Below are 461,373 nucleotides of genomic sequence, written 5' to 3'. Positions count from 1 at the left end.
TCACAGCCCTGGTCGGCCTGCAGCACATGGTCGATGTACAGCTGGCGATAGCCGCCGACGATGAGTTTCTGCGGCGGCGCCAGGTCGGCCATGCGTGCCGCCAGCTCTGCGTCGGGGATGTCCAGGTGCAAGCGGCCGTTGGCGCAGTCCAGTTCGATCCAGTCACCTTCCTTGACCGTGGCCAGCGGCCCGCCGGCCGCAGCCTCTGGCGCCACGTGCAACACCACCGTGCCATATGCGGTGCCGCTCATGCGCGCATCGGAAATCCGCACCATGTCCGTCACGCCCTGGGCCAGCAGCTTGGCGGGCAGGCCCATGTTGCCGACTTCGGCCATGCCTGGGTAACCCTTGGGGCCACAGTTTTTCATGACCAGAATCGAGTTGGCATCCACGTCCAGTTCCGGGTCATTGATGCGCGCCTTGTACATGTCGAAGTTCTCGAACACCACCGCACGACCTCGGTGCTGCATCAGTGCCGGGCTGGCGGCGGACGGCTTGAGCACCGCACCGAGCGGCGCCAGGTTGCCGCGCAACACGCAGATGCCGCCATCGGCGCGAATCGGGTTGTCGAGGGTGCGGATCACTTCGTCCTGGCCGTAGATCGGCGAGTCCTGGGTGTTCTCGCCCAGGGACTTGCCGTTCACGGTCAGGGCATTCGGGTGCGGGATCAGGTTGGCTTCACCGAGGCGGCGCAGCACGGCGGGCAGGCCGCCGGCGTAGTAGAACTCTTCCATCAGGAAGCGGCCCGAGGGTTGCAGGTCGACAATGGTCGGCATGCCACGGCCGATGCGGGTCCAGTCATCCAGGTCAAGTTCGACGCCGATGCGCCCGGCGATGGCTTTGAGGTGGATCACCGCGTTGGTCGAACCGCCGATGGCCGCATTCACGCGGATCGCGTTTTCGAACGCCTCTTTGGTGAGGATCTTCGACAGCTTCAAGTCTTCGCGCACCATTTCGACCGCACGCATGCCCGACATATGCGCCAGCACATAGCGCCGTGCATCCACCGCCGGAATCGCCGCGTTGTGGGGCAGGGAAGTGCCCAACGCCTCGGCCATGCAGGCCATGGTCGACGCGGTGCCCATGGTGTTGCAGGTGCCTGCCGAGCGTGACATGCCGCCCTCGGCCGCGAGGAAATCATCCAGCGTAATCGTGCCAGCCTTGACCTGTTCACTGAGCTGCCAGACCACTGTGCCCGAGCCAATGTCCTGGCCCTTGTGCTTGCCGTTGAGCATCGGCCCGCCGGTGACGACGATGGCTGGCACGTCGCAACTGGCCGCGCCCATCAGCAGGGCGGGGGTGGTTTTGTCGCAGCCGGTCAATAGCACCACGCCGTCAATCGGGTTGCCACGGATTGCTTCCTCTACGTCCATGCTTGCCAGGTTGCGGGTAAGCATCGCGGTAGGGCGCAGGTTCGACTCGCCATTGGAGAACACCGGGAACTCCACCGGGAAGCCGCCGGCCTCGATCACGCCGCGTTTGACGTGCTCGGCAATCTGGCGGAAATGCGCGTTGCAGGGGGTCAGCTCTGACCAGGTATTGCAGATGCCGATGATTGGCTTGCCATGAAACTGATGGTCGGCAATGCCCTGATTCTTCATCCAGCTGCGGTACATGAAGCCGTTCTTGTCGGCGGTACCAAACCACTGGGCAGAGCGTAGGCCGGGCTTTTTATCAGGCATGATCGATTCTCTTATTGTATGACTATATGTTCTATGCGTGCTTAAACATAAGCGCAAAAACGCTGCTTTGGAAGAGTTGTTTTGCAAATAGTCATACTATATAGTCGGCTTCAACAGAGGTATGACCCTGGCGGATTTCCGCGAGAGGCGTCCCCCGAGCTTCTATAAAAACAACAATCGGAGATCGACCCCATGAGCCAGGAACTGCGGCTTATTCGGCGCATCACGCTGAAACTGATTCCCTTCCTGATCCTGCTGTACCTGATCGCCTACGTGGACCGCTCCGCTGTGGGCTTTGCCAAGCTGCACATGGGCGCCGACGTCGGCATCGGCGACGCCGCCTATGGCCTGGGTGCGGGGTTGTTCTTCATTGGCTACTTCCTGTTCGAGATCCCCAGCAACCTGATGCTCGACCGCTTTGGCGCACGGCGCTGGTTTGTGCGCATCATGATCACCTGGGGCGCTATCACCATCGGCATGGCCTTCGTGCAGGGGCCGCACAGCTTTTACGTGATGCGCTTTCTGCTCGGCGCGGCAGAGGCGGGGTTCTTTCCGGGTGTTCTCTACTACATCACCCAATGGTTTCCGGTGCGCCATCGCGGCAAGATCCTTGGGCTATTCATCCTGTCCCAGCCTATTGCGATGATGATTACCGGCCCGGTGTCCGGTGGTTTGCTGGGCATGGACGGCATGCTTGGTCTGCATGGCTGGCAGTGGCTGTTCATCGTGATCGGCACGCCGGCGATCCTGCTGACCTGGCCGGTGCTGCGCTACTTGCCGGACGGCCCCAAGCAGGTCACCTGGATGAGCGAGGACGAAAAGGCCTGGCTCACCGGAGAGCTCGCCAAAGACCTGCAAGCCTACGGCCAGACCCGCCACGGCAACCCGCTGCATGCCCTGAAAGACAAGCGGGTGTTGCTGCTGGCGCTGTTCTACCTGCCGGTGACCCTGAGCATCTATGGCCTGGGCCTGTGGTTGCCGACGCTGATCAAGCAATTCGGCGGCAGCGACCTCACCACCGGCTTCATCTCCGCCGTGCCGTATATCTTCGGCATCATCGGCTTGCTGATCATCCCGCGCAGTTCCGATCGGTTGAATGATCGCTACGGTCATCTTGCGGTGCTTTATGTGCTCGGTGCCATCGGCCTGTTCTTCAGTGCCTGGTTGAGCGTGCCGCTGCTGCAAATGGCGGCGCTGTGCCTGGCGGCGTTCGCGATGTTTTCCTGCACGGCGGTGTTCTGGACCTTGCCGGGGCGCTTTTTTGCCGGCGCCAGTGCGGCGGCGGGCATTGCGCTGATCAACTCGGTGGGCAACCTCGGTGGCTATATCGGCCCGTTCGTGATCGGTGCGCTCAAGGAATACACCGGCAACCTGGCGTCGGGCTTGTACTTTTTGTCCGGGGTGATGGTGTTCGGGTTGGTCTTGACCTTCGTGGTCTACCGCTTGCTGGAGCGCAAGCACGTGCTGCCTGCCGACCAATTCGCCGCCAGTGCCCGTGGCGCTACACGTACTTAATCTGGGAGAAGTTTCATGCGTTTAGTTCAGTTCGAGTTAAGCAACGGCGAACGCCGGGTCGGCGTGGTAGAGGGCGATAGCCTGCGTGAAGTGCAGACGGCACGCAGCGTGCGCGAATTGGCCCTGGCCGCCATCGAAGCCGGCGTCGGCCTGGCACAACAGGTCAATAACCTCGGCCTGGGCGACAGTCACGACTACGCCACGTTGCTGGCCGACCTGAAGATCCTGCCGCCGCTGGACCACCCGGACCCGGCGCATATGCTGATCAGCGGCACCGGCCTGACCCACCTGGGCAGCGCCTCTGCGCGGGACAAGATGCACCAGGCCGGAGACGACACCGCACTGACCGACACCATGCGCATCTTCAAGTGGGGCGTGGAGGGCGGCAAGCCCGCGGGCGGCCAGGCGGGCGTGCAGCCCGAGTGGTTCTACAAGGGCGACGGCAGCATCGTCGTGCGCCCCGGCGCAGCTTTCCCGGTACCGCCGTTTGCCGAGGATGCCGGTGAAGAGCCGGAGATCGGTGGCCTCTACGTCATCGGCCCGGACAGCAAGCCCTATCGTGTCGGGTTCGCGGTGGGCAATGAATTCTCCGACCACGTCATGGAGCGCAAGAACTACCTGTATCTGGCCCATTCCAAGCTGCGCAGTTGCAGTTATGGCCCGGAGTTGCGCGTGGGTGAGTTGCCCCAGCACCTGGCGGGCACCAGCCGTATCGTGCGTAACGGTGAGGAAATCTGGCGGAACGAATTCCTCAGCGGCGAGGCCAATATGTGCCACAGCCTGGAGAACCTCGAATACCACCACTTCAAATACCGCCAGTTCCTCAAGCCTGGCGACGTACACATCCACTTTTTCGGCACCGCCACGCTGTCGTTCGCGGACGGTATCCGTACCCAGCCGGGCGATGTGTTCGAAATCAGCCAGGCCGAGTTCGGTGCGCCGCTGGTCAACCGTGTTGGCAGCAGTGATGCGGCTTTCGAACCCGGCAACGTCATTACCCTTTAAGGAGAAAAACATGACCTCGTTCCTCGGCCACAACTACATCGGCGGTCAGCGTAGCGCCAACGGCAGCGTCACCTTGCAAAGCGTCGACGCCACCAGCGGTGAAGCCTTGCCGCAGCATTTCTACCAGGCTACGCCCCAGGAAGTCGACGCCGCCGCCAAGGCTGCCGCGCAGGCTTATCCTGCCTACCGCGCGTTGAGTGCGGCACGCCGCGCGCAGTTCCTGGACGCAGTGGCCGATGAGCTGGACGCGCTGGGTGATGAATTTGTCGAGCTGGTCTGTCGCGAAACCGCGTTGCCGGCCGCGCGTATCAAGGGCGAGCGTGGGCGTACCAGCGGCCAGATGCGTCTGTTCGCCACCGTGTTGCGTCGGGGTGATTTCTACGGCGCGCGCATCGACAAAGCGCTGCCTGACCGCCAACCCATGCCGCGCCCGGATTTGCGTCAATATCGCATTGGCCTGGGACCGGTGGCCGTGTTTGGCGCCAGCAACTTTCCCCTGGCCTTCTCTACGGCGGGCGGCGACACCGCCGCCGCGCTGGCGGCAGGCTGTCCGGTGGTGTTCAAAGCCCACAGCGGGCATATGGCGACGGCAGAACGCGTCGCCGATGCGATCATCCGCGCGGCCGAAGCCACCGAGATGCCGGCGGGTGTGTTCAATATGATCTTCGGCGGCGGTGTCGGTGAAGCACTGGTCAAGCATCCGGCCATCCAGGCGGTCGGCTTTACCGGCTCGCTCAAGGGCGGCCGTGCATTGTGCGACATGGCGGCAGCGCGCCCGCAACCGATCCCGGTGTTTGCCGAGATGTCGAGTATCAACCCCGTGATTGTGCTGCCCCAGGCGTTAAAAGCACGGGCCGAAAGCGTCGCGCGTGACCTGACGGCATCGGTCGTCCAGGGCTGCGGCCAGTTCTGCACCAACCCTGGTCTGGTGATCGGTGTCGCATCGCCTGAATTCACCGCGTTCACCCAACAAGTCGCCCAATTGATCGGCGACCAACCGGCACAGACCATGCTCAACGCCGGCACCCTGAGCAGCTACGGCAAAGGACTGGAGAAACTCCTGGCTCATCCGGGTATCCAGCACCTGGCGGGCAGCCGACAGGCCGGTAACCAAGCGCAACCGCAGTTGTTCAAGGCCGATGTACGCCTATTGATCGACGGCGATGAAGTGCTGCAGGAAGAAGTCTTCGGCCCCACCACGGTGTTCGTCGAAGTCGCCGACCAGGTCCAACTCAGCGCCGCGTTGCACGGCCTGCACGGCCAGCTCACAGCAACGATCATTGGCGAGCCGGCCGACCTGCAACAGTTCGCCGAACTCACTCCCCTGCTGGAGCAGAAGGTCGGCCGCATCCTGCTCAACGGTTACCCGACCGGTGTGGAGGTCTGCGATTCGATGGTGCACGGTGGGCCGTACCCGGCGACGTCGGACGCCCGTGGCACTTCGGTCGGCACCTTGGCCATCGACCGTTTCCTGCGCCCCGTGTGCTTCCAGAATTACCCTGATAGCCTGCTGCCCGACGCGTTGAAAAACGCCAACCCGTTGCGTATCCAGCGGCTGGTGGATGGCACGCCATCTCGCGACCCGCTGTAACGCACACCTGAGAACAATAAAAATTCAGGAGGCATCATGTCGTGTATCGCCGTTACCCCGCACCGTGCGCAATTGGGCGAGGGGCCGTTCTGGGACGCGCCGACCCAGGCGCTGTACTGGGTCAATATCGCCGGCAAACAGGCGCTGCGCCTGATGGGCGGGCAATTGCAAGTGTGGCAGTTGCCCGAGCATGTCTCGGCGTTCATCCCGTGTGAAAGCGGCGATGCCTTGGTGACCCTGAGCAGTGGCGTCTATCGCCTCGACCTGGCCACTGAAGCCCTGACGCTGCTGTGCGTAGCGGACCCGCAACCGGGTAACCGCGGCAACGAAGCGCGCTGCGATGCCAGCGGCCGCCTGTGGCTGGGCACCATGCAGAACAACATTGGCGAGCAGGGTGAAGACCTGCCCATCACCCGACGTTCCGGTGGCCTGTTTCGCATAGATGCAGATGCGCAGGTCACGCCGTTACTCAGCGGCCTGGGCATTCCCAACACCTTGCTGTGGAGTGATGACGGCCGCCACGTGCATTTCGGCGACAGCCTGGACGGCACGCTGTACCGGCACGCTATCCAACCCGACGGCCAACTCGACCCAGCGCAGACCTGGTTCGGCCCACACGAGCGCGGCGGGCCGGACGGCTCGGCCATGGACGTTGACGGCTACATCTGGAACGCCCGCTGGGACGGCAGTTGCCTGCTGCGCCTCACGCCCGACGGCGAAGTGGACCGCATCGTCGAACTGCCCGTCAGCCGTCCCACCAGTTGCGTATTGGGTGGCCCGAACCTCACCACCCTGTACATCACCAGCGCCGCCAGTCCCTTGGATCACCCCTTGGACGGTGCGGTGTTGGCCATGGAAGTTGATGTCCCTGGAAAACCTTGTCATCGCTTTGCTGGATAAAACCCAAGACTTAAAACAACAACAAGGAGTCACCCGTATGAATCGTCGTCGTGGTTTGCGTTCCCTGTGCTGCGCCGCTGTGGCGGTCTCGGCCATGAGTTTGAGCGGGCTGCTGCTGGCCGCTGAGGAAGTGAAAATCGGTTTCCTGGTCAAACAGGCCGAGGAGCCGTGGTTCCAGACCGAATGGGCCTTTGCCGAGAAAGCCGGCAAGGAACATGGCTTCACCGTGATCAAGATCGCCGTGCCCGACGGCGAGAAAACCCTCTCGGCCATCGACAGCCTGGCTGCCAACGGCGCCAAGGGTTTTGTGATCTGCCCGCCGGACGTTTCCCTCGGCCCGGCCATCGTCGCCAAGGCCAAGGCCAACGGCTTGAAAGTCATCGCGGTGGACGACCGATTCGTGGATGCCAAGGGCAACTTCATGGAGGACGTGCCGTATCTGGGCATGGCGGCCTTCGAAGTCGGCCAGAAGCAGGGCGCCGCCATGGCCGCCGAAGCGAAAAAACGCGGCTGGGACTGGAAGGACACCTATGCGGTGATCAACACCTTCAACGAGCTCGACACGGGTAAAAAACGCACCGATGGTTCGGTCAAATCCCTGGAGGAAGCGGGTATTCCCAAGGATCACATCCTGTTTACTGCCGCCAAAACCCTGGATGTCCCAGGCAGCATGGACGCCACCAATTCGGCCCTGGTGAAACTGCCCAGTGGCGCGAAAAACCTGATCATCGGCGGCATGAACGACAACACCGTGCTGGGCGGCGTGCGCGCCACCGAAAGCGCCGGCTTCAAGGCGGCCAACGTGATCGGCATCGGCATCAATGGCACCGACGCCATCGGCGAACTGAAAAAGCCAAGCAGTGGTTTCTTCGGCTCGATGCTGCCTAGCCCCCATATCGAGGGCTATAACACCGCGCTGATGATGTACGAGTGGGTCACCAAAGGCACCGAGCCTGCCAAATACACCGCCATGGATGAGGTGACCTTGATCACCCGTGAGAACTTCCAGGCCGAACTGACCAAGATCGGGCTGTGGCAATGACCGCTGCTGCCTTGCGATTTGACGGCATTGGCAAAACCTTCCCCGGGGTCAAGGCGCTGGATGGCATCAGCTTCAGCGCCCACCCTGGGCAGGTGCACGCGCTGATGGGCGAGAACGGCGCGGGCAAGTCGACGCTGCTGAAGATCCTCGGCGGCGCCTACATTCCCAACAGCGGCACGCTGCACATCGGCGAGCAGGTCATGGCCTTCAAAAGCGCCGCCGACAGCATTGCCAGCGGTGTGGCGGTGATCCATCAGGAACTGCATCTGGTGCCGGAAATGAGCGTGGCCGAGAACCTGTTCCTCGGGCATTTACCGTCGCGTTTCGGCGTGGTCAACCGGGGGCTCCTGCGCAAGCAGGCCCTCGCTTGCCTCAAGGGCCTGGCGGATGAAATCGATCCGGCCGAGAAACTCGGGCGTCTGTCCCTGGGCCAGCGCCAACTGGTGGAAATCGCCAAGGCGCTGTCCCGTGGCGCCCATGTAATCGCCTTCGACGAGCCCACCAGCAGCCTCTCCGCGCGCGAAATCGACCGCTTGATGGCGATCATCGCGCGTCTGCGCGATGAGGGCAAAGTGGTGCTCTACGTGTCGCACCGCATGGAAGAAGTATTCCGCATCTGCAACGCGGTCACGGTGTTCAAGGACGGTCGCTACGTGCGCACGTTCGAGGACATGAGCGCGCTGACCCATGACCAGTTGGTGACGTGCATGGTCGGTCGCGATATCCAGGACATCTACGACTACCGTCCGCGTGAGCACGGCGAAGTGGCGCTCAAGGTCGACGGCCTGCTGGGCCCCGGTCTGCGTGAGCCGGTCAGTTTCAACGTGCGCAAGGGCGAGATTCTTGGCCTGTTCGGGCTGGTAGGCGCAGGGCGGACGGAGTTGTTCCGCCTGCTCAGCGGCCTGGAACGTGCCAGCGCCGGGCAACTGGAGCTCTGCGGCGAGCCCTTTCACTTGCAGTCACCACGGGACGCCATCGCCGCCGGCGTGCTGCTGTGCCCGGAAGACCGTAAGAAGGAGGGCATCATTCCGCTGTCCAGTGTCGCCGAGAACATCAATATCAGCGCACGCGGTGCCCATTCCACGTTCGGCTGGTTGCTGCGTGAAGGCTGGGAGAAGGGCAACGCCGATCAGCAGATCAACGCCATGAAGGTCAAGACACCCAACGCGGCGCAAAAAATCATGTACCTCTCCGGCGGCAACCAGCAGAAGGCCATTCTCGGCCGCTGGCTGTCGATGCCGATGAAGGTGCTGCTGCTGGACGAACCCACCCGCGGCATCGATATCGGCGCCAAGGCCGAGATCTACCAGATCATCCATAACCTGGCTGCCCAAGGCATTGCGGTGATCGTGGTGTCCAGCGACTTGATGGAGGTGATGGGCATCGCCGATCGCATCCTGGTGCTGTGCGAAGGCGCGCTGCGCGGCGAACAAACCCGTGAGCACGCGACTGAATCCAACCTGCTGCAACTGGCCTTGCCGCGCAGCGTGGCGAACTGAGAGACGACTATGACCACTCAACACAACGTGCTGCCCACCGCGCGCAAGCCGCTTGACCTGCGCGCCTTGCTGGACAACTGGGCGATGCTGCTGGCCGCCGTGAGCATCTTTTTGCTGTGCGCCTTGCTGATCGACAACTTCCTCTCACCCCTGAATATGCGCGGCCTGGGTCTGGCGATTTCCACCGTGGGCATCGCCGCCTGCACCATGCTGTTTTGCCTGGCGTCGGGGCACTTTGACCTGTCCGTAGGCTCGGTGATCGCCTGCGCCGGCGTGGTGGCGGCGATTGTGATGCGCGACACCGACAGCGTCATGCTCGGCATTGGCGCTGCGCTGCTGATGGGCCTGATGGTAGGGCTGATCAACGGCATCGTCATCGCCAAGCTGCGGGTCAATGCGCTGATCACCACCTTGGCGACCATGCAGATCGTGCGTGGCCTGGCCTACATTTTTGCCAACGGCAAGGCGGTGGGGGTGTCCCAGGATCAATTCTTTGTCTTCGGCAATGGCCAACTGATGGGCGTGCCGGTGCCGATCCTGATCACTATCCTGTGCTTTCTGTTCTTCGGCTGGCTGCTCAACTACACCACTTACGGGCGCAACACCATGGCCATCGGCGGCAATCCGGAAGCCGCGTTGCTGGCGGGCGTGAATGTGGACCGCACCAAGATCCTGATCTTTGCCGTGCATGGGGTGATCGGGGCGTTGGCCGGAGTGATATTGGCGTCGCGCATGACTTCCGGCCAGCCGATGATTGGCCAGGGTTTCGAGCTGACGGTGATTTCGGCGTGCGTATTGGGCGGGGTGTCGCTGAGCGGCGGGGTTGGGATGATCCGCCACGTGATCGCCGGTGTGTTGATTTTGGCGATCATTGAGAATGCGATGAACCTGAAGAACATCGACACCTTTTATCAGTACGTGATCCGCGGCTCGATCCTGCTCCTGGCCGTCGTCATCGACCGCATGAAGCAACGCTGAGTCATGCCCTGTGAAGACTAAATGTGGGAGCGGGCAAGCCCGCTCCCTAAGGTTTAATCGGCGGAGAATTTGAAGACGGTGTTTTGGGTGTAAGTCTGCCCTGGGTTCAGGCGGGTCGAGGCAAACTTGGGTTGGTTGGGCGCATCTGGAAAATGCTGGGTCTCCAGCGTGAACCCGCTCCAGTGCAGGTAGGTCTTCCCAGCCTTGCCCTTCACCGACCCATCCAGGAAGTTGCTGGTGTAGAACTGCACCCCAGGCTCCGTGGTAAACAGCTGCAAACGCCGTCCGGACTCAGGATCATGCACCTCGGCCGCAAGCTGTTTCACATCACCTTTGGTATCCAGCGCCCAGTTGAAGTCGAACCCACCCTGTTTCGGCTCGGCGAATTTGAGCTGCGGGTGATCGTCCTTGATGTGCTGGCCGATCGGCGTGGGCTTGAGGAAGTCCATCGGCGTGCCTTTGACAGGTGCCAGTTCGCCGGTAGGGATCAAGGTGGCATTCACCGGCGTGTAATGACTGGCATGCAAGGTAGCGACTTGCTTGAGGATGTCGCCATTGCCCGCACCGGCGAGGTTGAAGTAGCTGTGGTTGGTGAGGTTGAGCACCGTGGGTTTGTCGGTGGTGGCGGTGTAATCGATGTGCAGTTCGTTGTTGTCGTTGAGGCGGTAGGTGACCTCGGTCTTCAGGTTGCCGGGGAAGCCCATTTCACCGTCCTTGGACAGGTAGGTGAGGGTCACGCCCACGGAGTCCTTGGCCTTGACGGGCGTGGCTTTCCATACGTGCTTGTCGAAGCCCTGGGCGCCGCCATGCAGCGAGTTGGGGCCATCGTTGAGCGGAACCTGGTAACGCTTGCCGTCGAGCTCGAAGGCACCGCCCGCGAGGCGATTGCCGAAGCGCCCGATGGTCGCGCCGAAAAACGCCGTACCGCTTTGATAGCCCTGCACGTCGTCGAAGCCCAGCACCACGTCCTCGACCTTGCCGTGCTTGTCCGGCACCTTCAGCGACTGCAACACGCCGCCGTAGGTAATCACCGTGGCTTGCATGCCATGGCTGTTGCGCAACACGTACTGTTCGACGGCGGTGCCGTCGTTGGTTTTACCGAAAGGTTTGTGCTCGCTGGTAAGGCCTGCAGCCTGGGCGCCGCCACTGGCGACCAGCATGGACAGGGCGAGGCCGGAGAGCAGGTAACGAGGGTGCTTCATGGTCGAACTTCCTTTTGTTGTTTTGGGTGGAATAGTTCTACTAATGTGCGATATTTTGTCGGTTTGACAGCGAATTTATAGCCTTTAACGCCGTTTTTGCAAAATAAAATAAGACTAATTAAGCGAGGCACCTCTATATGAACACTCAGCATGCGGTTTACCCCGACCTTGAAGGCAAGACTGTCCTGATCTCCGGTGGCGCCTCGGGTATTGGCGAATTCATGGTGCGCGCCTTCGCCGCCCAAGGTTCCAAGGTCGGCTTTGTCGACCGCGCCCAAAGTCAGGGCGAGCGCCTGGCGGCGCTATTGAGTTCGCGCGGGCACACCGTTGAGTTCGTGAATTGCGACATCACCGATGAGATCGCCTACAAGGCTGCCATTGGGCGCTTCGAACACTCCCTGGGACCGATCTCCGTGCTGGTGAACAACGCCGCCAATGACGCGCGCCACACCTTGGAGGAAGTCGACTCGGAGATGTTCGACCGGCTCATCGCCGTCAACCTCAAGCACGCTTTCTTCGCCGCCAAGGCCGTGGTGCCAATGATGAAAAGCGCGGGCGGCGGGGCGATCATCAACCTCGGCTCCGTCGGCTGGATGATGGCCTCCGCTGGCTACCCGGTGTACGCCGCCAGCAAAGCCGCCGCCCACGGCATGACCCGTGCGCTGGCTCGTGAACTGGGACCGAGCCGCATCCGCGTGAATACGCTGGTGCCGGGTTGGGTGATGACGGAAAAACAACTGGCGATGTGGGTCGACGATGCCGCCAAGGAACTGATCAGCCGCAGTCAATGTTTGCCGGGCAGCGTGCTGCCGGAACACATCGCCAACATGGCGTTGTTCCTTGCCTCTGATGCATCGGCGATGTGTTCGGCGCAGAACTTTATCGTGGATGGTGGGTGGGTCTGAGTCGGCCCCGTTCGACTCACGGTGGCAGAGAGCTTATGGGGGAGCGGGCTTGCCCGCGAAGGCAGAGCGTCAGTCGGCACATGTACCAACTGGACACACCGTTTTCGCGGGCAAGCCCGCTCCCACACACCGCTCTGCATCGTTTATTCGATAGGGTAACGCTTGAACGCCGGGTGCTGCTCCAGCCGCTCGGCATGGCGCTTGAGGTTGGGAAACGCATCTGCCTTCACAACCGACGCCACGGTGAACTGGCTGAACGACCAGGCCACCGCCGCCGTAATCGAGGCCTGGGTCAGCGCCTCGCTCTCAGGCAGGTGCTTTTCCAGCAGCGAGTAGGCCGCGAGCAATTGCCCGCTGACGCGATCCAGCCAGGGCGCATGTTGCTTCTCGGCTGGACGCAGGTTGTGTTCGTAGACGATTTGCACGCTTTTCTCACAGGCCGCCAGGGCCAGCCCGAGTGTTTGCAGGTCCTGGGCGCGTGCGTTGGGTTGCTGCGCGAGCAGCTTTTTATCCAGCGGGGCCAGGGCTTCCAGGTAGTCCAGGATCAGGCTGGAGTCCATCAACACCGTGCCATCGTCCAGCACCAGGGTAGGCGCCTTCACCACCGGGTTGATCTGGGCGAACTCGTTGAAGGTGCGGAATACGGACAGCGGTTCATGCACAAAATCCATCCCGTACACGTCCAGGGAAATCGCCACGCGGCGTACGTAAGGCGAGTCCAGCATGCCGATCAGTTTCATGAAGCCTCCATTGCTAACAAGGTGATGGCTCAAGAGAGTAAGGGCTCAGGATCGGCGTGCGCAATGGCCCCCCATCATTGCTGATAGGCGACCGCCAGTTGTCTTCACAGGATGGGTCATGATGTCTGCGCGGCGGTCGTTCATGCCGGGCTCCGCAGGTTCTGGCGGCTGGCGCCAGGTGGCTGGCCGGTAATGCGCTTGAACGCGCGGCTGAATGCCGCCTGGGAGGTATAACCCAGGCGCAGCGCGACTTCTTCGATAGGCAACCGCTCCAGGGTTAGCCATTGGCTGGCCAGGCGCATGCGCAACTCCGTCACGTAGCGCAGTGGCGGGATCCCCAGGGTGGCCTGGAAGCGCTCGGCAAACACCGACCGGGAGGTATGACAATGCGCAGCCAATTCCGCCACGCTCCAATCGCGTCCAGGTTGCTGGTGCAAAGCGAGCAGGGCACCGGCCAATCGCGTGTCGCGCAACGCCGCCACCAGTCCCGATGCGTTACCGCAGGCACATTCCACCCAGCCTCGCACGATCATGGCGGCGACCACGTCGGCCAGGCGCGCGAGGATGCCGGAGTAGCCGATGCGCGCAGCGGATACTTCACGTTCCATCACCGCCAGGATCGGCATCAGGCCGGGATAACGCTGGCCCTGGGCATCGATCAGCATCAAGGCCGGCATCAGGCTGCCGAGTCCCTGGATACTGCCAAGTTCGAACGCCATGCAGGCGCTGAACAGCAAGGTACTGGGCGGCGTGTCGGGCGAGGCATCCACGGCGCACACGGTATCGCCCAGGGAGGTCGCGTCAAAGCCGTTGATGTCCTGCACCGGCCGATCCGCCGTGGATGACAGCGCATGGGCGCCGCCATGGGAGATGAACACGGCATTACCCGCCGACAACTCGAACAGGCTGCCGTCGTCGGTACGCAAGGTCGCCGTCCCGGCGGCAAGGAAGTGAAAGTAGGCATGTCCGGGTTTGGCCTCAAAGCCCATGCCGAAGCTCGGCCCGGCCTGGATACGCCGGTATTGCACCCCACTCAGGCGCATGCCGCGCAGCAGCTCGTCGATGAGGCCGGAGGACAGGTTGAACGGGGCCGCTGGGGTCATGGTCGGGGTTTCAGTCAAAAACTCAAGGGTTTGCATCATAGATCATCCGGATTGACCTACCTAGACTGGCCGTCGCGCTAATTTCCCGAGGATGTCGTGTGATGAATGATTGTGTAGCTCAAGCCTCTGTCCGTTCGCAGGCAGAGCCCGCCACCCCAGCCTGGATGGCGGTGTTTTCCCTGGCCATGGGGGTGTTCGGGTTGTTGACGGCGGAATACCTGCCAGCCAGCCTGTTGACGCCAATGGCGGTGGACCTTGGGGTGTCCGAGGCGCTGGCCGGCCAGGCCGTGACGGTGACGGCAGTGGTGGCGTTGTTCGCCGGGCTGCTGGTACCCGGCCTCACGCGTGGTATCGACCGGCGCGTGGTGCTGCTGGGGTTCTCCCTGCTGATGATTGCCTCGAACCTGTTGGTGGCGTTCTCTTCCAGCCTGGCGGTGCTTTTGTTGATGCGCATTTTGCTGGGTGTCGCCCTGGGCGGTTTCTGGAGCATGGCGGCGGCGGTGGCGATGCGCCTGGTGCCGGCCGCGCTGCTGCCCCGTGCGCTGTCGATCATCTTCAGTGGCATTGCGGTAGGCACGGTGGTTGCCGTGCCACTGGGCAGCTACCTCGGTGGTATGTACGGCTGGCGCAGTGCGTTTGTGGCCGCAGCGGCCGTCGGTGGGGTGACGCTGGCATTCCAGCTGTTCACGCTGCCACGCCTGGCCCCGACGGGCACCGCACGCCTGCGCACGGTGCTGGACGTGCTGTTGCGCCCGGGCATCGCCATCGGCATGTTTGGCTGTGTGCTGGTACACACCGGGCACTTCGCGCTGTTCACCTACATCCGGCCTTTTCTGGAAAGCACCACGGGGGTGGGCACCGAAGGGTTGGCCTTGATGCTGCTGGGGTTCGGTGCAGCCAACTTTGTTGGCACGCTGCTGGCCGGTTGGATGCTGGTACGTTATCCACTCGGCACGTTGGTGCTGATGCCGGTATTGGTGGGCCTCGCGGCACTTGCCCTGGTGTTGCTGCCAGCCTCGCTGCCAGGCCAGGCATTGCTGCTGGCGTTGTGGGGCATGGCCTTTGGCGGGGTGCCGGTGGCGTGGTCGAACTGGGTGGCCCGCGCCGTGCCGGATCAAGCGGAAAGTGCCGGTGGCATGGTGGTGGCGTCCGTGCAATCGGCCATTGCGGCGGGTGCGGCCGGTGGGGGCGTGATGTTCAGTCTCAGCGGCATCGGCGGGGTGTTTCTCGGTGCCGGTGTGTTGATGGTGCTGGCCGCCTTGTTGATTGCGCTGCGGGTAAGCGTGCCGCGCAGTGGAGCCCTGGGCGTGCCGTTGCATCTTTGAAGCGGTCTTGGGATCAGTGTGTGACGCGCCATCAACCTTTGGTTTAGTCTGGAGCGCTTCGCTGATCGCTAACGCCTCTGGAGCAGTAAGCATGACCGATTACGTACCCCCAAAAGTGTGGACCTGGGACACCGAGAATGGCGGCACCTTCGCCAGCATCAACCGACCGATTGCCGGCGCGACCCATGACAAGGAACTGCCGGTAGGCAAGCACCCACTGCAGCTGTATTCCCTGGCCACGCCTAACGGTCAGAAGGTCACGATCCTGCTGGAGGAGCTGCTGGCGCTGGGTCACAGCGGTGCGGAATACGATGCCTGGCTGATCAAGATCGGCGACGGCGACCAGTTCGGCAGCGGCTTTGTCGGAGTCAACCCCAACTCGAAGATCCCGGCGCTGCTGGACCGCAGCGGCGCCACGCCGATCCGTGTATTTGAGTCGGGCGCGATCCTGCAGTACCTGGCCGAGAAATTCGGTGCGTTCTTCCCCACCGAACCTGCGGCCCGTGCCGAATGCTTGTCGTGGCTGTTCTGGCAGATGGGCAGCGCGCCGTACCTGGGCGGTGGTTTCGGGCATTTTTATGCCTATGCGCCGAGCAAGATGGAGTACGCGATCAACCGCTTTGCCATGGAAACCAAGCGACAGCTCGACGTACTCGACCAGCGCCTGGCAGTGAGCGAATACATCGCGGGCGATGAATACACCATCGCCGATATCGCGATCTGGCCGTGGTATGGCGGGTTGGTCAAAGGTCGCTTGTATGGCGCGGCGGAGTTTTTGGCGGTGCATGAGTACAAGCATGTGCTGCGCTGGGCGGATGCGATTGAAGCGCGACCGGCGGTGCAGCGGGGGCGGCGGGTGAATCGGGTGTCCGGGGAGCCTGCCGAGCAGTTGGCCGAGCGCCATTCTGCAAGCGACCTGGATTAAAACTGTGGGAGCGGGCTTGCTCGCGAATGCGGTGTGTCAGTCAACCAATTCATTGGCTGATCCATCACATTCGGGAGCAAGCCCGCTCACGCATTGTGTACTCAGAGCTATTTGTAGCGCTGCTCGAACACTGCCACCTGTTCAGGCTTGATCAGTTCGAACGGCACCCACACCTCCGGCTCAATCGCCTCAGCCTTGATCATCCGCACCGCCGCCTGCACTGCCTGGGTCGCCTGGGCCTTCGGGTCCTGGAACACCGACGCCGTCAGCAAGCCCCGCTTGATCGCCGCCAGCCCGTCGGGCAAGCCATCGATACCCACAATCGCCACATCGCCCTTGGCTTTACCCGCTTGCTGCAACGCCATGGCGGCACCTATCGCCATTTCATCGTTATTGGCCACGATGGCATCGAACTGCGTACCCGCCAGCAGCCAGTTACTGGTCAGGTCCATGCCTTTGCTGCGTTGCCAGTCGGCGCTTTGCTGCTCGACCACCTTGATACCGGGAAAGTCCTTGAGCACCTGTTTGGCGCCCTCGGTGCGGTCATGGGTGGCGTTTTGTGCAAGGTCGCCCATGATGATCGCGACATTGCCCTTGCCAGCGAGTTTTTCCGCCAGGTAGCGCATTTGCAGTTGCCCGGCCTCGATGTCGTTGGAGGCCACGGTAACCACGCCTTTGGGCAGGGTGCGCTCGTCCGGGTGACGGTTGACGTACACCAGTGGCGTCTTGGCTGCCACGGCGGCGCGGGTCATGTTGGCGGTGGCGGCGGTGTCCACCGGCAGTACGATCACCGCGTCGACCTTCTGGTTGAGGAAACCTTCAACCTGATTGAGCTGACGCACCACATCGCCCTGGGCGTCTTCGAATTGGATCTGCACGTTCTGCTGCCTGGCAGCGGCTTCCAGGCCGGTGCGCACGTAGGTCATGAAGTTATCGTCGACCCGAGCAATGCTCACGCCGATACGATAGGCGGCGAAGCTCCATTGGCTGAATAACAGCAACAGCGTGGCAGCAAACAATGAATAGCGATTCATAAAGGTGATCCTTTTATTGTTATAGGGTGAATGCCTGGCGGAAACGCTCCAGGGCCAACTCGCTGTCGCCGCTGGCCCAGCCCTCCAGGGCGACCACGCCGCTGTAGCCCATGGCGTGCAGGGCCCTGGCAATGGCAGGGTAGTGAATTTCACCGGTGCCGGGCTCCTGGCGTCCCGGCACGTCGGCCACCTGGATTTCACCGATGGCGCTGCCGGCGCGCTGGATCAGCTCGATCAGGTTTCCTTCGCCGATCTGCGCGTGGTACAGGTCCAGGTTCATCTTCAAGTGGGGGCTGCCCACGGCCTCGATCAGCGCCAGGGTATCGTCGGCGCGGGCGAAGGGCGTACCGGGGTGGTCGACGTCGGTGTTGAGGTTTTCCAGCAGGAACACACGGCCGGCGTCTTCCCCCAGGCGGGCGATTTTTTCCAGGGTTTTGCAGGCGCTCAGCCACATGCGGCCGGTGGTCTGGCTCACGGGTTGAACGGGCAGGCCGCCGTCACCCAGGCCGGTGCCGTGCAGGTTGAGGCTGGGGCAGTTCAAGTGTTCGGCGACGCTCAAAGACTCACGGGCGCTGTCGAGCAATTGGCGGATGCCGTCGGGGTCGGTGAGGGTGCCGCTGATATAGCCCGTCATGGAGGTGAAATCGACGCCGGTGGCGGCCAGGGCGGCGATGTCCTTATTGGTCCAGTTCCAGATTTCCGCGCTGAACCCTAGCGCGTGAATACGCTTTACGCGCTCGATGAAGGGCAGGTCGAGAAACACCATCTCGGCACTGATCGCCAGTTTGAATGGGCTCATATGGCCACCGCCTTGCCGGTTTCGAACGACTCGATGCAGGCACGGGCAATCGCCAGGGCCGCCCGCGCATCCTCTCCGCTTGCCATCGGCTTGGCGCCGCTGCGCAGGCAGTCGACAAAGTGGTTGAGCTCGGCGATGTAAGCGTCGCGCAACAGGTCGGTGTCCAGGCGCTGGGTGTCGGCCTGAATGCCTTGGGCCAGGTAGCGCATCAGGTCGGAATCGTTGAGGCTGCCCATGCTCAGCATGCCGGCGCTGCCGAACACTTCGCCGCGTACGTCGTAGCCATACACGGCCTGGAAATTGGCCTCGGCGGTGGCGATGGCGCCGTTGTCGAAGCGGATCGCAACCACGGCGGTGTCGAGGAAGCCTTTGCTTTTGTATTCCGGGGCAATCAGTGCGTCCGCCATCACGTAGACCTGCACAGCCTCGGCGCCGGGGTTGAGGTAGCGCAGGGTATCGAAGTCGTGGATCAGGGTTTCGAGAAAGATCACCCATTGCGGCGAATTGGCCGGGTTGTTCAGCGCCGGGTCGCGGGTCAGCGAGCGCAGCAACTGCGGAGTCCCGATGCGGCCGGCGGCGACGTCGAGGTGCGCGGTGCGAAAGCTCTTGGCGAAACGCCGGTTGAAGCCGACCTGCATCGGCACCCGCGCATCGGCGGCGGCAGCGATGGCGCGATCGGCTTCATCGAGGGTGATGGCCATGGGCTTTTCGCAAAAGATGCCCTTGCCGGCGCGGGCGGCGCTGATCACCAGCTCGGCGTGGCTGCGGGCAGGGGCGGCGATGAGTACGCCGTCGATATCCGGGTCGTCGAGTAACTGCTGCGGGTCGGTATAGACCTTGCTCACGCCTAATTCAGCGGCAAGGCGAGCGGCCTGGCCAGGCGTCGGGTCGGCAATTGCCGCCAGGCTGGCACCGGGGATATGCCGAGCTGCGGTCAAGCCGTGGAAACTGCCCATGCGTCCGGCACCGATCAAACCCAGGCAAATGTTGTGTGTGCTCATGAAATAACCCCTTGTTGTTATTGGCCCCAGGACGGTCCTGATGGGCAAATGCACATGAGCAAGGGATATGCCAATTCATAACTCATTGATAAAAAAGGGTTAATGGTTATGTGAAAACAAAAAGTGTTCATTCTGATGACATGTCTATACTGACATGTCAAAAACGTGAACATGGAAACGGCCCTCATGAGCATGGCGTTCAGCGTGCAAGACCTTGACTACCTGACGGCCCTGGGGCCTGCCGCGTTGAATGATGGCCCGGTTCCCGCGCTTGAGCAGGCATGGCACGACTGCCTGGCCGGCCAGGTCGAGCGCCCGGCGCACGTGCGCCAAGTGATCTGGGCGTCGTGGCGGCGCAGTGTCGAGGCGGGTATTGACCCGGCAGACAACGCGTACCGCTTCGTCGCCGCGGACACCCTGGCCGCCACCCAGGCCGACCACCGCGTGCTGATCGCCGCCGCCGCGCAAGTCATGCACGGTTTGCTGGCCTACAACCCGCGCGGTCATATCAACCTCACCGACGCCGATGGCACCACCTTGTATTTCTGCGGGCTGGACATCACCCCCGTGGGCAGTCGCCTGCTGGAATCGGTGCAAGGCACCAACTGCACCGGCCTGGCGCTGGCCGAGGATCACTTGGTGTACGTGCTGGCCGAGGAGAATTTCGGCATCGGCCTGCGCCAGCGCCGCATGCACTGCGCCGCCGCACCGATCAAGAATACCCAAGGCCAGACCGTGGCCATGCTGACCCTCACCGCTGAACCCGGCTGGTTTCACTTCCATACCCTCGGCACGGTGCAGGCCGCAGCCGAAGCCGTATCGCGGCAGATGGCGCTGCATGGTTTGTTGGAAGAACAGCAAACCGTCCTCGAAGTGCTCAACGAAGGCCTGGTGGTGCTGGATGAGCGAGGGTGTATCAAGGCGCTCAACCGCTATGCGCGGCAACTGTTCGGGGTGGGGCTGGAGCTGATCGGTCGGCCGTTCCAGCAACTGGGCCGTAGCGAATTAAGCGACTCGATGGGTGAGGCCGTTCGCGACCGCGACTGCACCTTCCACCTGCACAACCGCAGTCAACTCGCCTGCCTGGTCTCGGTGTGCCCGCTGGAGCAGGGCGGGGTGATCGTGTCACTGCGAGAGAACCGCCGCATCCGCGAAATCACCCGGCGCATTATCGGCACCCAGGCCAGCTACACCTTCGACACCATTCAGGGCAGCTCGCGGGCGATCCAGGACGCGCTGCACCTGGGGCGCATCGCCAGCCGCAGTGATTCTACCACCCTGATCCTTGGCGAAAGCGGCACCGGCAAGGAGCTGTTCGCCCAGGCCATCCACAATGGCAGCGACCGCTGCAACGGCCCGTTCGTGGCGGTCAACTGCGGCGCGATTCCACGAGACCTGGTGCAAAGCGAGCTGTTTGGCCACGTCGAAGGTGCGTTCACCGGCTCGGCCCGTGGCGGCTCGGCGGGCAAGTTCGAACTGGCGGATGGCGGCACCATCTTTCTCGATGAGATTGGCGACATGTCCTTCGATGCCCAGGTCAGCCTGCTGCGGGTGTTGCAGGAAGGTGAAATCACTCGGGTGGGCGCGAAAAATTCGCGGCAAGTGGACGTGCGCATCATCGCCGCCACCCACCGCAACCTCAGCCAGGCGGTTGCGCAGGGCGCGTTTCGCGAAGACCTCTACTACCGCCTGAACGTGCTGAACCTGACCGTGCCGCCGCTGCGCATGCGCCGCGAAGACATTCCACTGCTGGCGCGGCACTTCCTGGCCCGCTGCGCACGCTCGCTGCGTAAATCGGTGCAGGGCTTTTCGCCGGAGGCGATGGCATTGCTGTCGGCCTATGGCTGGCCGGGCAATGTGCGCGAGTTGGAAAACAGCATCGAACGGGCGACCAACCTGGCGATGGGGGCGCTGATCGAACCGGTGGATCTGCCGCTGGAAAACCGCCAACGCGCCCCGCTGCGCGCCTACGAACCGCAAGCCGCCCAGGACCTCAGCAGCCACGAAAGGCACGCCATCGTCGCCGCACTCACAAACACTGGCGGCAACATCCGCCTGGCTGCGCGACAACTGAACGTGTCGCGGGGTGGGCTGTACAACAAGATGAGTCGGTTTGGGCTGAATGCCGCAGATTTCCGCAGCCCCTTGTAGGCGCTGTGTGTCAGTGACCCATGTTTTCCGACGTCACGATCTGCGGCGGGATATACACCCGCTGCTGTACCGGATCGAACGCCTCAGTGCTCTGCAACTGCACCATCAACTGCACCAGCGCTATTGCTGTCTGCCCCGGCTGCGAATCCATCACCACATCAATCAACCCCTGGCGCAGTGCGTGGCGTGACAGCTCGGTCGACTCCTGCAAGATGCAACACAACGCCGGCCGCTTGGGCAACTGTGCCAGGGCGCTGATGATGCCGTCACCGCCGCCGCCCACCACGCATAACCCGCGCAGGTCGCTGTGGCGGCTGAGCAGGTCGAGGGTGGCTTCTTCGGTGATATCGCAGTTGTCGAGGTTGATCAGCGGCTCCAACGGCTTGAGCCCCGGCGCGTGCTCGGCCAGGTAGCTGTGCAGGCCTTCGACCCGCGCCTGGTGGCCGAGAAAACGATGGCCGCCGAGCAGAATCCCCACGCTGCCTTTGCGCGCGCCACAGGTGCGCGCGAGCAGCCAGCCCATGGTGCGGCCGACCACATGGTTGTCCTGGCCTACATAGGGTTCTTCGGCCTGTTCGTGAATGTCCGATAGCAGGGCAACCACCGGCACGCCGGCTTCGCGAATCTGCTTGAGGCAGGCGTTGATCAGCGGGTGGGCAAAGCTGACCACCGCGAGGCCATCGCACTGCACGGCCAGCTGTTCGATTTGCGCAACGATGGCGGCGGGCGTGCGATCAACGATGTAGTCGAACTGGCACGTCAGGTTGGCGCCCGCATGCTGCTCGGCGGCGGCGCTGATCGCGTGCGCCAGGCTGGCATAGAACGCCTGGGCGGTAGCCAGTAACAGGATGCCGAAGCGATAGGTTGGCCGGCGTTCGCGGATACGCTGGCCGATCAACCGCGCCGCGAAATACCCCACGGCTTCGGCCGCCTGGAACACCTGCTCGGCGGTTTCAGGATTGACCGGCGCGCGTGCATTCAACACGCGGTCAACGGTGGCCACACTGAGCCCGGCATGGGCGGCAACGGTGGCGATGGTTGGGCGTTTTTTGTTGTTCATGACAGGCCCCTTGAGCGTCTTGATAGAAAACTATCAAGCCCCGCTGGGCCTGGATGATAGCTTGATAGGGAATGGATTCAAGGCCTTGAGGGTGAATTACCCGTTCTCTATGGTGGGTTTCACACAGCACCAGAAACCACCCGCTTGTGGAGAACAATAACAATGCCTGAACACACCGCTCCTATCTCGCGTCGCGACTACAGCCTCACCGGCCCCGAAGCCGCCCGCGCCTTTGATAAAGGCCTGGTCTCGGCCAGTTGGTACCAATCCCCCATCTCACGTAAGCGCATGAAAGAACTGATGCAGCGCCGCGACGGCCCGGCCCTGCTCGACACCGCTATTTGGGTGAGCGCGCTGTTTGCCACCGGTTTTGGTGGCTACTGGTTCTGGGGCACCTGGGCCTGTGTGCCGTTCTTCCTCGCCTACGGCGTGCTGTACGGTACCGCGTCCAACCCGCGCTGGCATGAAACCGGTCACGGCACCGCGTTCAAGACCCGCTGGATGAACGACGTGCTGTATCAGGTCGCCAGCTTCATGTGCATTTTCGAACCCCATGTGTGGCGCTGGAGCCATGCCCGCCATCACACCGACACCATCGTGGTTGGCCGCGACCCGGAGATCGTCGAACCGCGCCCGCCGAGCTTCTTGATGATGTTCTTGAGCCTGTTCAACCTGCCCCTGGCCTGGAAGACGTTCAGTGGCGTAGCGCGCCATGCCATTGGCAAGATGAGTGCCCAGGAGGCGGACTTCATTCCCGAATCCGAATGGCCCAAAGTGTTTCGTGCGGCGCGCATCTGGGTCGGTATTTATGCCGTGGTGATCGGCACCGCGTTGTACCTGCACAGCTGGCTGCCGCTGATGCTGGTTGGCCTGCCCAGCCTCTACGGCGCCTGGCTAGGTTACCTGTTCGGCCTCACCCAGCATGTCGGCTTGGCCGAAGACGTGCTGGACCACCGCAGCAACTGCCGCACCATCTACATGAACCGCGTGCTGCGTTTTATCTACATGGACATGAACTACCACCTCGAACACCACATGTACCCGATGGTGCCGTACCACGCGCTCGCGCAATTGCACGAAGAAATCCGCAGCGACTGCCCGCCGCCTTACGCCAACCTGTTCGAGGCGTACAAGGAAATCTTGCCGACGATCTGGAAGCAGCGCAGCGACCCGACCTACTTCATCCAGCGCCCACTGGCACACAACCCCCGTGGCGAGGGAGCTTGCTCGCGCTGGGCTGCGCAGCAGCCCCAATAAACCCAGCGCTTATTTTCAGACAAACCTGAACGCTCGATCGTGGGGCCGCTTCGCAGCCCAGCGCGAGCTCGCTCACTACAAGGTAAAAACACCATGAACGATCAATGGATCGACGTCTGCGCCGTGGGCGAAATAGACGCGGAAGACGTGCTGCGCTTCGACCACGGCCCGCATACCTACGCGGTGTACCGTTCGGCCGAGAATGAGTTTTTCGCCACCGCCGGCCTGTGCACCCACGAGAACATCCACCTGGCCGACGGCCTGGTGATGGACCACGTGATCGAGTGCCCCAAGCACAACGGGCGCTTTGACTACCGCTCGGGCAAGGCCCTCGGCGCGCCGGTGTGCGTCAACCTCAAGACCTATCCGGTGCGGGTCGAAGCGGGGCGGGTGTTGCTCGCCGTCACGGTGTGATGATGAACGCCCCTCTGATCATCGTCGGCGCCGGCCATGCCGGTGGCCGTGCGGCACTGACCTTGCGTGAAGAAGGCTACACCGGGCGCCTGATTCTGATAGGCGATGAACCGCACTTGCCCTACGAGCGGCCGCCGTTGTCCAAAGGCCTGTTGCAGGGCACAGCGGACCTGGCCGGATACAGCTTGTGCGACCGCGCACGCCTGGCCGAACTGGGCATCGAGCACATTGCGGGTAACCCAGTGACGCATCTGCAGCCGCAGCAGCATCGCCTGCAACTCGCCGACGGCCAGTGGCTGCCGTATGCCGGTCTGCTGCTGGCCACTGGTGGCCGGGCGCGACGCTTGCCCCAGGAGCAGGCCCATGTGCTTTACCTGCGCACCCATGACGAGGCGCTGGCCCTGCGCAGTGCGTTGAAGGCTGGTACGCGGCTGGTGGTGGTCGGTGGTGGCTTTATCGGCCTGGAAGTGGCAGCGACGGCACGTGGCCTGGGCTGCGAGGTGACGCTGCTCGAAGCCGGCCCGCGCCTGGCGGGGCGGGTGTTGCCGCCGGTCATCAGCGAGGCGCTGCTGACGCTGCATCGTCAGCACGGGGTCAACGTTCGCTTGAATGTGGCCTTGGAATCCATCCAGGCCGACGCTGTGTGGCTGGTGGACGGGCAGTGCTTGCCCTGCGACCTGGTGGTGGTTGGCATCGGCATGCAACCCAATGTCGAATTGGCCGCAGCGGCGGGGTTGGAAGTAGGGCAGGGCATTCGCGTCGATAGCCACCTGCGCACCAGCGCGCCGGGCATTTATGCCGCCGGTGACGTGTGCGAGTTTCGCTTGGGTGGCGAATACCAGCGCCAGGAAACCTGGCGCAACGCCGAGGCCCAGGGGCGGCATGCGGCGCTGAACCTGCTGGGTCGCGAGCTGCCGTTCGAGGCACTCCCCGGTTTCTGGTCCGACCAGTACGACTGGGGCGTGCAGACCGTGGGTGTGATTACACCCTTGATGGTCAGCCGCCCATTGGCGAGCGGTGGCATGCTGCTGTTCTACCTGGATGCCGATCAGCGCTTGCAAGGTGCCTGCGGCTGGGCACCGGGCAACAGCGTGGCCAAGGACATAAAGCTCTGCGAACGCCTGATCAGCGCACACCTGTCGCTGGCCCCCGCCAGCCTGGCCGACCCCGAGCTGTCCCTCAAACACCTGCTGCGAGGCTGATATGCGCCAATTCCTGGTGTTCCAATCGCTGTGGGCCATGCAAACTGAACCCGGTTCGCTCGATGCCCAACTCGACCGCATCAAGGCCGCCGGTTTCGACGGCATTACCGACCATTACTTCAAGCCCGCTGAGGTCGCGCGCCTGCACGCCGCCGCCACGGCCAGGGGCCTGCAGATCGAAGGCCAGTTGTTTCCGCAAACGGTGGACGACCTGGCGGCCGCGCTGGATGTGATCAGCGGCTACGGCTGCCACCACCTCACCCTGCAAGCCGACGTACGCCCGCGTACCCAATCCGAGGCGGCCCGATTGGTCGAAGGCTGGCAGCGCCTGGCCGAGCAGGTGGACTATCCGGTGCTGCTGGAAACCCACCGTTATCGGCTCACCAATGACCTGCTGTTCACCCTCGACTTGCTGGCACAGATGCCCGACTTGAAACTGCTGGCCGACCTGTCCCACTACGTGGTCGGGCGTGAACTGCCCGAGCCTGGCGCCGCTGAGGACGACGAGCAGATTCGCCAAATTCTGCGCCACAGCTGGGGTTTCCACGGCCGCGTCGCCAGCAGCGAACAGGTGCAGGTCTCCCTGGACTTTCCCCAGCATCAAGCCTGGGTACGGCGTTTTACCGAGTGGTGGCGCTACGGGATCGAAGACTGGCTGACCCGGCCCGACACACCGCAGAGCCTGGCCTTTACTTGCGAACTGGGCCCGCCGCCCTATGCGATTACCGGCGCGGACGGTCGCGAAATCAGTGAGCGCTGGGCAGAAGCGCTGAAGATGCAGGCGTTGATTCGTGAAGTGTGGGAAAGCTGTCGGAAATGATCTGCTAATCTGCGCGGGTTCAATCTCGCCCTTTAGCCTGGACTTTCACCATGACGCCATCCTCCGTTCAGCCGCCCCTTGAGCCGCAATCTGTCTGCCATCCCATCACCAGTAGCGCGATTTTCATGGTTGCCACCGTCGCCCCCGGCGGTGAAGACCAGGTGCGTGGCTGGTGCGCGGACCTCGCCGGGCTGGTGCGCTCGGTGGGCAAGCGGGTGCCAGCGGGCAACCTGACCTGCGTCTGCGGGTTTGGCTCGGACGCGTGGGACCGACTGTTCGGTGCACCGCGCCCGGCGGCGCTGCACCCATTTCGCGAGTTCGGTGTGGAAGGGCGCAAAGCCGTGTCGACACCGGGGGATATCCTGCTGCATATCCGCGCCGAACAGATGGACCTGTGCTTCGAACTGGCCACCCACGTGATGGCGGCCCTGGGCGACAGCGTGAAGGTGGTGGATGAGGTCCAGGGTTTCCGCTATTTCGATATGCGCAGCATCATCGGCTTTGTCGACGGCACCGAGAACCCGGTGGGGCGCAAGGCCGTGGGGTTCACCATCGTCGGTGATGAAGACAACGAATTCCGAGGCGGCAGCTACGTACTGGTGCAGAAGTACCTGCATAACATGACCGCCTGGAACAGCCTGACAGTGGAGGCCCAAGAGAAGGTGATCGGGCGTACCAAGCTGTCGGATATCGAATTGGACGAAGAGACCAAGCCCAGCAATTCCCACAGCGCGCTGACGGTCATCACCGACAAGAACGGCGAGGAAGTGAAGATCCTGCGGGACAACATGCCTTTCGGCCGGCCGGGCGCAGGCGAGTTCGGCACCTACTTCATCGGCTATGCGCGCTCGCCGGAGCCTCTGGAATTGATGCTGGAAAACATGTTCGTCGGCCGTCCGGTCGGTAACTATGACCGCCTGCTGGACTTCAGCACGGCGGTCACCGGCGGCCTGTTTTTCGTGCCTTCGGCCGACCTTCTGGAGGAACTGGCCGAGCGCAAGCTGTAGGCGCGAGCTTGCTCGCGAGGGTCATCAACGATAACGCGGCGCCGCCCTTGTGTGCTTCGCGGGCAAGCTCGCGCCTACAGCAAGCCGGTGCTGACTGCCACGATCAGGAAGATCCCCAGCAACGCGCGATAGATTACGAACGGCCAGGTGGAGAACCGCTCCAGGAACTTCATCAGGCCCCAGATCGCAAAGAACGCCGAGATGCTCGCGACCACCAGGCCGAACAGCAAATGGGGCCAGGCATGGGCGGGCATATCGGCATGCAACAGCACCCACAGCTCCTTCAGGCCGGCGAGGGCGATGGCCGGTAGGCCGAGCAGGAACGAGAACCGCGCGGCCTCTTCACGCTTGAAGTTGAGGAACAGCGCGGCGGTGAGGGTGGAGCCGGAACGTGAGACGCCCGGAATCAGCGCACCAATCTGTGCAATGCCCACGATCAACGCATCCCGCAGGCGCATCTCACTAACCTCTCGGGTATGGCGTGCGCGCACTTCGGCCACCGCCAGCAGCACGGCCATGACCACGCAGGAAATGCCGATCACCATCAGCCCGCGCAACGGCGAGTTGCACGCATTCAGGGTCGAAGACAGCACCAGGCCGGCAATGCCGATAGGGATGGTCGCCAGCACAATCGCCACCGCCAGCTTGAACCAGCGGTCGTTGTAGTCACCTCGGCGTACCGCGCCGATGCTGCCGGTGGTCACTTGGCGCACATCGCGCCAGAAATAACTGACCACCGCCGCCAGCGCCGCCAATTGCATGGCCGCGGAAAACGCCGAGCCGGGGTCCTGCCAGCCGAGCAGGGCGGGTACTACGCGCATATGGGCGGTGGACGACACCGGCAGCAGCTCGGTAATGCCCTGGATCACGCCCAGGATGAAGATCTGCAGGTAATCCAGGGAGGCAAAACCTACATCCAGGCCGGCGGAACAGACGTTGCTCACAATACGTGTCCTTGAAAGAGGGGAGGCAATTTCGCGGAGTTTATTCGAAATGTTTCAGGGGGTTGGGGCAGGCAACACCTATTTGCAATCGGTTCAGCAAGTAGAAAGGTTGGCCGCTCTATTGGCCTGCTCCCAGGTTTTGTGAACAATGGCGCCCTGTGTTTTTTCACCGAGAGTCTCATGCCCGAAGTCACCGTCGAATTGATCCAGACCGGCCCGGAGCACGCCGAGCTGATCCGCAATCTTTACCAGTACTACGCCTATGAATCTTCTGACTGGGAACAGGAGGATGTCGAGGCCGATGGCCGTTTCTATATCCATGACGAACACCTGAGCCGTTACTGGCAGGACCCGCAATGGAGCGCCAACCTGCTGCTGGTGGATGGCTATATCGCTGGTTTCCTGTTGATCGAAGGCAGCGAGCTGCCGGGCATCGACGCCCTGGAGCTGGCCGACGTGTTCGTCCTCAAGCGCTATCGCCGCAAAGGCATCGGCCGCGCCATCGCCAGCCAGGTGCTGTGCAGCGGCGAAGCCGATTGGCTGGTGCGCTTCTATGATCAGGACGAAGTGTCCCAGGCGTTCTGGCGCACGGTGCTGGATAACCTGCCGCGTCCGGTGCAGACGATTGAGCTGGAGGATGACCCGCAGTTGGTGAGTTACCTGATTACGCGGGCGGCGTTGCACTGATTGACGCGCGCCGGCTCATCCCTGAAAGAGGCTTCGGCCTCTTTTTTTTGCCTGTGATTTAGCTGCTAATGTTTTTATATGCTTAAAAAAACATTTACAAGGATGATGCTTGCTGTGAATATGTTCAGGCGAATTTAAAAAAACAAAAACATCCGCGGTACTGATCTCGATCAGGCCATAACAACAACGACCTAACACAGGCTTGAAGCCGGCTCCTGCCCCTGGCCGGTCTTTTCAGCGAAGGAGAACATCTCCCGTGAATCGCTTACTCAATGGAACGCTGTGCGTCACCCTTGCATTGGGCGCCGGCCTTGCGCAGGCCGAGACCGCCTTGCGTGTCGGCCTGAACGCCGATATCCGTAGCACCGAACCCGGCGTCAACCGTGACGAAAATACCGACACGGTGATGCTGCACATCGTCGAGGGCCTGGTGGCCCACCGTGAAGACGCTTCCGTCGGCCCGTTGCTGGCCCGCGAGGTCAAACGCTCTGACGACGGCATGACTTACACCTTCACCTTGCGCGACAGGGTGCACTTCCAGAACGGTGCGACGCTGACCGCCCAGGACGTCAAGTGGACGTGGGAACGCTACCTCAACCCTAAGACCCAATGGCGCTGCCTGGCAGAGTTCGATGGCCGCGGTGGGGCGAAAATCACCGGCATCGACACCCCGGACCCCCTCACGGTTGTCTTCCACCTCGACCAGCCCAGCGGCCTGTTCCTGGCCTCGATGGCGCGCCCCGATTGTGGTGGCAGCGGCATCCTGCACCCCGACTCGCTGGCGGCGGACGGCAGCTGGAAAGCGCCGATTGGCACCGGCCCGTTCAGCCTCGGCGAATGGAAGCCCGGACAGTACGTAGTGCTGTCGCGCTTCAAGGACTACAGCCCGCGCGATGACGCCGGGCCGGACGGCTTTACCGGCAAGAAGACCGCCCTGGTCGACGCCGTGCGCTTCATGGTGATTCCCGATCCTTCGTCGGCCAAGGCCGCCTTGATGTCCAACAACATCGACCTGTTGCCCAACGTCAGCGCCAGCGACGCCCAAGAGCTGAAATCCACGCCGGGTGTGCAGATCTCGTTCAGCCCGATCATGGCCATCTGCGGCCTGCTGTTCCAGACCAACGACCCGCTGCTCAAGGATGTGCGCATCCGTCAGGCCATCGCCCATTCCCTCGACTACGGGCAGATGGTCACTGCGCTCTCCAACGGCACCTCCGAGCCGAACAACTCGGCGATCCCGCAAACCAGTCCGTTCTACAGCGCCACCGCCAAGCAGGGTTATCGCTATGACCCGCAGGAAGCCCAGCGCCTGTTGAAAGAGGCCGGCTACCACGGCCAGCCGATCAAGATGATCGTCAACAAACGCTATTCGCAAATGTTCGACATGGGCCTGCTGAGCCAGGCGATGGCCGTGGCCAGCGGCTTGAACATCCAGATGGAAACCCTGGAATGGGGCACCCAACTGGAACGCTACCAGAGTGGCAACTACCAGATGATGGCGTTCTCTTACTCCTCGCGCCTGGACCCGGCCACCAGCTTCGACTCGCTGATGGGCGACAAGACCAAGGAACCGCGCAAGGTCTGGGACAACCCACAGGCCCAGGCGGTGCTGCGTGACGCGGTGCGCGAGAGTGACACGGCCAAGCGCCAGGCGCTGTTCGACCAGTTGCACACCATGATGATCCACGACACGCCGATGGTGATCATCTACAACGGCACGGTCGCCGCAGCGCTGCGTGACAGCGTCAAGGGCTTCCATTCGTGGCCGGTGTCGTCGCCACGGCTGTGGGGCGTCAGCCTCGCGGCGCAATAACGGGGCCTCCAGCATGTTGCGTTTTATCCTGCAAAAACTGGCCATGGCGGTCCCCACCCTGTTGCTGATCTCAGTGATGGTGTTCGCGCTGATCCGTCTGATTCCGGGTGACCCGGCGCTGCTGATGCTCGGCGACATGGCCGACCCGCAAAGCCTGGCTGACATGCGCCACACCCTCGGCCTGGATCACTCGCTGGTGACGCAGTTTCTGATCTGGTTCAAGGCCGTGTTGAGCTTTGACCTGGGGTTTTCCATCAGCACCAAGCAGGCTGTGTTGCCGCTGATTCTCGACCGCTTCAGCGTCAGCGCGACCATCGTGCTGGTGGCTGTGCTGTTCGCCACGCTGATCGCGGTGCCCATTGGCCTGATTGCCGCGTGGAAACAGAACAGCGCGCTCGACCTGGGGCTGGTGTCCATCGCGACCTTGCTGCTGTCGATCCCCAGCTTCTGGCTCGGGTTGCTGTTGCTGCACGCGTTCGGCATCCAGCTCGGCTGGTTGCCGGTGGTGGGCTACGTCAGTTTCTCCCAGGCGCCGTGGCAAGCCATGAGCTACATGGTGCTGCCGGTGGTGACCTTGACCCTGGTGGAAGTCGGCGCGATCACCCGCATGGCGCGGGCCAGCACCATCGAAGTGCTGCGCCTGGAATACATCGCCCATGCCCGGGCCAAGGGCTTGTCGGAGCGCGCGGTGTTGTGGAAACACGCGTTGCCCAACGCCTTCGCGCCGACCTGGACCCTGGTGGGGCTGATTCTCGGCAACCTGCTGGGTGGCATCGCGGTACTCGAAACCGTGTTCACCCTGCCAGGCATCGGCCGGCTGATGGTGGACGCGATTTTCGCCCGCGATTATCCGGTGCTGCAGGGCTGCTTGCTGCTGATCACCTTTATCTACGTGCTGGTCAACCTGTGTGTGGATCTGCTCTATCCGCTGTTCGATCCAAGGGTGAAGTTATGAGTTCGACTATTGCCGTGCCCGTAGCGGCCAAGCGTCGGCGCGTGTGGGCGCCGGCCAACGCCTTGATCGGTGGCGGGCTGCTGGTGGTGTTGATTGCGCTGGCGTTGATGGGGCTGGTGTGGTCACCGTTCGACCCGCTGAAGATCGACCTGATGTCGCGCTTCCAGGCCCCGTCGGCTGCCCACTGGCTGGGCACCGACGAATTTGGCCGCGATGTGTTCAGCCGTCTGTTGATCGGCGCGCGCACCAGCTTGTGGGTGAGCCTGTTGACGGTCAGCGTTGCCGTGCTGGCAGGCACCTTGATTGGCATGCTTGCCGGTTACCTGCGCGGCTGGACTGACCGCGTGTTGATGATGTTCAACGACGCGCTGCTGGCTTTTCCCGGCATCCTCATGGCGCTGGGCATCATGGCGATCATCGGCGCAAGCAAGTACGGCATCGTGCTGGCCCTGGGCATCGCCTACACGCCGTCGGTGGTGCGCGTGGTGCGCGGCACCGTACTGTCCCTGCGTGAGCTGGAGTACATCGAAGCCTCGCGGGTGATCGGCAACTCCGAGCTGTACACCATGCTGCGGCACATCGCGCCGAACTGCCTGGCGCCATTATGCGTGCTGGCCACCAGCATGTTCGGCTGGGCGCTGCTGTCGGAAAGCGCCCTGAGCTTCCTCGGCCTGGGCGTACCGCCGCCGGCGGCGACCTGGGGCAACATGCTTGCCAGCAGCCGGCCGTACATCGCTTCGGCACCCTGGCTGGGGGTGTTCCCCGGGCTGTTTATCTGCCTGACATTGCTGGCGATCAACCTGTTTGGCGACGCCCTGCGTGATCGTCTTGACCCCCCGGATGAGGAAGTGAACATGTCCGCCGATCCTGTTTTGTTGAACGTCGAACACCTGAAGATCCGTGTGGGCGAACACGGCCCATTGGCGGTGGATGACCTGAGTTTCAGCATCGCGCCGGGTGAGATCGTGGCGCTGGTGGGGGAGTCCGGCAGCGGCAAGACCATGGCTGCCCGCGCGGCCATCGGCCTGCTGCCGTTGCCGATGCAAGTGTGCGGCGGACGTCTGGATTTCCAGGGGCGTGACCTGGCGAGTGTCAGCACTGAAGCGCTGCGTGCGATTCGCGGCGCCAGCATCGGCATGGTGTTCCAGGAACCGATGGTGTCGCTCAACCCGGCATTGAAAATCGGCCAACAGATGAGCGAAGCGCTCAAGCTGCACACCGACCTCGACCCTCCACAAATCCGCGAACGTTGCCTGACCATGTTGCGCCGTATCGGCATCAAGGCCGCCGAGCGCTGCCTGGAGTCCTATCCGCACCAATTCTCCGGTGGCATGCGCCAGCGCATCATGTTGGCCTCGGTGATGCTGCTGCGCCCGGCCTTGCTGATCGCCGACGAACCGACCACGGCCCTCGACTGCCTGGCGCAACTGGACGTGATCGAGTTGATGCTCGAACTGACCCGCGAGCAGGGCACCGCGATCCTGTTTATCAGCCATGACCTGTCGCTGGTAGCGCGGTACGCCCACAAGGTGGTGGTGATGCGTCACGGCAAGGCGGTGGAGCAGGGCAGCATCGAAGACATCCTGCTCGCGCCCAAGGCCGAGTACACCCGCCAGCTGTTGGAAGCGTTGCCGCGTCGGGGCGTGCTGGCGCCTTTGCCGGTCAGCAACGAGCCTTTGGTTGAAGTGGATCAGGTGTGCATCGAACACCCTGGGCCGACCACGTTCTGGGGCAAGCGTCAGCACACCCGCGTGGTGCATTCCGCCAGCCTGGTGATCGCCCCCGGCGAAACCCTGGCGCTGGTGGGCGGCAGCGGCTCGGGCAAGACCACCCTCGGGCGTTCCCTGGTGGGCCTGATCAAACCCTGTGCCGGCTCGATCCGCTTCAAAGGCGTGGACATCCTCAAGACCGCCAACCGTACCCATCGCCTGCAATGCCAGATGATCTTCCAGGACCCCTATTCGTCCCTGAACCCGCGGATGAAAATCGGAGAAATCCTCGCCGAACCGTTGCGCCACGAACCTGGCCTGAATGCCGCCGAGCGCCGTGAACGGGTAACGCAAACCCTCAAGGACATCGGCCTGGGCGAGCAGTTTGTCGAGCGTTTCCCCCACCAGCTCTCCGGCGGCCAGCGCCAGCGCGTCGCCATTGGCCGGGCATTGGTGCGACACCCGCAACTGGTGATTGCCGACGAACCGATCTCGGCGCTGGACATGACTATCCAGAAACAGATCCTCGAACTGTTCGAACGTCTGCAGGCGCAGTACGGTTTTGCCTGCCTGTTCATTTCCCATGACCTGGCGGCGGTGGAGCGCATTGCCCATCGGGTTGCGGTGATGCATCAGGGCAATGTGGTGGAAGTGGGCGCGCGCGAGCAGATCTTCGATCACCCGCAGCACCCGTACACCCGGCAACTGCTGGCCGCCGCCAGCCCGCTGGAGCAACTGCCGGACGGTGGCTACCGAATACGACCGGCCATTTAAACCCCTGATTTCACCCGGCGCGCAGACCCTCACGTCTGCGCGATGGGGAATGTCGTGCCCAGAAAAACAATAAGACCTACTCACCCATAACGACTGCCAGGAGCCAAGAACATGCACAACAACACTCTCAACCTGATCTTGAAGGGCGTCGGCCTCATGAGCGGGGGGCTGCTGTGTGCCCCGGCCCAGGCTGACTTCATCAAGGACAGCAAGGCAGATCTGGACCTCAAGAACTACTACTTCAACCGCGATTACCGTGAAGACGCCGGGCAATCCAAGCGTGAGGAATGGGCCCAGGGATTTATCCTCAACCTCAAGTCTGGCTTTACCGAAGGCACCGTCGGCTTTGGTGTGGACGTGGTAGGCATGCTCGGCCTCAAGCTCGATTCCAGCCCGGACCGCTCCGGCTCCGGCCTGTTGTCCAGGGACAACGATGCCACGCCGGGCAAGCCGAGCTATTCCAAGCGCGCCCATGACGAGTATTCCAAGTACGGCGTGACCGGCAAGGTGCGCTTCGCCCAGAGCGAGCTGCGCAGCGGTTACCTGCTGCCGGACCTGCCGACTTTGCAGCCCAACACCAGCCGACTGTTCCCGCAGACCTTCCGGGGCACTCAGGTGACGTCCACGGACATCGCCGGGCTGGCGTTGATCGGCGGGCAGATCGACCACACCAAGCAGCGCGAATCCACCGAATACGAAGACATGGGGCTGACCAGCCAGAGCGGTGCCTACAAAAGCACCGCCAAGAGTGATCGTTTCCGCTTTGCCGGTGGCGATTACAAGCTCACGCCGGGGATGACGTTGAGCTACCACTTTGCGCAGTTGGAGGATATCTACCAGCAGCATTTCGTAGGGCTGAAAAACAGCTTCGCCCTGGGCGGTGGCACGCTCAAGACGGATATCCGTTATTTCGATGCGGACAAGTCCGGTGCTGGCTTGGCGGGCAAGGTGGATAACCGTGCGCTGAGTACGCGGGCGATGTTCAGCTACAAGGGACACACTCTGGGTGGGGGGTATCAGGAGCAATATGGGGACACCCCGTTTACTTATGTGGACGGGACCAATACCTATCTGTTTTCCGAGTATCAGTTGAGTAATTTCTCGCAGACCAATGAGCGGGTCTGGCATGCGCGCTATGACTTTGATTTTGCGGCGCTGGGTGTACCGGGGCTGACGTTTTCAACGCGTTGGGCCAAGGGTGATCAGGCGCAGGTGAAGGGGTTTGCGGGGGAGGGACGTGAGTGGGAGCGGGATATCGATTTGGGGTATGTGTTTCAGTCTGGAACGCTGAAAGGGGTGTCGTTGCGTTGGCGCAATGGGTTGAGCAAGGCTAACTATTTACGGGATATGAATGAGAACCGGGTGATTGTCGGTTATACCGTGGCGCTTTGGTAATGAAAGTGGGGGCGACGTGGTGTGAGTGTGGGAGCTGGCTTGCCTGCGATGGCGGTCTGTCGGTGTACATGTCCATTGCGACAGGGGTTGCGTGTGTGGTTAAGGTCTGGCCGGTTTCGAGCGTGCTTCGAGGCCGGGTCGGGCCCGTCAGGGGCATGGGGGCGCGCCCCTCATCCCTTGTTGCGTGCCACGCGCAACTTGCTCGCCACATCCAGGTGTCGATGCAGCAGCGTCGACGCCCATTCGTTATCGCCTTGCTCCAGGGCATCCAGAATCGCCAGGTGTTCACAGCACGAGACCTTGACCCTTTCCTGATTGTTCACGGTGTGGAACTCGGTCAGTCGACGCAACCGGTTCTGCTGCTGGATCGCCTGCAGGATGTAGCCGTTGCCCGATGCCGCCGCCAACAGTTCGTGGAATTCGGCGTTGTATTCGATAAAGCGTTGCCCATCGACTTTGCCTTCCAGCAGTTCCATCTGGCGTTCGCGGCAACGACGGAATTGTTCGGGGTTGATCTTGAAGGTCGGCTCCAGCAACCCGGCTGGCTCCAGCAGCATGCGGAAGCGGTAGCTCTCGAAGCGAGTCTGCGGGCTATTCAGCGTCGGCAGGAACTGCCAGCCGTGCCCGTGCTTGCGTTGCATCACGCCTTCGTCGGAAAGGCGCAACAGGCAGCGGCGCAGCACGCTTTTGCCGACCCCATAGCGGCGCAGCAGGTCGCTCTCGGAGATCTGGTCGGGCAGCACCTGGTTCAGACGGTCGTCGATCAGCCGCGTGTACAACTCGTCCTCTTCGTTGTGCAGCTCGGTGAAGTGCTGCGCCAAGCCTTCGGTGGTTTCCAGCGGTACGCGATAGCCCTGTTGCGGCAGCGGCTCAATGGCTTTCTGTTCGGCCAGGTACGCCAGTGCGCTGCGAATGGGCGAGCGCGAGACGCCCAGGCGTTGGGCCAGTTCCACTTCCTTGAGGTGCAGACCGGGTTGCAGGTCGCCGCTGGCGATGGCGGCAAGGATCTGGCCGGCGACTTTGGTCTGCAGCGAGGTGAGTTGGGACATGGTGCGAGGTCGTTCCTGTGACAGGGGAGGCAAGGATACCCGGAAAAACTGAATTATAGGGGCCTCAAATACATCAGGTCCGCAGCGAATAAAACTTTATCTGCACTATTTGAAATATAAAAACATCATTGAGGACCCATCATGACCTACATCCCGCTGCCCAGAGCCTTGCCCCATGAGCGCGGCGTCGACCCGGCCGGCGTTGTTGACTTCCTCCAGGCCGTGACCGAGCAAGGCCTAGAGCTGCACAGTTTCCTGCTGTATCGCCAGGGTGCGGTGGTGGCCGAGGCGTACTGGCAGCCCTATTCGGCGCATCGCCTGCACGTGCAGCATTCGGCCACCAAGAGCTGGACGGCCACGGCGATCGGCCTGTTGATCGACGACGGTCGCTTGAGCCTCGATGCCAAGGTGGTGAGCTTTTTTCCCGAGCTGTGCCCGCAACCCATCAGCGCCAACCTGGCGGCCATGACCGTGGAAGACCTGCTGACCATGCGCACCGGTCACACCCGTGGCATTTCTGGCGGCGATTGGCGCAACCTGCAAAGCAGCTGGGTCGAAGCCTTTCTCAATGAGCCGGTGGACGAGCCACCTGGGCAGTCGTTTATCTATAGCAGTGCGTCAAGTTTCATGTTGTCGGCCATCGTCACCCAGGTCACTGGGCAGACGATGCACGCGTTGTTGCAGGCGCGCGTCCTCGACTATCTGGGCCTCGATCACCTGGAGTGGGACCTGGCTCCCGGTGGGTTCAACTCTGGAGGCAATGGCTTGAGTTGCACCAGCGAAGATTCGTTGAAGTTTGGCGTGTTGCACCTCAACCACGGCCAATGGCAAGGGCGCCAGTTGCTGTCGCCAGAGTGGGTCAGTGAGGCCACGCGCAATCAGGTGCAGGACGTGTGGATGGGTGAGTTCGACGGCAAGCAGTACCTGCCGCGCGACAAGAACAAAGCCAATGAAGCCCAGCGTGAAGGCTATGGCTACCAATGGTGGATGACCGAACACGGCGGTTATTACGCCTCGGGCGTGTTCGGCCAGCAGTGCATGGTGCTGCCGGAACAGGACACGGTGATTGTCTTCACCTGCGGCCTGCGCCTGGGGGAAAAGCGCTTGCACGCGGCGCTGTGGCAGCACCTGTTCCCGGCGCTGGGGCGTACCGCCGTTGATGCCAATGCCAGCCAGGCGCAACTGGATGCGCTGATCGACGGCCTGCGCCTGCCGACGCTGCAGGGTTTGCAAAGCTCGCCCGCCAGCCGTGCACTGCAGGGCCGTTTCGCCATTGAACCGAATGAGGATGGCGTGCGCGAAGTGGCCTTCGATTTCCAGGCGGATTACTGCGATTTCACCCTGGTGGATCATCGCGGCACTCATCACGTGCGCGCCGGTTTCCGACAGCCGATCGAGACCCTCACCAGCCTCACCGGCAATTACTTGCACCACCAGTATCAGCCTGAACAGACCGCCGTGGTCGCGCAGGCCTGCTGGTCCACGGAAGGTGAGTTACGTATGGACTGGCGCTTCGTCGAAACCGCCTTTGGCGACCACGTTACCGGCCGCGTGCAAGACGGGCGCCTGCGTTTCGACCGGGGCGTCAACACCAACGCCGGTGCCCTGCAACGCCCGACCCTGATCGGCTCACGAATCCCGCTTTAAGGAGTACAACCGATGACCTCTTCCCTGTGGGCACCCTTTACCGCGATGCGCCCCTTCAACCGCCAACCGATGCTGTTCGACCGCGCCGCCGGCATGCACTACACCACCACCGAAGGGCGCGATGTGCTCGATGCGATGGCCGGGTTGTGGTGCGTCAATGCCGGGCATGGCCAGCCCCGTATCGTCGAGGCCATTCGCGAAGCGGCAGGGCGCCTGGACTTTGTGTCCTCGTTCAAAATGAGCCACCCGGCGGCGCTGACCCTGGCGGATCAGTTGGTTGCCAAAGCGCCGGCCAACCTGGACAAGGTGTTCTTTACCAACTCCGGTTCCGAGGCCGTGGACACCGCTTTGAAGATCGCGCGCGCCTATCATCAGGCCCGAGGCGATAGCCGGCGCACCAAGCTGATCGGCCGCGCCAAGGGTTACCACGGCATGGGGTTTGGCGGTCTGTCGGTGTCGGGCATCGGCCGGCAGAAGCGTGACTTCGGGCCGTTGCTCGGCGACGTGGCGCACTTGCCGCTGCCCTATGACGCTGGCTCGCGTTTCAGCCTCGGCCAGCCGGAGCAGGGCGCGCATTACGCGGATGCGTTGCTGCACTTACTGGAAGTACACGACCCGGCTACGGTGGCGGCAGTGATTGTCGAACCGGTCACCGGCTCGGGTGGGGTCTACGCGCCGCCCCTGGGCTACCTGCAAAAGCTGCGCGAGATCTGTGATCGGCACGGCCTGCTGTTGATCTTCGATGAAGTCATCACTGGCTTCGGCCGCGTGGGCCATGGGTTCGCCGCCGAGGCCTTTGGCGTCACCCCGGACTTGATGACCTTGGCCAAGGGCCTCACCAACGGCGCGGTGCCCATGGGCGGCGTGCTGGTCAGCGGCGCGGTGTACGAGGCGTTCATGCAAGGCCCGGAACAGGCCATCGAGCTGATGCACGGTTACACCTATTCGGCCCATCCACTGGCCTGCGCTGCCGGTTTGGCGACCCTGGAGGTGCACGAAGAGCTGGGCCTCAATGCGCATGTGCGGCAGATTGCGCCGTTGTGGCAGAACACCGCGCTGGCCTTGCGTGAGCAGGCGCTGGTGCTGGATGTGCGTGCCATCGGCCTGCTTTGCGCGGTCGAGCTCAAGCCCCGCGAGGGCGCCCCCGGAGCGCGGGCGGCAGAGGTGGCCCAGCGGTGTTTCGAGGCGGGCGTACTGGTGCGCGCCTCCGGCGAAAACATCGTGCTGTCGCCGCCACTCATCATCAACCAGGAACAGGTCGCGCAGGTGTTCAGCGCCTTGGGCAAGGCACTTGAGGCGACGCGATGAATCACCTGGATTTTTACATCGACGGGCAGTGGGTCAAGCCTCTCGGCGGCGACACCTTGCCGGTGGTCGACCCGACGACGGAGCGAACCGTCGCCACCATCAGCCTCGGCACCCTGGCCGACCTCGACCGCGCCGTCACCGCGGCCAGGCGGGCCTTCGACAGCTATGGGCAATGGACGCGCGAGCAACGCCTGGAAGTGCTGGCGGCGATCATCGATGGCTATCGCCAGCACAGCGAAGCCCTGGCGCAATGCGTGCACCAGGAAATGGGCGCGCCGCTCTCGCTGGCGCGCAGTGCCCATGTGCCCGCGGGGTTGGGCCACTTGCAGCGTGCGTATGACGTGCTCAAGACGTATGCCTTCGAATATGCCCACGACAGCACCCTGATCAGCCGCGAACCGATAGGGGTGTGCGGCCTGATCACACCGTGGAACTGGCCACTCAACCAACTCACCTGCAAGCTCGCGCCGGCCCTGGCCGCGGGCTGCACGATGGTGCTCAAGCCCAGTGAAAAGGCGCCGCTGTCGGCGATGCTGCTGGCCGATATCCTGGACCATGCCGGGGTGCCCAAGGGCGTGTTCAACCTGGTCAATGGCGACGGTCCTACGATGGGCGACGGCATCGCCCGGCATGCCGGGATCGATATGGTCTCGTTTACCGGTTCCACCGGCGCGGGCATCGCTGTGGCCAAGGCGGCAGCGGACACGGTCAAGCGTGTCTCTCAGGAGCTGGGCGGCAAGTCGGCCAACCTGATTCTTGCCGATGCGGACCTGGACGCTGCCGTGCGACACGGTGTGAGCAGCTGTTTTCGCAACAGCGGCCAGTCCTGCAATGCGCCGACGCGCCTGCTGGTGCCCCGGGCCTTGCAAGCGCGGGCGGTGGCGATCGCCCAGGAGATTGCCGCGCAGGTCTGCTTTGACGATAGCAATCCAGCGACTGCCATGGGCCCCCTGGCCAACCAGGCGCAGTTCGAACGGGTGCAGGCGCTGTTGGCGGCCGTGGACATCCCACCGGTATGCGGTGGTGCAGGGCGGCCGCAAGGCATCAACCGCGGCTTCTACGTGAGGCCCACGGTCTTTGCCGATGTCCACCCCGACCTGCCGATTGCCCGCGAAGAGGTGTTCGGGCCGGTGTTGGTGATCATTCCCTACGACAGCGAAGAACAGGCGATTGCCATCGCCAATGACAGCCCCTATGGCCTGTCGGGTTACGTCACGGCCGGCACGCTGGAAGGCGCGCGCAGGGTCGCCCGCCGTCTGCGCACGGGGATGGTCCATCTCAATGGCAGCAAGGCGGATAACGGCGCGCCCTTTGGCGGGTACAAGCAGTCCGGTAATGGCCGTGAGTGGGGGGTATTTGGCCTGGAGGACTATCTGGAAGTGAAATCGCTGTTTGGCTATCAGCCTAACCTGGGATAAACAGCGCCTGCTGCATCACCTGCGGCGGCTGCCCAAACGCCCTTAAAAACGCCTGACGCATGCGCTCGCGATCCCCAAACCCGGTTTCGCGGGCCACCACCTCAACCGGGTGGCGACTGGTCTCCATCATCGCCCGTGCGGCTTCTACCCGAAGGGACTCGATGGCCTTGGCCGGCGTTTGCCCGGTTTCTTCACGGAACACTCGGCTGAACTGGCGCGGACTCAGGCGGGCGACATCGGCCAGGGCTTCCACGGACAGATCGTGGGTCAGGTTCTCGCGGGCGTAGGCCAGGGCCAGTTGTACGCGGTCCGATTTCGGGTCCAGTTCCAATAGCGCCGACAACTGCGATTGCTCACTGCCGCGCCGCTGGGCGATCACCAGCTTGCGCGCGATGCGGCGTGCCAGGTCGCTGCCCAAGTCGTTCTCCACCATGGCCAAGGCCAGGTCGACGCCGGCACTCATGCCGGCGCCGGTCCACACGTGGCCGTCGACGATAAACAGCTTGTCTTCTTCCAGGCGAATGTCCGGGTAGCGCTTGCGAAAGGCCGGGGCGTGAATCCAGTGGGTGGTGGTGCGCTTGCCTTCCAGCAGGCCGGCTTCGGCCAGCACGAAAATGCCCATGCACAATGAGGCGACGCGCCGCGACTGGGCCGAGGCGGCCTTGACCAGTTCCAGCAGGTTGGCTTCCGGCAGGCGGAATTCCAGGTAGCCGCTGACGATCAGGGTGTCGTAACCCTCCGGCCGGATCGGCGTGGTGTTCACCGAGAACCCTTGGGACGTCATCACCGCGCCGCCGCTCTCCGAGACCAGATGAAATTCATAGGCCGGCTCGCCGCGCAGCAGGTTCGCGCACTCGAACACCGAACCCAGGCTGAGGCTCAGGGATTGGAAGTTCGGGTAAACCATCAGCGCAACGCTGTGCATCGTCATTCTCCAAAGGGCGCGGGAAGGGGGATTGTCGGCGCGTGCCGGGTAAACGGCAACTGCCTTCGCGTCATGTCCGGAATCCTTGCGGATCTGACATTGTGCGGGTCTGGACAGCCTCCTAAGATTCCCTCAACGAACTAGACGACTGGTCTAATCGGACGGGATGAAGCATGAACAGCGAAACCAAAAGTGCAAAACAGACCATTCTGGATACCGCGCAACGTCTTGTCGGTCGCAAAGGATTTTCTGCGGTAGGCCTGAACGAAATATTGCAAGCCGCCCAAGTACCCAAAGGTTCGTTTTATCACTACTTCACCTCCAAAGATGCGTTCGGCGTCGTATTGCTCGACCACTACTTCGACCACTACGTGCACGGCATGCAGCAATTGTTCGACCAGCCGGGTTTAACCCTTCACGCCAAGTTGATGCGTTATTGGCAGTCTTGGATCGACAACCAGACCGGCTGTACCGATGCAGGCAAATGCCTTGCCGTCAAACTCGGTGCCGAGGTGTCAGACCTTTCAGAGCCGATGCGCCTGGCCCTGCAGCGCGGCACCGCACGCACCATCGGCTTGCTCGCCGAGGCCTTGCAGCAGGGCGTCGACGACGGTTCGGTCATCATTACGCAACACCCCGAAAGCCTGGCCCAGCGCCTGTATGCGTTGTGGCTGGGGACCAGCGTCATGAGCAAGATCACCCGCACAGCGGCGCCTTTCGACGAGGCACTGGGGTTGACCCGGCAGTTGTTGGGGCAGCCTGAACAGACTGACAACCACACTTATCGAGGCACTGGAAAATGAAAGTATTAATGGTACTGACCTCTCACGACCAGCTCGGCGATACCGGGCGCAAGACCGGCTTCTGGCTCGAAGAGTTTGCCGCCCCCTATTACGCGTTCAAGGACGCCGGTGCCGAGATTGTGCTGGCTTCACCGGCCGGCGGCCAGCCGCCTCTGGATCCGGTAAGCGACCAGCCGGACTTCCAGACCGAACAGACCCACCGCTTCGCCGCCGATACGGCTGCGCAACAGGCCCTGGCGACCACGCTGAAGCTGGATTCGGTCAACGCCGATGACTTCGACACCGTGTTCTACCCAGGCGGCCACGGCCCGCTGTGGGACCTGGCGGAGTCGCCGGTGTCGATCGCCCTGATCGAGTCCTTCGAGCGCGCTGGCAAGCCGATCGGCTTTGTCTGCCATGCACCGGGCGCCTTGCGTCACGTCAAGGCGGTCAATGGTCAACCGTTGGTCAAGGGGCGTCGCGTTACCGGGTTCTCCAACTCGGAAGAGGCAGCGGTGGAACTGACCGATGTAGTGCCGTTCCTGGTTGAAGATGAATTCAAGCGGTTGGGCGGCCTTTATGAGAAAGGTGCTGACTGGCAATCCTTTGTCATTACCGATGGTTTATTGGTAACCGGGCAAAACCCTGGTAGTTCCAGTGACGTCGCCAAAGCCCTGCTGACACTCACCGCTTAACTTAACTAACCGCTTACTGCATTGGCGACTTTTATAAGTCGCCAATGCTTTAGCACGTCCAGAATTTGGAAATTATTGAATGACTGACAATGTGCTTAATACCCCAGTAAAGCTGGGTCACCATACGCTGAACAACCGTATTGTGTTGCCGCCGTTGACACGCCAGCGCAGTGCCCAGCCGGGTGATATCGCCACCGACTTGATGGCTGACTATTACCGCCAGCGTGCCAGTGCCGGTTTCATGGTCAGCGAAGGCACACAGATTGAACCGCGTGGCCAGGGTTATGCCTGGACGCCAGGCATCTACACCCCGGCGCAGATTGACGGCTGGCGCAAGGTCACCGACGCGGTGCACGCCGAAGGCGGGGTGATCTTCGCCCAGCTGTGGCACGTTGGCCGGGTGTCCCATAACGCCTTGCAGCCAGACGGCGCGGCACCTGTCGCACCGTCGGCAATCCAGGCGCTGCAGGCCAAGGCCTTCATCGAAACGGCACCGGGCGAGGGTGAGTTGAAGCAACCGCCTGTGCCGCGTGCCTTGACCACCCTGGAGATCGAGGAACTGGTTTGGCACTACGCCCAGGCGGCGCGCAATGCGCTGGATGCCGGGTTCGATGGGGTCGAGATCCATTCGGCGAATGGTTACCTGGTCAACCAGTTCATCTCGGCCCACGCCAATCAGCGTGACGATGAATACGGTGGCTCGCTGCACAACCGCCTGCGCTTTCTGCGCGAGATCGTCGAAGCCGTCAGCGCAGTGGTCGGGCCAGAGCGCCTGGGGGTGCGTTTCTCACCGCTGTTCAGCGGCACTGATCAGGACCGGGTGTATATCGGCCTGGTGGAAGACGACCCGCACCACACCTACCTCGAAGCGATCAAGGTGCTGGAGGCGTCGGGCATCGCCTATGTGTCCATTGCCGAAGCCGACTGGGATAACGCCCCGGTATTGCCCGAATCGTTCCGCCGCGCAGTGCGCGAAACCTTCAGTGGGCGCATCATCTATGCCGGCCGCTACACCGCTGAACGCGGCGCTGATTTGGTCGAAGCCGGGCTGGCGGACTTGATCGCGTTCGGGCGGCCGTTCATTGCCAACCCAGACCTGCCGCAGCGGATTTTCAACGGATGGCCGTTGAATCCGCTGAAGGCCGAGGGTTTATATGGCGGGACGGCAGCGGGGTACATCGATTACCCGGTATACGCCGAGTAGTCCCGCAAAGCTGACCCATGTGGGAGCTGGCTTGCCTGCTCCCACACTGGATCTTCACAAGGCCACGATCAGCGTTACTCCACCCGCAACACAATCTTCCCAATATGATCCCCACCCTCCATCCGTGCATGGGCCTGGGCGGCGTCGGTGTAGGCGTACACCTTGTCGATAATCGGCAAGCAACGCCCGGCGGCCAGCACCGGCCAGATGTATTCGCGCAGTTGCTCGGCGATGGCGGCTTTTTCGTCTTTGCTGCGTGCCCGCAGGAGTGAGCCAGTAATCACCGCACGTTTGGCGAGGATGCTCAGCAGGTCGACATCATTGGCCTTGCCGCCTCCCAGGAACCCCAGCATCACCAGGTGACCGTCCATGGCCAGGGCCTTGAGGTTGTTGTTGAAGTACGAGGCGCCCATGATGTCGAGGATCACATCGACGCCCTGATTGTCGGTCTGCTGCGCAATGACGTCGGCAAAATCCTGCTCGCGATAATTGATGGGCTCGGCGCCCAGCTTGGCAATCGCTGCACACTTATCGGCGCTGCCAGCGGTGGCGAAGGCCTGGATGCCGAACTCGCGGCACAGCATCAGTGCGGTGGTGCCGATACCGCTGGTGCCGCCATGGATCAGCACGCGCTGGCCGGTGTGCGCATCGCCGAGGCCGAACAGGTTGGCCCATACGGTGAAGAACGTTTCCGGTACCGCAGCAGCTTGAATCCAATCCATGCCTTCAGGAATGGGCAGGGCCTGACTGGCCGGCACGCTGCAAAACTGCGCGTAGCCACCGCCGTTGGTCAGAGCACAGACTTTGTCGCCCAACTGGTATTCGCTCACGCCTTCGCCCAGCGCCACGACTTCACCGGCTACTTCCAACCCTGGAATCGGACTGAAGCCCGGTTTCATCGGGTACTTGCCGGCGCGTTGCAGGGCGTCAGGCCGGTTGACCCCGGCGGCATGCACGCGGATCAGGATCTCGCCGGGGCCTGCGACAGGCACCTCGGCGTGGCGTGGTTGCAGCACCTCAGGCCCGCCGGGGGTGGTGATTTCGATCAGGGTCATTTCTTGAGGAAGCGTCATTTCAGATTACCTGCAGCGATGAGCGTATGGGTTGGGACCGTGTCGAGCGGCCGACGGTTCAGCACAATCATGCCGAGTTCCAGTGCCAATGCGACCACAATGGCCCCGGCAGCGATCATGAACAACAGCGCATGCTGGCCGCCGCTGCTGTTGAACAGCGCCGAGTAGGCAAACCCGGACAGCGCCTGGAACGTCGCGAAGGACACCGTGGCGCGGCTCCACGCCACGTGTTGCTGATGATGGTTGGGCAGCAGTTCATGCACCCGCGCCAGTGCCAGCGGCACGATACCTGGCGGGAAGGAACCGAGGACCACCGCGAGCACCGCCAGGGCGGTAAAGGAGCCGGTAAACGGCAACAGGCCGACCGCAATCGCCTGCACCACCAGCACCACGCGGATACTCAAGCGGGCACCGAGTTTGTCGGCGAGGAACCCATAGGTCACCGGCCCCACAATCGCGCCCAGGCCGTACATTACCCAGATCATTGCGCCGATATGCGCACCGTCACCCAGGCCTCGGGCCACGTAGTCGACCAGGAACACCATCGCCGGCACCAGGCCCGCGGCCATGAAGGCGTACTGGGCAAACAGCAGGTACACGCCGGAGGGTGTCCGCGCTGAAGTGCCCGTGGGGGCCGCTGCTTCATGCAGTGTGCCGGTGGGCCAGGCGAACCAGCTGGCGCCCGTCAACACCAGCGCCAATAGGCCCAGGCCAAACCAGGTCTGTTGCAAACCCAGGTTCAACAAGGGCGGTACGAGGGTGCCGGAGCCAGCAATGCCCAGGCCGATACCGAGGAAGATCGCGCCGCTGGCCAAGCCACGGCGTGCCGCCGGTACGTGGGGCAACACGGTCGCCGCCACCAACACCATGATCGCGCCACCGGCAATCCCCGACAGCAGCCGCCAGGCGAAGAACCACACCACCGAAAACGGGAAGCCACAGGCGAAGAACGCCAGGGTCACCGCCACCATCATCATGCGCAGCGCGGTCTTGTTCGAGGTGCGCTGGGCGATGGGGCGGCCGAGCAGCGCGCCGATCAGGTAACCCACCAGGTTGGCGGCGCCGAGGTAGACCACATCATTGGCGGAAAACCACTGCGCCTGGATCAAGGTCGGGATCAACGGCGTATAGGCGAACCGCGCCAGGCCGATACTGACCAGGCTGGCGCAGAGGCCGGCAAAGATGGGCAGCCAGACTGAGCTGCGGGGTGGGGCGTGTGTGTCGAGCATGATGGCGGTCCCGGGTATTTTTCTCTGGCGCCCAGCATATCCGGGTTTTCTGATGCAATAATGCTGCGATTAAACGGCACACCGATGCATATATGCATCACGAGGAGCAGGCATGAATTGGGATGATGCACGGGTCTTTCTGGCGGTCTGCCGCGAATCCACACTGCGCGGCGCCGCACGGGTGTTGGGCGTGGATCAGGCCACGGTGGGTCGGCGGGTCAACGCGCTGGAAAAGTCCTTGAGCGCCACCTTGTTTCTGCGCACGTCCGAAGGTTACGCACTCACGGCAGTAGGCGAAGCCGCGTTGCTCTCGGTGGAGAAAATGGAACGCTCAGCCCTCGACCTGGAGCGCCAGATCCAGGGCCTGGATGACCGCCTGACCGGCACCGTGCGGGTCAGCACCACCGACTCCCTGGCCATCGACTTCCTGATTCCGTCGATTGCACGCCTGCACGACAAACACCCCGACGTGCGCGTGCAACTGGATGCCTCCACCCAGATCCTCAGCCTGGCCAAGCGCGAAGCCGATATCGCCGTGCGCAACACCCGCCCGGACAACCCCGACCTGATCGCCCGGCGCATTGCACGCTGGCCGGTAGGGCTGTTTGCCTCTCAGGACTACATCGACCGCCACGGCGTGCCGGAGCAGGGAAGCCTGTTCGAAGGCCATGACCTGGTCGTCTACCAACCCTACCTGCAAAGCCAGAAGGACATGACCCTGGTCGCTGAACCCCCGGGGCGCGGGCGCATTGTCGCGGCCTTGAGTTCCAGCCTGCTGGTGCGCCGCTCCATTGCGGCCGGCATCGGCGTCGGCGAGATCCCGGTGTACACCGGCGAACGTGATGGGCTGGTGCGTCTGTGGCCCGAGCGCACGCGGCCCTTGCCGTATGACGTGTGGCTGGTGACCCACGCCGACCTGCGCCATACCGCACGGGTGCGGGTGGTGATCGATGAAATTGTCGCGGCATTTGCGGGCACGGGGGAGTAGTCAGCACAGGCTTGCAATTTCCTGTGGTGTGGCGGGCCCACAATCGCCTCCGATATCACCGTCGCGCAGGTGCCGGCGGTGTTCACCCAGGCAGGTCGCTTATGAACGAATCAAAAACTCAGGATATTGGGCTGTTGTTTCTGCGGGGCAGCGGGGCGCTGTTCCTGCTTTGGGTACACGGTTTGCCCAAGGTGTTGAACTACAGCGAACAGCTGAAGGTGATCGAAGACCCGTTTCACTTGGGGGCGCACGTCACGCTGTTGCTGGCGATTTTCGCCGAAGTGCTGTGCCCTTTGTTGATCGTTGCGGGGGTGTTGGTGCGCCTGGCGTGCCTGCCGATCCTGGCGGTGCTGTTGATCGCCATGCTGGTGGTGCACCCGGAGTGGACGTTGTTTGAGGGGCAATTCGGCTGGCTGTTGTTGATCATCTTCACCAGTGTACTGATTGCCGGGCCGGGGCGGCTGGTATTGAACCAACGTTTCTCTTGAGCAAAAAAAGGCCGGGCAAGCCCGGCCGAAATAAGGAGAGGGTGGTACAGGTATTTCAGCGGTTCAGGAACGCCAGCAGGTCTTCATTCAAGGCCTGGGCATGGGTCACGGCGAATCCGTGTGGCGCCTCTTTGTAGACTTTCAGTTCGGCGCCTTTGATCGAGGCCGCGGCGACTTTGCCGGTGGTCTCGAACGGTACGATCTGGTCGCCGTCCCCGTGGATGACCAGGGTCGGTACGTCGATCTTGGCCATGTCCGGGCGGAAGTCGGTCTCGGAGAAGGCGGTGACGCAATCCACGGTCGATTTGAGGGACGCCAGCATCGCGATTTGCAGCGTTTGGGTCAGTACGCCTTCAGAGACCGTCTGGCCCTTGTTGATGCCGAAGAACGGTGTGTTGAAATCGCTGATAAATTGCGCGCGGTCCTTCAGCAGGCCGGCCTTGATGCCGTCGAACACGTCTTTGGGCACGCCTTGCGGGTAGTCTGGTTTCTGGCCGAAGATCGGCGTGACCGCACCCAGCAGCACCAGGCCGGTAACGCGAGCACTGCCGTGGCGCGCGATATAACGCGCCACGTCGCCGCCGCCCATGGAGAAGCCCACCAGGGTCACGTCCTTGAGGTCCAGGTGTTCGATCAACTGCGCGATATCGTCGGCGAAGGTGTTGTAGTCGTTACCGGTCCACGGCTGGTCAGAGCGGCCGAAGCCACGGCGGTCGAACGCGATGGTGCGAAAGCCACGGCTGCTGAGGTATTCCATCTGGTATTCCCACATGTCGGCGTCCAGTGGCCAGCCGTGGCTGAACAGCACGGGCTTACCGCTGCCCCAGTCCTTGAAGTAGATCTGGGTACCGTCTTTGGCAACAAAAGTGCTCATGGAAAACTCCTTGGGTAGCGAAAAAAGCTCAGCGTCACTATTGGTGTAAACCGTACGCGGGGCTTGTACGGGTGTGCTTGGTTGGGCCTACCAGCTGAATTTCAGCTCGACCCCCAGGTAATTGCTGTCATCACCACCGGCATCACGCAGGGTCTGGCCGACGTCGTAGTGCACGGCCTCGACGGCGCCGGTGAGGTTGGGGCTGAACACATAGTCGGTGCGCAATTGCGCGTAGGCACCGGTCCAGCGATCACCCTGGCCTGCGGTGCCGGCCACCGGCAAGTTGGGCTGGGTGTACACCGCATCGCTGGTGGTTTGGCGCCAGAGCAGGCCGATGGCGGTTTGCACGCTGAGCTTGTCGATCGGCTTGACGGTGATCGACGGCTTGACGTGAATCAGGTTGCTGTAGCCCGTGTAGCCCGCCAGGGAAAAGTAGTAACCGTTGGGGAACAGCGGGTTGAACGTACCGACAGTGCCATCCCCAGTCTTACGGTCGCCCGAGGCGATGTCCAGTTGCAGGCCCAGGCGCGGTTTCCAGGCCAGGCTGTCGAAGGTATAGCCGGTGCGACTGCCACCGGCCCAGGCGCGGATATCCTTGTTGCCCACCGAACCACTTTGCAGCATCGCTTCGACGTCCCAGTCAAAGCCCATGGCCGCGCCGCCCAGGCGTGCGTCGAACAGGTGGCGGGTTTCGTCGCCGTCTGCGTCCAGGTAATGCGCCGCGCTGCGTTCATACACGCCGTAGTAGGCCGACAACTCGTTCTTGCCGCCCACCAGGCGCTCGACCCGCACCATGTGGAAGCGCGCGTCGCTGTTGGACTTGTCGTCGAAATGCCGCCCGTCCTGATACTGCACCGGCTGGCTGGCAATCCCGATAATGCGCCAGTTGGATGTCTCCCAGTCGGCCCACAGCGCATCGAAGGATTGCCGCACATTCGGACCGTCCCGCGATGAGATGAAGCGCTGCAGGTCGAAGGCGAAATCCTGACGCCCGACACGTGCCTTCAGCGTGCCGCTGCTGAAGGCATTGACGTACTCGGCAAAGGCCAGGCGCAGGTCGACGCGATTCTGGTCGGCGCCGCCGATCGTCGTCTTGTCATACGCACGCACATCTTCGAGCTGGGTGAACACTCGCCAGTTTTCGTTCAGATGCAGGTCGGCATGCACCTGGAAGCGTTGGATCAGGTAGCGATCACGCTTCACATCGCGCACGCCGAAACCACTGGCATCGTTCATCTCGAAGCGCTCGCGCAGGGTCGCGCCCAGAGACAGGTAGGTAAACGGGTTGGCACCTGACAACGGGATGTACTTCAAGCTGTCCAGCGGTTGCGTGCGCAGCGCCGGGTTTTGCAGTACCGACCAGTCTTCCTGCCAGCGATTGGCCTTGATGGCCGGGCGTGTCGCTTGCTCATCGGCGTGGACGCTGCCGGCGAGCAGCGGCCACAGCACGGCCAGGCCCCAGCCTGTGCGACGGGTCATTTTGCCGCGTTGAGTTGATGGATCTCGGCGACGTAACCGCCCGGGAACTCGACCAACGCACTGCGACGGTCTTTACTGTCGAAGGCGGGCACCACCACTTTGGCGCCGGAGCCGGTGGCCTTGCCCAAGGTGGCCGTCAGGTCAGCCACTTGATAGCCGGTGGTTTCATGGCCGAACGGGTAGGGCAGTTGCCCGTTGGTGACCAGCACTGCCATGCGCCCGAACGGCGACTCGATGTCGACACGACGATAGCTGCCGCTGGCTTGACCGATATCCACGCCACGCGCGTGTTTGTCATCGGCCAGGACTTTGCCGTGGGAGAAGCCCAGGAACGACTTGATAAAGCTGTCGGCACGGTCGGGGCTGAGGTACACGCGGTTTTCCGGCACGGTCTGGAACGCGGCGTAATCCGGGGTCTTGGTGTGCCAGTAGAGCTGCATGTTCACGCCGCCTGGCCACTGCACCACCGCGTCACGCCCGATCGGATCCGGGAAGTCGCTGACGATCACCGCCGCACCGTTTTCCCGGGCCGCCTTGAGTGCCAGGTCCATGTCCTTGACCAGGTAACCGTTGCGCTCCTGGCCGAACGGGTGCGGGATTGGCGTAGTGAAACCAAACAACGACACCGTGCCCGCCGGGGTTTGCAGCAATTGCGAGGTGGTGCTGCTCGGCACCGGCAGTACATTTACTACCACCTGGGGGGTGCTTTTGCCGCCGAAGGTGGCCAGGAAACTCTGGGCAAAACGGTCGACATCGGCCGGTGCTACGTAAACATGGCTGGTGTCGTATTGCGGTGCCACGGCCACTGCGGGCGTTGCCGCGAACGCACTGCCCATCATTTGGCCGGCCAGCAGCGTCAGTGCCAGGGAAACCTTCATCACTCGTTTACACATGCCCACTCTCCAGCACTGTCTATCGGATCGAAGCCATGAGCTTAGGGACGAGGCGGCGGTGCGAATTGTACAGGCGTGCTTGATTGAACGATTCAGCGTCTATGCTAGTCATCTGACTTCAAGCATCCGATTACACAGGTGAACGTAATGGCCAAGACTTACAGCTACGCCGCCCAGAATGCCAAGGATTCCCTCAAGCCCTTTACCTTCGAGCGCCGTGCGCCGGGGGCGGATGACGTACAAATCGATATTCTCTATTGCGGCGTGTGCCACTCCGATCTGCACACCGCCCGCAACGAATGGAACAACACCCTGTACCCCTCTGTGCCCGGCCATGAAATCGTCGGCCGTGTCACGGCGGTGGGCACCGATGTCAGCATGTTCAAAGTCGGTGATTTGGCCGGTGTCGGCTGCATGGTCGACAGCTGCCAGCACTGCGCGTCCTGCGCCGAGGGCGAGGAGCAATACTGCGAGAACGGCTTTACCGGCACCTACAACGGCCCGGTGTTCGGCGGTGAAAATACCTTTGGCGGCTATTCGGACAGCATCGTGGTCAAGGAGAAGTTCGTGCTGCGCATCTCCCACGATGATTCCAACCTGGCCGCCGTGGCGCCGTTGCTGTGCGCGGGTATCACCACCTATTCGCCGTTGCATCACTGGAAGGTCGGCCCCGGCAAAAAGGTCGGGGTGGTAGGCCTTGGTGGGCTTGGGCATATGGCCGTGAAGATCGCCCATGCGATGGGCGCGCACGTCACGCTGTTCACCACGTCGCCGAACAAACGTGAAGACGGCCTGCGCCTGGGCGCCGATCAAGTGGTGGTGTCAAAGAACCCGGACGAAATGGCCAAGGTCGCCAACAGCCTGGATTTCATCCTCAACACTGTCGCCGCTCCGCACAACCTCGATGCCTTCCTCAACCTGCTTAAGCGTGACGGCACCATGACCCTGGTCGGCGCCCCCGACAGCCCGCACCCGTCGCCGACGGTGTTCAACCTGATCTTCAAGCGCCGCAGCCTGGCCGGGTCGCTGATTGGCGGCATCCAGGAAACCCAGGACATGCTGGACTTTTGCGCCAGGCACGGGATTGTCTCGGACATCGAAATGATCGACATCCAGGGCATCAACGAGGCGTATGAGCGGATGCTCAAGGGCGATGTGAAGTATCGGTTTGTGATTGATATGGACAGCTTGAAGAAGGAAAGCCACGCGGCCTGATACACACTGCGTGTCCAAAGGTGGGAGCGGGCTTGCTCGCGAAGGGTGGGTGTCAGTTAACGTATGTGTAACTGACCCACCGCATTCGCGAGCAAGCTCCCTCCCATATTTTTTATATGTCTATTCACGGCTCAAGGCCGCTGCGGCTTCACCGACGTACCGAACGTGTTGCCCATACGCACGCTGGTCGCCGCCGGGGTGGCTAAACCGACCTTATTGGGCGGGCGCTTCTCGATGGAAATATTCTGCGCCTCGCGGTTTTTCTGCGTCGCCTTTGTGGCATTCGTGTCATTACCCATCTGTTGGCTAAGGCAGCCATAGTCGGGCGCCTTATAGCCATCCACCGTGACCTCTGCGCAATTGTCGGCATGGGCGAGCAAGGGCAGAGCGGCGCACAGCAACAGGCTGACAAGGGACGGTAACGCTTTCATCAGGGCCTCCTGGCGGGCCCGAAGGAGTGGGCCGATAAGGCTGCAAAGTGTAGTGCAGCAGGCTTCTCATCACCGTGATGTTTTTTTTGCTATCACCGTAACATCAGATTCATAAACTGGCCTCAGGATGACGGTTTTCTAGGGCGCGTCGGCCGTGCAGCGATGCAAAGCAGGGGGTGAACAGGGGGCCTGGAGGCGCGTCGCGTGCGCCCTGGTCTTGCTGTTGCTGCTGGCCGGCGGTCGTCCGGCGCAGGCAGAGTCACCGCTGCTGTCGTTGAATCTGCCGGCGCAAGACCTGGAACACGCACTGCAAGCCTACAGCCGCGCCACCGGGATGGCAGTGCTGGTGGACCGTGAGTTGACGCGGGGCCGGCGTTCCATCGGGGTGCGCGGGCGCTTTACCGCGCAAGAGGCATTGGCGATGTTGCTGACAGGGAGTGGCCTGATGGCACGTTATGCACGCAGCGATGCGTTTACCTTGCAGGCACCGCAAGTCAGCCCGCCGACCACTTCACGTGGTGCGGCGGCACGCAGCGCCGCGCGGATCAACAACAGCTACGCGTCGGCGTTACAGCAAGCCATTGAGACCAGCTTGTGCCGTTCGCCGCTGACCCGGCCCGGCAGTTTTCGTGCGCTGGTGCAGGTCTGGGTCAACCCGGACGGAGTGATCGAACACAGTCGGCTGGTCAGTTCCTCCGGCGATGAACAACGCGATGAAGCACTGGTGCGCAGCCTGAGTGCGGCCCGGGTCGAACGCCCGGCACCCAGCTCGCTGCGCCAACCGGTGACTTTACTTTTGATGCCTGACACAACAGGAACGCGCATGGAATGCACAGCAGCAAAAGGAGCCTGGGGCGGATGAAAGACACCGGGCACAGTACGATGGTCAGCTTGTTCCTGGCGTCCTACGAAGACTTCAAGGTGCGTTTGCGCAAGCGCCTGGGCTCGGAGGACCTGGCCAATGACGTATTGCACGAGACCTACCTGCGGGTCGATCGTATGGAAGTGCCGCCAAACCTGGCGCAACCCAACGCGTACCTGTACCGCATGGCCTTGAACATCGCCGCCGACCGCCGCCAGGCCGACGCGCGTTTGCTCACTGGCAGCGAGGTCGAAGAACTGCTGCAAAGCGCCGACGAAGCCCAGGACCCGTCTCGGGTGGTGGGCGGCCAGAAAGAAATCCAATCCCTGGTCAAGGCGCTGTATGAACTGCCGGCACGCCGCCGCAAAATCCTCATCGCCGCCCGCCTGGAAGAGGCGCCGCACCTGGAAATCTCCCAGCGTTTCGGCATTTCCACGCGTATGGTCGAGAAGGAAATCAAGGCCGCCCTGGGCCACTGTGCCAAGCGCCTGGAAAGAAAAGTGATTCAGCGGTTCGGTCCCGGTGCCGGAAAACCGTCTTAGTGTCGAGTCCCTGATAAATCCGTGAGTACGTGCGCGCTTGAATATTTTTAACCTCTCCACCGCCCGGCCATCCGCCGCCAGCCCCCTGCACGATGAAGCCCGCGAGTGGCTGGTCCTGTTGACCTCGGGGCGTGCCACCGTGGCTGATGCCAAGGCGCTCAAAGCCTGGTGCGCGCAGAGCCCGGAACATGCCCAGGCATTCGAGCAGGCCAAGGCGCTGTGGCAGCAATTGGCCCCGGCTCTGGAGCACGTCTCGCCACCGCGCAGCTTTGGTCGTCGCGCCTTCCTGGGCGGTGCGATCGCCGCATCGGCGGCCGTGGTGATGGTGCGCGTCGGCATACCCGGTGGCTTTGCCGGGCTTACGGCGGACTACCGCACCGAAGTCGGCGAGCAACGCCAAGTGGTGTTGAGCGAAGGGATCAGCCTGGAACTCAATACCCAGACCCGCATCAGCCGGGTGGGGCAGGGCATTGAATTGCTCGAAGGTGAAGTCGAGGTGGTTACCCACGTTGCACAACCGCTCAAGGTCCAGGCCGGCGAGGGCTGGGTGAGTGCGGCGCAGGCGCGGTTCAATGTGCGTCATACCGATCACACGGTCTGTGTCACCTGTATCGAGGGTTCGCTGTCGGTGGACGTTGCCGGCAACAGTGTGAGCCTGGGCAGTGGTCGACAACTGACCTATGGCAGCGCCGGGGTCAGTGAAGTGATCACGGTGGATACCCAGGCAGTGGTGGCCTGGCGTGAGCAGGTGCTGGTGTTCAACAACGCCACGCTGGCGACGGTGGTGGATGAGATCAATCGCTACCGGCCGGGGATGCTTGTGTTGCTGAACAACGAGCTGGGCCAGCGCCGCGTGCAGGCGCGGTTCAGCCTGCAACAGCTGGCCGGGGTGGCGTTGTTGATTCGCGATGCGTATGGCGCCAAGTGTACGGAATTGCCGGGTGGGGTGGTGTTGTTGAGTTAGTTCAACGGCCCCACCACCTGTCGATACCGTTCCACCCCCTGCGGCGTCTGTCGCACCAGGCTGATCTCCAATCCCAGTGGATCCTCGCGACGGTTACCGCTCAACTGCCGCCACCCCTTATCGGCCTCCCAAACCCGCACCTGCAAATCACTGACGCCGGTTAACACCACCACCCCATCCTTTGCCGCCGGCAGAGGAAAGCGGTCCCGCGCTGGGGCCGCTGCCCGATACAGCGAATCGCCCTTGAGCCACCACCGCACCCGTTGCAGCCCATCGCCTGCGACCGGGGCGCTGCGGATCACGTCCAGTCGAAAACCCTTACTGTCGGAACTGCGCACCGTGACTGCCGCCAGCCCCTCGGTTTTAGCCGCCCCGTCTTCCGGCGCGCTGGGGAGGGTGAGTTCGACACTGGCCCGTAAACTGATGTCCCGCTGCATCTGGTTCAATGCCCTCAGCAGCACCTCGGTCTGTTCCGTACTGGCCTGCAAGTGCTGATCGGCGCGGGTAACGCTGTCCAGGCCGCGCCAGGCGATCAAGCTGACCAATGCCATGAGCATGATCGCCACCATCACTTCTATCAGCGTGAAGCCTTGCTGGGACTGATTCATGGCAGGCGCTCCACGCGCATCAAACCGGCGGCGTCGCGTTGCAGGCTGAGACTGTGTTGCCCATCGGAGAGCACTAACCGCAGCGGCGGGCTGATCCATTCGGCATTCAGTACCAGGGTCTGGCGCGGTTCGATGTTGATCTGCATCGGTGTGCTTTCCCAGAGGCGCGGGCGCAGTTGACTGTCGCCCTGGAAGGATTCCACATGCACCCCATCATCACTGCGACGGTTGAAGCGAAAGCCCTTGGCGTCGGCGCGCCAGGTGATGGGGCGACCATCGGCGTGGGCTTCGGCCTGGGCCACTTGCAGCAGTTGGCTCAGGCGCTCGGCGTCCTTGCGCAGCAGGTGCAGTGGGTCAGGTTTGATCGTGAGGCTGATGGCGGCGCTGGCGATGCCGATAATCACCAGCACCACCATCAACTCGATCAGGGTAAAACCTTGCTGTTTCATCACGGGCTTCCTGGAGAACTGGCGAGTCTGTGAAATAAAAGCGTGCGAATTGACCTGTAGGCTGGTGCCACGGACAAACAGGAGGTCCCTCCGATGACATTCGCCCATCGTTTCACCCTGGCTCATGGCTTGCAGGCGCTGGGTGTGTTGGCCGCCTTGGCGGGTGTGGCGGTCTGGACGCCGCTGCTCCTCACCAGCGCCGAATCCCACACGCCCCAAGCGACCCCCCAGGCATTGGCGGCACGCAGCGATAACCCGGCGTTGCAATGGTTTTCCAATACGCCGACGGCGCTGCAGGTCAAAGTCACTGGCGTGCTGGCTGGTGCTCGGGGTGCGGTGGCGATCCTCAGCCTGAATGACGGCCCGCCGCGCAGCTTTCTGCTGGGTGAACGCCTCAGCCCAGGCGTACGGCTGACGGCCATCAGAGGCGACGGTGTGGAGATCGAGCGCGGTGGCGAGAAGCTGCACGTCAACCTCGACACGTTGCCGGAGGGGCCAGCGTTGCCGCGCCTCACTCGGCCATGACCTGGGTGTCCAGGCGGGCCAGGGGCGGCGCTTCGCGGCGGGCGTCGAGCACCTGCAGGTTGACTTGAAACAGGCGGCCATCGGCGTTGATGCTCTGCTCACAACGCAGTTTCAAGCGGCCCTGGTCGCACTCGAAGGTCTTCTTGCCGCTGCGCAGGTGCCCCTCCAGGCGCAGTTCCGCCAGGCGACTCTGCGCCGCCAGCAACGCGATGGATTTGTCGCGCAACAAGCCGTTGCTCTGGGTCATCAGCCCCGCCACGCGCACGGCGGCGGCCATGGCCACGGCGATGATCGCCAGCGCCACCAGCACTTCAATCAGGGTAAAACCTTGCTCCTTGCGACGGCCGTACATGGCGCTCTCAAAGCCGGGAAACAGGCCCGCAGACTAGCGCCGGCAGTTGACCGATTGGCGACCGAAACTCCCGAGGATTTTCAATACGACTGACATGTGTTCTTGCAACACTGCGCCACGAATTGCACTCAAGCCAAGGAATGTCGAGATGGATATCGCGCGCCTAACGTCCCCATTGCCAGGCCCTCGCGGGCAGCGTGGCTTTACCTTGATCGAGATCATGGTGGTGGTGGTCATCCTCGGAATCCTCGCGGCAATGGTGGTGCCCAAGGTGCTTGATCGGCCGGACCAGGCACGGGCCACCGCAGCGAAACAGGATATCGGCGGGTTGATGCAGGCGTTGAAGCTCTATCGCCTGGACCACGGCACTTATCCGAGCATGAACCAGGGGTTGAAAGTCTTGGTGGAGCGCCCGGCGGATGCGAAAAACAGCAACTGGCGCGCTTACTTGGAGCGCTTGCCCAACGACCCTTGGGGCAAGCCCTATCATTACCTTAACCCAGGCGCCAACGGCGAAGTGGATGTGTTCTCGCTGGGCGCCGACGGCCAGCCGGATGGCGATGGCGTAAATGCCGATATCGGCTCCTGGCAGTTGTAAGGCCGGCCATGAAACGGTATTCGCCCGCAGCGGCGAAGCAGCGCGGCATGGCGATAATCAGCGCCTTGCTGATCGCCGCGGTGGTGGCGGTGCTGGCCGGTGCCATGCTCACGCGCCAGACCGTGTTCACCCGCAGCCTGGAAGCCGAGCAGTTGCGCATCCAGGGCCAGTGGCTGTTGCAGGGTGGCCTTGAACGCAGCCGCCAGATGCTCTGGGACGCGCGCCAGAAGGACGTGCTGACCCGCCTCGATCAACCCTGGGCGCGTGCCCAGGGTGGCGCATTTGAGGGGCGGATTGTGGACGAGCAGGGCAAGTTCAACCTGCGCAATCTGGTCAATCGCCAGCAGGTGGACAGCGAGCAATTGCAGAGTTTTGAGCGACTGTGCCGACTGATAGGTGTCGATCCGACGGTGAGCCGGCGTATCAGCCAGCGGGTGATCGCCTCCTATGAACCGCCCGCCAAATACCCGATGCTGCGCAGCCTGGATGACTTGAGCGGGATCGAAGGCCTCGACCCCAACCTGTTGCAGCGCATGCAGGCCTATATCAGCGTATTGCCCGGTCCTACCTGGGTCAACGGCAACACCGCCAGCGCCGAAGTGCTCAGTGCGGTGGTGCCGCAGCTCAGCCTGTCCCAGGCCCATGGGCTGGTGGCCGAGCGTGACAGCGGGCATTGGTTTATCAACCGGGGGGATTTCGTCAATCGCCTGCGCTTGCCGCAGGTGGCGGTGGACGCGGTGCAGGTGGGCATTACCAGTGAGTGGTTTCGCCTGCAGGGTCAGGCTCGCCGTGAGCAGCGGCGGGTGACGGTTGATGCGTTGTTGCATCGCCCCGAAGACCGCGAGCCTCGGGTGATCTGGTCGCGGGTGGGCGTATGAAACGCTTGCGCATCGGATTGCCGCCGCTTGATCAATTGACCGCTGAGAGCCAGGTCAAATTTGCCTGGCTGGACCGTGGTGTGGTGATTGAAGAGGGTTATGAAAGCCTGGCGCAGGTGGGTAGGAACCGTCAGGCAGTAGAGTGTTTTCTACACCCTCGCGACAGCCTGCTCACCAGCCTGGAGTTGCCGCCGCTGCCCGCCGCGAAAACCGCAGCCGCCGTGGCCTGCGCTGCGCAGGCGTTGATCTTGGGACCAGTGGAACAGATGCAGGTGGCTCACGGCCCGCGCGAAAGCGATGGGCGTGTGCAGGTCGCCTGGGTGCCCAAGGTCGGGTTGGAGCGGCTCGCGCAGCTGCCACTCAAGCTGCGCGGCCTGTACCCGGCACCCTTCGCCTTGCCGGTGGGCGCCGCGGCGCTGGATGACGGCTATCTGTTGACGCGCGACAGCCTGCAACAAGGCGCGGTGCATCCGCTCGGCTTGCAGGCGCTGGATGTGCAACTGGTAGACGCGGCGCAGCGTTGGAGTGGGGGTGTTCCCCATTGGGGCTTGCACGGGCGTCTGCGGCAACCCTCGACCGTTGGATGGGGCAGGGCGCTCGCCTGTGTTGCGTTCGCCACCGCCCTTTGGACCCTCGGCCTCAACCTGTACGCCGCACGTCAGGTGGAGGAAGGCCAGCGACTCAAGGCCTTGATGAGCCAGCAGGTGCGTCAGGCATTTCCACAATTGCCGGTGGTGCTCAACCCTTTGCAACAAGCCCGACAACAGGTGGCCGCCCGCCAGACCGGCGCTGCCGCCGATCCAGGCCAACGCTTCACCAGCCTGTTGCAACTGGCTGGCAGCAACCTGCCGTTCATGGTGGGCAGTGTCGACAACCTGAGCTTTGAACAGGGCCGTTTGCAAGTGGAATTGCTCGCCGACAGTCGTAACCCGACGGCCGAGGGTGAATGGCAGGCCGCACTGGCCCAGGCCGGCTTCACTGCCAGCCGCGATGGCCATGCCTGGACCCTTGGCCCGGCGCAGGCTGCGGAGCAACCCGTAGGTGCCGGCGATGAGTAACGTGCAGCGACTGCGCGGCCAGGCCCAAGTGTTCTGGAGCGGCCTGGCCCTGCGCGAGAAACGCCTGCTCGGCGGCGCCGGCCTGGTCCTGGCGAGCCTGCTGACCTGGCTGGTGCTGGTGCAGCCGGCGTTGAAGAAGATCGATTACTGGCAGGCCGAAATCCCCAAGCTACGTGCTCAGGCCGAAGCCTTGCAGGTGTTGTTGCAGGACGTCGCCGCGCCGAGGCAGGGCGACGAAACCGCGCTGCGTCAAGCCCTGGACAACGCCGGCTTGCACGGCCATTACCAGTTGCAGGCGCTGGAACCCGGCGGTTGGCGCCTGACCTTCGACAACGCCCCGGCCGAGGCGGTGCTGGGTTGGCTGCTGGGCAATGCCCGTTCGTTTTCCCTGGAGGTGTCCGAGGCGCGTTTGCAGCGTGCCGTCGATACCGTCGATAACTCGGCCGGCACTGTGTCCGGGACCGTTCGCATGGATCAGGCGCTTGGCGCTAAGGAAGCTTCATGAAGTGGTCAGTCCCGCCTTTCCGTATGGTTGCACCCCTGCTGGTACTGGCGTTGAGTGCGTGCAGCAATCCGTCAACTGCACCCTTGCTGGTGGACAGTGAACTCGGCCAACCCCTGGCCGACACGCGTCGTAGTGGCGAGACCGTGCTGGATCGCCAGAGTGAACCTGCACCTAAACCTCCCGTACAACACCGAGTCACCAACAGCGCACGTGGCCACGCCCCAGCGGTGGTCAAGGCACGCAACCCGCTGGGTGACCAGCCCGTACAGCTCAACTTTGTCGACGCGGATATCCAGGCGGTGGTGCGCGCACTGTCCCGTGCCACCGGCCAGCAATTTTTGGTGGACCCTCGCGTGAAGGGTAATCTCACCCTGGTCAGCGAAGGCCAGGTACCGGCGCATCAGGCCTATGACATGCTGCTGGCGGCGCTGCGCATGCAGGGCTTCAGCGTGGTCGATGTGGGGGGCGTCGCCCAGGTGGTGCCTGAGGCCGATGCCAAGCTGCTCGGCGGGCCGATCTACACGGCCGGCAGCAGCGGCATGCAGACGCGTACCTTCCGCCTGCAATATGAAAACGCAGTCAACCTGATCCCGGTGCTGCGCCCCATCGTGTCGCCGAACAACCCGATCAATGCCTACCCCGGCAATAACAGTATTGTCATCACCGATTACGCGGAAAACCTCGCACGTGTCGCGCAGATCATCAACGGCATCGACACCCCCAGCGCCATCGACACCGATGTGGTGAGGGTGCAGAACGGCATCGCCGTGGACATCGCCGCCATGGTCTCCGAGCTGTTGGAGACCCAGGGCGCCGACCAGACCCAGAAGATCAACGTGATCGGCGACCCACGTTCCAATTCGATCATCATCCGCTCCGGCAGCCCGGAGCGCACCGAGCTCGCGCGCAACCTGATCTACAAACTCGACAACGCCCAGAGCAATCCGAGCAACATGCACGTGGTGTACCTGCGCAACGCCCAGGCGGGCAAGTTGGCCCAGTCGCTGCGTGGGTTGCTGACCGGTGAAAGCGATTCCGGCGTCAGCGACGATGCCCGTGGCAAGCTCAGTGCCATGGGCGGCAATGGCAAAAACACCGAAGGTACGAGCAATGCGCAAAACAGCAGCGGCACGCCCACCGGCAGCGGCGCGCAGTCAGGTTATGGCCCGTCCACCGGTTCGACGACGGGCACCAGTGGTACCTCCCAGGATCAGGACACTTCGTTCAGTGCCGGTGGCGTGACAATCCAGGCCGACGCCACCACCAACACCCTGCTGATCTCCGCGCCGGACCCGTTGTACCGCAACCTGCGCGAAGTGATCGACATGCTCGATCAGCGCCGCGCCCAGGTGGTGATCGAAAGCTTGATCGTGGAAGTCGGCGAAGACGATGCCACCGAGTTCGGCGTGCAATGGCAGGCCGGCAACCTCGGTGGCAAGGGAGGGTTTGGCGGCGTCAACCTGGGGGGCAGCGGTGTGAACAGCACACCTACCAGCAAGACCAGCATCGACGTACTGCCCAAGGGCCTGAACGTGGGCCTGGTCGATGGCACCGTGGATATTCCCGGCATCGGCAAGGTGCTCGACCTCAAGGTGTTGGCCCGCGCGTTGAAGAGCAAGGGCGGTACCAACGTGCTGTCCACGCCCAACCTGCTGACCCTGGATAACGAGGCCGCAAGCATTTTTGTAGGGCAGACGATTCCGTTCGTCACCGGCAGTTATGTGACCGGCGGCGGGGGCACGAGCAACAACCCGTTCCAGACCGTGCAACGTGAAGAGGTGGGGCTCAAGTTGAATGTGCGGCCGCAGATTTCCGAGGGCGGTACGGTGAAGCTGGATATTTACCAGGAGGTCAGCACCGTGGATGAGCGGGCTTCGGTAACGGCGGGGACGGTGACCAATAAGCGCGCTATCGATACCAGTATTTTGTTGGATGACGGGCAGATCATGGTGCTTGGCGGGTTGCTGCAGGATGGGTATAGCCAGAGTAACGACGCGGTGCCGTGGTTATCGGATATTCCGGGGTTGGGGGCGTTGTTTCGTAATGAGAAGCGCAGTGTGAGCAAGACCAACCTGATGGTGTTTTTGCGGCCTTACATTATTCGGGACAGTGGGGCGGGGCGCAGTATTACGTTGAACCGGTATGAGTTTATGCGCCGGGCGCAGGGTGGGTTGCAGCCGGAGCATAGTTGGGCGATGCCGGATGTGCAGGCGCCGCAGTTGCCTTCGGTGGAGAAGGCGATTCCTGGGCAGCAGGGGCCTCGGGCGGTGATAAGGGCGGTGCCGCAGTGAGCGCCGGGTACATATGCGTTGCCGCGAGGTGGGCGCTGGCTTGCCTGCGATGGCATCAACGCGGTGTTTCTGATGGACCGAGGTGCCTGCATCGCAGGCAAGCCAGCTCCCACAGAAAAGCAATCTGCGGTACACAAAAAACTGCTTTTGATTTTAGGCGCACCGTCAAACACGCTGGCCGGAATTCGGCAGGGGTTACGGGCACATCGAGTCTAGGCGAGGTGCCGAGTGTTGGGGCAGGAGCCGTTTGCTTACTGTGGGGCTTTTCCACAGTGACCCGCCGTGAGGGCGGAACCCTAAGCCGCCGTTACCGCAGCAACGGATATGTACACCCCTCCAAAGGGCAAACCCAATGAGCCTATTGCCGTACGCCTGGGCCAAATCCCAACGCATCCTCCTGCGCCCCGGCGACCAAGGCATGCTACTGACGGTTTGCCCCTCAACCCCCGGCTGGTCGATCAGCGAAGTCCACCGCCAATTCGGCCAAACCCACCTCGAACAAGTACGCGATGACGAACTCGACGGCCTGCTCACCAGTGCCTACGCCGACACTGGTAGCGCCGCCGCCGTCGTCGGCGCGGCTGAAAACGAGGTAGACCTCGACCGCCTGATGCAAGATATGCCTGAGATCACCGACCTGCTCGACACCCAGGACGGCGCGCCAGTCATCCGCATGATCAACGCCTTGCTCACCCAGGCCGCCCGGGACGAGGCCAGCGACATCCACATCGAACCCTACGAAACCCACTCCGTAGTGCGCTACCGCGTCGACGGCACCCTGCGTGACGTGGTGTCGCCACGCAAGGCGTTGCATGGCGCGCTCGTGTCACGGATCAAGATCATGGCCCAGCTCGATATTGCCGAAAAACGCCTGCCCCAAGACGGTCGTATTGCCCTGCGCGTGGCCGGGCGGCCCATCGACATTCGGGTGTCCACGGTGCCCACCGGCCATGGCGAAAGAGTCGTCATGCGCCTGCTGGACAAACAAGCTGGGCGCCTGCAATTGGAGACCCTGGGCATGGCGCCGCAATTGCTGGCACGCCTGGATACGCTGATCCGCCAACCCCACGGCATCGTGCTGGTCACCGGCCCCACCGGCAGCGGCAAGACCACCAGCCTGTATGCCGCCCTGGCGCGGCTGGACGCGAGCACCAGCAATATCCTTACCGTGGAAGACCCGGTGGAGTACGACCTGCCGGGCATCAGCCAGATCCAGGTCAACGCCAAGATCGACATGACCTTCGGCCTGGCCCTGCGGGCGATCCTGCGCCAGGACCCGGACATCATCATGATCGGCGAAATCCGTGACCTGGAGACCGCACAAATCGCTGTGCAGGCATCACTCACGGGTCACTTGGTGCTGGCGACCTTGCACACCAACGATGCGGTGTCGGCGGTCAACCGGCTGATTGATATGGGCGTCGAACCGTTCCTGTTGGCGTCATCGTTGCTCGGCGTGTTGGCCCAGCGCCTGGTGCGGCGCCTGTGCCCGCACTGCAAGCAGGAAGACCCGTCCGCTCCCGGTACTTGGCGCCCTGTGGGCTGCGCACAGTGCAACCAGATCGGCTATAGCGGCCGTACCGGGATCCATGAGTTGTTCTGCGTCGACGACGATGTACGCAGCCTGATCCACCAGGGCGCCAACGAGCAGGACCTGCGCCTGGCCGCCCGTCGCGCCGGGATGTTCAGCATGCGTGAAGACGGCGAGCGCTGGGTGCACAGCGGCGCCACCGCGCCGGAAGAAATCCTGCGTGTAACACGGGACGCCTGATGAATCGCTATCGCTATGAGGCCGCCGATGCCAACGGCAACGTCGAGGCCGGGCATGTGGAGGCCGACAGCCAGAGCGCGGCGTTTGCCAACTTGCGTAGCCGAGGCTTGACGGCGTTGCTGGTGCAGATCGAGGGTAATCAGCACGCCGCGGCCGGCAGCAGCCTGTTCACTGCCAAGCTGTCGGACAACGACCTGGCCTGGGCCACGCGGCAACTGGCAAGCCTGTTGGGCGCGAGCCTGCCGTTGGAAGCCGCGTTGAGTGCCACGGTGGAGCAGGCCGAGAAAAAACATATCGCCCAGACCTTGAGCGCGGTGCGCGCCGATGTGCGCGGTGGCATGCGCCTGGCGGATGCGTTGGCGGCGCGGCCACGGGATTTTCCGTCGATTTATCGCGCGCTGATTGCGGCGGGGGAGGAGTCCGGCGACCTGGCCCAGGTGATGGAACGCCTGGCCGACTACATCGAAGAACGCAACAACCTGCGCGGCAAGATCCTCACCGCGTTTATCTATCCTGGCGTGGTGGGGTTGGTGTCCATTGGCATTGTGATTTTCCTGTTGAGCTATGTGGTGCCGCAGGTGGTCAGTGCGTTCTCCCAGGCGCGCCAGGATTTGCCCGGGTTGACCCTGGCGATGCTCAATGCCAGCGATTTCGTCCGCGCCTGGGGTGGGTTGTGTTTTGCCGGGATGGTCGGTGGTTTCTGGAGCTGGCGCCTGTATTTGCGCAACCCGGTGGCACGTTTGAGTTGGCATAGCCGGGTGTTGCGCTTGCCGCTGATCGGGCGTTTCGTGCTGGGCCTGAACACTGCGCGGTTCGCCTCGACCCTGGCGATTCTCGGCGGTGCCGGGGTGCCGCTGTTGCGCGCCCTGGAAGCGGCGCGGCAGACCCTGTCCAATGATCGCCTGAGCCAATGTGTCAACGACGCCACCGCCAAGGTGCGCGAAGGCGTCAACCTGGCCCCGGCGCTGGCGGTGGAAAAGGTGTTCCCGCCGGTGTTGATCCACCTGATCGCCAGCGGTGAAAAGACCGGCGCGTTGCCGCCGATGCTGGAGCGTGCGGCGCAGACCCTGTCGCGGGATATCGAGCGCCGGGCCATGGGCATGACCGCGTTGCTGGAGCCGTTAATGATTGTGGTAATGGGCGCCGTGGTGTTGGTGATCGTCATGGCGGTGCTGTTGCCGATCATTGAAATAAACCAGCTGGTCACCTAGCTCACCCGACCGACCTCGGGTGCCTTGTAGCGTCACATTTTCACACCCTGCGCGGCCTCCAGCCACGCCTGCTGAAACCTCGCTGTCACCTGCGCCCAAACCGCTCGAAACCGTGACCAAAACACCCGAGAATCTTTTTAAAAATCAAGGCGTTTCTCCCGAGGTTTTTTCCCATAACCGTCATCGGAAACTGCGACTTTCTCTCCCATGGTTTTACCCCTGGCCACCCCCGTAGCTACCTCAGGTAGTTCAGGCTCGGGACCGAAGCCATGGCGTCATGCAAGAGCCCTCTACCCCAAACGTACAAACACGACGAAAGGAGATTCTTCATGTTTAAGCGCAACGTTCTCGCGGTATCCGTGACCCTCGCCGCACTGTGCTCGGCCCAGGCTGCAATGGCAGACATCAACGGCGGCGGCGCGACTCTGCCACAGCCGCTGTATCAAACCGCTGGCGTACTCACCACTGGCTTCGCTCCGTACATCGGTGTGGGCAGCGGCAACGGCAAATCGGCGTTCCTGAACAACGACTACACCAAGTTCGTGGCTGGCGTGACCAACAAGAACGTGCACTGGGCTGGCAGCGACTCGAAGCTGAGCGCCACTGAGCTGTCGACCTATGCGTCCACCAAGCAACCTGCCTGGGGCAAGCTGATCCAGGTGCCTTCGGTAGCCACTTCGGTTGCCATTCCGTTCAACAAGGCAGGCACCAACGCGGTTGACCTGAGCGTTGACCAACTGTGTGGTGTGTTCTCCGGTCGTTTGACCACTTGGAACCAGATCACCAACTCCGGCCGCACTGGCCCGATTGCCCTGGTGTATCGCAGCGAGTCCAGCGGCACCACTGAACTGTTCACACGCTTCCTGAATGCCAAATGCACCGAAGCCCAACCTTTCGCTGTGACCACCACCTTCTCTTCAAGCTACGGCGGTGGTCTGCCATCGACGGCGGTGGCCGCCACTGGCAGCCAGGGCGTGATGGATGCATTGAACGCCGTTGAAGGCCGTATCACCTACATGAGCCCGGATTACGCGGCGACCACCCTGGCCGGTCTGGATGACGCCACCAAAGTCGCCAAGGTTGGCGGTGTTTCCCCTGCACCTGCCAACGTCTCGGCTGCAATCGGCCTGGTTCCAGCGCCAACTGAAGCCCGCGCTGATGGCTCGTTCATCGACGCTACCAACCCGGACAACTGGGTGCCGGTGTTTGCTGCCACTGCAAGCGGCCCAGCCACCTTCGCTTACCCCTCCAGCGGCTACCCGATCCTGGGCTTCACTAACCTGATCTTCAGCCAGTGCTACGCCGACGCTACCCAGACCACCCAAGTGCGCAGCTTCTTCGCTCGTCACTACGGTGCTTTCGGTAACAACGACACCGCCATCAGCAACAACCGCTTCGTACCGCTGCCAGCCAACTGGAAAAAAGCCGTGCGTGACACCTTCGCCACAGCTTCCAACGCTCAAGGCATCGGCAACACCAGCGTCTGCAACGCCATCGGTCGTCCGCTGTAACCCAAGCGTCCACGACCCGCACTACCGATCAGCAACGGCCTGTGCCGTTGCTGATTTTTTTGCGTTAACAGCCCTGCATGAACTTTCCATGACAGAAGTTCAGTCCCGCGCCTTGCCAACCGCCTAACCCTCATACGTGAGGCTGTCTTGCTCCCAGGCGATAACAAAGAAGGAAGAGTCCCGATGGTCCGCTGCAAAACACCGGTTAACCTCAAAGCCCCAGTGACCGTCCTGCGCCTCAAGCCTTTGGCGCAGGCCATCGCCTTGTTGATGGTGGCCGGTAATGCCCAGGCGGCTACGGCGTTCAGTTCCGGCTGGTTTGCCGACAAGGGCGCTTCCCAGGCGAGCACGGCCGCGCGGACCGGTGCCGGCCAGGTGCCCGGAATTCCTTCGCTGAACCAGCAGGCACAGGCCAAGCAGCAGTTGGCGCGTTCCATCAGCACGTTGAACACCAGCGTCGCGGCGATTGCGGCTCAGCAGGCGGCGCAAGCGGCGGGGCGTCAGGCAGCGTTCGGTCAGGTCTCGAACATCCCAGACGGTTTGGGCAAGGGCGGCCTGCAGGTCGATAACAGCCTGACCCAGGGCTGGACCAACGCCAAGGGCCCGATCCAGAGCCAATCCGGCGGCAAGACCACGGTGACCATCGAGCAGACGGCCGACAAGGCGATCCTCAACTGGGAAACCTTCAACGTCGGGCGCAATACCACCGTCGATTTCCAGCAGCAGTCCACTTGGGCAGTGCTCAACCGCGTCAATGACCCGAATGCGCGGCCCAGCGAAATTCAAGGCCAGATCAACGGCGCCGGCACGGTGATGATCATGAACCGTAACGGTGTGGTCTTCAGCGGCACCAGCCAGGTCAACGTGCGTAACCTGGTGGCGGCGGCCGCGACCATGACTGACGACCAGTTCACCCAGCGCGGGCTGTACGTCGACACCAATGGTACTCAGCCCACGTTCACCGACGCGGCGGGCAAGGTTGAAGTACAGCGCGGCGCGCTGATCCAGACGCACACTGCCGCTACCTCCACGGACTCAGGCGGCTATGCCTTGTTGCTGGGCAGCGAAGTGGAAAACGCCGGGACTATCATCACTGCCAAGGGCCAGGCCACCCTGGCGGCCGGCGACAGCTTTTACATTCGCAAGGGCGTCGGTACGGCGGGCAACGACCGCTCCACCACCCGTGGCAACGAAGTGGCGACCAGCCTAAAGGCCGGCAGCACCGCGGGTAACGTCACCAACAGCGGCCTGATCATGGCCTCCACCGGCGACATCACCCTGACCGGCCACCAGGTGCAACAAAACGGCGTGGCCCTGGCCAGCACCTCGGTGGATACACGCGGCACGATTCACTTGCTCAACGCCGCCAGCGACACCCGCGGCAGCGTGACCCTGGGCGAAGGCAGCACCACCGCGGTCCTGCTCGACGCCAGCGGCAGCACGGCCCTCAACAGCCAGAAAGACAACGGTCTGATCAAGCTCGACGGCACGCCCGCCAACCTGATCACCGGGCAGTTCAATAACCTCAGTGCTGTGGTTGACCGTACCGATCAGTCGCGCATCGAGATTGTCAGCGGCGGCACCGTGGACTTCCAAAAGGGCTCGATCACGTTGGCCACCGGCGGCCAGGTAGCGGTCAGCGCCGGCCAGCGCAGCCTGGTGCGCGATGGCGCGATGATCGACGTGTCGGGTGCCATCGGTGTCAAGGTGGCGATGGAGTCCAACGCCATCAAGATCAACGTGCAGGGCAATGAGCAGCGCGATGCGCCGGTCAACCGCGACGGTGGGCAACTGATCAACAATGATGTGTGGGTCGATCTGCGCGAGCTGGTGTTCGTGCCGGCCGGCACCAACGGCTACGCCACCGACCGTTGGTACACGGCCGGCGGCTTGCTGGAAGTGGGCGGCTACCTCGGCACCCAGGGCCACTCGGTGGGCGAATGGATGGCCCAGGGCGGCACCGTGACCTTTACCGGCAAGGAGGCGGTGACCCAAAAGGGCGCGCAGATCAACCTGTCGGGCGGCACTGTGGATGTGCAGGCTGGTTACATTCAGCAGACCTGGCTCAAGGGCCCGGATGGCCGCTTGTATGAGGTGTCGAAAGCGCCGGGCGACATTCTCTACTCCGGTTTCTACAAGGGCTATGAAGACACCAGCGTCCGCTGGGGCCAGACCGAGTCTTACTACAACCCGCTGATCGCTCCCCAACGCCGCTATGAAGCCGGTTACACCGTGGGCCGCGATGCCGGCAAGCTGGTCATCGGTACCTCCAGCGCAGTACTGGAAGGCCAGGTGATCAGTGATGTGTTCCAGGGTGATCGCCAGACCCAGGCACCGACGATCAACCTCGACGGCTACCAGCAATCCCAGAAAGCCAGGGCCCAGCGTGCGCAACTGATCATTGGCCAATACATTCCGGTCTACAACAAAACCACCGGCACGCTGCGCTATGCCCTGAGCGGTACGTCCGACCAGGTGCTGATCGACAGCAACACGCAGAAAATCGCCGACGGCCTGGACCTGGGCACTGTGCTGCCGTCCGATCGCCAGGGCAAGATCCTGCTCGACAGCGATCAGCTCAATGGCGCCCGGTTGGGCGCGGTCAAAGTCGCTGCCAAGCAACAGGTGAACGTCAATGGGGCGCTCAGCGTGGCGGACGGTGGCGATATCACCTTGTTCGGGCCGGGTGTGCAGATCAATGCCAACCTCACCGCCCACGGCGGCAGTGTCAACGCCGGCAACATCCTCAGCCAGGTCGACCCGCTCAAGGCCGGCGAGGTGACGGACACGATCCTGGCCGGTGGTTCGAAGGTGAACGTCGCCGCCGGCGTCAAACTGGACACCAGCGGTCGCTGGAATAACCTGGCCCTGGACCCGGCCGCCAGCGCAGGTGTGGCCTATGTGAACGGCGGCAAGGTATCCCTGCGCAGTGCCAGCAATGTGAACCTGGCCGCCGGCAGTCTCGTGGATGCGTCTTCCGGGGGCACCCTCGGCGTGGATGGCAAACTCACGGGCGGCAAGGGCGGCAATGTGACCCTAGGCGCCCTGGGTGCCCTGGCCTTGGAGGGTGACGTGCGCGGCTATGGCGTCAACGGCGGCGGCACCCTGGCGTTGCAGGCGCATAAAGTACAGATCGGCGAAAGTACCAATGCGGTGGGCAGCGACACCCTGAAACTGGCCGGTGATTTCTTCAACAAGGGCTTCTCGGCCTACGACATTACCGGCAATGAAGGGCTGATCGTCACCGACGGTACTCAGGTCGACGTCAGCCTGCCGGTCTTTCGATTAGGCGCACAGGCCTCGGGTATGCCAACCGGTAGCGATCCTGCCACCGCACTGGAACGCTGGACGCCGCCGCTGTATCAGGAAGACGCTGCCAAAGGCGTGCTGACCCAACGCCGGGGCGCCGGTGTGAGCCTCACTGCCGGCCATGTCAATTCCACCGCCGCGCAATTGGCGACCACGGCGCTCACCGTCGGCCAGGGCGCGGTGATCCATGTGGACCCCGGCCAGGCGATCAACCTGCGCAGCGTCGGCCAATTGACGATGGACGGCACGCTCAATGCCTGGGGCGGCAACGTGAGCCTGGGCGGCTTGACGACGGGCGCCTCGGAAGCGGTGAATGCCATCGGCCATGGCCGCTCGATCTGGGTCGGCGAGCAGGCGGTGATCGACGTCTCGGCACGGGCGGCGACGGCGGTGGACAACCGTGGGCGCACTTATGGCCTGGTGCGCGACGGCGGCAGCCTCAACATTGGCGGCACGTTCGACCTGAACACCGGCCTGGCCAAGGCCAGTGATTTGTTCGTGGTGGTGCGTAACGGCGCGCGCCTGGAGGCCTCCGGCACCCAAGCCCTGATAAACGTGCCGGGGCAAGGCGCTGTGCAAGCGGCCAGCAATGGCGGCAGCATCACGCTGGCGTCCAATAACGGCTTGTACCTGGAGGGCAGTCTTGTCGCCAGGGCCGGGGGCGCCGGTGCGGCGGGCGGTAGTCTCAACGTGGCGTTGGACACCCCGTATTACCAGAAGGCATCTGTCACCGATCGCGTCCTCAAGGTGCGTGAACTGGTGTTGGGTCAGGCGCATCAACCGACGGCGCTGGCTGGCACTGCTGAAGACGCTGCCGCGAGCCTGGCGTATGGGCAGGGGCGGTTGGGTGTGGATCAAGTCAGCGCGGGCGGTTTCGATAACCTGGCTCTGTTGAGCAACGGCCTGTTGAGCTTTGACGGTGACGTTACCTTGAACATGGGCCAGAGCCTGCGCCTGTACAGCCGTGGATACGGCCTCAGCGACAATGCAGCAGGCAACTCGCGCATCAACCTGTCCGCGCCGCACCTGCTGTTGGCGGGTTTCCTCGCACCTGAAGAGACGGGCAAAGACCTCTATGTGCGACCGGTGCCGGTGCTGCCGGCCCCGTCCCAGCGGGCAACCAATGCGCAATTGACGGCCACCGGCAGCCTGATCGACGTGCGCGGCAATGTCATCTTCGGTAACCGCAGCCACGTGTTTCGGGCGGACAACAGCCAGGCCAGCCTTGAGCGTCGGGGCTTCGACCAGGTCAACCTGACCAGCCAGGGCGACCTGCGCTTTCTCGCCGGTGCGGCCGAGAATGACATCATTACCGGTGTCAGCACGCAGTTGCTGACCCAGGGCGATATGACCTTGCGCGCCGCGCAACTGTACCCGGCCACTGAAGTCAGTGCCCGCGTCATCGCCGGCTACCGGGGCCAGTCGACCACCACCTCCCTTGACCTGGATTTTGATCCCTCGCGTACGCTGACCATCGGTCGCGTGGGCAGTGCCGACGCGCCTATCCCTTATTCGGCGTTCGGCCGCCTGCAACTGGGCGCGGCCACGGTGCGCCAAGGTGGCGTGGTGCGCGCGCCCCTGGGGTTGATCGATATCGGCAGCATGGGCAGCAGCGTTGTGCAACTGTTGCCAGGCGGCCTGACGTCGGTGAGTGGCAAAGGCCTGGTGCTGCCCTATGGCGGAACGCTGGACGGCCAGGTCTACAAATACAACGGCAAGACGGTGAAATTTATCGGTCAGGGGGGCGTGGTCACTCGCGAAGGTGACCTGAATGTCGGGGTCATCCTCGGTGGCAAGACGATCAGTGTGTTGCCTGACGCCACGTTAGACTTGTCCGGCGGAGGCGATTTGCTGGGTGCCGGCTTTGTTTCAGGGCGCGGTGGTTCCACGGATGCCCGCTACAACCCGTTGGTGCAGTTTGGTGCCAATGGCGGGTTCGTGCTGCCGGGGCTGTCCACCAACCCGATCTATGCGATTGTGCCGGGGATCCAGCCAGGCGCCGCGCCGGTCGCGGCGGAGGGCGGGGCCGTGACGCCGTTGGTCGGCCAGCAGATCACCATCGGCGCCGGTGTGCCCGGTTTACCGGCGGGCACTTACACGCTGATGCCGTCGACCTACGCGTTGATGCCAGGTGCCTTCCGCGTCGAGATCAATGGCCTGGCCGGGCAGGGCAGCGGGACCGCGACCACCTTGATGCGCAACGGTTCGTGGGCCACTTCCGGGCACCTGTCGATCGCCCATACCGGGATCAGCAACAGCGTGGCCAGCCAATTGACCCTGACCTCGGCCGACACCCTGCGCCGCTATTCCGACTACAACGAAACCCGTTACGCCCAGTTCGCCAGGGCCGATGCGGCCAGGTTGGGCGTGCCACGGCCGATGCTGGAGGCCGATGCGAAGACCTTGAAACTGGCCCTGCGTCCGGGAGACGGCGCCGAGGCCTTCTCGTTCCAGGGCATCGGGCGCTTCGGGGCCGCATCGGGAGGGTATGGCGGCACGGTGGCAGTGATCGACCGCAGTACCCAAGGGATCGAAGTGGTCGGCGCGGGGCAGTCGGCGACAGCCGGGTTCGCCGGCATCACCTTCAACGCCGACAGCCTGAATGCGCTGGGGGCTTCGCGGTTGGTGGTGGGTGGAATGACGGTTGTGGAGTACGGCCAGTCCGGGAACTTCATTTACCTGGCGAACGGGGTCAATCGCGCCGATAGCAACGTGATCTTGCGAAATGGCGCAACCCTTGCGGCACCGGAAGTGTTCCTGGTGAGTAACACCGGCTCGATCATCGTGGAGCAGGGGGCTTCGATCAACACCCTGGGGCGCGGTAATGCCAGCTACGATGCCCGTGACGGCTATATCTACCAGGTGGCCAACACGCTGGCGGTGTCCAATGGCCTGCTCAACGTGATCAGTGCGCCCAAGGTGGGCAGTGTGATCAGCCAGGGGATCAATATCGGTGCCTGCAGCGGTGGGGTGTGCGGTGGCCAGACCGGGCTGTACTCCAACGGCAGCATCGTGGCCCTGACCGACAGCACCTTCCAGCTCGGCGAACAGGTGCGTTACGGCACCCATCACCTGAACCTGGGCGTGAGCACCCTCAATCTGGGCAGCGCCGAAGCCCTGACCGCAGCGGCGGCGGCGAATCGCTTGCCGGCCGGGCTGACGCTCAGCCAGGCACTGCTGGATCGATTGCTGCGCGGCGATACGCAGTTCGGCGCCCCGGCGCTGGAAACCCTGCAGCTCTCGGCCCGCGACGGATTCAACTTCTACGGCAATGCGGTACTCGACACCTATGACCCGCTCACCGGCAAATCGCTGCTGAGCAACCTGATGCTATCCACCCCGGCCCTGTACGGCGCCGGGGGGGCCAACGACGTGGCGTCGATCCACACCGCCAACCTGATCTGGCTGGGCGCGATCACGGCGCCGGGCGCGGTGGTAGCGGGTGGCGCGGGCACCGGCAGCGGGCGCCTGGACGTCAACGCCGAACGGATCGAGTTCGGTTATGGCGCCTTTGGCCAGCCGAGCAACGTGAAAAGCTTCGACCGTCTGGCCCTGGGCTTTGCCAATGTCACTATCAACGCCAGCGAGCGCATCACGGCCAACCATAAGGGCAGCCTGTCGGTGTATCAGCGCCAGGGCGCGTATGACCCGGTCAGCGGCTTTCAGTACAGCGGCGGCAACCTGACCATTCGTACGCCGTTGATGACCGGTGAAGCCGGCTCGGTGAACGTGATCAAGGCGGGCGGTGCGATTGATATCGGCGCCTCCGCCGGCCCGCGTGGCACGGCCAGCGGCCAGGGTGCCGAGCTGTCGCTGCAAGGCGAGAGCATTCGGGTGGCCAGTGCGGTGGTGCTGCCCAGCGGCAAAGTCAGCCTCAGCGCCCGTGGCGATGTGGTGTTGACCGACGACGCCTTGATCGACGTGGCCGGTCGCGCCATCCCCTTCAACGACGTGACCCAATACGGCTGGGGCGGCGACGTGCTGCTGGACAGCCGCAGCGGCAATATTCTGCAGGCGGCGGGATCGACCATCGACCTGTCCGCCAAGCACAACCAGGCCGGTAAGCTGCGCGCTGTGGCAACGGACGCGGCCGGGGGCATCGTCGACCTGCAAGGCAAGATCCTCGGCAGCAGCGGCCACTACCTGGCCGGCGGCACCTCAATACCGTACCTGGCCGGCACCGTGGAAATCCAGGCGCAACGCCTGGGCAGCAGCGGCGCCCTCGACCAACAGTTCGCCGACCTCAACCAGCGCCTCAACAACGGCGAAGTCTTCGGTGCGCGCAGTTTCCAGCTCAAGCAGGGTGACCTGACCATCGGTAACGGGCTCAAGGCCGGCACCATCAGTGTGTCGGTGGACAATGGCAGCCTGCGCGTCAAAGGTCTGGTGGACGCCAGCGGCGAGCGGGTCGGCAGCATCAACCTGGCGGGCAAAAATGGCCTGACCCTGGACAGCACGGCGGTACTCGACGCCCATGGCAGCAAGCTGCGGGTGGACAGCTACGGCAAGATCATCGACGCGCCGAACCGCGCCAGTGTGGTATTGGGGTCGGGCACCGGCCAACTGACCCTGGCCGATGGCGTGCGCATCGACCTGCGCCATGGCACCGACGGCGCGGCGGGCAACGATGGGCGCAATCGCGGCACCCTGGCGCTGAACGCGCCTCGGTTGTTCAACCCGGACGGCAGCAGCAATGACATCAATATCGATGCCAGCGGGCGCCTGACTGTCCAGGGCGCACGCTCGATAACCCTCAACGGCATGGCCACCTACGACGATGCGCCGGAAAAAACCGACCCGACCGCCAGCGGCAGACCGTATCAGGAGATCACCCAGGGTTACCTGGATGGCAAGCACGCCTTGAGCGAGGCGTTTATCAATGCGGCGAAGAGCAACCTGAACTTGCTGAACAACAAGCTCGCCGGGTTGAACAACGCCACTTATGCCGATGCCTTCCATCTGCGTCCTGGCGTGGAAATCGTCAGCAAGACCCCGGACGGCGATTTGGTGGTGCAGGGTGATCTGGACCTGTCCGGTTACCGCTATGCCAGCCTCAACCCCAATAGTCAGAAGGACAACTCTATTTATGGTTCCGGCGAGTCCGGCAGCCTGACCCTGCGCGCCGGCGGCGACCTGAATATCTACGGCAGCATCAACGACGGCTTCGCCAAGCCGCCGGTGTCCGAGGATGACAAAGGCTGGGTGCTGTTGCCGGGTGTCGATTTCAGTGGTGGGAATATCGTGGTGCCGGGCAACGGTGTGACCCTGGCGGACGGCACCGCCTTCCCGGCCGGAGCCACGCTTAACTACGACTTGCCGATCAAAGGCTTGACGGTGGCTGCCGGCACGCGCTTGCCGGTCGTCGCAACATTGGCCCAGGACCTGGTGCTGCCCGCCGGCAGCGTGTTGTCGGCCGATGTGCGCGATGGCAGCGGTAACCTGCTGTTCGCCGCCGGCACCTTGCTCAGCCAGGCGCAAACCCTGGTGGCGGGCACGCAACTGGGCGCCGGCATGCTGTTGACCGAGGGCACCCGCCTGCAAGCCATGACCTGGCCAAAAGGGGTGCCGTTGCCCACCGTGCACGGTGCAACGCTGGCCAATAACAGCGTATTGCTCAGCGGCAACAAGGCCTTGCCAAAAGGCGGGTTGATCCCCGCCGGCACCGATGTGAAGTTGCCCAACGGGGCGACGTCGGTGCAATTGCGCGTCGGCGTTTCCGGCGCCGCCGGCCAGGTATGGGCGATCTCGCCGATGCTGGCTGAAGGTACTCAATCGTGGTCGTTGCGTCTGGTGGCAGGCGCCGACACCGAGGCGGCTGACAGCCGTATCCTGCAAGCCCATCCGCGCAGTGGTGAGATCCACTTGGCGGATAACCACTACGGCATGTTCGCCAAGGAAATGCCGGCCAAAGGTGTGCAGACCTGGACCGCCCAGGCAGTGATTGATATGGGATTTGCCGGGGTGGTCGTTAAGGAGGGCGACCCGATTGACCAGGCGGTACTCGACGGCTTCGGGTTGGGTTCAATCGAGGACTTCTGTGCCGCAACGCCGGAGTACTGCAAGCCCAAGGTGACGTATGTGTTTACTCAATATGCCGCGGATGATTTGGCCAATAATGGGATCAACGTCGTCGTCGGCACCGAAATGACCGATGCTTTTTTCCAGAGTATCGGTTACCCCTCGGTTGAGGAGGTGTGTGCCACTGCTCCGGACTATTGCCTGCTGAAGGCAGACAAGGAATACGCCGCCGTACCCTCAAGCACGCGATTTAGCGTCATCCGCACCGGCACAGGTGACCTTGAGCTGTTGAGTGCGGGCAGCCTGAGCATGGATTCGTTGTACGGCGTCTACACGGCCGGCACCTCGTCGACCGGCACCTTTGCCGGCGACCCTTACAACCTGCCCAAGGCGAAGCCGGCAGGCGCTGACCCTGCGGCCAAAACCGTGCTGAATGACACCGGCAGTTTCTTTGAAAAGTTCGTCAATGGTTCGCCCACCAGCATCTACCGTGCCTGGTACCCGGAGGCCGGGGGCAACCTGACGCTGACTGTCGGCGGCGACCTGACCGGCAACATCACCAGCGTCACCGGTTTGAACCCTGCGCGACCCAACCCACGGGATGCCGGCGTGGACTCGGCGGCCGTCGGCAACTGGTTGTGGCGCCAGGGCAGCAGCGACGTGGCGACAGGCGGGCAAGCCCAGCCGACGGCGTGGTGGATCAATTTCGGCAGTTACACCGCGACGACGGCGGCGGACAAACTGCTCGGCTTTACCGGCTTCGGTGCCCTCGGCGGCGGGAACGTGGATGTCGATGTCAGCGGCAACGCCGGCGTATTGAACACGCTGGGCTACAGCACCCAACATGTCGAGGCGAACCCGCATAGCCAGGGCCTGGTGCTGGCCGTGGGCAGTACGGGCCGTGTCGCCAGCGATGGCAGCCTGCAGTTGACCGGTGGCGGCGATCTGCGTGTGCGCATCGGTGGGGCACTGAACCCGGCCAGCGTCGCCGATAGCGGTGACCATCGCGATGGTGTACTGGTCAACCTGCGGGGTGACGTGCAGTTGCGCAGTGCCACCGTGGGCAGCGTCGACGTGATGTATGGCAGTGTCGCCGGCGTCCAGAGCCCCGGCGAAACCCGTGCATACGATCCACTGGTCGCGACCCGTGGGGTGGCTCGCGGCGGGATGACCCTGGTGCCAGGTGACGCCACATTCAACCTGCAGACCCTGGGTGACCTGGTGGTGCAGAACGTCGAAGACCCGGGGCGAGTCGTGCTTTCCCATCTGTCCCCCTTCGCTCAAGGGGCTGAACAGGGCACCGGTACCAGTTGGTTCACACTGTGGACCAAGGGCACGTCGATCGACCTGTTTTCCTTGGGCGGCAACCTGACGCCCTTCAGCCGATCCGACGCGACGGCCGACTTGGCGGTGGTCTATCCGTCGATCGTCAGGGCTACGGCCGCCAGCGGCAGTCTGTATTACGGTAAAGCGGCCCAGGCGCAGGCCAACGGCGACAACAACTACACCTACCCACTGCTATTGGCGCCCGGCGAGAACGGCCAGCTGCAGTTCATGGCCCAGGACTCGATCTACGCCGGCGGCATGACCGTCAGCCAATCCGGGACGGCGCAGAGCACCACGGCGACCCCTTGGCATCCGGCGTATCAGGGCCGCATCGGTAACGCGGTGAAGGCCAGCAACCTGTCGGTCAACGGCAACTCGGGTAGCCAGCCGTTATTTGTGTTCGGGCCGGGTACGGCTGCGCTGTCACCCGGTGGCAGTGCTGAACCTGCGCGTTTCTACGCGATTGACGGCGATCTGGTTGGGGTCAGCAGTGGCCGAGTGATTGCGTTCGGTACAACGGTGGGCAGCTTGCACGAAGGCCAGACCTGGTATGAGGGCAATGGATCGGTATGGATGATGGCTGGACGGGATATTGTCAGCAGCGGTCGGCGCTTCGGTCAGGACTCGCTTGCTGTTGCAGGCATGCGCACCCAGGATAACCTGATCATTCACGACAACCCTAACGACATCTCCGTGGTGTCCGCCGGACGCGACATTCTCTACAGCAACTTCCAGGTCGCTGGCCCCGGCCTGCTGGAGCTGTCGGCGGGACGCAATATCCTCCTGAGCGGTTCCGGGGCGTTGGGTGAGTCCAGCGTGACCAGCCTTGGGCCCCTATTGGCCGGGGACAACCGTCCTGGGGCGAGTATCGTCATGCAAGCAGGTGTCGGCCCCCATGGACCGGATTACCTGCGCTTCGTCGAGGCGTACCTGAACCCCGTCAACCTGGCGCAACCTGGCGAGTCGATTCAAGGCAATAAGGTCGCCAAGACGTACGAAAACGAACTGGTCACCTGGCTCGCCGAGCGCTTCGGTTTTGTCGGCGATACCGCACAGGCACGCGCCTACTACGCGGCACTGCCCGCCGAGCAGCAACGGGTGTTCGCCCGCGACCTGTACTTCGCCGAACTCAAGGCCGCGGGGCGTGAGTACAACACTGACGGCAGCGTGCGCCAGGGCAGTTACCTGCGTGGTCGTGCCGCCATTGCCGCGCTGTTCCCGGACAAGGACGTGGCCGGCAACCCGATTGCCTACACAGGCGACATCACACTGTTCGGCGGCTCGGGTGTGCACACCAACTTCGGGGGTTCGATCCAGATGCTCACCCCAGGCGGCAGCCAGACCTTCGGCATCGAGGGCGAAGCGCCGCCGTCGACGGCGGGGGTGATTACCCAAGGCGCCGGCGATATCCAGCTCTATTCCATGGGGAGCATCCTGCTCGGCCAGAGCCGCATCATGACCACCTTCGGGGGTTCGATCATGGGTTGGACCAGCGAGGGCGACATCAACGCCGGTCGAGGCTCCAAGACCACCGTGGTGTACACACCGCCCAAGCGTGTCTATGACAACTGGGGCAATGTGGCCCTGTCGCCGTCCGTGCCGAGCACCGGTGCGGGGATCGCCACGCTCAACCCGATTCCGGAAGTGCCGGCGGGGGACATCGACCTGATCGCGCCGTTGGGCACCATCGACGCGGGCGAAGCGGGCATTCGTGTGTCGGGTAACGTCAACATCGCCGCCTTGCGTGTCGTGAACGCGGCGAATATCCAGAGCCAGGGCAAGTCGTCCGGGGTGCCGGTGTCTGCTGCGGTCAACACCAACGCCATGACGTCGGCCAGCGCGGCGGGGGCGGCGGCGTCCCAGGCGGCGGAAGACGCGGCGCGCAGCCAGCAGGCGGCGGCCAAGCAGGGCCGGCCGTCGATCATGACGGTTGAGGTGTTGAGCCTGGGCAACGAACCATTGCCGCAGGAGCCTGCACCGGCGCAGAAAACCTCCGGCTACAACCCTGACAGCCCGGTGCAGGTACTGGGCGCGGGGCCGCTGAGTGAACAAGCGCGGGCACGGCTGACGGAGGAGGAGCGCAAGCAGATCAGTTTGTAAGGCGTTTGAAGGCCGTGTGGGAGCGAGCCAGTCGCGCCGCCGCTCCCACATTTTCGCCCTGTGTTGGGCTTGCGATTACGGGCTGTCCTTGAGGGTCTTGAACGCCTCGATGCGTTTGATCAGGCGCGCGTTCTTCGCCGAATCGGCATTACCAAACAGGAAGGAGAAGTCCGACGTCAGTTGGGAGGCGCCGGCAATCGCCGCGTACTGGTGGCAGTCGTTGCAGTTCTTGTTTTGCACGTAGGTTTCGAGGGTGGTGTTGGCGACGACGACACTCTGGTCGCTGACAAACGGTCCATAGGACAGCGGCACCTTCACGTTGGGCCCAGGGCCCGGATCGTTGGGCGCGTTAGGCGTTTTGGACCACAGCACATTCACCAGTTTGTAGTACTGGAACACCGATTGGCCCTGGGTCTTCTGGGCGAAGGTCTGCTGCACAGCGGTGTTCAGCATCTGCAGGTCCTGGGGCGTGGCATTGACCCGCGTGGCCTGCACCGGCTGATCAAGGGGCGTGCAGTCGGGCGGCGTGTGGGTGGCATCGCATTGCACCCGTGCGACGTTGGGCGTGCAGGCATCACCGGTGCAGGTCGGGTTGTTGAAACTGTAGCCCTCGGGCGCAGCCGTGCCGTTGTCCGGCACGTTGTCGACCTGCTCGAAGGTGGTCCAGATGAAGTTCGGCTGAGTCTGGGTCTTGTTGATGATGTGCAAGCCCACCAGCCCCACCACTTCCTGGGTGCACTGCAGCGTGTCGGGGCGCTGCAGCCAGGCGACGGTGGTCAGGTAACGCCCATACAGCTGGGGTTTGTTGGTGAGTACGCGCCAGGCTGCCTTGAGTTCCAGGGCGCCGAGTTCTTCCTGGGGCAGTGCTTTGGCCGGCAGCTCGCGCACCAGTTTGCCGGCGGGCAATGACAGGCCGGCGGGGTGCCGGTTGTCGCTGTTCTGCGCCACGATCAGTTGGTTGGCGGCGTCGTACAGCCCGTTATCGACGATGTAATCGAACTCGGCCTTGCCGACCTTGCGCTCGAAAAACACCAGGTTGCCCGACTGGTCCGTAAGCCAGCCACCGGAAGCCTCCATGATTGAGTCCGGCAAGGTCACCTGGGTGCCGCTGGACAAATGGAAACGGTGCTTGCGGTTGATCGCGCTTTCAGACGTGGCCGCCATGAATTTACGCGCGCCCGTGGCAAACGCCTTGAGGTTGCCGGTGGCGGTGCAATTGGACGGCACCAGGGTTTCCACGCCCCAACCCGAGGGTTTGGGGGCGCCGGGCAGGAAGATCTCGCTGGCATCCTTATAGCTGGCCCACACCGGGGCATTGCCCATCGGCTGGCCGGACGTTGGCGGTACGCCGAACTGGGCCGCGGTGCTTTGCGTGTCCGGCTCACCGGCCAGGCTCGGGTCGGCTGGCCAGCCGGGATTGACCGGCCAGTTCATGGCGATGAACAACTGCCAGCCGAAACAATTGAGAAAGTCCTGCTCGGTGCCAAAGTTGTTCACCGGCAGGAAGCCGCCGCTGGTGGGATCGAACACCAGTTGACTGACGCAGCTCTGGGTGTCCGAGGCTGCAATGGCCGGTGCGGGGGCGAGGGGGAGAAGGGCGCAGGGTATCCAGCACAACACACTCAAGCGTGCCCGACGCAGCGGGCGAAGCCATCTGTTCATGGTCGCATTCCTTGCTCAAGACTCAAGAAGCGGCCGCCCACGCCAGGCAGGGGCGGCCGGCAGGCACTCAGACGCCAGGCACCAGCGCCAGGCCGCTTTCCCACGGGTGCTGGGTGGCGCTGGGGTTGGCGGCTTCGCTGGGGTTAAGCGCGCGCACGCTGACCAGCCCCGGCACCGCGTTGCTGCTGACGGTGACGGTCATGATGTAGCCCTGGGTGCCGCCGCTGTCGGTCTGCCCTGGAATCGCCGAGGCATCCGGCAGGAATTCCGTGACCTGGGCAGTGATCCCTGGATTGGAAAACTGCACCCGCGCATCCGCCGCAGTGGTATTCGGATCGGCCCCTTGCACCACCAGCACGAACTGGCCTGAGCTGCCGGGGGCAAAGCTGGCCGGCAAGTCGCTGGGGGACTGTCCGTAGAACAGGTCAATCGGCAGCAACTGCACCGGCCAGGGTTGCGCATCGGTGGTGTTCGCCGCTACGCAATCGCATTCCTCGGGCGTGGCGGTGAGCGGTGCCGGGGTGACGCTGAGGGCCACACTCAGCTCGTTGGCGATCACCCACACGTAATCAATCGGCGTGCCGTTGATGGTGATTTCGTTGATCGAGAATCCCGCGCTTTGGGGCACCTCGAAGACGGCTTGCAGGATCTGGTCGGACTTGTTCGGCCCGGTGCCGGCAGTGCCTCGGGTGACATGCCAGTAGCTGCTGACATCCTGGCCTTGAGGGCCTTTCCAGGTGCTGAAGGATTTCGGTTGTTGCAGGTACAGGCCGATGGGGTTGGTCAGTGAAATCAGGGCTTTGACGGCTTCCTGGTTAGCGGAGAAACCGATATGCGGATCGGAGTTGCGGTAGTTCTGCCCGTATTGGGCGCAGCAGATCAGGCTCTGTTGGTTGGCGCTGCTCTTGATCGGCCGCAGGATGGTGGCCGCGGCCGCGAGGTAGATCTCGGCACTCAAGGTATTGGGGCCGGAGGTCAGGTGCATCGCGCCGCCCGACACGCCCGGTATACGCACAGTGCCGCTGTTCCATTTGTTCACGGTGTCGTAGGCGGGCTGGCCGGTGGTCGGGTCAAGCACCGGCTCGCCGGCCTTGCCGGTCGGGCCGTTGGCGGTGTAGCGCAGGTACAGGTCTTCGATCTTCACTTGCGGGTCGACGTACGCTTTGTACAGCCCGAGCACGGCCTGCGGGTCGATGTTCCACATGGTCAGGAAATAGGCCGGGTTCTCGCTGGTGAACATGATGCTGCGCATGTTGCCGTCGGGGTCGCGGGTGATCGACCACTCGCAATATTCATCCAGCCAGCCCCGTGGGCCCGAGGGTGAAAAGTCAGCGTAGGGGCCGTTCCAGTTGATGGACTTGCACAGCACGCTGGGGATCTGCAGCTGGGTCGCTTTCGGGTCCGGGTACAGCGAATACAGGGTGTTGTTGAGCGTGATCTGACCGTGGTCGGTCAGCTGCATCACCTGGTCAAGGGTCATGGCCTTGCCGCCCAATTGTGGGACCACGGCGGCGCCGTCGTTGTAGAAAAACGTCCACAGCCGGTTGGGGAAGGGCTGCCAGGTGATGGTCACTGGCGTCTGCGTGCCGTAGCCGCTGTCCAGCGGGTTGTAATAGCCCGAACGCGGTGCGTCATTGAGGTTGGACCAGGGGTTGCCGATCACCGACATCTGGGTCCAGCCGGTGACGTTGTTGTTCCAGTCGGTTTCGAAGGTCGGCAGCTGGTTTTCCAGGCCCAGCTTGTTGTAGTCCTTGGGGGCTTGCTCGGCAGGCGAGGTGAATTGGGTGAAGGGCGTGCTCATGTTGGTTCTCCAGCATTGGTGTTGGTGGAGCAGCAACCGGCGTCCGGAGCGGGGCCGGCGGAGGTTTGGCGTGGGTTGTCCCACACCAGTTGGGCGATAAAGCCAGGCAGGGGCGCGTATGCATCGGGCGTCAACACCTGGCCAGTATCGGGATGGGGCACGATCAGCGATAACTGCGCCGCATCGGTCGGTTTGAGGTTCAGCGCCTGGGCGTTGCGCGCGGCATTCAGTGCGCGGGAGACGCCTTGGGTGATGCAGCGGCCCTTGTCATCCACCAGGCCCATGCCGATGCGGCTGAAGCGTCCGACGTAATGCGGGTTGTTGGCATTCGCGTGTTGCGCCGTGGCACCGGGCTGATTGAGGAAGACGTCGATCAGATAGGTGTCGTGGGTGCAGCGCACGTGGTCGAACACCACCCAGGGGCCGGTGGCTACGGACTGTTTCTGATGGCAGCACGCAGCCTTGGCCGCGCCGAACTGTGGAGCCACTGGGGTGCCGTAGTCGTAGCCGATGTGCCGGCTGTCCTGGGCCATGTCGCCGAGGCTGGTGTAGCGCCAGGCATCGGCGCTGGTGAAGGTCACCTCATCGGCCTGGTGCCCGGCGAAGGGTTGCAGCAGGCATTGGGTGGTGTACTGCGCCGCCGGATTGGCGCGGATCCAGACTTCCAACATGCGGTCGATATTGGCGTGATAGGAGCAGAACACCGGGTCGAACGCGGTGTAGGCGTTGTCGGCCATGTCACCGCCGATCCAGCCGTGATAGTTGTCGTGGGGCTGCTCGTAGAGCCCGTCGAAATTCAGTGTGCGGTTGGGGTACAGGTTGTTCGGTTGCGGCGGGTCGAAAAAGGTGATGTTGGCCCAGGGATAACCCGGTACTCCCTGGGGCTGGCTGAACGTGGTGAACGCGAGCGCATCGACCACCTGCTGCTGGAAGATCCGGCTCATGCCATACAACTGGGTCCGCTCGAAACGAAAGGCCTCGCCTTGGGTATAGAACAGCGGGTTGCGCTGCACATACCGGCAGTCGACGCCTTCGACCGGCGTGCTGGCGCAGACCTTGGAGCAGCCGTCCTTGGCCGCCGCATAACGCAACGGGTTGCGTCGTACTTCGCCGGTCTGCGGGTGCACATAGGTTTCATCGAGAAACGCTTGGGGCAGGCCGGCCTGAGGGCTGCCGTCAACGCTGGCATCTACGGCCATCCAGTCCCAGTAAGGAATCGCGCAGTCGATCAACGCTTCCAGGTACAGCAGATAGGCGCGATGCCACAGGGCGAAGGCTTCCTGGTAATGCAGGCACCAGTTGGTATGGATATAGGCGTAACGCTGCCAGGGCGAGCCGCTGTCAGGGTCGCCGATGTGCATCACGTCATCCAGTTTGGCACGGTAAAGGTTCAGCGCCTCGGCGCTCAGCGAACGGATGTCCTGGCGCACGCGTTTGACCGGGTACGGCAGCGCCGGTGGCGGGATGCGCTCGGCCAGGTCGAATGGCGAGATGCTGTCCAGCCGCCAACCCTGGTTGACCCACAGGCGGAAGGTTTCCAGCGCGTCGATCGGCCAGAATTGTTGCGGGTCGGTGGTCAGCGGCATATTGCGCGAAGCGAGGTGCTGGTAGATGGTTTCCGACCAGGTCTTGACCGACGCCGGGTCTTCCAGGAACACATCGTAGGCATTCATGCAGCCTATCCAAGTGGCCGCGACGGCGGCGCGCTGGTTGGCGGGTATCCAGTAGGGCGCGCTGAAAAGTCCTTGGATATCAGCGGTCCATGTCGGTTTCGCGACTATCATAAGATCCCTCTCATGCCGCCATGAGGCCAGGTGTTGGCCGGGCTGCTAAGCTGAATCGATGTTAACTAGCCACTGCGCAGGATTTGTGCAAATTGGCCCGTCATTGCGACGGATTCATTGCAATTTTCAAGGACGATTTGGAACCGATGACAGACGCCATGGATTTGAAGATTCTGGGCAAGTTGCAAAAGGATTGCGACCAGAGCCTGGAATTGTTGAGCGACAGTGTGGGGCTGTCATCCACCAGTTGTTACCGGCGGATCCGCCGCATGGAAAGCGTGGGGATTATCAAGGCGAAAGTGGCGGTACTGGATGAGCGCAAGCTGGGGATCCAGGTGACCGCTTTTTTTCTGATCAAGCTGGATCGGGACAGCAATGATATTGATCGCAGGATGCAGCACATACTCTTGAGTCATCCGGAGATTCAGGATTGTTATTTGATGACCGGGGAGTTTGATTTTGTGATGGTGGCGAAGTTTCGGGATGCTGCGGAGTACACCGAGTATATCTATCGGTTTTTGGAGACTTATCGGGATATTCCGATTCGGACTTATTCCTCGACGTTGGTGGTGCGGACGGTTAAGAAGTCTTATGAATTGCCGTTGCAGGGGGTTGGGTTTTGTTCTGGGGGGTGAGTACATATCCGTTGTTTAGGTAACGGCGGGTATGGGGTCCGCCCTTACGGCGGCTCACCCGGCGTCCTGCCGGGGCGCCCCAGATCAAAAGCAAAAGCGCGGCGGCTTTAGTGCCTCGGTTCAGGTCTGGCGTACTCGTAAAAATGTGGGCGCTGGCTTGCCTGTGATGGCATCACCTGGGTGTGCCCGATGTACCGATTCGCCTGCATCGTCGGCAAGCCAGCGCCTACACGTAACTGCCTTTGATCCAACCACCAAGAATTGCCCCCCACCCAATCCAAAATGAAGCTTTCATGACAAAAGTTCGGTAGCCCATGGCCACTCCCGTCTCCTCTGTGTAACGCGCTTGAGCCCACCAGAAAGGTGGGCTTTTCAGCCGCAAGCAGGATGCCAGGAGTGGGGCAATGGGAACTATGGAACGTTACTCGAAAGTCGGCATGCAGGAGCTCGATCAGCGCCTGTCAAAGATCGTCGAAGCCGCGCGCAAGAAGCCGGTGTCGGTCTATCGCTATGGCGCCCCCTGGGTCTGGATCGTCTCCCAGGACGATTGGCAGGGCACCCGCAAGGAAGTCTCCAGCTACATCCCGGCCAGCCATTCCCTGGTGTTGCTGCGCCCACAGATCGATGAAGTGCTCGACCAGCACCGTGACTGGCTCAACGCCGAACCCGCGATGTCGATCGCCCCACAGACCATCCTGCAGATCCTCCTGCTGCAACTGTTGTACTCGGTGCCCAGCGAGCAGCAATTGCATGAACAGCTGAACTACAACCTGCTGTTCCGCTGGTTCGTCGGCCTGGACCTCAACCAGAAGGTCTGGAGCATTCATGCCCTGACCCGCGACATCGCCACGCTGCTGAACAACCCGCGTGCGGTGCAACTTATCCAGAAAATCATCGGTGACGTGTTTTGTGGCGCCTTGCTGCACATGCCGGAGTTCTCGTTGAACTTCGCCCTGCTGCACACCTGGCTGGCACGCCACGGCAGCACCTCGATCACCAGCAATTGAGCAGGCCGCACGCCGGACATCCGGCGATGGCGCAAAAAATCAGACAGTCAGGGGGCGGTGTGGAGCATCTGTTCAAATTAACGTTGGCGCTGTGTTGCGTGACGCTGGGGAGCCTGGCGCAACCGGTGTCGGCCGAGGAAGACGAGGGCGTGCGCAAGGTCGACGTCAACGAGTACTTCGTGCGTGGCAATACGGTCCTGGATGCGGCGACGATCGAGGAAGCGGTGTATCCGTTCCTGGGGCCGCAGAAGACCTTGGGCGATATCGAAGGCGCCCGCGATGCGTTGCAGAAGATCTACCAGTCGCGTGGCTACCAGTCGGTGTTTGTCGAGTTGCCGGAGCAGAAGGTCGATGACGGTATTGTCTACCTGCAGGTGAGCGAGACTAAAGTCGGCCGGGTGCGCGTGGTGGGTGCCAAGCATTATTCGCCGGTGGAAATCCGCGAGCAAGTGCCGGCTCTGGAGGAGGGCGCGGTGCCGGACTTCGCCACGGTACAGACACAGTTGGCGGGCCTCAATCGTGGCGCTGGGCGCCAGGTCACGCCGCTGGTACGCGAGGGGCAACGCCCCGGCACCATGGACGTGGATTTGCAGGTGGAAGACCAGAACCCCTGGCACGCCAGCCTCGGCCTCAACAACGACTACAGCGCCGACACCGAGAAGCTGCGCTCGGTAGCGACCCTTGGGTATGACAACCTCTGGCAATTGGGCCACAGCATTGCCTTGACCTACTTCACCGCGCCCCAGGACACCGAAAATGCCAAGGTGTGGTCGGGCTCCTACAGCGCACCGCTCAACGAGCGCTGGACCTTGCAGTTCTCCGGTTACCAGTCCGATAGCAACATTGCCACCATCGGTGGCAGCAACGTGCTGGGCAAAGGGCATTCATACGGTGTGTCAGCCATCTACAACCTGCCTGCGGCGGGTAACTGGGCCAACTCATTCTCGTTAGGCGTGGACTTCAAAGACTTCGACGAACAGATGAAATTCGGCGCCAGCAGCGACCAGGTGCCGCTCAAATACGCGCCGTTCACCTTGGGCTACAACGGCTTTCGCTACACCGAGCAATCGCAATTGGGCTTGGGCCTGAACCTGGTGGTGGGCACCCGCGCGTTCTTTGGCTATGGCAGCGATGCCGAAGCGTTCGAGTACAAGCGCTACAAGGCCAGTGCCAGTTTTGCCGTGCTCAAAGGTGACCTGAATTACACCTACACCTTCGCCAACGATTGGCAGTCGGCGACCAAGGGCGGCTTCCAACTCGCCTCCGGCCCGCTGGTCTCCAACGAGCAGTACTCCGCCGGTGGCGCCACCTCGGTGCGCGGTTACCTGGCGGCCGAACGCACCGGGGACGAAGGGTATTTGCTCTCCCAGGAGTTACGCACGCCGTCCCTGGCCAAGTTCCTCGGCAGCTATGTGCAGGAGTGGCGCTTCTACGCGTTCGCTGAAGGTGCGCGCATGCGCCTGCACGACCCGCTGCCCGAGCAAGAAGACGAATACAGCCTGGCCAGTGTCGGCCTGGGCACCCGCGCCAGTTTGAGCAAATGGTTGTCCGGCAGCCTGGATTGGGGCTACCCGCTGCTCGATGGACCGAACACCCAGAAACAGGACTCGCGACTGCACTTCAGTGTGCAGGCGACTTTCTGACTTTTTCTTCCGGAGACTTCACCCATGCAACGCCTATTCCTGAGCCTGTTGATCTGCCTGGGCTTCACGCTCCCGGCCACCGCCCACGCCTGGTGGCAGGACGACTGGCACTACCGCAAGCAGATCTCGGTAGACACCACCGCCCAAGGCGCCGCGATCAACCAGGCCCTGGGCCGCACCGCGCTGTTGGTGCGCCTGCACACTGGCAACTTTACCTTTGATGGGGTCAAGGATGACGGTGCCGACCTGCGTTTCGTGAGTGCCGATGACAAGACGGTGTTCAATCATCAGATTGAGAGCTTCGATCCGTTGATGGGCATGGCGCTGATCTGGGTCGATGTGCCCAAGGTCGAAGGCGGCCAGCGCCAGGACTTGTGGATGTACTACGGCAACCAGAAGGCACCGGCCACCGCCAACGGCCAACTGACCTTCGACCCGAACTACACCGCGCTCTACCATTTCGACGGGGCCAACGGTACACCGGCCCGGGACACCACGGCCTACGCCAACACCGCGCTGAACGCCACCGGTGTGAGCATCGACGGAGTGATCGGCCGCGCCTTGCAGTTCAACGGCCAAGCGTTGATGTTGCCGGCCAGCCCTTCGCTGCAACACGCCGCAGGTGGCGCGTTCACCTTCAGCGCCTGGTTGCGCCTGGACCAGGCCAGCGGCGAGCAAGTCGTTCTGGCTCGACGTGATGGCCCTCACAGCCTGTTGCTGGGGCTGAACCAGGGCATGCCGTTCGTGGACATCGACGGCCAGCGCGCCGTGTCGACTCAACCGCTGAACCCCGGCCAATGGCAGCACCTGGCGTTCACCGCCGAGGGTGACAAGGTCTCGCTGTATGTGAATGGCCGCGAAACCGCCACCCTGGCCGTCGCTTTGCCGGCGTTCAACACCCCACTGGCCATCGGTGCCGATCTGCCCGAAGCCGGCAACACGCGGCCGCCATTCGCCGGGGCCATCGATGAGCTGCGCCTGTCCAAAGTGGCGCGTCCGGCGGCACTGTTGCTGGCCGATGCCAGCGCCCAGGGCGCCGAGTCAAAACTGGTGGCCTACGGTGTGGATGAAGAACAGTCCGGCTTCGGTTTCGGCAGCCTGGGCTTCCTGCTCAACGCCGTTCCGGTGGATGCCTGGGTGATCATCCTGGTGCTGGTGGCGATGATGTTCCAGTCATGGGTCATCATGTTGCGCAAGAACCGCCAAGTCAGCCGTGTGAGCAGCGCCAACGAGGTCTTCCGCGAGCACTTCGCGCAGATCGGCACGCGCCTGGAGATGTACGCCGACGATGCCCCGTTGGGCGAACGCCTGGCTCATTCTTCGCTGTGGCGCCTGTACCTGGTGGCGGTGAAGGAGATCCGCACCCGCCGCGCTCAGGGCGCCGACACCTCGTCGGTCTCCGCCGCCACCATCGAAGCCATCCGCTGCTCCATGGACGGCGTGCGCACCCGCGAAAACCAGGTGCTCAGTTCCAAGCTCTCGACCTTGTCTAACGCCATTGCCGGCGGCCCGTACATCGGCCTGCTGGGTACCGTGCTGGGGATCATGGTGGTGTTCCTCGGCACGGCCATGGCCGGTGACGTGAACATCAACGCCATCGCCCCCGGTATGGCGGCGGCGCTGCTGGCCACGGCCATGGGCCTGTTCGTCGCGATCCCGGCGTTGTTTGGCTACAACCGCCTGATCACGCGCAACAAGGAAGTCAGCGCGGACATGCGCGTGTTTGTCGACGAGTTCATCACCCGCCTGGCGGAGATGCACGGCGAGAGCCAGCACAGCGAAGCGGCGCACCGTCGTGACCACCATGCGCCGGTTCTGGCCTGAGGAGAATCGCCATGGCTTCCGTAAATGCCTCCCACGACGATGACGATGACGCCGCCGTCGACAGCATCAACATCACGCCCCTGGTGGACGTGCTGATGGTGGTGCTGGTGATGTTTATCCTCACCGCCACCGCCCAGGTGTCGGGCATCCAGATTCACCTGCCCAAGGCCAGCGCCTCGGTGTCGTTGTCGGAGGCCAAGACCAAGGCCATCTCCGTGAATGACGGTGGCCAGGTGTTTCTCGACGCTTACCCGGTGACGCTCGGCGAGCTGGAAGAACGCCTGCGCATCGAGAAAGCGCTGAACCCGGATTTTCCGGTCATCGTACGTGGCGATGCGATGGTGCAGTACCAGAAGGTGATCGAAGTGCTCGACCTGCTGCGCCGACTTGAGCTGTCTCAGGTCGGGTTGGTCACCGGCAAGCCGAGCCAGGGCTGAACCATGACTGCACAGATCCCGATCGCGCCCTTGTCCGTAAAAAAGAAGCCGCCGTTGCGCCCGTTAAAGTGGGGTGCCGGCCTATTGCTGGGCGCCGTGGCGGCCTGGTGCTTGTGGCAGTGGGCCAATGACATGAGTGGCGTGCGCCGCGAAGCGCCGAAGGTGCCGACGATCATCCCGTTGCCGCCACCACCGCCACCGCCGCCGGAGAAACCCAAGGAGCCTGAGCCCCAGGTCGAAGAAAAAATCCCGGAGCCGGTGCCAAGCCCCGAGCCCGAGGAGGTCAAGCCAGCCGAGGAAGCGCCGCCTTCGCCTAACGAGGATCTGGCCAACCCGATGCAGATCGACGGCGACGCCCAGTCGGGCAATGACGGTTTCAACATCGGCGCCGGCAAGGGCGGTGGCCTGGCCGGCAGTGGCGGCGGCGGCTTGGGGACGGGCACCTATAAGCAGTACCTGGCCGGCACGTATCAACGGCTGATGCGCGAAGACCCTGAGCTGCGCAAGAAGGCCTTCTCGATACAGATAGACCTGTGGTTGGGCGCCGACGGCCAAGTCACCAAGGCACTGGTGGCCAAGTCCAGCGGGGATGCCGAGACCGACGCGCAGATGCTCGCCTTGATCCAGGCACCGCGTGCCACCCAGAAGCCGCCGGCGTCGTTGACGCTGCCCATGCGCCTGTCCCTCAAGGGCCGGCGTCCGGATTGAACAAACCCTTTTACAACGGTTTTTTACAGGAGTTGCGTACACATGATTTCCCCCGTGAATCGACTGACCCTGGCGGTCGGCATGGTCATCGCGACCCTGGTCGGCCAGGCGGCTGCCGCCCCGGTCGCGCCCTCGGAAAACGTCACCATCAACCTGATCCGCCTGTTGGTGCAGCAAGGCGTGCTGACCCAGGACACGGCCAATGGGCTGATCGCCCAGGCCGAAAAAGAGGCACAGCAGGCACGCCAGGCCAATGCCGCACCGGTGGTTGCTGCAGGCCCGACTGCCGCACCCGGCGATGTGCGTGTGCAGTACGTGCCGCAGGCGGTGAAGGATCAGATTCGTGACCAGGTCAAGGCCGAGGTCATGGCCACCGCCAAGCAGGAAAACTGGGCACAGCCCAATACCTTCCCGGACTGGGTCTCGCGCATCAGCTTTGACGGTGATATCCGCCTGCGGGACGAGTCGCGTTACTTCTCGGGCAATAACAGCAACGAGATTGTCGACTACGCCAAACTCAATGAGAGCGGCCCGTACGACACCAACAAGGACACCAACACCAAGCTGCCACCGCTGCTCAACACCACCAAGGACCGCGAGAACCTGTTCCGCCTGCGTGCGCGCCTGGGCATGAAAGCGGTGCTGTCGCCGGACTGGACCGCCGGCATCCGTGTCGGCACCGGCTCCGACAACAACCCAGTGTCCACCACCCAGACCCTGGGCGGCGGCTTTGGCAAGAAAGACATCTGGCTCGATCAGGGATACCTGAGCTGGAAGGCCACCCCGGACGTGACCCTCACCGCCGGGCGTTTCGCCAACCCGTTCTATTCCACCGACATGATGTATTCGGGTGACTTGAACTTCGACGGTATCGCTGCCAACTTCAACCATGCGCTGAACAGCCAGTGGGGCCTGTTCGGCACCTTGGGTGCGTTCCCGGTGGAGTACACCTCCGACTCGGCCAGCAGTAACGGGTTCGACAAGGAAGACAGCGAGACCAAGTGGCTGTTTGGTGGTCAGATCGGCGCCAACTGGAAGATCAACCGCGAAAACAGCCTCAAGGGCGCGGTGGCCTACTACCACTTTGATGATATCGAAGGTGAACGCTCCGGCGCTTGCCGCCCCTGGTCCGGCCAGCCGGCCTGTGACAGCGACGGCTCGCGCCTGGCCTTCATGCAGAAGGGCAACAGCGTGTTCCTGCTGCGCGACATCGCCCCCAACCCGGCCACCCCTGGCCTGACCCCGCAACCGCAGTTCGTGGGCCTGGCGTCCAAGTTCGACGTGCTCGACCTGAACCTGGCCTGGGATGCCGAACTGCCCAGCGATTTCAAGCTACGCACCCAAGGCAACTTCATTCACAACCTGGCCTACGACAAGGGCGAAATGCTCAAGCGCAGCGAAGGCGAGATCGTCAACAACATCAACAGCAAGGGCCAGTTTGAAAGTGGCGGCAATGCGCTGATGGTCTCCTTCACCCTCGGCAGTGCGCTGGAAATGCGCAAGCGCGGTGATTGGAACGTGTTGGCCGGCTACAAGTACATTCAGCCTGACGCCCTGCCTGACGGCTTCAACGATTCGTCGTTCCACCTGGGCGGCACCAACGCCAAGGGGTACTTCATTGGCGCCAACTACGGCATCGAAAAGAACATCTACGCCAGTGCGCGTTGGTTGAGCGCCTCGCAAGTGTATGGCGCGCCGTTCGAAGTCGATGTGATGCAACTGGAACTCAACACGCGCTTTTGATGCGCAGGGAGATGCCACATGAACACGCGAATCTGCGGGCTGTTGCTGCTGCTGGTCACCACTGGCGCGTCGGCTGAAGGCATGGAGGAGCGCCTGCGTACGCAACTGCGCAGCACCACCCAGCAATTGCAGGCCCTGCAAAGCGAACAGGCCCAGGCCAGCGCCGCGCGGATTGCGGCTGAAAACCAGGCCAAGCAGGCCCAGGCACACATCAAGCAGTTGACGGCTGAGTTGGACAAGGCCCGTGGCGTGGCCGAGCAAATGGCCGGTCAGCAACACAGCCTGCACAGCCAGGCACAGGCCCAGGTGGCGGCCAGTCATGAGCAGATCGGCAAGTTCAAGAAGGCCTATGACGAACTGCTGGTGCTGGCCAAGGGCAAAGAGGCTGAGCGAGCGCGCTTGCAGGCACAACTGAGCGAGCGTGACACACAAGTGCAGCAATGTTCAGTCAAGAATCAACAGATGTACGGCGTGGCTCAGCAGTTGCTCGCGGCCTACGAAAAAATCGATGTGGCCGAGGTGATGAGTATTCGCCAGCCCTTCGCCAGCAGCGCGCGGGTCAAGTTCGAGGAACTCGCCCAGGGCTTTGGCGACGATTTGTACAAGAGCCGTTTCGATGCGCCCCAGGCAACCGCCAATCATTGATAGACAGGGAAGAGATCACCATGAGCGAATTGATCACCAGCGTCACCCCCCAGAGCCTCACCGAGTTGCTGCAGGAGGCCGGCTACCGGGTCAACCAGACCGAACAAAACGGCATCGTGCAATTGCTCAGCGCCAGCCAGGGCATCGGCTTTGCCGTGCGCTTCGGTAACCCGGCGGCAGAGCAGGGTGCGTATGTGGATTTCACCTACAGCTGCGCGCTGCGGATCCAGGGCGAATTGCCCGAAGGTTTGGCCCAAGTGTGGAACGCATCGCGACGCTTTGCGCGGTTGTCGGTGCAAGGCGAGTTTTTGTTGATGGAAATGGACGTGGTGGTGGCGGGTGTCGGCGCCACGCACCTGCGCAGTCATTTGGAATTGTGGGACCGCCTGTTGCAGGAGTTCATCGTCTACCTGCGTGAATACAGCCAGCAGGCGGCGCAGTTGCAGGCTGAAGCCGAGGCACCGGTATTGTGAAGAAGCCAACCCTGATGGTCGGCGCGGGTGCGTTGGCCTTGCTGGTGGTGGCGGTGGGCTTGAGCCTGCGGCCGGGCAGCGACCCGGTGGCGGCGCAGCAACCGGCACCGGTGCTCAACCCTGTATCGGCCGGACCGGCGGTGGCCCGCCTGGGCAATCAGCAGATCGACCTGACGGAACTGAAAACCGTGCTGGCCAGCCTGCCTGCCGAGTCCCGCGAGCAATTGCGCGGCAACCGCAGCGCGTTGGAGACCTGGATCCGTTCACGCCTGGCGCAAAAGGCCGTGCTCGAACAGGCGGACGCCCAGGGCTGGCGTCAGCGCCCGGACGTGGAACAGCAGACCCGCGCCGCCGCCGAGCAAATCGTGTTTCGCGACTACATGCTGTCGGTCAGCCAGGTGCCGGCCGATTACCCCAGCGCCGCGGAGTTGCAGTTGGCCTACGACAGTGGCAAGGCGCAATGGGTGACGCCGCCGTTGTACCAGGTGAGCCAGATTTTCCTGGCGACCCATGACCCGCAAACCGTCGACAGCGTGCGTCGCCAAGCGCAGGAACTGAGCCGTCGTGCCCAGGCTGCGCCGGCTGATTTCGCCGCCCTGGCCACGCAGTTTTCCCAGGACACCGACTCTGCCGCGCGCGGTGGCGACTCGGGCATGCAGCCCTTGCAACAGCTGGTGCCGGAGGTTCGCAGTGCGGTGTCGCGCCTTAAGGTCGGCGCGGTGTCGGACGTGGTGCAGAGCGCGGCGGGGTTTCATGTGCTCAAGCTCACCGGCCAGCAACCGGCGCGTACTGCGACCCTCGACGAACTGCGCGAACGTCTTACGCAGGCTCTGCGTGCCCAGCGTCAGGAACAGATCGCCAAGGCCTACCTCGAAGGCATGCTCAACACCGCAACCCTGAGTATCGACGGCGCCGAACTGAACAAGGTGCTGGAGTAGCCCGCGTCAACCCGCATTGGATGCACAGACCGACAAGACAGGGAGTCTCCCATGGCATTTCTAGAACCGTCCGCCCCGCAGGTGCCGTCCTCTTATCGCGCCCCGGCGGAGGGGCGCAGTCGCTGGCTAGCCCTGGCCCATGAGATCGACCCGGAGGTGGCGCGCTACTTTCTGGTGAGCGCGCGCTGCGGCTGTTTCATGCAGGCGGCGCGCAGTCTGAATATCAAGGCGACGCTGTTGCGCAAGCGCCTGGCGCAGCTTGAAGAGCACGTGCGCCATTCGCTGTTCAGCTACCAGGGCAATGGCTTGGTACTCAGTCGCGACGGCCAGCAATTGCACGCCCAATTGATTGCCCTGGCCCATGAACGGCGTTTGCCGGTCACGGAGCAGCCGCTGATTCGGCTGGCGGTGGCCGAACCGATCCTGCACGACATCCTTGGGCGCGACCTGATCGCCTTGCTGCGTCGCAATGCCAGCGTGCGCCTGGAGATCATCTCCATCGACAGCCAGTTGTCGCTGCAAGCGGTGGATGTTGACGTGGTGCTGTGGCTGTCGGACGCCGATGGCCCCGTGCCTGGCCCGAGCTTTGCCACCGAGCCGCCACAGGCCCTGGCGCGCTTGCACTACGTGCCGCATATCGCCAAGCGATATTCACGGTTGACGACGCGGCCAGACAGCCTGGAAGACCTCGACGACTACATGCTGGTGCAATGGCAGCCCGATGCGCAGGTGGGCGCCTTGCGGGCTTGGAACCATGTGGTGGAACAGCGCCTGGCAGCGGTGGTGCAGGTGCATGCGTATTCGCTGATGCTGGAGATGATCCGCTGTGGCGCGTGCATTGGGTTGCTGCCGCATTACATGAGCAGTTTTGACCGGGGCTTGGTGGCGTTGCCGGGGTTGTTGACCGAGAGCATGCAGCGGCAGGTGTGGCTGGCGGTGAATGCGCAGGTGGCGGATAGGGAGGCAGTGCGGATGATTGTGGCGTTGATTGTGGGGACGTTTGAGGGGCGGCGGGAGTGGTTTGACTGACGGTTTAGATTGCATGTCAAACCCGGTTGAAAAGGTGGAGCTGGCTTGCCAGCTCCCACGGAAAAGCCTACTGGCAGGCCTGAATTCAGCGCTGTAGGACGCCGCGAAAGGTCGTGCTCAGGGCTCGCAAGGTTTCCCTGGAGCGCACGTCACTGATACGGCTGTAAAGCACCACTTCACTGACTGGCAAGGGCGGCAAGCCGTATTGCTCGCTCACCTCCACCGCACCCGTCGGCGCCACGCGATGGGCGAGGGCCGCCACGCCGAGCCCGGCGCTGACGGCGGCGCCCACGGCCATGACGCCACCGCCAACGAACACTTCGGTCCAGTCGATGCGTGCCTCATCCAGTGCGCGTGTCGCCAGGTGGCGAACGCCGCAGGGCGCGGCCATGGTGGCCATGCGCAGGGGCGTGCCGGGACTGTGTTGCCAGGTCGGGGCGGCGAACCAGCCAAAGCGTTCCACCGCTAACACTTCGCCGTCTTGGCGGTCGCCCTCGTTGCGCACGATGACCGCGTCCAGCTCATTGCGATCAAAGGCGGCGACCAGATCGCGGGAGGAGGCGATGCGCACTTCGAGGATCACCAAGGGATCATAGGCGGCCAGGCGGCTGAGCCAAGTCGGCAGGTCGGGGCCGGCCACGTGGTCGCTGATGCCGATCACCAGGCGCCGCAGCAAGGGGTTGCCCATATCGGCCAAGGCGCGTTCATGGGCATTGAGCAGGGCGCGGGCGGCGACGATGAACTGTTCGCCGCGGGGCGACAGCCGCACATGCCGAGGCGTGCGTTCGAGCAGGCGATAGCCGAGGCGTTCTTCCAGGCGTTTGAGCTTGAGGCTGATCGCCGCCTGGGAGGTGTCGAGGGCTTCGGCAGCGCGAGTGAAACTGGCGAAATCGGCTACCAGCACAAAGGCCTGGACGGTGTCGATATCCAGCGGTTTTAGCGCGTCAGTCATATTGACTCCTTATCGCACTTATATTGGCTGATATCTTGTTGAAATGATCGTCGCTGCGCAAGCTGATCCCTCATCTTGCACAGGAGTTTTCGCATGTTTGCCAAACAATATTCACACCGCTTGCCTGCTGACTACGACATGGGCGTGATTCGCCGCCGCGCCGCGCAACTGGGGCCGTTGTGGGATCACGCCGAGGGGTTGCTGTTCAAGGCATTTATCGCCCAGGAGCACGGCGGCAATGTGTATTCGTCGGTGTACCTGTGGGCAGACCCGTTGCAGGCCGCTGACTTTTTACTCGGCGAGCGTTTTCAGAAGGTGCTCGATAGCTTTGGTCGGCCGCACATTGAGAGTTGGTTACCGCTGGATGTGCAACGTGGCCCGGCGCAGGGTGCGTTGAGCTTGTATCGCGAGGAGTGGCCGCTGGCGCCGGGAGCGGACAGGGCGGCGGTGCTGGCCGAGGAGAAGCAGCGCAATCGGCAGCTGGCTGACAACAGCGACACCTTTGCGGTGTTCCTGGCGCTGGATGTGCAAGCGTGGCGTTTGGTGCGTATTACGTTGTCGGCCAAGGCATTGGATACGGAGCACCCAGGTAGGGGTTACCAGGTGCTCTATCTGGCACAGGGCGTTGCGTCCCTGCGCTAACTGCTCCAATCTTGCTGGCCTCATCCCTATCCTTCAGGAAACCTGTGATGCAGGCCACTCGTTTGACACTTATTTGTCATGCCGTGACGCCACAGCAAAAAAAGGGCAGCTTCCCCGATAACGAGTCCGTTGCGATGGACTGGCAACATGCGGGCCTGTCCCTTGCCGGCCGCTATAAGAAAAGCCTGCGCCTGGTCTGCGGCCCAGAGGCGCGTACCCGCCAGACAGCAGGCTTGTTCGGTCGCAATCCCCAGGTGGATAACGCCTTGCGTGATGGCGACTTGGGTCGTTGGAAAGGTAAGGACATCGATGATATCGACCGTGAGGAGCTGATGGATTGGCAGGGCAACAGCGCCAGCACATCCCATGGTGGCGAATCGGTGGACCAGGTGTGCACACGGGTAGGGCAATGGATGAAGTCCCTGGAAACCCAACCCGGCCATATCGTCGCTGTCACCCACCCCTTTGTGATCCGTGCCGCAATGTTCTACGCCCTGGGGTTTCCCATTTCGATGTTCTACCTGATCGATGTCGAACCGCTGTCTGCCACTGAACTGCGCTTCAACGACGTGTGGCGCCTGCGCCTGGAAACTCACGCCTAGCCGCCTGAACATGGCAAAATCCACGCCCCGCAATGAGAGCAACCCATGAAACGCATCCTGATCATCGGCATTGGCGCCGGCAACCCTGACTACATCACGATGCAGGCCGTGAAGGCGCTCAATCGCACCGACGTGTTTTTCCTGATGGACAAGGGCCAGAGCAAAGACAAGTTGATCGACCTGCGTCGCGAAATCTGCGAGACCTATATCACCGAGCCTGGCTACCGTTTCGTCGAGGCCGATTGCCCCGAGCGTGTGCGCGGCGATATCGACTACACCACCGCCGTGCAGGACCTCAACCGCGACAAGCAGCAGACGTTCGAACGCATGATCAACGAAGAAATGGCTGACGGTGAAGTGGGCGCTTTCCTCGCGTGGGGCGACCCTGCGTTGTATGACAGCACCATCCGCATTCTGCAGGCGATTCTCGCCAGCGGCCGCAGTGAGTTCGAGTTCGAAGTGATCCCTGGCATCACCAGCGTGCAAGCCCTGGCAGCCCAGCACAAAGTGCCGTTGAACCGAATTGGCAAGTCCGTTGAGATCACCACCGGGCGCCGTTTGGCGGCGGGGCAGGCGAGTGATGCCGACACGCTGGTCGTGATGCTCGACGCCGAAGACTCCTACCGCACCCTGGCGGATCAGGACCTGGATATCTATTGGGGGGCCTACCTGGGCACGCCGGATGAGATCCTGATCAGCGGCAAAGTCAGTGAGGTAGCGCAAGAAATCGAACGGGTGCGCAAGGCGGCGCGCCTGCAAAATGGCTGGATCATGGACACCTATCTGTTACGCAAACCCTGAGGTAACGTCCCATGCTCAAACGCTTCGCCCTGGCGCTGACGCTGGTAGTCGGCACCGCCCATGCCGACGATGTATTGCACACCGACTTGCCTTTGTCGTACCTGGAACAGGCCCAGGGCGATGCGCGTAACCAGCCTCTGGTGATTTTCCTGCATGGATTTGGCAGTAACGAGGAGGACCTGTTCGGCATCAAGGACGCGCTGCCGTCCACCTGGACCTACTTGTCGGCCCGTGCGCCGATGCCAGTGGACCCGCACGGTTATCGCTGGTTTACCAAGACACCCGGCGACGGTGATTACGATGGCGAAACCGCTGACCTGCAGCGCAGCGCCAAGCTGATCGAAGACTTTGTCGGCAAAGCCACCGCCAAGTACCACACGCAACCGGATCGGGTGTTCCTGGTGGGCTTCAGCCAGGGTGCGATCATGTCCTACGAGGTGGGCCTGCGCCGGCCGGAACTGCTGCGCGGCATTGCGGCGTTGAGTGGCAGCGTGTTGCCGGTGCTCAAGGCTGAGCTGCAGCCGAACGCGTCACTGGGCAAACTGGCGATCTTTATCGGCCATGGCACGTTGGACCAGGCTTTGCCGTATGTGTCAGCGACACGGGCGAATGAGGTGCTGACCGGGTTGGGATTGAAGCCGGAGTTCCATGGGTACCCCGGCATGCCGCATACCATCAGCGAGGCGGAAGTGCAGGACCTGAAAGCCTGGTTGGAAAAAAGCCTGCACTGACCGTCGAAAGGTTATTTGCCGCCGGTAATCTGTTTGACCAACGCCGCATGCCCCTTGGCGTCATCCGCCCGTGAAATAGCCTGGATCACCAGCAGGTGGTTGCCCGAACCACCCAGGAACGTGGAGTTCAGCGTCTTGCCGCCGCCCTGGGTGGCGGTGCTGTCTACCTGGCGCAGGCCCAGGCCTTTGAACGTCAGTTTCTTCTCGCTCTGTTTCTTGAAGTCAGGCAGCGCAGCGCTCTGGTCCTTGACGAACCCGGCCACAGCGCCATCCAGGAATGGCGCGTCGTTGTCGCCGATGGTTACCCCATCGTTACGCACGGTTTCGGCGACGATCACCACACTTTTCGTGGTCTGGTTCGCATACATCGTGCCCTGGGTGTCGGCGGTGCCATCCTCGGCCTTGCCGGCCGGCAGGGTGTCGGCGACGTAGGCCTTGGGCAGTTTGAAGGTGAACTTGCCACCCAAGGTGGAAATGGTTTGCGGGGTCGGCTTGGAAGCGGCGAATACGCTGCCGGCGGTCAGCGCGAGGGCCAGCAGGACGGCGGTCTTGGTGAAAGTGGCCATGAAGCGCTCCGGGGATGAACGAAATTGCGCCGTATTCTGTCAGAAATTTCGCAAAATCGTTCATCCATAGCCTCACACCTTGTCGGACTCTTCCTCAAGTCGGTCCATCTCAAACAATCGCGCCAGTTCTGTCCGGGCTTCCTGGGCGGTTTGCATGACTTTGGCGGCGTCGTCGTACACCGCGTGTTGCGCGGCCAGCACTTGCAGGTCGTGGTTCTTGAAGCGGGTGATGCGCGCATCGGCCTGGGCCTGGCTCAATCCGAGGCCGACCAGGGTGCGACGGCTCATTTCCAGGCTGGAGTAGAAGGTCTCGCGAATCGGCGATGCGTCCAAGTCCACCAGGCGGTGCACGTGCTGGCGGTTACGCGCGCGGGCGATGATTTTCATGTGCGGGTAGAGATTGCGCACCAGCTCGGCGGTCTTGATGTTGATCTCCGGGTCGTCCATGGCGATCACGAAGAATTCCGCCTGGTCGACCTTGGCGGCGTGCAGGATCTCTGGGCGCTGCGGGTCGCCATAAAATACCGGCATGCCGCCGAAACTGCGGGTCAGTTCGATGGTTTCCACCGACGTGTCCAGGGCAATGAACGAGATGTTCTGAGCTCGCAGGATCCGCGCCACGATCTGGCCCATACGGCCCATGCCGGCGATGACCACACGGGGCGCGTCGCTTTCGATGGTGCGGTACGCCTCGGGGATTTCCACTGGTTTGACCTTGGGCTTGAACAGCTTCGGGCACACCAACAGCAGCAACGGCGTCACCGCCATGGACAGGGTGATGGTCAGCACCAGGATGTCGTAAAGGTGCGGTTCGAACAGGCCCTGGTCGCGGCCTATCTTGAACACCACGAAGGCGAACTCACCGCCCGCTGCGAGCACCACGCCCAGGCGCAGGGCGCTCTCGCGATTGAGATCACCCACCATGCGGCCCACGGCATACAGCAGCGGCAGTTTCAAACCGATCAGCAGCAGCGTCAGGCCGATCACCACCAGCGGTGAGCTGAGCAGCAGGCTGAGGTTGGCGCCCATGCCCACGCTGATGAAGAACAGACCCAGCAGCAGGCCCTTGAACGGTTCGATCTGGGATTCCAGTTCGTGGCGGTATTCCGAGTCCGCCAGCAGCAGGCCGGCGAGGAATGCGCCGAGGGCCATGGACACGCCCACCAGTTCCATCAACCAGGCGGTGCCGATTACCACCAACAGTGCGGTGGCGGTGGACACTTCGCGCAGGCCGGTCTTGGCGACGACGCGAAACACTGGCCGCAACAGGTAGCGTCCGCCGATGATCACCACCGCAATGCTGCCGAGAATCTGCAACACATGCTGCAGGCCCTGGGCTTCGGTGGTCGGGTGATCGCTGCCGGCCAGCAACGGCACCATGGCGATCAGCGGGATCGCGGCGATGTCCTGGAACAGCAGAATCGCAAAGGCCAGGCGGCCATGCGGCTGGTTCAGCTCCTTGCGCTCGGCCAGGCTTTGCAGGCCAAACGCGGTGGATGACAAGGCCAGGCCCAGACCGAGCACGATCGCACTGTTCCACGACTGGCCGAACAGCCACAACGCCACCGCGCCCATCACCAGACCCGTGAGCAGCACCTGCGCCAGACCTACGCCGAACACGGCCTTGCGCATCACCCATAAACGCTTGGGCGACAATTCCAGGCCGATGATGAACAGCAGCAAGACCACGCCCAGCTCGGAGAACTGCGCGACGCTTTGCGGGTTGCCGATCAGGCCCAGCACCGACGGGCCGATGATCACGCCGGCGAACAGATAGCCCAGCACCGCGCCCAATTGCAGGCGTTTGGCCAGGGGCACGGTCAACACGGCGGCGAGCAGGAACACCACGGCTGCTTGTAACAGGTTGCCTTCATGGGGCATTAGGAACTCCAGGATCTTCAAAGCCAATCAACAGACGGGTATTAGAGCGCCTTTTACATTTCGATAATTGTGTTTTTGCCGCGTATGCGTGTGATGGAGCAACGTTTTTACAAGGGACTGAGCGCACGGGGGTCGTTGCTGAAGGATGTACAAACAATTTTCCGACCCCTGCGAGTGGAAGCCAGGCCACTTCATCTTCTAGTTTTAGGCTCTTGAGTTTATATTCCCTGGGTGGAATATTTTCATGGGTTGAAACATTGAGTACACGGATGAATTCGGCACCGGTGGTATGAGGAGCACGTCCCTGTGGCTGAAAAGCTGTATGACGTGCATTTGGAAGCATTGCGTAAAGAGGGCCGTACCCATGGCGAAGCAATTCGCTGAACTTCAAGCTCGCATGACGCCGCAGGCGCGTGCTGAAGCGCAGCAGCTGGTCCAGCAACATCTGCAGGAAATGCCTCTGCATGAACTGCGCAAAGCTCAGCAGTTGAGCCAGCAAAGCCTGGCCAAGGCATTGAATATCAACCAGGCCGCCGTCTCCAAGATGGAGCGGCGCACCGACATGTACATCAGCACGTTGCGCGACTATATCCGTGCGATGGGCGGCGAGCTGGAAATCATTGCGACGTTTCCCGATGGTCAGGTCAAGATCGACAATTTTGCCTGCTGAACGCGGTCGCGAACGCCTGGCCTCAAGGCAATGCTGCTCGCCGGCCAGGGCGTCGGGGATCTGGAACTCATCGTCCCTGCCCCCTTGGCCTGAGGTTTGCACGCGATGAGCGACTTTTATCGCCGGCGAGTCATGCAGGTGCTCGCGCAGCCCATACGCGAACAAAATCCTGAATTCATGCCATGACTATCTATCCATGTGGGCAATCGGCTGCGGTTCCACGGGCGCGAGATTGACTGGCCTGCGGTACAGGCCCACCGCCAGGCCAACAATGATGATCCCGATCGAGATCAGGTTCGGTGTGGAAATGCGCTCGTCGAGGATCAGCATCGAACTGGTGATACCAAACACCGGAATCAGCAACGACAGCGGCGCCACGGTGGACACCGGGTACAGCTTGAGCAGCGAGTTCCAGCCCCAGTAGGCAAAGTGCGTGGCCAAGTAGACCTGGAACAGGATCGAGAGGATCGCCGTCAGGTCGAGGCTACTTTGCAAACCTTCGAATGCCGCGCTGCCGTGCATCAGCCAGGCGGTGAGGAACAGCGGGATCGGCGGGATGAGGCTGGCCCACACCATGAACGAGAAGATCTCCTTGACCCCGGATTTCTTGATGATCACGTTGCCTACGCTCCAGGCCACCGCACTGAGTACGATCAGCAGGACGCCCAGCACCGCATGGTTGCCTTCCTGAGTGGAGATGATCCCGGCCAGGCCAATCAAGGCCAGCACGGCGCCGATCATCTGCGCACCACGGATTTTCTCCTTGAACAGCACAAAGCCCCAGCCCATGGTGAAGAACACGCTGAGCTGAATGATCAACGACGCAATACCGGGACTCACGCCCACCTGGATGCCGTAGTTGATCACGCCCCACATGCCCAGCCCGAAGATAAAGCCGTAGGCGGCCACGTAGCTGAACTTGACGGCGGGGCGTTTGATAAAGAACACCAGGGGCAGGGCGGCGAGGGCAAAGCGGATGCCCGTGAGTACAAACGGATCGATGGCGCGCAGGCCCAGTTTGGTGATCGGGAAGTTGACCCCCCACACCAGGGTAACGAGCACGGCCAGAAACAAATGTTTTTTCAGCATGGACCCTCCTTGGGTCAGGCGGCACAGCGCGATCGCGATGTGCCGCCAGGAAGTCAGTTCAAGGCGAAGCGTTTTTGCATCAGGCACAGCCCGGCGATTTCCATCAGCAGGTTGTCTGCCGAGGCGCGTTGGGCGGTGGACAAGCTTGGCAGGGTTGCCAGCAACGCGCGCACTTTACGCGGATCGAAGAACGGCACGTTATTCAATGCCGGGCCGCTCAACACATCGTTGATCATTTCATACAGCTTCGATTGCGGGCTTTCGGACGCCGGTGGCGCGCGGAAGTACTGCTTCTTGCGATCCAACACAGCCTGGGGCACGTAAGGGCGCATGGCTTCGCGCAGGGCGTACTTTTCGGTGGCGCCGCGTACTTTCATGTTCACCGGCAGGCGGCACGCGGCCTCGATCACTTGGTGATCGAGCAGCGGTGGGCGGCCTTCCAGGCTGCCGGCCATTTCCATGCGGTCACCCAGGGAGGTGAGCACCACGTTGGGCAGGCTGGACTTGGCGACCATGTACAACGAGCGGTTCACCGGCTCCCAGCCGTTGAGTGCCCGTGGGCTCAGACGGTCGTAGAACTTGCGATAGGCATCGGTATGGCTGAAACGCTCATGGAAATCGTCGCTGTACAGCTGCGCCAGGGGGCCGAACAACGCCGATTGAGTTTGCAGCCAGGACACGCCGTGGCCCAGTTCGTCCTGTACCCATTTCACGTCATTCTTGCCGCCAGGCAGGTAGCGGTCTTCACTGGCGTGCAGGCGTCGGCTGAGTTCGGCAATCGCCGACGGGTCCTGGTTTTCATGGTTGTACAGCACCATGTCGCGACGATAATGCGGGTAGCCGCCGAAGACTTCGTCGGCGCCTTCACCGGTCAGTACGGCGCGCATGCCCTGGTTCTGCACGTATTTGCACAGCAGGTACTTGGCCACGCTGTGAGCGTTGGCGAAGGGCATTTCGGCGTGCCAAAGGGCATTTTCGAAGTTGTCCGCCATGTCGGAAGAGTTCACCGACAGCACGTTGAGGTGGGCACGGTTATGCCGGGCGGCCACTTCGGCGTACTGGCGTTCGTCGTAGGCTTGCTCGCCCTCGAAAGACAAGTGGAACGCCTGCAAAGATTGGCCGGTCAACTCGGTGGCGATGCCCAGCATGGCCGACGAATCGAGGCCGCCGCTAAGGCACACGCCCACCGGCACATCGGCGTGCAGGCGCAGGCGTACGGACTCCTCGATGTTGTTACGCAGGGACTCGATCATCTCGGCTTCGCTGCGCTGTTCGGTCGCCTCGGCATCCGGGAAGTCCCAGTCCCAGTACTGTTCGGTCTGCAGGCCGCTTTCGTCGGCGATAATCCAGCAACCCGGTTTCACGCTGCGGATGTTGTTGAACACGGTACGGTCGCGCAGGATAAAGCCGCGATTGGCGTAGGCTTCGTGGTCCCACTGTGCCGGCACGCCGGCTGCAAGCAAGGCTTTGATCTCGGACGCGAAGTACCAGGCACCTTCATGTTCGGTGTAGTACAGCGGCTTGACACCCACCCGGTCGCGCACGGCAAACAGCTTTTTGCGCAGGCGATCGAAAATCAGGATGGTGAACTCGCCGCGCAGTTGTTTGAGGCCACGCACGCCATGGCGGCGGTACAAGTGCATGGCGATTTCGCTGTCGGACGAGGTCTTGAAGCGGCAACCGTAGCCTTCCAGCTCGGTGCGGATGCGTTGATAGTCATAGAACTCGCCGTTGACCATCATCACCAGGTCGCCTTCGTCGGCAACGATAGGCTGGGTGCCGTTACCCAGGCCGACCAGGCCCAGGCGTACGTAACCAAAGGCCGCTTGGCCCTTGGGGTCGAACCATTGGCTGGAGCTGTCCGGGCCGCGATGATGGATGGCACGCAGGGCGGCATCGAACATGTTCGGGTTGAACGCACGAGGTTGTTTGGCAAAGACGCCAATGTATCCACACATGACAATTACTCTATTGAATTTGTAGTGATCAGCAGCACGCTGGTTTCAAGCGGTGGTGACCGGTTCGTTCATCACCTGTAACTCGGGCAGCACCGCTTCGGGGTGTATGCCGATGGAGCTGAGGATCTCGGGCATGGCCGAGTAGTCCGCTTCGCCGGTCTCGGTAAATTGAGTCGGTAGCAGCAGCGATGGATCGCCGAATACTTCGAGCAGTTGCGGCAGGATGATTCGCCACGCTGAAATCTCGCGCATCGGGAAGATCCGGATGGAGTTGGCGATGCCGCGGGTGAACAAGGCGGTTTGCTGCGCGGTGAAGCCACCGACGACCTGCTGCACGAACAGCGGAAAGATGTGCTTGTGCACCAGTTCGTCTTTTTTGTGCAGGGCTACCACATGGCGGAACACCGGCTGGATGTCCGGCGCGTTGCTGAGGTCGGCCAGGTAGTCGCTGATGAATGTCTCCGAGACCAGCGAGAAGGCCAGGCGATAGATCTTGAAATCCGCCTCGGACAAGGTGGCCTGGGCCTGGCTCAGGTGGCGGGTCAGTTCCAGCTCCGGCCATTTGATGCGCATGCCGCGCTGGGTGATCGCCAGCTCACACATGTTGATCGAAAACAGCGTGTGATAAGCCTCATCCGCCAGGGTTTCAGAAATCGTCGCGGCGCTGGCGGAGCTCAGGCGCGAGCCCAGCTGCAGCAGGTCGATGCAGGACGGGCAAATGATCTCGGTTTCGATGGCGATGGTTTTCTGGTTGTAGATCACCCAGCCGGCCGACAGGATCAGCAGCTTCAGGGCATGGGGGTAAGCCTGGTAATGCGGGTCATGGGCGAAAGGTAACAGGGCCTCGAGAAAGTCCGGCGCCTGCAGGTCCAGCTGGATATCCGGGCGTTGGGAATCGAGCTTGATCTGTGCGCGTTTATGCCAGCTGCGTTCGATTTTGATCAATCGTTCATCGGTCGCGTCATTGCTGCGATAAAGATCGTCTTGAGTGCTGTGCTGAAACATGGTTTCACCGGGTTAATAGTGAGTTGTGACGGCCATCCATGGTTTGCCGAGGTGTGCCCGGCAACGTTCACGACCGGGAGTTACACCGCTGGCGCGGTCTGGATCTTGTCCTTCTTGCGATCCAGGAAGTCGGCCAGGCGATCCTGTGTGCGGATGTCGGAAGACACCACGGCGGCGATCAAGGCTTCCGTCATCAGGCCGTCCTGCTGGCTCTGATCGACAATGCGTGGCAACACATGGGTCACCGCGTAGTTGGTCATGGGCAGGTTGCCGGCGATCTTGTGTGCCAACTCGGTGGCCTTGAGTAACGCCTGGCCGACCGGCACCAGGTACTGGGCCACGCCGCGTTCATAGCTTTCCTTGGCGTAGAGCGTGCGGCCAGTGAGCATCATGTCGGTCATCAGGGCGATGCCGGCGATACGTGGGAAGCGTACCGAGGCGCCGACGCCGACATACAGGCCACGCATGGCTTCGGGCAGCGAGAAGAAGGCGCTGTCATCCACCACGCGCAAGCTGCAGGCGGTGGCGATTTCCAGGCCGCCACCGATGGCGGCACCGGTAATGGCGGCTACCACGGGCACCTTGCCAAACTGGATCAGTTCGAAGGTCTTGTGCCATTCGCGGAAGGCCTGGACGTTATCGATGACCGATTGGTCGCGGATTTCCGACAGGTCCAACCCCGTGCAGAAATGCTGGCTGGTGCTGTAGAGCACGGCGGCACCAATGCCGTCGGGTATGTTGGTGAAGGTATCGCGCAGTTCGTGCATCACTTCCAGAGACATCGCGTTTCGCTTCTGCGGGCGGTTGAGACCCACCATCAAAACGGCGCCGTCTACGCTTACGTCCAAGTAGTTTTTGCCACTCATTTTCCGAATATCCCTTCGATATGAACCCAACTTGGGGAGCGACGATTCTAGGTGGCAGAGTGATGGCCCGCTTGCTATGTCAGGTCATACTTTGACAAAATTGGGCCATGCCACCGACCTTCAGTTTTTCTCCTTATGAACCCGATAGCCCCGAAGCGGTGGTGACGCTGCGCGAGTACCCGTCCGGTACGGTGTTTCCACGGCATACCCACCGGCGCGGGCAGTTCGCCTATGCGTCCACCGGCGCGTTGAAAATGTTCACTGACCTCGGCAATTGGGTCGTGCCGCCGCAGCGCGCCATTTGGGTGCCGGGCGGGATATCCCATGAGATGCACATGCGCGGCGACGTGGTGATGCTCAATACCTACCTGAATGACGACGCGGCCCAACGCGCTGGGTTGCAGGACTATTGCCAGGTGTTTGGCGTCTCGCCGCTGTTGCGCCATCTATTGGAGGCGGCGCTGGCGATTGGGCCATCGGCGTCGCCGAGCGTGCGCGATCGGTGTGTGCTGACCCTGCTGATCGATGAAATCGGCGCCATGCCCGAGTTGCCCCTCAGTGCGCCATTGCCCTCCGAAGCGCGGCTGGCCCGTTCTTGTCAGCGTTTCCTTGAGGCACCGACGCAGAAAATTTCCATCTGCGAGATGGCCGACTGGTCGAGCATGAGCCGGCGCACCTTTACCCGTAACTTCCGTGAATGCACCGGCATGACCTTTGTGTCATGGCGCCAGCAGGTGTGCCTGTTGGAAGCGACGGCGCGGCTCAGTCATGGCTCGTCCATTACCGATGTGGCGTTCGAGTTGGGGTTCAGCAGCTCCAGCGCGTTCACCTCGGTGTTTCGCCGTAACCTGGGCGATTCACCGGCGCGTTACCTGGCCAAGTCCAAGGCTGCTTCCATCTTCTGAAAGAAAGGGGGGGCCAACGTGGTGCCTTTTCCCCCAGCGGTACGACGTTGAGCCGTGGCCTTTGTTACTATCGCCGTCCCTTGTCACCCGGAGTCACCGGCCCATGCAACACCAGTGGGATGAAATGCACCGCACCCGCAAGCCCACGTTCCTGATGTGCGGTGAGCCTCAGGGCGATGTGCTTAATCTCTATGTCCACGGCTATTCGGCGTTCTTCAACCGGCAACAACTGGGCAGCTTCAAGGCACAGTTGGCGGGCATCGAAGGCTCCACCAACCTGATGTTGTTCTGGCCGGCGGGGCATTTCCTGGAGAACCTGTTTGCACCGTTCAAGGATGTGATCGGCGCGATGCTCGGCGGCGGCAGCCTGGGCGCGGCGACTGTCGGGTTGGGCAAGGCGATTGCGTATTTCCTCGACCACTACAAAAGCGTCGAGGCCCGTGTGGACGAGGTCGCCAGGAGCCTGCTGCCGGAACTGGCTCACTACCTGCACAGCGAGTCCCTGGCAGTCCGGCGTATCAACCTGATCGGCCATTCCCTTGGCGCACGCATTCTGGTCAAGAGCCTGCTCGCCAGCCCCGACACCGCCCGCGAACTGCCATTGGACAATCTGCTGTTGATGGGCGGGGCAATCTGTACGTCGAGCCCGTGGGATGATGTATCAGCGCCGCTCAACGGGCGCGTGATCAACTGCCACTCCAGCAAAGACTGGGCGCTGGCGCTGAAACCGGATACTGAGCGTTGCATCGGTCGCTATGCGATCCCGGTGACGCCGGCGCTCAAGGCCAAGGTCACCAACGTGCACCTGGCGACCTTCGATCACGCCGCCTATTGGCCGCAGTTGCAGACGGTGGTGCAGTACACCGACCTGCTGCACGAGCGACGCGGCATGATCCGCTCCGACCAGCGCAGCGCTGAAGTGCGTTTTGCCGAAGAGGACGCGGAGTTGTTCCCGGCGTTGGTACAGGCGCGACCTGAAGAGTTGAAATTCCTCGCCGAACTGATGGCGCAAAAACGCAGTGCATCCATAGACGCCACTGCGCGCGAGCCGCTCAAGCTGGCCATTGAGTTGCAGCGCATGGGCGGCGATACCTTTATGAACCTGGCCCGAGGCCATGGCGTGAGTTACCGCCAGATCGCTGAAGATGTGGTGCAGCGGCTGGGGATCAAGTTCGATGAGCCTCTTGATAGTGTCGCGCTGGCCGATCTTGAAACCGAGGTCGCCGAAAAACTCATCGAACAGTACAAAGACAAGCTCAGCAGCGCGGACCGGCAGGTGTTCGACGCCGAACTCAAGGCCGCCGCGCAAAAGGAGCAGGGGCTGTTCAGTCGTTTTGACGTAGGCCGGTCGGCCACCACCGCGTTGAGCGGTACGGCGCTGGCCGGGCTGACCGGGTTTATCCTGCGTCGCGGTGCGGCCACGGCGATTCCGGTGGTGGGGCAGGCGGTGGCGGCGGCGATGCTATTGGTCAGCGGCGTGCGCGCGTTTTCCGGCCCGGCGTATTCGATCACCACGCTGGCGGTGCTGGTGGTCGGCGTGATTCGCCAGCGCATGGAGCGTGAAGCGCTGAACCAGGAGATGGACCTGGTGGTGCAAGTGGTCGAAGCGTTCGACCTGCCGCGGGACACGGTGATGCGCACCGTCGCGTCCGACTGATAAGCTGCGCCTCTATCGAGAGTGTTTGCCTGGGATACCGCGTGAAATTCAGCCTGCCAAAAATCGCTACTGCCCCATTTTGCCCGCCGGAAGTGGCCGGTTCCGTTGCCGTTGATCCCAAGGCTTCGTTTTTCAAGCGCGCGCTGATGTTCGCCGGCCCAGGCCTGCTGATCTCCATTGGCTACATGGACCCCGGCAACTGGGCCACGGCCATCGAGGCGGGCTCACGCTACGGTTATAACCTGTTGTTCGTGGTGCTGCTGGCCAGCCTGGCGGGGATGGCGGTGCAGTGCCTGTGCTCGCGGCTGGGCATCGCCACCGGCAAGGACCTGGCGCAGCTATGCCGCGAGCGCTACAGCAGGCGGTCTGCACGCACCCAGTGGGTGTTGGCGGAAATCTCCATCGTCGCCACCGACCTTGCCGAAGTGCTGGGCTGTGCCCTGGCATTCCACTTGCTGCTGGGGGTGTCGCTGACCACCGGCATTGTCATTACTGCCTTCGACACGCTGCTGATCCTGGCCCTGCAGAACCGGGGTTTCCGTCGTCTGGAAGCGATCATGCTGGCACTGGTAGCGACGATCGGCGTGTGTTTCTTCATCGAACTGGTATTGATCAAACCGTACTGGCCTGACGTGTTCAGCGGTTTTACTCCGTCACTGTCGGCCATCAGCGATGCTGCACCGCTGTACCTGGCCATCGGCATCCTCGGTGCCACGGTGATGCCGCATAACCTCTACCTGCACAGCTCCATTGTGCAAACTCGCCTGATTGGCAAGGATCTGGCCAGCAAACAGGACGCGGTCAAGTTGGCGCGTATCGACACCATTGGCTCGTTGGCCCTGGCCTTGTTGGTCAACGCCGCGATTCTGGTGCTCGCCGCCGCAGCCTTCCACAAGACCGGCCACACCGACGTGGTCGAGATCCAGGATGCCTATCACCTGCTTGATCCATTGGTCGGCGGTGCCTTCGCCAGCATCCTGTTTGGCATTGCCTTGCTGGCCTCTGGGCAGAGTTCCACCTTTACCGGCACCATCGCCGGGCAGGTGATCATGGAGGGCTACCTCAACCTGCGTATTCCTTGCTGGCAACGGCGTTTGATCACCCGTGGGCTGGCGTTGATCCCCGCGTTCCTGGGGGTATGGCTGATGGGCGACGATGCCATTGGCAAATTGCTGATCCTCAGCCAGGTGGTGCTCAGCCTGCAGTTGCCGTTTGCGCTGTATCCGTTGATTCGCATGACCGGCGACAAACAGCTGATGGGGCCGTTCGTGAATCGGCTGCCGACACGCTTGCTGGCGTGGTTTCTGTTTGCGCTGATCAGTGGGGCGAATGCCTGGCTGATTGGGCAATGGGTGTTTGGATAGACGCAACAAAGCTCACCGATCCCAATAAGGCACCCCGCCAAAGCACTCTACAAAGTAATCAATCACCGTCCGCACCTTCAGCGACAACCGTCGGCTCCCCGGCCACAGGGCTGCAATCTGCTGCGGCTCCAATGTTGTCGCCACTTCGTACTCTGTCAGCACCGCCTGCAAAGTGCCCGCGCGCAAACTGTCGCCGATCAACCAGGAAGGAAACACCACCAGTCCCAACCCTTGTTCGGCGGCGTGGGTGAGGGTGTCGGCATGGTTGCCGGTGATCGGGCCCTTGACGCTATAAGGTGCCCAGTCGCCCTGGCCCTTGCGGAAGAACCAGCGTTGCTGGCCGGTGATGCCTTTGTAGGCCAGGCACTGGTGGTTGATCAGTTCGTCAGGATGCTTGGGGGTGCCATGTCGGATCAGGTAGGCAGGGCTGGCGGCGATGCGAAAGCGTTGGGGAGCGAAGATGCGTGCCTGCATGCTGGAGTCGTTGAGCACACCGATGCGAAAGAGCAGGTCGGTGCCGTCTTGCAGCGGGTCGACGTAGGTGTCGGTTTGCTGGATATCCAATTGCAGTTTTGGATAACGCCGGCACAACTCGCCCAGCCAAGGGGAGAGATGGCGCTGCCCGAACACCATCGGCGCATTGATGCGCACCAGGCCGCTGGGCTCGCTTTCCTGTTCCTGCAGCGCCTGGCCGGCGGCTTCCAGTTGTTCCAGCATCAAGCGGGCATGTCGCCCGAGCAGGCGTCCGGCTTCGGTAGGGCTGACTGCGCGGGTGTGACGGTAGAGTAACTGCTGGCCGAGGGCCTGTTCCATCAGCTGGATCTGCCGGGAAATGGAGGAGGGCGCCAGGCCCTCACGGCGCGCCACTTCGGAAAAGCTGCCTAAGTCCAGCACGGCGACGAACAGGCGCAGTGCCTTGAAGCTCAGTTCATTCAAGCCTTGCATGGTGTCTCCAGGCTGTGCGTTTTGCGCAAAGGTGTTGTAGGCATGCTCCCATTTATCGCATAGGACTGCCACCGGATAATGCGCGCCATCCAATCCTTTGTTGATGTGCAGGTGATGTATGCAAGCGAGTTCCATTGAGGGTGTGGCGCACGCCAAGCCGAAAAAAAATGTCCTGCGGCTACTGCTTTTGCCGCTGGTGATACTGGCTGGCATGGGATTGTCGGTTGAAGCCGGCCTGCTCGGGCCATTGGGTGTGCAGGTCGGGCATTTGTGGGCGACATTGAGCATCTTTGGCGTGGGCTCGGCCATCCTGTTTCTGCTGCTGTTGTTCAGCGGCCCGCAAAAAGGCCCGGCACTCTCCGAGCTGCCACGTTGGCAGTTGATCGGCGGTTTCCTGGGGCCGATCTATGTGGTGGTGCTGACCCTGGCCACGCCCCATATCGGCATCGCGATGACCATGATCGCGATTCTCTCGGGTCAAGTTGGCAAGAGCGTGCTGATCGACCATTTCGGCTGGTTCGGCACGGCGCGCAAGCGGGTCAATGGCGAACGCTGGATCGCCCTGACGTTGATTGTGGTGGCACTTGTTCTGATTGCACGAGGTTAAGGCGATGAATCTGATTCTGTTACTGGTTGTTGTGGTCGCCGCAGGTGCGGTGTTGAGTGTGCAAGCCGCCATCAATGGTCGCTTGGGCCAGACGGTGGGTGTGTTGCGCGGCAGCCTGGTGACCTTTGTGGTCGGGGCGATTGTCACCGCGTTGTTGATTCTGTTCTTTGAGCCCGCCCAGGCGGTGAGCTTGCTGGAGGTGCCGAAATGGCAACTCACGGGGGCCTTGTTCGGCGTGGTGTACATGATGGTCATGGTCGGCGCAGTGCCTGTCGTCGGCACGGCGGTTGCGACGGTGGCGGTGATCGTCGGGCAATTGGGCATGGGCATGCTGATCGACAACTTTGGCTGGCTGGGCAACCCGGCGATTGAGTTGTCGGGGGCGCGGATCGTGGCGATGGTGTGCCTCGCCCTGGCCTTGGTGTTCATGTACCGCAGCAATACCCGCACCGACTGACGGTTTGAACCATCGCCGGCGGGCCGCAGTCACTGATTAAGGTGCCGGCGCCCGCCGCACCGGGACGACCATGAAAAAGGAGTCTGACCATGCCAGATAAAACCTGTGCCTGCCCACACTGCAAGTGTGTGCTGGGAGCTGACGCGGTAATGAAGGACGGCAAGGGCTATTGCTGTCAGGGCTGTGCGGAGCACCATGCCCATGGTGAGCCGTGTGCGGCGGCAACCGGCTGCGAGTGCGCCAAGTCCGCCAAAAGCTGACATGCTTGCGGGAGCCGGCCTGCCGGCTCCTATTGCCGCTCGAGTTCGAGCCGCAAGCTATGGTCCGCCAGGTTTCGACGATGCTTTACAACCCCACTGGTGCGACGCCCCTCCAGCGCCAACACCACCGTTTGCGCATCACGTAGATCGTCCGGCAACGGTTGGAACACGTTGAGTACCGTCCAGCCAGGTTGATGTTGCACGCTCACTTGGCATTCGACATGCCGGGTAATCGGCCCGAACAGGGTGTCCTGGGTGTAGTCGATCTGTGCCTTGCCGTTGACCGATTGTGTTGAATCCATTGTCTCTCTCCTTGATCAAGCGGGTGGCGCGCTTCCGAGCTGCGCCGGTATAAGCCAATGATCCCCGTGGGTCGCAAAAATTCACTCGGATTGTCGGGCGGTGGTCATTACCATGGCGGCTCACCCTTGCTTGATGTGCACTCCATGGCCCTGGCTGCGCCTCCCGACCTCAGTGATCACGCCGTCCCCGTGCAGCCCCTGGCGCGCACTTATCCGCGTGGGCTGTACGTTGAACCCCATAGCCATGACTGGGGCCAATTGCTCTATGCCATGAGCGGCGTGATGTGGGTCGAGACACCGCGCGAAGCCCTGGTGGTGCCGCCACAACGCGCCGTTTGGCTGCCGCCCGGGGTGGCGCATGGGATTCGTGTGGTGTCGGATTTGCAGATGCGCAACATCTACCTGCGCCCGGCACTGGCGGCCACGTTGGACAGCCAGGTGCAGGTGATCGAAGTCGGTGGGTTGCTGCGTGAGTTGATCGTCACGCTGGTGGAGGAGGGCGATAGCGGCGAGGCGGCGTATTACGACGCCGTGGTCAGCCTGGCCTTGCTGGAGTTGCAGCGGGCGCGGCGTTCGCAGATCCGCATCGCCATGCCGGTGGGCGCTGACCGACGGCTGATCACTGCGTGCCAGGCCATCATGGCTGCGCCCTCCCTGGAGGTTGCTTTCGAACATCATGCCGAAACCGCCGGTGCCAGCGTGCGCACCTTGTCGCGACTGTTCCAGAACAATTTGGGCATGGGCTTCGCCGAATGGCGCCGCCAGGTGCAATTGGCCACCGCAGTGGCGGAGTTGATCCAGGGCCAGTCTGTCAGTGCCATCGCGCGCTCCCTCGGTTACTCCCCCAGCAGTTTCAGCGACATGTTCCGCCGCGAACTCGGTGTGGCGCCTTCGCACTACGTCGACTGAGGGTTTGGCCGAAATCCTGAAGCACTTGGCCGATGCTTCAGGAAGGTGCTCTCTACACTGAGCGCATTCACCTCTAAGGCACGGTCCTCATGAACTACCTGATTTCCCTCGCCATCGGTTTGTTTGTCGGCGTGATCTACGGCGCCTTGGATTTTCGCTCACCCGCACCGCCGGCCATCGCCCTGGTGGGCCTGATGGGCATGTTGCTGGGCGAAAAGCTCTGGCCCATGGGCCGGCAGCTGATTGGCGCCTGGTTCTCCTGATCTCTTTTTTCACTTCGATGGATATTGGCCATGAACGCACTGCAATTTTCCGCCACCGGTGACCTCGCCGCCCTCCACTTCGTTGACGTCGCCACCCCGGTGCCGGCTGCCGGTGAAGTGCTGGTGCAGATCAAGGCCGCCGGTCTTAACCCCAGCGACGTCAAAAACGTGCTCGGCCGCTTTCCCTACACCACATTGCCGCGCATTCCCGGCCGCGATTTTGCCGGGGTGGTGGTGGAGGGGCCGCAGGACCTGGTAGGCCAGGAAGTCTGGGGCACCGGCCGCGACCTGGGCTTTTTTGCCGACGGTTCCCACGCCCAATACCTCACCGTGTCGGCCAAGGGCGTGGCGCCTAAGCCCAGCCATCTGAGTTTTGCCCAGGCCGCCAGCCTCGGTGTGCCGTACACCACCGCCTGGGATGCGCTGGAACGCAGTGGCGTGACCAAGGGCACGCGCCTATTGGTGATGGGGGCCAATGGCGCCGTGGGCAGCGCAACCCTGGCCCTGGCGAAAATCCGTGGCGCACAGGTACTGGCCGCTGTGCGCCGGCCGGAGCAGGTCGACGTATTGCAGGCGCAAGGTTTCGACGCGATGACCTTGGGTAAACCGGAAGACCTCGCTGCGCAGGTCAATGGGGTGTTCAAGGGCGGTGCCGATGTGATCTTCGACACCACCGGTTTCTGGCTACCGGCGGCCGTTTCCGCGTTGGCGCCGTTCGGACGCATCGCCATCATCGCTGCGCCGGGGGATGGCTATGTACAGTTACCCGCCCTGGCCTTGTATCGCAAAGGTGGCTCGGTAGTGGGGATCAATTCGTTGCTCTACACCTGCGAGCAATGCGCGGTGATGCTGGAGCAGTTCGGACGTTTCTTTGATGACGGCTTGCTGCCGCTGCCCACCGGCCTGCGTGAAGTGGCGCTGGCCGATGGGGTGCAGTGCTATGAGGCGGTGAATCAAGGCAGCGCAGACAAAATCATCCTCCTGCCTTAATCCTGTCGGTCATGCCTACGGAACGCCCTTTTCCCAGGCTGACCAGTTCTTGAGGATTGCCTGTACCAACGGGTTGCCCGTGCGGTACAGGTTCTCCAGCGCTGGCACAAAACCGCCCTGATCCGCGTACTTCAGCAGGTTGTCCACTTCGCTGTAGCCAGGGTACGGACGGTCGAAGTCCGAGCCTGCACGTACCACCGCCAGGCGCTGGATATCCACCCGTCCTTCGCGGCTGGCGCGCAGCAGTGCTTCATAGGTGGAATTGTCTTCCTGCTGGGTGGTGCAGTATTCGCCTTTGTTGTCGGTCAGCAGCTTGGTCCAGACTTCGGCGCGTTCGCTCAGGCGCGTACCGGAAAACCAGGTGTTGCCCGCCAGGGTGTCGCAGCGGGTGACTTGCGGCGGCTGGTTGGCCGGCGCGGCGGGATAGTGTTTGCGCCAGGCGGCGGATTCCTTGCTTTCAGTGAGTTCGACGTTCTGCGACAAGGCGAATGCCTTGGCCTGCAACTTGGGGTTCAGCTCGAACACTTCGGTCTTGTAATCCAACGGGGGTTTCTCGTTGGGACCTTTGGTGTTGATGCCGATGTAGCCCGTCGGCCAATCCTTGGGCGCGTCCCGCGAATCCAGCTCCCACTGGGTGCCGAACTCCACCAGGTAGTGGGCCCAGGCGGCGGTGCCGATGGTGCCGTGCTTGGGGCTGATGCCGGCGATCCCAGCGATCAGGAAGTAGCTCTGGCGCAGGTCGAATTTGGGCGACAACGCCAAGGCCAGTGTGGACGCGGCAGCGTTGGTCTGGCCCATGCCGGTGACCAACAGGCACACGTCCTGGGTGTTGCAGCGGATCACCGGGTATTCGGCGGACAGTCCTGGCACGCGCACTTCCTGCTTGAGTTCCAGGCGATCGATCCAGGTTTGCGCCTCGGGGGCGAACATGGTGATCAGCATGACCTTGGGTTTGATCGGCGCAGGCGTATCAGCCAGTACCACGTGGGGCAGCATGGCCAGGCCGATGGCTATTGAGAGACGTGTAAACGCTTTCATCTAAAGCTCCTTTATCAGAATTGGTAGCCCACGCCGGCGTAGTAACCCCAGCCGTCGGAACGGGCGCGGAAGTTGCCTTCGCCGAAATTCAACTCACTGCCGTCTTCCCAGTTGCCGCCGTTATGGAAGTAACGGCCGACCAGGGTGAAGCGCAGGTGGGTAAACGAGTACAGCAGCACGTTGGTCGCCACCAGGGAGTTGGCGGTTCGCGCCGGGTTGTCCTTGTGCAGGTCGGAGCCGAAATCGTAGTTGGTGAAGCCGATGTAGGTCAGCGAGGCGCCGTTATCAAACTTGCCGATGGGCACGATGTACTTCATTTGCGCGCGGTAGCCGTCCCATGAATATTCATTGCTGGCGCCGTAGTTTTCCCACTGGTAGCGCCCGTAGAAATTGGCCGACAGGTTCACCCGCGAATGGGTGTCGATGTTGGTGCCGAGGCCGCTGTACAGGGTGTTGGCGCGGTTTTCCTTGCGGCTGCCGTGGTCGTAGATCCAGTCGAACGCCACGTACCATTCTTTGAATGGCCCGATCGCCAGGCTGCGGCCGGCCAGGTAGTCGATGGAGATACGGGGTTCGTGTTCCATGAACACCGGCGAACCATGGTCCCAAACGCCTTTGTCATTACTGTTACCGATGGTGAGGATCTTCGGCACGTCGATATAGCCGTACAACTCGAAGGGCCCCTTGCGGCCGAAGTACTCGTATTCCAGGTAGATGTCATCCTGCGGCTTGGGGCCGAAGCTGATGTCTTTGCTGCCGATCAATGTCAGGTCCTGGTTGAACCAGTCCGACAGGTAAACGCCTTTTTTCGCCGGGCTGGCTTCAGGGCTGAGGGTTTCGCCCTGTGCTGAGTCATCGATGGGTTTGGCCTGCGCCAAAATGGGGGCGCTGAGTACTCCCGTAACGGCGGCCAGTAGCAAGGAAACACCAAAGAGGGCAGGACGCCTTGAGGTGGAGTGCATTGAAAATCCCTATTCGTACGCGGTTTGAACCCGATGCTTCGGGTAAGGATGAACTTGGCAGGCAAGTTCGTACCGCAAACGTTTGCACAGGCTGTACCAAGTTTGCTCAATGGCTTGATCAAACTGAAAAAAACGCGATTTAGTCGACCTTTTGGTCAGAATTGACTGGGTGTCATTTTCTCAATGCACTGGAACAGATGCATCGCGGTTTCCCGTCGATAATCACTCGGCGTCTGGTGCATCTCGATGCGAAAGTGCCGGTTGAAATTGGACAGGTTGGCGTAGCCCACTTCAAAGCAGATGTCCGCCACCGACATGTCGCTTTGCAACAGCAGCCGGCAGGCGCGCTGGACACGGAACTTGCGCATCAGGTCGATGAACCCGTGGCCGGTGTTGCGCTTGAAGAAACGCGAGAAGCCCGGCTCGCTCATCTCCAGTTGCTGTGCGATTACCGACAGGCGCACATCGCCGGTCAACTCGCGCATCAGATAATCGAACGCCTGGTTGATGCGTTCGGCGCTGCGTGCATCCAGCGTCGGCGCATAGCAGGGGCTGGCCAGGGCCTTGACCTGTTGCGTCGGGGCGTTCTTCAGGGTATCGAGCAGTTGCAGGAACAGGATCAAGCGTTGCAGACCGTGGGCGGTGCCGATGGCTTCCATCAAGCGCGCAGCCTGCAACGCGGTGTCGCCAGTGAATTCCAGCCCGCGGCGGGCATGCTCGAACAGCGGTTGCAGGTCACCGAGTTCTGGCAGGGTTGTGCGCAGGGCGAGGAGGGCGGCGCCGTCGAATTGCAGTACCACATCGCGGCCGGTCAGGTAATCGCCGGGCGCCAGTTCGCCGATCCAGTCGTGGGGCAGGTCAGGGCCGATGAGGGCCACATGCCCGGCACTGAACGCACCGATGTAGTCGCCCGCTACCAGTTTGCCGCTGCCTTGACGGATCAGGTGGATTTCAAATTCGGGGTGGTGGTTCCAGCGCGCCAGGTCATAGGGGTAGTCGTGTTCGAACCAGCGGAAGCAATGCTCTGGCTCGGGCAGGATCACTTCGAGTTCGGCGGGGCGGTGCTCGAACAGCTTGGCGCGGCTGATGGGCATGGCGGGGATTCTTATGATGCTTGGAATCGCTCCAAAATACGCGCCTCGGACGGGAGCGCGCTACCCCTGGTTTTGCCTGGCACTGATACTTTTTTAACCTTCACGCCAAGGTTAAAAAAGTACCACTCGCTCATCCTCCACGCGTTTGTGGGGGCTTGGTCAAGCTGTTGTAATCGGCCCTCAACAACAAAAACAACAGGTAGAAACCGCTATGTCCAAGCTCCCGCAAGCGTTGTTCCTGCTTTCCGGCCTGGCGCTGGCCATACCCAGCCACGCCGCCGACACCGTGACCATCGCCACGGTCAACAACAGCGACATGATCCGCATGCAGCGCCTGTCCAAGGTGTTCGAAGAGCAGCACCCGGACATCAAGCTCAACTGGGTGGTACTGGAAGAAAACGTGCTGCGTCAGCGCCTTACCACCGATATCGCCACCCAGGGCGGGCAGTTCGATGTGCTGACCATCGGCACCTACGAAACCCCATTGTGGGGCGCCAAGCACTGGCTGGAACCCTTGACTCAACTGCCGCCCGACTACGACGCCGACGACATCTTCCCTTCAGTGCGCCAGGGCCTGTCGGTCAACAACACCCTGTACGCCTTGCCGTTCTACGGCGAAAGCACCGTCACCTACTACCGCACCGACCTGTTCAAGCAGGCCGGGTTGAGCATGCCCGCGCATCCTACCTGGAGCCAACTCGGCGAGTTCGCCGCCAAGGACAAAGGCCAATACGGCATGTGCCTGCGCGGCAAGGCCGGCTGGGGTGAAAATATCGCCTTGCTGAGCACCATGGCCAACGCCTTTGGCGCACGTTGGTTCGACGAGCAGTGGAAGCCCGAGCTGACCAGTCCCGAGTGGACGGCGGCCGCCAACTTCTACGTCAACACCCTCAAGCAATATGGCCCGCCGGGCGTTTCCAGCAATGGTTTCAACGAAACCCTGGCACTGTTCAACAGCGGCAAATGCGCGATCTGGGTCGATGCCAGCGTCGCCGGCTCCTTCACCACCGACAAGAGCCAGAGCAAGGTCGCCGACAGCGTTGGTTTCGCCGCCGCGCCTACCGAAGTCACCGACAAAGGCTCGTCCTGGTTGTACGCCTGGTCCCTGGCGATTCCGGCCACCTCCAAGCACAAGGACGCCGCCAAGGCGTTCATCAGTTGGGCGACATCCAAGGACTACATCCAGTTGGTCGCCGACAAAGAAGGCATCACCAACGTACCGCCAGGCACTCGCCAGTCTACCTACAGCGAGGCGTACTTGAAGGCCGCACCGTTCGCCCAGGTGACCCTGGAGATGATGAAGCACGCCGACCCCGCGCATCCTTCGGCCAAGCCAGTGCCGTACGTGGGCATCCAGTACGTGACCATTCCCGAGTTCCAGGCGATTGGCACCTCGGTCGGCAAGCTGTTTTCGGCGGCGTTGACTGGCGGTATGTCGGTTGACCAGGCCTTGCTGGACGCCCAGTCCACCACCGAGCGCGAAATGAAACGCGCCGGCTACCCGAAATAACTTCAACAGGACTTTTCCATGAAACGACTTGAAGGCAAGAGCGCACTGATCACCGGTTCGGCGCGTGGTATCGGCCGCGCCTTTGCCCAGGCCTACATCGCCGAAGGCGCCACCGTGGCCATCGCCGACATCGACCTGCAACGGGCCCAGGCCACCGCCGCTGAATTGGGCCCACAGGCCTATGCCGTCGCCATGGACGTCACCGATCAGGCGTCCATCGACGGCGCAATTACCGCGGTGGTCGCCCAGGCTGGCAAGCTCGATATCCTCATCAACAACGCCGCATTGTTCGACCTGGCGCCCATCGTCGACATCACCCGCGACAGTTACGATCGGCTGTTCTCGATCAACGTCGCCGGCACGCTGTTCACCCTGCAGGCTGCGGCGCGGCAGATGATCAGGCAGGGCCACGGCGGCAAGATCATCAACATGGCCAGCCAGGCCGGGCGCCGGGGTGAGCCGTTGGTGGCGATCTATTGCGCGACCAAGGCGGCGGTGATCAGCCTGACGCAATCGGCGGGGTTGAACCTGATCAAGCAGGGGATCAACGTCAACGCCATCGCACCCGGTGTAGTGGATGGGGAGCATTGGGATGGCGTGGATGCATTGTTTGCCAAGCACGAGGGCCTGGCACCGGGCGAGAAGAAGCAGCGCGTAGGGGCGGAGGTGCCGTTTGGGCGCATGGGCACGGCGGAAGACTTGACGGGTATGGCAATCTTCCTGGCTTCCAAAGAGGCCGACTATGTGGTGGCCCAGACCTACAACGTCGACGGCGGCAACTGGATGAATTGAACTCCGGCAGCGAGTGTTTTACTCGGCAAAACTGCGGTCGAAGAAATAAATATCCCCGGGCTTCAGGTTTTCCACCGTTGCCTGGGGCCTGCCGCCTTCACCTTGCTTTTTACGCCCCGTCTCGCGCAAATACCCCGCCTCAGTCAGCTTCAGCAAGCGCTGACGAATACTGGTCTTCAACACCGGCCGCGCCAGCACCAGGGAAAAAATCGTGGTCGCTTCCGGCGCGCTGAACTCATTGCCCAGGAACATCAGCGGCAAGCTGCTGTACAGCGACTTGGAGAACAAGCGTTCCTGCACGGCGGCCACGATGCTGTTGTGATCGAAGGGCAGCTTGATGCTGCCATCGGCCACTGCCTTCAGTGAAAACCAGCCTTGGTGCTCACCCAACTGCGTCTCATCGCTCACGATCGCCAGGTAGTAGGTGGACGACGACCAGCAGCGCGGGTCGCGAAATGCATCGCCCACCGTACCCACTTGCTCGCTCCAGGCCAGGCTCAGTCCGACCTTGTCACTTGCACGCAAACGCTCCACCGCAGCCTGGAGGCTCAGATCTTGCACATCGCCATTCACCACCACACCCGGTAGCGCCCAATGCCCGGCGAACGGCTCGGCCTCGCGCTTGTTCAGCAACAGTTTCAGTTCGCCAGCGGCGCGGCAGTAAAACAGTACGCACAGGTCGACCGTGTGCAGGTAGGGGCTAAGGGGCATGTTGACGTCCTTCTAGACAGCTGTGGGGCACAGTCTAACGAATCGAGCAGATATGTCATGTACTGGCTCAAGCGTAGATAACCAAATGTTTCTTGCAATGAAAGTACATGACGTGTACTTTTGTTTCCAGGCCACAGGAGAATCGCCATGACCCTCGCGAAAACTGCCATTGCTTCATTCGATGTCGACGCCCAGAAGAGCTTCACGCCACTGTGCCCCAACGAATTGCCGGTGGCCGGCGGCGACCAGATCGGTGCCGAGCTCAACTACATGGCCAGCCTGGCCGGCCATCGCGTCGGCAGCAAGGATGCCCACACCCCGCATGCGCCCTGGGTGGTGTCGCAGCACAGCGAGATGTTGCAACCCACCGGCCTGGCCCATGCCGATGTGACCTGGGTGAGCCATTGCGTACCGGGCACCGAGGGCTTCACCTTGCTGGACGCGTTGCCTACGCCCTATGACTATGACTACTTCATCTGGAAAGGTGTTGAACCCGACCTGCACCCCTACGGCGCCTGTTACCACGACCTGCACGACAAACTGTCCACCGGCGTGATCGAGTACCTGAACGCCCAAGGCGTGACCCGCGTGATCGTCGGCGGCCTGGCCCTGGACTACTGCGTCAAGACCACCGCATTGCAATTGCTCAAGGCCGGCCTGGAGGTGATCCTGCATTTGCCGGCATGCCGAGGTATCACGGAGGAGGGGGGTGTGCAGGCGGTCAATGAGTTGCTCAAGGCTGGTGCCGTCATCAGCAGCACCCGCGAAGAACTGGCCGCGATGGCCGCGCGTTAAGGAGAGACACCATGGAAAGTGCCTACGACTACGAAACGCCCGTTATCCAGGGTTTGCTCGACACCGATTACTACACCTTCACCATGATGCAAGCCGTGTTGCACCAACACCCGAATGTCGATGTGGAATACAACTTCATCGTCCGCTCCAAGGAGAAACTCGGCCACTTGATCCCCGAACTGCGCGCCGAGCTTGAGAAAATGGCCGGGCTGCACATGCGCGAAGGTGAACTGCGCTTTCTGTTCAACCCCCGCTTTCGCGAATACCTCACCCCGGATTACGAGCGTTTCCTCGGCCTGTTCCGCTTCAACCTGCGTTACATTCACGTCAGCGAAATCGACGGCCAACTTAACATCCGCGTGGTTGGCCCGATGCTGCACTGCATCATGTTCGAACAGCCGGTCTTGGCCCAGGTCAGTGAGCTGCGCAACCGCGACAAATACCCCGATGTGACCCTGGAAGACGTCACCCGCAAGCTCTACCAGAAGTTCGACTGGTTGGAGAAAAACCTCAGCCGCGAAGAGCTGGCTGACCTGCGTGTGTCCGACTTTTCTACCCGGCGGCGCTTGTCATTCAAGGCCCAGCGCGAGGTGGTCGATATCATGCGCCGCGACTTCCCCGGTCAGTTCGTCGGCACCAGTAACGCGCACCTGGCCTACGAATTCGACCTGCCGCTGATCGGCACCATGGCCCACCAATGGCTGATGGTGCACCAGCAACTGGGGCGGCTGCGCGAAAGCCAGAACGCTGCGCTGGAAAACTGGGTGCGCGAATACCGTGGCCGCCTGGGTATCGCCCTGACCGACTGCATCAGCACCGACTTTTTCCTCAAGGACTTCGACCTTTACTTCGCCAAGCTGTATGACGGCCTGCGCCAGGATTCCGGTGACCCCATCGTCTGGGCCGACAAGGTGCTGGCCCGCTACAAGCAACTGGGCATCGACCCGATGACCAAGGACTTGATGTTCTCCGACGGCCTGAACTTCGAAAAATGCCTGCCGATCCTGCGCCACGTGCGTGGCAAGGCCCGGTTCGGGTTCGGCATGGGCACCAGCCTGGCCTGCGATGTGGAGGGCGTGGAGCCGTTGAGCATCGTGATGAAGCTGGTGCGGGTGCATGGCGAACCGGTGGTTAAATTCTCGGACGACCCGGTCAAGAACGTCTGCGAAGACGCCTCGTTTTTGCAGTATGCAGCCAAGGTATTCAACGTCGGCCACGTGGAGGTGTGACATGCAAGACCGTATCGTGCAGGAACTGAATATCGACCGCACGCTGGTGAAGGGCGGTGAGGCCAACGAAATCCAGCGGCGCATCGACTTCATCAAGGCCACTTTGCGCGGCTCCGGCTGCAAGGCGTTGGTACTGGGCATCAGTGGGGGTGTTGACTCCCTCACGGCCGGTCGTCTGTGCCAGTTGGCAGTGACGCAATTGCGCGACGAAGACTACGCCGCGCGCTTCATCGCCATGCGCCTGCCTTATAAAACCCAGGCCGACGAAAGCGACGCCCAGGCCTCCCTGGCGTTCATCACCCCGGACCAGATCGACACGCTCAACATCGCCGCCAGCGTCGACGGCCTCATGGCCAGCCTGACCACCACTGAAGCCAGCGCCGCCCATGTCGATTTCATCAAGGGCAACGTCAAGGCACGCACGCGGATGATCGCCCAGTACGCCGTGGCCAACTTGCATGACGGCCTGGTGGTCGGTACCGACCACGGCGCTGAAGCGTTGATGGGGTTTTTCACCAAGTTCGGTGACGGCGCCTGCGATCTGGCCCCGCTGTCAGGCCTGACAAAAACCCAGGTGCGCCTGCTCGCCACGGCCCTTGGCGCCCCCGACAACCTGGTGCACAAACACCCCACCGCCGACCTGGAAGAACTCGTACCCGGCAAGCTGGATGAATATGCCTACGGTTGCACGTATGCAGAGATCGACGCCTACCTGATGGGCGAACCGGTGAGCGAGCGCGTGAGAACCATTGTCGAGCAGGCCTACCTGAAGACCGCCCACAAACGCGCGCTGCCCATTACCCCCTTGTAGGCGCTGGCGAGCCAGTTGCTACAGGGGATTTCGGTCAACGTTCGATTGAGCGGCTCCAGCGCGCATTCCACTCCGGCCGCGCCTGGTTGACCTGGTCCCAATCAATTGAAATCGCGGTCTGCAAGTAACCCTGCATGGCTTCGACCCGTGCCCGGGTCTTGTCGGTGGTCGGCGTGGTCGGGTTCGATGGGATCTGGTCACCTTCTTCCAGCGCCGGGGCCTGGGCTTCGGCGGTGAGCAGGAAGGCTGCCAGTTTCTGCGCCAGTTCCGGCTGGTCGTTACGGGCAATCACACATTCAGCCACGTTCAGCACCACCGCACCTTCCTTGGGTTGCGCATATTCCATGGGCACGCCGAGCAGTTTCTGGGTGGCGACCTGGGTGGGCGTCAGCGGGAAGATCGCGGCTTCGTCGGTCTGCACCATTTCGGAGATCTTCGCGGAGCTGGCGATGTATTCCAGCACATTGGGGCCGACAGTTTTCGGCCAGGCCTTGAAGCCGGGGTCCACGTTGGTTTCGTCGCCGCCCTGGATACGGTTGAACATCAGGAAACCGTGCAGGCCGAAGGTGGATGAAGCCAGGGACTGGAACACCACTTTGTCCTTGAAGCGCGGGTCGGCGAGGTCCATCCAGGAGGTGGGCGCGGCCCAGCCTTTTTCCTTGAACATCTTGGCGTTGTAGCCCAGGCCGGTGACGCCGAGGGTTACGGCCACGGCTTCTTCCTTGATCTTCGCCTTGGCGGGGATCTGTTCCAGGGTCGGGCTTGGCGCCAGCTTGTCGCACAGGCCCATGGCGATGGCGCGGTACATGATCCCATCATCGAGGAACATCACGTGCATCTGCGGGTTGTCTTTGTTGGCCTGGACCTTGGCGAGGATGTCCGACGAGGTGCCGGGCACGATCACCACGTTGACGTTATTGGCCTTTTCGAACGCGGGCAGCACCTTATCGGCGTACACCCGCTCCATGGTGCCGCCGTTCATGCCCAGGTACAGCGTGGGCGCGGCGTGCGCGGTGGAGGCGAGCAGGGCGAGGGACAAGCAGGACAGCGCAATACGTGGGTTCATGGATGTTTTTCCTCTCAGGCTTGGAAACGACGGATGGAAAACGCTTCGATGGGTTGGCGGCTGGCTCCGTCGCAGACGATCTCTGCCAGGGCTTCACCGACCGCAGGACCGAGCTGGAACCCGGCGCCGGCAAAGCCGAAACCGTGGAGCAGGCCGGGTTGAGTGCTGCTGGGGCCGATCACCGGTTCATGATCGGGGAGGTAACCTTCGGTGCCACTCCAAGTGCGGATGGCCTGGGCACCTTTGAGGAACGGGTACAGCTCGCCGGCATTGCGCAGGATCTCCAGCACCGCGGCCTGCCCAGGTCGTGCTTGCTGCGGGCCGAGGGCAAAGCCGCGACCGCCGCCGAGGATGCAATTGCCCCGGGCGACTTGTCGTGCATAGATCCCACCACCTTCGACGCCAGTGCTCACGTCCATCACTACCGGCAAGGGCTCAGTGACCAGCATCGCCGGGTGTGCCGAAGTCATAGGCACTGCTTCGCCAAACTGCTCGGCCACCGCACCTGCCCACGCCCCGGCGCAATTGAGCAGCCACGGCGCTTGCAGATGCAGGCCGTTGGCGCAGTGCACCTGGAAGTGCTGGCCGTCATGCTCGATACGCGTGACCTGCGACTGTTCATAAATGTGCGCACCGCGGTGTTTCGCCGCGCGAGCAAAGGCGGGCGACACCAGACGTGGGTTGGCGTGGCCATCTTCCGGGCAGAGCGAGGCGCCTACGGCGATATCACCCACCCACGGGAAGCGTGCACGCAATGCGGTGTAGTCGAGCAACTGCAAACCCAGGCCAAATCCCCGTGTCTGCTCGGCATACGCCTGCAACGCTGAGAAATCGGCGTGACTGCGCGCCAGCTTCAAATGCCCGGAGCGCACGTATTCGCCGTCAATGCCGATCAATCCCGGCAAGTCCGCCCACAGCTGGTGGGCGCGTTGCGACAGTGGTAACTGGTGCAATGGCCGGCCTTGGCGCCGCACGCCGCCATAGTTGACGCCGCTGGAATGGGAGCCGCAGAAATCCCGCTCCACCAGCGCCACCCGCTGGCTTTTCTGCGCCAGCATCAGCGCTGCCGAGGCGCCGACGATCCCGCCGCCCAGTACGATGACGTCGATCATGGCTGTACCTCCACGCCAAACGGGAGCGGTTTGATCGGCGCCTGGCCCCGCAAGCGGCCGACGTGTTCGATGGCCCGACCACTGCGTTCGGCGACAATCTCCGCTGCCGCCAACCCGCACATCCGGCCCTGGCAGCGGCCCATGCCTACCCGACAATGGGCCTTGACGCGATTGATCTCCCAGTGACCTTCATCCACCACCGCGCGTACGTCGCCGACGCTGACTTCTTCGCAACGACAGAGGATCAACTCATCGGGGGCTTCGGCTGCCCATTCCTCCGGGAACGGGAATGCGGTTTCCAAGCCATGGCGAAAGCGCTGGATGGCCGTCAGTTGTTGCTCCAGCACAGCAGGGCGGCGGTGATCGATGGCAATGCGCGAATCCTCGAGCACGGCCAGCGCCGCACGTTCACCCGCCATTTGCGCCGCATCCGCGCCCATGATTCCGGCGCCATCGCCCGCCAGGTACACGCCATTGACGCTGCTGCGTCCGGCGCTGTCCCGATGGGGCAACCATGCGCGGTTCAGGGCACTCCAAGCGAACTCACAGCCGAGCAAGTCCGCCAGCTGCGTCTCGCTGCGCAGGGCGTGGGCGAAGGCCACGGCGTCGCATTCCAAGGCCTGATCATCCCATTGAATGCCGCTGACCCGTTGCGCGCCGTCGATCTGTTGAAGCGTGGCGCCTTGATGCACGGGAATCCCATGGGCCGTCAGCCAGGCGCGGTAATACAAGCCTTTGGCTAACGTCGCCGGTTGCCCTAACAGCGCCGGTAATGCACGGCACTGGGCACTGAACGGCGCGCTGTCGAGCACCGCCACCACCCTGGCGCCGGCCTTGGCGTATTGATAGGCGACCAGGTAGAGCAACGGCCCGCTGCCACAAAACGCGACGCGCTCACCGATGGCGCAGCCCTGGTACTTCAGCGCGATTTGCGCCGCACCCAGGCTATACACGCCCGGCAAGGTCCAGCCCGGCACGGGCAGGATGCGGTCGGTGGCGCCCGTGGCGACGATGAGTTGCGCGTACTCGATGCTTTCGGCGCGGCCGTTGTTGAGCATGTCCAGGCGCCCGTCCTCGGCATTCCACACCAGGGTTTCAGGGCGGTAGTCGATAAGGGGGGCGAGCTCATCCATCGTGCGGTGCATGGCTTGGGCCTTGCGGGCTTCAAATCCGTAGATCTGCTTGGCGGTGCGTTGAAAGCCCAGCGGTTGACGTCGATAAATCTGCCCGCCGCCGCGCAAGCTTTCATCCACCAGGCAAGGTTTGATGCCGTGGTCGAGCAACGTGCGCGCCGCGCTGATTCCGGCCGGGCCTGCGCCCACAATCACCACGGGCTTCATGGTCGGCGCCCCGGATCGCGGCTGATGGCCTGGCCTTCTTCCAGTAGCGTCGAACAGGCGCGCACGCGGCGCCCGTCTTCAAGCCGCACCCAACAATCCTGGCACGCGCCCATCAGGCAGAAACCGGCCCGTCGTTCGGCGCTGAAGTCACTGCCACGCAGGTGTTCGGCGCAGGTCAGTACGGCGGTCAGCAGGGTGTCACCGAGCAAACCGCTGGCAGGTTGCCCATCAAGGGTGAAGGCCAGGGCCGGGCGCTGGGTTTCGGCCAGGCGTTTGAACAGGGCCATCAGTGTTTCCCCACCAATACACGGTCCAGGCCGTAGACCCGGTCCAACAGGATCATGGTGGCCGCTGTCAATGCAATCACCAGCGCCGACACCGCCGCCATCATCGGATCGATGGACTCGGTGGCATACACATACATGCGCACCGGCAAGGTCTGGGTCGCCGGCGAACTGACGAAGATCGACAACGTCACCTCATCGAAACTGTTGATGAACGCCAACAGCCAGCCGCCCGCCACGCCGGGCAGGATCATCGGCAGGGTGATCTGGCGAAACAGCGTAAAGCGGCTGGCACCCAGGGACTCGGCAGCCTGCTCGGCGCTGCGATCAATACCAATCGCGGCGGCCAACACCAGGCGCAGCACGTACGGGGTGATGATCACCACATGGGCCAGCATCAGCCAGGTGAAGCTGCCATTGACGCCCATCAGCGCGAACAAGCGCAGCATCGCCACGCCCAGCACCAGGTGCGGGATGATGATCGGCGACAGGAACAACGCGCTGAAAAAATTGCGCCCTGGGAACGTGTACCGGCTGATCGCCAAGGCCGCTGGCACGGCGATCAAGGTGGCCAGGGTCGCGGCGGTGAATGCCAGAATGAGGCTGTTATAGAACGCCTGGATGAAATCCGCGCGCTCGAACACCGCGCGAAACCATCGCAGGGAGAAGCCCGACGTGGGCAGGCTCAAGGTGTTTTCCGGCGTGAAGGCCACCAGGCACACCACCACCAGTGGCGCCATCATGAACAGCACCACCACACCGTGGAAACCGAGGGCCAAAGGACCGTTTCTGGACATGCGCTTAAACCCCCAGGGACTTTTTGTAGCGGCCTTCGACCATGCGGTTCCAGCTCAGCATGATCAGCAGATTGACCAACAGCAGCACCACCGCGATGGTCGCGCCCATGGGCCAGTTGAGTTCCGAGAGGTATTGGTCGTACACCACGGTGGCGACCATTTTCAGGCGACGACCGCCGAGCAGGCCAGGGATCGCAAAGGAACTGGCGGCCAGGCCAAACACGATCAAGGTGCCGGACAGCACGCCGGGCATGACCTGCGGCAATACGATCTTGCGCATCACCGTGGCCTGGCTGGCGCCCAGGGACAACGCGGCTTGTTCAGCCGACGGGTCGAGCTTCTGCAGGGAGGTCCACACCGGGATGATCATGAACGGCAGCATCACGTGCACCAGGGCAATGATCACCGCGAACGGCGTGTACAGCAGCTTCACCGGGCGCCCGCCGAGGAACTGGATGACCTGGTTCGCCAACCCGTCTGCGCCAAGCAACAGGCTCCAGCCAAAGGCGCGCACCACCACCGAAATCAGCAAGGGCGTAAGGATCAGGATCAGGAAGATCGAGCGCCATGGCGTGCCCATGCGGCTGAGGATGTAGGCCTCGGGCACACCGATCAGCACGCACAACAGCGTGACCAGTGCACTGATCCAGAAGGTGCGCCAGAAGATCTCGTAGAAGTACGAGTCGCTCAATAGCGACAGGTAATGCGCGAAGGTCCATTCATCGGCCTTCACGCCCACCTGGTAGTCGAACACGTTGAACGACAACACCAGGGTCAGCCCCAACGGCAGGATCAGCAACCCGGCAAACAGCACCAGGGCGGGCAATGACAACAGGTAGCCCCGGCTCATGCGTGCACCTCATCCTTCGCCAACACGCGTAGCAGACTGGCTTGCCAGTCCAGGCCCACCGCCGCACCGCAACCGAGCGGCGCGCTGCCGTCGTTGCTGCGCACCACGGTGATTTCGCCCAGGCTGGTGTGGATGCGATACAGCCATTGGCTGCCGAAAAAGTAGCTGTCGAGGACCTTGCCTTGCAGTCGGCCGCTGCCTGCGTCGACCAATTGGATCTTTTCCGGACGCAGGCTCAGGGTCAGTTCGCCGTCGCCGCTTTCGTGACGTACTTGTGGGCTTCCCAACAGGTCGTAGTCGCCCGGCAACAGGTTAGCCTTGCCGACAAAGTCCGAGATGAAGCGGGTACGCGGGTGTTCGTAGAGCTTGTACGGTGCGTCGATCTGGGTCACGCGCCCGGCTTGCATGACCACCACGCGGTCGCTGATGGACAGCGCTTCGGCCTGGTCGTGGGTGACCATCAAGGTGGTGATACCGACGGCGCACTGGATGCGGCGGATTTCGAACTGCATCTCTTCGCGCAAGTTGGCGTCGAGGTTGGACAGCGGTTCATCCAGCAGCAACACCGGCGGCTCAATCACCAGTGCGCGGGCGAGGGCCACGCGCTGGCGTTGGCCGCCGGACAGTTCACGCGGGTAACGGTCGGCGTGGGGGGCCAGGCGCACCAGTTCCAGCACAGTCTTGACCTTGCTGGCGATCTCGGCGGCCGGCACTTTGCGCATCTTCAGGCCGAAGGCGACGTTGTCGCGCACGCTCATGTGCGGGAACAGCGCGTAGCTCTGGAACACCACGCCCAGGCCTCGACTGGCGGGCTTGGCGTGGGTGATGTCACGGCCGTCGAGCAGGATCTGCCCGCCACTTACATCAACGAAGCCGGCGATCATTTGCAGCGTGGTGGTCTTGCCACAGCCCGAGGGGCCGAGCAGGGAAACGAACTCGCCTTTTTCCACCGCAAGGTCAGTGGCGACCACCGCATCGACGGCGCCATAGCGTTTGCTCAAGGCGTTGAGTTGGAGAAATGCCATGTCTGCGTTCCACCTTTTTTGAGTCGCGTCGAAACGCGCTTTTTTGTTTTGGGCAGATGCGAATGAGGTGTAGCCGGTGCGTTGGCGCTCGATCTTGAGTCGGCTGCCGTTAGTTGTTCAATTCGCCCCTGTGGACGCAGATTAGGACGAAGACTAGGATGGGCGGAAGATGGAATTTCACTGAATGGACTACTATTTTCAAATTTATTCACTCACCGGAATTAACTAAGATATTGGTTATTATGGATTCCACTGATCGAAATGATGGCGGTAAAGAAGTGGGTGCCGGTGCGGTGTCTCGGCTGTTCGCGCTGCTGCGCACCCTGGGTCAGGTGCCGGAGGGCGGCGAACGCGTTACCCAGCTCGCGCAACAGGTGGGCCTGTCCCAACCCACCACTCACCGGCTGCTGCGCAGCCTGATGGACGAAGGCATGGTCGAGCAGGACGCACGCAGCAAGCGCTATCGCCTGAGCCTGGAGTTCTTCGCCCTGGCGGCGCATGCGGGCAAGACCGGCAACCTGCGTGACCTGGTGCGGCCAAGCATGTTGCGCCTGAGCGCATCATTGGGTGATTCGCTGTTCCTGCTGGCGCGTTCAGGCTTCGATGCGATCTGCCTGGACCGCAGCGAAGGCCCGTACCCGATCCGCACCTTCACCGGCGATATCGGCGGGCGCGTGGCATTGGGTGTGGGGCAGGGCAGCCTGGCGATCCTGGCGTTCTTGCCGGAGGAGGAGCGCGAGACGGTGATCCGTTACAACTTGCCACGGCTCAAGGACTTCCACCTGTATGACGAAGTGCTGCTGCGCTCGGAAGTGGAGAACGTGCGCAACCTGGGCTATGCCGCACGCAATACCGGGGTGTTGGAAGGCATGGCGGGGTTGGCGGTGCCGATCCTCAATCGTGACGGACATGCGGTGGCGGCATTGAGTGTGGCGACCATCAGCGATCGGCTGGGGCCGAGCCGGTTGCCAATGGTGGTGGAGTTGTTGAAGCGCGAAGCGGCGGCGATCGGGCCCCGGATCAATCCGTTTGATCCGACGTTGCGCCGGCCCTCACAAACCTTCGGCGGGTAACGATTTCAGCCACGATGAAGAGCAAAAAATGGGGGAGCGGGCCTCACACACATTCAGATGGCGGCCAGGGCGACTGAGGTGGCCGCCGTGCGGGTCTCCACGCCCAACTTCACATACACATGCTCCAGATGCTTGTTTACCGTCCTCGGGCTCAACCCCAGAATATCCCCGATATCCCGATTGGTTTTCCCGCACGCCACCCAGCGCAGCACCTCTACCTCACGCTCGGTCAACTGAAACCGGGCTGACAGCAGCCTCTGCGCCGGCTCATCTTCAAGCGTCAACACACTCGGCTGCTGCGCCTCCCGCGCCGACAACAAAATACGTGACGTGCGCAAATGTGCCGCCACCCGCGCCAGTACCTCGTCGGTCTGGATCGGCTTGGTCACGTAGTCACTGCCACCCACTTCAAAACCCTGCACCACGTGCCTGGTGTCGGTCAGCCCGGTCATGAACACCACCGGGATGTCCGCACTGGCGGGTTGCGCCTTGAGCCGGCGGCAGGTTTCGAAGCCGTCCAGGCCGGGCATCATTGCGTCCAGCAGGATCAGGTCCGGGCGCCGGCGTTGTACGCGGTTCAACGCGCTGAGGCCATCGAGGGCCACCAGCACCATATAGCCCGCGTCGTCGAGGGCGTCAGAGAGCATCGCCAGGTTATCCGGCGTGTCGTCGACGATCAGCACAACGCCGGGTTCAGTGCTGCGGGTGAGTGCATTCATCTTCGGCCTCCTTGAGGGTGCGGTTGAGTTCATCCAGGCGAAAACCCTTGAGCAGCCCGCGTACCTTGCTGATGAAAGGCTCGGTGTCGGGCTGCTGCGCAAGGATCGTGTCGAGTTTTTCGTGCAGGCCGCGCACGTAACCGATGGCGCTGAGTTCGGCGAGTACCGCCAGGTCTTCGGCGCCGGGCAGCACACGGGGAGGCGGTGGCGGTATCGAGCGCTGGGTGCGCCGCAGCCAGTGCAGGTCCAGGTGCTGTTGCAGGCGCCCGAGCAGCTCCGGCGTGCGCACGGGCTTGGCCAGGTAGTCGTTGCAAGCGGCGGCAATGCTGCGTTCGCGGTCGTCGGTAAAGGCGTTGGCCGAGATCACGATGATCGGTGCGGTGCACAGCGCATTACGGCGGATCAGGCGGCTGGTTTCGTAGCCATCCAGGGTCGGCATCGACAGGTCCATCAGGATCAGGTCCGGCGCCAGCAGCGCCACCTGGCGGATCGCGTCCTGGCCATTACTGGCCTGGATCACCTCGAAGCCCAGCGGCGTGAGCATGCCGCTGAGCACCTTGCGATGGTCTACATGGTCATCCACCACCAGGATGCGCCGCCGCTCGCCTTGATAACCGATGATGTCGTGCTCCACATGCACCACCGCTTGCGGCGCGCGCACCTGAGACAGGAACAGCCGCACCTGGAAGCAGGTGCCCTTGTCCAGCTCGCTGGTTACTCGCAGTTCGCCGCCCATCAACGCAGTCAGCATGCGCGTGATAGTCAGCCCCAGGCCCACGCCGTTGTCCTGGCGCATCAGGTCGCCGCGCTCGAACGGCTGGAATATCCGCTCCAACTGCCCAGGATCGATGCCGATGCCGGTGTCGATAATCTCGAAGTTGGCGGTCTCGCGCATATAACTGACCCGCAGGCGCACTTCGCCGCTGTCGGTGAAGTTCACGGCGTTGCCCAGCAGGTTGATCAGGATCTGGCGCACGCGTTTTTCATCGCCGCGCACCACCGCCGGGATCTTGCCCACGCAGTCCAGGCGAAAACGCAGACCCTTGTCGTGAGCTTGCGGGGTGAACATCTGCTCCAGGTCGTGGAGCAGCTCGGGGAAGGGGATTTCGGTGAGTTCCAGGCGCAACTTGCCGGCCTCGATCTTGGCCACGTCGAGCAAACCGTCGATCAATGACACCAAGTGCGAACCACTGCGCAGGATGGTCGCCAGTGCATCCTGATGCTGTTCGGGCATGGCGCTGTCGCGCTGCAGAATCTGGGTGAAGCCAAGGATGCTGTTGAGCGGCGTGCGCAGTTCGTGGGACAGCCCAGTGACGTAGCGGCTCTTGGCGGCATTCGCGGCTTCCGAGGCTTCCTTGGCTTGCTGCAGGGCCTGGTCGGTGAGGCTGTGGGCGTCGATTTCCTGCATCAGCAGCAGGGTTTGGCGGTCGGATTCCTCCTGGGCTACGCCACGGCTTTCGCGGGTCAGCACCACCCACCAGGCGAGCACGGCGGCCAGGACCGAGAGGGTCAGGAACGCCTTGAAGAACGCCTGGTACAGGGTTTCCGAATGGGGCAAGCCCTGGGCTGCCTGTACGTAGATCAACGCCAATGCGCCGGCCAGCATCAGCACCAGGGCGAGCAACAATCCCAGGTAATGGGCCAGGCGTGTGTGCAGGCGCGGCATCATCGTGTTGGGCAGCAGCCAGCGCAGTACGCCTTCGAACTGGGTGACCAGGCGGGCGTGGGGCTTGCAACGATCACCGCAGCGCGCATCCAGCGAGCAACACAGTGAGCAGATCGGCGTGCTGTAGGCCGGACAGAACGCCATGTCCGCGGTCTCGAACGGGTTGCTGCACAGCCCGCACACCGCGTGGGTCGCGGGGGCAACCGGGTGAATCAACTGCACGTCGCTGGTGCGGGCGATGTAGTACTTGCCCTGGGTCAGCCAGGCCAGCAGCGGCGCCATCACCAGCGCCGTGCTCAGGGCCACGAAGGGCGGTGCCGCCTGGGCCAGGGCGCCGAACAGGCCGAAGTGGGCGAGGATCGACAGCAACGACGCAATCAGCATCGAGCCGACGCCCACCGGGTTGATATCGTAGAGGTGCGCGCGCTTGAACTCGATGTGCCGGGGCGACAGGCCCAATGGCTTATTGATCACCAGGTCCGCCACCAGCGTGCCGATCCACGCGATCGCGATATTGGCGTAGAGCCCCAGCACCTGGTCGATGACGTCGAACACGCCCAACTCCATCAGCATCAGCGCGATGGCCACATTGAACACCAGCCACACCACGCGGCCGGGGTGGCTGTGGGTCACGCGGGCGAAAAAGTTCGACCAGGCCAGGGAGCCCGCGTAGGCATTGGTCAGGTTGATCTTCATTTGCGAAATGATCACGAACAGCACCATGGCGCCGAGCGCCCATTCCGGCGAACTGAACACGTAGCGGAACGCAACCAGGTACATCTGGGTCGGCTCGGCAGCGCGTTCCATGGGGATTTCATGTTGCAGCGCGAGAAACGCCAGGAACGCCCCGGCGAACATCTTCAAAGCGCCGGGGATGATCCAGCCGGGGCCGGCGCAGAGCAGGGCGGCCCACCAGCGCTTGCGGTTGGCAGCAGTTTTTTCCGGCAGGAACCGCAGATAATCCACCTGTTCACCGATCTGCGTCACCAGCGACAACGCCACCGTGCAGGCGGCGCAGAACGCCAACAGGTTGAAGCCGCCGCCGTCACCGCTGCGTCCGACAAAGCTGGTCCAGTCGCTGAAGGCGTCGGGGTTCTTCCACCCCACAAAGCCATACGGCAGCACCAGCAACAACAGCCAGATCGGTTGCGTCCACAGTTGCAGGCGGCTGATCAGCGTCACGCCGTACGCCACAAGTGGGATCACCAGCAGCGAGCAGATCACATAGGCCAGGGCCAGCGGGATATGGAAATACAGCTCCAGTGCCAGCGCCATGATCGCCGCTTCCAGGGCGAAGAACAGGAAAGTGAAGCTGGCGTAGATCAGCGAGGTGATGGTGGAACCGATATAGCCGAAGCCGGCGCCACGGGTGAGCAGGTCCATGTCCACGCCGTAGCGCGCGGCGTAATAGCTGATGGGCAGGCCGGTGAGGAAGATCACCACGCTGATGGCGAGGATCGCCCAGAAGGTGTTGGTAAAACCGTAGTTCAAGGCCAGCACGCCGCCGATGGCCTCCAGCGCCAGGAACGACACCGCGCCGAGTGCGGTGTTGGCAATGCGCAGCTCGGACCACTTGCGGAAGGACTTGGGGGTGTAGCGCAGGGCGTAGTCTTCCATGGTCTCGTCGGCGACCCAGGTGTTGTAGTCGCGGCGGATCTTGACGATGCGCTGGGTGCCGGAAGGAGGGTGCACGGCGGGAGACTCCGGAAAGAGGGCGGGTGTTAATGAGCAAGTTCCATGCCCCGATTCAAAATGTGGGAGCTGGCTTGCCTGCGATGGCGGTGGGTCAGGCATGGGGAAGTCGGTTGATACACCGCCATCGCAGGCAAGCCAGCTCCCACATTGATCGGTGCTGTCAGGGCGGGCGGGATCCTGCTCGAAAATGGTGCGCAGTGGCATACGTCAAATGACGTACGCCGTTACGTCAGGCTGCGTATACCCGCCCCAGTCCTCTGCCGCCATGCTGGACTCCTCATTGCAGAGGAGTCGCCCCATGGCACCACGATTGATCCGCTCCACACCGCTGTTGGCCCTGTCATTGCTGGCGGCCGCTCTGTTCAGCCAGGGCGTGCTGGCCGATAACGAAGGCCTCGCCGTGACCCCGACCGAAGTCACCGTCGGCCAGTTGCACTCCGCCACCGGCACCATGGCGATTTCCGAAACCGGTTCGATCCAGGCCGAACGCTTGGCCATCGAACAGATCAATGCCTCTGGCGGGATCCTCGGACGGCAGATCAAGGTGATCCAGGAAGACGGCGCCTCCGATTGGCCGACCTTCGCCGAAAAAGCCAAGAAGCTGCTGGTCAACGACAAGGTCGCCGCCGTGTTCGGCTGCTGGACCTCGGCCTCGCGCAAAGCCGTACTACCGATCTTCGAAAAGGAAAACGGCCTGCTCTACTACCCGACCTTCTATGAAGGCCTGGAACAGTCGAAAAACGTGATCTACACCGGGCAGGAAGCCACCCAGCAAATTCTCGCCAGCCTCGACTGGATCGCCAAGACCAAGGGCGCCAAGACCTTCTACCTGGTCGGCTCCGACTACATCTGGCCGCGCACGTCGATGAAGATTGCGCGCAAGCACATCGAAAACGTCCTGCACGGCACCGTGGTCGGCGAAGACTACTACCCGCTGGGCAACACCCAGTTCGGTTCGCTGATCAACAAGGTCAAGCTGAAAAAGCCTGATGTGGTGTTTGCGGCGGTGGTGGGTGGGTCCAACGTGGCGTTCTACAAACAACTCAACGCGGCGGGCGTTAATTCGGCCAAGCAGACCCTGCTGACCCTGTCGGTCACCGAGGACGAACTGCTCGGCATCGGCGGTGAAAACATGGCCGGTTTCTATGCCTCCATGAAGTACTTCCAGAGTCTGGATAACCCCAACAACAAAGCCTTCGTCGAGGCCTTCAAGGCCAAATACGGCAAGGACGCAGTGATCGGCGACGTGACCCAGGCGGCCTATCTGGGGCCGTGGCTGTGGAAAGCGGCGGTGGAGAAGGCCGGCAGTTTCGACGTGGATAAAGTTGTGGCCGCGTCGCCTGGCATCGAGCTGAAAACCGCGCCGGAAGGCTACGTGAAGATTCACGAGAACCATCACCTATGGAGCAAGTCGCGCATCGGTGAAGTGCAGCCCAACGGTCAGTTCAAGGTGATCTACGAGTCGGATCTGATCGAGCCGAATCCGTTTCCCAAAGGCTACCAATAACCCCGGTCTTGACGCTGACCTAAGTGTGGGAGCGGGCTTGCTCGCGAATGCGGAGTGTCATTCGCCGGTGTATTGACTGATCCACCTCATTCGCGAGCAAGCCCGCTCCCACCTAAAGCGGAAGCAGATTGCAATTCAACCTGGCGCTCAGGAGACCATCATCATGGAATGGCTATCGGAATTTGGAGCCATCGCGGCGATGCAGGGGTTCAACGGCTTGTCCGTGTTCTGCGTGCTGTTGCTGATGGCATTGGGGCTGGCGATCATCTTTGGCCAGATGGGTGTGATCAACATGGCCCACGGTGAGTTCCTGACCATCGGCGCGTACACCACCTACGTGTGTTCCAGCCTCACGGCGCACTTTGCGCCGGGCTTTCAACCCTATTACTTCTTCTTCGCCATTGCCCTGTCATTCCTGGTGGCCGGTGCGATTGGCTGGCTGGTGGAGTGGGCGATGATCAGCCGCTTGTACAAGCGCCCGCTGGACACTTTGCTCGCCACCTGGGGGCTGTCGCTGGTGATGCAGCAGACCTTCCGCTCGGTGTTCGGCGCCCGTGAGGTCAGCGCTGAACCACCGGCCTGGTTGATGGGCTCGGTGAATTTCACCGATGCCATCGAGATCCCGCGCAATGGCCTGTTCATGATGGCCCTGACCCTGCTGCTCACCGCCGCGATCTTCCTGATGCTCTACCGCTCGCGTTGGGGCCTGCAAGTGCGCGCCACGGTGCAGAACCGCCTGATGAGCCGCGCGGTGGGCATCAATACGCGCAAGGTCGACCGCATGACCTTCGCCTTGGGCTGCGGCGTCGCCGGGGTGGCCGGCGCGGCGTTCACCACCATCGGCTCCACCGGGCCGACGGCGGGCTCGCAGTACATCGTCGACACCTTCCTGGTGGTGGTCTTCGGCGGCGCGCAGAGCCTGTTCGGCACCATCGCTTCGGCTTTCGTGATTGCCCAGACCCAATCGCTGTCGGAGTTTTTCCTCAGTGGCTCGATGGCCAAGGTACTCACCTTGTCCTCGGTGATTCTGATCCTGATGCTGCGCCCGCAAGGGTTGTTCTCCATCAAAGTGCGCAAGTAGAGGCGAGCGGATGAAGGCTTTAGACAAGCTGCTGGGCGGCCAGCAAAACCTGATCGGCATCGTGTTGCTGGCGCTGTTGATCCTGGTGGTATTCCCCCTGACCCTGGATGCGTTCCGCCTGAACATGGTCGGCAAATACCTGACCTATGCGTTTGTCGCGGTGGGCCTGGTGTTGTGCTGGGGCTATGGCGGCATCCTCAGCCTGGGGCAGGGCGTGTTCTTTGGCGTCGGCGGCTACTGCATGGCAATGTTCCTCAAACTGGAAGCCTCGGACCCCGAAAGCACCAAGATCCAGTCCACACCGGGCATTCCGGACTTCATGGATTGGAACCAGATCACCGAGCTGCCGTGGCTGTGGCAGCCGTTCCACAGTTTCAGCTTCACCTTGGCGGCGGTGATTGCGGTGCCGGTGCTGCTGGCGTTCATCATCGGTATGGCGCTGTTCAAGCGGCGCGTGGGCGATGTGTATTTCTCCATCGTCACCCAGGCGATTGCGCTGATCCTCACGGTGCTGATCGTCGGCCAACAAGGCCTGACCGGTGGCGTCAACGGCATCACCGACCTCAAGACCCTGCTTGGCTGGGACCTGCGCACCGACAGCGCGAAGATGATCCTGTACTTCATCAACGCCGGGTTGCTGTTCGGCTGCATCTTCATTGGCCGCTTCATCCTTGCTTCCAAGCTCGGCCGGTTGCTGATGGCGATGCGCGACAAGGAAGAACGCGTGCGTTTCTCCGGGTATGACGTGGCCAGCTTCAAGATCTTCGTGTTCTGCGTGGCCGCCGCGTTCTCGGCGATTGGCGGGGCGATGTTTGCCTTGCAGGTGGGCTTTATGTCGCCGTCGTTCGTGGGCATCGTGCCGTCGATCGAGATGGTGATCTTTGCCGCGGTGGGCGGGCGCATGTCACTGCTCGGTGCAGTGTATGGCGCGTTGCTGGTGAACTACGGCAAGACTTACTTTTCCGAGTCCTTCCCCGAGTTGTGGTTGTACCTGATGGGCGGGCTGTTTATCGCGGTGGTGATGTACTTCCCCAACGGCCTCGCCGGTTTGTGGGACAGCCATGGGCGTCAGGCACTGGCGAAAATGTTGCGGCGTAAACCTGTAGCGGCGACCCCGGTGAACGCACCGTTAACACCCAAGGCCACAAGCAAAATCCTGGAGACCCAGCCATGACCGCCGTCGGCTTTGAAATGAAAAAACCGGTGCTGGCCATTGAAGGCCTCACCGTGTCGTTCGACGGCTTCAAGGCGGTCGACAACCTTAACCTGTACATCGACCGCAATGAAGTGCGCGTGGTGATCGGCCCAAACGGCGCCGGCAAGACCACCGTGCTTGACCTGATCTGCGGCAAAACCCGCGCCACCAGCGGCAGCATCCAGTTCGATGGCCAGGAGCTGACCAACATGCGCGAGTACAACATTGTGCGTGCCGGCGTGGGCCGCAAGTTCCAGAACCCGTCGATCTACGAAAACCTCACGGTGTTCGAGAACCTGGAGATGTCTTACCCGGCCGGTCGCAAGGTATGGGGCGCGCTGTTCTTCAAGCGCAACGCCCAGGTGATCGCCCGGGTGGAGGAGGTGGCGCGGGAGATCTTTCTCGGCGACCTGCTGCAACAACAGGCCGACCTGCTGTCCCACGGCCAGAAGCAGTGGCTGGAGATCGGCATGCTACTGATGCAGGACCCCGAGTTGCTGATGCTCGATGAACCGGTGGCTGGCATGAGCGTCAATGAGCGCGCGCAAACCGCCGAGCTGCTCAACCGCATCAGCCAGGGCCGTTCGGTGCTGGTGATCGAGCACGACATGGAGTTCGTCAAAAGCATCGCCCACAAGGTCACGGTGCTGCACCAGGGCAAAGTGTTGGCCGAGGGCAGCATGGCATCGGTGCAAAGCAACCCGAAAGTTATCGAAGTGTATTTGGGCCACTGAGGAGCCGCGCATGTTCAAGATCGACCAGTTGTCCTGCGGCTACGGGCAGAGCCAGATTCTCCATGACTTGAACCTGAATGTCGCCAAGCGCGAGATTGTCGCGGTGATGGGCCGCAACGGCATGGGTAAGACCACGTTGTTCAAGAGCCTGATGGGCATCCTGCCGCAGTGGCAGGGCCAAGTCAGCGTGGATGGGCAGGATGTCTCGGCGCTGGAAACCCATGAACGGGTCGCGCGGGGGATCGCCTATGTGCCCCAGGGCCGCATGATTTTCCCGAGTATGACCGTGCTGGAAAATATTCAGACCGGCTTGCCGGCATCGGCACGCGGCAAAGTGCCGGAAGACTTGTATGCGCTGTTTCCGGTGCTCCACGACATGCAGTCGCGAAAGGGCGGTAACCTGTCTGGCGGGCAGCAACAACAACTGGCGATAGCCCGGGCGCTGGCGACCAACCCCAAAGTGTTGTTGTTGGATGAGCCGACAGAGGGTATCCAGCCGTCGATCATCAAGGACATTGCCCGCACGCTGAAGGAAATCCGTAACCTGCGCGATTTGACCATTGTGGTGTCGGAGCAGGTGCTGTCGTTTACCCTGGACATCGCGGACCGTTTTCTGGTGATCGAGAAGGGGCGGTTTGTGATTGAAGAGACCCGCGACCGAGTGGATGAGGCGATGATCAGCCGGTACTTATCGGTGTGAATGCAGGTTGGGTTGCCGCTTCGTAAGTGCTGGTTTTAACCTATGTTTTACTGGAACCGTTGCTCTTTGTGTGGCCACAGATGGATGTCGACAAACTGTCCAGCCGAACGTTGGTCGGCTGTGATGCATCTACTCCCTGAGGTGTTGCCATGGTAAATACTCAATACGGTCAAAATTACCCACTCAGTTTCAATAGGCCTGATCTTGACGGGCAACCCACCTCGCGGGAGGACAAATACAAGAACACTTCAAATTTGAATCTGGTAAAGACGTTTGGGAATAACTTTGATTACTTCGTCAATACCAAGACCGGCTTCGTGGACCAGGCCAGACTCCGTGAAGTGGCGGCTCGTCCGCTGACCGGTCATTCCGTCGACGACAATATGACGCTATTGGCAGGCGAAATCCTTAATCGCCCGGACGTGAACCGCAAGTTGGATAAGTTGAATGAGCGCGGTATACACGACGGTCTAGTTGACCGTGAAAACGTTGAACAGCTCGTTGATTACTACACGAGCGATGACGCGTCTGCCGGCCAGCAGTCCAGGGCCGGAGAGCCGAGCACTGCACCGTCATTTTCGCAGGCTTACCCTGCGCAATATGAGCGCCCCATTAATAACGTCGGAGCGTTCAACCAGCCCGCAATGAATCATTCACCGGGGGACTATCGCGCGCCTTCGAATACCACGGTTGCACGGGATTTTGCCGATAACTTCAGCTACTTCCAGGGCCCGTCCGGCTTTGTCACACGTGCAGTCCTTGAGGACGCTGCCAATCGTCCGTTGACCGGTAACCCGGTAGAAGACCGGATGACACTGCTGGCCAACGAGATTCTCAGCCGTCCTGAAATGAGTCATTTGCTCGATGCAATCAACCACAGTGGTCTTGAAGACGGGCTGATCAGCCAGGGGGACGCGAACAGGGTGGTTGATTACTACCAATCCCAAGAGACACCGTCCATGCAGAGTTGGGCCGGAAGGTACACCGGTTCCATGCAGCGCCAACGTGTTGAAAACACCTATGACGAGTACTATCGCCCGCAGGCATTCGGCAGCATGTCCGCATCGTCGCAAGGCGAAGGCATGAGCCCGCAGAGTGGTGAGGTTTTTCGTGAGTTGAGAGGTGCCACAAACGCTGATTTGGCGAAAGAGCTGGGTAATAACTTTGACTACTTCGCTCCCAACGCCAATGACAAAATCAGCCAGCAATCATTACGTGAAGTAGCAAGCCAGACGATGGACGGCAATCCCGTGAACGATAGGATGACCCTGCTGGCCCGGGAGATCCTTAGCCGGCCGGAGTTCAACCGTCAGTTGGACTCCGTTACCGACAGCGATCTACCGGACAGGCTGATTGGACGCGATACAGTCCAAACATTGGAGTTATGACTTTTCATGCTCAGGTAGAGCGCCTTGCGGGGGTGTCGGACTGAACGTCCTGTCGGGCAACGTTCAGTCGTCAGCTGGGTGTGATCATCCTTTCCGGCCGCACCTGTCGCTCATAATCTTCGGCGGTTATCAGCCCTAGTTGCACCGCCGCGTCCTTGGGTGACAGGCCCTCGTCCGCGGCCTTACGGGTGATCTGCGCCACGCGGTCATAGCCCAGCACCGGGTTCAGTGCGGTCGCCATCAATAATGAGTGCTCCACATTGTGCGCCAGTTGCCGGCGGTTCACTTCCAGGCCGCCCAGCAGCTTGTGGGTGAACAGGCTGGCGCAGTCGCTGAGTACCTCGATCGAGTGCAGCAGGTTGTGGATCAATACCGGCTTGGCCACGTTCAATTCGAAGGTGCTGGAAGCCCCCGCCAGGGTGATGGTGGTGTGGTTGCCGATCACCTGCATCGCCGCCTGCACCAGCACTTCGGCGATGGTCGGGTTGCGTTTGCCGGGCATGATCGAAGAGGTCAGGCCGTCGTCGGGCACGATCAATTCACCCAGGCCGCAGCGCGGCCCCGAGCCAAGCAGGCGGATGTCATTGGCGATCTTGGTCAGTGACACGGCGAGCACATTCAATGCCCCAGAGGCTTCTACCAAGGCATCGTGGGTGCCCATGCCTTCGAACTTGCACGGGTTGGTTTCGAAGCGTTCGCCAGTGAGTCGGCTGATTTCCTCGCAGAACGCCAGGTCAAAACCCGCCGGTGTATTCAGTCCAGTGCCCACCGCTGTCCCCCCTTGGGGCAGCAGGCGCAGGCGCGGCATGCACGCTTCGATGCGCGCGATGCCGTGCTGGATTTGCTGGGCAAACGCGCCAAATGCCTGGCCTTGGCTCATGGGCACCGCATCCATCAGGTGGGTACGGCCGATTTTAAGCACCTCCTGCCAGGCGTCGGCTTTGTTATCGAGCGCATCACGCAGATGGCCCAGCACAGGCAGCAGTCGACCGCGCAGTTCCAGCACAGTGGTCAGGTGCATCACCGTGGGGAAGCTGTCGTTGGACGACTGTGAGCGGTTCACATGGTCGTTGGGGTGCACCGGCGACTTGCTGCCCAGTTCGCCGCCGAGGGTGAGGTTGGCGCAGTTGGCGATCACCTCATTGGCGTTCATGTTGGTCTGGGTGCCGGAGCCGGTTTGCCAGATCGACAGCGGGAAGTGCTGGTCAAGGTCGCCTTTGGCCAGTGCTTCGGCGGCCTGTTCGATCGCTTGCGCCAGGGCCGGCGCCAATACGCCGAGGCGTGCATTGGCACGCGCACACGCACGTTTTTGTTGGCCAAAGGCGCGGATCAGGCTGGCGGGGAACGGCTGCTTACTGCCGAAGACCTCCAGCGCCCGTTGGGTTTGCGCGCCCCAGTAGCGGTCGGCCGGTATGGACACAGGGCCGAACGCGTCATGTTCGATTCGCAGAGTCGTCATCACGAGGCTCCGTTAAAGCGCAGCGCCGGCAGCACGCCCGAGCACGCGTTGGTATTCATCCTGGGCAGTCTGTTGGGAGAACTCCCCGGACCATTTCGACACCACCACCGTCGCGACGCTATTGCCGATGGTGTTGCAGGTGGCAATGGCCATCGACATGAAGCGGTACACGCCGAACAGCAGTGCCAGGCCTTCTGCCGGCAGCACGCCGATGGCCGTGACCGTCGCGGCGAACACCACGAAGCTGCCACCCGACACCGCCGCCGCGCCTTTGGAGGTCACCAGCATGATCGCGATGATGCCCAGCTGTTGTTCCCAGCTCAGCGGCACTCCGTAGGCATTGGCGATAAACAGCACGCACAGCGACATGTAGATCGAGGTGCCGTCGAGGTTGAACGCATAGCCGGTGGGCAGCACCAGGCCAACGCTCTGTTTGGAGCAGCCGAATTTCTCGAGTTTTTGCAGCAGGCGCGGCAGGGCGCTTTCCGACGAGGCGGTGCCGAGCACGATGAAGATTTCATCCTTGATATAGGTGAGGAAGCGCCACAGGCTGAAGCCGCTCAACCGGCATACGGCGCCGAGCACCACACAGATAAAGAATGCGATGCCGACGTAGAACATCAACACCAGGTTGGCCAGGGACATCAGCACCGCCGTGCCATTGCTGCCCACCGCGTAAGCCACCGACCCGAAGGCACCCAGGGGCGCGAACTTCATGATCAGGTTGATAAACTCGAAGAAGCACTCGGAGATGCGGTTCAGGCCGTCTTCGATCACTTCGCGGCGTTCGGGCTTCAACGCCAGCAGGGCGAAGCCGAACAACACCGAGATCACCAGTACTTGCAGCAACTGGCCGCCGGCGAAGGCACCGACGAAATTGTCCGGAAAGATGCCGTAGATAAAGTCCAGGGTCGACGCCGGCGCATGCCCCTTGGCCACGGCGGCACTCGCGGCGGTCGCGGCGGCGCTGCTCGGGTGGGCGTCGTGCATGCCGGAGCCGATCTGCAACAGGTTGCCCCACAACAGGCCGATGGCCAGGGCAATGGTGGAGACCACTTCGAAGTAAATCAACGCGCGCAAGCCGACCTTGCCGACGCGCTTGATATCGCCGGCCGAGGCGATGCCGTGGACCACGGTGAAAAACACCAGCGGCGCGACGGCGGTCTTGATCAGCTTGAGGAAGATATCGCCAAGGATCTTGAAACCGGCGGCCAGCTCGGGGGCGAGAAAGCCGAAGGCGATGCCGAGGAACATGGCGGCGATGACCTGGAAGGTCAGGTCCTTGTAGAGCGGTTTTTTTGCGGTGGTGGATGACATGTCTGTGCTCTCATTGTTGTTATGGTTCGGGTGTTACACAGGCTTGTGAAACGAAAGAGAACCCCTGTGGGAGCGGGCTTGCTCGCGAAAGCGCTCTGTCAGTTGATGCATTGGTTGACTGAGGCATTGCATTCGCGAGCAAGCCCGCTCCCACAGTTGGATCTTCATCCGCGTTGGCGTCAGCGTTTCACGGCACCCTGGCGCGCCAGCGCGATATCCACCATCTGCGGCGCCAGCCCCAGGTAGTTGGCGGGATCGGTCAGGCGTTGCAGCTCGGCCAGGTCCAGTTGCGCGGTGGCTTCACCCTGGGCGAGCAGGGCGTCGAGCAAGCTGGTGCCCTGGTCGTTAGCCATGCGGCACGCGGCATACACCACGTCATGGGCCACTTGGCGGCCAAGGGCCGGGGCGAGGCCCATCATCACGGCTTCGGCGACGATCAGGCCCTGGGTCATGTCGAGGTTCTTGCGCATGCGCTCGGGGCGCACCTCCAGGCCGGCGAGCATAAAGGTCGCCTGGCCGAGGGACGCGGCGCTGAGCGCAAAGGCTTCGGGAATGGCGATCCACTCCGCCTGCCACGGGCCGGTGGAGCGTTCGAAGTCCTGGATCATCGCGTCGAGCATCAGCCCGGCGTGTTGGCGCACGCCCTTGGCGGCGGCGTACATCAGCTCGCAGGAAATCGGATTGCGCTTTTGCGGCATGGTGCTGCTGGCGCCACGGCCCTTGACGAACGGCTCGTACACTTCGCCCAGCTCGCTGGTCATCATCATCATGATGTCGAGTGCGATCTTGCCCAGGGAACCGGTGACCAGCCCGAGGAAGTTCAGGGTCTCGGCCAGGCCATCGCGGGCCACGTGCCAGGTGGCCTGCGGTACGCCCAGGCCGAGTTCGCTCATCAACGCTTCCTGGACTTCCAGGCCTTTGTCGCCGAGGGAGGCGAGGGTACCTGCAGCCCCGGCGAACTGGCCGATTTCGACGCGTGGGCGCAGTTCCACCAAGCGCTCGGCGTGGCGATCGAACATGCTCAGCCACACCGCGCACTTGTAGCCGAAGGTGATCGGCAGCGCGTGCTGCAAGTGTGTGCGGCCGGCCATGGGCGTGTCGCGATAACGCTCGGCCAGGCCGGCGAGCAGCCCGCGCACGGTCTGGATATCGCGCTCGACGATGGCCAGTGCGGCGCGTACTTGCAGGACCACGGCGGTGTCCATGATGTCCTGCGTGGTGGCGCCCCAATGCACGTAGCGGCCCGCTTCACCACAGATCTTCGACAGTTGCTCAACCAGCGGCAGGATCGGGTAACCGACGATTTCTGTCTCGTGCTGCATCAGCGCCAGGTCCAGGGCTTCGTACTGCGACAGCGTGGCGATCTGCTCGGCCGCGTCGGTCGGGATAACGCCGCAACGCGCTTCGGCGCGGGCCAGGGCCACTTCCACTTCGATATAGCGTTCGATCAGGGCTTTATCGGAGAACACGCCGCGCATTTCGGCGGTGCCGAACATGTCGCGGAACAGGGCGGAATCAAAAACGGTACTCGACATGGGAAAATCCTAATTGTTATTTTTAAACCATACATATTTTATATGTCCGTACATTATGATTGCGCTTGTGCTGATACACTGTCAACTCGATAAAGAGGGTAAAAATGGAAAGCGTGAGCCAGAGGCGTTATGCGGCGGTTGCCAAGGATTTGATCGACCAGATTGGCAGCGGCCATTACCCGGTGGGTTCGTTGTTGCCGACTGAGTTCGAACTCTGCTCGCTGTATGCGGTGAGCCGCCACACCGTGCGCGCGGCCATTGACCAGTTGCAGGGGCAGGGCATGGTCTCGCGGCGCAAGCGCGTGGGCACGCGCGTCGAAGCGTCGTCGCCTCAGGGGGGGTACTCCCAGGCGATGGCGTCGGTGGCCGACCTCGTGCAAGTGGCCGAAACCCATATCCGCGATATCCAGGCGGTGCGCGAGTTCGTTGTCGACATCGCCCTGGCCCGGCGCCTGGGGTTGGAGCCGGGCGGGCATTACTTCTGTGTGTCGAGCATCAAGGTCGATGCCGGCGCTGGCAATGCGCCGTTGTGCTGGACCGATGTATATGCCGAACAGACCTTTGCCGAGGTGATTCCTGAAGCACGCAAGCACCCGGATGAACTGATCGCGGCACTGATCGGCAAGGCCTTCTCGCGGCACATCGATGTGGTGGACCAGCAAGTGCGCCCGGTACAGTTATCGTCTGAATTGGCCGCCAGTCTCAAGGCGCAGAGCGGTGCGCTGGGGCTGACCATCATTCGCCAGTACCGCGATGAGGCCGGCGTGCTGATCGCCGTATCGGAATCGGTCTACCCTGCCGACCGTTTCACCCTGACCATGCAGATGAAACGCGACAAACGCTAGGCCACGTTGAAAAACGCCACCTTGGTGCTCAAGCGATCCGCCAGCTCCGCCAGTTCGTGATTGGAATTTTCCACCTGCTCGGAGCCCGCCGCCGATTGCACGGTGGAGCTGTGGATGCGCGTGACGTTCTGTGCAACCTCTTCAGCCGCCGCGCTTTGCTGCACGGAAACACTGGCGATCTGCGCGTTCATCGCATTGATCGCGCCGACTTCCTGGCTGATCTTGCCGAGCGCCAACTGAGAGTCGCGGGTCTGCGTCACGGTGGTCTGGGCCAGGCTGCGGCTGCGTTGCATGATGTCGGCGGCGTCCTGGGTGCCGCTTTGCAGCTTGCCGATCATGTCGCGGATTTCCTGGGTGGACTCCTGGGTGCGCGTCGCCAGGGAGCGCACTTCATCGGCCACCACCGCAAATCCTCGGCCATGTTCACCGGCACGTGCGGCCTCAATCGCCGCGTTCAGCGCCAACAGGTTGGTCTGGGCGGCGATGGCGTTGATCACTTCGATCACGGTTTCGATGTTTTCACTGTCGCTGGACACCTGGTTGACCCGAAGGGTGGCCTGGTCGAGGATCGTCGCCAATTCTTCGATGGACACGGTCACTTCGCCCACCAGGCGGTGGCCGCTGTCCACTTCGGCGTCGGCCAGGATAGTCGCCTTGGATGCGGCGGAAGCGTAGCCCGAGACCTCGCTGACCGAGGCGGCCATTTGCGTGATTGCGGCGGCCACGTGCTGGGCTTCGCTGGTCTGCAGGTTGATCTGCTGGCGGTTATCGCTGGCCACTGACAGCAGGGTGACCGAGGAATGGCGCAGGGCCTGGGCTGCCGAGCGCACTTCGCTGATGGTGTCGCTCAGGCGTGCCAGGGCGTTTTTCAGGATGCCCATCACGCTGTCGGGGTAGCGGGTCTCGATGCGCTGGTCCAGCTCGCCATCGGCCAGGCGGCGGATCGCCTCGGCGACTTCCTCCGGCTCTGCGCCAAGGGTGGCCTTGACCTTGCGGATAATCAGCAGTGACACCAGCACGCTCAAGATGATCGCGACGGCGCTGGCCAGCACCATCAGCATGGCAAAGGTGCCGGCAGCCGATTGCACGGTATCCAGGCGTTGCTTGATGTGCGCTTCTTCGAAGTCGATCAGCGCATTCACGCGTTTGAGCCACTCGGTGTAGTGGATCGAAGCCTGGGCCAGCAGCAAGTCCTGGGCGCCGGCAATGTCATTGCTGCGACGCAGGTTGATCACCCGTTCGGTGGACGCCAGGGCCTGGGTCTCGATGGCCTTGATATCACCCAGCAGACGGGTTTCCTCGGCGCTGGCGGTGGTGTTGGCGAACAGGCGGTCCAGCATCACGGCAGAGTCCTGGTAATCGCGCTTGAGCTGGTCGATCTCGGCCAGATGGCGGTTGAGCGCCGCTTCATCCTTGACCAGTACCGCATCGCGAATGGCGATGGCGCGGTTGTGCACGCTGCCACGGAAGTTGATCGCGTAGCGCTGGACGACGGCGGCTTTTTCACCGACATCCTTGAGCGTACTGTCGATAAAACCCACGCGTTGAATACCGACGGCAGTGATCAGCACCAGCAACGACAAGGTGGACGCGAAGCCCAGCCCGATACGCATTGCCAACGACATAGGGTTTTTCATAAAAGGCTCGATATTCAAGGGGGCAGGAGTGATGGCTAAAAGCTATCTTCGCGGTGGAATCTAACGACCTGCCTGCCTGGCGTCCAATCAGTAAATACTTAAGCTGTCATCGAGCGAATTGATGGAATAAAACCGCGACACCGTCGTTAATACGTCATCCAACGTATTTCCCGTTTTTCCTGGCCGCCTGAGACTGGATCCCACGCACCCCGTCATCCGTCCAGGAGCCAGTCCATGACCGAAACGCTGATCAAAGTCGACCTCAACCAGCCTGTCACCGAGAACGAGCAGATCCATAACCGCTGGCACCCGGACATCCCCATGGCCTGTTGGGTCAAGCCGGGCGATGACTTCATCCTGGAAACCTACGATTGGACCGCCGGCGCGATCAAGAACAATGACGACGCCAGCGATGTGCGCGATGTCGACCTGTCGACCGTGCACTATCTGTCGGGCCCGGTGGGTGTACACGGCGCCGAACCGGGGGATTTGTTGGTGGTGGACTTGCTGGATATCGGTGCCAAGGCCGATTCCCAGTGGGGCTTCAATGGTTTTTTCTCGCGGCAGAACGGCGGTGGTTTCCTTACTGATCACTTCCCCAGCGCGCAGAAAGCCATCTGGGACTTCAAAGGCATGTTCACCCGTTCGCGGCATATCCCCGGGGTGAACTTTGCCGGGCTGATCCACCCAGGCTTGATCGGTTGCCTGCCCGACCCGGTGATGCTCGCCGACTGGAACCGTCGCGAGCAGGAGCTGATTGACACAAACCCGACGCGCGTTCCGCCACTGGCCAACGCACCGCTGGCCGCCACTGCCCACATGGGCAAACTCACCGGGCAGGCCCGTGACGATGCGGCAGCGACCGGCGCACGCACAGTGCCGCCGCGCGAGCATGGCGGTAACTGCGATATCAAGGATTTATCCCGGGGCTCGAAGATCTTCTTCCCGGTCTACGTCAACGGCGCCGGGCTGTCGGTGGGCGATCTGCACTTCAGCCAGGGCGACGGCGAAATCACCTTTTGCGGCGCGATCGAGATGGCTGGTTGGGTGCACATGAAGGTCGAGCTGATCAAGGGCGGCATGGCCAAGTACGGGATCAAGAACCCGGTGTTCAAGCCGAGCCCGATCACGCCGAACTACAAGAATTACTTGATCTTCGAAGGCATTTCGGTGGACGAACAGGGCCAGCAGCACTACCTGGACGTCAATGTCGCCTACCGCCAGGCGTGCCTGAATGCGATCAACTACCTGACCAAGTTCGGCTACTCGCCGGCCCAGGGTTACGCGCTGCTCGGCTCGGCACCGGTGCAAGGGCATATCAGCGGCGTGGTGGACATCCCGAATGCCTGCGCCACATTGTGGCTGCCGACGGAAATCTTCGAGTTCGACATCAACCCCAACGCCAGTGGCCCAACTCAATTTCTCGACGGCAGCATCGACCTGCCCATCGCTCCGGACCTCTAGCCATGCCGACCTACGAATACGCCTGCGACACCTGCGGCACCTTCACGATGTTGCGCCCGATTGCACAGCGCAACGAACCCAGCCAATGCCCGTATTGCGCAGGGCCCGGCGGGCAGTTGCGGGTGTCGGCTCCGGCGCTGCAAACCCTGTCGGCCAACCAGCGCAGGGCCATCGCCGGCAACGAGCGCAGCGCCAACGCGCCGCAAACGGTCGGCGAATACCAGGACAGCCGCAAACACCCGGCCGGTTGTAGTTGCTGCGGCACCCGCAAGAAGGTCGAGCCCAGCAAGGCCAACCCCTTGGGGCTCAAGACCCGCACCGGCCCACGGCCGTGGATGATCAGTCACTAGAACAGGAGCGTTGTAATGCGCCATGGCGACATTTCCAGCAGCCCGGACACCGTCGGTGTAGCGGTGGTGAACTACAAGATGCCGCGCCTGCACAGCAAGGCCGAGGTCATCGACAACGCAAGCAAGATTGCCGAGATCATTGTCGGCATGAAACAGGGCCTGCCCGGTATGGATTTGGTGGTGTTCCCGGAATACAGCACCATGGGGATCATGTACGACCATGACGAGATGATGGCGACCGCCGCGAGCATTCCCGGCGAGGAGACCGCGATCTTCTCGGTAGCCTGCCGCCAGGCGAATACCTGGGGCGTGTTCTCCCTGACCGGCGAGCGCCACGAAGAACATCCGCACAAGGCGCCCTATAACACCTTGGTATTGATCAATAACCTGGGCGAGATCGTGCAGCGCTATCGCAAGTGCATTCCCTGGTGCCCGATCGAGGGTTGGTATCCGGGGGATCGCACCTACGTGTGCGACGGGCCCAAGGGCATGAAGATCAGCCTGATCATCTGCGACGACGGCAACTACCCGGAGATCTGGCGAGACTGCGCCATGAAGGGCGCCGAGCTGATCGTGCGGTGCCAGGGCTATATGTACCCGGCCAAGGAGCAGCAGGTGCAGATGTCCAAGAGCATGGCCTGGGCCAATAACTGCTATGTGGCGGTGGCGAATGCGGCGGGGTTCGACGGGGTGTACTCGTACTTCGGACACTCGGCGATCATCGGCTTTGATGGGCGCACCCTGGGCGAGTGCGGCGAGGAGGAGATGGGCATTCAGTATGCGCAGTTGTCGGTGTCGCAGATCCGCGATGCGCGGGCCAATGACCAGTCGCAGAACCATCTGTTCAAGCTGCTGCATCGGGGCTACACCGGCATGCATGCCTCGGGCGATGGCGACAAGGGCGTGGCGGATTGCCCGTTCGAGTTCTATCGCACCTGGGTCTTGGATGCGCAGAAAGCCCAGGAAAACGTGGAGAAAATCACCCGCAGCACGGTAGGCGTCGCGGAGTGCCCGGTGGCGAATTTGCCCCATGGTGGTCAAGAAAAGACGGCGGGGTAGGGCATGCGCTTTACCTTTGAACCGGCCCAGGTGATGGCCCTGCTGCGCAGCCGGATCATCGGCCAGGAGGCGGCGCTGGCCCAGGTGGAAGGCTTGCTCAAGGTGGTCAAGGCCGATATCAGTGAGCGTGACCGCCCCCTCAGCGTCAACCTGTTCATGGGGCCGACCGGTGTCGGCAAGACCGAAATCGTGCGCCTGCTGGCCCAGGCGCTGCACGGTCGTGCCGACGGTTTCTGCCGCATCGACATGCACACCCTGGCCCAGGAACATTACGCGGCCGCGCTGACCGGCGCGCCGCCGGGGTATGTGGGCAGCAAGGAGGGCATCAGCCTGTTCAACAGCGAGTTGATCCAGGGCACCTACAGCCGGCCGGGGATCGTGCTGTTCGATGAACTGGAAAAGGCCAGCCAGGAGGTGGTACGCAGCCTGTTGGGCATACTGGAAAACGGTCAGCTGACCTTGGCCGGCGGCACGCGCACGTTAGACTTTCGCAACAGTCTGATCTTCATGACCAGCAACATCGGCGCGCAACAGGCGCGTCGGCATCGCCTGCGTTTTACCCAGGGCTGGCGACGTCTGCTGCGCGTGTGTGTAAGGGGTGAGGCACAGGTGTTGGAAGAGGCGCTGCATGGGCATTTCGAACCGGAGTTTCTCAATCGGATCGACCGTATCCTGATGTTCGAGCCCATCGACGCGCAGTGGCTGGAGGCGCTGCTGGCGGTGGAACTCGACAAACTCAACCAGCGCCTGGCGGTGCAGCAGCGCTCGTTGGTGCTGGATGCGCAGGCGCGGGCTTGGCTGTGCCGCCAGCACGACATGCGATTTGGCGCGAGGGCGCTGGCCAGGCGCTTGCGGGTCGAACTGGAGCCCGCGATTGCCGAATGCCTATTGCAAGGTAATGCCCGACACCTGAGTGCGACAGTGCGCAACGCCTGTTTGGTGGTCGAACCCGAAAGCACAGGAAGATAGGATCCACTTACGGTATAACCCTCGGACGCTTTAGTTCTTCGAGGCCCCGTTTTTTCATGCAAAGCCCTTTGCAACGCCCGCTGTGGCAGATCTACCTGATCTTTCTGGCACCGATGGTCCTGTCCAACTTCCTGCAAAGTTTTTCCGGCACCCTCAACGGTATATATGTCGGGCAAATGCTCGGTACCCAGGCGCTGGCGGCGGTGTCGGGGATGTTTCCCATCGTGTTTTTCTTCATTGCCCTGGTGATTGGCCTGGGGGCGGGCGCCTCGGTGTTGATCGGCCAGGCCTGGGGTGCCCAGGAAACGGCAATGGTCAAGGCAATCACCGGCGCGACCCTGACCCTGGGCGCGCTGGTGGGTGTGGTTGCCGCAGTGTTGGGCAGCCTATTTGCGCGCCCGGCGCTGCAGGCGCTGGGCACACCGGTTGATGTGCTCGACGATGCGGTCGGCTATGCGCAGAAGATGATGCTGATCATGCCGCTGCTGCTGGTGTTCATCCTCTACACCCAGCTGCTGCGCGGTGTCAGCGACACGATCTCGCCGTTGCTGGCGCTGATGGTCTCGACCCTGGTCGGCCTGCTGCTGACGCCGGCGCTGATTCGCGGCTGGGTCGGCCTGCCACCCATGGGTATCCAGAGCGCGGTGTATGCCGGGCTGGTGGGCAACGCGTTAGCCATGCTGTTTTTGATCTTGCGCCTTCGGCATAAAAACCATGTGATGGCACCGGACCGCGAACTGCTCGCCGCCTTGCGCCTGGACCGTGTGATTCTTGGCAAAGTCCTGCGTATCGGCTTGCCCACCGGCCTGCAGATGGTGGTGCTGTCGCTGTCGGAATTGGTCATCCTTGCCTTGGTCAACGGCCATGGCTCCCAAGCCACGGCGGCCTATGGCGCGGTGACGCAGATCGTCAACTACGTGCAGTTCCCCGCGCTGTCGATTGCCATCACCGCGTCGATCCTCGGCGCCCAGGCGATTGGTGCCGGGCGTTTGGAGCGCATCGGCCCGATCCTGCGCACCGGCCTGTTGATCAACACCTGCCTTACCGGTGGCCTGATTGTGCTGGGTTACGTCTTGTCGCACTGGTTGCTCGGCCTGTTCATCACCGACGACGCGGCGCGGGTCAATGCCGAACACCTGCTGCACATCATGCTGTGGAGCATCCTGGTGTTTGGTTTCCAGGCTGTGATCGGCGGGATCATGCGCGCCAGCGGTGTGGTGCTGATGCCGGTGGTGATCTCGATTTTCTGTGTGCTCTGCGTTGAACTGCCGATGGCTTACCTGTTGAACGCCCACTTCGGCCTGGAAGGGGTGTGGATGGCGTTTCCGGTGACCTACCTGGCCATGCTGGCATTGCAGACTGCGTATTACCGCCTGGTGTGGCGACACAAGCAGATCAAGCGGTTGGTGTAAGGCTGAGGCCACGCAACAACAGCTCCAGGCCCTGCAAACCTTGCTCCAGCCGCTCGCCCGGATGCTCATTCCGGGCGATCCACAGGGCGGTGTTGACCAGGCTGCCGTTGATCAATTGCGCCAGCGCGGCGCTCGGGGCGGGGCGGATGACACCGGTTTGCATCAGGGCTTCCAGCCGTTGGCGCAACGACTCGACACACTGTTGCTGGGAGCCGGTATCGCCCAATACGGCGGGCGCATCCTGCAACACAATGCGCTGGATCTCGTCGTCCTGAGCCATGCGCAAATAGGCGCGGCAACGTTCGCAAAAGCCGGCCCACGGATCCGTTGCTTCATCTGTAATGCGCTGCAAGTGTGTGTCCATCTCACTGTCGAGTTGGGCAACGACGGCGGCCAACAGTCCTTTTTTGTCACCAAAGTGATGGTACAACGCGCCGCGTGTCAGGCCGGCGCGGGCGGTAAAATCGTCCATCGATGTGTTCGCGTAGCCTTGGGTGGCAAAGGCCTGTCGCGCGCTGGCGATCAGCCGGGCGCGGGTCTCTTCGATCATTTCGGCACGGGCTCGGCTCATGGTAGGTCTCACAACGGGCAAGTGAACGATTGACATACGTCGCGTATGTTACGCATGATTTGCCACATACGCACCGTATGTATTTTGCCTTGGTCATTGCAGATAGCAAGTCGCAGGCATTCAGGAAGAGGTCCAGCAGGATGGCAAACCCTTACGCCGAGTTATTCCAGGTCCCCGGCGCCCGGGCCTTTGTACTGGCAGGCATGCTGGCGCGCATGCCCGTGTCGATGACAGGAATTGGCTTGATCACCATGCTTTCCCAGGTGCACGGCGGTTACGGCCTGGCGGGTTCGGTGGCGGCGGTATTTGCCCTGGCCACGGCGTTTTGCGCACCCCAGGTATCGCGGCTGGTGGATCGCTACAGCCAGGGTCGGGTGCTGCCGGTGGCCGCGCTGATCGGCGGTGGGGCTTTGTTGATGGTGCTGCTGTGCACCCGCTTGCAGGCACCGAACTGGACGTTGTTCCTGTTTGCCGCCTTGGCCGGTTGCATGCCGAACATGTCGGCCATGGTGCGTGCGCGCTGGACCGAGTTGTACCGTGGCCAGCCCAAGTTGCAGACCGCGTTCGCCCTGGAGTCGGTGCTGGATGAGGTGTGCTTCATCATCGGGCCACCCATTTCGGTGGGTTTGAGCGTGGTGCTGTTCCCCGAGGCGGGGCCCTTGGTGGCGGCGCTGTTACTGGCGGTCGGCGTCACCACCTTTGTATTGCAACGTGAGACCGAGCCTCCCGTCCATGAACATCAGGACCATCACGGCGGCTGGCTGATTGCATCGCCCTCGGTGCTGATCCTGATGATCCTGCTGCTGGCCATGGGCGTGATCGTCGGCGTGGTGGACGTGGTCAGCGTCGCCTTTGCCCAGCATCAGGGCCAGCCGGCGGCGGCGAGCATTGTGCTGTCGGTGTACGCCATCGGTTCGTGCCTGGCGGGGCTGGCGTTCGGTACCCTCAAGCTCAAGGCACCGTTGCCCAGGCAGTTCCTGTTCTGCGGCGTGGCCACCGCGTTGACCACCTTGCCGTTGCTGCTGGTGAGCAACATCCCGGGGCTGGCGGTGGCGATCTTTATTTCCGGGCTGTTCTTCGCCCCCACGTTGATCGTGTCCATGGCCCTGGTGGAGCAGATCGTGCCCGCCAGCCGCCTGACCGAAGGCATGACCTGGCTGATCACCGGCCTCAGCATCGGCGTGGCCATCGGCGCCGCCAGTTCCGGTTGGATGATCGACCACTTTGGCGCCACCAGCGGGTTCTGGGTCGCGTTGGTGGCCGGGGCGGTGGTGCTGGGGGCCGCGGTGCTGGGGTATCGGCGGTTGGGATAATCGGCTTATCGCTGGGCAAGCGTCTGCACTGTGGTGGTGCGGAAAATCGCTCAAGGCTTGGCGAGTCAGGTCATTGAGGGTCAGTTTCTTGCGGGTCGCCGCCAGGGCCGCCGCCAAGTGCAGGTCATGGCCGACCCGGACATTGAAGGAGCCGTGCAAGGCTTCTCCGGTGTGTGGCCCAGGGACTGGCACGTAGTGAGGTAGTAGCCCAGTCGACGCAGCAGCGTGACGAGTTCGGGCCAGGTAAATGCCATGTGCTCATCGAGCAGTTTGGCGAGCAGCTTGTTTTGGGCAAGGCGTTTCCTGCGTGTAACTAAATTCAGTTGCAAAAAGTGGTGTTCGTCAATGCTAGCCCGACGTTGTGCGGTCTTCCTGAGACTGATGTAACCCTTGATGACACCTCGCCTTGCGCCTCCCATCCCCCCGCTAATTTTTCCCTCTCCGGTTCGTTTTATAGGGACGACGTGCCTTTGTGCTTCCTGCCTATTGCTCCGGACTCCAAGAAATGAATGCTGAAGACTCCTTGAAACTTGCTCGCCGGTTTATCGGGTTACCCCTGGAAAAACGCCAACTGTTCCTGCAGGCCTTGCAGAAAGAAGGCGTGGACTTTTCCCGGTTTCCGATTCCGGCAGGGGTGCAAGTGGAGGATCGCCAGGCGCTGTCCTACGCGCAGCAGCGCATGTGGTTTCTCTGGCAATTGGACCCGGCCAGCGGGGCCTACAACCTGCCGGGTGCCGTGCGGCTCAAGGGCGCGCTGAGCCTGGATGCGCTGGAGCAGGCGTTTGCCAGCCTGGTTGCGCGCCACGAAACCTTGCGCACCGTGTTCCAGCGCCAGGCGGATGAACGCCTGTTGCAGGTGGCGGCCGACACGTCGTTGACCGTCGAGCAACTCGATCTGAGCCACCTGGCCCTCGCCGAGCGTGAAGAGGCCGTCAACGCCGCTGCGACCCGTCAATCGCTGCTGCCGTTCGACCTGGAAAACGGCCCGCTGCTGCGCGTGCAACTGCTCAAACTCGACGCCCAGGAGCACGTGTTGCTGCTGACCCTGCACCACATCGTCTCCGACGGCTGGTCGATGAACGTGCTGATCGACGAGTTCATCCGCTGCTACGACGCCCATGAGCGCAGCCAGGCCCCACAATTGCCGGCCTTGCCGATCCAGTACAGCGACTACGCCCTGTGGCAGCGCCGCTGGCTCGAAGCCGGCGAGCAGGCGCGTCAGCTGGAGTACTGGCAGGCGCGCCTGGGTGATGAGCACCCGGTGCTGGAGCTGCCCACCGACCGCCCACGCCCGGCCATGCCGAGCTATCAGGGCACGCGCCATGATTTTGCGATCAACCCGCAGCTGGCCGCGCAATTGCGCACCTGTGCGCAAAAGCACAACGTCACCCTGTTCATGCTGTTACTCGGTGCCTTCAACGTGCTGCTGCATCGTTACACCGGGCAGGGCGATATCCGCGTCGGCGTGCCGATCGCCAACCGCAACCGCACGGAAGTCGAAGGCCTGATCGGCTTTTTCGTCAACACTCAAGTCCTGCGCACCGAGCTGACCGGGCAAACCCTTGTCACTGAGCTGCTGCAAAGCATCAAGGAACACGCACTGGGCGCCCAGGCTCATCAGGAGTTGCCGTTCGAGCGGCTGGTGGAAGCGCTCAAGGTCGAGCGCAGCCTCAGCCATACGCCGCTGTTTCAGGTCATGTACAACCACCAGCCAGTGGTGGCCGACATTGCAAACGTCAGCACGGCCTCCGGCCTGGAGCTGGCGCTGGTGGAGTGGCAAGGCCGTACCACCCAGTTTGACCTGACCCTCGACACCTATGAAAAATCCGGCACCCTGCACGCCGCGCTGACCTATGCCAATGACCTGTTCGACGCGCTGACCATCGAGCGCATGGCCGGGCATTGGATCCGCCTGTTGCAGGCCATGGTGGCGGACGGCACGCAGCGCATCGGCGAGTTGCCGATGCTGGCCGCAGATGAACAGCAATTGCTGGTCCACGCGTGGAACCAGACCGCCGAGGCGTACCCGACCGAGCGCGGCATCCATCACCTGGTCGAAGACCAAGTGCAGGCCACGCCCGACGCGCCGGCGCTGGTGTTCGGCACCACGACGCTGACCTACGCCCAGCTGGATGCGCGCGCCAACCAGCTGGCCCATGCCCTGCGCGAGAAGGGCGTAGCCCCGGACGTGCTGGTCGGAATCTGCATCGAGCGCTCCATCGAAATGGTGGTCGGTCTGCTGGCCATTCTCAAGGCGGGTGGCGCCTACGTTCCGTTGGATCCTGAATATCCCCAGGAACGCCTGGCCTACATGATCGAGGACAGTGGCATTCAGTTGTTGCTCAGCCAGCACAGCCTGTTGCCAGTGCTGCCTGTCGAGGGTATCCAGGTGATTGCCCTGGACCAGCCTGCCAGTTGGCTCGATGGCTACAGCGCCGAGTCGGCAAACGTCTCCCTTCACGCGCTGAACCTGGCCTACGTGATCTATACCTCGGGCTCCACCGGCAAGCCCAAGGGTGCCGGTAACAGTCATCGCGCACTGGTCAACCGCCTGTGCTGGATGCAGCAGGCCTACGGTCTGGATGCCCGCGATGCGGTCCTGCAGAAAACCCCGTTCAGCTTCGACGTCTCGGTGTGGGAGTTTTTCTGGCCGTTGATGACCGGCGCACGCCTGGTGGTCGCGGCCCCTGGCGAGCATCGCGAACCGGCCCGCCTGATCGAGACGATTGGTCGGCACGGCATCACCACGCTGCACTTCGTGCCCTCGATGCTCCAGGCGTTTATCCATGAGCCCGGAGTGCAGGCCTGCACCAGCCTCCAGCGCATCGTGTGCAGCGGCGAAGCCTTGCCGCTGGATGCGCAATTGCAAGTGTTTGCCAAGTTGCCTCAAGCCGGGCTGTTCAACCTCTACGGCCCGACCGAAGCGGCCATCGACGTCACCCACTGGACCTGCGTCGACGAAGGCGCCGACAGCGTGCCCATCGGCCGTCCAATCGCCAACCTCGGCACCTACGTGCTCGATGCCCAGCTCAACCCGGTGCCCGCTGGCGTCAGCGGCGAACTCTACTTGGGCGGCATTGGCCTTGCCCGCAGTTACCACCGGCGCCCGGCGCTCACCGCAGAACGTTTTGTGCCCAGCCCCTTCGGTGACGGCGCGCGTCTGTATCGCACGGGCGACCGCGTGCGTCAGCGGGCCGACGGGGTGATTGAGTACCTTGGCCGTCTCGATCACCAGGTCAAGCTGCGCGGCCTGCGGATCGAGCTGGGTGAAATCGAGACACGCCTGATGCAACACCCCTCGGTGCGCGAAGCCGTGGTACTGGTGCAGGGTGGCAAGCAACTGGTGGCGTACCTGGTGCTGGAGGACACTGCGCCGGTCGACCTCAAAGCCTGGCTGCTCAGCAGCCTGCCCGAGTACATGGTGCCCAGCCATATGGTGCCCCTGGCCAAGCTGCCCGTGACCGCCAACGGCAAGCTCGACCGCAAGGCCCTGCCATTGCCGGATGTCGCGCCACAGCAGGCCTTTGTCGCCCCGGAAAACGACCTGCAGAAAGCCGTGGCGGCGATCTGGAGCGATGTGCTGGGTGTGGAACAGGTCGGCCTGGACGACAACTTTTTCGAACTGGGCGGCGATTCGATCATCTCCATCCAGGTGGTCAGCCGTGCGCGCCAGGCGGGTATTCGCCTCAGCCCACGGGACCTGTTCCAGTACCAGAGCGTGCGCAGCCTGGCGCTGGTGGCGACCTTCGAGCAGGCGACTGCTATCGATCAGGGGCCGGTGACCGGCGAGGTGATCCTCACGCCCGTCCAACACAGCTTTTTCGAGCAGGCGATCCCGGCGCGTCAACACTGGAACCAGTCGTTGCTGCTGACCCCGCGTGAAGCCCTTGAGCCCGCGCGCCTAGAGGCCGCCTTGACTCGGTTGATCAACCACCACGACGCCCTGCGCCTGCGTTTTGTGCAGCAGGCAGACGGTTGGCGACAAGCTCACGCCGAGCCGGTTGCCACCGCGTCGTTGTGGCAATCCCAGGTTGCTGACGAGGCCGAGTTGGCCGCGCTGTGCGACGAGGCGCAACGCAGTCTCGACCTCGAACAGGGCCCGCTGCTGCGCGCGGTCCTGGCCGTGATGGCCGACGGCACCCAGCGCCTGCTGCTGGTGGTGCACCACTTGGCGGTGGACGGTGTGTCGTGGCGCATCCTGCTCGAAGACTTGCAACAGGCCTATCGCAACGCCGCGTTGCCAGCCAAGACCAGCGCCTACCAGCTGTGGGCGCAGCAGTTGCAGCGCCATGCACAGACGCTGGACGAGCAACTGCCGTATTGGCAAGCGCAGACCGCGAGTGCCGATCTGCCGTGCGACAACCCCCAGGGCGGCCTGCAAAATCGCCTGGGCAGCCTGCTGGAGATCCGTCTCAGTGCCGAACACACTCGGCAACTGCTGCAAGATGCCCCGGCGGCCTACCGCACCCAGGTCAACGACCTGCTGCTGACCGCGTTGGCACGGGTCATCAGCCGCTGGAGCGAACAGCCCGCCGCGCTGATCCAGCTGGAAGGCCATGGCCGTGAAGACCTGTTCGACTCGGTTGACCTGAGCCGCACCGTCGGCTGGTTCACCAGCCTGTTCCCTGTGCGCCTGCACGCCGATGGCGAGCTGTCGGCGGCGATCAAATCGGTGAAGGAGCAACTGCGCGCCGTGCCGCACAAAGGCATTGGCTACGGCCTGTTGCGCTACCTCGGCACGCCTGACGCCCGCGAAGCGTTGTCAGCCTTGGCCGCGCCACGCATCACCTTCAACTACCTGGGCCAGTTCGACCGCCAGTTCAATGAGTCGGCGCTGTTCGTCCCGGCTACCCAGGGCAGTGGCCAGGCCCAGGACCCGCAGGCGCCGCTGGCCAACTGGCTGACCGTGGAAGGGCAGGTGTATGGCGGTGAACTCGCTTTGCAGTGGGGATTCAGTCGCGAGATGTTCGACGTGGCGACGGTCCAGCGCCTGGCCGATGACTACAGGGCGGAACTCCAGGCCCTGATCGAACACTGTTGCGCCACGCCGGCGGGGCAGGTCACGCCTTCGGACTTCCCTCTGGCACGCCTGACCCAGCAGCAACTGGACGGCTTGCCCATCGCCGGGCCGGCGATTGCCGATCTCTACCCATTGTCGCCGATGCAGCAGGGCATGTTGTTCCACACCCTGTATGAGCCTGAGGCCGAGGCTTACATCAACCAGTTGCGCCTGGACATCGAAGGCTTGGACCTGCTGGCGTTCGGCCGTGCCTGGCAAGCCGCGCTGGACCGCCATGACATTCTGCGCAGCAGCTTCCACTGGCTTGGCCTGGACAGCGCCCATCAGGTGATCCAGCGCCAGGTCGATGTGCAGTTGCATGTGATCGAAGACATCGACGCCGACTGCGATGCGCTCGCCGTGGCCGAGCGCGAGAAAGGTTTCACACTGAATGCAGCGCCGCTGTTTCGCCTGATGCTGGTACGCGGTGCCGGTACGGCCTGGCACCTGATCTTCACCAGCCACCACATCCTCATGGACGGCTGGAGTAACGCGCAGTTGCTGGGTGAGGTCATCGCTCATTACGCCGGGCACGCCGTGCCAGCGCCGCTGGGGCAGTTCCGCGATTACCTGGGTTGGCTGCATCAGCAAGCTTCGGGCGAGACGTTCTGGAAAGCCACTCTGGCACCGTTGCAAACGCCCACCTTGCTGGCGCAGGCGCTGCGTGTACCGACCGAAGGCAAAGGCATGGCTGAGCATCAGGTGCTGCTGGGCGACGACTTCACGCGTGCCCTCGGCGAGTTTGCCCGCCGCCACAAAGTCACCCTCAACACCGTGCTTCAAGGCGCCTGGAGCTTGTTGCTGCAGCGCTATACCGGGCAGGACTGCGTGGCCTTTGGCGCCACGGTCGCGGGGCGCTCGGCACCGTTGCCGGGAATCGAACAGCAACTGGGCCTGTTCATCAACACGCTGCCCATTGTCAGCGCGGCCTCGCCAGCGCTGTCGGTGGCCGGTTGGCTGAGCGAACTGCAAGCGCTCAACCTGAGCTTGCGCGACCACGAACATGTGCCGCTCTACGACATCCAGGACTGGGCGGGGCAGCAGGGCGCTGCGTTGTTCGACACCTTGTTGGTGTTCGAAAACTTCCCGGTGGCCGAAGCCTTGAAACAAGGCGCGCCCGCCGGCCTGACGTTCGGACGCCTGCACAACCATGAGCAGACCCACTATCCGCTGACGCTGGGGATCGAGTTGGGCGCCAGCCTGCGCCTGGAGTTCGGCTACGACCAGGCCCGATTCAGCGCGCAGCAGGTTGCTCGACTGAGCGGCAACCTGCATCACCTGCTGGTGCAGATGCTCGCAGACGCCCAGGCACCGCTTGGCAACCTGCGCCTGCTCGACGCCGCTACTCACCGCGACGTGCTCGCTCATAGCCGGGCGACCGGTGCCGCCCCGCGCCAGCTGCGCGTGCACGAGCGTATCGCCGCCCAAGCTGCCGCCACGCCTGACGCGCTGGCGGTACAAGCGGGCGACGCGCGCCTGAGCTACGCACAGCTGAATGACCACGCCAACCGTCTTGCCCATCGCCTGCTGGCGCTGGGTGTTGGCCCAGGCCAGCGCGTCGGCCTGGCGGCCCGACGTGGCCCGCAGTTGATCGTCAGCCTGCTGGCGGTGCTCAAAAGCGGCGCCGCCTATGTGCCGCTGGACCCGAACTATCCGACCGAACGCCTGGCCTACATGCTGGCGGACAGCCGCCTGGACCTGCTGCTCAGCGAAACCGGGCTGCTGGCCGACCTGCCACTGCCCCAAGGGCTGGCGCGTTTGGACTTCACCGCGTCGGGCGCAGAGTTGGCCGACTACCCGTCGACCCCTCCCGCCAACCATGCCGCCGCTGCCGACCTGGCCTATGTGATCTACACCTCCGGCTCGACCGGGTTACCCAAGGGTGTGGCTATCGACCATGCCGCCCTCAGCCAGTTCTGCGACAGCGCCGAGGCTTACAGCCGCTTGAGTGCTTCTGATCGCGTGCTGCAATTTGCGACGTTCAGCTTTGACGGCTTCGTCGAGCAATGCTACCCGCCGCTGTGTGTGGGCGCGGCGTTGATCATGCGCGGCGATGAGCTGTGGGATGCCGGGCAACTGGCCCGCGAAATCGTCGAGCAGGGCGTGACCCTGGCGGACTTGCCGGCTGCGTACTGGTATCTGCTCGCCAAGGAATGCGCCGTCGACCGACGCACCCTGGGCAACCTGCGCCAGGTCCACGTGGGTGGCGAGGCGATGTCGGTGGAAGGGCTGCGCGCCTGGCACACTGCCGGTCTGGGCGGCGTGCGCCTGGTCAACACCTACGGGCCCACCGAGGCCACCGTCGTGTCCAGCGTGCACGACTGCCAGTTGGCGGACGCCAGCGATGCGTTTGGCGTGCCGATTGGCCGGGCCATCGAAGGCCGTGCCTTGTATGTGCTGGACAGTGGTTTCGAACTGCTGGCCAGCGATGGCGTGGGCGAGCTGTGCATCGGCGCCGAGCACGGCCTGGCGCAATGCTATTTTGACCGCCCGGCGTTGACCGCCGAGCGCTTCCTGCCGGACCCGTTTTCCGCCGTGCCGGGTGCACGGCTCTACCGCAGTGGCGATCTGGCCCGTTACAACGAGGCGGGTGCGCTGGAGTACGTCGGGCGTATCGACCATCAAGTGAAAATTCGCGGTTTCCGCGTGGAAATGGGCGAGATCGAAGCCAGCCTGCAAGCCTTGCCGTCGTTGCGTGAAGCGGCTGTCATCGCGCAACCGAGCGCGACGGGCACGCAATTGGTGGCGTATGTGGTGCCCGTTACGGCGCAGACGCTCGACCCGCAAGCATTGGCGGCCACCTTGCGCCAGTCCCTGCCGGACTACATGGTGCCGGGGCAATGGGTCATCCTTGAGGCCTTGCCGTTGAACAGCAACGGCAAGCTTGACCGTCGCGCATTGCCGGCGCCGGACCTGAATCAAGCGCGCCAGGCCTACCTGGCACCGCAGAATCCCCTTCAATCGCGATTGGCCGTCATCTGGCAAGCGGTGTTGCAAGTGGAACAGGTGGGCCTCAACGACCACTTCTTCGAACGCGGCGGCCATTCGTTGCTGGCGACCCAAGTGGTCTCGCGGGTGCGTCATGACCTGAAGCTGGAAGTGCCGTTGCGCGCACTGTTCGAACAACCGACGCTGGAAGCGTTCGCAGCCGCTTGCGCCGGGTTGCAGACCGCCCCGGCGCTGCCGCTGGTGGCGGTGACGCGGGACCAGCCGCTGGCGCTGTCGTTCGCCCAGGAGCGCCAATGGTTCCTCTGGCAACTGGACCCGACCAGCGCGGCTTACCACGTGCCGAGTGCACTGCATCTGCGCGGACGCTTGGACGTCGCGGCGCTGGAGCAGGCGTTCCAGGTTCTGGTGCAGCGCCATGAGCCGCTGCGCACCACTTTTATGGAAGAGGGCGAGCACACCTGGCAAGTGATTCATCCGCGCTTGGCGATGCCGATCGAACGCCAGCGGGTCGCGGCGTCGGCGATCGAACACGCGGTGGCGCAGGAAATCCAGCGTCCGTTCGACCTGGTCAATGGCCCGCTGATGCGCGTCAACTTGCTGGAGGTCGAGGCCGAGCACCATGTGCTGGTGATCACCCAGCACCACATCATCTCCGACGGTTGGTCGATGCAAGTGATGGTCGACGAGCTGGTGGCGCTCTATCAGGGCCAGGCTGAGTTGCCTGCGCTGCCGATCCAGTACGTCGACTATGCCCAGTGGCAACGTGACTGGATGGCGGCCGGTGAAAAACAGCGCCAACTCGACTACTGGCGCACCCGTTTGGGCACCGAGCATCCGGTGCTTGAGCTGCCGCTGGATCACCCGCGGCCGGCGCTGCAAAGCCATCGTGGCGCACGCCGGCAAGTCCAGCTCGACAACGCGCTGGTCGCTGAGCTTAAGGCGCTGGCCCAGCGTCAGGAAGTGACCCTGTTCGTGCTGCTGCTGGCGTCGTTCCAGACCTTGCTGCATCGCTACAGCGGCCAGTCCCGGATCCGTGTCGGCGTACCGATCGCCAACCGTAATCGCCTGGAAACCGAGCGCCTGCTGGGCTTCTTCGTCAACACCCAGGTGCTGCAAGCCGACGTGCACGGGCAGATGGCCTTCGACCAATTGCTCGCCCAGGTCAAGCAGCAGGCCCTGGACGCCCAGGCGCATCAGGACCTGCCGTTCGAACAACTGGTCGAAGCCCTGCAGCCGGAGCGCAGCCTTAGCCATAACCCGCTGTTCCAGGTGATGTTCAACCACCAGGACAACCTGCGTGCAGCCCCGCTGCAATTGCCGGGCCTGGACCTGCAAGCGGTGGATTGGGCCGGGCACAGCACCCAGTTTGACCTGAACCTGGAGACCGAAGAGTCCGCCGAAGGCCTGTGGGCGTCCCTGACCTATGCCACCGACCTGTTCGATGCCACCACCGTCGAGCGCCTGGCCGAGCACTGGCAAAACCTGTTGCGCACCGTGGTGAACGATGCGTCCCAGGCCGTGGATGAGCTGGCGATGCTCAGCGCACCGCAATGGCAACAGATGGTCGAGGCCTGGAACGACACGTCGGTGGATTATCCCCGCGAGCGTTGCGTGCACACGCTGTTCGAGGCCCAGGCACTGGCACAACCGGACGCGCTGGCGCTGCAGTTCAATGGTCAGGCGCTCAGCTACGGCGAACTCAACCGCCGCGCCAATCGCCTGGCCCATCGCCTGATTGCGGCGGGCGTAGGCCCGGACGTGCTGGTGGCGGTGCATGTCGAGCGTTCGCTGGACATGGTGATCGGCCTGTTGGCGACCCTCAAGGCGGGTGGCGCGTATGTGCCGCTCGACCCGCAGTTCCCGGCGGACCGCTTGGCCTTCATGCTTGAAGACAGCCGTGCGCGAGTGTTGCTGACCCAGTCGCACCTGGACGGCAGCCTGGCGCACCCGCAGGGTGTGCAGGTGCTGATGGTCGAGGCGGATGACGACGCCGCCGAGCACGACCCGCAGGTCAACGTCACGCCGGAACACCTGGCCTACGTGATCTACACCTCCGGCTCCACCGGCACGCCCAAGGGTGTGATGGTGCGCCACCAGGCGCTGTGCAGCTTCACCTGCGGGATGGCCGGCACCCTGGACATCGGTGCTGACGCCCGCGTCTTGTCGCTGACCACCTTCTCGTTCGACATCTTCGCCCTGGAGCTGTACGTGCCGCTGACGGTCGGCGCCACCGTGCTGCTGAGTGGCCAGGAACTGGCCCTCGACCCCGAAGCCATCATCGACCTGGTGCACAGCCAGTCTGCCAACGTCCTGCAAGCCACGCCGTCGACCTGGCGCATGCTGCTGGAGAGCCCGCGTGCCCAGCTGCTGCGCGGTATCAAATGCCTGTGCGGCGGCGAAGCACTGCCGTCGGACCTGGCCCAGCGCCTGCTCGACCTGCAAGGCCCGCTGTGGAACCTCTATGGCCCGACGGAAACCACTATCTGGTCGGCAGCCCATCGTCTGCACGAGGCCCAGCCTTTGGTCGGGCGGCCTATCGCCAATACCGCGTTGTTCATCCTCAATGCCGGCCTGACCCCAAGCCCGGTGGGCGCGGCCGGTGAGTTGCTGATCGGCGGCGTCGGCCTGGCGCGCGGTTACCACGAGCGCCCCGCGCTGACCGCCGAGCGATTTGTGCCTAACCCGTATGGTGCGCCGGGCGAACGCCTGTACCGCACCGGCGACCTGGCCCGCTACCGCGCCGACGGTGTGGTGGAGTACATCGGCCGGGTCGACCATCAGGTCAAGGTGCGTGGGTTCCGTATCGAACTGGGTGAAGTCGAAGCCTGCCTGCGCGAGCAGGCCGGTATACGCGAAGCCGTGGTCCTGGCCGAAAACGATCGTTTGATCGCCTACCTGGTCAGCTCCGCGCCCGACGCGCCGGAGGTCTACAAGGCGGCCCTGCGCGAGCGCCTGCCGGACTACATGGTGCCGGCGCACCTGATGTTCCTCGACAGCCTGCCCCTGACCCCCAATGGCAAGCTCGATCGCAAGGCATTGCCGGCGGTGGACGCGGCGCTGTTGCGCACCGGTCATGTGGCGCCCGTGACGCCGCGTGAACAGCAGGTCGCGGCCATTTGGGCCGACGTGCTGGACCTGCCGCAGGTCGGTCTCGATGACCACTTCTTCGAACTGGGCGGGCATTCGCTGCTGGCCACACGGGTAGTCTCGCGGGTTCGCCAGGCACTGGCGCTGGAAGTGGCGCTCAAGACTCTGTTCGAACACCCGCTGCTGGTTGACTTCGTGCAGGCCCTGGGCGAGGAGGGCGTGGTTGCGCCGGCCTTGCTCAAGGCCGACCGCCGCCAACCGCTGCCGCTGTCCTACGCCCAGGAACGCCAATGGTTCCTCTGGCAACTGGACCCACACAGCACCGCGTACCACATCCCCAGCGCCTTGCGTTTGCAAGGGCAGCTTGACCTGGGGGCGCTGCAACGCAGTTTCGATACCTTGCTGGCGCGCCATGAAAGCCTGCGCACCCATGTGCGCCAGGACGCCGCGGCTACCGTGCAGGTGATTGAGGACTCGGGCCTGATCGAAATCGACCTGGCCGACACCGATGAAGCCAGCCTCAAGGCACGGGTCGCTGAGGTGGTCGCGCAGCCGTTCGAGCTGCTGCGCGGGCCGCTGCTGCGGGTCAAACTGCTGCGCCTGGCGGCTGATGATCATGTGCTGGTGCTGGTGCAGCACCACATCGTCTCCGATGGCTGGTCGATGCAACTGATGGTCGAGGAACTGGTGCAGCTGTATGCCGCCTTCAGCCACGGCCACATGCCAGACTTGCCGGCCTTGCCGATCCAGTACGCCGACTACGCCCTGTGGCAGCGCAACTGGATGGAGGCCGGCGAGAAGGCCCGCCAACTGGCGTACTGGCAGGCCCAGTTGGGTGGCGTGCAGCCGGTACTGGAGTTGCCTTTCGACTACCTGCGCCCGGCGGTACAAAGTCACCGTGGCGCACGCCTGGGAATCGAGTTGCAACCGCAACTCTTGGCCGGTTTGCGCCGCTTGGCCCAAGGCGCCGGTGTGACGTTGCCGATGGTGCTGTTGGCGTCCTACCAGGCGTTGCTGCACCGCTACAGCGGCCAGGAAGACGTGCGCGTGGGCGTGCCGATTGCCAACCGCAATCGCCTGGAAACCGAGGGGCTGATCGGCTTCTTCGTCAACACCCAGGTGCTCAAGGCCGATATCCACGGGCAGATGAGTGTCGTGCAACTGCTGCAACAGGTACGCCAGCGTTCTCTGGAGGCCCAGGCCCACCAGGACCTGCCGTTCGAGCAACTGGTAGAAGCCCTGCAACCCGAGCGCAGCATGAGCCTGAGCCCGCTGTTCCAGGTGCTGTTCAACCATCGCGTAACCTCGGCTGCCCATCACCTGCAGCGCCTCACCGAACTCGATGTCGAGGTGCTGAGTTGGGATGAAGGCGTGGCCCAGTTCGACCTGGCACTGGATGTGGAGGAAAGCCAGGCGACCCTGCGGGCTTCCCTGAACTACGCCACCGACCTGTTTGCGCCCGCCACGATTGAACGCATGGCCGGCCACTGGCAGAACCTGTTGCAGGCGATGGTCGCCGACCAACAGCAACCCATCAGCCAACTCAACCTGCTGGGCCAGGACGAGCAACACCACATTCTTCAACTGTGGGACCAGACCGACGCCGGCTTCTCGGCCAAGCGTCTGGTCCACGAATTAGTCGCCGACCGCGCCCGGGAAAACCCGGATGCAGTTGCGGTGAAATTCGACGCACAAACCCTGAGCTATGGCGAGCTGGACCGCCAGGCCAATCGCTTGGCCCATGCATTGATCGCCCGTGGCGTCGGCCCCGAAGTGCGCGTGGCGATTGCCATGCCGCGCAGCGCCGAGATCATGGTGGCGTTCCTGGCGGTGATGAAAGCCGGTGGCGTCTACGTGCCGCTGGACATCGAATACCCGCGTGATCGCCTGCTGTACATGATGCAGGACAGCCGCGCGCAGTTGCTGCTGACCCACACCCGTGCCTTGCAGCAACTGCCGATCCCCGACGGCCTTGATAGCCTGGCAATTGATCGTACCGAGGAATGGGCAGGCTTCAGCGACACGGCTCCGCAGGTAAAACTGGACGGCGACAACCTCGCCTACGTGATCTACACCTCCGGCTCCACCGGCATGCCCAAGGGCGTGGCGGTGTCCCACGGCCCGTTGGTGGCGCACATCATTGCCACCGGCGAGCGTTATGAAACATCGCCGGCCGATTGCGAACTGCATTTCATGTCGTTTGCCTTTGACGGCTCCCACGAAGGCTGGATGCACCCGCTGATCAACGGCGCCAGCGTGCTGATTCGCGATGACAGCCTGTGGCTGCCGGAGTACACCTACCAGCAGATGCATCGCCATCACGTGACCATGGCCGTGTTCCCGCCGGTGTACCTGCAACAGTTGGCCGAACATGCCGAGCGCGACGGTAACCCGCCCAAGGTTCGTGTGTACTGCTTCGGCGGTGATGCCGTGGCCCAGGCCAGCTATGACCTGGCTTGGCGCGCACTCAAGCCGACCTACCTGTTCAATGGCTACGGCCCGACGGAAACCGTGGTCACGCCGTTGCTGTGGAAAGCGCGCAAGGGCGACCCCTGCGGAGCCGTCTACGCGCCGATCGGCACACTGCTGGGCAATCGCAGCGGCTACGTGCTGGATGCGCAACTCAACCTGCAACCCATCGGCGTCGCCGGCGAGTTGTACCTGGGCGGTGAGGGCGTGGCCCGGGGTTATCTGGAGCGTCCGGCCCTGACCGCCGAGCGTTTTGTGCCGGACCCGTTCGGCAAGCCCGGCAGCCGTGTGTATCGCAGCGGCGACCTGACCCGTGGCCGCCCGGATGGTGTGGTGGATTACCTCGGTCGCGTCGACCATCAAGTGAAAATCCGGGGCTTCCGTATCGAGCTGGGCGAGATCGAAGCCCGTCTGCGCGAACAGGACAATGTCGGTGAAACCGTCGTGGTGGCCCATGAAGGCCCGACCGGCAAACAACTGGTCGCCTACGTGGTACCGGCAGACACCCTCCTGGCCGATGAAAGCGAGTTCCGCGACAGCCTGCGCCGCGCGCTGAAAACCCACCTGCCGGACTACATGGTGCCGACGCACTTCATGTTCCTGGCGCAAATGCCGCTGACCCCCAACGGCAAACTCGACCGCAAGGGCTTGCCCGAACCGGACGCGAGCCTGTTGCAACAGGCCTATGTGGCCCCCGAAACCGAGCTGGAACAGCAGATCGCCGCGATCTGGGCCGACGTGCTGCGCCTGCCGCAGGTGGGCCTGAACGACAACTTCTTCGAAGTGGGCGGCCATTCCCTGCTGGCGATCCAGATCACCTCGCGGGTCCAGGCCGAACTGGGCCTGGAAGTGCCGTTGCTGGAAGTGTTCCAGACCGAAACGCTGCGCGCCTATGTACAGGCCGCCGCCACCTTCCGCGCCGGCAGTGCGGAAGATTTTGATGACCTTCGTGACTTTTTGAGCGAACTAGAGGCGATTTGACCCATGCTTTCCAACCCTAATATCGATCTGGTTTCGCGCTTCCTTCGCCTGCCTCTGGAACAGCGCCAGCAGTTTTACCAGCGCCTGCAAAGCCGGGGCATGAGCTTCGCTCAACTGCCGATTGCCTCGATCCGTGAGGACGGCCAGATGCTGCCGTTGTCCTACGCCCAGGAGCGCCAGTGGTTTCTCTGGCAACTGGACCCGGACAGCGCCACTTACCATATTCCCGGCGCACTGCGTTTGCAGGGCCGTCTGGACTTGGCGGCGCTGCAACGTGCGTTCGACAGCCTGCTGGCCCGCCATGAAAGCCTGCGCACACGCCTGGTACAGGACGGCGAGCGCCTGCTGCAAAACGTAGCGCCTGAGGCGCGCATCGAGATACGCCAGGACGTTGCCGACGAACAGCAATTGCTGGCGCGCGTCGGGGCTGAGATAGCCCGGCCTTTCGATTTGCAGGCGGGGCCGCTGTTGCGCGTGAGCTTGCTGCAATTGGCCGAAGACGAGCATGTGCTGGTGATGGTGCAGCACCACATCATTTCCGATGGCTGGTCGATGCAGGTCATGGTCGAGGAACTGGTGCAGTTCTACGCCGCGCACAGCCAAGGCCGGGAGGTGCAACTGCCGGGTTTGGCGATCCACTACGCCGACTACGCGCTGTGGCAGCGCAGCTGGATGGAGGCCGGGGAGAAGGCCCGTCAATTGGCCTACTGGCAGGACCTGCTGGGCGGTGAGCAACCGGTGCTGGAATTACCCCTGGACCATCCGCGCCCGGCGCAGCAAAGCCATCGCGGCACCAGCTTGCAGGTGCATCTGCCGGCGGACCTGGTGGCCGGTATCAAGCGCCTGGCCCAGCATGAGGGCGTAACCCCGTTCATGCTGTTGCTGGCCTCGTTCCAGACCCTGCTGTTTCGCTACAGCGGCCAGTCGGACATCCGCATCGGCGTACCGAATGCCAACCGCAACCGCGTGGAAACCGAACGGCTGATCGGCTTTTTCGTCAACACCCAAGTGCTCAAGGCCGACCTTGACGGGCAGATGAGCTTTGCCGAACTGCTGCAGCAGGCCAAGCGCCGCTCCCTGGAAGCCCAGGCGCACCAAGACTTGCCGTTTGAACAACTGGTGGTGGCGCTGCAACCTGAGCGCAGCCTGAGCCACAACCCGCTGTTCCAAGTGATGTTCAACCACCAGACCGACGCCCAGGGCGGACGCGATGGCCAGCAATTACCCGGCCTGCGGGTGGCGCAGCTGGATTGGGAAAACCAGACCACGCATTTCGACCTGAGCCTGGACACCCATGAGTCCGCTGAAGGCCTCTGGGCGGCGTTGACCTATGCCACCGACTTGTTCGAAAGCGCAACCATCGAACGCTTGGCGCAGCATTGGCAGAACCTGCTCCAGGCGGCAGTGAGCGCACCTCGCAGCCGTCTTTGCGCGCTGTCGATGCTCGATGCGCCCGAACAACAGCGGATGCTCAAGGACTGGAATGCCCCCGCCACCGTCGCGGCACCGCATGCCGTGCACCAGTTGTTCGAGGCCCAGGCCCGCGAACATCCGGCGCGCCAGGCGCTGGCCCTGGATGACCAAACGCTCAGCTACGGTGAACTGAACCGCCAGGCCAATCGCCTGGCACACTACCTGATCGCCCATGGCGTAGGCCCGGAAGTGCTGGTGGGGATCGCGGTCGAGCGCTCCTTTACCATGGTGGTCAGCCTGTTGGCGGTGCTCAAGGCGGGTGGTGCCTACGTGCCGCTTGACCCTGAATATCCGCGTGAACGCCTGGTACATATGCTCGATGACAGTAACGTGCGTCTGGTGTTAACCCAATCCCACCTGCGCGATCGTTTGCCATTGCCGGCCGATCTGACGGCGCTGGACATCGACCTGGCCGACGCGCAGCTGGCGCAGTGTGCCGAGCACAACCCGCCTACCGCGTTCGAGCCCCGCAGCCTGGCGTATGTCATCTACACCTCCGGCTCCACCGGCAAGCCAAAAGGCGTTGCCATCAGCCATGCGGCATTGAGCGAATTCGCCGGTATCGCGGCCGAGTATTCGCGTCTGGTCGCGGACGACCGCGTACTGCAGTTCGCGACCCTTAACTTCGATGGCTTTGTCGAGCAGCTGTACCCGGCCCTGACCTTGGGCGCGACGGTCGTGTTGCGCGGGCCGCAGTTGTGGGACGGCGCGGACCTGTACCGACAGATTATCGACCAAGGCATCACCCTGGCCGACTTGCCCACGGCCTATTGGAAACTGTTCCTGCAGGATTGCCTGGCAGCGGGGCCACGGCCCTATGGCGCATTGCGCCAGGTGCATATCGGCGGCGAAGCGATGCCGTTGGATGGCCCGGTGCTGTGGCGACGCGCGGGGTTGGGGTATGTACGCCTGCTCAATACCTACGGGCCGACCGAGGCCACGGTGGTGTCCAGCGTGCTCGATTGCAGCGATGACAACGCCGTGATGGGTGCGACGGCCAGCCCGATTGGCCGCGCGTTGCCGGGGCGCGGCCTGTATGTGTTGGACCCTGACCTTAACCTGTTGCCGGTGGGCGCCGTGGGTGAGCTGTACATTGCCAGTGCCAGTGGCCTGGCCCGTGATTACCTGCAACGCCCGAGCCTGACTGCCGAACGTTTTGTCGCCGACCCGTTCAGCACCCTGGGGGAGCGTCTTTACCGCACCGGTGACCTGGCGCGTTATCGCGCTGACGGGGTGATCGAATATGTCGGTCGCGTCGACCATCAGGTCAAAATCCGAGGGTTCCGTATCGAGTTGGGTGAGATCGAAGCGCTGCTGTTGGCCCAGGAGGCGGTGCGCGAAGCCTTCCTGCTGGCCGCCGACAACCAGTTGGTGGCCTACCTCGTACCGGCCCAGCCGTTGTCCGCGGCGGAACAGGCTGCGGCGGGCGAAACGCTCAAGGCCACCTTGCGTGAGCAACTGCCCGATTACATGGTGCCTGCGCACCTGATCTTCCTCGACCGCATGCCGTTGAACCCCAACGGCAAGCTTGACCGCCAGGCGCTGCCCAAACCTGATGGCGGCGCGGTGCAACAGGCCTGGCAGGCACCGGTTACGCCACGGCAACAGCAGGTTGCGGCGATCTGGGCCGATATTCTTGGCGTCGAGCGTGTGGGCCTGACCCATCACTTCTTCGAGCTGGGCGGGCATTCACTGCTGGCCATGCAAGTGGTCTCGCGCATTCGTCAGGCTTTGAAGCTCGAAGTGCCGCTCAAGCTGCTGTTCGAACAGCCGCGCCTGGAGGGGTTTGTCGCCGCACTGGCAACCCAGGACCCAGACGCACCGACCGCGCCCGCGCTGTTGCCGGTAGGGCGGGACCAGCCGTTGCCGCTGTCCTACGCCCAGGAGCGCCAGTGGTTTTTGTGGCAACTGGAGCCGCAAAGCGCCGCGTACCACATCCCCAGCGCCTTGCGTTTGAAAGGGCAGCTTGACTTGGGCGCACTGCAACGCAGTTTCGATACCTTGCTGGCTCGGCATGAAAGCCTGCGCACCCATTTGCGCCAGGAGCGCGACCGCACGGTTCAGATAATTTCGCCGCAGGTGTCGTTGCAGATAGCGCACGCCGAGGTGCATGAAGCGCAACTCAAGGCACGGGTCGAGGCCGAAATCGCCCAACCCTTCAATCTGGAACAAGGGCCTTTGCTGCGGGTTTCGTTGCTGCGCATCGCCGCTGATGAACATGTACTGGTCTTGGTGCAGCATCACATCGTGTCCGATGGCTGGTCGATGCAACTGATGGTTGAAGAGCTGGTGCAACTGTATGCGGCCTACAGCCAGGGACAGGTGTTGCAATGGCCGGCGCTGCCGATTCAGTACGCCGACTACGCCGTATGGCAGCGCAACTGGATGGAGGCGGGCGAGAAGGCCCGTCAACTGGCGTATTGGCGCGACATGCTCGGCGGTGAGCAGAGCGTGTTGGCGTTGCCGTTCGACCACCCGCGTCCTGCTGTGCAAAGCCATCGTGGCGCGCGCCTGGCATTCGAACTGCCCGGCGCGTTGACCCAAGGCCTCAAGGCCCTGGCCAAGCAGCAGGACGTGACCTTGTTCATGCTGCTATTGGCCTCGTTCCAGACCTTGCTGCATCGCTACAGTGGCCAGGAAGAGATCCGTGTCGGGGTACCGATCGCCAACCGCAATCGCAGCGAGACCGAGCGTCTGATCGGCTTCTTCGTCAACACCCAGGTGCTCAAGGCCGATCTCCACGGGCAGATGAGCGTCGAGCAACTGCTGCAACAGGCCCGGCAACGGGCGCTGGACGCCCAGGCTCACCAGGACCTGCCCTTCGAACAACTGGTGGAAGCGCTGCAACCCGAGCGCAGCCTGAGCCACAACCCGTTGTTCCAAGTGATGTTCAACCACCAGACCGACGTGGGCCAGGCTCAGGTTCAGCAGCAACTGCCGAATCTTTCGGTAGAGGGGTTGGAATGGGAAAGCAAGACGGCGCATTTCGACCTGGACCTGGATATCCAGGAATCCACCGAAGGTATCTGGGCCACGCTCGGCTATGCCCAGGACCTGTTTGAGGCCAGTACCGTGCAACGCATGGCGCGACACTGGCAGAACCTGTTGCAAGGCATGGTTGCCGACCCACGGCAGACTCTCAGCCAATTGAACCTGCTGGACAACACCGAACGGCAGCAGATCCTTCAACGGTGGGACCAGAGCGACGCAGGTTTCTCGGCCAAGCGTCTGGTTCACGAGTTGGTGGCCGACCGCGCCGGGGAAACCCCCGAAGCGGTGGCGGTGAAATTTGGCGAGCAACAGCTGACTTATGGCGAGCTGGACCGCCAGGCCAATCGCCTGGCCCATGCATTGATTGCCCGTGGCGTCGGCCCCGAAGTGCGCGTGGCGATTGCCATGCCGCGCAGCGCCGAAATCATGGTGGCGTTCCTGGCAGTGATGAAAGCCGGCGGCGTCTACGTGCCGCTGGACATCGAATACCCGCGTGACCGCCTGCTGTACATGATGCAGGACAGCCGTGCCCGATTACTGTTGACCCATTCGACGGTGCAACAGCGCTTACCGATTCCAGACGGCCTGGAAGCCCTTGCCGTGGACCAGACGCAAGCCTGGTCCGCCAACGACGACAGCGCACCCGAGGTCGTGCTGGATCGCGACAACCTCGCCTACGTGATCTACACCTCCGGCTCCACCGGCATGCCCAAGGGCGTAGCGGTGTCCCACGGCCCGTTGGTGGCGCACATCATCGCCACCGGCGAGCGTTATGAAACATCCCCGGCCGATTGCGAACTGCATTTCATGTCGTTTGCCTTCGACGGCTCCCACGAAGGCTGGATGCACCCGCTGATCAACGGCGCCAGCGTGCTGATTCGCGATGACAGCCTGTGGCTGCCGGAATACACCTACCAGCAGATGCATCGCCATCACGTGACCATGGCCGTGTTCCCGCCGGTGTACCTGCAACAGTTGGCCGAACATGCCGAGCGCGACGGTAACCCGCCCAAGGTTCGTGTGTACTGCTTCGGCGGTGATGCCGTGGCCCAGGCCAGCTATGACCTGGCTTGGCGCGCACTCAAGCCGACCTACCTGTTCAACGGCTACGGCCCGACGGAAACCGTGGTCACGCCGTTGCTGTGGAAAGCGCGCGAGGGCGATCCCTGCGGTGCCGTCTACGCACCGATCGGCACGCTGTTGGGCAATCGCAGCGGCTACGTGCTGGATGCGCAACTCAACCTGCAACCCATCGGCGTCGCCGGCGAGTTGTACCTGGGCGGTGAGGGCGTGGCTCGGGGTTACCTGGAGCGTCCGGCCCTGACCGCCGAGCGCTTTGTGCCGGACCCGTTCGGCAAGCCCGGCAGCCGTGTGTATCGCAGCGGCGACCTGACCCGTGGCCGCCCGGATGGTGTGGTGGATTACCTCGGTCGCGTCGACCATCAAGTGAAAATCCGGGGCTTCCGTATCGAGCTGGGCGAGATCGAAGCCCGTCTGCGCGAGCAGGACAGTGTCGGCGAAACCGTGGTGGTGGCCCAGGAAGGGCCGAGCGGCAAGCAACTTGTTGCCTATGTAGTGCCGCTCGACCCGCTGCTGATCGACGACGCAGTGGCGCAGTCGACCTGCCGCGAAGCCCTGCGCCGCGCCCTGAAAGCCCGGTTGCCGGACTATATGGTGCCCACGCACCTGATGTTCCTTGAGCGCATGCCGCTGACGCCGAACGGCAAGCTTGACCGCAAGGGCCTGCCGCGCCCGGATGTCAGCCAGATGCAGCAGGTGTACGTGGCGCCGCAGAGTGAGCTGGAGCAGAAGATCGCCGCGATCTGGTCCGACGTGCTGCGTCTGCCACGTGTTGGTTTACACGATAACTTCTTCGAATTGGGCGGTGACTCGATCATCTCGATCCAGGTGGTCAGCCGTGCCCGTCAGGCCGGTGTGCGCTTCACGCCCAAGGATCTGTTCCAGCACCAGACGGTCCAAAGCCTGGCGGCCGTGGCCCGCGAAGGCGAGGGCGCGGTGGTGCTGGATCAGTCGGCATTGACCGGTGAGTTGTTGTTGCTGCCCGTCCAGCAGGCGTTTTTCGCCGATGACATCCCCCAGCGTCACCACTGGAACCAGTCGGTGGTGCTACAGCCTCACCAGGCGTTGCAGGCGCCGCTGCTGGTGGCGGCGCTGCAGGCCTTGATCGTGCATCACGACGCCTTGCGCATCGGTTTCGTCCAGGGCGCGGCAGGCTGGAGCGCGGCGTATCGCGGGCCGCAGCAGCATCAGGCCGAGCAGGTCCTGTGGCAGACCACCTTGAATGCGGTCGAAGAGTTGGAGGCCCTGGGTGAGGAAGCCCAGCGCAGCCTCGACCTGAGTGAAGGGCCGCTGCTGCGTGCGGTGCTCGTCGACCTGGCCGACGGCTCCCAGCGCTTGCTGCTGGTGATTCATCACTTGGTGGTGGACGGCGTGTCCTGGCGCATCCTGCTGGAAGACCTGCAAACGGCTTACCGCCAAGTTGCCCAAGGTGCCACGGTCGTGTTGCCCGCCAAGACCAGCGCGATCCGGGCCTGGGCCGAGCGTCTGCAAGCCTATGCACGCAGCGCCGCACTGGCGCAGGAACTGGCCTGGTGGCAGACGCAGTTGCAAGGCAGCCCAACCGGCCTGCCGGGGGCCGATCCACAGGCCAGTTTGAGCAACCGGCATGCGCTGAGCGTGACCACCCATCTGGATCAGGTCTTCACGCGGCGTCTGTTGCAGGACGCCCCCAGTGCTTACCGCACCCAGATCAATGACCTGTTGCTGACCGCACTGGCGCGCGTCGTTGTGCGCTGGACCGGTGACGCGTCGATGTTGATCCGCCTGGAAGGCCATGGCCGTGAAGACCTGTTCGACGAGATCGACCTGACCCGTACCGTCGGCTGGTTCACCAGCCTCTACCCGGTGAAGCTGGTGCCGACCGATTCGCTGGCCGGCTCCCTCAAGCAGATCAAGGAGCAGCTGCGCGCGATTCCCGACAAGGGCCTGGGCTTTGGTGCCCTGCGTTACCTGGGGAATGCCGAGGCTCAACAGGCCCTGAGCGAACTGCCGCGCCCACGCATCACCTTCAACTACCTGGGGCAATTCGACGGCAGTTTTGACGGCGGCGAACAAGAAGGCTTGTTCGTCCCCTCCGGTGATGGCAGTGGTGCCGAACAGAGTGGCGAGGCCCCGCTGGGCAACTGGTTGGAAATCAACGGCCAGGTCTACGCGGGCGAATTGAAGTTGAACTGGAGCTTCAGCCAGCAGATGTTCGACGAGGCGACGGTACAACGCCTGGCGGATGACTACGCCGCGGAACTCAAGGCGTTGATCGAGCACTGTGGTGTCAACCAGGGTGTCACGCCTTCGGACTTCCCGCTGGCGCGTCTGTCCCAGGCGCAACTGGACAGCTTGCCGGTGACGGTGGCTGACATCGAAGACGTTTACCCGCTGTCGCCGATGCAGCAAGGCATGCTCTTCCAATCGCTGTACGGCGAAGGCTCGGGTGACTACATCAACCAGATGCGCATCGATGTCGAGGGCCTGGATGCACCGCGCTTCCGCCAGGCCTGGCAGGCGGCGGTGGACAGCCATGAGATCCTGCGCAGCGGTTTTCTCTGGCAGACCGAGTTTGAGCAGCCGTTGCAGGTGGTCTACAAACAGATGCGCATGCCGTTCGCCGAGCTGGACTGGCAAGGTCGTCCTGACAGCAGTGCGGCACTCGATAGCCTCGCCGAGTCGGCGCGGGCCCAGGGGTTCGTGCTGGAACAGGCGCCGTTGCTGAGCCTGACGGTGGTCCGTACGGGGGCGTCCCGTTATCACTTGATCTACACCAACCACCACATCTTGATGGACGGCTGGAGTGGTTCGCAGTTGTTTGGCGAGGTGCTGCAACATTACGCCGGTGAACCGCTGCGTGCGCCCATCGGGCGTTACCGCGATTACATTGCCTGGCTGCAGGCGCAGGACAAGTCGGTCAGCGAGGCATTCTGGAAAGCGCAACTGCTCAACCTGCAGGAACCGACCCGCTTGGCCCGTGGCCTACAGGCTGCGCAAAGCGAGGCGCTGGCGGTCAACGGCGAGCACCGTCTGAACCTGGACGCCAGCCAGACCGCTCAGCTCAAGGCCTTCGCACAGCGCCATAAAGTCACCCTCAATACGCTGGTGCAAAGCGCCTGGCTGCTGCTGTTGCAGCATCACACCGGACAGGCCACCGTGGCGTTCGGCGCCACCGTGGCAGGCCGTCCGGCGCAATTGCGCGGTATCGAACAACAGGTGGGTCTGTTCATCAACACCTTGCCCGTCGTTGCCACGCCGGATGCACAGATGACGGTCAGCCAGTGGCTGCAGCAGATCCAGGCGCAGAACGTGCGCTTGCGTGAGCAGGAGCATACGCCGCTGTTCGAGATCCAGCGCTGGGCCGGGCTGGGGGGCGAAGCGCTGTTCGACAGCATTCTGGTGTTTGAGAACTACCCGGTCTCCGAAGCGCTGGAGCAGGGCGCACCCTCGGGGCTGACGTTTGGTGCCGTCCACAGCCTGGAGCAAACCCATTACCCGTTGACCGTGTTGCTGGGCATCGGTGACACCTTGGGCATGGAGTTCAATTACGACCGCCACGCCTTCAGCGCGGCGCATATCGAACAGTTGGCCGAGCACTTCCAGCAGCTGTTGCAGGCATTGGCAGTGGACGGCACCCAGCGTTTGGCAACGTTGCCTTCGCTGGCCAGTACCGAACGTGAAACGGTCCTGCATGCCTGGAACGCCACAGCCGCGGACTACCCGCTGCACCTTGCGGTGCATCAGCTGATCGAAGCCCAGGTGGTGCGCACACCGGACGCACCGGCGCTGGTATTCGCCGGGCAGGTGTTGAGTTACGCCGCGCTTAACCGTCGGGCAAACCGCCTGGCGCATCGCCTGATAGCAGCCGGCGTTGGACCGGACGTCCTCGTGGGACTGGCGGTTGAGCGTTCGATTGAAATGGTCGTTGGCCTGCTGGCGGTACTCAAGGCCGGTGGCGCTTATGTGCCGCTGGATCCGGAATACCCCCGCGATCGATTGGCCTACATGCTGCAAGACAGCGACGTGAAGCTATTGTTGACCCAGGCGCATTTGCTGGAGCAACTGCCGATTCCAACGGGCTTGCACAGCCTGGTGCTGGAGCAGGGCGATGAGTGGTTGCAGGCCTACGCCGAGCAGAATCCGCTAGTCACCGTCGATGGCGAAAACCTCGCCTATGTAATCTACACCTCGGGCTCCACCGGCCAGCCCAAAGGCGCGGGTAACCGCCATTCGGCGCTGACCAACCGGCTGTGCTGGATGCAGCACGCGTATGGCCTGGAGAGCAGTGATACGGTCTTGCAGAAGACGCCGTTCAGTTTCGACGTGTCGGTGTGGGAGTTCTTCTGGCCGTTGATGACCGGCGCGCGCCTGGTCGTGGCAGCGCCGGGCGACCATCGTGATCCGGCCAGGCTGGTGAGCCTGATCAACGCCGAGCACGTCACGACGTTGCACTTTGTGCCGTCCATGCTCCAGGCCTTCTTGCAGGATGCCGGCGTCGGCGCCTGTCATAGCCTGCAGCGCATTGTGTGCAGCGGTGAAGCGCTGCCGGTGGATGCCCAGCAACAGGTGTTCGCCAAGCTGCCCCATGCCGGTTTGTACAACCTGTATGGGCCGACCGAAGCGGCAATCGACGTGACCCATTGGACCTGCGTCGACGAAGGGCGTGACGCCGTGCCGATTGGTCGGCCGATCGCCAACCTGGGCTGCTACGTATTGGACGGCAACCTGGAACCGGCACCCGTTGGCGTGTTGGGTGAACTTTATCTGGGCGGCGTCGGCCTGGCGCGCGGTTATCACCGTCGGCCGGCGCTGACCGCCGAACGCTTTGTGACCGATCCGTTCGGCAGTGGCAGCCGTTTGTATCGCACCGGAGACCTGGCGCGTTATCGCGACGATGGGGTGATCGAGTACGCCGGGCGCATCGATCACCAGGTCAAGCTGCGTGGCTTGCGCATCGAGTTGGGTGAAATCGAGGCCCGCCTGCTGGAGCACGCGTATGTGCGTGAAGCGGCGGTGCTCGCCGTGGACGGCACGCACCTGGTGGGCTACCTGGTGCTGCAGGCGCCGAGCGAGGACTGGAAAGCACAGGTGGCGATGCACCTCGCGGCGCAGTTGCCGGACTACATGGTGCCGGCACAGTGGGTGGTGTTGACACAGATGCCGCTGAGCCCCAATGGCAAGCTGGACCGCAAGGCGTTGCCTAAACCGGAGGCGCAAGGTGCAGGCGCGTATCAGGCCCCGCAAAGCGTCATCGAGCAGCAGGTCGCGGCGATCTGGCGGGATGTCCTGGGTGTCGAGCGCGTAGGGCTGAACGACAACTTCTTCGAGTTGGGCGGTCACTCCTTGCTGGTGCTGATGCTCAAGGAGCGTATCCGTAAAGTCAGCGGTGTCGGCTTGTCCGTCAGCCAGTTGATGCTTAACCCGACCGTACGCGGCCAGGTCAACTGCCTGCAGGGCGACGCGCGCAGCTCGTTGATCGTCAAGCTCAACAGCCAGACCGAAGGCACGCCGTTGTTCATGTTCCACCCAAGCTTCGGTTCGGTGCATTGCTACACCGCGATTGCCCTCGCGCTACGGGAGCAGCGTCCGGTGTTCGGGGTGATCTGTCGTGCGCTGGCCGAGGCGGGGGCAGAGGTGCCCGAATGGCAAGCCATGGTCGAGGATTACGCCGAGCAACTTCTGTTGGCCCAGCCCCAAGGCGCCTTCCGCCTGGCAGGCTGGTCGTTGGGTGGCAACCTGGCGATGGAAGTGGCCTACGTGCTGGAGCAAGCGGGACGCGACGTCGAATTTGTCGGCTGGATCGACTCCGCGCCGCCGCAGTGGCTCACGCCCTATTGGCAGGCGGTCGTCACCGAGGATGACCGTGAAATCTCGGCGAACGAGCGGCGTGCGGCCTTGTTGGGCGTGATGTTCCCGGCGTTTGCCGAGCGGATTCAGGCGGCCTGGCAGCAATGTCAGCGCGATGCCCAAGACGAAGCGGGGCAATGGCAAGGGTTTATCGCCTGGGCCGAGCAGACCCTGGGCGAGGCCTTTACCGGTATCAAGGATGAGTTGCTGCGTGGCAACGAGGCGCAGATTTCCTGGGAGGTCGACCGCGCGCTCAGTGAGCGTCTGTCGGCGGCGGACTTCAAGCCGATCAAGGCCCCGGTCAGTTGCTGGTGGGCGTCCATGAGCCGCGCCGGCCAATTCAAGGACCTCATTGAGCAGCACATGGCAAGCACCCTTGTTCAGGGGCGGATCGAGCGTTCAGTGGTGATCGAGACTGATCACGACGGGATCATCGACAGTGCCGAGTTCATCCGTAGCCTGGTGGCGGCCATGGGATAACACCTCAAATGATGAACACTGAACCTGTGGCGAGGGGGCAAGCTCCCTCGCCACAGGGGAGGGCGGGCACAAAAAAGCCCGATGAAAGCAGCGCTTCCATCGGGCTTTCGATTGGTCGCCGCAAGGGCGATCAAGGCATCACATCAGAAGTCCCAGCGGGTGCTGAACATCACGTTGCGCGGCTCACCGTAGGCCGCCGAGTTATAGAAGCCCACGTTGGTGTAGTAGGACTTGTCGAAGATGTTGTTGAAGTTGACAGTCGCCGAAAGGTTCTTGGTGACCTGGTAGCGGGTCATCAAGTCCACCAGCCAATAGGACTCCTGGGTGATGTCCTGGTTGGTGTTGAGCTGCGAGTTGTAGATTTCATTCCAACCCTTGCTCTGCCAGCGCAGGCCGCCACCGATGGTGAACTTGTCGAGGTCGCCCTTGAGTTTGTAAGTGGTGTTCAGGTTGACCTGGTGCTCAGGTTCGAAGGTGGAGATCTTCTTGTCGTCTGCGTCCCGCACGATCTTGTGGGTGTAACCGCCTTGTACTTGCCAGCCGGGCGCCAGCTCACCTGAGATTTCTGCTTCGTAACCCTTGGTGACGGCCTTGGAGCTCTTGAACGCATAGTTTTGCGGGGAAGGAGTCTGGTTGTTATAGGCATCGTCCGGGATGGCACGGTTGTCTTCATGCACTTCGAAGTAGGCAATGCTGGTGTTCAAGCGACCGTCGAGAAACTCGCCCTTCAGGCCCAGCTCGTAGTTTTGGCCTTCGTCCGGTTCCAGCAACGTCTGGTTGCGGTCTTTGTACGTGCTTTCCTGGGGTTGGAAGATATCGGTGTAGCTGGTGTACACCGAGAGATTGTCGTTCAGGTCGTAGATCACGCCGGCATACGGCACGAACCGACCGGTTTCCTTGTAGGAAGGGTTGATACCGGTGACGTGGTAGTTGGCGACGCGCCCACCGAGGATCACGTGCAGGTCATCCATCACGTTCAAGCGTGTGGTCATGTAGTAGCCGGTCTGGCGGATGGTATCGTCGTTGTATTGCTGGACGGGGCCGTAGATCGGCTTGGCGATGTGGCCATTCCAGTTATAGAAATCGACTTTGTTGCCGCCTGGCCATTCTGGCGACCAGTACCCCTTGCCTTGCCAACGCGACGTGCCGATCGAGCCGCCCACCACCAGTTCATGTTCGCGGCCGAACAGGCTGAAAGGCCCGGTGGCGTAGAGGTCGGCCGAAGTGCTTTTGGTTTCACCGGTGTATTTCTGACCGTTGATCTCGGCGGTGCCATCGGCTGCCGGCTGGACAAACTGGATCGAACCGAGGTCGGCATGGTAGCTGTTGATCTTGTGGTCGAGCTGGAATTTAGTGACCCAGCCGTCACCCATATCATGCTCAAGCATGGCAAAGGCGGTGCGGGTGTTCTGTTCCCAGGAACTCCAGGTGGTGCCGTTGTTATAGGAGCGTGGCATCTTGTTGATGCTGCCGTTGGAGTTGACCAACGGGAACGAACCGGACCAGCTGGAGCCTTTTGGAATGTTGTCCTGATAGTCGAAGCCGACGGTCAACATGGTGTCGGGTGACAGGTCGAACTCGGTAATGCCGTAGTAGGTTTCGGTCTTGCGCGAGTAGTGGTCCATGAAGGACTTTTTGTCCTGGTACGCCGCCACTGCACGGCCCCGGACATTGCCGCTGTCGGTCAACGGGCCGCTCACATCCACTTCGCTGCGATAGTTGTCCCAGGAGCCGGCCCCCAGTTGCACGTGGCCCTTGAACTCCGACGTCGGCTTCTTGCGGATCAAGTTGATGGTCGCGCCCAGGGAGCCGGCGCCGTTGAGCAGGCCGGTGGCACCCTTGAGCACTTCGACGCGGTCATAGATCGCCATGTCGCTCAGGGTGTTCCCCGCCGAGTAGCCGACGTTGCGCACGGTGGACGGAATACCGTCGTACTGGAAACTGTTGACCGAGAATCCACGCGAGTAATAGTTGGTACGGTCGGTGTCATAGGCCGATACGGTGATGCCAGGCGTGTGGCGCATCACGTCATCGACGTTGTTGAGGCCGAAGTCCTCGATATGTTGGCGGGTAATCACCGTGATCGACTGTGGGGTTTCCCGCGGGGTCAGGGTCAGCCGCGTGGCCGTGGCAATGGTGCCCGGCGTGTAGGAGCCGGAGCCCTCGGTGATGTTGCCCAGCACGTTGCCGGTCACTTGGGTCGGACTCAATTCCAGCCCGGCGGACGCGCCGGCGGCGGTAACGGTCAGCGCGTTGCCACTGAGGCTGTGGGTGGTTGAAGTGCCTGCCAGCAAGGTGTTGATCGCCTGCTGCGGATCCAGTTTGCCTTTGACCGCAGTGCTGTTTTTTCCTGCTACGTCGGTCGGGCTGTACAGCACCTGCAGGTTGGCCTGGCGGCCGAATTCCTGCAGTGCACTCCCCAGTGCCTGTGCTGGAATGTCCAACTCGATCTCCTGTGCCTGCACATAGCCGGCAACCGGCAGCGATACCGCAAGGGCAAGCGCGCTCGGCAGGAGGTTGATGTTCAGGGCCCTGGTTAGCGCTTTGCTCAGTGGGCTGAGACCGAGTCGTGCTGACATGGATGGTTTCTCTTCTGTGTTTTAAGTGGGCAAATTTTAAAGTTTATTGAGGTTGGTTCTCATTACCACTAGTGAGACGTTTCTACTTCGGAAAACCGGAAAAGAAAATTTCATGCAGGCTCCATCTCGTGCACCACCTGGCCGGCGCGCAGCCGTACGAGCTGATCGGCGATGTCGAAATAACGGTCGTCATGGCTGATCACGATGATGGTTTTGCCCAGGCGCTTGAGGTCCGGCAGCAGTTCGGTATAGAAAATTCGACGGAAGGCCGGGTCCTGGTCGGCGGCCCATTCGTCGAACACCAGCACCGGGCGTTCCTCCAGCCATGCGTTGACCAGCGCCAGGCGCTTGCGCTGGCCGGTGGACAGGTCGGTGGTGCTGAATACGCCGTCCTTGACGCTGACCTTGTGCGCGATCTCCAGGCGTTCCAGGTATTTAGTCGCGCTGTCCAGTGACTGGGTGGCGCTGCCCTGGACGAGGTCGTCGAACAGGTAATAGTCGGCGAATACCGTGGTGAACAACTGGCGATAGTCGTCGCGCTCGGGGTCGGTCACGGCCTCGCCGTTGAGCAGGATTTCGCCGGACTGCGGCGGGTAGAGCCCCAGCAGCAATTTGATCAGCGTGGTCTTGCCACTGCCGTTTTCGCCGACGATAAACACGATGTCGCCCTGGGCAATGCTCAGGTTGATCGGCCCCAGGTGAAACGGCTCGCTGCCTTCCACGGCCGGTGGGCTGTAGCTCACGTTGCGCAGTTCCAGGCTGTTGACGATCGGTGTCGGCGCCTCGCTGTCATCCATCAGCAGGTGCGGTTCCGGAGAGGAGAAGCGCTCCGACAACTCGCTGATACGCCCAAAGGCAATCTTCGCCTTGCCCACCACGGGCAGGTAACCCAGCAGGTGTTCCAGCGGGCCTTTCATGTACAACAGCACCAGCACGAAGCCGGTGATCACGGTCGGGTCCGGGTTCGGGTTATAGGCCTGCATCGCCAGGGCCAGGCCGATGACGACGAAGAACAGCATCGAGCCGAAGGTCTTGGCGAGGATATAGATGTTGACCGAACGCACCTGAATATCGCTGATGCGGTCCGCCGTTTCCTGGATACGGTGGGTGTTCATGCGAAAGCGTCGTGGCCGATGCATGCGCAGTTCCTTGGCGCCGGACGCGATGGCGTTGTAATAACGCTGCAATTCGTCTTCATGGCTGCGTGCCAAGTCAAAGCCTTGGATACCTTTGCCGCCGGCGATGAACTGCACGGCGCTGCCAATCACGATGGCGACGACCATCATCAGGAACATCGGTACCGACAGGTAAGCCAGGTAGCCCAGGCAGCCCAGCGTCACCGTGGCGGCAATGGCCAAGGGCGTGAACGCGAAGGAGAAGTCGCTGATGGTGTCGACATCGTGGGTCAGCACCGGGATCAGTCGATGGGAGCGGTAGCGCTCGATTTGCCCGATGGGCGCCGACAGCACTTTTTCCCCCAGGTCTTTGCGCAGGGCGGCAATGATCCGTTGGCCGACGTAGTTGGTGCCGATGTCGGAAATGATCGAGCTGACCAGGGCCAGCACGCACAAGGCTGCAAAGGTCAGGATCACGCCCTGGGTCATGCCTTGTGGGGAGTGCAGGGCATTGTTGATGGTCGCCAGCAGCAACGTGATGGCCAGGCCGCCGGCCATGCCCAGGGCGACGGAGACGGTCACGATGGTGCGAAAGGGCCTGAGCAATGCGAGCAGACCGTTGAAGGCGCCGCGCTTGGGGTCGGTCATAAATACTTCCCGGAAAGTGAAAAAGAGGGGGCTGGGCACACAGACCCTTACCCATGACAAACGAAGTGTCGGCGCGACTATTTAGCTCGGTGTGCCGGGCGGTGGCCGGGGTGGATAAATTGCGCGTGGGCTGGTTCGTTCTTGTGGTGTAGGCGCACGCGTATTGGCGCGTGCCTGATCTATCCAGCGAGAGCGAGACAATGACGAAAAAGAATCTGGTGTACGTGTGGTCCCTGCGCAATGCCGCGGCCGACAAGGCCGGGCAGCCGGTGGCGTACAAGGACCATGAGCGCTACATGATGTCGGTGCTGGAATCCCTGGTGGGGGCGCTGAACGACACGCCGCTGGGCGAGGCCTACAACCTGGTGGGCGTGGTGTATGACGATGACGAGCAGAACCCACGGGACCAGCAATTGGTCAGCGACTACGGTTTTGCCTACCAGCCGGGTCGCCAGTGGCTGTATCCCGCCGACCTGCGCGTGCAGGGGCGCCTGGTCAATGATCTGTTGCTGAGTGTGCCGTCGACCTATCGGCGCCTGCCTCGGGGCAGCGCGGAACATATCGCCGGCAAGCAGGATTTCGAACGCCGCCTGCATGACACGCTGGTGGAGTTGAAGGCCGATATCGTAGTGCTGGACGGCCTGCTGGTGATTCTGGACGAGCTGGTGCGCCCCGGTGCGCCGTTTGCCCGTCGCATCATGAACATCCACCCAGGTATCACCCGCATCGAATCGCCGTACGAGCGCCGTGGTGCTTATGCGACCTGGAATGCCCTGTACGGCGCGCGTGGGCTGACGGTCACGGATTGGGCGACCAAGGCCACGACGCCCTCGGCGCCGCTGTACCTCACCGGCGCGTCGTTCCACTACGTGGACAACGGCATCGACTCGGGCGAAGTGTTCCACGACGTGCTCAAGACCGAGATCTCGCCGGAGGACACCATCCTTGAGTTGCGTTGGAACAACTTCAATAACAGCCTGTTCCCGGCGTTGCATGAAGGGTTGGCGTTGTTGGCGCAGCAGGGAATCTAAAGCGGGCACAGTTAAAAATGTGGGAGGGGGGGCTCCCGTGGCGGCCTGACAGCCGAGCGCCATCTAACGGTTAGGCTGCGATCCAAATGTGGGAGGGGGCTTGCCCCCGATAGCGGTGGGTCAGTCAATTCATCAGGTGACTGATTCGGCGCCATCCGGGCCTCGGTATCTACACAATTCTGGGTATGGCGCTGGACCTGTGGCGAGGGGGCTTGCTCCCGTGGCGGCCTGACAGCCGAGCGCCATCTAACGGTTAGGCTGCGATCCAAATGTGGGAGGGGGCTTGCCCCCGATAGCGGTGTATCAGTCAATTCATCAGGTGACTGATTCAGCGCCATCGAGGCCTCGGTATCTACACAATTCTAGGTATGGCGCTGGACCTGTGGCGAGGGAGCTTGCTCCCGTGGCGGCCTGACAGCCGAGCGCCATCTAACGGTTAGGCTGCGATCCAAATGTGGGAGGGGGCTTGCCCCCGATAGCGGTGGGTCAGTCAATTCATCAGGTGACTGATTCGGCGCCATCCGGGCCTCGGCATCTACACAATTCTGGGTATGGCGCTGGACCTGTGGCGAGGGAGCTTGCTCCCGTGGCGGCCTGACAGCCGAGCGCCATCTAACGGTTAGGCTGCGATCCAATGTGGGAGGGGGCTTGCCCCCGATAGCGGTGTGTCAGTCGATTCATCAGGTGACTGATTCTGCGCCATCGAGGCCTCGGCATCTACACAATTCTGGGTATGGCGCTGGACCTGTGGCGAGGGAGCTTGCTCCCGTGGCGGCCTGACCGCTGGCCTGGATGTTGGATCAGACTGGGTACATATCCGTTATTTGGGTAACGGCCGCTATGGGTTCCGCCCTTACGGCGGGTCACTTTTGGAAAGGCCCAAAAGTAACCAAAAGGCCTTCGCCCCAACACTCGGCACCTCGCCTAGGCTCGGTGTGCCCGTAATCCGACAGGTATTTGGGGGGCCGCCGCCACGCGCCATCCATGGCGCGGGGCGGCTAAACCGGCATCCCTGCCGGTTTACCCCCCAAATCCCTGTCGAATTCCGGCCAGCGTGTTTGACGGGGCGCCTGAGATCAAAAGCTAGATCAAGAGCGGCTCGCTTCGCATCGTGGTTACCTTGGTCGCCGTGGTTGCTACAGCGTTGTGTAGAGACTTATGCCGCCGAGGGCGGTAGGTCAGGTACTGATACTCTGACGGGTACACCACCATCGGGGGTAAGTCCCCTCCCTCATTTGATCTTCTGCGTTATTACAGGTCGCGCACGACCCTGAAGCCAATCCAATCCCCCCGCGTCTGCGGGTAGATGTTGTTGCGGTTGCCGGAGCGCGAGAACACCGGCGCTTCTCCCCAGTCATTGCCGCGAATCATGTAGCCCTCGCAGTTTGGCTCCATCCACGCGCTGCCGTCGGTAGGCGCGCCGATGTAGTTGGAGTGCTCGCAGTCGGCCACCCGCTCGTAGACGTTGCCATGCATGTCGTACATGCCAAACGCATTCGGCGGGTAGCTGCCGACGGGCGACGAGTAGCTGTACCCATCGGCCGGGCCATAGGTGTTGGCGTGCTTGGCGATGCTGTAGTCCTTGCCCTCGTCGAACGGGAAGGGGAATGGCCCGGTAGAACCGGCGCGCGCAGCGTATTCACGTTGGGCTTCGCTGACCATGTGGTACTGCTGGCCGGTTTTTTTCGACAGCCAGGCCACGTACTGCTTGATGTCGTCCATGTCCATGCACACCGCCGGCTGGCGTGGGCCCTGAGGGTAGCGCGGCTTGCTGGCAATGCATTCGCGGCCGGGGCGGGTGTCACCGTCGGCGATCTTCACCCCGGTCTGGCGGATGTAGCTGTCCCATTCGCCGGCGGTGATGTGAAAGCGGCTCATGGCGAACGGTTTGGCGAAGGTCACGTCGTGCATCGGGCCTTCATCCGGCTCGCGGCCGACTTCATCGTCCGGCGTACCCATGGTGAAGGTGCCGGCGGGCAGCACCACCATTTCCGGACAGTCCTTGCAGTCCTTGAACACTTTGCCGGGTTGTGGCGCGGCGGCCTGGGCCAGGTTGGGCAGCAAGGCGCTGCACAGGGCGGAAAGCGCCAGGGCTGTGAGCGGTTTGTTCATGTGGGCCTCTCATTCAAAGGGGAAAAGGTGGGTGTCACGCCCGCTGGCTCAGCAAGGTCATGAAGCGCTGGATCTCGGCGGAGGAATTGAGCAGGCCGGGGGCGGTTCGGATCACCGGGCCGACATCGCGGTCCACGGCGTCGATCACCACGCGGTTTTTCATCATGTAGGCCGCCACGGCATCACTGTCCTGGCCGTTGACGCGGAAGAAGGTGAAACCGGCCGACAGTTCAGGGCTGTGGGGGGTGACCAGTTCGATCTTTGGGTGTGCCAGCAACTGGTCTTTCAGTTCGGTGTTGAGTGCATGAATCCGCGCCTGCACCTGCGCCTTGCCCAGTTGCAGATGCAGCTTGAAGGCTTCGTCCGCCGCCCAGCGATGCTCGAAGGCGTGGTAGCCGCCCGGGGTCATGACGGTGGCGAAGTCCTTGTCTTCGGAGAAGGTTGGCACCATCGGGGTCACGTCGTTGTTTTGCGGGTCGCGGGCGCAGACCAGGCCCGTGCCGCGTGGGCCGAACATCCACTTGTGGGTACCCGCGATGAAAAAGTCGCAATGCATATCCGGGAAGTCGAGGTTTTCTACGCCGAAACCGTGCACGCCATCCACCACGTAAAGGATACGGTCCTTGTCGTCACGGTTGCGGTTGTGCTCTTCGACCAGCTTGCCGATCTCGCCAATGGGCAGCTTCACGCCGCTGCCGGACTGCACCCAGGTCATGCCGAGGACGCGGGTGTTGGGACGGATATTGCGCTGGATGTTGCCCAGCACCTCGTCGGCAGACACGCGGTTGGCGCTGTCGAACAGGCGAATCTTGCGGACCTGGGTCTGCTCCTTGCGCACGCGGAAGTCCAGGCTGTACTCGGTGGCATAGTGTTCGTGGACGGTGGTGAGGATTTCCTGGTCAGGTCGCACCTTGATCCCACCGTAAATCATCGCCAGCCCTTCGGACGTGCTGCCGGTGAGGGCGATCTGCGGCGGGGTGGCCTTCAGGTAGCGTCCCGCCCACTCGCGCACCTGGCCTTCGCGCTTCCAGGTTTCCTGCAGGTCCCAGTCCATGGCCAGCCCTGGGTTGCGGTCGATCTGTGCGCGGTAACGCTCGATAGCCTCGCGCACCGGCTTGGGGTGGGTAGCCACCAGGAAATTGGAAAAGTGCAGGTAATCCGGGTCCTGGTTGAACAGTTGCTTGAGCCCCGTCCATGGGTCATCGGTTGCAGGGGCGGCGAGGGCCTGCGGAAGCAGGGCGGCGCCCAATGGCAGGCTGGCGGCAAATACACCAGCCTGCTTGAGAAAGGTACGGCGGTCGGTCATGGACGGGCTTCTGGATGATTAGCGGTTGGCCAAGGGTTTGGCGGCTTTTTGTACCTGGTCCCACACCCGCAGGAAGTTGCCTCCCCACAGCTTGGCGATGTCGGCCTCGGAATAGCCGCGCTGGATCAATTCGGCAGTGACGTTGCGTATCTCGCCGACGTTGTTCCAGCCCTGGACGCCGCCCCCGTCGTTGAAGTCCGAAGACAGGCCGACATGATCGATGCCGATCTTGCGCACGGTGTAGTCGATGGCATCCCCCAGATCCTTGAGGGTGGCCTTGGGTTCCTCGTCGAGGATGCCGTACAGCGCGCTGGCGTACTCGCCGAACCTGTGCTCGGGCCAGGCGGCGATGATTGCGTCGCCCGGCATCAGCGCCACGGCCAGATTAGGCAGGGGCGGCAGGTCGAAGCGTGCGCGCAGGGCGTTGAGCTTGTCCTGGGTCGGCTGGCTCAGTGGACGCAGGTAGGCGGAGAAACCGACGATCTGCACCACGCCGCCGCTGTTCTTGATCAGTTGCAGCTCTTTGTCGCTCAGGTTGCGCGGGATATCCACGGAGGCGCGCGGCGCCGAATGGGACGCCACCATCGGTGTGCGGCTCAACTGCGCCACTTGCTCCAGGGCCTTGGTCGACATTTGCGACACATCGATGATCACCCCCAGGTCATTGAGTCGGTGCACCGCTTGCTTGCCGATGTCCGACAAGCCATCAAGGGCGTCGGTGGAATCATTGAAAAACGGCAGCGGCCGCGACGAGTCCGACCAGGCATTGTTGCCCACATAGCTGAAGCCGAACATGCGCATGCCGCGCGCCGCCCACAGGTCCAACTGGTTCAAGTCGTTGCCCAGCGGGTAGGCGTTGAGCATGCTGATGAAGATCGCGAACTTGCCCTCGCCATGCAGGCGCCGGAAGTCATCCGGGGTGTAGGCGATGGCGACCTGGTTGGGGAAGTCACGCACCATGCCGCTGATGATCTTGTAGCGCACTTCCTGTTCGTTGCGCGCGGCTTCGACAAACCCATCGGTGGGTTTGTGCGGGGCGTTGGGGCCGTTCCAGATTTCCGGCCAGCCGAAAATGGTCAACGCTGCGCCGGACAAGCGCCCGCGTGCCGCCTTGGCCAGGTCGAACTGACCTTCGCCGTCCTTGTCCGCCTCGTTGCCTGCGGTACCGAAATCCACGGGCACGGTGATATGGCTGTCAAACGACAACAACCTATCCTGCATTTCATCGGCCTGCTTGATCACCGCCAACGGGTAACCGGCATTGCCCTTGAACCAGTGATCCCAGACCAGGAAACCGGCCCCGGCACCGATGGCCAGTGCCAGGGGCAAGCCGATATACAGCGCCTTTTTCGAACGTGGTTTTGTCATTGCCATCTCAGTCAGTTGAGGCCTTCGCTATCAGGGAGGAACGAGTGATGGGTGGGGAAATTTAGGCGGGCAGGGCGCGCCGGTAAATTTCCCCGGCGGGCAAACGTTCTAGCTCTGATAAAGCCGTTTCCTAAGGTAGACAATGACCATCTCTCGACGTGGGTTCATCGCAGGCCTGGCGCTGACAGGCGCGGCTGTGCCGGCCGCCTTCTATGCCCATCGCGAGTTGACGCGCGAAGAAGAATTCCCCATCACTCCCGGCGAAGCCACGGTGGACCTGGCCGACACCGCCGGCCAGCACCTGGCGAACACGCTGCGTGGGGTTTGGGACCTGCGCCTGGAAGGCCGCGACGCCGGCCTCAAAGGGCTGCCACTGCAAGATTTGCAACTGCTGCTCGACATCGCGCCCCGTGGACGCGGTCTGCGGGGGTACCTGGACACCGCAGACCATCTGCGCGCCGAGGGCGAGCCGCGTTACCGTGTGCTGGGTGACCTGCTGACAGGGGAGAGCGCCGTGCTCTATTGGCGCCTGATCGACCGCGCTTCGGCCGACGGCGCGCCGGCCTATGAATTCAAGATGACCCTTGATGAGGTCTGGGCTGCCTTTGCCAACGCTGGCAGCAGCACCCTCAGTGGGCAGATCCTCGACCTCGACCGGCCGCTGGCTTTAGTTGAGCGCGACAATCGTTTCATTGCCCACAAGCAGTGGTTCCCCGAGGCTCGCCAGCGCATTGGCCTCAATCCGACCCTGCTGGCCTGGCTGATTGCCCCCGAGCACCGCCTGTTTCACCAGCTGTGGCACGCGACCCGCGACCAGTGGCACAAGCTCTCCGAAGAGAAACGCGATGCCCTGCGCGGCATCGGCTGGCAACCCGGCCCCCGCGGCCAGGAACGCGATGCGCGGGGAAAACACAAGGACCGCAACGGCTCGGGGATCGACTTTTTCTTTATGCATCGGCACATGCTCGGCACTGCGCGTTCAATGCAGGATCTGCCCTCGTGGCCGCAATTTCCCGAACCGCAACCGGCCCTGGAGCTGGATCGCCTGGGCTTCCTGCGTTACTTCGACAACCACGATGGCTTCGCGCTGCCGCCCACCTGGTCGGCCCCGGACGATACCGAGTACACCCAGTGGGTCAGCGACATCAAGGCTGCCGAGACCTATCACAGCAACTTCCAGGTCTGGGAGTCCCAATACCGTGACCCACGTTACCTGGCTAAATTCACCCTCGGTCAACTGGGTTCTGAGATGGAGCTGGGTCTGCACGACTGGTTGCACATGCGCTGGGCTTCGGTGCCGCGCGACCCCTCCAACGGCGCCCCCGTGCCCATGGCTCGCGACCCCGCCGACTTCGCTGCGCGCTGGTATGCGGCGGAAAACGATTTCCTCGGCGACCCGTTTTCCTCTCACGTCAACCCGGTGTTCTGGCATTTCCATGGCTGGATCGACGACCGCATCGAGGACTGGTTCCGCGCCCATGAGCGCTTCAATCCGGGCGAAGTCCAGCGCATGGAAGTCAACGGCGTGGCCTGGTTCGCACCGGGCCGTTGGGTGGAAGTCGGCGACCCCTGGCTGGGCCCGGATACCCATGGCTGCAGCACCACGCCGGGGTTGCAGATGGGCCGTTCGATGGAGATGGACCCCGAGACCATGAAGCTCGCGCTGCGCATTACCTTTGGCGAAGACGAACACCTGTTGCAGGGCCTGTTCAAGCGCGTGCCGAGACGACCGTGGTACGCCCGTCACCTGAAATTACCCCCCGCCTGAACCTGTAAGCCGGCAAGCCGAGCCAGGGGCTGGAAGACCGCGTCAATCATGCGAGGGGCCGTTACCGAGCGTCCCCCTGAGATCGACATTCGCATGGCGGCACGGTTGGATGGCGGCGGCGACGGGAAGGGGGGCCAATCCTAGAAAATCGGATTAAAAGCTCGCCAGCTTGGAAGGACGCGTGGCAGTACGGGTGCACTTGGCCAGTGCCTGTTGCACATCCGCCAACAGGTCGGCCACGTCCTCAAGCCCTACCGACAAACGCACCAATCCCTCGCTGATGCCGTGCGCCGCGCGCTCCTGCGGGGTGTAGGTGGAATGGGTCATGCTCGCCGGGTGCTGGGCCAGTGACTCGGCATCACCCAGGCTGACCGCACGGGTAAACAACTTGAGCGCATTCATGAACCGCCGACCGGTTTCGATGCCGCCCTTGAGTTCGAAGGCGATCATGCCTCCGGGCATTTTCATCTGCTGTGTCGCCAGTTCGTACTGCGGGAACGAGCGCAATCCCGGGTACGTCACCGACTGCACGGCCGGGTGTGCCTGCAAGGCTTCGGCCACGGCCTGGGCGTTGCTGCAATGGCGATCCATGCGCAGGGCCAGGGTCTTGAGGCCGCGCATAAGCAGCGAAGCGTCCTGGGGCGACATCACCGCACCGGTCAGGTCCTTGAGGCCTTGCAGGCGAATGCGCTGGGCCAGGGCTTGGTTGCTTACGGCGATGCCCGCCGTGATATCGCCGTGTCCGCTGAGGTACTTGGTGGCCGAGTGCACCACCACGTCGGCGCCCAGCTCGAGGGGGCGTTGCAGATAGGGTGTGCAGTAGGTGTTGTCGACGACCAGGGTGACGTTCGGCTGCTGGTGGGCGAGGGCGGCCACGGCAGCGATATCCACCAGTCGCAGGTTGGGGTTGGCCGGGGTCTCGCAGTAGATCATGCGGGTGGCCGGGGTGAGTGCAGCTTGCAGTGCCGTCAGGTCAGTGAGGTCGACGTGCCGCACCTTGATACCGAATTCGCCGATGCCATGGTGCAGCAGGGCGAAGGTGCAGCCGTACAGGGTCTGGCTGACGATCACTTCATCGCCAGGGCGCAGCAGGGTCCAGAACGTCGCGGCAATCGCGCCCATGCCGGAACTGAACGCCACTGCCGCGTCGCCGTTTTCCAGGGTCGCCATGCGCGACTCCAGCAGCGCCAGGGTCGGGTTGGAAATACGCGTATAGAAGTGCCCACTGGCTTCGCCGGCGAAACAGGCAGCGCCGTATTCGGCGGTGGGAAAAGCAAAGGTGGCAGACAGATAAATCGGCGGAACGAGCGCGCCGTGATGGTCCTTGGGGTCATAACCGTGGTGGATGGCGCGGGTGGAAAAGCCGAATGCATTGTGTTTATTGTTCATGTCGGGCGCTCCTTATTTCCTACAATGCTATGCTCATAATTGAAGATGAACTTTGCGATATTTGCCGCTAATTCCCGCACCACGGGATGAAAATCCGCTAAAAACAACAATCAGAGGCAAGTTATGCCCGTCAGCCTGGATCGTACCGACAAAGCCCTTTTAAACGCGTTGCAAGGGAACGCCCGTCTCACGGTGGCCGAGTTGGCCGACCGCGTATCCTTGACCACCTCGCCATGCTGGCGACGGGTGCGTAACCTGGAAGAGAGTGGGGTGATCAGTGGTTACCAGGCGATCCTCTCGCCCAAGGCCTTGGGGTTTGGGGTGACCGCCTTTGTGAGCATCATGATGGAGAGTCACACCCAGGAAATCGCACGGGCTTTCGAGCAGCGGCTGCTGGAGATACCGGAGATCGTGGCGTGCCATAACGTCTCGGGGCGCTATGACTTTTTGCTGGAAGTGGTGGCCAAAGACCTGGAGTCGTTTGGCGAGTTTGCGCGGGAGGTGTTGCAGACGCTGCCTTGCGTCAAGGAGATTTATTCGAGCTTTTCTTATAAGTCGGTCAGGGCGTTGAGGGTGATTCCGTTGCCGGGGTGATTGGGCAAATCCGTTATTTGGGTAACGGTTTTCGACACACTCCCCACGCCCAAAAATTGGTCACCCATTCTTACCCCAAATTGGATATTCCGCCCCCAAGGCCCGATGACTAACCTAGCCATCAATCCCCACTGCCCTGGAGCACCCCCATGCAAATCCGTACCGATTTCTACACCGCCTCCCCAGACGCCATGAAAGCCATGCTCGCCCTGGAAGCCGCCGTCGGCAAATTGTCCATCGAACTGCCGCTGCTGGAGCTGGTGCGCCTGCGCGTTTCACAAATCAACGGCTGTGCTTTCTGCCTGGACATGCACACCGCCGATGCCCGCAAAGGTGGCGAGACCGAACGCCGCCTGTACACCGTATCGGCCTGGCGTGAAACGCCGTTCTTCACCCCGCGTGAACGCGCCGCCCTGGCCTGGGCCGAGAGCTTGACCCTGATCAGCCAGACCCATGCTCCGGATGAGGACTTCAACGCACTGGCCGCCGAATTCAGCCCTCAGGAGCAGGTTGACCTCAGCGTGGCGATCGCCACCATCAACAGTTGGAACCGCTTGGCCGTGGGTTTCCGCAAGATGCCCAAGTAAGCCTTAAAAGTTGACCGACGCACTCAGGCGCGCGTTCAAGGGCGCGCCCTGGAACAGATAGTCATCGCCCATGTACTCGCCCGCGTCGCGCCAGTATCGCTTGTCGAACAGGTTGTCGACGCTCAGGCGAAATACCGTTTCATAGCCGCTCACCTTGGTGGTGTAGCGGCTGCCTACGTTCACCACGGCGTAATCGCCCACCTCCACATTGCCGCTGCGATTGGCGTACTTCTTGGCGCTGTATTGCACACCGCCCAGTACCGCCAGGCCGTTCACCCACGGCAACGCATAATCCGCATACACACTGGCGCGCAGCTTGGGCACGTTGATCGCTTGGTGGCCCTCATAGTCCGCGGTACCACTACCGGTCACCCGTGCGCGAATCGCCGTCACGCTGGTTGCGATCTGCAGGCGCTCGGTGGCCCAGCCGTTGGCCGACAGTTCCAGCCCGGTGTTTTTCTGCTCGCCCTGTTGCACATAGGTGAAGAAGCCGGCGCCATCCGGCTTGGCGTACTGGTAGGCCTGGCGGGTCTGGAACACCGCGGCGGCAAAGCTGATGCGGCGCCAGTCGTATTTCACCCCGGCTTCTATTTGCCGTGAAGTGGTGGGCGCCAGGGTCTCATCAGCGTTGCTGGCGAACCACGGCGCAGTGCCGCCCAGGGACAAGCCTTTGCTGTAGCGGGTGTAGAGCGAGATGTTTTCCACGGGTTTGTAGATCAACGACGCTTGCGGCAGGAAGACGTATTGCTGAGTGTGGCGTGTCTGGTTGCCAGTGGTCCCGTCGAAAGCTTTTTCATCCAGGCGTACTTCGCGGCCGCCGAGAACGGTTTGCCATTGTTCGTTGAGGCGGATGCGGTCGGTGACGAACAGGCCGTATTGGCGGCTGTCGAGGTTGCGGTGGCTGTCGTTCAGTGGTTTGTCAGTGGGCATGAAGCTCGGTACATCTTCATCGATATTGGCGGTGCCGATGAACTCGTTCACCGATTTGCGCTTGTCGATCACGCGGCGAAAAGCACTGCTGCCGAAGGTCAGTTCATGGCCGATACCGCCGGTGTCGAACAACCCGGTCATGGCCGCCTGCACTTCGTCGTCGCGGCGGGTGTCGTCCGGGCTGCGGTAGTCGTAGACGTCGTAATTGCCTTCAGGGCTGAAGTAGTTGGGCACGCTCGATGAGCTGCAGCTGGTCGACCCATAGCAGCCCCAGGCAAACGAACTGTAGTCATCGATCACCACCTTGCTGCGCGCGGCGCTCACGCTGCCTTTCCATTGATCACTGAAACGGTATTCGAACTTGCCGTTGAGGTTCAGCGAGTCGATGCCCACCTGCCTGGAACCGGTCTGGTGACCCAGCAGTGTTTTCGGCGAGGCATTGTGTGGCACTTCGGTGCCGCCCAACAGCTGGTAGCCCGGCACCGAGCGCTGCTGCTTGTTTTGGTACTCGGCGTCCAGTTGCAATACCGCGTCAGGGCTGATGTTCCAGTCGAAGGCCAGGGACACGAAATCGCGCTGGCCATTGGCGTGCTCAACATAGGCGTTGAGGTCTTCATGGGCCACGTTGGCACGCAGGCCGAACTGTTGCTCACTGCCGAACCAGCCGCCGACATCGGTGGCCACATAGCCGCTGCCACGGTCGTCGGTGGAGACGGTCACCGAACGCACGTCTTCCGGGCGCTTGGTGACGTAATTGATCACGCCGCTTGGTTCCGAGATACCGCTTTGCAGGCCCGCCAGGCCCTTGAGCACTTCCACCTGCTGCTTGTTTTCCAGGGCGACGTTCTGTTCGCCGGTGATGGTGCGCCCATTGATCTTGTAGCTGCTCGCCGCATTCAGCGAGAAGCCGCGCACCACGAAGTTTTCGTAGTAGCCGATGGGTGCATAACTGTCACCCACCGAAGCGTCGTTGCGCAGCACTTCACTGAGCAGGCGCGCCTGCTGGTCCTTGATCAGCGCGGCGTTGATCACCGTGATCGAAGCCGGGGTGTCGAGCAGTGGTGCGTCATCGAAGCCGCCCACCGAGGCGGTTTCACTGCGGTAACCGGATTCATCCTGGCCCTGGACGTTAACTGCCGGCAGTTCGATTTCCGCCGCCAGGCTGCTGCCAATGCCACCACTGAGTAGCAGGCCGAGGGCGAAACGTGAGGAGACGACGGGACGAAAACGCAAAACCATGGGGGCAGGGCCTTAAAGCGCGGGGCGGGGGGCGCATAAGCTAGGCATAAGTGCGCGCTTTTACAAGTTTTCGAGAATGGCTCGCGGCTTGAGACGCTCAGTCTCAAGCCGCACACCCATCAGCCCGCGCCTCGACACGCCTTGGTGGACCTGCGATAGACAAGGCTTCCCTCATCATCGCAGGAGAACATCATGGCAATTACTGGAAAAGTCGCGCTGGTCACCGGCGCCGGTCAAGGCATTGGCCGGGCTATCGCCTTGCGCCTGGCACAGGACGGTGCCGACATCGCCCTGGTGGACATCAATGGCGCCAGGCTCGAAGCCGTGGCCAGCGAAGTCGTGGCGCTGGGCCGCCAGGCTTCGGTGTTCGTCGCCGATGTGTCCAAGCGCGAGCAGGTGGTGGCAGCGGTAGAGCACGCGCACCAGACCCTGGGTGGCTTCGACATCATCGTCAACAACGCCGGGGTCGCGCAGATCGACTCACTGCTGGAGGTCAGCCCGGAACAGGTCGAGCGCACCCTGGGTATCAACGTACAGGGCGTGCTGTGGGGTATCCAGGCGGCCGGCAAGAAGTTCAAGGCGCTCAAGCAGAAGGGCAAGATCATCAACGCCTGTTCCATTGCCGGCCACGAAGGCTTTGCGTTACTGGGTGTGTACTCGGCCACCAAGTTCGCCGTGCGCGCCTTGACCCAGGCCGCGGCCAAGGAGCTGGCGAGCGCCGGGATCACGGTCAACGCTTATTGCCCGGGTGTAGTGGGCACCGATATGTGGGTCGAGATCGACAAGCGCATGGCCGAAATCACCGGCGCTGACGTGGGCGCGACCTACAAGAAGTATGTGGATGGCATTGCCCTGGGCCGTGCAGAAACGCCGGAGGACGTGGCAGGGTTGGTCTCGTACCTGGCAGGGCCGGACTCCGACTACATGACCGGCCAATCGCCGCTGATCGATGGCGGCCTGGTCTACCGCTGACCCTCCATCTCCCCCGTAGGGGCCGGCAAGCCGGCTCCTACGGTGTGGGTCAGTGCCGCGGTTTGCCGGGCATGTCGATGCCCAGTTGGTTGACGCGGCGGTACAGCGTCGCACGGGAAATTCCCAGCGCCTGGGCCGTTGGCAACGGCTTCCAGCGATGACGAATCAACGCATCCAGCACCACCTGGCGTTCCGGGCTCGCGCGATCTTCCGTCGGTGCCGCAACCTGTTCCCCACGCACTTCCACCGGCAAATCCGCCACCTGAACCGTACCGCCCTCACACACTGCACAGGCGTACGCCAGCACATGCCGCAGTTGCCGCACATTGCCGGGCCAGGCGTAACCCAGTAGCAGTTGCAACGCTGAAGGGGCGATGCCGACCGAGACCCTGCTGTTGCGTGCTTCCTGTTCCAGCAGCCGATTGATCAGGGCCAGCTTGTCGGTCCGTTCGCGCAACGGTGGCAGGCAGAAGCGTGCGCAACCCAGGCGAAAGAACAGGTCTTCGCGAAACCGGCCTTCACTGACCAGTACCGACAAATCACGGTGGCTGGCACAGATCACATGGATATCCACTGCACGGGTTTTCGCTGCGCCCAATGGCGCCACTTCACCCTCGGCCATCACCCGCAACAGGCGCGTCTGCAAGGCCAGCGGCATGTCGCCGATCTCATCGAGGAACAGCGTGCCGCCGTCGGCCTGCACCAACAGCCCCGGCATGCCTTTGCTGGACGCGCCGGTAAAGGCCCCGGCCACATAGCCGAACAGCTCGCTTTCAATCAGGTTTTCCGGGATCGCCGCGCAGTTCACCGCCACGAACGGCCCCGTGTGACGGGCGCTGCGCTCATGCAGCTGGCGGGCAAACACCTCCTTGCCCGCACCGGTTTCGCCTTGCACCAGCACTGGCAGGTTACGGTTCTTGACTCGCAGGGCCAGGCGCAGATGCTCCTCCACGCGCGCATCGACCAGCGGGATCACCGCCGCACGCGCCGGTTTGCGTCGCGGGGCATTGACGCGTACGTGCAGGACCCCCGGCTCCCCCAACCATGGCAACTGCTGGGTGGCATCGTGGGTCACGGCGCGCAAGGCGTCCAAGTCGAATACATCACCGATATGCTCCGGCACCTGGCCAAAGCGCCGGCGCAGAGCCTGGCGCGCCTTGCTGTTCAGGGCATGCAGGCGGCCGTCCTGGTCCCAGGCCAGCAGCAGGTCGGGCTGGCTGTCCACGTAGCCCGGTGTGCTGTGGGCCTGCAGCACCCAGTGCTGGCGGGCGCTGTGCATGAAAAAAGCGTTTTCGATGGCCTGGGCGCTCTGGGCTACCATCTGGCGCACCAAGTGCTGGCTGCGGCGGTCATCCGGGGATTTGAGTGCCGAGGCATCCATTACCCCCAACAGATTGCCTTGAGGGTCGAAGATCGGCGCGGCGGAGCAGGTAAGGCCGATGAAGGCTGCGCGGAAGTGGTCGCGCTTGTGCACCGTCACCGCTGATTGGCTGGTGAGCACCGTGGCCACGCCGCAAGTGCCTTCTTCGGCTTCCGACCAACAGGTGCCGAGGTACAGGCCGGCCTTGCGGCAGTCGTTGCGGATCGAGGTGTCCACGCGATGGTCGATGGTCTGGCCCTGGGCGTCGGTCAGCATCACGCAGTAATCGGCATGCCGCACGCGGTGGTGCAGTTGCCCGACTTCTTCGCTGGCAATGCGCATGAACAGGTCTGCGCGCTCGCGGCACTCCCTGAGCAATGGTTCGCTGAGGATGCGCGGCCCCTGCAGGGAACCGGGGTCCAGGTGATGTTGCTCCATGGAGCGTCGCCACGAATCGAAAATCAGCGACGGCACCGGAGCCTGGGGCAGGCGATCGGCGTTGCGAACCACACGACTGACGCAGTCGACGTGTTCTCTGGAGTGCGCGGCGAGCATAAAGCCTCCGGTTCTCGATCTTTGTTGTTATGCCCGTTATTAAGCGCGCATGCGTCGGGTCGGACAAGCGCGGGCTGACCAACTGCCCAGGATGAGACGCAGCGTCTCAAACCGCCCGAGACGCGGCCCGCACGTTGCAATGCCGCGTCTCATTCTGCGCTGGCTTGTCTTAGCGGCACAACCGTAAGGAACTGCTCTGGATCAAGGCTTTGCCAGGTTTTTGCTGGCCTTGGCACAGGCTGTGCTGAAGGACTTGTAGCTGGCCGCAGCCAGCCTTTTGTGCGTCGAGACAACCTGGAGAACAACAAGATGTCCACTCACCTGTCCACCGATCAATTGCTGCATGCCTACACCGTGATGCGCACCATCCGTGATTTCGAAGAACGCCTGCATGTGGAATTCGCCACCGGCGAGATCCCCGGTTTCGTGCACCTGTACGCCGGCCAGGAAGCCAGCGCCGCCGGGGTCATGGCTCACCTCAATGATGAGGATTGCATTGCTTCCAACCACCGCGGCCACGGCCATTGCATCGCCAAGGGCGTGGATGTGTTTGGCATGATGGCCGAGATCTACGGCAAGAAAACCGGCGTATGCGGCGGCAAGGGCGGCTCCATGCACATTGCCGACCAGGAGAAGGGCATGCTCGGTGCCAACGGCATTGTCGGCGCCGGCGCACCGTTGGCGGCCGGTGCGGCGCTGGCCTCCAAGCTCAAGGGCAGCCAGGGCGTGGCCGTGGCGTTTTTTGGCGACGGTGGTTCCAACGAAGGCGCGGTGTTCGAGGCGATGAACCTGGCCTCGATCATGAAACTGCCGTGCCTGTTCGTTGCGGAAAACAACGGCTATGCCGAGGCCACCGGTTCCGGTTGGTCGGTGGCGTGCAAGGACATCGCCGAACGGGCCGTGGGCTTTGGTATGCCGGGAGTGATCGTCGACGGCAATGATTTCTTCGCCGTGCACGCAGCGCTTGGCGTCGCCGTGGAGCGTGCGCGCAAGGGCGACGGGCCAACGTTGGTGGAAGTGAAGTTAAGCCGCTTCTACGGCCACTTCGAAGGCGATGCACAAACCTATCGCGGCCCCGACGAAGTGAAAAACCTGCGGGAAAACGCGGACTGCCTGGCGCTGTTTCGTCAGCGTTGCAGCGCCGAAGGCTGGCTCGATGCGGCGCAATTCGAGCGCATTGATGGCGAGGTCGCGCAGTTGATCGAGGACGCCGTGCGCCTGGCCAAGTCCGACCCCAAACCCCAGGCCGCCGACCTGCTCAGCGACGTCTACGTCGCGTATCCCTAATAACAACAATAGGTGGAGAGAATCTTATGGCTCGCAAAATCAGCTATCAGCAGGCAATCAACGAAGCCCTGGCCCAGGAAATGCGCCGCGACCAAAGCGTGTTCATTATTGGCCAGGACGTGTCCGGCGGCACCGGCTCACCTGGCGAGCAGGACGCCTGGGGCGGCGTGCTCGGCGTGACCAAGGGCCTGTACCCGGAGTTTCCCGAGCGCGTACTCGATGCGCCGTTGTCCGAAGGCGGCTACGTGGGCATGGCGGTCGGTGCTGCCACCCGTGGCATGCGCCCGGTGTGCGAATTGATGTTCGTCGATTTTATCGGCTGCTGCCTCGACCAGTTACTCAACCAGGCCGCCAAGTTCCGCTACATGTTCGGCGGCAAGACCACAACGCCGCTGGTGATTCGCGCCATGTACGGCGCCGGCCTGCGTGCGGCGGCCCAGCATTCGCAGATGCTCACTTCGATGTGGACCCACATTCCCGGCCTCAAGGTGGTGTGCCCGGCCACGCCGTATGATGCCAAGGGCATGCTGATCCAGGCGATCCGCGACAACGATCCGGTGATTTTCCTTGAGCACAAGATGCTTTACAGCCTGCAGGGCGAGGTGCCCGAAGAGCTGTACACCGTGCCTTTCGGTGAGGCCAACTTTGTTCGCGAGGGCAAGGATGTGACCCTGGTGACTTATGGGCGCATGGTGCATATCGCCCTGGAGGCCGCCGCCCAGCTGGCACGACAAGGCATCGACTGTGAGGTGCTGGACCTGCGCACCACCAGCCCGCTGGATCAAGACAGCATCCTTGAAAGTGTGGAAAAGACGGGCCGCTTGGTGGTGATCGACGAGTCCAACCCGCGTTGCTCCATGGCCACTGATATCAGTGCGTTGGTCGCCCAGCAGGGCTTTTCGTTCTTGCGCGCGCCGATCCAAATGGTCACCGCGCCGCACACGCCCGTGCCGTTCTCCGATGCACTGGAAGACCTGTACATCCCCAATGCGGCGAAGATCGAGGCCGCCGTGCTGAAGATCGCCGACAAGAGGACCGCCGCATGATCCATACCTTGACCATGCCCAAGTGGGGGCTATCGATGACCGAGGGCCGTATTGATGTCTGGCTCAAGCAACCCGGCGACCGGGTAGAGAAGGGTGAGGAAGTGCTGGACGTGGAGACCGACAAGATCTCCAGCAGCGTCGAGGCACCGTTCACTGGCGTGCTGCGCCGTGTGCTGGCGCTGAGTGACGAGACGCTGCCGGTGGGCGCATTGCTGGGGATTGTGGTAGAGGGCGAGGCCACCGAGGCAGAAATCGATGCGGTCATCGAACGCTTCAACGCCGGGTTTGTTTCCAGTACCGCCGAAGCAGAGGCCTCGGGGCCCAGTGCGCAGAAGGTTGAAATAGGCGGGCGTTTGTTGCGCTATCTCGACTTGGGCGAGGGTGGCATTCCGTTGGTGCTGGTTCATGGATTCGGTGGCGACCTGAACAACTGGCTGTTCAACCAACCGGCATTGGCCGCCGAACGCCGTGTGGTCGCCCTTGACCTGCCAGCGCATGGTGAGTCGGGCAAGCAGCTGCAACGCGGCGATGCTGATGAGCTGAGCCAAGCGGTGTTGGACCTGCTTGATCATCTAAAGCTAGACCGCGTGCACCTGGCCGGCCACTCCATGGGCGGGCTGGTCGTGCTGACCGTTGCCGACCGGGCGCCCCAGCGCGTCGCCTCACTGACCCTGATCGCCAGCGCCGGTCTGGGCATGGACATCAACGGTGATTACCTGCAAGGGTTTGCCGAGGCCAACAACCGCAATGCGCTCAAGCCGCAATTGATCCAACTGTTCAGCGATCCCGCGCTGGTGACGCGGCAGATGCTGGAGGACATGCTCAAGTTCAAGCGGTTGGAAGGAGTCGACCCGGCATTGCGGCAGCTCACTGCCGCGTTGTTCGAAGGCGGACGACAGAGGTTGGACAGGCGTCATGTGGTGGGCCGACAGCCGAGCCTGGTAATCTGGGGCAGCGACGATGCAATCATCCCGGCCAGTCACGCCGAGGGGTTGGACGCCCAAGTGGAGATCTTGCCGGGACAGGGCCATATGGTGCAGATGGAGGCGGCGGAGCGGGTCAACCACTTAATTGGCACTTTCCTGAAATAGCGCCCGCAGTCAGGCGTGACGCTTCAGGGTCTCGCTGGGCAACTCCTTGAACAGGGCGCGGTAGCTGTTGGAGAACCTTCCCAGGTGCCAGAACGACCAATTCATCGCCACTTCAGCGACGGTGGTCTCACGGGTCTGCAACAACTCCCGCCGCGCCCCATTCAACCGGCGCAGCCGCAACCACTGCGCCGGGCTCATCCCGGTGTAGGTCTTGAACCCCTGTTGCAACTGACGCAATGGCACGCCGGCAATCCGCGCCAGTTCCAACACGTTGACGATCTCATCCGGAGCATCCGCCGCCCATTCGCCGATGCGCGCCATCAGTCGCCGTTCTTCGCTGCGCCGCTGCAACGAGTGGCGGTCCAGGCATACGCAGGCGTTGTCGAGGATGAACAGGCAGTCTTCCAGCAATTGCTGGGTGAGGGCATCGCGGCTGGCGGGGTCGATTGCTGTGGACAGGCGGGTGAGGGTGCCACTCAACCAACGACTGAACAGTCCATTCTGCTGGCAGGTCAGCGGCGCCATGAACAGGCCTTCAAGTTTCGCCACATCCAGCCCATGGCGTTGCACGAATTGCGGCCCGAACACCACCGCCACTTCACGGTAGTTTTCCGGGGTGATCCAGGTGTTGTGGCTTTCACCGTTCAGCAGGTACAGCGCGTTGTCACTGCCGTCGAAACAGAAGGCCAGCGAGCCTGGCGGTGCGTTGAAATGCTGCTCCACGCGGGTGTTCATGCACTCTTCGTACACCTGCACACCTTGCAGGTCCAGGTAGCGGATTCGCCCGGCGAAATGCCCTGGGGACATCTGCTGGTACTGCTGCACCCAACCGGGTGTCGCACTGCATTGAGCGGCCACATCACCGGTGGTGAAGGCCTGTACGCGCAAAGCTGTTGCCTGTGTCATGGGTAACCTGGGCGCACTCTATTGGTGCGTTGTGGTTCGTGCAAAGTGGATAGATGCCGCAGGGGCGGCGGCATCAAGATAGACCTCAATGCGCCAGGAGTACAAGCCGGCGCATGCACCCAACCCATGACGAGGTCCTTATGAACGCCCCCTTCGATCAGCTGTCCGCCTGGCTGAAAGAACACAAGATTACCGAAGTCGAATGCGTGATCAGTGATTTGACTGGCATCGCACGCGGCAAGATTGCGCCCACCAACAAGTTCCTGCATGAGCGAGGCATGCGCCTGCCGGAAAGTGTGTTGCTGCAAACGGTAACCGGGGACTTTGTCGACGACGATGTCTACTACGACCTGCTCGACCCGGCAGACATCGACATGATCTGCCGTCCGGTGTCCCACGCCACCTATGTGGTGCCGTGGGCCATCGAGCCTACCGCGATCGTCATCCACGACACCTTCGACAAACAGGGCAACCCCATCGAACTGTCGCCGCGCAACGTGCTGAAGAAAGTCCTGCAGCTCTACACCGACCAGGGTTGGCAGCCGATCGTCGCGCCGGAAATGGAGTTCTACCTCACCCAGCGCTGCGAAGACCCGGACCTGCCGCTGAAAACCCCGATTGGCCGCTCCGGTCGCGCCGAGACCGGTCGCCAGTCGTTTTCCATCGACGCCGCCAACGAATTCGACCCACTGTTCGAAGACGTCTATGACTGGTGCGAAGCCCAAGGCCTGGACCTCGACACGCTGATCCACGAAGACGGCCCGGCGCAGATGGAAATCAACTTCCGCCACGGCGACGCCCTCGACCTGGCCGACCAAATCACCGTGTTCAAGCGCACCCTGCGCGAGGCCGCGCTCAAGCACAACGTGGCCGCCACCTTCATGGCCAAGCCGGTGGCCGACGAGCCTGGCAGCGCCATGCACCTGCACCAGAGCGTGGTCGACATCGCCACCGGCAAACCGGTGTTCGTCGATGCCGACGGCAAGATGAGCCAGCTGTTCCTGCACCATATCGGCGGCTTGCAGAAGTACATCCCCAAGCTGTTGCCGATGTTTGCGCCCAACGTGAACTCGTTCCGCCGCTTCCTGCCGGACACCTCGGCGCCGGTCAATGTCGAATGGGGCGAAGAAAACCGCACCGTCGGCCTGCGTGTGCCCACCTCCAGTCCCGACGCCATGCGCGTGGAAAACCGCTTGCCCGGCGCCGATGCCAATCCCTACCTGGCGATAGCGGCTAGTCTGCTGTGTGGTTACCTCGGGATGATCGAACAGATCGAGCCCAGCGCGCCAGTGGAGGGCCGCGCCTACGAGCGCCGTAACCTGCGCCTGCCGTTCACCCTCGAAGATGCGCTGGCACGCATGGAGGATTGCGCCACGGTCAAGCAGTACCTGGGCGACAAGTTCGTGCGCGGCTACGTCGCGGTCAAGCGCGCCGAGCACGAGAATTTCAAACGGGTGATCAGTTCCTGGGAGCGCGAGTTCCTGCTGTTGAGCGTCTAAAAAAACCAAAAAAGGGGTGTCGATATGCGTCTTGTGAAACAGCTTTTTCCGCTGGCCCTGGTGGCTGCGTTCAGCAGCGCCAGCCAGGCGGCGCCGACGGTCAGCGTCTACAACTGGACTGACTATATCGGTGAGACCACCCTGGCCGACTTCCAGGCCAAGACTGGGATCAAGCCGATCTACGACGTGTTCGACTCCAACGAAACCCTGGAGGGCAAGTTGCTGGCGGGGCGCACCGGCTATGACGTGGTGGTGCCGTCCAACCACTTCCTGGCGCGCCAGGTGAAGGCCGGTGCGTTCCTCAAGCTGGACCGCGCGCAACTGCCCAACTTCAAGAACCTCGACCCCAAGTTGCTAAAACTGTTGGAAAAGAATGACCCAGGCAACGCGCACTCGGTGCCGTACCTGTGGGGTACCAATGGCATCGGCTACAACGTCGACAAGGTCAAACAGGTGCTGGGCATCGACGCTATCGATTCATGGGCGGTGCTGTTCGAGCCCGAGAACATCAAGAAGCTCAACCAGTGCGGCGTGGCTTTCCTCGATTCGGCGGACGAGCTGTTCCCGGCGATCCTCAATTACATGGGCAAGGACCCGCGCAGCGAGAATCCCGAGGACTACAAGCAGGCCGAGGCCAAGCTGCTGACGCTGCGGCCGTACATCACCTATTTCCATTCTTCCAAGTACATTTCGGACCTGGCCAACGGTAATATCTGCGTGGCCTTCGGTTATTCCGGCGACGTGTTCCAGGCGGCCAACCGTGCCAAGGAAGCCAAGAATGGTGTGAAGATCGCCTATTCGATTCCCAAGGAAGGCTCCAACCTGTGGTTCGACCTGCTGGCGATTCCCGCCGACGCGAGTCACCCGAAAGAAGCCCACGCGTTCATCAACTACCTGCTCGACCCTCAAGTGATCGCCAAGGTCAGCGCCTCGGTGGGGTATGCCAACGCCAACCCGGCGGCCAAGGCGTTCATGGACCCGCAACTGGTGAATAATCCTGAGGTGTACCCGTCCCAGGACGTGCTCGACAAACTCTATATTTCCACCACGCCGACCCCGGCAACCATGCGCCTGATGACCCGCGCCTGGAGCAAAGTGAAGACCAACAAATGATTCAGTCGACTGACCACGCCCGGTCCTACTACCGGGCTACGGCCAACGCTTTGACGGAGCGACCCACATTGGGCACTGACCTGACCGCCGACGTGTGCGTGATCGGCGGCGGTTTCACCGGCGTTAACACCGCCATCGAACTGGCCCAGCGCGGGCTCTCGGTGGTCCTGCTGGAAGCCCGCCGTATTGGCTGGGGTGCCAGCGGGCGCAACGGCGGGCAGTTGATTCGCGGTATCGGCCATGACGTGTCGGGATTCGGCAAGTACGTGGGCGAGGAGGGCGTGCGTTACCTGGAGCGCGCCGGCATCGACTCGGTGGCCTTGGTGGGCGAGCGTATCCGAACGCACCGCATCGACTGCGACTTGCGCTGGGGCTTTTGCGAATTGGCCAACACCCCGGCGCAATTCGCGGCGTTCAAGGGCGAGCAGGCGCACCTGGCGGCGCTGGGTTACGCCCACGAAACGCGTCTGGTGGGGCCGCAGGATATACAGCAAGTAGTCGGCTCGCCGGTGTATGCCGGCGGCCTGGTGGACATGGGCTCCGGGCATCTTCACCCGTTGAATCTGGTTTTGGGTGAGGCTCGGTTGGCCGAATCCCTCGGGGTCCGGATTTTCGAGCACACCGAAGTACTCGAACTGATCCACGGCGACACGGTGCACGTGCGCTGCGCCGGCGGCACGGTGCGCGCCGCTAGCCTGGTGCTGGCGTGCAATGCGCATCTGGAGGAGCTGGAACCGCGCCTGAGTGGCAAGGTACTCCCGGCCGGCAGCTACATCATCGCCACCGAGCCGTTATCGGCGGATCTGGCCAACCAACTGATCCCGCAGAACCTGGCGCTGTGCGACCAGAAGGTCGGCCTGGATTATTACCGGTTGTCTGCAGACCGGCGCCTGTTGTTCGGCGGCGCCTGCCATTACTCCGGCCGCGACCCGGCGGACATTGCCGCTTACATGCAGCCGAAAATGCTCAAGGTGTTCCCGCAGCTCGCCAATACGGCCATCGAGTTCCAGTGGGGCGGCAAGATCGGCATTACCGCCAATCGCTTCCCGCAGGTCGGTCGCTTGAAGCAGTACCCCAACGTGTTTTACGCCCAGGGGTATTCCGGGCATGGGCTGAACGTGACGCATTGGTGCGCGAGGCTGTTGGCCGAGGGTATCCAGGCCGGTCACAGCACCGGGCTGGATATTTTCAGCCAGGTACCGCACATGACGTTTCCCGGTGGCAAGGCGCTGCGGTCGCCGCTGCTGGCGTTGGGGATGCTGTGGTATCGCCTGCGGGAATTGATTTAACTGACGCCCCCCACCTGTGGAGCTCCATCAATGCTCAGATTCGGTGAGCACCTTGCGGAAGGTTTCTACCAGCGGCCGCAGGTTGACGCGGTGCCACGCCGCCCACAGCGGGGTGGTGTAGTTCAACCACGGCAGTTCACGCAACACCACGCCGGGCGGGGCATTACGGCTCAGGCCTTTTTGCACCATGGCCACGCCCAGCCCTGACGCGACCAACCCCAGCGCAGTAAACGGCTCCCCGGCTTCCATGGGGATCTGCGGGGTGAAACCGGCGCGGATGCAGGCGGCGACGAAGTCGTCGGCGGGGTTGGCGCCGGGTTTGCGCTGCACGCCGATCCACTCCTGGTCCGCCAGGTGCTCGGGCAACAACTCGCTTTGACGGGCCAATGGATGATGCTCGGGCAAGGCCAGCAGCATCGGGTCATCCAGCACTTGCCGCGCGATAAGGTCCGGGTCGTCGGCGGCCGGTGGCTCGCCAACCAATGCGATATCCAGGCTGCGTTGGCGAAGACCTTCCAGCTGTTCGAGAGACGGCAGGTTATACAGCTTGATATGCACGGTCGGCCGATCGTCGCGCAACACGCGCAAGGCATTGGGCAACACCCCGGCATGCATGGCGTTCTCGATATAGCCGATGCACAGGCCACCTTCTTCACCTCGGCCCAGGCGCTTGCCCAAGGATTCCAGGCGGTTGGCGTGGGTCAGCAAGGCCTTGGTCTCGGCGAGGAAGGTCTGGCCGTCGCGGGTCAGGCGGATGCGTTGCTGACTGCGTTCGAACAGGGTCAGTCCCAGGCGCTCTTCCAGCTGGGCTATCTGTCGGCTCAGCGGTGACTGGGAGATGTGCAAGCGCTCGGCAGCACGGCCGACGTGCTCTTCCTCGGCGACGACTTCGAAGTAGCGCAATTGGCGCAGGTCGATCATGTTAGACCTCTGGGGACTCAAGTTGGTCGCAGTATGTCTTGGACGGTCCGATCTGCGCAATCTAGGATCTGCTCAACGGTCACAGCGACCCCTGAACCCATTGAGGATCTACCATGAGCTTGAAAGACAAACTCCCAGGCCAGCTCGGCTTCGGCACCGCGCCGCTGGGCAACATGTTCCGCGCTATTCCAGAAGACGAAGCCCAGGCCACTGTCGAGGCTGCCTGGAATGCCGGCGTGCGCTACTTCGACACCGCGCCGTTCTACGGCTCGGGCCTCTCGGAAATCCGCCTGGGCCACGCCCTGTCGCAGTACAACCGCGATGATTTCGTGCTCAGCACCAAGGTCGGCCGGGTGATCCTCGACGAAATAGAAGACAGCGCCCGCGACCTCGGCGAAAAAAGCGGCGTGTTCGAACACGGCCGCCCGAACAAGATGCTCAACGACTACAGCGCCGACGCCACCCTGCGCTCCATCGAAGACAGCCTGACCCGCCTGAACACTGATCGCCTGGACATCGTGTGGATTCACGACATCGCCCAGGACTTCTATGGCGACCAATGGCTGGAGTACTTCAACCAGGCCCGCACCGGTGCCTTCAAAGTGCTGACCCGCCTGCGTGAAGAGGGCGTGATCAAGGCCTGGGGCCTGGGCGTAAACCGCGTCGAGCCGTGCGAACTGACCCTGGACCTGACCGAAGCGCAGCCCGACGGCTTTTTGCTGGCCGGCCGCTACACACTGTTGGACCATGATCGTGCCCTGCAGCGCCTGATGGACGCGGCCCTGGCGCAGAACGTCGAGATCGTCGTCGGTGGCCCCTACAGCTCCGGCATCCTCGCGGGCGGCGCGCACTTCGAGTACCAGCAAGCCAGCCCGGCAATCATCCGCAAGGTCGAGCAGATCAGGGCGATTGCCCAGGCGTTTGGCGTCAGCGTGAAAGCGGCGGCGCTGCAATTCTCCCTGGCCCACCCGGCCGTGGCGGCAGTGATTCCAGGCGCCAGTCGTCCGGGGCGGATTGCCGAAGACGTTGCGGCGTTGTCAGAGACTATTCCGGCAGCCTTCTGGCAGGCCCTGCGCGAGGCCCGATTGATTTCGGACCGTGCACCACTGCCGCTTTAACTTCAGGAGTTCAACCGATGAAAATTGATGTGAGCGGTAAAGTAGCCATCGTCAGCGGCAGCACGGCCGGCATTGGCCTGGGCATCAGCCAGGCGCTTGCAGCATCCGGCGCCACCGTGGTGGTGATCGGGCGTGAAGCGGGCAAGGTGGGTGACGCCTTGGCGAGCATCCGCCAGGCCGTCCCCGGCGCGGACCTGCGCGGGCTGGTGGCAGACCTCGGCACGGCCGAAGGTGCAGAAAAACTGTTCGCCGCCGAACCGCGCGCCGACATCCTGGTCAACAACCTGGGTATCTTCAACGATGTGGATTTCTTCGAGGCCCCGGACAGCGAATGGGCACGCTTCTATGAAGTCAACGTGATCTCCGGTGTGCGCCTGGCGCGGCATTACGTGCCGGGCATGGTCGGGCAGGGCTGGGGGCGAGTGATCTTCCTGTCGTCGGAGTCCGGCGTGGCTACCCCGGCGGACATGATCAACTACGGCGTGACCAAGAGCGCCAACCTGGCGGTGTCGCATGGTTTGGCCAAGCGCCTGGCGGGTACCGGCGTGACGGTTAACGCGGTTTTGCCTGGCCCGACCTTTACCGACGGCCTGGAGCAGATGCTCAAGGACGCCACCGCAAAATCCGGGCGCAGTGCGCGGGACGAGGCGGATGTGTTTGTGCGAAACGCACGGCCAACCTCGATCATCCAGCGCGCAGCAAATGTGGATGAAGTCGCCAACCTGGTGGCGTACATTGCTTCACCCCTGTCTTCTGCCACCACCGGTGCCGCGTTGCGGGTCGACGGCGGTGTGGTCGACAGCATGGCCATCTGAATGGTTTTCTATTTTCTGGAGTAATTAACGTGGCAACAGCGTCTTCTGTGATTGAAATCCCTGTATCGGCCGATCAGGTCTGGCAATTGATCGGCGGCTTCAACAGCCTGCCGGACTGGTTGCCGTTTATCGTCAAAAGCGAGGCCCTTGATGGCGGCCGTGTGCGTCATCTGCAAACCGCCGATGGCGGGGTGGTGGTGGAGCGTTTGCAGAGCTTTGATAACGTCGGCCGTACTTACAGCTACACCATTGAACAGTCGCCATTTCCGGTGAGTGCATACCTGGCAACGGTGCAGGTCGAGGCGTTGGGTGAAGCGTCGGCGAAAGTGACCTGGTCCGGTGTGTTCACGCCGGCGGCAGGCACCACGGATGCGGCGGCGGAAGAGTTGTTTGCGGGTGTTTACAGCGGTGGGCTGGAGGCGTTGCGGGCCAATTTCCCAGGCTGATCCGCGCCCCCTGTAGGAGCCGGCAAGCCGGCTCCTACAGGGTGTTGTGATGCATGCGTTATTCGGGCATGAGTTGTTGGCGGCACTCCAGAACCAGGCGTGCACCGCCTCGCTCACTCGTACCCACTTCCAGCCTGAAGCCATGCAGGTTGATGATCGCCGCCACAATCGACAAGCCCAATCCAAAGCCGCCTTGCTGGTCGCTCTCATCCACGCGATAGAAGCGCTGGAACACCGCGTCACGTTCCGCTGCGGGTATGCCGGGGCCGGAGTCGTGCACTTCAAGGCGCGTGCTGCCGGCGTCGTTGACCCCACGCAGAATCACCTCGCCGCCCGGTGGGGAGAACTTGATCGAGTTGCTCAGCAGGTTGGCGAGGGCTTCGAACAGCAATGCGCGGTCGCCGGTGATCCATGGCAGGGACTCCGGCGTTTCGAGCCGCAATTGCAGTTCGCCTTCTTCGGCCAGGGGCAGGTAGAAGTCGTGCAACTCGCGCAACAGTGGCAGCGGATCCATGACCAAAAAGCCTGAGCGACGCTGGTGGTCTTCCAGTTCGGAGATACGTAACAGCCCCCGGAAGCGCGCCATCAGGGTGTCGGTTTCGGCAATCGCGTCATCCAGTTTCACCGCGTAGTCCGACTCCGCCTCGGCCTCCTGCTTGATGCGGTACAGCTGCGCACGCAGGCGCGTGAGCGGGGTGCGCAGGTCGTGGGCGATGTTGTCGCACACGCCCTTGACCTCGTTCATCAGCTTCTCGATACGATCAAGCATGGCGTTGACGATGGCCGCGAGCATGTCCAGTTCGTCGCGCCGATTCGACAGCGGCAGGCGGTGGGTCAGGTCGCCGGCGACGATGGCTTCGGCGCTGGCCTGGATCCCGCGAATCCGCCGCAACGGTCGACGACGCAACAAATGCCAGCCCGCAGCGCCAGGGATAATCGTCAAGGACAGCGCCCACAGCAGGGCATGCCAGATGATACGGGTCACGCCGAACAGCGAGCCGTTGGCGCGTACCAGTACCAGCCAGCGGCCGTCATCGGTATGGGTGGCGACGGCGTCGCAGCTGTCCTTGGGCAACTTGGGGTCGTCGGAGTCGACGCAGTTGGTCAGGGCGTGGATCTTGCCGTCCAGGGGCAAGTCGGGCGGCACCGCGCGGATCGGTCCATTGAGAGGGCGGAACTGCTCATCGAACAAGCCGTAGGCGTCCACGCCCTTCATGTCGAAGGTCATGCTGGTGGTCAGGGCTTCCACCAGTTCCTCGCCGTCAAAGCGCTGGAACAGGTGCTGGCGCTGCATCAGCGAATGGCGCGACAGGTCGCCCAGATAGCCCGACACCTCGTAGTACAGCACCCCCATGAGGATGCAGCTCCAGGCCACGAACAACGAACTGTACAGCGCCAGCAAGCGGCTGCTGGAAGAGCGCCAGCCCTTAGAGGGGTTCAGCAATGACATAACCGGAACCTCGTACCGTGCGGATCAGCGGCGTGAGGCCCGGTGGGTCGATCTTCTTGCGCAGACGGCCGATGTGCACGTCGATCAAGTTGGTGCCGGGGTCGAAGTGATAGCCCCAGACTTCCTCGAAAATCATCATCCGCGACAGGATCTGCCCAGTGTTGCGCATCAGGAACTCCAGCAACTTGTATTCGGTGGGCAACAGGCTCAGGGGCTGATCGGCACGACTGGCTTCACGGCTGATCAGGTTCAGCTCCAGGTCGGCCACGCGCAGGGCGGTTTCGAATTCCTGGACGGTGCTTTTGCGCCGCAGCAGCACTTCAACGCGAGCGGCCATTTCATCCGAGGCGAACGGTTTGGTGAGGTAGTCATCACCGCCGGCACGCAGGCCGCGCACACGTTCGTCCACATCGGAGAGGGCGCTGATCATCAGGATCGGCGTCGACACACCGATAGTGCGCAGCGTGGTGACGATGGCCAGGCCATCGAGTTCCGGCAGCATGCGGTCGAGGGTGATCAGGTCGTAGTCGCCACTCACGGCGCGGACCAGGCCTTCGCGGCCGTTGTCTACCCAATCTACATCCAGTCCATGGCTACTCAGCTCGGCGACGATCTCGCGGGCCGTTACGGCGTCATCCTCGATAGTCAAAATACGGGTCATGGTATTACCTGGTGATCGATTTACACGGGAAGACCGCAATCGCCAGCAAGCCGGCGCCTACGGAAGTGCGGGCATTTTGCCAAGAAATCGCTGAACGCTTCCTAAATAAAACTTCATATTGGCAAAACTGACACATCTTTCATGACCGGCTAACGGGAATGCATAACGCCCGCCCGCAACGGCCCTTTCTTGCAAGTTGCATGGTTTGAGTAAGTTCAATTTACTTAACTCCATGATTTGTAACGGTTTTAAATTTTTTGCTGTCTGGCATGGTGCCTGCACTGTCCCTTTTGAGACTTGTAACACTATTTTTCTGCCTTGGAGCACAACAACAATGATCACATCCTCATCCACGCTGCAAGAATCGAGCACGCTCTCCGGGGTTTCCTGGGGGGCGATTTTTGCCGGGGCGGCCGCTGCGGCCGCATTGTCCCTGATCCTCGTGCTGCTGGGCTTCGGCCTGGGCTTTTCGGCGGTGTCGCCGTGGGCTGACAGTGGCATCAGCGCCAAGGGGCTTGGCATTTCCACGATTGTCTGGCTGGCGTTTACCCAGATCGTCGCATCCGGGCTGGGCGGCTATATTGCCGGTCGGTTGCGGGTAAAATGGGCGAATATGCACGGCGATGAGGTGTACTTCCGCGACACGGCCCATGGGTTCCTGGCCTGGGCTGTGGCCACGTTGATTACTGCAGTACTGGTGGTCGGTTCGGTGAGCAGTGTCGTCAGCGGCGGCGTGAAAGCCGGTGCCAGTGTTGCAGCCGGCGCGGCCAGCGGCATTACGCAAGCCGCCGGCAGTGCCGCCAAAGGTGTCAATGGCGGCGACTTCGACTACTACGTCGACAGCCTGTTCCGCGACGACCGCCCGGTAGCCGTCAGCGATGACGCCGCCCACGGCGTGGTTGCCCGCATCTTCACCCGCACCCTGAGCAATGACGGCCAATTGGCCGCTGAAGACCGTGCCTACCTGGCCCAGTTGATCAGCCAGCGCACCAACCTCAGCCAGGCGGATGCCGAAGCGCGGATCGACAAAGTCTATGGCGAGGCCCGCAAAGCAGTCGAAGACGCCAAGCTTAAAGCCAAACAAGCCGCTGACACCGCCGCCAAGGTCGCTGCCTACACGTCGCTGTGGACCTTTGTTGCTCTGTTGATCGGCGCGTTCTTCGCCAGTTTCGCAGCCACCTTTGGCGGTCGCCGTCGCGATGCCGTGGTGTATGTGGAAACCGAACACTTCGTCCGTTAATTCATTCAAGGCCCGTTCTTTCAAGGAGAGCATCATGCGTTCACTACTGCTTTGGTTCCTCGGTGTGCCTATTCCTGTGATCATCCTGATCGCGATCTTCATGCACTGATTACCGTTTCATCCAAGCCGCGCCTGAGTAACAGGCGCGGCTTTTTGCTGCAAGGCCAGCCAACTGGTCACCAGTAACACACTCGCGACCGATGTCATGATCACCAATGGCGCAGAGGTGCCATCGGACAACAACCCGGTCGCCCAACTGCTCACCGCCGTCAGCAACATCTGGGTGAAAAAGAACAGCCCGGATGCCGTTCCCGCGATTGCGCCATAAGGCTGCAGCACCGACAGCTGACAGGCCGGAATCGTCATACCCACCGATACCATGATCAGTACCATTGGCAACACAATCGCCAGCCATTCCCCTGGCAGTGCCGTTGTGGCCAGTGCAAGAGTGACGCTGCCCAGCAGATTCAGGCCTATCCCCACGGCGATCAAGCGGTCCGGGTCAAAGCGCCTGACCAGGCGCCGGAACAGATTCGCGCCCAGCATGTAGCCGCTGATCGTGGCGGCGAACACCAGGGCATACGCCGTGGCGGACAGATGGAAGCCGCGTTGCAGCAGCGCCGATGACTCACTGATAAACGGAAAGTAGGTGCTGTACACGCAACCGATGGCCAAGGCGTAACGCAGAAAATAACGATCGCGCAGCAACTGGCCGTAGAGGCGCAGCAGTCCCTGCGGCGGGGCGGCGGCGACTTCCGGCGGGCGGGTTTCGGGCAGGCGGCGATACACCACCCCGCACAGCACAGCTCCGATCCCCCCCAGCAGCACGAACAGCCCGCGCCAGTTGATGAACGGCAGCATCAGGCTGCCCAGTACCGGCGCGGCCATGGGTGAGATGGCCATGGCCATGGAGATCAGGCCGAGCAGGCGTGCCTGTTCGTCGCGGTCGAAGTAGTCACGCACTATCACGCGGCCGATCACGGTGGTGCAGCAACCGCCCAAGGCCTGGAACAGGCGCGCGATGATCAACACGGCGAGGTTGTCCGCCAGGGCGCACGCTGCCGTGGCGAGGACATACAGGAACAACCCGACCAGCAATACCGGACGACGGCCGAAGCGGTCGGTGAGTGGCCCACTGACCAGCAGCGAAATCGCCGAGCCGAGGGCGTACAGCGTGAGGGTCAGTTGCAACTGGCTGTCGCTGGTGTGGAAATAGTCAGCCATGGCGGGTAGGGCCGGCAGGTGAATGTCCAGGGTGACGCGTGGCAAGGCGATGAGCGCGGTCAGCAGCATCAGCCAGAACCCGGTGGAGAGGGCGCGTTGAGTCATGGGGCGTCTCGAAGCAAGGAGTAGAGCCCGGACTCTAGCTGTATTGTGGTTTAATCCTGAGGACCACTTATGCCTTGTTTGATAGGACCACTATGCGCCGAGGAAAAACCGCATCCGTGCTCGACCTGCCGCGTCCCGACACGCTGGGCGCGGGCAAGCAGCAGGGCGCCTACGAAGCCTTGCGCGGGGCGATCCTCAACCGGCAATTGCCGGCGGGCAGCCGCTTGCCCTCCACGCGCAGCCTGGCCGAGCGCTGGTGGGTGTCACGTGGCACGCTGGAAGCCGTGTTCGACCGCCTGCACAGCGAAGGCTATGTAAAACGCGTCGCCGGGTCTGGCACGCGGGTGTGTGCGGTAATCCCGGAGCAGTTCATCGCCGCGCCGTTGGCCAAGGACATACCTCGTCGCCCTGCGGAGCCTGATCCGCCGGATGTCGGTGTGCAGAGCCATGTGCCCTTTGTCGCACGCCGCCCGGATGCCAGTCTGTTTGACCTGAAGACCTGGGCCCGCTGCATCTCCCGTGGGTTGCTGGCAGCAGGGCCGGGCGTGCTGGAAGCATCGCACCCGGCCGGCCTGCCTGAATTGCGCGCACAGATCGCCGACTACCTGCGCAGCTATCGCGGCCTGCACTGCGAGGCCGATGAAGTGATCGTCACCACCGGCATCCGTCATGCCCTCGACTTGATTGCGCGCAGTGTGCTCAAGACGGGCGAGACGGCCTGTGTCGAAGACCCCGGCTACCTGCCGGCGCGGCGTCTGTTCGCCCTGGCAGGCGCCAATGTGCAGGGTATTCCCGTCACTGCCGAGGGCCTCGACACTGGCCAACTCCCTGAGAGGGCGCGCTTGGCCTATGTCACACCGGCGCACCAGGCGCCGCTGGGCATGACCCTGTCGGTATCCCGTCGCCTGGCGTTGCTGGACTGGGCCGCTCGCGCCGACGCCTGGGTGGTCGAAGACGATTACGACAGCGAGTACAACTACAACACCGCGCCGCTGGCGGCGCTCAAATCCCTGGATTCGGCCGACCGCGTGATCTATTGCGGCAGCTTCAACAAGAACCTGTTCCCCGGCTTGCGCGTAGGCTTCATGGTGGTGCCCAAGGTGTTGCGCCGCGGACTGTTGCGCACCTTGCAACTCACCGGGCATTCGGTGGGGGCCACTGATCAATTGGGGCTGGTGGAGTTCTTGCGCAGCGGCGCCTTCGTACGTCATTTGCGTGCCTCGCGCCAGGCGTACCAGGCCCGACGCGATACGTTGCTGGAGTGCCTGGGCGGGCACTGCGCGGTCAGCGGCCAGCAGGCCGGATTGCATTTTGTGATGTGGCTGCCAGCGGGTGTCGAAGAGGTCGAATTCTGCAACCGCGCTGCTGAAGCAGGCTTGACGCTGCAGCCGCTGGGCAAGTTCTGTCACGGGGTGACCTTGCCGCCGGCGGTGATCATTGGCTACACGGCACTGACCCTGGCGCAGATCCGCTACCACGGCCGCGCGTTGGCGCAGTTGTGGTAGGCGTCGTCAGTCGTCGAACCCGACTTGCTCGTGAATCTCATCCACCTTCAACTCCAACCGGTACGCCACCGCAATAAACAACGCCTGGCACAGGCACAGGGTGGCGCTCAACGAGCGGAAGGCAAACGACGAACCTTCATTCACCAACAGCACCGCGTTCGCCCGCTTGGCCAGGGGCGACAGGTTGCTGTCGGTGATGATCAGGGTCTTGGCCTGATGATGCTGGGCGATGCGCAGGCAATGCTGCGTCTCTTTGCCGTAGGGCGTGAAGCTGATGGCGATCACCAGGTCATTGGCGCGCACGCTGCGCATCTGTTCGCGGTAGCTGCCGCCCAGGCCTGAGATCAGATGGATGCGTTTGTTGGTGTGCTGCAGGTTGTAGACCAGGTAGTCCGCCACCGCGAAGGAGCGGCGCACGCCGACCACGTAGATATTGTCGGCATTCACCACCAGGTCCACGGCTTTGTCGAAAGCGACATCATCCAACTCCAGCCCCAGGCGCTCGATGCCGGACAGGGTCGCGTTGACGCACTCGCGCGCCAGGTCGCCGCCGCTGGCTTTCTGCGACTTGTTGGCGATCATGCTGCGGATGCGCTGCTGATAGTTCTGCACCGGCGTGGTCTTGTGGGTGTAGGCCTCGCGGAACAGCGCCTGCATCTCACTGAACCCACTGAACCCGAAGCGCTGCGAGAAGCGCACGATGGCCGACGGGTGCACTTCGCACTCGCGGGCGATGTCGCTGATGCGGTCGACCATGATCCGGTCGCTCTGCTGGCTCATGTAGCTGGCGATACGCTTGAGTTGGCGCGGCAGGCTCTCGTATTCGTCGGTGATCAGTTGCAACAGGCGCTCTGCATTGATCGGAGGGCTGGCGATGGTGTCTTCCAGGGTGGTCTCGGGATCGGTGCGGGACATGGGTAATCCTTCTGGCGTTTTTGTCTGTTGCGCTGATGGGTAGCGCAAGTCTACAGGGTAGGCGCAAAAAAATACCTTGGCATCACGGCCGGCGTGGCCTGCTGAAACGATGCACTGTGGTGGGAGTGCCCCTGTACGAGCTTAATGGAAAAAATATTCCAATGAAAAAATATCTGGAATAAATATTGATTGGCGTCGCCGGACGTTCTAGTCTGCTCCCACCAAGAGCGTTTGCCGTCGCCACGTCGGTACAACGCAGGCTGATAAAAATAACAGGAGCCAGCATGGGCCAGACTCGTTTTGCCAGTGGGCGTCAATTGGATCTGATTTGCCTCGGGCGCCTGGGCGTCGACCTCTATGCGCAGCAAGTGGGTGCGCGGCTTGAGGACGTGTCCAGCTTTGCCAAGTACCTCGGCGGTTCCTCCGCCAACATCGCCTTCGGCACCGCCAGGCTGGGCCTCAGGTCGGCGATGTTGAGCCGGGTCGGCGATGACCATATGGGGCGCTTCCTGGTGGAGTCCCTGGCCCGCGAAGGCTGTGATGTCAGCGGCATCAAGGTCGATCCGGAACGCCTCACCGCGCTGGTCCTGCTTGGTCTCAAGGACCGCGAAACCTTTCCCCTGGTGTTCTACCGCGAAAACTGCGCCGACATGGCCCTGCGCGCCGAAGACATCAGCGAAGCCTTTATCGCCTCCAGCAAGGCGTTGTTGATCACCGGCACGCATTTCTCCACCGACGGCGTGTACAAGGCCAGCATCCAGGCGCTGGATTACGCGGCCAAGCACAACGTCCAGCGCGTGCTGGATATCGACTACCGCCCCGTACTGTGGGGCCTGGCGGGCAAGGCTGATGGTGAAACCCGTTTTGTCGCCGACCAGAATGTCAGCCAGCATGTACAGAAGATCCTGCCGCGCTTTGATCTGATCGTCGGCACTGAAGAAGAATTCCTCATCGCGGGGGGCAGTGAAGACTTGCTCACTGCGCTGCGCAAGGTGCGCGAACTGACCCCGGCGACCCTGGTGGTCAAGCTCGGCCCGCAGGGTTGCACAGTGATCCACGGCGCCATTCCCGCACGTCTTGAAGACGGCGCCATCTACCCCGGTGTGCGTGTAGAAGTGCTCAATGTGCTCGGTGCCGGCGATGCGTTCATGTCGGGCTTCCTCAGCGGCTGGATCAACGATGCGAGTGACGAGCGTTGCAGCCAGTTGGCCAATGCCTGTGGCGGCCTGGTCGTCTCACGCCACGCCTGCGCCCCGGCCATGCCCACGCCGGCGGAGCTGGAATACCTGTTCAACAGCCCGGTACCGATTACCCGACCGGACCAGGACCTGACCCTGCAACGTCTGCACCGTGTGACGGTGCCGCGCAAGGCCTGGAAACAACTGTTCGTGTTTGCCTTCGATCATCGCTGGCAGCTGGTGGACCTGGCGCAGAAAGGCGGCCAGGACCTGGCGCGCATCAGTGACGCCAAGCAACTGTTCATCCAGGCCATTGAGCGCGTGGAGAAAAAACTCGCAGAGCAAGGCGTCGAGGCCGACGTCGGCCTGCTCGCTGACCAGCGCTTCGGCCAGGATGCGCTCAACGCCGCCAGCGGTCGCGGCTGGTGGATTGCGCGTCCGGTGGAAGTGCAGAACTCGCGTCCCCTGGCGTTCGAACACGGTCGCTCGGTGGGCAGCAACCTGATTGCCTGGCCCCAGGAGCAGATCATCAAGTGCCTGGTGCAATTCCATCCCGACGACGAGCCGCTGCTGCGCCTGGAACAGGAAGCGCAACTCAAGGCAGTGTACGAAGCGTCGATTGTCAGCGGCCATGAACTGCTGCTGGAAGTCATCCCGCCCAAGGATCACCCGTCGACTTACCCCGACGTGCTCTACCGCAGTCTCAAGCGTCTGTACAACCTGGGTATCTACCCGGCGTGGTGGAAGATCGAGGCGCAGTCGGCCGAGGACTGGAAGAAGCTCGACGAACTGATCCAGGAGCGCGACCCGTACTGCCGTGGCGTGGTGCTGCTGGGCCTGAATGCGTCGGCCGAGTTTCTCGCCGACGGCTTCCAGCAGGCCAGCCAGAGCACGACCTGCCGAGGGTTTGCCGTTGGCCGCACGATCTTCCAGGAGCCGAGCCGGGCGTGGATGGCGGGGGAGATTGATGATGAGGTTTTGATTCAGCAAGTCCAGGCCACCTTTGAACAGCTCATAAACGCCTGGCGCAGTGCCCGAAATTAAACACGGTCAAATGTGGGAGCGGGCTTGCTCGCGAGCGCGGTGGGTCAGTTAAAGAATTGCGATCTGATAGACCGCATTCGCGAGCAAGCCCGCTCCCACATAACGCAAATCTCACCAGGCTCAAGTCAGATAAAAACAAAAGGTGCAGCCATGCCCGCAATCCGAATTGGCATCAACCCGATCTCCTGGAGCAACGATGACCTCCCCGCCCTGGGCGGCGAAACGCCTCTGAGCACCGCCCTGAGCGAAGGCAAGGACATCGGCTACGAAGGCTTCGAACTCAACGGCAAATTCCCCAAGGACGCCAAGGGCGTCGGCGATGTGTTGCGCCCTTATGACCTGGCGCTGGTCTCCGGCTGGTACTCCAGCCGCCTGGCCCGGCGCTCGGTGGCTGAAGAAATCGAGGCCATCGCCGGGCATGTCGAGTTGCTCAAACACAATGGCGCTACGGTGCTGGTGTACGGCGAGGTGGCCGATTCAATCCAGGGCTCGCGCATCCGCCTGATCGAACGCCCGCGCTTTCACAGCGAACAAGCCTGGCAGGACTACGCCGACAAACTCACCGAACTGGCGCGTTTCACCCTGTCCCAAGGCGTGCGCCTGGCGTACCACCACCATATGGGCGCTTATGTTGAATCTCCGGAAGACATCGACCAACTGATGCGCCGTACCGGCCCGGAAGTCGGCCTGCTGTTCGATTCGGGCCACTGCTACATGGGCGGCGGCGAGCCCATTGAGGTGCTGCGCAAACACATCGACCGCGTCTGCCACGTGCATTTCAAGGACGTGCGCAAGGCGGTGGTGCAACTGGCGCGCAACCAGATGTGGAGCTTCCCCGACTGCATCGTCAACGGCACTTTCACCGTGCCCGGTGATGGCGATATCGACTTCGCCGAATTGCTCGATGTGCTGCTGGCCGCCCAATACGAAGGTTGGCTGGTGGTGGAAGCCGAACAGGACCCGGCGGTCGCACCCAGCTATATCTATGCAAAAAAAGGCTATGACACCTTGCGTGCGCTTCTCAACGAGAGGACTTGAGTGATGAGTTTGTTGGTCAAAAGCAGCAAACGCGGCCAGACCATGGTCGCCCTGGAAGCCGGACGCCTGGAGTATGTGGGCTTTTGCGCGTACCGCCTGAGCCTGGGGGAAACCCTGCCGGTCAGTGCCGGTGATAAAGAACTGTGCCTGGTGCTGCTCAGCGGCCGGGTGAACATCGAAGGCGAAGGTTTCAACTGGCAGAACCTGGGCGATCGACAATCGGTGTTTGAAGACAAATCCCCGTTCGCCGCCTACCTGCCGCCGGGCACTGATGCCCTGGTCACCGCGTTGAGCGACGTACAGATTGCCGTATGCGCCGCACCGGGCACCGTGGGCTACGAGCCGCGTCTGATCCGCCCGGAAAATTGCAAGCGCAGCGTACGCGGCAAGGGCGCCAACACCCGCTACGTCTGCGACATCCTGCCCGACAGCGAGCCGGCCCATTCCCTGCTGGTGGTGGAAGTACGTACGCCGTCCGGGCATTCGTCGAGTTACCCGCCGCACAAGCACGACACCGATGACCTGCCGCACCAGAGCTTCCTGGAAGAAACCTACTACCACCAGATCAACCCGCCCCAGGGCTTCGTGTTCCAGCGCGTTTACACCGACGACCGCAGCATCGACCAGGCCATGGCCGTGGAAAACAGCGACCTGGTGGTGGTGCCCAAGGGGTATCACCCGGTTAGCGTGCCCTATGGCTACGAGTCTTATTACCTGAACGTGATGGCCGGCCCCAAGCGCGCCTGGCATTTCCATAACGACCCGCAGCACAGTTGGCTGCTGGACCTTTAATCAGCGGTTTGGACGGAGAACAACAAGAATGAAGTCGCCTCTACGTTTCGCCCTTAACCGTATGGTCGCGCCCAACCTGTCCCTGCCGGATTTCATCCAACTGGCCGTGGCCTTGAAATGCGATGCCATTGAGATTCGCAACGACCTCAAGGATCGTCAGATCGAATACGGCACCCCGGCCAGCCGCGTGCGTGAATTGTGTGCGGCCCAGGGTATCACGGTGCTGTCGATCAACGCGCTGTACCCCTTCGATGTGTGGAATGACGAGCGCCGCGCCCAGGCGATAGCGCTCGCCACGTATGCTCGCGAATGCGGTGCGCAGGGCTTGGTGATGTGTCCGTTCAATGAACCCGGCGACACCCGCAACGAAGCCCAGCGTGCCGCCGGTTTGCGCACTGCGTTGAGCGAGCTGGCGCCGATCCTGCGCGAGTACGGGATTCTCGGGTTTATCGAGCCCCTGGGCTTCGAAGAATGCGCCATGCGCCGTAAGCGCGTGGCGGTGAACGCGATCCAGTCCATCGGCGGCCTGGATGTGTTTCGCCTGGTGCACGACACCTTCCATCATCACCTGGCCGGCGAACATGAGTTTTTTCCGGAGTTGACCGGGCTGGTGCATATCTCCGGTGTGGAAGATGCCGAGGCGCCGCTCCAATCGATTCGCGACGGTCACCGGGTGCTGGTGGGCGAGGGCGATATCCTCGGCAACGCCGCGCAGATCGACACCTTGCTCAGCAGCGGTTACAGCGGCTACCTGTCGTTCGAACCGTTTGCGACAAGCGTGCACGAGCTGGCGGATATCCAGCAAGCGTTGGGCGCGAGCATTGCCCATCTGAACAAATCCCGGAACTGACAGCGGATAACTTGTGGGAGCGGGCGAGCTCGCGAAGGCGGTGTGTCAGTCACCGGATTGACTTACTGACCCATCGCTTTCGCGAGCAAGCCCGCTCCCACATGGGATCACTGTTGATCGACAGATTTGCATTCATACAAGGTGCGAACATGACCACAACAAGATTGACCATGGCCCAGGCCCTGGTGAAGTTCCTGGATAACCAATACATCGAAGTCGACGGCGTACAAAGCAAGTTCGTCGCCGGCGTGTTCACCATTTTCGGCCACGGCAATGTGCTGGGCCTGGGCCAGGCCCTTGAACAGGACGCCGGCGACCTGGTGGTGCACCAGGGCCGCAACGAGCAGGGCATGGCGCATGCCGCGATTGGTTTCGCCAAGCAGCACCTGCGCCGCAAGATCTACGCCTGCACCGCCTCCGTCGGCCCGGGTGCTGCGAATATGCTTACCGCGGCGGCGACCGCCACCGCCAACCGTATCCCGTTGCTGTTGCTGCCCGGCGATGTCTACGCCAGCCGCCAGCCCGACCCGGTGTTGCAGCAGATCGAGCAGTTCCACGACTTGAGCATCAGCACCAACGATGCGTTCCGTTCCGTCAGCAAGTACTGGGACCGCATCAACCGGCCTGAGCAGCTGATGACGGCGGCGATTCACGCCATGCGCGTGCTCACCGATCCTGCCGAAACCGGCGCGGTGACCCTGGCGCTGCCCCAGGATGTGCAGGGCGAGGCTTGGGATTACCCGGACTACTTCCTGCAAAAACGTGTGCACCGTATCGACCGCCGCCCGGCCACCGCCGCGATGATCGGCGATGCGTTGGCGGCGTTCCGGGGCAAGCGCAAGCCGCTGATCATCTGCGGTGGCGGCGTGAAGTACTCCGGCGCCAATGCCGCGCTGCAAGCCTTTGCTGAACGGTTTGATATTCCCTTCGCGGAAACCCAGGCGGGTAAGAGCGCCGTGGTTTCCAGTCATCCGCTGAACGTCGGCGGGATTGGTGAAACCGGCTGCCTGGCGGCGAATCTGCTGGCGCCCGAAGCGGACCTGATCATTGGTATCGGCACGCGCTACACCGACTTCACCACCTCGTCAAAATCGCTGTTCAAGCATGCCGAGGTGAAGTTTCTCAACCTCAATATCAGCCCCTGCGATGCCCTGAAACTCGACGGCGTACAGGTGTTGGCCGACGCGCACGTCGCCCTCGAAGCACTGGCCGATGCCCTGGGCGATTACCGTTCCGGCTGGGGCGGGCAGATCGCTGAGGCCAAGGCGCAGTTGGAGGCCGAAGTGGACCGCGTGCATCAGGTGGAGTATGCCGGCGACGGTTTCGTGCCTGAGGTCGACGACCACCTGGACCGCGCGGTGCTGCGTGAATTTATCGAGCTGACCGGCTCGTGCCTGACCCAAAGCCGCGTGCTGGGCGTATTGAATGAGGCCCTGGCCGACGACGCGATCATCGTCGCCGCCGCCGGCAGCCTGCCCGGCGATTTGCAGCGTGCCTGGCGCAGCAAGGGCGTCAACACCTACCACGTCGAGTACGGCTATTCGTGCATGGGGTACGAGATCAACGCGGCCCTGGGCGTGAAACTCGCGGAGCCGACCAAAGAGGTCTACGCCTTGGTCGGCGATGGGGCCTACATGATGCTGCACTCGGAACTGGCGACCTCGATCCAGGAGCGGCGCAAGATCAACGTGGTGCTGCTCGACAATATGGCGTTCGGCTGCATCAACAACCTGCAGATCGGCAACGGTATGGACAGCTTCGGCACCGAATTCCGCTACCGCAACCCCGAGAGCGGCAAGCTTGACGGTGGCCTTGTACCGGTGGATTTCGCCATGAGCGCAGCGGCCTATGGCTGCAAGACCTACAAGGTCAGCAGCGTGGAACAGCTCGAAGCGGCACTGACCGATGCACGTAAGCAGACGGTTTCCACGCTGATCGATATCAAGGTGCTGCCCAAGACCATGATCCACGGCTACCTGTCGTGGTGGCGGGTGGGCGTGGCGCAGGTCTCCACCAGCGAACGCACGAATGCCGCCGCGAAAAAACTCAATGAACACCTGGCGAAGGCCCGGCAGTACTAATAACAAGAGGAGTGTTTGTATGTCTTTGAAACTGGGTGTGATCGGTACAGGCGCTATCGGCCGGGACCATATCCGTCGCTGCAGTCAGACCTTGCTCAACAGCCAAGTGGTGGCGGTGACTGACATCAACCTGGAGCAAGCCGCCAAGGTGGTGGCTGACTTGAACATCAGCGCCGAGGTGTACGCCGACGGCCATGCGCTGATCCATTCACCCGAGGTCGAAGCGGTCCTCGTCACCTCCTGGGGCCCGAGCCACGAAGAATTCGTGCTGGCCGCCATCGCCGCCGGCAAACCGGTGTTCTGCGAAAAACCCTTGGCGGTCACCGCCGAAGGCTGCCGCAAGATCGTCGATGCCGAAGTAGCTTTCGGCAAACGCCTGGTGCAGGTCGGCTTCATGCGCCCTTACGATGAAGGCTATCGCGCCCTCAAAGCCGTGATCGACAGCGGCCAGATCGGCGAGCCGCTGATGCTGCACTGCGCGCATCGCAACCCGACGGTGGGCGAGAACTACAAGACCGACATGGCGATCACCGACACCCTGATCCACGAACTGGATGTGCTGCGGTGGTTGCTCAACGATGACTACGTCTCGGTGCAAGTGGTGTTTCCGCGCAAATCCAGCAAGGCGCTCGCCCATCTGCGCGACCCGCAGATCGTGCTGTTGGAGACTGCCAAGGGCACGCGCATCGATGTGGAAGTGTTCGTGAACTGCCAGTACGGCTATGACATCCAGTGCGAAGTGGTGGGGGAGACCGGCATCGCCAAGCTGCCGGAGCCGTCCCAGGTGCAACTGCGCAGCGGCGCGAAGCTGTCCAACGCGATCCTGATGGATTGGAAGGATCGGTTTATCGGCGCATACGACGTGGAGTTGCAGGCGTTCATCGACAGCGTGCGTGCGGGACAGGTCGGTGGACCGTCGGCGTGGGATGGCTTTGCGGCGGCGGTGGCGGCGGATGCGTGTATTGAGGCGCAGAACAGTGAGCAGATTGTGAAAGTGAGCTTGCCGGACCGCCCACACTTCTACGGCTGACCGCGATCCCACAGATGGAAAGCAGTCAGTGTGGGAGCGGGCTTGCTCGCGAATGCGATGTGTCAGTTAAAGAATGTGTATCTGACACACCGCATTCGCGAGCAAGCCCGCTCCCACATTTTGATTGGGTTTCCCCTTCATTAAGGAGTGTATGCATGCGCATCGGTCTAGTCGGCTACGGCCACGGAGGGCGCTTTTTTCATGCGCCGCTGATTGCAACCCTGCCAGGTGCGACGTTTGTCGGCGTGGTGACTCGCTCACCTGAACGCCGCCAGCAACTGGCAACCGACCACCCCAGTGTCAGAGCTTTTGACAACATCGGCCAGATCGTTGAAGTCGGCGTCGACGCTCTGGTCGTCTCCACCACCCTCAAAGGCCGCCCAGCCCTGGTGCTGGAAGCCATCGAACACGGCGTTGCCGTCGTCAGCGACAAACCCTTCGCCGCCAACGCTGAACAGGCCCAGGCGCTGATCACCGCCGCCGAGCGCCAGGGCACGCTGCTCAGCGTGTACCAGAACCGACGCTGGGACTCGGACTACCTGACGCTGCGCAAGCTCATTGATGCCGGCGCCCTGGGCAAGATCAACCGCTTTGAATCCCGTGTGGAGCGCTACAGCCCGCAAGCCGTGGGCAACGCCAGCGGTGGCGGCTGGCTGCGCGACCTGGGCAGCCATTTGGTCGACCAGGCGTTGCAACTGTTTGGCCCGGTTGATCGTGTATTCGCCCAACTGCACTACACCGTCGAACACCCCACGGTAGATCACGGCTTCTTTGTCTCGCTGACCCATGCCAACGGCGTGATCTCCCACCTGTGGGGCAGCGCGTTGCAAAACAGCCAGGCGCCGCGCTTTCGGGTCAGTGGCAGCGCAGGCTGTTACACCGTCGAAGGCCTCGACGGCCAGGAAGAAGCCTTGATGGCCGGCAAGTCGCCGAAAACCGAAGGCGAGCATTGGGGCGCCGAAGAGCATCGACGTTGGGGATGGTTCGAGCAAGGCCCGGAGCGCGAGCGGGTACCGTCGGAGAAGGGCTGCTGGACGCAGTTCTATCGACAGTTGCAACTGGCTGTACACGGGCAGGGACCGCTGCCGGTGGATGCCTATGACGCTCTGGAAACCACCCGTATATTGGACGCCGCACGCCTGAGCGCCGAGCGCCAGCAGGTGGTTTCAACAAAAATAGAATAAAATTCTAAAACAGGTTGATATGGAAATTATTTTCCAATAAAGTCTTTTCCAGGTTGCATAAAGTACGTTCGGCTTGATCCGCGCGACTCAACAAAAACAAGATCAAAACAACCAGGTACCGTCAGATGAAAATCTTCAACGCTGTACTGCGAGTTTTACGCCCCGCTCTTACGCCACGCGGTCTGCCCCGCGCCCGGCCGTTCTACTTCTCCTTCCTTAATGTGCTGTGCGTCGAAAACAAAGGTGCGCTGGTGTGCTGTATTCCGGGTGCCCCCGTCGTCCGGCTGCCTGCAGAGCTCTGATAAACGCAACGTCCAAAAAACCAACAAGAAAGTGGAGACAGACCGTTCATGAAGACCCCGATCCGTTTTACCGCGCTGGCCCTGTCCATGCTGCTCGCCAGCGGTGTTGCCTCTGCCGCCGATCTGAAGATAGGCGTGAGCATGTCCGCCTTTGATGACACCTTTCTCACCTACCTGCGCGAAGACATGGACAAGCAAGCCAAGTCCTATCCCAAGGGTGATGGCGTGCAATTGCAGTTCGAAGACGCCCGTGCCGACGTGGTCAAGCAACTGAGCCAGGTCGAGAACTTTATCAGCCAGAAAGTCGACGCGATCATCGTCAACCCGGTGGATACCGCGTCGACGGCCAATATCATCAAGGCCGCCACCGCTGCGAAAATTCCGCTGGTGTTCGTCAACCGTCGTCCTGACAGCCCAACATTGGCCCCCGGTGTTGCGGCGGTGACGTCCGATGACGTCGAGGCCGGGAAGCTGCAGATGCAGTACATCGCCGAAAAGCTCGGCGGCAAAGGCAATATCGTGATTCTGCTGGGTGACCTGGCGAACAACTCCACCACCAACCGTACCAAAGGTGTGAAGGAGGTCCTGACCAAGTACCCAGGCATCAAGATCGAGCAGGAACAGACCGGTATCTGGCTGCGTGACAGGGGCATGACCCTGGTCAACGACTGGCTGACCCAGGGCCGTGACTTCCAGGCGGTGCTGTCGAACAACGATGAGATGGCGATCGGTGCCGCCATGGCCCTGAAATCGGCGGGCAAGAAAGGCGTGTTGATCGCCGGTGTCGACGGCACGCCGGATGGCCTGAATGCGATCACCAAGGGTGACATGACGGTGTCGGCCTTCCAGGATGCAAAGGGCCAGGCCGACAAGTCGGTGGAGACGGCGCGCAAGATGGCCAAGAACGAGCCTATCGAGCAGAACGTGGTGATCCCGTTCCAACTGATCACCCCGGACAACGTCAAAGACTTCAAGTAGCCCCTGGATAACAACAATAAGCCGGCAGGGCGGTTTCGGCCGCCCTGCAGATGGAGTACCTCCTTATGCTCGCTCAAGCGACTGTCTCGCAGCCTCCCAGTCTTCAGCCTCAGACGCTGGAAGAACCCTACCTGCTGGAAATCGTCAACATCAGCAAAGGCTTTCCCGGCGTCGTGGCCCTGGCCGACGTGCAACTGCGGGTGCGCCCTGGCACCGTGCTGGCGCTGATGGGCGAGAACGGTGCGGGCAAGTCGACGTTGATGAAAATCATCGCCGGCATCTACCAGCCCGACGCCGGGGAAATCCGCCTGCGTGGCAAGCCGATCGTGTTTGAAACGCCCCTGGCGGCCCAGAAGGCCGGGATCGCGATGATCCACCAGGAACTCAACCTGATGCCGCACATGAGCATCGCCGAGAATATCTGGATCGGCCGCGAGCAGCTCAACAGCCTGCACATGGTCAACCACCGCGAAATGCACCGCTGCACCGCCGAACTGCTGGCGCGCCTGCGTATCAACCTGGACCCCGAGGAACAGGTGGGCAACCTGAGCATCGCCGAGCGGCAGATGGTCGAGATTGCCAAGGCCGTGTCCTACGACTCCGACATCCTGATCATGGATGAACCGACATCGGCCATTACCGAGAAGGAAGTGGCCCACCTGTTTTCGATCATTGCCGACCTCAAGTCCCAGGGCAAAGGCATCGTTTACATCACCCATAAAATGAACGAAGTGTTCGCCATCGCCGATGAAGTGGCGGTGTTCCGTGACGGGCACTACATCGGCCTGCAACGCGCCGACAGCATGAACAGCGACAGTCTGATTTCGATGATGGTCGGTCGTGAGCTGAGCCAGTTGTTCCCGCTACGCGAGACGCCCATCGGCGACCTGTTGCTGACGGTGCGCGACCTGACGCTGGACGGCGTATTCAAGGATGTGTCGTTCGACCTGCACGCCGGTGAAATCCTCGGTATTGCCGGCTTGATGGGCTCGGGCCGTACCAATGTGGCGGAAACCATTTTTGGTATCACCCCCAGCAGCAGCGGTCAGATCACCCTGGATGGCAAGGCGGTGCGCATTAGCGACCCGCACATGGCCATCGAGAAAGGCTTTGCGCTGTTGACCGAGGACCGCAAGCTCAGCGGCCTGTTCCCCTGCCTGTCGGTGCTGGAAAACATGGAAATGGCGGTATTGCCGCACTACACCGGCAACGGCTTTATCCAGCAGAAAGCCCTGCGTGCGCTGTGCGAAGACATGTGCAAGAAGCTGCGGGTGAAAACCCCGTCCCTTGAACAGTGCATCGACACCTTGTCCGGCGGCAACCAGCAGAAGGCTTTGCTGGCGCGCTGGCTGATGACCAACCCGCGTCTGCTGATCCTCGATGAACCCACCCGTGGAATCGACGTGGGCGCCAAGGCCGAGATCTACCGATTGATCGCTTTCCTCGCCAGTGAAGGCATGGCCGTGATCATGATTTCCTCCGAATTGCCCGAAGTGCTGGGCATGAGCGACCGGGTCATGGTGATGCACGAAGGCGAGTTGATGGGCACCTTGGACCGCAGCGAAGCGACCCAGGAAAAAGTCATGCAGTTGGCCTCCGGGATGACGGCAGTCCACTGACGTACAGAATAAGAAGGTGAAGGGCTATGAACGCAATAACAGATAACAAACCCGCGACGGTACCCACCAAAAGTCGTCGACGCCTGCCAACCGAGCTGAGCATCTTCCTGGTGCTGATCGGCATCGGCCTGGTCTTCGAGCTGTTCGGCTGGATCGTGCGTGACCAGAGCTTCCTGATGAACTCCCAGCGCCTGGTGCTGATGATCCTGCAAGTGTCGATCATCGGCCTGCTGGCGATCGGCGTGACCCAAGTCATCATCACCACGGGTATTGATCTGTCCTCCGGCTCGGTGTTGGCGCTGTCGGCGATGATCGCGGCGAGTTTGGCACAGACTTCCGACTTCTCCCGTGCGGTGTTCCCGAGCCTGACCGACTTGCCGGTGTGGATCCCCGTGGCGATGGGGCTGGGTGTGGGACTGCTGGCGGGTGCGATCAACGGCAGCATCATCGCCGTCACCGGTATTCCGCCGTTCATTGCCACCCTCGGCATGATGGTCTCGGCCCGTGGCCTGGCGCGTTACTACACTGAAGGCCAGCCGGTGAGCATGCTTTCGGACTCGTACACGGCCATCGGCCATGGCGCGATGCCGGTGATCATCTTCCTGGTGGTGGCGGTGATCTTCCATATTGCGCTGCGTTACACCAAGTACGGCAAGTACACCTATGCGATTGGCGGCAACATGCAGGCCGCGCGTACCTCGGGGATCAACGTCAAGCGCCACCTGATCATCGTGTACAGCATCGCCGGTCTTCTGGCTGGTCTGGCGGGTGTGGTGGCCTCGGCACGTGCCGCGACCGGCCAGGCCGGCATGGGCATGTCTTATGAGCTGGATGCGATTGCTGCGGCAGTGATCGGCGGTACCAGCCTGGCGGGCGGGGTAGGGCGCATCACCGGCACCGTGATTGGCGCGCTGATCCTTGGGGTGATGGCCAGCGGGTTTACCTTTGTCGGGGTGGACGCGTACATCCAGGACATCATCAAGGGCCTGATCATTGTGGTGGCGGTGGTGATCGACCAATACCGCAACAAGCGCAAACTCAAACGCTGACTGAATTTCCTGTCTGACGCGAGACAAGTTGTGGGAGCGGGCTTGCTCGCGAATGCGGTGTATCAGTACCGGATGTGCTGACTGATACTCAGCATTCGCGAGCAAACCCGCTCCCACATGGGATCCCTCGTCGATCAGTTCTAACCGTTTGTCTTCTATATAGCTCCACAACACTGAATTTCTTGCTATAAACGCACTCCGATGACCATTCGCCGAGCCCGTCCTGGTGCTTTTGGGGGTTATCTCGGAAAAATTGCCTGTCTTTTCAGTTGCTGCGCCCTCAAGTCGGCCTTAGACTGCCGCCCCTCGTAAATTGAGTGCCGGGTGGCGCTTGAAATGGATGGCGCCCTTCCGAGACCTGCAAAGGTCGGCCGGAACGCTCCCTTATTCGCCTTAATGCACGTATTTTTTATAGAGAAATCAATGACAAAGGAAAAGTTGCTGGCCATGCCGGCGGATGACTACATGAATGCCGAACAGCACGCTTTTTTCGAGAAGTTGCTGCAAGACATGAAAGTGGAACACCACGAGCGCATTGAACAGAACCGTATCGCCATTGAAAGCCTGGACACCCCGGCCGATCCGGCCGACGCCGCTTCCGTGGAAGAAGAGCGTACCTGGCTGGTCAACGCCATCGACCGCGACCAGCGCATGCTGCCGCAACTTGAGCGCGCACTGGAGCGTATCAAGGAAGATTCCTTCGGCTGGTGCGATGACAGCGGCGAGCCTATCGGCCTCAAGCGCCTGCTGATCAGCCCGACCACCAAGTACTGCATCGAAGCGCAAGAGCGCCACGAGCAGATCGACAAGCATCAGCGCCAAGCCTGATGCGGTGAAGCGGGGGGCCGTCCTGCGGCTCCCCGGGAAAGACCCGTTACACCCCGTCTATTGATCTGCTGCAAGCTACCCCACTAAAGGCCCATGGATAATGGCCCGATAGTGGCGTTTAATGCAGCGACAATAATGACAAACAGTGGGGTAACGAAGATGGCTGGAGACGGATCTCTGATGGGCGCAGCAGTGTCACCGCAAGCGGTGGCGCGCGGGCTGCCCGGCTGGCTGACGCCACTGTTGCAGAGCGCCGCCCTGGTGTTGGTCCTGCTTGGCTTGGCGCTCGCCAGCCTGCCGCTCTACCTTTGCCTGCCACTGGCCCTGCTGGTGATCTGGCTGCCTCGCCTGAAAAGTCGCGCGCCTGCCAGCGCGCCTTCTGAGGTCGGCGATGGGATGGGCGAGTTGACTCGCGACCTGTCCTACACCACCAGCCATAACGCCCTGTCCGCAGCCGCGGTAGCCTATTCGGTCAAGCAACTGGCGGCTCGCCTGCAGTCGCAATTGGGCGCGGCCAAGCAGATTGTCAGCAGTGCCGAAGTAATGATCGGCACCGAAAAGCTCACCTCTCAACTCAGCCGCGACGCGCTGGGTGCCGCCAGCCAGGCCCATCAACGCAGCACTGAAGGCCGCGAAGTGCTGACCCAATCGATCACCCGCATGCATCAGCTCAGCCAGCGTGCCAACGCCAGTCGTGAGCTGATCGAAGCCTTGAGCCTGCGCAGCGAGGAAATCCAGCGGGTGACCCTGGTGATCCAGTCCATCGCCAGCCAGACCAACCTTTTGGCGCTTAACGCCGCGATCGAAGCGGCGCGGGCCGGTGAGCATGGGCGTGGGTTTGCGGTCGTCGCGGATGAGGTGCGCGGGTTGGCAGGGCGTACGGCTACGGCCACCGATGAAGTCGGCGTGATGGTCGCGGATATCCAGCAACGCACCGTCCAGGTGGTGGAGCAGATTCGTCAGCTCTCGACCGACTTGCAGACTGGCGTTGAACAGGTAGAGCACGCCGGCGAGCAGCTGCAAAACATCGCCAGGTTGTCCGCAGATGTGGAAGGCCAGGTGAATGAGATCGCCCAGGGCACTGACACCAATCGCACCCAGCTCGACAGCTTGTTCCATGCTGTTGAGCAGATGCGCAGCGACCTGGCCGTCAGCGACCAGCAAACCCGTCAGTTGGCCGATGCCGCCGTGCAGATGGAAGGGCAGGCCGAAACCATCAGCGAGCGTCTGGCGGAAGTAGGGCTGGATGATTATCACCAGCGCATCTATGACCTGGCCCGTGAAGGCGCCAGCCAGATTGCCGCGCAGTTCGAAGCCGATGTGCAGCAGAACCGCATCAGCCTGGATGATCTGTTTGACCGCAGCTACACGCTGATTGCCAATACCAGCCCGAGCAAATACCACACCCGGTTCGACGGCTACACCGACCAGGTGTTGCCGGCGATCCAGGAAGCGCTGTTGCCACGGCATGAAGGCTTGGTCTTCGCGATTGCCTGCACGCCGCAGGGCTATGTGCCGACGCATAACAAGGCGTTTTCCCACGCGCTGACCGGCGATGTTCAGGTGGATGCCGTGCAGAATCGCACCAAGCGCAAATTCGAAGACCGCACCGGGATCCGTTGTGGAAGCCACCAGCAGGCAGTCTTGCTGCAAACCTATACCCGTGATACCGGAGAGCTGATGCACGACCTGTCGGTGCCGATCATGGTCAAGGGTCGGCATTGGGGCGGCTTGCGGCTGGGCTATAAGCCCGAAGAGATGAAAGGCGGGCGCTAAGGATTATTGCTGTTTATGCAATGGAGCTATTCCGGGGATAGCTTTTTCCAACGCGAGGAAAACCGTAGCATGGCCAACATTGTTAGCCAGCTAACTAATGCTGCGGAGAAGCTCCATGCAAAACAAAGTCGATGTCGCCGTGATGATTGGCAGTGGCGTACCCCAAACCCTGCGTGCGCTGGGCCAGAAGGCTTGCTGGGTGGTGTTGCTCAACGGTGAGCAGCGCGGCACCGCCTTCGCCAGTCGTGATGAAGCTGAAGAGTGCAGGGCCGCCTGGCAGGCGCTGTTGCGCCTGGAGCAGTCGGACAGCCTGCATTGATTCGGCTTACTGTGATTGATGCAGGCGTTGATTCAGTTCATCCACGGGAATCGCCCATTCAGCGTCGTCGCGCAGCTCTTCCTTTAGAAAGGCAGCTTGCTGATCGGACCAGAACGGTGCATCGATCAGTTTCACGTCCTCAGGCAAAGGGTGCGCGACGATAAAGGCGTCGATGGCTTCCGGGGTTGAGTCCAGGCCCAGTTGTTCAAACAGGGTTTCCAGGGTAGGGATTGGCGCGTCCATTTCGTTCTCCATGCAGGGTGGTCGTTATGCATGGGAGGGTTGTGGTGCAGCAGAGTTCTATCGGATTATCAGGAATTGAGTGCCCCGGAATCCACGGCGGCCTTCAGGGCCTTGGCGGATTCTTTTGCGGCGGTGGCCGCCGCGTCGACGGTTTTGAACCAACGGTCTTTTTCCACCTGGTGGGTGGTGACGGTGGTCAGCGGTGGCTTGGCCCGCATGATGATCACTGCTTGGAACTCTCCGTCTACTTCCCTCGCGTCGCCATGGATGAAAAATTCGCCGATATCAAATTCCGTCACGTAGAGCCTTCCCTTGGAGATAACTGCACTGGAGAAACCTGGGCCCGCAGGGCACAAACTTCAGTGGACGGGCCAGTATGGCAGTTGTTGCGGGTCGGCGGCGCAGTTAAGTTATCGGGCGGACGAAACGACCGCTCCATGAGGTGCTTGCAACTGGGCTTCAAGTTTCTTGGCCAGTTCGCAGGCCTTGACATGGCCGCTGCGAAAGCCTTTTATTCGGCCGCTGAGCACTTCACGGATGTGGAAGAAGTTTTTGCCGGCAGGTACGACTTGGAAAAGAACCGAATCCGAGTACCCCTCGAAGCCGCCCAAGCAGTAGTATTGAGCCTCGCCCTGAGATGATGGACGGGTGTGCGAAGACATTGCATTGTAGGTTGATCGTTGCATGGCCTGCTCCTTTCGATCGATCCGGTTGACTTGATTGCAACGTTTTGGGTGGTTTTGATCGGTGCTGCTGTTTTAGTATTGTCGTCGGCGATCTGCGCCCGGTTCCATGACAGCGTGTTTATTTGTGTTTGCTTGTCGGAAAACTGCATTTTTAATTGGGTTATTCTCTGAAGTTGGTCGGCCCGCATTCTCGGGCCGTTGAACCTGTGATCTCCTGTGGTGCCTGATGACCTTGCACAAGGTCCATCGCGTACGTCCGTACTAGTCTTGCGGCGCGACAGTGGGTTCTTCTTCAGTTTTTTAAAGAATGAGTGATGGGATCGTGCCGTAATGGCCGTTTTTTTGTGCTGCCCGCTCTGGCGGGCGGCGCTCTTTTTGATGTGGGGGCGTTTCCTTGGCAGTCAGTAATCTGGATATGCACGCGTTGTTCGTGCTGGGTGATTTGCGCGCAAAGTTGGTCAAGCAGTTTCAATCCCGTTTCGTTTACATCACAGAGCAGACGCCGGAAGGTATCTACATCGCCGAGATCGATACCGAGGCAGCGATGGTCGTGGATGACAAGCCGCGTCTGGAGCTTAAAGTGGGCGATCACTTCCGCGCAGCGGTATTGCCCAGCCGTGAAGGTGGCAAGTTCGAACTGAAGTTCCGCGACATCAAGTTGACCGTCTACGGCCTGGGCGACTACGCCTTTGTGTCGTCGGCCGAAGGCCATGGCATCGTGTTCAAGGAAGGCCACAGCGTGATGCTGGTGTTTGCCGCCAACGAGCAGCTGCAAGAAGGCCTGACCAAGACCCTCAAAGCCGTGACCGGCAAAGCCGCCAAATGGCGCAAGGGTGAACTGGTGACGTTCAAGGCCAGCGAATAAGCATAAAATTCCGCGAACACCCGCTATCTCCCGGAACCTCTACTACAGTTGAGTTGACTTAACTATTCAGAGGCTTCGCGCTTACGTAGCAAAGCCGTCCGCTGTCTGCTGCGATATCGCGAGGTGCAAGGGCATGAAAGGATTGAAAACACTGTTGGCGGCCTCCCTGACGACGCTGGGGCTGTCAGTGGCGGCATTGCCGGTGTCGGCCGCCGAGGTCCCGGTGCATTTTGCCGACCTGAACTGGGAAAGCGGCAGCCTGATCACCGAAGTGTTGCGGGTGATCGTCGAGAAGGGATACGACCTGCCCACCGATACATTGCCTGGCACCACCATCACCCTGGAAACCGCCCTGGCGAAGAACGACATCCAAGTGATCGGTGAAGAATGGGCGGGCCGCAGCCCGGTGTGGGTCAAGGCCGAAGCCGAAGGCAAAGTGGTCGGCCTGGGCGATACGGTCAAAGGCGCAACCGAAGGCTGGTGGGTGCCGGAATACGTGGTCAAGGGCGACCCTGCCAAGGGTATCAAGCCCCTCGCGCCGGAGCTCAAGAGCGTGAAGGACTTGGCGCGCTACAAGGATGTGTTCAAGGACCCGGAATCTCCAGGCAAGGGGCGCTTTCTCAACAGCCCCATCGGCTGGACCTCGGAAGTGGTCAACAAACAGAAGCTCAAGGCCTACGGTTTGGACGACAGCTATGTGAACTTCCGCAGCGGCTCGGGCGCGGCACTGGACGCCGAGATCGCCTCATCGATCCGCCGGGGCAAGCCCGTGTTGTTTTACTACTGGTCGCCGACGCCGCTGATGGGGCGCTACAAGTTGATCCAGTTGGAAGAGCCGCCGTTTGATGCCGAGGCGTGGAAGACCCTGACGGATGCGGATAATCCGAATCCAAAACCTACGCGGTCGTTGGCCTCCAAGCTGAGCATCGGCGTCTCGACGCCGTTCCAGAAGGAACACCCGCAGATTGCCCAGTTCTTCGAGAAGGTCGAGTTTCCGATTGAGCCGCTGAACAAAGCCTTGGCGACCATGAGTGAAAATCACACGGCGCCACGGGAAGTGGCCCAGGTGTTTCTGAAGGAACATCCGCAGGTGTGGAAGGCTTGGTTGACAGAAGATGTGGCACAGAAGGTTGAAGCCAGCCTGAAATAACACTGCGCATGTACTGTAGGAGCCCGGCTTGCCGGCGATGGCGTTCTATCGGACGCCATCGTCGGCAAGCCGGGCTCCTGCGTTCAAGTGTTTAGAACCTGGTTTGTACTGCCAGCTCGAATGTCCTTGGCGCACCAAGGTAGTAAGCCGGCGACACATGGGCAAACTCGGCATACACCTCATTCGTCAAATTGCGTACCCGGCCCGTCACCGAGGTGTGCGAGTCCACTTTATAGCGCAGGAACGTGCCGAACAGCGTGTAGGCCGGCACTGTCTGGGTGTTGGCATTATCTGCATACACCTCGGCCACATAACGCGCATCCACGCCCCCTTGCCAATCTTCGGCAAAATCATAGGTCAGCCACAGGTTGCCCACGCGCTTGGGCACGTTGGTTGGCGTATTGCCTTTGCGCGAGACCACCGCGCCACTGGCGATTTTCTCGTTGAAGTCGTCGTACTCGGCGTCGACCCACGCGAAGTTACCCTCCGCCAGCAACCTTGGCGTGATGCGTAACGAACTGGCCAACTCGATGCCTTTGGATGACTGCGCGCCGACCGGAATACTGTTGGTCGGGTCCTGCGGGTCGGTCACGGCAAAATCCTTACGCTCGATCGTGTAAGCGGCCACGGTGGCCGAGCCTCGGCCGTCCAGGTAGTCGAATTTGCTGCCCACTTCCCACTGTTTGCCCGTCGAGACATCAAACACCTGCGTGGTGGTGTTCGGCTGCTCGGCGGCCGTGCTGTATTGCACATACACGTTGGCCGATGGGATGAACTGGTAAGTCAGGCCGACGCGACCGGTCACCGGTTCCCAGCTGCGCTTGAAGTGGCGGGGATTGGTGGCGGTGATCGCACGGTGGTTGGTGACATCCAGGTCGATAGCGTCGTAACGCAGGCCGGTGAGCAGCGAGAGTTTATCCGTGAGCCCCAGCCGGTTCTCCACGAATAACGCCTGGGTGGTGACCTCGTTGGTCTTGTCCTTGCCGAACTTCTCACGGGTTCGCGGGATGTCGTAGAAGTGCCCGGGGTTGTAGTTGTTCGGGTCCACGCTGCTGTTGCCCGGCACATTCAGCGGGGTGTTGGTGGTGCTATTGACCTTGTACTCGAAACCACCGGACCAGGTGGTCGACAGGCCGAAAAGGCTGTTGTCGTGGCGCAGCTCGAACTGGTTGCCGTTCTGTTCGCCCTGATGGCGCACTTGATAGGCCGTCGAACGGTTCACCGCACTGTTGTCGGCGTTGTACTGGTAGGTTTCCAGGTTGCGGTAGTCGCGCTGGCTGTCCAAGTGGTAGAGGGTGTTTTTCAGAGTGGTGCTGTCGTTGAGGCGGTAGTCGATGATCGAACGCGCCCAGATCGTGCGCTGCTCATAGCGACCGTCGGAAACGTTGTAGTTGTTGAAACGGTTGTGCTTGTCGATCTTCAACTCGCCCACTTTGGGGTTGAGCACCGGTGTGCCCCAGTAAGGGCTGTCTTCATGCTCATCCTGGTATTCCAGCGCCAGGGTATGCGACAGGTTGGGCGTGAGGTCACTGAGCAGGGAGAACGCCAGGCTCCAGGCCTCGCGTTGGTCGCGGTCGATGTAGCTATGATTAGTGTTGCGGCTCACGTCCAGGCGCGCGTAGTGCTGCACATCGGCGCCGGGTTCGGTCAGGGCGTGATTGACGCCAAACGCCATGCCGGCGGTGTCATAGCTGCCATAGGTGAGCTGGCCTTCGGCCGCCTGCTCTTCGCGGGTGGCCAGTTTGGTCACGTAGTTGAGCGAACCGCCCACGGAACCGGCACCGTTGATCAAGGAGGAGGGGCCGCCTACCAGCTCTACCCGGTCGTAGATCCACGCATCCACTGGCCGGGCCAGGCCGGTCGCGACATTGATTCCGTTGAACATCTGGGTGATCTGGCTGCTGGTAAAGCCGCGGTAGGAGACAAAACCGCCAAATCCTGGCGGGGCGCTGGCATTCACGCCAGGCAAGGTGTTGGCTGCGTCGCGGAAGGTCTTGGCGCCGTGGCGTTCGATGTCATTGCGGTTGGCGATAGCCACCGACGCCGGGGTTTCGCGCACACTCAAGCCCAAGCGCGAGGCCATGCCACTGGATTGGTCCAAGGCCAGGCCAGGCTCGGCGGTTTGTTCGCCATCAATGGTGGTCGGGGCCAACTCAAGGGCCCAGGCACAGACAGGCAGGCAGCCGAACAGGCCCGCCAACAGGGGTAGATGTTTCATGGTTGAATCCTGAAAAACTTGGCTTGAAAACAACGCACAGCCGCCCGTACATCCTTGCGGAAACGGTGGTCAGTGCAGATTGGAAAGCGAAGGGATCAGGCGAAAGCAGGCGGTGCGCGCGGATTAGCCGCAGGCCAGGTGAAGCGGGCAGGGATGTCAGCAGCCAGGACAATGGCCGGCGGTGGTGCATGGGGCTGTGGCAACACCGCCACATTCAGGCTGGAACTCAGCGCCGGGCCCATGCCACCGGTGGAACACAGCGGGCAACCAAAGGCCTTGGACAGCGTCGGCAGGTTCTCTTCAGTCGAGTTGGACGGCTTGGGCGCCTGAGTACGCGGGTCCACCGTACAAAACCGACCGCCGATGCCATTGAGCTGCATCCCGACCATCTGCCCGTGACCGATACTGCAGGCGAACACATTGAACAGGACGCAGCAATAGAGCATCCAGGCAATGAGCGAGCGGTCGGCACGGGCGATTTTCATGGGGCGGCACTTTACCATCAGCCGCCGACGAAATGCCTGCAGAAAATCTCAGGACGACTATCCTGTTTCGCACCTTTTCAGGGAGAGCCAGCCATGAGCTTCGTTGTCGCACGATGGATTGTCGGGGTGTTTACCTGCATCAGCATGGTCCACTTGTACTGGGCCGCCGGCGGCAAACTCGGCAGCCTCGCCGCCATCCCCCAGCTGCCCGGCGAATTCGCCAGCGGCCCAAAACCGGCCTTCAAGCCCTCGGCGCTGGGGACGTTCCTGGTGGCGATGGGGCTGGTGGCCATTGCGCTGCTGGTGTGCCTGCGGGCCGGATTGTACTTCTCGGCGGTGTCCCATGGGGCGTTGCAGTGGGGCATCAGCGCAATTGCGGTGGTGATGTTCGCCAGGGCGATTGGGGATTCGGAGTTGGTGGGGTTTTTCAAGAAGGTCGGTGGGTCGCGGTTTGCGAGGTTGGATACGTATTTTTATTCGCCGTTGTGTTTGGTGTTGGGGGCAGGGTTGTTGGTGGTGGCGTGGGGGTGAAGGGCTGATTGCTCGTCAGGATGGGCAGTCCTTATTAAAGGTTGAATGAAGTACAAGTTGGACATCGAATCGGGCATTTTCTTGGCTTTTCCTCGTTTCAGATACGCGCCGAATTCATGCGCCACGTACTCTTTTCGGTATGTTTTTTTTGCGGTAGCTCACAGGCGTCAATATATAATCGCCAAAGGTCAAATTCGTCGACCTTATCGCCAGGGCTTTAATCAAAGTTGATACATAGGTGCAGACAGGCAAACCCAACAACGAATGCCATGCAATTCGTAGGTCACGTCATTGGCGACAGCGCCTCGCCGCGAAATGTTCTTGGGGCACCATAACCCACGCATTTTTTTGGTTTCGAACGATCGCTTGAGGCATTCCGTTGCTTTCCCTACTTGCCCAGACATTCCGATATAAGAGTTTCTAGTGTGTAGATTTGGATTGTGCGAGACCTTCCAGTCTTAGACATTGTCTTCATTTGGAGCAGTGAGCATCTAACTAAAGATCGCTAGGGTATGTTCTGACTCATTGTTTCTACCATTAGGTCATGTTTGGTTTTTGTTAAGCAGTGATTTTCGTATTGATTTTTTAAAGTCTTCAATTGTCCCGTCGTCAAGGTGGCTCATTTTTTTGCAAACCTTTTAGTTAACGTAATCACCATTTTTTTGTTTCCTTCAAAATGTAAAACGGGGACCATTTTCTTTAGGAAGAGCGGTTAATACATTCAGAAAGGGCTGACTGAACACGGGGAAAAACCACTAAAAACCAACCCAAAGGCTACACAAAAAAGCGACAAAACTGATTGCAGCGCGGCAGAGCAAATAAAAATCGCTCTCATCCTTGCCCGATTTTCCGACCTGGCCGTCATGGTTAATAGAACCTCCCTTACGCAGGATTTCCCATGTCGCGCCTTGCTCGTCCCTTGCACCCACTGGCCTTGTCAGTGGCGATGGCTTTTGCCGCCGTGCCGTTGCTGACCGTCCAGTCCACCCATGCCGAAGAGAGCAGCAGCGCTGTGGGCCGCTTCTCGATTCCAGCCGGTGATTTGAGCCAGGCACTCAATAGCCTGGCCGAGCAGGCGGGCCTGGTGCTGGCGTTTGATGCAAGCCTGACGCGTGGCAAACGCAGCCAGGGGCTAAGTGGGCAATACGACACCGACGTGGCGCTGACCCAATTGCTTTCCGGCAGCGGCTTGCAAGCCTTGAAGCTCTCCGCCGACCGCTACCGCCTGGAAGCCATCCCGGATAACGGCGGGGCCATGGAGCTGCAGGCCACCACCATCAGCGGCGCGTACCAGGCTGAGAGCCCGACCGGGCCGGTGTCCGGTTATGTGGCCACGCGCAGTTTGTCGGGCACCAAGACCGACACCGCGTTGATCGAAACGCCGCAGTCGATCTCCATCGTCACCAAAGACCAGATGCGCGCGCAAAACGCCGAGAGCCTCAACCAGATCCTGCGCTATAGCGCTGCCGTTATCCCGGAGACCCGTGGCGCCACCGCATCGCGCCTGGACCAGTTGACCATCCGGGGGTTCTCGCCGGCGACCTATCTCGACGGCCTGCGCATGCCCTCAAGCCGTGATGCCTTGCCGCAGAAAGACGCCTTTGACCTGGAGCGCGTGGAAGTGCTGCGCGGCCCGGCGTCGGTGCTGTACGGGCAGGGTACGCCGAGCGGCGTGATCAACATGGTCAGCAAGCGTCCTTTGGATACGCCGTTTCATGAAGTAGGTGTGGAGTACGGCACCTTCAACAAGAAGCGTACGACCTTCGACTTGAGTGGCCCAATGGACGACCAGGGCGTGTATTCCTACCGCGTGGCCGGGCTTTTCGACGACGCCGATGGCCAGGTCGAGCACACTGAGACGCGCCGACAGTCACTGTCCAGCGCCTTCACCTGGCGCCCGGACGACGCCACCTCGTTGACCCTGCTCGGGCATTTCCAGAAGGATCCCAAAGGTGCGTCCTACGGCTCGGTGCCGGCCTGGGGCTCGGTGCTGCACAGCCCGACCGGGCGCAGTATCGATGTGGATTTCTACGACGGTGAAAAAAACTTCGAGAAAAGTGACCGCGAGTACTACAGCATCGGCTGGGCGTTCGAGCATCACTTCGATGACGTGTGGACCGTGCGCCAGAATGCGCGTTACCTGCGCAGCGAAGGCCAGTACCGCAGCCTCTACAGCAACTACCTGATGGCGGATTACCGCACCATCCGCCGCTCGACCATCGCCAGCGATGTCGACCTGGATGCCTATACCCTCGACAACCAGGTGCAGGCCAAATTCGACACCGGCCCGTTGCAGCACACCCTGCTGATGGGGCTCGATTACCAGAACACCAGCACCGACACCCTGTCCGGTTCTGGTGTATACACAGCGGGCCCGACCCTGGATATTTTCAATCCGGTCTATGGCGCGGCCGTGCCGGTGCCGGCCTACACCACCGACGGCACCTCGCGCAGCGAGCAGACCGGCGTGTACCTGCAAGAACAGATGAAGTGGGACAAATGGGTATTGCTGCTGGGCGGTCGCTACGACTGGGCCAGTACCGATAACAGCACCCAGACCCTCAGCAGCGGGGCAAAGAGCAAATCCTCTCTGGACAGCAAAGCCTCCACCGGTCGCATCGGCCTGGTCTACCTCTTCGACAATGGCCTGGCACCGTATGCCAGCTACGCGGAGTCGTTCAACCCGCAGTCAGGCACCGGCTACGGCGGTTCGGTGTTCAAGCCGACCGAAGGCAAGCAGTATGAAATCGGCATCAAGTACCAACCACCAGGCAGCAACAGCTTTATCACTGCGGCGATCTTCGACCTACGCCAGACCAATGTGCTGACCACCGACCCAGACCCGACTCACCTGTGCGGCACCGGACGCTGCCAGAGCCAGGACGGCGAAGTGCAATCCCGAGGCTTTGAACTGGAGGGCAAAGCCAGCCTCAACGACAACCTGGACATCACCGCGGCCTATGCTTATCTGGATAACCGCATCAGCAAGTCCAACAACACCGTGCGGTATGCACCCATCAGCGACATCGGCGTAGGCCCGGCCATCGCCGCCGAAGGCACCACCACCTACGGCGTGCCGCGTCACACTGCCTCGGCGTGGGCTGACTACACCGTCCACGATGGCAAACTCAAGGGCTTCGGCGTCGGTGCGGGCGCGCGGTATGTCGGCTCGTCCTGGGGGGATACCGCCAACACCCTGAAGGTCCCGGGCTACACCCTGTTCGATGCGGCGGTGCACTACGACATTCCGAACATCGCCCGCCTGAAGGACAACCTGCGCCTGGCGCTCAATGCCACCAACCTGGCGAATAAAGAGTATGTCGCGTCCTGCTACTCCTATTCGTGGTGCTGGTATGGCTCGCAGCGCACCGTGCAGGCGAGCGCGACCTACCAATGGTGAAGTGAGGGCTGTTCAACGGCCTGGCTGCCCGCTGCGGCAGCTAGCTGAAACATTGCGCAATAAGGCAATTTAATGGCCCCTTTGTAACAAAATCCTCGCCAGAATCGCTTTTATTTTCAGGTGGTTAGGTGAGGATGCAAATGCGCACTGTTGGATTCATGCTGATCGCCTGTTCCCTGGCCGGCGGCGCGGCTGCCGTGCAGGCTCGGGAGCTGCGCGAGGGGGACAAGTACATGTGCAGCTGGGGCGCCGGCACCGCCGCCAGGGCCCAGGAGCTCAAGCTGTCGGGCGTGTCACTTTACGCGGCGCGGCAGAAGATCCAGACCATGAAATTCAACAAATCCTGGATGCGCATGATGGCCATGGGCATCACCGAACAAACCTACGACAGCCGTTCACGGCTTAAGCCCGAAGCGATTCGGCAGGGCTTCTACCAGGATTGCGTGCGCTACAAAGTCGCGCGCAAATGACGGCTTAATGTGACAGCGGCGAGCTGGCATCAGGGCGAGGCCCTGTAGGCCGTTTTACAAATCCACGACATTCACTGCGTTTCTATTTGCCTACAATTGCGTCCTCTATTAGGGAGGCCAGTATGCAAACGCTAATCCGCGTAGCGACGCAGGACGATGTCGACACGGTCTTCACCATTCGCACCTCGGTGGTGCAAAACCATTTGAGTACCGAGCAAATGGCCGATCTGGGTATTACGCCGCAGGTGCTGGCCGACAGCATCCGCGCGGCGCCCTGCGTTTGGATCGCCGAGGTGGATGGTCAGCCCGCCGCCTTTGCCATGGTCGACCTGGCCGAAGGCGAGGTGTTCGCAATGTTCGTGCACCCGACTTACGAGAATCTGGGCCTGGGCCGTCAACTGATGGCGGTGGCCGAGGCTGCGTTATTTGAACGCCACGACCGCTTGTTCCTGATCACCGACGGCCGCGACGGCATCCGTGCCAACGGGTTTTATCAGCGGTTAGGCTGGAGCGTGGTCGGCCCAGTGGACGGCGATGATGTGCGTTATGAGAAGAGCAGGGCGCAGTAACGTCATGAACGCACCAGAGCCGGCATCGTCCAACAGCTTTCGCTACTTTGTGCTCGGCGTGCTCTGCGCCGCGGTGTTGCTGGGAATCTATTTTGTGCGGCTCAACGCCGAGGTTGACCGCGAAAGGGAAGCGGCCAATGAACGCTTGGCACTGTGCCGGCAAGTGCAAAGTATGGGGCGTTCGGTAATGCCAGGCAGCCCCGAACCGCAGGAAGTTTGCAAGTCGTTGAATGGCACGCCGTGATAATCGAATAGCCCTTTTTTATAAGTGGAAATAGGGTGGGTAGTTGCACCAAAAAGTGGCACTTATAGACCTCGCTACCTTAAAAAATGTGTGGTTATTGAATGACTTACAACGTTTTTAATCCGACGAAAGGATTAAAATAATCTTGTTGCGGCTTTTTACAATCGTTACTATAGCCGGGCGTTCACCTCCCACGGTTTATGCATTTTTAAATCCCAAGTTTCCATCAGCTACTTGGGATTTTTTTTGCCTGCAATTTGACCTTCGCGTCAGACTTCACTGTCAGCGAACTCCGCGCGCATCCGCCCATTGCGTTTGGCCTGGTACAACAACTTGTCGACCTCTTCGACAAATCCCAGCATCGGGCTGTCGGGTTTCACGATGCACGTGCCGACGCCCAGACTCAGGGTCAGCAGGTTCGACACCGCCGAAAAACCATGCTCGATCTGCTGCTGGCGAATCAGGTGCAAGCAACGCTGCGCCACCTGCCGGGCGGATTGCGCATCGGTTTCCGGCAGCAGCCACACAAACTCTTCACCACCGATACGCGCAATGAAATCCCGTGGCCGGTTAGCCGCCTGGGACAGGGTATGTGCAACCTGGCGCAGGCATTCGTCGCCTTTGATATGGCCGTAGTGGTCGTTGTACTGCTTGAAAAAATCGATATCCAGAATGATTAACGACAGCGGTAGCTGGCTGCGCTGGGCGCTGGTCCATTCGCGCTCCAACACGGTGTCGAACATGCGCCGATTGCCAATGCCGGTCAGGCCGTCCTGGTAGGAATATTCTTCCAGTTGTTTTTGCAGGCGCAGCAGGTGCTCTTCGGTCTTCTTGCGTTCGCTGATATCGAACATGAACCCGATCAGCGCTTCGACTTCGCCGTCCTTGCGCACCACGTGCACCACATCGCGAATCCACACGTAGTCGCCATTCACCGTCAGCGCGCGATAATCCGCCTCGTGGTCCACGCCTGCGCGGGATTGCGACACACAGAAATTCACCACGTATTCACGATCATCCGGGTGCATGCGCTCGACCCAGTCGTCCACGCTGACCCAACTCTGCGGGGGCCAGCCCAGCAGGGTTTCGATCTGCGGGCCGATATAGTTGAAGGTCATGGTCTGCCAATCGATGCGCCAGGGAATGGCCTTGGTCGACTCCAGCAAGGTCTTGTACACATCGCTGTCGGGCTGGCTCGGCGGGTCGATGCTCATGGTGGTTTTGCTCAAAGTGATGGCCAAAGGCCAACAGCGTCTTGTGATCGACGCGCCGAGTCAAGCGCTCGCCGGAGCAGCAGACGAGAGGTCGAAAAGACGGGTTTTCTGACGTCAGTGATTCGGCGTTTTCAGGGCGAAATGAGGCCCGGCTAACACTTTTGCATGGATGCTTTCATGCCCTGCAGAACCTCATCTACGCTGTCTCTATCTCAATGACCGGGTGAGGCCCGGGGGATGGGGACTTGTCATGATTTCATTCGTTGAATTCAACCGCATCATGGCTTCGGGTTTCCTGCCGCTGGCGTGCGATTGCACCTTGAACAGCGACGGCTCGTTGCGCATCAGCATCTTCGAGCCAGTGTCGGGCCGGGTTGATTTGCTGCTGACCGGCGTGTCCCCTGACGGTTTGGACAGCATCCGTTCCATCTCAAACCTGATTGGCGAGTTGCGCACCGAGATCAAGGCCGGGCGCCGTGGTTTTGCGGCGGTTGGCTAGCCGTTGACGCTGTGGGTCGGCGTATCGAGCGCGCCGTAATAGCGCCAGCAGCAATGGCGGTGTTCCGGCACGATCACGCAGCCGCTGAGGCTGACGATCAGCAATGCGGCAATCAGCAGGTAAAGTCGGCGGGACATGGTGTTTCCTCTTCGGTTGATCAGCGTTAATCCTTCAACGTCGCCATCTGCGTAAATCCGTCGCGAAGCTTTCAAACATTTCATCAAGCCCCTTCATCCCCTGGGCAATACTGCCTGCGTAAATAATCCGCGCGTCCTGCGACGGATTTTTCGACTTGCCCCGTTCAACCCATCAGCAACCGGCACTTTCGCTCGTTGCATGAAGGAGTTGCCATGAGACCCCTGGCCACAGTGCGCTTTGCCTTGCTTGCTCCGCTGACACTCGCCGCGTTTGTCAGCACCTCGGTGTTTGCCCAGACCGAAATCATCATCCGCCAGGCGCCGCCACCGGAGCGTGTGGAAATGGTTCCCGTGGAGCGACCGGGCTACGCCTGGGACCGTGGCCATTGGCGCTGGGAAGGGCGCGGCTATGGCTGGGTGCCAGGCCACTGGCAGCCGGTGATGCGCAATGCGCGTTGGGCGCCCGGCCATTGGGAGGCCCACGGTCCGAACTGGTACTGGCGCGAAGGGCATTGGATCCGCTGACCGAGAATTGCCCGATTGAAAGACTCTGATCCGGACGTTGAACTGCTCGCACGTATCGGCAACAACGACCCTGCGGCCGTCAACGAAATGGTGACGCGCAAACTGCCGCGTCTGCTGGCGCTCGCCAGCCGGATCCTGGGGGATGCCGACGAAGCCAAGGACGTGGCCCAGGAAAGCTTCCTGCGCATCTGGCGCCAGGCGGCGAGTTGGCGCAGTGGCGAGGCGCGTTTCGACACCTGGCTGCATCGGGTGGCGCTCAACCTGTGCCATGACCGATTGCGTCGGCGCAAGCAACGTCCTTTGTCCGAGGAGGAGGTGCTGGAGCTGGCGGACAGCGCAGCGCCTCTGGATGAGCAATTGGAAAGCGCCGACCGCAGCGCACGCATGGCCGCCGCCTTGGCCGCTTTGCCCGAGCGCCAGCGCGAGGCGATTGTGTTGCAGTACTACCAGGAGCTGTCGAACATCGACGCCGCGGCCCTGATGAACATCAGCGTCGAGGCACTGGAGAGCCTGCTGTCGCGGGCCCGACGCCAGTTGCGCAGCCAACTTGCCGATACATCCGGGCTTGCCCGCCCAGGAAGGGGAACATCATGACACCTGAACGATTTGCTTATCTGGCCGACGCCTATGGGGCCGACCTACAGCGTTGGCCTGTGGCTGAACGCGGCGCCGCCCAGGAGCTGCTCGACAGCGCTAACGCCAGTGCCCGTGAAGCGTTGAATCAGGCCGGTTGGCTCGACGCCGAACTGGACAGCCATCAACTGGCATTGACCGACCCGGCGCTGGCTCGGCAGATCCGTCAGTCGGTGCCGCGTCGCGCGTCGTTCTGGTCGCGCTACGCCGGTTGGTTGTCACCGGCAGGGCTGGTGGGCGCGGGCATTGCGGGTGTCGTCACCGGCATGCTGGTGGCGTCCATGAGCGTGCCATTGCCATGGGTGTCCGCCGAGGTGTTGCCCAGTGTGTTTGACCAGGGCGATGCGCAAGTCATCTTTACCGTCAACGCCGAGGAAGCCGAGCAATGAGCGCTCAATCCCTGAAACCGTGGCTGCTGGTCTCGGTATTGCTCAATGTGTTCTTGATCGGCGGGCTGGCTGGTGGTCTTTACCACTGGATAGCCAGCACCCAACCTGCCGAAGTGGTGGTCAACCAGCATGGGTTGCGTCAGGCCATGGTCAAGTTATCGCCGGAGCGGCGCAGGGAATTGCGCCAACTGTTGCGTCATAACACCGCCGATAGCCAGCCGCTGATCATGGCCGGGCGTGCGGCGCGCCTGGGGGTAATCAAGCAGATGGAAGCGCCGACGCTGGATCGGGGAGCGTTGACCACCGAACTGGCCCAGGCCCGCGAAGCCGACATGGCGCTTCGTGCATTGGTGGATAGCACGCTGGCGCAGTTTGCCAGCACCTTGGCGCAGGACGAGCGGCAAAAGCTGGTGGAGGCGTTGTACCAGCGTGGGCAGGGGAGGCCCAAAGGCAAGCTCAACGCGCCAACAATGGAATCAAAGTAGCAGGCAAAAAAATCCCGCCTGGAGAGGCGGGATCGGGCTTCAGGCGTGCCCGTGCATCACGCCGGGAACAGCTCGCTCAGTTTCATGGCCAGCATCATGTCGCCTTCGGTGCGCAGCTTGCCGCCCATGAAGGCCTGCATGCCGTCGGTCTCGCCGCTGACGATACCTTTCATGGTTTCAGCGTCCATCACCAGGGTGACCTGGGCGTCTGGGTTTTCGCCTTCCAGCAATTCGCAGGTGTTGTTTTTCACCACCAGCGAGAAGTTCTGGGTGTCGTCGATACGGAAACCGAACACCAGGTCCAGGCCGTCAGCGGCGGCTGGGTTGAATTTGGCTTTCATTGCTTCTACAGCTTTGGCTACGTCAGTCATGGTTTCGATCCTTTAGGGTAGAGTCCAGTGACCTTGGGGTCACGGTTGGCCGCAGTTCATCGGAACGTGATGAGCTGCGGCGCCTTCAACAGTTGCAAGTGGGTATGACTGTTGAAGGAAGCCAGTGCCACCTCGCGACCGCGGAATTTCAGCTGGTTGAGCGAGGTGTTAACAATTTGCCAGTTCAGTTCGAAGGCCTGGGCGGCAGGCATTCGGGTAATCAGGTGGAGCAGGGCGGTGATGGTGCCGCCGGAGGTGAACACGGCGATCTTCTGCGCGTTGTCCGCCGCCTCGAGCATCCGTTGCAGGCCTCCCTGCACACGCTCCACGAAACCCAGCCAGCTTTCCAGCCCCGGTGGGTCATAAGTGCCGGCCAGCCAGCGCTCGATGATCAGGGCGAAGATACGCTGGAACTCGCTGCGGTTCTGCGCGGCATTGCGCAGAATTTCCAGGGCTTCAGGTTCGGTGGTCAGCAGGTCGGGGAGCAGGGCGCGGATGATTGCGTCGGCGTCGAATTCGTTGAAGGCGCTGTCGATTTCCAGCGCCGGCACTGGCAGGCCCAGGGCGCTGTACTGATCGAAGGCGGCGGTGGCGGTGTGCTGCTGGCGACGCAGGTCGCCGGCCACACAGCGGTCGAACACCAGGCCCATGTCGGCCAAGTGGCGGCCGAGCACTTGCGCCTGTTCCACGCCGACGGGCGACAGGACGTCATAGTCGTCTGCACCGAAGGAGGCCTGGCCATGTCGAATCAGATAGATGCTGCCCACGTCCGTTTTCCCGGTACGTTGAAAGTCTGGCGAGGTTATGAGGATGCCTGCGAGCTGTCAATGAAAAAACATACGCTTGTTTTAAAAGCTCGTTGGAGGGCGCCTGGTGGCGGTTTGAGCACTGGCTCCCGGCAAGCCCCGTCGGTATGCTTGGGCAATCCGCGCCTGGCGCACCGCACCTGTAAGGAGAACTATGGATTTTCTGGCCGAATACGCGAGCTTTCTGGCGAAGACCGTGACCCTGGTGGTCGCTATTCTGGTGGTACTGATCAGTTTCGCGGCCCTGCGCAGCAAAGGGCGTCGCAAATCCGCCGGCCAGTTGCAGGTCAGCAAGCTCAATGACTTCTACAAGGGCCTGCGCGAGCGCCTGGAATCGACCCTGCTCGACAAGGACCAGCTCAAGGCCCTGCGTAAATCCGAAGGCAAGGCCGAAAAGAAGAAGGGCAAGCAGAAAGCCGAGGCCAAGCCACGGGTGTTTGTGCTGGATTTTGATGGCGACATCAAGGCCTCCGCCACTGAAAGCCTGCGCCATGAGATCACGGCCTTGCTGAGCCTGGCCACGCCGAAGGATGAAGTGGTGCTGCGCCTGGAAAGCGGCGGTGGCATGGTCCACAGCTACGGCCTGGCCTCATCGCAGCTGGCGCGTATCCGCCAGGCAGGGGTGCCCTTGACCGTGTGCATCGACAAGGTCGCAGCCAGCGGCGGCTACATGATGGCGTGCATTGGCGAGAAAATCATCAGTGCGCCGTTTGCCATCCTCGGCTCCATTGGCGTCGTGGCGCAGTTGCCTAACGTCAACCGCCTGCTGAAGAAGCACGACATCGACTTCGAAGTGCTGACCGCCGGTGAGTACAAGCGCACCCTCACGGTGTTTGGCGAAAACACTGAAAAGGGCCGCGAGAAGTTCCAGGAGGACCTGGACATCACTCACCAACTGTTCAAGAACTTCGTCTCGCGCTACCGCCCGCAGTTGGCGATTGATGACGTGGCGACCGGAGAAGTGTGGCTGGGTGTTGCAGCGCTCGATAAGCAATTGGTCGACGAACTGCAGACCAGCGACGAATACCTGGCCACCAAGGCCAAGACCGCCGAGGTGTTCCACCTGCATTATGCCGAGCGCAAGAGCTTGCAGGAGCGAGTTGGGCTGGCGGCCAGTGGCTCAGTGGACCGCGTGTTGCTGACCTGGTGGAGCCGGTTGACCCAGCAGCGCTTCTGGTAACCCGACCTCCAGAACGTAGACGCCCCCCCCTGTGGGAGCGGGCTTGCCCGCGAATGCGATGTCTCAGTCAGTGCATCTGCTCCTGACACACCGCATTCGCGAGCAAGCCCGCTCCCACATTCAGTTCGGTGCCCGCAGGGGGAGTTGTGGTGGGGCTGAAGGTATCGGGTTACGCATCAACATCCCCACCACCAGCGCCCCCAGCAACCCGAATACGCCCGCCACCCACAACACCGCGCTGAACCCACCCACGAACGCCTGTCGCGCCAGCGGCTGCACCAGTGCGCGTGCCGACTCCGGCAACAAACCCATCGCTGCCGACATATCCCCGGCGACTACGCGTGAAGCAATGCCGTTAACCTGAGCCTGCCATTGTGCGCCGATGCTTGCGCTCAACAACTGCTCGCTATGACGGCTCAATAACGCCCCGTACACGCCGATCGCCAACATGATCGCGCTGAAGCGCATGGTGGTGCTCATGCCCGAAGCCATACCGGCACGGTCTCGCGGCACACAGACCATGATGTTTTTCTGCGTGTCGCCATTGAGCAGACCTGCCCCGGCGCCTGTAACTGCAATCGCCAAGGCAAAAGGCAGGTAACCTCCCACGTTTACCGCCCAGGCACTCAAGAGGTTGCCACTGCCCACCAGTGTCAGGCCACCAGCCATCATCGTAGCGGGTGTCAATCGCCCCGCCAGGCGTGCGCCAATGCGTGGGCAGATCAACAGGGTCAGCGCAAACGGCAACATGCCCAGGCCCGAGTCAATCGCGGAGAACCCCAGGCCGTTCTGCAGGTAGAACGGCAACAAGGTCATCATCACTTGGGCGCAACCGGCGTAGGCAAACATCCCCAGCAAGGCTCCGATAAAGCGCGGGTGGCGGAACAGTTGCAGGTCGACCATGGGCCGCTGTTGCACACGCTCGACGAGGACAAATACACCCAGTAATGCCGCGCCGCCGATGAGCCGGGCGTAGGTCAACGGGTTGTCCCAGCCAATGCGATTGGCTTCGATCAGGCCCCACATCAAGCACAACAGGCTGGCGCTGAAGGCCAGGCTGCCCCAGGGGTCGAGCCGTGCCGACTGGGTATCGCGGGATTCCGGGATTGCACGCAGTACCAGCGCCATCAAGGCCAGGCCCACTGGCAGGTTCAGATAGAAAATCCAGCGCCAGCCCAGGTACTCGGTGATCAAGCCGCCCAGGGTCGGTGCGGCGGTCATGGCCACGCCCATGCAGGCGCCCCAGAAGGCCCAGGCTTTGGCCCGTTCCACATCGTCGTGGAAGGTGTGGCCGATGGTGGCGAGTGCCGAGGTCAACAGCAGGGCTGCGCCGACGCCTTTGATCGCGCGAGCGATGTCCAGAAACAACGCGTTGGGCGCGGCACCGCAGCCGAGGGACGCCAGGATAAAGATGCTCAGCCCCCAGACCAGGGTTTTCTTGCGGCCGAAGCGATCGGCGATGCTGCCGGCGGGTAACAACAGTGCGGCAAAGGCCAGCATGTAGGCGCTGACGACCCATTCGATGTCGGCAAAATTTGCTCCCAGATCACGGGCGATGCTGGGCAGTGTGACGGCGACGATGTTCGTGTCGAGCACGATCAGCGAACAGACGCCGGACGCCGTCAATAAGGTGAGGCGCGGACTGACTCGGCTCATGATTGAATTACCTTGCAGGCAATGCGGAAAAGACAGTTGACGGACATTGCAAAGGCTCTCTAGTGTTCACGTGCCGTTAGCTTAATCTCGGCCGGCGACGTCTTTGTTAGCCGCCGTGAAGCACTTCATTACCTTTGAGCTAATCCTGTTATGGACATCCGTCATTTTCGCTACTTCCTGGCTGTAGCCCGCCAGCGCAACTTCACCCGGGCCGCCGAGCAGTTGGGCATTGCGCCACCGACGTTGAGCCGCCAGATCCAGGACATGGAAACGACGCTGGGTACGCGCTTGTTCGTCCGCCAGCAGCGCGAGGTCAGCTTGACCGAAGCCGGCGCCGCCTTGCTGATCGAAGCCGAAGCTACCGTGCGCCAGTTCGAGTTCGCCCAGCGCAATGCCCAGCGCGCTGGGCGTGGCGAGATCGGTCATATCCAATTGGGCTACGTGGCGTCGGCGGTGTATTCAGGGCTGTTGCAGCGGCAAATGCAGGCGTTCGCCCAGGCGTTTCCGGATGTGAGCGTGAATGTGCGCGAATGTGCGATGGCGACGTTGCCTGGCGCGGTGGCGGACGGGCGTGTCGATATTGGTTATATCCGCTCGCCCATGACCCTGCCTGAGGGTGTCGAGGCGGTGCGTCTGGACAGTGAGGGGTTTGTATTGGCGCTGCCGCAGGACTCGTGGCTGCTGGGCCTCAAGGCCATCGGTTGCGAGCACCTGCAAAACGAGACATTTATCTTGCCGGAGCAAATCAGTGGCACTTTGCAGGTGGCCGCCCAAGGCGGCTACGCGCCGCGCCTGGGGCCGCAACCCGGTGGATTGGTGGCGGTGGTGGCGCTGGTGTCACTCGGGCAGGGTGTGGCGGTGGTGCCGGCGTCAATGGTGGGGCATGTGAGTTTGCCTGGCGTGGTGTACCGCAGCATTCAGGGCAGTGACGCGTCGTCGTGGCTGTCGCTGATTCACCGGCGCTTCGAGCAAGCGCCGGCGGTGGCGCGGTATCTCCAGCAGATCAAGCAGACAGTCGCGGCTGTACCGAGTCGGCCAGGCGCGTAAGGATCAGGCAACACGACACGGCGCCGGCATCCAACACGCCGAGGGAGCGTTCGCCCAGGCGACTGGCGCGGCCGATCTTTGCCACCAGGTCCTTGGTCGAGTCGCGGCCCTGTGATGCGGCGGCTTTCATTGCGTCCAGTGCTTCGCTGAAGGAGGCCCCCGTGGCGTGTGCCTGCTCAAAGGCTTCGACCGCCGGTATCAAGGTGTCCATCAGGCACTTGTCGCCCACCCCCGCTTCGGTAATGTCCTGCAACGAGGTCAACCCGCCGCGCAGCAAATGAGCAAAAGTCGCGGCGTCGATGTCGTCGCTGTTGCGCACTTCATCGGCCATGCCGATAAACAGGCTGCCATACAGCGGACCCATGGAACCGCCGATGCCCTCCATCAGGCTGAGGGTCAGCTCGTCGAGTGCTTCGGCCAGGGTCAGTTGGCGTCCTTCGAGGGTGCGCCCGCAATGGGCGAAGCCCTTGGCCATGTTGATGCCGTGGTCGCCATCGCCGATGGCGCCGTCGATTTCACTGAGGTATTCACGGTTGGCGACGATCACGCTGACCAGGTCGCTGACGATGGCGCCGCCGTCGCGGGTGGAAAAATACTGGCTCATGGTTCACTCCGCCTGGGTCATGCCGATGGAGCGGCAGGGTTGATCGATCAGGGTTGTAAGCTCGGCGTCGAGGCCGAGCAAGGTCAGGGTTACGCCCATCATTTCCAGGGACGTGAAGTAATTGCCCACATAGCAACGGTGAATCTTCAAACCTTTGGCCGTGAGCTGTTTTTCGACCTCGGCGTAGAAAATATACAGCTCCATGACCGGCGTGGCGCCCAGGCCCGAGACCAGCACCACCACGCTGTTGTCCTGGCTGAAGTCGCGGTCGGCAAGGATCGGCGCGAGCATGCGTTCGGCCATGGCGGCGGCCGGTTCGATCGGGATTACGTCGATGCCCGGTTCGCCATGATGGCCTATGCCGAGTTCCATCTGGCCGTCGGGAATCTGGAAGTTCGGCTTGCCCACTGCCGCAATGGTGCACGGCGTGAGGCCGATACCAATCGAGCGGCAGTGGTCGACGGTCTTCTGCGCGACCCGGATCACGCCGTCCAGGTCGTAATGCTGGGCGGCAGCGGCGCCACCGATCTTCCACATGAAGATTTCCCCGGCCACGCCACGGCGCTTGGCAATCTCGGCTTTGGGCGCGGACGCCACGTCATCGTTGGCGACCACGGTGCGGATACGCATGTCTTTGCTGGCGGCCATTTTCATTGCCAGCTTCACGTTCATGTTGTCGCCAGCGTAGTTACCGTAAAGGCAAGCCACACCTGCGCCATGGTCGGCTGCGCGAAACGCGTCGAAAAAACTCTTGGCAGTGGGCGAGGAGAAGATCTCGCCGACGGCCACCGCATCCACCAGTCCCGGGCCGACATAGCCGAGAAAGGCCGGTTCATGGCCCGACCCGCCCCCGGTGACAATGCCGACGCGGCCAGGCCCAGAAGGCTTGGCCTTGACGATGACGCGTGGGTTGGTCTCGTACTGGCGCAGTTCGGGGTGCGCGACCAGAATGCCGCGCAGCATGTCCTCGACCACCTGGTCCGGATCGTTGATGACTCGATTCATAACGCGGGTTCCTGTTCTTGTTGTTAACGGTAGGCGCAGAAGCGGTGGGTGCGCGGTCAGGGTTGCAGCACCACCTTCAGCGACTTATCGCCGCGCTCCATGACAGCGAACGCTTCCTTGAAATCCGCCAGCGCAAATGTGTGTGTCACGACGTCGCGCATGTCGATCTTGCGGTTGCCGATGAAATCGATGGCGCGCGGGTACATGTACGGTCCCAGGTGCGAGCCCAGCACGTCCAACTCCTTGCGGTCGCCAATGATCGACCAGTCCACGGTGGCCTCGTCATTGAACACGCTGAATTCGACGAAGCGGCCCAGCTTGCGCAGCATGGCCAGGCCCTGGTTCACCGCCTTGTGGTGCCCGGTGGCCTCGATGTAGATATCACACCCGTAGCCGTCGGTGATCTCGCGGATTTTCGCCAGCACGTCCTCCTCGGCCGGGTTCCAGACCTCGTCGGCGCCCATGCGCAGGGCGAGGGCGGCGCGCTCCGGCTTCATGTCCAGGACAATGAGCTTTTTCGGGTTGCGCATGCGCACCGCGCCGATGATCCCGAGGCCTAGCGTGCCAGCGCCGGCGACCACCACCACGTCGTCGAAATCCACATTGGCGCGTTCCGCGGCGTGCAGTGAGCATGCCAGTGGTTCGATCAGGATTGCTTCGTCCGGGGCGATAGAGTCCGGCACTTTGTGAATGATGCCTTCCTTGGTGAAGATCATGTACTGGGCCATGGCGCCCTGCACATTGTTCTGGAAGCCATACAGGTCGTGCTTCTGGCACATCCAGTATTGACCGTGGTTGCAGAAGCGGCAGCCCCAGCACGGCACGATTTGTTCGGAAATCACCCGGTCACCGACCTTCACCCCTCGTTTCTCTGCGCCTGGGCCCAAGGCAACCACGCGGCAGACGAATTCATGGCCGGGGATCATGGGCGGTTTCACGTAGCGGGGTTGTTCGGCGTCACCCCAGAACGACGGGGCGCCGCGATAGGTCTTGATGTCGCCCATGCAGATGCCGCACAACTCGACTTTGGTGAGGATTTCATCGGGGCCCGGCACGGGCACGTCGACGGTTTCCAGGCGGTAATCTTCCGGGCCATGGCAAACCACGGCCTGCATGGTTTTCGGGATGACCGGGGACAGTTGTTCAGGTGTGCGTTCGGTGACGGTGGACATGACAAAACCTCACGACAAGAAGATGAATTACTGAATGCTGTAGCCGCCGTCGATCACCATGTTGGCGCCGGTGATCATCTGTGCGGCATCGCTGAGCAAGTACAGCGCCAGCCCGGCGATTTCTTCCGGCTGGGCAAAGCGGCCCGCCGGGATCTGCAATTTGGCCTTTTCACCCACTTCGCCGGCCCAGGCTTTCTTGCCCAGGGCTGTCTCGACGATGGTCGGGGAGATGGCGTTGACGTTGATCTGTGGGGCCCACTCCATGGCCAGTACCTTGGTCATGCCGACAATGGCGGCCTTGCTTGCGCAGTAGGCGACATGCCGGTCCAGGCCAATCACGGCGGCCTGGGAAGCGAGGTTGACAATGCGCCCGCTGCCTTGGGCGAGCATGTGCCGGGCGCAGGCCTGGGCCACGAAGAAGCTGGCCTTGAGGTTGATGTCCAGGGTGGTGTCCCAGGCGCTTTCGCTGACATCGACGGCCTTGTCCAGCAGCACCACGCCGGCGCTGTTGATCAAGTAATCCAGGCGTTGGAAGTGTGCGAAAACCGTGTCGATGGTGTGTTGTATCTGGCCGATCTGACCGAGGTCGACGACAATGCCCAGATGCCCGGCGCCCAGGCCGGCGGCTACCTCGACCACCGCGGGGTCACGGTCCAGCAGGGCCACGCGCGCGCCGCGTTCCACCAGCAGGCTGGCGCAGGCCAGGCCGATCCCGGCGGCGCCACCGGTAATCACCGCGCAATGGCCGGTCAGGTCGAAGGCTTGGTTCCAGAATCCAGACATGAATAACTCCATTTTCGAAAACGGTGGCGGTCCGATATGGGGGGCGGTGGCGCCCCCACATTTGGCACGCATTTACAGGTCAAAACCGTTATTTGCCGCCGCTGACTTGTTTGTACAGTGCATCGGCGTTGGCATTGGTGACCGGCACCCACGGCAGGATGTAGTTCTTGGCCGTGCCGTCACCCCATTTCACCTCCTTGGCATAGCGCTCCCAGATCACCGACTGCGGCTTGTAGTCCTTGCCGGCCAGTGCGCGCAGCGCCACGTCCAGCGCGCCCTGGGACTGTGCCTGGGCGTCTTGCAGGAAGGTGGTGACTTCGTCTTTTTTCGCCGCCTGGATCGCGTCGGGCATCCCATCGATCGAGGTGACGGGCACATCCTTGGAGGTCAGCCCGTGGGACTTCAGGGCCTGTACGGCGCCGAGGGCCATGTCATCGTTCTGCGCGATCACGCCGTTGATCCCTTTGGGGTGGGCGTTCAGCCAGTCTTCGGTCAGTGCCAGGGCCTGGGCGCGGTCCCAGTTGGCGGTCTTTTTCTCGATGATCTTGATGTCTGGGTGTTTGCCCAGCACTTCCAGTTCGCCTTTTTCCCGGTCGATCTGCGCCGACTGGCCAATCGGCCCCTGGATGATCACCACGTTGCCTTTGCCATTGAGCTTGTCGACCATGGCCTGGGCCTGCAGGCGGCCGCCCTCGACATCATCGTTACCCACATACGGCACGGAGGCATCGGCTACTTTCGTATTGGAGGCGATGACCACCACGTCGTTGCTCATGGCCGCCTTGACGGTGCCGACGCCGGCCTTGGTGTCGATCGGTACGAACAGGATGGCGTCGTAGCGTTGGGTCACCATGTTTTCGATCTGGTTGTTCTGGGTGAGGGCGTCGTAGTTGCCGTCGAACACGGTCAACTGCACGGTGCCGTCCTTGACCGCCGGGTGTTCCTTGAGCTCGCGGACCCAGTTCTGCATGAACTGGCCCTTGAGGCCGTAGACGGCTGCGCCGACCTTGTAGGTCTTGCCATCGGCGGCCATGGCGATACTGCAGGCGAGCAGGGAGAGGGCCGCTGTGGCGGCCAGGGTGGTACCAAGTTTCATGAGTAGAACTCCGGTTATTGTTGTAGGTCGTTCTCTAGCGTTTTTTCTTGCGCCACACGTCGATCAGTACTGCGAACACGATGATCAGGCCCTTGGCGACCTGTTGGTAATAAGAGGACACGCCGAGCAGGTTCAGCCCGTTGTTGATCACCCCGATCAACAGTGCGCCGAACAGCGTGCCGACAATGCTGCCGGTGCCGCCCGACAAGCTGGTGCCGCCGATCACCACGGCGGCAATCGCGTCCAGCTCATAGGAAACCCCGGCCTGGGGCAGGGCAGAGGTGGTACGGGCCGATAGCACCACGCCAGCCAGTCCGGCGAGCAGGCCCGAGACCACGTACACCGAAAACATCACCTTGCGCACGCCGATGCCTGAGGTGCGTGCGCTCTTTTCATTGCCGCCCACCGCGTACACATAGCGGCCGTAAGTCGTGTAACGCAGCACCATCCAGAAGATCAGTGCGACCACGGCAAAGATGATGATCGGCACGCCGATCGGGCCGATCTTGCCGATGCCCAGCGCCAGGTAGGCGTCGGGCAGGTCGGTGATCGGGCTGCCATCGTTGAGGATGAAGGTCATGCCGCGCGCAATGCTGAGCATGCCCAGGGTGGCCACGAACGGCGGGATCGATAAGTTCGCGACCATGAAGCCGTTCACCACGCCAAGCATCGCGCCTGCAAACATCCCGGCACTGACCGCTGCCAGCAGGCCATAACCCTGGGTCGCGACCATGGCGCTGCACAACCCGGCAAAGGCCAGGATCGAACCCACCGACAGGTCGATGCCCTTGGTCAGGATCACATAGGTCATGCCTACCGCGAGGATGCCGTTGATGGAGGTCTGGCGCAGGATGTCCATCCAGTTGCGCCAGGTCATGAAGTACTCGCTGGAGAACGCCATCACCACGCACAGCAGGATAAACACCAGCGGCAGGCCGAAACGGTCGAGGGACAGACGCAGGCGATTGCGCGGCGCGGCAGTAACGGGGGCTGTGATGGTTTTGGCATTCATGAGGCAAGTCTCAACAAGGCTTCCTGGGAAAGGGCGGTGTCGGTGCTGATGGTCACCAGCCGGCCGCCCTTGAATACGGCGATGCGATCGCTCAGGTGCAGCAGCTCCGGGGCTTCCGAAGACACCACAATGGCGGCGCCACCGCCGCGTACGAATTGGTCGAGCAGGTGGTAGATCTCCTGCTTGGCGCCTTCATCGATGCCGCGGGTCGGTTCGTCGCACAGCAGGCAGACCGGCTCGGTGGACAGGCATTTGGCGAGTACCACTTTCTGCTGGTTGCCGCCGCTCATGGACGCCACCGGTAATTCCAGGGACGTGGTCTTGATCTGCAGGCGCTTGACCATGTCCTCGGCCAGCTGGGTTTCCTTGCGCGCATTGATCAGCGACCAACTCGACAGGCGCTTGTAGGCCGACAGGGCAATGTTGGAAAGAATGCTGCCGGTGAGCACCAGGCCGCTGTCCTTGCGGTCTTCGGTGACCAGGGACATGCCGGCATTGATGGTCGCCTTAGGCAGTCCGATCGGCATGGGTTTGCCTTGCAAGGTGACGCTGCCGGAGTCCGCGACCGTGAGGCCGTAGATGCAGTTGAGAAACTCGCTGCGCCCCGAGCCCATCAAGCCATAGATGCCGAGGATTTCGCCTTGGCGCAGTTGCAGGCTGATGTCGTGGAACTCCCCGGCGCGGCTCAGGTTGTCGACTTGCAGGCAGGTGTTGGCAGCGCATTCGCGGCCGACCTTGTGGTCGATGCGGGTCAGTTCCTGGCCGACGATGCCGCGTACCAGATGGTCGCGATCAATGTCCGCCATGCGCCCGCTTTCAACAAAGGCGCCGTCGCGGAAGATGCTGTAGTCGTCGGCGATCTGCGCCAGTTCGCTCAGGCGGTGCGACACATAGACGATGCCGGCGCCCTGGGCAGTCAGGCGGCGGATGGCCTTGAACAGGGTTTGCGCCTCGTGTTCGCCGATGGCCGAAGTGGGTTCGTCCATGATCATCACCTGGCAGTCATGGCTGAAGGCCTTGGCGATTTCCACCAGTTGGATCTGCGCGACGCTCAAGCGGTGCATCGGGCTGGTGGCATCGACGTCGAACTCAAGGCTGTCGAGCAATTCGCGGGTGCGGCGGTTAAGGGCCTTATTGTCGACGATGCAACCGGCGCGGCGTGGTTCGCGCCCCAGCCAGATGTTCTCGGCGACTGTCATGTAGGGGATAGGTTCCAGCTCCTGGGTGATCATCGCGATCCCCGCTGCCAGCGCTTCACTCGGGCGGTTGAACTGCACCGGCGCGCCGTTGAGCAGAATGCTGCCGGCGTCACGCTGGGTGATGCCCATCAGGATGCTCAGAAATGTCGATTTGCCCGCGCCATTGCCGCCGCACAGGGCGTGGACGCTGCCGGCCCGCAGAGAGAGGCGCCCGTCACGCAAGGCAGGGACCCCGGCGTAAGCCTTGGCGACGTGTTCAGCCTGGAGCAGTAATGGCCTGGCCATTGGCGTGTCCTCGTGCTGTGAATTCTTATTAGGTCGCACAGTCATGTTTCGCTGTGAGCATATGTGTATCAAATGAAATTCTGATCAGTCAATCTCTTTCATGTAAAAGCCATAATTCTGATCTTGTGCGTGAATAACGCCTATTTAGGCGCCATTGACTGGCGAGTCAGTTAAATCATGCTTGACAGTGAGGGGTGGTTGACCGCGAAATGTGTGAGCATAATTTCACTGACTGATCATATGATCGGTCATAAACACGATCACGGCAGTGGAGCCAGACGCCATGAACACTCCTTTCCCGGTGGCTATCGGATGCGATGAAGCTGGTTTTGAGCTTAAAGAGCTGTTGAAGCGCCATATCGAGGCGCTGGGTTACCCGGTGACCGACTTCGGCACCCATTCCACCGCGCCCGTGCTTTACCCGGACATCGCCCTGGCCGTGGCCAACGCGATCAATGCCGGGCAGCAGCGGCTGGGTGTGTTGGTGTGTGGCACCGGGATTGGCATGGCCATTTCCGCCAACAAGGTGTTGGGCATTCGCGCGGCCCAGGCCCACGACACCTATTCGGCGGAGCGGGCGCGCAAGAGCAACGATGCGCAAATCCTGTCCATCGGTGCGCGGGTGATCGGTGCGGAGCTGGCCAAAAGCATCGTCAAATCGTTTCTGGAGTCGGAGTTTGAGTCGGCGCGTTCCGGCGCCAAGGTCGAGCGTATCAATGCGATCGAGCGCGACGGGCATCAGTAGTGGACTAAACGGGGCAAGAGTCGGGAGAATGCGCCTTTGACGCCGAAACGGAAGCCCGTCCCCATGAGTGACAGTACCCAGCGCATTGCCAGCGATATCGATCAGATGACCGAAGTGGCGATGCTCTATTACCTCGAGAACGTCACTCAGGAAGCCATCGCCAAGCGCTTCGATCTGTCGCGGGCAAAGGTCAGCCGCCTGCTTAAGCGTGCGCGCGATGAAGGGATTGTCGAGGTGCGCGTGCTGCAGCATCCGGCAATGAACAATGAGCTGGAGCGCGCGTTGGTGGAGCGCTTCAAGCTGGATCGCGCATTGATCGCCGTCGACCACAGTGAGCCTGACACCCAGCGCTCGGCCGTCGCCAGCCTGGTGGCCAACTACCTGAACAAGACGTTGAGCGACGGCATGATTGTCGCGGTGGGCATGGGGCGCAACGTCGGGGCCGTGGCCGACAACGTGTTCTTGCCGGTGACACGCAATTGCACATTTGTCTGCGCCATCGGTGGTTCGCTCAAGGCCGGCGAATACATGAACCCCGACCATATCTGTCGGCGCCTGGCGCTGCGCTTCGGGGGGGAGAGTGAAAGCTTGTATGCTCCGGCCCTGGTGGCGAACCCGGAATTGCGCGGGGTGCTGATCAATAACGACACCGTGCGCTCCACGCTGGATCGGGCGCGGCGTGCGGATATTGCGTTGATCGGTATTGGCGACATGAGCGAAAACAGCAATATGGTGCGCATGGGGTGGTTTTCACCGCAGGAAATCGCCCAGGCGCGTTTGTCCGGCACTGTCGGCGACATGATGGGGTATGACTTTATCGACATTCACGGCCAGCCTGCGGTCAACGCCATACAGGGCAGGGTGATTGGGTTGACGGTGCCGGAGTTGTTTCGCATCCCGGATGTGGTGGCGATTGCCAGCGAGAACACCAAGGCGGCGGCGACCCTGGGGGCGTTGCGGTCGGGGGTGATCAATACGCTGGCCACGACGGTGACCAATGCGCACACCATTCTGGCGTTGGACGACGCTACCCGAAAATCCTGACGCCTGCAGGGGGGTACAGATTTAGTAATAGTTTCGCGCTGTAGGAAATTTGTGTTTCAGATGTAGGATTCAAGTCCTTTTGCTATGTCAGGACTTGCATGAACACCCTCTCGGAGCCCCCCAGTCGTCTTTCCCCAAGACTTACGCTGCCGCTGTTCCCTCTGAAGCACCCCGTATTCCGACTGCTAACCTTGTACCGGTCCACTGACCGCGCCTTGCCGTGCCCGGCATTCTGAAAATCGATGACTGAAGAGACTCAATAAATGGAATGGTTAGCGGATCCAACGGCCTGGCTCGGCCTGTTGACCTTGATTGTGCTGGAACTGGTGCTGGGCATCGACAACCTGGTGTTTATCGCGATCCTGGCGGACAAGTTGCCACCGGAGCAGCGTGACCGCGCGCGGTTGATCGGCTTGTCCCTGGCGCTGCTGATGCGTCTGGGCCTGTTGGCGAGTATTTCCTGGCTGGTGACCTTGACCCAGCCGTTGTTCGAGGTGTTCGACAAGAGCTTCTCGGGCCGTGACCTGATCATGCTGTTTGGTGGTGTGTTCCTGCTGTTCAAGGCCACCATGGAATTGCACGAGCGCCTGGAAGGTCATGTGGCCCAGCGTACCGGCAATGTCGCCTACGCGATGTTCTGGCCGATCGTGGCGCAGATCGTGGTGCTGGATGCGGTGTTCTCCCTGGATGCGGTGATTACCGCCGTGGGCATGGTGGACGAGTTGGCGGTGATGATGATCGCGGTGATCGTGTCCATCGGCCTCATGATCGTGGCAAGCAAGCCGCTGACCCGCTTCGTCAATGCGCACCCGACAGTGATCATGCTGTGCCTGGGCTTCTTGATGATGATCGGTTTCGCCCTGACCGCCGAAGGCCTGGGTTTCCATATTCCAAAGGGCTACCTGTACGCGGCGATTGGTTTCTCGATCCTGATCGAAGTGTTCAACCAGATCGCCCGTTCACGTCGCAAGAAATCGGCCCAAGGCGTGCTGCCGGTGCGTGAGCGCACGGCCCATGCCGTGATGCGCTTGTTGGGTGGTCGCAGCCTGGCCGTGGAAGAAGTGGGTGAAGAGGTCGCTGACCTGTTGGGCGAGCCGGATGCCGCGCAAGGCCCGCTATTTGACCGACGTGAGCGCGTGATGATCAGCGGTGTGCTGCAGTTGGCGGAACGCCCGATCCGCACGTTGATGACCCCGCGGGCCAAGGTCGACTGCATCGATCTGGCGGACGATCCTGACAGTATTCGCTTGAAGCTGATGCATTCGTCCTACTCACGGCTGCCATTGATCCGCAACGGCGCCGTCGATGAGCCGCTGGGCTTCGTGCACAAGAAGGAATTGCTCAAGGAATACCTGGCCGGCAACGAGCCGAACCTGGAGCACCTGGCACGCCGGGCGATCAATTTGCTGGACAGTTTCTCGATCCTCAATGCCCTGGAGCAAATGCGCCAGGAGTCGACCCATATCGCGTTCGTGATCAACGAGTTCGGTGATTTCATGGGGGTGTTGAGCATGACCGATATCCTGGAGTCCATCGCGGGTGAGTTGCCGGATGCCAGCGAAATCGAGGGCCCGGATATCGTCGAAGAGGGCGATGGCTTCCGCGCCAATGGCGCCTTGAACCTTAACCTGGTTCGCCAGCGCACCGGCTTCAGGGCGACTGCGACCGAGGACTACCAGACATTGGCCGGCCTGGTCATGAGCCTGCTCGACCGCCTTCCGGTAGTGGGCGATAGCCTGGAACATGAGGGCTGGCGCCTGACGGTCGCGGCGGTGGAGGAGCGGCGGGTGACGCAAGTTTGCCTGACGCCTTTGCCTAAGGCGTAACGGCGGGTAGTTGGGTGTACTGCTTGAAGGCACTGTTCAGCGCTTGCTCGCCAAGGCCGGGAAGGGCTTCGAGCAGTCTCTGGTTGTGGTAGATCAGCAGCATCGGGATGCGGTCGACACTTGGGTGTCGTGGGGTGTCGAGGCAATCAAGGATCAAGATTTTGACGTGGTCCTTGTAGTGTTCGCTGATGCGCATGAAGCGTGGCAGTGCGTCACTGCACGCCGTGCAGTCATGTGACATAAACACCACAAAAACGGGCTGCGCCGTCTCCAGTTCGCGCTCAAACGCAGCCTTGTCCGCAATCACGGCATTCACATAGTTCATCGACATTCCCCTCCAGGCATGGCTCACGCTAAGGCGGGAAGGTGTTCGGGTCTACTGTCAACCTTCACAGGTCGCCGTTAGGCTCCACCCGTTCACGCGCCTTGCGTGCCTGGCTCGCACATTTCTTGTATTCCAGATTGTCTCGTGAGGCCTTTGCCTGGCGGTAGCCATGGTGGTTCTGACTGGTGTAGTTGGTGCTCAAGGCGTCATTGAGCTTGCGTAGTTCCGCTTTGCATTCGCGACGGTCGTTGTTGGCCGAGGCACTGCCGGCCGTCAGGAAAGCGAGCAAAACCAGGGTGAGACGGAGCTTCATCAGGGCGGGGTCCTTGTCGGCAGAGATGCGCCAAGGCTAGTCCAGTGTGGGGATTTTTCCAGGCTGCATGCGCACTGCAACGGTGCGCGGCAAAGTCGTTGTGGCGCACTCGATTGTGGCCTGTCACCGGCATTTGGGGCCTTGGGTAGCAACGTGATTCCAGATGCTGGCGTAACGCCTTGCTGCTCATGAATAGTCATCTGACTGATTTATAACAAATTTATATGCGTCATATTTTTCTGTTACCGCGTGTGGCACACTTTCTGCTGTCTATTCCGTTGTTACATACTAAGTTCCGGTATAGCGGAATACACAACTTCTGGAGTGCTTGTCATGCATCACCGACCTTCCGTGTTTAAAGCGTGTGTTTTTCTCTTCGCCGCATCGGCTTCCCTCGCCAGCATCGTGCAGGCGGCGGACAGCAAGCTCGATGATGTGCTCAAGCGTGGGCACTTGATCGTGGGTACAGGCAGTACCAATGCGCCGTGGCACTTCCAGGGAGCGGATGGCAAGTTGCAGGGGTTTGATATCGACATCGGCCGTATCGTGGCCAAGGGCTTGTTCAACGATCCGAGCAAGGTCGAGTTCGTGGTGCAGTCGTCTGACGCCCGGATTCCCAACCTGCTGACCGACAAGGTCGACATGAGTTGCCAGTTCATTACCGTTACCGCCAGCCGTGCCCAGCAGGTCGCCTTCACCCTGCCGTACTACCGCGAAGGCGTGGGCCTGCTGCTGCCGAACAACAGCAAGTACAAAGAGATTGAAGACCTGCAGGCCGCCGGCGACGGCGTCACCGTGGCTGTGCTGCAAAACGTCTACGCCGAAGAGTTGGTGCACCAGGCGCTGCCCAAGGCCAAGGTCGACCAGTACGACAGCGTCGACCTGATGTACCAGGCTGTGAACTCCGGTCGCGCCGATGCCGCCGCTACCGACCAGTCCTCGGTCAAGTACCTGATGGTGCAGAACCCAGGCCGCTATCGCAGCCCGGCCTACGCCTGGAGCCCGCAGACCTATGCGTGCGCCGTCAAGCGTGGCGACCAGGACTGGCTGAACTTCGTCAACACCGCGCTGCATGAAGCCATGACCGGTGTGGAGTTCCCGACCTACAAGGCCTCGTTCAAGCAATGGTTCGGTGTAGACCTGCCGGAACCCGCGATCGGCTTCCCGGTTGAGTTCAAGTAAATCGAAAACCTGGGGCGCCGCTGACGGCGCCTCAATCAGGTACTGCTGACCATGAACTATCAGTTGAACTTTGCCGCCGTATGGCGCGACTTCCCCAGCTTGCTGGCGGGGCTCGGCCTGGGCCTTGAGCTGGCGCTGCTGTCGATCGCCATCGGCTGCGTGATCGGCCTGATGATGGCGTTTGCCATGCTGTCCAAGCACCGTGCGCTGCGTGTCTTCGCCTCGGTGTATGTGACGGTGGTGCGCAATACGCCGATTCTCGTGCTGATCCTGTTGATCTACTTTGCGTTGCCCAGCCTCGGGATTCGTCTGGATAAGATCCCTTCGTTCATCATCACCCTATCGTTGTACGCCGGTGCCTACCTGACCGAAGTCTTCCGCGCCGGGCTGTTGAACATTCCCAAAGGGTTGCGGGAAGCCGGGCTGGCCATCGGTCTGGGGGAGTGGCGTATCCGCGCCTACATCACCGTGCCGGTGATGCTGCGCAACGTGCTGCCTGCGCTGTCGAACAACTTCATTTCGCTGTTCAAAGACACTTCGCTCGCCGCCGCCATCGCCGTGCCGGAGCTGACCTACTACGCCCGCAAGATCAACGTCGAAAGCTACCGGGTGATTGAAACCTGGCTGGTCACGACCGCGCTCTACGTGGCTGCCTGTTACCTCATTGCCATGCTGCTCCGTTACCTGGAACAGCGTCTGGCGATCCGTCGTTAAGCGAGGTTTCCATGTACGAATCCCCCAGCTGGCTGCATGAGTTGTGGATCGCCCGGGAGACCCTCTGGGCGGGTTTTCAAGCCAGCGTTTATGTGTCCGCGTTGGCGATTATCTTTGGCACCCTGATCGGCATCGTCGCCGGGTTGATCCTGACCTACGGCAAGTTCTGGATGCGTGCGCCGTTTCGGCTGTATGTCGACTTGATCCGTGGTACGCCGGTGTTTGTACTGGTGCTGGCGTGTTTCTACATGCTGCCGGCGCTCGGTTGGCAGATCACCGCGTTCCAGGCTGGTGCAGTCGGGTTGACGTTGTTCTGCGGCTCCCACGTCTCGGAGATCGTGCGCGGTGCGCTGCAAGCCATTCCCCGTGGGCAACTGGAAGCGGGCAAGGCGATCGGCCTGACGTTTTACCAGTCCCTGGGCTACGTGTTGCTGCCCCAGGCGCTGCGCCAGATCTTGCCGACCTGGGTCAACTCTTCCACGGAAATCGTCAAGGCTTCGACCCTGCTGTCGGTGATCGGCGTGGCCGAGTTGCTGCTCAGTACCCAGCAAGTGATCGCGCGCACCTTCATGACCCTGGAGTTCTACCTGTTCGCAGGCTTTATGTTCTTTGTCATCAACTACGCCATCGAGTTATTCGGGCGCTACATTGAAAAGCGGGTGGCCTTGCCATGAACCAACCTCACACCAACCAACCGCTGCTGAACATCCGTGGCCTGCGTAAGCAATATGGCCAGGTGGAAGTGCTCAAGGGCGTCGACCTGTCCATGCAGCGCGGCAACGTGGTGACCTTGATCGGCTCCAGCGGCTCGGGCAAGACCACGCTGTTGCGTTGCGTCAACCTGCTGGAAGAGTTCCAGGGCGGGCAGATCACGCTGGATGGCGAGTCCATCGGCTACAGCGAAATCGCCGGCAAGCGCGTGCGCCACCCTGAGCGGGTGATTGCCCAGCACCGTGCGATGACTGGCATGGCGTTCCAGCAATTCAACCTGTTTCCGCATCTGACTGCGCTGCAGAACGTCACCCTGGGCTTATTGAAAGTTAAGAAAATGCCTAAGGACGAGGCGGTGGCTTTGGCAGAAAAATGGCTGGACCGCGTAGGACTTCTAGAGCGTCGTAACCACTTCCCGGGTCAATTGTCCGGCGGCCAGCAGCAGCGTGTAGCGATTGCCCGCGCCATTGCCATGAACCCCAGCCTGATGCTGTTCGACGAAGTCACCTCGGCCCTCGACCCGGAGCTGGTGGGCGAAGTACTCAGCGTGATCAAAGGCCTGGCGGAAGAGGGCATGACCATGTTGCTGGTCACTCACGAAATGCGCTTTGCCTATGAAGTCTCGGACAAGATCGTTTTTATGAACCAGGGCCGCATTGAAGAGCAGGGCACCTCGAAGGACATCTTCGAACGCCCGCAATCGCCGCGCCTGGCGGAATTTCTCAAGAACATTCGTTTTTAATCAGGAGCATATTGTTATGAGCATCACTCGTTACGGTGCCGGCAGCACAGCCGGCGGTGGCCAACCTCGTCCTTTCGCCCGCGCGGTGGAAGCAGACGGTTGGTTGTACGTCTCAGGCCAAGTGCCTGCGGTGGACGGCGAAATCATCACCGGCGGCATCATCGAACAAACCCGCCAGACCATGCGTAACGTGGTGGCGATCCTCGAAGAAGCCGGCTACGAGCTCAAAGACGTCGTGCGCGTCGGCGTGTGGCTGGAAGACCCGCGGGACTTCTGGAGCTTCAACAAGGTGTTCGGCGAGTACTTCACCCCGGAACACGCCCCGGCGCGGGCCTGTGTGCAGGCGAACATGATGGTCGACTGCAAGGTGGAGATCGATTGCGTGGCGTACAAGAAAAAAGGCTAAATGCCTGGATCCTGACGTCGCTACAAATCCAATGTGGGAGCGGGCGGGCTCGCGAATGCGGTGTATCAGTAAATGCATCTGTCGCTGAGCCACCGCATTCGCGAGCAAGCCCGCTCCCACAGGGGGTATGTGTTGATAGCAACATTCTGACCGGACCGAAACCGCCATGACCGAAGACACCATCAAACGCCGCGCCAAAGGCCTGGACCGTGCATTCGATATCCTCGATTTCCTCAAGGAAATCGGCCAGCCCCTGCGCCCGAATGATATTGCCAGCGGCATCGGCAGTCCCAAGTCCACCGTGTACGAATTGGTCGCGTCCCTGCTTGAACGGCGCATTCTGGAAACGGTGGGCAAGGACGGTCACGTCTACCTCGGCCGTCAGCTGTATTTCCTCGGCCAGGCGCACCTGCGCCATTTCGACCTGACCCGCGAGGCCGACCATGCCCTGCAGGAGATCGTCAGCCAGACCCACGAAACCGCGCAGATGTGCCTGCTAAACGGGCGCAAATACACGGTGGCGCTGATGCGCGAGGGCGAGCGGCATTTTCGTATCTCCTCGGACATCGGCGAAAACGCACCGATTCCGTGGACCGCGTCCGGGCGCCTGTTGCTGGGGCACTTGAGCGACCAGCAGATCATCGACCTGATCGATCACGACGATTTCATCCTGCCGGACGGCCAGCGCCTGCCGCTGGATACCTTCCTGGCGCAAATCCGTCAGGCCACCCTCGATGGCTTCTTTTCCTTCGACAGCGTGGCCGACACCTTTACCCACTGCTTTGCCGCCCCGGTGCGGGATGCGCAAGGCGTCAGCATTGCGACCTTGTGCATCGTCGCTCCACGGGCCGATGCCATCAAACACTACAACGACTATCGCCGGGTGTTGATCGACAGCGCCAACAATCTGGCCCGGCGTATCAACGAATAGGAGTTTTCCATGTCTGCCATCAATGCCGTTGAAAAGGGCGCCGCTGCCGTCGGGGCCTACCTGGTCCGTGACGTCAGCCTGCCTGCCCTGGTGCTGCACCGTGACGCCCTGGAGCACAACATCCGCTGGATGCAGGACTTTGTCAGCAACAGCGGTGCCGAGCTGGCACCCCATGGCAAGACCAGCATGATGCCGGCGTTGTTCCAGCGTCAGATCGAGGCGGGTGCCTGGGGTATCACCCTGGCCAACGCGGTGCAGACCCGCGCCGCCTATGCCGGTGGCGTGCGCCGTGTGCTGATGGCCAACCAACTGGTGGGCGCGCCGAACATGGCGCTGATCGCCGACCTGCTGGCCGACAAGGATTTCGACTTCCATTGCATGGTTGATCACCCGGATAACGTCGCCGACCTGGGCCTGTTCTTCGCCGCCCGTGGCCTGCGCCTGAACGTGATGATCGAATACGGTGTGGTCGGTGGCCGTTGCGGGTGCCGCACCGAGCAGGAAGTGCGCGACCTGGCCAGGGCGATCAAGGCGCAGCCGGCCCTGGCCCTCACCGGTATCGAAGGGTACGAAGGCGTGATCCACGGCGAGCACGCCATCAGCGGCATCCGCGACTTCGCCGCCAGCCTGGTGCGCCTGGCGGTGGACCTGCAGAACAACGGCTCTTTCGACCTGCCCAAGCCCATCGTCACCGCGTCGGGCTCGGCCTGGTACGACCTGATTGCCGAGTCGTTTGAGCAGCAGAACGCCGCCGGCCGCTTCCTCAGCGTATTGCGCCCCGGCAGCTACGTGGCCCATGACCACGGTATCTATAAAGAAGCGCAATGCTGTGTGCTCGACCGTCGCAGCGACCTCAACGAAGGCCTGCGCCCAGCCCTGGAAGTCTGGGCCCATGTGCAATCTTTGCCGGAGCCAGGCTTCGCCGTGATCGCCCTGGGCAAGCGCGACGTGGCCTACGACGCCGGTCTGCCGGTGCCGCTCAAACGCTACAAGGCCGGTATTCTTCCAGCGGAAGGCGATGATGTGACTGCGTGCAAAGTCACTGCCGTGATGGACCAGCACGCGTTCATGACCGTGGCGCCAGGGGTTGAGCTGCGCATTGGCGACATCATTTCGTTCGGCACCTCCCACCCTTGCCTCACGTTCGATAAGTGGCAGGTCGGCTGCCTGGTGGATGAGCAATTGCAGGTGATCGAATCCCTGGAAACCCGATTCTGAGTGTAAAGCCATGACCCGTTTGTCTCCGCGCATCGCCCTCATCGGCGAATGCATGATCGAACTGCAACACCGCGCTGACGGCAGCCTGCACCAGAGCTTCGGTGGCGACACCTTGAACACGGCGGTGTATCTGCGCCGTGAACTGGGTGAGACCGGCAGCGTGGATTACGTCACCGCCCTGGGCGATGACAGCTTCAGTGATGCCATGTGCAAGCAATGGAAAGATGAGGGCCTGGGCCTGGGCAGGGTCCAGCGCCTGCCCGGACGCCTGCCGGGTTTGTACTGCATCCAGACCGACGCCAATGGCGAGCGCAAATTCCTTTACTGGCGCAACGAAGCCGCCGTGCGCGACTGCTTCACTACGCCTGCCGCCGAACCGATCCTGGCCGCTTTGCCGGACTACGACGTGGTGTATTTCAGCGGCATTACCCTGGCGGTATTGGGTGATATCGGCCGCGAGCGCTTGCTGCAAACTCTGGTGGAGACCCGTCGTCGAGGGGGCAAGGTGGTGTTTGACAACAACTATCGGCCGCGTCTCTGGGCCGGTATTGACGCGGCGCGCACTGCGTATCACCGCGTATTGGCCGAGGTGGATATCGCCTTGCTGACCGAGGACGACGAACGCGCGCTGTTTGGTTATGCCGACAGTGAGCAGGTGTTCGCGGCTTATCCTGGCATTGACGAGGTGGTGCTCAAGCGTGGGGCAGATGACTGTCTGATCCGCTGGGCGGGGGAGCGCTTTGCGGTGCCGGCGGTGAAGGTCGAAAAGGTTGTCGATACGACGGCGGCGGGGGATTCATTCAGCGCGGCGTACTTGGCCAGTCGGCTCAAGGGCAGCTCGCCGGAGCAGGCTGCATTGGCCGGGCATCGGTTGGCAAGCCGGGTCATCCAGGTGCCTGGCGCACTCATTCCTCGCGTGTAAACCAAACCCGTGTGGTGAGCGGGCTTGCCTCGCGCTGGGCAAGCCTGCTCACCACAAAAAGCCGGTTTGACACCCGATTCATCAGTCGCGGTAGAACACCTGCACCAAGTGATAGCCGAACTTGCTCTTGATCGGTCCGTGAACCACCTTCACCGGCTTCTTGAAGATCACCGCATCAATCGCCCCCACCATCTGCCCGGGTCGCACTTCACCCAGGTCGCCGCCACGCTTGCCGGATGGGCAGGTGGAGTACTTCTTGGCCAGCACATCGAACGCTTCGCCCTTGGCTATGCGCTGCTTGAGTTGTTCGGCTTCTTCACTGGTTTTCACCAGAATGTGACGGGCTTGGGCTTTCATTGATCTCTACCAGGTGTGCGACGGCGCGCGATTATGCCTGAACTCATTCTTCGACGCTGATCATGCTGCGGATTTTCGTGGCCAGCAGGTCGATGGAAAACGGTTTGGCCACCATGTCCATGCCGTCCTCCAGGAACCCCTGGCGTTCGGCGGCTTTCTCGGCGTAACCCGTCATGAACAACACGCGCAAGCCAGGGCGATACTGGCGGGCGATCTCTGCCAGTTGCCTGCCGTTCATGCCCGGCAGGCCTACATCGGTCACCAGCAAGTCGACACGTAAATCCGACTCCAGCAGCGGCAACGCCGTCCGGGCATCCGCCGCCTGATGTGCGGTGTAGCCCAGCTCGTCGAGCACATTGACCACCAGCATGCGTACCGCGGGGTCGTCCTCGACCACCACCACCGCTTCACCCGCCAGGGCCACCGGCGCTTCACTCAAGTGCGGCGGCAGGCTGCTTTCCAGCGCGGTGCCGTACAGGCGAGGCAGGTACAGGCGCACGCACGTGCCCTGGCCCGGCTCGCTCTGGATCGTCACATGACCGCCGGACTGCTGGGCAAACCCGTAGATCATCGACAAACCCAGGCCGGTGCCTTGGCCAATGGGCTTGGTGGTGAAGAACGGGTCGAACGCCTTGGCAAGGATTTTCGGCGCCATGCCGGTGCCGTTGTCGCACACGCCGAGCATCACGTAGTCGCCGGCCTTGACCGGTTCGAGGGTGGTGATGTCGGTGCCATCCAGGTAGCTGTTGGCGGTTTCAATCAGCAGTTCGCCGCCATCGGGCATGGCGTCGCGGGCGTTGATCACTAGGTTGAGCAGGGCGTTTTCCAGTTGGCTGGCATCGGTGTTTACCGGCCAGATGTCGTGGCCCAGTTTCACCTTGAGCGTGATGTGCGCGCCTTTGGTGCGGCGGAACAAGTCCTCCAGGGAGGCGACCAATTGGTTCGGATCCAGCGGGCGCCGGTCCAGCGACTGACGGCGGGAGAACGCCAGCAAGCGGTGGGTGAGGGCGGCCGCGCGATGAGCGGAGGACACGGCGGCATCGGTAAAACGGCCGATCTCGTCACTGCGCCCGGCAGCGATATAGCGCTGCATCAGGTCCAGGCTGCCGATGATGCCGGTGAGCATGTTGTTGAAGTCATGGGCGATGCCGCCGGTGAGCTGGCCCACGGCTTCCATCTTTTGCGCATGGCGCAGGGCGTCTTCGGCGCGCTCGCGTTCGAACATCTCGTTTTGCAGGCGCTGGTTGGCTTCGGCCAGGGCCTGGGTGCGCTGGGCCACGCGCTCTTCAAGGTTTTCGTTGAGGTGGCGCAAGGCTTCTTCGGTGAGTTTGCGTTCGGTCTCATCGATCACAAAGATGTAGAAACCGTTCACCGAGCCGTCATTGCTGAAACGCGGCAGGTACTTCATCAAGGCGTGGCGGGGGCGGCCGTCGCGGTGGGGGGTGATGGTCATGAAGCTGCAGGCCTTGCCCTTGAGCGCGGCGGCGATCTTGTCTTCACGTCCGGCATACACCTCGTCGCCGAGCACTTCACGGATGGTCTTGCCGTATAGCTCCTGAGGCGTCATGCCGTACCACTCCAGGTACGCGCTGTTGTTCAGGCGGAAACGCTGTTCATGGTCGACATACCCGATCAGCACCGGCATGGCGTTGATGATCAACTGCAGCTCGGTCTGGCTCTGGCGCAGGGCTTGCTCGGTGTGTTTGCGCTCGGTGAGGTCCAGTGCAGCCCCGAGGAAGCGCGCCGGACGGCCTTGATGATCTTTGTAGCAACGGCCACGGGCAAACACCCAGCGTACCTGGCCGTCCGCTAGCAACAGGCGGTATTCCTCGGCGTATTCGGTGCCGAAAGTGATGCAGTGCTTGATGCTGCCCGCCACCATGCCGCGGTCTTCCGGGTGCACGCCGTGCAGGTAGTCGCTGATCGGCAACAGGCGCGCATCGCTGGGGTCGACGCCGTGCAGGTAGGCAAAGTGCGCGTCGGCGATAAAGCGGTCTTCGCCGATGTCCCAGTCCCAGGTGCCCACCGCGTCGGTCGCCGCCAGGGCGAGCTGCAGGCGTTGTTCGGTGTTGTGCTGGGCCTTGCGGCGTTCGTTGGTTTCGATGGCGGTGACCAGGATGCCGGCCACGCGGGTGCTTTCATCGCGGATAGGGCTGTAGGTCAGGTCCAGCCAGATTTCCATGTCGCGATTGTTGCGCTGCAGCACGAAGCGCTGCTCGCTGAAGGTGCGTACCTGGCCACTCAGCACGGCGTCGTAGACCGGTGCGGTAAAGCTTTCCAGCTCCGGCCATGTCTGGTGCGCGGGCTGGCCCATGGCGGCGGGGTGTTTGTTGCCGGCCAACTGGGCAAAGCCGTCGTTGTAGAGTTGCGTGAGTTGGTCGCCCCACAGCAGGAGCATGGGCATTGGCGAGTGGACAACGATGTCCACGGCGGTGCGCAGGCTTTGCGGCCAATCGTTGGCCTCACCGAGCGGGCTTTGTGCCCAGTCCAGCCGCGCAATCAATGCGGCGGCTTCGCTGACGGTGGATGTTCCCTTCATGTTAAAGCCCTGAGCGTAACGCTTTGAAAAATGAGAAGACCCATTATCCCGTGACTCGGGAACGGGTGACTACCCCCGAAAAATAGCATGCATTCGGGGGTTATTTTCAAATGAGTACGACAGCGCTGAAACCTTTCATCCTTGAGCGAGTTCAGGGCGGTCGCGAAACTGCTCCAGAGCCTGCGGATTGGCCAGCGCGTCGGTGTTCTTCACCGGCTCGCCGTGCACCACATTGCGCACCGCCAATTCAACGATCTTGCCGCTGATGGTGCGGGGGATGTCGGTGACAGCGAGGATCTTGGCCGGTACATGGCGCGGCGTAGTGTTGGCGCGGATCACCTGGCGGATCTGCTGCTCCAGGGTTTCGTCGAGTTCGACACCCTCGTTGAGGCGCACGAACAGCACCACGCGCACGTCCTCCTGCCAGCGTTGGCCGATGGCCAGGCTTTCCTGCACCTGGGGGATTTTTTCCACCTGGCGGTAGATCTCGGCCGTGCCGATCCGCACGCCGCCGGGGTTGAGCACGGCGTCGGAGCGCCCGTGAATCAGCAGGCTGCCGTTGGGGCGCTGTTCGGCGTAGTCACCCTGGGCCCAGACACCGGGAAACTGGCTGAAATACGAAGCGCGCAGTTTCTTGCGCTCCGGGTCGTTCCACAGGCCAATAGGCATGGCCGGGAAATGCCGGGTGCACACCAGTTCGCCTTTCTCGCCGATCAGCGGCCGGCCCTGGTCATCCCACACTTCGATGGCCATCGCCAGGCTCTTGCACTGCATTTCGCCGCGCCGCACCGGCAGCACCGGGTTGCCGATCACAAAGCAGGAGACGATGTCGGTGCCACCGGACATGGACGACAGGCACAGCTGCGCCTTGATCTCGCGGTACACGTAGTCGTAGCTCTGGGGCGACAGCGGTGAGCCGGTGGAAATCAATCCTTTGAGGCTACCCAGGTCGTGGCTCAGGCGTGGTTGCAAGCCGGCTTTTTCCAATGTGGCGAGAAACTTGGGGCTGGTGCCGAATACGCTGATCTTTTCTGCGTCAATCAGATCGATCAGCCGTTCCGGCCCAGGGTGAAACGGCGAGCCGTCATACAACACCGCCGTGGCGCCGATGGCCAAGACCGACACCAGCCAGTTCCACATCATCCAGCCGCAGGTGGTGTAGTAGAACAGGCAGTCGTCGCGAGACAGGTCGGCATGCAGGCCGTGTTCCTTGAGGTGAGTGAGCAGTACGCCGCCAGTACCGTGGATGATGCACTTGGGCACGCCGGTGGTGCCGCTGGAATAGAGGATGTACAGCGGATGATCGAACGGCACCGCGACGAATTGGGGTTCGCCGCCGGGTTGGTAGAAGTCTTGCCACAGCGCGACGCCAGCGTGGGTCTGATAGTCCGAAACCCGGGCCTGGGGCCGCGCGTACGGCACGATGATCAGTTGCTCCAGGGACGGCAGCCGTTCGAGGATTTCATTGAGCTTGGCGCTTTGGTCGATGTCTTTGCCGGCATAACGATAACCGGCGCAGGTGATCAACACCTTGGGTTCGATCTGGCCGAAACGGTCGATCACGCCCTGGGTGCCGAAGTCCGGCGATGAGCACGACCAGATCGCGCCGAGGCTGGTGGTGGCGAGCATGCCCACCAGGGTTTGCCAGGTGTTGGGCATGCACGCGGCGACGCGGTCACCCTGGACAACCCCGGCGGCGCGCAGGCTGTGTTGCAGGCCGGCGACGTGGGCGGCCAGTTCGGCGTAGGTCAATTGCTCGCGCTGGCCGTCTTCGCTGAGGGCGACCACGGCGGGGTGGCCGTCGCGGCGGCGCAACAGGTGCTCGGCAAAGTTCAGGGTGGCGCCGGGAAACCATTGCGCACTGGGCATCTCGGCGTCCTCGATCAGCACCGCCGTCGGCGGGCTGCGAAATTGCACGTCGAAATAGTCCACGATCGCCCGCCAGAAATCCGGACGCCGGTCGATGCTCCACTGGTGCAGCGCCGGGTAATCGCTGAGCTGCACGCTATAGCGTTCGTTGATGTAGCGCCGGAACTGGTCCATCCGCGTGTGGGCGATGCGTTCGGGGGAGGGTTGCCAGAGGATGTCGGACATCAGCGAGGTCTCTTGTTCTTATCTAGGTCTTCCACACAATACAGTTCAAATGTGGGAGGGGGTTTGCCCCCCCACATTTTGAACTCCAGTGTCTCGTGTTACTGGGCCAGCCAGCCGCCATCGATGTTCCAGGCGGCGCCGCGCACCTGGCTGCCGGCTTCGCTGCATAAAAACAACACCAACTCACCCAGCTGCGGCGGCGTCACAAATTCCAGCGACGGCTGCTTCTCCGCCAGCAAGTCATGCTGAGCCTGCTGCGGGTCTACGCCGTTGGCGGCGCGATCATCAATCTGCTTCTGCACCAGTGGCGTCAGTACCCAGCCGGGGCAGATGGCGTTACAGGTGACATTGCTGGTGGCCGTTTCCAGGCCCACCACTTTGGTCAGGCCGATCACGCCATGTTTGGCCGCGACGTACGCCGCCTTGCCCACCGAGCCGACTTGCCCATGCACAGACGCGATATTGACGATACGCCCCCAGCCCTTGGCCTTCATCCCCGGCAAGCTCAGGCGCGTGCTGTGGAACACAGAAGACAGGTTGATCGCAATGATCGAGTCCCAGCGTTCGACAGGGAAGTCTTCGACCGCCGCCACATGCTGAATGCCGGCGTTGTTGACCAGGATGTCCACGCCACCGAATTCACGCTCGGCGTAGGCGATCATGTCGGCGATCTGCGCCGGGTCGCTGACGTCGGCCGGGTGGTGGCCGACCTTGCCGCCGAACGCCTGCACCTGGGCGATCACTGCGCTGGCGTCGCCGAAGCCGTTGAGGATCAGGTTGGCGCCGGCCTTGGCCAGGCTCAAGGCGATGCCCAGGCCGATACCGCTGGTGGAACCGGTGACCAGGGCGGTCTTGCCGTTCAATGTCGTCATGAAAACCTCACACAATGCCGGTGGCGTAGAAAGTGCCGATCACCACGAACACCGCGAGGGTCTTGATGATCGTGATACCGAAAATATCCTTGTAGGCTTCGCGGTGCGTCAGGCCAGTGACCGCGAGCAGCGTGATCACCGCGCCGTTGTGGGGCAGGGTGTCCATGCCGCCGCTGGCCATGGCCGCGACGCGGTGCAGGACTTCAAGGGGGATATTGGCCGCATGGGCCGCCGAAATGAAGCTCTCGGACATGGCCGCCAGAGCGATGCTCATGCCGCCCGACGCAGAGCCAGTGATACCGGCCAGCAGGGTCACGGTAATCGCTTCGTTGACCAGCGGGTTGGGGATGCCTTTGAGCCAGTCCGCCAGTACCAGAAAGCCCGGCAGCGAAGCGATCACCGCACCAAAGCCGTATTCCGACGCCGTGTTCATCGCTGCCAGCAACGCGCCGCTGACCGCACTTTTACTGCCTTCGGCGAGCTTGCTCTTGATCGCCGAGAAACCGAACACCAGCACCACGATAATCCCCACCAGCAATGCCGCCTGCACCGCCCAGATCGCGGTGAGCTTGGCGATTTCGGTGGTCACCGGCGTGGTCATGCCCGGCAGGGAGAGGCTGTGGGTCTTGCCGTACCACTGCGGAATCCAGTGAGTGAACAACAGGTTCATCACGCCCACCAGGATCAGCGGTGACAGCGCGAGCCAGGGGTTGGGCAGCGCCAGGTTGTCGGCGGTTTCCGGTTCGTTGCGCAGTTCGGTGCCGTAACCTTCACCGGCGCGCTGGGCCTTGTTGCGTTGGCGTGCCAGGTAGAGCATGCCGGCGCAGAACACGAAGATCGTGCCAATCAAGCCCAGCCATGGCGCGGCCCAGGCGGTGGTGTTGAAGAAGGTGCTGGGGATGATGTTCTGGATCTGCGGCGTGCCGGGCAGGGCGTCCATGGTGAACGAAAACGCGCCGAGGGCGATGGTCGCCGGGATCAGACGTTTCGGGATATTGCTCTGGCGGAACATCTCCGCCGCGAACGGGTACACCGCAAACACCACTACGAACAGCGACACACCGCCATAGGTGAGCAGTGCGCAGACCAGCACGATCACTAGCATCGCCTGGCGCGTGCCGAGCAAGCGGATCGCCGCCGCCACGATCGAACGTGAGAAGCCCGACAGCTCGATCAGCTTGCCGAACACCGCGCCGAGCAGGAATACCGGGAAATACAGTTTGATAAAGCCGACCATCTTCTCCATGAACACCCCGGTAAAGGCGGGTGCGACGGCGGACGGATCGGTCAGCAGGACAGCGCCGAGGGCGGCGATGGGGGCAAACAGGATAACGCTATAGCCACGGTAGGCAGCCAGCATCAGCAACGCGAGCGCTGCCAGGGCAATGATCACACTCATGGTGTGTCTCCATCGGATTGTTATTTTTGTGGGTGATACTGTGGGAAGGGCTATAGCGAGATGCGTGCCAATTAACTAACTGTTTGAAATATAAGGATAAATTATGGCGATTGGATTGGCGTTATCAGATTTGTCCCGTATTTGAGACTCATAAAGATCAAATGTGGGAGCGGGCTTGCTCGCGAATGCGGTATCTCAGCAACGAATTAGGCGGCTGGCACACCGTATTCGCGAGCAAGCCCGCGCCCACATTGGACTGTCTTCATATTTGGAATGAAGTCTCTCTATTGAGACTGAGTGAGGTCCAGCGCCACCATTTTCTTGTACAGCGTCGAGCGCCCGAGCCCTAATCGATTGGCCGCCTCTATCACATTCCCCTCACACGCCCGCAACGCCGCGCCAATCACCTGCCGATCAAACCGCTCCCGCGCCGCGCTGAAACTCTCCCCCTCGACCGCCGCCACCGCGCTGGCACGTTCCACCGGCGTAAAGGTGCCAATCGCCGCCCGAATCTCCCTGGCATCCAACACCAGGTCATCACTCAGCAACGCCGCCCGCTCCAGCACATTGCGCAGCTCACGGATATTCCCCGGCCACGCATGCTGTGCCAGCAGCGCCAGTGCCTCACGGTCCAGCTCATGCTGGCTGCGCAGTTCCTCAAGAATCGCCTCGCTCAACGCCGGGATATCCTCCAGGCGCTCACGCAGCGGCGGCACCTGGATCGGCAGCACGTTCAGCCGGTAATACAGGTCCGCGCGGAATTCGCCACGTTTGATCGCCGCCTCCAGGTCCATGGACGTCGCCGCGATCACCCGCACATCGCTGTGCAGCATCTCGTTGGAGCCCACCGGCTCGAATTCCTTTTCCTGCAACACCCGCAACAATTTGCTTTGCAGCGGCAGGGGCATGTCGCCGATCTCATCGAGGAACAGCGTGCCACCCTGGGCAATCTGGAATTTGCCCGGACGGCCCTTGCGGTCGGCGCCGGTAAACGCACCCGGCGCGGTGCCGAAGAACTCGGCCTCCAGCAGATCAGCGGGAATCGCCGCGCTGTTGATGCTGACAAAGGCCTTGTGCGCACGGCTTGAGGCGCCGTGAATCGCCTGGGCCAGCAACTCTTTGCCGGTGCCGGTCTCCCCCAGCAGCAATACCGGCGACTCGGCGCTGGCGCTGCGTCGCGCCCGGCGTTTGACTTCGAGGCTGGCGGCGCTCGTGCCGATAAAGTGCGCGAAATTGTATTTGCTCTGGCGTGAGCGCAGCAGCGAGCGTGTGGAGGCCAGTTCCTGCTGCATGCTCAGGTAGCGCTCGATCAGCGGCGACAGGTTGCGCAGTTCATCAAACAGGGCAAAGCCGATCGCCCCGATCACCGCGCCGGCCTCGTTGTGGATCGGCAAGCGCATCACCACCAGCGGGCCTTTGGGTGTGTCCTGGATGTCCAGCAGGATCGGCTGGTCATTGCGCACCACCTGGCGCAACAGGCTGTTGGAAATCACCTGCTCGCACGGCTGGCCGATGGCTTCGTCGGCGCTCTTGAGGCCGAAACGCTTGGCGTAGCGCTCGTTCATCCACACGATGTTGGCGTCGCGGTCGACGATCACCGTGCCTTCGCTGGACTGCTCGATGATCTCGAACAGCGACTGGATGGCCAGGCCACGAACCTGCTGGTAGTCCTTGAGGTTGTCGGTGATGTTCATATTTATGCCGTCACACAAGTGGGGGAGCGCTTACAAGGGGATATGCGCCGCTGCCAGCAGCTCTTTGGTGTAAGGGTGTTGTGGTGCATCGAACACCGCATGACTGGCGCCGCGCTCCACCACCTGGCCGTCCTTGATCACGATCATATCGTGAGCCATGGCGCGCACCACCGCCAGGTCATGGCTGATAAACAGGTAGGTCAGGCCGTACTTGTCTTGCAGCTCACGCAGCAACGCCACCACTTGTTTCTGTACGGTACGGTCAAGGGCCGACGTGGGTTCATCCAGCAGCATCAGCGCCGGCTTGAGCACCAGGGCGCGGGCGATGGCGATGCGTTGGCGCTGGCCGCCGGAAAACTCATGGGGGTAACGGTGACGGCTGGCGGGGTCGAGGCCCACATCCTTGAGCACCTGGATCACCTGCGCATCGCGGTCGGCTAGGCTGCACGGCGCGTGCACCTCCAGGCCTTCGCTGATGATTTGTTCTACGGTCATGCGTGGGCTGAGGCTGCCGTAAGGGTCCTGGAACACCACCTGCATCTGCTTGCGCCATGGGCGCATCTGCTGGTTATTCAGCGGGTCGAGGGCTTCACCCTGGAAGCGGATGCTACCGGTGGAGTCCAGCAGCCTCAGAATCGCCTGGCCCAGGGTGGACTTGCCCGAGCCGGACTCGCCGACAATCCCCAGGGTCTTGCCGCGCTGCACGCTGAGGCTGATGCCGTCCACTGCACGCAGGTAGGTCTTGCGGCGGAACAACCCACCGCCAAGGCGGAATTGCACGGTCAGGTCATCCACCTGTAACACCGTCTCGCGTTCGTCGCTGCACAGCGCATCCGCGTCCGGTTCCGCATCCAGCAGCAGACGGCTGTAGGGGTGTTGCGGCGCATTGAACAGGGTCTGGCAGTCAGCCTGCTCGACAATCTCGCCAGCCCGCATCACGCACACGCGCTGGGCAATGCTGCGCACCAGATTGAGGTCGTGGCTGATCAGCAGCAGCGACATGCCCAGGCGCTTTTGCAGGGACTTGAGCAGCAGCAGGATCTTGCGCTGCACCGTTACATCCAGCGCGGTGGTGGGTTCGTCAGCGATCAGCAGTTCCGGCTCGCAGGCCAGGGCCATGGCGATCATCACCCGCTGGCGTTGCCCGCCGGACAGTTGATGGGGATAGGCCTTGAGCCGTTCCTGGGGCTTCTGGATGCCCACCAGGTCGAGCAATTCCAGAATGCGGGCCTGGGCTGCCTTGCCACCGAGGCCCTTGTGCAGCAACAGGGTTTCGCCGATCTGCTTTTCGATGCTGTGCAAAGGGTTCAGGGAGGTCATCGGCTCCTGGAAGATCATCGCAATACGGTTGCCGCGCAGCTTCTGCAGGGTCGCCGCCGACGCGCCGATCAGTTCCTGGCCACGGTACTGGATGGAACCGGTGGTTTCAGTGCCGGCTTCGGGGAGTAATTGCAGGATCGAGTGGGCGGTTACCGACTTGCCCGAGCCCGACTCGCCTACCAGCGCCAGGCATTCGCCGGGGCGTACGTCCAGGCTCAGGTTGCGCACCACGGTCTGGCCGCTGAAGGCGACGCTGAGGTCGCGAATTTCGATCAGGTTCATAGGCGGTCACTCATGAGCGGGGGTCGAAGGCATCACGCAATGCCTCGCCGATAAACACCAGCAGCGACAGGATCAGCGCCAGTGTGAAGAACGCCGTCAGGCCCAGCCAGGGCGCTTGCAGGTTCTGCTTGCCCTGGGCGATCAACTCGCCCAGCGAGGCGCTGCCTGCGGGCATGCCGAAACCGAGGAAATCCAGGGCGCTCAGGGTTGAAATTGCGCCGGTCAGGATAAACGGCAAGTAGCTCAAGGTGGCGGTCATGGCGTTGGGCAGGATGTGCCGGCGAATGATCTTGCCGTCACCCAGGCCCAAGGCCCGAGCAGCCTTGACGTATTCAAGGTTGCGCCCACGCAGGAACTCTGCGCGCACCACGTCCACCAGGGCCAGCCAGGAAAACAGCGCCATGATCCCCAGCAGCCACCAGAAGTTCGGCTCGACAAAGCCGGACAGGATGATCAACAGGTACAGCACCGGCAACCCGGACCACACTTCCAGCACGCGCTGGCCGATCAGGTCCACCCAGCCGCCGTAATAGCCCTGCAAAGCACCAGCCGCGATGCCGATGGCGGCGCTTATGGCCGTGAGCGCCAAGGCAAACAGGATCGACACCCGTGCGCCAAAGATCACCCGCGCCAATACATCCCGCGACTGGTCATCGGTGCCCAGCCAGTTCACCGCCGATGGCGGGCTGGGGGCAGGGCGGGTCAGCTCGTAGTTGGGCGTGTCGTCGCTGAACGGAATCGGAGGGAACAGCATCCAGCCGCCGTCCTGCTCAATCAGCTTTTTCACGTAGTCACTGCGGTAGTCGGCCTGAAATGGCAACTGGCCGCCGAACGCCTGCTCGGTGTAACGCTTGAATACCGGGAAATACAGTTCGTTCTTGAAACTCAGTACCAAGGGCTTGTCGTTGGCGATCAACTCACCGCCCAGTGTCAGGATAAACAGGCCGATGAACAGCCACAGCGACCACCAGCCGCGACGGTTCTTCTTGAAGCGCTCGAAACGTCGGCGCGCCACGGGAGACAGGTTAAGCATCAGGCGTTCCTCGCGGCAAAGTCGATACGCGGGTCCACCAGGGTGTAGCAGAGGTCACCGATGAGTTTTATCAAGAGGCCGAACAAGGTGAAGATGAACAGCGAGCCAAATACCACCGGGTAATCGCGGGAGACGGCGGCTTCGTAGCTCATGCGGCCCAGGCCATCCAGGGAGAAGATCACCTCGATCAGCAGGGAGCCGGCGAAGAATACGGCGATAAACGCCTGGGGAATCCCTGAGATGACCAGCAACATGGCATTGCGGAATACGTGTCCATACAACACACGCCTTTCGCTCAAGCCCTTGGCGCGGGCGGTCACCACGTACTGGCGCGTGATTTCATTCAAGAATGAGTTCTTGGTGAGGATGGTCAGGGTGGCAAACCCGCCGATGACCAACGAGGTGACTGGCAATACCAGGTGCCAGAAATAATCGGCAATCTTGCCCACGGTGCTCAGCTCTTCGAAGTTTTCCGACACCAGCCCGCGCACCGGGAACCAGTTCAGCGACGTGCCGCCAGCAAAGACCACGATCAGGAACATCGCGAACAGGAACGCCGGCATGGCGTAGCCGATGACAATCGCGGTGCTGCTCCACACATCGAAGCTGCTGCCATGGCGCACGGCCTTGCGAATCCCCAGGGGGATCGACACCAGGTAGGTAATCAGCGTGGCCCACAGGCCGAGCGAGAGGGTGACCGGCATTTTTTCCAGAATGAGGTCGATCACCGTCTTGCCGCGAAAGAAGCTGTTACCAAAGTCCAGCTGGGCGTAGCTCTTGAGCATCAGCCACAAACGCTCCGGTGCCGGCTTGTCGAAGCCGTATTGTTTTTCGATGTCTGCGATCAACTTAGGGTCCAGGCCGCGGCTGGCGCGGGAGCCGCCGCTGATGCCTTCGCCGGACGATCCGCCGACGGCACCGCCGCCAATGCCTTGCAAGTGGGCAATGGCTTGTTCCACCGGGCCGCCCGGAGCTGCCTGGACGATCACGAAATTCACCAGCAGGATGATCACCAGCGTCGGGATGATCAGCAGCAGGCGCCGCACGATATAGGCAAACATCAGCGCGCACCTCCGCGTTTTTTCAGCTCAGCGTTCATTTGCTCGTTGGTCAGGGGCGTGGGGCTGATTTCCCACCAGGTTTCCAGGGCTTCATCGTTTTTCGCCTCGATGGCCGGGCGGCCGAAGCGGTTCCACCACGCGGCAGAGGTGCCGGGCGGATAGTAGTTGGGGATCCACAGGTAATTCCATTGCAGTACCCGGTCCAGTGCGTGGGCGTAGGTGAGCATCTGCGCCTGGGTGTCGGCCTTGACCAGGCCCTTGATCAGGCTGTCGACGGCCGGGTCCTTGAGCACCATGTAGTTGTTGGCGCCGGGGTCAAAGGCGGCGGCCGAGCCGAAGTAGTTGTAGAGCTCCATGCCCGGCGAGGTGGTGACCGGGAAGCCGGTGACGATCATGTCGTAGTCCCGTGCCATCACCCGGTTCACATATTGGGAGGCGTCGATACGGCGGATATTCAGGGTGATACCGATCTGCGCGAGGTTGCGTTTGTACGGCAGCAACAGGCGTTCGAGGCCAGATTGGGCATTAAGGAAGGTAAACTCCAGCGGCTCGCCCTCGGCGTTAACCAGCTTGTCGCCGTGCGGTTTCCAGCCGGCCTCTTCCAACAACGCCAAGGCTTGCAGCTGTTTGTCGCGGATCATGCCGCTGCCGTCGGTCACCGGTGCCTTGAACACCTGGGTGAACACCTCGTCGGGCACCTGGCCGCGCAAGGGTTCAAGAATCGCCAGTTCCTCTTGGGTCGGCGGCTGGGTGGCTGCCAGCGGGCTATTGGAGAAGAAGCTTTGCTGACGGATGTACATATTGCGCATCATCTGCCGGTTGGCCCATTCGAAGTCCCACAGCATTGCGAGGGCCTGGCGCACGCGGCGGTCCTTGAAGACTGGTTTTTGCACGTTGAACACATAACCCTGGGCCGGTTGCGGCATCTCCTTGGCCAAGTGCGCGCGTTGCAGGCGGCCATCATCCAGGGCCGGGCCGTTGTAGCCGATGGAGTAACCGGTGGCAGAAAATTCGCGGTTGAAATCGTAGGCACCGCCGCGCAATACCTGGCGGGCCACCTCGGTGTCGCCGAAGTACTCCAGGCTCAGGTGATCGAAGTTGTACAGGCCACGGCTGACGGGCAGGTCCTTGCCCCACCAGTTCGGGTCGCGGGTGAAGGTAATGGTGCTGCCGGAGTCGATCTTGCTGACCTTATACGGGCCGCTGCCCAGTGGGGCTTCATAGCCGCCGCCGTTGGCAAAGTCGCGGGTCTTCCACCAGTGCTCCGGGAACACCGGCAGGGTGGCGATATCCAGGGGCAGGGTGCGGTTTTCATTGCTGGAGAAGTCGAAACGCACTTGGCGCTCGCCCTCGACCTCGACGTGCTTGACGTCGGCGAACAGGGTGCGAAAGCGCAGACTGCCCTGGGTCATCAGCAGGTCGAAGCTGTAGCGCACGTCTTCGGCGGTGATTGGCTTGCCGTCGGCGAAACGTGTCTTGGGGTTGAGGAAAAACCGCAGCGACAGGCCGTCATCGGCGCGCTCCATCTTTTCGGCAACCAGGCCGTAGACGGTGTAGGGCTCGTCCAGGGAACGCAGGGCCAGGGGCGCATACAGCCAGCCGTCGACCTGTGAAACCCCGATGCCTTTGTCGATATACGGCAGCACGTGGTCGAAGCGCCCGATCTCGATGGCCGAACGGCGCAGGCTGCCGCCCTTGGGGGCATTCGGGTTGGCATAGTCGAAATGGGTAAAGCCGGCGGCGTACTTGGCCGGTTCACCGTACACGGTCAGGTACGGTTGGGGCGCCGCGATCACGACGCTGCTGGCCAGCAGCAGGGCCAGTGTCGAACTAAAAATGTAGGAAAAAGCCAATCGCATTGTCAGCCTTGAATGCCGTGTGAAGTAGAAAAGGGATTTGTACGCTAACGGCATCAGCGTCGCCAGTCATCACATGCACAACGGCCCACCAAAAGGCGGGCCGTCGTTTAGACCATCAGCACAGACAGGATCAGTCCTGGCGGCTGGTGACTTCCAGCAGGTGGTAGCCGAACTGGGTTTTCACCGGGCCTTGCACGGTGTTGACCGGGGCGCTGAATACGACGGTGTCGAATTCCTTGACCATCTGGCCGGGGCCGAACGAACCCAGGTTGCCGCCGTCGCGGCTGGATGGGCAGCTGGAGTTGGCTTTGGCGATTTCTGCGAAATCGGCGCCGCCTTCGATTTGGGCCTTGAGTTCGTTGCACTTGTCTTCAGTGGAAACGAGGATGTGACGGGCGGTTGCTTTGGCCATGGGGAGTAACTCCTTGAATGAAAAGGGTGAGCCTACCGGATTCAGGCGGTTATTTCTTGGCAAAGTTCCGTTGGAGTGGTGGTGTACATATCCGTTACCGAAAAAACGGATTGGTACACGATCAAACCAAAAACGCCGCCTCCAACAACTGCCGCGTATACCCATGCTGCGGCGCAGCAAAGATCTCGGCCGCATCCCCCTGTTCCACTACCTGCCCATGCTTTACCACCATCAACTGATGGCTCAGCGCCTTGACCACCGCCAAATCATGGCTGATAAACAGATAGGTCAAGTTGTACTTGGCCTGCAAACTGCGCAACAACTCCACCACCTGCCGCTGCACCGTGCGATCCAGCGCCGACGTCGGCTCATCCAGCAGGATCAGGCGCGGCTTGAGCACCAACGCCCGGGCAATGGCAATGCGCTGACGCTGGCCACCGGAGAACTCATGGGGATACCGATGGCGCGACTCCGGATCCAACCCCACTTCCTTGAGTGCCGCAATAATCGCCACCTCTTGCTCGGCCGGCGTACCCATCTTGTGGATGCGCAACCCTTCACCGACGATCTCACTGACACACATCCGCGGGCTCAGGCTGCCGAACGGGTCCTGGAACACCACTTGCATTTCCCGGCGCAGCGGGCGCACCTGCTGCTGGCTGAGTGTATCCAGTTGCTGGCCTTCAAAACGAATGCCGCCCTTGCTCGCGATCAACCGCAGGATCGCCAGGCCCAGGGTGGATTTGCCCGAGCCGCTTTCGCCGACAATGCCCAGGGTCTGCCCCTGGGGCAGGCTGAAGTTGATGCCGTCCACCGCCTTGACGTAATCGACGGTGTTGCGCAAAAAGCCCTTCTTGATCGGGAACCAGACTTTCAGGTTATCCACCTCCAGCAGTGGAGGGCCGATTGCATTGCTCGCAGGTCCGCCGCTGGGCTCAGCCGCAAGCAGCTCCTGGGTGTACGGATGCTGGGGCGACTGGAACAGCGTTTCACAATCGGCCTGCTCGACGATGCAACCCTTTTGCATCACGCACACGCGGTGGGCGATGCGCCGCACCAGGTTCAAGTCGTGGCTGATCAGCAACAGCGCCATGCCCAGGCGCGCCTGCAGTTCCTTGAGCAATTCGAGGATCTTCAACTGCACCGTCACATCCAGCGCCGTGGTCGGCTCATCGGCGATCAGCAGCTCCGGTTCATTGGCCAGGGCCATGGCGATCATCACCCGCTGGCGCTGGCCGCCGGACAGCTCATGGGGCAGGGCCTTGAGGCGCTTGTGCGGTTCGGGAATGCCCACCAGGTCCAGCAACTCCAGGGTGCGCTGGGTGGCGACTTTACCTTGCAGCCCCTTGTGCAGGCCGAGCACCTCGTTGATCTGCTTCTCGATGGAATGCAGCGGGTTCAACGAGGTCATCGGCTCCTGGAAGATCATCGCGATACGGTTGCCGCGAATATGGCGGATGGTTTTTTCTTTCAGCGTGAGCAAGTCCTGCCCGGCATAGTTGATGGTGCCGGAGGGGTGCCGCGCAAGCGGGTAGGGCAGCAGGCGCAGGATCGAATGGGCGGTCACCGATTTGCCCGAGCCGCTTTCGCCCACCAGAGCGATTGTCTCGCCACGCTTGATGTCGAAGCTGACGTTGTTCACCACGCGGTGGTGATGGTCGCCCGTGACGAACTCGACGGAGAGGTCGCGGATTTCGATCAGATTGTCCTGATTCATCTCATTTCCTCGGGTCGAAGGCATCGCGAGCGGACTCGCCGATAAACACCAGCAAACTCAACATGATCGCCAGCACGGCAAAGGCACTCATGCCCAGCCACGGCGCTTGCAGGTTGGATTTGCCCTGGGCCACCAGTTCACCCAACGACGGCGAACCGGCCGGCAAGCCGAAGCCGAGGAAGTCCAGGGCGGTGAGGGTGCCGATGGCGCCGGTGAGAATGAACGGCATAAAGGTCATGGTCGACACCATCGCATTGGGCAGGATGTGCCGGAACATGATCGCGCCGTTCTGCATGCCCAACGCCCTGGCGGCGCGCACGTATTCCAGGTTGCGCCCGCGCAGGAACTCGGCGCGCACCACGTCCACCAGGCTCATCCACGAGAACAGCAACATGATGCCGAGCAGCCACCAGAAGTTGGGTTGCACAAAACTCGCAAGGATGATCAGCAGGTACAGCACCGGCAATCCGGACCAGATTTCCAGGAAGCGCTGCCCGGCCAGGTCGACCCAACCGCCATAGAAACCCTGCAGGGCCCCGGCGATCACGCCGATGATCGAACTGAGTACCGTGAGCGTCAGGGCAAACAGTACCGACACGCGGAAGCCGTAGATGACCCGCGCCAGCACGTCGCGGCCCTGGTCATCGGTGCCCAGCCAGTTCACGGAAGAGGGCGGCGCCGGCGCGGGCACCTTGAGGTCGTAGTTGATGCTCTGGTAACTGAACGGAATCGGCGCCCACAAGGTCCAGGCGTCCTTGGCCTTGAGCAGTTCCTGGATATACGGGCTCTTGTAGTTGGCCTCCAGCGGGAATTCACCGCCAAAGGTGGTCTCCGGGTAGCGCTTGAGCGCCGGGAAATACCAGCCGCCGTCGTAGTGCACGGCCAGCGGCTTGTCGTTGGCGATCAGCTCGGCGCCCAGGCTCAGCACGAACAGGCTCAGGAACAGCCACAGCGACCACCAGCCACGCTTGTTGGCCTTGAATCGCTCGAACCGGCGGCGATTGAGGGGGGATAGATTCATCTCAATGCTCCCGGCTGGCAAAGTCGATACGCGGATCGACCAGGGTGTAGGTGAGGTCGCCGATCAGTTTCACGATCAGCCCCAGCAGGGTGAAGATAAACAGCGTGCCGAACACCACCGGGTAGTCGCGGTTGATCGCCGCTTCAAAACTCATCAAGCCCAGGCCGTCCAGAGAGAAGATCACTTCCACCAGCAGGGACCCCGTGAAGAAAATCCCGATGAAGGCCGAAGGGAAGCCGGCGATCACCAGCAACATTGCGTTGCGGAATATATGGCCGTACAGCACACGGTGATTGGTCAGGCCCTTGGCTTTGGCTGTAACCACGTACTGCTTGTTGATCTCGTCGAGAAAGCTGTTCTTGGTCAGCAGCGTCATGGTGGCGAAGTTGCCGATCACCAGGGCCGTGATGGGCAGCGCCAGGTGCCAGAAGTAATCGAGGATCTTGCCGCCCCAGCTCAGTTCGTCGAAGTTGTTCGACGTGAGCCCGCGCAAGGGGAACCAGTCCAGGTAACTGCCGCCGGCAAACACCACGATCAGCAAAATCGCAAACAGGAAGGCCGGGATCGCGTAGCCGACAATGATTGCCGAACTGGTCCACACATCGAAATGGCTGCCGTGCCGCGTGGCCTTGGCGATCCCCAGGGGAATCGACACCAGGTACATGATCAGCGTGCTCCATAGCCCGAGGGAGATGGACACCGGCATCTTTTCCTTGATCAGGTCGATGACCTTGGCGTCACGGAAGAAACTGTCGCCAAAATCCAGCTGGGCGTAGTTCTTGACCATGATCCACAGACGTTCCGGCGCCGATTTGTCGAAGCCGTACATCTTTTCGATTTCCTTGATCAGCGCCGGGTCCAGGCCCTGGGCGCCACGGTAGCTGCTGGAACCGGCCACCGACACTTCGGCACCGCCGCCGGCAATGCGGCTGGTGGCACCCTCGAAACCTTCGAGCTTGGCGATCATTTGTTCTACCGGCCCGCCGGGGGCGGCCTGAATGATGACGAAGTTGATCAGCAGGATCCCGAACAGCGTGGGGATGATCAGTAACAGGCGGCGAAAGATATAGGCCAGCATTTAATCGCCTCCGCTCGCCGGATCGGCGCTTGTTTCCAGGGTAACCGCAGGTTTTACGTCGGGTTTGGCCCACCAGGTGGCGGTGCCGACGTCGTAGCGCGGCGGAACTTTGGGATGGCCCAAGTGATCCCAGTACGCCACGCGGAAGGTCTTGATATGCCAGTTTGGGATCACGTAGTAGCCGAACTGCAACACACGGTCCAGGGCCTTGGCGTGTGCCACCAGGCTCTTGCGCGAATCGGCGTCGATCAGCTCTTCCACCAGTTGGTCGATGGCCGGGTCCTTGAGGCCCATGTAGTTACGGCTGCCGGGCTTGTCGGCGCTGGAGGACTTCCAGAACTCGCGCTGTTCGTTCCCCGGCGAGGTGGACTGCGGGAAGCTGCCCACCAGCATATCGAAGTCCCGCGAGCGAATTCGGTTGATGAACTGTGAGACGTCCACCCGACGGATCACCAGGTCGATACCCAAGTCGGCCAGGTTGCGCTTGAACGGCAGCAGGATGCGTTCGAACTCGGTCTGGGCCAGCAAGAACTCGATGGTTACCGGTTTTCCGCTGGTGTCGACCATCTTGTCGTCGACGATGCGCCAACCGGCTTCCTGCAACAGTTGGTAGGCCTCGCGCTGCTGGGTGCGGATCATGCCGCTGCCGTCGGTCTTGGAAGGTTCGAAGGCCTGGGTGAAGACTTCAGGCGGGATCTTGCCGCGCAGCGGTTCGAGGATCGCCAGTTCATCCGGGCCGGGCAGGCCGGTGGCCGCCATCTCGGAGTTCTCGAAATAACTGCGGGTGCGGGTATAGGCGCCGTTGAACAGCTGCTTGTTGCTCCATTCGAAATCCAGTAACAGGCTGATGGCCTTGCGCACGCGCACGTCCTGGAACATCGGCTTGCGCATGTTGAACACGAAGCCCTGCATGCCCGTGGGGTTGCCGTTGGGGATTTCTTCCTTGATCAGGCGCCCCTGTGCAACCGCCGGGATGTTGTAGGCGTTGGCCCAATTCTTGGCGCTGAACTCCAGCCAGTAGTCGAACTGCCCGGCCTTGAGGGCTTCGAGGGACACGGTGCTGTCGCGGTAGTAGTCAGTGATGCGGTTGTCGAAATTGTAGAAGCCTTGGGTGATCGGCAGATCCTTGGCCCAGTAATCCTTGACCCGCTCGTAGCGAATCATGCGCCCGGCCTTGACCTCGGCGACCTTGTACGGCCCGCTGCCCAGCGGCACTTCGAGGTTGCCCTTGGCAAAATCACGGGTGGCCCACCAATGCTTGGGCAATACCGGCAGTTGCCCGAGGATCAGCGGTAATTCGCGGTTATTGGTGCGTTTGAACTTGAACAGCACCTTCAGCGGGTCTTCGGCGACCACTTCGTCGACGTCGGCGTAGTAAGTGCGATAGATCGGCGAGCCTTCCTTGATCAGTTCCTGGAAGGTAAACACCACGTCTTCGGCGCGGATCGGGTGGCCATCATGAAAGCGTGCTTCGGGGCGCAAATAGAAGCGTACCCAGCTGTTGTCCGGGGCTTTTTCGATCTTGCCGGCGACCAGGCCGTATTCGGTGATGGGCTCGTCCAGGCTTTGCATAGCCAGGGTGTCGTAAATCAGGCCGAGGTTGTCGGCTGGCACGCCCTTGCTGATGTAGGGGTTGAGGCTGTCGAAGCCGCCCATGGCCGACTCGCGGAAGGTGCCGCCTTTGGGCGCGTCCGGATTCACATAGTCGAAGTGCTTGAAGTCGGCGGGGTATTTTGGGGGTTCGTTGTAGAGCGTCAACGCATGTTGCGGGGCGGCTTGGGCCGCGGTGCACAGCAGCAGGCCGCCGAGCAGTGCAGTACGCAAATACATCATTGGGCTTTCTCCGAAGCTTTCAGCCACCACGCGCTCAGGCCCAGGCTATAGGGCGGCGTGGTGACAAAGGCGAACCGGTTGCGGTACGCCAAGCGATGATAGTTGAGGTACCAGTTGGGAATACTGTAATGCTGCCACAGCAGCACCCGGTCCAGGGCACGGCCGGCGGCCAGTTGCTCTTCGCGGGTCTTGGCGGCCAGCAGTTGTTCCAGCAGGTGATCGACAATCGGGTTGGCGATGCCTGCGTAGTTCTTGCTGCCCTTGATCGCCGCCTGGCTTGAGTGGAAGTACTGCCACTGCTCAAGGCCCGGGCTCAAGGTCTGGTTGAGGGTGATCAGGATCATGTCGAAGTCGAATTGATCCAGGCGCTGCTTGTACTGGGCGCGATCGACGGTGCGCAGGCGCGCGTCGATGCCGATGCTGATCAGGTTTTCGACATAGGGCTGCAGGATGCGCTCCAGGTTCGGATTGACCAGCAGTATTTCGAATCGCAGCGGCTGACCGTCCTTGTTGAGCAGGCGTTGGCCGGAGAGTTTCCAGCCGGCGTCGCCGAGCAGGGCCAGGGCGCGGCGCATGGTTTCGCGGGGGATGCCACGGCCGTCGGTCTGGGGCAGGCTGAACGGCTGGGTAAACAGGCTGGCCGGCAATTGATCGCGGTACGGCGAGAGCATCAGCCATTCATGCCCGGTTGGAACGCCGGTGGCCGAGAATTCGCTGTTGGGGTAGTAGCTCAAGGTGCGTTTGTAGGCGCTGCTGAACAGGGTGCGGTTGGTCCATTCGAAGTCGAACATCAGCCCCAGGGCTTCGCGCACCTTGGCCTGGCTGAAGATCGGTCGCCGGCTGTTCATGAACAGACCCTGGCTCTGGGTCGGAATCTGGTGCGCGATCTGCGCCTTGATCACGTCGCCCCGATTAACCGCCGGGAAGTTGTAGCCATTGGCCCAGTTCTTGGCCTGGTGCTCAATGTAGATATCGAACTCACCGGCCTTGAACGCTTCGAAGGCCACGTCGCTGTCGCGGTAGAACTCCACTTCGACCTTGTCATAGTTATAGAAACCCCGATTGACCGGCAGGTCCTTGCCCCAGTAGTTCTTCACCCGTTCGAACACCAGTTGCCGGCCAGGCGTGACCTTGCTGATGCGGTACGGCCCGCTGCCCAGCGGCGGTTCGAAAGTCGTCGCCTTGAAGTCGCGGTTTTTCCAATAGTGCTGGGGCAGGACAGGCAATTCGCCCAGGCGCAGGATCAGCAGCGGGTTGCCGGCGCGCTTGAACACAAAGCGAATGCGATGCCGGTTGAGGATATCCACCCGTGCCACCTCCTGCAGGTTGGTACGGTATTGCGGGTGGCCTTCGGTCAGCAGGGTGCGATAGGAAAACGCCACGTCATAGGCGGTGATCGGCTTGCCATCGTGGAAGCGCGCTTCCGGGCGCAGGTTGAACACCACCCAACTGCGGTCCTCGCTGTACTCCACCGACTGTGCGATCAGCCCGTAACTGGAGGTCGGCTCGTCGCCGGAGGGCGCGTACAGGCCGGTGCCGACCATCAACGGTTCGTTCAGCTCATTGACGCCGTATTGCAGGAAATTGGGGGTGGAAACCGGGCTTGAGCCCTTGAAAGTGTAGGGGTTGAGGGTGTCGAAAGTGCCAAAGGCCATGACCCGCAATGTCCCGCCTTTCGGCGCTGCAGGGTTTACCCAATCGAAGTGGGTGAATTTGGCCGGGTATTTGAGCACGCCGAACTGCGTATAACCGTGGCTCTCGGTAATCGCCGCGTTCGCACCAAAGCTCAAGGCCAGACTTATTAGTAGAAGGAGAGGACGCTTCAAGTCAGAGATCCGATCCGGGCGGCTTGGGCTTTATGATCGGTACAGTAACAGCTTGTTCCGGTTGGAAAAAGCCGGTCGGATGATGGAGCGCCCATGTGGGAGCGGGCTTGCTCGCGAAGACGGAGTGTCAGTCACCGAATATGTCGAATGACACACTGCCTTCGCGAGCAAGCCCGCTCCCACATTTGCTCCCCGGTGCTGTTGGGAGGGCTTATCTTGGTCCGGAAACCACCAGCATCTGCCCCGGCTTCAACGCCTGGCCAGTACGTGGGTTCCAACGCTTGAGATGTTGCATCTCAACGTTGAAGCGCTTGGCGACGATGTACAGCGAGTCGCCTTTCTTGACCTTGTATTGCACCGGCTTCTTGCTGTCGGCCTTGGCCACCCGCTTGCGCGTGTCCTGCATCACCAGGGTCTGGCCGACCTTGAGGGCCTGGCCGTTGAGCTTGTTCCAGCGCTGCAGGTCATGCACATCGACCTTGTTGGCCTTGGCAATCAGCGTCAGGTTGTCGCCACTGCGTACCTTGTAGTTGCGGGTACGGCCGGCAACGCGTGCCGTCTCGACTTCGTCGAACACCTGCTTTTTCGGGCGCATCGCCAGCAATTCTTCAGGCTTCATCGTCGAAAGGGTGCTGGTGAGCAGTTGTGCCTTGGAACTCGGCACCAGCAGATGCTGCGGGCCATCCAGGGTGGTGCGTTGTTTCAGCGCGGGATTGAGCTGGAACAGTTCGTCTTCGTCGATCTCGGCCAGCGCGGCAACCCGTGACAGGTCCATGCTTTGCTTGACTTCAACCACCTCGAAGTACGGCGTGTTGGCAATCGGGTTCAGGTTGACGCCATAGGCCTCGGGCGCCAGCACCACCTGGGACAGCGCCAGGAATTTGGGCACGTAGTCCTTGGTTTCCTGAGGCAGGGGCAGGTTCCAGTAGTCGGTCGGCAGGCCGAGCTTTTCGTTGCGCTCGATCGCCCGGCTCACCGTCCCTTCGCCTGCGTTGTAGGCAGCCAGGGCCAGCAGCCAGTCACCGTTGAACATGTCGTGCAGGCGGGTCAGGTAGTCAAGGGCGGCTGTGGTGGAGGCGGTGATGTCGCGGCGGCCATCGTAGGCACGGGTCTGGCGCAGATTGAAGTAGCGCCCGGTGGAGGGAATGAACTGCCATAGACCGACCGCATCGCTGCGCGAATAGGCCATCGGGTTGTAGGCGCTTTCAATCACTGGCAGCAGTGCCAGTTCCAGGGGCATGTTGCGCTCTTCAAGGCGTTCGACGATGTAATGAATGTAAAGGCTGCCGCGTTCGCCGGCGTTCTCAAGGAAGGAAGGGTTGCTGGCGAACCACAGGCGCTGTTGTTCGATACGCGGGTTGACGCCTACACCGTCCTGCAGTTGAAAGCCCCGTCGCATACGCTCCCAAACATCCTGGGGCACTTCGGGAGCCGGCTTGTCCGAAAGCCAGATGACGGGTTTCTGTTTGATCTTGGCAGTAAGGTTTGGCTTGGGTTGCACGGTGGATTGTGCGGTGAAATTGCTTGATTGGCAGCCCGCCAGCGTGGCGGACACAGCCACCGCCACAGCTTGAGCCAGGCGGGTCAATGCGTCTGAATGGTTGGATTTACGAATAGATGACGACATTGGCTGGAAGTAAGTTCCGGGCAAAAATGTCGGGCGATTCTAGAAACCCGTTTGGTTCCGGTCAACCATTCAGAAATTACGTATCAGATTGCTTCCTATTAGAACTTATCTTTCCAAGCCCTCAGGCTAGCAAATACCTCGGCCCCAGAGCGGTTGTCGCGTCCACTCCGTTCGTCCGCTTTTTGTTTAACGGATGTTTCAGAGGTGCGCAGAAAGGGGTTGGTGCGCTTTTCCAGGGCCAGGTTGGAAGGCAGCGTGATCTCGCCACGTTCCCGTAATTGGCGGACGATTTCCACCCGTTGGGCGATATCGGCGTTGTCCGGTTCCACGGCCTGGGCAAACTTGAGATTACTCTGCGTGTATTCGTGGGTGCAGTACACCAAGGTGTCAGCGGGCAGGGCGGCCAAACGTTCAAGTGAAGTGTGCATCTGTGCTGGCGTGCCTTCGAACAGGCGCCCGCAACCGGCGGCGAACAGGGTGTCGCCACAGAACAGCACGCCCAGGTGATAAAAGGCGATATGCCCCAGGGTGTGGCCCGGCACTGTATAAATGTCAAAATCCCAGCCGAGCACGCTGATGCGATCGTTATCGTTCAGGGCTACGTCCCGCGCAGGGATCTTTTCGTTGGCCGGGCCGTAGACCTTGGCGTCAGTCACCCGTTTGAGGTGTTCGACGCCGCCGACATGGTCATGGTGGTGGTGAGTGATCAGGATGTCGCTCAGGGCCCACTCAGGGTTCTGCTTTAGCCAAGCCAGCACCGGCGCGGCATCGCCGGGGTCGACCACGGCGCAGCGCTGGGTACTCGGGTCTTGTAACAACCAGATGTAGTTATCGGTGAAGGCGGGCAGGGCACTGATCTGTATCATTCTTCGATTCGCCAAGCTGAACACATTGGTGCATCTTAGAACGTCTAGGCGAGTTGGAGAATGCAATGACTGATAAAGCGTTCGCCCAGGCCGATCCTGAGTGGCTGGCCCTGATCGGCGCAGCCCGCGAATGGCTGTCCGGTCCGATCGGGCAATTTTTGCTGGACGAGGAACGGCGCATGCTCGAAGACGAGCTGGGCCGGTTCTTTGGTGGCTACCTGGTGCATTACGGTCCTTCGGCCGAAACGCCGCCGTGCGCCCCCCAAGTGCAGCGCAATGTGCGCCTGGGCGCGCCGTTGCCAGGGGTAGAGATCGTCTGCGAGGAACAGGCCTGGCCCTTGAGCGAGCACGCTGCCGACGTGGTGGTGTTGCAGCATGGCCTGGATTTCTGCCTGTCGCCCCACGGTTTGCTGCGCGAAGCGGCGAGCAGCGTACGCCCTGGTGGCCATTTGCTTATTGTCGGGATCAACCCTTGGAGCAGTTGGGGCTTGCGCCATGTATTCGCCCACGACGCCTTGCGCCAGGCGCGCTGTATCTCGCCGCAGCGGGTAGGAGACTGGCTGAACCTGCTGGGCTTCGCGCTGGAGAAACGCCGCTTCGGGTGCTATCGTCCGCCGCTTGCGTCGACCAAGTGGCAAGCCCGCCTGGCTGGCTGGGAGCGCCGCGCAGGTGCGTGGCAATTGTCGGGTGGCGGCTTCTATCTGCTGGTGGCGCGCAAGATCGTGGTTGGGTTGCGGCCGGTGCAACCGGTACGCCGCGAGCCGATGGGCAAGCTGGTGCCGATGCCGATGGCCAAGGTCAACCGCAAGCAAAGCGATGCATGACCCTCTTTTTGAATGAATACCGAGCAACCGATGACCGATAGCGTAGAACTCTTCACCGATGGCGCCTGCAAGGGCAACCCGGGCCCTGGCGGCTGGGGCGCGTTGCTGGTGTGCAAGGGCGTAGAGAAAGAGTTGTGGGGCGGCGAGCCTAATACCACCAACAACCGTATGGAACTGATGGGCGCCATTCGCGGCCTGGAAGAACTCAAGCGCCGCTGCAACGTGCTGCTGGTGACCGACTCGCAATACGTGATGAAGGGCATCAACGAGTGGATGGTCAACTGGAAGAAACGCGGCTGGAAGACGGCGGCCAAGGAACCGGTAAAAAATGCCGACCTGTGGCAACTCCTCGACGAGCAATGCAATCGCCATGACATCACCTGGAAGTGGGTGCGTGGTCACATCGGCCATCCTGGCAACGAACGCGCCGACCAATTGGCCAACCGTGGCGTGGACGAAGTGCGCGGCTACAAGCAGAGCTGATGCCGACTCACGTGTTAATATCGCGCCCCTTGAATCACACCACACCGTTGAGAGCTGAACCCTGATGGCCATCCGATCTGTTGTACTCGATACCGAAACCACCGGCATGCCGGTGACCGACGGCCACCGGATCATTGAAATCGGCTGTGTCGAATTGATGGGTCGGCGCCTCACCGGGCGTCACTTCCACGTCTACCTGCAACCGGACCGCGACAGTGACGAAGGCGCGATCGGCGTCCACGGTATCACTGACGAATTCCTCAAGGGCAAGCCGCGTTTCGCTGAAGTCGCCGATGAGTTCTTCGAATTCATCAACGGCGCCCAGCTGATCATCCATAACGCGGCGTTTGACGTCGGCTTCATCAACAACGAATTTGCCCTGATGGGGCAGACCGATCGCGCAGACATTTCCCAGCACTGCTCGATCCTCGACACCTTGATGATGGCCCGTGAGCGTCACCCCGGCCAGCGCAACAGCCTCGATGCCTTGTGCAAACGTTATGGCGTCGATAACTCCGGCCGTGAACTCCACGGCGCCTTGCTCGACTCCGAGATTCTTGCCGACGTCTACCTGACCATGACCGGCGGGCAGACCAGCCTGTCCCTGGCCGGTAACGCCTCTGACGGCAGCGGCTCGGCGGAGGGTTCGGGTAACCGCCCTTCGGAAATCCGCCGCTTGCCGGCCGACCGCAAGCCAACCACGATCATCCGCGCCAGTGAGCAGGATCTGGCCGAGCATGCGGCGCGGTTGGAAGCGATTGCCAAATCGGCGGGTGCGCCGGCGTTGTGGTCGACCCTGACCCAACAATGAGTCAAACCCCGTAGGAGCCGGCGAGCCGGCTTCTACTGTGGCTTACCGCGCTTTAAAAATCTTCATTCGCGTCATCGCCCCCAAGCTTCTACCCTTGAGTGCATAGCCCTCAGGACTACAAGCACTCATGTACAAAGACCTGAAGTTTCCTGTCCTTATCGTGCACCGTGACATCAAGGCCGACACCGTTGCCGGTGACCGGGTCCGAGGTATCGCCCGAGAGCTGGAACAAGAGGGCTTCAGTATTTTTTCCGCCGTGGATTACGCCGAGGGGCGACTGGTGGCTTCCACCCATCACGGTTTGGCGTGCATGCTGATCGCCGCCGAGGGCGCTGGCGAGAATACCCATCTGCTGCAAAACATGGTCGAGCTGATCCGCCTGGCGCGGCTGCGGGCACCCAACTTGCCAATCTTTGCCCTGGGCGAGCAAGTTACTCTGGAAAACGCGCCCGCCGACGCCATGAGCGAGCTCAACCAACTGCGCGGCATTCTCTACCTGTTCGAAGACACCGTGCCGTTCCTTGCGCGGCAAGTCGCGCGCGCGGCCCGCACTTATTTGGATGGCCTGTTGCCGCCGTTCTTCAAGGCGCTGGTGCAGCACACCGCCGACTCCAACTATTCCTGGCACACCCCCGGTCATGGCGGTGGCGTGGCCTACCGCAAGAGCCCGGTGGGGCAGGCGTTTCATCAGTTCTTCGGGGAAAACACCCTGCGCTCGGACCTGTCTGTGTCAGTGCCCGAACTGGGCTCGCTGCTGGACCACACCGGGCCTCTGGCTGAAGCCGAGGCCCGCGCAGCGCGCAACTTTGGCGCCGATCACACCTTTTTCGTCATCAACGGCACGTCCACCGCCAACAAGATCGTCTGGCATTCCATGGTCGGGCGCGATGACCTGGTGCTGGTGGACCGCAATTGCCATAAGTCGGTGCTGCACTCGATCATCATGACCGGCGCCATCCCGTTGTACCTGTGCCCCGAACGTAACGAGCTGGGGATTATCGGTCCGATTCCCTTGAGCGAGTTCAGCCCCGAATCCATCCGCGCCAAGATCGACGCCAGCCCGCTCACCCGTGGCCGCCCGCCGAAAGTGAAGCTGGCGGTGGTGACCAACTCCACCTACGATGGCTTGTGCTACAACGCTGAGCTGATCAAGCAGCAACTGGGCAATAGCGTCGAGGTGCTGCATTTTGATGAGGCCTGGTACGCCTACGCCGCGTTTCATGAGTTTTTCGCCGGGCGCTACGGCATGGGCACCTCGCGCACTCCGGACAGCCCACTGGTATTCACCACCCACTCGACCCACAAGCTGCTGGCGGCTTTCAGCCAGGCCTCGATGATCCATGTGCAAGATGGCGGCGCCCGCCAGTTGGACCGTGACCGTTTCAACGAAGCCTTCATGATGCATATCTCCACCTCGCCGCAATACAGCATCATTGCTTCGCTGGATGTGGCGTCGGCGATGATGGAAGGTCCGGCCGGGCGTTCGCTGTTGCAGGAAATGTTCGACGAGGCGTTGAGTTTTCGCCGCGCGTTGGCCAACTTGCGCCAGCACATTGCTGAAGAGGACTGGTGGTTTTCGATCTGGCAGCCGCCGTCGGTAGCCGGAATCGACCGCGTCGTCACCGCAGATTGGCTGTTGCACCCTCAAGATGACTGGCATGGCTTTGGCGACGTGGCCGAAGACTATGTGCTACTGGACCCGATCAAGGTGACACTGGTGATGCCCGGCCTCACTGCGGGAGGTGCCCTCAGCGATTGCGGGATTCCCGCAGCGGTTGTCAGCAAATTCCTCTGGGAGCGGGGCCTGGTGGTGGAAAAAACCGGGCTGTATTCTTTCCTCGTACTGTTTTCCATGGGCATCACCAAGGGCAAATGGAGTACCTTGCTCACCGAGTTGCTGGAATTCAAGCGCAGCTACGACGCCAATGTCAGCCTGGCCAGTTGCCTGCCCTCGGTTTTTGCCCAAGGCCCGACGCGCTATCAAGGCCTAGGCCTGCGCGACCTGTGCGACCAATTGCACAGCTGTTACCGCAGCAACGCCACCGCGAAACACCTCAAACGGATGTACACCGTTCTGCCGGAAATCGCGATGAAACCCGCCGACGCCTACGACCAGTTGGTCAGGGGTGAAGTGGAAGCGGTTTCCATCGACGCCTTGCCAGGGCGCATCGCAGCCGTGATGCTGGTGCCTTATCCGCCGGGCATTCCGTTGATCATGCCGGGCGAGCGCTTTACCGAGTCGACGCGCTCGATCATCGACTACCTGGCTTTTGCCCGGACATTCGATAGCAGTTTCCCCGGTTTTGTCGCCGATGTTCATGGGTTGCAACACGAAGATGACGGCAGTGGTCGTTGTTACACCGTTGATTGCATCAAGGGTTAAGGATGTTTATGCAAGCTGTAATGAACCCGAAGTATCCAGGGCTCAGTGTACGCGTCGCCGACGAAGGTTTTGATGCCTACGTGTGGGGTAATGATTTCAGCTTTGAGGTCAGCGCCTACGGTGAGCCACAGATGGGCAAGCGAGTCGATCAATGGCCCGTGGAGCGAATATTGCCGTACCGCAAGTGTTATGGCATCGACCCTGAAGAGTTCGCCAGTTTCCGCGATGCGCCCGACAGCGCAATCTTCATGGCCTACCTGGATGATCGCCCGGTGGGACATATCGTGGTCAGCACCAATTGGAATGGTTTTGCCCATGTCGACGAGCTGGCAGTGGCCTTGCCCGCGCGACGCCACGGGGTAGCCAAGGCGTTGCTGGATGTGGCGCAGTTCTGGAGCCGCAAGAAAAACCTGCCGGGCATGATGCTGGAAACCCAGAACAACAACCTCGGCGCCTGCCGATTGTATGAGCGTTGCGGCTACGTGATGGGTGGGGTCGACCACCTGCGCTATCGAGGCATTGACCCGCAAACCCGCGAAGTGGCGATATTCTGGTATCGGTTGTTCAAGGTGTAGGGGGAGGGGTTTTGTGTCGCTGGCGAGCAGGCCCTCGGCCTTTTGCGTGACGATCTCCAGCAGCGCATTCAGCGCCGGGGTGGTCACGCCGTCCTTGAGGGTGAGCGCGTACAGGCTGATCAGGATCGGCGGCGACACCGGGCACGCATCCAGCCCAGCCTCCCGTGCGCCGAACGCGGTGAAGGGGTCGACCACTGCCAGGCCTTCTCCGGCTTCCACCAGGCTGCGCATCATCTGATAGGTCTGTACGCGCGTCTGCACCACCGGCAGCGGGCGCAGGGCTTGCAGCTTGGCGTCCAACAGGCGGCTGAGCGGGTCCTGGTCTTCCAGGCCGATCATCGATTGTCCTGCCAGCTCCTGTAGCGCGATGTATTTCTGTTTGGGCTTGAGCCAGCCATGGGGGGCGAGCAACTGCAGTTTGCCCTGGGCCAGTACGGTGCTGTGAATCTGCGGGTGTTCCGGGTCATGCAGGCTCAAGCCCACATCGGCTTCGTGCAGCAGCAGGCTCCTGACGATCTCTCGGGTCGTCTGGCTCGAGAGGTTGCACGGAGTGTCCTGGAAACGCCGGCGCAGTAGCGCAATGCTATGTGGCAACAGCTGATTGGCCAGGGGCGGCGTGCAGAGGGCGCGCAGGGTCGGGGCGTGAGGGTGTTTCAAGCGGCTGGCCAGTCGTTGTACCGGTTCCAGCGCTTCATAGACATGGGCGATTTCGGCTTGCAGCTCGAGGGTTTCCCGGGTGGCCTGCAAGCGTCCACGCACACTGGCGAACAGCATGAAACCAAGCTGCTGCTCGGCGTCCTTGAGCGCCGCGTCTACATCGCCCACGGAAAGTTGCAACCACTCGGCGGCCGTGCCGAGGTGTCCGGTCTGCAAGATGGCCTGAATCACTTCGATATGACGTAAACGCATCGCCGGAGTCTATGTGCAGCGGGCTGCGTATTCAATAGAATGGCTGCGCTGATCATCAACGACCACAGCCGGCTACCGGCATTAACAACAAGAACAGGTCTGGTCTCATATGCCTTTACCCTCGATATTCCTCGGGGTAACGGCCAAGCAACTGCTGGTCCTAGTGACCGTCGGCTGCGCGGCTGCTTATCTCTTCGACACTCAACGCGAAATCCCACCGGAAAACCTGGCACTTGAAGCCTTTATTCGCTCCCAGGAACAGGTGGTCGAGCAAGTGGGCTCGGTGCTGGGCGTGGAGTTGGTCAGGCAGGTGGTCGCGCATCCGGGCTACAACTCGGCAGGCTACCAGCGTTCGATGTATGCCGTCGAAGGCGAGCGGGGGCAGTTGATGGTGACGCTTAAGCAGGTGCAGGGAGAGCAGGGTATCGAGGTCACGGAGATCCGTCGTCCGTGATCACCCCAGCCCAGTCAATGCCTTGAATGGCCAGGACTGAGCAGGTGAATAGGCGAGGTCTTATGACGCGAGGGTGGTTTGCGATTCGCGCACAAGAATGGTACCTGATTGGATCAACTTGAATTCGTCGCCTTCCAGTTTCTCTACACGGTCGCCAATGGCCAGCTTGTAGGTGGTGGTAGGTGCCGAGCCAGCCAGGTCGCCTTGCGCCGGGTTGGATTCCTGGAACTCATGCACCGAATACACGCGTCCTTCTGCGTCTCTGGCATGAAACTGTCCGACTAATACTGCTGCCATCTGTTTAGAACCTCTGGAGATAAACACTCTATTTGCGGTTCTGTAGACCGTCACGGAGCGGGGTAGTTTACTTACGGAATAAAAATACTATTCGCTGATATTTTCAGACTCTTCCTACGGGTCGTAATGCCGGGCAAACGCCCGCAGGAATATCAAAACCTTCTGGTGAACACGCCGCGAAGACTTTATAACTACAAGCTCCTTTAGTCAGACGTCGGGAAACCCCAATGAGCAAGGTCTACACCGTAGCCGTCGTGGTCGGTAGCTTGAGAAAAGACTCGATCAACCGTAAGGTCGCGCTGGCACTGGCCGAACTGGCCCCTGCCAACCTGCAGTTGAACATTGTGGAAATTGGCGATTTGCCGCTCTACAACGAAGATATTGACGGTGCGACACCGCCGGCAGCCTACAGTACTTTCCGCAAACAGGTGAGCTCATCCGACGCGGTGTTGTTCGTGACCCCGGAATACAACCGCTCCGTGCCCGCCCCGCTGAAGAATGCCATCGACGTCGGTTCTCGACCTTATGGGCAGAGCGCATGGAGTGGTAAGCCGGGCGCGGTCATCAGCGTATCGCCAGGTGCGATTGGTGGATTTGGCGCCAACCATCACCTGCGTCAGTCCCTGGTATTCCTCGATGTGCCCTGTATGCAGCAGCCGGAGGCCTATCTGGGCGGCGCGGGCAGCGTGTTTGACGAGGCGGGCAAGGTGTCGGAAAAGACCAAGCCGTTCCTGCAGGCATTTATTGATGCCTACAGCAAGTGGGTGGCAAAACAGCACGCTTGATTGCTATGGACCCGGCGATGACCGCCGGGTCTTTTTCGCGCGTTGTCAGGCCAGCTGATCTGCCAGCAATAACGCCAACGCGGTCCGCTACGGCGCTTCTTTGCGTTAGCGCAACCAGTTGGTGCGCGCCAGTTCGATCACTTCATCGCCACGGCCACTCATCACCGCCTTGAGCATATACAGGCTGAAACCCTTGGCCTGTTCCAACTTGATGGTCGGCGGCATCACCAACTCCTGGGTCGCCGTGACCACGTCCACCAGCACTGGGCCGTCGTGGGCGAGGGCGCGGCGCAGGGCCGGTTCCAGGTCTTCGGACTGCTCCACGCGAATGCCCAGGATGCCCATGGCGTTGGACATGGCCGCGAAGTCCGGGTTTTTCAGCTCGGTGCCGGCATCCAGGTAGCCCGCAGCCTTCATTTCCATCGCGACAAACCCCAGGGACGAGTTATCGAACACGATGACTTTCACCGGCAGTTTCAACTGTGCCAACGAGATGAAATCCCCCATTAACATGGCGAAACCGCCGTCACCCGACATCGAAATCACCTGGCGATCCGGGAAGGCTGCCTGGGCCCCGATGGCCTGGGGCATGGCATTGGCCATCGAACCGTGGTTAAACGAACCGATCAAACGACGCTTGCCATTCATCTTCAAATAGCGCGCAGCCCACACGGTGGGCGAGCCGACATCGGCGGTGAAGATCGCATCGTCATCTGCCAATTCACTGAGCAAGCGTGCGACGTATTGTGGGTGAATCGGCCGATTGGCTTTCGACGGCTGAGCCAAGTCGTCCAGCCCCTGGCGGGCTTTCTCATAATGTTTCAAGGAGGTTTCAAGGAAGCTGCGATCAGTCTTGCGCGTCAAGCGCGGCAGCAGGGCGCCGATGGTTTCGCTGACATCCGCGGCAATGCCCAGGTCCAGCGTGGCGCGACGGCCGAGGGCCTGGGGGTTGCGGTCGATCTGGATGATCTTCGCGTCGGTTGGGTAGAACTGGCGGTAGGGGAAGTCCGTGCCGAGCATGATCAAGGTATCGCAGTCGAGCATGGCGTGATAGCCGGAGCTGAAGCCAATCAGGCCGGTCATGCCCACGTCGAACGGGTTGTCCCATTCCACATGTTCTTTGCCGCGCAGGGCGTGTACCACGGGAGCGCCGAGGGCGTCAGCCAGCGCCACCACCTGATCGTGGGCGCCGGCACAACCGCTGCCACAGAGCAGGGTGGTTTTCTGGCTGCTTTCCAGGATTTCGATGAGGCGTTGCAGGTCCTGATCCGCAGGCAGCGTGCGTGGCGCATGCAAGGCTGGCCATGGCTTGAGCTTGTCTTCCACTTCCAGCAGCGACACATCGCCTGGAATCACCACGACCGCGACGCCGCGATTGAGGATCGCCGAACGCATGGCGCGGTGCAGCACGTGGGGCATCTGCTCGGGGTTGGTGACCAGTTCGATGAAGTGGCTGCACTCCTTGAACAATTCCTGGGGATGGGTTTCCTGGAAGTAGTTCAGGCCGATCTCCGACGATGGGATCTGCGCGGCAATCGCGAGCACCGGCACATGGTTGCGATGGCAGTCGAACAGGCCATTGATCAAGTGCAGGTTGCCCGGCCCGCAACTGCCGGCGCACACCGTCAATTCGCCCGTGGCCGCCGCTTCGGCGCCTGCGGCAAAGGCCGCCACTTCTTCGTGGCGCACATGCATCCACTCGATGCTGTCCATGGTACGCAGGGCGTCGGTGAGGCCATTGAGGCTGTCGCCGGTCAGGCCCCAGATGCGCTTGATGCCCGCCTGTTCAAGGGTGGTCGCCAATTGCTGGGCCAGGTTGATTTTCGCCATGAAGAACTCCAATCGTCAGTGAGGTTAAAAACTGCTGATCAATAGGGGACAGTTCGATCACGGCGGATGTTCAGCCTTTAATGTGAAGATTGCGTCATGGCCGCCCGGTATTGCCGGGTACGCCGCGCAAGAAACCACTGGTCACGCACCAACGCCATACACGGCGCGACGTTGGCCTTGGGCAAATGGCCGCGGCTGAGCCGGCGCATCTGATAGCGCACGACGGCGAGGATGGCCAGTGACGCCAGGGGCTTGCGCTTCCAGTCGATGGGCTTGAGTTGCGGGTTGGGGTCGCGGCCTTCGCGCCAGTGTTGGATCAATTGCGGCTCCAGCGTCAATGCTGTGGCGATCCCGGCCATGGCGACGCCACTGTCCAGTACCTGTTGCACGATGGGCAGGCGACGGATACCGCCGGTGACCAGCAGCGGCATCGTGGCGATCGTCGCCAGTTGACTGGCGAATTCCAGGAAATACGCCTCACGCGCCAGGGTGCGACCGTCACGCGCTTCGCCTTGCATGGCCGGTGCCTCGTAGCTGCCGCCGGATAACTCCAGCAGGTCGATGGGCAGCGGGTTGAGCATTTCGACCACGGCGCGTGCGTCGGCTTCTGCAAAGCCACCCCGCTGGAAATCGGCGGAGTTGAGTTTGACGGATACACAAAACGCCGGGCTGACATTGGCGCGCACTGCCCGGATTACGTCCAGCAACAGGCGCGCACGGTTCTCCAGGGAGCCGCCCCAGCGGTCGGTGCGCTGGTTGCTCAACGGCGACAAGAACTGGCTGAGCAAGTAGCCGTGGGCACCGTGGATCTGCACGCCGGTAAACCCGGCTTTTTCGGCCAGGCGTGCGCTGGTGGCGAAGCGCTGGATCACGTCCTGGATGTCGTCCTCGGTCATGGCCTTGGGTGTGGCAAACATTTTCGAGAAACCGCCGAGGTCGAGCGCGACGGCGGACGGTGCAAGGGCTTGCTGGCGCAGGTTGGCTGGCGTCTGGCGCCCTGGGTGGCTGAGTTGTACCCAGAAGTGCACGCCGTTGCTGCGGGCGACGTCGGCCCATTCGCGAAAGCTCGCCAGATGCTGCTCATCTTCGAGGGCCACGCCACCGGGGCCGGTCATGGCCCGGCGGTCGACCATCACGTTGCCGGTGATCAACACGCCTGGCTTGCCGTCCGCCCAGGCCTTGTACAGTTGCTTCAACTCACGGGACGGCGCCTGATTGCCATCGGCCATATTTTCTTCCATCGCTGCCTTGGCGATACGATTGGGGAGGACCTGGCCATTGGGCAGTTGCAGGGCTTCAAAGGGTGACATGGGTTGACTCCTGAGTGGGGGAAGCCTCAGGCTAAGCTTAAAGTTAACTTTAATGTCAAGCAGGTGCCGTGATGAATATTGGAGAGCTGGCAAAGCAGAGTGGGCTGGCGGCGTCGCGGATCCGCTTTTATGAGGCCGAGGGCCTGATCAGCCAGGTCGGACGCCAGTCCAATGGGTACCGGCGTTATGCGCCGGAGGCCCTGCAAACCTTGCAGCTGATCCAGAGCGCGCAACAGGCAGGCTTTACCCTGCAGGAGCTCAAGGCGCTGATGCCTGCGCCGGGCGAGCACAAGCGCGAAGAGTTGATCGAGGCGCTGGAGCGCAAGGTCACGCAGATCGAAGCCATGCAGGCGCAACTGGCCCATAGCAAGGCGCAACTGCTGGGGGTGATCGAAGCGGTACGGGCGCAGCCGGAAGGGGTGCCGTGCAGCGTAGGGCAGAAGCAGGTATTAGGATTGATCAGCGAGAACCTGTAGGAGCGAGCTTGCTCGCGAAGACCTCACAGACAACACGTTCATCCAGGATTCACGCGTTATCGTTGACGATCTTCGCGGGCAAGCCCGCTCCTACGGTTTATTGGCGACGACGAAACAACGGCAGCGGTTCATCCGTTGCCGCCTGGTACGTCACCGAAAAGTCCTTGAGGCTTTCCAGGGCTTCGTACGGGTCTTTGTCGGCGCGCAGGGCGAACGCATCGAACCCGCAACGGCGCAGGTAGAACAACTGGTCGCGCAGCACGTCGCCAATCGCACGCAGCTCGCCTTTGTAGCCGTAACGGTCACGCAACAAGCGGGCGTTGGAGTAGTTGCGGCCGTCGGTGAACGCCGGGAAGTTCAGCGCGATGACCTGGAAGTGCTCCACGTCTTCGCCGATTTCTTCGGCTTCTTCATCGGCGTCCAGCCACACACCCAGGCCGCCGTCGCGGGCCTTGAGGGCGTGGCCGTGTTCGCGCCACAGCGCCAACGGCACGATCAGGTCGTCGCAGTTGGAGATGCCGTCAAAGCTCGCGTCCTTGGGCAGCAGGTGCCAGGTTTCGTCGAGGACTTCGTTGTTCTTAATGATTCGCTGCATAGACGCGCTCCTTGAACAGGTCGATGCCGATGCGCTGGTAGGTGTCGATGAAACGTTCATCTTCGGTGCGCTGTTCGATGTACACGTCGATCAGCTTGCCGATCACCTCAGGCATGGCTTCCTGGGCGAAGGACGGGCCGAGGATCTTGCCCAGGCTCGCATCGCGGCTGGCGCTGCCACCCAGGGACACTTGGTAGAATTCTTCGCCTTTCTTGTCCACGCCCAGGATGCCGATGTGGCCGACGTGGTGGTGACCACAGGCGTTCATGCAACCGGAGATGTTCAGGTCCAGCTCGCCGATGTCGAACAGGTAGTCCAGGTCGTCGAAACGGCGCTGGATCGATTCGGCAATCGGGATCGACTTGGCGTTGGCCAGCGAGCAGAAGTCGCCGCCCGGGCAGCAGATGATATCGGTCAACAGGCCGATGTTCGGCGTGGCAAAACCGCCTTCGCGCAGTTCGCCCCACAGGGTGAACAGCTGGCTCTGCTCAACGTCCGCGAGAATGATGTTCTGCTCGTGGGAGGTGCGCAGTTGGCCGAAGCTGTAGCGCTCGGCCAGGTCGGCGACGGCGTCCAGCTGTTTGTCGGTGATATCGCCTGGGGCAACGCCGGTCGGTTTCAGCGACAGGGTCACTGCCACATAGCCTGGCTTCTTGTGCGCCAGGGTGTTGCGGGTGCGCCAACGGGCGAAACCGGGGTGTTCTTTGTCCAGTGCTGAGAGCTCGGCGTCCTGATTGCTCAACGCCTTGTACTCAGGGTCGACGAAGTGTTTGGCCACGCGGTTCACTTCGGCTTCGGTCAGGGTGGTCTGGCCGCCGCGCAGGTATTCCATCTCAGCGTCGACTTTCTGAGCGAAGACCTCAGGGGTCAGCGCCTTGACCAGGATCTTGATCCGGGCCTTGTACTTGTTGTCACGACGGCCATAGCGGTTGTAGACCCGCAGGATCGCGTCGAGGTAGCTCAACAGGTCCTGCCATGGCAGGAATTCGTTGATGAACGCACCGACCACCGGAGTACGGCCGAGGCCGCCACCAACCAGTACGCGGAAGCCCAACTCGCCGGCCTCGTTGTGCACCGGCTCTAGGCCGATGTCGTGCACTTCGATGGCTGCACGGTCCGAGGTCGAGCCATTGATGGCGATCTTGAACTTGCGCGGCAGGTAGGCGAATTCTGGGTGGAAGGTGGTCCATTGACGGACGATTTCACACCAGGGGCGTGGGTCGATCAGTTCGTCAGCGGCCACGCCGGCGAATTGGTCGGTGGTCACGTTGCGCAGGCAGTTACCGCTGGTCTGAATGGCGTGCATCTGCACGGTAGCCAGTTCAGCCAGGATGTCCGGCACATCTTCCAGCGCCGGCCAGTTGAACTGTACGTTCTGGCGGGTACTGATGTGGGCGTAGCCTTTGTCGAAGTCGCGGGCAATCTTGGCCATCATGCGCGTCTGGCGCGACGTCAGTTGGCCATAGGGCACGGCCACCCGCAGCATCGGCGCAAAGCGCTGAACATAAAGGCCATTTTGCAGGCGCAGAGGGCGGAACTCTTCTTCGCTCAGTTCACCTGCTAGGTAGCGTCGGGTCTGATCACGGAACTGCTTGACGCGGTCCTCGATGATGCGCTGATCGTATTCGTCGTATACGTACATATAGGTCCTGTTCTCGGCAAATCTGCGCGCACGGCCGCGCACTCCCAACGGAGCCGGGGCAAGATACCAGTTTGCGTTTATGCGCAAAAGTGATGTTTGAGTATATGCAAATAACCAAATCGACTAATGAGAACCGTTATCGCCATACCCACATTTGTCATGCGGGCAATCGTCAACTTTACTGTGAGCGTGTTTGAACGTAATCACCTATAAAACCGACAAGAGGCGATGCGATGAGTAACCCGACAAAAGCCCGTAAACCCGACAGTACCGTAGATGCCTGGGCCATTCTGTTCCTGATCATTCTGGTGGTGGGAACTGCCGTGTTTTGGGTAAGCCACCAGTAAACAGCCTCGATTGACTGTCGCAATGCCATTATCATGACGGTCAAATATCCAGGGCTGAACATCAATGTCGAAGGTGCTGATTGCGTGCGTGTGGTTGCTGGGATCGGCGTACGGGGCGATGGCCCATGCCACGTCGGTGGTGTTTCTCAACCCTGGCATGTCGACGGAAACCTTCTGGGTCAGCTACGCGCAGTTCATGCAGGCCGGAGCCAAGGACCTCGGCCTGCATTTGCGTGTGCGCTATTCCGAGCGTGACACCCGCAACACCCTGAATCAGGCGCGCGAGGCACTGCAAGGCAGCGAGCGGCCGGATTACCTGGTGTTGGTGAACGAGCAATACGTTGCCCCGCAGATCCTGCGCATGGCCCAGGGGAGCGGGGTCAAGCTGCTGATTGTGAATAACGCGCTGACCGCCGATCAGGTGCAATTGCTGAACGCCCGCAACGACGCCGACGTGATGGGCAGCATGGTCGCCGACGACGAGCAGGCCGGTTATTTGATGCTGACCGACTTGCTGCGCCAGCACGGCCCTGCAAAGCCTGGCGAATCCATCGACCTGCTGGCATTCTCCGGCACCAAGACGACCCCGGCCGCGCAGCTGCGCGAAAAGGGCCTGCGCCGTGCCCTGGCTGAGCACCCTGAAGTGCGCCTGCGCCAGTTGGTCTCCGGCGAATGGAGCCGCCAGCGCGCGTTCGAGCAAGCGGTGCTGTTGTTCAAGCGCTACCCGCAGACCGCGCTGGTGTGGTCGGCCAACGACGAAATGGCGCTTGGCGCCATGCAGGCGCTACAGGACAGTGGGCGGGTGCCGGGTCAGGAGGTGTTGTTCAGTGCGGTGAACAGTTCGCCGCAGATTTTGCAGGCACGGCTGGATGGACGGCTGAGTACACTGGTCGCCGGGCATTTCACCCTGGGCGGGTGGGCGATGGTGTTGATCCATGATGATGCCAAGGGCGTGCCAATCGACGCCCATGGCGGGCGCGACCGCCAGGAAGCGCTGTTCCAGTTGATAGACGCCACCCAGGCACAACGGTTGTTGGCGCCAGCGGCGCCAGTGGATTTCCGTGCACTGTCTGCCGTCGGCAAGCCGGCGTCCTACCGTTACCCCTTCAGCCTGCAACTGCTGCTGCGCTAGACGCCGGCCAACAGCAGCACCAGCTTGACGATACCGAACAACGTCAAGGCAAACACCACCGTGAACAGAATGCCCAACGCCACAAAGTGGCTGGGCCTGCCGTGGGTAAAGTCGCGAGCGCGGTTCTTGCCGCTTTGCACGCCAAACGCGGCCGCTATCACGCTGTGCAGCATCTGCCAGAAGGTAGGGGGCTTGTTGTTGATTGGATCGTCCATACATCCCTCGACACCAGGTGTGTGAGGGATAGCATAGACAATCCAGCCGGGCTTAGTTGTCGTGGGCTTAGTTGTCGTAGCCCAGGTTCGGCGCCAGCCAACGTTCGGTCACACTCAGGTCCTGGCCTTTGCGCGCGGTGTAGCTCGCCACCTGGTCCTTGTCGACCTTACCCACGGCAAAGTACTGCGCCTGCGGGTGGGCGAAGTACCAGCCGCTGACGGCCGCCGCCGGGAACATCGCGTAATGCTCGGTGAGGAACACGCCGCTACGACCTGCATGCATTTCGCGGGCCTCGGGGTCGAGCAGTTGAAACAACTGGGCTTTCTCGGTGTGATCCGGGCACGCGGGGTAACCGGGGGCAGGGCGGATGCCGCTGTATTGCTCTTTGATCAGCGCCTCGTTGTCCAATTGCTCATCCTTGGCGTAGCCCCAGTGCTCTTTACGCACCTGCTGGTGCAGCCATTCAGCGCAGGCTTCGGCCAGGCGGTCGGCCAGGGCCTTGACCATGATCGAGTTGTAGTCGTCGCCCGCGTCCTGGTAGGCCTTGGCGACTTCTTCGGCACCGATACCGGCGGTGGTGATAAAACCACCGATGTAGTCAGTCACACCGCTGTCCTTGGGCGCTACGAAGTCGGCCAGGGAGAAGTTTGGCTTGCCATCGGTCTTGATGATCTGCTGGCGCAGGTGGTGCAGTTTTGCGATCGGCTGGCCGTCGTCGCCGTAGACTTCCAGGTCGTCGTCCTGCACCTGGTTGGTCGGCCAGAAACCGAACACCGCACGGGCGCTGATGAGTTTTTCGTCGATCAACTTCTTGAGCATTTCCTGGGCATCGGCGTACAGCGCGATGGCCGCTTCACCGACGACTTCGTCAGTAAGAATGCGTGGGAATTTGCCTGCCAGGTCCCAGGAAATGAAGAACGGTGTCCAGTCGATGTACTCGGCCAGCACCTTGAGGTCGATATTGTCCAGCACCTTGGCGCCGGTAAAGGTCGGCACCACCGGGCTGTAGGTGCTCCAGTCGAACTGTGGCTTTTTGGCGATGGCGGCGGGATAGCTCAGGCGCTCGGTGCGGGCGCTGCGGTTCGAGGTGCGCTCGCGCACTTCCACGTATTCCTCGCGGGTGCGTTCCACGAAGCCGGCTTTCAGTTCCTTGGACAGCAACTGCGTCGCCACGCCCACGGCGCGGGAAGCGTCGGTGACGTACACCACGGCATCGTTACTGTACTTGGGCTCGATCTTTACCGCCGTGTGCGCCTTGGAGGTGGTGGCGCCACCGATCATCAGCGGCAGGTGGAAGTCCTGGCGCTGCATCTCGCGAGCCACATGGACCATCTCGTCCAGGGACGGGGTGATCAGGCCGGACAGCCCGATAATGTCGCACTTCTGTTCCTTGGCCACCTGCAGGATCTTCTCTGCCGGCACCATTACGCCCAGGTCGACGATGTCATAGCCGTTGCAGCCGAGCACCACGCCGACAATGTTTTTGCCGATGTCGTGCACGTCGCCTTTTACGGTTGCCATCAGGATCTTGCCCTTGGCTTCCGGCTTGTCGCCTTTTTCCAGTTCGATGAACGGGATCAAGTGCGCTACCGCCTGTTTCATCACGCGGGCAGATTTCACCACCTGGGGCAGGAACATCTTACCAGCGCCAAACAGGTCGCCGACGATGTTCATGCCGGACATCAGCGGGCCTTCGATCACTTCGATCGGGCGCGCGAACGACAGCCGCGATTCCTCGGTGTCTTCCACGATGTGCGTAGTGATGCCTTTGACCAGCGCGTGTTCCAGGCGCTTGTTCACGTCCCAGCCACGCCATTCTTCGGTCTCGGCTTCCTTGACGCTGCCGTCGCCCTTGTACTTGTCGGCGATGGCGAGCAGGGCGTCGGTGCCGTCCGGCGTGCGGTTGAGCACCACGTCTTCCACGGCATCACGCAGCTCGGCCGGGATCTGGTCGTAGATCTCCAGCTGGCCGGCGTTGACGATGCCCATGGTCAGCCCGTTGCGGATCGCATACAGCAGGAACACCGAATGGATTGCCTCACGCACCGGGTTGTTGCCACGGAACGAGAACGACACGTTGGACACGCCGCCGGAGGTCAGTGCATACGGCAGCTCGTCACGGATGTAGGCGCAGGCGTTGATAAAGTCGACGGCGTAGTTGTTGTGCTCTTCGATACCGGTGGCGACCGCAAAGATGTTCGGGTCGAAGATGATGTCTTCCGGTGGGAAGCCGACTTCATTCACCAGGATGTCGTAGGAGCGTTTGCAGATCTCTTTCTTGCGCGCTTCGGTGTCGGCCTGGCCGGCTTCATCGAACGCCATCACCACCACCGCAGCGCCATAGCGCTTGCACAGCTTGGCGTGGTGGATGAACTGCTCCACGCCTTCCTTCATGCTGATGGAGTTGACGATGCCCTTGCCCTGGATGCACTTGAGGCCGGCCTCGATCACGTCCCACTTGGAGGAGTCGATCATGATCGGCACGCGGGAGATGTCCGGCTCGCCGGCGATCAGATTGAGGAAGGTCACCATGGCCTTCTTCGAATCCAACATGCCCTCGTCCATGTTGATGTCGATCACCTGGGCGCCGGCTTCCACCTGCTGCAGCGCGACTTCCAGGGCTTCGGTGTAGTTATCTTCACGGATCAGGCGGGCGAACTTGGCCGAGCCGGTGATGTTGGTGCGCTCGCCGACGTTGACGAACAACGAGCTGCGATCGATGGTGAACGGCTCCAGGCCTGACAGGCGGCAAGCCTTCGGAATATCCGGGATCTGGCGCGGCGCGTAACCGGCCACGGCCTTGGCGATGGCCTCGATGTGGCCCGGCGTGGTGCCGCAGCAGCCGCCGACAATGTTGAGGAAGCCGCTCTGGGCGAACTCTTCGATGACCTTGGCTGTTTGTGACGGCAACTCGTCGTATTCGCCGAATTCGTTGGGCAGGCCGGCGTTCGGGTGGGCAGAAACGTGGGTGTTGGCCTTGTTCGACAATTCTTCCAGGTACGGACGCAGCTCGCTGGCACCCAGGGCGCAGTTGAGGCCCACGGAGATCGGCTTGGCGTGGGCCACGGAGTTCCAGAACGCTTCGGTGGTCTGGCCCGACAGGGTACGCCCGGAGGCGTCGGTGATGGTGCCGGAAATCATGATCGGCAGCTCAATATTCAATTCCTCGAACACGCCTTGCACGGCGAAGATCGCGGCCTTGGCATTGAGGGTGTCGAAAATGGTTTCGATCAGGATCAGGTCGGCACCGCCTTCGATCAGGCCTTTGGTGGCCTCGGTGTAGTTTTCCACCAATTCATCGAAGGTCACGTTGCGGTAGCCGGGGTTGTTCACGTCGGGCGACAGCGAGCAGGTGCGGCTGGTCGGGCCGAGCACGCCTGCGACGAAACGCGGCTTGTCCGGGGTTTCCGCCGTTTTGGCGTCGGCGATCTTGCGCGCCAGGCGTGCGCCTTCTACGTTTAGCTCAAACGCCAGCGCTTCCATGCCGTAGTCGGCCATGGAAATGCGCGTGGCGTTGAAGGTATTGGTTTCGAGGATGTCGGCGCCGGCATCCAGGTAGGCTTTTTCGATGCCGCCGATTACGTCTGGACGGGTGATCACCAGCAGGTCGTTGTTACCCTTGACGTCGCTGGGCCAGTCGGCGAAGCGTTTGCCACGGTAGTCATTTTCCTCAAGCTTGTAGCTTTGGATCATCGTGCCCATGCCGCCGTCGAGGATCAGGATACGTTCCTTGAGGGCTTGATGAAGGGCTTGCAGACGAACGCTACGATCGGACATGGGACTACTCTGGTCAGGCATTTCGGAGGGCGTGAATCATAACAAACCTGTGCCGATTTAGAGCATGCGCAGTTTTTGCATGAATATCGTTCATGTTGCTGGGGAGTATGGCCCGGTAGAATCACCGGCAAATTTTCAGCGCACGCATTGAACCGGGACCCGATACATGTCACTTCGCCTCATCACCAGCGCCGTCCTGGCGCTGGTCGCTTGCATCGCACAGGCTGACGGACCCGCCCCGGCGATTTCGTACACTCGCGACATTCAACCAATCTTTACCGAAAAGTGCGTGGCCTGCCACGCCTGCTACGACTCCGCCTGCCAGCTCAACCTGGGCAGTGGCGAGGGCGCGGCCCGGGGTGCAAACAAAGTGCCGGTCTATGATGGCGAGCGCAGCCAGGCGACCCCGACCACACGGCTGTTCTATGACGCCTTTGGCAAGCAGGCCTGGCAGCAAAAGGGCTTTTACTCGGTGCTGGACGCCCAGGGCAGCCAGGCGGCCTTGATGGCACGCATGCTGGAGCTGGGCCATAACGCACCGCTGCAACCCAACGCCAAGTTGCCTCAAGATATCGTACTGGGCCTGAACCGTGAAAACATGTGCGCCATGCCCGGCGAGTTCAATGCCTACGCCGGTGCCCATCCCAAGGAAGGCATGCCGCTGGCGGTCACCGGCCTGACGGACCAGCAATACCAGACCCTGCAACGCTGGCTCGCGTCCGGCGCTCCTATCGATGAACAAGGCCTGGCGCCCAGCGCCAAGGAAGCCCTGCAGGTGCAGCAGTGGGAAAACCTGTTCAACCAGCCGGGTGCGCGGGAGAGCCTGGTGGCGCGCTGGTTGTTCGAACATCTGTTTCTCGCGCACATCTACTTCGAAAACGGCGAACCGGGGCATTTCTTCCAGTGGGTGCGTTCGCGTACGCCCAGCGGCCAGCCGATCGATCTGATCGCCACCCGTCGCCCCAATGATGATCCAGGCACCCGTGTGTATTACCGCCTGTGGCCGGTGCAGGGTGTGATTGTGCATAAAACCCACATCGCGTACCCGTTCAGTGCCCAGAAGATGGCGCGGATCAAAGAACTGTTCTACGCCGGCAACTGGCAGGTCAACGCCTTGCCGGGCTATGGCCCAGGCCGTCGCGCCAACCCCTTCGAAACCTTCGAAGCCATCCCGGCCAAGGCGCGTTACCAGTTCATGCTGGACAACGCCGAATACTTCGTACGCACCTTTATCCGTGGGCCGGTGTGCCGTGGGCAGATTGCCACGGACGTGATCCGTGACAACTTCTGGACCCTGTTCCAAGACCCGGACCACGACCTGTACATCACCGATGCGCGCTATCGCGGCCAGGCCACGCCGTTGCTGGCGATGCCGGGGCAGAACGATGACGTCGGCAGCGTGCTCAGCCTGTGGCTGGCGTACCGCGACAAACGTAATGAATACGAGGCCCTGCGCCGCGACAGCTATGCTGACTTGCCGCCGCCAAGCTGGTCGACCCTGTGGGCGGGCAATGACAATGCCTTGCTGAGCATCTTCCGCCACTTCGACAGCGCTTCGGTGACCAAAGGCCTGATTGGCGAGGTGCCGCAAACCCTGTGGCTGTTCGACTACCCGCTGCTGGAGCGCACCTATTATCAGTTGGCGGTGAACTTCGATGTGTTCGGCAACGTGTCGCACCAGGCCCAGACCCGGTTGTATTTCGACCTGATTCGCAACGGTGCCGAGCAGAACTTCCTGCGCCTGATGCCGGCCGATTCCCGCGAGGGCTTCTTGGATGACTGGTACCAGAACAGCGGCAAGCTCAAGCTATGGCTGGACTATGAAGCCATTGATGACGATAAACCCACTGGCCTGCACCTGAATGAAAACGATCCGAAGCGCGACTTTGCCAACCAGTTGCTCACGCGTTATGGCGATTTGAATGCGAGCCCGGATCCGATCAACCGCTGCACGGGCGCCTATTGCTCGCGTGACGGCGTGGACCCAGCCATTCAGGATGCGGAGCAGGCGCTGAGCCGCCTGACTTCACGCCCGGCCGCCGGGCTCAAGGTCATCGACCAACTGCCTGAAGCGACGATGCTGCGTGTCGAGACCGCCAGCGGTAAGCGTGTGCTCTACAGCATGCTGCGCAATCGTGCCCACAGTAACGTGGCGTTTCTGCTGGGTGAGGCTTATCGCTATCAGCCGGGCTTGGACACGGTGACGATTTATCCTGGCGTGCTGAGCAGCTATCCGAACTTTATGTTCAATATCCCTGCCCAGGAAGTGCCGGAGTTTGTGGCTGAAATGGAGCGGGCCAAGGATGCCAAGCGTTTCGAGAAGATTGTGGACCGCTGGGGTGTGCGGCGCAGTCATCCGTTGTTTTGGCAGTACTTCCATGATGTGTCGCAGTACATTCGGGAGACTACGCCGGTGGAAGAGGGGGTGTTGGATATGAATCGGTATCAGAACTTGTGAGATCTTTTCGGAGTACATATCCGTTGCTGCGGTAACGGCTGATATTGGTTCCGCCCTTACGGCGCCTTAGATAAAAAGCCAGAGCAAGCGCGACTCGCTTCGCATCGTGGATACGCTTTTCGTCCTCTGTAGGAGCCGGCTTGCCGGCGAAAAACGTGAGAACGCCGCGTTTTGTCTGGTTACCCGCGTCATCGTTAACCACCATCGCAGGCAAGCCAGCTCCTACAGGGACTGCGTTTGCCCTTGCCTTTGCTCTACACCACTCAGGCCGCCGTGCTCTTGCGGTCCCCCAAACCCCTGTCGGATTACGGGCACACCGAGTATTGGGGCAAGAGCCTTTTGGTTGCTTTTGGACTCTTTTCAAAAGTGACCCGCCGTAAGAGCGGAACCCATAGCAGCCATCACCCAAATAACGGATATGTACACCCCCCCAAAAAACCTATCCCGACAAAAACACTAGGACTTTGTACCTGCGTAATATTTTGGCGTAAACTGCTGGCAAGCCTGTGAGGAGTTTCCATGACTGCCATAACCATTACCGACGCCGCCCACGATTACCTGGCTGACCTGCTGTCCAAGCAGAACACCCCGGGTATCGGCATCCGCGTCTTCATCACCCAACCCGGCACCCAATACGCCGAGACTTGCATTGCCTACTGCAAGCCTGGGGAAGAGAAACCTGAAGACACCGCCCTGGGGCTGAAAAGCTTCACCGCGTACATCGATGCCTTCAGCGAAGCCTTCCTCGACGACGCCGTGGTCGACTACGCCACCGACCGCATGGGCGGCCAGTTGACCATCAAGGCGCCAAACGCCAAGGTGCCGAACGTCAACGCCGACAGCCCGGTGAACGAGCGCATCAATTACTACCTGCAGACCGAGATCAACCCAGGCCTGGCCAGCCACGGCGGCCAGGTCAGCCTGATCGACGTGGTCGAAGACGGCATTGCGGTGTTGAAATTCGGCGGCGGCTGCCAAGGCTGTGGCCAGGCGGACGTGACCCTGCGTGAAGGCATCGAGCGCACCTTGCTGGAGCGGATTCCAGAGCTCAAGGGCGTGCGTGACGTGACCGACCACACGCAGAAAGAAAACGCCTACTACTGAATAAGGCGTTCACTGCGAGCAGAAAAAACGGCGCCCCGTGAGCGCCGTTTTTTTATGCCTGGGTTTCAGGGGCGGTAAAGGTGAGCATGGCCCGCGCGATACAGCGACGACTCACTGAAGCTGTCACTTGCCAACACCCGGCCCACCACAATCAATGCCGTGCGCCGAAAGCCTTTGGCCGCCACCTTCTCGGTAATGTCACTCAACGTGCCCATCGCCCAATCCTGATCCGGCCAGGTTGCCCGGTGCACCACGGCAATCGGGCAATCCGCGCCGTAGTGCGGCAGCAGCTCAGCGACGATCTTCTCCAGGTGATTGACCCCCAGGTGAATCGCCATGGTGGTGCCATGCCGGGCCAGGCTGTCGAAATCCTCGCCGGCGGGCATGCGGGTTTTGTCGGCATAGCGGGTCAGGATCACGCTTTGGGCGATATCGGGCAGGGTCAGCTCGGTTTCCAGCAGGGCTGCGCAGGCGGCCACGGCGGTGACGCCGGGAATGATCTGGAAGGGAATGCCCAGCTCCCGCAGATGGCGGATCTGTTCGCCAATGGCGCCATACAGGCTCGGGTCACCGGAATGGACGCGGGCCACGTCCTGGCCGTTGTCGTGGGCGGTTTTGATCAGGTCAATGATCTGTTCCAGGTGCAATTCGGCGCTGTTGACCACCGTTAGCGCCGAATGGCCGTCCAATACCGCCGCCGGAACCAATGAGCCGGCATAGATGATTACCGGGCAACTGCGGATCAGCCGCTGGCCTTTGACGGTGATCAATTCCGGGTCGCCGGGGCCTGCGCCGATGAAGTAGACGGTCATGGTGGTTCCTGTCGAAAAACGGGCGAGCATGAATGTTGCTCATGATCGGGGGCGGCAATTATCGGGATTTTAGCCGGCGCAGGCTAATGCAAAGGTGGCTTGGGCGGTTTTTTTGCGAGTGATCAACAGGCGGGCAGGGCTGCCTGCAAGGTGCTCGGCGAGTGCCAGCGCGGCGCTTTCGGCGATGCCATAACAGCCGGTGTGGGCAAAAGCGATGTCGGATTTGTGGCTCAGGCGGTGTTCAAACGCCGCCAGTTGCTCGGCGCTGAAACACTGCAGTGGCAGGTTCAGCCTCTGGGCCAGAGCCAGTAACCCCGGTTCATTCTGTTTGCGATCGATACTGGCCAGCGCGCTAATGCGGTGACGCTCGATACCGCCCTCGGCGAGGGCCGAATCGAACAGCGCCAGCAAGGTGTGAAGATCGCAACCCTGCTGGAAACCCAGGCCGATCACCAGGGTCATGCCGAGTATTGGTCGTCACGGTTGCGGCGGAACAGCCACGCGCTGATCAGGCCCAGTGCGAGCCAGAAAGCGACGTTGGTCAACTGTGAAGCGATCTTGAATTGTGCTTCCAGGGCTTGCGGTGCCAGCATCGAATGCACTTCGGGCTGTGGCGCGCCGATCACGTGGGGGACGGCGAGGATCGCCACGCCCAGCACTTTCAACAGCCAGTTACGACCAAATACGATCAAAGCGATGCCGGCAGCCGTAGAAGCCGCAGTGCCGATCCACCAGGTCTGGCGCAGCGCCAGGTCCGCGGCGGCGGTGCCCGGCAGCTCAGGCGGCAGGCCCATCGTCGGTGCCAGCACGAAGGTTGCGTAACCGGCCAAGCCCCACAGCAGGCCTTGGGCGGTGCGGGTTGGCGCGCGCAGTGTGTAGAGACCGGCCAGCATCAGCGCAAAACCGACCGCGACCACCAGATTACCGCCTGTGGTGGAGAGCACGCGCTGCCAGCCGTCTTCCGGCTCCCAGGCTTCGGCATCGTGGGTGTGGGCGGCAGCGCCTTCGGTGTGTTCGTGGGCCACTTCGGTGGCGGCCGGGGCCTTTTCAAAGGTTTCCGCCTGCAGAATCAGCGGGGCGACCCAGAAGCTTTGCAGCAAGGTCAGCAACAGGGCGGCCAGCAGGCCGGTGAAACCTGCAGTTTGCGCGATACGCTTGATCATGTCGGCAGGTCTCAGTGGCACGGGAACGCAGCGCTGTGGCGGGTATCGTGGGCAGCGTTGTGCACGGCCTCGATGTGCGAGAAACCGGCAAAGTACACCAGGCACGCACCAAGGATCGACGCGCCGATGGCGGCGGTCAGGCGTTGGCTCAGGGTGGCGGTGCTGCTGGCGGAGTGCGAGGTGCTGCTGACGATCGACATGGCGCGTCCCTTTCAGGTGTCTGGGTGAAACGAGCGCATGGAAACCCCGCGAGCCAGGCACGCAGGGTTTGAACAGCGCCCGCCCACCGCGGGTTTGTTATCTGAATTTTTCGGGCCGGTCTCCGGGCTTGCGAGGGGCAATGTGCCTAATAAGCATCGCCTTCCCATGCCGTCGAGGCACAGTGGATCTGACGCTTCACTCGCTTACCGTTGCGGGGGCAGCACCGGACTGGTCATATCGCTATGACGCACCGGTTTCCCGTTTCACCCTGTGAAGGGCACCCGAAACAAGATGTGTAGGAGAGCATGGGGGTGGGAGGGGAGTCAATTGGGGTGTGTACATATCCCTTGTTGCGATGATGGCTGAAATGGGTTCCGCTCCTACAGCGAACCGCCTTTGCTCTACACCACTCAAGCCGGCTGTCAGGCCGCTGTGCTTTTGCTTTTGATCTTGATCTTGATCCTAAGCGCCCCGTCAAACACGCTGGCCGGAATTCGACAGGGATTTGGGGGGTAAACCGGCAGGGATGCCGGTTTAGCCGCCCCGCGCCATGGATGGCGCGTGGCGGTGGCCCCCCAAATCCCTGTCGGATTACGGGCACACCGAGCGTGAGCGAGGTGCCGAGTGTTGGGGCAAGAGCCCTTTGGTTACTTTGGGGCTCTTTTCCAAAGTGACCCGCCGTAAGGGCGGAACCCATAGCAGCCATCACCGCAGAAACGGATATGTACACTAACCCAACCAATCCAACCCCATCATTGACCATCCCCCAAGCACTGCGTAGCCTTACACCCTTCGAGGTTCTTCGGCCCAGGCCGAAGCTAAGAAGGGAACGCGGTCCAAGCCGCGGCTGCCCCCGCAACTGTAAAGGGTTCAGCTGACTGCCACGCCACTGCCGACAAGGCGGGAAGGCGCAGCCAGCGCCGGTCGCAAGACCCGCAAGCCCCAAGCCAGGAGACCTGCCTCGCAACCGATTTTCTACTTCAACCGGGCGGGGTGATCCGGTGACGAAATCCGCTGCTGCGCGCCGTCGCAGGGCCTATCGTCCCGTATGCCCGCCCCCAAGGGCATCCGATGAAAACACTGGCCAAACTCCCCGTCACCATCGTCACCGGCTTCCTCGGCTCGGGCAAGACTACCTTGCTGCGCCACATGCTCGACAACGCCCAGGGCCGTCGCATCGCCGTGATCGTCAACGAATTCGGCGAACTGGGCATCGACGGTGAAATCCTCAAGCAGTGCTCCATCGGCTGCACCGAAGAAGAAGCCAACGGCCGCGTCTACGAGTTGGCCAATGGCTGCCTGTGCTGCACCGTGCAGGAAGAGTTCTTTCCAGTGATGCGCGAGTTGGTGGCCCGTCGCGGCGACCTCGACCATATCCTCATCGAAACCTCCGGCCTGGCCCTGCCAAAACCGTTGGTACAAGCCTTTCAGTGGCCGGAAATCCGCAGCGCCTGCACCGTCGACGCTGTGATCACCGTGGTCGACAGTCCGGCCGTGGCCGCCGGCACCTTCGCCGCTTTCCCGGACCAGGTGGATGCCCAGCGCAAGCTCGACCCGAACCTGGACCACGAGTCGCCGCTGCATGAGCTGTTCGCCGACCAACTGGCCAGCGCCGACCTGGTGATCCTCAACAAGAGCGACCTGATCAGCCCTGAAGACCTGGCCCGTGTGCGCCTGGAAGTCGCGGAAGAACTGCCGCCCGCGGTGAAGATCATTGAAGCCAGCAGCGGTCGTTTGCCGTTGGACGTGCTGATCGGCCTGGGTGCCGGCTCCGAAGAGCATATCGACGGTCGCCACAGTCATCACGACCATCACCATGACGGTGAAGACGATCATGACCATGATCACGACGCCTTCGACTCCATCTCCATCGACCTGCCGCAGGCCGATGAAGCGCTGCTGCTCGACGCCCTGACCCAGTTGGTGGTGCAACACGGCATCCTGCGCGTCAAAGGCTTCGCTGCGATTCCGAACAAGCCGATGCGCCTGCTGATCCAAGGGGTGGGTACGCGTTTCGACAAGCACTTCGACCGTGCCTGGGGCCCGGACGAAGCACGCATCACACGCTTGGTGCTGATCGGTCAGGACCTCGACGCGGCGGGCCTTGAAGCGCAACTGCGCGCAGCCCTCAGCGTTTAACCCATGCACCTGCTCAGGACCCAGCCCGGTGGTTTCGTCTCGGACGACAATATTGCCGACCTCGGACAAACCCCCGCTGATCTGGTGATCCTGTGCAGCGGCGATTCCAGCCTGGCGCTGCTGGCCGAAGCGGCCCAGCAGTTGCCGGACGATTACCCCAGCTTTCGCTTGGCCAACCCGATGCAGGTGCAGAACCATGCCTCGGTCGACCTGTATGTCGATGAGGTGCTGCGCCACGCCAAGGTCATCCTGATTTCCCTGCATGGTGGCATCGGTTATTGGCGTTACGGCATTGAGCGTCTGGTGGAATTGGCCGAGCGTGGCGTTCAACTGATTCTGGTGCCGGGGGATGATCGCCCGGACCCTGAGCTCAGCGGACTAAGTACCGTCGGCGCCGAAGAGCGTGATCGCCTCTGGCACTTCCTGCGCCAGGGCGGCCTGGGCAATGCCCTGGATTTCTATCGCTGCCTGGCCAGCACTTACCTGGGCCGTGATTACGCCTGGGCCGAGCCGCAAACCTTGCCGCGCACGGCGATTTATCACCCGCACCGTGCCAGCGCCCGGCTGAATGATTGGCAGGCCGACTGGAATGCCGAGTGGCCGGTGGCGGCGGTGTTGTTCTATCGCTCGCATTTGCAGGCAGCCAATACCGGTTTTATCGATGTGTTCTGCCAGCGCTTGCAGGCGGCGGGTCTCAACCCGTTGCCGATGGCGGTGGCCAGTTTGAAAGAACCCGGCTGCCTGGCGGTGGTCGAGGACCTGCTGGACGAGGTCGGCGCGGCGGTGATTCTCAACACCACCGGCTTCGCCCAGTCCAGCCCGGAAGCGCCGCACTTGCGGCCGTTTCGCCGCAATATCCCGGTGATCCAGGCGATCTGCGCCCAGGACAACCAGCCCGGCTGGGAAGCGAGCGACCAAGGTCTTGGCCCCCGCGACCTGGCGATGCACATTGCCTTGCCGGAGCTGGACGGGCGGATCATCAGCCGGCCGATCAGCTTCAAGGACCTGGCCTGGCGCAGTGAGCGCAGCCAGTCGGATGTGGTGTGCTACCGCGCCGCGCCGGAGCGCATGGATTTTGTTGCTGAGCTGGCGCGGCGCTGGGTCGAGTTGGCGCGAGTGCCGAATGGCGACAAGCGCATCGCGCTGATCCTCGCCAATTACCCGACCCGCGATGGTCGTATCGGCAATGGTGTCGGCCTGGATACGCCGGCGGCGGCGTTGAATATCCTGCGTGCCCTGCAGGCCGAAGGCTACCCGGTGCCGGATGCACTGCCGGAAAGCGGCACGGCACTGATCCACGCTTTGCTCGGCGGCGTTACCAATGACCTCGACAGCCTCGACCTGCGCCCCTGCCACCAAAGCCTGGGCCTGGAGGACTACGAGGCGATGTTCAGCCGCTTGCCCGCGGCCAATCGCCAGGCGGTGCTGGAGCGCTGGGGCACGCCTCATCACGACCCGATGTTCCGCGATGGCCGCATGATGGTCGCCGGCCTGCGCCTGGGCCTGACGTTCGTCGGTATTCAGCCGGCGCGGGGTTATCAGGTGGACGCCAGCGCCGTTTACCACGACCCGGACCTGGTGCCGCCCCACGGTTACCTGGCGTTCTACTTCTGGTTGCGCCACACCTACGGTGCCCACGGCGTGATCCATGTAGGCAAACATGGCAACCTTGAATGGTTGCCGGGCAAGGGCGTCGGCTTGTCGGAAAACTGCTGGCCCGATGCGCTGCTGGGGCCGCTGCCGAATATCTACCCGTTTATCGTCAACGATCCGGGCGAGGGCGCCCAGGCCAAGCGACGCACCCAGGCGGTGATCATCGATCACTTGATGCCGCCCCTGACCCGTGCCGAAACCTACGGCCCCCTGCGTAACCTTGAGCTGCTGGCGGACGAGTACTACGAAGCGCAACTGCTGGATCCGCGTCGCGCCCTGGAGTTGCAGAAAGACATCCTCAAGCTGGTGCGCGAAACCCGCATCGACCAGGAACTTGAGCTGGAGAGCGACGCCGACGCCGCCGTCTGGCTGCCGCGCCTGGACACGTACCTGTGCGACTTGAAAGAGTCGCAGATCCGCGATGGCCTGCACATCTTTGGCGAGTCGCCGGCAGGTCGCCTGCGTATCGATACTTTGCTGGCCTTGCTGCGCATCCCGCGTGGCGATGGCCGTGGTCCGCAATCGAGTCTGCTGCGTGTGTTGGCCAAGGCCTTTGACTTGGGCTTTGATCCGCTGGATTGCGCTTTGGCCGAGCCCTGGACCGGGCGCCGTCCCCAGGTCTTGCAGAAGATCGATGCGCAGTTGTGGCGCACCGCCGGCGATACCCGCGAGCGCCTGGAGCTGTATGCCGCGCGGCTGATCGAACAGGCGCTGGAGGGGCCGCTTGAACAGCTGGAAGAGCCCGGTTGGGAGGATGTGAAGGCCGTTATCGAAAGCCTGCGCATCGTGGTGGCGCCGCGTCTGGACGCTTGTGGCCCGGCGGAAATGTGTGGCTTGCTGGATGCCCTCAGTGGCCGTTTTGTGCCTGCCGGCCCAAGTGGCGCGCCGAGCCGCGGACGTTTGGATGTGCTGCCGACGGGTCGCAATTTTTTCACCGTCGACGTGCGCAACCTGCCCACTACCACGGCCTGGCGCATCGGCTTTCAATCCGCCAACCTGATTCTCGAGCGACATTTGCAAGACCACGGCGACCACCTGCGCCAACTCGGCCTGTCGGTATGGGGCACTGCCACCATGCGCACCGGCGGCGACGACATCGCCCAGGCCATGGCGCTGATGGGCGTGCGCCCGGTGTGGGCGACCGGCAGCCAACGGGTGGATGATTTTGAAATACTGCCGATCAGCCTGCTGGACCGCCCGCGTGTCGACGTGACCCTGCGTGTGTCCGGGTTCTTCCGCGATGCCTTCGCCAACCTGATCCGCCTGTTCGACGCCGCGGTGCAGGCAGTGGCGGCGCTGGATGAACCGGACGATATGAACCCGCTGGCCGCCAAGGTGCGCAGCGAGCGTGAGGCGTTGCTCACGTCTGGCCTGGACGCAGAAGCTGCGGCGAAACAAGCCGGTTGGCGCATTTTCGGCGCCAAGCCGGGCGCCTATGGTGCGGGCGTGCAGGGCGCGGTCGACGGTCGCCTGTGGCAAAGCCGTGAGGACTTGGCCGAGGTTTACCTCAACTGGGGCGGCTACGCCTATGGAGGTTCCGATGAAGGCGCCGCCGCCCGTGCGCAATTCGCTCAGCGCTTGAGCCAGGTGCAGGCGGTGCTGCAGAACCAGGACAATCGTGAGCACGACCTGCTGGATTCCAACGACTACTACCAATTCCAGGGCGGCATGCTCGCTGCCGTGGAAACCCTCAGCGGTGACAAGGCCGCCAGCTATCATGGTGACCACAGCCAACCGGACCTGCCGAAGATCCGCACTCTGAAGGAAGAGCTGAACCGGGTGATCCGTTCCCGCGCCGCCAACCCCAAGTGGATCGAAGGCGTGAAGCGCCATGGCTATAAAGGTGCATTCGAGATGGCGGCGACCGTGGACAACCTGTTCGCCTTCGACGCCACCACGGCACTGATTGACGATCACCAATACGCACTGTTGGCCGACGCCTACCTGCTCGACCCCGACACCCGCGCCTTTGTGCAACAGCACAACCCCGATGCACTGCGCGACATGACCGAGCGCATGCTCGAAGCCCAGCAGCGGGGCATGTGGCAGGAGCCGGGGGCGTATCGCGAAGCGTTGGAAAACCTGTTGCTGGATATAGAAGAGGACGGCTAAAGGCGGGCTCGTTGTGGTGAGCAGGCTTGTGTCGCAGAATTTGAAGAGGGATCGCATGACTGATATTCCCCATTTCCCGCTGTCCGCCGTAGTCGGCGCCGATGACCTGAAACTGGCGCTGTGCCTGACTGCCATCGACCCGAAGATCGGCGGTGTGCTGATCGAAGGTCCGCGCGGCATGGCCAAGTCGACCTTGGCGCGCGGTTTGGCGGACCTGTTGGCCAGTGGTCAGTTCGTGACGTTGCCTTTGGGCGCCACCGAAGAGCGCCTTGTGGGCACGCTGGACCTGGACGCCGCGTTGGGCGAGGGGCGGGCGCAGTTCTCACCCGGGGTCTTGGCGAAGGCCGATGGCGGCGTATTGTACGTCGATGAGGTCAACCTGCTGCCCGACCACTTGGTGGATGTGCTGCTGGACGTGGCCGCCAGCGGCACCAACCTGATCGAGCGCGATGGTATTTCCCATCGCCATTCGGCGCGCTTCGTGCTGATCGGCACCATGAATCCGGAGGAAGGTGAGTTGCGACCGCAACTGCTCGACCGTTTCGGTTTCAACGTGGCGTTGAGTGGGCAGACCTTGCCGGTCGAGCGTGGGCAGATCATTCGTCGTCGCCTGGATTTCGACAGCGACCCGGCGGCGTTCTGCGCACAATGGGATGAGTCGCAGGCAGCCTTGCGAGAGCGCTGCACTCAGGCGCGGGCGCGGCTGGATGCCATCGCGCTGGACGATGAGACGCTGGCTCGGATCACCGAACGGTGCTTCGCTGCGGGCGTCGACGGGTTGCGTGCGGACCTGGTCTGGTTGCGCGGCGCTCGGGCCCATGCCGCCTGGCGGGGTGCCCATGCTATCGGCGAGGAAGATATTGAAGCTGTGGCGGAGTTTGCCTTGCGCCATCGCCGCCAAGAGCAGGCCACTCCATCGAGCCCACCGAGTGAAGGGCAATCGCCCAAGTCCTCCGACGCTTCCCCAGGCCAAGGCCAATGGGGTGACATGCCCGCACCGGCCTTGCCCACGGGCGCACGCCGGGAAATCCCCACCTGGCCAAAAAAGCCCTAGGCATTCGCCCCCGACCTGACGCGGGGGCGGATGCCCGCCCCAACGCGGGGCAACTGGACAGAGGCAGGCACGGCAAGGCGCGCAGCGCGAAACAGGGCTCGATCAATTGGCCGGGCACCTTGCTCGGTGGGCGCCCGCGAACCCGTGAGGATCTGCTTTATCACCTGCGCAGTCGTTCGGCCCCCGCGTTGTGGCTGGTGATTGTCGATGCGTCGGCGTCCACCCGGCGACATCACGCGCTTTCCGACGCCAAGGGCGTGTTGGCGCAGTTGTTTGATGATGCCTACCGCCAGCGGGCACGGATGGCGTTGTTGACGGCCAGCGGGCATTCGCCCAACTGGCAGGTCCAGGGATTGAAGGCGGCGAAGGGCTTGGCGGGTTGGCTGGACCAGTTGGGCGCGGGCGGCGGCACGCCATTACTCGCGGCGCTTGTAGAGGCCAGGCATTGGCTGGCACTGCGGCGTGCGCGTTACCCGGCTGAGCAACGGCGGTTGCTGGTGATCACTGACGGACGACTCAAGGATATCGCCGGGTTACCGTTGCTGGAGTGCCCTGGCGTGCTGGTGGATATCGAGCGTGGGCCGATCAGGTTGGGTCGGGCTCAAGAGTTGGCGGCTGGGTTGCAGCTGGATTATCGGCATATCGATGACTTGTAGCGCCTGGACGATCGCTTTCGCAGGCAAGCCAGCTCCCACATTTGATCGGCGGTGCAGTCAAAGTGTGGCCGCTGGCTTGCCTGCGATAAGGCCCTCCAATACACCAAAAATCCTTCAGCCAGCCCCCGGCACATTCGGCCAAAGGTCCGCCACCAGAAACAGCCGCTCAGCTTCCTCCCAATCCTCACCCACCTGCACCAGCCGCACCAGCAACTGCGCCGGGGCCATGGGGTCCAGGTCGGCCAGCCAGCCTTGCATCTGCGCCTCGCTCCACACCTGATCCGCCGGGTAATGCGCCGGCGCCAGCCACGCATGCCGGGGCAGGGGTTGCCAGCGGCCCGGCTGGCTGAGGCTGACAAACGCTTGCCAATCGCGCTGATGCAACCAGCGCCCACGCAGGTGCTGCGGATGGGCGCCGACGGGGGCTTGAGCCTGGCCGGGCCAGGGGTAGAGGAGATAACCGCCCAGCCACAAATGCGCATCGAATTGCTGTATATCCAGCGCCGCCAACGCCTCGCGGCTTTCCGCACGCGCTGATATCGGCAGTTGATGCTGGGCCAGATGAGCCAGTTTGCGGTCCAACCGATCATGGCAACCTGGCCCCAGCCATTGCGCCGTGTCCTGGCCGTTGCCATCCTGTGGCCCAAGATAAAGTTTGATCGCCAGCTCCAGGTGATGCACCCCATCGCGGTCGCGCAGCACCATGTCCAATTCGCCGAGGGTATGCCCGGCACGCCGGATCGGCAGGTTGGCGGCCAGCAATTCCACGCCCGGCGCATGCTGCACCGCGAACTGCCACAGGCGTTCGTAATAGAGGCCCAGGCGCCGCGTGCGTGACAGGCTGAGCCATTGCTGCAAGGCGCCGCTGTCCTGATCAAGTTGGCGCAGCCAGCGTTCCAGTTGATGCGGTGCCTGCACCCAATCGCTGCCGGCCAGCGGGTGGCGTTGCGGCCACGGCGTGTGCGCGAGCATCGGCGGGGCGAGCATCACCCACGCCAGGTCGCGCACTTCGGGGTGGCGCAGCTGTCGGGGCAGGGTGTGCAGATCCGGGAACACAGTCATGGTCCGAGCATAGCCGTTTAAAGGTTGCATGGGTGGCTGAGAACTATTGTCATCAAGGCTTCATGGCGACAAAGGATTTTGCCTGGGGCGGCCTTTCGCCCATAATCCTTCTTTTTGCCACACCCCACATCCCGCAGGAGCCCCATGGAGCAATTTCGCAATATCGGCATTATCGGTCGCCTGGGCAGTACCCAGGTGTTGGACACCGTCCGCCGGCTGAAAAAATTCCTGCTGGAACGCCATCTGCATGTGATCCTCGAAGACACCATCGCTGAAATCCTCCCCGGCCACGGCCTGCAGACTTCATCGCGCAAGATGCTCGGCGAAGTCTGTGACATGGTGATTGTGGTCGGTGGCGATGGCAGCCTGCTGGGTGCGGCCAGGGCCTTGGCTCGGCATAACGTGCCGGTGCTGGGGATCAACCGTGGCAGCCTGGGGTTCCTCACCGATATCCGCCCCGATGACCTGGAAGTCGAAGTGGCCAAGGTGCTCGACGGCCATTACCTGGTGGAAAACCGCTTCCTGCTGCAAGCTGAAGTGCGTCGCCACGGCGAAGCCATCGGCCAGGGCGATGCCTTGAATGACGTGGTGCTGCACCCCGGCAAGTCCACGCGGATGATCGAGTTCGAGCTCTATATAGACGGCCAGTTCGTGTGCAGCCAGAAGGCCGACGGCCTGATCGTTGCCACGCCTACCGGCTCCACGGCCTACGCGCTGTCGGCGGGCGGCCCGATCATGCATCCCAAGCTGGATGCCATTGTGATCGTGCCGATGTACCCCCATATGTTGTCGAGCAGGCCTATTGTGGTCGATGGCAACAGTGAGCTGAAAATCGTGGTGTCCAAAGACATGCAGATCTACCCCCAGGTGTCGTGTGACGGGCAGAACCATTTCACCTGCGCCCCCGGTGACACCATCACCGTGAGCAAGAAGGCACAGAAGTTGCGGTTGATCCACCCGCTGGACCACAACTACTACGAAGTGTGCCGCACCAAGCTGGGCTGGGGCAGCCGCTTGGGGGGTGGAGGCGACTGATGCTCGATCCCGCGCGTAGCTACGACCTGATTGGTGACGTGCACGGTTGCGCCCATACCCTTGAGCACCTGCTCGACCTGTTGGGCTACCACAAGCAGGGCGGCACCTGGCGTCACCCGTCGCGCATGGCGGTGTTCCTCGGCGATATCATCGACCGTGGCCCGCGCATCCGCGAGGCCTTGCACATCGTCCACGACATGGCCGAGGCCGGCCAGGCACTTTGCATCATGGGCAACCATGAGTTCAACGCCCTGGGCTGGACCACGCCCGCACCGCCAGGCAGTGGCAAACAGTTCGTGCGCGAGCACAACCCACGGCACGCGCGGTTGATCCACGAGACCCTGACCCAATTCGAACAGCACCCGGCCGACTGGCACGACTTCCTCGGCTGGTTCTACGACATGCCGCTGTTTGTCGATGCCGGACGCTTCCGCGTGGTGCACGCCTGCTGGGATAACGGCTTTATCGACCCGTTGCGCGCGACTTTTCCGGACGGATGCATCGACCAGCATTTCCTGCAGGCCGCCGCCGTACCGGGCAGTTTTGCCTGTAATGCGTTCGACCGCCTGCTGCGTGGCACCGACATGCGCCTGCCGGATGGCTTGACGCTGACCGGTGGCGATGGCCTGACGCGCTCATTCTTCCGCACCAAGTTCTGGGAAGACGACCCCAAGACCTACGGCGATATCGTGTTCCAGCCCGACGCCTTGCCGGAACCGGTGGCGCGTACGCCGTTGTCGTCCACCGAAAAGAATTCCCTGCTGCGCTACGGCGTCGACGAACCCTTGCTGTTCGTCGGCCATTACTGGCGCAGCGGCAAACCGGCGCCGATCCGACCGAACCTGGCCTGCCTGGACTACAGCGCAGTGCTGTATGGCAAGCTGGTGGCCTACCGTCTGGATCAGGAGACGTGGCTGGATCCGAATAAATTCGTATGGGTCGACGTTGAGCGGCCCGAGGTCATCAAATGAGTGCTGTGGCGGTATTACGCTTACCCTTGAGCGTCGACCTGGGCGGCTTTGTCCTGCTGCTGCAACGTATGCAAGTCCCCCATCGTGTCAGTGAAGAGGCGGGTGAGCAGGTGTTGTGGGTGCCCGAGAACATCAGCAACGACGTGCGCGTACTGTACCAACGCTTTCCTGCCGGTGACCCGGACCAGCAACTGGATATTCCCGAGCAGGCTCCGGTCAAGCGGCCCGGGTTCATTCAGCAACTGCGGCACAGCCCGTTGACCGCTTTGGTGCTGCTGGCAAGTATTATTGTTGGCGCCGTGACCTTGCTCGGTGAAAACCTGCAAGCCATGAGCTGGCTGACGTTCCTGCCATTTCGCATCGTCGGCGAGTACATCCAGTTCACGCCGCTGGCCGAAAGCCTGGCGGCGGGGCAGTGGTGGCGTCTGGTCACCCCGATGCTGATCCACTTCGGCATCCTGCACCTGGCCATGAACGGCATGTGGTACTGGGAACTGGGCCGGCGCATCGAAGCGCGCCAGGGCAGCATCAACTTGCTGGGCCTGACCCTGTTGTTCAGCCTGGTGTCCAACTACGCTCAATATGCTTATGGCGGCCCCGGCCTGTTCGGTGGGTTGTCCGGCGTGCTGTATGGCCTGCTCGGGCATTGCTGGATTTTTCAATTATTGTCGCCTAACCCGGCCTATCGCTTGCCCCGCGGGGTGCTGGTGATGATGCTGGTATGGCTGCTGCTCTGCCTGTCGGGGCTGGTCTCGATGATCGGTTTCGGCGAAATCGCCAACGCTGCCCATGTCGGCGGCCTGGTTATCGGTTGCCTGACGGGTTTGCTGGGTGGGCTATACAGCCGCCGCAAAGCGTCTATTTGATAAGGAAGAGCCTTATGTCCTCTTTTGCTGAAATGATCGAAAACATCACGCCGGACATCTACGAGAGCCTCAAGCTCGCCGTGGAGATCGGCAAATGGTCCGATGGCCGCAAGCTCTCTGCCGAACAGCGCGAACTGTCGTTGCAGGCCATGATCGCCTGGGAAATCCAGAACCTGCCGGAAGACCAGCGCACCGGCTACATGGGCCCGCAGGAATGTGCGTCCAAGTCCGCGCCGGTGCCGAACATCCTGTTCAAGTCGGATGCGATCCATTGATTGAAATTGGTCGCGGTGCAGTCAGCAAAATGTCGGCGCAACTCGGTGAGCCGACCGTTCAATATGCGTTTCGCCTAGGCGATGCCGAGGTACCGGTCAATCCATTGATCGGTACTCACGTGCGCCTGGAATACCTCGGTGCCATTCATTGCAGCCATTGCGGCCGCAAGACCAAGACCAGCTTCAGCCAGGGTTACTGCTACCCGTGCATGACCAAGCTGGCCCAGTGTGACCTGTGCATCATGAGCCCCGAGCGTTGCCATTACGATGCCGGCACCTGCCGTGATCCGGGCTGGGGCGAAAAATTCTGCATGACCGACCACGTGGTGTACCTGGCGAACTCGTCGGGGATCAAGGTTGGCATCACCCGCGCCACCCAGTTGCCGACGCGCTGGCTGGACCAGGGCGCAAGCCAGGCGCTGCCGATCATGCGCGTGGCGACGCGCCAGCAGTCCGGGTTCGTCGAAGACCTGTTCCGCAGTCAGGTGGCCGACAAAACCAACTGGCGCGCGCTGCTCAAGGGCGACGCCCAAGCGGTCGACCTCAAGCAGGTGCGCGATGAGCTGTTCGCTTCCTGCGCCGAAGGCTTGCTCGGTTTGCAGGAACGCTTTGGCCTGCAGGCCATCCAACCGGTGACCGACATCGAACCGATCGAAATCCGCTACCCGGTGGAGCAGTATCCGGCCAAGATCGTCAGCTTCAACCTGGACAAGAACCCGATTGCCGAAGGCACGCTGCTGGGGATCAAGGGCCAATACCTGATCTTCGACACCGGCGTTATCAATATTCGTAAGTACACGGCCTACCAGCTCGCCGTGCATCAGTAGAAGGATGCCACCCATGCGCACCGAACAACCGAAGATGATTTACCTGAAGGACTATCAGGCGCCGGACTACCTGATCGAAGAGACGCACCTGACCTTCGAGTTGTTCGAGGACCACAGCCTGGTCCACGCGCAGCTGCTGATGCGCCGCAACCCTGAGCGCGGCGCGGGGTTGCCGCCGTTGGTGCTGGATGGACAACAGCTGGAATTGTTGAGCGTGAACCTTGCCGATCAGGCACTCGGCCCAGATGACTACCAACTGACCGACAGCCACCTGACGGTCCAGCCGAAAAGTGCGAGTTTTACCCTGGACACCACGGTAAAAATCCACCCGGAAACGAACACCGCCCTGGAAGGCCTGTACAAGTCCGGCAGCATGTTCTGCACCCAGTGCGAGGCCGAAGGTTTCCGCAAGATCACTTACTACCTCGACCGCCCGGACGTGATGAGTACCTTCACCACCACGGTCATCGCCGAACAGCATCGCTACCCGATCCTGCTGTCCAACGGCAACCCGATCGCCAGCGGTCCTGGCGAAGACGGCCGCCACTGGGCAACCTGGGAAGACCCGTTCAAGAAGCCGGCGTACCTGTTTGCCCTGGTTGCAGGTGACCTGTGGTGTGTCGAAGATACGTTCACCACCATGACTGACCGTGTCGTAGCGCTGCGCATCTACGTCGAGCCGGAAAACATCGACAAGTGCCAGCACGCGATGACCAGCCTGAAGAAGTCCATGCGCTGGGACGAAGAAACCTATGGTCGCGAGTACGATCTCGACATCTTCATGATCGTGGCGGTGAACGACTTCAACATGGGCGCCATGGAAAACAAGGGCCTCAACATCTTCAACTCCAGTGCGGTGCTGGCCCGTGCCGAAACCGCTACCGACGCCGCGCACCAGCGGGTCGAGGCGATCGTCGCCCACGAATACTTCCACAACTGGTCGGGTAACCGCGTGACCTGCCGCGACTGGTTCCAGCTGTCGCTCAAGGAAGGCTTCACCGTGTTCCGTGATTCGGGCTTCTCCGCCGACATGAACTCGGCCACGGTCAAGCGCATCCAGGACGTGGCGTACTTGCGCACCCACCAGTTCGCCGAAGACGCCGGCCCGATGGCCCACGCGGTGCGGCCGGACAGCTTCATCGAAATCTCCAACTTCTATACCCTGACCGTGTATGAAAAAGGCTCCGAAGTGGTGGGCATGATCCACACCTTGCTCGGTGCCGAAGGCTTCCGCAAAGGCAGCGATCTGTACTTCGAACGCCATGATGGCCAGGCCGTGACCTGCGACGACTTCATCAAGGCCATGGAAGACGCCAACGGCGCCGACCTGACGCAGTTCAAGCGCTGGTACAGCCAGGCCGGCACGCCACGTCTGGCGGTGAGCGAGTCCTACGATGCGGTGGCCAAAACCTACAGCCTGACCTTCCGCCAGAGCTGCCCGGAAACCCCGGACAAGGCGGAAAAACTGCCGTTCGTGATCCCTGTGGAATTGGGCTTGCTGGACGCTAAGGGCAGCAGTATGGCCTTGCGCCTGGCCGGTGAAGCGACCGCTGGCGCTACGTCGCGCGTGATCTCGGTGACCGAGGCCGAGCAGACCTTCACGTTCGTTGATATCCCTGAGCAACCGTTGCCTTCGCTGCTGCGCGGGTTCTCTGCGCCGGTCAAGCTGAGTTTCCCGTACAACCGCGATCAACTGATGTTCCTGATGCAGCATGACAGCGACGGTTTCAACCGCTGGGATGCCGGCCAGCAGTTGTCGGTGCAGGTGTTGCAGGAACTGATTGCCCAGCATCAACAGGGCCAGGCGTTGCACATGGATCAGCGCTTGATCACCGCGCTGCGCAGCGTGTTGAGCGACGAAAGCCTGGACCAGGCGATGGTTGCGGAGATGCTGTCGCTGCCGGGTGAAGCCTACCTGACCGAAATCAGCGAGGTGGCGGATGTGGATGCCATCCACGCCGCCCGCGAGTTTGCGCGCAAGCAATTGGCGGATAACCTGCATGAAGCCCTGTGGCTGCGTTACCAGGCCAATCGCGAGCTGTCCAAGCAAACGCCGTACGTGGCGGCCGCCGAGCACTTCGCCCGTCGCGCATTGCAAAACATCGCGCTGTCGTACCTGATGCTCAGCGGCAAGCCGGAAGTGTTGGCGGCGACTCTCGAGCAGTTCGACACCAGCGACAACATGACCGAGCGCCTGACCGCGCTGGCGGTGCTGGTGAATTCGCCGTTCGAAGCGGAGAAGGCCCAGGCCCTGGCGGTGTTTGCCGAGAACTTCAAGGACAACCCGTTGGTCATGGACCAGTGGTTCAGCGTGCAGGCCGGCAGCACCTTGCCGGGCGGGCTGGCGCGCGTGAAGGCGTTGATGGAACACCCGGCGTTCAACATCAAGAACCCCAACAAGGTGCGCGCCTTGATGGGGGCCTTTGCCGGGCAGAACCTGATCAACTTCCACGCGGCGGACGGTTCGGGTTATCGCTTCCTGGCGGACCTGGTGATCGAGTTGAATGGTTTCAATCCGCAGATCGCTTCGCGGCAGTTGGCGCCGTTGACCCGCTGGCGCAAATACGACAGCGCACGCCAGGCGCTGATGAGGGCAGAGCTGGAGCGCATTCGGTCGTCTGGTGAGCTGTCGAGCGATGTGTTCGAAGTGGTCAGCAAGAGCCTGGCTTAAGCTGGAGCGATGAATAAAAAACGGCCTGTTCGACAGGCCGTTTTTTTTCGCCTCAGATAACCGGCGGGCGAGGGGAGTCCAGGCCGATATCGATGGGGAAACGCTCGGCGATGATGCCGTGCGGTACACCCAGTGGTATGGCGCTGGCGTGGTCGAGGCGGGTGACGTGCTCGGCCGACAATTGCACATTCAACGCGCCCAAGGTGCTGTCCAGTTGAGCGCGAGTGCGCGAACCCAGGATCGGGATCAGTGCGGTGGTGGAGCGGCGCGCCTTTTCCCGTAGCCAGCCGATGGCAACGTGGGTCGGGGAGGCTTCAACTTCGGCGGCGACCGCCAGCAGGGTATCCAGCACGGCGGTTTCACGGGCGCTGTGTTCGGCGTGCACCAGGATCCCAAGTTTGTTGGCGCGGTTGTCGTCCTGGGTGTTGCGGTACTTGCCTGTCAGGAAGCCACCGCCGAGGGGCGACCACAGTGTGGCAGCCAGGCCCAGGGCTTCGGCCATCGGCAGCAATTCGCGGTCGGCGGTGCGCTCGACCAGACTGTATTCCACCTGGATGCCGATGATCGGCGCGAAGTTGCGCACTTCGGCCAGCAGGTCGGCGCGGGCAATACGCCAGGCGGGAAAGTTGGAAAGGCCGGCGTAGTGGATCTTGCCGGCGCGGACCAGGTCGTCGAGGCCGCGCAGGATCTCTTCCATGGGCGTGACGTTGTCGCTCATGTGCGCCCAGAGCAGGTCGATCCGGTCGGTGTTCAGGCGTTTGAGGCTGTCTTCCACCGAGCGAACCAGGTTCTTGCGATTGTTGCCCAGCCTGATCGTGCCTTCATCCGATGGCTGGGAGCGCAAGGTGTACTTGGTGGCCACCACCAGGTTGTCACGCTCGGTGGCAATAAACTCACCCAGCAGTTTTTCGGCCTGGCCGAACTGGTAGCCGTTGGCGGTATCGAGAAAGTTGCCGCCGGCCTCAAGGTAGCCGTCGAAGATTTGTTTGGCTTCATCGCGTTCGGCGCCATGGCCCCAGCCCGTACCGAAATTAGCGGTGCCCAAGGCCAGTTCAGACACCTGCAGACCGCTGCGGCGGCCAAAGACTTTACTGCGCATAGAAGGACTCCTGAGGCTGTGATGGTTAATACATGTTTATCAACATGTATTAAATATGATGCTGGTAATGTATTCGGTCAAGAGGCTTTTTCACTGCTGACGTTTTCTGACAGGGGGCTCTGCTAAGCTGCATCACTTTTTTTCTCGGCAGGCATTCCCGTGTCGCGCACCACTCGTCTACTGACTTTGCTCCAGGCCTTGCGGGGCAAGAAACGCCCGGTGACTGCTGCCGTGCTGGCGGCGCAGCTAGAGGTGTCCGAGCGTACGCTTTACCGCGACATTGCCGAATTGACTGCATTGGGCGCGCCGATTTTCGGCGAGGCGGGGGTTGGATATGTGTTGCGAAGCGGCCTGTTTCTGCCGCCTTTGATGCTGAACGCCGAGGAAACCGAGGCTATCGTGCTCGGCTTGCGTTACGTGGATCAGCGCGGTGATGACGTGCTCAGCCGCGCCGCCGCCAATGCTTTGGCGAAAATCGCCGACGTGCTCGACCCGGCCGCTCAGGAAGCCTTGCGCAACCCAACGGTATTGCCCGGCCCGCCAGGGTTCGGTTATCCGGAAAACCGCGTACCCCTCAACGTGTTTCGCGAAGCCATTCGCAGCCAGGCCAAATTGCAGATCGATTACGCAGACGCCAGCCAGACCCAGAGCCAACGTCTGATTTGGCCCCTGGCCTTAGGGTTCTTGAACGAAGTGCGGGTGATCGTCGCCTGGTGTGAATTGCGTGGCGCGTATCGCACCTTCCGCACCGACCGCGTGGCGAGTGCCCAAGCCCATGGCGAGCGTTATCCGGGGCGGCGCAGTGATTGGCTACGGGCCTGGCGCAAGCTGATGGAACAGAATGAGGACGGGCCGTTTACTCCTGACAAAAACTGACACAACCCTGGCTTAGCATGGCGTCACCAATCACCTACAAAGGAGCTGTGCCATGTCTATTCCCGAGTTGGCGCCGGCCATCATGGCCTACCTCGAGGCGGCCAACAGCCGTGACACCTCGGCTGTCGCCGATTGTTTTGCCGACGACGCCAATGTGTTCGATGAGGGGCAGCATCAAGTCGGCACCGTTGCCATCGCGCGCTGGATGGAAGACACCGCGCGCCGTTACCAGCCGCGGGTCGAAGTGCTCAAGGTGCAACACCGAACGGGCAAGGTGCTGGTCAGTAATGTGGTGTCTGGCAATTTTCCCGGAAGCCCGTTGGAGCTGCGCTACACCTTTCGATTGAACGAGCAGGGTAAGATTTCGCGACTGGATATTTCCCTGTAGGTCATACTGGCGGGCATGACTTTCGACTCGCCCCGCGCTGCCTACCAATACGCCATTGCTCAACCGGGCTTCGTTGCCGACGACGCTCAGCGTCGAGCGGTCGACGCGCTGCAAGCCTGCCATGAAGCCCTACATCGGGGGCGTGCGCCAATCATCGGCGTCTACCTGTGGGGGCCAGTGGGGCGTGGCAAGACCTGGCTGATGGACCAGTTCTACCAGAGCCTGCGGGTGCCTGCGCGGCGCCAGCACTTTCATCACTTCATGGCGTGGGTGCATCAACGGCTGTTCCAACTGACAGGCACCCATGACCCCTTGCAGGCCCTGGCGCGCGAGCTGAGCCAGGAGGTGCGCGTGCTGTGCTTCGATGAGCTGTTCGTCAATGACATCGGTGACGCGATCATCCTGGGACGCTTGTTTCAGGTGATGTTCGAGGAAGGCGTGGTGATGGTCTGCACGTCGAATCAACCGCCTGGGCAGTTGTACGCCGATGGCTTCAACCGGGAGCGTTTTTTGCCGGGCATTGCGGCAATAGAACAGCATATGCAGGTGGTGGCCGTGGACGGCGAAAAGGACCACCGCTTGGACCCGGGCGTGGCGTTTCAGCGCTATTGGGTCAATCAACCCGACGCGCTGGCCGGTGTATTCAAGCAATTGGCGCAAGGGCAGGCGGTGCAGAGTGGGCCGGTGACTGTCGGTCATCGCTCGATCATCGCGCAGCAGTCCAGCGACACAGTGCTCTGGTGCAATTACGCGGACCTGTGCGAGCAACCCCTCGCGGCGATGGATTTCATGTTGCTGTGCGATCGCTTCAAGGCGATCCTGTTGGGTGAAGTGCCCAACCTCAGTGCGCAAAAACGCCCCGGCCGGATCGCCCGAGGTACCGAAGATGGCGCACAGCGCGTGGAGGCGGGTGATCGCGAGTTGCCGCAATTGTCGGTGCACGATGACAGTGTGCGTCGTTTCATCGCCCTGGTGGACGAGTGCTACGACCGCAAGGTGCCATTGTTCATCGAGGCGCGGGTACCTCTGGAGTGTCTTTATACCGAGGGTTACCTGGAGTTTGCGTTCCGTCGGACATTGAGCCGCCTGCGGGAAATGCAGTTGCTGCGTTTCGCCTGAGGGCGTGTGAAAAAACACAGGAATCGGCTGATTGTCGGCTTTCAACGGCACAGCCTTGGCGCTTTCATGCGCATTTTTGTAGTTAATCTCCTTCATCTGTGTCCGGCTCCACGCTTACAATCGTGCCCCTATAGGGAGCCGATTCCCTTGTAGTCGTGATTGAGGACGGAAATGGACACCCCAGATATCCTGGTGCTGCAAGCCAGCTATACCAATCCCGTGCATGCGCAAGCCATTGGCCGCGTGCTCAACCATTACGCCGAGGACCCGATGGGCGGTGGCCACAGCCTGCCTGCCGATCTTCTGGAGCAGTTGCCGGGCGAGCTGGCCAAGCGACCTCATGCCTTCAGCGTGCTGGCGTTTGTGGGAGGGGAGCCGGCAGGTCTGGTGAATTGTTTTGAAGGGTTTTCCACATTTGCCTGCCGTCCGCTGGTCAATGTCCATGACGTGGTTGTGATGGATGCGTTTCGGGGGCTGGGGTTGAGCCAGAAAATGCTGTTGAAGGTCGAGGAAATCGCCCGTCAGCGGGGCTGCTGCAAAATCACCCTGGAGGTGCTGGAGGGCAATGCGGTGGCTCAGTCGGCCTATCGCAAGTTCGGTTTTGATGACTCGATATTTGATCCAGCCCACGGGCGCATGTTGTTCTGGAGCAAACCGCTTTAATCAATCACAGGCAAAAAAAGGCGCCATTAATTAAATGGCGCCAAGTTCACCTTAGCCATAGGAGCAGGATGGTAAAGGGCCGTGCGGTTAACGCAGTTGAATCAAGTGTTCGGTAGTTCCTCGGCGGTAGATTGACCGGCTGCCTCTTTCTTCGCGTTCTTCCCATCAGCCTGCGCGGTTTGTTCTGCAGTGCCGTGAGTCTTTTGCTGCATGAACGTGAAGTTGTTGTAGAACTCCTTCGAGCGCTCGGAACCACCTTCGGCGAAGGCGGCGGCGGAGGTCAGGGTCATCAGGCTGGCAAGCACCAGGGTCGAGAGTTTCATGGCAGTATTCCCATTAAGAGTGATCGGTATCCGCTCTGTCCTTGATCAGATTCATGGGGCGAGTTTGAGGTGAGTTTATTAAGTAGGAATTAACTCGGAAAAAACCGCGAAGTTAACAATTTCGTTAACTTCGGGTTAAAAGATCTTACAGCTTCCAGTCCAATGCCAGAGTGATCGAACGAGGGTCACCCCAATACACGCCATTGTAAAAACCGACACGTTCGTAATATTTTTTATCAAATAGATTGTTGACGTTAATGGATGCCGAAACATGTTCGTCAAACTGGTAGCGCGACATCAGGTTGACCACGGTGTAGGCCTGCTGGGTGATCTTGGTCGGAGTCGTGATGAGGTCGCCGTCCTGGTTCCGGCCACCCGTTGGACGCCCGGCAAATTTGTAGAACTCGCTCTGCCAATTGACCGCGCCACCTACCGTCAACCCTCGCCATTCACCCGGCAGGCGATAGGCTGTCGACATCTTCAGCAGGTTCATCGGCTGATCGGTGTTGTTGCGTTGCTTATCGCCGTTGACCGAGTGGGTGTACGTGTAGCCTGCGGTGAGATTCCAGTCGGGCATCACTTCGCCTGACACCTCGACTTCAAAGCCCTGCACCTTGTTGCCTTTACCACCGGATTTATAGAACTGCTCGCGGGTCACCGGGTCGGGTGGCGCGGCGTTGTCGAGTTCGGCCACGTTATCCTGGGTGCTCCAGAAGTACGCGGTGGCCAGGTTCAACCGCTCGTTCAGCAGGCTGCCCTTGAGGCCGATTTCGTAGTTGCTGCCCACCACCGGTTCCAGGTATTTCTTGCTGGCGTCGCGTTCGTCCTGCGGGTTGAAGATATCGGTGTAGCTGGCATACACCGTGTATTGCGGTGTCAGGTCGTAGAGTAGCCCGGCGTAGGGCGTCCACATGTCGTTGTGGGTCTGGCGGGTTTTGGGTTCGGGGATACGCTGGTTATTGGCGTCATAGTCAACAGGGGTGCTTTCGATTTCCCAGCTGCCATACCGGCTGCCCAGTACCGCGTGAAGCCTGTCGGTCAGGCTCAGTCGAGTGGCCAGATACCCGGCTTTTTGTTGTTTGCTTGAGTGTGGGCCCTTGAGCCCAGTGGTACGGTCGGGGAACTTGACGATACCGCCCATATCTTGCCAATCAGGGATGGTTTCGTAGCCTTCGGGTGTGCTGTAACGCTGGTAGGGCGAGGAATCCCGCTGCTCCGACTCCCCATACCCCACCATCAATTCATGCTCGCGCCCCAGCAGTGTGTAGGTGCCGGCGAGGTTGAAGTCCACGGCATCCATTTTCGACGTGCCGACCATCTGGTTGGTCCAGGCGGTCATGCCGCTGCCGTCCGGATTCGGGAAGCCCGCGCCGCCGTAATAGACCTTGCCGTCGGTATCGCTCTGTCGGTGGGTGTAGGCGGCTTTCAGGCGCCAGTCCTCGGACAGTTTGTGGTCAAGGGAGGCAAAGGTGGTCTTGTCCTTCAGCGGCCAGGAGCTCCAGTCGGTGGCCATATTGGCGGAGCGTGACAGGCGGGCCTTGCCGCCATCGCTGTTCCAGTAGGGCAGTGTGCCCCATGAGGTGCCCTGAACATGCTTGTTCTGATAATCGAAGCCTACGGCTACCACGGTATCGTCTGTCAGGTCGGCCTCGAGAATGCCGTAGCCGACTTCCCTTTGCAGAGCGTAGTTGTCGCGAAAGGATTGGCTGTCGCGGTAAGCCATCACGGTACGTCCGCGCAGGCGCCCGTCAAATGCCAGCGGGCCGCCCACATCCAGGTAACTGTAGTAGTTGTCATGGCTGGCGCCGCTGACGCCGGCCTTGGCTTGCCACTGTGAAGTCGGGCGTTTGCGGATCATGTTGACCGTGGCCGAGGGATCGCCTGCACCGGTAGTCAGGCCGGTCGCACCGCGTACCACTTCGATACGGTCGTAGATGATGGTGTCGGCGTCTGACTTCATGCGCCCGAATGTATTGAGCATGCCATCCACCTGGAAATTGTTGATGGAGTAACCGCGCGATGAGTAGCCGGCGCGGTCCGAATCCAGGTGTTGGACGGTCACCCCGGTGGTCTGGCGCAGCGCATCGGTCAATGTATTGAGATTGAAATCATCCATCTGCTGGCGAGTGATCACCGAGATGGATTGCGGGGTGTCTTTGACCGACAGGTTCAGGCGGGTGGCGGTGCTCATGGAACCGGTGGTGTAGGCCCCGGTGTGCTCGGTGGTGGCACCCAGGCCTTCGGCGGTGATACTGGTGGCACCGAGTTCGAGGGCGTTGTTTTCGGGGTCGGTTTCAGCCAGCAGATCCGGGCTTGCTACCACAGTGAACAGGCCGAGGGTGAAGGTCATGGAACGCGTAAAGGGCGCGAACATCGCGGAAGACTCCTTGTCGTCTTTGCAGCCTTCTCAGTAAAAGAAGGCCTTGGCTCAAAGACGAAAGGAGGCGCGGAACTTTAGGGTTAAACGAGAATGATTGTTATCTTTCTATTGCAAGGGCTCTTGTAGCACCACGTCGGTGGTGCGCTTTTTCGGCTTGATCAGGCTGAAGTCGATCAGGCCTTTCTGCTGACGCTCGTAGGGGTTGCCGATCATCAAGGGGCGAGGCGTGAAGCTGTCGCTGACCAGGCTCTTGCTGCGGTCCCATTCATCGAAACTCAGGCCCGCCAGGTCCGCCCAGGTGTGGATCAGTTGGGAGCTGCTGTACGGGCGTTGCAGGTCGCCGGCGAAACTCCAGTCGTGGCTTTCGCGCCATTTGGGGGAGGCGTAGGCCATGAACGGGATGGTGTACATCGGCGCCGTCGGCTTGCCTTCGTTGCGCCCCAAGGTGGTGTGGCCGGCGGAGTCGAAAACGTCTTCGCCATGGTCCGACAGGTACAACAGGAAGCCATTGGGGTCGGTCTTGGCGTAGTCCTTGATCAGGCTCGACACCACAAAGTCGTTGTACAGCACGGCATTGTCGTAGCTGTTATAGGTCGGCAACTGCGCATCGCTGACGCCCTCCGGTACGCCTTGGCGATCGGTGAATTTGTCGAAGGTCGGCGGATAGCGGTACTGGTAGCTCATGTGGGTGCCCAAGAGGTGCACCACGATGAACTTGCGTTCGGCGGGGTCGGCCAGCGCCTTGGAGAAGGGGGCAAGCACGTCACCGTCGTACTGGCGAGCGTTCTGGTTGCGGTTGTTGTTCAGGTACACCTGCTCGTCGGCCTGTTCGGAAAAGGTTGTGAGCATGGTGTTGCGTTTGGTCATGGTTTGCTGGTTGGTGATCCAGTAGGTCTTGTAGCCGGCCTGCTTCATCACGCTGACAATCGACGGTGTCTTGAGGTACAGGTCCGGATTTTCTTCGTCGGCAAAGGTCAGCACCTGTTGCAGTGCTTCGATGGTGTAGGGGCGCGGTGTGATGACGTTATCGAACACTGCCAGTTGATCACGCAGCTTGTCCAGTTCGGGCGTGGTGTTGCGTGGGTAGCCGTAGAGGCTCATGCGCTGGCGGTTGGTGGATTCGCCGATCACCAATACCAACGTTGACGGCTGGCCAGCCATGCTGTCCTTGAGGTTTTTCAGGGGCGGGATCTGGCTGGCGCTGGTCAGCATGCCTTGCATGTTGTCCAGCTGTTCGGTGTAGCGGCGATAGGCAACAATCATCTGCCATGGCACGGCAGGCTCGATGCGGGTTTCGAAGCGATCAATAGCCTGTTCCATGTTATCGCTGGTGGCGATCTGCTTGACCAGCGGATAACCCACCACAGCCAGCACAATGGCGGCCGCGGCGAGCATCGACTGACCGCGAGGCAGATAGACCGGGCGCAAACGGGTCCAGAGGAACACGGCGAAGGCGGTATGAGCGATGAACGCCAGCACGATCCACCAGGCAAAATACTGGGTGGCGTATTCACCGGCTTCCGAAATGTTCGACTCGAACATGATGAAGATGACGCTTTGGGAAAATTCCTGCTGGTAGATGAAGAAATAACCCAGGCTGGCCATGGAGCAAGCCCACAGCACGACGCCGATCAACGCGGCGAGCAGACGTGTACGGCGGGGGAACAGCAACATGGGCGCCAGCCACAGCGCGCTCATAAAGAAGGCTTGGCGAAAGCCACTGAAACCGGAGGTTCCGGTCAGTTGGATCAGCAGTTGGGTAATACCCGAGAAGTACCAGAAGAACAGAAACAGCCAACCAAGACCGGCCCAATCAAAGCCTTTCGCAGACGTAGTGCTGCGTTTGAACATCGCCATCCAGCGCTCCAACCCGATAATTTTTTCAGTTGACGCGCAGGGGCGCGCGCAACAGAGGCCACCCTTGCATGGGGCGGCCCTTCGGGCGGGAGTATCGGGAGGAGTATGTGAAAACTTTGTGAGATTTTTGTAGCTGTTATCTTACAAAGTGATCGCAAGACTCAGCAGAGTGCGGGCTGGACGCCGGCGGGCTGGTCCAACTGGGCTTGGATGATGTGCGAACGCAGGCGCATGACTTCCTGCTGCAGCTGTTCGCGTTCGTCTTTCAACTGGCGCAACTCATCACGTCGAATGGTGACATAGAGGGTCTGTGGCGGACGATTCATCTGTGCAGTGCTCATTGCTTACCTCGCAAATAGCCGGTATGTCGCGGTGTGCCAGAACGCTTGAGTCGAGGTTCTCGGCAGCAGTCGAGGCTAATTCTGAATTCTTTTTGCGGGCAATGGAACTTTTTTATTTTTGATGGTCCTGTGACTTTTTGTGCCGTGATGGTGAAACGATGGCAACTTTTTTCCATGAAACTACAGGTATCCGCGCTGGACTAACCCTCATTAGCCTCATTGCGCTATAAACTATGTCACACATTTTTTAGTAGTTAGGAGCATCAGCACATGCAACTGGGGATTATCGGACTAGGCCGCATGGGCGGGAATATTGCACGGCGCCTGATGCTCAATGGGCATACCACCGTTGTTTACGACCGTAACGAAGCATTTGTAAAAGGCCTGAGCGAAGAGGGCGCTACCGGCGTTGCCGATCTCAAGGCCCTGGTTGCCGGGCTGCAGAAGCCGCGCACCGTGTGGGTGATGCTGCCAGCCGGCGCACCGACCGAAGACACCATCAACGAATTGAGTACGCTGCTGGAAGACGGTGATGCAATCATCGACGGCGGCAACACCAACTATAAGGACGACGTCCGTCGGGCCAAGGCGCTGGCGGAAAAAGGCTTGCACTATGTCGACGTCGGCACGTCCGGCGGCGTCTGGGGCCTGGAGCGTGGTTACTGCATGATGATCGGTGGCGATGCCGAGACCGTGCAGCGCCTCGATCCTATCTTCAAGAGTCTGGCCCCTGGCCTGGGCAACATCCCGCGCACCAAGGATCGCTCAGACAGCGCTGACCCGCGCGCCGAGCAAGGCTATATCCACGCAGGCCCTGCGGGTTCCGGGCACTTCGTCAAGATGATCCACAACGGCATCGAGTACGGCATGATGCAGGCGTTCGCCGAAGGCTTTGACATTCTCAAGACCAAGAACTCGGAAAACCTGCCCGAAGACCAGCGCTTCGACCTGAATGTGGCCGATATCGCTGAAGTCTGGCGCCGTGGCAGCGTGGTGTCTTCCTGGCTGCTGGACCTGACCGCTGACGCCTTGGCCACCGACCCGAAACTCGACGGCTATTCCGGCTCGGTTGCCGACAGTGGCGAAGGCCGCTGGACCATCGAAGCGGCCATGGAGCAAGCCGTGCCGGTGCCGGTGCTGTCCACCTCGCTGTTCGCACGCTTCCGTTCGCGTCAGCAGAGCACCTACGGTGACAAAATGCTTTCTGCCATGCGCTTCGGCTTTGGTGGTCATGTGGAGACTTCCAAAAAATGACCGCCAACGGCAAGAAACCCAAGGCCGAACCCGCTCCACCCACCACGCTGTTTCTGTTTGGTGCCCATGGTGACCTCGTCAAGCGCCTGCTCATGCCGGCGCTGTACAACCTCAGTCGTGATGGCCTGCTGGGCGACGGCCTGCGTATTGTCGGCGTTGACCACAACGCCATCAGCGACGCCGATTTCGCCAAGAAACTCGAAGACTTCATTCGCACCGAAGCAGCGAGCAAGGTCAAGGGAAGTGGTGAAAACGCCCTGGACCCTGAGCGGTGGGCGCAATTGGCCAAGGGCATCAGCTACGTCGAGGGGGATTTCCTCGATGACAGCACCTATGCCGACATCGGCAAGAAGATCGCTGACAGCGGCACCGGCAACGCGGTGTTCTACCTGGCCACTGCTCCGCGCTTCTTCAGCGACGTGGTGCAGCGCCTGGGCAGCGCCGGCCTGCTCACGGAAACCGAAGACGGCTTTCGCCGCGTGGTCATCGAGAAGCCCTTTGGCTCCGACCTGGCCACCGCTGAGGCGCTGAACGCCAGCCTGCTCAAGGTGATGAGCGAGAAGCAGATCTATCGCATCGACCATTACCTGGGCAAGGAAACGGTGCAGAACATCCTCATCAGCCGTTTCTCCAACGTGCTGTTCGAAGCGTTCTGGAACAACCATTACATTGACCATGTGCAAATCACCGCCGCTGAAACCGTCGGCGTTGAAACCCGTGGCAATTTCTTCGAGAAGACCGGCACTCTGCGCGACATGGTGCCCAACCACCTGTTCCAGTTGCTGGCGATGGTGGCCATGGAGCCTCCCGCTGCCTTCGGCGCCGATGCCGTACGGGGTGAAAAGGCCAAGGTGATTGGCGCGGTGCGCCCTTGGTCGCTTGAAGATGCACGGGCCAATTCGGTGCGCGGGCAGTACACCGCCGGTGAAATCGGCGGCAAGTCGCTGCCGGGCTATCGCGAAGAGGCGAATGTCGCCCCGGACAGCAGCACCGAAACCTTCGTCGCCCTCAAGGTGATGATCGACAACTGGCGCTGGGTCGGCGTGCCGTTCTACCTGCGCACCGGCAAGCGCATGAGTGTGCGCGACACCGAAATCGTCATCTGCTTCAAGCCTGCGCCCTACGCGCAATTTCGCGATACTGAGGTGGATGAGCTCAAGCCCACCTATTTGAAGATCCAGATCCAGCCCAATGAAGGCATGTGGTTTGACCTGTTGGCGAAAAAGCCCGGGCCGACCCTGGACATGGCCAACATCCAGCTGGGTTTTGCCTACAAGGACTTCTTCGAAATGCAGCCGTCGACGGGGTATGAAACCCTGATCTATGACTGCATGACCGGCGACCAGACCTTGTTCCAGCGCGCAGACAACATCGAGAACGGCTGGCGTGCAGTGCAGCCATTCCTTGATGCATGGAAGGAAGACGATGGGATCCAGACCTACAAGGCCGGTGAAGATGGTCCGGCTGCCGCCGACGCCTTGCTGGCCCGTGACGGCCGCACCTGGCATAGCCTCGGATGAGTGATGCTGCGATCCATCCCATCCGTTTTATCCTCAGTGATGTGGACGGCACGTTGCTGCATCCGGATCACAGCCTCAGCCAACGCACCGCCGACGCGGTGCGTGCCTTGCGTGACAGCGGGGTGTTTTTCAGCCTGGCCAGCGGGCGTCCACCCAAGGCCATGCTGCACTTGATCGAAACCTTCGGCATCGACGTGCCCGTCGCTGGTTTTAACGGCGGTACGCTGATCCATCCCGATGGCAGCATTCTGGTTGCCCATCATCTGCCGGCGGAGGCGGCGCTGGTGACGTTGGCGTTGTTCTCGGCTGAGCCGGAGGTGGAGGTCTGGGTGTTTGCTGGCGGCGACTGGTTGCGCCGCGACCCGACAGGGCCGATGGAGCCGCGCGAGGCTGAGGGACTGGGCTACGGGCCGGTCGTGGTGGAGAGCTTTGAACCCTACCTGGACCGTGTGGACAAGATTGTCGCGGCCAGCAACAACACGCAGTTGCTGGTGGAGCTAGAGGCGCAGTTGCAGCCCAAGGTGCAGGGGTTGGCCCAGGTGTCGCGTTCACAGCCGGTGTACCTGGACGTGACTGCAATGTTGGCCAACAAGGGCGAGGCCTTGAAAACCTTGGCGGCGCACCTCGGCATCGCCATGGAGCAGACCGCGGCTATAGGGGATGGCGGCAATGACCCTGCCATGTTTCAGGTGGCCGGGTTGTCGATTGCCATGGGCCAGGCTGAAGAAACCGTCAAGCGTCAGGCCAGCGTGGTAACCGGTAGTAATGTCGAGGACGGTGCCGCAGAGGCCATCGAGCGGTTTATTCTGGCTGCTCAATAAGCGTCGCGCGTTTTAACACTGAACTTGCGCTGATCTAAACCGATAAGCGCAAGTTGCAGTGGCGGATTACTTAGGCATTGCCCACGATTGCAACTGGTAGCCACTTTTATCGAGTTCGGCACGGGCCTGCAACAGCAAGTCTTCAAGTTGTGCCGGGTCGGTATAAGCACTCGACGACAGTTGTTTGCTACCAATACGGGTATTGGTGCGGTCGATGACGCTCAGGCTGAGGGCGCCATTGCCGTCATGCCAGGCCACGCACTGAAAGGGCTGGAAGGCACGGTCTGCGATCAAAAGAGCTTCGTTGATGCGGAGCGGGGCGTTCATGTGGGTTCTCTCTCATTGCCCATTCAAGTGAGTGCCGGCGGTTGGGCTGACCGTGCGGCGGGTTACTTGTACTGATGCACGATGGCGGGGTACGGGTCACATGTTAAAGCAACTATTTTCGATATTTAGTGATTAACGTCATGTAAGCGGCTGTTTTGAAAGCTGAATGGAAGTCTCGTCGACGCCTAACTTTTTCAGTCTGAACACCGGCTAATGGCTTTTTGCCCCGACTTATAGCGAAACGATACAAGGCCAGCGTCAAAACCTTGCTAGGGTAAGCGGCAGACGTCACAAACTATTGTTTCTAAATAACTTTAACAATGTTGACGCCAAGGAACAGTCATGGGTGGACCCCCCGTTCAACGTCGATTGCTAGTGGTTGATCCCTGTGACGACTGCCACGGGCTGCTGCCCGGTTTGCGTGCGGCGGGGTGGGAAGTCGACAGCTGCACCTTGGAAGGGGTCGGTGACCGGTCTTGCGATGTCGGCCTGTTGCGCCTGCAGCCCTATCACCTGGAACGTCCTGAAGCGGTCAAAGAACTGATCAGCCGCAGCGGCACTGAGTGGATCGCGGTGCTCAGCCAAGACGTGCTACGCCTGCAGAACGTCGGTGACTTCGTCTGCGAGTGGTTCTTCGATTTCCATACCTTGCCCTTCGATGTGGCTCGCGTACAGGTCACCCTGGGCCGCGCGTTTGGCATGGCACGCCTGCGTGGCAAGGGCTACACAGCGGTGGATGAACCCGAGCATGAGCTGCTGGGAGACAGTCGACCGATCCGCGAACTGCGCAAATTGCTCTCCAAACTGGCGCCCACCGAATCCCCGGTATTGATCCGTGGCGACAGCGGCACCGGTAAAGAACTGGTCGCCAAGACCCTGCACCGCCAATCCCAACGTCACGCCAAACCATTTGTGGCGATCAATTGCGGGGCGATCCCTGAACACTTGATCCAATCCGAATTGTTCGGGCATGAGAAGGGCGCGTTTACCGGTGCACACCAGCGCAAGATCGGGCGGATTGAAGCGGCCAACGGCGGCACCCTGTTTCTCGATGAAATCGGCGATCTGCCGATGGAGCTACAGGCCAACCTGCTGCGCTTTCTTCAGGAAAAACAGATCGAGCGAGTGGGGGGCAGCCAGCCGATTCCGGTAGACGTGCGGGTATTGGCGGCGACTCACGTCGACCTTGAAGCCGCCGTAGAGAAGGGCACTTTCCGCGAAGACTTGTACTACCGGCTCAACGTCCTGCAAGTGGTCACCGCGCCTCTGCGTGAACGGCATGGTGACATAGCGATGTTGGCCAACCACTTTTCACGTTTCTACAGCCAGGAAACCGGCCGCCGCCCCCGCAGTTTCAGTGACGATGCGTTGGTCGCAATGGGTGAGCACGCCTGGCCAGGCAACGTCCGTGAGCTGGCCAATCGCGTACGCCGTGGGCTGGTCTTGGCCGAAGGACGGCAGATAGAAGCCGTTGATCTGGGATTGCAGGGTCAACAGGCAATTTCGCCGCCGATGGCTACACTGGAAGACTACAAGCACCGCGCCGAACGTCAGGCGCTGTGCGACGTGCTCAACCGGCACAGTGACAACTTGAGTGTGGCGGCCCGTGTACTGGGGGTTTCCCGACCCACGTTCTACCGGTTGCTGCACAAACACCAGATCCGCTAGGGCGGGTAAACCGAAAAGCCCCGCAACGACCCTTATCGTTGCGGGGCTTTTCCTTGTTTCGACTACCCGTAGTAGGCGCGAGCTTGTTGGCGAATACCGTCGTTTCAGTTAGAAGTAATAAGGGAATTTCAGGCTGAACGTAAAGTCCGGCGCATCATCCGTCATCCCGATCGCCAGGTTCGGCACAATCGTCAGGTTATCCGACGCCGCAATGGTCATGCCCACGTTGAAGTAGCCTGCGTTGGCATCGCTGGACACCACCGACTGCCAGTCCCCACCGTCAGGCTTGAGCTTGCTCTTGCGCTGTATCAGGTCGGAGACCGAGAACGACATACTCATCTTTTCGTTCAGGGCGAAGGCTACACCGACGCCGAGCTGGAAGCTGTCGCCCAGCCTGACTTTGCCGCCGACCTTCTGATTGACGTCACTGCTGATGTCGTCAAACGAATCTTCGAAGTTATGGGTGTACGAAAGCGAGCCAAACAGCACGGCCGGGTCGAAGGTCTTGACCAGCGAGATGCCCGGTGTGATCGACCAGACACCGTTACCGGTCGGCAGGCTTTCCGGTACATAGAGGTTGTCGTTGGTAGTTTGCCTGACCAGCTTGATGCCGAAGGGTTCTTTACCGGTCGGCGCCTTGACGCGTACCGAAACCACCGCGTCCGGCAAGGTAGGGGTTTCATCGAGGAATTTGTACGCCACGCCGAAGTTCACGTCACCGATGGTTGGATCGCGGCTGACGTCTGCTTCAGAGGTGGCAGTGGCATCATTGCCGGCGCCGCTCGATTGGTAGGTCGATTCGCGGTACACCACCGGCACGTTGACGTCGAACTGCCAACGGTTATCGACGTTGTAGCGACCGGTCAGGTCCAGGGTCCAGCTATCGGCTTTGATCCGGTCCAGGTTGATATTGCCGAGGAAGATAGAGTCCAACGCCAGGAAGCCGTTGAGGGTGAGCTGGCGGGCATCGTAACGCGCGTAGGTGATACCGGTTTCAACGCTGAACTTGCCGTTGCCGAAAAAGCCGCTGGCCTCGTTATAGAGGTTGCTCACGCTTTGTGCAGGGGCTGAGTCGTCCTTGAGTGACTGACCGTAAGAACTGCCGCCACCACCTGCACCACCAGAGGCTGCTGCTGCGCCCGTACCTGCCACGGTCGTGCCACCTTTCTTGAAGTCTGCCGGGGACTTGGCCAGGCGCTTGGGCGCGGGTGCCGCGGGTTGGTCCTCCACCTGGCGCACCCGTTGCTCTAACACCGCCAGGGCTTTTTGCTGTACATCGTACCGCTGCTTGAGTTCCAGAAGTTCCTGTTTGAGGGTCTCGATATCGGCGTCTGGCGCGGCATACAACACGGATGCGGGCAACAGCGTACTTAAACAGACCACCGCACGTAGCGATAACGATCGATGCATGAAATAAGCCGTCCTGTTCTGAATGCGAAAGTGCCGAGGGTCAGCGTAGTTCAATAACCGAGAGTGCGTAGGCCTTTGAGTTGATCCAGGTTGCAGTTCAACGCCGGGTTGTTCAGGCCGTTATTCATCACCACATTGAGTTGGGTCATATTGGTGACGAAGTTGGCATTACCGGTCAGGACGATGGCCTGGCCCAGATTACCGCCACCGATTTGTTGGAGGCTGTTGCCTTGATTATTCTTGGACTGGATCGCCATCTGCAGGCCGCCGTTTCTCGCCGAAACAGCAATATCGCCCGCAGCGCTGGTGCCGTTGACTATCCCACCTGCCAGCAGTACCTGCCCGGATTGCACGACATTCGTGGGGGCCAAGCCATTTTCAGTCACGTTGATACCTACATTGTTGTAGCCCGTATTACCGTCACCGGCTGTACGTACGCTCTGAGTCACGCCTTGGCCACTGCCCAGGCCTGCGCCGCCGGTCACGGTGCCGGTGCCCGGCCCCTGGTTCGTGCCTGAACCTGATGAGCCGGTGGTTTGTACATAGAATTGCGGTGTGATGGTGGACGCGTCGACCTGCATGCTTGCCGTGCCCTTGATGATATCTCCGGCAGCGTTTTGAAACGTGCTGCTCATGACGATGCCGAAGCTGATAATCCGCCCCGGCATCACATATCGACCGCGCAGCTCGGCCATTTCCGAATCCTTGAGTTCGATCGGTTTAAACCCCGATGAAGCATAAGCGGGCATTGAGGCTGCCAGACACAAGACCGTCAGCCAACGGGAAGTGTTCATCTGCTGCTCCTGGAGCGTCCTGCCCCTTATTGCGCTTCTGTTAAAAGAAGTCGCTCTGGATGAAACCGAAATCCATCAGCTCTGCATCGCCTACGGGCCTGAACTCATTCATCTGGTTTTTGGCGGTCAGCGGTGTGGGTGGGTCGAGCAAGGCGTTGGCCTTGTCGTAACCTTCACCCAGGATGGCGAAGACAATGCCATTCCAGCCTTTGACGAAGTCGTCGTGTGAATAGCGTTTATGGCCCAGCACCGGGTCGCCGATATAGACCCAGTCCTTGTCCGCGCGCTGTAACACCACGAAGTGCTTGTAGCCACGAATCTCCAGCAGCACCACCACAGGGATTTTCACGGTCACCAGGGTCTCTGGCCCGATCTTGTAACCCCGGGCACGCATGCCGATGCTTTCGAGGTAGCGCTTCATGTCCAGCATGGAAAAACCCTGGGTACGTACCAGGTCTTGGTCTGCATTGACCAGCATGCCTTTGATGACGTGGTCTTCGTCTACGTCCAGCCAATAGCCCTGGCGCAGGATGGTGGCGAGTGCCGCAGCACCGCAGCTGAAATCGGTTTTCTGTTCCACCAGGTTGGCGAACCGGCGTTCACGGATACTCTCGACCTTCTTGTAGATGACTGCACCGCCAGGCATGGCGGAGATCGCCATGGTGCCTGCCCAGGTTGGGCCGGTGAGCAACATCAGGAGGGTAAGGGTCGCGAGGCGCATGATCGTGTGACCTGTTGGACACTGGAATAAAAAAGGGCCTTGTTGCCAAGGCCCGATTGGATCAGAAGCGCACGCCGCTGGTGCAAACGGTGCAACCTTGACCGATCGACAGGCTGTTGCTGCCTTGGTTGCCGGCGCCGGATTGCAGGTTTACACCTGTGTTGCCGGAGTTGCGGTTAACCGAGTTGTTGAGGCTGGAGTTGTTCGATACGTACTGAGGTTTGCCATAATGGCCATACCCGGAAGTAGCGGTGTTGAGGTAGCTGTTGGCGAGCGAGTTTTGCTCGGTGTTGGCGGCCGCTGCGATGTTTTTGCCATCAGCGGTGGTGATTGCCAGGTTGTTTTTACCTTGGTTGCCTTGACCGGCTTGGCCGTTGTAACCGACGTTACCGGAGTTGCCGTTAACCGAGTTGTCCAGGGAGGCATTGTTTTGCGTGCCTTTGTTAACGAAGTTGTTCAGACCGCTGTTTTGATTCACATCGACCACGGCGAACACGCTTGCATAGTCACCTTTGGCACTGGAGATGGCGCCAGAGTTGTCTGCCTGGTTGCCACTGCCAGCCTGAGCGTTCACACCGGTGTTACCGCTGTTGCTATTAACCGAATCATCGGCAGAGGCGTTGTTTTCGGTGTTGGTGTCGTCGAAGCGGTTGCCTGCGCTGTTTTGTACGTCTGTCACGACAGAGGCAACAACACCGGTTGGTTGAGGCGCAGGGTGCCAGCCATTTGCTTGAGCAGCAGCAGCCATGAGTGCGGCGAGAGCGAAAACCAGTGGTTTCAGAGCCATTTGAGGTTTCATGGTGTTTCTCCTTGCTTCTAATTAGTTGGTTAAGTGTTGGTACGGTCTAACGTGTGCTACCAAGCTGTTACTTGATAGTGATGCCCAAGGTGTTAGCCACTCGGTTCCCCACCCCGGCACTCTGGTTCACCTGAATCACTCCTCGGCTGCCGGTGAAGGCCTGGTCGCTTGTCACGACCTGGCGGCTGCCAGTGGTGGGGGTGAGCCCTGAGTCGGTTGCCAGCGTCGTCGTGTTCTGTTGCAACAGGACGCTGTCGTCGATGCTTTGCGGGCCAGGGTTGAGGCTGATCCGCACGGCATTGATTGATTGGTTATTGGCCCCGACCGACTGGTTGATGCCCAGCATGCCGTTGCCATTGGTAAAAGAAGTGCCCTCGATCGTCGCCTTGGCGCTCAGGGCGGGGTCGACCTTGCCATCCATATTCTGGACAGTGCGGGTGGAGGCCTGGCCCCCGAGCGCTACGGCGCGATTGTTGGCCGATTGCTGTTGGTTGCCCGCCGCCTGATTGATCATCACGTTGCCGACATAGTCTTTGCCGCTGTTGTTGATCACCGCAGTGTTGTCGGCCATGGCCGCGGCGCTGCCCAGCAGGGCCAGAATGAGCAACGAACGGTTCATTATTTGCCCCCCATCATGCTGCCGATGTTGTTCAGGGGCGCCATGCCACGCTGGATCGAGTCGCTGATCTGCCCGCCCATGCTGCTGCCCGCACCATGACCGGCTGCCGAGCCGGCACCCAGGGTCGACATGCCGTTTTGGGTGGCGGTCAAGTGGTTCAGGTTGCTGGTGGACTGAATCGAGCGGGCAATGCTTGAGCCGCTGCTGATGCCGCCAATCGCCGAATCACTGAGTTCGCCGGTGGCGCTGATGATGTCCCGGCTTGGATTTGCGTTAGCCGTGGTTGGGTAGGGGTCTTTGCCGAATGAAGGTCGACCGTACATGTGCCCTTGTACGTCGCGGCCCGTCACAATAACGCCGTCACCCGCAAAGCTCGGAACACTGATGCCGGCACTGAGTAAACAGCTGATCAGCAATACGTTCAGCGACGCTTGATTGAGTGTGATCACGGCGGTCTTCCTTATGCTTCGCGCTGACCCTAAACAGCGCTGTAAGGGATAGAGCAGAAGCCGTGCCGCTTTCTATTTGTCTTGATTATTCATGGGGTTAGGTTTTTTGTGGGGCAAAGTGATGTCACGGCTGTTTCATCCGTGAGACAGCGCCAAGTGGAACCCTTGCACTTCTGTCATCGCACAAACGTTTCATCCCGCTGTATCAGTGTTGAAACACTGTCCATGACAAAACCATGAATCCGCTCCGCACGGGCGATTCAGGCCGACAGTGTGTTAAAAAAACGGACACTCCACGCGCACAGAACCCTGTGCCTGTAGGCAATGGCTCAGCCTTTCGGTGCTTTACGCGGGATGGAATTGAGTACGGGGTTGCCGTCCTGGTTCTGGGTCAGGTAGACCGGCAGAACCTTGGGCAGGGAGGGAACGAGGTTGTTGACCTCGTTGATGTTGTAGATGCCGCCGATGCGGATCGTGCCGGTGTTGGCGTCGGCGAGCATCACCGGTTTGCTCAGGTAGCGGTTGATCAGCGGTAGCGCGTCGGCCAGGGCCAGGTTGTCGAGGATCAGCTTGCCCTGGCGCCAGGCCAGCGCCGTGTCGTTGGGACTCATCGTCCTTACGCGCGGCGTGGCATCGCCGTGGTGGAAGTTGGCCTGCATGCCAGGGGTCAGTGGCACGCTGCCATGCACTTTGTCGCTGGAGATCTGCACCGAGCCTTCGAGCAGCGTCACGCGCACCTGGTCTTCATACTTCCACACGTTGAACTGAGTGCCCGTGACCCGCACCTGGCCTTCGCCGGCGTGCACGATAAACGGATGCGCAGTGTCATGACTGACCTTGAAGAACGCTTCGCCTTTCTTCAGCGTTACGCGGCGCTGGTCTTTGTAATTGCTATAGACCAATTGGGTGCCCAGGTTGAGTTCCACCTGGCTGCCATCCCCGAGCGTCACCTGGCGCAGGCCATGGGTGGCATCAAAGCGTTCATAGGAACTGGGCAGCCATCCCGCTTCCCAGCCGGTAAAGGCCGCCAGGGGCAGGGCGACCAGACAGATCGCGGCCGCTACCGCATAGGTGCGCAGGCGACGACGGGGCTTGAAGGGCACCACCGTTGTCGTGGGTTCATTGCGTGGCAGGTGGTCGGCGACGTCCCAGATTTCCAGCATGGCCGCGTACTCGAAAGCATGCAGCGGGTGGGCATCGTGCCATTGTTCAAAAGCCCGACGTTCACTCGCGGTGCAATCAACCGCGTGCAGGCGCATGCACCAATGCGCGGCAGCGTCGGTGATGGCGTCGTATTCGGCTTCTGAAAGGGACTTTTCGGTCATTGACTCATCCTGATTTCCCACATTCTAACCTCCGCAGGCCGGTGGCGAGAACAGCCGTCATGGCGATTGCACATCAATTGGAACTTATTCTTGTTTGAGAGCGCCTAAAAAATTCAGGACATTCCCACAATGGAGAACGAATATGCTGAAGAAAACCTTAGTCGCTGTGTGCGCAACCACTGCACTGCTCAGTGCTGGCGCAGCCCTGGCGGATAAACCGGGGGCGGGCTGGATTACCATTGAAAAGGCTATTGAAGTCGCCAAGACCAAGGCCGGTTATGTCGAGGTTTACGCGGCCGAAGCCGATGACAATGGCTATTGGGAAGTCAAAGGGCGCAAGTCCGACGGCACAGTCTATGAAGCGCGTATTGATGGCGCGTCGGGCAATGTTCTGCGCGATCAGAAAGACTGACGCTGCCCGCCGGGAGCCCGTTCGGGCTCCCAGCTCCAATGGGGCGCCGGAACATTTAACGCGTACCCTGTTCAGGGTCGAGTGCGCGCCCCATTTCACAAATAAGCCTGGCAACGGAGTCGGCGTTGCGCAGAATCGTGTCAATGCGTTTGTCGGCTGATGCGGTATCTAAAAATGCTCTACGTGCCTCATCAATGCTCGTGCTGGCTGTGGTTTCCAGGATTGCCTTGGCGGCTAGATCTTCCGAGTTGGAAGCGTCCATGGTGACCCAATTACCGGAGTTGCCGGAGGTGCCAGAGCTCCCGGACCTAGGGTACCAACGCGAGAACAGCTGATTAAACGGCGTGCGCAGCGACAGAACGTTGTGCTGAAAGGCTTGCAACAGTGTGTGTTCGAACCTGCCTCTTTGATTCGTGGTGTCAATCAGGTCCGCGAAGGGCCGACGCGCCTCTATGTAGGTGATATCTTCGGCGCGCGCGTAGAGATGGGCGAACTCGTGAATCAGTGTGGCCGCTCGCGCATGGCCGTCAATGTTGAAGGGTTCGGTCAACAGAGTGATGTACTTGTGCCGGAGTTGTTGATCAAAAAACAGCTCGGTAAAGAACACTTGGTTTTTTCTGTCGCCGGAGACAGTGAACGCGATCACCCTTTGCGAGGGATTTCTGTTCGCCCCGACCACAAAACGTGAGGTGTCCCACCCGTCGAGGTCCGGGTCTACCAAGGCTTTGCACAGCGGGGTGATGGCATCATGCACTTTCTTCAGGAGGCCAGCATCAACGTTTTTGACGTCAAACAGCCGCTTCAGGAAGTCATCAAGGCGTGTGCCGGGCGTCAGGCGTCGGAGTTGAACCAGGTTATGCATCGCGCGCAATGCGTAGAGGCGTGAGATGTCCAGGGCCTCGATAATCTGCTGGGCCTTGATCGGGTAGATTCGGCGAATTTCATCCATGCCAGTCGCTTCGATATTCATGTCAAGCGAGGCGTTCAAACGCGTCACATAATGATTACCCAGCCGCGTGATCGCTTGGCCGTATTGCAGCGGGTGATAATGCGGGGCCAGCACCTGTTGCTGCCGAGGGGTACGGGATAGCAGCGGGCCGTCACTGTTGGTGGACAGGCCGGCGATCCTCAGTTGTGGGCTATTTTTGATCGGGTAAACCTTGCCCTCCACGGCACCGTAGAGCGACCTGCCGTCGGCAGCAGCGTAGAGGCCGGTTTCCGCCTGTTTTTTCAAATCTATCAACGCCACTTGGCTGGTTTCGTAGGTTTGCAGGCGTGTGCGCCTGGGGTCGGTCACGTCGATGTCCTTGACGGTCGGCGCGACGACTGTGTCGGAGGGGCTCAAATCGCGTTCGTTCACTTCTTTGTAGACAGGGGGAGCTGCTTTGGGAGCTGGCGTGCGCATCAGCCGCTCCAGCCTTGCCATTGTTGCAACACCAAGAATGAATGAGCGCAGTGCATCCTGCCAATGATGCTGTTGCAGTGCCTCGGCAGAGTCTTTGAACAGTTTATAGCTCTGCCAGATCACCACCGGTATCTGCAGCGTTCCTGGCAAGAATTGCGCGACGATCCGCACGCCGCCGCTCAAGAGGCTTTTGACGGTGCCCCATAAACCCGCGCCATCGGGGTCCTGCTGGTGTTTCAGCATCCGCCCCATCACCACTTGGTTGTCCTGATAGAGCTGCTTGATGGCGTGACCTCTTATTGGGTGATTGGCCAAGGTGATGTCGGAGGTGGCACCTGCTGTGCTGATCAGCAAATTTTTATACGTCGTCTTATCTGCGCCTTCCAGGTGGGCGATGATCCAGTCCTGCAGCATGCCTGGGGCATTCAGGTGGAGGAGAAACTGCGCCTGGTGCTCGAACTCCATGAAGCACTGCCCTGGGTAGTAAGGCGCATAGAGAATCAACGGCCCAGTAGCACCGGCACCCATCACGTAAAGACCCAGTGCCTTGACGATTCTGGCGCCAGGTGTGGCAATCATCTCAAGGGGCCGAATACTTGCCGTGGCGCCCGAAATCGTGGCTCGGGCGACGGCGTCCGGCATGTCGAAGACCTGACGAATCAGGTTGTAGCCAGCCTCCGATAACCGCTCCTGCAGTTTCAGCGCATGGGCCTGTTGCAACAGTTGCCAGGGTAATTGCCGGATAAAACGCAGCTCACGCTCCAGTGCACCTGGTTGCCCGGAGGCTAGTTTCTCTTTCAGGTAGTCCTGAGTGGCCTGGGCGATGTTCAATTTAAGCAGGAGTGGCCGGATCGTTGATTCGGTCAGTTGTGTTACCGCCGACTCCACAGTGAAGGCGCTCGCCTGCTCATTGATGTGGGCCAGGGCGTAATCGGTGAGGTTCTGTCGTTGACCACCCATGGCAAGCCGTGGCGTGATAAACACGTCTTCCGGGTCAACAGAATAGTCCACCAGCATCTCGTTCAGCGTGTCGTGAACCCGCTGGCGTAGCGAGGAACACTCATACAGATAGTCTTTTTGATCCAGGGTGTTGAGCCGATATTGCTCAAGTAACTCAGCATGGTGCTGCTGTTCAGCAGGGCTCGCCATGCCAAGCCAAGCGGGTAGTGAGCGTTGTGCCATAAAATGATGGGCGAGCTGTGCAGCCCCCCCAAGGACAGGGGTAGGCAGTACCGCCATAAGATTTAACAGTGCTTTGCCATTTGGCTTCTGTGCCAACCAATGGGCTCTTTGTGCGATGTAGTGGTCGATCCAAGACTGCTGGCGATTTTCGCTGATCGGTTCGGTGATCAGCCAGAATGCCCCCAAGCTGTAGTTGGCATGCGGCTGGCGTTGGCGCGGGTCCAGGTTTTCCAACAGTGCCAAGCACGCGCAGGGGTCGCTCAGGCGCTCCTCAAGCTGTTGTTTTGCCACGGAGGGAGAAACGAAACTTTCCAGGCCCCAGGCCGGTGTCCAGAGAATGGCGCGACCCGAATGCTGGTGATCAAGTCCACCGCGCTCGGTGATCATCAGGCAATTGGCCAGGCTGTGCCGCAGTGCTTCTTCATCGCGTTGGACGGTGATGCGATAGGCATCGGGGATAAACCCTTCCAGGTCTTCCCGTCGACGACGGTCAGGGTTGAACGGGTCAAACACGGCTTGAATGATGGCCTCATCCCTGGCGTCCAGGGTCTTGTTAAGACGTCGCAGATAGGCCTGGTGGCGTATCGCGTTGGACATCATGACCCCCATCTGCGGTAGCAGGTCCTGAAGATGTTTACGGGGGGCGTCGTGGATGCCCTGCTCTTTGTAGTGGGCCAACACCTGATTGACGATCCGATTGAGCGACCTCACGTCCACATGAGTCAGTTGCTGCCCATAAGCGGTGTGGTCTGGCTTGTAAACGCCGTAATGGCGGGTTTCAGGGACCGGGCCAGCCCCTTCGGCCAGACGTGCGGCGAAATGATCCGCCAGGCTATGGCTGTCCAGTGGCAGCACAAGGGGGTAGGGGGGCGCATGGTCGGTGTAGCGATTGATGTACACCCGTTCAGGGTCGACTGCCTGCCGCTCGCGGCTCGACAAGGCTTCGGCCAGCGGGGCGGTGATCGACGGCAGTGGTTTGACCAGGTTCTCCAGCGCGTCGGGGATATCAATCAACTGTTTATGCGCCTGCTCCGCTCGTTTAGCGGCGACCGAAATGGGCCGAAGCGGGTCGGCCAACACTGAGTGGGTGGTCCAGCGGTGCGCAGCGTCCAGCGTCAAGAGCTTGTCATCGATCATGAAGCGCACGTCCATGGCATGATCCAGCAACGCCGAGAGGTTGATATCGCCGCGTTCGCGTCGGAATTGGCCGAGCACGTAGATCAGGTTCTGTTTCTGTTTGTCGATGATGCCCTCCATCAGGTGTTCAAACACGTTGCCGACGATGAGGTTGCCGCTGACCGACGGTTGGTTGAAACCGATAAACCACAGGCGCTCCTCCAGGGACAGAGCGTTGTAGACATCATCTTCATAGGCCGGGGCCTTAACCATTGCCTTCAGGGTATGAATCAGATCGTCGTGATCGGCCAGTACCTGCAGCCCCTTGGGCGGCGAATAAAACCAGGTCTGCACATCGCTGATCATCACCGAATTGGTCAGTTCGACGAAGTGAGACGCGCGCTCCCAGAACCTCACCGTCTCGACACGTAATCCGTCACTGGCTTGGGAGCGCGGCGCGCCGTCCGGAAGGTAAAGCGCGGCCAGTTTATCGGCGTGTTCAGGCGTAATGATTTCACTCTGGCGTTTGAACAGTAGGTCGATCCGAGCCTTGTGCGCCATGGTGTGTGCCAGGAATTCACGGCGTGAGGTGCCGTTTGGCGACTCTGTGTTCCAAAACGTCTCAAGGGTATTCTGCAAGAACGACGACAATTGTTCTGATGCCTGCTTCAGGCCATCTTCCCAGCGGGTTGCGTTGTTGGCGGCGGTGATGGCGTAGGGATGGGAGTACTCGCGGGTCTGCCCCGCCGGCCAGGCTTGCTGACGGTAAAGCATCAGGAGCGCCTCGCTGATCGACAGCGAATTGACCCACTGCCGTGGCTTCCCTTCGGTGGATAGCAATTTGAACAAGTTGATTCGGGTTTGGCTGGGCTCAAGCCCGGGGAAGAGTGGGTGGAAGACCGACCTGAGCAGCGACTGGAGCATCATGTCGAGGCTGGGCAATTTCACCAGCTCGGCGAGCACGGCTTGCAGGTTGAGCGTTTGCTGCTGCTCCACGGCTTTTCTCTGCTGGTCAAATACATCGCCCTCAATATCCACTGGTGTCAGCACCAGAGGGGATGACAGCTTCAATCCCGAACGCGTGCCCAGCGCAATGAACTGCAAGAGCTCATCGGCTTTGGCCGGCGTCTTGAGGCGTTCAGTCAACTCACTTAGCAACAGAGTCCGACTGTCGAATTTTTCCAGCCCGCCATAGGGCGTGTAGAGAAAGGCGCGGGTGTAGGTGCCTGTTGAACTCATCATGAAACTGCCCACCAGTTCCTGCTCCGTCGGGCTGTTTTTGTTCAGCCAAAGCGTCTGGGCGATCATGGGGGGCACCTGCTTGCCCCGTACCTCATGGCTGCTCAAAGGCAGATTGCGCAAGAACCCCCTGTCGTTGGCATCGATGCCAAAGTGTCGTTCGCGATCGCGTTCCTTCCAGACCGAACGCAGGACTTCAGGAAAAAAGTAAGGCGGTTGTACCTGACTCATAGGGTGGACCCTCAAAGGTGCGGAGGCGGTGCGAATAGCCCGTCCGGGACGTCGTGAGCCTAGAGTTTTGGTACGCGGGTTCGGCAGTAGATATGTCTGATGCGCCGGGCTGCTTGTCGTGGTCGACAGTCACGCGCGAAACACTGTTTAATCGTGACTGCCGATTGTTCGTACGCAGTGCCCCTTCCAATAATTAAACGGGAGCTACCGATGTCTGCATCGCCTTTGGATCACGCCCCTTCAACCACGCACCTGAGCTATGAGGCCTTGACGCTGCTGTTGCAGCGCATCTTTACCCGGCAGGGCACGTCTGAATCGGTGGCTCAGGTACTGGCCGAAAACTGCGCCAGTGCCGAACGCGACGGGGCCCATAGCCACGGGGTGTTTCGCGTGCCCGGCTACGTCTCGACGTTGAACAGCGGCTGGGTTGACGGCAAGGCGGTGCCCATCGTTGAAGACGTCGCCAGCGGCTTTGTGCGGGTGGATGCGGTGAATGGTTTTGCCCAGCCGGCGCTGGCAGCTGCCCGCTCACTGTTGGTGGACAAGGCCCGCAGTGCCGGCATTGCGCTGCTGGCCATTCACAATTCCCATCACTTTGCGGCGCTGTGGCCCGACGTCGAACCCTTTGCCGAAGAAGGGCTGGTGGCGCTGAGTGTGGTCAACAGCATGACCTGTGTGGTGCCCCATGGCGCCGACCGGCCGTTGTTCGGCACCAACCCGATTGCGTTCGCTGCACCACGGGCGGACGGCCCTCCCATTGTGTTTGACCTGGCCACCAGCGCCATCGCCCACGGCGACGTGCAAATTGCCGCGCGCAAAGGCGAGCGCCTGCCGCCGGGCATGGGCGTCGACAGCCTGGGTCAGCCGACCCAGGACCCCAAGGCCATTCTTGAAGGCGGTGCGCTATTGCCGTTTGGCGGGCACAAGGGCTCGGCGCTGTCGATGATGGTCGAGTTGCTGGCCGCCGCGTTGACGGGCGGTAACTTCTCGTTCGAGTTCAATTGGTCGGATCATCCAGGTGCGCGCACGCCATGGACGGGCCAGCTGGTGATTTTGATCGACCCGAGTAAAACCACCGGGCAAAACTTTGCCGAGCGCAGCCAGGAGCTGGTGCGGCAGATGCATGCGGCGGGGTTGCGGCGCTTGCCGGGGGACCGGCGTCATCGCACGCGGGCGAAGTCGCAGGAAATCGGTATAGAGATTAACGCGCAGGATTTAAAGCAGTTGCAGGAACTGGCCGAAGGTTGACGGGGGCTGCGCCAGCAGCGCAGCCCCCGTTGCTCAGTTACGGCGACCGAGCAGCAGGCCCACCACCAGGCCGAAACCGGCGCTGATCGCCACGGTCTGCCACGGGTGGCCACCGATGTAGGTCTCGGTGGCATCGACCACCGGCTTGCTGCGCTCGCGCACATTGGACACCGAGTCCAGGGCTTGTTTGAGCTTGATGGCGACCTGCTCACGCAGGGTTTCACCTTCTTCGCCTACCAGGGAGGCGCTGCTTTTGAGCAGTTTGTCCGATTCTTCGATCAACGCGGTCAGTTCGCTGAAGGCTTGATCCTTGATTTGGTCTTCGACAGCTTGGGCAGCGGATTTGCGGGCCATTGTGTGACTCCTTGCGGGTGAATGGGACAGTGATCAATGGAGTGCCGGGCGATGGCAAAAGTTGCAGTTTTTTTGCTTAGGCCCGGCCTTGAGCAAAATCCGAATCTGGAATATTCGACCTACAGTGTAAGATGTCGCCTATTTGTGCAGCAGGTAATTCAACATGAGCTTCAATCTCGCCAACAAGACCCTCGCCGAACGCGCCGAGCTGGAAGATGAAAAGTCGCGTCTCTACGACCTGTGGCAAACCAATCTGGGCAAGGCCAAGGGCGAGGCCGCGCGTTTGTTCGGCGAGCGCGCCAAGCGTAAGGGCAAGTGGGCCGAGTGGGTGCGCGCCGAACTCGACGGCATGTCGCCGCCGGAGTTTTCGAACATGGTGCGCAGCGAAGTCAACAAGCTGATGGCCGCGGCTAAGTAAAACTCGCCACAATCGCTTCACGCACTTTCAGCAACAGCGGATCAAGCTGCGCCTGGGTACGCCAGCCCAGTTCCACCGGGTAGCGCGGCAAGGCCAGCGGGCAGGGCAGCACGCGCAGGCCGGTCATCTGCGCGATGGCCTGTGCCGCATGCCCAGGAATGGTCGCCACCGCCTGACTGCCCTTGAGCAGAAAGGGCAGCGCGGCGAAGTGGCTGGTGGACGCACATACCTGGCGGCTCAGCCCCAGCGCCGCCAAGCCCTCGTCAGTAATCCCGATAAACCCGCCGGATGACACCAGCACATGCTCGCGTGTGACGAATTCCTCCAGGCTGATGCTGGCTTGGTCCGAATCCACCAGACAGCGGTAATCGCCTTCTCCCAGTACTTGGCGACTCAGCCGGCCCTGAGCAAAGCCACCGGCTGTGATAGCAAGATCCAGGGTGCGGTCGAGGAGGGCGCCCGCGACGATCTGGCTATGGGTCTGACGGAAAATCACCCGCAGCCTGGGCGCCCGTTGTGCGATGGCCTCGATCAGCCGGCGGCCGTACGCAATTTCGAAATCATCGGATAAACCCAACACCACTGACCGACCCTGATAGTGCTGATTGTCCGGATCAACCATGGCCAGGCTCTGCCGGCAGCGTTCCAGTGCTTCACTGATTACCGGTTTCAGTTGATTGGCCCGCAAGGTCGGCGCCAGGCCACGCCCGGTGCGCACGAACAATTGATCACCATACACCTCGCGCAAGCGCCGCAAGCCTGCGCTGACGGCCGATTGCGTCACGCCCAGGCGCAAGGCGGCGCGGCTGGCGCTGGACTCGTCATGCAGGGCTTCGAAGGTTTTCAGTAGGTTCAGATCGACCTGGGCGATATTGATTTGGCTCATATCATTCAGCACTGAAGTGGGCTTTATTCATGATCGAGGCTGACGGGAGAATGGGCAACCCCTTTATCTGGAGTGAATGCGATGCCTGTTTCTACTGTGGCGGCCCTGCAAATCGGATCCCTGCCTGGCGGCAAGGGCGAAACCCTGGCGCAGATCCTCAGTTATGAGGACGAGATCCTGCGCAGCGGTGCGCAATTAGTGGTAATGCCCGAGGCGCTGCTGGGTGGCTATCCCAAAGGTGAGGCATTCGGCACGCAGCTGGGTTATCGGCTGCCGGAAGGTCGCGAAGCCTTCGCGCGTTATTTTGATAATGCGATCGATGTGCCAGGCCCTGAAACGCAGGCGCTGGCAGGCCTGTCGGCGCGCACTGGCGCCAGCCTCGTTCTCGGTGTGATCGAGCGCAGCGGTAGCACGCTGTATTGCACGGTGCTGTATTTCGAACCGGCGGGCGGTCTGGTGGCCAAGCACCGCAAGTTGATGCCTACCGGCACCGAGCGGCTTATCTGGGGCAAGGGCGATGGCTCTACCCTGCCGGTGATCGATACGGCAGTGGGACGTGTCGGCGGTGCGGTGTGCTGGGAAAACATGATGCCGCTGCTGCGTACGGCGATGTACGCCAAGGGTGTGGAGGTCTGGTGCGCGCCGACGGTGGACGAGCGCGAGATGTGGCAGGTGAGCATGCGCCATGTGGCCCATGAGGGACGTTGCTTTGTGGTGAGTGCGTGCCAGGTGCAGGCGTCGCCCGAGGCACTGGGGGTTCAGGTGGCGAACTGGCCGCCCGAGCGTGCGTTGATTGCAGGTGGCAGTGTGATTGTCGGGCCCATGGGGGACATTCTGGCAGGGCCGTTGCTTGGAGAAGCCGGGCTGCTGACGGCGCAAATCAACACGGATGACTTGGTGCGTGCGCGGTATGACTATGACGTGGTGGGGCACTACGCCCGGCCGGATGTTTTCGAACTTGTGGTGGATGAGCGGGCCAAGCCAGGCGTGCGCTACATCACCGACTAAAACGCAATCGTTCGGTGTGCAGCGTCGGTTGCATGGCGGTCACCAGGTGGCCGTGTTGGGCATGTCCAACGTACCACGGTCGACAAAGCGCATCGTGCCGAACAGTCCACCCGCCAGTTTGCCGCGCAACACGTAGGGCAGGTTGTTCAAACTCTGGGTCTGGCTCAGGCCCAGGGTCTGGCGCAAGACAGAAAACGCCGAAACACTGACCGGCACCGTCAGAACCGTCTCGGAAAAGCGTGGGATGGATCCGCTTTGATCACTCACCCCTGACGCCAGCGGCCGGCCATTGACCTCCAGGTCCAGGGCCACGCCGTTGTAGTCGATCGCCGTGTCATTAGGGTTCTGCACCCGCATTTTCACGGCGAATCGCACTTCCAGGTCCTGGCTTTGCAGGGGCTCGAGACCCACCACGTTGATGTTCACCGGGTCGCGGTTGGGGAACAGCGCGCAGGCGCTCAGGGTCAGTAGCAACAGCGATAGAACCATGAGCTTGCGCATTGATAAGTGCTCCTATTTCGTGACGTCCGGGTCCTGCATCACTTTAAGGGTCGAAGACTCCGGATCAAATTCATCTTCTTCCAGCTCTATGAACTCTTCCGGCAGGAAAATGTTCAGCAGGATTGCACAGAAAGCCCCCACGGTGATCGGCGATTCGAAGATGTTGTGCAGCGCCTTGGGCAGGTCACGCAACACTTCCGGCACGGCGGCCACGCCCAGGCCCATGCCCAGGGAAATCGCCACGATCAGCACATTGCGGCGGTGCAGCCCGGCTTCGGCGAGGATCTTGATGCCGGCCACGGCCACGGTGCCGAACATGATCAGCGTGGCGCCGCCCAACACCGGCTTGGGCATCAATTGCAGCACCGCGCCGATCATCGGGAACAGCCCCAGCAGCACCAGCAGCCCGGCGATGAAGTACGCCACGTAGCGGCTGGCCACGCCGGTCAACTGAATCACCCCGTTGTTCTGGGCGAAGGTCACCATCGGCAGGCTGTTGAAGGTGGCCGCCATCGCCGAGTTGAGGCCGTCGGCCAGCAGGCCGGACTTGATGCGCTTGATATACAGCGGGCCCTTGACCGGCTGCTGGGAAATCATCGAATTGGCGGTCAGGTCACCGGCCGCTTCCAAGGGCGATATCAGGAAGATCACCGCCACCGGGATAAACGCCACCCAGTCGAACGAGAAACCGTATTTGAACGGCACCGGCACACTGATCAACGGCACCTGAGGCAGTGCCGCCATGTCCACACGCCCCATCAGCCAGGCCACCACAAAGCCCAGGGTCAGGCCGATCACGATGGAGCCCAGGCGCAGGAACGGGTTGTTGAAACGGTTGAGCACCACGATAGTCAGCAGTACCAGCGCAGCCAGGCCCATATTACTGGCCGCGCCGAGGTCGCTGGCGCCGAAACCGCCAGCCATGTCAGTGACTGCGACTTTGATCAGCGACAAGCCCATCAAGGTAATGATGGTGCCGGTGACCACCGGGGTGATCAGCTTGCGCAGCTTGCCGATGAACTGGCTCAGCACCACCTCGATAAACGCGGCGAAGAAGCAGATGCCAAAGATCGTCGAGAGGATCTCATCGGTGCCGCCGCCCCGGGCCTTGACCATGAAGCCCGCGCTGAGAATTACGCTGATGAAGGAAAAACTGGTGCCCTGCAGGCACAACAGCCCCGAGCCGATCGGGCCGAACGTGCGCGCCTGCACAAAGGTGCCGAGCCCCGACACAAACAGCGCCATGCTCACCAGGTACGGCACTTCGCTTTCCAGGCCCAGCACGCCACCGACGATCAGCGTGGGGGTGATGATTCCGACGAAACTCGCCAGCACGTGCTGCAATGCGGCAAAAATCGCCGCGGTGAAGTGCGGGCGGTCTTCCAGGCCGTAGATCAGGTCGGATTTATAGCGCGGGCGGGGGGCTTGAGCGTCAGACAAAATACGGGCTCGGGTCAGAAAATGGAGGCGCAGGATGCCAGAAAGCGCCGGTCGTCAGAAGTGTAAAAAAATATTTATGAATGACCTGCGGGAAACCCCAGGCCCTGCCGATATCGAGGATAGGCCCACATACCAACGACAACAGTGGTGACCACAGGTCGGAACGGCGCGTTGACGCCGACTGATCGTTTCGCAGCAGGGACGCTCGCAAACACTACTTCTGAGAGCCCCCCCTATGTCCCTTCGCCAATTGAACATTGCCCCTCGAGCGTTTCTCGGTTTCGCCTTCATTGCGTTGTTAGTGATTTTACTGGGGGTGTTTGCGGTCAACCGCATGGCACAGATTCGGCAATCCTCAGTGGAAATGACCGCGACCCAACTGCCCAGCGTGACGTCGCTGGGGGTGATCACGGAAAACGTGCTGCGCCTGCGCATCCTGTCGTTCCGCGTGCTGGTCAACCGCGAGCCTGCCAGCCTGCAAGAGGCCGAAACGCGCATAAGTGTGCTCGTTGACAAGGTCAAGACCGCCCAGGCCAGTTACGCTGCGCTGCCCGCCGGCCCGGAAGAAGCCGCGCTGTACAAAACGTTTATGGTCACGCTGGACAACTACCTCAAGGCCCAGGCCGACATGCTCGCGTTGTCCAAGCAGGGCAAAGTGGATGAAATGCGTGCGCTGATCAACAGCCGCATCAAGGACGGCACCGACCAGATGGGCGAGCAATTGAATAAGCTCATCGCCATCAACGTGGCCGATGCCAAGACCGCCGACACTGATGCCGGGCAGAGTTACGACGGCGCGATCACCGGCGTGATTGCGGTTTCCGTCGCTGCCGCATTGCTCACCGTGCTGTTGGCCTGGTTGTTGACCCGCAGCATTGTCACGCCACTGCGCAAAGCCGTAGAAGTCGCTGAAACCATCGCAGGCGGCAACCTGAGCAAAGCGATCGAAGACGACGGCAAGGACGAACCGGCGCGCTTGCTCGGCGCCCTGGCCACCATGCAGGCCAACCTGCGCCAGACCATCCAGCACATCGCCGGCTCGGCCACCCAGCTTGCCTCGGCAGCGGAAGAGTTGAGCGCAGTCACCGAAGAAGCCTCCAAAGGTTTGCAGCAACAGAACAACGAAATCGACCAGGCCGCCACGGCAGTCAACGAGATGACGGCGGCGGTAGAAGAAGTGGCGCGCAATGCGGTGTCCACCTCCGAGGCGTCCAGCCAGTCCAACCAGGCCGCCCGTGAAGGCCGCGACCGTGTGGTGGAAACCGTCGGCGCCATCCAGACCATGACCCAGGACGTACAAAACACTGCGGCGATGATTGAAGGCCTGGCCACCCAGGGCCGCGACATCGGTAAGGTACTGGACGTGATCCGTGCGATTGCTGAGCAGACCAACCTGCTGGCGCTCAACGCCGCCATTGAAGCGGCTCGCGCCGGTGAGGCCGGGCGTGGCTTTGCGGTGGTGGCCGACGAAGTGCGAGCGTTGGCCCATCGCACCGCGCAGTCGACCCAGGAAATCGAGAAAATGGTCGCCGGCATCCAGAACGGCACCGGTGAGGCCGTGCAATCGATGCAGCAGAGCAACCAGCGCACCCAGACCACCCTGGAAATGGCCCGCGCCGCCGGCGTGGCCCTGGAGCAGATCACCCAATCCATCAGCCTGATCAACGAACGCAACCTGGTGATCGCCAGCGCCTCGGAAGAACAGGCCCAGGTGTCCCGCGAAGTGGACCGCAACCTGGTGAACATCCGTGACCTGGCGACCCAGTCGGCGGCCGGTGCCAATCAGACCAGCGCAGCCAGCCACGAACTGTCGCGCCTGGCGGTGGATTTGAATGGAATGGTGGCGCGTTTCGTTATCTGACCTGAAATGCGCTCAAAATGGGGGAGCGGGGGCGTGCTCGCGAATGCAGTGGATCAGTCAAGACGTCTCTCGACTGACACACCGCATTCGCGAGCAAGCCCGCTCCCACATGGGGTTTGTGGTGTCAGAAATCAGCGGTTCCAGGCGTTGGCGTTGACCAGGTTCTTCGGCTTCTCACCGGCCAACGCCTGCAGCAAATTATCCACCGCACATTTGGCCATGGCCTCCCGCGTCTCATGGGTGGCCGAGCCGATATGCGGCGTGGCCACCACGTTGTTCAAGCGCAACAACGGCGAGCTGTGATCCAGCGGTTCCTTCTCAAACACATCCAGCCCCGCTGCCCGAATGGTGCGCTGTTGCAACGCCTCCACCAGCGCGGCCTCGTCGACCACCTTGCCCCGCGAAATATTGATGAAGATCGTCTCCGGGCCCATCCGCGCAAACTGTTCTGCGCCTATCAATTTCTCGGTTTCGGCGGTGAGCGGCAACGTCAGGCAGACAAAGTCGGCCTGTTGCAGCAAGTCGTTCAAGCTGCGGTACTGCGCACCAAAACGCGCCTCCACCGCCGGCTTGGGCGAATGGCTGTGGTAGATCACCGGCATGCCAAAACCAAAATGCCCACGCTGGGCCAGCGCTTCGCCGATGCGGCCCATGCCGATGATGCCCAGGGTCTTGCCATGCACATCGCTGCCGAAATGCGCTGGGCCGATGTTTTTGTTCCATTGGCCGGCGCGGACCATGTCGGCCAGTTCGACCACGCGCCGGGCGGTGGCCAGGATCAATGCAAAACCGGTGTCGGCGGTGGTTTCGGTGAGCACGTCGGGTGTGTTGCTGAGCAAGATGCCGCGCGCGGTGAGGTAGTCGATATCGTAGTTGTCGACGCCGACCGATACGCTGGCCACGGCCTCCAGCTGTGGCGCCAGGTCGAGCAACTTGGCATCCAGCCGTAGGCTGGCACCTAGCAGACCGTGGGCGCCGGGCAGGGCATCGCGCAATTTGGCCAGGCCGGTGTCGTCCAGTGCTTCGATCAGCGTGACATCGGTCTGCTCATGCAGGCGGGCCATCAGTGGCGCAGAGAGTTTCTTGTACAACACGACAGACTTTTTCATGCGGTCTTTACCTTTAATTCCAGGTTGGGCGCCGGCGTGCGATCACTGGCGCCGGGCTTGAGAAAAATCGTCAGTACCACCGACAGCAGCAAGGCGCCGCTCATCAGCAGGTACGAAGTGCCGGGCGAACCGGTGCTGCTATTGAGGTAGCCCACCAGGTACGAGCCGCCAAACGAGCCCAGGGCGCCCATGCTGTTGATCAGCGCCATGGCGCCCCCGGCGACGTTGGCCGGCAGGATTTCCGGGACAATCGCAAAAAAAGGACCGTAGGGCGCGTACATGCAGGCGCCGGCAATCACCAGCAAGGTGTAGGACCACCAGAAGTGTTCGGCACCGAGCACGTAGGACGCGTAGAAAGCAATGGAGGCAATCAGCAACGGTGGCCATACGAAACGCTTGCGCTTTTGCAGCTTGTCCGAGCCCCACGACACCGCCAGCATGCCAATCACGGCCGCCAGGTAGGGCAGCGCCGACAGCCAGCCGGCCTCGACCATGTCCATCTGCAAGCCTTGCTTGAGGATCGACGGCAGCCACAACACGAAGCCGTACACACCAATGCTCCAGCAGAAGAATTGCAGGGCCAGGATGATCACCTTGGGCGAGCGGAAGGCTTCGGCGTAGTTCTTCACCGCCTTGATCCCGACTTGCTCGGCGGCCAGCGCGGTTTCCAGGTCCTGTTTCTCAGAGTCGCTCAGCCACTTGGCATCCTTTGGACGCTCATCGGCCAGCTTCCACCAGATAAACGCCCACAGCACGGCCGGCAGGCCTTCGATGATAAACATCCAGCGCCAGCTGAAATGCTGCACCAGGTAGCCTGATACCACCGACATCCACAGCATGGTCACCGGGTTGCCGAGGATCAGGAACGTGTTGGCGCGTGAGCGTTCTGCCCGGGTGAACCAATGGCACAGGTACACCAGCATCGCCGGCATCACCGCGGCTTCGACCACGCCGAGCATGAAGCGGATCACGATCAGCATGTAGGCGTTGGACACCACGCCGGTCAGGGTGGCGAGGCCGCCCCACAGGATCAGGCTGACGAAGATCAGCTTCTTGACGCTGCGCTTCTGCGCGTAGATCGCTCCTGGCACCTGGAAGAAAAAGTAGCCGAGGAAAAACAGCGCGCCCAGCAGTGACGACATGCCGGGGGTGATCATCAGGTCTTCGGCCATGCCGGAGGCGGCGGCGAAGCCGTAGTTGGCGCGGTCCAGGTACGCCAGGCTGTAGGTGATAAAAACGATGGGCATGATGTACCACCAGCGGCGGGTGGCGAGTTTCACGGTTTCCATGGGGTTGCTCCTGAGCTTGTTGTAGTTGTGGCAACAGGTAGTGGGTTAGGCAACGGATCGAATCGGTAACTCTGAACGGGCTGGCAGGCCTTCCATATCGCCACGGCTTTGCACGGCGCGGCTGCCGATCCAGTTGCCGCGCTGTACCGCCTCGGGGAAGCTGAGGTTTTCCAGCAGGGCGCTGATCATGCCCACGGCAAAACCGTCGCCGGCGCCGACCGTGTCCACGACCTTGTCCACGCGCACGGCGGCGACAAAGCCCTGGTCCAAATGAGTGCGGTAGTAGGCACCGTCCGGGCCAAGCTTGATGGCCACGGCTTCGGCGCCTTGGTCGAGGTAGAACGCGGCGATGTCGGCCGGGTCATCGAAACCGGTGAGCAGGCGGCCTTCGCCCAGGCCCGGCAAGACCCAATCGGCCAGGCCGGCGAGGGCGTTGATTTCACGGATCATCGTCTGTTGGTTGGCCCACAAGGACGGGCGCAGGTTGGGGTCGAACGACACGCTGCGTCCGGCTTTGCGCATCTGCGTCATCAGCTCCACGGACAACTCACGTGTCGCCTCAGACAGTGCGGGCGGAATGCCGGTGGCATGCAGATGGCGGGCTTGCAGCAAGGCAGGACTGATGGCTGCGATCGACAAATGGCTGGCCGCCGAGCCCTTGCGGAAGTACTCCACCTGAGGATCATCGCCGGTTTCTTCACGGGATTTGAGTTGAAAACCGGTGGGGTGTGCCGGATCGACCGCCACGTGGCGGCAATCCAGGCCTTCCTGGGTCAAGGTGTCGACCACAAAGCGCCCGAGCGAATCGTTACCGACCCGGCTCAGCCAGGCCACCTTGAAACCCAGGCGTGACAGGCCGATGGCGACGTTGCTGTCGGCACCCGCGATCCGTTTATGAAATTGAGCCACGTGGGCCAGATCGCCGGTTTGCTCGGCGACAAACATCGCCATGGTTTCACCAAACGACAGGATATCGATCTCAGACATAAGCACGCTCCGCACGAGGTTGGCCCAGCAGGGTGAGGGTGGCGACCTGCCGCGCGGTGACCGCGACCAGGTCATCGCCTTGCAGCGGGAATTCCACGGCCCGGCTAATACCTGGAGTCATGTGCTTGAGCAGTTGTTCCCACAGATGCAGGTCGGTGGCGCCAGGCGGCATGGCCACCAGCTTGCCGTCGGCGCGGCGGGCCACGGCCTTGCAGTGCAGGTAATCCACATGCCGGCCCAGCAGGCGTGCAGCGGTGAGGGCGGATTGGTCTTGCCACTGCCAGTTGCCGATATCGAAGGTCATCTTCACCGGCAGGCCCAGGCGTTCCACCTCGGTGAAAAAGCGCTGCATGGGTTCGATGCGGCCGCCGTGCAAGGTCTGGTCGTTCTCTACCAGCAGTTGAACCGGGTGGCGGTTGAGCAGGGCGTGCAGGCTTTCCAGGTCGTTGGTGTCGGTGAAGTAGCCAAGGGAGACTTTCAGCCAGCGTGAGCCGAACGCCTGCGCTCGATCGAGGGTGGCCGCGAGTTCTGCATTCGGTTGGGCGCGGCCGGCGACCCACAGTTCCAGCGGCGATGAAAACACCGATTCCAGGCCATGCTCGGCAGTGGCCTGGGCCAAGGCTTTGGGTTGCTCGACGGTCAGCAATTCTTCACGCCATTCGATACGTTGGGCGCCGGCGGCCCTCAGCAGCTCGACAAAACTCAACTGGCCCTGCTGGCGGACGAGGTCGGCGCCGTAGCTGGAGAGGCTGATTGAAACGGGGTATTTATGCATTGTTGGTTACCTCTGAAACCGGTTTCATTTTTTCTGAAAAAAATACTTTCCGTAGGCGCAAGCTTGCTCGCGAAAAACCTGAAAGCGCCGCGTTAAACCAGGATCGCTGCGCTATCGTTGGCGTTTTTCGCGAGCAAGCTCGCTCCTGCAAGGGGTTGTGGAGCCTCGGATGATCAGTTGGGGCATGAAGTCCAGGGTGCGGGTCGGCGTTGTGTCACCGCGCAGACGTTTGAGCAAACAGTCGAAGGCGCTGGCGCCAATCGCTTCGGTCGGCTGGGCGAGGGCGGTAATACCCGTGCCTACCAGCGGATACCAGTCGAGGTCATCCAGGGCGATCAGGCCGATGTCGTCGAACAGGTTGCAACCCAGGTTCTTCAGGGCGCGGGTGCAGGCCAGTGCTGCGACGCCGTTGGCACAGAACAGCGCCTTGGGGCCAGGTTTTGCGAGAAAGGTCTGCAGGTGTTGTTGCAGCGCGTCATCCAGTTCTAGCACGGCGCCGGTCAATGCCGGGCGGCTGGCAATCTCAGCCTTGAAACTCTCCAGGCGTTCCAAGCGTGAACTGGTGCCATCGGTGGGTTCGCTCACCATCAGCACGTCGCGATAACCCTGCTGCTCCAGGTGTTCTACCGCCATACGCACTGCCGCCGGGTTGTCCAGACCAACCAGGTCGCTGTGCAACGGCTCGACCTTACGGTCCACCAGCACCAGGGGCATTTCCCGTTGCAGTTCCAGCAACTGGTCGAGGTGATGGCCGAGGGTGTTCACGATCAGCCCTTCGATGTTGTAAGAACGCAGGGCCGCCAGGTGCTGGCGCTCTTGTGCGTCATCGCGGTCGGTGTTGCACACCACCAGGCTATAACCGTGCTGGCGGCAAGCGGTTTCGACACCGTGCATCACGGCAATGGAATAGGGGTTGCGGATATCGGCCACCAGCATGCCGATCAGGCGGGTGCGGCCACGTTTGAGACCACGGGCCATCTGGTTGGGGCGGTAGCCGAGGTGTTCGATGGCTTGCTCGATGCGCAGTGCAATGGCATCGGAGAGCAGGGCGCGGTCGTCGCCGATAAAGCGTGACACGCTGGCCTTGGACACACCGGCGCGCTCGGCCACATCAAGCATGGTCACACGGCTGCGCTGGGCGGCAGAGAAATTGTTCACGGTCATCGACCTTCTGTTTTTATTGGAATGACTGAAACCGGTTTCAGGAAACCATCAAACGAGGAAAGCCGTCAAGCTGTTGTAGGACAAAGTCAGATGACCGGTGCGTCAAACTGCCACATGCAGCCAGGTCGCTATCAGCAGCAACAGGGCCGGTGTTGGCTTCCTCGGATAAGTCGATTCAGTTGTGCGTGCCCATAAGGCACCGAGACGGACTAAGTGAAGCGATTAGCGCCCAGCGTGTGTGGGGCGTCTAGCAGGTGTGTGCCGTGTCAGCCGAACAGTCCGGCGGCAATATTGATCGAAAACCCCAGGATCGCCGTGTTGAACAAAAAACCGATCAACGATTGGCCCAGCACCACTTTGCGCATGGCCCGGGTGGCGACGCCCACATCGGAGGTCTGCACCGCTACACCGATGGTGAAGGAAAAGTACAGGAAGTCCCAGTAATTGGGCGTAGTCAGGCCCTCGGCAAAGCGCAACGCCGGTTCCTTGCCGTCCCAGGTGTAGTAAAGGCGGGCGTAGTGCACGCTGAAAATCACCCCGATCAGCAACCACGATCCGATCACCGTCAACCCGGTGAACCCGTAGTGCAGCAGGCGCTCGGCATTGGCCAGATCCTTGCTGCCCACCAGCTCGAACGTGATGGTCGCCAGGCTGGCAATGGCGGCGATGCATACCGTGAACAGCACCAGGCCGGCATTTTCATCTTCGATCTCGGCGATGCGCTTTACGTCCTCGGCCTTGGCGCGGCGGGTCAGCCACAGCATCAGCACCAGGTAGGTCCAGACGCCGGCGTTCCAGCCGATGAGGACTTTGCTGACCAGCGTGTCGGCCGGCACCAGGATGCCCACGGCAATCCCGAACACGGCGGCGGCGGAGAGGCGAGGGTGGGTGCGGGCGAGGAAGGGCATGAGGGCTCACAAATCACGGTATGTGAGCAGACTGTACCCGATCCTTGTGGGAGCTGGCTTGCCTGCGATGCAGCCACCTCGGTACATCAGGCATACCGAGTTGATGCCATCGCAGGCAAGCCAGCTCCCACAGGGGAAAGGGAAAATTGTGCTAGCGGCTTTTTTTCTTCACCAACTTCATCACCACCACAAAGAACACTGGCACAAACACCACTGCCAGCGTCGCCGTAATCATCCCGCCAATCACCCCCGTACCAATCGCTTGCTGACTGGCCGAGCTGGCGCCGTTTGCAATCGCCAGCGGCACCACGCCGAGGATGAACGCCAGGGACGTCATGATGATCGGCCGCAGGCGCAAGCGCGCAGCTTTCAAGGTAGCGGTGACCAGGTCTTCACCCTGGTCATACAGGTCCTTGGCGAACTCGATGATCAGGATCGCGTTCTTCGCCGACAGGCCGATGATGGTGATCAGGCCAACCTTGAAAAACACATCGTTGGGCATGCCGCGCAAGCCCACCGCGATAACGGCGCCGAGAACACCGAGCGGCACCACCAGCAATACCGAGGTGGGGATCGACCAGCTTTCATACAGCGCCGCCAGGCACAGGAACACGATCAACAGCGACAAGCCCAACAGCAAGGGCGCTTGAGCGCCGGACAGACGTTCCTGCAACGACAAACCGGTCCATTCCTGGCCCAGGCCTGCCGGCAACTGGCTGACCAGGCGCTGGATCTCGTCCATCGCTTCACCGGTACTGTGGCCCGGTGCCGCTTCGCCGGAAATCGCGATGGCCGGGTAGCCGTTGTAGCGGGTCAGCTGCGTCGGGCCCTGGGTCCATTTGGCTTCGACAAAGGCCGACAGCGGCACCATCTTGCCAGCGTTGTTGCGCACGTTGATTTTCATCAAATCCGCCACCTGGCTGCGCTGGTCGCCTTCGGCCTGTACCACCACCCGCTGCATGCGGCCCTGGTTGGGAAAGTCGTTGATGTAGGCCGAGCCGATGGCCGAGGACAGCACATTGCCCACGTCGGCGAAGGACACGCCCAGCGCGTTGGCCTGCTTGCGGTCCACCTCCAACTGCACTTGCGGGGCTTCGGCCAGGGCGCTTTCGCGGACGTTGGCCAGGATCGGGCTTTTCTCAGCGGCAGCCAGCAATTCGGTACGCGCCGCCATCAACGCGGCATGGCCGACGCCCCCCCGGTCCTGCAGGCGGAACTCGAAACCACTGGACGTGCCCAGGCCGTCCACCGGCGGCGGCAGGACCGCGTAGGCAATCGCATCCTTGAGCTCGCTGAAGGCCATGTTGGCGCGGTCGGCAATCGACGAAGCCGAATCATCGCTGCTGCGCTCAGACCAATCCTTGAGCGTGGTAAACGCCAGCGCCGCGTTCTGCCCCGAACCGGAGAAGCTGAAGCCCATGATCATGGTGGTGTCGCCCACCCCAGGTTCCTCGGCGTTGTGCGCTTCGATCTGCTCGGCCACCTGCACCGTGCGGTTCTTGCTCGCGCCCGGCGGTAGCTGGATGTCGGTGATGGTGTAACCCTGGTCTTCCACCGGCAGGAAGGAGGAGGGCAGGCGGCTGAACATCCAGCCCAGGCCTACCAGCAGCACCAGGTAGATCAGCAGGTAACGGCCGCTACGCTTGAGGGCATAGGCTACCCAGCCTTCATAGCGGTCGGTGAGCTGTTCAAAGCGCGTGTTGAACCAGCCGAAGAAACCGCCCTTGGCATGGTGCTCGCCCTTGGCGATCGGCTTGAGCAAGGTGGCGCACAGCGCCGGGGTCAAGGTCAGGGCGAGGAACGCCGAGAACAGGATCGAGGTGGCCATCGACAACGAGAACTGCTGGTAGATAACCCCCACCGAACCGGCCATGAACGCCATCGGCAGAAACACCGCCACCAGCACCAGGGTGATGCCGATGATGGCCCCGGTGATCTGGCCCATGGCCTTTTTCGTCGCTTCCTTGGGCGACAGGCCCTCGGTGGCCATGATGCGCTCGACGTTCTCCACCACCACAATGGCGTCGTCCACCAGGATACCGATGGCCAATACCATGCCGAACATGGTCAGTACGTTGATCGAGAAGCCCAGCAACAGCATGGTGGCAAAGGTGCCCATCAGGGCAATCGGCACCACCAGCGTCGGGATCAAGGTATAGCGCACGTTCTGCAGGAACAGGAACATCACCGCAAACACCAGCGCCATCGCTTCGAGCAGGGTATAGACCACCTTGGTGATCGAGACCTTGACGAATGGCGAGGTGTCGTACGGGATTTTGTACTCCACATTGGCCGGGAAGTAGCGCGACAGCTCGTCCATTTTCGCCCGCACCAACGTCGCGGTGTTCAGGGCGTTGGCGCCCGGCGACAGCTGTACGCTGACGGCGGTGGACGGCTTGCCGTTCAGGCGTGTGGAGAACTGGTATTCCTGGCTGCCCACTTCAACCCGCGCCACATCGCCGATGCGCACGGTCGAACCGTCCGGGTTGGCTTTTAGCACGATATCGGCAAACTCGGCGGGCGTCGAAAGCTGGCCCTTGACCAGGATTGCAGCGGTGATTTCCTGGGTGTTGGTGCCGGGCAAATCCCCGATGCTGCCGGCCGAGACCTGGGCGTTCTGCGCGCTGATCGCAGCGTTCACGTCGGCCGGCGTCAGGTTGAAGCCGATCAATTTCTGCGGGTCGATCCAGACGCGCATAGCGCGCTCGGCACCATACAGCTGGGCCTTGCCCACACCGTCGAGGCGCTTGAGTTCGTTCATCACGTTGCGCGCCAGGTAATCACTCAGCGCCACGTCATCGAGCTTGCCGTCGTTGGAGGTGAGCGTTACCAGCAGCAGGAAGCCGGCGGAGACTTTCTCCACCTGCAAGCCTTGCTGGGTCACCGCCTGCGGCAGGCGCGGCTCGACCGCTTTGAGGCGGTTCTGCACGTCCACCTGAGCCATTTCCGGGTTGGTGCCCGGCTGGAAGGTGGCGGTGATGGTGGCCGAACCGAGGCTGCTCTGGGACTCGAAATACAGCAGGTGATCGGCGCCGTTGAGCTCCTGCTCGATCAGGCTCACCACGCTTTCATCCAGGGTCTGCGCCGATGCACCGGGGTACACCGCGTAGATCTCCACTTTCGGCGGCGCGACGTTGGGGTACTGCGCCACCGGCAGTTGCGGGATCGCCAGCAAACCGGCCAGCAGGATAAACAGGGCGACCACCCAGGCGAAGATCGGGCGGTCAATAAAGAACTGCGGCATGACGGGTTATTCCTTTACGAGCGGGCTGTCGTCCACTTCAACTTTTTCACCGGGGCGCGCGTGTTGCAGGCCTTCGACGATGATGCGGTCACCGGGCTTGAGGCCGCTGCTGACGATCCAGCGATCGTTGATCACCGCCCCCAGCTCGACCGGCTGTTGGCTCACGGTCTGCCCGGCGTCCAGCAGCAACACCATCGGGATACCGGCGCTGTCACGGGTGATGGCGCGTTGCGGCACGCTGATGCCTTGTTTATCGACCGCTTGTTCCAGGCGCACCCGCACAAAGCTGCCGGGCAGCAGGTCGAGGTCGGGGTTGGGGAACTCGCTGCGCAGGATGATTTGCCCGGTGCCAGGGTCGACACTGATCTCGGCAAACAGCAACTTGCCCGGCAATGGGTAGAGGCTGCCGTCGTCCTCGATCAGCGTAGCCTTGGCCTGGTCCTGGCCGACCTGCTTCAAGCTGCCGGCGCGGAAGGCGCGGCGCAGGTCGTTCAGTTCGCGGGTGGACTGGGTGAGGTCGGCGTGGATCGGATCCAGTTGCTGGATGAGCGCCAGCGGTGTGGCCTCGTTCTGGCCGACCAGCGCGCCTTCGGTGACCAGCGCCCGGCCAATGCGCCCGGAAATCGGGGCGGTCACGGTGGCGTAGCCCAGGTTCAAGCGCGCGCGTTCGACGGCGGCTTTGTTGGCTGCGACCTCGGCGTTGGTCTGGCGCACGGCGGCGCGGGCGTTGTCGTAGTCCTGGCCGCTGATGGCATTGCCTTCCACCAACTGGCTGTAGCGCTGTTCCTGCAGGCGCGCCTTGAAGGCATCGGCCTCGGCCTTGCTCAGGTTGGCCTGGGCGCTGTCGAGGTCGGCCTTGAACGGTGCGGGGTCAATGCGAAACAGCACGTCGCCCTGTTTGACATCATGGCCTTCCTTGAACACCCGTTGCATCACCACGCCTGCGACCCGTGCGCGCACTTCGGCGATACGCGGCGCGGCAATGCGCCCGCTGAGTTCGCTGGTGATGGCCAGGGGCTTGGCTTCAAGGGTTTCGACGCGCACTTTGGCCAGGGGCATTTCCGGCGCCTCGGCGGCGGAGTCGCCACATGCGCTCAGGGCCAGGGTGAGGGCCAGCAGGCAAAATGGCGCAAACAGATTCTTCGACATGCTTTTATCCCAATATTGACTGGCGCATCCTAAAGTCACCTGCGCCTTGGTGCTGTGAAGCTGTGTAGCTCGTCTGTGAAGAAATGTAAGGTGCGACCCATAGTCGGCAGAGGGCGTATATCCTTGCACAATCCTGCAAACAGCAACGATCAATGTGGGGGGCGGGCTTGCCCGTGAAAGCGGTATATCAGCCAAAAAATCTGCTCACTGAACCACTGCTTTCGCGAGCAAGCCCGCTCCCACAAGGGTCTGTGCACAGCCGACGAACCGCATTATTTGGAAACACCATGCCCAACATCCTCCTGGTGGAAGACGACGCCGCACTCTCCGAGCTGATTGCCAGCTATCTGGAACGCAATGGCTACCACGTCAGCGTGCTCAGCCGTGGCGACCACGTCCGCGAACGCGCGCGCCTCAACCCGCCGGACCTGGTGATCCTCGACCTGATGCTGCCCGGCCTCGACGGCCTGCAAGTCTGCCGCCTGTTGCGCGCTGACTCGGCGGGCCTGCCGATCCTGATGCTCACCGCCCGCGACGACAGCCACGACCAGGTGTTGGGCCTGGAAATGGGCGCCGACGACTACGTGACCAAGCCTTGCGAGCCACGGGTATTGCTGGCGCGGGTGCGCACGTTATTACGGCGCAGCAGTTTGTCCGAGCCCCAGGTGGCCAACGATCAGATCATCATGGGCAACCTGTGCATCGACCTGTCGGAGCGCACGGTGACCTGGCGTGAGCAGCCGGTGGAGCTGTCCAGCGGCGAGTACAACCTGCTGGTGGTGCTGGCGCGGCATGCAGGCGAAGTGCTGAGCCGCGACCAGATCCTGCAACGCCTGCGGGGCATCGAATTCAATGGCACTGACCGTTCGGTGGACGTGGCCATCTCCAAGCTGCGCCGCAAGTTCGACGACAACGCCGGTGAGGCGCGCAAAATCAAGACGGTGTGGGGCAAGGGCTACCTGTTCAGCCGTTCCGAGTGGGAATGCTGAGCCATGTTCCGTGTATTGCTGCGCCTCTACCTGATCACCATCGTCACCTACAGCCTGGCGATCTACTTGATCCCGTCGCTGGTGATCCAGCTGTTCGAACACCGCTACATGAACTACAACATCGAGCAGACCCGCGGCCAGCAGAAGCTGATCGTCAAGCAATACCTGCGGGCGCCGGTGGAGCGCTGGTCCCAGGTCACCGAGCAACTCGGTCGTGATTTCGCGCCGCTGAAAGTGCAGTTGTTGCTGCGCCAGGACGCCAGCTACACCCCGGCCGAAGAGACGCTGCTGGAACGCGGCAAGTCGGTGGTCCGGCTGGGGGAATGGGGTTGGATGGAGGAAATCAGCTCGCCGATCAATGAGCAGTTCGTGGTCAAGCTGACTGTACCGCCCGATCCGATGGACATGAATGTGCTGTACTGGGCGATCAACGTGCTGATCGTCGCTGCACTGCTGGCCTGCCTGCTGGTGTGGTTGCGCCCGCACTGGCGCGATCTGGAACGCCTGAAAAGCACCGCCGCGCAATTGGGCCAAGGCAACCTGGCCGAGCGCACGGGTATTCCGGCCAGTTCCAGCATCGGCAGCCTGGCCTCGGTGTTCGACACCATGGCCGACGACATCGAGCACCTGCTCAACCAGCAGCGCGACCTGCTCAACGCGGTCTCCCATGAGCTGCGCACGCCGCTCACGCGGCTGGATTTCGGCCTCGCCCTGGCGCTTTCCGAGGACTTGCCCGAGGCCAGCCGCGAACGCCTGCAAAGCCTGGTGGCGCATATCCGCGAACTGGATGAGTTGGTACTGGAGTTGTTGTCCTACAGCCGCCTGCAAAACCCGGCGCAGCTGCCGGAGCGGGTCGAGGTGGTGCTCGATGAGTTCATCGACAGCGTGCTGGGCAGCGTCGATGACGAACTGGAAAACCCCGAGATCGTCATCGACGTCGCGCTCGACTGCGCCGTAGAGCGCTTCAGCCTCGATCCGCGCCTCACTGCTCGTGCCTTGCAGAACCTGCTGCGCAATGCCACGCGTTACTGCGACAAGCGCATCCAGGTTGGGGTGAAGGTGTGTGCCAAGGGCTGTGAAATCTGGGTGGACGACGACGGTATCGGCATCCCCGTGGACCAGCGCGAGCGCATCTTCGAGCCGTTCTACCGGCTCGACCGCAGCCGCGACCGCGCTACCGGCGGGTTTGGCCTGGGCCTGGCCATCAGCCGGCGCGCCCTGGAAGCCCAGGGCGGCACCTTGACGGCATTGGCTTCACCGCTGGGCGGTGCGCGGTTTCGCGTGTGGTTGCCCACCGTCGCCTGATCAGAGCACTTTGACCGCGCGGCCGATCGCCTGGATCGGCCCAGTGGGTTTGCCGGTCGGCGAACCGCGCGGGTCTTCCAGGGTCAGTTCGAACAATTGGTTCTGAGTCAGCGGTGGCAGCTTGTCCAATGGCACCGACAGCGTCTGCCCCGGCGTGACCAGGCCCAGGGATACCGGTCCCTGCCAGCCGTCGCCCTTGGTCCAGAACTGCAGAGCCTTGTCGGCCGGCACTTCCATGACGCCCAACGGGATCAACTGAATCTGCTGATCATTGCTGGCCTGGATCACCCAGCCCGGCGCCTGGCTTTGCGGCGCCACCAGCACCACCACGAAGCTTGGGGCGGCAGTGGGCGGGCGGGTCAGCAGCAACCCGGCCAGCACCAGCGTGGTCAACAGCCCAGCACCGGCCAGGCCGCGCCACACTGCCAGCAGGTCCCACCAGCGTGTACCGGCACTGGCAATATTGCGTTCGATACGCCGCCACAGCTCAGAGGAGGGCGGCACGGGCTCCGCCAAGGCCGTCAGCGGCAACAGGCGTTGCTCCCAGGCGTCCACTGCAGCGCGTAGTTCGGAATCGTGTTTGAGGCGTTGTTCGACTTCAGCGCGCTGTTCGCCGGGCAGGGTGCCCAGCACGTATTCGCTGGCCAGTTCGTCCAGTGGGTTGCTCATGCCATGCACTCCCGCAGCGCGGCGAGGCTACGTTTGATCCAGGCCTTGACGGTCCCCAGCGGGGTGTCGAGTTTCTGGGCGATTTCGCTGTGGGAATAACCGTCGACATAGGCATGCAGGATGCACGTGCGACGGACCGGGTCGAGTTGCTCAAGGCAGGTGTGCACTTGCCCTGAGCGTGCAGTGAATTCAAACGTGTCGGTTGCAGCGACCTGTTCGTGTTCATCGCTCAACGGGACTTCGCGGTATTGGTTTCGTACGAAGTTGAGCGCCAGGTGCCGGGTCACACTGAACACCCAGCCACGGGCCGAGCCGCGACTGGGGTCAAAACTGCCGGCACCGCGCCAGATCTTGATAAACGCATCGTGCACGATATCTTCGGCCAAGGATCTGTTCCTGGCGATGCGCATCGCTACGCCGAGCAGATGGCTGCTTTCCTGCTCGTAGAGTTGGCGCAAGGCGCGTTGATCGCCACGGGCGCAGGCCTGCAGACAGGCTTCGTAATCAAACACGTATCACCGTCCCCTCAATTGCTGAACCCCTGTAGGAGCGAGATTGCTCGCGAAAAACGTTAACGAAAACGTGGGCATTCAGGCTGTCCGTGGCGCTCTCAGGTTCTTCGCGAGCAAGCTCGCTCCTACAAGGTATGTAGGCAGTTTCGGGGCAGCGTAGCTCAGTTTGCTCAGTTGGCCGCCCAGAAGATGTAATCGGCCTGGTATTTCACCACTTCCTGCTTGCCTTTGTTGGCTGCCGTGCACTCTGTGTTCGGTGCCACGCCGCCCTTGAGGGCCACGCGCTGGATGTAACTCACGCCGCTCATCACGCCTTTGCCTTCAGCGGGGTTGGCCTTGACCAATTGATACGGCAAGTTGCCCGCGCCCGATGGCGCCACGGCCAATTGGGTGCCGGTGATTGTCGAACCGTCCTTGGCCTGCCAGGTGGCCGGTGGGCCAAAGTAGGTGCCGACTTGCTTGCCGCTGCGGTCATTCAACACCGCTTTTGGCCCGACAAACGTCCACTCGGTCTGGCCGGCGGCGTTGGCCTTGTCGCGGCACTCGTAGGTGATTTCGCCGACGCCGGTGGTTTCCAGCGCCACCTTGTGGCCGTCCGGCACCTTGATGCTGTCAGGCAAGCCGGTCTGGGCGAATGCGGCCGGCGCGGCGGCCAGCAGTGTAGTGAGGCAGAACAGTGCTTTAGCGTTCATGGGTACTTCTCCATTTCAGTAAAACAGCGGGGTTTCTGAAAGGACTACCCATGGCGCGTACGATTGGATGCAGCGATTAGAAAATAAAGGTGAGAGGGCGCACACTGTGCCCCCGCTTTACCCGAGGAGAGATTGGCAATGACTGGTGTACACACGTCTGCTCAACAAGGTTTCTCTACCCAGGCCGTCACCTACGCCCAAGGCCGGCCGGACTACCCCAGGCAACTCACGGGCTGGCTCGCCGACACACTGCGCATCGATGCACAATCGAGCGTGATCGACCTGGGCGCCGGCACTGGCAAATTCACCCGCCTGCTCAGCACCCTGGCACCGACATTGACCGCCGTCGAGCCGGTCGCGGCCATGGGCGCGCAGTTGACCAAACTGTTGCCGGATGTGCGCCTGGTCAATGGCACTGCTGAGTCTATCCCACTGCCCTCTGCCAGCGCCGACGCAGTGGTGTGTGCCCAGGCGTTCCACTGGTTTTCCACTGAAGCCGCGCTCGCAGAAATCCATCGCGTACTCAAACCTGACGGTCGGCTTGGCCTGGTGTGGAATGTCCGCGATGAGTCGGTGGATTGGGTCGCCGCCATCACCGAGATTATCACCCCGTACGAGGGTGATACGCCGCGCTTTCATACGGGGCGTTGGCGTGAGGCCTTCACCGGCGAGTATTTTTCCGACCCCGAAGTAACCTGTTTTCCCTACAGTCATGTCGGCAGCCCTCAGGAAGTGATCATGGACCGCTTCCTTTCCGTGAGCTTTATTGCCGCGCTGCCGGATGCACCCAAGGCGGTAGTGACTGCGCAATTGCAGGCCTTGATTGATACGCATCCGGCGTTGAAGGGGCGCGACACGGTGGCCTTTCCGTATCAGACCCAGGCTTATGTCTGTCACCGTCTGAGCTAAAAGGCATAAAGTCAGATCACATTGATATAAGTCGTTATAAGAAAAATCGCTATCCTGCGGCCAGAAATTTATAAGGCCGCAGGTAGCTGTGATGGATGTGGGTAATTTTGGTTTTGTAATTGCTGGCCTGATCGTTGGTTTTATCGTGGGCATGACCGGTGTGGGTGGGGGCTCGTTGATGACCCCGATCCTGCTGTGGTTCGGCATCAACCCGGCCACCGCCGTGGGCACTGACCTGCTGTATGCCGCCATCACCAAGTCGGGTGGGGTGTTGGTGCACAGCAAGAACAAGAATATCGATTGGGCCATCACCGGCTGGCTGACCCTGGGTAGCGTGCCGGCGGTGTTGTTGACGCTGTGGTTCCTGGCCAGTCTGCATACCGACCCCAGTGTGATGAATGCGGTGATCAAGCAGGCGCTCGGTGTAGTGTTGCTACTGACGGCCTTGGCGATTCTGTTCAAGAAAAGTCTGTTGGCGTTTGCCCAGCGGCATGCGGGTGATAGCTATCACATGAGCCCGCGGAACCTGAATGCGCTGACAGTGGTGACTGGCGCGGTCCTCGGAACCATGGTGGCGCTGACGTCCATCGGTGCTGGTGCGCTGGGAACGGTGGCGTTGTTTATTCTGTATCCGTTTCTGGCTACGCGGCGATTGGTGGGGACTGAAATCGCGCATGCTGTGCCGCTGACCCTGGTGGCGGGGTTGGGGCATGCCAGCATGGGGAATATGGACTGGCATTTGTTGGGGTTTTTGTTGATGGGGTCGTTGCCGGGAATCTATGTCGGCAGCCATATGACGGGCAAGCTTCCGGATGGGGTGTTGCGGCCTTGTTTGGCGGTTATGTTGATGGCGATTGGTTACAAGCTCGCGTTCTGATGTTGGCTGGGACGGCCTTAAAGCCGTCCGGTATTCAACGCCGAACTCGGTCAACATGTGGGAGCTGGCTTGCCTGCGATGGCATCACCTCGGTGTAACTGATATACCGAGTTGCCTGCATTGCTGGCAAGCCCTCCAAATCAATGTTGGATTACGGGCACACCGAGCTTAAGCGATGTGCCGAGTGACTCAGCCCCGGCCCGGCCCATTCCCAATCTGCCAGACAAACGGCGGCTCAACCCCATTAACCACCCAATCCCCCACAATCCGCGCCTTATAGATCACCGGATTATGCGACGACACCGTCCGCGCATTCCGCCAATGCCGGTCCAGCGCCTTCCCCTGACGCACATCCGACGCCCCCAGGGCATTGAACAACTCACTGGTGGCACGCTGAATCAACCCCGACACCACCACCTGCGCCGTGGCCGACTCAATCTCGGCCGCTACATTGGCTTCACGCTCAACAATATCATCCCTCCCAAACCGCGCCAGGTACGCCCGTTGCGCCGGCAACGTGGCTTTCAACGCGCTTGCCTCGGCGGCATAAACCAGCGCCGCCACTTCGCCCACTACCTGTTGAACCTGCGCGTCCTGGCTGACATGGGCCGCATTGCCATGGCTGTAGATGCGCTTACGGCTGCGCACCTGGTGTGCCACGTCGCGCAGCGCCGCGCGGCCAATACCCGCCAGGCTGGCGAGCAGCACCAACTGATAGAACGCCGTCTGGTATTTGAACCGCGTAGCAAAGTCGATAACGTTGTCCGCCTCCACCACCGCATCGGTAAAGCGCGACGTGCCGCTGCCCGTGGTGCGCTGGCCAAAGCCGTCCCAATCATCACTGTGCACCACCCCAGGCTGGCGGGCGCGGGTGGCGGCAATCACATCGGCGCCGGTGTCGCTGCGTTGGGCATACACGTCGATCCAGTCGGCGAAGATGCTGCCGGTGCTGTAGAACTTTTCTCCATTGAGCTTCCAATGGTCACCGTCGGGGCTGACCTGGGTGACCACATCGCCAATGGCCACGTTGCCGATTTCGGTCCAGGCGCAGCCGACGATATCGCCCTCTACGAAGCGCTTGAACCACAGGTCGCGACCGGCACTGGGCGGTGCATTCAGGCGGTCTTCGGCAAAGGCAAAGTGCCCGCGCAGGGCCTGGGGCACGTTGGAGTCGGCTTCGGCCAGTTCGATCAGCAGTTCGAACAACTGCGGCAGGGAAGCGCCCCCACCGCCGTACTCCACCGGCACGCGCACCGCGCCAAAGCCGGCGGCTTTCAGCCACTGGATCGGCTCGTGGGGCAGGGTGCGGCGCTGTTCGCGCTCTAGGGCGCCCTCGGCGATGCGCTGAAAAATCGGGCGGAAGCGTGCCGCCAGAGTCGGGTAGTCGACGCCGGTAGACAGCGGGTTGATGACGTGTTGTTCGGTCATGGGCAAGGTTCCTGGGCAGTGATCGGTACAGGGGGATTGCACAGTCCGTGCCGGGTGCCAGCGCCCGTATTTGCGGGGTAGACCCTTCGGCCACTGTTGCCCTGGCAACAGCTGATCGACAAACCAGCACACTCTGCGACATCGTCGCCGACACCTCGAAGTCGGCCCAGAGCCCCTGGCATGGGCGTTTCACCGGCCTGGCACGCTTGCTGCTCAAGCCCCGGGTACATCCCTTTGTGCGAGGTACCGTTCGATGAGTCAGCAAGCCGTGAAATTTGCCTATTGGGTGCCCAACGTCAGCGGTGGGCTGGTGGTCAGCAAGATCGAGCAACGCACTCACTGGGGCATTGATTACAACCGCAAACTGGCGCAGCTTGCAGAAGCCGCCGGTTTCGAGTACGGCCTCACCCAGATCCGTTTCACCGCCGGCTACGGCGCCGAAAACCAGCATGAGTCCGTAGCGTTCAGCCATGCGCTGCTGGCGGCGACCACCACGCTCAAGGTGATCGCCGCCATCCTGCCCGGTCCGTGGCAACCGGCGCTGGCGGCCAAGCAACTGGCGACCATCGACCAGCTCACCAACGGCCGTATCGCGGTGAATATCGTCAGCGGCTGGTTCAAGGGCGAGTTCCAGGCCATCGGCGAACATTGGCTGGAGCACGACGAGCGCTATCGTCGTTCCGAAGAGTTCATCCGTGCCCTCAAAGGCATCTGGACCCAGGACGACTTCACCTTCAAGGGCGACTTCTACCGTTTCAACGAGTACACCCTCAAGCCCAAGCCACTGGGCCAGCCGGAAGTGTTCCAGGGCGGCAGCTCGCGGGCGGCGCGGGACATGGCCGCACGGGTGTCGGACTGGTACTTCACCAACGGCAACACCCCAGAAGGCATCAAGGCTCAAGTCGACGACATTCGAGCCAAGGCGGCGGCGAATAACCATTCGGTCAAGGTCGGCGTCAACGCGTTCGTGATTGCCCGCGACACCGAGGAAGAAGCCCGTGCCGTGTTGGCGGAGATCATCGACAAGGCCGATCCGGAGGCCGTGAATGCCTTTGGTGATGCAGCCAAGCAGGCCGGCAAGGCTTCACCGGAAGGTGAGGGCAACTGGGCTAAGTCCAGCTTCGAAGACCTGGTGCAGTACAACGATGGCTTCAAGACCAACCTGATCGGCACGCCGCAGCAGGTCGCCGAGCGCATCATCGCGCTCAAGGCGGTGGGGGTGGACCTGGTGCTCGCCGGTTTCCTGCACTTCCAGGAAGAAGTCGAGTACTTCGGCAAGCGCGTGTTGCCGCTGGTGCGTGAGCTGGAGGCCAAGGCTGCGATCAAGAACGTGGCGTGAAGACCACCACCGCCGCGCGCAATTTGTTATTGCCGAACCGGCACATGCGTTCGAACTCCCCATGGCTGACCGGCAAGTGCTGGCAGTCCAGGGGCTGACGGTGCTGGCTGTGGTCAACGTCCGGGTCGTGAAGGTAGACGAAGTCATCGTCGCAGTCGGTGACTATTACCCAGTGCGGTGACTTGGATCGGGTGAGGCGGTAGCTGCTGATCAGCACCAGCGGCTGGCCGCCGTCGCGTAATACCTGGGGCAAGTCCAGCGCGCCGCCGAACACTTGCTCGACGTCACTACTCGCTAATTCCTCTTCGAAAGCCTCATGCACCAGGCGCATGACGTCCTTTTTATGCGCATCACGCACGCCATCCAAAAACAGCGGCCCGCGCACATTCACCTGCATGCGCACCGCAAAGCCCCGGCGCCAGGCGGCCAGGGCCAACCCTTGGGGGCTGCATCCGCCGTGGCCGGCGGTCATGAACACGGTGGTCGCTTCGCGCCAGATCTGCAGCTCTTCGCGGCGTTGTGCCACGCGTTTCGGCACCAGCGCGCCCATAGCCATCAGCAGGCAGGCAGCGCCACAGGTGAAGTCAGTGGTCTGCTGGTAATACGGCACGCTTTGCGGGCGCGCATCCTGATGCTGGACGATGCGTTTCTCCAGGCGCAGGGCAGCGGTGTGGTCTTCGTAGTAATCGTTGATCAGGGCAAAACGCCGGTAGCCATTGCGTTCATACAGGGCGAGGGCGCCGGGGTTGTCGGTGCGCACCTCCAGGCGCAGGTAGGCGCAGTCGTGTTCCACCGCGATGGTTTCGATACGGGCGAGCAACTGTTTGCCCAACCCCAGGCCGCGCGCGTGCTCGGCAATGGCGATGGAATACAGGCGCGCCAACGAGGTACCGCGGTGGAACAACACCAGCCCATAGCCGAGCAGTTGCCCGTCATTGTCCGCCACCAGCAACTGGCCATGGGCGCGGCTGACCATCCACTGGAAACTGCGCGATGACAGCCGGTCGGTGGTGAAACAGTGCTGTTCCAGTGCCACCAGTTCAGGCACATCGCAGGGGGTTGCAACGCGAAAGCAAAGAGCCATATGACCGCCGTAAAAGTTGCGTAACGAAACGGGACTTCTCTAAAAGATCGTGCTTAATAGAAAAGGTCGAGTTCTCTAAAGCGGATCAAATATTATGTCGGCGGTACAAGGTCATTGGCGTGAAGTATCCGAGCAAACAGTCGCGGCGACAATAACTAATACAGGTTATTTTCCCGTCCCCCTCAAAGGAACCCGTCAAGTAGTGATCATTGTCGAGCGCAAGGAAGATTGGGCCTCCTACTTCCCCAGCGAAGACATCGTCACCGCGCAGGAATACCTGGAGCAGACCCGGGAAAGCGAGACCGGCAAGCGTGTGCAGGTGATCAACCTGTGCCGCGGCTACAAGTACCTGGGGCACGGTTATTACTGCTCGCTGCTCGCCGAAGCCCGTGGGCACAAGGTAATTCCCTCGGTGCGCACCATCAGTGAACTGACCAGGAAGTCGCTGTACGGCCTGGCCCTGGACGACCTGGACAAGACCCTTGATAAAGCCCTGAATCATCACCTCTATAGCAATACCGAAGGCTTTACCCTGACACTTTATTTTGGTCGAACCAATATAGAGCCATTGCAGGATTTGGCCCGTCAATTGTTTGAAGCCTTCCCTTGCCCGATTCTGTTAGTTGATTTCAAAAAGAATAACGGTTGGCACATAGAAGGGGTCAAGTCCGGCGTGTTGCACAAGTTGCGCGATGATCAGGAAGATCAATTTGCCCACGCCCTGGACAACTTCAGCCGCAAGATCTGGCGCCAGCCGCGCTCACGGAGACTGGCGCGTTATGACCTGGCGATCCTGCACGATCCCCAGGAGCAATTGCCGCCGTCGAATGCCAAGGCGCTGGATAATTTCATCCGCGTGGGCAAGGGCCTGGGCATCGATGTCGAGTTGATCGAGCGCAAGGACTACTCGCGCCTGGCTGAATACGATGCCTTGCTGATCCGCGAAACCACCAGCGTCGACAACCACACCTACCGCTTCGCCAAGAAAGCCGAAAGCGAAGGCCTGGTGGTGATGGACGACCCGGCGTCGATATTGCGCTGCACCAACAAGGTCTACCTTACCGACTTGCTCAACAGCCACCAACTGGGCATGCCCGCCACAGAGATTCTGTACAAGGAGCGACCGGAAGACTTCGAACGGGTCGGCGAGCGCCTGGGGTTCCCGCTGGTGTTGAAGATCCCCGACGGCTGCTTCTCGCGAGGCGTGATCAAGGTAGAAAGCCAGGACGCCTTGCTCAAGGCCACCGCCGAGTTGTTCGAGCATTCGGTGCTGTTACTGGCCCAGGAATTCTTCTACACCGAGTACGACTGGCGCATCGGCGTACTCAATCGCAAGCCGATTTTTGCCTGCCAGTACTTTATGTCCAAGGGCCATTGGCAGATCTACAACCACAAGGCCATCGGCCAGGACATCAACGGTGAGTGCCGTACCCTGGCGGTCCACGAAGCGCCCAAAGCGGTGGTGGAACTGGCGGTGAAGACCGCCAACCTGATCGGCGATGGCCTCTACGGCGTCGACCTCAAGCAGTCCGGCGACAAAGTGGTGGTGATCGAAGTCAACGACAACCCCAACCTGGACGCGGGCATTGAGGATGCCTACTTGCAGGACGACCTGTATGGGCTGGTGCTGGAGGAGTTCGTGCGACGTCTGGAGTTGAAACGTCAGGGCCAGGTTTGGTGACCCGGCGATGATTCAGCGTTTTCAACTGGCCGACGGCAAGCTGTACGGTGGGGAAAGTGACGATGCCCCGATCCTGTTGTTCAACAACCCTGACCTGGCCGAGCGCGAGTGGCTGCGCGACCACCATAAGCTCGACGAGCACGCCCTGGCTTCGGCGCTGGACCCCGACGAAGTCTCACGCATCGAGTTTCATCCGGACAATCTGTTCCTGATCTGGAAGCGCCCGGAAAACTACTCCGGCGGCGGCAACCTGGTGTTCGAGGTGTCGTCCTGCGGCCTGCTGTTTTCGCCCAGCCGCCTGCTGGTGATTGCCACCGACGAAACCCCGCTGACCGGTCTCGGCAAGCGCCGCCCACTGCACACACCGCTGGATGTGTTGCTGGACCTTTTGCTCAACAACATCCACCACTATCTGGGCCATCTCAAGGTGATCAAGCTGGTCGCCCGGGAATTGCAGCAGCAGTTCAACGCGTCCATGAGCAACCATCATCTGATGCAGATGTTCAGCCTCAGCGAAAGCCTGATCTATTACATCAACGCGCTGCACAGCAACGGCGCGGTGCTGTCGCGGCTGCGCAACCATGCCGAGAAGGAGCACTTCGACGCGGAAATCCTGGCGCTGATCGATGACCTGATCATTGAGAACCATCAGTGCTACAAACAGGCGGAGATTTATTCCAACGTGTTTTCCGGGCTGATCGATGCGCGCGGCAACCTGATGAACAACAGCATGAACAACCTGTTGCGCAAGCTCACCCTGATCAACGTGGTGTTCCTGCCGCTCAACCTGATTGCGAGCATTGGCGGCATGTCGGAGTTCAGCATGATGACCGCGGGCACGCCCTGGTGGGTGTCGTACCCGTTGTTCCTGCTGGCGATGGGGCTTGGGGCGGGCTTGATGGTGGTGGGGCTGAAGCGGATAGCGGGGGGCGCCAATGTCGTGTGAACATGCCAGCGATGCAAACACCTCTGTACATCAGGCATATCCAGTTGAGGCTATCGCAGGCAAGCCAGCTCCCACATTCGACCGAGATAGAGAGTAGGAAACGGGTCAGTTCTAAGGCCGCCGCGCTTGGCTGAGAGATCAGTCACCTACCTGCTTTTCTGTGGGAGCTGGCTTGCCAGCGATGCAGACACCTCGGTACATCAGGCACATTCAGTTGAGGCCATCGCAGGCAAGCCAGCTCCCACATTCGACCGAGATAGAGAGTAGGAAACGGGTCAGCTCTAAGGCCGCCGCGCTTGGCTGAGAGATCAGTCACCTCCCTGCTTTTCTGTGGGAGCTGGCTCGCCAGCGATGCAGATAACTCGGTACATCAGGCACATTCAGTTGAGGCCATCGCAGGCAAGCCAGCTCTCACATTTGACTGAAATCGAGAGTAAGAAACGGGTCAGCTCTAGCGAAGTGCCGAGGGTTGCGGCGAGAGCATTTTTCTTACTTTTGACTGGGCCGGCATTCCGGCTGTTCGAAAGTGAGCCGCCGTATGGGCAACCGTCTAAGTCTGCAGGGTCAGGACTTCAAAGCCATCCGCGGTCACTGCCACCGTGTGCTCCCACTGCGCCGACAGGCTGTTGTCCTTGGTGACCACCGTCCAGCCATCCTTGAGGCTGCGCACTTTCGAGCTGCCCTGGTTGAGCATCGGCTCCACGGTAAACACCATGCCTTCACGCAGTTCAAGTCCGGTGCCGGGGCGGCCAAAGTGCAGGACCTGCGGTTCTTCATGCATCTGCCGGCCGATGCCGTGGCCGCAATACTCGCGCACCACGCTGTAGCCGTTGGCCTGCGCATGGCTCTGGATGGCATGGCCGATATCACCCAGGCGGGCGCCGGGCTTGACCTGGCGGATACCGGCCCACATCGCTTCGAAGGTCTTCTCGACCAGGCGCTGGGCCTTGGGCGTAACGCTGCCGATCATGTACATCTTGCTGGAGTCGGCAATGAAGCCACCTTTTTCCAGGGTGATGTCGATGTTGATGATGTCGCCGTCCTTGAGGATTGCCTTGGCGCTGGGCATGCCATGGCACACCACCTCGTTGATCGAGGTGTTGATGGAGAAGGGGTAGTCGTACTGGCCCAGGCTGGCAGGGCGCGCCTTGAGGTCGTTGCGGATAAAGGCTTCGACGGCGGCATCCAGTTCCAGGGTAGAGCGGCCGGCGGCGACAAAACCGTCGAGCATGGTGAAGACCTGGGCCAGCAGGCGCCCGGCTTCACGCATCACGGCCAATTGTGCGGCAGTCTTGATCATCAACTGCGCCCTCGGATCAGGTCAGGTTTGTCCAGCAGCAGTTTGTTGATCAGCTCGTTGTAGGGCAGGTGAGGGTTGAGTTCGGCGAGCAGGCCGATCTTGATCCAGAACTCGGCCTGGGCGTTGATGGAGCGGTCCATCGCTGCGCTGGCCAGGCGTAATTGTTCGTGCAGGTGGTCGGTGATCTTGACGATGCCCATGGTCATCACTGTGCAGTGGGAATATACAAAGCGTATACGTTTCGTATATAGAACGTAAACCCCCAGCCGCTAAATGGCGCTTGGCCATTGACTTGATCGCGGGCCGCCGGTTAGTTTCGTCACATGACTTTTCAAGCCTTCCGCAGCCAGCCAAGCATTATTACCGCCATTCCTCATTTGGCGGGATAGCGCACGGCTGTACCCAGACCCGCCCTAGAGGCGGGTTTTGTTTTTCCGTCTCCAGGGTCTTTGACAAAAAGCCAGGAGACATCCATGAGTAGCTGCACCGCGCCTCACACCGCCGACCCGGGACTGCTTGAGCATTACGTGAAGAAGATTCTTGCTGCCCCGGTGTACGACCTGGCGGTGCGTACGCCCTTGCAAGCGGCCCCGGCCTTGTCGGCATTGCTGGGCAACCAGGTGTTGCTCAAGCGCGAAGACTTGCAGCCCACCTTTTCATTCAAGATCCGCGGCGCCTATAACAAGCTGGTGCAGCTCACGCCTGAGCAAAGGGCCCGTGGCGTGGTCACCGCGTCGGCGGGTAACCATGCCCAGGGTGTGGCCCTGGCAGCGCGGGAGTTGGGGATCAAGGCGCGTATCGTGATGCCCGCCAGTACCCCGGAACTCAAGGTGTTGGGCGTACGTTCACGCGGTGCGCAAGCCGTGCTGCACGGCGCGAGTTTTCCTTTTGCCCTGGCCTATGCGCTGCAGTTGGCCGAGTCGTCCGGGTGCACCTTCGTGTCGCCCTTCGACGACCCAGACGTGATCGCCGGCCAAGGCACCGTGGCTATGGAGATCCTGCGCCAACAGCAGGGGCCGCTGGACGCGATCTTCGTGCCGGTGGGCGGTGGTGGCCTGATCGCCGGCGTCGCCGCCTACGTCAAATACCTGCGCCCGGACGTGCGCATCATCGGCGTCGAACCCGAGGGCTCCAGTTGCCTGTTGGCGGCGTTGCGTGCCGGTGAGCGCGTGGTGCTGCCCAGCGTTGACGGGTTTGCCGACGGTACGGCGGTGGCCCAGGTCGGCGCCCACGGGTTCGAGATCTGCCGGGACTGGGTGGATGAAGTCATCACCGTCAGCAATGACGCGTTGTGCAGCGCAATCAAGTTGATCTACGACGACACGCGCTCTATCACCGAGCCTTCCGGGGCGTTGGCGGTGGCGGGCATTCGCCAATACGTCGCCACTCACAACCTGCGCGGGCAGACGCTGGTGGCGATCAATTCCGGAGCGAACATCAACTTCGATAGTTTGCGACATGTTGCCGAAAGGGTCGCTGCGCAAAGTGTCGTTTGACCTTAAGTCCAGGGTTAAACGTTTAATCGTAGCCGTTCGACGACGATCCCATTGACGCTGTTCAACCTCTATAACCAGGCACAGTGCTTATGAGGAAAAGTTACAACGAGCGCTGACTTAGCCGAGTACGCTTGGGTGTTACAAGCGTCTTCCAGGGCCGGCAAGACGCGGCGGGCGAGCGTCCGCCAGATTCATAACAATCTGTTGGCAGTCTCAGAAAAGGAGAGGTTGACCATGCTTTCGGAATTAGAACTTCGCAGCATTATTGAAGGAAGTTTCCTGCCCAGACGGTGCGAATGCACCAAAGCCGAAGATGCCTCGCTGACGATCAAGGTCTACGATGACCGTGACCGCGACCGGGTGGATTTGGAAGTCAAAGGAATCGATGCAGACAAACTCGACAGCAGTCGAGCCATTTGCAACCTGATCACCGGGTTGCGCGAAGACCTCAAGCACACCCACGCACCTACACTGCAACGAGTGGGAGGGCGCGTCTACTATTAGCCGGGGCGAGCTTGCTCGCGAAAATCGGCAACGATAACGCGGGTAGCCTACTACTCAGTGGCGTTTTAAGTGCTTCGTGAGCAAGCTCGGTCCTACGGTGGTTCGCTTCAATTCTGGAAATCGCAGGCATCGGACATCTTCCGATAGCTCACGTCTTCCACCTTGCCTGCCTTGTCCAGAAACTTGATATCGGCCTTGATGACTTTGCATTCGTCGGTCTGGGCTTCGTTCATGGCCAGGACCTTGTCGATGTTCATCGGCAGGCCATAGTGGTAAGGCACGGGTTTCACGGCGGCTGTTTGATCGTCGGCCTGGGCCAGGCCTGACACAGCCGCCAGTGAAAAGGTGGCACCGAGCATCAATGTGCGCAGTTTCATGGTGGTTCTCCGCAAGTGGGTACAGCGTCACTCTCGACTTGCGGGATTAACCATCGATTAATGTTTGCCTGGCTGACAAAACCTTCATCTTCACCAGCTCATGCGCACGCCGGCGGTGCCGCTGACCCCCTCCATCGCGTTGCTGTCCAGGTGGGTGTTGTAGTCTGCCGCCAAGTAGACGCTTACCGTTGATGGTGCCGGTGCCACCTGCAGGCAGCGTCAGGCTGTTATTGCCCAGGAGATCGGTCAGGCCGGCACTGCTGCCGCTGTCGCAGATGAAGGTGTCGTTGCCCGGGCCGGGAGTGAGTGCGCAGGCAGCGTAGGACTGTTGTGGTGTGGTGTACTGCAGTGAGAGAAGGCCGACAGCTAAAACGGCGCGGGTTGATAAGCCGTTGCTTTTTTGCATGGGTCTTTCCTGCATTTGTTGTAATTACTGCTCCTGTTTTGGGTTTAGCACAGTTTTCCCGCTTGGCAATGTGTGTATAAACGCGCGCAGGCCACGGAATACGTGGCCTGCGTGGTGGCACATTGCTCATGTTGCTGCTGGGTTCAACTCACCTGGCGGCGGTAAGGCAGGTCTGGACCGGTCTTGGTGCAGGTCAATGCCGCGGCGCGAATCGCAAAGCCCAGCATGGCGTCGATCTGGTCGCGGCTGAGCTGCTGCAGGCCGTCAATCGAGTCAAATTGTTGCTCGGTCAACCAGGCAATCAACGCGGCCTGGAAGGTATCGCCGGCCCCCACCGTATCGGCCATCACCACCTTGACGGCCGGTTGTGACCAGTGGCCGTGCTGGCGACTGAACACACTGGCGCCATCGCCGCCTTGGGTCAGGAACACCAACTGGCAACGGTGCTGCAGCCAACCCTGCAACACGCTTTCAGGGGACTGTTCGGGGTAGAGCAGGTGCAGGTCTTCGTCGCTGACCTTGATCAGGTCGGCATGCTTGACCAGCTCTGCCACGCGGTCGCGCCACAGCTGGATATCCGGCTGCGGGTTGAGGCGCACGTTGGGGTCGAGGCTGATCAGGCGCTTGCCGCTTTCGCGCTTGACCAGGCTCAGCAGGGTGTCGCCGATGGGTTGCACCACCAGGGAGAACGAGCCGATATGCAGGCCGCGAATGTCATCACCCAGCTCAGGCAGATGGGCGACTTCCAGCAGTCGGTCGGCGCAGCCTTCACCACGGAAGTTGTACTGCGGTGAGCCATTGGCGCCCACGGCGACCATCGACAAGGTGGTCGGCGCGGCAAATTCCACCAGGAACTGCTCGCTCACGCCCTCATCCTTGAGCACCTGCAATAAGCGGCGACCAAGGAAGTCAGTGGACAAACCGCCGAGCAAGCCCGCCTCGATACCTAGGCGGCGCAAGCCTACCGCGACGTTGAACGGCGAACCGCCGGCAATCGCCTTGTAATTGACCTTGGACGCCTGCCCGCTGGCATCTTCCTCGCTGAAAAAATCAAACAGCGCTTCACCACACACCAGATACATAGTCTTTCGCTCTTAAAGGGTTGCCACAAGCTGCTGATAGCGCTCGTAGGCTTGTTGATATGCGCTGACACTGGCCGCTACCGGCAGCGCACGGCTGGCCGGGTCAACGCTCACGCACTTGTCGCACAGGCTGGCCAGTGACTCGCCGGACTGGCTCCAGGCCGCCTGAATCGCGGCGCCCAGCGCGGCGGCTTCACTTTGTTCGGTGCAGACCACTTCGGTGTTCATGATATCGGCGACCATCTGCCGCCAGATCGGGCTTTTCGAACCGCCACCGATCAAGCGGATGCTCTGGCTTTGCAACCCTGTCTGACGCAGCAAGTCCAGGCCGTAGCGCAGGCCGAAGGTCGTGCCTTCGACCACCGCGCGACACAGGTTGGCGCGGGTCAGGTTGGTCATGGTCAGGCCGTGCAGGCTGCCGGTGGCGTGGGGCAGGGCGGGCACGCGTTCGCCGTTGAGAAACGGCAGCATGCTGACGCCGTCCGCGCCAATCGGCGCTTGCTCGACCAAGGCATTGAACGCGGTCAGGTCCAGATCGAAGAGTTCGCGGATCACCCCGGTGGCGTTGGTCAGGTTCATGGTGCAGATCAGCGGCAGCCAGCCACCGCTGGATGAGCAGAACGTGGCGACCGACGCCTGCGGGCTTACGCTCGGCTGGTCGGCAAACGCATACACAGTGCCCGATGAACCCAAGCTCATGGTGATCACGCCAGGCGCAATGTTGCCAGTGCCGATGGCGCCCATCATGTTGTCACCACCACCACTGGAAACGATGGCATTGGGGTTGATGCCCAGGCGTTCGGCAATTGCCGGAAGAATCGTGCCGACGCTTTGATCGGCCTCGATCAGTTGCGGCAAGGCGTTTTCAAGGCGCCCACTCGGGTCGATGTGCTTGAGCAGCGCCACATCCCATTCACGGGTGCGCACGTTGAAGTAGCCGGTGCCTGACGCATCGCCGTATTCCGCGACGGCGCGACCGGTGAGCCAGTAATTGAGGTAGTCGTGGGGCAGCAGGATATGCGCGATACGCGCAAAAATGTCCGGGTGCTGTTCGCGGGTCCACAGCAGCTTGGATACTGTGTAGCCCGGGGCAATCGCCACGCCGAGGCGTTCCAGAGAGCCGCTTTCGCCGCCCAGGTGCTGCAAGAGTCGCTCGTTTTCCGGCGCAGTCTCGGTATCGCACCACAGCTTGGCCGGGCGCAGTACGCGGCCCTGGTCATCCAGCAGCACCAAACCATGTTGCTGGCCGGAAACGCCGATGCCGAGGATGTCCTGGCCATCCACGCCCGCCTGTTGCAGGGCGCGGTGGGTGGCTTCGGTAAAGGCGTCCAGCCATTCCTGGGTGTGCTGCTCGCGACGGCCATTGGCGCCGCTGATCAGCGTGTGCGCCGTAGCGCCCAGGCCGAGTACCTTGCCGCTGGAAGCGTCGAGGACGATGGCCTTGGTGCCTTGGGTGCCGCAGTCGATGCCGAGAAACAGGTTTTGCTGGGTCATGAGGATTTGCTCAGCAGTATTGTTTTTTTGAAGTGGAAACCCTATCAACGGTGGGAGCTGGCTTGCCTGCGATGGCGGTGGTCCAGTTAGCCATGATGTGACTGATAGATCGTTATCGCAGGCAAGCCAGCTCCCACCTATTTAATTTGGTTTCTTCAGTAGATGTTGCAGTGTTGCGGTGACGCCGTTGTCACGCAAGCTGACAAAGCAGCGCTCGAAAGCTGCCACAAACCCAGGCGAGTTGGGAATAGCCGTACCAAAAATCTCTTCCACCGCCAACAGGCGTTGGCTGATCAGCGCGTCATCACTCACCAGCCCCTGGCAAAACTCAGCCCGCGGATCCGGGATCTTGTAGCTCACCCCGTTTTCATCCACACCTTTCAAATACAACGCCCAGGCCGCCACCACCAGCGCGGCGCGCTCAGTCTCGCGGCCATCGGCGATCAACCGGTTAATGGTCGGTACGGTGAACTTGGGAAACTTCGACGAGCCATCCGAACACACGCGCTCCAACTGATCGGCAATCGCCTGGTTGGAGAAGCGATCCACCAGCGTCTGCTTGTAGTCCGTCAGGTCGATGCCCGGCACCGGTGCCAGGTTAGGCGTGACGTCCAGGTCCATGTAGGCGCGCATGTAGGCGACAAACACCGGATCGTTCATGGTCTCGTGCACAAACCGATAACCCTTGAGAAACCCCAGGTAGGTCAGCGCCAGGTGGCTGCCGTTGAGCAGGCCGATCTTCATTTCTTCATAGGGGGTGACGTCATCGGTGAACTGCACGCCGACCATTTCCCAGGCCGGGCGACCGTTGACGAACTTGTCCTCCAGCACCCATTGCACAAAGGGTTCGCACACCACCGGCCAGGCATCGTCGATGCCGTGATCATCATGCAATTGCAGGCGGTGCGCGGTGCTGGTCATCGGCGTGATGCGGTCGACCATGGCATTCGGGAAACTCACGTTGGCCTTGATCCAGTCGTGCAGTTCGGCATTGTGCAGGGCGGCGAAGGCCAGCAGCGCCTTGCGCGTCACGGCGCCGTTGTGCGGCAGGTTATCGCAGGACATCACGGTAAATGCCGGAGTGCCGGCGGCGCGGCGTTTGGTCAACGCGGCACAGATAAAGCCGAACACGGTTTTCGGTGCGCTCGGGTGCGTCAAATCATGCTGGATCTGCGGCAGGTGGGCCATGAACTCACCGTTGCTGTCGTCGATGCAGTAGCCGCCTTCGGTGATGGTCAGCGAGACGATACGAATTGCCGGGTCAGCCAGCTTGTCGATCAACGCCTGGGCGCCGTCTTCGGCCAGCAGCATGTCGCTGATCGAGCCGATCACACGCACTTCGGTGTCATCGGTATCGCCCAGTTCATACAGGGTGAACAGGTAGTCCTGGCCGGCCAGGTCGTCGCGGGCCTTGCGGTCTTCGGCCCGCAGGCCGACGCCGCAGATGCTCCAGTCCAGGCCAACGCCGGTGTTCATCAGGGCGTCGGTGTAATACGCCTGATGTGCGCGATGGAAGCCACCGACGCCGATATGGGCGATGCCCTGCGTGGTACTGGCGATCTCATAGGTGGGCAGCTTCACTTGCGGTGCCAACTGGGCGAGGTTCTGTTTATTCAGTTTCATCAGCAAAGTCTCGCGAAATCAGGCGGCAGCGCGCAGTGGGCGGGCCACGGCAACACCGTCGGTGTCGAACAGATGGCAGTGCGCCGGGTCCAGGTGCAGGTGCAGCGTCTCGCCGTACTGGCTGGCCATGTCGCCGCGAATCCGCATGGTCAGCGGTTCGCCATTGGCGGTGATGACATGGCAGAAGGTGTCGCTGCCCAGGCGTTCGCCGACGTCGGCGGTGACGGTCAGGGTGGTTTGGCCCGGGGAGGCAATTTCCAGATGTTCCGGACGAATGCCCAGGGTCACTGCACTGCCCACGCTCAAGGTGGCGCCACTCAGCGGCAGGTTGATCAACGTGCCAGCGTCCAACTGCACTTCGCAGCTTTGGCTTTCAACACGGGTGACTTTGCCCTTGAGGAAACCCATCTTCGGCGTGCCGAGGAAACCCGCCACAAACAGGTTGGCTGGCTGGTGGTACAACTCCAGCGGCGAGCCGACTTGCTCGATACGGCCACTGTTCAGCACCACCACCTTGTCGGCCAGGGTCATGGCTTCAACCTGATCGTGGGTCACGTAGATCATGGTCGCTTGCAGCTCTTTATGCAGGCGCGCCAGTTCCAGGCGCATCTGTACGCGCAGGGCGGCGTCGAGGTTGGACAGCGGTTCGTCGAACAGGAAGATCTTTGGGTTACGCACAATCGCGCGACCGATGGCCACACGCTGGCGCTGGCCACCGGACAACTGCTTGGGCTTGCGCTCCAGCAACGGTCCCAGTTCCAGGATGCGTGCCGCCTCGCTGACCTTGCTCTCCACCAGCTTCTTGTCGACACCGGCCAGGTCCAGGGCAAACGACATGTTCTTGCGCACGCTCATGTGCGGGTACAGCGCGTAGGTCTGGAACACCATCGCCAGGTCACGCTTGGCCGGGGTCACTTCAGTGATGTCGCGGCCATCCAGTTCGATGGTGCCTTCGCTGACTTCTTCCAGGCCGGCGATCAGGCGCAGCAGGGTGGATTTACCGCAGCCCGACGGGCCGACGAACACCACGAATTCCTTGTCGTTCACTTCCAGGTCGATGCCTTTGATGATCGAGAAGCCTTCGAAGCCTTTTTGCAGATTCTTGATTTTCAGGTTGGCCATGATGAGCCTCCGCTAGGAATTATTATTTAACGGCGCCAAAGGACAAACCGCGCACCAGCTGTTTCTGGCTGATCCAGCCAAAGATCAGGATCGGTGCGCAGGCCAGGGTCGAGACGGCGGACAATTTGGCCCAGAACAAGCCTTCGGGGCTGGAGTAGGAGGCGATCAATGCGGTCAACGGCGCGGCGCTGGAGGAGGTCAGGTTCAGCGACCAGAACGCCTCGTTCCAGCACAGGATCAGCGACAGCAATACGGTGGACGCCAGGCCGCCTTTGGCAATCGGCAACAGTACGCGGACCATCTCTTGCCACAGGGTCGCGCCATCCAGGCGGGCGGCTTCGAGGATGTCCTTGGGAATGTCCTTGAAGTAGGTGTAAACCATCCACACCACAATCGGCAGGTTGATCAGGGTGTAGATGATGATCAGCGCAATGCGTGTATCCAGCAGGCCAAAGCTCTTGGCCAGCAGGTAGATCGGCATCAGCACGCCCACGGGTGGCAGCATCTTGGTGGACAGCATCCACAGCAACGTGCCTTTGGTGCGCTGGGTCTCGTAGAACGCCATGGAGTAGGCGGCCGGCACCGAGATCAGTAGGCAAAGCGCCGTTGCGCTGAAGGAAATCAGCACCGAGTTCCACGCATAGCTGAAGTAGTTGCTGCGCTCGTTGATGTGCAGGTAATTCTCCAGCGTCGGCGTGAAGATGAACTGCGGCGGCGTGGCGAACGCGTCGATTTCGGTCTTGAAGCTGGTCAGCACCATCCAGAAGATCGGGAAGAAAATCAGGATCGCGATGGCCCAGGCCAGGGTGCCGAGCAACAGGCTTTGCAGGCGGCGGGATTGTTGAAGCGTCATGGCGCGGCCCTCAAGGCTTGTCAGTCAGGTTTTTGCCGATCATCCGCACCAGGATGATCGCCGCGATATTGGCGATGACCACGGCAATCAAGCCGCCGGCCGAAGCCATGCCCACGTCGAACTGCACCAGCGCCTGGTTGTAGATCAGGTAGGCGAGGTTGGTCGAGGCGTAGCCGGGGCCGCCGTTGGTGGTGGTGAAGATTTCAGCGAACACCGAGAGCAGGAAGATCGTCTCGATCATCACCACCACGGCAATCGGGCGGGCCAGGTGCGGCAGGGTCAGGTGCCAGAAGATCGCGATGGCGCCGGCACCGTCCAGGCGCGCGGCTTCCTTTTGTTCCTGGTCGAGGGACTGCATGGCGGTCATCAACAACAGGATCGCGAAGGGGAGCCACTGCCACGACACAATGATGATGATCGACAGCAATGGGTAGTGCGCCAGCCAGTCCACCGGCTCGGCGCCGAAGAACTTCCAGACGGCGGCGAGAATCCCCGAGACCGGGTGGAAAATCAGGTTCTTCCAGATCAACGCACCGACGGTGGGCATGATGAAGAACGGCGAAATCAGCAACACCCGCACCAGGCCGCGGCCGAGGAACTCACTGGCCTCCAGCAGGGCACTGATCAACACGCCGAACACCACGCTGATCAGCAGCACGCTGCCCACCAGCAGTAAGGTATTGGTGGCGCCGGGCAGGAACCCCGAATCGGTGATGAAATAGGTGAAGTTCTCCAGCCCCACGAACTCGTTTTCGCCGGGGTAGAGCAGGTTGTAGCGGATCAACGAAAAGTACAGGGTCATGCCAAGCGGCACGATCATCCACAGCAGCAGCAAGGCCACCGAGGGGCTGACGAGGAACCAGCCGGGGTTGGCCAGGCGGTTTTTGGGTGTGGTTGTATTCATGGTGATCAAAGCCAGTCGATTACATGCAGAACCAGAGTCGGAGCGCGATCAAATGTGGGAGCTGGCTTGCCTGCGATGGCATCATCTCGGTGTAACTGACAGACCGAGTTGTCTGCATCGCAGGCAGGCCAGCTCCCACAAAAGCCCTGCTCCCACATTTATGGTGGTGAGCCTGGACTATTTGGGATAACCCGCCCGCTTCATTTCACGCTCGGTGGTGGTCTGTGCGGCGGTCAATGCTGCATCCACCGTCTGCTGACCGGTCAGTGCGCCCGAGAAGAACTTGCCGACCTGGGTACCAATCGCCTGGAACTCAGGAATGGTCACCAACTGGATACCGATATACGGCACCGGCTTGAGTGTCGGCTTGGTCGGGTCTGCGACTTTCAGCGATTCGAGGGTCACCTTGGCAAACGGCGCGGCCTTCATGTACTCGTCGCTGTAGGTGGATTTGCGCGTGCCTGGCGGTACGTTGGCAATGCCGTCGGTCTTGGCCACCAGCTCGCCATATTCCTTGGAGGTTGCCCAACTGGTGAACACCTTGGCGGCATCCTTGGCCTTGGAGCTGGTCGGAATGGCCAGGCTCCAGGAGTACAGCCACGAAGTGCCTTTGTCGGTCTTCTCGTGGGGGGCAAAGGTAAAGCCGACATGGTCAGCCACTTTGCTTTGGGTCTTGTCGGTGACGAATGAGCCGGCCACGCTGGCATCGACCCAGATCGCGCACTTGCCGCTGTTGAACAGCGCCAGGTTTTCATTGAAACCGTTGCTGGAAGCACCCGGCGGGCCGGATTTCTTCATATTGTCGACGTAGAAGTTCAGCGCGTCTTTCCATTCAGGACCGTTGAATTCCGGTTGCCACTTCTCGTCAAACCAGCGCGCACCGTAGCCGTTGGCCAGGGTGGTGATCAGCGCCATGTTCTCGCCCCAACCGGCTTTGCCGCGCAGGCACAGGCCGTATTGCTCTTTGGTCTTGTCGGTGAGTTTGCTGGCGAATTCGCCGATCTGCGTCCAGGTCGGATGCTCAGGCATGGTCAGCCCGGCGTTCTTGAACAGGTCGGTGCGGTAATAGGTGATCGAGCTTTCGGCGTAGAACGGCAGGGCATACAGCGAGCCCTTGACGGACAAACCGTCACGCACCGAAGGGAACACATCATCGAGGTCGTAGGACGCCGGCAGATCCTTCATCGGCTCCAGCCAGCCCTTGGCGCCCCAGAGTGCAGCTTCGTACATGCCGATGGTCAACACATCGAACTGCCCGCCCTGGGTGGCGATGTCGGTGGTGAGGCGCTGACGCAGCACGTTTTCTTCGAGCACCACCCAGTTCAGCTTGATCTCCGGGTGCTCGGCCTCGAAGGTTTTCGAGAGCTTTTGCATGCGGATCATGTCGCTGTTGTTGACGGTGGCAATGGTCAGGGTCTGCGCGCCAAAGCTGACGGCGCTGAGGGTCATGCAGGTCATCATGCAGGTAGAGGCAAGCAGTGCTTTTGCTGTGAACTTCATCGCGCACTCCATTTCCGCGCCCAGGGGGCTACAGAAGGACAGTTATTGTTGTTGTGTCTTCCTACGGGTTGTCAGGAAGAGTGTGCGTTGATTACAGCCTTCTCAAGACGATGTGACAAATCCTTGGGAACACTGGTACTGATACTTTTTTGCACTTCCCTCGGGCTTGGGTAAAACGTTTCACTGATTGTTCAGCCGAAGGCATAGGCCCGGCAGTCCTGGGCAAAAAGCGCTGCAATCGGACTGCGTACACTTTTCGCCCGGCGAGGCGGTCAGGGGTTGATATAGCCGTGAGGATAGGGGGTCTTCGGTTTCGCGATAAGGGCATCCATCCAATTTTTATCCAGTGGGCTTATAGGCGTGTTGCCCTCCACTATTTTTATGCCATCACGCTCCCACTGAGTCATGACCTCTTTCAGTTTTTGCGTGTACTCCCGAGCGGGGCTGGCAATACCGGCCCACGGGTCGACAACCCAGGCATCCGCCCACTCGGGTTCCGAGAAGTCGACTGTTCCTGCAGGTATTGCGGACGGGCCGCCTACCACGGTAAATGCATGAGCGTCTGAGGCTTTCCATTCGTAGGCATTGCCACCGCTCTTTTTGATGATGTCCCTCGACAGCAGGGCCATTTCTCCGCAATTGCCGGCGCCGGCTTTCAAAATTATGTCAGAGCGATTCCGCGCACTGCTGGGAATGCTTCGACGCAACCATTCGACGGTCTGGTTGGCGGCGTCTGCGCGCGCAATATCCGATGCTGAGCGTATCTGATTGCCTGGGCCTAGCCCGGTGGCCGTCATGGAACGGGTCACCGTGTCTTTTACCTGCTGCGCCAGGAATTTGTTCTGCTGCTCGGCTGTTAAGGTCGAGAAGTTCGCGGGAGTTGTCAAAGCGGTTACTCGATTTGGCTTCAGGGCGATATTCGTCTTGCCAATCGCTTCGCTACGTTGCAATTGATAGAGCACCTCGCGCTGTTGCTCCTTCGTCATGTTTTTAACGAAGGCCCCTAACTCATCGACATCTTTTTTCTGGTAACCCGACCGCTTGAGTTCTGCCAGCGCCGAGTCCAGTTTGGGCAGGGCGATGAATTCGGCATCCAGTGGTGTTCTGGACACGCCTTGGCGGATGCTGAATTTATTCCGATAACCATTGACGAGCGATATGTCGTTGGGTGTGGTTTTAAAGAATTTGAGTTCGCCGGATGACGCTGTATTCAGCTTTGCGTAATAAAACTGTGCGGTGTCCGCCTCGATCACCAGGTATTTTTGGGAGTCCCCAGGCGTTCGACCGTTAACAATGACCGCACGAACTTCGCGCTTGTCGTCACTTATATCGCTGATGCTGTTGAGCTTGATAACACGCGTTTCCTGGTTCAGTGCTTCGTTGGTTTGGCCAACGTAAAAGCCAAACTGTGGATCCTGTTTGATGCTGCCGGTTATCAGCGATTTGTAGGTGATGGGCTGGTTGTTCAGGGTCGGGTGAAGGTGTGGCCCTGTCTCGCTATCAATTACTTTGTAGCGGCGTCGTTCGAAGACGACAAATTGATCCTTTCTCAGAAATTTCGTCGGCGAGGGGAACAAGCGAACATGCTCGAGCGCTTGCAACTCCTGGGTCAATTCGTTGGGCGTGTTCTCAACGATTTTGGAGAAGCAGGTGTCATTGGTGCCGCGTTTGGCTCTGCCGCCGACGGACGGTGCCTCACAGATCGCCTCGAAATTATCCAAGGGCCTAAAGTGGTCGGCCGACTCCAAGTCCGTGAGCACATTGGGATTTTTGACGTCGTAACGGTATACCTTGCCCTCATTGACCAGGTCGAAGCCCTTGGCGCGGGGGAGGGTGTACGCATCGGTGGCCAGGGGCTTTTCAGTGACCAGGGCTTGAGTGCCGCTGGAGAACGTCTCCTTACGCAGAGGGGCTGAGGTATCCGAGATAAAACCTTCCAAGGCCGGGCCATAAGCCGCCTGTGTCCTGGCGTCGTAGGCGTACCAATTACCGTCTTGGAATACCGTGCTGACCTTGACTTGGTTGTGGGTGCCGGAACGTATGACCCTGCCCTCGGCCATATCTGCCGTTTGCGCTGCAAGGTGGCTTTCCTGCATTCGGCTCAATGCGTTGATCGAATTCGAGGTGCTGGCGGCAGTTATATCCTTGAGAGCAATGTCCTCGGCTTCATCTGCGCCAAACTTTTCGACAAACTTGGCAGAGACCTTGGCCGTCGCCCACGCAGCACCTGTTTTTGCTAGCGTCCATATTTTCCCAGCGCCTTCGGTAGCCACATAGAGCGCGATATCAACGAGCAGGTCACCTGCTGCTTTGGCGTATTCACCGTGATAAAGATCTTCAAGGCTGCTGCTGCCTGGAATGGCACGTAAGAGGCCTTTGAAGAAGTCGCTGGGTTCTACGCCATGTTCAACTGCATTGTGCAATCCACGGTGGCTACCGACAAAAGTACTTTTGCGCAGGTAGACCGTGTCAACCAGCACCTTGGCGAGGTCCTCCATTCTGTTGCTGTCGTAAACGGAAGATGCGTCACTTGCACTGCGTTCAAGGAAGCGCCTTTCACGTAACTCAGGGCGTTTGTCACCGTCTGTGGTCTCGTTGAGGATAAATTGTTCGCTTTCCCTTAATACAACATCGCAGGTGACGCCCTGTTTGGGCTCCGTGCCGTTTTTGAGCGCATCCATGTCGAGAGCCACGCTGACTTTTTTGTCTAGCGGCGTTGATGGATCAATGTCGGGAATTCTGACTATTTGCCCGGTTGCCGGATAGACCGCGAAATCCCGCCTCACGCCTTCGTAAACGGACGTGATGATGATGCCACTGGCGGTCCCTTCCACTTGCAGAAGTTCCACCGTTCCAAAGTTAAGGCTATTGCGCTCCTCCAACGGCAACTTGCTGAGCATGTCTTTGAACAGGGAAATCGTATGGCGCCTGCGCGGGGTGAAGTCTTCCTGGATGGCGTTGTCGAATTGCGCGTTGATATCTGGCAACTCGTGTGCTTTTTTGCGCAGGTCTTCGACGTTCAGGCCTGGTTGTTGTGTACTCCAACTTTCACCCAGGCGGCCAGCCTCATAGACCTCGACGATGCTTGCGTTAATACCGGAAAAGATCCCGCCCGCCACCTTTTCCCATAGAACCGGCCTCTCAAAATCGATGCTTGCGCCAAACTTTTCTTTCAATGCCGCCAGGGCCATGGCCCTTCTGCTTGGGGGGGCGACGGTTCGCAGGTAACGTTTGGCTTGCGAGGTCTCATTGATCTGAGTATTGAGTTTTTCCTGGCTGTCGTTCAGCTGCTCGAGGCTATATTCGTCGTTGTTGTTTTTCCCAAGATGGTTATTGATGACGGCCCAATCAATCACTGGGTTCAGTTGGGCGACGGCCTGCAGGCGGTTTTCCTCTGCTGAAATGGGCTTGATGTTATGAAAGTCCATGACTTGCTGGTAAGTCATGTTCGCGCTGGCACCGGCGGCTATCAGTTCGATTCGATTTACCGCACTTGAAAAGTTGACCCATTCTGGGGAACCAAGCTTCAACGTCGACGGTAGGTCTTTGACCAGCAAATGTGGCGCTGCACCGGACATCAATAGGCGGGTGACTGCCGGACGAAGGTGGGTCGGGACCTGTTGGGTATCAGCCAAATGTTGGCTTAAAAGCTCACTGAGCTTGCCAGCGCCTAAGCCCCAGTTCGCAGGCCACATGAAGTCGAAACCTGCAACGCGATTGCGCTGGGTGCCGGCCGTTGGATCAAGCGCTAGCACAAGCGCGGTCAATAGCCATTGCTTTAGGCTGGTTGGGGTAGCAGCGCCCTTCATTGCGGTTTGCAAGTGTGTGGCGAGCTCCAGGGCGATGTCACTGGAGAGGAGCTGTTGCAGTGCCTGATCAGGGTCGCTGCTCAGGTTGGAAACCCCGGAACTCAAGAAGCTGAGAAGGGTGCTGTGGTTTCCAATAGACGTTTTGACGAGCTCACCCACCGCGCTGCGTTGCTCAGCACTCAACGGTAAGTCAGTGGACAAGAAGCCCCATTGGTTGCCCAGGGCAGGTGCCTGCGGGATCTGGGTTTGCAACGCCTGTAACAAATTATCGACCTGTGCGGCCGACGTGGCGCCATACCAGCCGTGGTCTGACAGAAACTTCTGGAGTGTCGTGGTGCCCTTGGGCTGGTGGCTAGAGTCCGGATCCACCGTAAAGCGGGTTGTGGCGTCGTTATCAACATTCCCGAATTTAAGCTGATGAATCAGCGCATGCCTGTCATTGCTGTCGCCTAACGCGATTTTGCGCTGGTTCAACCAGCTCACGATTTTCCCTGGGTTTTCAGGTGGCGTTGGAAATGCCAATGTTCGGCCCATCAGCTCCGTATGGCGTGTGAACGCCTCGCTGTCGTAGTCGGTACTGATGGAATAAAAATTGGCCAACCATTCAAAGGATGCGCTGCTGTCGTTGGCCTGAGCCAGCGTGATCGGTTTTCCATGTGCGGTGAATGCCTCGGCAGCGGTCAACACTGGGGTGAGTACGTCAAAATGCTGTTCCGGGTATCTTTTCGTAAAATCAGTGGCTGTAAAGCGTTGCTCAACGCCGTTGACCTTACCGATCAGTGCGCGGTCCGTTGGGTCAAAGCGCAAGGTACTTAGGTCGATGCCCTGTTTCGCGGCCCACTCGGTAAAGCCGCTGCTTTTCAGGGCTTTGTCCAAGTAAGCGCGCCATTGTCCGAACAGGCTGTTGGCCGGGACCGGCTCAACCTTTTTTGAGGCAGGGGGCGTCGGGTCGCTCTTGAGCTCAAGCATCACGCGATGCGCAGTGCCGACCAGTTCGCCTTCGGCGCGTGCCAGGATGTCTTCTGGGGTGTCGAGGTCTGGTGCCGCGTTTACGGGCGGTGCGCGGTCGCTCTGTGGCACATTGACCTTGGCTGCCGCCGCCAGGGTTTCAAGCGGCGAAAGGTTCATTGGCTTCCCAGTGAGCTGTGAGATGACGGCTTGCTGCACCTCGCGCACGCTGAGCGAGCGGGCATCGTCAGTGGGTGTACCCACCAATGCCTTGAAGCCGTCGACTTGGGTGATTTCGGCACTTCTGCGCAGACTCCCTTCGCGCGCTCTTCGCGCCCAGCCAGGGTTAGGAGCGTCATTTTGAGGCGGTCCTTCTTCCGCGTAAAAACGCAGCACCTCTGAAACCTCTGCAGAGTGTGCACTCGGGTAGAAGACGTAATCGCCTGAGCCTGTCGCCATACGTTCTACCGCCAGTTGTACTTGCGGCCAGACCTCGGACCAACCGGAGAGGTCGTTCAACACGAAGGTGGTTTCGACGCCATTGACTGTGCCTTTTAAGGTCCCGTCCGCCGCATTGATCCGGACGCTCGACACTTCAAGATTTTTTTCCTGTGCGAACGCTGTAAAAGCAACGCCGTTCAGCACATCCTTAAGGTTGTTACGTACCAGGTTGAAGGTCGAATATTCGGGCAGTTCTTCAATCTTGATCCCAAACAACTTGCCCATCGCTTGGCTGCTCAGGCGGGCCAGGGCCTGATCGGCGTCCTTGATCTTTTGTGCCACCGATGCGGGCTCGAAACCGGCCAGTAGTCGGTTCAACTGAGGCGGTGGCAGGTTTGCGACCTGTTGTTTTGCCTCTCTTTGGCGCTGTTGGACTGGGGCGTATTGAGCCGCGTAGTAGGTATCGGTGTTACTTATCGAATGGAAGTTTCTCTCTTTCATCAGCCAGTCGATCGCTATCAGCGTGTCGTCGCTGTTGTAGCGGGGCGCGCGCTCCAGATAAAAGCTTGCGACATCCTCCGCGGGTGCATGCTCGCGGTCGTGGAACGTGATGTCCCCGCGCATTTTTCTTGCCGCAGTCAAAACCGCAGATGAAGCGGCGGCCCATTCAGGATTTTGTGCCAAAGAGAAGCTGAAGGTTTGATTGTTCCTCTGGCCGGTCAGGTCTCCATTGGCCTTAATGACAAGACTGGAAATATCAATGCCTTTGGTTTGGGCAAAGGTTTTGAAAGGCACCGCGTCGAGCGCGTCAGCCAGTTCGTTCCAGGCGAGGCCGAACGTTGAGCTGGGCGGTACAGCAATTGGGACTGCACGAGCAGGGTTGTATGGGATTGCATCCACCCGAATGCGGATCAAATAATTGGCAAAATTAATCGCCAGTTGGCTGTCGCTGTCTTCAACCAGAGCATTGGCGAACTGCTGGATCGAGGTGTTACCCGCGTTTTGCGCAGGGTGGGCGTTTTGCAGTTCTCGGCGAACTCGAGAAAAACCAATGCCGTTGTTGGGCATGGCACGCGCCGGGCTTTGGAGTATGTCGTCAATCAGTTGGGTGTAGGTTTTTTGCGGATTGAGCGCGCTCGGCTGGTTCAGGAGCCGTTCGACTTCGTTGTGCAGTGCTCTTTCGTCTGTGAGTGTCTCACCGGCGCCTTGTATCAATTGACTGATCTGTTCGGCCAGACTTGGCTGCTCGTCGGTCACCGTGTATCTGAGCAGGTCAAGTATTCGCTGCGGGGCGTGTTTCGGCATATCGACTGCGTATTCGGGCTGCGGGCGGTCTCTATGCCTGTTTTGACGAGCCTGAAAAAGTCTGATGACGTTGGAGGCCACCGAATGTTCATCGGCTGCGTGCAGGCTTTGTAGTGTGGGGGCCGTGGGCGTAATAGAGGTGGCCAAGCGAACGCGGTGAACGCCAGTCATAAGTGGAGGGCCTTATATCTGTGTGTGAACATACGCCATCCAACGAATGAAAAAGAAGCGTTGGGCGTGTGTTCACTAAGTGGCTTGGCACTTCGTAAGGTTCCATTGCGTGAAGGCCACGGTTTAAGGCCCTGATCTGTAGCCGTTTGCTGGTGTCGTAAGGTGCTGGCCGCGGTTTTCTTCGGTGAGCCGTTGCACTGCCAGGCGTCGGTAGTGGGAGGGTGTCATGCCCTTGAGTTGCTGAAAGCGCCGGTTGAAGTTGGAGATGTTATTGAAGCCCGACTCGAAGCACACATCGGTCACGGCCTTGTCGCCGTCTGCCAGCAATTCGCATGATTTGCTGATGCGCAACCGGTTCACAAATTCGATAAACGTGCGCCCGGTGGCCTGTTTGAATACCCGGGAGAAATAGGTGGGTTTCATTCCTAGATATTCCGCCACTTCCTCCAGCGGCAACTCACGGGCGTAATGGGCGAAAATGTAGTCCACCGCGCGGTTGGTGCGGTCGATGCTGTGCTCGTCGGCCAGCTGCGGCGTGGTGGCACCCGACAGCAACTGGTAGTCCTCACACGCACTCAAGGCTTCCAGCAGGATAAAGAAGTGCCCCAGGCGCGCCATGCCCTGGGCGTCCTCGATGCGTTGCATCAAGGTCATTGCCTGGTTAATCGTGCGTTTGCAGCGAAACTCGATACCGTACTGCGCACGCTCCAGCAGCGGCGCCAGGGTCTTGAGTTCGGCGAAGATCTGGCTGCCACCTTCAAACAGCTCATCGGTGAAATTCACCAGCATGTCGCGTTTGGGCACCACCTCGTCTTCCTCCACTTGGCTGATCCAGTTGTGGGGCAGGTTGGGACCGGTGAGAAACAGGCTTTCCGGGTAGAAGTTACCGATGTAGTCGCCGATGAACACCTTGCCGGAGCTGGCGACGATCAGGTGCAGCTCGTATTCCTTGTGGAAGTGCCAGCGCACCAGCGGGCAGGGGAAGCCGTGCTGGCGATAGATGATGGACAGGCCGTTGTGGTCGTCCATCAGCTCGTAGGAAGGGTCGGTGATTCGCGTTGCTCGGGTCATGCTGCCGTCGCTTTATTGTGGTTGCTGCCTTGGATAATGCCCCCTCGCACGCGACCTCGCCAGCACTCGTGTTTATACGATGCGGTTTTTCGCCTCGATCCACTGGGACATGTATTGCGTACTTTTATGGGCGTGATGGCGCAGCATGCTGCCGGTGAAGTTGTCCCGGCGATGGGCATTCAGATGGCTGCGGCACTGTTCCAGGCAGGCCACCAGCGCCGGGCCATGCATGGCCTGGTCATAGCGGCGGGCGAGCAGTTGGCGGCCATTTTCTTGGGCCAGGGTCCAGCGTTCGCGGTTCTGGTAGAGCGCCACGGCAGCCGCCGCCAAGGCAGGTGCGCTGTGTTCGATCATGCCCGGCCACGGCTGTTCATCACCCATGGCCTCGGCGCCGATAGGCGTGGTGACGTTCGGCGTGCCGCAGAGCATCGCGTCCGCCAGTTTGCCCTTGATGCCGGCGCCGAAGCGCAGGGGCGCCAGGCAGATACGCGCGGCGGTCATCACCTGCAAGGCATCTTCGGCCCAGTTCATGACATGAAAACCCTGCGTCGGGTTATGCAAGGCGGTGGCTTTGGGCGGGGTGTAGGCGCCATAGATGTGCAACTGCGCCCCCGGCAACTGCTGGCGGATCAGCGGCCACAGGCTGTTTTTCATCCAGAGCACCGCATCCCAGTTGGGCGCGTGGCGGAAGTTGCCGATGCTGAGAAAGTGCGCGCGGTCTTCAAACGGCGCGAAGGCTTCGGTCGGCGGCTCCACCATCAGCGGGCACCAGTGGAGCAGGGCGGGTGGCACCTTGAAGTGCTCGGTGAGCAGGCGGATTTCCACGTCGGAAATCATCAGGCTGATGTCGCAACGGTAGATGGCCGCGATCTCGCGCTTGGCCAGGTCGGTATCGGCCATCAGTGTGAACTCTGCCTGCAGTGCCGGGGAGAACAAGGCACTGAAGTCGTCGCTGTCGGGGTGCGCCTTCAAGTGATCCTTGAACCGCTGGTGACGTGCGTCGCGCAGGCTCTGCAAGTCGGAGGTTTCCAGCACGCGCAGGGCGCTTGGGCAGCATTTCTCGACGCGCCAGCCGAACTGTTCTTCCATCATGAAACGGTCGAACAACACGATATCCGGGGCCAGATCGCGGATAAAATCATCGAAACTGCTGTTATTGAGCTCGATGGCGCACTCGGCGATACCCAGGGCAGGCAAATCGGCCTTGTGTTCGCCAATCGTCGCTGGGCTGCTGAAGGTGATGTCCCAACCTTGTGCAAGAAAGCTTTCAAGGATCTGCATCATATGCCCGCCTGCGGCCGAGGAGCGGGGTTCCGGCCAGACGTATCCAATGACCAGGACTTTGGTGGCAGGGGCATTCATCGACATCGTTTTCCTTGAAGGGCTGGGCGCAAAGCGCGCAATTAAACCATAACCGAAGGCATGACAATTTATCGCTGGCGGTAGGTAGACGCCGTAGTTTGTGGTTAACTTCGACCTCTCGAATTCGTTAAACCCACATCAGCATAAGGATTCCGTTCATGGCTCAAGTCACCCTTCGTGGTAACCCTGTCCAGGTTGAAGGCGAATTGCCGAAAACCGGTTCCACCGCTCCTGAGTTCAGCCTTGTTGCTGTCGACCTGTCGCAAGCGTCCCTGGAAACCTTCGCCGGCAAGCGTAAGGTCCTGAACATCTTCCCAAGCGTTGACACCCCGACCTGCGCCACTTCGGTGCGCAAGTTCAACGCCCAGGCCAACGACCTGAGCAACACGGTCGTGCTGTGCATTTCCTCTGACCTGCCGTTTGCCCAGAAGCGTTTCTGCGGCACTGAAGGCCTGGACAATGTGCTGAGCCTGTCGGACTTCCGCAACGCCGACTTCGCAGTGGACTACGGCGTTTCGCTGGCTGACGGCCCGCTGCAAGGCCTGACCGCCCGCGCCGTGGTGGTGCTGGACGAAAACAACAACGTGCTGCACAGCGAACTGGTGCCTGAAATCGGCCAAGAGCCTAACTACGAAGCAGCCCTGGCTGTTTTGAAGTAACTGTTTCGGTACGTTACTGTCGTTTTGCAGTAACACGCGTGATGCAAGATTGCGGCCTGGCCTAGTCCAGGCCGTTTTTATTTGTAGCTCAGATGCTTAGCGAAACCGCCGTAGGACTAAGTCGCATAAGTTAAAAGTTGTAAGCCCAAGGTAAATAGCCGGTAAAGGCGCTTTTCTAAATGCGCCCCAGTGCTTATCTTTCAGCCTCCCCAAGAAGAAGCTCTCGCGCCCAATGGTTGATCACTCCATGCAATCCTCCCCCCGTAAGTCCCGCCGCTGGCTGTTCGGCCTGCTTGTGTTGCTGGTTATCGCCGGCCTGTGCTGGAAATTTTGGCCCGGCAGCCATAAAGACGGCGCCGAGAAGCCCGCGGGGCATGCCGGCAAAACGGGGATGATGCGCCCAGGCTTCGGTGGATCCACCGGCCCGGTGCCAGTGCGTGTGGCGCCTGCGGTGCTGGGCGAGTTTCCGGTGTACTACAAGGCGTTGGGCACGGTCACCGCACTCAACACCATCAATGTGCGCAGCCGGGTGGGCGGCGAGCTGGTGAAGATCGCCTTTGAAGAAGGGCAAATGGTCAAGGCTGGGGATCTGCTCGCCGAGATCGACCCGCGCAGCTACCAGAACGCCTTGCTCCAGGCCCAGGGCACGCTGATGCAGAATCAGGCCCAGTTGAAAAACGCCCAGGTCGACGTGCAACGTTACCGCGACCTGTATGCCCAGGACAGTATTGCCAAGCAGACCCTGGACACCGCTGAAGCGCTGGTTTTGCAATACCAGGGTACGGTCAAGACCAACCAGGGTGCGGTGGATGACGCCAAGCTCAACCTCGAATTCACCAAGATCCGCGCGCCCATAAGCGGCCGTGTCGGCCTGCGTCAAGTGGACGTCGGCAACCTGGTGGCGGCCAACGACACCACGTTCCTGGCCGTGATCACCCAGACCCAGCCGATCAGCGTGGCCTTCACGCTGCCGGAAAACACCCTGGAAACCGTGCTCACCCGCTACCACGCCGGCAACAAGCTGCCGGTGGAAGCCTGGGACCGTGGTGATGTGAAGCAACAGGCCGTGGGTGTGCTGCAAAGCCTGGACAACCAGATCGACGTGACCACCGGTACCCTGAAATTCAAGGCACGCTTCGATAACAAGGACCAGGCGCTGTTCCCCAATCAGTTCGTCAATGTGCACCTGCTGGCCGATACCTTGCACAACGTAGTGCTGGCGCCGTCGGCGGCGATCCAGTTCGGCAACACCGGTACCTTCGTCTACGTGCTCGACGGTGACAAGAAGGTCAAGGTGCAGCCCCTGGTGGTGGGTGATACCGACGGCGACAACACCGTGATCAAAGAAGGCCTCAAAGCCGGCGACCGCGTGGTCCTGGAAGGTACCGACCGCCTCAAGGACGGCAGCGAGATCGAAGTGGTGAACGACAGCAGCGAAGTGCCGACCACCCCGACCGAACACCTGCAAGGCAAGCCAGCGGCGAAAGGGGAGACCGGCACCACCGCCGGCAAGGCGCAAAAGGTCGGTTCATGAACCTGTCGCGGCTGTTTATCCTTCGCCCGGTCGCCACCACGCTGAGCATGCTGGCCATTGTTCTGGCCGGCATCATCGCGTACCGCTTGCTGCCGGTGTCGGCCTTGCCCCAGGTGGATTACCCGACCATCCGGGTGATGACCCTGTACCCCGGCGCGAGCCCGGACGTGATGACGAGTGCGGTCACCGCGCCGCTGGAACGCCAGTTCGGGCAAATGCCGGGCCTCACGCAGATGGCCTCCACCAGCTCCGGCGGTGCGTCGGTGCTGACCCTGCGTTTCAACCTCGACATCAATATGGATGTCGCCGAGCAACAAGTGCAGGCCGCGATCAACGCTGCCACCAACCTGCTGCCCAAGGACTTGCCGGCGCCGCCGGTGTACAACAAGGTCAACCCGGCGGATACCCCGGTGCTGACCCTTGCGATCACTTCCAAGACCATGCTGCTGCCCAAGCTCAATGACCTGGTCGATACGCGCATGGCGCAGAAAATCGCGCAGATCAGCGGCGTCGGCATGGTCAGCATCGCCGGCGGCCAGCGCCAGGCCGTGCGCATCAAGGTCAACCCCGAAGCCCTGGCAGCCAATGGCTTGAACCTGTCGGACGTGCGCACGCTGATCGCGGCGTCCAACGTCAATCAGCCCAAGGGTAACTTCGACGGCCCAACGCGGGTGTCGATGCTCGACGCCAACGACCAGTTGGTCTCGCCCCAGCAATACGCCGAACTGATCCTCGCCTACAACAATGGCGCGCCGCTGCGCCTCAAGGACGTGGCGCAGATCGTCGACGGCGCCGAAAACGAACGCCTCGCCGCCTGGGCCAACCAAAACCAGGCCGTGCTGCTGAATATCCAGCGCCAGCCAGGGGCCAACGTGATCGAGGTGGTGGACCGCATCAAGGCGCTGCTGCCGAGCATCACCGACAACCTGCCGGCCGGCCTCGATGTGACGGTGCTCACCGACCGCACCCAGACCATCCGCGCCTCGGTAAAAGACGTACAGCATGAATTGCTCATCGCCATTGCCCTGGTGGTGATGGTGACCTTCCTGTTCCTGCGCCGGGTCAGCGCCACGCTCATTCCGTCCATTGCCGTACCGCTGTCCCTGGTGGGCACCTTTGGCGTGATGTACCTGGCGGGGTTCTCCATCAACAACCTGACGCTGATGGCATTGACCATCGCCACCGGGTTTGTGGTGGACGATGCCATCGTGATGCTGGAGAACATTTCCCGTTACATCGAAGAAGGCGAGACCCCGCTGGCCGCCGCACTCAAGGGCGCCAAGCAGATCGGCTTCACCCTGATTTCCCTGACCCTGTCGCTGATCGCGGTGCTGATTCCCCTGCTGTTCATGGCTGACGTGGTGGGGCGCTTGTTCCGTGAGTTCGCCATCACCCTCGCGGTGGCGATCCTGATTTCCCTGGTGGTGTCGCTGACCCTCACGCCAATGATGTGCGCACGCTTGCTCAAGCGCGAACCCAAGGAAGAAGAACAAAGCCGTTTCTACAAGGCCAGCGGCGCCTGGATCGATTGGTTGATCGCGCGTTACGGCAGCATGTTGCAGTGGGTGCTCAAGCACCAGCCGCTGACCCTGCTGGTCGCCATCGCCACCCTGGGCCTGACCGTGGTGCTGTACCTGGTGGTGCCCAAGGGCTTCTTTCCGGTGCAGGACACCGGGGTGATCCAGGGTATTTCCGAAGCGCCGCAGTCAATTTCCTTCGCCGCTATGAGCCAGCGCCAGCAGGAATTGGCCAAGATCATCCTGGCCGATCCGGCAGTGGAAAGCCTGTCTTCCTACATTGGCGTGGACGGCGATAACGCGACCCTCAACAGCGGGCGCCTGCTGATCAACCTCAAGGCCCACGGCCAGCGCGATTTGAGCGCTGCCCAGGTGATCACGCGTTTGCAGCCGGAAATCGATAGGCTGGTGGGTATCCGCCTGTTCATGCAGCCGGTGCAGGACCTGACCATTGAAGACCGCGTCAGCCGCACCCAGTACCAGTTCAGCATGTCCTCACCCGATGCCGAGTTGCTGGCGTTGTGGAGCGACAAGCTGGTGCACGCGTTGAGCCAGTTGCCCGAACTCACCGACGTTGCCAGCGACCTGCAGGACAAGGGTTTGCAGGTGTACCTGGTGATCGATCGCGATGCGGCTTCGCGCCTGGGCGTCAGCGTGTCGACCATCACCGACGCATTGTATGACGCGTTCGGCCAGCGGCAGATTTCCACCATCTACACCCAGGCCAGCCAGTACCGTGTGGTATTGCAGGCCCAGTCCGGCGAAACCCTGGGGCCGGAGGCGCTGAACCAGATCCATGTGAAAACCACCGATGGTGGCCAGGTGCGCCTGTCCAGCCTGGCCCATGTGGAACAGCGTCAGGCCCAATTGGCGATAGCGCATATCGGCCAGTTCCCGGCAGTGATGATGTCGTTCAACCTGGCCCCCGGCGTTGCGCTGGGCAAAGGGGTGGAACTGATCAACCAGACCCAGAAAGACATTGGCATGCCGGTGGGCGTGCAGACCCAGTTCCAGGGCGCGGCCCAGGCCTTCGAAGCCTCGTTGTCGAGTACCTTGTTGTTGATCCTGGCGGCGGTGGTCACCATGTACATCGTGTTGGGCGTGCTCTACGAGAGCTATATCCATCCGATCACCATTCTCTCGACCTTGCCGTCGGCGGCCGTGGGCGCCTTGCTGGCGTTGCTGCTCAGTGGCAATGACCTGGGCATGATCGCGATCATCGGCATTATCTTGCTGATCGGTATCGTCAAGAAGAACGCGATCATGATGATCGACTTTGCCCTCGACGCCGAACGCAACCAGGGCCTCGACCCGCAGACCGCGATCTACCAGGCGGCACTGCTGCGCTTTCGGCCGATCCTGATGACCACCCTGGCTGCGCTGTTTGGCGCGGTGCCGTTGATGCTCGCCACGGGATCCGGTGCCGAATTGCGTCAACCCTTGGGCTTGGTGATGGTCGGTGGTCTGCTGGTCAGCCAGGTGCTGACCCTGTTCACCACGCCGGTGATCTACCTGTACTTCGATCGCCTTGGCCGTCGCTGGCGTAAAGAGCCGCAAAGCCTGGAGCCGGTTGAGTCATGAACCTGTCCGGACCTTTCATCCGTCGGCCGGTAGCGACCATGCTGCTGAGCCTGGCGATCATGTTGCTGGGCGGTGTCAGCTTCAACCTGCTGCCGGTGTCGCCGCTGCCGCAGATCGACTTCCCGGTAATCGTTGTATCGGCGAGTTTGCCCGGGGCCAGCCCTGAGGTGATGGCGTCTACCGTGGCCACGCCGCTGGAGCGCTCGTTTGGCTCGATTGCCGGCATTACCACCATGAGCAGCTCGTCGAGCCAGGGCTCTACTCGGGTAATCCTCGCATTTGACTCCGACCGTGATATCAACGGCGCAGCGCGGGAAGTGCAGGCGGCAATCAACGCCTCGCGCAACCTGCTGCCCAGCGGTATGCGCAGCATGCCGACCTACAAAAAGATCAACCCGTCCCAGGCGCCGATCATGGTGCTGTCGCTGACCTCGGACGTGCTGCAGAAGGGCCAGCTGTACGACCTGGCCTCGACCATCCTTTCGCAAAGCCTGTCCCAGGTGCCCGGTGTGGGCGAAGTGCAGATTGGCGGCAGTTCGTTGCCGGCAGTGCGCATCGAGCTGGAGCCCAAGGCCCTCGACCAGTACGGCGTGGCCCTCGACGACGTGCGCAACACCATCGCCAACGCCAATCAGCGCCGGCCCAAAGGTTCACTGGAGGACAGCCAGCGCAACTGGCAGATCCAGGCCAACGACCAGTTGGAAAAGGCCAAGGACTACGAGCCGCTGCTGATTCGCTACCAGAATGGCGCGGCGTTGCGCCTTGGCGATGTGGCCAAGATCAGCGACGGCGTCGAAGACCGCTACAACAGCGGCTTCTTCAATAACGAACCGGCGGTGCTGCTGGTGATCAACCGCCAGTCTGGCGCCAACATCATCGAGACGGTCAGGCAGATCAAGGCGCAGCTGCCGGCGTTGCAGGCGGTGTTGCCGTCCAGCGTCAAGCTGAGCCTGGCGATGGACCGTTCGCCGGTGATCACCGCCACGTTGCACGAAGCCGAAATGACCTTGCTGATAGCCGTCGGGCTGGTGATCCTGGTGGTGTACCTGTTCCTGGGTAACTTCCGCGCCTCGCTGATTCCTACCTTGGCGGTGCCGGTGTCGCTGGTGGGTACCTTTGCGGTGATGTACCTGTACGGTTTTTCGTTGAACAACTTTTCGTTGATGGCGTTGATCCTGGCCACCGGCCTGGTGGTGGACGATGCCATCGTGGTGCTGGAGAACATTTCCCGGCATATCGACGAGGGTGTGCCGCCGATGAAGGCCGCGTACCTGGGGGCCCAGGAAGTCGGCTTTACCTTGCTGTCGATGAACGTGTCGCTGGTGGCGGTGTTCCTGTCCATCCTGTTTATGGGCGGGATCGTCACCAATCTGTTTCGCGAGTTTTCCATCACCTTGTCGGCGGCGATCATTGTGTCGCTGATCATCTCGCTGACCCTGACCCCCATGCTCTGCGCACGCTGGCTCAAGCCCCATGTCAAAGGCCAGATGACCGGTTTGCAGCGCTGGAGCCAGAAGATCAACGACCGCATGGTCGCAGGCTACGCCACCAGCCTGGACTGGGTGCTGCGCCATCGTCGCCTGACCCTGCTCAGCCTGTTGCTGACCATCGGCCTGAATGTGGCGCTGTACGTGGTGGTGCCGAAAACCTTCATGCCGCAGCAGGACACCGGCCAGTTGATCGGTTTTGTTCGCGGCGACGATGGGCTGTCGTTCAGCGTGATGCAGCCGAAAATGGAAACCTTCCGCAAGGCGGTGCTCAAGGACCCGGCGGTGCTCAGCGTGGCCGGCTTCATCGGCGGCAACAACGGCACCAACAATGCGGTGATGCTGGTGCGTCTGAAGCCCATCAGCGAGCGCAAGATTTCCGCCCAGGCGGTGATCGAGCGCCTGCGCAAGGACGTGCCGCTGGTGCCGGGCGGGCGGCTGTTCCTGATGGCCGACCAGGACCTGCAATTCGGCGGTAGCCGCGACCAGACCAGCGCCCAGTATTCCTACATCCTGCAAAGCGGCGACTTGGCGGCACTGCGGCTGTGGTACCCGAAAGTGGTGGCCGCCTTGCGCGAGCTGCCGGAACTCACCGCCATCGACGCCCGCGAAGGCCGGGGTGCGGCGCAGGTCACGCTGATTGTCGACCGTGACCAGGCCAAGCGCCTGGGCATCGACATGGACATGGTCACGGCGGTGCTCAACAACGCCTACAGCCAGCGGCAGATTTCCACCATCTACGACAGCCTCAACCAGTACCAGGTGGTGATGGAGGTCAATCCTAGATACGCCCAGGACCCGATCACACTTAATCAAATGCAGGTGATCACTGCCGATGGCGCGCGGGTGCCGTTATCGACCATTGCCCACTATGAGAACAGCCTGGCCGACGATCGCGTCAGCCACGAAGGCCAGTTCGCCTCGGAAAACATCGCCTTTGACATGGCCCCCGGGGTGACGGTGGAGCAGGGTACGGCCGCCATCGAGCGGGCGATTGCCAAGGTCGGGTTGCCGGAAGACGTGATCGCCAAGATGGCCGGCACCGCCGATGCCTTCGCGGCCACGCAGAAGGGCCAGCCGTTCATGATCCTGGGGGCGTTGGTGGCGGTGTACCTGGTGCTGGGTATTCTGTATGAGAGCTACATTCACCCGCTGACGATTCTTTCGACCTTGCCGTCAGCCGGCGTCGGCGCGATGCTCGCGATTTACCTGACCGGTGGCGAGTTCAGTCTGATCTCCCTGCTGGGGCTGTTCCTGCTGATCGGCGTGGTGAAGAAAAACGCGATCCTGATGATCGACCTGGCCTTGCAGCTGGAGCGCCACGACGGCATGAGCCCGCTGGAGTCGATTCGCAGTGCCTGCCTGCTGCGTTTGCGGCCGATCCTGATGACCACTATGGCAGCCATCCTCGGTGCGTTGCCGTTGCTGCTGGGCGCGGGCGATGGCGCGGAAATGCGTCGCCCCTTGGGCCTGACCATTATCGGCGGCCTGGTGTTCAGCCAGATCCTGACCCTCTACACCACCCCGGTGGTTTACCTCTATCTCGACCGCGCGCGCCATCGCTTCAACGCCTGGCGCGGCGTGCGTACCGATGCTGCCCTGGACACTGCGCTATGACCGATTCAACCAACGCCAATGCACCGCAGTCCCCTGTAGGCGCCGGCTTGCTGGCGAAAAACTCACCGTCACCGCGTACGTTCAGGCTGTGCGCGTTTTCGTTGACGACCTTCGCGAGCAAGCTCGCTCCTACAATGGGATTGGCGTTGTTGCTCAGTGCTTGCGCTATTGGCCCCGACTACCAGCGCCCGGAAGTCGTGGAACCGGCGCAGTTCAAGGAAGCCCAGGGCTGGCGTCAGGCTACCCCTAGTGACTCCCTGGCCCGTGGCGCCTGGTGGGAACTGTACGGCGACCGCCAGCTCAACGACTTGGTGATGCGCCTGAACACGGCCAACCAGACCGTGGCCCAGGCCGAGGCGCGCTTCCGCCAGGCCCAGGCGCTGGCGCGCAGTTCCCGTGGCGCTTTTTACCCCACCGTTGACCTTAGCGTGGGGAAAACCCGCGCCAGTCAGGGCACCGGCAGCAGCAACGCGAGCCTGAGCAGTTCCAGCAGCGGCATTCGCGACACCCTCAATGCCCAGTTGGGCGTGAGCTGGGAAGCGGATATCTGGGGCAAATTGCGTCGCGGCCTGGAAGCCAACGAAGCCAGCGCCGAAGCCAGCTCGGCGGACCTGGCGGCGATGCGCCTGAGCCAGCAATCGGAACTGGTGCAAAGTTACCTGCAACTGCGCGTCATGGATGAACAGACGCGCTTGCTGCAAGCCACGCTGGAGACCTATCAACGCTCCCTGCAAATGACTGAAAACCAGTACCGTGCCGGGGTCTCCGGCAAGGACGCGGTGGCCCAGGCACAAACCCAGCTCAAGACCACCCAGGCCAGCCTGATCGACCTGATCTGGCAGCGTGCCCAATTGGAAAACGCGATTGCCGTGTTGATCGGCGAGGCTCCGGCCAACTTCAACCTGGCGGTGAGCAAGGACATCCCGGCACTGCCGCAGATTCCGGTGAGCCTGCCGTCGCAATTGCTGGAACGCCGTCCGGACATCGCCTCGGCCGAACGCTCGGTGATCGCCGCCAACGCCAATATCGGTGTCGCCAAGGCGGCCTACTACCCGGACCTGAGCCTGAGCTTGGCCGGCGGCTACTCCAGCAGTACCTACGCCGACTGGATCAGCCTGCCGAATCGCTTCTGGTCGGTGGGGCCGAAACTCGCCATGACCCTGTTTGACGGTGGCCAGCGTTCGGCGGAAGTCGATCGTACCGTGGCCTCCTATGATGAGACGGTGGCCAAGTACCGCCAGACCGTGCTGGATGGTTTCCGCGAAGTGGAAAACTACATGGTGCAGCTCAAGGTGCTGGAAGACGAGGCGGTGGTCAGCAACGAAGCGCTGGAGGCCGCACGTGAATCGCTGCGCCTGACCCAGAATCAGTACAAGGCCGGCCTGATTGCCTACCTGGACGTAGTCACCGTGCAAGCCACGGCCTTGAGCAACGAACGCACGGTGCTGACCTTGCTGCAGACGCGCCTGGTCGCCAGCGTGCAATTGATCGCCGCATTGGGCGGCGGTTGGGACGGGCAGACACCGATCGCGGACAAAAAATAAACATAAACCGAGCCATTGTGGGAGCGGGCTTGCTCGCGAATGCGGAGTGTCAGTCACTGAACATTTGACTGATTCACTGCCTTCGCGAGCAAGCCCGCTCCCACATTCGGCCGCAACTGACCCTCGGATTCGAGTAGCTGTTGAGCCATATGATTGACGTCAAAATGCCACTAATGGCGCTCTGATAATTAATCAACTGTTCAATAATTATTCTCGCTACAATCGCCCGCTTTGCCACCTGGTACGGGCGTCTTAGTCCCGTTGTGCACGAGAAGTCCCATGCTCATCGGTAGTTATTCACCCTCCCTGGTCGTGATCTCGCTGTTCGTGGCGATCCTGGCTTCCTACACCGCGCTGGACCTGTCCGGACGCATCGCCACCGCCAATGGCCGCGCTGTCTATTTATGGATAACCGGCGGCGCCATCGCGATGGGCGTAGGGGTCTGGTCGATGCACTTTATCGGCATGCTGGCGTTGCGCTTGCCGTTTGCCTTGGGCTTCGACCTGGGGATCACGGCGCTGTCGTTGTTGATCGCGGTGTTGTCGAGCGGCTTTGCCTTGTGGCTGATCAGTCAGCCGCGTTTGCCTGCCTGGCAACTGGCGTTTGGCGCGCTGGTCATGGGCACCGGCATTGCGTGTATGCATTACACCGGCATGGCCGCCATGCGCATGACGCCGGGCATTGACTATGACCCCACTCTGTTTGGCGCTTCGTTGTTGATCGCCGTCGCGGCGTCTGGCGCTGCGCTGTGGATCGCCCATAACTTGCGTCGTAACGCGCCGTACGTGCGCCTTGCGCGTGGGGGCGCCGCGGTGGTGATGGGCTTTGCCATCGTCGGCATGCATTACACGGGGATGGCCGCGGCACGTTTCGCCGATGACAGCGTTTGCGGTGCTGCACTGAACGGCTTGAGCGGCAAGGGGCTGGACAACCTGGTGCTGGTGACCACCCTGGCCGTGCTGGCCATCGCCTTGCTCACCTCGTTGCTCGATGCACGCCTGGAAGCGCGCACTGCAGTGCTGGCCGATTCCCTGACCCTGGCCAACCAGGAACTGACCCACCTGGCCCTGCACGACATGCTCACGGGCTTGCCCAATCGCACCTTGTTGGCCGATCGCATTCAACAGGCCATGCAGGTCGTGAAAGAGCAGGGCGGTTGCTTCGCGCTGATGTTTATCGACCTCGACGGCTTCAAACCGGTCAACGATGCGTTTGGTCATCACATGGGTGACCAATTGTTGCGCGAGGTCGGCCTGCGCCTGCGCGAAGACTTGCGCAGTCAGGACACCTTGGCGCGCATTGGCGGCGATGAGTTCGTGTTGCTGGTGCAACTGACCCAGCCGGACGATGCCCTTGGCCTTGCCGAGCGCCAAGTGATCCTGATCAACCGAGCGTTCCAGGTGGCCGAGCATGAGCTTAAGATCTCTGCCAGCGTGGGCATCGCCATGTTCCCGGGCAACGGCCACAACCCCCAGGAATTGCTGATGAACGCCGACGCCGCGATGTACCACGCCAAAGGCATGGGCAAGAACGGCTACAGCTTCTTTGATGCCTCGATGAACACCAATGCACGCAAGCAATTGCAACTGCTGCAGGACCTGCGCAATGCGGTGGAGCAGGAGCAATTCCGCTTGTACTACCAGCCCAAGTGCGACGCGGTCAGCGGTATCCCGGTGGGGGCCGAGGCCCTGCTGCGCTGGGAGCATCCGCAACAAGGGCTACTGCTGCCGGCGATGTTTATCGAGCTGGCGGAAAAGACCGGCCTGATCATTCCGATCGGTGAATGGGTGCTCAACGAGGCCTGTCGCCAGATGAGCCTGTGGTACGCCCAGGGCTACGAAGACTGGCGTATTGCCGTGAACCTGTCGGCGTTGCAGTTCTGCCACGCCGGGTTGGTCAAGAGCGTGGCCGACGCCCTGGAGCGGCACCAGTTGCCGGCTAATAACCTGACCCTGGAAATCACCGAAACCACTGCCATGAGCGACGCCGATGCAAGCATGACCGTGTTGCAGCAGCTGTCGGACATGGGCGTCGATTTGTCCATCGACGACTTCGGCACCGGTTATTCCAGCCTGATGTACCTCAAGCGCCTGCCGGCCAACGAGCTGAAGATCGACCGGGGGTTTGTACGCGACCTGGAACACGACAGCGACGACGCTGCCATCGTTTCCGCCATTGTCGCCCTCGGCCAGGCCTTGGGGCTGCGCATTGTCGCCGAAGGCGTGGAAACCGATGTGCAGCAGAGTTTCCTCACCCGACTGGGGTGCAACTCCCTGCAGGGGTATCTGCTGGGCCATCCGTTGCCGGCGGAGGGGTTCATGACGGACATCCAGCGCGCCGAAGAGGCGGTAGCGCCTGACAAAAGCCGTGCGTGACGGTTATTCTTGGATCCAACCCTTAGCATCAGGTTGAATCAGGAGACCGCACCCATGGACAAAGTCGTCATCATCACCGGAGGCAGCCGTGGGATTGGCGCCGAGACGGCCTTGCTGGCCGCCCGCCAGGGCTATCGCATCTGCATCAACTACCAGTCCGACGAAGACGCAGCCCATCGTGTGCTCGAACAGGTGCGTGCGCTGGGTGCCCAGGCCATTGCCGTGCGCGCGGATGTGAGCATCGAGGATGAAGTGATCGCGCTGTTCCATCGGGTGGACGCCGAGTTGGGCCGCGTCACCGCATTGGTCAACAATGCCGGCACGGTGGGGCATAAATCCCGCGTGGATGAGATGTCCGAATTCCGCATCCTGAAAGTCATGAAGACCAACGTGCTCGGCCCGATCCTGTGTGCCAAGCATGCGGTGCTGCGCATGTCGCCCAAGCATGGCGGGCAGGGTGGTAGCATCGTCAACGTGTCGTCAGTGGCGGCTCGCTTGGGTTCGCCGGGTGAATACGTCGACTACGCGGCCTCCAAAGGCGCACTCGACACCTTCACCCTGGGCTTGTCCAAAGAGGTGGCGGGTGAGGGTATTCGTGTCAACGCCGTGCGGCCTGGCTACATCTTCACCGACTTCCATGCCCTGAGCGGCGACCCCGACCGGGTCAGCAAGTTGGAATCCGGTATTCCCATGGCCCGGGGCGGGCGCCCGGATGAAGTGGCGGAAGCGATTATCTGGTTGCTCTCGGATAAGGCGTCTTATGCCACCGGGACGTTCCTCGATTTGGGCGGTGGTCGTTAAGCACCTGCTGCTTACGTCTGTAGATGGCGCAGCACGTCGTAACCCTTGCGGGAAAAAGCCTGGAGCAGGCTGGCTTCGGAATTGTCCGGGATGCTGTAACCGTTGCTGGCCGAGCCGTCTATCTGTCCATTACGGCGATGGCTGGCATACAAGTAACGATCGTCTGCGTTATCGAGAAATCCCAATACCTTGTCCAGGTCGATCGCCAACAGGGCGCCCCATTGGCGCGTGCATTTCGCGTAGCTGTTGCGTGCGCGTTCTTGTGTGGCCTCTTGTGGAGTGGGGTTCCTGCTCAAAACGATCGGATAATACGCCCCAATGTTTCCATGGCTTCCTCCGATGCCTCGGTCCACGGACTGCCGTAATTCAGGCGAATGCAGTTCCTGAAGCGCTGGGTCGCCGAGAAGATCGGCCCCGGCGCAATGCTGATGCCTTGCGCCAAGGCCATCTGGAACAACTTTAACGAATCCGTCTGCTCCGGCAGCTCCAGCCACAGGAAATACCCGCCGGCGGGTTGGCTGACGCGCGTCTGCGCCGGGAAGTAGCGGGCGATGGCCGTCAGCATGGCGCTTTGCTGTTCCTCCAGGGCATAGCGCAATTTGCGCAGGTGCCGGTCATAACCGCCGTGCTGCAAGTAATCGGCAATCGCCGCCTGGGCGGGCATCGAAGGGCAAAGCGAGGTCATCAACTTCAAGCGCTCAACCTTTTGCGCGAAGCGCCCGGCGGCCACCCAACCCACGCGATAGCCGGGGGCCAGGCTCTTGGCGAAAGAGCCGCAATGCATCACCAGGCCTTCAGTATCGAACGCCTTGGCGGGTTTCGGCGCCTGTTGGCCGTAATACAGTTCGGCGTACACATCGTCTTCGATCAAGGGCACTTGATGGCCACGTAACAGCTCCACCAGTGCCTGCTTCTTGGCTTCCGGCAGGGTTGCGCCCATGGGGTTCTGGAAGCTGGTCATGGTCCAGCAGGCCTTGATCGGGTAGCGCTCCAGGGTTTGCGCGAGCGCGTTGAGGTCAATGCCATCGCGCGGGTGCACGGGGATTTCCACTGCCTTGAGTTTCAAACGCTCCAACACTTGCAGGCAGGCGTAGAACGCCGGGGCTTCGATGGCCACCAGGTCACCGGGTTCCGTGACGGCTTGCAGGCACAGGTTCAAAGCCTCCAACGCGCCGTTGGTGATCAGCAGCTCTTCCATCGGCAGCATCAACCCGCCGACCATGTAGCGCAGGGCAATCTGCCGGCGCAGTTGCGGGTTGCCCGGCGACATGTCGGTGACCACCAGGCGCGGGTCCATCTCACGGCTGGCGCTGGCCAGGGAGCGCGCCAGGCGCGGCAGTGGAAACAGCATAGGGCTGGGGAACGCCGAGCCGAACGGTACGGTGTTCGGGTCCTTGATCGAATCGAGTACCGAGAACACCAGTTCGCTCACATCCACTTCGGTGGACTCATGCACCTGCTCACTCACCACCGGCTCGGAAAACGGGCTGGGGGCATGGGTATTGACGAAATACCCGGAGCGTGGCCGCGCGCGGATCAGGCCACGGCGCTCCAGCAGGTAGTAAGCCTGGAACACCGTGGACGGGCTGATGCCGTAGGTCTGACTGGCATAGCGCACCGAGGGCACTCGCTGGCCGGGGCCCAGCACGCCGGAGCGGATCAGTTCTGCAATGTCGTCGGCGAATTTTTCGTAGCGTTTCATGAATATCCAAAAGATTTACGGTAGGAGCCGGCTTCTACAGGTTGCGAGGGTTCAGCGGTTCAGCGGTGCGACAAAACGGCTGTCGGCAGCGCTGTAGATCCATGGTTCATCCACATCCGTCACCTTGAAGCGCAAGGTCTGCGAACTGCTCGCAGGTTTGTCTGCCAGCAACGCCACCGACACGGGTACATCGCTGATTTCCCCCGGCGCCAGGCTGATCTCGGTCTTGCCTTGCAACTGGAAGCCCTCGGCGTCCACCAGCTCCAAGCGATAGTCCTGGCGCTGCTGCGTCTTGTTGATCACCTTGAGGCTGTAGATGTTTTCGATCAAACCCTGGGCGTTCTCGCGGAACATGCCCCGGTCCTTGGTCACGTCCAGCGACACCATTGGCCGCTCCACCAACGCCACCACCAGCGCCGCAATCATCACCAGCAGTACGGCACTGTAGCCGATCAGACGCGGCCTTAGCAGGTGCGTCTTGCCGCCTTGCAGTTGATGTTCGCTGGTGTAGCTCACCAGGCCGCGCGGGTAGCCCATTTTGTCCATGATCGAATCGCAGGCGTCGATGCACGCCGCGCAGCCGATGCACTCCATTTGCAGGCCGTCGCGGATGTCGATGCCAGTGGGGCAGACCTGCACGCACAGCTGGCAGTCGATGCAGTCGCCCAGGCCGACGTCGGCGGGTTTGACCTCACGTTTGCGCGGGCCACGCTGTTCGCCGCGTGCCACGTCATAGGAAATGGTCAGTGTGTCTTTGTCGAACATTACGCTCTGGAACCGCGCATACGGGCACATGTGCATGCACACCGCTTCACGCAGCCAGCCGGCATTGATGTAGGTGGCGCCGGTAAAGAACAGCACCCAGAACAGGCTGACGCCGCCCATCTGCCAGGTCAGTAGTTCGGCCGCCAAGGGGCGGATCGGCGTGAAATAGCCGACAAACGTCAGACCGGTCAGCACGCTGATGCCCAGCCATAACGTGTGCTTGGCCGAGCGTCGCGCCAATTTGTTCAGGCTCCAGGGTGCGGCTTGCAGCTTGATGCGCTGGTTGCGCTCGCCTTCGGTGACTTTTTCGCACCACATGAACAGCCAGGTGAACGAGCTTTGCGGGCAGGTGTAGCCGCACCACACGCGACCGGCGAACACCGTGATCGCAAACAGGCCGAAGGCGCAGATGATCAGCAGCGCCGACAGCAGAATGAAGTCCTGCGGCCAGAACGTCGCACCAAAGATGTGAAATTTGCTGTCAGCCAGGTCCCACAGCACCGCCTGCCGATCGTCCCAGTTCAGCCACACGGTGCCGAAAAAGGCCAGGAACAGGAAGCCCGCACCGCTCACGCGCAAGGTACGGAACAGCCCGGTGAAACTGCGGGTGTGAATCAGGTTGTCACTGGATTTGGCCTTCACCTTCTTTGGGTGTGTGGGCTCAAAGATTTCCACGGTTGGGATGTGTTCGCTCATGGTCATTCGCTCATCAGCCTCCATCAGGCGGATGAACTATGCGCGTGACGCTGTTTGCATAACAGACTCAGGTATGGCGATAAAAAGCGGATCAGAGGGTGCGCGGGAAGATCGCTGCGACAATGTGCTGCACCCCGTGGCGTCAGGGGTGCAGCGTTATTCTGAATGCGCTGACACAGATCAATTAAATCAGCGAACCAGGTTCTTCTGCCTTCACGTGCTGACGTCCGTCATGGGCGCCGGCCACGGTCAGGGCATCGGCCTCCGCTTCAGTGATGTAGATCCGTTCGGCGGCCAATTCCACGTAGGACATGGATTTGTCGAGGTCGGTAACAATATTGACCCGAGTCGCCGGCACGCTCTGTTCCTGGCCGTTGTCATCGAGCATGAAGTAGCACAGGTGGTTTTCGATACGAATGGGCATGCCGTTCTCCTTATTCATGGGCTATGAGGATTAGGGGGCAGTAATGTGTGGGGGTTCCAGGCAACTGACTGGCGGTCACCGCTGTCCATCCTTTACCAACCATGACAAAGGACAGCTTCGATGGACGCTTGGTGGCTTGAAGTGTGGCAAACCCTGCAGGCTGAATTCGCCGACATTGGCGACGCCAAGCAGCTCACCCAGATCACCGTGCGCCTGCTGATCGCGGCGACCCTGGGCGGCATTCTTGGCTTTGAGCGAGAGAGCAAGGGCAAGGCCGCCGGGGTGCGCACCCACATGCTGGTGGCGTTGGGCGCGGCTTTATTTGTGATGGTGCCGCAAATGTCCGGCAACCAGGCGGATGCCATGAGCCGGGTGGTGCAGGGTGTGATTGCGGGGATCGGCTTCCTGGGCGCGGGCACGATCATCAAGGGCAAGGATGATGAAGAGGGCCACGTCAAAGGCCTGACCACCGCAGCTGGTTTGTGGATGACCGCTGCGATCGGGGTCTCGGCCGGGTTGGGCCGGGAATCGACAGCGGTACTCAGTACGTTACTGGCCTTGGTGGTGTTCAGCGTGATGCCGAAGATCGTCAAGCGTTTCGAGAAGGACTGACGATCACTGGCGGCATGGTCGTAGGGGGTTCCTCCACCGGCGGTGGCTCATTTTCGGGCGGTTCTTTTTCCGGAATGGGCTGCGGTTCGGTGGGCGGCAGGGTCGGTTTGTCGATATTCGGGTCCGGCGTTTCTGCCGGGATCGGGATATTCATCGGTGTGGCCTCCTTTGTGCTTTGCTCTATCGGTGGACAGCCGCCGGGGCGAATTGATTCCCCGCCCGATGGCGGCATATCCAGCTGAACTTTTAACCGGAGCCCAGGCTCGGACCTATTACGGTCATGCTCAGGAAGAGCGCGGCCGCCTCAGAATTCGGATCAAGCAAAGAGCGTCCACAGGGCGTAAGGGGAAGATGCTCGATGACTGCTGAAATAGAATCTTTGTTACCACTGTCCCAGGCACTGTTGCTGCCCAGGATTGCGATCGAAAGCACCACCCCCGTGATTGATGGCGGCGAATTTGCCGTGAAGGCCGTGGTCGGCCAACAGGTCAATGTCACCAGCAAAGTGTTCGCCGACGGCCATGACAAGCTCGCCGTGCTGATCCGCTGGCGCCCGCTGCAGGATGAAAGCTGGCACAGCGTGGTCATGACCGACGTGGGCAACAACGGCTGGGAGGGCACGTTTACCGTGACCCAGCAAGGCCCTCACGAATACTGCATCGAAGCCTGGATCGATACCTTCGCCAGCTTTTGCTATGAGCTACGCAAGAAACATGAGGCCGGCGTGCCGGTCAGCCTGGAGTTGCAGGAAGGCCGCAGCCTGGTGCTGCAAGCTGCCGAGCGCAGTGACAATGAGCTGCGCGATCGCCTGATGTTGCTGCACCATGAACTCTCCGGGCTGCTGGAAACCGAGCAGGTCGCGCAGTTCCTGCACGAAGACAGTGCACACCTGATGACCCAGGCCGATCATCGCGCCTATTTGAGCATCAGCACGGTTTACCCGATTGATGTGGAGCGTGAGGCGGCGCTGTTTGCCAGCTGGTATGAGCTGTTTCCACGCTCGATCACTGACGATCCTGCGCGTCACGGCACCTTTAATGACGTGCACTCGCGGCTGTCGATGATCCATGACATGGGCTTCGACGTGCTGTACTTCCCGCCGATCCACCCGATCGGGCGTAGCCACCGCAAGGGCAAGAACAACTCGCTGACCGCCGGCCCGGACGATCCGGGCAGCCCTTATGCGATTGGCAGCGAGGAGGGTGGCCATGAAGCCATCCATCCGCAACTGGGCAGTCGCGATGACTTCCGTCGCCTGGTCCAGGCGGCCGCCGAGCATGGGTTGGAGATTGCCCTGGACTTCGCGATCCAGTGTTCCCAGGACCATCCATGGCTCAAGGCCCATCCCGGCTGGTTCAACTGGCGCCCGGACGGCACGATCAAATACGCGGAGAACCCACCGAAGAAGTATCAGGACATCGTCAACGTCGACTTTTATGCCGCAGATGCCATCCCGAGCCTGTGGACGGAACTGCGCGACATCGTGGTGGGCTGGGTGGAAGAGGGCGTGAAGACCTTTCGCGTCGACAACCCCCACACCAAGCCGCTGCCGTTCTGGCAATGGCTGATCAGCGATGTCCGGTCCAAGTACCCCGAGGTGATTTTTCTCGCCGAAGCCTTCACCACCCCGGCGATGATGGCGCGCCTGGGTAAGGTCGGCTATTCCCAGAGCTACACCTATTTCACCTGGCGTAACACCAAGGCCGAGTTGAGCGAATACCTGACGCAGCTGAACGAATCACCGTGGCGCGAGTGCTACCGGCCGAATTTCTTCGTCAATACGCCGGACATCAACCCTGCCTTCCTGCACGAATCCGGCCGTGCCGGCTTCTTGATCCGTGCGGCACTGGCCACCATGGGCTCAGGGCTCTGGGGCATGTATTCAGGCTTCGAACTGTGCGAATCAGCCCCGGTGCCGGGTAAAGAGGAATACCTGGACTCGGAGAAATACGAGATCCGCCCACGGGACTACACGGCGCCCGGCAATATCATCGCCGAGATCGCCCAGCTCAACCGCATCCGCCGGCAGAACCCGGCGCTGCAGACGCACCTGGGGCTCAAGCTCTACAACGCCTGGAACGACAACATCCTGTATTTCGGCAAGCGCAGCGAGGATGGCAGCAACTTCATCCTGGTGGCCGTGAACCTTGACCCATTCAACGCCCAGGAAGCCCATTTCGAGTTGCCGCTATGGGAGTTGGGCCTGCCGGACGACGCCCAGACCCAGGGCGAAGACTTGATGAACGGCCATCGCTGGACCTGGTATGGCAAGAACCAGTGGACGCGACTGGACCCACAGATGCCCTTTGGAATCTGGCGTATCACCCATTCCCCAGCCTGATGGAGATCCTCGGTGGGAGCGGGCTTGCCTGCGATTGCGATGTGTCAGTTCAGGGACTGACAGACCGTTATCGCAAGCAAGCCAGCGCCCGCACTGGATCGTATTCCGGCCACAGAATTTTAGTGTTTTCAGGAGTTTCCAATGGCGAAGAAACCCAACGCTGCCACCTTTATCAAAGACCCGCTCTGGTACAAAGACGCGGTGATTTATCAGGTTCACGTCAAATCCTATTTCGACTCCAATAACGACGGTATCGGTGATTTTCCCGGCCTGATCGCCAAGCTCGACTACATCGCCGATCTGGGCGTGAACACCATTTGGTTGCTGCCGTTCTATCCCTCGCCACGCCGTGACGATGGCTATGACATTGCCGAATACCGTGGCGTGCACAGCGACTACGGCACCATGGCCGACGCCAAGCGCTTCATCGCCGAGGCGCACAAGCGCGGGCTGCGGGTGATCACCGAGCTGGTGATCAACCACACCTCCGACCAGCACCCCTGGTTCCAGCGCGCACGCAAGGCCAAGCCCGGCTCGGCGGCACGGGACTTCTACGTGTGGTCGGATGACGACCAGAAATACGACGGCACGCGCATCATCTTCCTCGACACCGAGAAGTCCAACTGGACTTGGGACCCAGTCGCGGGCCAATACTTCTGGCACCGTTTCTACTCTCACCAGCCCGACCTCAACTTTGACAACCCCCAGGTGATGAAAGCCGTGTTGTCGGTGATGCGCTACTGGTTGGACATGGGCATCGACGGCCTGCGCCTCGACGCCATCCCGTACCTGATCGAGCGCGACGGCACTAACAACGAAAACCTTCCTGAAACCCACGATGTGCTCAAGCAGATCCGCGCCGAAATCGACGCCCATTATCCTGACCGTATGCTGCTGGCCGAAGCCAATCAGTGGCCGGAAGACACGCAGCTGTACTTCGGTGACAAGAAGGGCGACGACGGCGATGAATGCCACATGGCGTTTCACTTCCCGCTGATGCCACGCATGTATATGGCGCTGGCCCAGGAAGATCGCTTCCCGATCACTGACATCCTGCGTCAGACTCCGGAAATTCCGGCCAACTGCCAGTGGGCGATCTTCCTGCGCAACCACGATGAGCTAACATTGGAAATGGTCACCGACAAGGAGCGCGATTACCTGTGGAACTACTACGCCGCTGACCGTCGCGCGCGGATCAACCTGGGTATTCGTCGCCGTCTTGCACCGTTGATGGAGCGCGACCGTCGTCGAGTCGAGCTGCTCAACAGCCTGTTGCTGTCGATGCCCGGTACGCCCACCCTGTACTACGGCGATGAGATCGGCATGGGCGATAACATCTACCTCGGCGACCGCGATGGCGTGCGCACGCCGATGCAATGGTCCATCGACCGCAATGGCGGGTTCTCTCGCGCCGACCCGGCCAGCCTGGTACTGCCGCCGATCATGGACCCGCAATACGGCTACCCGTCGGTGAATGTCGAGACCCAGGCCCAGGACCCCCATTCGCTGCTGAACTGGACCCGGCGCATGCTGGCGGTGCGCAAGCAGTCCAAGGCGTTTGGTCGTGGCAGCTTGAAAATGCTCTCGCCGAGCAACCGCCGCATCCTGGCCTATACCCGTGAATTCACCGGCGAAGATGGGCGCAACGAGATCATCCTCTGCGTGGCCAACGTGTCGCGCAGTGCCCAGGCGGCCGAGCTGGACCTGTCGGCATTCGCCGGCATGGTGCCGGTGGAGATGCTGGGCGGTAATGCCTTCCCGCCCATCGGCCAGTTGAATTTCCTGCTGACCCTGGCGCCCTATGGCTTTTATTGGTTCGTGCTGGCGCCGGAAAACCAGATGCCCAGCTGGCACGTGGAGCCGGCCCAGAGCATGCCGGACTTCACCACGCTGGTGTTGAAAAAGCGTATGGAAGAACTGCTGGACGAACCGTGCCGCACCTCCCTGGAACAGACCGTGCTGCCAGCCTGGCTGCCCAAGCGCCGCTGGTTCGCCGGCAAGGACACGGCCATCGACAGCGTGCGCATTGCTTACGGCGTGCGCTTTGGCGACCCGCAACACCCGGTGTTGCTCAGCGAACTGGAAGTGACGGCCGGTGGACAGGTCAGTCGTTATCAGTTGCCGTTCGGTTTCCTCGGCGAAGATCAGTTCACCAGCGCCTTGCCCCAGCAATTGGCGTTGGCCCGTGTGCGGCGCGTGCGTCAGGTGGGGTTGGTGACCGATGCCTTCAGCCTCGAACACTTTGTCCGCGCCGTGATCCAGGGGTTGCAGGCGGGTACCCTGCTCAACACCCACGAAGGCGAGCTGCGCTTTGCGGCCACCCCGCACCTGGCCAAGCTGCAATTGACGGATGAGTCCGAGGTGCGCTACCTGTCGGCCGAGCAGTCCAACAGCTCGGTGGTGGTGGGCGAGAGCCTGGTGCTCAAGCTGATCCGCAAAGTCGCCTCCGGCGTGCACCCGGAACTGGAAATGAGCGCCTACCTGACCGAAGCCGGCTACCCGAATATCTCGCCGTTGCTGGGCTCGATGATTCGCCACGACGCCGAGGGCCAGGACAACCTGCTGATGATTGCCCAAGGCTACTTGAGCAACCAGGGCGACGCCTGGGGCTGGACCCAGAATAACCTGGAGCGCGCGATCCGCGACGAACTGGCCGAAGCCATGTCCGAACAGGAACAGCACTACAACGCCCTCGGCGAGTTGGCTGACTTTGCCGGGTTGCTTGGCCAACGCCTGGGCGAGATGCACCGGGTGCTCGGCGCGAAAACCACCAACAAGGACTTCAAGCCGGAAGTCACCACTGTCAAGGACACCCAGGCCTGGGCCAAGGATGTCGGCGCGCAATTGGACCGCGCGTTGCAACTGCTCAAACTTCATCAAAGCCAGTTGAACCTGGCGGATCAAGCGCTGGTCAGTGAATTGCTGGCGCAGAAAAAAGCCATCGCCAGCCATGTGCAGGCCCTGGCGAAAGCCACGGCCGGCGGATTGCGTATTCGGGTCCATGGTGACTTGCACCTGGGCCAGGTGCTGGTGGTCAAGGGCGATGCCTACCTGATCGACTTTGAAGGTGAGCCGGCGCGCCCACTGCATGAGCGACGCGGCAAGCACAGCCCGTATAAAGATGTGAGCGGCGTGTTGCGTTCCTTCGACTATGCAGCGGCCATGGCCTTGAATGTACAAGGGGTGGATCACTCGCCCGAGGCGGACCAGGCGCGCAAACGCGTGACTGACCGTTACCTGAAAGAAGCACGCCAGGCCTTTATCCAGGCCTATCAGTCCGCTACGTCTACACTGGCGCATGACTGGCAGGATGCCAAAGGCCAGGACGCAGCGCTGACGTTGTTCAGCCTGGAGAAGGCCGCGTATGAAGTGGCCTACGAAGCGGAAAACCGCCCGACCTGGTTGCCAGTGCCCCTGCAAGGGTTGCACGGACTGTTGAGCGGGCTTGCGCCTATATCGAAAACTGCACGCGGTGGGGAGACGTCATGAGCTTTACAAATAAAGAACCGCTGCAACCGAAGTTGACGGCATTGCCGGCGTCCAAGGACGTCGAAGCGCTGGTACGCGCCGAACACCATGACCCGTTCTCGATTCTCGGGCCACACGATGATGATCACGGCGGCCAGTTTATCCGTGCGTTCCTGCCTGAAGCGTTGAGTGTCCAGGTACTGGCCCGCGACAGTGGCGAGCAGATCGGTAGCCTGGACGCGAGCCAGGTGCCCGGTCTGTTTGTCGGGCACTTTCACACGCGCCAGGCGTACCTGTTGAAAATCCAGTGGGCGGGTGGCGAGCAGATCACGGAAGACCCTTATAGCTTCCAGCAACTGTTGCTCGGTGAAATGGACCTGTACCTGTTCGCCGAAGGCAATCACCGCGACCTTGGCAGCTGCCTCGGTGCCCAGGTGACCAGCGTCGACGGCGTGCAAGGTGTGCGTTTTGCGGTGTGGGCACCGAATGCTCGGCGGGTGTCGGTGGTGGGCGACTTCAATATCTGGGACGGTCGCCGACACCCGATGCGCCTGCGCCATCCTTCCGGCGTGTGGGAGATCTTTATCCCACGCCTGCAGCCGGGCTCCGCCTACAAGTACGAAGTGCTCGGCGCCAACGGGATCCTGCCGCTCAAGGCCGACCCTGTGGCGCTGGCCACCCAATTGCCGCCGGACACTGCGTCAAAGGTCGCCGAGCCCTTGCAGGTCGACTGGCAGGACCACGCATGGATGCAGTCGCGGGTGGAAAAGCAGAAGACCACCGCGCCGCTGTCGATCTATGAATTGCACGTGGGTTCCTGGCAGGCCGAGCTGGACGAGGCGGGCGAAGTGGCACGCCAGTACAATTGGCGCGAGCTGGCTGAACGTCTGATTCCCTATGTGCAGCAACTGGGCTTCACCCATATCGAGTTGATGCCGATCATGGAGCATCCGTTCGGCGGCTCGTGGGGCTATCAGGCCTTGTCACAATTCGCACCGACGGCACGCTTTGGCTCGCCGCAGGATTTCGCCTATTTCGTCGATGCACTGCATCAGGCCGATATCGGCGTGATCCTCGATTGGGTGCCGGCGCACTTTCCCACGGATACCCACGGCCTGGCGCAATTTGACGGCACCGCGCTGTACGAATATGCCAACCCGCTGGAAGGTTTCCACCAGGATTGGGACACGCTGATCTACAACCTGGGCCGCACCGAAGTGCATGGTTTCATGCTGGCTTCGGCGCTGCACTGGCTCAAACATTTCCACATTGACGGGCTGCGCGTGGATGCGGTGGCCTCGATGCTCTACCGCGACTACTCGCGCAAGGCCGGCGAGTGGGTACCGAACCGTCATGGCGGCCGCGAAAACCTGGAAGCGATCGACTTCCTGCGTCACCTGAACGATGTGGTCGCCATCGAGGCGCCTGGCGCCCTGGTGATCGCCGAGGAATCCACCGCCTGGCCCGGCGTCAGCCAGCCGACCCAGCAGGGCGGCCTGGGCTTCAACTACAAATGGAACATGGGCTGGATGCACGATTCCCTGCATTACATCCAGCAGGACCCGGTGTATCGCGCCCATCACCACAACGAGCTGAGTTTCGGCCTGGTATACGCCTGGTCCGAGCGTTTCATCCTGCCTATCTCCCACGATGAGGTGGTGCACGGCAAGCATTCGCTGATCGACAAGATGCCCGGCGACCGCTGGCAGAAGTTTGCCAACCTGCGTGCCTATCTGGCGTTCATGTGGATGCACCCCGGCAAAAAACTGTTGTTCATGGGCTGCGAATTCGGCCAATGGCGCGAGTGGAACCACGACCAGCAGCTGGATTGGTACTTGCTGCAGTATGCTGAGCACAAAGGCGTGCAAAGGCTGGTCGGCGACCTTAACCGCCTGTACCGCGAGGAACCCGCCCTGCATGAGCAGGACGACGCGCCCCAAGGCTTCCAGTGGCTGATCGGTGACGATGCGATCAACAGCGTCTACGCCTGGCTGCGCTGGAGCAAGGACGGCAGGCCAGTGCTGGTGGTGGCCAACTTCACCCCGGTGCCGCGTGAGGGTTATAAAGTCGGCGTGCCGTTCAGCGGGCGCTGGAGCGAAGTGATCAACAGCGACGCGGACATGTACGCCGGCTCCAATTACGGAAATGGAGGGGAGATATTTACCCAGGATGAGCCGCACCATGGACAGGCGGTATCGCTGTCGTTGAATCTCCCGCCGCTTGGCGTACTGATTCTGCGTCCGGAACCGCTTTAAAGGCTCTACCGTGCTGGATTCTGTTGTCCGCACTACTGGCAGGGTGCCACAATGGCGCCTTTGTCGTGGCAGTCGGATCGGGCGAATTTCATGAATGGCCTTGAGCGTGGGCAGGACCATGATTGCTTCATAGAGGAGCAGGTGCGAACCGATCGTTTGCACCAGCTGTTCCGGCAGTCATTCGCTGCGATATTCGGCAGTTACCTGGCTGCGGTGATGCTGTGCTGGCTGTGCTGGGAGCGGTTTGACCATCAGGTTATCTTGGTCTGGCTGGTGGTATTGGCGGCGACGTCGCTGATTCGCATCATGATGTTCATGAAGTGGTTTCGCTGCCCCAATGCCGAACGCACTCCAGACCGCTGGGAACGCCGTTACTGGGTTACGTTGCTGCTGTCTGCCGCAACCTGGGGCCTCGGCGCCTTGGCGGTGATGCCCACCGATGATCGGTTGTCCCAGGTGCTGGTGATGCTGTTTACCGTGGGTATGTCGGTCAGCGCCGTGTCCTGTTACTCGGCTTATCGCTACATGACGCTGGCTTCCATGGCCGTGGTGCTGTTGCCGTGCACGCTATGGCTGCTGTTCCAGCCGTCGTCGATGCAAGTGGGCGTAGCCGTTGCGGTGCTGGTGTTCTCCACCTTTGTCGTCAGCGCCACGCGCAAGCTCTCGGATGCTTTGGAGAAGGCCTTTCGCCTGACCCGGCAGATGGAGCGTGCCCACAACATTTCCACCCGCGCCGCACAGACCGACGAACTCACCGGCCTGATGAACCGCCGTGCCTTCTTTGAACATGCCCAGGTGTTGTACGCCCAATGCCGTCACAACCGGCAACCGCTGTGTGCGCTGATGATGGACATGGACCACTTCAAGGAAATCAACGACACCTACGGCCACCAGGCTGGTGACCAGGTGTTGCGTCAGATCGGCGGGGTGATCAGCACGTCGTTCCGCCAAGCCGATGTGTACGGGCGCCTGGGCGGCGAAGAGTTTGCTGTGTTGCTGCCCAATACGTCGCTGGAAACCGCGCGGGATATTGCCGAGCAGTTGATCAAGGCCATTTCGGGATTGGCCTCCGAGCCGGTGCATGGGTTGACCGCCAGTCTGGGTGTGGCGTCCACCCATGCGCAGGATCAGGACTTGCACGGCCTGATGAACACCGCTGACAAGGCCCTGTATCGCGCCAAGGCCCAGGGCCGCAATCAGGTGGCAGTGGCGGAGTAGGGCTCAGGGCATCGCCTTGGCGAGCGCCCGGGCAACCTGGTCGGCGGAGTAGGGCTTGGGCAGGAACTCAAACCCTTCGTAACCGCTGTCGGCCAGTTCCTCGCTGTAGCCGGACGTGAGCACCACCGGCAAGTCCGCGCGCCGTTGCCGCAGTACTTTCGCCATGGCTACGCCGGTCATACCGGGCATCACCACATCCGAAAAAACGCCATCGAACGCCAGGGCGTCCGTGCCGGCCAAGGCGAGGGCCTGCTCCGCGTTGGTGGCCCAAGTGGTCTGGTAGCCCAGATCCTGGAGGATCTGGGTGGCGAAGCGGCCCACTTCGAGGTTGTCTTCCACGATCAGGATGTGGCGTTGCGCGGCATCGTGCGTGGGCGCAGGGCCTTGCTGCGGTTGCTCGTCAGGTAGCGCCTGTGGCGTCGCCTCTGGCAGGTATAGCGTAAAGACCGAGCCTTGCCCTGGGGTGCTGACGACTTCCACGTTGCCCCCGGACTGCTTGGCAAAGCCGAATACCTGGGACAGTCCCAGCCCGGTGCCTTTGCCTACGGCCTTGGTGGTAAAGAACGGCTCGAAAATGCGTTCGACGGCGTCGCCAGGAATACCGCTGCCGGTATCGGCCAGGGAAATGCTCACAAACGGTTGTCGGGCTTCCGCATCGCCCCGGATCCGTGGCATTGCTTCGACAGTGACCACGCGCAGGGTCAGGGTGCCTTGACCCTCCATCGCATCCCGGGCATTAAGGGCGATATTGATCAGCGCGGTTTCGAACTGGCTGGCGTCCACCCGTACATGGCAAGGGTGCTCGGGCAGTTGCACCTGCACGTGGATGCGTGCGCCGGTGACGCTTTCAAGCATTTCGCCAATGTTCTTGACCCGCTGGCCCGCATCGAAGACTTCCGGGTTGAGCGGTTGGCGCCGGGCGAACGCGAGGAGTTGGCTGGTGAGCTTGCTGGCGCGCTCGACGGTGTCGGAAACAGCGCTCATGTAGCGCTGGCGCCGCTCTTCGGAAAGCCCGGGCTGGCGCAGAAAGTCGACCGACGAGCGAATGATGGTCAGCAGGTTGTTGAAGTCATGGGCAACGCCACCGGTCAATTGGCCGATGGCTTCGAGTTTCTGCGACTGGTGCAGCGCGGCTTCGGCCTGGGTAAGGGCGGCAGTGCGTTCAATTACACGCTGTTCGAGGGTGGCATTCAGCTCGGTGAACGCCGCCAGGCCTTCGCGTACGGCGGCATCGGCGCGTACCCGCTCGATATGGGCCCAGGAGCGTTCGGTGACTTCGCCTACCAGCGCCAGGTCGTAGGGTGACCAGACACGCGCCTTCCTGTGATGCACCGCCATCAAGGCGGTCAGGCGGCCGTCCTTGATCAGTGGGAAACACACCGTCGCCAGGACGTCCAGGGCCTGATAGCTGGCGGCTTCCTCGGGTGGGAACTCCACCCGGTTGTCCTCAACCACCAGTGGCTCACCCGCGCGCAACTGCCGCACTGCCCGTGCGCCGAACGAGGCGAGGCTGTAGCGCCCTACAATGCTGGGCGAGCCCGGTGCCGCCCAATTGCCGCGAATGGTGAAGCCGTCTTCGTCGGCGTCCATGTCCGCGTAAGCGCAGTTGGACACCTGCAAGTGCTCAGCCAGCAGGCGTGTGGTGGTGGACATGATGGTTTCGGCGTCGGTGGCATTGGCCACCGCACTGCCCACGGCATCCAGCACGGCCAGGCGGCGGGCGAGGAACACGGTGGCGGTGGTTTCCGTAACGGTGTCGAGCATGCCCACGACCCTGCCTTGAGGGTCGCGGATCGGGCTGTAGCAAAAGGTGAAGTACGCCTGCTCGGAACCGTTGCCGCGCTCGATCAGCAGGGGGAAGTTCTCGATGTAGGTGGCATGCCCCTCGAACGCCGCATTGGCGATGGGGCCGATATCTGCCCAAGCCTCATGCCACACCTCGCTGAACGGGCGGCCCAGCGCATAGGGCTTGTCCCCCAGAATCGGGATGAAGGCGTCGTTGTACAGCATGGTCAACTGCGGCCCCCACACAATGGATTGGGGGAAGCTTGAGGCGAGGCAAAGCGCCACGGTGGTCTTGAGCACATCCGGCCACTGCTCCAGCGGCCCCAGGGGCGAGCTTGCCCAATCATGCAGGCGAACCCGCTCAGCCATGTCGCTGCTGCTTTGCAGCCAATTCATCGCGAGAACACCTTGTTTGCCACCGCCTGTCGAACGCCTGAAGTCAGGTTAACTATCAACAGACCGGAATGACCGCTGCCAAGTTCAGCGCCATTATCCATGAGATGGCGATTTGATGCTGCAACCGTTTGATCGACCTGCACATTGACTTATTGCGCGCCGAAAACCCCCGTCCAGTAAATCCCTGCATCACTCTTCGGGTCCATGGCATACGCCGCGCCCAGTTCACGGAATTGCGGGTTCATCAGGTTGGCGCAATGGGCCGGGCTGGCCAGCCAGCCATCCACGACTTTGCGTGGGGTATCCAGGCCGGCGGCGATGTTCTCGCCGATGTTCTTCGCGATGTATCCCGCCAGTTCGGCACGGTCGCCAGGGGTACGGCCGTCATGGTCGAGGTGGTCAAAGAAATTGCCATTGGCCATGTTGCGCGTGTGGCTGTTGGCAGCGCTGGCCAGGTCTTCGTTCCAGGACAATGGTGTGGTCGCGGTAAAGGCCTGGGTGCCGCACTGGCGCGGCTGCGAACGCGCGGTGTTGATCAGGTTCAGCACCTGCCGGCCTTCGGTCTGCCAGTCGCCCAGGCCGCTGGTGAGCAGTGGGCGGGCGAGCACGATGCGCCAGTCCTGGCCGCTGTTGCTCACGCCGATATCGACAAATTGTGGATCCAGCACCACGCGGCAGAAGCTTTCGCGCACGGCCTTCATGGCTGCCTGGGCATCCTTGGGGCCGGACAGGCTGATGGCCTGCACGTTGACCATCGGGTACGCGGCCCGCGCCAGCGCCTGCTGCAGGTCACCGACATTGGTGGCCGGCAGCACCAGCCGCGTATCGCTGGTCAGCGGTGGCAGTTCCTGGGAACCCTGGTCGCCGCAGCGCTGCACCTGGCTGCGGTATTGGTTGATCTCTTGTACCAACTGACTTTCTTCATTCGCCATCGCGCTGGCGCAGAACACCGTACTGGCGGCCAGCGTCGTAAGACCCATCATCAATGACAGAACGCGCATGGACGTTACCCTTGAGCTTGAAAGTGCCCATGATGCGCGATGTAACCCGGTCTGGCGCAACGCCTTTTTTGTTTTTTTGCCTCAATGGATGTTCTGGAGGCCGTTGAAAGCAGCAAAGCGGCGCCATGCCATCACGCTGGCCAGCAGGATCAAGCCCAATGCCACGCTGAACGTTGTATGCAGGCCATAGGCCACGGATTGGGGAAGGGCGCGGGTGACATCCGGGCTGGCCCAGGCGAACACCGCCCCCAATGCCCAGGCGCCGACGATCAGCCCCAGGTTGCGTGACAGGTTTAACAGGCCCGACACCGTGCCACGACGCGCGCCCTCCACGTCGCCCATCACGGCAGTGTTGTTGGCGGCCTGGAACAGGCTGTAGCCGGTGGTCAGGATCACCAAGGCGCCCAAATAGACGAATAGACCCCAAGCGCAGGACAGCAGCAGGGCGCCACAGGCCATCATGCCCAGGCCGGCCAGCGTCATGCGCGGGCTGCCGAGGCGGTCGGTGAGCCTGCCGGCCGGTACGCCGGTGATGGCCGCGACGCAGGGGCCGACCGCCATGACCAAGCCCATCCATTCGGGATCGAGTCCCAGTCCTCGGGACAAGTAGAACGGGCCGACCACAAACGTGGCCATGATCACAGCGGCCACCAGGGCACTCATGACCAACCCGGTGCGCAACGACGCATCTTTTAATGATGGCCAGAAACCTGAGCCGGCCGAGGAGAGCGCGCGGGGCCGATCAACCGGCAAATAGCAACAGGCAAGGGCGACCGCCACCAATCCCAATGGCACGCCAACCAGAAAGATCGCCTGCCAGCCCCACACACTCAGCAACACGCCGCCGACACTGGGCCCCATCGCGGTGCCAACGGCCGACATCGTGCCCATCAAACCCATCACCCGGCCGGTACGCGCCTTGGTGACGGTGTCACCGACCATGCCCAGGGCCATGGCCATCATCACTGCTGCGCCGAGGCCCTGCAGGACGCGCGCTGCAATCAGCCACGCCAGGGACGACGCCATGCCGCACAACCCGCACGCCACGGCAAACAGCAGCAACCCGGCGAGCAACAACCGCCGCCGTCCGAACCGGTCGCCCAGACGTCCGGCGCTGACAATCACCGCCGTGATTGCCAGCAGATAGGCCAGCACCACCCATTGCACGGCGTGGAAAGAGGCATCAAACGCCCGCGTCAGGCTGGGCAGCGCGACATTGGCGATACTGGTGCCCAGGGAGGCCAGCAACATGGACAGGCACAGGCTGACGAGGCTGCCACGTGAGGTGCTTTGCATGGACAATTCCTTGAATGAAGGCAACTGTCACAAATCTACGGTGTGGCTTAACATGGCGGAAGACGCATGATGTGCAGTTAATACGTGCACCCAACGCCATATAAGGAGTGCTGATGCCCGATCTCAATCTGCTGATCACCCTGGATGTGTTGCTCGCCGAAGGCAGTGTTGCGGCTGCGGCCAAACGCCTGCGTCTGAGTCCTTCGGCCATGAGCCGAGCGTTGGCCCGTTTGCGCGAAACCACCGGCGACCCCTTGCTGGTACGCGCGGGTCGCGGCCTGGTGGCCACGCCCAGGGCGCTGGAGTTGCGTGATCAGGTCAGTCGTCTGGTGCAAGAGGCCAATGCCGTGCTGCGCCCCGTGCAATCCCTGAATATGAACCAGGTGACGCGCACCTTCACCCTGCGTACCAGCGAAGAGTTTGTCGAAAATTTCGGTCCGGCATTGCTGGCCCGCGCCGCGAGGGACGCGCCCGGCGTGCGCTTGCGGTTCATCCACAAGGCCGACAAGGACAGCACTTTGCTACGCGAAGGCAGCGTCGACCTGGAGACCGGGGTGGTCGACCCCACTGCCGGCCCGGAAGTGCTGACCCAGGCGCTGTTTCGCGATCGCCTGGTCGGCGTTGTGCGCAGTGGTCACCCCCTCAGCCGGGGTGACGTCAGCGTCGAGCGTTATGCCGCAGGTCAGCACGTCTACGTATCCCGACGGGGCCAGGATCGAGGCCAGATCGACGACTTACTTGAAGCCCAGGGCCTCACGCGACAGATCACTACCATTGTCGCCGGTTTCGCCACTGCCATCGCCTTGGCCCGAGACACTGACTTGATCGCCAGCGTGCCGGAACGCTACACCGCCCATCAATCCGAGGGCCTGCACCGCTTTGCATTGCCGCTGACGTTGCCCACCTTCACCGTGGCGATGCTCTGGCATCCCAGGCTGGATGCCGACCTGGCCCATCGCTGGTTGCGCGGATGTTTGCGTGAGGTGTGTGGGCTGCAACAGGTACAATCGGCGCTGCCTTGACGTTAAACCCAGGAATTTGCATGTTCAGCCTTACCCGCTACACCACGCCGTGCCCCGAGCCCATCAATGCTCAGATCCTGCAGATGGTGGTGGACAACCTCACCGATATCAGCAGCGTGGCGCTGCCGCCGAGCAACCTGTTGTACAACATCTACCAGTACGCCATTGGCTTTGAGGTGCACCTTTACCTGGAGGCGCTGAACGGCGCCAAAGGCATCGCCGTCGAGTTGGTGGTGGCGATGGAAGCGGAAAAACTCATCGGCTTTTGCCTGTACCTGCCGGTGAAGGACGATTCGGAGGCCTGCGGCATTGCGTTCATGGCGGTCCAGGTCGGTTACCGGCGTCAAGGTGTGGCGCGCGCAATGATGGGTGACGTGTTGAGCCGCTATCCCCATGCGGAACTGGCGTGCTCAGTGGAGAAGGTGCCGGCGTTCGAGGGCATGGGTTTCCACGTGCGCGGCGCGCGAGGTACCCAGGTGCTGATGAACACGCGGGACTACGGCACGGAGGGCTTGATGGGCGTGCTGGATGTGGCGTCGATCTACCGCTCATTGGAAGTGCGGCAGATTCATACCTACCTGCTGCAAAAGCACGGCAAGCGCGCCATGGTGGATGCCGAGAAACAACGCGATCGGCACCTTGATCAACTCGCGCGCCGGGTGCAGCTGTTTCTACAGGATCGGGGCTGAAAGACAATCCCGCATTGGCCTTACGGCTTGGCGAGGTTGCCGTTGCCGCCAACGCCGTCATCGGTAATGACACGCCCGCCGTGCCGGTTTATTCCTCGCATGTCAGAAGTTATTCACATGCGACTGCGATTGACCATCGCGAGGATGGTCGCCAGCAACTCCTGCTTCGCCTCTTCACGGCTGATCTCGCCGCTGGCTGCCGCCTGGGACAGCGCCTCCGCAGCGCCCAGCATGCCGCGCAGTCCCGCCTGGGACACGCGACCGAAGGGCGACAGCGCGTCGCGGCATTTATCGAGGAAGATCGCCTCGTACTGGCGCTTGAGTGCTTCCAGCTCCGGCGAGCTGCTAAGGGCCGCAATCACCCCCGGGATTTCCCGACCCTGCAATAACACGCAATCCACATAGGATTCGGCGATCACCCAGGCACGCTCGTCCAGCGTGTCGCCACTGGCCGCGATGGCGTTGGCGAAGACCTGATCCTGGCGCGCATCGAAGTCCTCATACAGCGCCGCCAGCAATCCGGCACGGGTGACGAAATGGTCGTAAACCACCGGCTTGGTCACCCCCGCCAACTCCGCCAGGCGGCCAAGGGTCAGGGCTTCGGTGCCTTCATCGCGCACCAGTTGCCAGGCCACCTCCAAGAGTTGGCGCAGGCGATCTTCACGGGACAGGCGACGGCGGGGGGAGGTGGATTCGCTGCTTGACATGCTTATATACCAAAAGTAACTTACTAATCGTAACTTAAGCCTAGGCTAACCCCAAAGGGAGTCAATGTCATGCACGCACTCATCGTTGTTGCTCATCACGACCCGCAATCCCTCACCCATAGCGTGGCTGCGCAGGTGTCAGCCGGCCTTACTGCATCGGGCCACACCTTCGAAATCGCCGACATTGCCGCGGAAGGTTTCGACCCGCGCTACGCCGCCGCCGATCACTTAGTGCACCGTACCCGCGCCACGCCTCCGGCCGACGTGTTGGCCGAACAGGCCCGCATCGACCGCGCCGATGCGCTGGTGCTGGCATTCCCGATTTATTGGTGGTCGCTGCCGGGCCTGCTCAAGGGCTGGATCGACCGCGTCTTCGTCAACGGCTGGGCCATCGATTACGGCCCCGACACCCCGGTGGTGAAAAAGCTGCGGCACTTGCGGGTGCATCTGCTGGCGCTGGGTGCAGCGGACGCCGATGCGTTTGATCGACACGGCTACGCCAACGCGATGCGCACGCAAATTGACTACGGGATCTTTGATTACTGTGGCGCGCAGGTGGTGACGTCGGCGTTGTTGCTGGAGTCGGAAAGCGGCGCGGCGCAGGCGCATCTGGACAAGGCCAGGGCCTTGGGCAAAGGGCTGTTCGAAACCGAAACCGTGGCGGGTTGATTCAACCTTCGCGAAACAGGTCGTGGGCGTCAAGCAGGCGGTAGGCGATTTCCGGACGTTTCTCCATACCCCGGCGGATGGCTGCCGGGATGGATTGGCGGGTCTTGCGGCACATGCCCGGCAGCTCATCGATCACGATCTGGATACCGCGCATGCTCTTGACCTCGGTATGGCCGGGGGCCACGTGCACGCGGATGCCCAAAAGTTCGTACATCCGCTGCTGCATGTGCTCCAGGTCTTGCAGGCTCTTGAGGTCTTCCAGCCGGTCGAGCAGTTTTTTCTCTTCCTGTCGCGTCAGGTTGAGAATGCGCAGGTCGGCACCAGGCGCTTGCAGCAGTTGCTCGCGGTCGCAGACGCAGGCGCCGGGTGGGCAGGGTTGGCGAATTGTCATGTGCAGTGCCTCCCCATTCCGACGCCGCCCCTTTAATAGCTCAACTGAACCCCAAGACTGCCCAAGGCCTTCCAGTATTCAGGATAGGTCTTCGCGACGCAGTCCGGGTCCTGGATGCGGATCCCCGCGACTTTCAACCCCGCCAGCGCAAAGCACATGGCGATGCGGTGGTCGGCGTGGGTGTCGATCAGCGCGTTGCACGAGGTGCCGGCCAGGGCCGGATCGCTGGCCACCAGCAGGTCGTCGCCTTCGATGGTCGCCAGGCCCGGGCGGATCTCGTTCAGGCCGTCATGCAGGGCCTGGACGCGGTCGCACTCCTTGACCCGTAGGTTGGCCAGCTCGGTAAAGCGCACTGGGGTGTTGTTGAACGCGGCGAGTACCGCCAGGGTCGGGATGGCGTCCTGCATCTGCGAGCCGACGACCGTGGCTTGCATGTTTGGAAACTGCGCGATCACGGCCTGGGCCTTGGCATCCGGCTGGGTGAAATCCTGGGCGGCCACGCCGATGTCGATGCGGCCACCGGTCAACACTTCAGCGGCCCACAGGTAGGTCGCGGCGGAGGCGTCGGGTTCGATCAGGTAGTCGTGGGCGGTGTAGCCGGTGGGGGCCACGCGCCAGGTGGTGTCGTCGACCGCTTCAACCTGGGCACCGAAGGCGCGCATGCAGTCCAGGGTCAGGTCCACATAGCCACGGGCACCGATGTCCTTGCCGGTCAACGCCACTTCAATCGGCGCTTCGCCACAGGCCGCGAGCATCAGCAGGGCCGATACGTATTGGCTGGACAGGCCGCCGTCGATCTCGAAACGCTTGGCCTTGATCTTGCCGACGCCGTGTACGGTGACCGGTGGGCAGCCGGTGGGGCTGTCGACCAGGATGCCGTTCTGGCCGAGGGTTGCCAGCAGCGGGCCGATCGGGCGTTTTTGCATGTAGTCATCGCCGTCCAGCACCACGGTGCCTTCCACGGTGGCGACGGCAGCGGTGAGGAAGCGCATGGCGGTGCCGGCGTTGCCGAGGAACAGTGGTTGCGACGGCAGTTGCAGTTTGCCTTGGCCGGTGACGACGAAGGTGGTGTCGTCCGGCTCGTCGATGGTTACACCCATCTGGCGCAGGGCTACGGACATGTGGCGGGTGTCGTCGCTCTTGAGCGCGCCGCTGAGGCGGCTGGTGCCGTTGGCCAGCGCGGCAAGCAGCAGGGCACGGTTGGTAATGGATTTGGAGCCGGGGGGCGCGACCTTGCCATTGAGGGGGAAGTTGGGCGGTGTAACGGTCACGGTTTTCTGCGAACTCAAGGTACAAGGCTCCTGATTCAAGGCAAGGTGGAACGGAGTGGCCGACGGGCGGACTGGAATAATCGGGCATAGACGCCGTGCTTGTCGAGCTTGGGGTCGTGGCCGCTGATATTTACTCGGTGTATGTGGGAACTGGCGTGCCTGTGATGCAGGCGCCTCGCTCCCTCTGATACGCCCAGCAGTCCTTTACCGCTTCGCCAACCAATACGCGTGCAGTGCTCGTGCTGCCGGTTCGAGTTCGCTGACGCGTTGCTGGTGTGCTTGCACGTCCAGGTCGGCGGGCAGTTCGAAGTTGTCCTGTTCGGCGCACCAGGAGATTTTTTCCAGCAGTGCTGCCTGTTCTGCCGGCAGTGCCGGCCAGTTGCCGATGGCCGCGCCGCGGATGTAGCCAAAACACCATTCTTCGGCCAGGGTCACGTTCTGGCCCTGGTGTTCGGTTTCGTCGAAGCGAGCCTTGAAGCCCTGGGCATCGGTGGCCAGCTGGCTTGCCAGGGTGTTGATGTGGCGCACGCACAGTTCGAGGAAGCTTTGCGCTTCATCCATGTTGTTCCACTCCGGGTTCTGGCCGCCCCAGATCGCCGGGAACCACTCAGCCACATCCACCTGCGCCGGGCTGGACACCAAGGCGGTGAAGTAGCCGTCGAGTTCGGCCAGGTTCAGCACCGAATGGTCGTCGCCGTACTTGAGCAGGGTGTTTTCGATGAACTCGAATTCGGCAGGGGTGAGGGGGTGGGCGTGCATGGGCATATCCTTTAAACGTCGAGCGCTGCGAATGGGGCGGCCTAAAGCGCGAAGGATGGCGTGTGTGCCGGGTTTTATCCAGCATTTTGCAGGGTTTTTACCAGCGCCGTTGGCACAGCTTGCTCACACACATCGAACCCACCACGGCCAGGATGATCGGTACCAGGAAGTCGTGGTCGATTCGGGTGAACTCCGCCACCAGCACAATCGCGGTCAACGGCATGCTCATGCTGGCGGCCAGGAATGCCGCCGCGCCGATGATCGCAAACGCGCCCAAGGGAACGCCGGGCCACGCCAGGCTCCAGGCGCCGCCGAGGATGATTGCCAGTAACGCGCCATTGGCGAGGCCGGGGGTAAGCAAGCCGCCTTCGGCCCCGGCGCGCAGGCTGCTGGTGGTGATCAGCACTTTGACCACCAGCAATAAAGCCGCCAGGCCGATGCTTAACTCGTTGTCGAAACCCAACTGCGCAGGGCCTTTGCCATTGCCGAGGATTTGCGGCAATACCATCGCCAAGCCGCCGATGATGGTGAAGTTGATCAATGCCAGCACCGGCAAGCGCCAGCCTCTTGCAGCCTGTGCCCGCGCCTTGCCGGTGAGCCGGGTGAAAGCGTACGCAGCCACGCCGAATAGCGGGCCGCAAACCACCGCCCAAGCGATCAATTCAGGGCTCAATACGAAGTTCGGGACCTCATATTGTAATTGCGCACCCAGCCCGATCCACGCCACCGAGGCCGCAATCGCCGAGGTCGCCAGCGCAATCACCGCCGCTGGCCAACTGAACGCGCCCACCAGTACTTCCAGCACAAACACCGCGCCACCCAGCGGCACGTTGTAGACCGCCGCCAGACCCGCCCCGGCGCCGCAGGCGACGAGCAGGCGATGCATCTGTGGGTCGAGTCGCGCCCGCAGGGACAACCAGGTGGCGGCCAATGCCCCGATTTCCCGCGGTGCCACTTCACGGCCCAGCGGCGAACCCAGCGCCACGGTGATGATCTGCAGCACGGCGTGGGCGAGGGTGGTCTTGGGCGGCATGATCGGCATCTTTTCCGCGACAGCTTGCTTGATGCTCACCAGCGGCCGGCCATAGCGATAAATTGCCCACCAGCCCAATCCCGCCACCAGGCCGCACACCACCAGCACCAGCAGACGCCGCTCGGGCGCAGCCGCCGTGACGCCCAGCAAGAACGTTTCATGGCTGACCAGGCTGTCGAGACTATAGCCGTAGGCCAGGTGCTGAATACCGTGCAGGAGCAATGCCAGCAGCATCCCGCCCAACCCGGCACCGATACCGGTCAATACGACCACCAGGGCCAGGATCAAGGTTGAGCGAAACGTAGTCGGCATAGGCGGCTCCAGGCAATGGCCCTGATTGTATAGCCGATAAATCGGCCGCCTTGGGTGAAATGTATCGGTGCTGCATGAAGTGATCACTCACAACATTCCATCACATTGGCCTGTCCCGTTTTTGGCCGATGTGCCGTGACGTTCCCTTGTTATAGTTCGGGCCTTATCACTCGCCAGTCAGGGATCACTGCCATGTCCGAATACCACGCTTTTGTCGTCGAACTCATCGGCAACGTTGCCCATGTGCAGATCAACCGCCCGGAAAAGATCAACGCGATGAACGCCGCGTTCTGGACCGAGATCATCGACATCTTCCAATGGATCGAGGACACCGACGCCGTGCGCGCCGTGGTGCTTAGCGGTGCAGGCAAGCATTTTTCCTCCGGCATCGACCTGATGATGCTGGCCTCGGTGGCCAACGAGTTCGGCAAGGACGTGGGCCGCAATGCGCGCCTGCTGCGCCGCAAGATTCTTGAACTGCAAGCCTCGTTCAATGCCGTCGATAACTGCCGCAAGCCGGTGCTGGCGGCGGTCCAGGGTTACTGCATCGGCGGCGCCATCGACCTGATCAGCGCCTGCGACATGCGCTACGCCGCCGAGGGCGCGCAATTTTCCATCAAGGAAATCGACATTGGCATGGCCGCCGACGTCGGCACCTTGCAGCGCCTGCCGCGCATCATCGGCGACGGCATGCTGCGCGAACTTGCCTACACGGGCCGCCAGTTTGGCGCTGAAGAGGCGCGCAGCATCGGCCTGGTCAATCGCGTCTATCCCGATCAGGACAGCCTGTTGGCCGGCGTCATGGAAATCGCCCATGAAATCGCCGCCAAGTCGCCGATAGCCGTCACCGGCACCAAGGCCATGATCAGCTACATGCGTGACCATACAGTCAATGATGGTCTGGAATACGTTGCCACCTGGAACGCGGCTATGTTGCAATCCAACGACCTGCGCGTGGCCATCGCGGCCCACATGAGTAAGCAGAAACCCGAATTCGTGGATTGACTGACATGACCCCAGGCTGGATTACCACAACGTTGCTGGACAACGACACCCCCGGTGGCTGGGCCGTCGCCCGCAGCCGCGAGGGCTTTTTACACGACACCAATGGCCCCTTGTTTCCCCGGGAGTGGCTCAAGCGCCAGGACCTCTCGGTGTTCGCCGAACACGGCATTGGCCACCTTGATGGCGAACCGGTGTACCTGCTGGAACTCGATGCCCCTGCTGAAGTACCGGGCTGCAGCTGGCAGGGGCTGCGCGGCTTCATGCTGCAAGGCGACCACACGCTTTACAAAGTGCTGGGGTATGCGGCACAGATCGGTACCTGGGCGCGTGAACACAGGTTTTGTGGGCGTTGCGGCCAGGCCATGGTCCAGGTGCCACGCGAGCGGGCGATGTATTGCGAGGCCTGCGACTTGCGCAGCTACCCACGGATCTCGCCGAGCATGATCGTGCTGGTGACCCGTGGCGACGAGATCCTGCTGGCGCGTTCGCCACGTTTTGTCACGGGGGTCTACAGCACGCTGGCGGGTTTTGCCGAGCCGGGCGAGTCGGCCGAAGACTGCCTGATCCGCGAGGTACGCGAAGAAGTCCAGGTAGAGGTCAAGAATATCCAGTACATGGGCAGCCAATGCTGGCCGTTCCCTCATTCGATGATGCTGGGCTTCCATGCCGAGTACGCCGGTGGTGACATCGTGCCCCAGGCGGACGAAATCGAGGACGCGCAGTGGTTCAACATCCACGACCTGCCGCCGTTGCCGGCCTCTCGCTCGATTGCGCGTTACTTGATCGACCTCTACCTGGCCCGTCGACTAGGCCACGCTGAACCAGTGCTGCCAGGCTAGGCGCACTGTCAGGCCAAGGACCACGGTGATAAACACCGGGCGAATGAATTTGGCGCCGCCGCTGATCGCGCTGCGTGCGCCAAAGAACGCGCCGCACATTACCGAGATGCCCATGGCCAGGCCGACGATCCAGTCCACCGAGCCGTTGATGATAAACACCGTCAGCGCCGCCGCGTTGCTGACGAAGTTCATGCTGCGCGCCACGCCGCTGGCTTTCACCAGGTCGATGGGGTGCAGCAGCATCGTGCTCACGGTCCAGAACGCCCCGGTTCCGGGGCCGGCCACGCCGTCGTAGAAGCCCAGGCTGAAGCCCTGGGTGGATTGCCATTTCTTCTTGATCGGCGCATCGGCGTCCAGCGGTGCCTTGGGCGTGCCGCCAAACAGCAGGTACACGCCACAGGCGAACACGATCACCGGCAGCATCTTGTTCAGGGTTTCGGCGGGCAGGTAGTGGGCGACTACGGCGCCGGTGAGGGCGCCGACCAGCGTGCCGACGATCGCGTGGACCCACTGGCGCGGATGGAACAGCTTGCGGCGATAAAAGGTGAAGCTGGCGGTGGCCGAGCCGAAGGTGGAACTGAGCTTGTTAGTGCCCAATACCAAGTGCGGTGGCATACCGGCGGTGAGCAGCGCAGGGGTGGTGAGCAAACCGCCACCGCCGGCGATGGCGTCGATGAAGCCGGCGATAAAGGCGACAATGGCCAGGATGGCGAGGGTGGTGAGGTCTACGCTGAGTTCGAAGGGCATGGGCTGGGCTTATGATTGGCAGGGCGCTAAGCGAAAGGCCGCCATCTTACTCGCCAGCTAGACGCAATCCAAATGTGGGAGCGGGCTTGCTCGCCAATGCGGTGTATCAGTACCCGATGTACCGACTGACACTCAGTATTCGCGAGCAAGCCCGCTCCCACATCTTCAACTGCGATCAACCGTGACGTTTTTCGATCCATTCCAGCGCCGTGCGCCAGATACAAATCCCCAGGAAGTAAGCCGACATTAACGACCACAGCCCGAACGTCCACGGGTTGGTATTCGGATAATCCACCACCATCAAAAAGCTGCACAGCAGCCAGATCGTGGTCACCGCGATATTGATCGGCATGAAACGCTTCACCCGGAACGGGTGCAGGAATTTCATCGGCGTCACGGTCAGCAGGGCCAGGCCGATCACTGTGAGCAAGGTGACCCAGGCTTCCGGCTGGATGATATAGACGCACAAGGCCACCACATTCCACGCGGCGGGGAAGCCCACGAAGTAGTTGTCCTTGCTTTTCATGTTGACGTTGCAGAAGCAGAACAGCGACGACACCAGGATCACCGACACCGCAAACAGGTGGGTGAAGTCCGGCAGGTCGATGTAGCGGTAGATGAACAACG

The 461,373-nt window shown here is 61.6% G+C and carries 376 protein-coding genes, 6 pseudogenes and 2 riboswitches (2 of these 384 cut by a window edge); of the genes and pseudogenes, 206 read left to right on the top strand and 176 right to left on the bottom strand.

Going from position 1 to position 461,373, the window contains the following annotated elements; all coding sequences use genetic code 11:
• Positions 1-1,682, bottom strand: partial view of an IlvD/Edd family dehydratase gene (locus AB4O08_RS02175; protein ID WP_010211220.1) — the 5' portion only. The gene continues 55 nt to the left of window position 1, outside the view; the window shows 1,682 of its 1,737 coding nt (coding positions 1-1,682); it begins with the start codon at positions 1,680-1,682; the stop codon falls past the left edge of the window.
• 192 nt (positions 1,683-1,874) lie between these two features.
• Here AB4O08_RS02175 and AB4O08_RS02170 point away from each other — a divergent pair, with 192 nt between their 5' ends.
• Genes AB4O08_RS02170 through araH form a run of 7 tightly spaced genes read left to right on the top strand, consistent with a single transcriptional unit; the run spans position 1,875 to position 10,212 of the window.
• Positions 1,875-3,197 carry an MFS transporter gene (locus AB4O08_RS02170; RefSeq protein WP_460114675.1) on the top strand — a complete coding sequence of 441 codons (1,323 nt, stop codon included), beginning with the start codon at positions 1,875-1,877 and terminating at the stop codon, positions 3,195-3,197.
• Positions 3,198-3,212: 15 nt separating this feature from the next.
• A complete protein-coding gene (araD1, locus tag AB4O08_RS02165; protein ID WP_042571519.1) occupies positions 3,213-4,202 on the top strand; it encodes an AraD1 family protein in 990 nt (329 codons plus the stop codon).
• Between the two features lie 10 nt (positions 4,203-4,212).
• The gene (locus tag AB4O08_RS02160) at positions 4,213-5,793 is read left to right on the top strand and encodes an aldehyde dehydrogenase (NADP(+)) (RefSeq protein ID WP_042571520.1); all 1,581 of its coding nucleotides are present in this window, start codon (positions 4,213-4,215) and stop codon (positions 5,791-5,793) included.
• Positions 5,794-5,829: 36 nt separating this feature from the next.
• Positions 5,830-6,693 carry an SMP-30/gluconolactonase/LRE family protein gene (locus AB4O08_RS02155; RefSeq protein WP_010211216.1) on the top strand — a complete coding sequence of 288 codons (864 nt, stop codon included), beginning with the start codon at positions 5,830-5,832 and terminating at the stop codon, positions 6,691-6,693.
• A gap of 37 nt (positions 6,694-6,730) precedes the next feature.
• Positions 6,731-7,735 (top strand): substrate-binding domain-containing protein, encoded by a 1,005-nt coding sequence (locus AB4O08_RS02150; protein WP_010211214.1) that lies wholly within the window; start codon positions 6,731-6,733, stop codon positions 7,733-7,735.
• Positions 7,732-9,234, top strand: coding sequence for an L-arabinose ABC transporter ATP-binding protein AraG (gene araG / locus AB4O08_RS02145; RefSeq protein ID WP_460114674.1), 1,503 nt, complete (start codon positions 7,732-7,734; stop codon positions 9,232-9,234). Before AB4O08_RS02150 ends, araG begins: the two co-directional genes overlap by 4 nt.
• A gap of 9 nt (positions 9,235-9,243) precedes the next feature.
• Positions 9,244-10,212, top strand: coding sequence for an L-arabinose ABC transporter permease AraH (gene araH, locus AB4O08_RS02140; RefSeq protein ID WP_010211211.1), 969 nt, complete (start codon positions 9,244-9,246; stop codon positions 10,210-10,212).
• 53 nt (positions 10,213-10,265) lie between these two features.
• On the opposite strand, the gene AB4O08_RS02135 is transcribed toward araH, so the two are convergent.
• On the bottom strand, positions 10,266-11,414 hold the full coding sequence (locus AB4O08_RS02135) for an aldose epimerase family protein (protein WP_010211209.1): 1,149 nt from the start codon (positions 11,412-11,414) through the stop codon (positions 10,266-10,268).
• A gap of 137 nt (positions 11,415-11,551) precedes the next feature.
• Here AB4O08_RS02135 and AB4O08_RS02130 point away from each other — a divergent pair, with 137 nt between their 5' ends.
• Complete coding sequence (locus AB4O08_RS02130; RefSeq protein ID WP_021493338.1) at positions 11,552-12,319, top strand: SDR family NAD(P)-dependent oxidoreductase; 768 nt, start codon at positions 11,552-11,554, stop codon at positions 12,317-12,319.
• A 143-nt stretch (positions 12,320-12,462) separates the two neighbouring features.
• Here the strand turns inward: AB4O08_RS02130 and AB4O08_RS02125 are convergent, their stop codons facing one another.
• Together AB4O08_RS02125 and AB4O08_RS02120 are read right to left on the bottom strand one after the other, a co-directional pair.
• Positions 12,463-13,059 carry a glutathione S-transferase gene (locus AB4O08_RS02125; RefSeq protein ID WP_021493337.1) on the bottom strand — a complete coding sequence of 199 codons (597 nt, stop codon included), beginning with the start codon at positions 13,057-13,059 and terminating at the stop codon, positions 12,463-12,465.
• 140 nt (positions 13,060-13,199) lie between these two features.
• Positions 13,200-14,198 carry an AraC family transcriptional regulator gene (locus tag AB4O08_RS02120; protein ID WP_010211206.1) on the bottom strand — a complete coding sequence of 333 codons (999 nt, stop codon included), beginning with the start codon at positions 14,196-14,198 and terminating at the stop codon, positions 13,200-13,202.
• A 65-nt stretch (positions 14,199-14,263) separates the two neighbouring features.
• Here AB4O08_RS02120 and AB4O08_RS02115 point away from each other — a divergent pair, with 65 nt between their 5' ends.
• Together AB4O08_RS02115 and yghU are read left to right on the top strand one after the other, a co-directional pair.
• The gene (locus AB4O08_RS02115) at positions 14,264-15,487 is read left to right on the top strand and encodes an MFS transporter (protein WP_029529179.1); all 1,224 of its coding nucleotides are present in this window, start codon (positions 14,264-14,266) and stop codon (positions 15,485-15,487) included.
• 91 nt (positions 15,488-15,578) lie between these two features.
• A complete protein-coding gene (yghU, locus tag AB4O08_RS02110) occupies positions 15,579-16,412 on the top strand; it encodes a glutathione-dependent disulfide-bond oxidoreductase (RefSeq protein WP_010211203.1) in 834 nt (277 codons plus the stop codon).
• A gap of 107 nt (positions 16,413-16,519) precedes the next feature.
• On the opposite strand, the gene AB4O08_RS02105 is transcribed toward yghU, so the two are convergent.
• Genes AB4O08_RS02105 through AB4O08_RS02095 form a run of 3 tightly spaced genes read right to left on the bottom strand, consistent with a single transcriptional unit; the run spans position 16,520 to position 19,246 of the window.
• Positions 16,520-17,446: a sugar ABC transporter substrate-binding protein gene (locus tag AB4O08_RS02105; protein ID WP_460114673.1), complete on the bottom strand. Its 927-nt coding sequence runs from the start codon at positions 17,444-17,446 to the stop codon at positions 16,520-16,522.
• A gap of 19 nt (positions 17,447-17,465) precedes the next feature.
• On the bottom strand, positions 17,466-18,245 hold the full coding sequence (locus AB4O08_RS02100; RefSeq protein ID WP_047542720.1) for a TIM barrel protein: 780 nt from the start codon (positions 18,243-18,245) through the stop codon (positions 17,466-17,468).
• Positions 18,242-19,246, bottom strand: coding sequence for a Gfo/Idh/MocA family oxidoreductase (locus AB4O08_RS02095; protein WP_460114672.1), 1,005 nt, complete (start codon positions 19,244-19,246; stop codon positions 18,242-18,244). The genes AB4O08_RS02100 and AB4O08_RS02095 overlap by 4 nt, the downstream gene beginning before the upstream one ends.
• A gap of 186 nt (positions 19,247-19,432) precedes the next feature.
• Here AB4O08_RS02095 and AB4O08_RS02090 point away from each other — a divergent pair, with 186 nt between their 5' ends.
• Positions 19,433-21,397 carry a sigma-54 interaction domain-containing protein gene (locus AB4O08_RS02090; RefSeq protein ID WP_010211199.1) on the top strand — a complete coding sequence of 655 codons (1,965 nt, stop codon included), beginning with the start codon at positions 19,433-19,435 and terminating at the stop codon, positions 21,395-21,397.
• A gap of 10 nt (positions 21,398-21,407) precedes the next feature.
• Here AB4O08_RS02090 and AB4O08_RS02085 read toward each other — a convergent pair whose 3' ends face one another.
• Complete coding sequence (locus AB4O08_RS02085) at positions 21,408-22,457, bottom strand: LacI family DNA-binding transcriptional regulator (RefSeq protein WP_010211198.1); 1,050 nt, start codon at positions 22,455-22,457, stop codon at positions 21,408-21,410.
• 162 nt (positions 22,458-22,619) lie between these two features.
• On the opposite strand from AB4O08_RS02085, the gene AB4O08_RS02080 reads away from it, so the two are divergent.
• From AB4O08_RS02080 to AB4O08_RS02060, 5 genes are all read left to right on the top strand, one after another.
• On the top strand, positions 22,620-23,714 hold the full coding sequence (locus AB4O08_RS02080) for a fatty acid desaturase family protein (RefSeq protein ID WP_010211197.1): 1,095 nt from the start codon (positions 22,620-22,622) through the stop codon (positions 23,712-23,714).
• A gap of 93 nt (positions 23,715-23,807) precedes the next feature.
• On the top strand, positions 23,808-24,128 hold the full coding sequence (locus AB4O08_RS02075; protein ID WP_010211196.1) for a MocE family 2Fe-2S type ferredoxin: 321 nt from the start codon (positions 23,808-23,810) through the stop codon (positions 24,126-24,128).
• 2 nt (positions 24,129-24,130) lie between these two features.
• Entirely contained in the window at positions 24,131-25,330 is a 1,200-nt protein-coding gene (locus AB4O08_RS02070) for an NAD(P)/FAD-dependent oxidoreductase (RefSeq protein ID WP_154973647.1), read from the top strand.
• Between the two features lies 1 nt (position 25,331).
• Positions 25,332-26,150: a sugar phosphate isomerase/epimerase family protein gene (locus AB4O08_RS02065; RefSeq protein ID WP_010211194.1), complete on the top strand. Its 819-nt coding sequence runs from the start codon at positions 25,332-25,334 to the stop codon at positions 26,148-26,150.
• A 50-nt stretch (positions 26,151-26,200) separates the two neighbouring features.
• Positions 26,201-27,157, top strand: a complete 957-nt coding sequence (locus tag AB4O08_RS02060; RefSeq protein ID WP_029529177.1) for a Dyp-type peroxidase — start codon at positions 26,201-26,203, stop codon at positions 27,155-27,157.
• 74 nt (positions 27,158-27,231) lie between these two features.
• On the opposite strand, the gene AB4O08_RS02055 is transcribed toward AB4O08_RS02060, so the two are convergent.
• Positions 27,232-28,101, bottom strand: coding sequence for an undecaprenyl-diphosphate phosphatase (locus tag AB4O08_RS02055; RefSeq protein WP_010211192.1), 870 nt, complete (start codon positions 28,099-28,101; stop codon positions 27,232-27,234).
• A 180-nt stretch (positions 28,102-28,281) separates the two neighbouring features.
• On the opposite strand from AB4O08_RS02055, the gene AB4O08_RS02050 reads away from it, so the two are divergent.
• The 6 genes and pseudogenes from AB4O08_RS02050 (at position 28,282) to AB4O08_RS02025 (ending at position 35,434) form a co-directional block, all read left to right on the top strand.
• Positions 28,282-28,788, top strand: coding sequence for a GNAT family N-acetyltransferase (locus tag AB4O08_RS02050; protein WP_010211191.1), 507 nt, complete (start codon positions 28,282-28,284; stop codon positions 28,786-28,788).
• 256 nt (positions 28,789-29,044) lie between these two features.
• Positions 29,045-30,601 carry an ABC transporter substrate-binding protein gene (locus AB4O08_RS02045; RefSeq protein WP_010211190.1) on the top strand — a complete coding sequence of 519 codons (1,557 nt, stop codon included), beginning with the start codon at positions 29,045-29,047 and terminating at the stop codon, positions 30,599-30,601.
• A gap of 13 nt (positions 30,602-30,614) precedes the next feature.
• Complete coding sequence (locus AB4O08_RS02040; protein ID WP_010211189.1) at positions 30,615-31,556, top strand: ABC transporter permease; 942 nt, start codon at positions 30,615-30,617, stop codon at positions 31,554-31,556.
• Positions 31,553-32,332: pseudogene (locus AB4O08_RS02035) on the top strand (ABC transporter permease); the annotation flags it as partial. The gene AB4O08_RS02040 and the pseudogene AB4O08_RS02035, both read left to right, overlap by 4 nt.
• A 78-nt stretch (positions 32,333-32,410) precedes the next feature.
• A complete protein-coding gene (locus AB4O08_RS02030) occupies positions 32,411-34,039 on the top strand; it encodes an ABC transporter ATP-binding protein (protein WP_021493324.1) in 1,629 nt (542 codons plus the stop codon).
• Between the two features lie 156 nt (positions 34,040-34,195).
• A complete protein-coding gene (locus AB4O08_RS02025; RefSeq protein WP_460114859.1) occupies positions 34,196-35,434 on the top strand; it encodes an OprD family porin in 1,239 nt (412 codons plus the stop codon).
• A gap of 170 nt (positions 35,435-35,604) precedes the next feature.
• Here the strand turns inward: AB4O08_RS02025 and AB4O08_RS02020 are convergent, their stop codons facing one another.
• Positions 35,605-36,483 carry a GntR family transcriptional regulator gene (locus AB4O08_RS02020; protein WP_010211184.1) on the bottom strand — a complete coding sequence of 293 codons (879 nt, stop codon included), beginning with the start codon at positions 36,481-36,483 and terminating at the stop codon, positions 35,605-35,607.
• 141 nt (positions 36,484-36,624) lie between these two features.
• Between AB4O08_RS02020 and AB4O08_RS02015 the strand changes: the two genes are divergently transcribed.
• Genes AB4O08_RS02015 through AB4O08_RS02005 form a run of 3 tightly spaced genes read left to right on the top strand, consistent with a single transcriptional unit; the run spans position 36,625 to position 40,856 of the window.
• Positions 36,625-38,130, top strand: coding sequence for a serine hydrolase domain-containing protein (locus AB4O08_RS02015; RefSeq protein WP_010211182.1), 1,506 nt, complete (start codon positions 36,625-36,627; stop codon positions 38,128-38,130).
• Positions 38,131-38,142: 12 nt separating this feature from the next.
• A complete protein-coding gene (gene aptA / locus AB4O08_RS02010) occupies positions 38,143-39,438 on the top strand; it encodes an omega-aminotransferase AptA (protein ID WP_069672687.1) in 1,296 nt (431 codons plus the stop codon).
• Positions 39,435-40,856: an aldehyde dehydrogenase family protein gene (locus tag AB4O08_RS02005; RefSeq protein ID WP_044286990.1), complete on the top strand. Its 1,422-nt coding sequence runs from the start codon at positions 39,435-39,437 to the stop codon at positions 40,854-40,856. Before aptA ends, AB4O08_RS02005 begins: the two co-directional genes overlap by 4 nt.
• Here the strand turns inward: AB4O08_RS02005 and AB4O08_RS02000 are convergent.
• Complete coding sequence (locus tag AB4O08_RS02000; RefSeq protein ID WP_010211178.1) at positions 40,843-41,781, bottom strand: GlxA family transcriptional regulator; 939 nt, start codon at positions 41,779-41,781, stop codon at positions 40,843-40,845. The two genes, AB4O08_RS02005 and AB4O08_RS02000, sit on opposite strands and share 14 nt — an antisense overlap.
• Positions 41,782-41,954: 173 nt before the next feature.
• Between AB4O08_RS02000 and AB4O08_RS01995 the strand changes: the two genes are divergently transcribed.
• The 3 genes from AB4O08_RS01995 (at position 41,955) to AB4O08_RS01985 (ending at position 44,462) form a co-directional block, all read left to right on the top strand.
• Entirely contained in the window at positions 41,955-42,584 is a 630-nt protein-coding gene (locus tag AB4O08_RS01995; protein ID WP_236266783.1) for a TetR/AcrR family transcriptional regulator, read from the top strand.
• Complete coding sequence (locus AB4O08_RS01990; RefSeq protein ID WP_010211175.1) at positions 42,581-43,258, top strand: type 1 glutamine amidotransferase domain-containing protein; 678 nt, start codon at positions 42,581-42,583, stop codon at positions 43,256-43,258. The genes AB4O08_RS01995 and AB4O08_RS01990 overlap by 4 nt, the downstream gene beginning before the upstream one ends.
• Before the next feature lie 79 nt (positions 43,259-43,337).
• Entirely contained in the window at positions 43,338-44,462 is a 1,125-nt protein-coding gene (locus AB4O08_RS01985) for an alkene reductase (protein ID WP_236266782.1), read from the top strand.
• 74 nt (positions 44,463-44,536) lie between these two features.
• Here the strand turns inward: AB4O08_RS01985 and AB4O08_RS01980 are convergent, their stop codons facing one another.
• Together AB4O08_RS01980 and AB4O08_RS01975 are read right to left on the bottom strand one after the other, a co-directional pair.
• Positions 44,537-45,535 (bottom strand): NAD(P)H-quinone oxidoreductase, encoded by a 999-nt coding sequence (locus AB4O08_RS01980; RefSeq protein WP_021493320.1) that lies wholly within the window; start codon positions 45,533-45,535, stop codon positions 44,537-44,539.
• Positions 45,532-46,764 carry a YbfB/YjiJ family MFS transporter gene (locus AB4O08_RS01975; RefSeq protein ID WP_236266781.1) on the bottom strand — a complete coding sequence of 411 codons (1,233 nt, stop codon included), beginning with the start codon at positions 46,762-46,764 and terminating at the stop codon, positions 45,532-45,534. Before AB4O08_RS01975 ends, AB4O08_RS01980 begins: the two co-directional genes overlap by 4 nt.
• A gap of 112 nt (positions 46,765-46,876) precedes the next feature.
• On the opposite strand from AB4O08_RS01975, the gene AB4O08_RS01970 reads away from it, so the two are divergent.
• Both AB4O08_RS01970 and AB4O08_RS01965 read left to right on the top strand, forming a co-directional pair.
• Entirely contained in the window at positions 46,877-47,752 is an 876-nt protein-coding gene (locus tag AB4O08_RS01970) for a LysR family transcriptional regulator (RefSeq protein ID WP_010211170.1), read from the top strand.
• A 101-nt stretch (positions 47,753-47,853) separates the two neighbouring features.
• Positions 47,854-48,240, top strand: coding sequence for a DoxX family protein (locus tag AB4O08_RS01965; RefSeq protein ID WP_010211169.1), 387 nt, complete (start codon positions 47,854-47,856; stop codon positions 48,238-48,240).
• Between the two features lie 55 nt (positions 48,241-48,295).
• On the opposite strand, the gene AB4O08_RS01960 is transcribed toward AB4O08_RS01965, so the two are convergent.
• The 3 genes from AB4O08_RS01960 to AB4O08_RS01950 form a co-directional block, all read right to left on the bottom strand.
• Positions 48,296-49,114 carry an alpha/beta fold hydrolase gene (locus AB4O08_RS01960; protein WP_460114671.1) on the bottom strand — a complete coding sequence of 273 codons (819 nt, stop codon included), beginning with the start codon at positions 49,112-49,114 and terminating at the stop codon, positions 48,296-48,298.
• An 87-nt stretch (positions 49,115-49,201) separates the two neighbouring features.
• Positions 49,202-50,593, bottom strand: a complete 1,392-nt coding sequence (locus tag AB4O08_RS01955) for an alginate export family protein (protein ID WP_460114670.1) — start codon at positions 50,591-50,593, stop codon at positions 49,202-49,204.
• The gene (locus AB4O08_RS01950; protein ID WP_029529174.1) at positions 50,590-51,486 is read right to left on the bottom strand and encodes a VOC family protein; all 897 of its coding nucleotides are present in this window, start codon (positions 51,484-51,486) and stop codon (positions 50,590-50,592) included. Before AB4O08_RS01950 ends, AB4O08_RS01955 begins: the two co-directional genes overlap by 4 nt.
• A gap of 147 nt (positions 51,487-51,633) precedes the next feature.
• Between AB4O08_RS01950 and AB4O08_RS01945 the strand changes: the two genes are divergently transcribed.
• Positions 51,634-52,701 (top strand): NAD(P)-dependent alcohol dehydrogenase, encoded by a 1,068-nt coding sequence (locus AB4O08_RS01945; protein WP_047542699.1) that lies wholly within the window; start codon positions 51,634-51,636, stop codon positions 52,699-52,701.
• 131 nt (positions 52,702-52,832) lie between these two features.
• Here AB4O08_RS01945 and AB4O08_RS01940 read toward each other — a convergent pair whose 3' ends face one another.
• Positions 52,833-53,132: a hypothetical protein gene (locus AB4O08_RS01940; protein ID WP_047542697.1), complete on the bottom strand. Its 300-nt coding sequence runs from the start codon at positions 53,130-53,132 to the stop codon at positions 52,833-52,835.
• Positions 53,133-53,349: 217 nt separating this feature from the next.
• On the opposite strand from AB4O08_RS01940, the gene AB4O08_RS01935 reads away from it, so the two are divergent.
• The 3 genes from AB4O08_RS01935 to AB4O08_RS01925 are packed head-to-tail and all read left to right on the top strand — an operon-like array spanning position 53,350 to position 55,500.
• Positions 53,350-53,994 carry a TonB family protein gene (locus tag AB4O08_RS01935; RefSeq protein WP_010211162.1) on the top strand — a complete coding sequence of 215 codons (645 nt, stop codon included), beginning with the start codon at positions 53,350-53,352 and terminating at the stop codon, positions 53,992-53,994.
• On the top strand, positions 53,991-54,536 hold the full coding sequence (locus AB4O08_RS01930) for an RNA polymerase sigma factor (RefSeq protein WP_010211161.1): 546 nt from the start codon (positions 53,991-53,993) through the stop codon (positions 54,534-54,536). The genes AB4O08_RS01935 and AB4O08_RS01930 overlap by 4 nt, the downstream gene beginning before the upstream one ends.
• Positions 54,537-54,573: 37 nt before the next feature.
• A complete protein-coding gene (locus AB4O08_RS01925; protein WP_042571534.1) occupies positions 54,574-55,500 on the top strand; it encodes a FecR family protein in 927 nt (308 codons plus the stop codon).
• Here AB4O08_RS01925 and AB4O08_RS01920 read toward each other — a convergent pair.
• Positions 55,497-56,108, bottom strand: a complete 612-nt coding sequence (locus tag AB4O08_RS01920; protein ID WP_010211159.1) for a type II secretion system protein GspJ — start codon at positions 56,106-56,108, stop codon at positions 55,497-55,499. The two genes, AB4O08_RS01925 and AB4O08_RS01920, sit on opposite strands and share 4 nt — an antisense overlap.
• Complete coding sequence (gene gspH, locus AB4O08_RS01915) at positions 56,105-56,557, bottom strand: type II secretion system minor pseudopilin GspH (protein ID WP_045792283.1); 453 nt, start codon at positions 56,555-56,557, stop codon at positions 56,105-56,107. The genes AB4O08_RS01920 and gspH overlap by 4 nt, the downstream gene beginning before the upstream one ends.
• 93 nt (positions 56,558-56,650) lie before the next feature.
• Here gspH and AB4O08_RS01910 point away from each other — a divergent pair, with 93 nt between their 5' ends.
• Positions 56,651-57,082, top strand: coding sequence for a type II secretion system protein N (locus AB4O08_RS01910; RefSeq protein WP_460114669.1), 432 nt, complete (start codon positions 56,651-56,653; stop codon positions 57,080-57,082).
• On the opposite strand, the gene gspI is transcribed toward AB4O08_RS01910, so the two are convergent.
• On the bottom strand, positions 57,069-57,434 hold the full coding sequence (gene gspI, locus AB4O08_RS01905; protein WP_021493316.1) for a type II secretion system minor pseudopilin GspI: 366 nt from the start codon (positions 57,432-57,434) through the stop codon (positions 57,069-57,071). The genes AB4O08_RS01910 and gspI overlap by 14 nt on opposite strands.
• A gap of 148 nt (positions 57,435-57,582) precedes the next feature.
• On the opposite strand from gspI, the gene gspG reads away from it, so the two are divergent.
• From gspG to AB4O08_RS01860, 9 genes are all read left to right on the top strand, one after another.
• A complete protein-coding gene (gene gspG / locus AB4O08_RS01900; protein ID WP_010211155.1) occupies positions 57,583-58,032 on the top strand; it encodes a type II secretion system major pseudopilin GspG in 450 nt (149 codons plus the stop codon).
• Between the two features lie 8 nt (positions 58,033-58,040).
• Positions 58,041-58,910, top strand: coding sequence for a type II secretion system minor pseudopilin GspK (gspK, locus tag AB4O08_RS01895; protein ID WP_460114668.1), 870 nt, complete (start codon positions 58,041-58,043; stop codon positions 58,908-58,910).
• Positions 58,907-59,968 (top strand): type II secretion system protein GspL, encoded by a 1,062-nt coding sequence (gene gspL / locus AB4O08_RS01890; protein WP_460114667.1) that lies wholly within the window; start codon positions 58,907-58,909, stop codon positions 59,966-59,968. Before gspK ends, gspL begins: the two co-directional genes overlap by 4 nt.
• Positions 59,961-60,473 (top strand): type II secretion system protein GspM, encoded by a 513-nt coding sequence (gspM, locus tag AB4O08_RS01885; RefSeq protein ID WP_021493313.1) that lies wholly within the window; start codon positions 59,961-59,963, stop codon positions 60,471-60,473. The genes gspL and gspM overlap by 8 nt, the downstream gene beginning before the upstream one ends.
• On the top strand, positions 60,470-62,764 hold the full coding sequence (gene gspD, locus AB4O08_RS01880) for a type II secretion system secretin GspD (protein WP_460114666.1): 2,295 nt from the start codon (positions 60,470-60,472) through the stop codon (positions 62,762-62,764). The genes gspM and gspD overlap by 4 nt, the downstream gene beginning before the upstream one ends.
• 352 nt (positions 62,765-63,116) lie before the next feature.
• Complete coding sequence (gspE, locus tag AB4O08_RS01875; RefSeq protein WP_010211148.1) at positions 63,117-64,535, top strand: type II secretion system ATPase GspE; 1,419 nt, start codon at positions 63,117-63,119, stop codon at positions 64,533-64,535.
• Positions 64,535-65,746, top strand: coding sequence for a type II secretion system inner membrane protein GspF (gene gspF, locus AB4O08_RS01870; protein ID WP_021493311.1), 1,212 nt, complete (start codon positions 64,535-64,537; stop codon positions 65,744-65,746). The genes gspE and gspF overlap by 1 nt, the downstream gene beginning before the upstream one ends.
• A 329-nt stretch (positions 65,747-66,075) precedes the next feature.
• Positions 66,076-67,257 (top strand): substrate-binding domain-containing protein, encoded by a 1,182-nt coding sequence (locus AB4O08_RS01865; RefSeq protein WP_010211146.1) that lies wholly within the window; start codon positions 66,076-66,078, stop codon positions 67,255-67,257.
• Positions 67,258-67,440: 183 nt separating this feature from the next.
• A complete protein-coding gene (locus AB4O08_RS01860; protein WP_460114665.1) occupies positions 67,441-80,010 on the top strand; it encodes a filamentous haemagglutinin family protein in 12,570 nt (4,189 codons plus the stop codon).
• 75 nt (positions 80,011-80,085) lie between these two features.
• Here AB4O08_RS01860 and AB4O08_RS01855 read toward each other — a convergent pair whose 3' ends face one another.
• The 3 genes from AB4O08_RS01855 to AB4O08_RS01845 form a co-directional block, all read right to left on the bottom strand.
• Complete coding sequence (locus tag AB4O08_RS01855; protein ID WP_044286997.1) at positions 80,086-81,672, bottom strand: hypothetical protein; 1,587 nt, start codon at positions 81,670-81,672, stop codon at positions 80,086-80,088.
• Between the two features lie 67 nt (positions 81,673-81,739).
• Positions 81,740-83,473: a hypothetical protein gene (locus AB4O08_RS01850; RefSeq protein ID WP_010211143.1), complete on the bottom strand. Its 1,734-nt coding sequence runs from the start codon at positions 83,471-83,473 to the stop codon at positions 81,740-81,742.
• Positions 83,470-85,257, bottom strand: coding sequence for a tyrosinase family protein (locus tag AB4O08_RS01845; protein WP_460114664.1), 1,788 nt, complete (start codon positions 85,255-85,257; stop codon positions 83,470-83,472). The genes AB4O08_RS01850 and AB4O08_RS01845 overlap by 4 nt, the downstream gene beginning before the upstream one ends.
• A 158-nt stretch (positions 85,258-85,415) precedes the next feature.
• Here AB4O08_RS01845 and AB4O08_RS01840 point away from each other — a divergent pair, with 158 nt between their 5' ends.
• From AB4O08_RS01840 to AB4O08_RS01790, 11 genes are all read left to right on the top strand, one after another.
• Positions 85,416-85,892: an Lrp/AsnC family transcriptional regulator gene (locus AB4O08_RS01840; protein WP_029529171.1), complete on the top strand. Its 477-nt coding sequence runs from the start codon at positions 85,416-85,418 to the stop codon at positions 85,890-85,892.
• 413 nt (positions 85,893-86,305) lie between these two features.
• Entirely contained in the window at positions 86,306-86,899 is a 594-nt protein-coding gene (locus AB4O08_RS01835) for a transposase (RefSeq protein WP_021493306.1), read from the top strand.
• Positions 86,900-86,958: 59 nt separating this feature from the next.
• On the top strand, positions 86,959-88,542 hold the full coding sequence (locus AB4O08_RS01830; protein WP_044288116.1) for a ShlB/FhaC/HecB family hemolysin secretion/activation protein: 1,584 nt from the start codon (positions 86,959-86,961) through the stop codon (positions 88,540-88,542).
• A gap of 24 nt (positions 88,543-88,566) precedes the next feature.
• Entirely contained in the window at positions 88,567-90,366 is a 1,800-nt protein-coding gene (locus tag AB4O08_RS01825; protein ID WP_010211137.1) for a DUF2341 domain-containing protein, read from the top strand.
• 11 nt (positions 90,367-90,377) lie between these two features.
• Entirely contained in the window at positions 90,378-90,803 is a 426-nt protein-coding gene (locus tag AB4O08_RS01820) for an ExbD/TolR family protein (RefSeq protein WP_010211136.1), read from the top strand.
• Positions 90,804-90,806: 3 nt separating this feature from the next.
• Positions 90,807-91,511: an energy transducer TonB family protein gene (locus AB4O08_RS01815; RefSeq protein ID WP_010211135.1), complete on the top strand. Its 705-nt coding sequence runs from the start codon at positions 90,807-90,809 to the stop codon at positions 91,509-91,511.
• A 42-nt stretch (positions 91,512-91,553) separates the two neighbouring features.
• Entirely contained in the window at positions 91,554-93,254 is a 1,701-nt protein-coding gene (locus AB4O08_RS01810) for a putative porin (RefSeq protein WP_010211134.1), read from the top strand.
• 18 nt (positions 93,255-93,272) lie between these two features.
• A complete protein-coding gene (locus tag AB4O08_RS01805) occupies positions 93,273-93,899 on the top strand; it encodes a DNA repair protein (RefSeq protein WP_069672678.1) in 627 nt (208 codons plus the stop codon).
• A 20-nt stretch (positions 93,900-93,919) separates the two neighbouring features.
• Positions 93,920-94,372 (top strand): YbjN domain-containing protein, encoded by a 453-nt coding sequence (locus AB4O08_RS01800; RefSeq protein WP_010211132.1) that lies wholly within the window; start codon positions 93,920-93,922, stop codon positions 94,370-94,372.
• Positions 94,369-95,310, top strand: coding sequence for a peptidylprolyl isomerase (locus AB4O08_RS01795; protein ID WP_021493301.1), 942 nt, complete (start codon positions 94,369-94,371; stop codon positions 95,308-95,310). Before AB4O08_RS01800 ends, AB4O08_RS01795 begins: the two co-directional genes overlap by 4 nt.
• Before the next feature lie 51 nt (positions 95,311-95,361).
• Positions 95,362-96,339 (top strand): LysR family transcriptional regulator, encoded by a 978-nt coding sequence (locus AB4O08_RS01790; protein ID WP_010211130.1) that lies wholly within the window; start codon positions 95,362-95,364, stop codon positions 96,337-96,339.
• Positions 96,340-96,424: 85 nt separating this feature from the next.
• Here the strand turns inward: AB4O08_RS01790 and AB4O08_RS01785 are convergent, their stop codons facing one another.
• Positions 96,425-97,291, bottom strand: coding sequence for a LysR family transcriptional regulator (locus AB4O08_RS01785; protein ID WP_021493300.1), 867 nt, complete (start codon positions 97,289-97,291; stop codon positions 96,425-96,427).
• 93 nt (positions 97,292-97,384) lie between these two features.
• On the opposite strand from AB4O08_RS01785, the gene AB4O08_RS01780 reads away from it, so the two are divergent.
• The 4 genes from AB4O08_RS01780 to AB4O08_RS01765 are packed head-to-tail and all read left to right on the top strand — an operon-like array spanning position 97,385 to position 100,067.
• On the top strand, positions 97,385-97,933 hold the full coding sequence (locus AB4O08_RS01780; RefSeq protein ID WP_021493299.1) for a DUF4865 family protein: 549 nt from the start codon (positions 97,385-97,387) through the stop codon (positions 97,931-97,933).
• A gap of 47 nt (positions 97,934-97,980) precedes the next feature.
• A complete protein-coding gene (locus AB4O08_RS01775; RefSeq protein ID WP_029529167.1) occupies positions 97,981-98,535 on the top strand; it encodes a histidine phosphatase family protein in 555 nt (184 codons plus the stop codon).
• A gap of 45 nt (positions 98,536-98,580) precedes the next feature.
• Positions 98,581-99,336 carry a precorrin-6A synthase (deacetylating) gene (gene cobF / locus AB4O08_RS01770; protein WP_010211126.1) on the top strand — a complete coding sequence of 252 codons (756 nt, stop codon included), beginning with the start codon at positions 98,581-98,583 and terminating at the stop codon, positions 99,334-99,336.
• An 11-nt stretch (positions 99,337-99,347) separates the two neighbouring features.
• Positions 99,348-100,067, top strand: coding sequence for an alpha/beta hydrolase (locus AB4O08_RS01765; protein WP_010211124.1), 720 nt, complete (start codon positions 99,348-99,350; stop codon positions 100,065-100,067).
• Between the two features lie 11 nt (positions 100,068-100,078).
• Here AB4O08_RS01765 and AB4O08_RS01760 read toward each other — a convergent pair whose 3' ends face one another.
• On the bottom strand, positions 100,079-100,633 hold the full coding sequence (locus tag AB4O08_RS01760; protein WP_106119664.1) for a DcrB/PsbP domain-containing protein: 555 nt from the start codon (positions 100,631-100,633) through the stop codon (positions 100,079-100,081).
• A 72-nt stretch (positions 100,634-100,705) separates the two neighbouring features.
• Positions 100,706-102,514: a monovalent cation:proton antiporter-2 (CPA2) family protein gene (locus tag AB4O08_RS01755; protein ID WP_010211122.1), complete on the bottom strand. Its 1,809-nt coding sequence runs from the start codon at positions 102,512-102,514 to the stop codon at positions 100,706-100,708.
• 364 nt (positions 102,515-102,878) lie between these two features.
• Between AB4O08_RS01755 and AB4O08_RS01750 the strand changes: the two genes are divergently transcribed.
• Positions 102,879-103,184, top strand: coding sequence for an XRE family transcriptional regulator (locus AB4O08_RS01750; protein ID WP_010211121.1), 306 nt, complete (start codon positions 102,879-102,881; stop codon positions 103,182-103,184).
• 186 nt (positions 103,185-103,370) lie between these two features.
• On the opposite strand, the gene AB4O08_RS01745 is transcribed toward AB4O08_RS01750, so the two are convergent.
• The 4 genes from AB4O08_RS01745 to AB4O08_RS01730 all read right to left on the bottom strand — a co-directional run bounded on the left by AB4O08_RS01745 (position 103,371) and on the right by AB4O08_RS01730 (position 108,102).
• Positions 103,371-104,273 (bottom strand): amino acid metabolite efflux pump, encoded by a 903-nt coding sequence (locus AB4O08_RS01745; protein ID WP_010211120.1) that lies wholly within the window; start codon positions 104,271-104,273, stop codon positions 103,371-103,373.
• A 53-nt stretch (positions 104,274-104,326) separates the two neighbouring features.
• Complete coding sequence (gene asnB / locus AB4O08_RS01740; RefSeq protein ID WP_460114663.1) at positions 104,327-106,231, bottom strand: asparagine synthase (glutamine-hydrolyzing); 1,905 nt, start codon at positions 106,229-106,231, stop codon at positions 104,327-104,329.
• A 45-nt stretch (positions 106,232-106,276) separates the two neighbouring features.
• Positions 106,277-107,236, bottom strand: a complete 960-nt coding sequence (locus tag AB4O08_RS01735) for a diiron oxygenase (protein ID WP_176332119.1) — start codon at positions 107,234-107,236, stop codon at positions 106,277-106,279.
• An 80-nt stretch (positions 107,237-107,316) separates the two neighbouring features.
• Entirely contained in the window at positions 107,317-108,102 is a 786-nt protein-coding gene (locus tag AB4O08_RS01730) for a crotonase/enoyl-CoA hydratase family protein (protein ID WP_010211117.1), read from the bottom strand.
• 107 nt (positions 108,103-108,209) lie between these two features.
• Between AB4O08_RS01730 and AB4O08_RS01725 the strand changes: the two genes are divergently transcribed.
• The 3 genes from AB4O08_RS01725 to AB4O08_RS01715 all read left to right on the top strand — a co-directional run bounded on the left by AB4O08_RS01725 (position 108,210) and on the right by AB4O08_RS01715 (position 112,028).
• Entirely contained in the window at positions 108,210-109,007 is a 798-nt protein-coding gene (locus AB4O08_RS01725) for an AraC family transcriptional regulator (RefSeq protein ID WP_010211116.1), read from the top strand.
• A gap of 103 nt (positions 109,008-109,110) precedes the next feature.
• On the top strand, positions 109,111-110,664 hold the full coding sequence (locus AB4O08_RS01720; protein WP_021493296.1) for a DUF726 domain-containing protein: 1,554 nt from the start codon (positions 109,111-109,113) through the stop codon (positions 110,662-110,664).
• A 41-nt stretch (positions 110,665-110,705) separates the two neighbouring features.
• Positions 110,706-112,028: an Nramp family divalent metal transporter gene (locus AB4O08_RS01715; protein WP_010211114.1), complete on the top strand. Its 1,323-nt coding sequence runs from the start codon at positions 110,706-110,708 to the stop codon at positions 112,026-112,028.
• Positions 112,029-112,040: 12 nt separating this feature from the next.
• Here the strand turns inward: AB4O08_RS01715 and AB4O08_RS01710 are convergent, their stop codons facing one another.
• Positions 112,041-112,973: a LysR family transcriptional regulator gene (locus tag AB4O08_RS01710; protein ID WP_021493295.1), complete on the bottom strand. Its 933-nt coding sequence runs from the start codon at positions 112,971-112,973 to the stop codon at positions 112,041-112,043.
• A gap of 118 nt (positions 112,974-113,091) precedes the next feature.
• Between AB4O08_RS01710 and AB4O08_RS01705 the strand changes: the two genes are divergently transcribed.
• The 3 genes from AB4O08_RS01705 (at position 113,092) to AB4O08_RS01695 (ending at position 114,297) form a co-directional block, all read left to right on the top strand.
• Positions 113,092-113,580 (top strand): DMT family transporter, encoded by a 489-nt coding sequence (locus AB4O08_RS01705; RefSeq protein WP_010211111.1) that lies wholly within the window; start codon positions 113,092-113,094, stop codon positions 113,578-113,580.
• Between the two features lie 4 nt (positions 113,581-113,584).
• Entirely contained in the window at positions 113,585-114,037 is a 453-nt protein-coding gene (locus AB4O08_RS01700; protein ID WP_010211110.1) for a DMT family transporter, read from the top strand.
• An 89-nt stretch (positions 114,038-114,126) separates the two neighbouring features.
• The gene (locus AB4O08_RS01695) at positions 114,127-114,297 is read left to right on the top strand and encodes a metallothionein (RefSeq protein ID WP_010211108.1); all 171 of its coding nucleotides are present in this window, start codon (positions 114,127-114,129) and stop codon (positions 114,295-114,297) included.
• 29 nt (positions 114,298-114,326) lie between these two features.
• Here AB4O08_RS01695 and AB4O08_RS01690 read toward each other — a convergent pair whose 3' ends face one another.
• Positions 114,327-114,599: a hypothetical protein gene (locus AB4O08_RS01690; protein WP_010211107.1), complete on the bottom strand. Its 273-nt coding sequence runs from the start codon at positions 114,597-114,599 to the stop codon at positions 114,327-114,329.
• 144 nt (positions 114,600-114,743) lie between these two features.
• Between AB4O08_RS01690 and AB4O08_RS01685 the strand changes: the two genes are divergently transcribed.
• The 3 genes from AB4O08_RS01685 to AB4O08_RS01675 all read left to right on the top strand — a co-directional run bounded on the left by AB4O08_RS01685 (position 114,744) and on the right by AB4O08_RS01675 (position 116,761).
• Positions 114,744-115,508, top strand: coding sequence for an AraC family transcriptional regulator (locus tag AB4O08_RS01685; protein WP_021493294.1), 765 nt, complete (start codon positions 114,744-114,746; stop codon positions 115,506-115,508).
• 89 nt (positions 115,509-115,597) lie between these two features.
• A complete protein-coding gene (locus AB4O08_RS01680) occupies positions 115,598-115,771 on the top strand; it encodes a DUF1427 family protein (protein WP_010211105.1) in 174 nt (57 codons plus the stop codon).
• A gap of 30 nt (positions 115,772-115,801) precedes the next feature.
• The gene (locus AB4O08_RS01675) at positions 115,802-116,761 is read left to right on the top strand and encodes a quinone oxidoreductase family protein (RefSeq protein WP_198729873.1); all 960 of its coding nucleotides are present in this window, start codon (positions 115,802-115,804) and stop codon (positions 116,759-116,761) included.
• Positions 116,762-116,776: 15 nt separating this feature from the next.
• Here AB4O08_RS01675 and AB4O08_RS01670 read toward each other — a convergent pair whose 3' ends face one another.
• From AB4O08_RS01670 to AB4O08_RS01660, 3 genes are all read right to left on the bottom strand, one after another.
• On the bottom strand, positions 116,777-117,799 hold the full coding sequence (locus AB4O08_RS01670; protein ID WP_198729872.1) for a purine-nucleoside phosphorylase: 1,023 nt from the start codon (positions 117,797-117,799) through the stop codon (positions 116,777-116,779).
• Positions 117,800-117,813: 14 nt separating this feature from the next.
• Positions 117,814-118,761 carry a nucleoside-specific channel-forming protein Tsx gene (locus AB4O08_RS01665; protein ID WP_198729871.1) on the bottom strand — a complete coding sequence of 316 codons (948 nt, stop codon included), beginning with the start codon at positions 118,759-118,761 and terminating at the stop codon, positions 117,814-117,816.
• 155 nt (positions 118,762-118,916) lie between these two features.
• Positions 118,917-119,855: an AraC family transcriptional regulator gene (locus tag AB4O08_RS01660; protein ID WP_021493291.1), complete on the bottom strand. Its 939-nt coding sequence runs from the start codon at positions 119,853-119,855 to the stop codon at positions 118,917-118,919.
• A gap of 211 nt (positions 119,856-120,066) precedes the next feature.
• Between AB4O08_RS01660 and AB4O08_RS01655 the strand changes: the two genes are divergently transcribed.
• Together AB4O08_RS01655 and AB4O08_RS01650 are read left to right on the top strand one after the other, a co-directional pair.
• On the top strand, positions 120,067-121,365 hold the full coding sequence (locus AB4O08_RS01655; protein WP_460114662.1) for an ABC transporter substrate-binding protein: 1,299 nt from the start codon (positions 120,067-120,069) through the stop codon (positions 121,363-121,365).
• A gap of 18 nt (positions 121,366-121,383) precedes the next feature.
• Positions 121,384-122,157 (top strand): L-iditol 2-dehydrogenase, encoded by a 774-nt coding sequence (locus tag AB4O08_RS01650; protein WP_010211099.1) that lies wholly within the window; start codon positions 121,384-121,386, stop codon positions 122,155-122,157.
• Between the two features lie 18 nt (positions 122,158-122,175).
• Here the strand turns inward: AB4O08_RS01650 and AB4O08_RS01645 are convergent, their stop codons facing one another.
• Positions 122,176-122,868 (bottom strand): NUDIX hydrolase, encoded by a 693-nt coding sequence (locus AB4O08_RS01645; protein WP_010211098.1) that lies wholly within the window; start codon positions 122,866-122,868, stop codon positions 122,176-122,178.
• Positions 122,869-123,015: 147 nt separating this feature from the next.
• Here AB4O08_RS01645 and AB4O08_RS01640 point away from each other — a divergent pair, with 147 nt between their 5' ends.
• Genes AB4O08_RS01640 through nadE form a run of 3 tightly spaced genes read left to right on the top strand, consistent with a single transcriptional unit; the run spans position 123,016 to position 125,703 of the window.
• Positions 123,016-123,663 carry a nicotinamidase gene (locus tag AB4O08_RS01640; protein WP_010211097.1) on the top strand — a complete coding sequence of 216 codons (648 nt, stop codon included), beginning with the start codon at positions 123,016-123,018 and terminating at the stop codon, positions 123,661-123,663.
• A gap of 11 nt (positions 123,664-123,674) precedes the next feature.
• The gene (gene pncB / locus AB4O08_RS01635) at positions 123,675-124,892 is read left to right on the top strand and encodes a nicotinate phosphoribosyltransferase (RefSeq protein WP_460114661.1); all 1,218 of its coding nucleotides are present in this window, start codon (positions 123,675-123,677) and stop codon (positions 124,890-124,892) included.
• 1 nt (position 124,893) lies between these two features.
• On the top strand, positions 124,894-125,703 hold the full coding sequence (nadE, locus tag AB4O08_RS01630; RefSeq protein WP_010211094.1) for an ammonia-dependent NAD(+) synthetase: 810 nt from the start codon (positions 124,894-124,896) through the stop codon (positions 125,701-125,703).
• A 34-nt stretch (positions 125,704-125,737) separates the two neighbouring features.
• On the opposite strand, the gene AB4O08_RS01625 is transcribed toward nadE, so the two are convergent.
• The 7 genes from AB4O08_RS01625 to AB4O08_RS01595 are packed head-to-tail and all read right to left on the bottom strand — an operon-like array spanning position 125,738 to position 132,177.
• Positions 125,738-126,769, bottom strand: coding sequence for an ABC transporter substrate-binding protein (locus AB4O08_RS01625; RefSeq protein WP_010211093.1), 1,032 nt, complete (start codon positions 126,767-126,769; stop codon positions 125,738-125,740).
• Between the two features lie 14 nt (positions 126,770-126,783).
• A complete protein-coding gene (locus AB4O08_RS01620; protein WP_010211092.1) occupies positions 126,784-127,881 on the bottom strand; it encodes an NAD(P)/FAD-dependent oxidoreductase in 1,098 nt (365 codons plus the stop codon).
• A complete protein-coding gene (locus AB4O08_RS01615; RefSeq protein ID WP_137206122.1) occupies positions 127,878-129,221 on the bottom strand; it encodes an FAD/NAD(P)-dependent oxidoreductase in 1,344 nt (447 codons plus the stop codon). Before AB4O08_RS01615 ends, AB4O08_RS01620 begins: the two co-directional genes overlap by 4 nt.
• Positions 129,218-129,508, bottom strand: a complete 291-nt coding sequence (locus AB4O08_RS01610) for a (2Fe-2S)-binding protein (protein ID WP_010211090.1) — start codon at positions 129,506-129,508, stop codon at positions 129,218-129,220. The genes AB4O08_RS01615 and AB4O08_RS01610 overlap by 4 nt, the downstream gene beginning before the upstream one ends.
• Positions 129,508-130,302 (bottom strand): ABC transporter permease, encoded by a 795-nt coding sequence (locus tag AB4O08_RS01605; protein WP_010211089.1) that lies wholly within the window; start codon positions 130,300-130,302, stop codon positions 129,508-129,510. The genes AB4O08_RS01610 and AB4O08_RS01605 overlap by 1 nt, the downstream gene beginning before the upstream one ends.
• A 4-nt stretch (positions 130,303-130,306) precedes the next feature.
• Positions 130,307-131,152 carry an ABC transporter permease gene (locus AB4O08_RS01600; protein WP_021493287.1) on the bottom strand — a complete coding sequence of 282 codons (846 nt, stop codon included), beginning with the start codon at positions 131,150-131,152 and terminating at the stop codon, positions 130,307-130,309.
• Complete coding sequence (locus tag AB4O08_RS01595; RefSeq protein ID WP_021493286.1) at positions 131,149-132,177, bottom strand: ABC transporter ATP-binding protein; 1,029 nt, start codon at positions 132,175-132,177, stop codon at positions 131,149-131,151. Before AB4O08_RS01595 ends, AB4O08_RS01600 begins: the two co-directional genes overlap by 4 nt.
• A 242-nt stretch (positions 132,178-132,419) precedes the next feature.
• Here AB4O08_RS01595 and AB4O08_RS01590 point away from each other — a divergent pair, with 242 nt between their 5' ends.
• Entirely contained in the window at positions 132,420-133,250 is an 831-nt protein-coding gene (locus tag AB4O08_RS01590; protein ID WP_021493285.1) for an IclR family transcriptional regulator, read from the top strand.
• Positions 133,251-133,303: 53 nt separating this feature from the next.
• Here the strand turns inward: AB4O08_RS01590 and AB4O08_RS01585 are convergent, their stop codons facing one another.
• On the bottom strand, positions 133,304-133,969 hold the full coding sequence (locus AB4O08_RS01585) for a response regulator (RefSeq protein ID WP_010211084.1): 666 nt from the start codon (positions 133,967-133,969) through the stop codon (positions 133,304-133,306).
• Positions 133,944-137,327, bottom strand: coding sequence for an ATP-binding protein (locus AB4O08_RS01580; RefSeq protein ID WP_010211083.1), 3,384 nt, complete (start codon positions 137,325-137,327; stop codon positions 133,944-133,946). Before AB4O08_RS01580 ends, AB4O08_RS01585 begins: the two co-directional genes overlap by 26 nt.
• Before the next feature lie 301 nt (positions 137,328-137,628).
• Between AB4O08_RS01580 and urtA the strand changes: the two genes are divergently transcribed.
• The 6 genes from urtA to AB4O08_RS01550 all read left to right on the top strand — a co-directional run bounded on the left by urtA (position 137,629) and on the right by AB4O08_RS01550 (position 143,935).
• The gene (urtA, locus tag AB4O08_RS01575) at positions 137,629-138,837 is read left to right on the top strand and encodes an urea ABC transporter substrate-binding protein (protein WP_010211081.1); all 1,209 of its coding nucleotides are present in this window, start codon (positions 137,629-137,631) and stop codon (positions 138,835-138,837) included.
• A gap of 163 nt (positions 138,838-139,000) precedes the next feature.
• Positions 139,001-139,918 carry an urea ABC transporter permease subunit UrtB gene (gene urtB, locus AB4O08_RS01570; RefSeq protein ID WP_010211080.1) on the top strand — a complete coding sequence of 306 codons (918 nt, stop codon included), beginning with the start codon at positions 139,001-139,003 and terminating at the stop codon, positions 139,916-139,918.
• Between the two features lie 10 nt (positions 139,919-139,928).
• The gene (gene urtC, locus AB4O08_RS01565; RefSeq protein WP_010211079.1) at positions 139,929-141,092 is read left to right on the top strand and encodes an urea ABC transporter permease subunit UrtC; all 1,164 of its coding nucleotides are present in this window, start codon (positions 139,929-139,931) and stop codon (positions 141,090-141,092) included.
• Complete coding sequence (gene urtD / locus AB4O08_RS01560; protein WP_010211078.1) at positions 141,089-141,847, top strand: urea ABC transporter ATP-binding protein UrtD; 759 nt, start codon at positions 141,089-141,091, stop codon at positions 141,845-141,847. The genes urtC and urtD overlap by 4 nt, the downstream gene beginning before the upstream one ends.
• A 10-nt stretch (positions 141,848-141,857) precedes the next feature.
• On the top strand, positions 141,858-142,547 hold the full coding sequence (gene urtE / locus AB4O08_RS01555) for an urea ABC transporter ATP-binding subunit UrtE (RefSeq protein WP_010211077.1): 690 nt from the start codon (positions 141,858-141,860) through the stop codon (positions 142,545-142,547).
• A gap of 149 nt (positions 142,548-142,696) precedes the next feature.
• Positions 142,697-143,935, top strand: a complete 1,239-nt coding sequence (locus AB4O08_RS01550) for a hypothetical protein (protein WP_052806507.1) — start codon at positions 142,697-142,699, stop codon at positions 143,933-143,935.
• Between the two features lie 70 nt (positions 143,936-144,005).
• Here AB4O08_RS01550 and AB4O08_RS01545 read toward each other — a convergent pair whose 3' ends face one another.
• The 3 genes from AB4O08_RS01545 to AB4O08_RS01535 all read right to left on the bottom strand — a co-directional run bounded on the left by AB4O08_RS01545 (position 144,006) and on the right by AB4O08_RS01535 (position 148,246).
• Positions 144,006-145,394: a class II fumarate hydratase gene (locus tag AB4O08_RS01545; protein ID WP_460114660.1), complete on the bottom strand. Its 1,389-nt coding sequence runs from the start codon at positions 145,392-145,394 to the stop codon at positions 144,006-144,008.
• A gap of 12 nt (positions 145,395-145,406) precedes the next feature.
• On the bottom strand, positions 145,407-146,711 hold the full coding sequence (locus AB4O08_RS01540; RefSeq protein ID WP_010211074.1) for a cation:dicarboxylate symporter family transporter: 1,305 nt from the start codon (positions 146,709-146,711) through the stop codon (positions 145,407-145,409).
• Between the two features lie 179 nt (positions 146,712-146,890).
• Positions 146,891-148,246, bottom strand: a complete 1,356-nt coding sequence (locus tag AB4O08_RS01535) for a class-II fumarase/aspartase family protein (RefSeq protein WP_010211073.1) — start codon at positions 148,244-148,246, stop codon at positions 146,891-146,893.
• Between the two features lie 113 nt (positions 148,247-148,359).
• On the opposite strand from AB4O08_RS01535, the gene AB4O08_RS01530 reads away from it, so the two are divergent.
• Positions 148,360-149,091 (top strand): GntR family transcriptional regulator, encoded by a 732-nt coding sequence (locus AB4O08_RS01530; RefSeq protein ID WP_029529164.1) that lies wholly within the window; start codon positions 148,360-148,362, stop codon positions 149,089-149,091.
• On the opposite strand, the gene AB4O08_RS01525 is transcribed toward AB4O08_RS01530, so the two are convergent.
• Together AB4O08_RS01525 and AB4O08_RS01520 are read right to left on the bottom strand one after the other, a co-directional pair.
• Positions 149,088-149,795 carry a methyl-accepting chemotaxis protein gene (locus AB4O08_RS01525; RefSeq protein ID WP_406550083.1) on the bottom strand — a complete coding sequence of 236 codons (708 nt, stop codon included), beginning with the start codon at positions 149,793-149,795 and terminating at the stop codon, positions 149,088-149,090. The two genes, AB4O08_RS01530 and AB4O08_RS01525, sit on opposite strands and share 4 nt — an antisense overlap.
• A gap of 468 nt (positions 149,796-150,263) precedes the next feature.
• Positions 150,264-150,704 (bottom strand): annotated as a pseudogene (locus tag AB4O08_RS01520) (MCP four helix bundle domain-containing protein); the annotation flags it as partial.
• Positions 150,705-150,962: 258 nt separating this feature from the next.
• Here AB4O08_RS01520 and fmdA point away from each other — a divergent pair.
• Genes fmdA through AB4O08_RS01495 form a run of 5 tightly spaced genes read left to right on the top strand, consistent with a single transcriptional unit; the run spans position 150,963 to position 155,982 of the window.
• Positions 150,963-152,192 (top strand): formamidase, encoded by a 1,230-nt coding sequence (fmdA, locus tag AB4O08_RS01515; RefSeq protein WP_010211069.1) that lies wholly within the window; start codon positions 150,963-150,965, stop codon positions 152,190-152,192.
• Between the two features lie 2 nt (positions 152,193-152,194).
• Positions 152,195-152,542 (top strand): FmdB family zinc ribbon protein, encoded by a 348-nt coding sequence (locus AB4O08_RS01510; RefSeq protein WP_010211068.1) that lies wholly within the window; start codon positions 152,195-152,197, stop codon positions 152,540-152,542.
• 15 nt (positions 152,543-152,557) lie between these two features.
• Entirely contained in the window at positions 152,558-153,601 is a 1,044-nt protein-coding gene (locus tag AB4O08_RS01505) for an aliphatic amidase (RefSeq protein ID WP_236266766.1), read from the top strand.
• 3 nt (positions 153,602-153,604) lie between these two features.
• Complete coding sequence (locus AB4O08_RS01500) at positions 153,605-154,570, top strand: AAA family ATPase (RefSeq protein ID WP_176332126.1); 966 nt, start codon at positions 153,605-153,607, stop codon at positions 154,568-154,570.
• Between the two features lie 56 nt (positions 154,571-154,626).
• A complete protein-coding gene (locus tag AB4O08_RS01495; RefSeq protein ID WP_010211065.1) occupies positions 154,627-155,982 on the top strand; it encodes an MATE family efflux transporter in 1,356 nt (451 codons plus the stop codon).
• Here the strand turns inward: AB4O08_RS01495 and AB4O08_RS01490 are convergent.
• A complete protein-coding gene (locus tag AB4O08_RS01490; RefSeq protein WP_021493282.1) occupies positions 155,966-156,553 on the bottom strand; it encodes a TetR/AcrR family transcriptional regulator in 588 nt (195 codons plus the stop codon). The genes AB4O08_RS01495 and AB4O08_RS01490 overlap by 17 nt on opposite strands.
• A gap of 140 nt (positions 156,554-156,693) precedes the next feature.
• Between AB4O08_RS01490 and AB4O08_RS01485 the strand changes: the two genes are divergently transcribed.
• Positions 156,694-157,866 carry an MFS transporter gene (locus AB4O08_RS01485; RefSeq protein ID WP_010211063.1) on the top strand — a complete coding sequence of 391 codons (1,173 nt, stop codon included), beginning with the start codon at positions 156,694-156,696 and terminating at the stop codon, positions 157,864-157,866.
• Between the two features lie 9 nt (positions 157,867-157,875).
• On the opposite strand, the pseudogene AB4O08_RS01480 reads toward AB4O08_RS01485, so the two are convergent.
• Positions 157,876-158,069: pseudogene (locus AB4O08_RS01480) on the bottom strand (toxin-antitoxin system HicB family antitoxin); the annotation flags it as partial.
• A gap of 302 nt (positions 158,070-158,371) precedes the next feature.
• Here AB4O08_RS01480 and AB4O08_RS01475 point away from each other — a divergent pair.
• Together AB4O08_RS01475 and AB4O08_RS01470 are read left to right on the top strand one after the other, a co-directional pair.
• Positions 158,372-172,411, top strand: a complete 14,040-nt coding sequence (locus AB4O08_RS01475; RefSeq protein WP_460114659.1) for a non-ribosomal peptide synthase/polyketide synthase — start codon at positions 158,372-158,374, stop codon at positions 172,409-172,411.
• Positions 172,412-172,414: 3 nt separating this feature from the next.
• Positions 172,415-184,264: a non-ribosomal peptide synthase/polyketide synthase gene (locus AB4O08_RS01470; protein WP_460114658.1), complete on the top strand. Its 11,850-nt coding sequence runs from the start codon at positions 172,415-172,417 to the stop codon at positions 184,262-184,264.
• A 143-nt stretch (positions 184,265-184,407) separates the two neighbouring features.
• Here AB4O08_RS01470 and AB4O08_RS01465 read toward each other — a convergent pair whose 3' ends face one another.
• Together AB4O08_RS01465 and AB4O08_RS01460 are read right to left on the bottom strand one after the other, a co-directional pair.
• Positions 184,408-186,843, bottom strand: coding sequence for a TonB-dependent siderophore receptor (locus tag AB4O08_RS01465; RefSeq protein ID WP_460114657.1), 2,436 nt, complete (start codon positions 186,841-186,843; stop codon positions 184,408-184,410).
• 110 nt (positions 186,844-186,953) lie between these two features.
• On the bottom strand, positions 186,954-188,606 hold the full coding sequence (locus AB4O08_RS01460) for a cyclic peptide export ABC transporter (RefSeq protein ID WP_044287024.1): 1,653 nt from the start codon (positions 188,604-188,606) through the stop codon (positions 186,954-186,956).
• Positions 188,607-188,806: 200 nt separating this feature from the next.
• Between AB4O08_RS01460 and AB4O08_RS01455 the strand changes: the two genes are divergently transcribed.
• Positions 188,807-189,637 carry a formyl transferase gene (locus tag AB4O08_RS01455; RefSeq protein ID WP_031291047.1) on the top strand — a complete coding sequence of 277 codons (831 nt, stop codon included), beginning with the start codon at positions 188,807-188,809 and terminating at the stop codon, positions 189,635-189,637.
• A gap of 1,251 nt (positions 189,638-190,888) precedes the next feature.
• Here AB4O08_RS01455 and pvdO read toward each other — a convergent pair.
• The 3 genes from pvdO to pvdM are packed head-to-tail and all read right to left on the bottom strand — an operon-like array spanning position 190,889 to position 194,423.
• On the bottom strand, positions 190,889-191,749 hold the full coding sequence (gene pvdO, locus AB4O08_RS01450; RefSeq protein WP_010211056.1) for a dihydropyoverdine dehydrogenase: 861 nt from the start codon (positions 191,747-191,749) through the stop codon (positions 190,889-190,891).
• Positions 191,750-191,783: 34 nt separating this feature from the next.
• On the bottom strand, positions 191,784-193,055 hold the full coding sequence (pvdN, locus tag AB4O08_RS01445; RefSeq protein WP_021491742.1) for a pyoverdine-tailoring periplasmic protein PvdN: 1,272 nt from the start codon (positions 193,053-193,055) through the stop codon (positions 191,784-191,786).
• A gap of 18 nt (positions 193,056-193,073) precedes the next feature.
• Positions 193,074-194,423: a pyoverdine-tailoring dipeptidase-like protein PvdM gene (pvdM, locus tag AB4O08_RS01440; RefSeq protein ID WP_021491741.1), complete on the bottom strand. Its 1,350-nt coding sequence runs from the start codon at positions 194,421-194,423 to the stop codon at positions 193,074-193,076.
• A 142-nt stretch (positions 194,424-194,565) separates the two neighbouring features.
• On the opposite strand from pvdM, the gene pvdP reads away from it, so the two are divergent.
• A complete protein-coding gene (pvdP, locus tag AB4O08_RS01435) occupies positions 194,566-196,191 on the top strand; it encodes a pyoverdine maturation tyrosinase PvdP (RefSeq protein WP_045792258.1) in 1,626 nt (541 codons plus the stop codon).
• Between the two features lie 153 nt (positions 196,192-196,344).
• On the opposite strand, the gene AB4O08_RS01430 is transcribed toward pvdP, so the two are convergent.
• A complete protein-coding gene (locus AB4O08_RS01430) occupies positions 196,345-197,580 on the bottom strand; it encodes a methionine gamma-lyase (RefSeq protein WP_010211051.1) in 1,236 nt (411 codons plus the stop codon).
• A gap of 123 nt (positions 197,581-197,703) precedes the next feature.
• Here AB4O08_RS01430 and AB4O08_RS01425 point away from each other — a divergent pair, with 123 nt between their 5' ends.
• The gene (locus AB4O08_RS01425) at positions 197,704-198,174 is read left to right on the top strand and encodes an Lrp/AsnC family transcriptional regulator (protein WP_010211050.1); all 471 of its coding nucleotides are present in this window, start codon (positions 197,704-197,706) and stop codon (positions 198,172-198,174) included.
• 149 nt (positions 198,175-198,323) lie between these two features.
• The gene (locus AB4O08_RS01420; RefSeq protein ID WP_010211049.1) at positions 198,324-198,761 is read left to right on the top strand and encodes a carboxymuconolactone decarboxylase family protein; all 438 of its coding nucleotides are present in this window, start codon (positions 198,324-198,326) and stop codon (positions 198,759-198,761) included.
• Positions 198,762-198,764: 3 nt separating this feature from the next.
• On the opposite strand, the gene AB4O08_RS01415 is transcribed toward AB4O08_RS01420, so the two are convergent.
• Complete coding sequence (locus AB4O08_RS01415; protein ID WP_010211048.1) at positions 198,765-200,930, bottom strand: TonB-dependent siderophore receptor; 2,166 nt, start codon at positions 200,928-200,930, stop codon at positions 198,765-198,767.
• A gap of 192 nt (positions 200,931-201,122) precedes the next feature.
• Between AB4O08_RS01415 and AB4O08_RS01410 the strand changes: the two genes are divergently transcribed.
• On the top strand, positions 201,123-201,902 hold the full coding sequence (locus AB4O08_RS01410; protein WP_010211047.1) for an acetoin reductase: 780 nt from the start codon (positions 201,123-201,125) through the stop codon (positions 201,900-201,902).
• 49 nt (positions 201,903-201,951) lie between these two features.
• On the opposite strand, the gene AB4O08_RS01405 is transcribed toward AB4O08_RS01410, so the two are convergent.
• Entirely contained in the window at positions 201,952-203,817 is a 1,866-nt protein-coding gene (locus AB4O08_RS01405; RefSeq protein ID WP_010211046.1) for a sigma-54-dependent Fis family transcriptional regulator, read from the bottom strand.
• A 309-nt stretch (positions 203,818-204,126) separates the two neighbouring features.
• Here AB4O08_RS01405 and AB4O08_RS01400 point away from each other — a divergent pair, with 309 nt between their 5' ends.
• From AB4O08_RS01400 to AB4O08_RS01390, 3 genes are read left to right on the top strand one after another with little or no spacing between them, the layout of a single operon-like run.
• A complete protein-coding gene (locus AB4O08_RS01400; protein WP_010211044.1) occupies positions 204,127-205,104 on the top strand; it encodes a thiamine pyrophosphate-dependent dehydrogenase E1 component subunit alpha in 978 nt (325 codons plus the stop codon).
• Between the two features lie 26 nt (positions 205,105-205,130).
• Positions 205,131-206,150 carry an alpha-ketoacid dehydrogenase subunit beta gene (locus tag AB4O08_RS01395; protein ID WP_460114656.1) on the top strand — a complete coding sequence of 340 codons (1,020 nt, stop codon included), beginning with the start codon at positions 205,131-205,133 and terminating at the stop codon, positions 206,148-206,150.
• Positions 206,147-207,241 (top strand): acetoin dehydrogenase dihydrolipoyllysine-residue acetyltransferase subunit, encoded by a 1,095-nt coding sequence (locus AB4O08_RS01390; RefSeq protein WP_256454690.1) that lies wholly within the window; start codon positions 206,147-206,149, stop codon positions 207,239-207,241. Before AB4O08_RS01395 ends, AB4O08_RS01390 begins: the two co-directional genes overlap by 4 nt.
• Positions 207,242-207,250: 9 nt before the next feature.
• Here the strand turns inward: AB4O08_RS01390 and AB4O08_RS01385 are convergent, their stop codons facing one another.
• Complete coding sequence (locus tag AB4O08_RS01385; protein ID WP_031290720.1) at positions 207,251-208,147, bottom strand: helix-turn-helix domain-containing protein; 897 nt, start codon at positions 208,145-208,147, stop codon at positions 207,251-207,253.
• A 140-nt stretch (positions 208,148-208,287) separates the two neighbouring features.
• Here AB4O08_RS01385 and AB4O08_RS01380 point away from each other — a divergent pair, with 140 nt between their 5' ends.
• The 3 genes from AB4O08_RS01380 to AB4O08_RS01370 are packed head-to-tail and all read left to right on the top strand — an operon-like array spanning position 208,288 to position 212,048.
• Positions 208,288-209,646, top strand: a complete 1,359-nt coding sequence (locus tag AB4O08_RS01380) for a glutamine synthetase family protein (protein WP_010211038.1) — start codon at positions 208,288-208,290, stop codon at positions 209,644-209,646.
• A gap of 24 nt (positions 209,647-209,670) precedes the next feature.
• On the top strand, positions 209,671-210,759 hold the full coding sequence (locus AB4O08_RS01375) for a polyamine ABC transporter substrate-binding protein (protein ID WP_460114655.1): 1,089 nt from the start codon (positions 209,671-209,673) through the stop codon (positions 210,757-210,759).
• Positions 210,756-212,048 carry an NAD(P)/FAD-dependent oxidoreductase gene (locus AB4O08_RS01370; RefSeq protein ID WP_460114654.1) on the top strand — a complete coding sequence of 431 codons (1,293 nt, stop codon included), beginning with the start codon at positions 210,756-210,758 and terminating at the stop codon, positions 212,046-212,048. The genes AB4O08_RS01375 and AB4O08_RS01370 overlap by 4 nt, the downstream gene beginning before the upstream one ends.
• A 27-nt stretch (positions 212,049-212,075) precedes the next feature.
• Here the strand turns inward: AB4O08_RS01370 and AB4O08_RS01365 are convergent, their stop codons facing one another.
• Positions 212,076-212,969: a LysR substrate-binding domain-containing protein gene (locus AB4O08_RS01365; RefSeq protein WP_305437388.1), complete on the bottom strand. Its 894-nt coding sequence runs from the start codon at positions 212,967-212,969 to the stop codon at positions 212,076-212,078.
• Positions 212,970-213,082: 113 nt separating this feature from the next.
• On the opposite strand from AB4O08_RS01365, the gene AB4O08_RS01360 reads away from it, so the two are divergent.
• From AB4O08_RS01360 to AB4O08_RS01350, 3 genes are read left to right on the top strand one after another with little or no spacing between them, the layout of a single operon-like run.
• On the top strand, positions 213,083-214,087 hold the full coding sequence (locus AB4O08_RS01360; RefSeq protein ID WP_010211034.1) for an aldo/keto reductase: 1,005 nt from the start codon (positions 213,083-213,085) through the stop codon (positions 214,085-214,087).
• 17 nt (positions 214,088-214,104) lie between these two features.
• On the top strand, positions 214,105-214,902 hold the full coding sequence (locus AB4O08_RS01355) for an SDR family NAD(P)-dependent oxidoreductase (RefSeq protein WP_106119689.1): 798 nt from the start codon (positions 214,105-214,107) through the stop codon (positions 214,900-214,902).
• 29 nt (positions 214,903-214,931) lie between these two features.
• Positions 214,932-215,348 carry an SRPBCC family protein gene (locus AB4O08_RS01350; protein WP_029529162.1) on the top strand — a complete coding sequence of 139 codons (417 nt, stop codon included), beginning with the start codon at positions 214,932-214,934 and terminating at the stop codon, positions 215,346-215,348.
• Between the two features lie 58 nt (positions 215,349-215,406).
• Here AB4O08_RS01350 and AB4O08_RS01345 read toward each other — a convergent pair whose 3' ends face one another.
• Positions 215,407-216,798 carry a sensor histidine kinase gene (locus tag AB4O08_RS01345; protein ID WP_010211031.1) on the bottom strand — a complete coding sequence of 464 codons (1,392 nt, stop codon included), beginning with the start codon at positions 216,796-216,798 and terminating at the stop codon, positions 215,407-215,409.
• The gene (locus AB4O08_RS01340) at positions 216,776-217,459 is read right to left on the bottom strand and encodes a response regulator transcription factor (RefSeq protein WP_010211030.1); all 684 of its coding nucleotides are present in this window, start codon (positions 217,457-217,459) and stop codon (positions 216,776-216,778) included. The genes AB4O08_RS01345 and AB4O08_RS01340 overlap by 23 nt, the downstream gene beginning before the upstream one ends.
• Before the next feature lie 334 nt (positions 217,460-217,793).
• On the opposite strand from AB4O08_RS01340, the gene AB4O08_RS01335 reads away from it, so the two are divergent.
• Positions 217,794-218,699: a hypothetical protein gene (locus AB4O08_RS01335; RefSeq protein ID WP_021491728.1), complete on the top strand. Its 906-nt coding sequence runs from the start codon at positions 217,794-217,796 to the stop codon at positions 218,697-218,699.
• A 117-nt stretch (positions 218,700-218,816) separates the two neighbouring features.
• Here AB4O08_RS01335 and AB4O08_RS01330 read toward each other — a convergent pair whose 3' ends face one another.
• Complete coding sequence (locus AB4O08_RS01330; RefSeq protein WP_021491727.1) at positions 218,817-220,028, bottom strand: multidrug effflux MFS transporter; 1,212 nt, start codon at positions 220,026-220,028, stop codon at positions 218,817-218,819.
• A gap of 92 nt (positions 220,029-220,120) precedes the next feature.
• Between AB4O08_RS01330 and pdxR the strand changes: the two genes are divergently transcribed.
• A complete protein-coding gene (pdxR, locus tag AB4O08_RS01325) occupies positions 220,121-221,533 on the top strand; it encodes a MocR-like pyridoxine biosynthesis transcription factor PdxR (RefSeq protein ID WP_042572055.1) in 1,413 nt (470 codons plus the stop codon).
• 6 nt (positions 221,534-221,539) lie between these two features.
• Here pdxR and AB4O08_RS01320 read toward each other — a convergent pair whose 3' ends face one another.
• Positions 221,540-222,448 carry a MurR/RpiR family transcriptional regulator gene (locus AB4O08_RS01320; protein WP_010211026.1) on the bottom strand — a complete coding sequence of 303 codons (909 nt, stop codon included), beginning with the start codon at positions 222,446-222,448 and terminating at the stop codon, positions 221,540-221,542.
• A 284-nt stretch (positions 222,449-222,732) separates the two neighbouring features.
• Here AB4O08_RS01320 and AB4O08_RS01315 point away from each other — a divergent pair, with 284 nt between their 5' ends.
• The 14 genes from AB4O08_RS01315 (at position 222,733) to AB4O08_RS01250 (ending at position 238,516) form a co-directional block, all read left to right on the top strand.
• Positions 222,733-224,670 (top strand): bifunctional 5-dehydro-2-deoxygluconokinase/5-dehydro-2-deoxyphosphogluconate aldolase, encoded by a 1,938-nt coding sequence (locus tag AB4O08_RS01315; protein WP_021491725.1) that lies wholly within the window; start codon positions 222,733-222,735, stop codon positions 224,668-224,670.
• A gap of 150 nt (positions 224,671-224,820) precedes the next feature.
• Positions 224,821-225,708, top strand: a complete 888-nt coding sequence (gene iolE / locus AB4O08_RS01310; protein WP_010211024.1) for a myo-inosose-2 dehydratase — start codon at positions 224,821-224,823, stop codon at positions 225,706-225,708.
• 3 nt (positions 225,709-225,711) lie between these two features.
• Positions 225,712-226,500, top strand: coding sequence for a 5-deoxy-glucuronate isomerase (gene iolB / locus AB4O08_RS01305; protein WP_010211023.1), 789 nt, complete (start codon positions 225,712-225,714; stop codon positions 226,498-226,500).
• A gap of 28 nt (positions 226,501-226,528) precedes the next feature.
• The gene (locus AB4O08_RS01300) at positions 226,529-227,350 is read left to right on the top strand and encodes a TIM barrel protein (protein WP_021491723.1); all 822 of its coding nucleotides are present in this window, start codon (positions 226,529-226,531) and stop codon (positions 227,348-227,350) included.
• A gap of 149 nt (positions 227,351-227,499) precedes the next feature.
• Entirely contained in the window at positions 227,500-229,431 is a 1,932-nt protein-coding gene (gene iolD, locus AB4O08_RS01295) for a 3D-(3,5/4)-trihydroxycyclohexane-1,2-dione acylhydrolase (decyclizing) (protein ID WP_460114653.1), read from the top strand.
• Between the two features lie 19 nt (positions 229,432-229,450).
• On the top strand, positions 229,451-230,461 hold the full coding sequence (locus AB4O08_RS01290; RefSeq protein ID WP_021491721.1) for a bifunctional inositol 2-dehydrogenase/D-chiro-inositol 1-dehydrogenase: 1,011 nt from the start codon (positions 229,451-229,453) through the stop codon (positions 230,459-230,461).
• 155 nt (positions 230,462-230,616) lie between these two features.
• Complete coding sequence (locus AB4O08_RS01285) at positions 230,617-231,645, top strand: Gfo/Idh/MocA family protein (protein ID WP_044287033.1); 1,029 nt, start codon at positions 230,617-230,619, stop codon at positions 231,643-231,645.
• 125 nt (positions 231,646-231,770) lie between these two features.
• Complete coding sequence (locus AB4O08_RS01280) at positions 231,771-231,947, top strand: hypothetical protein (RefSeq protein WP_460114652.1); 177 nt, start codon at positions 231,771-231,773, stop codon at positions 231,945-231,947.
• Positions 231,948-231,995: 48 nt separating this feature from the next.
• Positions 231,996-232,925 carry a sugar ABC transporter substrate-binding protein gene (locus AB4O08_RS01275; RefSeq protein ID WP_042572060.1) on the top strand — a complete coding sequence of 310 codons (930 nt, stop codon included), beginning with the start codon at positions 231,996-231,998 and terminating at the stop codon, positions 232,923-232,925.
• 65 nt (positions 232,926-232,990) lie between these two features.
• A complete protein-coding gene (locus AB4O08_RS01270; protein WP_010211017.1) occupies positions 232,991-234,544 on the top strand; it encodes a sugar ABC transporter ATP-binding protein in 1,554 nt (517 codons plus the stop codon).
• Between the two features lie 26 nt (positions 234,545-234,570).
• Complete coding sequence (locus AB4O08_RS01265) at positions 234,571-235,593, top strand: ABC transporter permease (protein WP_010211015.1); 1,023 nt, start codon at positions 234,571-234,573, stop codon at positions 235,591-235,593.
• Positions 235,594-236,016: 423 nt separating this feature from the next.
• The gene (locus AB4O08_RS01260) at positions 236,017-236,421 is read left to right on the top strand and encodes a TraR/DksA family transcriptional regulator (RefSeq protein ID WP_003191666.1); all 405 of its coding nucleotides are present in this window, start codon (positions 236,017-236,019) and stop codon (positions 236,419-236,421) included.
• A 93-nt stretch (positions 236,422-236,514) separates the two neighbouring features.
• Positions 236,515-238,197, top strand: a complete 1,683-nt coding sequence (locus tag AB4O08_RS01255; protein WP_370737432.1) for a methyl-accepting chemotaxis protein — start codon at positions 236,515-236,517, stop codon at positions 238,195-238,197.
• Positions 238,198-238,312: 115 nt separating this feature from the next.
• On the top strand, positions 238,313-238,516 hold the full coding sequence (locus AB4O08_RS01250; protein WP_010211013.1) for a hypothetical protein: 204 nt from the start codon (positions 238,313-238,315) through the stop codon (positions 238,514-238,516).
• Positions 238,517-238,522: 6 nt separating this feature from the next.
• Here AB4O08_RS01250 and AB4O08_RS01245 read toward each other — a convergent pair whose 3' ends face one another.
• From AB4O08_RS01245 to AB4O08_RS01235, 3 genes are all read right to left on the bottom strand, one after another.
• Positions 238,523-238,759, bottom strand: coding sequence for a DUF2789 domain-containing protein (locus AB4O08_RS01245; RefSeq protein ID WP_010211012.1), 237 nt, complete (start codon positions 238,757-238,759; stop codon positions 238,523-238,525).
• 68 nt (positions 238,760-238,827) lie between these two features.
• Entirely contained in the window at positions 238,828-239,058 is a 231-nt protein-coding gene (locus AB4O08_RS01240) for a hypothetical protein (RefSeq protein WP_010211011.1), read from the bottom strand.
• Between the two features lie 111 nt (positions 239,059-239,169).
• Positions 239,170-239,445: a hypothetical protein gene (locus AB4O08_RS01235; RefSeq protein ID WP_021491717.1), complete on the bottom strand. Its 276-nt coding sequence runs from the start codon at positions 239,443-239,445 to the stop codon at positions 239,170-239,172.
• Positions 239,446-239,860: 415 nt separating this feature from the next.
• Here AB4O08_RS01235 and AB4O08_RS01230 point away from each other — a divergent pair, with 415 nt between their 5' ends.
• Both AB4O08_RS01230 and AB4O08_RS01225 read left to right on the top strand, forming a co-directional pair.
• The gene (locus tag AB4O08_RS01230) at positions 239,861-240,310 is read left to right on the top strand and encodes a hypothetical protein (RefSeq protein ID WP_010211009.1); all 450 of its coding nucleotides are present in this window, start codon (positions 239,861-239,863) and stop codon (positions 240,308-240,310) included.
• A gap of 133 nt (positions 240,311-240,443) precedes the next feature.
• Positions 240,444-241,460 (top strand): ABC transporter substrate-binding protein, encoded by a 1,017-nt coding sequence (locus AB4O08_RS01225; protein WP_460114651.1) that lies wholly within the window; start codon positions 240,444-240,446, stop codon positions 241,458-241,460.
• Between the two features lie 91 nt (positions 241,461-241,551).
• Here the strand turns inward: AB4O08_RS01225 and AB4O08_RS01220 are convergent, their stop codons facing one another.
• Both AB4O08_RS01220 and AB4O08_RS01215 read right to left on the bottom strand, forming a co-directional pair.
• Entirely contained in the window at positions 241,552-243,678 is a 2,127-nt protein-coding gene (locus AB4O08_RS01220) for a TonB-dependent receptor (RefSeq protein ID WP_106119695.1), read from the bottom strand.
• A 95-nt stretch (positions 243,679-243,773) separates the two neighbouring features.
• Complete coding sequence (locus AB4O08_RS01215) at positions 243,774-244,163, bottom strand: DUF2946 domain-containing protein (RefSeq protein ID WP_106119696.1); 390 nt, start codon at positions 244,161-244,163, stop codon at positions 243,774-243,776.
• Between the two features lie 93 nt (positions 244,164-244,256).
• On the opposite strand from AB4O08_RS01215, the gene AB4O08_RS01210 reads away from it, so the two are divergent.
• The 5 genes from AB4O08_RS01210 (at position 244,257) to AB4O08_RS01190 (ending at position 249,377) form a co-directional block, all read left to right on the top strand.
• Positions 244,257-244,694 carry a DUF3995 domain-containing protein gene (locus AB4O08_RS01210; protein ID WP_010211004.1) on the top strand — a complete coding sequence of 146 codons (438 nt, stop codon included), beginning with the start codon at positions 244,257-244,259 and terminating at the stop codon, positions 244,692-244,694.
• Positions 244,695-245,592: 898 nt separating this feature from the next.
• A complete protein-coding gene (locus AB4O08_RS01205) occupies positions 245,593-248,094 on the top strand; it encodes a TonB-dependent siderophore receptor (RefSeq protein ID WP_460114650.1) in 2,502 nt (833 codons plus the stop codon).
• Positions 248,095-248,234: 140 nt separating this feature from the next.
• The gene (locus AB4O08_RS01200; RefSeq protein ID WP_010211002.1) at positions 248,235-248,564 is read left to right on the top strand and encodes a hypothetical protein; all 330 of its coding nucleotides are present in this window, start codon (positions 248,235-248,237) and stop codon (positions 248,562-248,564) included.
• Positions 248,565-248,686: 122 nt separating this feature from the next.
• Positions 248,687-249,133: a GNAT family N-acetyltransferase gene (locus AB4O08_RS01195; protein ID WP_021491712.1), complete on the top strand. Its 447-nt coding sequence runs from the start codon at positions 248,687-248,689 to the stop codon at positions 249,131-249,133.
• Between the two features lie 4 nt (positions 249,134-249,137).
• Positions 249,138-249,377 (top strand): hypothetical protein, encoded by a 240-nt coding sequence (locus tag AB4O08_RS01190; RefSeq protein ID WP_460114649.1) that lies wholly within the window; start codon positions 249,138-249,140, stop codon positions 249,375-249,377.
• A 269-nt stretch (positions 249,378-249,646) separates the two neighbouring features.
• Here the strand turns inward: AB4O08_RS01190 and AB4O08_RS01185 are convergent, their stop codons facing one another.
• Positions 249,647-250,591, bottom strand: a complete 945-nt coding sequence (locus AB4O08_RS01185; RefSeq protein WP_021491711.1) for a GGDEF domain-containing protein — start codon at positions 250,589-250,591, stop codon at positions 249,647-249,649.
• Between the two features lie 250 nt (positions 250,592-250,841).
• Here AB4O08_RS01185 and AB4O08_RS01180 point away from each other — a divergent pair, with 250 nt between their 5' ends.
• Complete coding sequence (locus AB4O08_RS01180; RefSeq protein ID WP_010210998.1) at positions 250,842-251,090, top strand: DUF1652 domain-containing protein; 249 nt, start codon at positions 250,842-250,844, stop codon at positions 251,088-251,090.
• Here the strand turns inward: AB4O08_RS01180 and AB4O08_RS01175 are convergent.
• Positions 251,087-251,227 (bottom strand): hypothetical protein, encoded by a 141-nt coding sequence (locus tag AB4O08_RS01175; protein WP_010210997.1) that lies wholly within the window; start codon positions 251,225-251,227, stop codon positions 251,087-251,089. The two genes, AB4O08_RS01180 and AB4O08_RS01175, sit on opposite strands and share 4 nt — an antisense overlap.
• A gap of 213 nt (positions 251,228-251,440) precedes the next feature.
• On the opposite strand from AB4O08_RS01175, the gene AB4O08_RS01170 reads away from it, so the two are divergent.
• From AB4O08_RS01170 to AB4O08_RS01155, 4 genes are read left to right on the top strand one after another with little or no spacing between them, the layout of a single operon-like run.
• Complete coding sequence (locus tag AB4O08_RS01170) at positions 251,441-251,752, top strand: YXWGXW repeat-containing protein (protein WP_021491709.1); 312 nt, start codon at positions 251,441-251,443, stop codon at positions 251,750-251,752.
• A gap of 15 nt (positions 251,753-251,767) precedes the next feature.
• On the top strand, positions 251,768-252,346 hold the full coding sequence (locus AB4O08_RS01165; RefSeq protein WP_045792247.1) for an RNA polymerase sigma factor: 579 nt from the start codon (positions 251,768-251,770) through the stop codon (positions 252,344-252,346).
• Positions 252,343-252,774 carry a hypothetical protein gene (locus AB4O08_RS01160; protein ID WP_010210994.1) on the top strand — a complete coding sequence of 144 codons (432 nt, stop codon included), beginning with the start codon at positions 252,343-252,345 and terminating at the stop codon, positions 252,772-252,774. The genes AB4O08_RS01165 and AB4O08_RS01160 overlap by 4 nt, the downstream gene beginning before the upstream one ends.
• Positions 252,771-253,259, top strand: coding sequence for a periplasmic heavy metal sensor (locus tag AB4O08_RS01155; RefSeq protein WP_045792245.1), 489 nt, complete (start codon positions 252,771-252,773; stop codon positions 253,257-253,259). Before AB4O08_RS01160 ends, AB4O08_RS01155 begins: the two co-directional genes overlap by 4 nt.
• A 56-nt stretch (positions 253,260-253,315) precedes the next feature.
• Here the strand turns inward: AB4O08_RS01155 and AB4O08_RS01150 are convergent, their stop codons facing one another.
• Positions 253,316-253,630 (bottom strand): SCP2 sterol-binding domain-containing protein, encoded by a 315-nt coding sequence (locus AB4O08_RS01150; protein WP_010210990.1) that lies wholly within the window; start codon positions 253,628-253,630, stop codon positions 253,316-253,318.
• Positions 253,631-253,686: 56 nt separating this feature from the next.
• Positions 253,687-254,397, bottom strand: a complete 711-nt coding sequence (locus AB4O08_RS01145) for a histidine phosphatase family protein (protein ID WP_010210989.1) — start codon at positions 254,395-254,397, stop codon at positions 253,687-253,689.
• Between the two features lie 193 nt (positions 254,398-254,590).
• Here AB4O08_RS01145 and sohB point away from each other — a divergent pair, with 193 nt between their 5' ends.
• Positions 254,591-255,616, top strand: a complete 1,026-nt coding sequence (gene sohB, locus AB4O08_RS01140) for a protease SohB (protein WP_010210988.1) — start codon at positions 254,591-254,593, stop codon at positions 255,614-255,616.
• A gap of 120 nt (positions 255,617-255,736) precedes the next feature.
• Here the strand turns inward: sohB and AB4O08_RS01135 are convergent, their stop codons facing one another.
• Positions 255,737-257,272 carry an MFS transporter gene (locus tag AB4O08_RS01135; RefSeq protein ID WP_106119698.1) on the bottom strand — a complete coding sequence of 512 codons (1,536 nt, stop codon included), beginning with the start codon at positions 257,270-257,272 and terminating at the stop codon, positions 255,737-255,739.
• A 150-nt stretch (positions 257,273-257,422) separates the two neighbouring features.
• Between AB4O08_RS01135 and AB4O08_RS01130 the strand changes: the two genes are divergently transcribed.
• The gene (locus AB4O08_RS01130; RefSeq protein ID WP_021491707.1) at positions 257,423-258,319 is read left to right on the top strand and encodes a LysR family transcriptional regulator; all 897 of its coding nucleotides are present in this window, start codon (positions 257,423-257,425) and stop codon (positions 258,317-258,319) included.
• Here the strand turns inward: AB4O08_RS01130 and dhaL are convergent.
• The 7 genes from dhaL to AB4O08_RS01095 form a co-directional block, all read right to left on the bottom strand.
• Complete coding sequence (dhaL, locus tag AB4O08_RS01125) at positions 258,276-258,923, bottom strand: dihydroxyacetone kinase subunit DhaL (RefSeq protein ID WP_010210985.1); 648 nt, start codon at positions 258,921-258,923, stop codon at positions 258,276-258,278. The genes AB4O08_RS01130 and dhaL overlap by 44 nt on opposite strands.
• Before the next feature lie 3 nt (positions 258,924-258,926).
• Positions 258,927-259,928 carry a dihydroxyacetone kinase subunit DhaK gene (locus AB4O08_RS01120; protein ID WP_010210984.1) on the bottom strand — a complete coding sequence of 334 codons (1,002 nt, stop codon included), beginning with the start codon at positions 259,926-259,928 and terminating at the stop codon, positions 258,927-258,929.
• A 56-nt stretch (positions 259,929-259,984) separates the two neighbouring features.
• Positions 259,985-261,100: an erythritol/L-threitol dehydrogenase gene (locus AB4O08_RS01115; RefSeq protein ID WP_010210982.1), complete on the bottom strand. Its 1,116-nt coding sequence runs from the start codon at positions 261,098-261,100 to the stop codon at positions 259,985-259,987.
• Positions 261,101-261,127: 27 nt separating this feature from the next.
• Positions 261,128-261,883: an SDR family oxidoreductase gene (locus tag AB4O08_RS01110; protein WP_021491706.1), complete on the bottom strand. Its 756-nt coding sequence runs from the start codon at positions 261,881-261,883 to the stop codon at positions 261,128-261,130.
• A gap of 88 nt (positions 261,884-261,971) precedes the next feature.
• Complete coding sequence (locus AB4O08_RS01105; RefSeq protein ID WP_010210978.1) at positions 261,972-262,979, bottom strand: substrate-binding domain-containing protein; 1,008 nt, start codon at positions 262,977-262,979, stop codon at positions 261,972-261,974.
• 34 nt (positions 262,980-263,013) lie between these two features.
• Positions 263,014-263,991 carry an ABC transporter permease gene (locus AB4O08_RS01100; RefSeq protein WP_010210977.1) on the bottom strand — a complete coding sequence of 326 codons (978 nt, stop codon included), beginning with the start codon at positions 263,989-263,991 and terminating at the stop codon, positions 263,014-263,016.
• On the bottom strand, positions 263,988-265,475 hold the full coding sequence (locus tag AB4O08_RS01095; RefSeq protein WP_010210976.1) for a sugar ABC transporter ATP-binding protein: 1,488 nt from the start codon (positions 265,473-265,475) through the stop codon (positions 263,988-263,990). The genes AB4O08_RS01100 and AB4O08_RS01095 overlap by 4 nt, the downstream gene beginning before the upstream one ends.
• Positions 265,476-265,758: 283 nt before the next feature.
• On the opposite strand from AB4O08_RS01095, the gene rpiB reads away from it, so the two are divergent.
• The 3 genes from rpiB to AB4O08_RS01080 all read left to right on the top strand — a co-directional run bounded on the left by rpiB (position 265,759) and on the right by AB4O08_RS01080 (position 269,090).
• Positions 265,759-266,220, top strand: a complete 462-nt coding sequence (gene rpiB / locus AB4O08_RS01090; protein ID WP_010210973.1) for a ribose 5-phosphate isomerase B — start codon at positions 265,759-265,761, stop codon at positions 266,218-266,220.
• Positions 266,221-266,283: 63 nt separating this feature from the next.
• The gene (locus AB4O08_RS01085; RefSeq protein WP_010210972.1) at positions 266,284-267,264 is read left to right on the top strand and encodes a sugar-binding transcriptional regulator; all 981 of its coding nucleotides are present in this window, start codon (positions 266,284-266,286) and stop codon (positions 267,262-267,264) included.
• A 263-nt stretch (positions 267,265-267,527) separates the two neighbouring features.
• Positions 267,528-269,090, top strand: coding sequence for a TerC family protein (locus AB4O08_RS01080; protein WP_010210971.1), 1,563 nt, complete (start codon positions 267,528-267,530; stop codon positions 269,088-269,090).
• Here the strand turns inward: AB4O08_RS01080 and AB4O08_RS01075 are convergent.
• Both AB4O08_RS01075 and AB4O08_RS01070 read right to left on the bottom strand, forming a co-directional pair.
• Entirely contained in the window at positions 269,080-269,421 is a 342-nt protein-coding gene (locus tag AB4O08_RS01075) for a thioredoxin family protein (RefSeq protein ID WP_231501106.1), read from the bottom strand. The genes AB4O08_RS01080 and AB4O08_RS01075 overlap by 11 nt on opposite strands.
• A 58-nt stretch (positions 269,422-269,479) precedes the next feature.
• On the bottom strand, positions 269,480-269,728 hold the full coding sequence (locus AB4O08_RS01070; protein WP_460114648.1) for a hypothetical protein: 249 nt from the start codon (positions 269,726-269,728) through the stop codon (positions 269,480-269,482).
• A 333-nt stretch (positions 269,729-270,061) separates the two neighbouring features.
• Between AB4O08_RS01070 and AB4O08_RS01065 the strand changes: the two genes are divergently transcribed.
• The 8 genes from AB4O08_RS01065 to AB4O08_RS01030 all read left to right on the top strand — a co-directional run bounded on the left by AB4O08_RS01065 (position 270,062) and on the right by AB4O08_RS01030 (position 276,554).
• On the top strand, positions 270,062-270,910 hold the full coding sequence (locus tag AB4O08_RS01065; protein ID WP_010210965.1) for a transporter substrate-binding domain-containing protein: 849 nt from the start codon (positions 270,062-270,064) through the stop codon (positions 270,908-270,910).
• Between the two features lie 51 nt (positions 270,911-270,961).
• Positions 270,962-271,624 (top strand): amino acid ABC transporter permease, encoded by a 663-nt coding sequence (locus AB4O08_RS01060; RefSeq protein WP_010210962.1) that lies wholly within the window; start codon positions 270,962-270,964, stop codon positions 271,622-271,624.
• Between the two features lie 11 nt (positions 271,625-271,635).
• Positions 271,636-272,298, top strand: coding sequence for an amino acid ABC transporter permease (locus AB4O08_RS01055; protein WP_010210961.1), 663 nt, complete (start codon positions 271,636-271,638; stop codon positions 272,296-272,298).
• On the top strand, positions 272,295-273,077 hold the full coding sequence (locus AB4O08_RS01050) for an amino acid ABC transporter ATP-binding protein (protein ID WP_010210959.1): 783 nt from the start codon (positions 272,295-272,297) through the stop codon (positions 273,075-273,077). Before AB4O08_RS01055 ends, AB4O08_RS01050 begins: the two co-directional genes overlap by 4 nt.
• Before the next feature lie 16 nt (positions 273,078-273,093).
• Positions 273,094-273,483, top strand: coding sequence for a RidA family protein (locus AB4O08_RS01045; protein ID WP_010210958.1), 390 nt, complete (start codon positions 273,094-273,096; stop codon positions 273,481-273,483).
• A 166-nt stretch (positions 273,484-273,649) separates the two neighbouring features.
• Entirely contained in the window at positions 273,650-274,414 is a 765-nt protein-coding gene (locus AB4O08_RS01040; RefSeq protein WP_010210956.1) for an IclR family transcriptional regulator, read from the top strand.
• A gap of 9 nt (positions 274,415-274,423) precedes the next feature.
• Entirely contained in the window at positions 274,424-275,632 is a 1,209-nt protein-coding gene (locus AB4O08_RS01035; protein ID WP_021491703.1) for an amino acid deaminase, read from the top strand.
• Positions 275,633-275,642: 10 nt separating this feature from the next.
• A complete protein-coding gene (locus AB4O08_RS01030) occupies positions 275,643-276,554 on the top strand; it encodes a sugar kinase (protein ID WP_021491702.1) in 912 nt (303 codons plus the stop codon).
• Between the two features lie 81 nt (positions 276,555-276,635).
• On the opposite strand, the gene AB4O08_RS01025 is transcribed toward AB4O08_RS01030, so the two are convergent.
• The 18 genes from AB4O08_RS01025 to gloB all read right to left on the bottom strand — a co-directional run bounded on the left by AB4O08_RS01025 (position 276,636) and on the right by gloB (position 301,444).
• Positions 276,636-276,911, bottom strand: coding sequence for a peptidylprolyl isomerase (locus tag AB4O08_RS01025; RefSeq protein ID WP_003174397.1), 276 nt, complete (start codon positions 276,909-276,911; stop codon positions 276,636-276,638).
• A gap of 43 nt (positions 276,912-276,954) precedes the next feature.
• The gene (locus AB4O08_RS01020; RefSeq protein WP_010210950.1) at positions 276,955-279,450 is read right to left on the bottom strand and encodes a PAS domain-containing hybrid sensor histidine kinase/response regulator; all 2,496 of its coding nucleotides are present in this window, start codon (positions 279,448-279,450) and stop codon (positions 276,955-276,957) included.
• A 135-nt stretch (positions 279,451-279,585) separates the two neighbouring features.
• Positions 279,586-281,544 (bottom strand): acetoacetate--CoA ligase, encoded by a 1,959-nt coding sequence (locus tag AB4O08_RS01015; RefSeq protein ID WP_460114647.1) that lies wholly within the window; start codon positions 281,542-281,544, stop codon positions 279,586-279,588.
• A gap of 98 nt (positions 281,545-281,642) precedes the next feature.
• Positions 281,643-282,416 carry a 3-hydroxybutyrate dehydrogenase gene (locus AB4O08_RS01010; RefSeq protein ID WP_010210947.1) on the bottom strand — a complete coding sequence of 258 codons (774 nt, stop codon included), beginning with the start codon at positions 282,414-282,416 and terminating at the stop codon, positions 281,643-281,645.
• Positions 282,417-282,423: 7 nt separating this feature from the next.
• Entirely contained in the window at positions 282,424-283,815 is a 1,392-nt protein-coding gene (locus AB4O08_RS01005; protein ID WP_010210946.1) for a GntP family permease, read from the bottom strand.
• Between the two features lie 284 nt (positions 283,816-284,099).
• Positions 284,100-285,509 (bottom strand): sigma-54 interaction domain-containing protein, encoded by a 1,410-nt coding sequence (locus tag AB4O08_RS01000; protein WP_010210945.1) that lies wholly within the window; start codon positions 285,507-285,509, stop codon positions 284,100-284,102.
• A gap of 30 nt (positions 285,510-285,539) precedes the next feature.
• A complete protein-coding gene (locus tag AB4O08_RS00995; RefSeq protein ID WP_010210944.1) occupies positions 285,540-287,111 on the bottom strand; it encodes an ABC transporter ATP-binding protein in 1,572 nt (523 codons plus the stop codon).
• A 10-nt stretch (positions 287,112-287,121) separates the two neighbouring features.
• Complete coding sequence (locus tag AB4O08_RS00990; protein WP_042571592.1) at positions 287,122-288,144, bottom strand: ABC transporter permease; 1,023 nt, start codon at positions 288,142-288,144, stop codon at positions 287,122-287,124.
• A complete protein-coding gene (locus tag AB4O08_RS00985; RefSeq protein WP_010210941.1) occupies positions 288,144-289,205 on the bottom strand; it encodes a microcin C ABC transporter permease YejB in 1,062 nt (353 codons plus the stop codon). The genes AB4O08_RS00990 and AB4O08_RS00985 overlap by 1 nt, the downstream gene beginning before the upstream one ends.
• Entirely contained in the window at positions 289,205-291,064 is a 1,860-nt protein-coding gene (locus tag AB4O08_RS00980) for an extracellular solute-binding protein (RefSeq protein WP_460114646.1), read from the bottom strand. Before AB4O08_RS00980 ends, AB4O08_RS00985 begins: the two co-directional genes overlap by 1 nt.
• 130 nt (positions 291,065-291,194) lie before the next feature.
• Positions 291,195-291,476 carry a peptidylprolyl isomerase gene (locus AB4O08_RS00975; protein WP_010210937.1) on the bottom strand — a complete coding sequence of 94 codons (282 nt, stop codon included), beginning with the start codon at positions 291,474-291,476 and terminating at the stop codon, positions 291,195-291,197.
• A gap of 121 nt (positions 291,477-291,597) precedes the next feature.
• A complete protein-coding gene (locus tag AB4O08_RS00970) occupies positions 291,598-293,193 on the bottom strand; it encodes an ABC transporter ATP-binding protein (protein ID WP_042571590.1) in 1,596 nt (531 codons plus the stop codon).
• A gap of 1 nt (position 293,194) precedes the next feature.
• On the bottom strand, positions 293,195-294,214 hold the full coding sequence (locus AB4O08_RS00965) for an ABC transporter permease (RefSeq protein ID WP_010210931.1): 1,020 nt from the start codon (positions 294,212-294,214) through the stop codon (positions 293,195-293,197).
• A 1-nt stretch (position 294,215) separates the two neighbouring features.
• Complete coding sequence (locus AB4O08_RS00960) at positions 294,216-295,292, bottom strand: microcin C ABC transporter permease YejB (RefSeq protein ID WP_010210929.1); 1,077 nt, start codon at positions 295,290-295,292, stop codon at positions 294,216-294,218.
• Positions 295,293-297,125 (bottom strand): extracellular solute-binding protein, encoded by a 1,833-nt coding sequence (locus AB4O08_RS00955; protein WP_010210928.1) that lies wholly within the window; start codon positions 297,123-297,125, stop codon positions 295,293-295,295.
• Positions 297,122-298,951 carry an extracellular solute-binding protein gene (locus tag AB4O08_RS00950; RefSeq protein ID WP_010210926.1) on the bottom strand — a complete coding sequence of 610 codons (1,830 nt, stop codon included), beginning with the start codon at positions 298,949-298,951 and terminating at the stop codon, positions 297,122-297,124. The genes AB4O08_RS00955 and AB4O08_RS00950 overlap by 4 nt, the downstream gene beginning before the upstream one ends.
• A 211-nt stretch (positions 298,952-299,162) precedes the next feature.
• Positions 299,163-300,578 (bottom strand): lytic transglycosylase domain-containing protein, encoded by a 1,416-nt coding sequence (locus tag AB4O08_RS00945; protein WP_010210924.1) that lies wholly within the window; start codon positions 300,576-300,578, stop codon positions 299,163-299,165.
• A 98-nt stretch (positions 300,579-300,676) separates the two neighbouring features.
• Positions 300,677-301,444 (bottom strand): hydroxyacylglutathione hydrolase, encoded by a 768-nt coding sequence (gene gloB, locus AB4O08_RS00940; protein WP_021491694.1) that lies wholly within the window; start codon positions 301,442-301,444, stop codon positions 300,677-300,679.
• Between the two features lie 65 nt (positions 301,445-301,509).
• On the opposite strand from gloB, the gene AB4O08_RS00935 reads away from it, so the two are divergent.
• From AB4O08_RS00935 to AB4O08_RS00915, 5 genes are all read left to right on the top strand, one after another.
• The gene (locus AB4O08_RS00935; RefSeq protein WP_010210918.1) at positions 301,510-302,268 is read left to right on the top strand and encodes a methyltransferase domain-containing protein; all 759 of its coding nucleotides are present in this window, start codon (positions 301,510-301,512) and stop codon (positions 302,266-302,268) included.
• Between the two features lie 30 nt (positions 302,269-302,298).
• The gene (rnhA, locus tag AB4O08_RS00930) at positions 302,299-302,751 is read left to right on the top strand and encodes a ribonuclease HI (protein WP_010210917.1); all 453 of its coding nucleotides are present in this window, start codon (positions 302,299-302,301) and stop codon (positions 302,749-302,751) included.
• 70 nt (positions 302,752-302,821) lie between these two features.
• Complete coding sequence (gene dnaQ / locus AB4O08_RS00925; RefSeq protein ID WP_167337377.1) at positions 302,822-303,562, top strand: DNA polymerase III subunit epsilon; 741 nt, start codon at positions 302,822-302,824, stop codon at positions 303,560-303,562.
• A 127-nt stretch (positions 303,563-303,689) separates the two neighbouring features.
• Complete coding sequence (locus AB4O08_RS00920; protein WP_010210911.1) at positions 303,690-305,945, top strand: Orn/Lys/Arg family decarboxylase; 2,256 nt, start codon at positions 303,690-303,692, stop codon at positions 305,943-305,945.
• 8 nt (positions 305,946-305,953) lie between these two features.
• On the top strand, positions 305,954-306,520 hold the full coding sequence (locus tag AB4O08_RS00915; RefSeq protein ID WP_031290712.1) for a GNAT family N-acetyltransferase: 567 nt from the start codon (positions 305,954-305,956) through the stop codon (positions 306,518-306,520).
• A gap of 18 nt (positions 306,521-306,538) precedes the next feature.
• Here the strand turns inward: AB4O08_RS00915 and AB4O08_RS00910 are convergent.
• A pseudogene (locus AB4O08_RS00910) lies at positions 306,539-307,429 on the bottom strand (LysR substrate-binding domain-containing protein); the annotation flags it as partial.
• Between the two features lie 109 nt (positions 307,430-307,538).
• Between AB4O08_RS00910 and AB4O08_RS00905 the strand changes: the two are divergent.
• Positions 307,539-307,883, top strand: coding sequence for a hypothetical protein (locus AB4O08_RS00905; protein WP_010210906.1), 345 nt, complete (start codon positions 307,539-307,541; stop codon positions 307,881-307,883).
• A gap of 60 nt (positions 307,884-307,943) precedes the next feature.
• Here the strand turns inward: AB4O08_RS00905 and AB4O08_RS00900 are convergent, their stop codons facing one another.
• Positions 307,944-308,180: a hypothetical protein gene (locus AB4O08_RS00900; protein ID WP_016979714.1), complete on the bottom strand. Its 237-nt coding sequence runs from the start codon at positions 308,178-308,180 to the stop codon at positions 307,944-307,946.
• A 227-nt stretch (positions 308,181-308,407) separates the two neighbouring features.
• Between AB4O08_RS00900 and AB4O08_RS00895 the strand changes: the two genes are divergently transcribed.
• The gene (locus AB4O08_RS00895; protein WP_021491692.1) at positions 308,408-308,965 is read left to right on the top strand and encodes an NADPH-dependent FMN reductase; all 558 of its coding nucleotides are present in this window, start codon (positions 308,408-308,410) and stop codon (positions 308,963-308,965) included.
• 105 nt (positions 308,966-309,070) lie between these two features.
• Here AB4O08_RS00895 and poxB read toward each other — a convergent pair whose 3' ends face one another.
• Together poxB and AB4O08_RS00885 are read right to left on the bottom strand one after the other, a co-directional pair.
• The gene (poxB, locus tag AB4O08_RS00890) at positions 309,071-310,795 is read right to left on the bottom strand and encodes a ubiquinone-dependent pyruvate dehydrogenase (RefSeq protein WP_021491691.1); all 1,725 of its coding nucleotides are present in this window, start codon (positions 310,793-310,795) and stop codon (positions 309,071-309,073) included.
• 77 nt (positions 310,796-310,872) lie between these two features.
• Positions 310,873-312,105, bottom strand: a complete 1,233-nt coding sequence (locus AB4O08_RS00885) for an NADH:flavin oxidoreductase/NADH oxidase family protein (RefSeq protein WP_010210900.1) — start codon at positions 312,103-312,105, stop codon at positions 310,873-310,875.
• A 71-nt stretch (positions 312,106-312,176) separates the two neighbouring features.
• Between AB4O08_RS00885 and AB4O08_RS00880 the strand changes: the two genes are divergently transcribed.
• Positions 312,177-312,581: a MerR family transcriptional regulator gene (locus AB4O08_RS00880; RefSeq protein ID WP_010210899.1), complete on the top strand. Its 405-nt coding sequence runs from the start codon at positions 312,177-312,179 to the stop codon at positions 312,579-312,581.
• 97 nt (positions 312,582-312,678) lie between these two features.
• Here the strand turns inward: AB4O08_RS00880 and AB4O08_RS00875 are convergent, their stop codons facing one another.
• Positions 312,679-313,176, bottom strand: coding sequence for a DUF934 domain-containing protein (locus AB4O08_RS00875; protein WP_010210898.1), 498 nt, complete (start codon positions 313,174-313,176; stop codon positions 312,679-312,681).
• Positions 313,160-314,818: a nitrite/sulfite reductase gene (locus tag AB4O08_RS00870; RefSeq protein ID WP_045792235.1), complete on the bottom strand. Its 1,659-nt coding sequence runs from the start codon at positions 314,816-314,818 to the stop codon at positions 313,160-313,162. The genes AB4O08_RS00875 and AB4O08_RS00870 overlap by 17 nt, the downstream gene beginning before the upstream one ends.
• A gap of 411 nt (positions 314,819-315,229) precedes the next feature.
• Between AB4O08_RS00870 and AB4O08_RS00865 the strand changes: the two genes are divergently transcribed.
• Positions 315,230-316,297 (top strand): ABC transporter substrate-binding protein, encoded by a 1,068-nt coding sequence (locus AB4O08_RS00865; protein WP_154846862.1) that lies wholly within the window; start codon positions 315,230-315,232, stop codon positions 316,295-316,297.
• On the opposite strand, the gene AB4O08_RS00860 is transcribed toward AB4O08_RS00865, so the two are convergent.
• Positions 316,294-316,512, bottom strand: a complete 219-nt coding sequence (locus AB4O08_RS00860; RefSeq protein ID WP_010210891.1) for a DUF2970 domain-containing protein — start codon at positions 316,510-316,512, stop codon at positions 316,294-316,296. The genes AB4O08_RS00865 and AB4O08_RS00860 overlap by 4 nt on opposite strands.
• 67 nt (positions 316,513-316,579) lie before the next feature.
• A complete protein-coding gene (metH, locus tag AB4O08_RS00855) occupies positions 316,580-320,290 on the bottom strand; it encodes a methionine synthase (protein ID WP_460114644.1) in 3,711 nt (1,236 codons plus the stop codon).
• A gap of 166 nt (positions 320,291-320,456) precedes the next feature.
• Between metH and AB4O08_RS00850 the strand changes: the two genes are divergently transcribed.
• Both AB4O08_RS00850 and nfuA read left to right on the top strand, forming a co-directional pair.
• Positions 320,457-322,748, top strand: a complete 2,292-nt coding sequence (locus AB4O08_RS00850; RefSeq protein WP_010210888.1) for a fatty acid cis/trans isomerase — start codon at positions 320,457-320,459, stop codon at positions 322,746-322,748.
• Positions 322,749-323,267: 519 nt separating this feature from the next.
• Positions 323,268-323,852, top strand: a complete 585-nt coding sequence (gene nfuA, locus AB4O08_RS00845; RefSeq protein WP_003173594.1) for a Fe-S biogenesis protein NfuA — start codon at positions 323,268-323,270, stop codon at positions 323,850-323,852.
• Between the two features lie 65 nt (positions 323,853-323,917).
• Here the strand turns inward: nfuA and cobM are convergent, their stop codons facing one another.
• From cobM to AB4O08_RS00825, 4 genes are all read right to left on the bottom strand, one after another.
• A complete protein-coding gene (gene cobM / locus AB4O08_RS00840; RefSeq protein WP_010210885.1) occupies positions 323,918-324,664 on the bottom strand; it encodes a precorrin-4 C(11)-methyltransferase in 747 nt (248 codons plus the stop codon).
• 69 nt (positions 324,665-324,733) lie between these two features.
• Complete coding sequence (locus AB4O08_RS00835) at positions 324,734-325,126, bottom strand: cobalamin biosynthesis protein (protein ID WP_044287046.1); 393 nt, start codon at positions 325,124-325,126, stop codon at positions 324,734-324,736.
• Positions 325,123-325,827, bottom strand: a complete 705-nt coding sequence (locus AB4O08_RS00830) for a CbtA family protein (RefSeq protein ID WP_010210883.1) — start codon at positions 325,825-325,827, stop codon at positions 325,123-325,125. Before AB4O08_RS00830 ends, AB4O08_RS00835 begins: the two co-directional genes overlap by 4 nt.
• Before the next feature lie 11 nt (positions 325,828-325,838).
• Entirely contained in the window at positions 325,839-326,027 is a 189-nt protein-coding gene (locus AB4O08_RS00825; RefSeq protein ID WP_010210882.1) for a CbtB domain-containing protein, read from the bottom strand.
• A gap of 96 nt (positions 326,028-326,123) precedes the next feature.
• Positions 326,124-326,328, bottom strand: a riboswitch (cobalamin riboswitch).
• 478 nt (positions 326,329-326,806) lie between these two features.
• Positions 326,807-327,006: riboswitch (cobalamin riboswitch) on the top strand.
• 93 nt (positions 327,007-327,099) lie between these two features.
• On the opposite strand from AB4O08_RS00825, the gene cobW reads away from it, so the two are divergent.
• The 4 genes from cobW to AB4O08_RS00805 are packed head-to-tail and all read left to right on the top strand — an operon-like array spanning position 327,100 to position 333,642.
• Positions 327,100-328,167 carry a cobalamin biosynthesis protein CobW gene (cobW, locus tag AB4O08_RS00820; RefSeq protein WP_021491686.1) on the top strand — a complete coding sequence of 356 codons (1,068 nt, stop codon included), beginning with the start codon at positions 327,100-327,102 and terminating at the stop codon, positions 328,165-328,167.
• Positions 328,168-328,170: 3 nt separating this feature from the next.
• Positions 328,171-331,932 carry a cobaltochelatase subunit CobN gene (cobN, locus tag AB4O08_RS00815; RefSeq protein ID WP_460114643.1) on the top strand — a complete coding sequence of 1,254 codons (3,762 nt, stop codon included), beginning with the start codon at positions 328,171-328,173 and terminating at the stop codon, positions 331,930-331,932.
• 55 nt (positions 331,933-331,987) lie between these two features.
• On the top strand, positions 331,988-332,986 hold the full coding sequence (locus AB4O08_RS00810; protein ID WP_047543147.1) for an ATP-binding protein: 999 nt from the start codon (positions 331,988-331,990) through the stop codon (positions 332,984-332,986).
• Positions 332,987-333,039: 53 nt separating this feature from the next.
• On the top strand, positions 333,040-333,642 hold the full coding sequence (locus tag AB4O08_RS00805) for a vWA domain-containing protein (protein WP_460114882.1): 603 nt from the start codon (positions 333,040-333,042) through the stop codon (positions 333,640-333,642).
• 114 nt (positions 333,643-333,756) lie between these two features.
• Here the strand turns inward: AB4O08_RS00805 and AB4O08_RS00800 are convergent, their stop codons facing one another.
• Positions 333,757-334,704: a DUF1853 family protein gene (locus tag AB4O08_RS00800; protein WP_198831564.1), complete on the bottom strand. Its 948-nt coding sequence runs from the start codon at positions 334,702-334,704 to the stop codon at positions 333,757-333,759.
• 144 nt (positions 334,705-334,848) lie between these two features.
• Here AB4O08_RS00800 and AB4O08_RS00795 point away from each other — a divergent pair, with 144 nt between their 5' ends.
• The 6 genes from AB4O08_RS00795 to pepN are packed head-to-tail and all read left to right on the top strand — an operon-like array spanning position 334,849 to position 341,349.
• On the top strand, positions 334,849-335,739 hold the full coding sequence (locus tag AB4O08_RS00795; protein WP_010210870.1) for an NAD(+) kinase: 891 nt from the start codon (positions 334,849-334,851) through the stop codon (positions 335,737-335,739).
• The gene (locus tag AB4O08_RS00790) at positions 335,736-336,710 is read left to right on the top strand and encodes a metallophosphoesterase (RefSeq protein ID WP_412177538.1); all 975 of its coding nucleotides are present in this window, start codon (positions 335,736-335,738) and stop codon (positions 336,708-336,710) included. The genes AB4O08_RS00795 and AB4O08_RS00790 overlap by 4 nt, the downstream gene beginning before the upstream one ends.
• The gene (locus tag AB4O08_RS00785) at positions 336,707-337,576 is read left to right on the top strand and encodes a rhomboid family intramembrane serine protease (protein ID WP_010210867.1); all 870 of its coding nucleotides are present in this window, start codon (positions 336,707-336,709) and stop codon (positions 337,574-337,576) included. The genes AB4O08_RS00790 and AB4O08_RS00785 overlap by 4 nt, the downstream gene beginning before the upstream one ends.
• Before the next feature lie 14 nt (positions 337,577-337,590).
• Positions 337,591-337,851, top strand: coding sequence for a YeaC family protein (locus tag AB4O08_RS00780; protein WP_010210866.1), 261 nt, complete (start codon positions 337,591-337,593; stop codon positions 337,849-337,851).
• Positions 337,848-338,678: a DUF2797 domain-containing protein gene (locus tag AB4O08_RS00775; RefSeq protein WP_021491804.1), complete on the top strand. Its 831-nt coding sequence runs from the start codon at positions 337,848-337,850 to the stop codon at positions 338,676-338,678. The genes AB4O08_RS00780 and AB4O08_RS00775 overlap by 4 nt, the downstream gene beginning before the upstream one ends.
• 13 nt (positions 338,679-338,691) lie before the next feature.
• Positions 338,692-341,349, top strand: a complete 2,658-nt coding sequence (gene pepN / locus AB4O08_RS00770; RefSeq protein WP_460114641.1) for an aminopeptidase N — start codon at positions 338,692-338,694, stop codon at positions 341,347-341,349.
• Between the two features lie 52 nt (positions 341,350-341,401).
• Here pepN and AB4O08_RS00765 read toward each other — a convergent pair whose 3' ends face one another.
• A complete protein-coding gene (locus AB4O08_RS00765) occupies positions 341,402-342,448 on the bottom strand; it encodes an aldo/keto reductase (protein WP_460114640.1) in 1,047 nt (348 codons plus the stop codon).
• Positions 342,449-342,607: 159 nt separating this feature from the next.
• On the opposite strand from AB4O08_RS00765, the gene AB4O08_RS00760 reads away from it, so the two are divergent.
• The 4 genes from AB4O08_RS00760 to AB4O08_RS00745 all read left to right on the top strand — a co-directional run bounded on the left by AB4O08_RS00760 (position 342,608) and on the right by AB4O08_RS00745 (position 345,494).
• Positions 342,608-343,324 (top strand): helix-turn-helix transcriptional regulator, encoded by a 717-nt coding sequence (locus AB4O08_RS00760; protein ID WP_045792232.1) that lies wholly within the window; start codon positions 342,608-342,610, stop codon positions 343,322-343,324.
• A 52-nt stretch (positions 343,325-343,376) separates the two neighbouring features.
• Positions 343,377-343,712 carry a nuclear transport factor 2 family protein gene (locus tag AB4O08_RS00755; RefSeq protein WP_010210857.1) on the top strand — a complete coding sequence of 112 codons (336 nt, stop codon included), beginning with the start codon at positions 343,377-343,379 and terminating at the stop codon, positions 343,710-343,712.
• A gap of 15 nt (positions 343,713-343,727) precedes the next feature.
• A complete protein-coding gene (gene zapE / locus AB4O08_RS00750) occupies positions 343,728-344,831 on the top strand; it encodes a cell division protein ZapE (protein WP_460114639.1) in 1,104 nt (367 codons plus the stop codon).
• Between the two features lie 171 nt (positions 344,832-345,002).
• Positions 345,003-345,494 carry a GNAT family N-acetyltransferase gene (locus AB4O08_RS00745; protein WP_010210855.1) on the top strand — a complete coding sequence of 164 codons (492 nt, stop codon included), beginning with the start codon at positions 345,003-345,005 and terminating at the stop codon, positions 345,492-345,494.
• Positions 345,495-345,595: 101 nt separating this feature from the next.
• On the opposite strand, the gene AB4O08_RS00740 is transcribed toward AB4O08_RS00745, so the two are convergent.
• The 4 genes from AB4O08_RS00740 to AB4O08_RS00725 all read right to left on the bottom strand — a co-directional run bounded on the left by AB4O08_RS00740 (position 345,596) and on the right by AB4O08_RS00725 (position 350,380).
• The gene (locus AB4O08_RS00740; protein ID WP_460114638.1) at positions 345,596-345,817 is read right to left on the bottom strand and encodes a hypothetical protein; all 222 of its coding nucleotides are present in this window, start codon (positions 345,815-345,817) and stop codon (positions 345,596-345,598) included.
• 145 nt (positions 345,818-345,962) lie between these two features.
• On the bottom strand, positions 345,963-348,191 hold the full coding sequence (locus AB4O08_RS00735; protein WP_010210853.1) for a TonB-dependent siderophore receptor: 2,229 nt from the start codon (positions 348,189-348,191) through the stop codon (positions 345,963-345,965).
• Positions 348,192-348,302: 111 nt separating this feature from the next.
• Entirely contained in the window at positions 348,303-350,054 is a 1,752-nt protein-coding gene (locus tag AB4O08_RS00730) for a phosphoethanolamine transferase CptA (protein ID WP_010210852.1), read from the bottom strand.
• Between the two features lie 161 nt (positions 350,055-350,215).
• Entirely contained in the window at positions 350,216-350,380 is a 165-nt protein-coding gene (locus AB4O08_RS00725) for a DUF6026 family protein (RefSeq protein ID WP_010210850.1), read from the bottom strand.
• A gap of 285 nt (positions 350,381-350,665) precedes the next feature.
• Between AB4O08_RS00725 and gnd the strand changes: the two genes are divergently transcribed.
• Genes gnd through AB4O08_RS00710 form a run of 3 tightly spaced genes read left to right on the top strand, consistent with a single transcriptional unit; the run spans position 350,666 to position 353,990 of the window.
• A complete protein-coding gene (gene gnd / locus AB4O08_RS00720; protein ID WP_021491799.1) occupies positions 350,666-351,649 on the top strand; it encodes a phosphogluconate dehydrogenase (NAD(+)-dependent, decarboxylating) in 984 nt (327 codons plus the stop codon).
• The gene (gene zwf, locus AB4O08_RS00715; RefSeq protein WP_042571579.1) at positions 351,646-353,169 is read left to right on the top strand and encodes a glucose-6-phosphate dehydrogenase; all 1,524 of its coding nucleotides are present in this window, start codon (positions 351,646-351,648) and stop codon (positions 353,167-353,169) included. Before gnd ends, zwf begins: the two co-directional genes overlap by 4 nt.
• Complete coding sequence (locus AB4O08_RS00710; protein ID WP_460114637.1) at positions 353,166-353,990, top strand: HAD family hydrolase; 825 nt, start codon at positions 353,166-353,168, stop codon at positions 353,988-353,990. Before zwf ends, AB4O08_RS00710 begins: the two co-directional genes overlap by 4 nt.
• 66 nt (positions 353,991-354,056) lie before the next feature.
• On the opposite strand, the gene AB4O08_RS00705 is transcribed toward AB4O08_RS00710, so the two are convergent.
• Positions 354,057-354,317, bottom strand: coding sequence for a hypothetical protein (locus tag AB4O08_RS00705; protein ID WP_010210845.1), 261 nt, complete (start codon positions 354,315-354,317; stop codon positions 354,057-354,059).
• 342 nt (positions 354,318-354,659) lie between these two features.
• Here AB4O08_RS00705 and AB4O08_RS00700 point away from each other — a divergent pair, with 342 nt between their 5' ends.
• Complete coding sequence (locus AB4O08_RS00700) at positions 354,660-355,985, top strand: sigma-54 dependent transcriptional regulator (protein ID WP_010210844.1); 1,326 nt, start codon at positions 354,660-354,662, stop codon at positions 355,983-355,985.
• Positions 355,986-356,093: 108 nt separating this feature from the next.
• Here the strand turns inward: AB4O08_RS00700 and AB4O08_RS00695 are convergent, their stop codons facing one another.
• The 7 genes from AB4O08_RS00695 to AB4O08_RS00665 all read right to left on the bottom strand — a co-directional run bounded on the left by AB4O08_RS00695 (position 356,094) and on the right by AB4O08_RS00665 (position 362,102).
• Entirely contained in the window at positions 356,094-357,395 is a 1,302-nt protein-coding gene (locus tag AB4O08_RS00695) for a transporter (RefSeq protein WP_021491795.1), read from the bottom strand.
• Between the two features lie 50 nt (positions 357,396-357,445).
• A complete protein-coding gene (locus AB4O08_RS00690) occupies positions 357,446-358,189 on the bottom strand; it encodes a hypothetical protein (RefSeq protein WP_021491794.1) in 744 nt (247 codons plus the stop codon).
• Between the two features lie 40 nt (positions 358,190-358,229).
• Positions 358,230-358,910, bottom strand: coding sequence for a C39 family peptidase (locus tag AB4O08_RS00685; RefSeq protein ID WP_010210841.1), 681 nt, complete (start codon positions 358,908-358,910; stop codon positions 358,230-358,232).
• Between the two features lie 61 nt (positions 358,911-358,971).
• Positions 358,972-359,709 (bottom strand): hypothetical protein, encoded by a 738-nt coding sequence (locus AB4O08_RS00680; RefSeq protein ID WP_010210840.1) that lies wholly within the window; start codon positions 359,707-359,709, stop codon positions 358,972-358,974.
• 67 nt (positions 359,710-359,776) lie between these two features.
• Positions 359,777-360,328 (bottom strand): adhesin, encoded by a 552-nt coding sequence (locus AB4O08_RS00675; protein ID WP_198581605.1) that lies wholly within the window; start codon positions 360,326-360,328, stop codon positions 359,777-359,779.
• Positions 360,328-360,777 carry a hypothetical protein gene (locus AB4O08_RS00670; protein ID WP_021491793.1) on the bottom strand — a complete coding sequence of 150 codons (450 nt, stop codon included), beginning with the start codon at positions 360,775-360,777 and terminating at the stop codon, positions 360,328-360,330. Before AB4O08_RS00670 ends, AB4O08_RS00675 begins: the two co-directional genes overlap by 1 nt.
• A 329-nt stretch (positions 360,778-361,106) precedes the next feature.
• On the bottom strand, positions 361,107-362,102 hold the full coding sequence (locus AB4O08_RS00665; protein ID WP_460114636.1) for a FecR family protein: 996 nt from the start codon (positions 362,100-362,102) through the stop codon (positions 361,107-361,109).
• Between the two features lie 142 nt (positions 362,103-362,244).
• Between AB4O08_RS00665 and AB4O08_RS00660 the strand changes: the two genes are divergently transcribed.
• A complete protein-coding gene (locus AB4O08_RS00660; protein ID WP_010210833.1) occupies positions 362,245-362,514 on the top strand; it encodes a PepSY domain-containing protein in 270 nt (89 codons plus the stop codon).
• Between the two features lie 55 nt (positions 362,515-362,569).
• Here the strand turns inward: AB4O08_RS00660 and AB4O08_RS00655 are convergent, their stop codons facing one another.
• Positions 362,570-367,687 carry a dermonecrotic toxin domain-containing protein gene (locus AB4O08_RS00655; protein WP_460114635.1) on the bottom strand — a complete coding sequence of 1,706 codons (5,118 nt, stop codon included), beginning with the start codon at positions 367,685-367,687 and terminating at the stop codon, positions 362,570-362,572.
• Between the two features lie 210 nt (positions 367,688-367,897).
• On the opposite strand from AB4O08_RS00655, the gene AB4O08_RS00650 reads away from it, so the two are divergent.
• Entirely contained in the window at positions 367,898-368,935 is a 1,038-nt protein-coding gene (locus tag AB4O08_RS00650; protein WP_350487798.1) for an Ldh family oxidoreductase, read from the top strand.
• Between the two features lie 33 nt (positions 368,936-368,968).
• On the opposite strand, the gene AB4O08_RS00645 is transcribed toward AB4O08_RS00650, so the two are convergent.
• Complete coding sequence (locus tag AB4O08_RS00645) at positions 368,969-369,289, bottom strand: ElaB/YgaM/YqjD family protein (protein WP_003217958.1); 321 nt, start codon at positions 369,287-369,289, stop codon at positions 368,969-368,971.
• 163 nt (positions 369,290-369,452) lie between these two features.
• Between AB4O08_RS00645 and AB4O08_RS00640 the strand changes: the two genes are divergently transcribed.
• Positions 369,453-369,707 (top strand): hypothetical protein, encoded by a 255-nt coding sequence (locus AB4O08_RS00640; protein ID WP_003190904.1) that lies wholly within the window; start codon positions 369,453-369,455, stop codon positions 369,705-369,707.
• On the opposite strand, the gene AB4O08_RS00635 is transcribed toward AB4O08_RS00640, so the two are convergent.
• Positions 369,700-370,593, bottom strand: a complete 894-nt coding sequence (locus AB4O08_RS00635) for a LysR family transcriptional regulator (RefSeq protein WP_021491789.1) — start codon at positions 370,591-370,593, stop codon at positions 369,700-369,702. The two genes, AB4O08_RS00640 and AB4O08_RS00635, sit on opposite strands and share 8 nt — an antisense overlap.
• Positions 370,594-370,674: 81 nt before the next feature.
• On the opposite strand from AB4O08_RS00635, the gene AB4O08_RS00630 reads away from it, so the two are divergent.
• Entirely contained in the window at positions 370,675-371,601 is a 927-nt protein-coding gene (locus AB4O08_RS00630) for a carbon-nitrogen hydrolase family protein (protein WP_460114634.1), read from the top strand.
• 39 nt (positions 371,602-371,640) lie between these two features.
• Here the strand turns inward: AB4O08_RS00630 and AB4O08_RS00625 are convergent, their stop codons facing one another.
• Together AB4O08_RS00625 and AB4O08_RS00620 are read right to left on the bottom strand one after the other, a co-directional pair.
• Positions 371,641-372,102, bottom strand: coding sequence for an LEA/WHy family protein (locus AB4O08_RS00625; protein WP_021491787.1), 462 nt, complete (start codon positions 372,100-372,102; stop codon positions 371,641-371,643).
• 12 nt (positions 372,103-372,114) lie between these two features.
• Positions 372,115-373,542 carry a nucleobase:cation symporter-2 family protein gene (locus AB4O08_RS00620; RefSeq protein ID WP_010210816.1) on the bottom strand — a complete coding sequence of 476 codons (1,428 nt, stop codon included), beginning with the start codon at positions 373,540-373,542 and terminating at the stop codon, positions 372,115-372,117.
• A gap of 235 nt (positions 373,543-373,777) precedes the next feature.
• Here AB4O08_RS00620 and AB4O08_RS00615 point away from each other — a divergent pair, with 235 nt between their 5' ends.
• Positions 373,778-375,403 (top strand): methyl-accepting chemotaxis protein, encoded by a 1,626-nt coding sequence (locus AB4O08_RS00615; RefSeq protein WP_460114633.1) that lies wholly within the window; start codon positions 373,778-373,780, stop codon positions 375,401-375,403.
• A gap of 131 nt (positions 375,404-375,534) precedes the next feature.
• On the opposite strand, the gene AB4O08_RS00610 is transcribed toward AB4O08_RS00615, so the two are convergent.
• The 8 genes from AB4O08_RS00610 to AB4O08_RS00575 all read right to left on the bottom strand — a co-directional run bounded on the left by AB4O08_RS00610 (position 375,535) and on the right by AB4O08_RS00575 (position 386,028).
• A complete protein-coding gene (locus AB4O08_RS00610) occupies positions 375,535-376,512 on the bottom strand; it encodes a 2-hydroxyacid dehydrogenase (RefSeq protein ID WP_021491786.1) in 978 nt (325 codons plus the stop codon).
• Positions 376,509-377,801: an MFS transporter gene (locus tag AB4O08_RS00605; RefSeq protein ID WP_010210812.1), complete on the bottom strand. Its 1,293-nt coding sequence runs from the start codon at positions 377,799-377,801 to the stop codon at positions 376,509-376,511. Before AB4O08_RS00605 ends, AB4O08_RS00610 begins: the two co-directional genes overlap by 4 nt.
• A gap of 45 nt (positions 377,802-377,846) precedes the next feature.
• Positions 377,847-378,788 carry a sugar kinase gene (locus AB4O08_RS00600; RefSeq protein ID WP_042571573.1) on the bottom strand — a complete coding sequence of 314 codons (942 nt, stop codon included), beginning with the start codon at positions 378,786-378,788 and terminating at the stop codon, positions 377,847-377,849.
• Positions 378,781-379,563, bottom strand: a complete 783-nt coding sequence (locus AB4O08_RS00595; RefSeq protein WP_042571572.1) for a sugar phosphate isomerase/epimerase family protein — start codon at positions 379,561-379,563, stop codon at positions 378,781-378,783. The genes AB4O08_RS00600 and AB4O08_RS00595 overlap by 8 nt, the downstream gene beginning before the upstream one ends.
• A 111-nt stretch (positions 379,564-379,674) precedes the next feature.
• Complete coding sequence (locus tag AB4O08_RS00590) at positions 379,675-380,721, bottom strand: LacI family DNA-binding transcriptional regulator (protein ID WP_460114632.1); 1,047 nt, start codon at positions 380,719-380,721, stop codon at positions 379,675-379,677.
• A 272-nt stretch (positions 380,722-380,993) separates the two neighbouring features.
• A complete protein-coding gene (locus AB4O08_RS00585; RefSeq protein ID WP_010210806.1) occupies positions 380,994-381,635 on the bottom strand; it encodes a DUF1345 domain-containing protein in 642 nt (213 codons plus the stop codon).
• 151 nt (positions 381,636-381,786) lie between these two features.
• Positions 381,787-384,879 (bottom strand): multidrug efflux RND transporter permease subunit, encoded by a 3,093-nt coding sequence (locus tag AB4O08_RS00580; protein WP_460114631.1) that lies wholly within the window; start codon positions 384,877-384,879, stop codon positions 381,787-381,789.
• Between the two features lie 6 nt (positions 384,880-384,885).
• A complete protein-coding gene (locus AB4O08_RS00575) occupies positions 384,886-386,028 on the bottom strand; it encodes an efflux RND transporter periplasmic adaptor subunit (RefSeq protein ID WP_010210803.1) in 1,143 nt (380 codons plus the stop codon).
• Positions 386,029-386,315: 287 nt separating this feature from the next.
• Between AB4O08_RS00575 and AB4O08_RS00570 the strand changes: the two genes are divergently transcribed.
• Together AB4O08_RS00570 and AB4O08_RS00565 are read left to right on the top strand one after the other, a co-directional pair.
• Entirely contained in the window at positions 386,316-387,017 is a 702-nt protein-coding gene (locus AB4O08_RS00570) for a response regulator (RefSeq protein WP_010210801.1), read from the top strand.
• Between the two features lie 3 nt (positions 387,018-387,020).
• Positions 387,021-388,322, top strand: coding sequence for an ATP-binding protein (locus AB4O08_RS00565; protein WP_010210799.1), 1,302 nt, complete (start codon positions 387,021-387,023; stop codon positions 388,320-388,322).
• On the opposite strand, the gene AB4O08_RS00560 is transcribed toward AB4O08_RS00565, so the two are convergent.
• Positions 388,323-388,991 carry an anti-sigma factor gene (locus AB4O08_RS00560; protein WP_010210798.1) on the bottom strand — a complete coding sequence of 223 codons (669 nt, stop codon included), beginning with the start codon at positions 388,989-388,991 and terminating at the stop codon, positions 388,323-388,325.
• The gene (locus tag AB4O08_RS00555) at positions 388,988-389,503 is read right to left on the bottom strand and encodes a sigma-70 family RNA polymerase sigma factor (RefSeq protein WP_010210797.1); all 516 of its coding nucleotides are present in this window, start codon (positions 389,501-389,503) and stop codon (positions 388,988-388,990) included. The genes AB4O08_RS00560 and AB4O08_RS00555 overlap by 4 nt, the downstream gene beginning before the upstream one ends.
• A gap of 43 nt (positions 389,504-389,546) precedes the next feature.
• On the opposite strand from AB4O08_RS00555, the pseudogene AB4O08_RS00550 reads away from it, so the two are divergent.
• A pseudogene (locus AB4O08_RS00550) lies at positions 389,547-389,633 on the top strand (outer membrane lipoprotein carrier protein LolA); the annotation flags it as partial.
• A gap of 40 nt (positions 389,634-389,673) precedes the next feature.
• On the opposite strand, the gene AB4O08_RS00545 reads toward AB4O08_RS00550, so the two are convergent.
• Positions 389,674-390,195, bottom strand: a complete 522-nt coding sequence (locus AB4O08_RS00545) for a DUF3455 domain-containing protein (RefSeq protein ID WP_010210793.1) — start codon at positions 390,193-390,195, stop codon at positions 389,674-389,676.
• A 138-nt stretch (positions 390,196-390,333) separates the two neighbouring features.
• Here AB4O08_RS00545 and AB4O08_RS00540 point away from each other — a divergent pair, with 138 nt between their 5' ends.
• On the top strand, positions 390,334-391,104 hold the full coding sequence (locus tag AB4O08_RS00540; protein ID WP_021491778.1) for a class I SAM-dependent methyltransferase: 771 nt from the start codon (positions 390,334-390,336) through the stop codon (positions 391,102-391,104).
• Positions 391,105-391,195: 91 nt separating this feature from the next.
• Complete coding sequence (locus tag AB4O08_RS00535; protein WP_010210788.1) at positions 391,196-391,981, top strand: sulfite exporter TauE/SafE family protein; 786 nt, start codon at positions 391,196-391,198, stop codon at positions 391,979-391,981.
• 189 nt (positions 391,982-392,170) lie between these two features.
• Here the strand turns inward: AB4O08_RS00535 and AB4O08_RS00530 are convergent, their stop codons facing one another.
• Positions 392,171-393,409 carry an acyl-CoA dehydrogenase family protein gene (locus tag AB4O08_RS00530; RefSeq protein ID WP_010210787.1) on the bottom strand — a complete coding sequence of 413 codons (1,239 nt, stop codon included), beginning with the start codon at positions 393,407-393,409 and terminating at the stop codon, positions 392,171-392,173.
• 253 nt (positions 393,410-393,662) lie between these two features.
• Between AB4O08_RS00530 and sfnG the strand changes: the two genes are divergently transcribed.
• On the top strand, positions 393,663-394,748 hold the full coding sequence (gene sfnG, locus AB4O08_RS00525; RefSeq protein WP_021491776.1) for a dimethylsulfone monooxygenase SfnG: 1,086 nt from the start codon (positions 393,663-393,665) through the stop codon (positions 394,746-394,748).
• Here sfnG and AB4O08_RS00520 read toward each other — a convergent pair.
• On the bottom strand, positions 394,732-395,832 hold the full coding sequence (locus AB4O08_RS00520) for a GNAT family N-acetyltransferase/peptidase C39 family protein (RefSeq protein ID WP_044287057.1): 1,101 nt from the start codon (positions 395,830-395,832) through the stop codon (positions 394,732-394,734). The genes sfnG and AB4O08_RS00520 overlap by 17 nt on opposite strands.
• 94 nt (positions 395,833-395,926) lie before the next feature.
• Here AB4O08_RS00520 and AB4O08_RS00515 point away from each other — a divergent pair, with 94 nt between their 5' ends.
• Both AB4O08_RS00515 and AB4O08_RS00510 read left to right on the top strand, forming a co-directional pair.
• A complete protein-coding gene (locus AB4O08_RS00515; protein WP_042571568.1) occupies positions 395,927-397,513 on the top strand; it encodes a RimK family protein in 1,587 nt (528 codons plus the stop codon).
• 7 nt (positions 397,514-397,520) lie between these two features.
• Positions 397,521-398,459, top strand: coding sequence for a magnesium transporter CorA family protein (locus tag AB4O08_RS00510; protein ID WP_010210779.1), 939 nt, complete (start codon positions 397,521-397,523; stop codon positions 398,457-398,459).
• Positions 398,460-399,009: 550 nt separating this feature from the next.
• Here AB4O08_RS00510 and map read toward each other — a convergent pair.
• Positions 399,010-399,759: a type I methionyl aminopeptidase gene (gene map / locus AB4O08_RS00505; protein WP_010210778.1), complete on the bottom strand. Its 750-nt coding sequence runs from the start codon at positions 399,757-399,759 to the stop codon at positions 399,010-399,012.
• A complete protein-coding gene (locus AB4O08_RS00500; RefSeq protein WP_010210776.1) occupies positions 399,759-399,959 on the bottom strand; it encodes a ParD-like family protein in 201 nt (66 codons plus the stop codon). Before AB4O08_RS00500 ends, map begins: the two co-directional genes overlap by 1 nt.
• 273 nt (positions 399,960-400,232) lie before the next feature.
• Between AB4O08_RS00500 and ilvA the strand changes: the two genes are divergently transcribed.
• Together ilvA and AB4O08_RS00490 are read left to right on the top strand one after the other, a co-directional pair.
• Positions 400,233-401,255 (top strand): threonine ammonia-lyase, biosynthetic, encoded by a 1,023-nt coding sequence (gene ilvA / locus AB4O08_RS00495; protein ID WP_010210775.1) that lies wholly within the window; start codon positions 400,233-400,235, stop codon positions 401,253-401,255.
• Positions 401,256-401,489: 234 nt separating this feature from the next.
• Positions 401,490-401,759, top strand: coding sequence for a DUF1652 domain-containing protein (locus tag AB4O08_RS00490; protein WP_044287058.1), 270 nt, complete (start codon positions 401,490-401,492; stop codon positions 401,757-401,759).
• A gap of 107 nt (positions 401,760-401,866) precedes the next feature.
• Here the strand turns inward: AB4O08_RS00490 and AB4O08_RS00485 are convergent, their stop codons facing one another.
• The 12 genes and pseudogenes from AB4O08_RS00485 to AB4O08_RS00430 form a co-directional block, all read right to left on the bottom strand.
• Entirely contained in the window at positions 401,867-402,136 is a 270-nt protein-coding gene (locus AB4O08_RS00485) for a DUF2790 domain-containing protein (protein WP_010210772.1), read from the bottom strand.
• A gap of 169 nt (positions 402,137-402,305) precedes the next feature.
• Positions 402,306-402,542 (bottom strand): annotated as a pseudogene (locus tag AB4O08_RS00480) (hypothetical protein); the annotation flags it as partial.
• 143 nt (positions 402,543-402,685) lie between these two features.
• Positions 402,686-403,624, bottom strand: coding sequence for a carbohydrate kinase family protein (locus AB4O08_RS00475; protein WP_045792221.1), 939 nt, complete (start codon positions 403,622-403,624; stop codon positions 402,686-402,688).
• Between the two features lie 12 nt (positions 403,625-403,636).
• Positions 403,637-405,118, bottom strand: coding sequence for a xylulokinase (xylB, locus tag AB4O08_RS00470; RefSeq protein WP_460114630.1), 1,482 nt, complete (start codon positions 405,116-405,118; stop codon positions 403,637-403,639).
• 141 nt (positions 405,119-405,259) lie between these two features.
• Positions 405,260-406,741 carry a mannitol dehydrogenase family protein gene (locus tag AB4O08_RS00465; protein WP_460114629.1) on the bottom strand — a complete coding sequence of 494 codons (1,482 nt, stop codon included), beginning with the start codon at positions 406,739-406,741 and terminating at the stop codon, positions 405,260-405,262.
• An 18-nt stretch (positions 406,742-406,759) separates the two neighbouring features.
• Positions 406,760-407,863: an ABC transporter ATP-binding protein gene (locus AB4O08_RS00460; protein WP_010210760.1), complete on the bottom strand. Its 1,104-nt coding sequence runs from the start codon at positions 407,861-407,863 to the stop codon at positions 406,760-406,762.
• A gap of 22 nt (positions 407,864-407,885) precedes the next feature.
• Entirely contained in the window at positions 407,886-408,716 is an 831-nt protein-coding gene (locus AB4O08_RS00455) for a carbohydrate ABC transporter permease (RefSeq protein WP_010210759.1), read from the bottom strand.
• Positions 408,717-408,726: 10 nt separating this feature from the next.
• The gene (locus AB4O08_RS00450; protein ID WP_029529156.1) at positions 408,727-409,620 is read right to left on the bottom strand and encodes a carbohydrate ABC transporter permease; all 894 of its coding nucleotides are present in this window, start codon (positions 409,618-409,620) and stop codon (positions 408,727-408,729) included.
• Between the two features lie 177 nt (positions 409,621-409,797).
• Complete coding sequence (locus AB4O08_RS00445) at positions 409,798-411,120, bottom strand: ABC transporter substrate-binding protein (protein WP_047543193.1); 1,323 nt, start codon at positions 411,118-411,120, stop codon at positions 409,798-409,800.
• Positions 411,121-411,392: 272 nt separating this feature from the next.
• On the bottom strand, positions 411,393-417,794 hold the full coding sequence (locus tag AB4O08_RS00440; protein WP_460143650.1) for a hypothetical protein: 6,402 nt from the start codon (positions 417,792-417,794) through the stop codon (positions 411,393-411,395).
• Positions 417,795-417,917: 123 nt separating this feature from the next.
• The gene (locus AB4O08_RS00435) at positions 417,918-418,865 is read right to left on the bottom strand and encodes an AraC family transcriptional regulator (protein WP_021491766.1); all 948 of its coding nucleotides are present in this window, start codon (positions 418,863-418,865) and stop codon (positions 417,918-417,920) included.
• A gap of 72 nt (positions 418,866-418,937) precedes the next feature.
• A complete protein-coding gene (locus tag AB4O08_RS00430; RefSeq protein ID WP_042571564.1) occupies positions 418,938-420,227 on the bottom strand; it encodes a glycosyltransferase in 1,290 nt (429 codons plus the stop codon).
• 158 nt (positions 420,228-420,385) lie between these two features.
• On the opposite strand from AB4O08_RS00430, the gene tpx reads away from it, so the two are divergent.
• The 7 genes from tpx (at position 420,386) to AB4O08_RS00395 (ending at position 433,343) form a co-directional block, all read left to right on the top strand.
• Positions 420,386-420,886 carry a thiol peroxidase gene (tpx, locus tag AB4O08_RS00425; RefSeq protein WP_010210749.1) on the top strand — a complete coding sequence of 167 codons (501 nt, stop codon included), beginning with the start codon at positions 420,386-420,388 and terminating at the stop codon, positions 420,884-420,886.
• 232 nt (positions 420,887-421,118) lie between these two features.
• A complete protein-coding gene (locus AB4O08_RS00420) occupies positions 421,119-422,420 on the top strand; it encodes an MdtA/MuxA family multidrug efflux RND transporter periplasmic adaptor subunit (RefSeq protein ID WP_010210748.1) in 1,302 nt (433 codons plus the stop codon).
• A complete protein-coding gene (locus tag AB4O08_RS00415; protein ID WP_010210746.1) occupies positions 422,417-425,518 on the top strand; it encodes an MdtB/MuxB family multidrug efflux RND transporter permease subunit in 3,102 nt (1,033 codons plus the stop codon). The genes AB4O08_RS00420 and AB4O08_RS00415 overlap by 4 nt, the downstream gene beginning before the upstream one ends.
• A complete protein-coding gene (locus AB4O08_RS00410; protein ID WP_460114626.1) occupies positions 425,515-428,622 on the top strand; it encodes an efflux RND transporter permease subunit in 3,108 nt (1,035 codons plus the stop codon). The genes AB4O08_RS00415 and AB4O08_RS00410 overlap by 4 nt, the downstream gene beginning before the upstream one ends.
• Positions 428,619-430,166, top strand: coding sequence for an efflux transporter outer membrane subunit (locus tag AB4O08_RS00405; RefSeq protein ID WP_460114625.1), 1,548 nt, complete (start codon positions 428,619-428,621; stop codon positions 430,164-430,166). Before AB4O08_RS00410 ends, AB4O08_RS00405 begins: the two co-directional genes overlap by 4 nt.
• 279 nt (positions 430,167-430,445) lie before the next feature.
• Positions 430,446-432,542 (top strand): putative bifunctional diguanylate cyclase/phosphodiesterase, encoded by a 2,097-nt coding sequence (locus tag AB4O08_RS00400; protein ID WP_021491761.1) that lies wholly within the window; start codon positions 430,446-430,448, stop codon positions 432,540-432,542.
• Between the two features lie 54 nt (positions 432,543-432,596).
• Positions 432,597-433,343: an SDR family oxidoreductase gene (locus AB4O08_RS00395; RefSeq protein ID WP_044287062.1), complete on the top strand. Its 747-nt coding sequence runs from the start codon at positions 432,597-432,599 to the stop codon at positions 433,341-433,343.
• 11 nt (positions 433,344-433,354) lie between these two features.
• Here the strand turns inward: AB4O08_RS00395 and AB4O08_RS00390 are convergent, their stop codons facing one another.
• From AB4O08_RS00390 to AB4O08_RS00375, 4 genes are all read right to left on the bottom strand, one after another.
• On the bottom strand, positions 433,355-433,639 hold the full coding sequence (locus tag AB4O08_RS00390) for a hypothetical protein (RefSeq protein ID WP_460114624.1): 285 nt from the start codon (positions 433,637-433,639) through the stop codon (positions 433,355-433,357).
• Positions 433,636-435,045, bottom strand: coding sequence for a GntR family transcriptional regulator MpaR (gene mapR, locus AB4O08_RS00385; protein ID WP_010210739.1), 1,410 nt, complete (start codon positions 435,043-435,045; stop codon positions 433,636-433,638). Before mapR ends, AB4O08_RS00390 begins: the two co-directional genes overlap by 4 nt.
• A 51-nt stretch (positions 435,046-435,096) precedes the next feature.
• Positions 435,097-436,506, bottom strand: coding sequence for a cytochrome c oxidase accessory protein CcoG (gene ccoG, locus AB4O08_RS00380; protein WP_183701679.1), 1,410 nt, complete (start codon positions 436,504-436,506; stop codon positions 435,097-435,099).
• Positions 436,507-436,690: 184 nt separating this feature from the next.
• The gene (locus AB4O08_RS00375) at positions 436,691-436,930 is read right to left on the bottom strand and encodes a DUF3203 family protein (RefSeq protein ID WP_010210735.1); all 240 of its coding nucleotides are present in this window, start codon (positions 436,928-436,930) and stop codon (positions 436,691-436,693) included.
• Between the two features lie 120 nt (positions 436,931-437,050).
• Here AB4O08_RS00375 and AB4O08_RS00370 point away from each other — a divergent pair, with 120 nt between their 5' ends.
• Positions 437,051-437,542: an MgtC/SapB family protein gene (locus AB4O08_RS00370; protein WP_010210730.1), complete on the top strand. Its 492-nt coding sequence runs from the start codon at positions 437,051-437,053 to the stop codon at positions 437,540-437,542.
• Here AB4O08_RS00370 and AB4O08_RS00365 read toward each other — a convergent pair.
• Positions 437,520-437,696 (bottom strand): hypothetical protein, encoded by a 177-nt coding sequence (locus tag AB4O08_RS00365; protein ID WP_010210726.1) that lies wholly within the window; start codon positions 437,694-437,696, stop codon positions 437,520-437,522. The genes AB4O08_RS00370 and AB4O08_RS00365 overlap by 23 nt on opposite strands.
• 204 nt (positions 437,697-437,900) lie before the next feature.
• Here AB4O08_RS00365 and AB4O08_RS00360 point away from each other — a divergent pair, with 204 nt between their 5' ends.
• The 4 genes from AB4O08_RS00360 to AB4O08_RS00345 all read left to right on the top strand — a co-directional run bounded on the left by AB4O08_RS00360 (position 437,901) and on the right by AB4O08_RS00345 (position 446,824).
• The gene (locus tag AB4O08_RS00360) at positions 437,901-439,883 is read left to right on the top strand and encodes an alpha-1,4-glucan--maltose-1-phosphate maltosyltransferase (RefSeq protein ID WP_069672646.1); all 1,983 of its coding nucleotides are present in this window, start codon (positions 437,901-437,903) and stop codon (positions 439,881-439,883) included.
• A 141-nt stretch (positions 439,884-440,024) separates the two neighbouring features.
• Entirely contained in the window at positions 440,025-443,372 is a 3,348-nt protein-coding gene (gene treS / locus AB4O08_RS00355; protein WP_460114623.1) for a maltose alpha-D-glucosyltransferase, read from the top strand.
• A complete protein-coding gene (gene glgB / locus AB4O08_RS00350) occupies positions 443,369-445,606 on the top strand; it encodes a 1,4-alpha-glucan branching protein GlgB (RefSeq protein ID WP_460114622.1) in 2,238 nt (745 codons plus the stop codon). Before treS ends, glgB begins: the two co-directional genes overlap by 4 nt.
• A gap of 51 nt (positions 445,607-445,657) precedes the next feature.
• Positions 445,658-446,824: a GGDEF domain-containing protein gene (locus AB4O08_RS00345; protein ID WP_021491755.1), complete on the top strand. Its 1,167-nt coding sequence runs from the start codon at positions 445,658-445,660 to the stop codon at positions 446,822-446,824.
• Between the two features lie 3 nt (positions 446,825-446,827).
• Here the strand turns inward: AB4O08_RS00345 and AB4O08_RS00340 are convergent, their stop codons facing one another.
• The 3 genes from AB4O08_RS00340 to AB4O08_RS00330 all read right to left on the bottom strand — a co-directional run bounded on the left by AB4O08_RS00340 (position 446,828) and on the right by AB4O08_RS00330 (position 451,302).
• The gene (locus AB4O08_RS00340; protein ID WP_305470139.1) at positions 446,828-449,005 is read right to left on the bottom strand and encodes a hybrid sensor histidine kinase/response regulator; all 2,178 of its coding nucleotides are present in this window, start codon (positions 449,003-449,005) and stop codon (positions 446,828-446,830) included.
• A gap of 149 nt (positions 449,006-449,154) precedes the next feature.
• Entirely contained in the window at positions 449,155-450,006 is an 852-nt protein-coding gene (locus tag AB4O08_RS00335) for a CAP domain-containing protein (protein ID WP_010210719.1), read from the bottom strand.
• An 81-nt stretch (positions 450,007-450,087) separates the two neighbouring features.
• On the bottom strand, positions 450,088-451,302 hold the full coding sequence (locus AB4O08_RS00330; RefSeq protein ID WP_460114621.1) for an MFS transporter: 1,215 nt from the start codon (positions 451,300-451,302) through the stop codon (positions 450,088-450,090).
• 113 nt (positions 451,303-451,415) lie between these two features.
• Here AB4O08_RS00330 and AB4O08_RS00325 point away from each other — a divergent pair, with 113 nt between their 5' ends.
• Both AB4O08_RS00325 and AB4O08_RS00320 read left to right on the top strand, forming a co-directional pair.
• On the top strand, positions 451,416-452,324 hold the full coding sequence (locus AB4O08_RS00325) for a LysR family transcriptional regulator (protein ID WP_137206276.1): 909 nt from the start codon (positions 451,416-451,418) through the stop codon (positions 452,322-452,324).
• 20 nt (positions 452,325-452,344) lie between these two features.
• Positions 452,345-453,013 (top strand): GNAT family N-acetyltransferase, encoded by a 669-nt coding sequence (locus AB4O08_RS00320; RefSeq protein WP_460114620.1) that lies wholly within the window; start codon positions 452,345-452,347, stop codon positions 453,011-453,013.
• Between the two features lie 113 nt (positions 453,014-453,126).
• Here AB4O08_RS00320 and AB4O08_RS00315 read toward each other — a convergent pair whose 3' ends face one another.
• Positions 453,127-453,720, bottom strand: a complete 594-nt coding sequence (locus tag AB4O08_RS00315) for a TetR/AcrR family transcriptional regulator (protein ID WP_010210714.1) — start codon at positions 453,718-453,720, stop codon at positions 453,127-453,129.
• A gap of 69 nt (positions 453,721-453,789) precedes the next feature.
• Between AB4O08_RS00315 and AB4O08_RS00310 the strand changes: the two genes are divergently transcribed.
• Positions 453,790-454,389 carry an NAD(P)H-dependent oxidoreductase gene (locus AB4O08_RS00310; RefSeq protein WP_010210709.1) on the top strand — a complete coding sequence of 200 codons (600 nt, stop codon included), beginning with the start codon at positions 453,790-453,792 and terminating at the stop codon, positions 454,387-454,389.
• Between the two features lies 1 nt (position 454,390).
• Here the strand turns inward: AB4O08_RS00310 and AB4O08_RS00305 are convergent, their stop codons facing one another.
• The 4 genes from AB4O08_RS00305 to AB4O08_RS00290 all read right to left on the bottom strand — a co-directional run bounded on the left by AB4O08_RS00305 (position 454,391) and on the right by AB4O08_RS00290 (position 458,155).
• The gene (locus AB4O08_RS00305) at positions 454,391-454,780 is read right to left on the bottom strand and encodes a hypothetical protein (RefSeq protein ID WP_010210708.1); all 390 of its coding nucleotides are present in this window, start codon (positions 454,778-454,780) and stop codon (positions 454,391-454,393) included.
• A 32-nt stretch (positions 454,781-454,812) separates the two neighbouring features.
• Complete coding sequence (locus tag AB4O08_RS00300) at positions 454,813-456,069, bottom strand: 3-phosphoshikimate 1-carboxyvinyltransferase (RefSeq protein ID WP_010210707.1); 1,257 nt, start codon at positions 456,067-456,069, stop codon at positions 454,813-454,815.
• A gap of 186 nt (positions 456,070-456,255) precedes the next feature.
• Positions 456,256-456,810 (bottom strand): UPF0149 family protein, encoded by a 555-nt coding sequence (locus AB4O08_RS00295; RefSeq protein WP_044287069.1) that lies wholly within the window; start codon positions 456,808-456,810, stop codon positions 456,256-456,258.
• A gap of 97 nt (positions 456,811-456,907) precedes the next feature.
• The gene (locus AB4O08_RS00290; protein WP_044287070.1) at positions 456,908-458,155 is read right to left on the bottom strand and encodes a chloride channel protein; all 1,248 of its coding nucleotides are present in this window, start codon (positions 458,153-458,155) and stop codon (positions 456,908-456,910) included.
• A 192-nt stretch (positions 458,156-458,347) separates the two neighbouring features.
• Here AB4O08_RS00290 and AB4O08_RS00285 point away from each other — a divergent pair, with 192 nt between their 5' ends.
• Positions 458,348-459,160: a crotonase/enoyl-CoA hydratase family protein gene (locus AB4O08_RS00285; protein WP_010210704.1), complete on the top strand. Its 813-nt coding sequence runs from the start codon at positions 458,348-458,350 to the stop codon at positions 459,158-459,160.
• A 5-nt stretch (positions 459,161-459,165) separates the two neighbouring features.
• On the top strand, positions 459,166-459,999 hold the full coding sequence (gene nudC / locus AB4O08_RS00280; protein WP_010210702.1) for an NAD(+) diphosphatase: 834 nt from the start codon (positions 459,166-459,168) through the stop codon (positions 459,997-459,999).
• On the opposite strand, the gene AB4O08_RS00275 is transcribed toward nudC, so the two are convergent.
• Both AB4O08_RS00275 and pcsA read right to left on the bottom strand, forming a co-directional pair.
• A complete protein-coding gene (locus AB4O08_RS00275) occupies positions 459,967-460,746 on the bottom strand; it encodes a TSUP family transporter (RefSeq protein ID WP_010210699.1) in 780 nt (259 codons plus the stop codon). The two genes, nudC and AB4O08_RS00275, sit on opposite strands and share 33 nt — an antisense overlap.
• A 175-nt stretch (positions 460,747-460,921) precedes the next feature.
• Positions 460,922-461,373, bottom strand: the 3' portion of a protein-coding gene (gene pcsA / locus AB4O08_RS00270) for a phosphatidylcholine synthase (protein WP_010210698.1). Its footprint extends 268 nt past the window's final position; 452 of the gene's 720 nt are visible here — the last part of the coding sequence; its start codon lies off the right edge, out of view — the gene reads right to left on this strand; the stop codon is at positions 460,922-460,924.

Source organism: Pseudomonas sp. H3_E07 (assembly GCF_054668895.1).
This window is presented reverse-complemented; position numbering and strand designations above follow the sequence as displayed.

Bases quoted from the DNA above. Each gene is read 5' to 3' on its own strand.
- AB4O08_RS02170 (WP_460114675.1), top strand. From the start codon at position 1,875: ATGAGCCAGGAACTGCGGCTTATTCGGCGCATCACGCTGAAACTGATT.
- araD1 (WP_042571519.1), top strand. From the start codon at position 3,213: ATGCGTTTAGTTCAGTTCGAGTTAAGCAACGGCGAACGCCGGGTCGGC.
- AB4O08_RS02160 (WP_042571520.1), top strand. From the start codon at position 4,213: ATGACCTCGTTCCTCGGCCACAACTACATCGGCGGTCAGCGTAGCGCC.
- AB4O08_RS02155 (WP_010211216.1), top strand. From the start codon at position 5,830: ATGTCGTGTATCGCCGTTACCCCGCACCGTGCGCAATTGGGCGAGGGG.
- AB4O08_RS02150 (WP_010211214.1), top strand. From the start codon at position 6,731: ATGAATCGTCGTCGTGGTTTGCGTTCCCTGTGCTGCGCCGCTGTGGCG.
- araG (WP_460114674.1), top strand. From the start codon at position 7,732: ATGACCGCTGCTGCCTTGCGATTTGACGGCATTGGCAAAACCTTCCCC.
- araH (WP_010211211.1), top strand. From the start codon at position 9,244: ATGACCACTCAACACAACGTGCTGCCCACCGCGCGCAAGCCGCTTGAC.
- AB4O08_RS02135 (WP_010211209.1), bottom strand. From the start codon at position 11,414: ATGAAGCACCCTCGTTACCTGCTCTCCGGCCTCGCCCTGTCCATGCTG.
- AB4O08_RS02130 (WP_021493338.1), top strand. From the start codon at position 11,552: ATGAACACTCAGCATGCGGTTTACCCCGACCTTGAAGGCAAGACTGTC.
- AB4O08_RS02125 (WP_021493337.1), bottom strand. From the start codon at position 13,059: ATGAAACTGATCGGCATGCTGGACTCGCCTTACGTACGCCGCGTGGCG.
- AB4O08_RS02120 (WP_010211206.1), bottom strand. From the start codon at position 14,198: ATGCAAACCCTTGAGTTTTTGACTGAAACCCCGACCATGACCCCAGCG.
- AB4O08_RS02115 (WP_029529179.1), top strand. From the start codon at position 14,264: ATGAATGATTGTGTAGCTCAAGCCTCTGTCCGTTCGCAGGCAGAGCCC.
- yghU (WP_010211203.1), top strand. From the start codon at position 15,579: ATGACCGATTACGTACCCCCAAAAGTGTGGACCTGGGACACCGAGAAT.
- AB4O08_RS02105 (WP_460114673.1), bottom strand. From the start codon at position 17,446: ATGAATCGCTATTCATTGTTTGCTGCCACGCTGTTGCTGTTATTCAGC.
- AB4O08_RS02100 (WP_047542720.1), bottom strand. From the start codon at position 18,245: ATGAGCCCATTCAAACTGGCGATCAGTGCCGAGATGGTGTTTCTCGAC.
- AB4O08_RS02095 (WP_460114672.1), bottom strand. From the start codon at position 19,246: ATGAGCACACACAACATTTGCCTGGGTTTGATCGGTGCCGGACGCATG.
- AB4O08_RS02090 (WP_010211199.1), top strand. From the start codon at position 19,433: ATGAGCATGGCGTTCAGCGTGCAAGACCTTGACTACCTGACGGCCCTG.
- AB4O08_RS02085 (WP_010211198.1), bottom strand. From the start codon at position 22,457: ATGAACAACAAAAAACGCCCAACCATCGCCACCGTTGCCGCCCATGCC.
- AB4O08_RS02080 (WP_010211197.1), top strand. From the start codon at position 22,620: ATGCCTGAACACACCGCTCCTATCTCGCGTCGCGACTACAGCCTCACC.
- AB4O08_RS02075 (WP_010211196.1), top strand. From the start codon at position 23,808: ATGAACGATCAATGGATCGACGTCTGCGCCGTGGGCGAAATAGACGCG.
- AB4O08_RS02070 (WP_154973647.1), top strand. From the start codon at position 24,131: ATGAACGCCCCTCTGATCATCGTCGGCGCCGGCCATGCCGGTGGCCGT.
- AB4O08_RS02065 (WP_010211194.1), top strand. From the start codon at position 25,332: ATGCGCCAATTCCTGGTGTTCCAATCGCTGTGGGCCATGCAAACTGAA.
- AB4O08_RS02060 (WP_029529177.1), top strand. From the start codon at position 26,201: ATGACGCCATCCTCCGTTCAGCCGCCCCTTGAGCCGCAATCTGTCTGC.
- AB4O08_RS02050 (WP_010211191.1), top strand. From the start codon at position 28,282: ATGCCCGAAGTCACCGTCGAATTGATCCAGACCGGCCCGGAGCACGCC.
- AB4O08_RS02040 (WP_010211189.1), top strand. From the start codon at position 30,615: ATGTTGCGTTTTATCCTGCAAAAACTGGCCATGGCGGTCCCCACCCTG.
- AB4O08_RS02030 (WP_021493324.1), top strand. From the start codon at position 32,411: ATGTCCGCCGATCCTGTTTTGTTGAACGTCGAACACCTGAAGATCCGT.
- AB4O08_RS02025 (WP_460114859.1), top strand. From the start codon at position 34,196: ATGAGCGGGGGGCTGCTGTGTGCCCCGGCCCAGGCTGACTTCATCAAG.
- AB4O08_RS02020 (WP_010211184.1), bottom strand. From the start codon at position 36,483: ATGTCCCAACTCACCTCGCTGCAGACCAAAGTCGCCGGCCAGATCCTT.
- AB4O08_RS02015 (WP_010211182.1), top strand. From the start codon at position 36,625: ATGACCTACATCCCGCTGCCCAGAGCCTTGCCCCATGAGCGCGGCGTC.
- aptA (WP_069672687.1), top strand. From the start codon at position 38,143: ATGACCTCTTCCCTGTGGGCACCCTTTACCGCGATGCGCCCCTTCAAC.
- AB4O08_RS02005 (WP_044286990.1), top strand. From the start codon at position 39,435: ATGAATCACCTGGATTTTTACATCGACGGGCAGTGGGTCAAGCCTCTC.
- AB4O08_RS02000 (WP_010211178.1), bottom strand. From the start codon at position 41,781: ATGCACAGCGTTGCGCTGATGGTTTACCCGAACTTCCAATCCCTGAGC.
- AB4O08_RS01995 (WP_236266783.1), top strand. From the start codon at position 41,955: ATGAACAGCGAAACCAAAAGTGCAAAACAGACCATTCTGGATACCGCG.
- AB4O08_RS01990 (WP_010211175.1), top strand. From the start codon at position 42,581: ATGAAAGTATTAATGGTACTGACCTCTCACGACCAGCTCGGCGATACC.
- AB4O08_RS01985 (WP_236266782.1), top strand. From the start codon at position 43,338: ATGACTGACAATGTGCTTAATACCCCAGTAAAGCTGGGTCACCATACG.
- AB4O08_RS01980 (WP_021493320.1), bottom strand. From the start codon at position 45,535: ATGACGCTTCCTCAAGAAATGACCCTGATCGAAATCACCACCCCCGGC.
- AB4O08_RS01975 (WP_236266781.1), bottom strand. From the start codon at position 46,764: ATGCTCGACACACACGCCCCACCCCGCAGCTCAGTCTGGCTGCCCATC.
- AB4O08_RS01970 (WP_010211170.1), top strand. From the start codon at position 46,877: ATGAATTGGGATGATGCACGGGTCTTTCTGGCGGTCTGCCGCGAATCC.
- AB4O08_RS01965 (WP_010211169.1), top strand. From the start codon at position 47,854: ATGAACGAATCAAAAACTCAGGATATTGGGCTGTTGTTTCTGCGGGGC.
- AB4O08_RS01960 (WP_460114671.1), bottom strand. From the start codon at position 49,114: ATGAGCACTTTTGTTGCCAAAGACGGTACCCAGATCTACTTCAAGGAC.
- AB4O08_RS01955 (WP_460114670.1), bottom strand. From the start codon at position 50,593: ATGACCCGTCGCACAGGCTGGGGCCTGGCCGTGCTGTGGCCGCTGCTC.
- AB4O08_RS01950 (WP_029529174.1), bottom strand. From the start codon at position 51,486: ATGTGTAAACGAGTGATGAAGGTTTCCCTGGCACTGACGCTGCTGGCC.
- AB4O08_RS01945 (WP_047542699.1), top strand. From the start codon at position 51,634: ATGGCCAAGACTTACAGCTACGCCGCCCAGAATGCCAAGGATTCCCTC.
- AB4O08_RS01940 (WP_047542697.1), bottom strand. From the start codon at position 53,132: ATGAAAGCGTTACCGTCCCTTGTCAGCCTGTTGCTGTGCGCCGCTCTG.
- AB4O08_RS01930 (WP_010211161.1), top strand. From the start codon at position 53,991: ATGAAAGACACCGGGCACAGTACGATGGTCAGCTTGTTCCTGGCGTCC.
- AB4O08_RS01920 (WP_010211159.1), bottom strand. From the start codon at position 56,108: ATGAATCAGTCCCAGCAAGGCTTCACGCTGATAGAAGTGATGGTGGCG.
- gspH (WP_045792283.1), bottom strand. From the start codon at position 56,557: ATGAAACAGCAAGGTTTTACCCTGATCGAGTTGATGGTGGTGCTGGTG.
- AB4O08_RS01910 (WP_460114669.1), top strand. From the start codon at position 56,651: ATGACATTCGCCCATCGTTTCACCCTGGCTCATGGCTTGCAGGCGCTG.
- gspI (WP_021493316.1), bottom strand. From the start codon at position 57,434: ATGTACGGCCGTCGCAAGGAGCAAGGTTTTACCCTGATTGAAGTGCTG.
- gspG (WP_010211155.1), top strand. From the start codon at position 57,583: ATGGATATCGCGCGCCTAACGTCCCCATTGCCAGGCCCTCGCGGGCAG.
- gspK (WP_460114668.1), top strand. From the start codon at position 58,041: ATGAAACGGTATTCGCCCGCAGCGGCGAAGCAGCGCGGCATGGCGATA.
- gspL (WP_460114667.1), top strand. From the start codon at position 58,907: ATGAAACGCTTGCGCATCGGATTGCCGCCGCTTGATCAATTGACCGCT.
- gspM (WP_021493313.1), top strand. From the start codon at position 59,961: ATGAGTAACGTGCAGCGACTGCGCGGCCAGGCCCAAGTGTTCTGGAGC.
- gspD (WP_460114666.1), top strand. From the start codon at position 60,470: ATGAAGTGGTCAGTCCCGCCTTTCCGTATGGTTGCACCCCTGCTGGTA.
- gspE (WP_010211148.1), top strand. From the start codon at position 63,117: ATGAGCCTATTGCCGTACGCCTGGGCCAAATCCCAACGCATCCTCCTG.
- gspF (WP_021493311.1), top strand. From the start codon at position 64,535: ATGAATCGCTATCGCTATGAGGCCGCCGATGCCAACGGCAACGTCGAG.
- AB4O08_RS01865 (WP_010211146.1), top strand. From the start codon at position 66,076: ATGTTTAAGCGCAACGTTCTCGCGGTATCCGTGACCCTCGCCGCACTG.
- AB4O08_RS01860 (WP_460114665.1), top strand. From the start codon at position 67,441: ATGGTCCGCTGCAAAACACCGGTTAACCTCAAAGCCCCAGTGACCGTC.
- AB4O08_RS01855 (WP_044286997.1), bottom strand. From the start codon at position 81,672: ATGAACAGATGGCTTCGCCCGCTGCGTCGGGCACGCTTGAGTGTGTTG.
- AB4O08_RS01850 (WP_010211143.1), bottom strand. From the start codon at position 83,473: ATGAGCACGCCCTTCACCCAATTCACCTCGCCTGCCGAGCAAGCCCCC.
- AB4O08_RS01845 (WP_460114664.1), bottom strand. From the start codon at position 85,257: ATGATAGTCGCGAAACCGACATGGACCGCTGATATCCAAGGACTTTTC.
- AB4O08_RS01840 (WP_029529171.1), top strand. From the start codon at position 85,416: ATGGATTTGAAGATTCTGGGCAAGTTGCAAAAGGATTGCGACCAGAGC.
- AB4O08_RS01835 (WP_021493306.1), top strand. From the start codon at position 86,306: ATGGAACGTTACTCGAAAGTCGGCATGCAGGAGCTCGATCAGCGCCTG.
- AB4O08_RS01825 (WP_010211137.1), top strand. From the start codon at position 88,567: ATGCAACGCCTATTCCTGAGCCTGTTGATCTGCCTGGGCTTCACGCTC.
- AB4O08_RS01820 (WP_010211136.1), top strand. From the start codon at position 90,378: ATGGCTTCCGTAAATGCCTCCCACGACGATGACGATGACGCCGCCGTC.
- AB4O08_RS01815 (WP_010211135.1), top strand. From the start codon at position 90,807: ATGACTGCACAGATCCCGATCGCGCCCTTGTCCGTAAAAAAGAAGCCG.
- AB4O08_RS01810 (WP_010211134.1), top strand. From the start codon at position 91,554: ATGATTTCCCCCGTGAATCGACTGACCCTGGCGGTCGGCATGGTCATC.
- AB4O08_RS01805 (WP_069672678.1), top strand. From the start codon at position 93,273: ATGAACACGCGAATCTGCGGGCTGTTGCTGCTGCTGGTCACCACTGGC.
- AB4O08_RS01800 (WP_010211132.1), top strand. From the start codon at position 93,920: ATGAGCGAATTGATCACCAGCGTCACCCCCCAGAGCCTCACCGAGTTG.
- AB4O08_RS01790 (WP_010211130.1), top strand. From the start codon at position 95,362: ATGGCATTTCTAGAACCGTCCGCCCCGCAGGTGCCGTCCTCTTATCGC.
- AB4O08_RS01785 (WP_021493300.1), bottom strand. From the start codon at position 97,291: ATGACTGACGCGCTAAAACCGCTGGATATCGACACCGTCCAGGCCTTT.
- AB4O08_RS01780 (WP_021493299.1), top strand. From the start codon at position 97,385: ATGTTTGCCAAACAATATTCACACCGCTTGCCTGCTGACTACGACATG.
- AB4O08_RS01775 (WP_029529167.1), top strand. From the start codon at position 97,981: ATGCAGGCCACTCGTTTGACACTTATTTGTCATGCCGTGACGCCACAG.
- cobF (WP_010211126.1), top strand. From the start codon at position 98,581: ATGAAACGCATCCTGATCATCGGCATTGGCGCCGGCAACCCTGACTAC.
- AB4O08_RS01765 (WP_010211124.1), top strand. From the start codon at position 99,348: ATGCTCAAACGCTTCGCCCTGGCGCTGACGCTGGTAGTCGGCACCGCC.
- AB4O08_RS01760 (WP_106119664.1), bottom strand. From the start codon at position 100,633: ATGGCCACTTTCACCAAGACCGCCGTCCTGCTGGCCCTCGCGCTGACC.
- AB4O08_RS01755 (WP_010211122.1), bottom strand. From the start codon at position 102,514: ATGCCCCATGAAGGCAACCTGTTACAAGCAGCCGTGGTGTTCCTGCTC.
- AB4O08_RS01750 (WP_010211121.1), top strand. From the start codon at position 102,879: ATGGCGAAGCAATTCGCTGAACTTCAAGCTCGCATGACGCCGCAGGCG.
- AB4O08_RS01745 (WP_010211120.1), bottom strand. From the start codon at position 104,273: ATGCTGAAAAAACATTTGTTTCTGGCCGTGCTCGTTACCCTGGTGTGG.
- asnB (WP_460114663.1), bottom strand. From the start codon at position 106,231: ATGTGTGGATACATTGGCGTCTTTGCCAAACAACCTCGTGCGTTCAAC.
- AB4O08_RS01735 (WP_176332119.1), bottom strand. From the start codon at position 107,236: ATGTTTCAGCACAGCACTCAAGACGATCTTTATCGCAGCAATGACGCG.
- AB4O08_RS01730 (WP_010211117.1), bottom strand. From the start codon at position 108,102: ATGAGTGGCAAAAACTACTTGGACGTAAGCGTAGACGGCGCCGTTTTG.
- AB4O08_RS01725 (WP_010211116.1), top strand. From the start codon at position 108,210: ATGCCACCGACCTTCAGTTTTTCTCCTTATGAACCCGATAGCCCCGAA.
- AB4O08_RS01720 (WP_021493296.1), top strand. From the start codon at position 109,111: ATGCAACACCAGTGGGATGAAATGCACCGCACCCGCAAGCCCACGTTC.
- AB4O08_RS01710 (WP_021493295.1), bottom strand. From the start codon at position 112,973: ATGCAAGGCTTGAATGAACTGAGCTTCAAGGCACTGCGCCTGTTCGTC.
- AB4O08_RS01705 (WP_010211111.1), top strand. From the start codon at position 113,092: ATGCAAGCGAGTTCCATTGAGGGTGTGGCGCACGCCAAGCCGAAAAAA.
- AB4O08_RS01700 (WP_010211110.1), top strand. From the start codon at position 113,585: ATGAATCTGATTCTGTTACTGGTTGTTGTGGTCGCCGCAGGTGCGGTG.
- AB4O08_RS01695 (WP_010211108.1), top strand. From the start codon at position 114,127: ATGCCAGATAAAACCTGTGCCTGCCCACACTGCAAGTGTGTGCTGGGA.
- AB4O08_RS01690 (WP_010211107.1), bottom strand. From the start codon at position 114,599: ATGGATTCAACACAATCGGTCAACGGCAAGGCACAGATCGACTACACC.
- AB4O08_RS01685 (WP_021493294.1), top strand. From the start codon at position 114,744: ATGGCCCTGGCTGCGCCTCCCGACCTCAGTGATCACGCCGTCCCCGTG.
- AB4O08_RS01680 (WP_010211105.1), top strand. From the start codon at position 115,598: ATGAACTACCTGATTTCCCTCGCCATCGGTTTGTTTGTCGGCGTGATC.
- AB4O08_RS01675 (WP_198729873.1), top strand. From the start codon at position 115,802: ATGAACGCACTGCAATTTTCCGCCACCGGTGACCTCGCCGCCCTCCAC.
- AB4O08_RS01670 (WP_198729872.1), bottom strand. From the start codon at position 117,799: ATGAAAGCGTTTACACGTCTCTCAATAGCCATCGGCCTGGCCATGCTG.
- AB4O08_RS01665 (WP_198729871.1), bottom strand. From the start codon at position 118,761: ATGCACTCCACCTCAAGGCGTCCTGCCCTCTTTGGTGTTTCCTTGCTA.
- AB4O08_RS01660 (WP_021493291.1), bottom strand. From the start codon at position 119,855: ATGCCCATCAGCCGCGCCAAGCTGTTCGAGCACCGCCCCGCCGAACTC.
- AB4O08_RS01655 (WP_460114662.1), top strand. From the start codon at position 120,067: ATGTCCAAGCTCCCGCAAGCGTTGTTCCTGCTTTCCGGCCTGGCGCTG.
- AB4O08_RS01650 (WP_010211099.1), top strand. From the start codon at position 121,384: ATGAAACGACTTGAAGGCAAGAGCGCACTGATCACCGGTTCGGCGCGT.
- AB4O08_RS01645 (WP_010211098.1), bottom strand. From the start codon at position 122,868: ATGCCCCTTAGCCCCTACCTGCACACGGTCGACCTGTGCGTACTGTTT.
- AB4O08_RS01640 (WP_010211097.1), top strand. From the start codon at position 123,016: ATGACCCTCGCGAAAACTGCCATTGCTTCATTCGATGTCGACGCCCAG.
- pncB (WP_460114661.1), top strand. From the start codon at position 123,675: ATGGAAAGTGCCTACGACTACGAAACGCCCGTTATCCAGGGTTTGCTC.
- nadE (WP_010211094.1), top strand. From the start codon at position 124,894: ATGCAAGACCGTATCGTGCAGGAACTGAATATCGACCGCACGCTGGTG.
- AB4O08_RS01625 (WP_010211093.1), bottom strand. From the start codon at position 126,769: ATGAACCCACGTATTGCGCTGTCCTGCTTGTCCCTCGCCCTGCTCGCC.
- AB4O08_RS01620 (WP_010211092.1), bottom strand. From the start codon at position 127,881: ATGATCGACGTCATCGTACTGGGCGGCGGGATCGTCGGCGCCTCGGCA.
- AB4O08_RS01615 (WP_137206122.1), bottom strand. From the start codon at position 129,221: ATGAAGCCCGTGGTGATTGTGGGCGCAGGCCCGGCCGGAATCAGCGCG.
- AB4O08_RS01610 (WP_010211090.1), bottom strand. From the start codon at position 129,508: ATGGCCCTGTTCAAACGCCTGGCCGAAACCCAGCGCCCGGCCCTGGCC.
- AB4O08_RS01605 (WP_010211089.1), bottom strand. From the start codon at position 130,302: ATGTCCAGAAACGGTCCTTTGGCCCTCGGTTTCCACGGTGTGGTGGTG.
- AB4O08_RS01600 (WP_021493287.1), bottom strand. From the start codon at position 131,152: ATGAGCCGGGGCTACCTGTTGTCATTGCCCGCCCTGGTGCTGTTTGCC.
- AB4O08_RS01595 (WP_021493286.1), bottom strand. From the start codon at position 132,177: ATGGCATTTCTCCAACTCAACGCCTTGAGCAAACGCTATGGCGCCGTC.
- AB4O08_RS01590 (WP_021493285.1), top strand. From the start codon at position 132,420: ATGGATTCCACTGATCGAAATGATGGCGGTAAAGAAGTGGGTGCCGGT.
- AB4O08_RS01585 (WP_010211084.1), bottom strand. From the start codon at position 133,969: ATGAATGCACTCACCCGCAGCACTGAACCCGGCGTTGTGCTGATCGTC.
- urtA (WP_010211081.1), top strand. From the start codon at position 137,629: ATGGCACCACGATTGATCCGCTCCACACCGCTGTTGGCCCTGTCATTG.
- urtB (WP_010211080.1), top strand. From the start codon at position 139,001: ATGGAATGGCTATCGGAATTTGGAGCCATCGCGGCGATGCAGGGGTTC.
- urtC (WP_010211079.1), top strand. From the start codon at position 139,929: ATGAAGGCTTTAGACAAGCTGCTGGGCGGCCAGCAAAACCTGATCGGC.
- urtD (WP_010211078.1), top strand. From the start codon at position 141,089: ATGACCGCCGTCGGCTTTGAAATGAAAAAACCGGTGCTGGCCATTGAA.
- urtE (WP_010211077.1), top strand. From the start codon at position 141,858: ATGTTCAAGATCGACCAGTTGTCCTGCGGCTACGGGCAGAGCCAGATT.
- AB4O08_RS01550 (WP_052806507.1), top strand. From the start codon at position 142,697: ATGGTAAATACTCAATACGGTCAAAATTACCCACTCAGTTTCAATAGG.
- AB4O08_RS01545 (WP_460114660.1), bottom strand. From the start codon at position 145,394: ATGACGACTCTGCGAATCGAACATGACGCGTTCGGCCCTGTGTCCATA.
- AB4O08_RS01540 (WP_010211074.1), bottom strand. From the start codon at position 146,711: ATGTCATCCACCACCGCAAAAAAACCGCTCTACAAGGACCTGACCTTC.
- AB4O08_RS01535 (WP_010211073.1), bottom strand. From the start codon at position 148,246: ATGTCGAGTACCGTTTTTGATTCCGCCCTGTTCCGCGACATGTTCGGC.
- AB4O08_RS01525 (WP_406550083.1), bottom strand. From the start codon at position 149,795: ATGGCCGCCTCGGTCAGCGAGGTCTCGGGCTACGCTTCCGCCGCATCC.
- fmdA (WP_010211069.1), top strand. From the start codon at position 150,963: ATGACCGAAACGCTGATCAAAGTCGACCTCAACCAGCCTGTCACCGAG.
- AB4O08_RS01510 (WP_010211068.1), top strand. From the start codon at position 152,195: ATGCCGACCTACGAATACGCCTGCGACACCTGCGGCACCTTCACGATG.
- AB4O08_RS01505 (WP_236266766.1), top strand. From the start codon at position 152,558: ATGCGCCATGGCGACATTTCCAGCAGCCCGGACACCGTCGGTGTAGCG.
- AB4O08_RS01500 (WP_176332126.1), top strand. From the start codon at position 153,605: ATGCGCTTTACCTTTGAACCGGCCCAGGTGATGGCCCTGCTGCGCAGC.
- AB4O08_RS01495 (WP_010211065.1), top strand. From the start codon at position 154,627: ATGCAAAGCCCTTTGCAACGCCCGCTGTGGCAGATCTACCTGATCTTT.
- AB4O08_RS01490 (WP_021493282.1), bottom strand. From the start codon at position 156,553: ATGAGCCGAGCCCGTGCCGAAATGATCGAAGAGACCCGCGCCCGGCTG.
- AB4O08_RS01485 (WP_010211063.1), top strand. From the start codon at position 156,694: ATGGCAAACCCTTACGCCGAGTTATTCCAGGTCCCCGGCGCCCGGGCC.
- AB4O08_RS01475 (WP_460114659.1), top strand. From the start codon at position 158,372: ATGAATGCTGAAGACTCCTTGAAACTTGCTCGCCGGTTTATCGGGTTA.
- AB4O08_RS01470 (WP_460114658.1), top strand. From the start codon at position 172,415: ATGCTTTCCAACCCTAATATCGATCTGGTTTCGCGCTTCCTTCGCCTG.
- AB4O08_RS01465 (WP_460114657.1), bottom strand. From the start codon at position 186,843: ATGTCAGCACGACTCGGTCTCAGCCCACTGAGCAAAGCGCTAACCAGG.
- AB4O08_RS01460 (WP_044287024.1), bottom strand. From the start codon at position 188,606: ATGACCGACCCCAAGCGCGGCGCCTTCAACGGTCTGCTCGCATTGCTC.
- AB4O08_RS01455 (WP_031291047.1), top strand. From the start codon at position 188,807: ATGACGAAAAAGAATCTGGTGTACGTGTGGTCCCTGCGCAATGCCGCG.
- pvdO (WP_010211056.1), bottom strand. From the start codon at position 191,749: ATGAACAAACCGCTCACAGCCCTGGCGCTTTCCGCCCTGTGCAGCGCC.
- pvdN (WP_021491742.1), bottom strand. From the start codon at position 193,055: ATGACCGACCGCCGTACCTTTCTCAAGCAGGCTGGTGTATTTGCCGCC.
- pvdM (WP_021491741.1), bottom strand. From the start codon at position 194,423: ATGACAAAACCACGTTCGAAAAAGGCGCTGTATATCGGCTTGCCCCTG.
- pvdP (WP_045792258.1), top strand. From the start codon at position 194,566: ATGACCATCTCTCGACGTGGGTTCATCGCAGGCCTGGCGCTGACAGGC.
- AB4O08_RS01430 (WP_010211051.1), bottom strand. From the start codon at position 197,580: ATGAACAATAAACACAATGCATTCGGCTTTTCCACCCGCGCCATCCAC.
- AB4O08_RS01425 (WP_010211050.1), top strand. From the start codon at position 197,704: ATGCCCGTCAGCCTGGATCGTACCGACAAAGCCCTTTTAAACGCGTTG.
- AB4O08_RS01420 (WP_010211049.1), top strand. From the start codon at position 198,324: ATGCAAATCCGTACCGATTTCTACACCGCCTCCCCAGACGCCATGAAA.
- AB4O08_RS01415 (WP_010211048.1), bottom strand. From the start codon at position 200,930: ATGGTTTTGCGTTTTCGTCCCGTCGTCTCCTCACGTTTCGCCCTCGGC.
- AB4O08_RS01410 (WP_010211047.1), top strand. From the start codon at position 201,123: ATGGCAATTACTGGAAAAGTCGCGCTGGTCACCGGCGCCGGTCAAGGC.
- AB4O08_RS01405 (WP_010211046.1), bottom strand. From the start codon at position 203,817: ATGCTCGCCGCGCACTCCAGAGAACACGTCGACTGCGTCAGTCGTGTG.
- AB4O08_RS01400 (WP_010211044.1), top strand. From the start codon at position 204,127: ATGTCCACTCACCTGTCCACCGATCAATTGCTGCATGCCTACACCGTG.
- AB4O08_RS01395 (WP_460114656.1), top strand. From the start codon at position 205,131: ATGGCTCGCAAAATCAGCTATCAGCAGGCAATCAACGAAGCCCTGGCC.
- AB4O08_RS01390 (WP_256454690.1), top strand. From the start codon at position 206,147: ATGATCCATACCTTGACCATGCCCAAGTGGGGGCTATCGATGACCGAG.
- AB4O08_RS01385 (WP_031290720.1), bottom strand. From the start codon at position 208,147: ATGACACAGGCAACAGCTTTGCGCGTACAGGCCTTCACCACCGGTGAT.
- AB4O08_RS01380 (WP_010211038.1), top strand. From the start codon at position 208,288: ATGAACGCCCCCTTCGATCAGCTGTCCGCCTGGCTGAAAGAACACAAG.
- AB4O08_RS01375 (WP_460114655.1), top strand. From the start codon at position 209,671: ATGCGTCTTGTGAAACAGCTTTTTCCGCTGGCCCTGGTGGCTGCGTTC.
- AB4O08_RS01370 (WP_460114654.1), top strand. From the start codon at position 210,756: ATGATTCAGTCGACTGACCACGCCCGGTCCTACTACCGGGCTACGGCC.
- AB4O08_RS01365 (WP_305437388.1), bottom strand. From the start codon at position 212,969: ATGATCGACCTGCGCCAATTGCGCTACTTCGAAGTCGTCGCCGAGGAA.
- AB4O08_RS01360 (WP_010211034.1), top strand. From the start codon at position 213,083: ATGAGCTTGAAAGACAAACTCCCAGGCCAGCTCGGCTTCGGCACCGCG.
- AB4O08_RS01355 (WP_106119689.1), top strand. From the start codon at position 214,105: ATGAAAATTGATGTGAGCGGTAAAGTAGCCATCGTCAGCGGCAGCACG.
- AB4O08_RS01345 (WP_010211031.1), bottom strand. From the start codon at position 216,798: ATGTCATTGCTGAACCCCTCTAAGGGCTGGCGCTCTTCCAGCAGCCGC.
- AB4O08_RS01340 (WP_010211030.1), bottom strand. From the start codon at position 217,459: ATGACCCGTATTTTGACTATCGAGGATGACGCCGTAACGGCCCGCGAG.
- AB4O08_RS01335 (WP_021491728.1), top strand. From the start codon at position 217,794: ATGATCACATCCTCATCCACGCTGCAAGAATCGAGCACGCTCTCCGGG.
- AB4O08_RS01330 (WP_021491727.1), bottom strand. From the start codon at position 220,028: ATGACTCAACGCGCCCTCTCCACCGGGTTCTGGCTGATGCTGCTGACC.
- pdxR (WP_042572055.1), top strand. From the start codon at position 220,121: ATGCGCCGAGGAAAAACCGCATCCGTGCTCGACCTGCCGCGTCCCGAC.
- AB4O08_RS01320 (WP_010211026.1), bottom strand. From the start codon at position 222,448: ATGTCCCGCACCGATCCCGAGACCACCCTGGAAGACACCATCGCCAGC.
- AB4O08_RS01315 (WP_021491725.1), top strand. From the start codon at position 222,733: ATGGGCCAGACTCGTTTTGCCAGTGGGCGTCAATTGGATCTGATTTGC.
- iolE (WP_010211024.1), top strand. From the start codon at position 224,821: ATGCCCGCAATCCGAATTGGCATCAACCCGATCTCCTGGAGCAACGAT.
- iolB (WP_010211023.1), top strand. From the start codon at position 225,712: ATGAGTTTGTTGGTCAAAAGCAGCAAACGCGGCCAGACCATGGTCGCC.
- AB4O08_RS01300 (WP_021491723.1), top strand. From the start codon at position 226,529: ATGAAGTCGCCTCTACGTTTCGCCCTTAACCGTATGGTCGCGCCCAAC.
- iolD (WP_460114653.1), top strand. From the start codon at position 227,500: ATGACCACAACAAGATTGACCATGGCCCAGGCCCTGGTGAAGTTCCTG.
- AB4O08_RS01290 (WP_021491721.1), top strand. From the start codon at position 229,451: ATGTCTTTGAAACTGGGTGTGATCGGTACAGGCGCTATCGGCCGGGAC.
- AB4O08_RS01285 (WP_044287033.1), top strand. From the start codon at position 230,617: ATGCGCATCGGTCTAGTCGGCTACGGCCACGGAGGGCGCTTTTTTCAT.
- AB4O08_RS01280 (WP_460114652.1), top strand. From the start codon at position 231,771: ATGAAAATCTTCAACGCTGTACTGCGAGTTTTACGCCCCGCTCTTACG.
- AB4O08_RS01275 (WP_042572060.1), top strand. From the start codon at position 231,996: ATGAAGACCCCGATCCGTTTTACCGCGCTGGCCCTGTCCATGCTGCTC.
- AB4O08_RS01270 (WP_010211017.1), top strand. From the start codon at position 232,991: ATGCTCGCTCAAGCGACTGTCTCGCAGCCTCCCAGTCTTCAGCCTCAG.
- AB4O08_RS01265 (WP_010211015.1), top strand. From the start codon at position 234,571: ATGAACGCAATAACAGATAACAAACCCGCGACGGTACCCACCAAAAGT.
- AB4O08_RS01260 (WP_003191666.1), top strand. From the start codon at position 236,017: ATGACAAAGGAAAAGTTGCTGGCCATGCCGGCGGATGACTACATGAAT.
- AB4O08_RS01255 (WP_370737432.1), top strand. From the start codon at position 236,515: ATGGATAATGGCCCGATAGTGGCGTTTAATGCAGCGACAATAATGACA.
- AB4O08_RS01250 (WP_010211013.1), top strand. From the start codon at position 238,313: ATGCAAAACAAAGTCGATGTCGCCGTGATGATTGGCAGTGGCGTACCC.
- AB4O08_RS01245 (WP_010211012.1), bottom strand. From the start codon at position 238,759: ATGGACGCGCCAATCCCTACCCTGGAAACCCTGTTTGAACAACTGGGC.
- AB4O08_RS01235 (WP_021491717.1), bottom strand. From the start codon at position 239,445: ATGCAACGATCAACCTACAATGCAATGTCTTCGCACACCCGTCCATCA.
- AB4O08_RS01230 (WP_010211009.1), top strand. From the start codon at position 239,861: ATGCACGCGTTGTTCGTGCTGGGTGATTTGCGCGCAAAGTTGGTCAAG.
- AB4O08_RS01225 (WP_460114651.1), top strand. From the start codon at position 240,444: ATGAAAGGATTGAAAACACTGTTGGCGGCCTCCCTGACGACGCTGGGG.
- AB4O08_RS01220 (WP_106119695.1), bottom strand. From the start codon at position 243,678: ATGAAACATCTACCCCTGTTGGCGGGCCTGTTCGGCTGCCTGCCTGTC.
- AB4O08_RS01215 (WP_106119696.1), bottom strand. From the start codon at position 244,163: ATGAAAATCGCCCGTGCCGACCGCTCGCTCATTGCCTGGATGCTCTAT.
- AB4O08_RS01210 (WP_010211004.1), top strand. From the start codon at position 244,257: ATGAGCTTCGTTGTCGCACGATGGATTGTCGGGGTGTTTACCTGCATC.
- AB4O08_RS01205 (WP_460114650.1), top strand. From the start codon at position 245,593: ATGTCGCGCCTTGCTCGTCCCTTGCACCCACTGGCCTTGTCAGTGGCG.
- AB4O08_RS01200 (WP_010211002.1), top strand. From the start codon at position 248,235: ATGCGCACTGTTGGATTCATGCTGATCGCCTGTTCCCTGGCCGGCGGC.
- AB4O08_RS01195 (WP_021491712.1), top strand. From the start codon at position 248,687: ATGCAAACGCTAATCCGCGTAGCGACGCAGGACGATGTCGACACGGTC.
- AB4O08_RS01190 (WP_460114649.1), top strand. From the start codon at position 249,138: ATGAACGCACCAGAGCCGGCATCGTCCAACAGCTTTCGCTACTTTGTG.
- AB4O08_RS01185 (WP_021491711.1), bottom strand. From the start codon at position 250,591: ATGAGCATCGACCCGCCGAGCCAGCCCGACAGCGATGTGTACAAGACC.
- AB4O08_RS01180 (WP_010210998.1), top strand. From the start codon at position 250,842: ATGATTTCATTCGTTGAATTCAACCGCATCATGGCTTCGGGTTTCCTG.
- AB4O08_RS01175 (WP_010210997.1), bottom strand. From the start codon at position 251,227: ATGTCCCGCCGACTTTACCTGCTGATTGCCGCATTGCTGATCGTCAGC.
- AB4O08_RS01170 (WP_021491709.1), top strand. From the start codon at position 251,441: ATGAGACCCCTGGCCACAGTGCGCTTTGCCTTGCTTGCTCCGCTGACA.
- AB4O08_RS01160 (WP_010210994.1), top strand. From the start codon at position 252,343: ATGACACCTGAACGATTTGCTTATCTGGCCGACGCCTATGGGGCCGAC.
- AB4O08_RS01155 (WP_045792245.1), top strand. From the start codon at position 252,771: ATGAGCGCTCAATCCCTGAAACCGTGGCTGCTGGTCTCGGTATTGCTC.
- AB4O08_RS01150 (WP_010210990.1), bottom strand. From the start codon at position 253,630: ATGACTGACGTAGCCAAAGCTGTAGAAGCAATGAAAGCCAAATTCAAC.
- sohB (WP_010210988.1), top strand. From the start codon at position 254,591: ATGGATTTTCTGGCCGAATACGCGAGCTTTCTGGCGAAGACCGTGACC.
- AB4O08_RS01135 (WP_106119698.1), bottom strand. From the start codon at position 257,272: ATGAGCCGAGTCAGTCCGCGCCTCACCTTATTGACGGCGTCCGGCGTC.
- AB4O08_RS01130 (WP_021491707.1), top strand. From the start codon at position 257,423: ATGGACATCCGTCATTTTCGCTACTTCCTGGCTGTAGCCCGCCAGCGC.
- dhaL (WP_010210985.1), bottom strand. From the start codon at position 258,923: ATGAGCCAGTATTTTTCCACCCGCGACGGCGGCGCCATCGTCAGCGAC.
- AB4O08_RS01120 (WP_010210984.1), bottom strand. From the start codon at position 259,928: ATGAATCGAGTCATCAACGATCCGGACCAGGTGGTCGAGGACATGCTG.
- AB4O08_RS01115 (WP_010210982.1), bottom strand. From the start codon at position 261,100: ATGTCCACCGTCACCGAACGCACACCTGAACAACTGTCCCCGGTCATC.
- AB4O08_RS01110 (WP_021491706.1), bottom strand. From the start codon at position 261,883: ATGTCTGGATTCTGGAACCAAGCCTTCGACCTGACCGGCCATTGCGCG.
- AB4O08_RS01105 (WP_010210978.1), bottom strand. From the start codon at position 262,979: ATGAAACTTGGTACCACCCTGGCCGCCACAGCGGCCCTCTCCCTGCTC.
- AB4O08_RS01100 (WP_010210977.1), bottom strand. From the start codon at position 263,991: ATGAATGCCAAAACCATCACAGCCCCCGTTACTGCCGCGCCGCGCAAT.
- AB4O08_RS01095 (WP_010210976.1), bottom strand. From the start codon at position 265,475: ATGGCCAGGCCATTACTGCTCCAGGCTGAACACGTCGCCAAGGCTTAC.
- rpiB (WP_010210973.1), top strand. From the start codon at position 265,759: ATGAACACTCCTTTCCCGGTGGCTATCGGATGCGATGAAGCTGGTTTT.
- AB4O08_RS01085 (WP_010210972.1), top strand. From the start codon at position 266,284: ATGAGTGACAGTACCCAGCGCATTGCCAGCGATATCGATCAGATGACC.
- AB4O08_RS01080 (WP_010210971.1), top strand. From the start codon at position 267,528: ATGGAATGGTTAGCGGATCCAACGGCCTGGCTCGGCCTGTTGACCTTG.
- AB4O08_RS01075 (WP_231501106.1), bottom strand. From the start codon at position 269,421: ATGTCGATGAACTATGTGAATGCCGTGATTGCGGACAAGGCTGCGTTT.
- AB4O08_RS01070 (WP_460114648.1), bottom strand. From the start codon at position 269,728: ATGAAGCTCCGTCTCACCCTGGTTTTGCTCGCTTTCCTGACGGCCGGC.
- AB4O08_RS01065 (WP_010210965.1), top strand. From the start codon at position 270,062: ATGCATCACCGACCTTCCGTGTTTAAAGCGTGTGTTTTTCTCTTCGCC.
- AB4O08_RS01060 (WP_010210962.1), top strand. From the start codon at position 270,962: ATGAACTATCAGTTGAACTTTGCCGCCGTATGGCGCGACTTCCCCAGC.
- AB4O08_RS01055 (WP_010210961.1), top strand. From the start codon at position 271,636: ATGTACGAATCCCCCAGCTGGCTGCATGAGTTGTGGATCGCCCGGGAG.
- AB4O08_RS01050 (WP_010210959.1), top strand. From the start codon at position 272,295: ATGAACCAACCTCACACCAACCAACCGCTGCTGAACATCCGTGGCCTG.
- AB4O08_RS01045 (WP_010210958.1), top strand. From the start codon at position 273,094: ATGAGCATCACTCGTTACGGTGCCGGCAGCACAGCCGGCGGTGGCCAA.
- AB4O08_RS01040 (WP_010210956.1), top strand. From the start codon at position 273,650: ATGACCGAAGACACCATCAAACGCCGCGCCAAAGGCCTGGACCGTGCA.
- AB4O08_RS01035 (WP_021491703.1), top strand. From the start codon at position 274,424: ATGTCTGCCATCAATGCCGTTGAAAAGGGCGCCGCTGCCGTCGGGGCC.
- AB4O08_RS01030 (WP_021491702.1), top strand. From the start codon at position 275,643: ATGACCCGTTTGTCTCCGCGCATCGCCCTCATCGGCGAATGCATGATC.
- AB4O08_RS01025 (WP_003174397.1), bottom strand. From the start codon at position 276,911: ATGAAAGCCCAAGCCCGTCACATTCTGGTGAAAACCAGTGAAGAAGCC.
- AB4O08_RS01020 (WP_010210950.1), bottom strand. From the start codon at position 279,450: ATGAAGGGAACATCCACCGTCAGCGAAGCCGCCGCATTGATTGCGCGG.
- AB4O08_RS01015 (WP_460114647.1), bottom strand. From the start codon at position 281,544: ATGTCCGACATCCTCTGGCAACCCTCCCCCGAACGCATCGCCCACACG.
- AB4O08_RS01010 (WP_010210947.1), bottom strand. From the start codon at position 282,416: ATGACGACATTGAACGGCAAGACCGCCCTGGTCACCGGTTCCACCAGC.
- AB4O08_RS01005 (WP_010210946.1), bottom strand. From the start codon at position 283,815: ATGAGTGTGATCATTGCCCTGGCAGCGCTCGCGTTGCTGATGCTGGCT.
- AB4O08_RS01000 (WP_010210945.1), bottom strand. From the start codon at position 285,509: ATGAACATCACCGACAACCTCAAGGACTACCAGCAGGTTCGTGGCCTG.
- AB4O08_RS00995 (WP_010210944.1), bottom strand. From the start codon at position 287,111: ATGAACCTGATCGAAATTCGCGACCTCAGCGTCGCCTTCAGCGGCCAG.
- AB4O08_RS00990 (WP_042571592.1), bottom strand. From the start codon at position 288,144: ATGCTTAACCTGTCTCCCGTGGCGCGCCGACGTTTCGAGCGCTTCAAG.
- AB4O08_RS00985 (WP_010210941.1), bottom strand. From the start codon at position 289,205: ATGTTTGCCTATATCGTGCGGCGCCTGCTGCTGATCATCCCGACGCTG.
- AB4O08_RS00980 (WP_460114646.1), bottom strand. From the start codon at position 291,064: ATGCGATTGGCTTTTTCCTACATTTTTAGTTCGACACTGGCCCTGCTG.
- AB4O08_RS00975 (WP_010210937.1), bottom strand. From the start codon at position 291,476: ATGGCCAAAGCAACCGCCCGTCACATCCTCGTTTCCACTGAAGACAAG.
- AB4O08_RS00970 (WP_042571590.1), bottom strand. From the start codon at position 293,193: ATGAATCAGGACAATCTGATCGAAATCCGCGACCTCTCCGTCGAGTTC.
- AB4O08_RS00965 (WP_010210931.1), bottom strand. From the start codon at position 294,214: ATGAATCTATCCCCCCTCAATCGCCGCCGGTTCGAGCGATTCAAGGCC.
- AB4O08_RS00960 (WP_010210929.1), bottom strand. From the start codon at position 295,292: ATGCTGGCCTATATCTTTCGCCGCCTGTTACTGATCATCCCCACGCTG.
- AB4O08_RS00955 (WP_010210928.1), bottom strand. From the start codon at position 297,125: ATGATGTATTTGCGTACTGCACTGCTCGGCGGCCTGCTGCTGTGCACC.
- AB4O08_RS00945 (WP_010210924.1), bottom strand. From the start codon at position 300,578: ATGTCGTCATCTATTCGTAAATCCAACCATTCAGACGCATTGACCCGC.
- gloB (WP_021491694.1), bottom strand. From the start codon at position 301,444: ATGATACAGATCAGTGCCCTGCCCGCCTTCACCGATAACTACATCTGG.
- AB4O08_RS00935 (WP_010210918.1), top strand. From the start codon at position 301,510: ATGACTGATAAAGCGTTCGCCCAGGCCGATCCTGAGTGGCTGGCCCTG.
- rnhA (WP_010210917.1), top strand. From the start codon at position 302,299: ATGACCGATAGCGTAGAACTCTTCACCGATGGCGCCTGCAAGGGCAAC.
- AB4O08_RS00920 (WP_010210911.1), top strand. From the start codon at position 303,690: ATGTACAAAGACCTGAAGTTTCCTGTCCTTATCGTGCACCGTGACATC.
- AB4O08_RS00915 (WP_031290712.1), top strand. From the start codon at position 305,954: ATGCAAGCTGTAATGAACCCGAAGTATCCAGGGCTCAGTGTACGCGTC.
- AB4O08_RS00905 (WP_010210906.1), top strand. From the start codon at position 307,539: ATGCCTTTACCCTCGATATTCCTCGGGGTAACGGCCAAGCAACTGCTG.
- AB4O08_RS00900 (WP_016979714.1), bottom strand. From the start codon at position 308,180: ATGGCAGCAGTATTAGTCGGACAGTTTCATGCCAGAGACGCAGAAGGA.
- AB4O08_RS00895 (WP_021491692.1), top strand. From the start codon at position 308,408: ATGAGCAAGGTCTACACCGTAGCCGTCGTGGTCGGTAGCTTGAGAAAA.
- poxB (WP_021491691.1), bottom strand. From the start codon at position 310,795: ATGGCGAAAATCAACCTGGCCCAGCAATTGGCGACCACCCTTGAACAG.
- AB4O08_RS00885 (WP_010210900.1), bottom strand. From the start codon at position 312,105: ATGTCACCCTTTGAAGCCCTGCAACTGCCCAATGGCCAGGTCCTCCCC.
- AB4O08_RS00880 (WP_010210899.1), top strand. From the start codon at position 312,177: ATGAATATTGGAGAGCTGGCAAAGCAGAGTGGGCTGGCGGCGTCGCGG.
- AB4O08_RS00875 (WP_010210898.1), bottom strand. From the start codon at position 313,176: ATGCAGCGAATCATTAAGAACAACGAAGTCCTCGACGAAACCTGGCAC.
- AB4O08_RS00870 (WP_045792235.1), bottom strand. From the start codon at position 314,818: ATGTACGTATACGACGAATACGATCAGCGCATCATCGAGGACCGCGTC.
- AB4O08_RS00865 (WP_154846862.1), top strand. From the start codon at position 315,230: ATGTCGAAGGTGCTGATTGCGTGCGTGTGGTTGCTGGGATCGGCGTAC.
- AB4O08_RS00860 (WP_010210891.1), bottom strand. From the start codon at position 316,512: ATGGACGATCCAATCAACAACAAGCCCCCTACCTTCTGGCAGATGCTG.
- metH (WP_460114644.1), bottom strand. From the start codon at position 320,290: ATGTCCGATCGTAGCGTTCGTCTGCAAGCCCTTCATCAAGCCCTCAAG.
- AB4O08_RS00850 (WP_010210888.1), top strand. From the start codon at position 320,457: ATGTCACTTCGCCTCATCACCAGCGCCGTCCTGGCGCTGGTCGCTTGC.
- nfuA (WP_003173594.1), top strand. From the start codon at position 323,268: ATGACTGCCATAACCATTACCGACGCCGCCCACGATTACCTGGCTGAC.
- cobM (WP_010210885.1), bottom strand. From the start codon at position 324,664: ATGACCGTCTACTTCATCGGCGCAGGCCCCGGCGACCCGGAATTGATC.
- AB4O08_RS00835 (WP_044287046.1), bottom strand. From the start codon at position 325,126: ATGACCCTGGTGATCGGCCTGGGTTTCCAGCAGGGTTGCGATCTTCAC.
- AB4O08_RS00830 (WP_010210883.1), bottom strand. From the start codon at position 325,827: ATGATCAAGCGTATCGCGCAAACTGCAGGTTTCACCGGCCTGCTGGCC.
- AB4O08_RS00825 (WP_010210882.1), bottom strand. From the start codon at position 326,027: ATGTCGATCGTCAGCAGCACCTCGCACTCCGCCAGCAGCACCGCCACC.
- cobW (WP_021491686.1), top strand. From the start codon at position 327,100: ATGAAAACACTGGCCAAACTCCCCGTCACCATCGTCACCGGCTTCCTC.
- cobN (WP_460114643.1), top strand. From the start codon at position 328,171: ATGCACCTGCTCAGGACCCAGCCCGGTGGTTTCGTCTCGGACGACAAT.
- AB4O08_RS00810 (WP_047543147.1), top strand. From the start codon at position 331,988: ATGACTGATATTCCCCATTTCCCGCTGTCCGCCGTAGTCGGCGCCGAT.
- AB4O08_RS00800 (WP_198831564.1), bottom strand. From the start codon at position 334,704: ATGACTGTGTTCCCGGATCTGCACACCCTGCCCCGACAGCTGCGCCAC.
- AB4O08_RS00795 (WP_010210870.1), top strand. From the start codon at position 334,849: ATGGAGCAATTTCGCAATATCGGCATTATCGGTCGCCTGGGCAGTACC.
- AB4O08_RS00785 (WP_010210867.1), top strand. From the start codon at position 336,707: ATGAGTGCTGTGGCGGTATTACGCTTACCCTTGAGCGTCGACCTGGGC.
- AB4O08_RS00780 (WP_010210866.1), top strand. From the start codon at position 337,591: ATGTCCTCTTTTGCTGAAATGATCGAAAACATCACGCCGGACATCTAC.
- pepN (WP_460114641.1), top strand. From the start codon at position 338,692: ATGCGCACCGAACAACCGAAGATGATTTACCTGAAGGACTATCAGGCG.
- AB4O08_RS00765 (WP_460114640.1), bottom strand. From the start codon at position 342,448: ATGCGCAGTAAAGTCTTTGGCCGCCGCAGCGGTCTGCAGGTGTCTGAA.
- AB4O08_RS00755 (WP_010210857.1), top strand. From the start codon at position 343,377: ATGTCTATTCCCGAGTTGGCGCCGGCCATCATGGCCTACCTCGAGGCG.
- zapE (WP_460114639.1), top strand. From the start codon at position 343,728: ATGACTTTCGACTCGCCCCGCGCTGCCTACCAATACGCCATTGCTCAA.
- AB4O08_RS00745 (WP_010210855.1), top strand. From the start codon at position 345,003: ATGGACACCCCAGATATCCTGGTGCTGCAAGCCAGCTATACCAATCCC.
- AB4O08_RS00740 (WP_460114638.1), bottom strand. From the start codon at position 345,817: ATGAAACTCTCGACCCTGGTGCTTGCCAGCCTGATGACCCTGACCTCC.
- AB4O08_RS00735 (WP_010210853.1), bottom strand. From the start codon at position 348,191: ATGTTCGCGCCCTTTACGCGTTCCATGACCTTCACCCTCGGCCTGTTC.
- AB4O08_RS00730 (WP_010210852.1), bottom strand. From the start codon at position 350,054: ATGGCGATGTTCAAACGCAGCACTACGTCTGCGAAAGGCTTTGATTGG.
- AB4O08_RS00725 (WP_010210850.1), bottom strand. From the start codon at position 350,380: ATGAATCGTCCGCCACAGACCCTCTATGTCACCATTCGACGTGATGAG.
- gnd (WP_021491799.1), top strand. From the start codon at position 350,666: ATGCAACTGGGGATTATCGGACTAGGCCGCATGGGCGGGAATATTGCA.
- zwf (WP_042571579.1), top strand. From the start codon at position 351,646: ATGACCGCCAACGGCAAGAAACCCAAGGCCGAACCCGCTCCACCCACC.
- AB4O08_RS00710 (WP_460114637.1), top strand. From the start codon at position 353,166: ATGAGTGATGCTGCGATCCATCCCATCCGTTTTATCCTCAGTGATGTG.
- AB4O08_RS00705 (WP_010210845.1), bottom strand. From the start codon at position 354,317: ATGAACGCCCCGCTCCGCATCAACGAAGCTCTTTTGATCGCAGACCGT.
- AB4O08_RS00700 (WP_010210844.1), top strand. From the start codon at position 354,660: ATGGGTGGACCCCCCGTTCAACGTCGATTGCTAGTGGTTGATCCCTGT.
- AB4O08_RS00695 (WP_021491795.1), bottom strand. From the start codon at position 357,395: ATGCATCGATCGTTATCGCTACGTGCGGTGGTCTGTTTAAGTACGCTG.
- AB4O08_RS00690 (WP_021491794.1), bottom strand. From the start codon at position 358,189: ATGAACACTTCCCGTTGGCTGACGGTCTTGTGTCTGGCAGCCTCAATG.
- AB4O08_RS00685 (WP_010210841.1), bottom strand. From the start codon at position 358,910: ATGCGCCTCGCGACCCTTACCCTCCTGATGTTGCTCACCGGCCCAACC.
- AB4O08_RS00680 (WP_010210840.1), bottom strand. From the start codon at position 359,709: ATGAAACCTCAAATGGCTCTGAAACCACTGGTTTTCGCTCTCGCCGCA.
- AB4O08_RS00675 (WP_198581605.1), bottom strand. From the start codon at position 360,328: ATGAACCGTTCGTTGCTCATTCTGGCCCTGCTGGGCAGCGCCGCGGCC.
- AB4O08_RS00665 (WP_460114636.1), bottom strand. From the start codon at position 362,102: ATGACCGAAAAGTCCCTTTCAGAAGCCGAATACGACGCCATCACCGAC.
- AB4O08_RS00660 (WP_010210833.1), top strand. From the start codon at position 362,245: ATGCTGAAGAAAACCTTAGTCGCTGTGTGCGCAACCACTGCACTGCTC.
- AB4O08_RS00655 (WP_460114635.1), bottom strand. From the start codon at position 367,687: ATGAGTCAGGTACAACCGCCTTACTTTTTTCCTGAAGTCCTGCGTTCG.
- AB4O08_RS00650 (WP_350487798.1), top strand. From the start codon at position 367,898: ATGTCTGCATCGCCTTTGGATCACGCCCCTTCAACCACGCACCTGAGC.
- AB4O08_RS00645 (WP_003217958.1), bottom strand. From the start codon at position 369,289: ATGGCCCGCAAATCCGCTGCCCAAGCTGTCGAAGACCAAATCAAGGAT.
- AB4O08_RS00640 (WP_003190904.1), top strand. From the start codon at position 369,453: ATGAGCTTCAATCTCGCCAACAAGACCCTCGCCGAACGCGCCGAGCTG.
- AB4O08_RS00635 (WP_021491789.1), bottom strand. From the start codon at position 370,593: ATGAGCCAAATCAATATCGCCCAGGTCGATCTGAACCTACTGAAAACC.
- AB4O08_RS00630 (WP_460114634.1), top strand. From the start codon at position 370,675: ATGCCTGTTTCTACTGTGGCGGCCCTGCAAATCGGATCCCTGCCTGGC.
- AB4O08_RS00625 (WP_021491787.1), bottom strand. From the start codon at position 372,102: ATGCGCAAGCTCATGGTTCTATCGCTGTTGCTACTGACCCTGAGCGCC.
- AB4O08_RS00615 (WP_460114633.1), top strand. From the start codon at position 373,778: ATGTCCCTTCGCCAATTGAACATTGCCCCTCGAGCGTTTCTCGGTTTC.
- AB4O08_RS00610 (WP_021491786.1), bottom strand. From the start codon at position 376,512: ATGAAAAAGTCTGTCGTGTTGTACAAGAAACTCTCTGCGCCACTGATG.
- AB4O08_RS00605 (WP_010210812.1), bottom strand. From the start codon at position 377,801: ATGGAAACCGTGAAACTCGCCACCCGCCGCTGGTGGTACATCATGCCC.
- AB4O08_RS00600 (WP_042571573.1), bottom strand. From the start codon at position 378,788: ATGTCTGAGATCGATATCCTGTCGTTTGGTGAAACCATGGCGATGTTT.
- AB4O08_RS00595 (WP_042571572.1), bottom strand. From the start codon at position 379,563: ATGCATAAATACCCCGTTTCAATCAGCCTCTCCAGCTACGGCGCCGAC.
- AB4O08_RS00585 (WP_010210806.1), bottom strand. From the start codon at position 381,635: ATGCCCTTCCTCGCCCGCACCCACCCTCGCCTCTCCGCCGCCGCCGTG.
- AB4O08_RS00580 (WP_460114631.1), bottom strand. From the start codon at position 384,879: ATGCCGCAGTTCTTTATTGACCGCCCGATCTTCGCCTGGGTGGTCGCC.
- AB4O08_RS00575 (WP_010210803.1), bottom strand. From the start codon at position 386,028: ATGTCGAAGAATCTGTTTGCGCCATTTTGCCTGCTGGCCCTCACCCTG.
- AB4O08_RS00570 (WP_010210801.1), top strand. From the start codon at position 386,316: ATGCCCAACATCCTCCTGGTGGAAGACGACGCCGCACTCTCCGAGCTG.
- AB4O08_RS00565 (WP_010210799.1), top strand. From the start codon at position 387,021: ATGTTCCGTGTATTGCTGCGCCTCTACCTGATCACCATCGTCACCTAC.
- AB4O08_RS00560 (WP_010210798.1), bottom strand. From the start codon at position 388,991: ATGAGCAACCCACTGGACGAACTGGCCAGCGAATACGTGCTGGGCACC.
- AB4O08_RS00545 (WP_010210793.1), bottom strand. From the start codon at position 390,195: ATGAACGCTAAAGCACTGTTCTGCCTCACTACACTGCTGGCCGCCGCG.
- AB4O08_RS00540 (WP_021491778.1), top strand. From the start codon at position 390,334: ATGACTGGTGTACACACGTCTGCTCAACAAGGTTTCTCTACCCAGGCC.
- AB4O08_RS00535 (WP_010210788.1), top strand. From the start codon at position 391,196: ATGGATGTGGGTAATTTTGGTTTTGTAATTGCTGGCCTGATCGTTGGT.
- AB4O08_RS00530 (WP_010210787.1), bottom strand. From the start codon at position 393,409: ATGACCGAACAACACGTCATCAACCCGCTGTCTACCGGCGTCGACTAC.
- sfnG (WP_021491776.1), top strand. From the start codon at position 393,663: ATGAGTCAGCAAGCCGTGAAATTTGCCTATTGGGTGCCCAACGTCAGC.
- AB4O08_RS00520 (WP_044287057.1), bottom strand. From the start codon at position 395,832: ATGGCTCTTTGCTTTCGCGTTGCAACCCCCTGCGATGTGCCTGAACTG.
- AB4O08_RS00515 (WP_042571568.1), top strand. From the start codon at position 395,927: ATGTCGGCGGTACAAGGTCATTGGCGTGAAGTATCCGAGCAAACAGTC.
- AB4O08_RS00510 (WP_010210779.1), top strand. From the start codon at position 397,521: ATGATTCAGCGTTTTCAACTGGCCGACGGCAAGCTGTACGGTGGGGAA.
- map (WP_010210778.1), bottom strand. From the start codon at position 399,759: ATGATCAAGACTGCCGCACAATTGGCCGTGATGCGTGAAGCCGGGCGC.
- AB4O08_RS00500 (WP_010210776.1), bottom strand. From the start codon at position 399,959: ATGGGCATCGTCAAGATCACCGACCACCTGCACGAACAATTACGCCTG.
- ilvA (WP_010210775.1), top strand. From the start codon at position 400,233: ATGAGTAGCTGCACCGCGCCTCACACCGCCGACCCGGGACTGCTTGAG.
- AB4O08_RS00490 (WP_044287058.1), top strand. From the start codon at position 401,490: ATGCTTTCGGAATTAGAACTTCGCAGCATTATTGAAGGAAGTTTCCTG.
- AB4O08_RS00485 (WP_010210772.1), bottom strand. From the start codon at position 402,136: ATGAAACTGCGCACATTGATGCTCGGTGCCACCTTTTCACTGGCGGCT.
- AB4O08_RS00475 (WP_045792221.1), bottom strand. From the start codon at position 403,624: ATGTATCTGGTGTGTGGTGAAGCGCTGTTTGATTTTTTCAGCGAGGAA.
- xylB (WP_460114630.1), bottom strand. From the start codon at position 405,118: ATGACCCAGCAAAACCTGTTTCTCGGCATCGACTGCGGCACCCAAGGC.
- AB4O08_RS00465 (WP_460114629.1), bottom strand. From the start codon at position 406,741: ATGAAACTGAATAAACAGAACCTCGCCCAGTTGGCACCGCAAGTGAAG.
- AB4O08_RS00460 (WP_010210760.1), bottom strand. From the start codon at position 407,863: ATGGCCAACCTGAAAATCAAGAATCTGCAAAAAGGCTTCGAAGGCTTC.
- AB4O08_RS00455 (WP_010210759.1), bottom strand. From the start codon at position 408,716: ATGACGCTTCAACAATCCCGCCGCCTGCAAAGCCTGTTGCTCGGCACC.
- AB4O08_RS00450 (WP_029529156.1), bottom strand. From the start codon at position 409,620: ATGAATACAACCACACCCAAAAACCGCCTGGCCAACCCCGGCTGGTTC.
- AB4O08_RS00445 (WP_047543193.1), bottom strand. From the start codon at position 411,120: ATGAAGTTCACAGCAAAAGCACTGCTTGCCTCTACCTGCATGATGACC.
- AB4O08_RS00440 (WP_460143650.1), bottom strand. From the start codon at position 417,794: ATGACTGGCGTTCACCGCGTTCGCTTGGCCACCTCTATTACGCCCACG.
- AB4O08_RS00435 (WP_021491766.1), bottom strand. From the start codon at position 418,865: ATGACCCGAGCAACGCGAATCACCGACCCTTCCTACGAGCTGATGGAC.
- AB4O08_RS00430 (WP_042571564.1), bottom strand. From the start codon at position 420,227: ATGAATGCCCCTGCCACCAAAGTCCTGGTCATTGGATACGTCTGGCCG.
- tpx (WP_010210749.1), top strand. From the start codon at position 420,386: ATGGCTCAAGTCACCCTTCGTGGTAACCCTGTCCAGGTTGAAGGCGAA.
- AB4O08_RS00420 (WP_010210748.1), top strand. From the start codon at position 421,119: ATGGTTGATCACTCCATGCAATCCTCCCCCCGTAAGTCCCGCCGCTGG.
- AB4O08_RS00415 (WP_010210746.1), top strand. From the start codon at position 422,417: ATGAACCTGTCGCGGCTGTTTATCCTTCGCCCGGTCGCCACCACGCTG.
- AB4O08_RS00410 (WP_460114626.1), top strand. From the start codon at position 425,515: ATGAACCTGTCCGGACCTTTCATCCGTCGGCCGGTAGCGACCATGCTG.
- AB4O08_RS00405 (WP_460114625.1), top strand. From the start codon at position 428,619: ATGACCGATTCAACCAACGCCAATGCACCGCAGTCCCCTGTAGGCGCC.
- AB4O08_RS00400 (WP_021491761.1), top strand. From the start codon at position 430,446: ATGCTCATCGGTAGTTATTCACCCTCCCTGGTCGTGATCTCGCTGTTC.
- AB4O08_RS00395 (WP_044287062.1), top strand. From the start codon at position 432,597: ATGGACAAAGTCGTCATCATCACCGGAGGCAGCCGTGGGATTGGCGCC.
- mapR (WP_010210739.1), bottom strand. From the start codon at position 435,045: ATGAAACGCTACGAAAAATTCGCCGACGACATTGCAGAACTGATCCGC.
- ccoG (WP_183701679.1), bottom strand. From the start codon at position 436,506: ATGAGCGAACACATCCCAACCGTGGAAATCTTTGAGCCCACACACCCA.
- AB4O08_RS00375 (WP_010210735.1), bottom strand. From the start codon at position 436,930: ATGCCCATTCGTATCGAAAACCACCTGTGCTACTTCATGCTCGATGAC.
- AB4O08_RS00370 (WP_010210730.1), top strand. From the start codon at position 437,051: ATGGACGCTTGGTGGCTTGAAGTGTGGCAAACCCTGCAGGCTGAATTC.
- AB4O08_RS00365 (WP_010210726.1), bottom strand. From the start codon at position 437,696: ATGAATATCCCGATCCCGGCAGAAACGCCGGACCCGAATATCGACAAA.
- AB4O08_RS00360 (WP_069672646.1), top strand. From the start codon at position 437,901: ATGACTGCTGAAATAGAATCTTTGTTACCACTGTCCCAGGCACTGTTG.
- treS (WP_460114623.1), top strand. From the start codon at position 440,025: ATGGCGAAGAAACCCAACGCTGCCACCTTTATCAAAGACCCGCTCTGG.
- glgB (WP_460114622.1), top strand. From the start codon at position 443,369: ATGAGCTTTACAAATAAAGAACCGCTGCAACCGAAGTTGACGGCATTG.
- AB4O08_RS00345 (WP_021491755.1), top strand. From the start codon at position 445,658: ATGGCGCCTTTGTCGTGGCAGTCGGATCGGGCGAATTTCATGAATGGC.
- AB4O08_RS00340 (WP_305470139.1), bottom strand. From the start codon at position 449,005: ATGAATTGGCTGCAAAGCAGCAGCGACATGGCTGAGCGGGTTCGCCTG.
- AB4O08_RS00335 (WP_010210719.1), bottom strand. From the start codon at position 450,006: ATGCGCGTTCTGTCATTGATGATGGGTCTTACGACGCTGGCCGCCAGT.
- AB4O08_RS00330 (WP_460114621.1), bottom strand. From the start codon at position 451,302: ATGCAAAGCACCTCACGTGGCAGCCTCGTCAGCCTGTGCCTGTCCATG.
- AB4O08_RS00325 (WP_137206276.1), top strand. From the start codon at position 451,416: ATGCCCGATCTCAATCTGCTGATCACCCTGGATGTGTTGCTCGCCGAA.
- AB4O08_RS00320 (WP_460114620.1), top strand. From the start codon at position 452,345: ATGTTCAGCCTTACCCGCTACACCACGCCGTGCCCCGAGCCCATCAAT.
- AB4O08_RS00315 (WP_010210714.1), bottom strand. From the start codon at position 453,720: ATGTCAAGCAGCGAATCCACCTCCCCCCGCCGTCGCCTGTCCCGTGAA.
- AB4O08_RS00310 (WP_010210709.1), top strand. From the start codon at position 453,790: ATGCACGCACTCATCGTTGTTGCTCATCACGACCCGCAATCCCTCACC.
- AB4O08_RS00305 (WP_010210708.1), bottom strand. From the start codon at position 454,780: ATGACAATTCGCCAACCCTGCCCACCCGGCGCCTGCGTCTGCGACCGC.
- AB4O08_RS00295 (WP_044287069.1), bottom strand. From the start codon at position 456,810: ATGCACGCCCACCCCCTCACCCCTGCCGAATTCGAGTTCATCGAAAAC.
- AB4O08_RS00290 (WP_044287070.1), bottom strand. From the start codon at position 458,155: ATGCCGACTACGTTTCGCTCAACCTTGATCCTGGCCCTGGTGGTCGTA.
- AB4O08_RS00285 (WP_010210704.1), top strand. From the start codon at position 458,348: ATGTCCGAATACCACGCTTTTGTCGTCGAACTCATCGGCAACGTTGCC.
- nudC (WP_010210702.1), top strand. From the start codon at position 459,166: ATGACCCCAGGCTGGATTACCACAACGTTGCTGGACAACGACACCCCC.
- AB4O08_RS00275 (WP_010210699.1), bottom strand. From the start codon at position 460,746: ATGCCCTTCGAACTCAGCGTAGACCTCACCACCCTCGCCATCCTGGCC.